Below are 445,803 nucleotides of genomic sequence, written 5' to 3'. Positions count from 1 at the left end.
GTTGGCACCCAAATCGAAACTACCGCCGTTGACGATCAAGCTGGAGGTATTGGCGAGCACATCGCTGGCGCCCAAAGCCAACGTGCCGGCGCTGACTTGCGTGTTGCCGGTGTACGTGTTGGTGCCGCTTAGCGTCACGGTGCCGGCAGTGGTTTTGTTCAAGCCCACGCTGCCGCCTAACACAGCGCTGACCGTGCCGGCTTGCATATCAAACGTGCTGTTCGACGTTAACGTGCCTGTGCCGGTAATCGAACCGGATAGTAATTGCACCCCGGCCACCGCGTCGTTATGGCTGCCCAGATCGAAGCTGCCGCCGTTGACGATCAGGCTGGAGGTATTGGCGAGCACATCGCCGGCGCCCAAAGCCAACGTGCCGGCGCTGACTTGCGTGTTGCCGGTGTACGTGTTGGTGCCGCTTAGCGTCACGGTGCCGGCAGTGGTTTTGTTCAATCCGACGCTGCCGCCTAACACAGCGTTGACCGTGCCGGCTTGCATATCAAACGTGCTGTTCGAGGTTAACGTGCCGGTGCCGGTGATCGAACCCGATAGTAATTGCACCCCGGCCACCGCGTCGTTATGGCTGCCCAAATGGAAACTACCGCCGTTGACGATCAGGCTGGAGGTGTTGGCGAGCACATCGCTGTTGCCCAAAGCCAACGTGCCGGCGCTGACTTGCGTGTTGCCGGTGTACGTGTTGGTGCCGCTTAGCGTCACGGTGCCGGCAGTGGTTTTGTTCAATCCGACACTGCCGCCTAACACAGCGTTGACCGTGCCGGCTTGCATATCAAAGTCGTTGGTTGAGGTTAATGTGCCGGCGCCGCTCAAAGTCGCGCCTGCATGCGCTAAACTGAAATTTGCCACGCTGGGCGAAATATCAAGAGCCACATTTTGGCTGACATTGATAACCGCGTCATCGGCGGCTCCGGGGCTTGCGGCACATGACCAGTTAGCGGGCGTAGACCAGATGTCATCCCCACCTTGCCAGTTACAAACGGCAGCGTCGGCGGTTGAAAAAAATCCGATCAGCAGCGCGGAGAAAGGGCAAGAGGCATACGCGCCGACGCGGCGTGAACGCCGTCCGGCTATCGGTGGATTATTTGCAGACTCGGCTAGTGATTGACACATCTTGAATCCATGATGTTGATTAAAAAGTGGGTTTTGGTCATATTCCACTTGCAGCTAGCTGTTATGCGGCATGTTAGCTTCGTCATTCAAAGCCTTTCTAGATTCAGATCAACGAAAGTCTGTTGTCGAGAGCTGACTAAGTGGCTCAAGTCTCGGTCGTCACCCTTAACACCTCTTCCAAGGTGGTGATGCCCTGCAAGGCCTTAACCACACCATCCTCGTACATAGTTTGCATGCCTTCCTGAATGGCGGTTTGCTGGATCACAAACGCTTCTTCGTGCTTCATGATTTGTTTGCGTATCGTGTCGGTCATCGTCAAAAATTCGATGATCGCCAGTCGGCCCTTATAGCCGATGCCGTTACAGATGGGACAGCCGATCGGTTTGTGTAAGAGGATTTCGCCGGTCGGTTGCCACTGTCTAAGTTTCATTTCTTCGATCAGCGTTTCCGAAGCAGGATGGGCTTGTTTGCAATGCGGGCACAGGCGCCGCACCAAGCGCTGGGCCAGAATGCCGTTGATCGTCGAGCTAAGTAGGTATTCCTCCAGGCCCATGTCCTGTAAGCGGGTGACACCGGCGGCGGCATCGTTCGTGTGCAGCGTGGACAGCACTAAGTGACCAGTCAGCGCGGATTGCACGGCAATTTTGGCGGTTTCCAGGTCACGCATCTCGCCGATCATGATCACGTCCGGGTCCTGGCGGACGATGGAACGCAGCGCCGAGGCGAAAGTCAGACCGATCTGCGGTTTGGCTTGAATCTGGTTGATGCCTTCCAGCTGATATTCCACCGGGTCTTCGACGGTGATAATCTTGCGTTCCGAGGTATTCAGAGTTTTTAAAGCCGCATACAACGAGGTGGATTTACCGCTACCGGTCGGACCGGTAATCAGCAAAATGCCATGCGGTTGCGCCAATACTTCCATGAAACGCTCGGCTTGTCTGCCAACGAAGCCCAGGGTTGCGAAGTCCAGTACCGCGTTCTCCTTGTCCAGCAAGCGGATGACCACGCTTTCACCGTGCAGGGTCGGTATCGTCGAGACCCGTAAATCCAGCTCCTTGCCTATCATTTGCAACTTGATGCGGCCATCCTGCGGCAAGCGCCGTTCGGCTATGTTCAGTTTAGCCATGATCTTGATCCGCGACAGCACCGCGGCGGTGGAGGCAACCGGCGGCGAGTCGATGTCTTGCAATACGCCGTCGATGCGTAGGCGTACTTTCAGGCTTTGTTCGAACGGTTCAATGTGTACGTCAGACGCCCGGCTTTCCACGGCTTTTTGCAGGATGAAATTCACCATCTTGATGATCGGCGCTTCGCTGGCCAGGTCTTTCAGGTGTTCAAGATCTTCGCTACCTTCGTCCTCGACGTTAAGGTTATCCAGCAATTTGTCCATTTGCGACTTGCCTTCACCGTATTGCAATTCCAGCGCGGCGTCTATTTCCGAGAGTTGGCCGATTTGCAGTTTAATGGGTTTGCCGGTGGCGAGTTGCAGAGCTTGGGTGACGTAGTCGTCTTCAGGGTCCATCACCGCGATTTGGATGTGTTCGTCGTCCGCCGCCAGACCCACCGCATGGTATTGCTTTAAGAAACGCTGGGAAACGCTATCCGGCAGCGGCGTTTGCGGCGGGTAGCGTTCGGGGGGGACGCGAGCAATGCCGCTGGCTTCGGCGAAGCTGACGGCGATGTCACTGTCCGAACACAAACCCAGTTTGATCAGTAGTTGAGGCACGGAGTCGTCCAATGCCGATTTTTGCATGCGGCGGACTTTACCAAGATCGCTGTCGGAGAGTTTACCCTTGCTTTTTAACAAGCTGAGAAAAGCGGCGTATTTTTCGGATTTTTCGACGGTTTCCATGTTCACTGTATCAGCCTAAACTTGCAGAACTCGGGCGCATTGTAGCGATTTTCCACACAGTCCGGCAGTAATTGTTTATAGCGCGGTGACTCTTTTACCGCGTTAGAGTGGGAATGTTGAACTGCTCGAACAAATCCTTATTTTTGGGATAGCGAGTGTCGGGGTCTTTGACTCGCTATTTGCGGGCCGGGTCAATAGACAGATACCACCGTTTTGGCGGCAAGGACTAAACTAGGACTCTTTCAGGTAGAGGATGTAAACGGCGGAAATATGCGAAGAATCAGAGCAATAACATGTGTGCCCTTGGTGTTGGGCTTGTGCAGCGCTTGCGGCGCGGATTGGCCGCAGCGCCTGGGCTATCATGCGGTGCAGAACGCCGGGCAATTGCAGTGCCAAAAAGCCATGTCTAACGATTGCGAACGGCGGCAGAGTTACGACGCGTATCAGCGCGAGCGGGAGCAGATGCAATAGAAGTTAAATACTGTTCAACAATGACAATTCCGCCGGATGCGGCAGCATGTAGAAAGAGTTGTCGATAAAGTCATCGGGCTCTCTGCGGAAATGATGGCGGAGCAGGGTGAGCGGCACGATCAGCGGCAATAAACCAATTCGATAGTTTTCGATGGTTTCCACCAGTTCCTGTTTGTCGTCGCTGTCCAGTTTGTGCTTTAAATAACCCTGGATGTGTTGCAAGACATTCACGTGGTTGCCGCGGGTAGCGACGATTTTTAGGCATGTCATCAGCGCAGCGATGTAGGCGGCGGCGGTGTTTTCAATATTAGCGTTTGTGACGCCGGCAATAATCCGCCCCAGCTCGCGGGCCTGATTTTGCTCGTGACTCATCGCGATTAATTTATGCCGGCTGTGAAAGGTGATCAAACTATGCGCCGACAAACCTTGTTCGCATAAATCCTGCCAGCGGCGCATCACAAACACGCGCTGGATAAAGTTTTCCCGCAGGCCGGGATCGCCCAGCCGGCCTTCTTCTTCTACCGGCAGGCTAGGGAAAGTGCGCTGTAAATAGTCCGCAAAAATGCCGGTACCTTGTCGCGCGGGAATATCGTTTTTATAGATTTTAACCCTGGTCATGCCACAGCTGGGCGAGTCCTTTTTAAGGATGTAGCCGCACAAGCCGCCCAGCCAGTCGTGTTGCCGTGCCGAAGCTTGTTCCAATCGTTCCGTTACGTCAAAGCTATGGTCCTTAACGCCGACGCAACGGATGCCATTGGCGGTTTCGCGCAGCTGTACACAGGGACGCGGGATACCCAAGCCGGCTTCGACTTCCGGACAGAAGGCTCTAAATTCGAAATACTGGCCCAGCGTGCGTTCGATATAGCTGTGATATTTATGCGCGCCGTCGTAACGCACTTCTTGGCCTAACAGACAGGCGCTGATGCCCACCGAAATTTTCTGCATGCTTAATCCTGTTATTGCTTGGGGTGTTGGTCAAAAATCAGTTTCTCGGTGGCAAAGCCAAGGGCTTTTGCCTGCTGAATCAGCTCTTGGAGGATGCTCGGTGGCAATTCCGGGCTGCGGGCCAGTATCCATAAATAATCGCGATCCGGGCCGGCGATCATCACATACCGGTAGCCGGTTTTATCTAGCGCAATGATGTTATAGGCGCCGTAAAACGGCCCAAAGAAAGATACTTTCAGGCGGCCTATGTCCGGTTTGTCGATAAAGTAAGCTTTACCTTCGGCGATTTTTCGTTGGCCTTGCTCGGCGTCGTAGCCGCTGTTTAACACCTTCACGCCGCCGTCATCACGCAGGCTATATTCGGCGCTAATGTCGGTCAGGCCGCGCTCGAAGCTGTGATCCAGGCGGGCGATTTCGTACCAGGTGCCCAGATAGCGTTCCAGCTCGAAGCCGTCTATGACTTTTACGCCGTCCGGAATGCCGGTGCAGGCGCATAGCAGGCTTAATAAGACTATCGATACATAACGCATGGTTTACTCCGCGGTAGCCGTGGTATTGCCCAGGGCTTTGAATTGGGCTTTGATCAGCTGGCTTTGTACGGCGTGGTCAACCCTTGGCCGAGGGTAGTCGCCGGCTTGCGGATGCTTATCCCATTTGTGAATGACTTCTGCCGGGAAGCGTTGTAACTCCGGAATCCAAGTCTTGATATACAGGCATTGCGGATCAAATTTTTTCTGCTGTAGCCAGGGATTGAAGATCCGGAAATACGGTTGCGCGTCACAGCCGGTCGAGGCGGCCCATTGCCAGTTGCCGTTATTGACGCAAGGGTCGTAATCTAACAGACGTTGGGCAAAATAACGTTCGCCCCAGCGCCAGGAGACGTGTAAATCCTTGACCAAAAACGAGGCAACGATCATCCGCAAGCGGTTATGCATCCAGCCGGTTTGGTTCAATTCGCGCATGGCCGCGTCCACAATCGGAAAGCCGGTTTGGCCGTTGGCCCAGGCCCAAAAGTCTTCTTGGCCGTTGCGCCAAAGCAAGCCGTCGTAACGTCTATCAAAGGCGTGACCGAATACATGCGGAAAATGAAAGCCGATATGGGTGAAAAAATCCCGCCAACACAGCTGCCGGAGTAAGGGATGGTCGGGATCGAGTTCGGCTTGGATGCTGGAAAAAGCCTCGCGCACCGAGCAGCAGCCGAACTTTAAATAAGCCGACAGTTGGCTGGTAGCGGCCATGGCCGGAAAATCGCGGACGGCGAGGTAGTTTTTGCAGTTGCCGATGATGGCTAATCGATCCAGTGCCGCGTGTCGGCCACCGGGTAGCGCGTTTTGGTGCGGCTGTTGCAGTTGCTGTAGCAGCTCCGGTTTGTGGCCGGCATAGGCTTTTGCCGATAGTTTACCCGGTGCCAAGCGCTGCGGAGGCGATACCGGCTGGAGTCTGGCTTGCCGATGAAACGCGGTGAATACTTGATAAGGCTTGCCGTTGCTTCTTAAACTTTGCTCCGGTTCTGTCAGCAGCAAATCGGCTTGGCTGTGAAAAGCCAAATGCAGTTTTTCGCATTGTTCGCGCAGTTCGTTGTCCCGTTGCCGGCTGAACGGACTGTAGTCGCGATTGACAAATACCGCTTCGATGCCCAAATCCTGCTTCAACGGCTCGAGGAGGTGCGTCGGCTGATCGTTGAAAATGTAAAGCAGGGCGCCTTGCTGTTGCAATTGTTGCTGCAAATCGCTCAGAGACTCCAGCATGAATTGCAGGCCCGGCGTACTTTGGTAAGGATGAGTTTCGATTTGCCGAGGATCGAAGATAAAACAGGCGATGACATGCTCGGAATCGCTTAGGGCGGCGTTGAGTGCGGTGTTATCTTCCAGCCGTAAATCGCGGCGGAAAATAAACAGCGAGGTTTTGTAGCGTTTTTTTGCCATCGGCTCAGCAGTCGCCCCAATGAATAATCATTTGTTGGCAATTAAACAGGATATTGGGGTAATACTGATAAATCACCCAACGCAGTAGCAAATCGAAATACGCCGCTACCGTCATCATGCGCGCGACTGCGGCCCAAATTCGGCTGGCCCCCTTGTCTGAACAGCGCCAAACGGCACCGGTCCAATAAATCAGCGGCATCGCCATGATGATATGAATAGTCACCCAGCTGGCGACGGTGAAGTTGCCTTCGTTAATGCGATAGTCGATGAAAAACAGTACGGCGTTATACAGGATAAAAAACGGATAGAACGCGTCTTTTAACCGTAGGTAACCTAGCCAACTCCATTGCAGGTAAAAATATAGCGTGGCCGGCGTGCGTTCTTCCCATTCCTGGGCAGGGGAGGGGGTCAGATAAAATACCAGCACGCCTAGGGCGAGGGCGATCAACAGGGTTTCGTACCAGGTGACGAACGAGGTAAAGGCAAATAGCAGGGAAAGACTGTCGATCAACATAAAGATGCCCGTTTTTAAATCTAGGGTTTATGCAAAATATCGCGCAATGCGGTATCCAGCTGTGAATATTTAAATGCAAAGCCTTGCGCCAGTAACCTCTCCGGCAGCACGCGCTGGCTACCCAAGACTAGCGCGGCCATTTCGCCCAGCAATAATTTAAGGGGCGCTTCCGGTATCGGCATTAGCAGCGGCCGCTTAAGCACGCTGGCCAGGCTGGCACTGAATTGTTGGTTGTTGACCGGTTCGGGGGCGGTGGCGTTGTATGGGCCGCGCATTGCCGGTTGTTCTATCATCGCTTCGACAATAGCCAGCCAGTCGTGCAGATGAATCCAGGACATCCATTGCTTGCCATTCCCCAGACGGCCGCCTAACCCCAAACGAAACGGCAACAACATGCGTTTCAGTATGCCACCATTATCACCCAGCACCAAGCCGGTGCGTATCAGGCAGACCCGGCTGCCGAATTTTTCCGCTTCTAAGGCTGCGGATTCCCAATCGGCGCACAACTGTTGGGAGAAATCGGCAAGGCTCGCGCTGTTTTCAGTGAGGAATTTGTCGCCTTGATCGCCGTAAACGCCGATAGCCGAGCCGCTTACCAGTGCTGGTGCGGGTTGGGTGGCTGATGCTATCCAGGCCACCAATTGTTTGGTTAATTTAATGCGGCTATCGCGCAATAGCTGTTTGCGTGGCTCGGTCCAGCGTTGATCGAAAATGCCCGCACCGGCCAGGTTGACCACCGCTTTAAAGCTGCCGGCATCCGGTAAGTCGGTGATCGAGCTAACAGCTTGAACGCTGTTGCCGAATGTGGCGAACACTTTTTCGGCGCTACGGCTTAGGATCGTCACCGCATAGTTTTTTTGGATTAGTTGTTTAGTAAGCGCACTGCCCAGAAAGCCGGTGCCGCCGCTAATTAAAATCGAGTTCGTGTTCATGACATTCTGCTCCAGAAACTAATAAGACTAAACCCTACCGTCTATTCAGGGCTTGGTGGGTTAATCGGATTCTGTATCGGGGGATGCGCGGCCTTTCGGAATCATCATTTGACTTAACTGCTTATTTTTAAACCAAATTACAGCGCGAAAACCCAACAGCATAAATATAAGAAGTAAATAGAATAATGGCTCGGCGAGATTACCTTTAAGCTGCCAGAAATAATGAATCATTGCCGCGCCGGCTGCTAGGTAAATAAATCGATGCAGTTTTTTCCAGCTCTTGCCCAAGAGTTTTTTGGACGCTTTAGAGGAGGTAATGCCCAATGAAAAAACGATAATATAGGCAATCAGGCCAAACCAGATATAAGAGCTTTCGAGAATATCGATACCGATGATTCGCCAGGCAAAAACTTGATCAACCGCTAAATAAACCAGGACATGCAAGCTGGCGTAAAAAAAAGCATATAAACCGAATAATTGCCGATACTCGGTCATGCCGCGCCATTTCGTGACGGTTTGTACGGGAGTAATAGCCAAGGTTATCCATAAAAACCGCAAGGCCCAGTCACCTAAACGAATATGTAGGGCTTGCATTTCATTTGAGCCCAGATTATCGAAGGCAATATCGAAAACGACCCAAAGCAGCGGGATAAAACACACCGCGATGGTTAAAGACCGCAAATTATTAATTTGCATAATCATTAGAAAAAATGCCTCAAATCCATATCACGATACAGGTGAGCGACCTGTTCGCCATACCCGTTAAATAGTTCGGTTTGTCGGCGGGGGGTAAAAAAGCCGCTGCCCAATAGCCGCTCGCTATTTTGGCTCCAGCGCGGATGCGGCACGTCCGGATTGACGTTGGCGTAAAAGCCGTATTCGTTGGGCGCAAACTTGTTCCAACTGCTAATCGGCGGCCTTTTCAGTAGTTCTATTTTGACGACGGCCTTGATGCTTTTAAAGCCGTATTTCCAGGGCACTACCAAACGCAGCGGCGCGCCGTTTTGCTTGGGCAAAATGTCGCCATACATACCGGTTGCCAGTATGGTCAATGGGTGCATGGCTTCGTCTATACGCAGACCCTCGACATAAGGCCATTCCAGCATCGCGTTATTGCGTTGCTTGGGCATGCTGTCAGGCTGATGAACCGAAGTGAGTTTTACGAACTTGGCGCTTGATAGAGGTTTTGCGGTTTTCAGTAAATCGCCCAGCGAAAAGCCTACCCAGGGCACTACCATGGACCAGGCTTCGACGCACCGGAAACGATAGATATATTCCTGTAGCGTATGTCTGCTCAGAATATCTTCCAACTGATATGTGCCGGGTTTTTCCACTTCGCCGCCGATCTCGACAGACCAGGGATCTACGCGCAGGATTTGGGCCAGGCTGCTGGGGTCTTCTTTGTTGAAGGCAAATTCATAATAGTTATTGTAATTTTTTGTGGCGTCCGCCGGCGTAACTGCTAACTCATGCGCCGAGAATGGGCTTTTGGGCACGGAGCTCCCTATCGGTTTTGAGGTGTCGGCCAAGCCGGTGCGGATGCTGGTGCCGGTCAGCATCATCGCCGCCATCGCTTTGATCAGAGTGCGGCGTTGCTGAAAAACCAAGGGATCGGTAATTTCACTGCCGGGAATAGTTTTTATTGTTTTTATAATCATGGCTTGATTACCGGTAACTTATCAAAGAAGTTCCATTAATTACTTTTTCCCTTTCGGAATCCAGCCCATTAATTGCCGGATTTTACGTTCGGTAATAAATGCCAGAGAAAACAGTTGAATAAAATTCTCCGCTTCAATCAAATCCAATCCTATATTGGCCGGTACCAGCTCTTTTCGGGTACCAAACATCCGATCCCAAATAGCCAACACTATGCCGTAGTTGCTGTCATGTTCGGAGCGCAAGGTGGAATGGTGAGTGCGGTGCAGGGAAGGGGTGATAATAATTTGGGAGATAGCTGCTTCGTTGGGGACCCGGATATTGGCGTGATGGAAAAATATGAAAAACAACTCGATGATTTCGATGGAAAGTACTAAATACGCATCCACGCCAATCACCACAACAAATACGCATTTATAAATTATTTCTAGGAATAAATCGAAAACATGGAAGCGAAAACCGGTGGAAACGTTAAAGCATTTATCGCTGTGGTGAACTTTGTGGAATCGCCACAAATACTCATACTTATGGCTGGCGTAATGCCAGATAAAAATAGCCAAGTCGAAAAAAGCGAAAGCCAGTAGCCATTTAACCGGGCCGTTACTCAGGCCGCTTAACAAGCCGTAACTGGCGAATTGCTGAGCAACCAGAAATAATGACGACGCTCTGAGCGCAGTTAATATTAAGTTATTGACCAAGAACGCCGTGGTATTGGTGACAAAGGACTCTTTATAAGTTTTGGTGGAAAACTGGCGATAAGGTTTGGTTTTTTCTATGATTAGCAACAGCACGAAAGCCAATATCGCCAGGCCAAATAAGGCTTCGTTAAAAAACAGGCCATCGTCGCCGTTGGCGTTTGCAGTTGTATTCATGGAGACCCTCTACAAAATATATTTATCGCACGGTAATTTAACTTCCTTGAATCGCATCCAATAGACTGGTTAATTCCTTTATTTCATTGTTAGCACTTACTTGCTCGGTAATATCATATTGCACGCCTAGATAATATATTACCCGATTCTTTTTATCCAATAACGGGGTTATCTTTAAACGATTGTGAAATAAAGTACCGTCTTTTTTGTAGTTTCTTAATGTCACTTCAACCGATTCGTGATTCTTCATGGCAGCAGCAATTTTGAAGCGCGCCTCTTGCTCTCTATCTTCACCTTGCAAAAAACGGCAGTTATGACCGATTATTTCGTCATGCGCATATCCGGTTAAACGTTCGAATGCTTTATTGGCGTATATTATAGGCGCGTCTTCAAGGTCCGGGTCCGCCAGCGTGACGCCGTTTACGCATTCGTCCAAAATAGCGGAAAGTACTTGCGGAATAAGCCCGCTATCTTTTTCAACAATAAAAGCCATGGTTAAACTCCGGGTTTTATAATAATTATGAGTTTGTATATGCTAGTTGCATTCTACTAATATTAAATTCTTAATGTTTTCGACGGTGCTTTCCGCACCGTCTTCAATGGCGCAACGAATTAACTTCTCAAAAGGTCGCATGAACACCTCAAGCTCCAAAAATTCAAATCGAAACGTCAAACGGGTGGGTTGCCGGTCTTCTTGAACGACTTCAAGAAAATAACTGTGCTTGTAAGGTTGGGTCAATCCTTGAAAGATAAGCTTGTTTTTGGGTTGATAATCGGTGATTTCAAAAACAGATTCGATTTCGCCGTTGTTATCGTTACGGATTTGTTTGGCCTTGGCGCCGACGAATACTTCTTTGCCGTCGAGAGGTTCAAAATCGACTACTTCAACAGCCCATTTTGGATAATTCTCAAAAAATTTTTCACCGACATAATGAAAAACATCGTCAACTGGTTTGTCGATGTCGATGCATGCCTCCCCGGCAACGGGCTTGTGTGAGTCAAACGGAAATTTGATGTGCATTTGATCGTTCCCCCTCGCGGAGCTTTCTGCTCGGCGTTGTTATAATTTTTCTGGACACGTGAAGCCTATAAAACTGTATTTTGATCTATGGAATTAAATCACTTTCAGGCGGTTAGGCTTTTTGTGTATTTACGCAGTATACCTCGATGGTGTTGATTTAGAGATGGCTTTACAGCTAAACAGTCGATTAGACCGAACTTTAAAAATAAAATATAAATTTGATTTATGGTCTGTGCTAAGCAAAGCCTATCATAATAAAGAGAAATACTTCAGCATCTAATTCTAGTCTATATTGTGTCAGAAAAATTAAAATCCCTAATTTTCCTGGTGCCGCATGGCCGCGCAGCCGCCATAAAGCAGGTGCGATAAGCCCGAGTAAATAAATAATTGCCGGTAGTTTTCGTCGATTTCAATTTGATTAATCGAGCAGTAAAATTCGAGCGAGCCGATCAGTAACAGCAGAAAAACGCCTAACGCGGCCAATGCTTCCGGGCTGTTACTTAATTTATAAAAACTGTAAGCTGCGATTTGGATTAAGCACAAATAAAACATCATTAACCGCATATTGTTTGCCAATGGACCGTACAGATCGCTACTATCTTCAAAAAAAAGCGTATTACCGAATATCGTCGCTGCACCGCTGATCAATAATAGAATCACCGCTACATTAAAATTAATCTGCAACAACAATTGCAGTAGATTCATGGTTTTTGTGGTTATCGATTGAGTATGCATATTGCTACCTCTGAAAAAAAGATACCCTCCAAGAGTACAGCGTTTGGAGGGTACATAGAGGAGGACTTTTAGGACGCCAGTACTTGTCCTTGATCCAGGTGACCGCCGGTTTCGTCGTTTATCGAGTCTTCAATCTCTTCAAAGGATTTTGGCTCTTCTACTTCGGGTTCCGGTGGTGCAAGTTTTTTGCCTTGCAGTAATTCATCGATCTGAAATTTATCGATGGTTTCCCAATCCATTAAGGCTTGCGCCATGTTGTGCAGCACTTCGATGTTTTCTTTCAGGATGGTTTCGGCGCGGTTGTAATTCGCATCGATTACCGCCCGTACTTCTTCATCGATAGTTTGTGCCATCTTTTCCGACATTGGCTTGGATTGAGGGCCCATATAGCCGCCTTCGCTGTCGCCGTAATCCATGGGACCTAAACGATCCGACAAACCCCATTTTGTGACCATGTTTCTAGCCAATTGCGTAGCCCGCATGATGTCGTTGGACGCGCCAGTGGTGACCTTGTTTTTGCCGTAGATCAAAGCTTCCGCTACCCGGCCACCGAACAAACTGGCAATCTGGCTTTCCAGCTTGTCTTTGGAGGCGCTGTATTGATCGCGCTCCGGCAAGAACATGGTGATACCCAAAGCCCCGCCGCGCGGCATGATGCTGACTTTATAGACAGGATCATGCTCCGGCACATTGCGGCCGACGATGGCGTGTCCGGCTTCGTGATAAGCGGTCATCAACAAATCTTCTTTGGTCATCACCATGGTGCGTTTTTCCACGCCCATAATCATTTTGTCGCGCGCTTTATCCAAGTCGTTCATGGTCACGACCCGCTTTTTGTTGCGGGCAGCGAACAAAGCACCTTCGTTGATCAAATTGGCTAACTCCGCACCGGAAAAACCGGGTGTGCCGCGGGCCAGATCGTTGATATTCACGTCTTCAGCCAGCGGTACTTTCGCGCCATGCACTTTCAAGATTTGTTCGCGGCCTTTGATATCGGGCAAACCAACCTGCACTTGCCTGTCGAAACGGCCAGGTCTTAACAAAGCTTTGTCTAACACATCGGCCCGGTTGGTGGCGGCTATGACGATGATGCCTTCGTTACCGCTGAAGCCGTCCATTTCTACCAGCAACTGGTTGAGTGTCTGTTCTCGTTCGTCGTTGCCTCCGCCGATACCGCTGCCGCCACGTTGCCGACCGACTGCATCGATCTCGTCGATAAATATGATGCAGGGTGCGCGTTTTTTGGCTTGTTCGAACATGTCCCTGACCCTGGAGGCGCCGACACCGACGAACATTTCCACGAAATCCGAACCCGAGATAGAGAAGAAAGGTACGCCTGCTTCGCCGGCAATCGCTCTGGCTAACAAGGTTTTACCGGTACCCGGAGGACCCACCATCAATACACCTCGCGGAATTTTGCCGCCAAGAGCTTCGTATTTGCCTGGTTCTCGCAGAAAATCGACCATTTCCACCACGTCTTCCTTGGCTTCTTCCACACCCGCCACGTCGGTGAAACGCACTTTGATCTGGTCTTCAGCCATTAATTTAGCGCGGCTTTTACCAAAACCCATCTGGCCGTCGCGTCCGCCCATCGCGGCCTGCTTGCGCATGAAATACACCAGCACCATGATCAGTAACAAAGTGGGCGCCCAGGAGATGAGAATATTCATCAGGGTGGAGGGCTGTTGTGGCTTCTCAACTTTGATTTTCACGCCATATTCCAGCAACTCGTCGATCATGCGCGAGTCGTTGGGATTGTAGGTCGCGAAACGCGTGCCGTTTTGCCGATGCCCTTCGACGTTATTGCCGTCGATCACCACTTCCGTGACCACTTTATTACGCACATCTTCGATAAAGTCCGAATACGAAATTTCAAAATGCGGGTCGTATTCCGGCATGTTGCGATTCATCACCGCCGACACCACCAACCCTGCTGCAAGCAGGATGGTGATAAAAATGAACATTTTTTTCATGATAGCTGTCTCCTAACTTACTTTTCGCTGGAGAAGTATTTGAAAAAGTCGGAATTCGGTTTTAACACCAAAGTATCCTGAGTTTTTTCAAACGACGTTTGGTATGCCTGCAAGCTGCGGTAGAACGCATAAAACTCGGGGTTTTTACCGTAGCTTTTCGCGTAAATCTCTGCTGATTGCGCATCGCCGCGACCACGAATGCTTTCTGCATCGCGCTGGGCATTGGCCACTATCACATGTTTTTGCTTATCGGCTTCCGCACTGATTTGCTCAGCACTTTCCGCGCCTTGCGAACGGAACTCTCTGGCTACCCGCTCACGCTCGGCGCGCATCCTTTGATATACCGAACTGCTGACTTCCGGCGGCAAATCAATGCGTTTGACGCGAATGTCGATTAACTCGATACCAAACTTTTCGGCAGTCGGCGACAACTTTGCCAGCAAGGTTTGTCTGAGTTCGTTGCGGTCTTCGGAGATCAATTGCTTGATGGTTCGTACGCCGAATTCGCTACGCATCGCATCTTTCATAATTTGATCAAGGCGCAGATTGGCTTGAAACTCGTCGCCGCCGACCGTGGTGTAAAAGAGACCCACATCACCGATTCGCCATTTAACGAATGAGTCAACAATAACGTTCTTCTTCTCGGAGGTAAGAAAACGCTCGGATTTGGCATCCAAGGTCAGCACACGCGCATCAAATGTGCTGACGTTATTGATGATAGGGGTCTTAAAATGTAGCCCGGGAGTGTAGTCGGATGTGACCATCTCACCGAGACGAAACAGAATGGCTTTTTCGTTTTCTTTGACGTAAAAAACCGACATATAGGCCAGTACGCACAGAGTCAAACCGGCCGGAATTAAAACTTGGGTGGTTTTGCTGCTCATTGTTTGCTCCTGCTAGGACGTAATTCGTTGCCGGTGGATTTGCGAGCGCCGTTTTTGTCGCCGTTATGCGGTTCGGAGCTTAGTTCCGGTTCCGTATGGCTGGCGGCTGGCTGTGCATGTTGCGTTACGGTTTGCGGCAAAGGCATGTACATCATCGGGCTGGATTGATCATCGTTCAGCATGATCTTGTTGGTGCTGCTGTACAGTTTTTCCTTGGCTTCCAGATACAAACGTTTACGAGTGATGGCAGGGCTTTTTTCGTATTCCACCAATAATTGGTCGAAGCGTTCGGTTTCGCCTTTAGCTTTTGCCACTTTTTCTGCTTCGTAGGCTTCCGCTTCTTGAATAATCCGCGATGCCGCGCCGCGCGCTTTGGGGATCACTTCATTACTGTAGGCTTCGGCTTCGTTAATCAAACGCTGCTTGTCTTCTCTGGCCCGAATCGCATCCTCGAACGCACCTTGCACTTCCTCGGGCGGCTGCGCGTCTTGTAGGTTGACGCTAGCGATGCTGATACCGGCTTTGTAGCCGTCCATCGCCTCCTGAATCTGTTCTTTAATCTCGGCAACGATTTGGCTGCGACCTTCTGTCAACACGAAGTCCATGTTGTTGCGACCGATTACCGCGCGTTCCACGCTTTCAGTCAGTTGCTTCAGCGTGTTTTCGTTGTTTTTGACATTAAATAAGTAGTCGCGTGCGTTATTAATTTGATACTGCACGGCCAGGCGCACGGTAATAATGTTTTCGTCACTGGTCAGCATCAATGATTCTTGCGGAATAACAGCTGATTTGTTAACCCGGCTGGAATCGGTATAGCCAACTTCGATAAAGCGTTGTTGTTCTACGTTAACGTTGGCGACGCTTTCGATAGGCGCCGGAATGTGCCAATGCGGACCCGGCAAGGTGGTCTCGGAATATGCGCCGAAGCGACTTACCACCCCGCGATTACCCTGGTCCACTATATAAACCCCGCTGGCCAGCCAGACGACGGTCAAGGTGCCGCCCACTGCAGCGGCGATATTGGTTAACGTAAACATACTCTTGTGATCGTTAAAGAAGTCGCCCGCTTTAGTAGAGACTTGCTTCCACTGCTTATCCAATTCCAACTTCCAGTCGGACTGCGGCGTTTGCTTACTGGTGTTTTGTTTTTCTGATGACATAATCACTCCTCTTGTAGTGTTAGCCTGACCTGGGTCAATGATTGTTATTGTTAGCCATCCTTGGGTTCGAGAAATAGCATAAGGTCAAAGCCAAATTGTTGTTTCAGTTTTTTTAATGCTTCATTTTGAATTTGCCTGACTCTCTCCCGAGTAACATGCAGCTGATCCGCTACTGCCTGCAAGGTCATTTCCGTATGATCGCGCAGACCGAAACGCATGGTTAAAATCGCCGCCTGTTTTTCCGGTAGCGAAGCAACTGCTTTGTCGACATATTGAGCCAGATCCTGATCAATTAGTTCATCGAGTGGCAGACTGAATTGATGCTGCTGCATTTTTGCCATCAATTCCAGGTTATCGTCATCATCACCTATAGCCGCATCCAAAGAATGGGTGGCTTGATAGTAACTGCTGATGGTTTTGATTTCTTGCTCGGACAAATCGCAAGCAAGTTTTAATTCGGCGATGCTCGGCCAACGCTCATATTTAAGGTAGCAACTGCGCATGGCCTCGAAGACAGTGGCAGCTTTTTCAGCCAGAGCGACCGGCAAGCGGACAATTTTTTCTTGTTTGACTATCAGTCGGGATATGGCCTGTCTAATCCAGTAAATAGCATAAGTGGAAAAGCAGATGCCGCGATCAGGGTCGAATCTGTCTACCGCTTTTATTAGTCCTACCAAACCTTCCTGCATCAAATCTTCAAAGCTCAGGTTACTGGTTTTGTACTTATGAGCGACAAACGCCACCAGGCCAGTGTTAGCCGAGATCATTTCCTGGCGCAGGCGTCTCAATTCCCGTTTGGCTTTGCCCAGGCGTTTTTTGAAATCTGCGCTGTCTTCGGTTTCGGCGGTCAATACGCCGTCAGCTTGGGCCGCACTGTCCATCAAAAATACCGGTAACAAGTGCAGGCTGTACAACAACCGATTGACCGAACGAGCCACCAAGGATTGTTGCGCGAATTCCGAACCCATAAGTTGTACAACATTCTCGGCTTGTACAACTTTGTCCTGTCCGTTATTCTCGACATAAAGGACTGGATTGTTTTTATTTGCCGCCTGGCTGTTGACCAATAATTGCAGCAGTCTTTTATAGTCTTCAGAGTTCTTGGCGACGATCAGATCCGAGCAGTCCACGCCTGAATTGAGGTCGTGCAAAAATCTGTTGATTATCAAAGCGTTGGTCTGCTTGTTTTCCAGCAATAACGCTAACAGAGTCTGCCTGGCCTGTTCAACTTGAACGGCAAGTGAGTTGGGTTGGGATTCTGTTACCGAATCCATCTCGCTATCGATTGGCAATGTGGCTAAGTTGGACATAATCAATTCACTTGGTTATTTAAGTTGTTGGCAAATAACTTACTAGAATGTAGAATGTTTGTCAAAGTATTTTCTATACAAAAGTTGAACAATGTACTCAATTAAAGCGATTACCTCCTTAACCGGATTAACAGCGGAAACACTAAGAGCCTGGGAACGTCGCTACGCCTGCATCATGCCGGCGCGGAACAGCACCGGGCGGCGTTTCTATTCTCAACAGGATTTGGAAAAATTGACGCTGTTGGTCAATCTGACCCGAAAGGGCCATCCCATCGGCAAGCTGGCTACCCTAGACAACCAGCAGCTACAAGATTTTCAGAAACAAGTCAGTGTTCAACCGTCAGAAGAGCAATCGCCGCTGTTGGCGCAGATCATCGAGTCGTTGAAACACTACCGAATCGAACGTTGCGAGCAGTTGTTGAAGAAGGCTCTGATCGCTGCCGAGCCATTGGACTACGCCAGAGACATTTTGTTGCCGGCCTTGCAAACAGTGGGCGAACTTTGGCATGACGGAAAATTGAACATCGCCCAGGAGCACATGTTTTCCAGTTGCATCAAACGGATTGTGTTGAGCATGGTGAACAATTTGCATCATCACTCTAAAAATAATCCGGGCATGCTGTTTGCGACGCCTAGCGGCGATCCGCATGAATTCGGGATTTTGGTGAGCTGCTTGATCGCTGCCAATCAGGGCTACAACTGCTATTATTTGGGTGCGGACTTGCCGGCCAAGGATATTATCGAGGCCTGCCAGCACTTGAAGCCGGACGTGATCGTCATGGGATTGGTAAAGACTCCGCCGGAGCAAGTAACCCTCGATGAATTACAGCTGATAATAGACTCGGTCAACAGCGAGGCTACCAAGGTATGGCTGGGCGGCAGTGGGGCTTATTTTTACTATGCGCAATTGCAAAACGATTTGAGCAACTGCGAATTGATCACCGATATAGATCATTTCAACGCCAAAGCTCAGCAACAGCAGTTGTCCAACTGAATTACAGGCTAAATCCAGACAACTTGCTGGAGATGATCCGGTGCCAGCCGCTTGCCGAACTTTGGTCAGGCAGAAACGTTGAATGCGTTAGGGATATTCCAGTTATTTTTTAGTTCGCTCAAGAGCTTTTCTCAAAAGCTACTACAGACAGACACGTGGCAACCCATTTGCCCCCAATCATTTAATCAACCCGCTAGTAGGTGAACGGCATGAACGAAGATACATTCAACATGGAAATCAGAAAATTCCTAAAAACAGTCGGTATCAGTTCGCAGCGCGAGATTGAACACGCAGTGGCGAAAGCGCTGGAAACCGGAAAATTAAACGGTTCGGAAAGCATCAGCGTGAAAATGACTCTGGAAGCGCCTGCGGCAGGCATCAGCCATTGTATTGAGGGGACTATCGCGCTGGAATGACGGGCGCTTTTTTGAAGGGCGGCAGACCAGTGTGGATTTACGCTGGTCGCTTAGGCTAAAGGCGGGGATTAAGACACGGATTCTTTTTTGGCCTTTTTCGCGGCTTTTTTTTCTTTCGGACTCAAGGCCGGTTGTTTTTTGGTTTCCTTATTGCTTTTTTGCGCTTTGCTCATGGTGTTTACTCCGAATTATTGATGGTTTTGTCTGGCGAATAATCAAAATGATGCCTGTATGCCAGTGAACACCAACGACTTGAAATAACCCGTAAGCGAAGTTATACACCTATTAGGCGTAGAGAACTGGCCTGGTTTGCCGTTGCCCAGTTTTTGGGCTGGTAGCATGTTCAAACAGAGTAGCCCAGGGGGTATTTGCAAATATTCCTAATCTCCGCACTGTTCAATGCGCAAGACCCGTAAAATCAACAAGCTAGCGTCTGAAATACGCGGGAATGACAAATTTTTACATGTCCTCCATAATCAACCAATGGTCAGTTTGTTCAAATACCATTAGGTACTTTCGCCAATTCAAGTCATGAATGAAATTACGTACGACATCGATAGTTTATTGATTGCCTGTGTGTTGCTGGGATCCATGGCAGTGACCATCGAGCTGGGTTACCGCTTGGGTTTACGGATTAAGCCTAAGGTGGACGATAATTTCAAAGCCCATGTCAATTCTATTTCCGGGTCATTACTCGGCATTCTGGCATTGTTGCTGGGTTTTACCTTCTCGTTGTCCTTACAACGCTACGATAGTCGGAGTGAGGCGGTGGTCGACGAAGCCAATGCCATTGGTACCGCTTATTTGCGTGCGCAATTATTGCCGAAGTCAGTCAGTGCAGAAGTCAGCGGCGTAATACGCAATTATCTGGATTTGCGGGTCAGAACCGGCTATGTCGATCTAACCCAGCGTGGGCAGAGGGAGGCGCTGATTGCGGAGGCCGGACGTATGCAAGCGAAACTTTGGGATTACGCCCGGCAAGCGAATGAACTGGCACCCAGCCCGGTGACCACCGGATTGTTTATCCCCGCCTTGAACGATTTGATCGACAATTTTGGGAAACGCGATGCCGAAGTAAATCGGCATGTACCCGAGTTGGTGCTGGGCTTGTTGTACATCACTTTTGTAATGAGTGGCGCTCTGGTGGGCTATACAAACGGTCTGGCCGGGCATCGCACATCGTTTGTTACGTACATCATGGTCTGGCTGATTGTGGTCATGGTGTTCATTATTCTGGATTTGGACCGGCCGTATCGGGGCGTAATCCGTGTGAGTCAGCAGAGTATGATCGACTTGCAGAGCGCTATTCGCGATGACGGGCGTACCGATAGCTCGCATTAGTATTTTTTAACAACCGGAGAGTTTCGCCATGTTGGACATTATCCTGATCCTCATTGCAATTGTTGTTCTGATTATTCTGGCTTTGGCCAGCAGACAGCCGGATACGTTCCAGGTTTCCCGGTCCATCAGTATGGAGGCGCCGCCGGCAACGGTTTTTACCCAAATTAACGATTTGCAGAACTGGCAGGCTTGGTCGCCCTGGGCCAAACTTGACCCCAATGCCAAAAACAGCTTTTCCGGGCCGCAAGCCGGTGCCGGTGCCAACATGAGTTGGGCCGGCAACAACAAGGTGGGCGAGGGCAGTATGACCATTGTCGAGAGTCGCCCGCACGACTTGATTCGTTTCAAACTGGTTTTTCTTAAACCGTTTAAAGCCTGCAATACCGCCGAGTTTACCTTCAAATCCGCTGGGGAAAATACTGTTGTGGTCTGGAGTATGTCCGGCAAAAATAACTTTATCGGCAAACTCATGAGCCTGATCATGAATTGCGACAAAATGGTGGGTGGTCAGTTTGAGCAGGGCTTGTCGGCTATCAAATCGATCGTGGAAGAGGCCGGCTAGATCGGATTGAATAGCTTGGTCGGAGGGTAAACGAATATTTCCAAATGGAGGCGTCGATATTCAGTTGAATAAATCAAGCCAGCCAATTTTCCGATATCAAGCCCTTTACATCTTCGAATTCGCGCAAATTGTTACTCGCTAGGATTAGCCATTGACTGCGGGCGTGGGCCACAAAAGGCCGCATCGGCAATAGCAAGCTAATCCTGGATTTCTGCCCACGCACTCTGCAAATAAAGCGCCTCAACCTTTTGTCTTGCCCAGGGCGTCTTGCGCAAAAACTTCAGACTGGAGGTGATGCTGGGGTCTTTGGCAAAGCAGTTGATGTCGATGCGGCTGGCTAATTCCGCCCAGCCGTATTTTTCCACCAAACGAGTCAGCAGTGTTTCCAGCGTGATGCCATGCAATGGATCTTGCTTGCCGGGTTTAGTCATCGGCGGCTTCACCAGGATTGGTTTCGGCCTTTTTCACGCGAATCCGGTTGCCGTCCATTTCCAGACCATTCAGGGTTTTGATGGCGGCCTTGGCTTCACCGGGTTTGGGCATCTCTACAAAGCCGAAGCCTTTGGAGCTATTGGTGTCTTTGTCCATCACCAGCGAACAGGATTGCACGCTGCCGTGTTCCGCGAACATGGCCCGCAGTTCGGTTTCGGTGGTGGTGCGGGGAAGATTGCGTATCAGTAATTTCATGGGTTTGCTTATTTATGCTAAAGGGCCGCAACTATACAACTTATCCGATTGGGCTTTTTTGCTAAATACGCGCTGTGCGGCAATCGATTTAGGTTTTGTCGGTTATGCGACAATCAATCGGTTAGTCAACGCGCAGCAATACGCTCTATTTGCGCGTAAAACCGACAATTCGCCGAGTTTGGCGGGCTCGCTGATGGCGGGATTACCGTGGTGCGATTATTGCTGCAATGTGGTTTTCCATCACCGGATCGGTACTATGCGCTACGAACCTTACCAAGAAGAATATGATGCGGCTCAGTCCATGAGCGACGAAGATCTGTTGGAATATTTTATGTATCGTATCGTCGAAATGGACGAAGTCTGGGGCTTGAAAGAAAGCCGGCAATGGATTTTGCGGGTGGTGGACGGCCATGAAACCTTGCCGGTCTGGCCCTACCGGCGCTACGCTGACGAGGCGGCGGTCGGCGAATGGGAAAACATGATAGGCGTGGCGGAGACGCTGGATTTTTTCATGTATCAAGTCTTGAACAAGCTGACCGCACAGGGGGTCCTGGTGGAAATCATGCCCCGAAAAGCGGCGGCCGGCTGTCTGATTAGCCCGCAACGGCTGTTTAATTTTCTGGAAGGTATGCGCGATTCGCGCGACTTTGTGCTGGACGATTAACGCCGTAATCCAGAGCCTGACCTAGCTTGCGGCACGCAGGAACACCGATACTGCGGCCGCGCTAATTAGTCACCAGCAAAACCCGCGTTGGCGTTCAGTAAAGTATCGATCCCTTTAAAAATGTTAGAGTAAACACCTGCTAATCGGTCTTTAGAGGTGTTATGCACTATTGGGATTTCTCCGGCGCTAGGTATTCGGCGGCTTGGCTATTGCTGGCTAGCTTGGTGTCCAGCGGGACCCAGGCCGATGTTTATCGTTTGTCGATCTCGGAAAAATCGATCAATCTGATTGGCGAAACCCAGCAGGCCGTGCTAGTTGACCAGGCTTTGCCGGCGCCTACCTTGCATTGGCGAGAGGGTGAGGAGGTGACTTTGCAAGTCACTAATCTACTCAAAGAAGCTACTTCGATACACTGGCACGGTATCATTCTGCCTTATCAAATGGACGGCGTGCCGGGCATCAGTTTCGACGGTATAGCGCCCGGCCAGACCTTTACCTATCAGTTTAAAGTCAAGCAAAGCGGCACCTACTGGTATCACGGCCATTCCGGGATGCAGGAGCAACAGGGCTTGTTTGGCGCGCTGATCATCGCCCCGCAGCAAGAGCTGCAAAAGGTGGATCGCGATTATGTGGTCATGCTGTCCGATTGGCCGCGTGCTGACCCGGTGCGGACCATGGCGCGCTTAAAAAAACAAAGTGACTATTACAATTTTCAGCAGCGCACAGTAGGCGATTTCTTCGCCGATATTCAACGCTTGGGGTTTTGGGAAACCGTTAGTGATCGGCTAGCCTGGGGCGAGATGCGCATGGAACCCACCGATCTAGCCGATGTGACTGGCGCCAATTACCGATTTTTAATCAACGGTCAAACTTCGGAAGCGAAACCGCTTTACCTATTCAAACCCGGCGAAAAACTGCGTTTGCGCTTTATCAACGCTTCAGCGATGACCCATTTTGATGTGCGGTTGCCGGGGCTGAAAATGACGGTGATCGCCGCCGACGGGCAACCGGTCGAGCCGGTCGATGTGGCGGAATTTCGGATTGCGGTGGCGGAAACCTACGATGTGTTGGTGCAGCCGCAAACCGAACAGGCTTACAGTATTTTTGCCGAAGGGATGGATCGCAGCGGTTATGCCAACGCGACGTTGACGCCGCGCGCAGACTTGCCTGCCGCGTTACCGACAATGCGCCCCATGACTTTGCTGACCCTGGCGGATATGGGCGGTGAGCATGCCGGCCACGCCGCTCATCAAACATCGGTTCAGCCGGCTGCCGGCGAGGAAGTCAGCCACGCGCATACGGAACTCTCGGCTAAACCCGAACCCACCATGACGCAACACGCCGGCCATGAGCATGTAACTGTCGAGACAGCGCCAAACCCGCATACCGGACATGTCATGCCAGCTGAGGACACCCGAAATACAGCAAAACCATTGAGTTATAGCCAGTTAATCGCCGCGCAACCCAATCACGTGCTGATGGGGTCGCCGGATCGGGAAATCACGTTGCGGTTAACCGGCAATATGCAACGCTACATTTGGTCGTTCGACGACACCAAATACGCCGATGCGGAGCCGATTCGGGTCAAGTTCGGCGAGCGGATTCGCTTTACCTATGCCAACGAAACCATGATGAACCACCCTATCCATATCCACGGCCTCTGGCAGTATTTGGACAACGGTAACGGCATGTACAACCCGAAAAAACATGTGATTAACGTCAAACCCGGCCAGACCGTCAGTGTCGATGTACCAGCCGATGCGGAAGGGGAGTGGGCCTTTCATTGTCATTTGCTCTATCACATGGATACCGGCATGTTTCGTAAATTAATCGTAGAAAAGGCGAAACATGAGCATCAGTAATGCCTGGTTCTCCAAGATGACCCGCAAGTACTCCATGACCGTCATTCCCGCGAAAGCGGGAATCCAGCGTGACGACTGGGCTTCCTTCTGCACGGGAACGATGACTTCCAAGGTCTCGTTTAATAGACATATAAATGTTTGGTTCTGTCTGCTGCTGGTGTTGTATTGTTCTGCCGCAACGGCGCACGACAGCTCAATGGTCTTTAATCATTTCAAGGCCGATAGGCTCGAATACGAAGGCAATCAAGGGCTACATCTGTTCAAATGGGATGTGCAGAACTGGACCGGCACTGACGAAAACAAGCTTTGGTTGAAATCGGAAGGCGATTATTCCGCCGATCAAAATATCTTCGGCCGCGCCGATTTACAGATCCTGTACAGTCGCAATATCGACACGTTTTGGGATTTTCAAATCGGCGCCCGGCGGGCGATAGAACCAGAACGTACTTTCGATGCGGTCATCGGCTTTCAAGGGCTGGCGCCGTATTTCATCGAAGTGGACAGCGCGATGTTCATCAACGAGAAAGGCAATGTGTTGGGACGCTTGACGCTGGGTTACGAACTGCTGTTGACCCAGCGCCTGATTCTCCAGCCACGCGTGGAAGTGAATGTCGCCGCGGAAGACATACAAAATCGCGGCGTGAAAGCCGGCGTGACCGAATTTGAAGCCGGCTTTCGCTTGCGTTATGAGATCGAACGCGAGTTTGCGCCTTACGTGGGCATGGACTATGTCGAGGAAGCATCGCTCCGCGAGCACCAGCACAGTTTGCGCGGTGTCGTGGGTGTGCGGCTTTGGTACTAAGCCGTTGCGGACCTATATATTTTTGAAAAAATAAACTCCAATTTTTTAAGCCAATGGGGATTGGCAGACTATTGGAATTGCCAGGAGAAAGTTTTTGACACAATCATTTTACGACTTAAGTTATTCTGATTTAGAAACGGTTATAAATCAGAATAATTTAAACCAATCGGTAGCGGGAGTTCTATTTAATTGGCATTATAAGAAAAAAGAAAGCATTCAATGTCGTGATAATATTTCAAAATCCTCATTGGCTTTTTTTGAACAACAATTCGACTTTTCTCTGCCGGAAATCGATTTAGTTCATGAGTCGTCAAAAGATCGAACAGTAAAGTTTCTGTTTAAGCTCAAAGACAATCATAAAGTCGAAACTGTCCTTATTCCGTTTAACAATAAATATTCTATTTGCCTGTCATCGCAGGTTGGCTGCGCAATGAATTGCTCTTTTTGTTTTACCGGAGAACAAGGACTTAAACGGAATTTGACTACCAGTGAAATTGTTGGCCAGTTTCTCCAGGCTTGGCGTTGGTTGGCAAGCAATAGGCCTGGAGAAGAGCGGATTTTAAATATTGTTTTTATGGGGCAGGGCGAGCCTTTACATAATTTTGATGCTGTTAAAAAAGCCTGTGAAATTTTTTTAGCGCAACACGGCACATCAATAGGTGTGCAAAAAATTACAATTTCAACGGCGGGTTATATTCCTGGGCTTAAAAGATGGATCCAGGAAGTTCCCGGGGTGAACTTGGCATTGTCGCTACATTCACCGTTCACTGAAAAGAGGAATGAGCTTATTCCCATTAATAGAAAATATCCGTTGGCTGAGGTATTAAGCTATATTGACGCGATACCTTTGCAAAAAAAGCAATTTATTACCTATGAATATATTCTGATAAAAGGTTTCAATGACTCTGCGGATGATGCTAAAAAATTGGGAGGGTTACTGGCAGGTAAACGTGCTTATATAAACTTAATTCCTTTTAACGCATTCCCTGGCTCACGTTACGAAAGTCCTGATTTGCATGAGGTCGAAAGCTTTAAAGCAGTATTAGATGAATTTAGAATCCCGACTTTAATAAGAGGCACTAAAGGCGATGACGTATTGGCAGCGTGCGGACAACTTAATTCTAAAAATTAAAAAATTCCTCCCTTCAATATTTCGGCAGGATGGCAATATGACAGCTGTGCGGACCAGCCATACACACCCGCTTCAGATTGCAGAAGTGCGTGCGAGTCCTGCGCATGGACGGATCGGCATTACTTTCTGCCCCGGTAAACATGACCATTTTGCGCACACGGGTGCCTGGGAACGCGACCTCGGTATCGATTTGGATGCCATCGCCGCTTGGGGGGCAAAACTGGTGTTGACGCTCGTCGAACCCGCAGAGCTTAAAGCCCTCAAGGTGCCGCAACTCGGACATGAAATTCGCAGACGCGGCATAGCCTGGTTACATCTGCCGATTGCCGACTTTTCCGTGCCTACTCAAGCTTTTGAACAGCACTGGGTCACGCAAGGCCGCGAGATCCGCGAGATGTTGCGGAACGGCGATGACTTGCTCGTGCATTGCAAAGGAGGTTTGGGCCGGGCGGGTATGATCGCGGCGCGGCTGTTAGTGGAATTGGGCATGGATACCGAAGAGGCGATCCAGAACGTTCGGCACGTGCGTAAGGGTGCCATCGAAACGCCTGCGCAATTGGCGCTGGTGCGTCGCACTAAACCCATCCCTTAAGCCGGGGAATATAGCGATACGTGCAGCTATGCCAACTATTGATACCACGACCATGCAACGGATTGGCGGGCAATTGGGTACCAATCCCGCAGGCGTTTTTCAGGACGGTAAAGGTCGACGCTACTACGTGAAAATCCTGGAATCTGCGGCGCATGCGCGCAATGAACTGATCGCAGCCAAGCTCTATCAACTGGCTGGAGCGCCCACTTTGACCCATGTGAGAACAATAGCGGCGGACCAGGTGGCGACAGAGTGGGTGGAGCTCGACAAGAAATGCATCGCTCATCTCAACGAAAGCGAACGCAAACAAGCTCAGCAGTGGTTTGGTGTGCATGCCTGGACCGCCAACTGGGACGCTGCCGGCTTCAATGGCGATAACCAAGGTGTTGTCAACGGCAAAGTGCTGACATTGGATGTGGGCGGCGCACTGGCATTCCGGGCTCAGGGCGATCCGAAAGGCAAAGCATTCGGTACTCGCGTCGACGAACTCGATGTGCTGCGCCGCGATGCCGGCAACCCGCACGCCGTCAAACTCTTTTCCGACATGAGCGCCGACGACATCAAGCGGGCTATAAACGTGGTGGTACGGATTCCGGACGAGAAAATTCGCCAAGTCATTCTTGGCAGCGGCGGTACCCATGCGTTAGCCGACAAAATGATTGGACGCAAAGCCGATATGGCTGGGCGCTAGTCTATTTGTGCGGAAGAGTTAATGGATTAGTTACGAGCGTCGAAAACGCGCCGGTTGGGGGCACTGTCCAATTTCAATAGGTGGCATCCTTTGGACCTCCGACTGTCCGGTATTTGGCAAAAAAATGACATTATCGCTGCCTCATCCCGGCGAATGGTGGTCAGGCAGGTGAGACAACTGTGCCGACATTCTCAAAGTAATAGCAGTCATTGGCGATTTTGTGTCAGCAAATCCGAAGCAATATCCCCCAACTTCTTCAACGCTTTTTCTACCCTGTCGTTCCAAGGTACGGCGCAACTCAAGCGAATGAAATTGCCGAATTTCTTTTGTGTGGCCGAGAACAAGGGGCCGGGGGCGATGATGATGTTTTCCTGACTGGCCCGGCGGTGCAGTTCCATCGCATCGACGCCGGTTGGTAATTCCACCCACAAGGCAAAGCCGCCCTCCGGTTGAGTAACGCGGGTGCCTTCGGGGAATAACAGGCTGACGGCTTTAACGGTCAATGCCACGTTGCGGGCATATTCCTGACGCACCTGCCGTAGATAGCGGTCGTAACCGCCTTGTTCCAACATGTGCGCAACTATCAGTTGGTTCAGAGTCGGCACGGCTTGGTGTTTCATGTATTTCAGATTTTCCACCCGCGCCATGTGGCGGCCCGGCACCAGCCAGCCCACACGTAAGCCTGGCGACAGGGTCTTGGCGAAGGAATTGCAATACAACACCTGACCGTTCCGGCTCCAGGCCTTGCAGACCGATGGTCGCCGCAAGCCAAAGCCCAGGTCGCCGTAGACATCATCCTCGACCAATGGAATCTGATGTTCTTCGAGCAGAGCCACCAAGGCTTGCTTGCGTTCGTCGCTCATGCACGAGCCGAGCGGATTGTTGTAATTGGAGACAATCAAACAGGCTTTGATCGGCCATTGCTCAATAGCCATTTGCAGCGCATCCAACGACAGACCTTCGCGCGGATGCGTGGGGATCTCCAATGCCTCCATGCCGCAGGATTCAATGACTTGCAATAAGCCGTAAAAAGTCGGCGATTCGATAGCGATCAAGTCGCCAGGTTCGCAAATAGCCATTAATGCCAGCCTGACCGCCTCGCGCGCACCGTGGGTCACCACAATGTCGTCCGGGCTGTCGGCGCATTGCAATTCCACCATGCGCTTGGCGATTTGTCGGCGCAGTTCCTGATTACCCAGCAATTCGTCGGCGTCGAAACAGCGCTTACCAAAAGAGCGCGCCACCTTGCCGGTAGCCTGTTGCAGGGCATGGGTGGGTAAAAAATCGGCATGCGGTACAGAAGAGCCCAAGTTGATCTGATACGGGTCTTTGGCCGCACGGAGAATTTGCCGGGTTAGCGATTGGCCGGTGACTTTGGCGGGTGTGACCGGCGCATCGGAAATGTCCGGCTCCACAATCGCCTGCCGACGGAAGCTGCTGACATAGTAACCGGAACGCAAGCGCGCTTGAATCCTACCGCTGTCTTCCAACAGGCGATAGGCTTCCAGCGCTGTCGAAACACTGACATTCAATTGCTGACTCAGCTTCCTGACCCCTGGCAGTTTTTCGCCTGGTTTGTAAACACCCTGCTCGATATGCGCAATCACCGTATCGGCGACGGTTTCGTACAAGTGTTTCATGTTTTTATCCAAGTTAATCCTTGCATTTGCGCTGGGCATTGCTTGTTTTGCTTCGATCAGCAAGCGCCATTATAAAGGCAACTGTGCGCTTGCCTGACCAAACCGCTCACTAGCGCCTAAACCTCAGCCGCTTCCTTAACCGCCAATTTACGCTGAATCACATCCGCCAAATACTCGGCATCATCGGCAATCCCCAGGAACCGTCCGGAACCCCAGGTATGCAACCAAGGCAAACCGATAAAATACAAACCCTCCACGTTGCTGACGCCGCGATCGTATTGCGGAAAGCCGCGGCCGTCGAAGGCAGACAGTTCTATCCAGCGATAGTTTGGTCTAAAGCCAATGGCCCAGATTATACTGGTGATGTTTTCGGCATCGGCGTCGATGCTGGTAGGATCGAACTCTGGTTCCCAGACTTTGCGGAACGGCGGTTCGACCGGCGCATCGATATTGTGTTCGGCAATGTAGCGGTCAATGTCGTTGCGGATATTGACGTAGATTTCGTCGGCATCGTCCAGGTTTTTGGTTAAATCGGGTAAAAATTCCAAGTTGCTGCCGTCGATATTGGCCATGCTGCCGTAAAGTTTCACGCCTTCCAAGGCAAATTTCCGCAAGTCGATTTCGTGACCGCCGCTACGCCCGGTCAAGTAATGATTGGTTTTATGCTTGGCTTCGTCGCCCAAGGGATGGCGGTCGATGGTCAATTGATAAAAGCCTAGGTCAAACAACCATTCCGTGGTTTCGCGGCCGCGATACACGCGCGGCGAACGCGGGGCGCTACCAACGGCAAGATGCACCTTGCGACCGGCCAGATGCAGGTCTTCCATCAACTGCACGCCGGATTGGCCGGTGCCGACCACTAACACTTCACCTGCAGGCAGTTGCTCGGGGTTGCGGTAATTGATCGAATGAATCTGGGTGATGTGCTTGGGCAGACTGTGCGCATAGTCGGGCACGATAGGAATATCGTAGCCACCGGTTGCCACCACCACGTGGTCTGCGGAAAACTCACCTGCCGAGGTGCTGACATGTAATTGGCCTTGCTCACCCCGCCATACTCGATTTACCGCTACACCTTCCATGATGGGCGGATTCACTTTTTTGGCAAAAGCTTCAACATAAGCGACGATTTCATCTTTCAGCATAAAGCCTTGCGGATCATCACCCTGATAAGGAAAGTCCGGCAATTGGCATTGCCAGTTTGGGGTGACCAAACAAAAGCTGTCCCAGCGGTCGTTACGCCAGGCATGGCCGATACGGTTTTTTTCGAAGATGATATGGTTAATGCCGTGTTTTTGCAGATTGTAACTGACGGACAAACCGGCCTGGCCGCCGCCGACGATAATCGTGTCATAGTGCAGGCGGGTGTTTTCTGATTTTTGTTTCATGGCGTCCTCGTTTTGGTTTTTTGCTATTCGCGTTGAGTGGGTGTGTTGTATTTGTCTATTCGATGAACTCGGTCACGCTGACCTGGGGATTTTCACTTCCCAAAAATTGGCTGGCCTTGGCTTCGATTTCCGCCAATTGGCTCATCGCGCTGGAGCAGGTGTAGCCGTATTTCTGCCGCACCCGCTCGCTGGCAATTTCCAACGCTTCGCGGCTGTGCTTGACGAATTCCGGCAAGGGATAAGTCTGTCCGGGCTGGAAATAATCCTTGATCACCAATGACGGCGAATAACACAGGCTTTCAGTCTGGTCCGGCCAGCGGACGCGGAAGCGCATTTCAGGCATGTTTAGTTCCTTTGGCTTTGATGAGTGAACGGTAAATTTCAAGATGGGTATGTGCTGATTGCGCCCAGGAAAATTGCTCGCTTAAACGCCTAGCGATAGTTGGCAGGCTATCCGTGGGGAAATCATCGACGGCCGTCAGCATCGCGTTTGCGATCACAGCGCTGTCTTCCGGGTCAATCCAGATGCAGTCCTGATATTGCAAATAATCGGTAAACGGCGGCCGCAGCGAAACGATGGCCGGCGTGCCGGAGATAATGGCCTCCAGCACCACCAGGCCAAAACCTTCGGTCAATGATGGAAACACCAGTGCGTCAGCCAGACGAAACAAACTCGGCATGTCCGCATCGGGCAATGGGCCGGTGATGAGCAAAGCTTGGCCGGGGCCATCCTGAATACCGCTCTCGGCGACGGAGGCGTTGAACTGTTGGCGGTAGTTGCTGTGGTCTAGTAGGCTGGCACCGCCGACGATGATCAACTGCGCATTGGGGCGCTGCTGCAAAACTTGGCGGAATGCGGTGAAGATGCGCAAGGTGTTTTTGCGCGCCTCAATGCCGCCGACTGCGAGAAAGATCGGCCCGCCCCGTGTCAAACCTAACAATTGGCGCAGTGCTTCGTCATTAGCTTGTGGTGTGGGCGAATAGCGTTGAGTATCAACGCCGTTATTGACTTGCACGGCGGTAACCCGATGCTGGATATGCAATTTGTCCTGCCAATCACGGCTGACGCACAAGACTTGTTGCGCGGCCAGGAACGAACGGCTTTGCCAGGTCAGCAACGAAATGTCGTCGAACCGATCCAGATGATGCACGGTGCGAACAAAGCCATTAATGATGCCGCGCTCGCGCAGTTCGGCCATCGCGCAACCGCTGATAGCATCTTGAGCATGGTAAATATCGAATGTCTCAGCATTGGGCTGGCTGAAGTAATCGAGATAAGCCTGAATGCGTTGAGCAACAGCAGCAACCAAGTCGCCACTCAAGGCGGGTAGTGGTATCAGGGTTATGTGGCAGCGTGTGGCGCGAAAGAAATTCTTGCCGAGTTCCGCGCCGGCGATCAAGGTCACATCGTGCCCCAAGTCCTGCAAGGCTTCCGCCAGTTGCATGGCGTGTACCACACCACCGCGTGGGTTAACAGAATGAGTCAGCATGGCAATGCGTAGTCTTGGCATGACTAGTCCTGCCGTTTTGGGCCGCAGCCAATCAAAGCTTCGCTGTGTAAATCCCAGAGTAGTTGTTCTTCGTCGCCGGCTTTAAGCCGTAACTGACCGCTATCATCAGTTCTGCCGATTGCCGCGCACGCAATACCGCGTTGCTTAAACAGTTCAATCACGGCTTCGGTATCATGGGTATCGACGCTCAGCACGAAGCCGTAGCTGGGAAAGCAGCACAACCATCTTTCCAGATCGATATTGCTGGGGCGGGGAATCGCGTTGATGTCGATCACGCCGCCCAAATCGGAGCACTCCAGCAGCATCAACAGCGTGCCGATCACGCCGGCATTACTGATGTCCTTAGCCGACGCGCATAATTCAGTTTCAGCCAGTGTTGGCAAAAGCTCTAAATCCTGGCGCAGACGTTCGGGCGGCGCGCCGGTGCTGGCGTCCCACCAGAGATACGGTTCCCGAAAATGGCCGCGCAAATCAATAGCCGCTAACAGAATTTGCTCGGGTTTGGCGGCAAAGCTGCTCAATAGCCGTTTGGCACGGCCCAGGATGGCTACCGAGAATTGCGGAGCATCGTTTCTTAAATTGGTATGGCCGCCGACCACTGGCACGCCGTAGACGTGCGCAGCGGTTGTCAGCCCCTCCAGAATCGGTTTGGCTTGGTTTTCGCCGTTGCTCCAGATGGCATCGACGACGGCGATAGGCCGACCGCCCATTGCATAAATATCGCTGACATTGACCATTACCCCACAATAGCCGGCAAACCAGGGCTGGCTGGCGACAAAGTCATTCAGATAGCCTTCGCAGGCCAGCAATAGATAGCCGTCAGCATCGGGAATGGCAGCGCAGTCGTCGCCTAATGCAATCTCCGCACCGGCATACTGAGGCAATTGCTTCATCACCAAGGCAATATCGCGCTTATGCGCCAGCGCTAAGCCTTGGCGGATTTTGAGCGTTAAATCAGCGAGCCAAGTCATGCCGCAACTCGATTAGTCGTAACAAAACCGATAGCGCCGTCCGCATAAGGCGGATACCAAGCCAATTCGGCTTGCATCAGATAATGCGGCCTGCCATGCACGGAGATTTCCTCTAAGGATTTCCAGTGCAGGCGGCGGAATAATAGTTGGTTTCGACTTTGCACCTGTGCCAGAAAGCGGGTGCAGCCCTGAGCGTGCGCTGAAGTGACGGCCAATTTGATCAGCGCCGCACCGAGACTGCCTTGTTTACGATAGTCTTGATCCACCGCCAACCTCGAGCCCCACCAAACACCGGGTTTTTCCTGATGAATGCGCACGGTGCCTACTACCCGATCCGGCATACCGGCCACGCAGGCGATGGCGACGATGGGTGTGGCGATGTTGTCAATGTCGTCCAGATCGTCGCCGGCAAAGATACCTTGTTCCTCACAGAACACTGCCTGACGTAGCACCAACATTTGTTTACGCTCCCAATCCTCGGTGACGAATTTGATCAAGTAGGCGTTGGCAAAAAACGGTTTAAAGTTATCTACCCACATCTCACACCTCATAACTGGCCAGCGCCGAGCAGGCGCCGCATTTGGCGCAGCCGGCGTTCATGTCTTGGGATAGCAGATTTGCCTGCTTCAGCATCGCGCCCAATGGCGGCAGGATTTTCGCCATAAAGCCTGGCGTCGGCGCCGGATGGTTTGCCAAGGGCGTGCCGGTGATGGGTACGAAGGGCACGACAAAGGGGTAAACGCCTTTGGCTATCAACCGTTCGGAGACCGACAAAATCGCTTCCGGCGTATCTCCCAAGCCAGCCAGGATATAAGTGCTGACCTGACCGCGACCAAATACTGCCACCGCGGCATCGAAGGCATCCATGTAACGCGCCATCGGCACGCTGGCCTTGCCGGGCATGATGCGGGCGCGCACTTCTGACGTGACCGCTTCCAGATGCATGCCTAAGCTGTCTATGCCAGCAGCCTTCATCCGTTCGAACCAGATGTCGTCCTCCGGCGGCTCGCATTGGCCTTGAATGGGTAGATCGACTAACGCCTTAACGGCTGCAGCGCTTTCGCAAAGCAGCGCCGCGCCTCTATCGGTTAGATTCGGTGTACCGGTGGTCATGACCATGTGTTTGACCTGATCCAGTTCGACCGCTGCTTTCGCTACCTCGGCCAGTTGTTCCGGCGTTTTACGTAAAATGGTTTTGCCCGCTGCAAGTGATTCGCCGATGGCGCAAAACTGGCAGGAGGTTTTACGGTTGCCATAACGGATGCAGGATTGCAGTAGCGTGGTCGCCAATACATCGGACGAATGCAGCGTGGCGATCTGCGAATACGGGATGCCATCGGCAGTCTGCAAATCGTAAAAACGTGGCTGGTGGGGAAATTCAATATGGCTGACTACTACGCCATCGCGACGAATCTCGCTGATGCCGTGTATGTCAGGCCGACTGGCGACGAACGGCGACTCGCAAGCCGAAACGGTAGCAATCGGTATCATCACGGTTCGGCCAGCCAACTTAACGGCTTTGTGATCGGAAGGACCGGCGCCACCACGGCGGCCGGTTACGCCGACTTCACTGTCTTCCAGGCGTAAGCCTAAGGACTGCAGATCGGCGATCAGCTCTGCCAGACCAACATTAGTTTGTGTTGATAGCATCATCGCGTTCGCTCTCTTGGACGGGTTGAGTTGAAACGGCTGGTCGTTCGCTGAACATAGGTGCCGCCGGCCTGTCGTCAATGCGCAGGCTAAGTAGTTCCGGCCTAGCGTAATGGCCGACCGCATCCATCATGCGTTTGCGTTTGGTGATTAAATTCATATCCAGATCGGCGATCAATATGCCTTCACCTTCGCGCAAGGGTTCGACAACATGCTGACCTTCCGGCGAGATGATGGCGGTGCAGCAACCGCCGCGCAGGGCTTTTTGCAGGCCAGGATCAGTGGTCACCGTGTCAATTTGTTCGTCACTGAGCCAACCGGTGGCGTTAACTACAAAGCAACCGGATTCCAAGGCATGGTGGCGGATCGTGACTTCAATTTGTTCGGCAAAAATCGGCCCAACCAATGAACCGGGAAATTGGCTGCAATGGATTTGTTCGTGCTGGGCCATCAAGGCGTAGCGGGCCAGTGGGTTGTAATGTTCCCAGCAGGCCAAAGCACCGATGCGCCCTATGCCGGTTTCTACGACCTTTAAGCCCGAGGCATCACCTTGACCCCAAATCATGCGTTCGTGATAAGTCGGGGTGATCTTGCGGCGTTTCAGCGCCAGACGGCCGGTTTCGTCGAATATCAATTGCGTGTTGTACAAGCTGCCGTGGTCGCGCTCGTTAATGCCCAACACCACCACAACGCCGTGCGCCTTGGCTTGTGCGGCAACGGCATCAGTTATAGGTCCCGGCACCGTCGGCGCGAAATCGTAAAGCTTCAAATGCTCACGGCCCTGGGCGACCGGCGGCAGTACGAAAGAAAAATAGGGGTAATACGGCACAAAGGTTTCCGGGAATACCACGATTTGTGCACCTTTCGCGGCGGCGTCGCTGATGGCCTGGCACACCTTGTCGCAAGTAGCGGTGGCGGATTCGAACACTGGCGCGATCTGGACGGCGGCGGCTCTGACGATAGTGGATATAGTCAAAACAAAATCTCCTGCTGCGAGTCAAAAAAAGCCCGAACCTAGGTTCGGGCGAGCACAGATGGCTGGAGGATTTACAGCGTCCAAGTATCCATAATGAAAGCGTTGTCGCGCTGATGGATCAGCACAATATCTAACACGTCTAATGGGCTGATCGGCCTAATACCCGGCAACAAGCTGGGTTCGCCATGGCCGTACAAGGCTTGCAAGGCAAAGCGGCAGGCATAGACTTTGCCGCCTTCTTCGATGAATTTGGCAATTTGATTGGCGTAGTTTTGATGACCGGGGAAAGATTCGTCGCCCAAACGCGGAAAGCCGCGTTGCAGACCTAAAGTGACACCCGGACCATACAGCAGAATGGAGGTTTCGAAGCCTTTGCGTTGTAAACGGGTAGCTTGCAGCAGATTGACGAAACCGATCGACCCTTCGAAGGCGACGGTGTGAAATTTGACCAAGGCTTTCTGGCCTGGCTCTGCTTTGACATCTTCAAATACTTTTTCTTCGAAATCGACAAAACAATCGCCTTTTTGATGGGCCGGTAAGGTGACTGCGGGCATGGAGTTCTCCTGGATGTTAGTAAAAAATGCCCTGCATCGACGGGATGGATACAGGGAAGTATTTCTGGCCGCCAGCGTTGCGTGGTCGACGGTGAATACTTTACTAACCCAGGAAAAAGCCAAACAGATTCAGTTTGTGGCCTAATTTTTAAGTACAGATTGAGCTAAAAGCAATCTGTATGGCTTGAAAAAGCGCATAACTGTTATGGTTACATTTCACCAAATCATTAAATTTGCCGAGCGAGCAAATCAACTCAGATCATATGAGGTTTTGGCATGTGTAATTACTTGAGTAAATTTGCCCTCGAAACTTAGGGCAGATCTGGTTGGACGTTTCATAGAAATTCCTTCAGCGCTATCCATCGCTATTAACCCGACCCTATTTATCAAGGGTATTCCGTTCGGGCTGAGCTCGCCGAAGCCCAGGCTGGTGGCCCTTCGGTAAACTCAGTACCCTGGCAAAAGGCGAACAGCATTTAATGGCCGGGTTGATAATAACCGCCATTCGCGACCAGCGTAATCCTGCTTGAGTTGATGACGGTTCGACGAACGGGATCTGCAAGGGATAGTTGACTGGAATGCAGGACTGGTTTTTAGATCACAAACACAGGGTCGTCGTGTCTACTTGGGAATTTCACCAGGGTCGGTGGCGCGAAGCATGTCAATTTGGTGTTCCGCGCAAGTATCAGTTGGGTGCCGGCTGAAGCTCCGGATTGCCGGTTCTCGTCGCAGTAAACTCAACAGGCACATGCGCCGAATAACCGCCTTCAGTTTGCATCACAAATTTAATTTCATCGCCGGCCATTTTGCCTTGATAACGATGGATAGCCTCTTGTATGGGGCCTGATCCCAGCGATTCCGGAGTTTTGGTGATAAAGCGCAAGGTATCACCCGTGATTTCGCCTTCCAATATGCCGTTTTGGCTGCCGGTAAATGTAGCGCTGCCATATAGCTGCGTATCGCTACCGGCGAAATTAAAATTCTCTTGATAATTGGCGTTGGGCCAGTCATAAATGACCTGGGCTTGCCATACGCCGTTGATCGCCGGCCTCTGCTCCGCGCCGCTCAACAAATCCATCAGATTCCGGGTGGCATTGGTAAACGTCGAAAGGCCTATAACCAGGGTGCTGACGGCTATCAATAAGGACAACACCGGGTTGTTTTTGATTCGGGTATTGATTTTATCCAGGCGGGTTCTTGAGTCGTTCATGGTTTTAGTATCCGCAGCATTTGGCGTTTCGGTAGAAGGGGAATACTCAGCGAGGCTACGCTAGTCGTCACAGAATAAGCGTTTTGGCTGAAGTTTTCTAACCGTTAATGATTAAGCCGATCATGCTGCGATAGTACTCATCCCAAATGGTTGGGCTCCCGCTTGCTCGGAAGCGTCGGTAGTCTTGGGTTGGCTTAAGGAGTAGACAGCTTTCGCTTCACGCGCTGCCAGCCGATCACGATGCCGCTTACGCTAATCAACAGGCCGCCGACACTAAACACTATCAATAAAATATCCCAGATTGGCCGATGATTCAGTAACGGTAGCCAGTCCCAGCTGTGCAAGAAGGCAAATAGCCAGCGGCTGACACGTCTACCATCATCGAGTTTGCTGAAGTTGCCGGTGTACGGATCGAGATGCAGCCACGTACTGTCGGGGTCGGTGAATTCCAGACGTAGGATCGGCAAGCGTTTTTCGATGTGCCCGGTCATGGTATGCGCGGCGCGGCTGTAGTAATAAAAGTCGTATTCGCTTTACACGCTTTGCCTAGCGACTTTACTTCGATCCATTAGCCGTTCCGCCGCAGTTTGCAGTTCCGGCCAGCCGAATTTCTCGAATACCCGACCATTAGCCTGCGCCGCCTGAATGCGGCTGCGGCCCAGGCCGTCAAAGGCGATGTAATAGCCCTGACCGTTCAGTAAGCGCCACTCGATTTCCCGTGCTTGAAAGCCAGCCTCATGGAAGCGCGCCAAGGCCTCCGGCACGGATAATGGGAAGTAGTGCGGGGCAATTTCTCCGCCCATGTAGGCGTGGAGATTGGGTTTGGCGGCGGTGGAGTCGAATATCTTCCACGGATTCATGGAAAATAAGCCGCTCAATATCCAGGTGAAAGCGATTACACCGAATCCAAGACCCAACAAATGATGCCACCGCATCCAGACGTTGCGGTATGGGGTTTTCGTGCCGTGCTTGTACCGGCCTTTAAACCGCCAGCGCAGTAGGCCAACCGCGATGCCGAACAGGCTCAATATCGAACCGGCCAGCGCGGTGTAAATGATGATGTCGGCAGCGTAATTATCCAGTGCGCCGCCGCGAAACGGGTACAGCCAATGGATCCAGGCGCCCAGCCAGTTCCAGATGCGTTCGCTGCGATTGGCGTCGCGCACCACTTCGCCGGTAGTGTTGGAAATATAAAGCAGTGTGGCTGGCTCGTCGTCCATTTGCACGCAGTGCAGCGGGCGATGTTCGTCCAGTGCTTTCGAATGCGTCCAGGCGTCTTCATTGATACTGTCCAGATAATGGCCGTTGACGGTCGGCAGAAAACTGCCGGCTGATGCCAGCGCCTGGGCCGGCGTGACGTGATCGATACGGTTCCCGGTTTCGGCATCGACGGCAATTTGCTTTTTGCCGTAAGCAAACACATAACGCGGTACGCCGGCCACGCTGGTCAAGCGCACGCTATCCGGGCTTTTGGCGTGGCCGGTAGCGGCCAGTGCTTGCGCCAGGCTGATATGGCAGCGCTCCGCGGCCAAGCCCGGCAAGCCGCTCAGCCTTTCTTGCGGCGTTAGTTTGGGGTAGCCGATATACATCATCACTACCCCGGACACGAACCACATCGCCATAAACAGGCATAGCACTATACCGAGCCAGCGATGGCTCAGGTATAGATAGCGCTTGAACCTGGTGAGCATTAAAAGTCTACTTTCAATTCCATCATGAAGGTACGCGGTGCAGCGACAAAGAATAACGGCGCATTACCGCCGCTACCCCATTCGACGTATTGCTCGTCGGACAGGTTTTTAACCCGCGCGGTGACGGTGGCTTTTGGGTTAAATTTCCACGACAGTTGGGTATCGAATACCGCATAGGCCGGGGCTTTGATCAGGTTGGCGGTATCGACGAAGCGGTCGCCGACGTAACGCGATCCAAAATTCCATTGCCAATCGGCATCGAAATCCCAGGTTAGCCACGCGTTGGCCACCCATTTGGCGACATTGGCCGGCCGATTGCCTTTTCTTGACACCGTGCTGGTACCGACGGTTTCCAGGAACTTGTCGTACTGGGCATCGACATAGGCCATGTTGCCTTGTACGCTCCATTGATCGTTGAGTTGTACGCCGACATTGGCCTCCACACCGCCAGAGGACTGTGCACCTATTGGTAACTGCCGATTTCGGTCCGTCGGATCGGTTATTGATAGGTTTTTGCGTTCGATGTAGTAGCCCGCCAGCGTCGCCGAGCCTTTGCCGTCCCAAAAGTCGAATTTAGTACCCACCTCCGCTTGCCGGCCCGTGGTGAGGTCGAAGTCTTGCAGCGCGGCGAAAGTGCCGGTGGTCAATATGCCGGATGGCGGATCGGCCGCGGTGCTGTATTGCGCGTAGACGTTAAAGGTGGAGGTGATGTCGTACATCAGTGCTGCGCGCCAGGTCACAGCGGTCCAGCGGCGGCCGAAAGCTGCGGGGTTGGTGGCAGTTGGTGCAACAAAGGACGTGCGCAGATTCTTTGAATCCAAGCGTATGTCGTCCACCCGCACGCCGGTGATCAAATTCAGATCGGGCACCAGGGTCAGGCGGTTTTCGGCATAGCCGGCGACGGTATAAAGTTCGTTGCGGGCGTTGGAGATTGGTCCAGTGGCCAGAGGGTTGTCGTAATAAGTGCCGGTGCTGAAATTGTACGGGTTAACGATACTGACGGTGCCTGCCGAGCTTTCCATGCTGGGTGCGCGGGTTTGCTTATTGTAGGCAATGTCGACCCCGGCCGAGATTTTCGAAGGCAGGCTGAACCAATTGCTGCTATGCACGATTTCGAATCGGTTGCCGACCAGAGCCTGATCGTGATTTACCGCAAACGATTTATTACGGGTAATCAGGGTATTCGTGCTGTTCCAGTCGTAACCTTCTACGTTTAAGTACTGGCGATCTGCTTTGTAGTAATAAAAGGTGTTTTTCAATTGGGTGTTATCGGACAGTTGATAATCAACTACGTCGCGTAACCAAAACACTTGCTGATCGAATACCGAACCCGTGGCGTTATAGTTTTTATAGCGGGTGCCGGGGTCTATTTGCCCTTCGTTAGGGCCTAAACCCTCGGTGCCCCAAGGGACGATTCTACCGTTGACCACCGGATTAAGTACCGGCGTACCCCAGTAAGAGTCACGATCTTCCATCTGGTGCTCAAAGGCGATGGTATGCGACAGCTTGGAAGTGATGTCGCTCAATAAGGAAAACGACATCACCCCGGAATCGGCTTCCGTGTTGTCAATATAGCCCTCGGACCCCAAATAGCTGATGTCGGCTTGCAGCCAGTTATCCGTGTTGCCTAGCTGGCCGTTGAAACCATAGGACGCTCTGCGGTTTAAATATTCGCCCAGCGAGACCAAGCCGTGGTGTTCATCCGGGCCGCGATGCGCGATTTTACTGACATAGTTGACCGAGCCGCCTACTGCGCCTTGACCGTATAAGAATGTAGACGGTCCGCCCAACACCTCAACCCTATCAGTGATCCAGCTGTCGATGGGACGGGCGGCCACGACATCATATTGCACGGTGATACCGTTGAACAACTGGGTGATTTGTGCGCCGGTAAAGCCGCGCATCGATACAGAACCGGCCGAGCCGGGTTGCGACGATACGAGTATGCCGGGAGCTTTTTCCAAGGCTTCCTGCGTAGTCTGCGCGCCGCGTTTTTCGAATGTCGCCCGATCGATGATGGTGATTGAAGCCGGCGTCTCGCGAGGCGTCAGGCCCAAGCGGCTGCCGGTGGCGGCTTCGGTATCCAGTTGCGGTTTTTGGTTGGGTGGATTAAATGGGGCCGTTCCAGCGACGGTGACCGTATCCAGCGTAGTGGCAGTGTCGCTGGTTTGGCTTTGGTTGGCGGTTCTGGCGATTTTGGTTTTGCTGGTTGTCTCGCTGTTTTTTAGATCCTCGGTCGGCGATGGCTCGGCGGCGTTAGCGATGCCTTGCAGCGAAAAAAGCAAGGCAGCGACGCCTGCTAGTTGGCCGGTTTGGGCAACTGGAAAATCCTGTAACTTGGTTTTTTTCATTGTTTTTTAGTCAGGTATTTAGAAGTTATAAGGCTTTTCGGAGACAGCAAGTAGTGTGCCGAGATCTGAAGACCCAGAGTGGCGGGGAATACGGTAGATCAAGTGTTAATTTTTTAATTAATCTGTGTTAATTAAATAGGTCGGTTTGCGGTATATGGCTTTGTTTGCAGGCTTGGCGTTGATGCAGACGGCAAGTATCAGGACGCGGCTTGGCCGATATTGGATTTAAAGCCTGCCGGCCGGCAATGCTAAAATGTCGCATAGGCCGGCGCTGCGGGAAAACGCCAATATCGATAATTTAGCTAAACAATGGATTCAAGTATGTCGGGATTTTTTTCCAAACAACATAGCGTCGCGCAGCCCGGCTATAGCCGGTGGCTGGTGCCGCCGGCGGCATTGTCCGTGCATCTTTGCATCGGCCAAGCCTACGCATTCAGTGTGTTTAATGATCCGTTGACGCGAGTGATAGGTGTCGCTAGTTCCGCGCCGGAGGATTGGAAGCTGACGACGCTGGGCTGGATCTTCAGTCTGGCGATTGTGTTTTTAGGTTTATCGGCGGCGTTCGGCGGCAAATGGCTGGAAAAAGTCGGGCCACGCTTAACGATGGTCGTCGCGGCCTGTTGTTTTGGCGGCGGTTTTTTGATCTCTGCGCTGGGCGTGCACCTGCACGAAATCTGGCTGATTTATCTCGGTTACGGGGTAATCGGCGGGATTGGCCTAGGCCTGGGTTATGTGTCGCCGGTATCGACTTTGATCAAATGGTTTCCGGATCGGCGCGGTATGGCAACCGGCATGGCCATCATGGGTTTCGGCGGCGGCGCGATGATAGGCGCGCCCTTGTCGGTGCTGCTGATGGACCAGTTCAAATCGGCCGAATCGGTCGGGGTAGTGCAAACATTTTTGGTGATGGGCGGCCTGTATTTTTGTTCGATGCTGATAGGCGCATTGACCATCCGCATCCCGCCGCCCAATTGGCAACCGGAAGGCTGGACACCGCCGTTGGTGCAAAACAAAATGATCACCGACAAGCATGTGCATATCGACCAAGCCCTGAAAACCCCGCAGTTTTATTTGTTGTGGCTGGTGTTGTGTCTGAACGTGACAGCCGGCATCGGTGTGTTGGGTCAAGCCTCGGTGATGATACAAGAGATGTTTAAAGGCTCGGTAACGCCTGCTTCGGCGGCCGGTTTCGTCGGTTTGCTGAGCCTGTTTAATATGGGTGGGCGGTTTTTCTGGTCGTCGGCTTCGGATTTTCTCGGCCGTAAAAATACTTACTTTATTTTCTTCGCAGTGGGCGCAGGTCTATACGCTACGATACCTACCATGGGTATGACCGGCAATATGGCGCTGTTCGTGCTCTTGTACGCTTTGATCATGAGCATGTACGGCGGCGGTTTTTCCACAATTCCGGCTTATCTGGCGGATATTTTCGGCACCCGTTTCGTTGGCGGCATACACGGCCGCTTGCTGACGGCCTGGTCCACTGCCGGGGTGTTGGGACCGGTGTTGGTCAATTACATCCGCGAATATCAAATAAACCAGGGCGTAGCAAAGGCCGATGCCTACAACGTCACCATGTACATCATGGCCGGATTATTGGTGGTGGGTTTTATTGCCAATCTGTCGATACGGCCGGTACACGAGAAACATCACATGAAACACGGCGATTTCGACGAGCTGGATGGTATTTATCCGGCTGACGAAGCGGAACATTAAACACTGACAGGGCTATCCATGAATAACTCAGAAACCAGTAAATCTTCCAGCCCCTGGCTGTTGGCGGTATTTTGGCTTTATGTGCTGATTCCACTTAGTTGGGGGGTGTGGTCTACGTTGAAAAAGGCCTTGGCTTTGTTCGGCTGAGGTTTAATCCGGTTGTTTGGCGATAAATTCGTAGGCACCCACATCAAGCGGCCCTCGTTGCCAGCGTTTTTCGCTGGTGTGCGGGTGACGGTAGACAAATTGCGGATTAAGCGGAAACCCGTTGGCGGCAAATCCGAGCGTGATGCCCTGATCGATTGCCGGGGCGTCTGACTTCAGGCGGTAATCGTAATTAGCCGGATCGCTTAACACATTGGCCGCAGCCCTTAGGTCGTGGTTTTCCAGGTTTGGGCCAACAACTTCGGTGGCTTCGCCTATCAACAGATTGTTGATTAACATCGCTGTCGCAATGCTGTGATTATTTAGAAACGAGCCGCCGGGGTGATCGTTGACGAAGGTGTTGTTCACCAGATAAAGCTGTTGTTTCGGCTGGGTTTGGTTGTGTTCGGCGGCAAACGCCAGCATTGCGGCATTTTCGGTGTTTGCACCCTGATGAAACAGATTCCCAATCAGATAGCCGGCGCCGCCATCGGGTAAGTCCACCAGATAACTGGAGCCGTTACGTTCGTCGGTGATGCGATTGTAAAGAATATAGTTTTCCCTGGCCCGCGATTTGACGTTATGGCCGGTGCTGGCATCGTGGACATAAGAATTTTGCAGGGTAAAACGGCGGATATTGCCGATGTAGATGTTATGGCCCAGTTTGCCGTAGCGCGGATAATCGACGGTATTGTCGTTAAACTCCGAGTTTTCGATCACGATGTCGCTGTCAGGGTTAACGCCGGTCAAGATGCCCATCTGGTTGTGATGGAAATGGCAGTTCCTCAGGGTCAGATTGGTACCTTCGAAGCGGATGCCGGCGCCGTTCAGAGCCGGCGCGGTTGCACCCGAAAGTTCGATATTCTCAACGACAACGTCGTTGCCTTTTAGCACCCAAATCGCTTTGTCTTCCGCAGAATTGCCGAGCGCTTCCAGATGGGCGCCGCCTGCCAGTCCGCGTATGGTCAGCCGCTGCTGCGGCCAGCTGGCGATATCGCCCCGATAAAGCCCGGCATCGATACTGACTACATCGCCGTCTTTGGCCAGTCTCGCAGCGGCACTAGGCAGTTTAAGCGCGCGCTGCGGGCCGACTTGCCATTCGGTGCTGTGCGCCGGGAAAGCCAGCAGCAAACAAACAACACTTGTCAAACACCCCGAAAATATCAAGCGATGCATCCCGGCTCCTGGTGTGGACACCTGTAAAATTCGTTAATCCTGAGCGGTATATTCTGTCCGGTCGAGCAGCCCCTTACAAATGCGTCGGACTGAACTTGCAATATTTAAAGTAATACTTGACCCAGATGAGAGTATTATCCTGCTATCAGGCATATTTGCCAGACCTACGACTTGATTATAAGAATAGCTAGACGCTACAGGAGGACACATGGCTTCACTTGATATGCAAGGGGCTTACGATTTGAGCAATGCCAAAATCAACGAACTAATCACCGAAAGCGCCGAGGGCAATTATGCCTTGGGCATTATCAATCAAAAAACCAATAAGTTTGTCGTCAAATACGTGGGCCGTTCGGAAACCGACCTAAACGCCCGCTTGAAACAACACGTGGGCAGATATCCCAAATTTAAGTTTAGCTATGCCGCATCGCCCAAGGCCGCGTTCGAAAAAGTCTGCCAAAATTATCATGATTTCGGCGGCTCGAAAAAACTGCTGAATCATGTGCACCCGACGCGGCCAGCGGACGTCGATTGGAAATGCCCTTGCTGCAACGCGTTCGATTGAGTTTTTGAGCCGAGTATTTTCAAACCGCGGCTAATAGGTTGCGGAGTGATTGAAAAAGGCAAAACAGGCTTTTAAACTCTGTGCGGACTCCGGTGACATGAATTCGTTGAATTTGACGCCGTAGTGGTGTTCGCCATCCACGGGTTTGTGCCAGACCAGGGTGCAGGTAAGCTCCAGTGGCAGTTGGGATTCGTATTGCTGAATATTGTCGTACGGAATGCGCAGCTGAATAGTAATGGAGCTGTTTAGCGGGCAGGGCAGTGCCACGGGCAGACGCAAACAGGCGCCGGACATGCTGAAATCAGCGGTGACCCCGTCGAGAACCAAGTCGGCGATTTCCACATGTGCCAGCAAATAGTGGCTGCTGCGTGGAAATTTGCGGTGCTCGTTGGCGGCTGGTGTTGCCGTCCACTGCGCATCGAAGCTAAAGTGCTCCAGCATGGTGCGCATTTTTTCGGTAACTACATAAAGGTCGTCGCTGATGGTCCGGGTGATGTGCACTTTGGATTCGTTCTGGCCAAGCGCGTCGAATAAAGCGGTTACTCGGGTCTGCAATTGGTTGACATTCTCTAGTTGATATTTGGAAACCTGGGAGATTTGTTGCGCGGTGCCGGCGTTTTCCGCTATCTGGCCGACAATTTCGTTAATCACTACGCTGGTGGTTTCGGCTTTTTCCATACCTTGTTTGGTGGTCTGGATGATGGAGCCCATCGCGTGCGTGTTTTCTTCGATTATTTTGGTTAATTCGCCAATAATGCTGGCGATTTCGGCGGTAGCGCTGGAGGCGTTTTGCGCCAGTTTACGCACTTCATCGGCTACCACAGCAAAGCCTCTGCCGTACTCGCCGGCTCTGGCGGCTTCGATGGCGGCGTTTAAGGCCAATAAATTGGTTTGCTCGGTGATGTTACGGATCGTGGTGGTAATATCCTGAATTTGCCGATTGGCCTGGCGCAGTGCCAGGGTTTTAGCTTCCGCGCTTTCTACTTCTTTCACAACCCGGCGCATTTCATCAAGATTTTCGTTAACGGCGACGATGCCTTTTTGCGCGGTGTTTTGCGTTTCCTGGGTGCGGTGGCGGATTTCTACGGAAAAGCGTTCGACTTCTTCGGTCGTAGTACGTAGTTGTTCGGTAGCGGTTTTTACCTCGGAAGATCGAGCCTGTTCCGAGCGGTTGGCATTGGAAATGCCGCCGGAGATATTGGATATTTGGTAGGAAGACTGACCGATTTGCTTACTAACTGCATTGATCTCGCGCATATGGCTGGTCAGTTCCTGGCCCATCAGCTTCATAATAGCCAATAGACTGCTGGTATCGTTTTTCTCAGTGGCGACGTTGATGTCCAACTGACCCTTGGCGATACTGCCGGCAATTTTTGATGCGTAGCTGGGTTCGCCGCCTAATACGGTAAATAATTTTCGCGTCAGCCAGACATTGGCGGACACGATCAATAATAAAGCCAGGCCGGCAACCGTGGCGCTGACCGTAAACATTTGGTTTTGCATCTGATTTTGTTGCTGCGACGCGGCGTTGGCTTGTTGTTCCAAGGTGCCGGCAAGCTGATTGAGTTTGTCGGCCAGAATTTCCGAGGCCGCGTCGAAGCCATTCTCCGGGGCTTTCATGATCAGGTTGCCGGCTTCACGGCCTTGCTGAAAATAGGCGTTTGCCATGAGTTCACCGGTGGCATAAAGCTCGCTCACGGCGTTATCGGCGTCTTTAATCGCCGGTTTCTTGTCCGGCATCATCGCCAGTAAACTCGTCAGTTCCGCATGAGCGGCGTTTTTTTCCGCTAAGGCTTCGCTGTAATCGTCTTCACCGACCGCTGACGCATCGGTCAGAAATTGCTGGATTTGCACCACGTGATAGCGAACATTTTTAAACGCCAGAGTAGCGTTTACCAAGCGCTGCTTTTCGGTTTCCGCTGTTTGTAGTTTGCCGTGACTAATCCAGACAAATATATTGCCGACTACCAGCAGTAAAGCCACTGTGGCAGTCAATACCGTCAACAGTTTGCGTAATGAAAAATCCTGGGGTCCGGAGTGATTACTAAGGGAATCAAGCATAAGCGGTATCCATATATAGCAGAAACGTCAATGTGCGGTTTGACAAGTTTAGACTGATACGCGACTTGTATAGTCATTTTGTAGCTTATTAATCCGACGTATGCATGTTGTCGTTCCCGGTAGAGAGCGGCGGCTTTTTGGAAAGGGCGGTTACAGCGAATTAGTGGGTGAGGTAAATACGGAATTAACCCGTTAACCCGGACATGGTTTTCAACACCGAGATCACAACGCATTTCGGTAGCCGTTGCTGCCATGTTGCCGGGAATAATAAAGCTAGCTAGTGCGGGGAATTTTTATAATAATCGCATAGGGCAGAAGTTAGCTGATCGCTGAACCGGTCGCTTGCGTGGCTGTCCAAGCTTAGAATAAAAAATAATAACAGGAGGTACACCATGCTAGCCAAAATAGCTGTAGTCGATTACATGTCGACCAAAATCGTTACCGTTACCCCCGATACCGAAATTTCTCAGGCGGTTAAAATCTTACTGGACCACAAAGTGACTAGCGTGCCGGTTGTGGACCAGCAAGGTAAGTTGGTGGGGATATTTTCCGAAAAAGACGGCATGAAGGTGTTTGTCGAATCCGCTTACAACCAAAGTATGGCCGGAAAGGTGGGAGAGTTCATGAGCAAAGACCCGCAATTTGTTGATGCCGATGCTAGCCTCGTGGATGTGGCCAGTAAATTTCAGGAATCGCCGACCAGGAGTTTTCCGGTTTTTCAAAACGATCAGTTTGTCGGCATGATTAGCCGGGTCGATGTGCTAAGAGCGCTGTTAGCCATTCGCTAGATGTTTTAGTTCAAGGGCAGACAGCCTCCCTACGGATCGTTGTCTGCGCCTTATCCAGCTTTATTGCCGCACGCCGGCGGACACATAGGTACCCATGATGGTATCAGTGCACGTCGCGGTAATCTTAGCGCCGTTTGGCGTTACCGTGCCGGTACAATTCCCTTTCGATACCCAGCCGTTTTGAAACTGAGCGGTGTAATCGTAAATCAGGGTTTGGGCGATCAAATTACCGTTGCCCTTTGATGTGTAGCCTATGCCTTGCGCCAACATCCCCCATGCCTGGAATTCAAAACTATCGCTTTGTTGGTCTATGTGGGTGCCGCCCGCAGTCGGCGCGGCGGGGTTATACCAGTCGCCGCTGATGTCGATGACCGGAGAAGACTCGACAACCGCAGGTGTTGTCTTGGCAATCGGCGGATAAGTTGCCGTCACAATTTGCTGAGCCGGGGGCGATGCGGCGTCCTTCTGCTGTCCAGTCAATTTATCCCAGTTAGTGATGATGGCTACGCTGATAGAGCCGATTACACCAATGATCGCGGCGGCGATAGCGGGATTTTGATTGGATTCGGCCATAAGCTCCTCTATTGCTGAATAAAAATGTCCGGCCGACTGACGTGGCACAGGTTGAGAATTTAGCGCAGATTTAAGCGATTCGGCAATCTAAAAGATGCGCCTGTTGGCTGTTGAATAAAGTGGTGGGAGTGAAGAGGCTGGATCCAGCCGCGTGAAGGAAGGCGGTATTGGACTATTTGACAGGTCTGGACTGGTTTGATCGGGCCTAACTGCGGATGGTGTCGTCGCCGCAGTTAAACCCGAATCGGATCTGAGATTACAGATTACTTATCGCATTTATGCGCGGAGCCGCAGCAATCGGCCATATCGCCGCCGTGCTTTTTGCAATGATCCGCACTGCAATCATGGGCTGCGCCGCCTTGATGATGGGCGCAATGGCTGCTACTGCAATTGGCGGCAGCGGCGGCTTCGTGATGGGCGCAATGCTCGGTGCCGCATTGGTGGGCGCTGGCATTGGCATCTTGCGCGCAATGTTGGGCGCAGACTTTGTCTTTAGCGCCTGGGTGATCGGCGCAATGTTTTGCGCAATCGTGTTCTGCCGCGGCTTTATCGGCGCAATGTTTCAGGCAGGCTTTGCCTTTTTTACCTTTGTGTTTGGCGCAATGCTCCACGCAATTGTGCGCTGCGGCATCGGCTTTATGTTTAGCGCAATGTTCCGGGGACATGGCGGGTGCCGCTGGCGCGGGGGCGGCGGTTTCAGCCGGTGCCGCGGTTACTGGCGCCACTACCGCAGGCTCAGCAGTTGCTTCGACCGGTTTTGCGGATTCGCAGCCCGTCAGGGTCAGCAAAGCCGGCAAGGTTAAGGCGATGAGCAAATGTTGAATTTTCATATGTATTTCTCGGTTGGTGATAAAGGAGGCGCAATTGTAGGGGTAAGGTGCACGTTAGGCAAATAAATTGTGTTATTTAACACAGTTTATTTTTGGTTCCTGAAAGTTCGGTTTGGGGTGTTTGCTGGCGATGGATCAGTGAGAAGGTAGGAAAATCGATGCCAAAAATTGGTTGCTGAGCTATATTCCCTGGCAACGTAATGTAAAAGTTACCGGGCCGTCGTTGATCAATGCTACTTTCATATCTGCGCCGAATTCGCCGAACTGGCTAGCCGGGTAGGTCTCCTGCGCACGCTGTTGCAAATATCCGAATAATTCCCGGCCCAATTCCGGCGGGGCCGCCGAAGCAAAGCTGGGCCGGTTGCCGGTATCGGTATTGGCTGCCAGGGTAAATTGCGGTACCAGGAGCAGGCCGCCCTGAATATCGCGCAAACTCAGATTCATTTTGTCGTCTGCATCCGCAAAGATTCGGTAATTCAAAATCCGCTCCAGCAAGCGGTCGGCTTGCTTGGGCGTATCAGTTTTTTCGACCGCTACCAGCGCCATGATGCCGGTGCCGATCACGCCGATGTCGATACCGTTTACCGTGACTTTGGCTTGGGTCACGCGCTGGATAATGCTGATCATGTGTGTTCCTGCAAATAGTTTAGGTAGTCGCCGCTGTGGATGCGCATTAGTTCGTTCACGGGACGATTGTAAAGATAGGTCCAAGCCAAAACGGATTGTCCATCCGGCAAACTTACCTGTAGTTCACGGCGGATATATTCGTGCGGCTGCGGAAAATCTGAAGCGCATTCTTCGTAAATATCCAGAGCCGACAGCGTGTGCTCGGAGTTTTGCATCAGATACAGTTCGCCTTTGACCAGCTTTGTTCCGCCAGCAATAGCGCCCGGATAAGCATCAATTTCGTATAGTTCGCCGTGGATAAATGCATCGCCGATGTAATCGCAATCTGCGAGAAACGGGTGTTGGATTTGATTTTGACGGCTTCGGCGCAGTGTGCCGTAGACAAACAGGTATTGCGGTTCTGTCATGAATAAATTCGGTCGACCAAGTCCTTGAACCAGCGTGGGCGAAAGGCCACGATATAAAGCAGGGTCAAACCCATCAGCGGAACCGGACCAATTTCGACAATAGTCAATAACAGAATGAAGACAAACCACTTTAAACGGGCAAACGAGGCTTGTTTACTCATGCTATTTCAGTAACGAATGGCGGTGATGTAATAACGCGTTTCTTGCTCGGCGTGTCGGACGGTTATTTCGTCGTCCAGCATCTTCTTCAATAAGGCCGTCGCCAAAGGCGAGTCTAGGCTGATCAAGCCGCCGGTGGTGTCAATTTCGTCAGCACCGACGATGCGATAAGTGATTTCCTGCCCGTCCATCGATTCCAAAGTCACCCAGGCGCCGAAAAACACTTGATTACGATTGGCCGGCTTCTCGGATACCACGGTCAAAGATGGCAAACGTTTTTGGAGATAATGAATGCGCCGGTCAATTTCCCGCAGTTCCTTTTTCCGGTAGATATACTCGGCGTTCTCCGAGCGATCACCTTCTGCGGCAGCGGCTGACAGCGCAATGGTGACATCTTTACGCCGTTCCCAGAGCTGTTTTAGCTCGGTTTCTAGGGTGCGATAGCCTTCGGCGGTGATGTACGGCGAAGATTTAGGGCGGGGCGGTCGCCAGCGTGACATGTTTTTTCGGGGAAAAGGTTATATGATGTCGGCTTTTTTTCATCCAGCGAAGACGCTTATGCAAATCACAGACAAAACGGCTGTTTCCATCCATTATACCTTAACCAACCAAGACGGTGAGCAGCTGGATAGTTCCAGAGGCGAAGAGCCGTTGTTGTATTTGCATGGCGCGGGCAACATTATTGCGGGTTTGGAAGCTGCTTTACACGGCAAGCAAGCAGGCGATAAATTCAACGTCACTATAGCGGCCGATCAGGCTTACGGTGAAGTGTCCGAAGAAATGATCCAAGTGGTATCCAAAAAAATGTTCGACGGTATGGATATCGATATTGGCATGCAGTTTCATGCCGACGTTAGCCACGGCCCCGGCATCATCACCATCGTCGAAATCGACGGCGACGATGTTACCATCGACGGTAACCATCCTTTAGCCGGCGAAGACTTGACCTTTGATGTGGAAGTTATCGATGTCAGGCCGGCGACAGCCGATGAAGTGGCCCACGGCCATATCCATGGCTCAGGTTGTCATCACTAGCAGCTGCCCCTTAGCTGCAAATCAGTAAGCGGTAAACGCGCTGCTTTTATCGCTTACCTAGCACCTAATGAGGGGTGGTGTTCAGGCCCAAATCCACCCGGCTATGCCCCAGCAAGGTGCCGGTAGCAAACGCCAAATCTATCATCGACACTTGATAGTCGCCGATGGCCCGCACTTCGCGCAGCTGAGCCTCGCCAAGCCTAGTTAGGGTTTCCAGCACCTCCGTCATGGTGCGCAAGCCTTCCTTAAATTGCTTGAGCTCGGCATCGTAATTCAAGCCGGCCAGCACCACGTTTTGGCGGGTGGCTAAAATGCGTTGCCAGTTCTGGCTCATTTGATCCAGTGAGTCGTAGATTTCCCGGCGTACGCTCAATTCGCGTAGTTGTTGGGTGGTCAGACGCTGCATGCGCTCCTGCACGGCCCGGTCCAGACGCGCCCGGCGCAGTTCGTTACTAAGTGGGATTTCCACGCGTAAGCCCACCGACCAATCCGAATAATTGCCGCTCAAGGTCTGATCGAAAGCGCCGCCGTAGGACGACGTGTCGCGGCCCAGCGCGGCGTAGTTGTAATCCAGCATGAACATCGGCAAGGTTTGATTGCTGAGATAATCGATTTTGGTCAAATCGGCGGCCAGCTTTAATTCCAGTTCCAGCAATTCCAAACGGCCGTCCAAGGCGCGTTGTGCCAGCTGCTCGCGGTCCAGATTAAATTCCAGCAGGGTCGGCGAGGTATCGGGGATCAGCAGGGTTTGCGAGTCCAGGTCCAGACCGGGTGCGTTCAATAATAATTTCAGCTGGCGCTGGCGGGTTTTTAAGCTGGTTTCGGCGATGATCAGCGACTCCAGGCGTTCGGCCACGCCGATTTCCGCACGGTTGATTTCCACGCTGGCGGTCAAACCTTCCGCCACCCGTTTTCTCACCATGTTCAGGTTGTTCGAGGCGTTTTCGTACTGTTGGCGGCGCACGTCCAACTCGCCCCAGGCGACATACAGGCTCCAATATGCGCGTTCGACCATCGCCAACACTCGAATCGCCTGCAAGCGGGTTTTTACGTCTACCGCTTGTTGTTCGTAACGGGCGATGCGGATCCCTGCTACGTTATTGGAAATACCGGCGTCACGCAGCAAGGGCTGGCTGATGGAGAAGCGCAGCGCATTTTGATATTGGTCGGAAGCGACGCCGCGAAACTGGCGTTTGCCGTCGAACGGCGAGCTGACGGTCACTTTTGCGCCGGTACGCAATGGGATGACGATGCCGGCTTCCATGTCCAATACTTCGGTCTCCTGCGGCACGGCGGTGAGTTTGTCGATTTCATTCTTCAGCGGCGAAGTGGGATCGACCGGGGTGAAACTGACCACATCCAGATTTTGCGCGGGTGTGTTTTTCTTACCGTATTTGGCCTTGGCAAAGATCAAATCGTCGAATTTGGCTTCTTCTTCGCTAACCGCGGTGGCAGCGATTTTCGGGTCGGCCTGGGCGATCTTCAGGTCCAAATTGTTTTCTAAAGCCATGCTGCGCACGTCCGAGATGGATAGCTGCTTGCTAGTTTCCGGCGCTACTTTGGGTAACTCGGGTTTAGCCGCGCTGGGCGGGGGCAGGATGGTCGCCGATTTTGGCCGGCCTTCCTTAAACTTGGGCAAGGCCTGCTCCACGGTTTGCGGCGGCAACTGCGAAATGGCCGGTAGCGGCAAACCCTCATCGGGATTCAGACGTTCTTCCACCCGCTTCACGAGTTTACGGTCGGGGCTGGTATCGAGATACTGTCCGCAACTGACCAGTAAAGGTATCAGCAATATTGTGCCGATGCGCCGCCCGCAGGCCTGCAACTGCTTGGCCGTAGCCCCTGTGTGGTGGTGACGGGATGCAAAACGATTCATAAGCGCTTATTTCAATTTTTGTCTGACCAGATCGGTTGCTGGCGCTTCCGTAGTCATTTGCGGCGGAAAGGCATTCAGTTGACGCCACAGTTCGTAGGCCATCGTTACCCGGTTCAACAACACCCAGCCTTTTACCCGCACGCCTTGGCGGGCGAAGCGTTCAGTCGGCCAGGGCCGGTCATTGGGATCGGGTACGATCAGCACCCGAAATTTGCCTTTGCCGTCGTCGGTAGAATCCACAAAAGCCACCAAACCGCCGAAGGTGCCTACGGCCACTTCCGGCCAGCCGGCGAATTGCAAGGCCGGCCAGCCCTCGAATTGCAGACGCGCATGCCGGCCTGGGGTGATCAAGACGGCGTCATTGCCGTCCACCCAGAGTTCCACGGCTTTCACATCCATGTCCGGCACCAATACCAGCAGCGGATCGCCTTGTCTGACGATGTCGCTCTGGGGATTGGCCAGCAGTCTGAGGATGCTGCCGTCGCGCGGCGCTCTGATTTGTTGCGACTGCTGCCGGGACACATCCACTTCGCTTTTTAACAGGCTGCTGCGGCTGTCTTCCAGTTCGCTTTGGGTTTTGTTGGCCGAGGCTGTCGCCGAGTCGATTCGGGCTTGGGCATCAGCACGAATCCGGCCGATTTCCGCTTCGGCGGCGCGTTGTTCGGCCAATGCACCTTCCAGACTGGCTTGGGCGCTGTTTAAGCTGCGTTGCGCTACGATGCCGTCGCGTTGCGCGACTTCGTAATCGCGCTGCGACACCAAGCCGTCGCCGATCAAGCGTTGCAGGCGCTGGGTTTGCACACTAGCCGTTTCCAACGTAGCGCGCGCCGAGGCAATGGCTTCGCTGGCTGAGCGCGCGCGTTGCCGGGCCACATCCAGCCGGTATTGCGCGGTAGCCACTTGTAAATCGCGGGTGGCAATCAAGTTGTCGATTTGCAGACGGTATGCCTTTAGCTCTGCTTCCTTGGCCGCCAATTTAGCAGCAGCTGCCGCGCGTTGTTGTTGCAGGCGTTCCAGCAATTCCGGATCGACATCGGTGATTTCCATCAGCAAATCGCCGGCCTTAACTTTGGTGCCTTCTTTAGCATGCCAACTGACGATACGCCCGGAAACCGGCGCATCTAAATTCTGTTGGCGTTCGAGCGGTGCAAAGGCCGAGACCCGGCCGTTGCCGTTGATGTTTTGTTGCCACGGTGTCAGTAGCAGGGCTGGAGGAGTCAACAGAAATAGCCAGACGCAAGCGCGCGCTAAACTGCTGACCAGGCGCGGGGTGTGGGCCGCCGATAGCGCGGACAGCCTAATCTGTAAATCAGTCATGGGCGGCTCCGGGCAAATGAATAACGCGTTGGCAAAGTGCGGCCGTCTCTGTTGATCCAGTCATTAGCAATAGCGTCCAGGGTGCATCGGCGGCAAATAGTGCCGGTGCCAACTGCTGCTGCAACCCGGCATCCAACCCATCGACTATGCCATCCACGATCAATAAGGCTGGGCTGGCGATGATGGCTCTAGCCAACATGACTTGTATGGCTTGGCTATGGGCAAGCGGTGAGCCGCCGGGACTCATCACGGTATCCAAATCCATGCCGGTTAGGCCGACCTTGGCTAGGGCCCGCTCGACATCGGTGACGCTCAAGTTCGCATCGCCGAGCCGGACATTTTCCAGCATGCTGTCGTGAAAAATCTCCAGTCGGCTGACCACCGCGATGTTCTGACGCAAGCTGCTCAGGCGCAGATCGTCCAGAGCCTGACCGTTGATTTGTATCTGCCCGGCTTGTGCTTGCCGCATCCCACTTAATAGTGAGGCCAGGGCGGTTTTGCCGCTGCCGGGGCCACCTAAAATCGCGACTTTTTCGCCCGGCTGTACGTGCATGGAAAAATCGGCGAACAATGGCCGCTGCGAATTGAAGCCAAATTTCAAATTGCTGATCGTTAAAGACGCCGGACCATTGAATTCTGCATCCAGCTCAGCGGAAGTTTCTAAAGGCAAATCCAGTAAATGACCGATCTTGTCCGTGCCGGCCATCAGGTCGTAAAAGCCTTCCAGATGCTTGCCGAATTTGATCAAGGCCAGTAAGGCCGACGAGACGATCAGTTCCGCTGCGACTAATTGACCCAAGGTTAAGTGGCCATCTATTACCAGATAGCCGCCGATAGCCAACAAGGCCGTACTGGCGATGGCATATAAGGCCACAGAGGCGATCACTTGGCCCAACAGCACCCGATAATGCCGGCGTTTGGCTGTTAAATAATCCAGTGCCAGTTGGTCGGTACGGTTGGCGGCCATCGCTGCACCGTTACCGAATTTAAAGGTCTGGATGTTGCCGGCCACGTTTTCCAGCCAGGCTACCAAGGCATATTTGCTGATGGATTCCTGAATCGCCGTCGTGACCGCGCCGCGGCCCAACAAAAATACTATCGCTGTGATAGCCAATAGCAAAACCACATCGAAAGCCAAGAGGAAGGGGTGATAGAAGGCCAGCATGATCAGGCCGACGCAGGTTTGCACCACTGTGCTCAAACCGTCCAATAGCAGCGACGAACCTGCTTTTTGCAAGGTCAATACATCAAAAAAGCGATTGACCAGTTCCGCGCCGTGTTGACTGTCATAGGTATCGCTACGCACCCTGGGCAAGCGATGGGCCAAGTCGGCGGCCAGGCGCACGAAAATCCGCCGCTGCACGATTTCCACCAGATAGGATTCCAGCACATAGACCGCGCCGGCGAAGCTTAGAAAGAAAAACAGGATGGTCGCTAACACGATTAAAGGCTGACCCATGCCGCCCATCGCCACGGTATTGACCAGCGCTTGCACCGCCACCGGCGAAGCCAGGGCCAGTAAGCCGGAGCCCAAAGCCAAGCCCAACAATAGCCAGAGATCGTGGCGGTCGGCGCGTAACAGTTCCAGCAAGCGGCGGAATGGCTGCATGTGCGCGTGATGGTCTTGGCTGACGGCATTCTCAAACGGCGCCTGAGCTTGCGCTAACAGCCATTCGCTAATGCCGGCATCGGATCGGCCCAGTAATTTACCGATGTCGGCGGGCTTGACGAGGCGCTCTTCGATGACCTCACCTTGGGCCAAAGCCACTCTGACTTTGCCGCCGCGAAATCCGTACAGGACTATCCAGCCGTAACCGTCGGACAGGCTGGTTAGTAGTGGGGTTTGCGGGGCGGAGGCATTTGCGGCGGCGGTTGGTGTGAGCAGCACACTCTCCATGTTCAAGCCCAAATGGTCGCCGATAGCGACCAGCGCTGCCTGAGTATCGTCGCCGGCTGATTCTAGCAAACGCTCCGTAAGTCCTTGGGCTTGGCTGTGCATCTCCAGCAAGCCGAATAAAAACTCCAGTAGGGTCAGCGTCGATTGTTTTCGGTGCGGGTGTTCCTTAAATCCTGAGGCGGTGCTCATACGTAACGAAATCCTATCGGTTTAAACGAATAACAGCATGGTCTTGCCGAGTATGCCCAACAAAAGTGTCAGCTTAAGAGTCGCGAGTAATTTGGCCGGGCCGGCTTTTTCACACCAGTTCTGCCAAGCGGCTTCGCATGCTTGCACGGCCACGAGATAAGCTTTATACGACAAGTGCCAAACCACGGTACCGAGCAAAGTCAGACCGGTCCAAAACACAATAAACTCGGCCTGACGCGGCGTTACCCCAAACACATGTTCCAAAAAATGCTCGGCCAGCATTTCGACTACTTCGATCGCCAGATGCAGAATGTGCCATAGAAAGGGTAGCAAGGTGTCGCCAAACTTATATAAGAATATCAGGGTCAAGATTGCCATGGCAGGCTTGTTTTCAAACAGCCAGCGCCCGGTATTAATGATGATTACTCTCAACCAGTGTGCCAATGCGTAGGCTTTTTGCATGGTTCTCCTCCCTTTTAGAGTCTGCCGAAAAAGCCCCTTCTCACTATTCAGGGGAGAAGGGCGCATTCGTTATACGATGTCCTGATGACAAATATTGTACAAATAACCTAAATTCACTTCACTCCGGACCGGCTTCCCTTTGTTATTAACCCGGCCCTGTTCACCGTTTGGGCTAAGCCTGTCTAAGCCTGATTTGGCGAGTCCTTCGACCAGCTTAGGACGAACGGTATTTCAGGGCCGGGCTAATCACATCAGCCGGTATTGCGCATACCTGCGGCAATCGCATTGATACTGCGCAACAAGGGTTTCATCCACGGACTGTTGGCGGCATTCTCGGTATTCATTTCCCGCAGTCGCCGGATCAAAAATACCTGGAGATAGTTTAGCGGGCCCAGATAGGCATCGCGGCGTTGCAATGATGCCGCCAAGGCCGGGTTTTCCGCGAGCAAGCGGTCGGCGTTGGCTATCTCCAATATCCACTCCACGCAGCGCTGATGTTCGCCGGCTATTAGGTTGTAAACACGTTTGCCGGTTTCCGGATCGTTGCACAATTGCGCGTATTCGCGGGCGATGTTCATGTCGGATTTACTTAATGCCATTTGCGCGTTGCTGAGCAGGTTGCGGAAAAACGGCCAGTCCCGATACATCCGGCGCAGCGTTTCCAAGCGCTCGGGTTTGCCGGCGCACCAGCTGGCCAAGCTGAAACCGATGCCGTACCAAGCCGGAAACGTCTGCCGCGATTGCGCCCAGGCGAATACCCAGGCTATCGCCCGCACCGAGTTTTTCGAGCGATCCAGTTTTTTGCGGTGCGAAGGCCGCGAACCGATGTTCAAGCCGCCGATTTCGCCCACCGGTGTCGCTTCGTAGAAATAATCCAAAAAGCCGGGTGTGCGTTCGGTTAAGTCGCGATAGCTTTGCTCGCCGATCCGCGCCAATTCGTCCATCACCGCCAAATCCTCCGCATGATCCTCCGGTACGGCTTGCACCAGGCTGACGCTGGCTTTCAGCAAGCCGGTAACGCCCATGGTCAATTCGTAGACCGCCGTCTCCATGTTGTTATACCGATAAAACAGCACTTCGCCTTGCTCGGTAAATTTGATCTGGCCGCGCACGGTATCGGGCGGCTGGGCCAGGATCGCTTCGTGAGTTGGGCCGCCACCGCGACCGACGGTGCCGCCGCGGCCATGAAATAAGCGGCATTTCAAACCGTAACGCTCGCTGATCGCAATAATTTGCCGCTGCGCGCGCGACAAGCCCCAAGCCGATGCCAGGATACCGCCGTCCTTGCAGGAATCCGAATAGCCGAGCATGATTTCCTGGCGGTCGTCGCTGACGCGCAACAGCTCCCGGTAGCAGGCGGTATCGAACAATTGTGTCAGCACGTCGGAAATGCGGTTTAAATCGTCTATGGTTTCGAACAAGGGGCTGACGCCGATATGGCAATGCCAATGCCCGCCAATTTTGCCGACCAAGCCGGCTTGTGCAGCCAGCAGCAAGACTTCCAAGACATGGCTGGCCGAATGAGTCATGGAAATCACATATTTACCAAAGCAATTCGGGCCTATTTCCCGGCGCATTTTCGCCATCACCGTAAACAACTCCAGCGTTTCGCGGTTGGCCGGTGTTAGCGCAGCGGCGTCGAACATCAAGCCACCCGGTGCGGCGATAGCCTCGGCTAACAATGCGATGCGTTGTGCTTCGTCCAGCGCCAGATAGTCAATATTCAATGCTGCCGCCAGGATTTCCGCGACCGCTTCACTGTGGCGAGTCGATTCTTGTCGGACATCGAGTTGCATCAAGTGAAAGTCGAACACGTCGGCCAAGCGAATCAGATCGGCTAATTCAAGATCGGCGATATTGGCGTCGCCGTGGCTGCGCAAGGATGCATCGATCAAGCGCAGATCTTGTAAAAACTCGGCGACGCTGGCATAGGCATGGCGATTGGCTTGTTCCGGTTGGCCCTGTAACTGTTGTTGCACGCGTTGCAAGGTGGATTGCATCCGATATTTCATCAATATCAGTTTGTGCCGGTAAGGTTCCTGCAAATACGGTTTTTCCAAGTCCGCGACCGCCGCGCCCAACATGGCGCGGTCGGCGTGCAGGCTGTCGATAAATTCCGGCGCCAAGTCACAAAGGCCGTAAGAATGCGACAACTGGCCGCGCAATTGATCCAGGCGGGCAAGATATTCCTGCATGATGGTTTGCGCCTGCATGCGTAAGGCCAGCTCGGTGGTTTCCGGTTTGACATTCGGATTGCCGTCGCGGTCGCCGCCTATCCAGGAACCAAACCGTAGGAAACTGGGGATGCGGATTTGGCCGGCAACGTCGGCACCAAACACATCGCTAAGCGCACGTTGCAAGTTCCGGTAAACCAAGGTGGTGGCCTGAAATAGCGACAGCGAAAAATAAAACAAACCGGCGTCGATTTCGTCGGCCACGCCCAGTTTACGGGCGCGCACTTCGTCGGTTTTTAACAGCAATTGAATCTGTGCTTGCAGCTTGTCCAGGGCCTCGCTGCGCTGTTGGCTACGTAAGCGTGGATCGTCCAAGGCCTCCTGGCTGAGAAAGACATTGCGCAAAGCGCTTTTGACCGTGCGGCGTTTGGCTTCGGTGGGGTGAGCGGTCATCACCGGCAAATACAGCATCTCGTCCAATAAAACCTGTAATTTATCGGCACTGACACCGCTATCGCGCAATTTGATCAGTGTGTCGTGAAACGAGCCGGGCCAGTAGCGGCCGGTCTGGTTTTGCCGGCGCAAATTCAGATTGTGCGATTCTTCGGCGATGTTGATCAGGCTGAAATAGCCGTTAAACACCCGCACCACTTCGCCTATTTCTTCCGCATCCAAGTCTTCCAGAATCTCCATGAACTGGCGGCGGCGGTTGGCGCTGCCTTCTCGGAGCAAGCTGGCAAACTTGCGTTGCAACTGCGCGACGGCGGTAGCGACTTCCGGCTTGGCTTGTGCGGTGAGCACTTTAGTCAATATCGAACCGAGCAGGCGTATCGAACTGCGTAATTCTTTGTCGTCGCAGTGGACATCGGCCAGGCGATCACTGAGGATTTGGCTGGCGCTGAGGTTATCCAGTTCGAACGCTGACTTGTCGTACTCCGCTAACGCGGATCCGGTACTTGGAGCAGTGTCTTCGCCGTGCAGGGCTTTTAGCTTTTGCATGTTCAGTTCTCAGGTTAGGTTACGGTTGCGTCATAGCCTAGCGCAGCATTTTGATATTGTTAAATAGAATGTTTAGAATAAATTCATCGTAAATATCTATACATTGAGTGCTGTGGAACGTATCAACTACCAACATTTGTTTTATTTCTGGAATGTCGCACGTGAAGAAAGCATCACTCGCGCTTGCGAGAAACTGCATTTGGCGCAACCGACCATCAGCGGCCAATTAGCGGTTCTGGAACAGCAAATCGGCGAAAAATTATTTTATAAACAAGGCCGTAAACTAGTACTCACCGACACCGGTCGAGTGGTATTTAACTATGCGGAAGAAATTTTTTCGTTGGGCAGAGAACTCAGCAATACCTTGAAGGGCCGGCCGACCGGAAGGGCTCTGCGTCTGGTGGTGGGGGTGGCGGACGCACTACCGAAGATGGTGGTTTACCGCTTACTGGCGCCGGCTTTTCGCTTACCGGAACCGGTGCAGGTTCTTTGTTACGAGGACAAAACCGAGCGGCTTTTGAGCGAGATGGCCATGCAAGGGATGGATATAGTTTTGTCCGATGCGCCACTGACACCGACCAGTGGCGCCAAAGCGTTTAACCACCTGCTCGGCGAATGCGGGGTGACCGTGTTCGGCGCGCCGGCTTTGGCCGCGACCTATAGTCAAAATTTCCCGCGCTGCTTGAGCGGCGCGCCGTTCTTGCTGCCGACCGCCAATACGTCGTTGCGGCGTTCGCTGGATCAATGGTTTGACACCGAAAGCATTAGCCCAGCTATCCAAGCCGAAATTGAAGACAGCGCGTTAATTAAAACCTTTGGTAGCGGCGGGGTGGGATTGTTTGTCGCGCCGAGTAATGTCGAAGCGGAAATCCAAAGCCAGTACGGTGTGCAGGCCATCGGCCGCATCGACTCGGTACATGAGCGCTTCTATGCCATCACCATGCGCCGTAAACTCAAGCATCCGGCCGTGACAGCGATTCTGGAAAATGCGCGGGATAAATTGTTTCCCGCATAACATGTCGAGCGATTTTGGTTTGAGAGGAGAGCGGTATAGCTGCTATCGGTCAGCGTCACGCTATCAAAGCTTTGAATCCATTCCCTCCAATTCCTTATCACTGAGCTAGCTACTGCCGTGTTAGCGCTAACAATGTGTTACCCTGCATAAACAGTCTCCCGTTTCCGGGTAACTCCGCGAGTGCCTTTTCGGCCTGCATGCCTCTTTTCAGGAAGCGTTGTGCCCTTCGATCAGAACCTTTTCCTGATGCACAACCTTGTCGCTGTAACCCTCAATGTCAGATTATCGTGTCAAATTCGAGACCGTCACCGTTGCCGGTTTCGATTATGTGATTCGTTCTTTAGCCGATTTGCAGCAATATGCCGATCCGTTCGGCGAGGCTGAGCTGGCCGGGATTTCGTCCGCCAGTTGGTCGCTGTTCGGCAAGGTTTGGCCGTCCGCGCGGGTGCTGGCTTTGGCTATGCATAGTGTCGATTTGGTGGGGAAGCGCGTCCTGGAAATCGGCGCGGGTTTGGGGTTGGCCAGTCTGGTGATTCACCGGCGGGCTGGCGATATTACCGTTAGCGATTGGCATCCTTTGAGCGAGACGTTTCTTAACGAAAATCTGCTGCTAAATAAACTGGGGCCGTTGCAATATAAAACCGGCAATTGGGAAATCGGCAATCCGGGCTTGGGTCAGTTTGATCTGATAATCGGCAGCGATGTGCTTTACGAACGCCAGCAGCCCGAACAGTTGGCTAAATTCATCGACCGGCACGCCGCGCCGAATGCACAAATCATTATTGTCGATCCTGATCGCGGCAATCGTGTGGGATTTTGTCGGGAAATGATGGCTTTGGGCTATGGCTGCACCAGCCGGATTGCCGAACGTCTGACTGAAAACGGCGAGCATTACAAAGGCCGATTTCTGACCTTCAGCCAAGTGGTCGTTGGGGATGTGGCATGACCGGGCGCGATAACGCCTTGTGGTTGCAGTTTTGGCGCGACCGGCGTACCGATTTTCATCAGATTGCCGTCAATAGTTTGCTGGCGCAATTCTGGCCGAGCCTGCACGCGGCCCCAGGCAGCCGGGTCTTCGTACCGCTGTGCGGCAAGAGTCTGGATATGCTTTGGCTGGTCGAGCAAGGGCATCAGGTCATCGGTGTCGAATTAAGCGAAGTAGCCGTAAAGGCCTTTTTTAAAGAAAACCGCCTGCGGCCGGTGCGGCGGCGTTTGGGTAAATTTACGCTGTGGCGTAGCGGCAGATTAAGTATTTTGTGCGGTGATTATTTTGCGTTAAGCGCCGCCGAATTAGGGAAAATCGATACCGTTTACGACCGGGCGGCCTTAACCGCCTTGCCCGAAGATATTCGCGGGCAATATGTGTCGCAGCTGCGACGCATCGTGCCGGAGACCGCGACTATCTTGCTGTTGACCGCGGAGGACCTTGAACTGGAATGTGTTAGCGATGAGACTGACGATGTTTCCGACGAAATCATCGCGTTATACGGCAAGGACTTTATGATCGAACTCAGTCATGTGCAACGCATAGACGAGGCGGATTCGCAAGCATTTGCGGCTGGTGAAGCCGGGCTGTACAAGGTGTATCAGCTTTCCGGTAAAACGCCAAGCCAAACGTAACGCCGACACATTCTTTGTGGCGCGGCTGTCATAAAATGAAGGACATCGCCGTCTGGTCTGGATACACTATCCCGGCAGCTCGGTTATAGCGTGGCGAAAATCTCAGCTTGAGTTTTTTTGTAACTATTCAGCATGCTACACCAGCGTCCCTCTTATCAGGAGGGGGCAGATTTTTAGTGGTTCGCGGAGTTGTAACTATTTCTTTTTATCAATAATTGCGAGCGCCTTGCTATGTTTGACCAGACTTTTGCCATGCGTAAGTCAGGTATAAAAATCGATTGAGCGGGCATCATTCAAACCAAGCAAATCTCTTGAAAACAAAATTAGCTTTTTTAATTCTTTTCCTATTCGTGGCGTTGGAGTCCGGCGTGAGTGCACAAGAAACAAACGACTATGTTGAAACGCAGGTCCAGGCCTTATTGGGTCAAATGAGCCTGGAAGAAAAAGTCGGGCAGATGACCCAGATCGACTTCAGCGTCGTTTCGGTAGTGAACGGCGAGATTGCCGATAATCCGATTGATCAGGCCAAACTGGAAGATGCCATACTAAACCGGCATATAGGTTCGATTTTGAACACCCCAACCACGCCGAATAATCAGACCCAGCCCATCGAAAAATGGCGGCGGATGACCCAAGCGATTCGCGAGGTGGCCGCGAAAACCCGGTTGAAAATTCCAGTGCTCTACGGTATCGATGCAATTCATGGCGCTACCTATACCGAAAACGCGGTACTGTTCCCGCAAGCTATCAGCATGGCGGCAACGTTTAATCCGGATTTGGCTTTCAAGGAAGGCGAAGTTACTGCCCGCGAAGTCAAGGCGTCGGGTTTGGATTGGAATTTCATGCCAGTGATGGACATCGGCCGGCAACCGCTGTGGCCGCGCTTGTGGGAAACCTATGGCGAGGACGTGCATTTGGCGGTGACGATGGGTAGTGCCTATATCAAAGGCCACCACGGCGACGATTTTGCGGCAGCGGACAAAGCACCAACCTGTTTGAAGCATTATGTCGGCTATAGCTATCCCTTAAACGGCAAGGACCGCACTCCGGCCTGGATAGGCGAACGGGCGTTACGCGAATATTTTCTGCCCGGCTTCGAGGCCGGTGTAAAAGCCGGAGCGCCGACCGTGATGATCAACTCTGCTGAAGTGGACGGTATTCCCGGGCACGTCAACCATCATTACCTAAATACCATTTTGCGCGGCGAGATGGGTTTTAAAGGCTTTACTGTGTCCGATTGGGCCGACATCAGCCGCTTATATACCCGCGACAAACTGGCTGCCTCCCCGCGCGAAGCGGTGAAGATGGCGGTAATGGCCGGCATTGATATGAGTATGGTGCCGTTCGATTACTCGTTTTACGATTTGCTGTTGGATTTAGCTAAATCCGGCGAAGTGCCGATGACTCGCATCGACGAAGCGGTATCGCGGATCTTGCGGGTGAAGTATCAAAGCGGTTTGTTTGAAAGACGCGAGCCGGCGCTGGCTGTAAAAGGCAATTTTGTCGCTGAAGACGCGGTCGCTGCCAATCGGCAAGCGGCGCGGGAAGCAATCATCTTGGCGAAAAACGAGCAGCATATTTTACCCTTGAGCAAGCACGCCAGTATTCTGGTGACCGGGCCGACCGCGAATTTGTTAAGCGTGATGAACGGCGGTTGGACCATCACCTGGCAGGGTGCCGCCGAACATTTGTATCCAAAAGACAAGCCGACTTTGTTACAGGCCCTGCAGCAAAAAACCAGCGGTAAAGTCACTTACGTGGGCGGGAAAAATTTCAGCGACGAAATTAATATCGAGCAGGCAGTGACTCAGGCGCGTCAGCACGATGTGGTGATTTTGGCGCTAGGCGAAAAAACCTACACCGAAACCGAGGGCAATATCGAATCCTTGCATCTCGATCCGGTGCAATTGCAACTGGCTAGAGCGATATTCGAAATCGGCAAGCCGGTCATTCTAGTCACGTTCGGCGGTAGGCCGCGTATCATCACCGAAATAGCTAACAAGGCGCAGGCCGTGGTGTTGGGCTTTTTGCCGGGCATGGAAGGCGGGGCGGCGATGGCCGATATTTTGTTCGGAGATACCAATCCCAGCGGCAAATTGCCGATTTCCTATCCGCGCGATAGCAACGATATCGTGATGTACGACCACAAGCCTATAGAGGCATTCGAGACCAATCAGTATCGACCGCTGTATCCGTTCGGCCACGGTTTGAGTTACACCACGTTCCAGACCAGCGGTCTGCGTCTGAGCAAAGATAGCATTGCGATGGGCGAGAATATCGATGTGACCGTTAAGGTGAAAAATACCGGCGGGCTGACCGGTAAGGAAACCGTGATGGTGTATCTGCATGATGTCGCGGCTTCGGTGTCGCGGCCGGTGAAACAGTTAAAGGCGTTTAAAAAGGTCGAGTTAAAACCCGGCGCGGAGCAGACCTTACAATTTAGCTTAACGCCGCAGGATATGTCCTTTATTGGTGTAGATATGCGGCGCATCGTCGAGCCGGGGGAGTTTGAGGTGATGGTCGGTAATGAAGTCGCACGTTTCCACGTTGCCAAACCCTAAATCAATTTGCGGGATTAACTCATGCCGGATCAACAAAACCAAGGTAGACAGTCATATACGGGCTCGTTAGCTATTCTGACCTCGCTGTTTTTTATTTGGGGCTTTATTACGTGTCTTAACGACATCCTGATTCCGCATTTAAAGGCGGTGTTTACGCTGAGCTATACCCAGGCGATGTTGATCCAGTTTTGTTTCTTCACCGCTTATTTTTTGATGTCGGTGCCCAGCGGTTATCTGGTGGAAAAAATCGATTACAAGGGCGGTATCATCGTGGGTTTGGCGATTGCCGGTTGCGGTTGTTTACTGTTTTATCCGGCGGCGGGGCTGCATTCGTACCCTTTGTTTTTGGGAGCGTTTTTTGTGCTGGCTTCCGGGATTACTTTGTTGCAGGTTTCCGCTAATCCGTATGTGACAGTGTTGGGCGATCCGCACACCGCGTCCAGCCGCTTGACCTTGACCCAGGCCTTCAATTCCTTGGGTACCACACTAGCGCCGTATTTTGGGGCGTTGTTTATTTTGTCTAATGCGGTAAAAAGCGCGGAGGAGATAAAACTGCTGGACGCTGAGCAATTGTCGGCTTATCAAGCGGCGGAAGCTGCGGCGGTGCAGAATCCGTATTTATTTCTGGCGGCAGTCTTGTTCTTAATGGCCGCAGTGTTTGCTATGCTGAAGTTGCCGAAGATTAATCAGCAAGCCGAGGCTGGTGGCGCGCACGCAGAGGGCGGCAGTGCCTGGCAATATTCGCATTTGGTATTGGGCGCCGTGGCGATTTTTGTCTATGTGGGTGGTGAAGTGTCGATTGGCAGTTTTCTGGTTAACTTTCTCGGCGAGCCGGATATCGCCGGTTTGGCTGAGCAGGATGCCGGCAAATACGTGTCGTTTTACTGGGGTGGGGCGATGGTCGGCCGGTTTATCGGTTCGGCGGTGATGCAGAAAATCCATCCCGGCAAGGTGCTGGCGTTTAACGCCTTGGCCGCGGCAGCTTTAGTATTGGCGACGATGCTGGGCAGCGGTACGCAGGCGATGCTTACGATACTAGCGGTGGGTTTGTGCAATTCCATCATGTTTCCCACCATCTTTTCGCTGGCTTTAACCGGCTTGGGCAGCCATACCGGCCAAGGTTCCGGCATTCTCTGTGCCGCCATCGTTGGGGGGGCTATTTTACCCCTGCTGCAAGGCGCGTTTGCCGATCATATTGGCATTCAGCACGCTTTTTTTATCCCTTTAACGTGCTATCTGTACATCGCCTTTTACGGTTATCGTTGCCGCCAGTTGTAATTAAACCTGCTCTTTAACCTTTCAAGAATTTCGCCCGGTTCGGCGACTGTATAATCAAGTTGGGGATAGCTGATAACGGAAGCTCACCATCCGTGCCACCCAGCTTCACTGCTTCCTTGGGCATGCCGTAGACCACGCAACTAACCTCATCTTGGGCTATGCACAGCGCCCCTGTATCGTGCAATTCCTTCATGCCGTGTGCGCCGTCGTCGCCCATGCCGGTCATAATTACGCCCAGCACATTTTTGCCGGCCGCTTGCGCAGCGGAACGGAATAGCACGTCCACCGAGGGACGGTGGCGGCTCACTAGCGGGCCATCCTTGATTTCTACCCGGTATTGCGCACCGCTGCGCCGTAACAACATGTGTTTACCTCCTGGCGCGATCAAGGCCAGTCCGGGAATCACCCGGTCATTTTGCTCGGCTTCCTTCACAGTGATCTGGCATAGGCTGTCCAGCCGTTTGGCGAATGCGGCGGTAAATGCCTCCGGCATGTGCTGGACGATGACGATACCCGGCGTGGTGCGGGGTAGCCGCGTCAACACGTATTCCAAAGCCTGGGTGCCGCCGGTTGAAGTGCCGATGGCGACGACGCGGTCGGTGGTTTCCGTCATCGAGATCAAGCTTGTTGGGGAAATCACTGCGTCGGCAGTTAATTTCGGGCTGCCATCCACGGGCTTGCCGATTGGGGCCGCCGATTTTTTTAGTCTGGCATGCGAAGCACCTTTAATCGCATCGGCCAGCAGCGTTTTCGAGTCTTGCAGAAAGCCTTTCAGGTTAACGGTGGGTTTGGTGATGATGTCAACGGCACCGGCACTCATAGCTTGCATTGTGACTTCCGCGCCTTTGGCGGTCAGCGTCGAGCAGATCACCACCGGGGTAGGATGTTCATGCATCAGCTTCTTCAGGAACGTGATACCGTCCATGCGCGGCATTTCGATGTCCAGGATAATGACATCCGGCCAGTCTTTTTCCATGCGGGTCAAGGCAAAGATCGGATCCGGCGCGGCGCCAATCACTTTGATGCCCGGCAGGCTGTCGAGCAAGCCGGTCAAAACCTGCCGTACCACCGCAGAGTCGTCGACAATAAATACTTTTGTGTCTGTCATAGTGTCCTTGGGTTTGCCTGTTAGTGGTCTTGAACCGGTTACCAGAATTCGGCATTGCTTCTGGATTTTTCGTGTTCGTCGATGTTTTTCTTCCAATAGCGACGTTCTTCGTTTTCGAGAGACAGTTGCTGATTGTGGTCGATTTTTTTGATAAAGACCGAATAATCGCTACCGACGAAATGGACGTTTCTGCCGATATTGCCGCCGAGACAGGCACTAAGCATAGGAATGTTTTCTTTTTTTAAAAACTCTTTGATGAATAAAACATTCACATCGCCCACGGTTTCCTTGCGGTTTTTGTCTTCTCGCAGCTTTAAAACGTTGCCGCCACCAAAACATTTGGCTTGCAGATTCAGCCGGTTGGCGCCGAGTTTCATCATGTCGTTGATCAGTAATTCCATCGCATAAATGCCGTAGCGGCCTTCTTCGGACTCAATGATAGGTACATTGTGGGAGTGAGAGCGATAAGCCAGCAAAAAATGATTCATGCCAAATACCCGATTGATCGGATCGTATAGGCAGGCTGCCACACAAGAGCCCAACAGCGTCGAAATGACTTCCGGTTTGCGGGAGGCATAGAACTCGCCCGGGTCGATGACGATACGTTGGGTATCTCTGAAGGGCAGGACTTTCATGGTTTCCTGTATATCGAGGGTTTGATCATTTGTAACTGTTCGGTGACCCGATGCAGACTTTCCGAATGACTGATGATGAAATGTCCGCCAGGCTTTAGGGCGGTAATCAGCCGTTCGACTACCTGTTTTTTGGTGTCTTGGTCGAAATATATTAGAACGTTACGCAGAAAAATCACTTCGAACCTACCCAATGCTGGCGGCAGTGAACTCATCAGATTGACCTGATCAAATTTGACTCGGCTGCGCAGTTTGTTATCCACGCGAAAAAAACCTTCCTGGCTGCGCACGCCCTTCAGACAATATTTTTCTAGCAGACGTTTGTCCATATGATCCAGTCTGTCCAGCGGGTATACGCCTTGACGGGCAATTTCCAGCACTCGGGTACTCAAATCGGAGCCGAAAATCTCCCAATTGCGCATGCCTAGGTTCTCCGCCAGTACCATCGCTAAAGTATAGGCTTCTTCTCCTGTCGAGCTGGCCGCACTCCAAACCCGAAATTGCTCGCCGCGCCAAGGTTTAAGAATCTGCTGCTGGAAGAATTCGAAATGTTTGGGTTCTCGAAAAAAATAGGTTTCATTGGTGGTCAGAATGTTGACCAGCGTTTGAAATTCATGAGGATAATCGGGGCTGATAGCCAGCTGATAGTATTCGCCGTAATTATGCAGCTGGTAATAGTCGAGCCTCTTGGCTAGCCGGCTGGCTACCATGATTTTCTTTTCCGGTGTCAGAGCGATGCCGGCATGGTCGTAAATCAGACGTCTGAAGCGTTCGAATTCTTCGGTCGTGATAGGGGCTATGCTAATAAAATCTTCTCCGTTAGTAAGGATTTACGAAGCAATTATGTCAGTAATTAATTACATGAATTGCTGAGAACTTAACATTAACGAAAAACCTAAGATGGTACTGGGTTGAATGCAAGTCTAAAACTCTCTACTATCCTTAACATACCCAAAACCCAAACGGAATTCCCATGCTTCGAAAACCTTATCCTATAGCCAAAAGCCCCGGTCCACTTGGTTTTTATCTGTTGACGGTCGGGCTGGGAGTGATAGGCGGATTGTTAGCGTGCGTGCAAACCGGTTTCAGTTTGATCAGCATGGGAGCCACCGCTGCGCTTGGCTTTGCCGGCGTTCTGGTCGGGTCTACTTTGTACAACAAGCAGCAAGCCGTGCTGAATGAAGCTAATAAGGCTTGGCGTGGCGACGAAGACTTAAAGCTGCAAGATCTTGAAGCATACGCGATCGAGCTGGAGCGTTTGTTTCTGCAAGTAGTGCCCATTCTGCTCAGACAAGTACAAACCTCCAGAACGCATACCGAACAGGAAATCACCGTGCTGACCAGCCGCTTTGCCGCCATGGTCAATCAATTGGAGAGACTGATTTCCGGTGGGGCGCAGAGCCGTCAAGGCCGCAGTGTCGACGTGTTATTCAGCGAAACCCGGGATGCCTTGACTGCGGTTCTAAAAGTTTTAAGTCAAATTCAAGACGTTGAGCACGCGGTGGTCGACGAGGTTCGTAAACTGTCCGCGCATACCGGTCAACTGGACACCATGGCGCAGGAGGTGCGCAAGGTCGCCGAACAAATCAATTTATTAGCGCTTAATGCCGCTATCGAAGCGGCACGGGCAGGCGAAAATGGCCGCGGCTTTGCGGTTGTCGCCGATGAAGTCCGTAAACTGGCCGGTTTTTCGTCGTCTACCGGGGAAAAGATCAGCCACGCTATTGCCGATATCAACAAAGCCATGGCCTCCACCTTGAAAATGTCCGAGGCATCCGGGTCTTCGGACGACAAATCGATCCGCGATGCCGAACACGCCATCCGCACCGCACTGGACGATTTAAGGGTGGCCTTGGATATGTTCAGAAACGATGCGGACCAATTGCGTGGCAACAGCGCGCAAATTCGTGATGAAATTTTCTCGGTGTTGACGGCGTTCCAGTTTCAGGATCGGGTCAGCCAAATGCTGTCGCATGTCGAACACAATCTAAACAGCCTGCAAAGCGCGGTGGACGCTACGCGTAATAGCGGCGAGCGCCAAGCGAATAGTCTGGATGTCGGGGCAACTTTGGCTCGAATGGAGCTCAGTTACACGATGCCGGAAGAATTATTGAATCACTCTTCCGGGACGGCAGTGAGTCACCAAAGTACTTCCGCCAACGACGAGATTACATTTTTCTAAATTTAATGAAGGATTGAGTAATGGCTAAAACCATCATGATTGTTGATGATTCGGCATCCATCCGGCAGGTTGTCGGTATTGCCCTTAAAGGCGCGGGTTACGATGTGATCGAGGCCTGCGACGGCCGGGATGCGCTGAGTAAATTAACCGGGCAAAAAATCAATCTGATCATCACCGATGTGAATATGCCGAATATGGACGGCATAACCTTTGTTACGGAAGCCAAAAAATTAGCGGCTTACAAATTCACTCCGATGATGATGCTGACTACCGAAGCCGCCGACGATAAAAAGCAGGCTGGCAAGGCGGCAGGGGCGAAAGCCTGGCTGACCAAACCGTTTCAGGCCCCCACTTTACTCGACGCGGTGTCCAAATTGGTGTTGCCTTAAAAACAACTCCGCCGCACAAGGGGAGAAAACCTTGGCTATCCAACTAAAACAACAAAAAAACGGCTTCACCCATCTAGCTATACAGGGTGAATTAACTATTTATTCGGTGCTTGAACACAAACAAGCACTATCCCAGTATCTAAGCTCGGCTAAGGACATGCAAATCGATCTTGCCGATGTCACTGAAATAGATAGTGCCGGTTTGCAATTACTGATGTTTCTGAAGCAGGAAGCCATTAGCCGCGATATCAGCTTTAGCCTCAGTCAACATAGCGAGGCGGTCGTTGAAGTGTTGGAACTGCTTAACCTGAGTAAGCATTTCGGGGACCCTATCGTAATCTCCGCAGATTGGAAATCATCATGAGCGAATTTGATGCTGCCTTAACGGTTTTCGCCCAAGAGGCTGAAGAGTTGTTGACGGATATGGAAGACGCTTTGTTGTCTCTGGAGAGCAAACCGGACGATAGCGAAACCATCAATAGTTTGTTCAGGGCCATGCACACCATCAAAGGCTCTTCCGGATTGTTTGGCTTCAATGTCATTGTGGGCTTTACCCACGAAGCCGAGTCCGTTCTGGATAAAGTGCGTAACGGTGAACGCAATATCGACGCGGAATTAATCTCTGTATTATTGGACAGCAAAGATCACACGGCTAAATTGATCGAACATTGTTTGACGCAGAAAGACGCGGCATTACCGGCGAGTTTGGCGGCGGACGGAGAACGTTTGATTCGGCAGTTGACCGGACGGCAAACGACCGACATGCAGCAGAGCGACGATATTGTCCAGCTGGAAATTGAAGGCGGCGGCGAAATATCGGTGGACGACAACTGGCTCATTTCTTTAGAGTTTCAGAAAGATGCTTTCAGAAACGGCATGGATCCCTTGTCGTTTATTCGCTATCTGCGCACCTTGGGAGAGATTAAACAAATTCTTACCGTAGCCTCGGAAATGCCGGTCGGTGACGACATGGATCCGGAAAGCTGCTATTTGCATTTCAAAATTGCTTTTCAGAGCGATGCGAATAAACAGACGATAGAGGCGGTGTTTGATTTTGCCGCGGACGATTGCGATATCAAAATTTTGCCGCCTAATTCCAAACTAGAGGAATATCTAAATCTGTTGAATGCTCAGGATGACAATCATGTTAAGCGCTTGGGCGATATGCTGGTGCAGGTCGGCGCCCTGACTCAAAACGATGTCAATCATGCCTTGCAACGCCAGCAGGCGAGTGTTGATGCGGAACAGGAAGCCCCCAGCAAACCGTTGGGCGAAATACTGGTCGAGCAACACGTCGTACAGCAGCCATTGGTCGATCAAGCGCTGAAAAAACAGGAGCAGACCAAACAAAAACTGGCAAGCGAAGCCAATTACATTAGGGTCGATGCCACCAAACTAGGCCATTTGATCAATTTGGTCGGTGAGCTGGTGATTTCCAGTGCGGCGATGAATTTGATCGTTGAGCGGCATGGCCTCAGCGATGCCGGCGATGTGGCCGCCAGCATGAATGCCTTAGTCGGCAGTATTCGCGATACCGCATTGGAATTGCGCATGGTGCAAATCGGCGAAACCTTTTCCCGGTTTAAACGGGTGGTGCGCGACGTTAGTAAAGAATTGAATAAAGACATCGAACTTTTTATCAGCGGCGGCGAAACCGAGTTGGATAAAACGGTCGTCGAAAAAATCAACGATCCGTTAACGCATTTGATCCGCAACGCCCTCGATCACGGCATTGAAAGTCCCGAGCAGCGGCTCGCCGTTGGTAAGCCGGCACAAGGAACGGTGCAACTCAATGCCTACCACGAATCCGGGCATATCGTGATTCAAATCGCCGATGACGGCGCTGGTTTGAACAGCGAGCGAATACTCGCCAAAGCATTAGCTAACGGTTTGATTAAACCCGATCACGATTTGTCCCAACAAGACATTCACAATCTGATATTCGCCGCCGGACTCAGCACCAAGGATCAAGCCACCAATTTATCCGGGCGCGGTGTCGGCATGGATGTGGTGAAAAAAAATATCGAAGCCTTACGCGGCTCCGTCGAGATAGACAGCGTAGAAGGCGAGGGCACCACCATTTCCATACGCTTACCGCTGACCCTGGCAATTATCGATGGTTTTATGGTAGGTACCGGTCAGGACCGCTACATCATCCCTCTAAGTATGGTGGACGAATGCATCGAGATGAATGCCAACGAATGCGAAATTGATGAATTACAGCATTACATTAATTTACGCGGCCAGGTTTTACCGTATTTGCGTTTAGCGGATTACTTTCGGAACGGTTCCCAAGATACCACTAGGAAGCGCGAGAGCGTGGTGGTGGTCAAGTTCGGGCAAAGCAAAGCCGGGTTTGTTGTCGATGAATTGCATGGCGAGCATCAAACTGTCATCAAGCCTTTGGGCAGGGTTTTCGAAAAACTTAAAGGTATTACCGGCGCTACTGTGTTGGGCGACGGTAATGTAGCTTTAATTTTAGATGTGCAGGGTCTGATTGACTCGGCAACCAGTTTTAAGCACCGAAAAGTGCCGATGTATGAACAGTGAACTGTCCCCTTTAAGACCGTAGATTCTATTTTTGCCAGTGAAAGGCTGCACTTTTGTCGGGAGAATTCCCCGTTACTTGAAGGCACTCTGTTCCGGCTTTAATTTATAAGGAATAAGAAAATGAAAATGACCGTGGTAAGAAAAATGATTTTACTGGTCGTGGTGGCCATTATTGGTTTGGCGGCTGTGGCGTGGATAGGTCAACGCAGCATGACGAGTGTCTATGAGAAGACGAATTTTGCGAACTTAAATACTGTGCCGGCTCTAGCGGCACTGGGTGATGCCGGCCAGCGACTTGGACGCTTACGGGTGCGGGTCTATCGGCATGTATTGACCGAGGATATCGCCGAAAAGGCAAAAGTCGAGGCAACGGTTAAAGATGCGCAGGATGGCATTGAAAAGGCGTTTGCTGCCATAGAGAAAACGGTTGATGACGAAAAAGATCGCAAACTGTTGGAGGAGATGACAAAAACCTATAAGGAATATGCGTTGTCTATCGATAAAATCATCGAAGTCTCTCGAAAAAATAACGATACCGATAGTCGCGCAGCACTGGTAGCCGGCGCGCCCATTGCTGAGGCGTTCAACACCAATATAGATAAGTTCCAAGAATACGTGATTGAAGTCGGCAAAAAGTCAGCTGATGAAGCCGCGGCTGAAAAAGAAAGCGCAACCTTTATGGTGAATGTAATCAGTGCAACGATCTTGATATTCACCGGCATACTGGGCTGGGTGATTACGCGCGGCATTATTTTGCCTTTGAATGAACTGCAAAGGGTAGTGGACGCATTGGCGCAAGGCGAGTTTAGTACTGCGATTAACATTAACCGTGAAGACGAGATCGGTGTGGTTGCCAATGCCCTGAAAGACATGCGCGGACATTTGGTCAGAGTGGTGCAGGAAGTGCGTTCCAATTCAGAGGCCTTGTTGAGCGCATCGCAGCAAGTTAGTGCCACGGCGCAATCGATGAGTCAAATGGCCACCGAGCAAGCGGCAAGCGTGGAAGAAACGACTTCGTCGATTGAACAACTTAATTCGTCGGTACAACAAAATACCGAAAACGCGCATATCACGGAACAAATGGCCACCAAATCTGCCAGCGAAGCCCGCGATGGCGGTAATGCCGTAAACGAAACGGTAACGGCCATGAAACACATCGCCAAAAAAATTGGTTTAATCGAAGACATTGCTTACAAAACAAACCTGCTATCGTTAAACGCCGCCATCGAGGCCGCGTCCGCCGGTGAGCACGGAAAAGGTTTTGCGGTGGTAGCGGCAGAAGTGCGTAAGTTGGCGGAAAGTAGTCGGGTCACCGCCGAAGAGATCAATGAATTGGCCACTAATAGCGTGGCGATAGCTGAGAAAGCCGGTGGTTTGATCAGCGCAGTGGTGCCTAATATCGCTAAAACCGCCGATTTGGTTCAAGAAATTAATGCCGCGTCGATCGAACAATCCAGTGGCATCAATCAGATCAACGAAGCCATGCGCCAATTGGATAAGGCTACCCAGCAAAACGCCGCCAGTTCAGAAGAATTAGCAGCGACCTCAGAAGAATTAAATGGCCAAGCGACCCAACTGCAGCACGCCGTGGCCTTCTTTAAATTGGAGGAGGACAACAGAGCGCAAAATTACAGATCGACTCCGCCTGCACCTCGCCCAAATAGAGGTCCGGTAAGTCCCAGCTATGCTGCTAAGCCTGCGGCTCCGGCTTTAGCGGATGGGTCGATTAATTTTAACGACAAAGACTTTGAGCGTTTTTAATCTCTGGAGAACAGACCATGAGTAATCTGATTCGGAGAGAAACCGGCCAGGCAGTGGCGGTTCAGGAGCAGGTAGGCCAATACCTGACTTTTTTAGTGGGGACAGAAAGTTTTGCAGTCAGTATTCTGGATGTGAAGGAAATTATTGAGATTGCCAACGTGACGCGGGTACCGTTGACGCCGGACTATATTCACGGAGTGATCAATTTGCGCGGCAGTGTGGTACCGGTTATCGATTTATCGGCACGTTTAAGCCGGCGTTGCACTGAAGTCAGTAAGCGCAGTTGCATCGTCTTGGTGGCGGTTGAAACGAATGATGGTTCGCAATTGATCGGGATGTTGGTGGACGAAGTCAGGGAGATTTTAGAGATCCCGCCCGCCAACATTCAGCCGGCTCCTGATTTTGGTACTGATATTCGTACCGACTTTATTCAGGCTATGGCACGTGTCGACGACGTGTTTGTTATTCTGTTGGCGATGAATCGCGTTCTATCACTTGACGAATTGTCGCTACTTGGAGATTTGGCTCACTCCCAGGAGCGGCTGGCCACTGTGGCTGACTAAGTAAAGTAAGTCGATTAACCGAACAAAAGGTATTAGTATCATCATTCGGTTGTAAGACACGTGTCCGAACGATACTCGGGGAGAGTATGCATATATTCTCCCATTAGCCTATCCTCTTCTCGTATGTGTACCAACACCCACCGGGTGACGAATGCTTTGATAGCAGCCGGTTGCCAATGTCTATCGAAAATTGTTTCGGAAATTTCGTTCAGCTTTTCCAGCATCTGATTATGAGCGGATATATGTTGAACATAACCCGGGTATCGGCATTGTTTCATTAGCTGTTCTTCCGCTTCGAAATGCTCACGAACATGCTGATAAAACAGCATGAACAAATGCGTCAATGCCTCGCTGCTACCGGCTTCAACAATTTTGTTGGCCAGTTCGAACAGGTGCTGGTGTTGGGCGTCCACGGTTGCGTGGCCGATCTTGTAGTCATCTAGCCAGATAAACTCGCTCATAATTGGCTCCCTTCGTTATTTAAATGAACTCTTTGGTTCAATATAGTGACTTGCCGGATTTCTGCTCCTGTTGGCTGGCGAAGTAGGCATTAATCGCTGCGTCTTCCGCCACTATATGAGCAATCCAGTCGTGCATGAAGCCCGGCACATCAAGTGCCTCCAGTTGTTGTTGCTGGTTGATGTCATTACTAAACTCCACCAATTTTTCCAGCATCAGATTATGCGTTTGCACATGATGTTGATATTCCGGATAACCGTTTTGCTTCATGAAGACTTCTTCAGCTTGAAAATGTTCCCTGACATGGTGGTACAGCAACATGATGTTCTCGGTTAGCGCGTGAATATCCTTCGAAGCTAGCAGTCGGTTTGCCAGACGGAATAATTCTTTGTGTTGTTGATCAACCTTTTCGTTTCCGAGCAGATAATGATTTTCCCAAACGAATTGGTTCATGTAGTTACCGTAATATCTTTTCGTGTTATTGCGTCTTAAAAAAGCCGACTTCCCGCATTAGCGTTTGGCTTTGATCGTTTAACTCTTCCGCGGTGGCGGCCAATTGCTCTGAAGCTGCCGCGTTATGCTGAATCGCCGTGTCCAACTGTCCTACCGCTTGACTGATTTGCCGGACGCCGGCAGCCTGTTCGTCGGATGCGGTAGCTATTTCCTGTACAAGCGTAGCGGTTTTTTGAATGCTGGGCAGCATTTGGCTGAAGATACGGCCGGCGTTTTGAGCGATGTCCAGGCCGGTATTGGCTAGTTCGCCGATTTCGTTGGCGGTATCCTGGCTGCGGGTCGCCAACTTTCGCACCTCGGTCGCTACCACCGAGAAACCGGCGCCGTGTTCGCCCGCTTTGGCGGCGACGATCGAAGCGTTTAATGACAGCAAGTTGGTTTGGTAGGCAATCGCTTCGATTAAGCCGATTTTTTCGGCGATTTTGTTCATCGCCACCACGGTGTCTCTGATTGCTTGTTCACCGCTTTGCGCCGATTCGGCAGCCGTAAGCGCTATTTTTTCCGTGGTTTGCGCATTCTCGTGGTTGTGTTCCACCGACCCGGTCAATTGTTCCAGTGCGGCGCTGGTTTGTTCGATACTGGCCGCTTGTTCGCAGCTGGTTTGACTGAGTGTTTGCGCGGCATTATTGACTTCAGTAGAGGCTTGAGCGATTTGCGCCGAACAGCTGCCGATGGTGCCGATTACATCGGCCAGACGTTTTTGCATGGTCAGCATTGCGGCAAAAATGCCGACATGTTGCGCCGCTTGTGGCATGCCCCGTCGCTCCAGTTTGCCGGCAGCGATATTGACTGCCAGATTATTGACCTGCCACGGTTCCCCGCCCAACTGAGCGGCTATGTCCTTGCGCAGTATCCAAAATAGCGAAAAAGACAAACCTGCTACCACAACAATAAACACGCCGTTGAACAACAAACGGCGAATGGCGCTGCTTTCAATCGCCTTAGACGAGTCTATGGTGTCCTTGGCGATATAGTTTTCCACTTCTTTCAATAGATTGATCTTGCCGGTTTGCATCGCAAACCAGTGGGCCGGGTCCACCCCAAAACCGCCCTTGTCGGCATGGCTGAGCGCCTTGCTGCGCATGGCCGCAGTTTCGTCAATGAACTGTCCGCGCAGCGTGTGTTGTAAAAAATCCAGGTACGGTTGGGGGGCTACCGAGGCAAAAATATCCAGATAAGTATTCTGAAAAGCGATCAGAGTCACCAGTTTTTCATACATGCCAGGCCCAAAAGCATCCTTGGCAAAAGTGTTGGCCAACACGGCCCGCTCCACGCCTGCTTGTTCCTTGCCTTTCAGGAAATTGGCGTAGGCATCCAGTTTGTGATTGATGTGCACATTGGTGCTCAACTGCGGCAATTGGGCGATGATGGCCAGATAAGCGGCATTCAGATTGGAATAGTAATTGATGGTGGCTTCGCCGCTGGCGCGTAAAGCAGTGACTGACTGGCGAGTCTCGTCGAGTTGGTTGATTTGCCTGCCTGCCGCCGCCAAACCCGCCTTCAGATTGGTTGCGGCGGCTTGGGTGTCGAATGTTTTGAGAAACGCATTCAGTTGTTTCAGCTTTTCGTCGGTGGCTAAGCGTTGTTGCTCGAGTTCTGCTTTGAATTTCTGGCCGCCGCTACCCAAATGCCCCACCGACAAACCGCGTTCTTTTTGTAATTCATGTACCAGATCGCTGGCGTACACGGAAAAGTCGGCTAAAGAGATAATCTTTCCCGCTGACTGCATCTCCACAATATGGGTGTAGACCACGAAGGAGGACATTAGCAGTAAGCCCGCCAACGGTATCAGCGATAGGGCCGCTATTTTGTGGCTGAATTTAACGGTTTTCAGGTCAAGCATGTCCACTCCCGGCGACTATTTATATGCTCAAGCATAGTCCAGGGTGCTTATACCTGCTACGTGCAAGGTCGAGGGAAACGGGCCGATTGCGTTCAAAAAAACTCGCCGAATCGACTCCGTTCGCCTTTCTATATTTAGATTTAGAACAAACCGCTGATGACGCCTTCGTCGCTAATATCGATACGCTCTGCCGCCGGTACTTTCGGTAAGCCCGGCATGGTCATCATGTCGCCGGCAATTGCTACGATGAAGCCGGCGCCGTTGGCCAGGCGCACTTCATTGATTTCCACAACGTGGTCGGTCGGTGCGCCCTTGGCGTTGGGGTTGGTGGAAAATGACATTTGGGTTTTGGCCATGCAGACCGGGAAATGGCCGTAGTTGGCTTGCAGCGCCTTCAGCTCGGCAATGATTTTCGGGCTGGCGCTGATTCTTGCCGCGCCGTACAGCTTGGTGGCGATGGCTTCGATTTTATTCCATAGCGGCATTTCGCTGTCGTAAACGAAATTAAAGCCGGGCTCGCGGTGATCGACGATGTTCAGTATCTCTTGAGCCAGCTGTTCCGCGCCGGCGCCACCGTACGCCCAGTGTTTGGCGACTACGCATTTCACGCCCAAGGCTTCGCATTTTTGCTGCAACAAAGCGATTTCGGCATCGGTGTCGAAGGTAAAATGATTGATGCTGACGACACAGGGCAGCCCGTAATGCGTTGTGATGTTATGCAGATGGCGCTCCAGATTGGCAAAACCTTGCTCCAATGCTGCCAGATTTTCCTGGTTCAAGTCGTCTTTGGCTACGCCGCCGTGGAATTTCAATGCCCGCACCGTCGCGACCAATACCACTGCCGAGGGCTTTAAGCCGGACATGCGGCATTTGATGTCCAGAAATTTTTCCGCGCCCAAATCGGCACCAAAACCGGCTTCGGTCACCGCATAGTCGGCCAGCTTCAACGCCGTTTTGGTAGCGGTGACGGTATTACAGCCGTGAGCGATGTTGGCAAACGGGCCACCATGAATAATCGCCAGATTGTTTTCCAGCGTTTGCACCAGGTTAGGTTTGATCGCATCTTTTAATATGGCCGCCATCGCGCCATGAGCTTTCAGATCGCTGGCGTAAACCGGCGTGACTTTATCGGATTTGTAGCCTATGACGATGCGACCCAAACGTTCTTTTAAGTCGGCACGGCTGGTGGCCAAGCACAGAATCGCCATAACTTCCGAAGCGACCACAATGTCGAAGCCGTCTTCGCGCAAATAGCCATTAGCGGGTCCGCCCTGGCCGATGGTGATTTTGCGCAACGCCCGGTCGTTCATGTCGATCACGCGCTTCCATTGAATGCGGCGCGGGTCGATGTCCAGTTTGTTGCCGTGATTGATATGGTTGTCGATCAATGCCGACAATAAATTGTGCGCCACGCCGATGGCGTGAAAGTCGCCGGTAAAATGCAGATTGATGTCTTCCATCGGCACCACTTGCGCATAACCGCCGCCGGCCGCGCCGCCTTTTACACCAAAGCAGGGGCCAAGCGACGGTTCGCGCAGGCAGATAATGGTTTTCTTGCCGATGCGGTTCAGCGCGTCACCTAAACCTACCGTGGTGGTGGTTTTGCCCTCGCCGGCCGGGGTGGGGCTAATCGCAGTGACTAAAATCAGTTTGCCGTCGGTTTTATCGGTCAGGCTGTTGACATATTCCAGGGAAATTTTGGCTTTGTAATGACCGTAAGGGTCCAAATGTTCCGCGGGAATGCCGAATTTTTCGCCGGCCAGATCGATAATCGGGCGCATGCTTGCCTGTTGGGCAATTTCAATGTCAGACATGGTAGTTCCTAAATACTCTGAGAAATGTTGCAAAAGCAGAGCAGCCGGCGGCTGCGATGGGCGGATATTGTAGAGTTCAACGGCTTGGGCAGCCAGAAATTTAATGGAGAAAAGCCGGCAAGGCTAGACGGGTAGGGCTCTGCCGGCTTTTCGGCGATTAAGGTCGTCGCGCTGGACAACCTGTCGCAATAAGCGGTTTAGTAAGTAATCACTTCGCTACCTTTACCCACCAACACCACATCCGCAGCACGGATCGCAAACAGACCGTTGGTGATCACGCCGGGGATATTGTTGATGGTTTTTTCCAGCTCGACAGGATCCAGGATGCTCAAATTATGCACATCCAGAATCTCGCAAGCGTTGTCGGTGATATAGCTGACGCCGGTGTCTTTGTTCATGCGCAATTCGGGTTGGCCGCCCAGTTTTGCCAATTGGCGGGCTACAAAGCTGCGCGACAAGGGCAATACTTCAACCGGTAACGGAAACTTGCCCATCACATCCACGCATTTGCTTTCGTCGACGATGCAGACAAATTTTTTGCTGGCGCCGGCGATGATTTTCTCGCGGGTCAATGCGCCGCCGCCGCCTTTCAACATTTTTTTATGTGGGGTAACTTCATCCGCGCCGTCCACATAAATATCCAGATCGCCGGATTGATTCAGGTCGATGACGCGAATGCCGATAGATTGCAAATGTTCGGTGGTTTTCGCCGAGCTGGATACCGCGCCTTCGATGTCTCTTTTGAAATCGCAGTCGGCCAACAGATTGATTAAATGTGTGACGGTGGAGCCGGTTCCCATGCCGATGATGGGCACGTTTTTCAAATATTGCAGGGCAGCCTGAGCGACTTGTTTTTTTAATTCGTCTTGAGTCATGGTGATGGTCCTGATGGATTGCTCTTATAAATCTGACACGGCGTTTAACCCGTCATTGTATGGGATAATAACCGATTGACGCTGATCTCTCAGCAGTTTTTACGCCGACACGGCTCCAGGCAGCTTCGCCTAAACAGCCCCAGGACTTAAGCATGGACGGCAATTGCGCCAGCAGTTGCCGAGGACAATAATGCAGACATACATAGAAAAAATATTGCGGGCAAAAGTCTACGACGTTGCCGAGGAAACCCCGCTGGATTTTGCCGCTACGCTGTCGGAGAAAACCAACAACAAGGTCTATCTAAAACGCGAAGATTTACAGCCGGTGTTCTCCTTTAAATTGCGCGGCGCTTATAACAAAATCGCCTCCCTGCCGCTCGAACAAACTGCTCACGGTGTCATCGCCGCGTCGGCCGGCAATCACGCCCAAGGTGTGGCCTTGGCAGCCAAAAAATTGGGGATCAAAGCCTTGATTGTGATGCCGAAAACCACACCGGAAATCAAGATCAAATCGGTCAAGGCGCGCGGTGCGAAAATTGTGCTGCATGGCGATTCTTACGACGATGCTTACGCCCACGCGATGGAATTGGTCGCCGAAAAAGGCATGACTTTTATTCATCCTTACGACGACCCGGAAGTGATAGCTGGGCAGGGCACAGTCGGGATGGAAATCCTGCGCCAGCACAACGGCGATATTCACGCGATATTCGTCCCGGTCGGCGGCGGCGGTCTGGTGGCCGGTATCGCCGCCTACGTCAAATTTGTCCGCCCCGAGATTAAAGTCATCGCGGTGGAGCCGGACGATGCTGATTGCTTGAATCAAGCCCTACAAGCCGGCCAGCGTGTGATATTGGAACAAGTCGGTTTGTTTGCCGACGGCGTGGCGGTGAAGCAGATAGGCGAGGAACCGTTCCGCATCGCCCGGCAGTACGTCGATCAGGTAATCACCGTCAGTACCGACGAGATTTGCGCGGCCATCAAGGACATCTTCGACGACACCCGCTCGGTCGCCGAGCCGGCTGGCGCGTTGGCGGTGGCGGGTTTGAAAAAATACGCCGAACAACAGCATCTACAACAACACACCCTGATTGCCATCGACAGCGGTGCCAATATCAATTTCGACCGCTTGCGTTATGTTGCCGAGCGCACCTTGGTAGGCGAACATAGAGAAATTCTGCTGGCGGTGGAAATACCGGAGGTGCCGGGTAGTTTTTTAAGATTTTGCAAAGTCATCGGCAAGCGCAGTATCACCGAATTCAATTACCGTTATTTCGATGCGCGCATGGCGCAAGTGTTTGTCGGTATCAGCAGCAGCGGTGCGGAAAACGACCGGCAGCATCTGATCGAGCTACTGGCCGAAGACGGTTTTCCGGTTACCGATATGACCGGCAACGAACTGGCCAAGGATCACATCCGCTATATGGTCGGCGGTCATGCGCCGTTCGAATTAAAAGAAAGCGTCTACAGCATCCAGTTTCCTGAGCGTCCCGGCGCATTGCTGAAGTTTTTGCTATCGCTGGGCAGTCAGTGGAATATCAGTCTGTTTCATTACCGCAATCATGGCGCAGCCTTTGGCAAGGTCTTGATAGGTTTACAGATCGACGGCGAGCAACGCCGGCGTTTTGAACAATGCTTGTCGGTTTTAGGACTTGCCTATCGGGATGAGACCGGTAATCCAGCCTACCGCCTGTTCGTTGGCGGCAGCGAATCTGCCGACATCGGTTGCTAAGCTTTTCCGCTCCGGTTTAGCCTCCCAATCTTAGGATATATTTAAAAAATGCCCCCAGCCCCTCTTTTTCAAAGAGGGGAGCATAACTTCGCTATTCGGTGCAATCAGAATCGCCGGAGTTTATTCCCACTAAATCCTTAAACCAACAAACCAGGTGCTTAATGTTCTTAAGCGCTTCGGCACATTATTCCGCCAAAATCCTTAACGCCCGGAATTATTGGCAAACAATTCGGGATTTACTCCTAACGACAACTGGGAAATCGCCAACATACAATGCGCGCCATTTTGTGCTATGGCGATTTGAATATAAAGATGCTTCTGTCAGACCCAAAAAACCGTCGTTTCCGCCAGGATACCCACAGAGCACAAGAGCGGGTAGCCCAGAGCCATGGAGGGCACGCTTCGACTTATCCATGCGATTTGGGCTCGGCTAAGGACAGCTTGATCGACGGTTTTTACAACTTGGCGGAAGCATCTTTATATTCAAGTTTTAAACAGCCTGCTGATACGAAAACGGCAAGCGTCTTGGGACTAAAGCGTCCGGGCGCAGCAAGATTTTCGATAAGTGCAAAACATGAATTATCAAGTTACTGAGGGTGTAATTGAAAATCGTCAAACCAGGGCACATCAAGGTGTTATGCATGCTCATGCTGCTGTCGGCAGGCTTTACCGTGCTTGCTGCCGCTAAGTCTTTCGAAATTCAGGAGCTGGAGTTCAAAAACTCCCAGGTCTCCGACATCATCCGGGTTCTGTCAGAGGATGCCAATGTCAATATCGTCGCTACCCCGGAAGCCGGCAAAAAGAATGTGACGATTTTTCTAAAAAAGGTCTCCCTGGAAGACGCGATCCGCACCATTTGCCGCATCAGTGATCTTTGGTATCGGCGTGATGACGGCGATGCCGGCACCTTCAGGCTGATGACCAAGGAAGAGTACGGTAAAGACCTGGTGATGGGCCAAGACGACAATGTGCGGGTGTTTCAGTTGCGCAACCCCAATGTCATTGCGGTGGCTATGGCTATTGAAAGTCTTTACGGCAACCGTGTCCGCGTATCGTACGGCAGCGCCATGATGTTGAGCGGCATGGGCGGCATGGGCAGTATGAACGGACGGGGCGGCAACAGCCGTGGCGGCGGTTTCGGCAATAACCGGGGCATGGGCAGTACCGGCTTTGGTGGCGGTATGGGTGGTTTTGGCGGCGGCATGGGCGGCGGTTTTCAAGGCGGTTTCGGTGGTAGCAGCGCTGGCAATATGTATGGCGGGCGTAACAACCGCTTTTCCGGCGGCATGGGAAGTCAAGGCGCTGCCGGTGGTCGCTACGGCAACTTGCAACAAGGTTTCCGTGAAGAAGTACCCAAGGATTTAAGCGTCGAACAACTCGCAGAACTTGGTGCCGATGGCAAACGCGTCGATCCTGGCGAACTGTCCGAGGTGTCCGGCATCAATAAAATTATATTCGTCACTATCAACGCCGAACATAACCAGTTGATCGTCAAGACCAGCGACAATGCAATTCTCAAATCCATTTCCAGTCTGGTCGAACAACTCGACAAGCCGCAAAACCAGGTGATGCTGGAAATGAAGATCATTGACGTCAAGGTTGGCGAAGATTTTAGTTCCCTGTTCAACTTCGAGATCAAAAATACCAAGATTCAAGGTGACAGCCTCAACCCCTTGATCATGGGCGGCGCGGCCGCCATGACCGGCGGCGGCAGCTTTGTTTACGAATTTCTCAGCGACAAAATCAAGGCCAATATCGAATTTCTGGAAAAGAACAATCGCGTCAACGTGGTTTCCAACCCCATGCTGGTGGCCTCCAATCATCGCCCGGCCAACCTGTTCGTCGGCGAGGAACGCATCATGGTGCGCGGTTATTCCATCGACAATATCGATAACCTCAACACCACCCGCACCATCACCACCCCGGAAACCGAGCTGGAAGAAATTGGCACTACCCTGGAAGTCACCCCGCACATCAACGCCGATGGCACTATTCACATTCAGCTTAGACAAGAAAACTCTACCCTTAACGAAGGCGCGGCCTCGATTCCAGTGACCAATAACACCAGCGGTGAAGTCGTGGATTTACCGGTGGACACCATTACCACCGCCCGTATGGAAGGCGAAATCTTCGCTCGGCACGGCTACACCGTCGCTGTGGGTGGTTTGATTCGCGACAGCTTTTCCCGCAACCGCCGCAAAGTGCCTTATTTGGCCGATATTCCGGTGCTCGGCCAGGTATTTAGACAGACCGTCGACGCCGACAGCAAATCGGAAATGGTGCTGTTGATTACCCCCTATGTGCTGAACCAAGGCAACGACAGCCACCAAGAATACGATCCCACAGACAAATACCACCGCTACGCACCGGATACCGCCATGCAGGCCAAGCCGGTGCCCAAACCGGAAAATCCCGACGAACCGGTGTGCGGCGAGTTTTGCGCGCCGCCGCGCCTGAGGGAGTCGGACCAGTGAGCCGCAACATTTTTAATACACTCCGCGCATTCCCCCACAAGGGCTCGGTAAGCAGAGTCGGCAGTCTGGCGCTGGCCGCAATACTCTGTTCCGCTTGCCAGCCGAACCATATGGGCCTGGATACGCCGGCCGATATTGCTACCGAAAACTGTTACGCCTACCGCTACGGCGACAAGTTGCGCAAGATCAATTTTGCCCAAGCTTTCGATTGGTGCCATCGCGCCGCCGACTCGGGCGACGCCAACAGTCAGGCCCTGTTGGGCGAACTGTATTACCTGGGACTGGGCGGCCCGCAAGACATGACTCTGGCGGCCCGCTGGTTCGAAGCCGCCGCCCGCCAGGGCCATGCGCATGCGCAATACATGCTGTACCGGGTTCACGCCACCAGTCCCAATCTGGAACAACAGGAAAAAGCCGACTACTGGCTGAATCAGGCCCGCCACAGTGGCTACAAACTGGCCTTGCCGGCGCAATGAACACCTCGCTTGAATTGAACAAGGAGACAAATAAATGACGAACAACCTTCACGACACGCAAGCCGAACCCGTCAAAAGCAAGCTGATGGAATTGCTCGATGAAGTATTAGAGCACGACGGCTTTGGCGAAATTCGGGTCGAGGTAAAAATCCTCAAACGTCGGCAAAAAGAAGTGATTTTGCACTGCGGTAAACAATACCGCTTTGTGGTGGACAGCGGCTTACCGGGCCAAGCCTGATACTTGCGGTTGGCACGGTCCGTGTGAAAGTGCGGGAGAGTGGGAATAAGGCCGCTTTAGCCTTATTAATTCCCCTCTTTGGCAAAGAGGGGCGCCAGGGGAGATTTTCTAAATAATCCCCCATCTTTTTCTGCCCAGTGAGGACGAGGAAGACAAAGAATTCAGGACTAATCCGCGCACGGACGCGCATAACTAAACGAGTGTGATGGGGTCACATCAAAAAACCAAAAAAATAAGATGACCAACAGGCTGCGTGAGGCAGTTGCGGCATTTACATTTGAGAAAAACAGTATGAAAGCTAAACAACTAAAAAAACTACAACACAGACAAGCGGGTTTCACCTTGCTGGAACTGTTGGTCGTTATCACCCTGATCGCTACCTTAGCGACTGCGGCGTTGGTGGCGTATGAAGGGATTGGCGAAAATGCTGAGGCTTCGGCGGAGTCCAATAATGTAACTACGCTGGACGGCGCAATTCGCAATTTCCGTGCAGTGACCGGTAGTTATCCTGATCAATGGGATTCATTGGTTCTAGACACCTCCGCAGCTTCCCCCGCTTCGGCAAACATTGCCACAGAAACACAAAATATTATCGTTGGATTGGATCTTTCGGGCGTGACTCCGAGCACTGAAATTCGTGCTGCTTTGGACGATGTGGGTATTGAAGAGTTGCAGTATGCAAACGGTACGCTGTCAGCCACTGTACCACCCAACCTAGCACATAACGAAGGCGCCAACGGTACTCAAGCACCTCAGTATGAGGTAAAAGATTCTGACGCCAGTGCTGCCAATGACGTACGGTATATCTCGATTCTGCCAATGGGTACTTCTTGCAACATTGCTGGTGGTGCTGCAGGCAGCTGGGATGACTCACTCAACGCCAAAAATTACCCTGATGCTCAAGCAAAGGCTTTCCAAAGCATCATCAACGACGAACTTGGCGAAGCTGGCAATGGCAATGGTTGTAACCTGATAGCTGCTTTCGGTTTTGGTCATGACGCAGCTCACAGCACCACCGAGTCCTCTGTTGCGATTGCACAGGCACCGACGTTCACCAGCGCTAATATTAACCCCGCGCGTAACTATGCTCGTTATATTGGTCTGTTCCTGATCGGTAGTGATGACGGTACAGCTGCAAATACTGCCAACACTATTACAGCGGCCGAAATTCGTGCTAAAGCCAAGCTGATTGGTGTAATTTCGCCAGAAGGAAGAGTCATCGACCAAGCTCTTAGCGTCGCTAAGCAAGCTAACTAATGCTCGTTGGTTCCCACGGTACGCCGTGGGAACCTTTTTCGTCTATTCCGCTAGTTTTTTCAGTAAGAGACTAGTGGAATCCGCGAATCAAAGAAGCTCCCAGGCCATTGAATCGACTTAACCACCTCGGCACAATTGCCGATTGAACACCCCATACAACTTTTTCATGAAACAGGCCAATCAGCGTGTTGCGGCATATTGCAGTCTTTTCCTAATGGCGTTATTGCCGATTGTCACGTTGTTTGCGCCGTGGACACTACTACCCGTGTTTTCATTTCATTCAGAATGGCTAGCCATGTTTACCGGCTTAGTAGCTTGCCTAGCAGCAGTTCCTTTGCTGATAAATGCCGAACCCATTGCTATTCCGAAAGTAATCGGCCTACCGTTGTTTCTCCTGGCCTACATTGGTTTTCAGAATGCTTTGCTACCTCAAGTTGTCGACCAACATGCGCAAATGGCAATGCTATATCTGTTATGGGCTGCAATACTCTTGATGGTCGTCAATCTACTTAAAAGGCACTTAGGTTTATATCGCGTTAGTGTCGGAATGGCGATTGGATTGACTTTGGCCGCAGCGTTGGCTGGTAGCCGAGAGTTTTATATGCGTCTACACGGTGAATTTGGCAATTGGGGAGGAATGGCGCAAGCGAATAATTATGGCGATTTATTAATGTTGGGGGTGGTTGCCTTGTTTTACTGGCACCACAATATTGCAAGCACCCGCCGCCCTTGCTTATGGATTTTGGCTTTCGCAATTTTACTAGGTTTGAGTTTGACTCCCTCACGTGGGGTTTGGCTCTATTGGAGCGCGGTTTTATTGCTTGCATGGTTTTACCAAAGAGCTTGGTTGCGAGACCTGCTTATAGGGTTTATGGGCTATTTGGCTCTGCTGGGGCTTTGGGGGCTCGATTTCTTGCCTCAACATCAGTCAGCTATCGAGAGGTTTGTGCAAGAAATCGGCGGAGCGCCCTTACGCTTGCACATTTGGGCCGTAGCATGGCAACTGTTTATGCAAAATCCCCTGCTGGGTAACGGTTTCGGTCAGTTTGACTGGGCTTACTTTCAGCATGGTCAACACATTCCAGAATTGAGCAGCCGCATAGAACACGCTCACAATCTCATTTTGCATTTTTTAGCGGAATTGGGCCTTTTGCCGACATTAATTTTGACTGTCTGCATAATCAGGTGGCTGAAACCCTTGGTGAGTCTTCAAGGCAACAGGGCAACCGATAATGTCTCCGAAACAAACCATGACTATTTGAAAGGCAGCTCGGTCTCCGAGTCGTCACCTTTACGAGCCTGGTTGTTGATGTCGATTGCGGTAGTGGGCATACACAGTATGCTGGAATATCCCTTGTGGTACACCGAGTTTTTAGGTATTGCTTCTATGTTCTTGGCTTTGGGCGAAACGCGATCTTGGATTGTGCCAATACCAAAAGCCACTTGGTTTGTCATTTCTGGAATTTTGGTAGTCAGCCTAGTAACCGCTGTGCGCTATGAGCGGCAATACACACGTATGGAGCTGGCATTGTTGGCTGCGACCGTGCAACCCACGCAACAGCGTTATGACAAGCTGATAAGCGAGTGTCGCGATATACCGGAAAATACGCGTCTGTTACTCCCTTACGTGCCTGTGATCTTTACTCTGGCGGCAAATGCTGTCGAAAATCCCCTGCGAGCCGAATTAGCCACTCTGACCACAGAGGCATACAAGTTCTGGCCTGTTGATAAATTGGCTTATCGTGAAGCCTTAATGCAAGCACTAAACGGCAATGAGTCGGAAGCCATTGTCACCCTAAGATTGGCGATGGCAGCTTATCCAAAATCGATTGCAAGTTTTCGAACTGAATTGGAACGGCTAAATCCGGCGGACCGGCAAAAAGTGGAGTTGCTTCGGCAAATGCTGGCGCCTGGGGTGCAAGCCAGCTTGCAGAATCAAGGTCACGCCGAATTCATAAATTGAATCGCGTTAATCTGTTTCTCAAGGTCTCCGTGGGGGAATCTGGACGCAGGGCTGCTTATTGTGTGTGTTCCAACGCTGGAGCGTTGGAACGAGGTATGGCCAGGTTTTTAATTTTCACAAGCAAGTAAATGAGGTGTTTATTGTTTGTTCTTTCCAGGATGTTGCAGCCTGTCGCGGCAAGCGACGTTACCGTGCGTTCCAAGTCCATAAAAATACGGCCGCAAGCCGGCTTTACGCTGCTGGAATTATTGGTAGTCATTGCGCTGATAGCGGTGCTGGCCGGCACGGCGTTGCTGGCTTATGAAGGCGTGCAGGATCAAGGCCGCCAAGACGCCACGCGCTTTGAAATGGCGGAAATCCGTAACGCTTTGTTGCAGTTTCGGCGCGATAGCGGCAGTAACGATTTGCCGGGGCAGGGTGTTTACGTCTGCGAGGACCCGGCAAACCCCGGCAAAATCAACCCGGATTTGCTCAATCTACCCGCCGAAGCGGGCAACACCGACGCTGCAAAACTGGCTTGGTGCGAATCCCCGGCCAATTTCTGGATGTTGTTTGCCGATCCCTTGGGCAACGGCTGGAATCCGGACACGCACCGTGGTTGGAACGGCCCGTATTTGCAACGTAAAAGCGGTCTGATGAGTTATGCGGGAGTCGATAATTTGTGGGTGATCACCGATGCTTATCACGCCACCTATCTGCTGCTGGATTTGGATGATCCGGTGAAAGCCCGTCTGGTCAGCATTGGCCCGGATAAAACCGACAATAACCCAACGCCCGGTTCCTGCCAGATCGCCGGCAGTGGCGACGATACCGTCTTGTGTTTGTTGAGATGAACTTATTGATCGAAATCGCCAAAAACGCCAAAGCGCCGGCTATCACGCTCCGCTTATCCAGCCTACATGCTACGAGTTCGACACGTCGAAGATCCCTGCGCGGCTTTACCCTGCTGGAAATGCTGCTGGTGATTTTTTTGATGGCGCTGGTGGCGTCCACCGGATTGATGTTGACCGAGGGTGTGGAAGATCAAGCCAAATACGATGAAACCAAGCGCCGCATGGAGTTAATCCGCAAAGCCATCGTCGGCGATCCGGCCCGCACAGTGAACGGCGCCCCGGAGCTTAGCGGCTTTGTGGCGGATATGGGGCGCTTGCCCTTGTGTTTGGCGGAGTTATTGACTTTGGGTGATGAGGTGCTTCCTGTCACCGTTCCGAAAACTTTCGAATCGCCGTGCGACGACACCGTCATCGTTAGCGAGTGGAATCTGGATTCGGATACCGGTGTCGGCATCGGCTGGCGTGGGCCGTATTTACAGGTTCTTCCGGAATCCGGAGGCGGGCTACGTTTTAGAGATGGCTACGGTAACGAAAGCGCGAACGCGGCTAATGATGCGCTGAATTCAGGATGGGATTACAGCGTAAACGGAACGACAAGCAGTTTAAGCAGTGAGGGCATGGATTTGACGGTGGCAACCGATGACGTGGCAGCACCGCAGTTGATTGTCAGCGCCGATTGGCAAGTGCAACTGCCGGCGGCAGTGAGTGTGACGTTTGAGAATCAAAGCGGTAATCCTATACCTGCGGTGGGTGCTAGCAACCTAAATCTTCAACTCCTGGTCTACTTGTCTGATCTGACAAGTGCCATTAAAGGTGACGACGGTACTGCTGAACTACTTGCTTTAAGACCTACAGAGCCAGTTTTAGCTAACAGTAGGAAATCAGTCAATTTCATTCTCGATACTACTCCAACTATTGCCATCGGCATCCGCGCATATTCGATTGTTTGTTACGAAGCTCCGCCTGCGGACCCAGACGATTTTGTGATTTTCGACGGCGATTGCGATAAAGGCGCACCCAATCCTAACCCGAAGCCAGATATCACCAACATTCGCAGTTTCAGCGTCTTACCTCGCCAGACATTGAATTTGGCGCTGAATTGGATCATTCCATGAGTCCACTTTGTCCGAATCGTTCTCACGATGCTTTCCCACTGTGGCTCTTCGCTGCCATTAAGCCAAGGAAAAAGCTCCTTCTCCCTCCGGGAGAAGGTTGGGATGAGGGAGTCAAAATACCGCTTTTTCCCTTATTTATTCCCCTCACCCTAACCCTCTCCCAGGGGGAGAGGGAATCAACCGCTCTTAACTTAATGTTAGTGACCGATGACCGTGTGAACGAGAAGCGGCGGAGCCGAAAAATCACATTCCGGAAACCGCTTAAAAATCCCTTTAACCCAAGTATCCATGAAATTTAATCGTTTTCTCCCCTTCGCTACCCCGTCGCAGTTATTGGTCTGCGAGACCGACGGCTTTTCGTTGCGCGCCGCCGTGCTGCGCCGCTCCGATCAGGACATGGAACTGCTGTATCAGGCTAAAACCGAACAGGTGGATATGGCCGAAGGCCTGGGCGATGTGCTGACAGCGCTGAAAAACCAGGGTTGGCAGGGTGGCGGTTCCGCGATTTTGTTGTCGCCGGCGGTGTTTTCCACATTGGTGGAGTTACCGGTCAATCCTCGCAAACCCCGGCCTTTATTGCAGATGTTGGAACTGGCGCGCTGGGAAGCCGAGCCGCTGTTGCTGCAGCACGTTACCCGCTGGTCGGTAGGTCATTTATTGGTAGGCCAGGGTTATATGACCGAAGAACAGGCCAAGGCGGTGATGGATTTGCAGCAAGGCAAATCCAGGGCCGGTGGCGGTTTGGCGTTGGCTGAGCAGTTTTCCTTGCGGCGATTCGGCGATCTGGCAGTGGAGTTGGGCTACATCAAGCGCAGTCAGCTCAATGCGTGCTTGACCGGGCAGGAATGGCTGAAAGCCGCTGACGAAGCCATCGAAGTCGGCTGGGCGGCGCAGAGCGCGGTGGAAGATATACCCGGCACTTTCAATTGGCTGATTAGTTGCGTGCATCAAAGTTTGTTGCAGCGCTGGTCGGACGCTTTCGCGCGGCAGGGTTTGAAGTTGCGAACCATGTATCCCTTGACCGGTTGCAGCGCGGCCTTACTGCCCCCGACAGAAACCCACGCGGTGCTGCTGGAAACTCAACCCGGTTTGGGGTTTAGCACGCGGATAGCCGCTGGCGGGATTACGGCCTTGCGCCACTATTTGAATCTGCACAAAGCGCCGCTGGATATTTGTCTGGAAAGCTATCACGCACTGCATGCGCCGCCGCGCGAGCCAGTCTGGCTGGCCAGTTGGCCGCCAGCACCGGAGCTGGCGGAAAATCTGGAACACATGCTGGAACTGGAGTTGCACCCGCTAACCCATGCTGTGGTGGGGGATAAGGTCTCGCCTGGGATGGCCGGGGCGGCTTATCACGCACTGGGCTTGGCCGAGGACGAGCGTTGCGTCGGTGTGCGATTAGGCGGCCCGTTGCCGGCGCTGCGCGATCGCTTGGAGGTGCGAGCAGCGGCGCTGGTACTGGTGTTATTGGTGTTGGTCGGTGTGGCCGAATTGTCCTTGTGGGCGCGCAGAAGCAGTGTCGACAGTTACAAGCAACAGGTAGACGCCAGCTGGCAGAGTATCGACGAGGCGATTAAACGCATCACCGCCCGAACCGCTGAAATCGGCCAGATCAAGGACAAGATCAAGAGCTTGCGAACCGAGCAGTCGCGTCTGGAAAATCTGGCCCGCTTTTACGACGAAGATATTCCGGAGCGCATGGACTTGGTGAAAGGTGTGTTGGGTATGCTGCAAACGCTGGTTGACAATGAGGTGGTCATCGAGCGCTTGGATGAGCCGGACAAGTCGGCATTAAAGCCGGCGGCGAGTCCGGGAGCGAATTCGACACTGCCGCCCAGCCCGATCAACGATAAGCGCATCGAAGCGGAAAACCTGGTGCTGGAGGCCTGGGCGCTCAGCGATAGTGCCGCGCAGACCTTTATCAAACGGGTGGGAGATGCCGCCGCCCGCTGGGATCTGCATGTTCGTGAGCCCAAAGTGACGTTCGGCAAAGGCCCTCTGAGCAGTAACGGTTTTATTATTTCCTTGCGGCTGGTCAAATTGGCCGAGCCGGACGGCAAAATCATTCGTTTATCCAATCCAAACCCACATGAAACTATCCCCTTTGAGTAATCGCGAACAATGGTTGTCGGCCCTGGCTATCGGCGTGATCGTCATCGGCGGATACGCATGGCTACGCTGGGTGCCGGCCAATCGTGAAATCGGCCAGTTGCAGCAAACGGCGGAAGCCACCGACAAACGCGTGCATACTGCGGAGATTCCGGAGGAGCCGGATGAGGACATCGAGCGTTTGAAGAGCCAATTAGCCGAACAAGAGCGTGTGCTCGCGGCCGTCAAGGATCAGTCGGATAGTGTGGAAAAACACCTGGCTCCGGACGACTCGCAGTTCCTGGTCGTGAATATTTCCAAAGTGGCGCGCGATGCGCAGATTCATGTGCGCGCCAATGAGGTTTTCAAGGCTGCGGTAAACAGCAATGCCGCAGCGGTTCCTGCGGCCCCGGCAGTCGGTAAGAAAAACCGGAAAAACAAACCGGCGACCATGACGCCGGCGGCTCCGGCCGTGTCCGCGACTGCCGTGATTCCGCCGTTGAGTGCCGGTTGGGTTGCGCGCATGTCGCCGGGTTCGTTGTTGGAAAGGCCGCTGCGGCGCCTGGAGGTGGAGGGCTCCTACCTGGCTTTGAACCGCTTCATTCACGATTTGGACCGGCTGCCGTTTCAAGTGGCGGTGCTGCGTATCAGTGTCGAGCGCATGCCGGTGTTGGCGATGCCGGGTTATCCGCAATCCCTGCTGGCCGAAGTAATTTTGGCGCTGTAAGCGTATGGCTATCAATGACGAACATCTCTTGGACGCCGGTGTGCGATGCGGCTTGGTGGAGGCCGCGCAACTGGAACGCCTGCGCCTGGAAGCCCGTCGGCAACGCTTAAGTCTGCTGGCTATGGTTCAGGCTCATTATCGCTTTCCCTTATCGGCGTTGCACCGGGCGGTGGCCGAGCAATACGGCATGCCGTATGTCGATCTGGATACTTTACAGGTGGAAAACACCTTGTTAAAAAAAATTCCGCCCAGTCTGGTGCAACGCAAGTTGCTGTTGCCGGTTAGTGATGGCGAACAGGTCTTATTGATCTGCGGCGATCCGGGCGACCGGGCCGGGATCGATTCGGTGCAACGCTTATTGGGTCAGGTATTGCCGCTGGCAATGGCCGATCTGGCTTTGCTGCAGTTGAAGGTTAAGCAGGCATTGGCCGGAAAGTCGGCGCCGGATCAAAGCGGCGCGGTGACGGCGGAAACCGATACCGATTTGGTGGCGCTGCTGGATGGCATTATCCGCGAAGCCTATTTTTATCGGGCCTCGGATATTCACCTACTGCCGGATGCGCAGGGTCTGCGGGTCCGCTTGCGGGTGGACGGCAAATTGCGCGATTTTCCCTTGGTTGCCAACTCCGGCGCGGCTGCCGCTTTGGTATCGCGAGTCAAGGTGCTGGCTGGCTTGGACATCGCTGAACAGCGCATGCCGCAGGACGGCGGTTTTTCTTATCATTTGCCGAGGCCCATCGACAAGGGCTTTAATATCCGGGTGGCAACTGCGCCAACCCGGCTTGGCGAGCGTATTACCCTGCGGCTGCTCGGCCAAGAGGCGTTTGGTTTGACGCTGGCCGATCTGGGCATGATGGATGAAGACTTACAGCAGTTTCGCAAGGTGATTCACCGTCCCTACGGCATGGTGCTGTTGACCGGCCCGACCGGAAGCGGCAAATCGACTACCTTGTTCGCCGCGCTGCAGGAAATTAACCGCCCCGACATCAATATCATGACCGTAGAAAACCCGATCGAGTATGTGATGCACGGCGTTTCCCAATTGCAGACCGGACCGAAAGTCAGCTTTGCCGACGCCTTGCGTTCATTTTTGCGACACGATCCGGATGTGCTGATGGTAGGCGAGATCCGTGACCCGGAGACTGCCGATGTGGCGGTAAAAGCGGCGATGACCGGGCATTTGGTGTTTTCTACCTTGCATACCAACAACGCGGTGAGCGCCGTCACCCGCTTGATCGACATCGGTTGCGAACCCTTCCTGATCGGTTCCACGGTGGCGGCGGTCATTGCGCAGCGCTTGGTGCGCCGCTTATGTGGGCATTGTCGCAAACCGCGCTTGGCAACGCCTGCCGAGCAAGCGGAATTGGGTAGAGATGACGATGCTGTGCATATTTATGAACCGGGGGGTTGTGTGATCTGTCAGGGCAGCGGCTTTCGCGGCCGGCTGGGTTTGTTCGAAACCCTGTGGCTGGATGAAGCCCTGGCACGCTTGGTGGCGCGCGGCAGCGACGAGGAAACCTTGGAAGCCAGTGCCGGCGAGCGTTTGAGTTTTATGTGGGAGGACGGTTGCCGGAAAGTGCTGCAGGGTATGACCACGCTGGACGAGTTACGCGATGTGGCGGTCCACAAAACCCGCGGCATGCGCGGAGTAAACTGAGATGGGGGAATTTGTTTACACCGCCCTGGACGAGCGCGGCAACGAGATTGGCGGCAGGCTGCAAGCCGACGATATGGGTAATGCTGCATCGCAATTGCGCCAACGCGGCTTGCGAGTGTTGGCGTTGCGGCAGGGGCGCGGCAGCAGCGGTTTTTTCGGCCAGGCCAATTTCACGGACTGGTTGGCCTCGCAACGTTCGGTAACGAACACGGCGTTGATTTTCTTTTTCCGGCAAATGAGTTTTATGCTGCGTGCGGGCCTACCGGTTGCGCAGGCACTGGAACTGGCCCAAGCGCAATTGACCAATCCGCGCTTGAATTTGACTTTACGACTGATGCTGAAAGACATTCGGGTCGGCCAATCGCTGTCCTCGGCAATGAGTAAGCACAAGGCGGTGTTTCCGGAAATGGCGATCAATTTGGTGGTTGCCGGAGAAACTACAGGCGATTTGGACCAAATCATGGAAAGGTTAGCGATACACCTGGATAAAAAAGCCGCGCTGCGGGCACAGACCATCAACGCGATGATTTATCCGGCGATTGTGCTGCTGGCGGCAATCGGCGTCGGCATTTTCATGGTGGTAAAAATCATCCCCAAATTTAGTAAATTCTTGATGGGCAAAGGGAAGGCCTTGCCACCATCCACCCAGTTGCTGGTGGATGTGTCCGACTCCGTGCGTCAGCATGGCCTGTGGCTGGCTGGCGGTGCGGCGGCTTTGCTGCTGCTGGTCATAGTGATTTATCAAACCCGTAACGGCCGTTTGTGGCTAGACCGGCTGTTGCTGCGGTTGCCGGTGATCGGCTCGTTGCTGGTGACCGGTTCGATGGCACAGATGAACTGGGCGTTGTCGATTCTGCTGCGCAGCGGTGTCACCGTGTTCGAAGCATTGAAAATCACCGCTAATCTGCTGGGCAACCGGGTTTATGTCGATCAGTTGCTGGCCGCGTCCAACCAAATTTTAGAGGGCCGGGATATTGCGCGCAGTATCGATCATCCGCGCATCCCGCCGCTGGTGGTGCAGATGGTCGCCGTGGGCGAGGGTACAGGGGCGCTGGATGAGGTGTTACAGGAACTAGGAGTTTATTACGAAAAGCTGTTGGAAATTGCGATCAAGCGCCTGTCGGCCTTGATCGAGCCGGTGATGATCTTGGTCATAGGCTCGATGGTGGGCTTTGTCTATTATGCGTTTTTTCAAGCCTTATTCTCTTTGGTATCGGGGCAGTAAATGAGTTTGTCAAATTTAATCAAGCCGACTGTCGGCCTTGTTTTGTCAATGACGGCATTAGCCGCACATGCCCTGGAAACACCGGCCACGCCGCTGCCGTCGACTCCCTCGGCGCCAAAGCAGTTGCGCGATCCTTTCACGCCTAGCGAGCTGATGTACGAAACGGCTGGTGCGCAGGGCGGCACAACGGCTGGTGCTTACGGGTTTTTGCCGAATCAAGAAACCATGAAGGTGCCTAACCTCAAACTACGCGGTCTGTTGAATCCGTCCGGCAAGGCGTTTATTGCCCTGTTGGAAGTCAGCGGTGTGGGTACTTTCATGGTTCGCGAGGGTGATGAATTCAATTTCGACCCCTCGCAACCCAAGAACGCAATCCGCGTCAGTAAAATTACCCGCCTCAGCGTGACCGTTGAAACCGGTACGCTAGGTTCGATCAGAGTGTTGCGCTGATCGGTCGGCGATACCGTTTAGTTATTGAGTATGTTTAGGTTGACGGCGATATGCGCCAATTCGGTGGTGGTCTGCACATGCAGTTTTTTCTTGATTTGCGTCGCGTAGTTGGCGATGGTTTTATTGCCCAAACATAGGTGATCGGAAATCTTGGCGACGGTCAGACCTTGGGCTAGTAACCTGAATATATCGAATTCGCGCGGAGAGAAGCCGTCGACTATCGCTTGATGCTCTACATTGCCGCAGGGTGCCTCAGCGGATGTGAGCAGTCCGGGTTCCGCATAGCTTTTGCCGTGCATGATGCTTTCTATCGCTGTCATCAACAAATTTGGTGCCATGTTTTTGGTGATGTAACCTTGCGCACCGGCCTCCAACGCGCGCCGCACGTAAACCTGTTCGTGATAAATGCTGTAAACCAAAATCCGCGCATCGGCATCCCGCGCGACTATCCGCCGAATCGCTTCCAGACCACCGATCCCCGGCATGGATAAATCCATCACCACCAGATCCGGCTGAGAGTCATCGTAACGCTGAATGGCCTGTTCGCCGCGTTCGGCTTCGGCGACGACTTCGACATTGCCGCTAATCGACAATAGCATGCGAAAACCTGCGCGTACCACCGCATGGTCGTCGACTAATAATATTTTTATGGTGTTGCTCATGGAAGCGGTGCAATGAATTGGCGTCATAAATTTCGAAACGGGGCTGTAGAACTGCCTTGATGTTTCGGTCTTAAAGTTGACGGCTATTATCGGGGAGTAAATTCCTGGAGTGACGCGGGAAAAATTCTTTTTATGGGCCGGGAAAATGGCGAAGGGGAGTTGCAACTGACTTTGTCAAAACTATCGCTTCATTTAGGTGATTCGGCGATAGATATGATTAGTTCAATTCTGCCAATAGCTGGCCGATCATGCTGTTGGCCTGGTTTAAGTAGCCTCTGCCAAACAGGTTTAGATGGTTGAGAATGTGGTAAAGGTTGTAAAGGGTCTTGCGGGTTTTGTAGCCACTGTCCAGCGGACATTCGGCTTGATACGCCGCATAAAAATCGCGGCTGAAACCGCCGAATAATTCCGTCATGGCCAGATCCGCTTCGCGGTCGCCGTAATAGCAGGCCGGGTCGAAGATTATCGGTTGCCCTTGCTTATCTGCGGCAGCGTTGCCGCTCCATAAATCGCCGTGTAGTAAGGATGGATGCGGGCGGTAGTCGCTGAAAAAATCGCGAATTCTTTCCAGCAGTTTTTCCCCTTGAGTTTGCAGTGAGCCGCGATAACCATTGGCGGCGGCAAACTGCAATTGCTTGCCCAGGCGTTGCTGCTGCCAAAAACTTACCCAATCTTCGTGTCTGGCGTTGTGCTGTGGCGTGGAGCCTATGGTGTTATCGATGGGCCAGCCGAAATAGGCTTGCGGGCTTTGGTGCAGTGCGGCGAGTTGTTGGCCGAATAAGCTGGCGCTGCGGTTCTGTAACGAGCCTAATTCGATAAATTCCAATACTAGATAAGCGTGTTGTTGAAACTCACCAAAGCAAATCACTTTTGGTACGCGCACCGCGCCTATGCCTGCCAACTCGCGTAAACCGGCCGCTTCGGCAACAAACATAGCCGCCAAGTCCGCGCGGTTTAATTTGATAAACCAGTCGATGTTTGCGGCTTGCAGTCGGTAGGCGCTATTAATGTCGCCACCACCGACGCTGCTCAGGCGGTGGTTATGTAAAGATTGGCCGGTTTGGGTTTGAAGATGGCTAACTAATGGTTGCAGCGCGGCCATGATGCGTTAATCGGCTACTTTGCCCAACTATCGCGCAAGGTCACGGTGCGGTTAAACACCAGTTTTTCCGGCGTGCTGTCGGCGTAGTCCAGGCAAAAATAGCCGGTGCGCTCGAACTGATAACGAGTATCCGGTGTGGCGTTGACTAAACTGGCTTCCACTCGGCAATTGCTCAACAGTTCCAGCGAATTGGGATTGATGCCGTCCAGGAAGTTATCCAATGTGTCGGGGTTGGGGTGGCTGAACAAGCGGTCGTATAACCGCAGTTCGGCGGGCAGGGCGTGTTGCTCGGATACCCAATGAATCACGCCTTTCACTTTGCGTCCTTCAGGGTTTTTGCCCAAGGTGGCCGGGTCGTAGCTGCAACGCAGTTCTATAACAATACCGGCAGCGTCTTTAATGACTTCGTCGCATTTAATGACATAGGAACCGCGCAGTCTGACTTCGCCACCTGCGACCAGGCGTTTGAAGTCTTTGGGCGGGTTTTCCATAAAATCGTCTTGTTCAATCAGAATGGTTTTGGAAAAGCTGACTTCGCGGCTGCCCATTTCCGGTTTCTGCGGATGGTTGGCGATTTGATAGGTTTCGGTTTTGCCGTCTTCCCAATTGGTGATCACCACTTTTAAGGGTCTTAAAACAGCCATCGCTCTGGGCGCGCGTTCATTTAAATCTTCCCGGATGCAGTTTTCCAGTACACCCATTTCGATCCAGGAATCGTTTTTGGTAACGCCTATCCGTTCGCAGAAATCCCGGATCGCTTCCGGGGTAAAGCCGGCCCGGCGTAGGCCGGAAATGGTCGGCATGCGTGGGTCGTCCCAGCCGTTGACGTGTTTTTCGGTGACCAATTGCAACAGTTTGCGCTTGCTGACGATGGTGTATTCCAATTGCAGGCGCGCGAATTCAATTTGTTGCGGATGGCAAGGGGTTTGCAATTTGTCCAGTACCCAGTCGTAGAGTGGGCGGTGATCTTCGAACTCCAAGGTACAGATCGAGTGCGTGATGCCTTCCAATGCGTCGGAAATGCAATGGGTGTAGTCGTACATGGGGTACAGACACCAGGCGTCACCGGTGCGTTGATGATGCACGCGGCGGATGCGGTAAATGGTCGGGTCGCGCATATTAATGTTAGGCGAGGCCATATCGATTTTGGCGCGCAACACATACTGGCCGTCAGCGAATTCGCCGGCACGCATGCGAGTAAACAAATCCAGGTTTTCGTCGATGGAACGGCTGCGGTCCGGGCTTTCCTTGCCGGGTTCGGTCAAGGTGCCGCGGTCGGCGCGCATTTGCTCCGGCGTGGAACTGTCGACATAAGCGTCGCCTTGTTTAATCAACTGCACCGCGTATTCGTAAAGCTGTTCGAAGTAATCCGAGGCGTGATACTTGCCGGCCCACTTAAACCCTAACCATTGCACATCGCGTTCGATGGCTTCCATGTATTCGACGCTTTCTTTTTCCGGGTTAGTGTCGTCGAAGCGCAAATTGCAAGTGCCGTTGTTTTCGGCTGCCAGCGTGAAATTCAGGCAAATCGATTTGGCGTGGCCGATGTGCAGATAACCATTGGGTTCGGGAGGAAAGCGGGTGGCGACTTTGCCGTTGTTTTTGTTGGCGGCCAGATCGGCGGCAATGATGTGTCTGATAAAGTTGGATGAAACTGGGCTATCGGAAGCTGACATGTTCGAGTAAATGGCTGTGGTTATTTATGAGGTGGGCGGCGAATATCGGGTCAGTCGCCATTTTAACGAGTTTGGTCGGAATTCGTAAAGGCGGCATCTTTTGTCGGTTTTGCCTTTCAATTGACCAAAAATTCAGTGTAACTAACTGTATTAAATGATTTTTACTAAATTATTAGCACTCTTGTTGATCGAGTGCTAGAATTTGGTCATCGTTAATTTATTCCACCGGAAACGAGGGTGATATGAACAACAGCTTGGCTTTACCGATCAATTTATCGGTTGGGACGTTTGACTCTTATTTAAGTTTAGTCGCCCAAATGCCCAAACTCAGCGTCGAGCAAGAGCAGGACTTGGCGTTGCGTTACCGAGATGAAGGCGATCTGAACGCCGCGCGCGAGCTGGTGATGTCTAATCTGCGTTTTGTGGCGCATGTGGCCAGAGGATATGCTGGTTACGGCTTGCCATTGGCGGACATTGTGCAGGAAGGCAACATCGGCTTGATGAAAGCGGTAAAACGTTTCGACCCGGACATGGGCGTGCGTCTGGTGTCTTTTGCCGTACATTGGATCAAAGCTGAAATCCACGAATATGTGATCAAAAACTGGCGCATTGTCAAAGTCGCTACCACTAAGGCGCAGCGCAAACTGTTTTTTAATCTGCGTAAATTTAAAAAAGACTTGAGCTACCTGTCGCAAGACGATGCGGAAGCGATTGCGGAAAATCTGGATGTCGATGTTAAAACCGTTTACGAAATGGAACGGCGGTTGGACGGTCGCGATGTAGGGCTTGAGCCGAGTGGCGACGACAGCGAAGATCATGTGCAAGCGCCTATCGCTTATCTGGAACAACACGGTGCCGATCCGGCTTTATTGTTGGAAAACAGCGACTGGGAAGACCGTAAGGAAGAATTACTGATGGATGCCATGGCCGGTTTGGACGACAGAAGTCGCGATATTCTGGCTAGCCGCTGGCTGGTTGAAGAAAAAGCCACGCTGCACGAATTGGCGGATCGTTATCAAGTCTCAGCCGAGCGTATCAGGCAGTTGGAACAAAATGCCATGAAAAAGCTGAAAGCAGCGGTGAGCTTGGCGGCGTAAAAAAATGTTTGGCATTTCTGAAAAAATCAGTATAATGCTGCTTTCTTTGCCGGGGTGGTGAAACTGGTAGACGCGCCGGATTCAAAATCCGGTTCCGAAAGGAGTGTCGGTTCGATTCCGACCCTCGGTACCATCTACCTTTTATGGTAGTCAAAGAAATTTTAAAAACCCGCTAAGCCGCAAGGCTTAGCGGGTTTTTTATTTTTGGCGTCTTATATTTCGTCAAAACCCCCTCCATCCAAGAGGTACTGGCATGCCAGCTCCCAAATCTAAACACATCGATCCCACCCGCAAAATATCGACCTTGAAGGCGCTTTGGCCGTTTATTCGTCCCTATCGAGGCCGTATGTTTCTGGCTTTTTGCCTTTTGTGCCTCGGCTCGGCAACAATTTTGTTAGTGCCTTTGGCATTCCGCGACCTGATCGATTTTGGTTTTGGGCAGCGACAGGCTGAGCAAGGCGGTTTGTTGGGTTCGCTGAGCATGGATGGCCACTTTCTTGCTCTATTTGGCTTAGCCTGCCTGTGGGCTGTGACTATAGCCGCACGCTATTACACGGTCAGTTGGGTTGGCGAACGGGTGACGGCGGATTTGCGCAGCGCGGTTTACGAGCGGGTGTTGGCCCAGTCGCCGCAGTTCTTCGAAACCTTGCAAACCGGGGAAGTGTTGTCCCGACTGACAGGCGATACCACGCTGATCCAGACCGTGGTAGGTAGTTCGATATCCATGGGTCTGCGCAGTTTATTCCAGTTTGTCGGCGGCATGATCATGCTGGCGGTGACCAGCTTGCATCTGTTCTCGCTGATATTGGGGTTGATGATCTTGCTGACTTTACCGATATTGGCAATGGGTCGGAAAGTTAAAAAGCTGTCGCGGGAATCGCAGGATAAGATTGCCGATGCCTCGGCGTTAGCCGGCGAGATCCTCAATGCTGTACCTACCGTCCAAGCATATAATCAGGAGCGCCGCGAAGCGAACCGCTTTAAAGAGCGCGCCGAAATCAGTTTTCTCACCGCTGTCCGCCGCAGCCGCTTTCGCTCCGCATTGACGGTGATTGTCATCACCGCCGTGATGGGTTCCATTATTTTCGTGTTGTGGATAGGCGCCAATCAGGTAAACGCCGGTATTATGACCGGTGGGCAACTGGCTTCGTTCGTACTCTATGCCACGCTGGTGTCCAGTGGGGTCAGTACCATAGCCGAAGTCTGGGGCGATGTGATGCGGGCAACCGGCGCAACCGGACGCTTGCTGGAACTGCTGCATGCCGAGCCGGCGATAGTCGATACCTTGACTCCCCAGTCATTGGTGGGCGGCGCCAAAGCGGCGATTCAATTTCAGCAAGTCAGCTTCAGTTACCCGTCACGCTTACAAATCTCCGCGCTAGATAGTATTGATTTAAGCATTGCCGTAGGGGAGAGCGTCGCCTTTATCGGTCCGTCCGGTGCCGGCAAGACCACACTGTTTCAATTATTATTGCGTTTTTACGATGTCACCCACGGCACCATCCGCCTAAACGGTCAGGATATTCGTCACCTATCCTTGCAGGAATTGCGTGGCAAAATTGCCATCGTGCCGCAAGACGCTGTGATTTTCTCGACCTCCGCATTGGAGAATATTCGTTACGGCAGGCCCGACGCCAGCGACGAGGAAGTTATCGCGGCCGCGCAATTGGCCCAGGTGGGGGAATTCATCGACCGCTTGCCTGACGGTTACCAAACCTTTCTCGGCGAGCGCGGTACGCGCCTGTCCGGCGGCCAACGCCAGCGTATCGCCATCGCCCGGGCTATTCTGAAAAACGCCCCCCTGTTGTTACTGGACGAGGCTACCAGCGCCCTGGATGCGGAGTCAGAAGTATTGGTGCAACAGGGTTTGAATGCGGCGATGCGAGGACGCACCACCTTGATTATCGCGCACCGCTTAGCAACCGTGAATAAAGTCAGCCGCATCGTGGTGTTGGATCAGGGACGCATCGTCGAAATCGGCTCGCCAGAGGATTTACGAAAACAAAGCGGACTGTATGCCAGATTGGCAAACTTACAGTTTGACGTGCAATAAGCTCGGATAGCGCCGCAACCTGACGCGACCGAGTAGCTGGCTTGTCCGTGAGGCGCAAGACGTATTGAGATAAACTCCGCTTTTTCAATTTATACTGTCGGCGGAGAATGGATTCTATCTTCCCAGTTACCGCCGCCCGCCAAGTCCAGCCATGCACGACAAAATATTCAAATTCATTCAAGACGATATTTGGCTGCTGCACGAGCAAGATCTGCCTTATCTCCAAGAAAAACTGATCAAGTATTTAAAAATCGTTATTTTGTCCTTGCAAAGTTTCGGTCTCGATCTTTGCCAACTACGTGCCTCCGCGTTAACTTTGTACAGCATCTTGTCGATAGTGCCGGTCATTGCCATGTTGTTTGGCATTGCCAAGGGCTTTGGCTTTGAAACCATGCTGGAGCAAGAACTGTTGCAGCGTATGCCGGAGCGAGATGCGTTGGTGGTGCAACTAATCGGTTTTGCGAAAAACCTGCTGGACAGCACCAAGGGCGAAGTGGTGGCAGGGATAGGTATTGTTGTGCTGTTTTGGACCATCATCAGCTTGATAGGCAATATCGAAGAGTCTTTCAACTACATCTGGAAAATCGGCAAGAGCCGGTCCTTGGGCCGTAAATTTAGCGATTATTTATCTCTGATGCTGTTGGCGCCGGTGTTGCTGATCGCCGCCAGTAGCATCACCGTCTTTGTCAGTACGCAAATTACCTGGTTTATTACCGTCATTCAATTGCCGGCGTTCGCCAGCTGGTTGGTGGTTAAGGCGCTGAGTTTGTCGCCGGTCTTGCTGATGACCGCCTTGTTTTCCTTCACGTTTATTTTTATGCCCAATCAAAAAATAAGCTTTCACGCCGGTATTCTAGCCGGCGTGGTGACAGGGGTTAGCTATCATCTGTTGCAATGGGCGTATTTGAGCTTGCAGATCGGCGTGTCGAGTTATAACGCCATTTACGGTAGTTTTGCAGCGTTACCCTTATTTGTGGTTTGGCTGCAAAGTTGTTGGATGATTGTGTTATTCGGCTGCGAGATGGCGTTTTATACCCAAAACTATCAAACCTATCGCAACAACAACCGCTTTGCGCATTTGAGTTTTGCCATGAAAAAGCTGGTGGCCCTGCAAGTTATGCATCTGATAGTCAAAAATTTTAGTCAATTGCATGCGCCTTTAAGTGCTGCCGAGATTGCCGGTAAGCTGGCTATACCCATTGCGATTGTTCAGGATGTGCTGGCGAAATTATTGCTGAGCCGCCTAATTGCCGTGCTGAAAGAACCTGAAGACAGCGACGAGGTCTATCTGCCAGCCGTAGATATTCATATCCTGACCATCAGCTTTGTGATCAACGCGCTGGAGCAATGCGGGCAAAACCAGTTGCCGGAGGCCAATCAGCAGCCGCTGCTGATCGACGCTGTCGAAAGCTTCAAAAGCATGATAGAAGCATCCGAGCGTAATCAGCTGCTAAAAGACATTTGAAACAGTCGGTGACATCAGTTCTAAAGCGCTAACATCGCAGATTGCGCCTGATTTCAGTTCATTGAAAGCCAGTGCAACATTTGCAGCAAGTTGCAAAGCAAGTGAATCGCTTCTTGGTGCTCAGCGAGCTCGAATTCTGACATAACCCCGAAAGTTAGTTTTTGTGTTTGTAACAGTGCAAAAAAGCTTTTGCATCATTTTTTGATGCTGCATTTTTTGTGGTTCTCGCACCGCTGATATATACCAATAAATAATATTAAGTGGTATAAATATCCGATCAGATCAACAAAGGTTTGCCATGCAAAAAAACACAAGCGTTACACTTGGCACGCACTTCGAGCAGTTCATTGCTCAACAAATTAGCAACGGTCGCTATGGTTCTGCTAGTGAAGCAATCCGGGCAGGCTTACGCCTGCTGGAAGAGAGAGAAGCAAAGCTATCAGCCTTACGTCTTGCGCTTAAGCAAGGTGAAGAAAGCTGAGCGGCTGATTATTCATTGAAAGGTTTACTCGAAGAACTCGACAGTGAAAGTCACCACTGATGCCGGGATTTCTACTTACCAACGCCGCCAAAGCTGATTTAAAGAACATTGGTCGTTATACTCAGTAAACATGGGGCATTGAACAGCGAAACCGTTATTTAACTTTGCTCGATCAAAGCTTTCACGATTTGATGACAAATCCGCTCATTGGGCGAGACTGTAGCGAGATTCTCCCCGGCCATCACAAGCTTCCTGTCGGCAAACACCTTGTGTTTATCGTCAAAAAGAACCCAATCAGATTGAAATTGTCCGTGTTCTTCATTCGCACATGGATAGCGAAACCCATCTAATCGATTAATATAAAAGAAGCGAACTTTGATGCTCGGTTGGGATGACTAAACGGAAATAAAAGACGTTTTTCCGTCTGAACAGGTAAGGAATTTTGCCCATAAAAAAAGCCCCTTTTGTGACAGTGTTTTTTGATACACACCGTTATTTGGGGCTTTAAAATTGAAAAACTTCATGTTTCTCAATAAGTTAAAGAAAGAGTCAATCGAACAATCCTCTGTATGCCATAACTATCAAGGCCTGTAAGAATTGAAATTATAAATATACCGTCAAAAATACCGTCACATGATCAATGTTGCCCCGGATTTTTTCATCTAATTCGCTTCAAGCCTTCCCGTTGATCCCTTAAGTAGGCTCTGGCTCGTTTCAGTACAGCCTGAAATTGCGCCGCTCCAGTGTAAGCATTCATAGACGATGTGGCTTTGCCTTCCGCTGTCCTGGGGCCGGTGGCTTTATCCCATGGTCGCCAGTGCCGTATTGCTTCCGATTGTTTCTTGCGCCGTTCCGCTGTCCAACCGTTCGCCATCGATCACCTCCAATAGTTCGTTTGATTGATTCTTGATTTCTTCCGCGTGCGGAGTCTGAGCCGGTACACCGTTGTTAATCTGCTGCGGGCCGTTCGAGATATTGGCCTGTTTCGCATAGACAACCGGCGGGTTTTTGATATTGCTTAGTGTCTCCAGCGTTTGCCGGCATTGGCTTTGCGCTTTTAATGCCATCCGCATAAACGCTTCATAGTTTTTCAGATATTCCTGATTGATTGCGCGCCGCGATAGATTCACGAAAACGGATTGTAGCGCCTGGGCCTGCCCCATCAGCATTCCTTCGCAGCGTTTCATATCGCCGGCGTTCACTTTCTCGATGCTATCGACCAATTCATCCACCAAGTCATTGATGTCGTGGTCGCCAAACATCTTGGTGTATTCCGTAACCACGGCGGCGGCATTTGCGCTGGGGCGTAAAGCAACCTTCGCCAAAGCTTTTGCAGTGTCTTTGTCTACCGCCGGCGAAGATGCAGCTTTATTAGCCGATTTCTTTTTGGTTGCCATTTGGGTTCCTCTAGTCTGATTTGTCATCGCCTAACCATGCGCCAATGTCGGGCCGCCCGCCTGCCGCTGCCTTTATTGCTGCTGGTTTCCTGCATTTTTAAACGATGGCATATGGTAAATAATAGGTACATCCCGCATAGTGAACACCCAAGGCTATTTTTAGACAAGCTAAGTCATTGATTGTTGGTGTTTTGCGTTCATATTATGAACACCTGTTCACTATACGGCATGACTTGTTCAGCATACGGCATGAAGCGTTCATATGATGAACAAGCAAATCAATTTTGTGGCTGCCAGTTCCGCCACTCATCGGTAGACTTGTGGTCGTTAAACTCGCGGAAAGTCAGCCGCCATTTTCGCGCTAATTGCTTGCTGAAATGGCCTTCCAGCATCAGTTTGATAAAGCCGTGGCTTTCCAGTTCTCTAAAGGCTTCGTGCGCCTTACCCCGGCAACAGCCTATGCGCTTTTGTGCTTCGGAAATGCTGTAGGCGATAGGTTCGTACATTCGCCAATGGGTTTGCATCAGGATCAACAATTTCACCGCATTGCCGCTTAAATCCTGATAAGCGGCAGAACGGATCATATCGACATCTTGGGCGATATAAGCCTTTTTCTTCAGCTTTGCCGCCATGCCTAACCGCCTAGAATCTTAACCCTAGCGCCTACAACACCATCCAGGGCCGCTTTCGCGGCTTGGTAAATGTCTTTGTAAGGCTGTTGGCTTTCCATGCCCTCGGTCAAGGCTTGGGCTGCTGTCAGTTCGGCCAGTTCCAGGGTTTTAAGCTGTACCGCTGTCAATAACGCTCTGATTTCGGTCGCCTGCGGTTCGATGATGACCAGGGCTTTATAAACGGCGTTCGTGATGATTGAGAAATAGCGGTCGGCGTTCTGGCTGCCTTGGCCCCGCGCATAGTCGGCAAACTGTTGAATGGCATCGGTCAAAATTCCCCTGCTATCTTTGCCGGACAATCGCGCCACCTGATAAGCCAGGGTTTCACGCTCTTTCGCTTGCCGGTCAAGTTGGCGACGTACTCGCAAGAATTCATCAACCAACCGCTTTTGACCTTCCCGGGATTTACGCCCGCCGATGAACGGCATAGCTTTTAAGAATCCTGCTTCGTTGAGTTCAAAACAGCGATATTGCCGGCCTAATTTTTGATAGGTTCGTTCCTTGCATTCAAGGAGCGATAGCGTGCCATCTAACAGCAAACTATCTAGCGTTTGCAGTACGTTGTCATGCCGCCGGCCAAACTCGTTTGCAATCTCGCGGCTATCGACACTGACTTGATTGCTGCCGCCGTGAATAATTAGTTGGATTGAGCTGTGGGCTGCTTGGTTATCTGCGGCTGATTTGGCTAATGCTTTCATGCTGCACCGTCCACACTGTCCAGCAAGGCCAGAATATCGGCTTTCCTCCAGGCGGTGGTTCTCTCGCCTAGCTTGACGGGTTTGGGATATTTGCCGGATTTAACGCCAGCCAGGAAAGTTGAGCGGCCAACCGGTAACAGTGGTTCAATGCCGCGTTTACGATCCCCGATGATTTGCCAGATCCTCAGATAGCCAACGGCTAGCTGCGCTGTAGTGAGTTGTTTCATTTGTCCAACCTTGTTCAGTAAATAACAAGGTTAGGTTATGTGGTGTTGCTGGCGATTTGTTGAACAGGGAAACGAAACTATGTTTTTGTCTATTTAGTTTCCTTCATCATCCTGTTGATAGCCGTGCTCGTACTTAATAGCATTTATTGATGAAATGATTCTTCGGCGGTCAGAAGCGTCAGAAAGCCCTTTAGCTAGCTTTTCAAGTTCGCTCAATATAGATTCATCACTACTTGCTACAACTGGTTTTTTATCTAAATGCGAATGAGCGGGCTGAGTTATTTCATTAGCTCTAAATGCGGTTAAAACTTGGTGAGCAACAATTGCCGAGTTTTTCTCTTGATGGGCTAAGGTTTTAGCTCTATTGTCATTTTGCCGCCTAATATCGGCTTGCTGGGATGCTTTAATAAATAGATTATCGGTTGCAGTGTTCATTACCGATCTATTTTCAATTGACGGCCATCCTAATCTAACCAAATCACTAATAATCGCTACTGTCGGTTTTTTTGCAAACGAATAACAAAACTCTTCGGAAAGCTTATAAATTAGCCATCTAACTACAGGATTTCCCTTTGCCGTAATTCCATAAGGCGGCATCTCTTCGGCGTTCCATTGTGAAATTGCAGTGAGTCCTTTTAAAAAATCGGGATTCTTTGCGTCATCTGGATACAGCGTTTGATGTGGTAATACATCGAGAAGCTTTGCCGCATAGCTTGACGATTTTTTTATAGAGGTTGGTGCGCAATATGGAGCACCTTTAAGTTCGAACAATGCTACATAAGAACGTGCCACAAATGCGGAAAACTCAATTTCGCTAAGCTTGCCACCAATAAATTCTCGCTTATTCCAAGTATTGAACGCTGGACAATTTACGCAAATATAGAACCATTCCGTATTTGATTTGCCTGATCGACTAGCTTTCTGAAAAGTTCTTATTTTGTCCGCTAAAGCCAACGCTTCAACCGGCAAATCAATATCAATCAGTGAACTTATAGACAATCAACACCTCGTCAAAGCGCAAATCGTCCGAAAGGATTAACCGGAAACGGGGGACGAATCCCGCTTGTTGCCCCGTCGGGCTATCCGGTTAAATTCGATTATATCAGTGCCTAGCCGTTTTTCCTGAACTGTATCACCTGCGCGCCGGCCTTCAAGCCGTCCAAGTAATCCGCCCAGCTTTGCATCATCTTCCGGCGCTCGGGTAAGTGTTGCGCGCGATTGTAGGCCGCCTTTACCCTGTTGCGCTCGGCATGGGCAAGCTGGCGCTCGATCATGTCGGAATGGTAGCCTTGTTCATGCAACAGGGTGCTGGCAGTGGTGCGGAAGCCGTGGGCGGTATGTTGGCCTTGATAACCCATGCGCCGAATTGCCGCGCCTATGGATTCTCGGCTAATATGGGGTTCATTGCCTTTTTTGCCTTGGTTGCTGGCGAACACATAACGGCTTGAACCGGTAAGCGGATAAATATCACGTAATAAGGCAATGGCTTGTGTGCTGAGCGGTACGATATGCGCGTCTTTCATTTTCATTTTATCGGCAGCAATGCGCCATTCTGCGGCGTCCAAGTCAAATTCCGCCCATTCTGCCGCGGCAAGGTTTGCAGGTCTGGCAAATATCAGCGGTTGGAGCTGTAGCGCGGTTCTAACGACAAAATTCCCGGTGTAAGCGTCAATATCCCTGAGCAGCTCGGCCAATGATTTTGGCTCTGTAATGGCGGGAAAGTGGCCGCGATTAGGCGACGGTAGCGCGCCGCGTAAATCGGCGGTTACATCGCGTTCAGCTCGGCCTGTGGCGATACCGTAACGGATGGCTTGACCGATAAATTGCTTGGTTCTGCCTGCGGTTTCCAGTGCGCCACGATCCACAATGCGGCGTAAGGTCGCCAATACTTCAACAGCGGATAGGTCTTTAAGCGGCCTATTGCCAAGCCATGGAAAAACATCACGCTCGAAACATTGCTCTAAGTGAGCAAAGTGGCTAGCGCTCCATTTCTTCCGGTTGGCTTCCATAAATTCTTTAGCAACGGCGGCCAGGGTGTTTTCGGTACTGCCGGCTTTTTCAATCTTGCGGGTAATGCCGGGGTCGATACCGTCAGCGATTTGTTTTTTGGCGGTATCTCGTCTGTCTCTGGCTTGTTTTAGGCTTGTGTCTGGATAGACACCAAGAGCCAGCGTTTTTCGCTTGCCTGTAAAGCGGTAATCCAAGCGGAAATATTTGCCACCATTGGGATTGACCAATAGGTACATACCTCTTTCGTCGGGTATTTTGTAAGGCTTCTCGGTGGGTTTAGAGTTTTTTATGGCGGTATCGGATAGCGGCATGACGGTATCTCCTTCCAAGCTTGGCGATATACCGTCATTTGTACCGTCTTGAATGACGGTATGTCAATAGTCCTTGTTGTATCTCATTGGACAATAAAAAACCCGCTAAGCCAGATAACTTGCGGGTTTTAAGTCTTCTTTGCATCTTGGTGGATGCTTAATTGGCGGAGAAAGAGGGATTCGAACCCTCGATACGTTGCCGTATACACACTTTCCAGGCGTGCGCCTTCGACCGCTCGGCCATCTCTCCTAATAGATTTTTTGGGCCAATCCGCGGATGTAGTGCTTCAGAAATTGATCGCTTCAGAGCTTAATCTGCTTTTGTCGCCGTGATAGCGACTGCCCAATTCCGACTAGGATAATGGATACGCGGTCATTTTGCAATTCAGGCGAGTATTTTCTCGGTTATTAACTTGGCCCCTGAGTTCTCCGCAGTTGTTACTTCCCTAAAAGGCAATCCAATTTTTAGCGTCTGAGCCGCGGCTACTTGGGCACGGTTGATGATGTTCTGTCGGCGATGAATAAATGGTTGAATTTTGCTCTTCAGTGGATCATGAACTAAGTTTGCGCACGGGTTTGCTTTGGATTTTATTGGAGGGTGAACTTATTTTTTGTCTATAGCCTATCGGGGTGAGTGGGGGAGCCATATGAACGATATTTGTATTTCAAACGAAAAACCAAAAATTCTGATCGTCGATGATGTTCACGAAAACCTGCATACCTTGCTCAATATTTTGCGGCTAGATTATGCGGTGATGGCGGCTACTTCCGGTGAAAAAGCCCTGGAGATAGCCCGGCGCGCGCCAGCGCCTAATTTGATTTTGCTGGATATAAAAATGCCGGAAATGGACGGATACCAGGTGTTGCAAGCTCTGCGTGGTGATTCGGCAACGGCTGAAATCCCGGTCATTTTTGTCACTGCCGCGGCCGAAGCCGGCGATGATATTAAGGGTATGGCATTGGGCGCCGACGACTATTTACTCAAGCCAGTGGTGCCCGAGTTGCTTATGGCTCGGGTTAGACTGCATTTGGAGCTGGCCACCTATCGGAAACGCTATGGCAGACTATAATCGTTGGGGTCAATTGGCAACGCTAGTCTAACTATTTCCCTGGACGATGAACAAAGACAAATCCCTATCGCTCAATCCCAGGCCGACTATTTTGGTGGTAGATGATCTTCCCGAAAATATCCACGGTTTACTCGAAGCACTTAAGGATGATTACGGCATTATGGTGGCAACAGAAGGCATGCGCGCGGTGGAGTTGGCGCAAGGCCCGACGCCGCCTGATTTGGTATTGCTGGACGTCAGAATGCCGGGTATGGATGGCTATGAGGTTTGTAGGCGGCTTAAGAGCGATCCTAGAACCGCGGGGATACCCATCCTCTTTGTGACGATAGTCGAAGCGTCCATCGAAAAAATTCGCGGTTTTTCGATGGGCGCCGCCGATTTTATTACCAAGCCGTTCGACATCGATGAAGTAAGGGCCAGGGTCAAAACGCATCTGGAACTGAGCCGCTTACGCCGCGCTCTGGAAGGTCGGGTCAAACGTCTGAACGAATACCGGCATGCCACGGATGTGTCCAATATCGTATTCCGGACCGATCCGCATGGCGTGATCACCTTTGTAAACGATGCCTTTGTGCAAACCTACGGTTACACCCGCGAGGAAGTGATTGGCAAAACCAGTCGGATTCTCAAAGATCCCGACGCGGCTCCCGGTCTGCATAGAGAATTATGGAACACGATTCTAGGCGGAGCAATCTGGCGCGGCACCTACAGCAACCTGACTAAAAGCGGCGAGGTGATTTACATCAACAACACCATCGTGCCCATCCTCGACGCCGACGGCGCGATTCGCGAGTTTATCTCCACCAGCGTGAATGTCACTCATTTAATCAAACAGGAAGAGTTGATTCGGGAACAGACCACGGACGCGTTAACCGGTTTGCCCAATCGAGTGAAATTGATGCAGGATTTGGCAAATGCCGAGCAATCGATGCTGGGTATGATCAATATCGATCAATTCAAAGCCATCAATGATTTTTACGGTTTGCGCAACGGCGATAAAGTCTTGTTGGAAATTGGCGAGCGTTTGCAAAAAATGAGCTGCGCCGATGCGCAGGCTTATCGCATCGGCGGCGATTTGTTTGCGTTGCTCTCAAAAAACGGTGGCGATCCGGGTGGTTTCGAGCAATTGATAGACAGAATTATCAAGCATTTGGAATCGGAAGCGATCGACTGCGGTGAAGACAAGATTAATATCCGCGTGACGGCCGGCATCTGTTCAGGTGCCGACAATCCTTATACGCATGCGGCCCTGGCCTTGGAGCGCGCCAGAATCGAACGTCGGGATTATTTGATATATACCGATCAGATGCAGATCAAATCGCACTACAAGGACAACATCCATTGGAGCCAGAAGATTCGCAGTGCCTTGGCCGACGGCCGTATCGTGCCTTTTTATCAACCTATCGTCGACAATCGCAGCGGCAAAGTCGTCAAATACGAAGCCCTGATGCGGATGATAGACGAAGACGGCAACGTGATTCCGCCCAGCTTTCTCGGGGTCGCAAAACGTACCCGGCAATATACCGCCTTGACTCGCACCATGATCGAACAAGTCGTGCAAGCCTTGCCCGACTCGGAGGAGGAGATGAGTATCAACCTAACGGTAGAGGATATTATCGATGCCAATACTGTGAGCTTTATTGCCGAGAAACTCTCTCAGCCCGGCGTCGGTTCGCGCATTGTGTTGGAGATCACCGAATCTGAAGGTATCGAAAGTTACGAGGACGTGCGCGAGTTTGTTAATCGTATGAAAGGCTATGGTTGTCAATTTGCCATAGATGATTTCGGCAGTGGCTATTCCAACTTCGTGCATTTATTGCGGTTAAAGATCGATTATTTAAAGATCGACGGCTCCATCATTATGAATATTATCGACAATCCCGATTCTGAAGTGATTGCTCGTGTCATCGTCGATGCTGCGCGACGCTTGGGCATGCGCACCGTTGCCGAGTTTGTGGGGAGTGCGGAGATCCAAGCCAAGGTCGTTGAGCTGGGTATCGATTTCTCGCAAGGTTTTTATCTAGGCAAGCCTGTACCTCAACCGCTGGGGACACCCCGCCATGATTGAATCTAACCTGCATCCGAGTGACGACATGAATAAGTCTGATCCAGGCAAGTCTGATGCTAAAGCCTTTATGGAGTTTTAGGGTGCGGCCGTTTTTTAATGAAAATCCTCTGCGCAAGACGATAGCTTGGCAGAGCCTCGTCAGTTTTAGGGGCTGCCGGCTATCAAGCGCTGCCAGCGTTCTGCTGACGATAATCTGCTGGAGTAATCCGGTGCAGGCCGACATCAGTGCGGCGACAATTCGTGGTCAAGTCACACTGCGGGGGGCCGACACTCAGGCAGGTGCGCAAATCATCGTCACCAGCCTGGAGCGGGGTTTTTCCACGCGGGCCTTTTCCCGAGCAGACGGTTCTTATGTGCTGATGGCATTGAAACCGGGTCGTTATCAGCTCAAGGTGTTAGGGTTGGACGGCCAGCAAAACAGTCAAGAGCTGACGCTGCAAGTGGGGCAGGTGGCCTTGGTAGACGTTGCGTTAGGCGATGATAATAGCGTTGCCGAACACACGACTGAGGGCAATTCCGCGGAGTTGGCTACCTATCTAACGCCCGAGCAAATGCAGCGCTTGCCGCAGGTAAACCGCAATTTTCTAAATTATGCCGACCTGGCGCCCGGCGTGAATGTGGTAAACGATGAGAATGGCAGTACCCGCTTGCAAAGCGGCGGGCAACGTCCGGATAGCGTCAATTTGTTTATCGATGGCGTTAGCCAGAAAAACTATGTGGTCAGGGGCGGCGTAGCCGGGCAGGATTCCAGTCGCGGCAATGTGTTTCCGGAATCGGCCGTTGCCGAATACAAGGTTATCAGCCAGAACTATAAAGCCGAGTACGATCAAGTCGGCGGCGCGGCAATTTCGGTGCAGACCAAATCCGGTGGCAATACCTTTCACGGCGAAACATTTTACGATCATACCAATCAGGATCTGCGCAGCGTTACCCCCAGCGAACAACTGGCGGGCGGCAAGCGCGACACCGAGCAAGCGCAATTCGGTGTGACCTTAAGCGGTCCCATCGCCAAGGATGTCGCGCATTTTTTCATGGCATACGAACGTAAACTCAACGACGATTACGCCAATGTCAGCGCTGGCGACGGTTCTCGCTTAACCGAACCGTATCAGGCGCAACTGGGCAGCGTGAACCGGCCGTTCAGGGCGGATTTGTTTTTCGGCAAGTTGGATTGGGCGCTTAACGATAGCAACTTGATCGAAGTGTCTTTTAAGTTGCGTGACGAAACCGAAACCCTGGGCATTGGCGGTCAAAACGCCGAGTCTTATGCGTTAACAAAGGGTAACAGTGAAAAACGCCTGGACTTTAAATATCAATATAGCGCCGAACATTGGGTCAACGAAGCCCGGTTTACTTATGAAGATGCCAATTGGCAGCAATTGCCGGCCACGCAAAGCGCGGGTTTGCTGCTGCGTCGCCTGGACGGCAGCTTGAGTGGGGATAATCTGAGTAGCCGGAGTGTGCTGAATAGCGGCGGCGCAACCAATTATCAGGACAAGGGGCAGAGCGGGCCGGGTTTTCAAGACGATCTAACCTTCAGCGGTTTGGATTGGCATGGCACTCATGTCGTAAAGCTGGGCGCTAAAGTCAAACAGATAGAACTTGGCGCGGTGGAGCGCGACCCTTACCACCCGCAGTTCGGCTTAAATTTAAACAATCCTGCCGGCAACCCGTATCAAGTGCGCTGGGCCACGCCATTAGCCGGAGGCGGCGACGGTTCCGCCCAATCTGACGTGACGCAATTTGGCGCGTATCTGCAAGACGATTGGAACCCTAATCGACATCTGAGCGTAAACCTGGGCGTACGCTGGGACTACGAATACAACCCCGGTTATCTGAATCATGTCACACCCGGCGATGTCAGCAGCGCGCTCCGCAACTGGCAAAACATTCACAACGCCAATACCGGTTACGACATCGAAAACTACCTCAGCAACGGTGCTAATCGGGCGGCCGACAGCAATAATATTGCGCCCAGATTAGGGTTGGCATATGACTTATTCGAAGACCAACGGCATGTGTTGTTCGGCGGCTACGCCAAGGCCTACGACCGCCATATTTACGACGTGCTGCAACTGGAACGAACCAAGGGCAGTTATCCCAGTTTTAGCGTCAATTTTCAGGGCGACCCCAATTACGATTGTGTTGGGGGTGTTGATTGCATTGCCTGGAATCCCGAGTATTTAAACTATACGCCGGCGCAATTGTCCGCGCTGACCGGTGCAGGTACGGGCAGCAGCCGGGAAATCAATTTGATGCATAACAATCTGCGCACGCCCTATGCCGACCAGTTCAATATCGGCATGCGCAATCGTTTCGGCGACTGGCATACCGAGGTCAGCGTGTCGCACGTACACAGTTACAACGGTTTGGTCGGTTTGCTGGGCGGTCGCAATGCCGACGGCAGCTTTTACGCAGCCGGGTCCGGGTTCGGCGGTACCTTTCAGGCTGTACCGGGTTTTGGGCAATTGATCTTGTTCGATAACGGCGTACAGACCAAAACCAACTCGGTATTTGTCAAAGCGGAAAAACCGTACAGCAAAGACAGCGGCTGGGGAATGACTGTTGCCTACACCTTTACCGATTCCGAGGAAAACAAACCGCAGTCTTTCTTCGATAACAGCAGCTATTTGTTTGAGCATCCCAATACCCACACCAATGGCTGGCTGGATACCGCCGGAGTCAGAAAGCATAAATTGGTGACAACCGCCAGTGTCGATTTGCCGTGGGATTTGATTTTTTCCACCAAACTGACGCTGGCGACGCCCGACACCCGCTCCGGCGTCAACTGTACCAGTGGTGCTTGCCGCTTCGATACCTTTACGCCGCCCGGTAGCGATTTTATTTTTCCGGGGCAGTGGTGGGGGTACAAACAAGTCGACATTGCGCTGATAAAAAGTTTCGATACGCCGCACGACACCCGGATGAAGCTGCGTTTGGATGTGTTGAATTTATTCGATTTTAAAAATTATGCGGCATTTAACAGCGACTTTGCCTCGCCGAATTTAGGTACGCCGTCTACTGTGCTGGCCGGACCGAGTTTGACGGTGAAATTAACCGCCCGCCTGGAGTTTTGATGCCGGGTAAGTTAGCGAGCGCGGGTTTATTTTTGTGGGTGATGCTCAGCAGTCTCGGCGCCGCCGCTGCCGACGACGACGCGCTCAACGCCAAAACCAAGGCCAATTATGTGTTCAATTTCACCAAGTTCGTGGAATGGCCGGCGCTGATGAACGATACGCTGCATGTCTGCATCGTTGGTGCCGAACCTATCGTTAACTTGCTGAGCGACTTGGCCAGCCGCGATACCAAGGGGCATTTATTGCAAATCTGGTCGGGTATAGACGACCCGCAGGTTTGCCAGATTTTGTATATCGACCATGATGCACCGGAGTTGCAAGCCTTGATGCAGCAGGTGCGCGGCAATCAGATATTGACTGTCAGCGATGCCGAGGGGTTTGCCGGCCGGGGAGGCTGTATCGGGTTCTATAGCGAAAACGGCCAAATCAAGCTGGAAATCAATCCCGACGCCGTGCGCCGCGCGCAATTAAAAGTCAACGCCTTGTTGATGGAAATCGCCCGTATCGTCCGTTAATTCACTCCAGAAACCCATGACAAACCAGGCTGAATTTAAACGCGATCTGACCATTAAAACCAAGTTGGTGCTGATCATGTTGGCAACCAGCATCTTGTCCCTGCTGCTGGCGGGGGCCGGTTTTATCGCCCAGGAACACATGCGGGTCAAACAGGATATGGGTCGGGATTTGAGTTCTCTGGCCCGTATCATCGCCAGTCGCAGTACCGTGGCCTTGTCCTTCAATGACAGCGGTGTCGCCAACGCGACGTTGGCAGCTTTAAGCGTCAAGCAGAGCGTGGTATCGGCCTGTATTTACGATAGCGCCAATCAGCTATTTGCACTTTACGAACCCGGCTTGGCCTGTCCGCCTCAACATCCGGAGCCTTCGGCTAGCGAGCGGCCGCGATTCGACGATGCATATTGTACCGTTAGCGAAACGATAGCGTTGGACGGTCGCACCTTGGGAAGGGTTTGGATCGCCTCCAGTCTGGCGGAGCTGGATTCCTTGTGGCGGGATTTTTTGGCTGCGGCGATGGGTATTGTGATGTTATCCGGTCTGTTCGCCTTGCTATTGGCTTCCAGTTTGCAGCAAGTCGTGTCCGGTCCGCTGGTCAGGTTGAAGAAAACCGTCGAGACTATCAACAGTGAAAAAAACTACACCTTGCGCGCCACACAAGAGAGTAACGATGAATTAGGGGCGTTGATTCAAGCCTTTAATACGATGATAGCCACCATCGAAGCCCGCGATAGCGAACTGTTGGCCTTGAATTGGCAGCTTGCCGAGAATGAAAAACTATTGGCCAGCATCAACGAAGGTCTGGAAGAACGCGTGGCTGCCCGCACGACGGAGTTGGCGGATATCAACGCCAAATTGGCGCATAACAGCGTGATGCTGGCAACAGTACTGGATAGCATGTCGCAGGGCCTGATAGCCTTTGACAGCAATTTAAAGTTATTGGTTTGGAATAAAAAGCTCAGCGAGGTGCGCGGTTATCCGGAAAGTATGCTGGCAGTGGGCAGGGACCATGCCGATTTCATGCAGTTCGATTTGACCGATCCGCAGTTGCGCTTCCGCAATCCCGATGCCGAACTCAAGCAGTTACTGGAAGAAATAAGACGTTTTCAGCCGCACAATTTTACTCGGCAAAGGTTGGACAATCGGGTCATCGAGATCAGCGGCGGGCCGATAGCCGATGGCGGTTTCGTCAGTACTTACGAGGACGTGACCTTGCGCAAACAGGCCGAGCTGGCGTTGAAAGAAGCCAGGGACGCCGCTCAGTCGGCCACCCAGACTAAAAGCCAGTTCCTGGCGAATATGTCGCACGAGATTCGCACGCCGATGAACGGCGTGCTGGGCATGTTGCATTTGGCCTTGCAGACCGAATTGACCGCGTCGCAACGCAATTATTTGGCAAAAGCGCACAGTTCCGCGCGTACCTTGTTGGGGATTCTTAACGATATTCTTGATTTTTCGAAAATCGAGGCCGGTAAATTAGCGCTGGAAGAAACCGAATTTCGCTTCGATAGCGTGGTGGAGCAATTGGCCGATATGATCGGTTACCAAGCCGGCTTGAAAGGTATTGAGTTTCTGATCCGTCACGACCCGCAAATTCCGCCGGTATTGTTGGGCGATCCCTTGCGTTTCGGTCAGGTGTTGACCAATCTTTGCGGCAACGCGCTTAAATTCACCGAAGCCGGCGAATTGGAACTGGCTTTCTATTGCCTGGCCAAAACCGACAGCACTATCGATTTGCGGATTTCGGTCAGAGATACCGGTATCGGTATGTCGGAAGACGATCAGAAAAAACTGTTTCAAGAGTTTACCCAAGCCGATCAGGGCACCAGCCGGCGCTTTGGCGGCACAGGTTTAGGCTTGGCCATCTGTAAAACCCTGGTGGAAATGATGCACGGCCGGATCTGGATTGAGCAGTCGCAACTAGGCCAAGGCACAACTTTTTGTTTTACCGTGCGCTTGGGCGTTGCTACGGACACCTTGCTGCATCAAGACGCGCTGGAGCAAAGCATAGGCGTATTGCTAGCCGAGGTGCGGGTATTGGTGGTGGATGACAACGAGGCTTCCCGGGAAATCATCAGCGATATGTTGCGGCCGTTTCAGTTGCGCGTGACCTGTTCGGCCAGTGCCGCCGCCGCGCTGATTGCTTTGCGGGATATGCCGGCCGATCAGCCTTTCGATGTGGTGTTGATGGACTGGAAAATGCCGGGTATGAACGGTGACGAGGCGATCAGGCAGATTCGTGCCGACACCAGCCTGGTACAGCAGCCCAAGATCATCATGGTGACGGCCTACGGTAGCGAAGATGTGATGCGTTTGGCGGGCCGGGCCGGTATTGATGGCTTTTTGATCAAGCCGGTATCGCCGTCCTCGTTACTGGATGCGATTCTATCCGCACTGGGCCGCGGCCGGGTGCTAGGGGTGGTGGATAAATTCAAGCAATTAGGCGGGGCGGACATTGCCGGTATCAAACAACTGCAAGGTATTCGGCTGTTACTGGTGGAAGATAACGAAATCAACCGCGAATTTGCCTGCGAATTGCTGCGCAGTCACGAGATCCAGGTTGACGAAGCGATGAACGGCGAGGAAGCGGTCGCCATGGTTAGGCAACATCATTACGACGCGGTGTTGATGGACATCCAGATGCCGGTGCTGGACGGCTTGCAAGCCACCGTCAAGATTCGGGCCTTGGCGCAATCCGAGGGCAATCAACGCTATGCGACTATGCCCATTATCGCGATGACCGCCCATGCCATGGCCCGCGATGTCGAGAAAAGCCTGGAGGCGGGTATGAACGATCATGTCACCAAACCGATCGATCCCGACCGGTTGTTCAAAGCCTTGGCGACCTGGATTCCGCTCACGGCCGACGGCGGACAGAGCCAGGAAGCGACGCGGATTTATCAAATTGCCGATTATCCCGAAGATTTACAAACCTTGACCAGCCTGGATATTGTGCAAGGCATACGCCGGATTGGCGGCAATCCGGATGCCTATCGCAAACAGCTATACCGTTTTAAAGAACACTACCCGGATGCGGTTGCGGAGATTCGCGGCTTGATCAATGCCGGCGAACTGAGGCAGGCTGAAGAGCGTTGCCATGCCTTGAAAGGTGTCAGCGGCAATCTGGGGGCGACGGACTTATTCGAAGCCGCCGCCGGCGTCGATATTGTACTTAAGCAGAATCAAATTCCGCCCGCCGAACACTTGCAGCACATGGAAGGATTTATGCGTAAAGTAATCGGCGACATTCAAGCCTTGCAAACAGCGGCGGACAGTCAAACGTCCGGCCTGGATCAGCCTGTGGCACCGGTTGCCGACGCCGAGATAGCGGCGGATTTGCTGAAATTGTCGCAGTTACTGGAAAGCGATCTAGGCGCGGCCGAAACGATGTTGGAGCAATTACAGCGTAGTATGGCCGGTCATCAGTATTTGCCCTTGTTGGAGGAGATCGCCAAAAAAATCGACCGATTTGCCATCGACGAGGCGCTGACGCAACTGAGTGAGTTGCTGCAAAAGTTTTAACGCCAGTCTAGTCCGCGGCTTTTCAGTTTACATTCGGTGACGATGCAATTTAATTTACCTGCCCAGCGTCAATATCTTACAATTCGGTAGCCCAAGGCTAACTATAATTACTTAGGAGGATCTCATGTTTAAATTTCGTATGCTGGTTTCTGCGATAGCGCTGGCTAGTTCGATGTCTGTTATGGCGGCAGATGCGCTGCCCACCACGGCGCCAGCGCCTGCCAACAACCCAACAACCCCCGAAAAGGTTGAACTGGGCAAAATGCTTTATCACGATCCGCGTCTGTCTTCCACGGGCACCGTTTCTTGCGCGTCTTGTCACAACACCATGCTGGGTGGCGAAGATAATCGGCCAAATTCCATGGGCGTGAATGGCCAAACCGGCGGCCGCAGTGCACCAACGGTCTGGAATGCTGCATTCAACAAAGTGCAATTCTGGGACGGCCGCGCCGACAGCCTGGAAGCGCAAGCGGCAGGTCCAGTCACCAACCCTATCGAAATGGGCATGAAAAGCTGGGATGACGTGGTCGCTCGCTTGAAAACCATTAAAGGCTATCGCCATGCTTTCGAAGTGGCCTTCGGTAGCGATGCCGAAGCCATTACCAAAGACAACGCCACCAAAGCGATTGCCGCCTACGAAAGAACTTTGATCACACCGAATAGCGCTTACGACAAATATGTCAAAGGCGATAAAAGCGCCTTGACCGAACAGCAAGAACGCGGTCTGAAAAAAGCCGTGGAATTGGGCTGCACCGGTTGCCACAGTGGTCCGGCCTTTAACGGCCCAGGGGTATTCCAAAAATTCCCTGTTAACCCTAGCGGCTACTTCGAAGCGCAATACCACTTCCAAAAAGACAAAGGCTTGGCGGAAGTCACCAAAAAAGAAAGCGATGAGCACATGTTTAAAGTTCCGACTCTGCGTAACGTGGCTTTGACTGCACCTTACATGCACAACGGTTCGGTAAAAACCTTGGATAAAGCTGTTTGGTTAATGGGTAAATTGCAATTAAATCAAGAGTTGTCGGATGCCGACGTGGCTGACGTCGTCGCGTTTTTGAATGCGCTGACCGGCGAATTCCCAGAGCAAACCATGCCGCAATTGCCAGGAACACCGGGTTCCAGCTTTAACTGAGCTTTAGCAGGCAGCTAAAGAAAAGGGGCCGAAAGGCCCCTTTTTTTCGGCATGACAACGGCCTTGTGGCGGGCTTAAGCGGCTCAAGGCTAAGTGCACATAATTCCCGGCCTTTAAATGCCTTTTACCCTGAACGTGTCCAAAAGGGCACACCAGCCTTGGCTTCGACGCGCTCAGCCCGAAGGGAATGCCGGTTATCAATAGGGCCGGGTAAACAATGCGTTGAGCTTCGGTGTCAATCCCAAGTTGCTGGGCAAAATCGTGCGTAAAGATTAGATTCGGCGCAGATTTTTGCGCTGTTGGGCGAAGAGGTGGTTTGCGTCATATCTATGCCAGATATTCAGCTTGACAGACTGGCGCAATCTTTGGCGATTAGGGCGCTCCCGCATTTGCGGGAGCGCATTGGTCAAAGTAGGTCAACTTTGAGGTCTATAACGTCACTTTCTACGGGAATGCTCCTGTCTATTTGGCAATAGAACACGGGTCCCTAAGGCTGGCAGCAAATGTTAGCTGGCTTGGCCGGCGGCAGTCGCTTCCGGTACTTCGATCAAACGGCCGGTTTTTACATCGTAAACATAACCGTAAACCGGAATATCGCTGGGCACCAGCGAATGGGCTTTGATCCGTTTGACGTCTTCCAGCACGCTTTCGGCTTGGTTTTTGATGGTCAGCCAGTTGATGTATTTGCCATCTGTCGAGCCGGGGCCTTCGCCGCTGTCATGCCAGCCGGTGGCATCGACGCTGGCGGTTTTCAAACTGCTGGCCAACAAGTCGCTCATGATGTCGTTGGTAAAGGTTTCCATACCGCAGTCGGTGTGGTGAATCACAAACCATTCCTTGGTGCCGAGTAATTTGTAGGAAATAACCAGGGAGCGGATCGCGTCGTCACTGGCGCGGCCGCCGGCGTTGCGGATCACGTGGGCATCGCCTTCGGATAAACCGGCATATTTGGCCGGGTCCAGTCGGGCGTCCATGCAGGTCAGTATGGCAAACTGACGAGCCGGCGGCATTGCCAAGTCGCCTTTGTTGAAACTGGATACATAATCGCGGTTGGCTAATAGTACTTCGTTGTGAATTTTGCTCATAAAAACCTCGGTGGATGAAAAAGCGTCTGGCCTAAACTGCAAACCAGACGGGGTAACGACTATCTCCGGGCGGCATTGTAGCCAAGCGACATTCTGGTTTAAAGAGGCTAATTGGTTTATAAAATATAAACTTTAAGTTTATATTGGATGCTGCGATGGATAAGTTTAACAACATGCGCGTTTTTTGCCGGATTGTCGAGCTCGGGACGTTTTCCGCTGTTGCCAAAGAGTCGAAGCTTTCGACAATGATGATCAGCAAATACATCGCCCAACTGGAAGCTTCACTGGGCGTGGTGCTACTACATCGCACCACTCGCAGTCTAAGCCTGACCAGTGCCGGCGAAGCCTACTACAACCGCAGCAAGCAATTGCTGGAAGACTTGGCCGACTTGGAAGCCTCCACCGCGCAATTGGGCGAGCGGGTGAAAGGCACCATTAAAATCAGCGCGCCTATCGATTTCGGCGGCATGTACATGGTGCCGGCCATCGAACGTTATCTAAAGCAATATCCGGAAGTGAAGATTTTAATGTCGCTGGACAACAAACCGCCGAATTTGCGGGTAGGGAGCATCGACATTTCCTTGCTAGTGACCGATACCTTAGATCCGGGCGTGGTGGCGCGCAAGATTGCCGAGACCGAATTGTGTACCTATGCTTCGCCGGCCTACTTATCGGAAAAAGGCTGTCCGCAAACCATAGACGAACTGAGTAATCACCAATGCCTGCACTATGTCGATACCCCGCACGGCGAATTTTGGCTGTTTAATGTCGACGGCGAACTTAAAAAAATCAAATCCGATTGGGTGCTGGCATCTAATAACGGCCGCGCGCTGTGTCAGGCGGCGGCCCTGGGTATGGGCATCGTGCAAGCGCCGAGATTATCGGTGGCGCCGTATTTACAAAGCGGCGAATTGGTGGAGATCCTCAGTCAATACCGCCGACCGGCGATCGCTATCTACGCCACCTACCTGCAACGGCGGTTTTATCCGGCCAAATTGACGACGTTTATCGATTTTTTGTTGGCGTATTTCGAGCGCTAGCCGGCTTTTGTAGCCTTGATGCAGCGTCAGCGGAATCGAGGGCGTCGGCTGCCGGCAACTAAACCCACATCGGAAATTGAAAGGCGTTGGCCTTCGAAACCTCGCCTCCATCAAGGCAACTTGCTTTCATCAAGCCATTTCAAAGACACCAAATTGTTCATGTGCCGCCTTAAAATTGTCCGCAATCACCGCATGCATAAACAATAATGTCACGCCCCGAGCGGCTTAGCCAACATGGCGGATGATGCTCCGCTCAAAGCATTTAAGCTCGTGCACGCGGTCTTTTGCGAGGGTGTAAGAATTTTTGTGTAAACGGCCCTGAGGTAGGAAACTACCGATCCTGACAAGGAGGAAACCATGACCGTATCATCAAAAGCCATACCGGATGACCTACTCGACGCCTTGATGTCGCACTATCAAAAACCCGAGGACCTGATCGGTGCCAATGGTCTGCTGAAGCAGTTGACCAAAGCGATAGTCGAACGGGCCCTGGAAGCGGAAATGACCGCGCACTTGGGCCACGGTAAGCATGAGGCGGTGACCAACGCCAGCAGCAATGCCCGAAACGGCAAAAGCCGGAAAACGCTGAAAGGTGACTTCGGCGACTTGCCTATCGAGATTCCCCGCGACCGTCATGGCGAATTCGAACCGCAGATCATTCCTAAGCATCAACGGCGCTGGACCGGTTTCGACGATAAGATCATTTCGTTATATGCCCGAGGACTGACGGTACGGGAAATCCAAGCCCATTTATTCGAGCTTTACGGCACCGAGGTATCCCCCACCTTGATTTCCTCGGTGACCGACGCGGTACTCGAAGAGGTGGGCGTCTGGCAAAGCCGCCCGCTGGATCCGATTTACCCGATTGTGTACCTCGACTGTCTGCATACCAAAGTGCGCGATAGTGGCAGCGTGCGGGTCAAGGCCGTCTATCTGGCCATCGGTGTCAATCTGGACGGCCACAAAGAAGTGCTGGGGCTGTGGATTGCCCAAAGCGAAGGCGCCAAATTTTGGTTGCAAGTGGTCACCGAGCTCAAGAACCGTGGCGTCAACGACATCTTTATCGCCTGTGTCGATGGTCTGAAGGGATTTCCGGAGGCTATCGAAACCGTGTTTCCCAAAGCGGCCGTTCAACTGTGTATTGTCCACTTGGTCCGTCATAGCCTCAACTATGTCAGCTACAAAAGGCGCCAGTCGGTTGCCGACGACCTCAAGCAGATTTATCGAGCCGCAACGGCGAGGGAAGCCGAGCAAAAGCTGACCGAATTCGAGGCCAACTGGCTGGAGACCTATCCCACGATCGCCCCCATCTGGCGACGAAACTGGGGGCACATCATCCCTTTTTTTGACTATCCGCCCGAGATTCGCAAGGTGATCTACACCACCAATACCATCGAATCGGTGAATCGAAGTCTGAGAAAAATCATGAAAAACCGCGCGGTCTTCCCCAGTGATGACGCCTTGTCCAAACTGCTCTATTTGGCGTTGCGCAATATCAGCCAAAATTGGACCATGCCCGTCTACGATTGGAAAGCCGCTTTGAATCGGTTTAGTATTCAGTTCGAAGATCGCTTCCCTAGCCATTAAACCAAACTACCGTTTACACAAAATTTGGGACACTCCCAATTGCCCCTGGACTTGAATGCAATGGATCTATGTATTGTTGGCGGGCTTGCGCGGCTATCGGTCAAGAACTGCCTCATGCTGAAGCAATTTCAATGACCTCTAACTGTTCGTTTGCCACTATATAATCGTCCGCAGTCGTAGGATGCATAAGCGATAGCGTCATGCATCGAGGGGATCCTAAGGCGGCGGATGACGCTCCGCTTATCCGCCCTACGGCCCTACCGTTGATAGGCAGGAGCCAGCCAAAAATCGCCGGACGAAACAACTTGCCAATGGCAACCGCCCAACCGATAGCAGACGCAGGGCGTGGTGAGTTTAAGAACCGCACCAATCGCGAATGTTGCAGTGTACGCTGATTACCATCCTACGGCGATAGTCGGCAACCTGGGATTATCGTAGGGCGGAAGCCGACAGGCGTTCCGCCAAAAAGCTGCGAAACCCGGTGTCAACAGATTCCAAAAAGGCGGAACGCCTGTCGGTTTCCGCCTTACGGGTTATGGCTGAAAAATGAAGGAGTTGTCATACCAATTGTTTGTCATCGAGGATTATTGCGCCTAATCGGGTTGATTTCGTTCCGCCGACCTTGGATAGCACTGGGGGAGTTGCCGGCAATGGCTTCTTGATCAGCTGTTTGTGAGCGAAATCAGGATCCCAGAATTTCACGTCCATTCCCGTCATGAATGTACGGTCAAGACTCTGACATGTTTTAAATTTTCCCGCGGACCCGTCACTGTTTACGATGAGGCGACACTCAGAGAAGTCTGTCATTTTTGGGTGAACCAGATAGATACTACTCCAAACCATACCGTCACCCAACTTATCGGTGGTATGGATCAAGAAGATGGCCTTTGAGACTTTATGCTCCATCTTTTTTGCGATATCAAACCCGATAGTTGGCAACATGTCGTTCCAGATCTTACGCATTCGTGAAAATTCGGCGTCTAGACACCTTTCCGAGTAGTCTGGATCTCTGCAAGCTTTCACCGCTTCAGTAAGTTCCTGATAGGCACCCTGGCCGGAGAACCATTGCCAGTAATAAAAGTTATGAGACGAGATACCTGTTCCTGTTAGTTTCATTGTGGTTTACTCAAATTTATTTATAAAATAAATCCTGCGATCAAATCAGCAGTTATCAATACCATTTCAAATGGGATGCCAAGCGAGTGCAGACCTCTGGAGAGATAAGTAAAATCTTGTTTTTACAATGAGTTATCCGACAATCTATGACGAGGCGCAGCGCGTGATTGGGTCTGAATCAGTGATAATTGTTACTATATTTCGTGTGTGTGACGATATATCGTGTCTAAGGCAATGAGTACTCGGGGTCTCTGCTTTGTCCAACACATTCCCTGGGGTACACTGAAAAACTTTACGTTAAGTGCCCCATTTCAATAAAAACTTGGACAAATTCGATTGGCTTATAAACAAGGAATTAAATGGCTTCTGTCCATGATAAAAATCGCGGTGATACTCGGACAGTCTGGGTGTGTTTTTAATGGTTGAAAGATAATTTGGACAAAATGATTCCTTTTGTCCCAAGTGAGAAAACCGACCCCAGGGCCGTAGGGCGGATAAGCGAAGCGTCATCCGCCGATAATGCGTCAATTATCCGAATTACCCACTTCCAACAATGGCAAGTCCAACCCCGCCCAATTTAGCGGATAAATGTCCATCTTGACCAACCGATGAAAACTTGAATATGGCCAATCCTTAACTGTGACTGCCCAACCATGCTTGACCGGGTTGTAATGGATGTAATCCATATGTGCCGCATAGTCGGCATCATTGATAATGGTGTGTTCCCAATATCGACGTTGCCATAACCCTCGCTCGTGGCGTTTTATTCTGATTGCAGAGCGATATTCGGTTTTAGGTATCGCTTTCGAGAAGGCTTTTTTTATCGCTCGCCATCGGTTGGAATATTGATCGTCGCCGGCCGGTAATGTCCAAATCGCATGCATATGGTCAGGCAAAACCACCCAAGCATCGATATGAAATGGCTGCTTTTCCCGGACCACTCGCACCGCTTCTCGTAACTCTCCAATATGCTCGATCAGTAGCGACGATTTCCGTTCAAGCAAGTTAACGGTGAAAAAATAGGTGCCGCCGGGAATGCGATTGCGTCGATAGTTTGGCATTAGAAAAGTTTTACCGATTTGGCGGATGACGCTACGCTTATCCGCCCTCCAGCCAGTTTGAACCACTACTGGGATTAATTGGCTGCTGTAAAGGCTAGACCAGTCGTTCACTAGAAAACCGGGTTCGCCTTCTTTGGGTCGACTAAGTCAATTCGCCCTTTCCAATTTACCTCATTCTACACTTGCACAATCCTATGGGTATTGATGGCCAACAATTCACCTGAATGAACAGCAGTTTTGAATTTGGATACAACTCAATCAGAGTGCAATTTGCTAGAGCGCGGTTGAAAACAGGCCTCCCATTCAGGCGCTAAGCATCAATTCCACTCGCTTACTCATTATTTGCATCACTTGATCGTTGGGTAGGCAAGAGGACTAGAGGGAAAGCCTCGTGTCTTTTCTATTTTGATTCACCGTTCATTGACCAGCTAGCCAGCAACTTTTGATGTTCACTCAAGCTAGGTAAACCCGGTCTCGCCCCTATCCTTGAGCAGCAAAACGCCCCGGCCACACTGGCGTAACGCAATACTTCCATCCAGCTCAAGCCGTTGGTAAGGCCGGAGGCAAAGGCACCGTGGAAGGCGTCGCCGGCGCCGGTGGTGTCTATCGCGACGATAGGCGGCGCGCCTAGGCTGCCGTGCTCCTGACCGCGTTGCCAGATCAAGCCGCGCTCGCCCAGGGTAATAACTACCACCGGGGCAACTTGCGCCAACTTGGATAAGGCAAGATTTTCATCGCCGGCATATTGCACGGCAAACTTTTCCGAACAGACCAGATATTCGACTTTATCCATCAGAGCCAACGTGCCGTCGTGCAGCGAGCCGGCGTCTAACACCGTCGGTACTGGGTGAGTTAACTGATTCAGTAAGCGCAGGGAAATATGCGGTTCGTGCCCATCGAACAACAGCACTTTTGCTGCTAAGGCGTCAAAGTCTATAGCGGTGGCAGGCAAGGCGCTGGTTTGCCCTTTGTAATTGATTAACGCGCGCTGCCCGTTCGGTTTGACCAGCACCGTGGATAACGGCGTTGGCGATGCGCCGCGTACAACAAGTTGGGTATCGACGCCATGGTCTTGCAACTCCCGTAAATGACTGTCGCCGTACACATCAGTACCCAAATAACCGCAAAAACCGGCCTTGCCGCCTAGTTTGGCGACCGTGACGGCGGCGTTGGCAGCTGGTCCACCGCCGCAGCCCAGCAAGTCGTCGGCGACGATTTTTTCATCGGCGCCGGGGTGATGCGGCACGGAAAACACCAAATCGTAACTGGCATGGCCGATACAAAGCACGTCGAGTGGTGTTGATGTCATTGCGCAACGCCCTTGCTGCGGTTGTCCATCCGCCGTAGGAATTCGCCCATGATGGCTTTGTACAATTCATCGCCCAGATACTTGTCTTCTACGCCACTATCGATGCTGGGGTTGTCATTGACTTCAATCACATAGCCTTTGCCGTTGATCTCTTTGACATCGACGCCGTATAGGCCGTTACCTATCGGTTGCGTGGCTCTTAACGCGGCGTCGAGTACGCCTTTGGGTACTTCAAAAGTAGGCAAGGTATCGAAATTGCCGCTGTCGGTACGCTTGGCGCCATGCCGGTAAATCTGCCAATGGTTTTTCACCATGAAGTAGCGACAGGCATACAAGGCTTTTTGGTTGAAAATGCCGATGCGCCAATCAAAATCGGTGTACAAAAATTCCTGGGCCAGCAACAGCGCCGACTGTTCGAATAACTCGGCGACTTTGCTTTCCAGTTCCTGGCGGTTATGCACTTTGACGATGCCGCGCGAAAACGAGCCGTCCGGAATTTTAATCACCACCGGATAACCGGCGATGGCTTCCAGATTGTCCAGGTGTTGGGTATTGCCTTTGTGCAAGATCCAGGTTTTTGGCGAGGGTACTTTATGGGTGCGAAACAGGTCGGCCAGATAGACTTTGTTGGCGCAGCGCAAGATAGACGTCGGGTCGTCGATTACCACCAAGCCTTCTGCTTCGGCTTTTTTTGCGAAACGGTAGGTATGATGGTCGATGGCGGTGGTCTCGCGGATAAACAAACCGTCAAACTCCGGCAGGCGGCCGTAATGATTCAGCGTAATTAACTCCACATCGATACCCAGTTGCCGGCCGGCATCGATAAATTTTTTCAGCGCGCCGCGATTGCTGGGCGGCAGTTGCTCGGAGGGATTGATCAGAATCGCCAAATCGTAACGCGCGGTCTTTCTGGCTCGGCTTTTCCGCCAGACCTTTTTACTAAAGCGATCCAGCGCATCGGCAAATAAGGTCTGCATCGCATCGTCCAGTTGCCTGGGCGAAACGGCTTTAAGATCGGTGATTTGCCATTGCTGGTCAAAGCGCAAAGCAATTTCCAGTATCGGGCAGGCGAAACGCTCGAACAGTAGCCGCGCCAATTCCTGAAAAGCGGGTTCCGGTGTCGTGCCGAAATAGCTGTGCAGGGTAAATTCGCCGTTTTTGTTTTGATGTTTGAAGGCGCGCGCCAGCGGCTGGTTCAAGTCTTCCAGTTGCAGCCGATACAAGGCATTTTTGCCCAAGTCGTTGATGACTTTGACCGAGGGAATCACATGGTGATTGCGGGCCTCGGCCAGCAGCGAACAATAATAGCCGTCGGATAGATAGGTGTAGCTGCTGCACAGGTTTATCACCCGTACCCGTTGATCGGGGTCAGTTTGTTCGCTGGCCAGATAATCTTCAAAGCTGACGACTTGGTCGCTAGGATAATAAGGATTCCAATCCGAAAGGTCGTCAACGACCAGCAGCGTGCTTGCCATGGTAAAAAGTGCCCGGTAGGTTTATGTTAGGCGGGGATTTTGAAACCAGTCGAGTTTTAAGACAAGTCGAATTCTGCAATCCCTGTTAACACTGCCTATTGCTTGCGGCTTGGGGGTTTGCCACACTGTACAATTACTGTCTCCGAACATTTGAGTATGCAGATGAGTTTGTCCCCATTCGGCACCGAAATCGATACCAGCGTATTCCAGGCTAGTTATGCTAGTGCCCGCCAGGCTTGGTTGTCGCTAATCACAGAGATGGAACAGCCGGTGCGGCATGAGATTTATCAATGCGCCGGACTCGGGCCGGACGGCGAATCTTTGCTGACCGATATTGCCTGGATAGGCGATGAAAATGCCGACAACCTAGTCGTGGTCATCGCCGCGACGCACGGCGTGGAAGGCTTTGCGGGCAGCGCGATACAGCTTGATTTGCTGCAAGGGGTAAGCAAGCGCCAGCTGGACATTCCGAGCGACACGGCGATATTGCTGATTCACGCCCTGACGCCTTGGGGTTATGCCTGGTCGCGGCGGTGTGATGCCGACGGTGTGGATTTAAATCGCAATGCGGTGGATTTTTCGCAGTCTTTGCCGGATAACCCTGATTACGACAAACTGCGGGATTGGCTATTCGTGGCGGATGCGGGGCAAAGACAGCAGGCATTTGCCGATTTTACCCAGGAATACGGCAGAGTCGCGTTGGAAAAAGCCATCAGCGGCGGACAATACCGCGACCCGTCCGGGCCGTTTTTTGGTGGCATAGCGCCGGCCCATGGGCGCCTAGTCTGCGAGGATTTGATTCAACGTCACAATCTGGGCCAACGCTGCTTGGCTGTAGTGGATTTGCATACCGGTCTGGGGCCTTATGGCTACGGGGAAATTATTTGTGACCATCAACCCGACAGCGCCGGCGCGGCGGTTGCGCAAAGCTGGTACGGCGATTCGGTGACCTTGCCTTTAGCGGGTACTTCCAGCTCGGTGCCGAAACTGGGCTTGTTGGATTATCTGTGGCACGCGAACATGAATCCGCAAAGTTGTTACGTGACGCTGGAGTTCGGCACTTACAGCACCGACCACTTGTTTGAAATCCTGCTGCGCGATCACCAGCTTTGGGCTTTGGAGGATAATCACGATCAACGTTTCGCTCATAGCATGGTGATGCGCCAGCATTTCTGTCCCAACGATAATGCCTGGCAGGAAATGGTGTTATTTCGCGCTCGGCAAGTGCTGGGTCAGGCGCTGCGCGGAGTATCGTCGTGACCGCTTTACCGGCCTTAGCGAACCAGTTGGCGGTGCGCCCGGCGCAAAGTACCGATCTGGAGGGCTTGGTGGCCTTGGAAAATGCCAGCTTCGCTACCGATAAATTAAGCCGACGCAGTTTTCGGCATTGGTTGAGTTCCGATCATCGCGCGCTGTTGTTAGCCGAATGGGCGGGGCTGGTGGCCGGCTATATTTTGATCATTTATCATCCCGGCACCCGCTTGGCGCGGATTTATTCGCTGGCGGTGGCGCCACAACTACGCGGCAACGGCATAGCCAAGACTTTAATGTTGGCCGGTGAGCAAGCGGCCCGCGACGACGGTCGCCTATATCTGCGCCTGGAAGTTAGCGTGGATAACACCCCGGCCATCCGTTTATACGAGGCACTGGGTTTTCAAAAGTTTGGCTTGTATCGGGATTATTATCAGGATCATAAAGATGCGTTGCGTTACCAAAAACGCATTCGCCGTTACCGCGATACGCCTCAGCATCGCTCGGTGCATTGGCTGCGGCAAACCACGCCGTTTACCTGCGGCCCGGCGGCCTTAATGATGGCGATGCACGCCTTAAATAAAAGTTATTTGCCGTCGCGCGAACAGGAAATCGAGTTATGGCGCGAAGCGACGACGATTTTTATGACCTCCGGGCACGGCGGTTGCCATCCGATAGGTTTGGCGCTGGCGGCCAAGCGTCGAAGGTTCTCAGTGGAAGTCTGGATCAATCAAACCGGCTCCTTGTTTATCGATAGCGTGCGTAGCGAGGATAAAAAGCAAATTGTCGAGTTGGTCGATACCTGCTTCAAGCGCGAAGCGGCGGAGCAGGGCGTGGCGATACATTACGCCAACATTACGCAAAACGATTTGATAGCCGCCTTCGAAGCCGGGGCTATACCTTTAATCTTGATCAGTACCTTTTCGATGGATCGCAAAAAAGCCCCGCATTGGGTAGTGATGAGTGGCTTTGATAAGGATTGTTTGTATATGCATGATTCCGACCCGGACGATGGCCGGCAGAGTGAGCTGGATTGCCAGTTTATTCCGATTGCCCGCGAGGATTTTGATCGCATGTCCTGTTTTGGTAAATCGCGGTTGCGGACGGCGGTCATTGTTTGGCCGAGCGCTTAGTTCGAGCTTTTCATTCTAAGTTGATTGCGCAAGCGTTACAATTGCGGTAACAGCCTATATATTCACGAGACTTTAATTCATGAACAACCAGCGTCACGACGACAGCAAGAAAGTTAAAAATATTGCCGCAGTTTTGTATCTATTGGTGCTGACTTTTCTAGTCGGCGGTTCTTATCTGCATCAGCAGAGTGCGGATACTGCTCAAATCCCGTCAACTACTGCTGTGCAACCCTAAATTCCGCTCGATCAGCATTTTCGGACGCGCTCCGCTGCACCGAAATTGACATTGCCCTGCAACAACAGTACCTTAGCCGGCTTTCTTTTAGAAGCCGTCTTTAAAATTCAGAATCTCAAGAGTCATTAATGGAAGAATTTCATCGCATTAGCCGCCTGCCGCCGTATGTTTTTAATATCGTCAACGAGCTGAAAGCCAAAGCCCGAGCGGAGGGCGAAGATGTCATCGACTTTGGGATGGGGAATCCGGACCAACCCACGCCCAAGCATATTCTCGACAAAATGGTGGAAGTGGCACAGCGTGATGACACGCATCGTTACTCTGTTTCTAAAGGTATTCCGCGTTTGCGCAAAGCCATTTGCGGGTGGTACAAACGCCGTTTTGATGTTGACTTAGACTTTAATACCGAAGCCATCGTCACCATAGGTTCGAAGGAAGGCTTGTCGCATCTGGCTTTAGCCACGCTGGGCCCTGGCGATGTGGTGTTGGTGCCCAATCCGGCTTACCCGATTCATCCGTATGGCGTGGTGATCGCCGGTGCGGATATTCGCCATGTACCTTTGACGCCTGGCGTGGATTTCTTTGAAGAGTTACAAAAAGGCATTGCCGAATGCTGGCCTAAGCCGAAAATGTTGATTTTAAACTTTCCGGGCAATCCGACTTGCCAATGCGTGGAGCTGGATTTCTTCGAGAAAGTGGTGGCGATTTGTAAGGAACATAATATCTGGATCGTCCACGACATTGCTTATGCGGACATCGTGTTCGACGGTTATGTGGCCCCCTCGATTTTGCAGGTGGAAGGCGCGAAAGACATCGCCGTCGAGTTTTTCTCCTTATCCAAAAGTTACAACATGCCCGGTTGGCGGGTGGGATTTATGTGCGGTAACCCAACCTTGGTCGCTGCATTAACGCGGATCAAATCCTACATGGATTACGGTACATTTACGCCTATTCAAGTCGCGGCGATTACTGCTCTTGAAGGTCCGCAGGATTGTGTGAAGGAAATCTGCGATATGTACGAAGCGCGCCGCGATGTGTTGTGCGACGGCTTGAATGCGATGGGTTGGCATGTCGACAAACCGAGGGCGACCATGTTTGTCTGGGCGAAGATTCCGGAAGCCTATCGGGAAATGGGTTCCATCGAATTTGCCAAGAAACTGATCATCGACGCCAAAGTGGCGGTGTCGCCGGGTATCGGCTTCGGACAACACGGCGACGATCACATCCGCTTCAGCTTGATCGAAAACGAGCACCGGACCCGTCAAGCCTTGCGCAGCATCCGCAATATGCTGAAAAAAGACAACGTAGTATAATCGCCGCCATTTTTGGGTATCACGTTAGGAGTCAGGTTTGAAGCCGGTAACAGTTGGGGTTTTGGGATTGGGCACCGTCGGTGGCGGTACCGTCAACGTGTTGAAAAGGAATGCCGGAGAAATCGCGCGCCGGGCCGGCCGTGAAATCGTCGTCACCCGCGCCTCCGCCCGTGATCTAAATCGGACGCGGATTTGTGCAACCGATGGCATTACCTTGACGGCCGATCCGTTCGAGATCGTCAACGATCCTGATATCGATGTGGTCGTTGAGCTGATCGGCGGCTACGATCTGGCTAAACAACTGGTGTTAACGGCGATTGCCAACGGCAAGCATGTCGTGACTGCCAATAAAGCCTTGATTGCCTTGCATGGTAACGAAATCTTCGCGGAAGCCAGTAAAAAAGGCGTGATGGTCTTGTTCGAAGCGGCTGTGGCCGGCGGCATACCGATCATCAAAGCCATCCGCGAAGGTCTGGCCGGTAACCGCATCAAATGGCTGGCCGGCATTATTAACGGTACCGGTAATTTCATCCTCACCGAAATGCGCGACAAGGGCCGCGATTTTGCCGATGTCTTGGCCGAAGCGCAGGCTTTGGGTTACGCTGAAGCCGATCCCACTTTTGATGTGGAAGGTATCGATGCAGGGCACAAGCTGACCATACTGGCTTCGATTGCCTTTGGCATTCCGTTGCAATTTGAAAAAGTGTTTACCGAAGGCATCACTAAAATCACCCGGTTGGATGTCGAATACGCGGAAGCGTTGGGCTATCGGATTAAAAATTTGGGTATCGCTCGTAAAACCGAGGATGGCATCGAACTGCGCGTGCATCCGACCCTAATTCCCAAGCGTCGTCTGATAGCCAATGTCGATGGGGTGATGAATGCTGTACTGGTCTGCGGCGACGCAGTGGGTCCAACCTTATATTACGGCGCCGGCGCCGGAGCGGAGCCGACTGCTTCGGCGGTAGTGGCCGATCTGGTCGATGTGGTCCGAGCGATGACCAGCGATCCGGAAAACCGGGTGCCGCATCTTGCCTTCCAAGCCGATGCGATTGCCGACATTCCGGTGTTGCCTGCCGAGCAAATTAAAACCGCTTACTATCTGCGTCTGACCGCTGAAGACAAGCCCGGCGTGTTGGCGGATGTCACCCGAATTCTAGCTGCGCACAATATCAGCATTGAAGCCCTGATTCAAAAGGAACCGCCGCAAGGCGAGACTTCCGTGCCGATCATCATGTTGACGCAACTAACCTTAGAAAAAGAAATGAACGCCGCGATTGCGGCCATCGAAGCGTTGGCAACAGTCAGCGGTAAAGTGGCACGGATTCGCTTGGAAACTTTAGGATAAATAATGGCCACCCCAACTCGCTACACAGGTATTATCGAACGCTACCGCGACCGCTTGCCGGTCTCCGCCGATACTCGGATCATCAGTCTTTGCGAGGGCAACACCCCGCTGATTCAACTGCAAAACATTCCGCGTTTAATCGGCAAGGATGTTGATATTTACGTGAAGTTCGAAGGTTTGAACCCGACCGGTTCGTTCAAAGATCGCGGCATGACCATGGCCGTGACTAAAGCGGTGGAAGAGGGCAGTCAGGCCATTATCTGCGCCTCGACCGGAAACACCTCGGCTGCTGCTGCTGCGTATGCGGTGCGGGCCGGCATTCGTGCCTTCGTATTGATTCCTGAGGGCAAAATTGCTTTGGGTAAGTTGGCGCAAACCATGATGTACGGAGCCAAGATCATTCAGATCAAAGGCAATTTCGATGCCGGCATGTCTATCGTCAAGGAAATTGCGGATCATGCGCCGGTAACCATCGTTAATTCCATCAATCCATTTCGTATCGACGGCCAAAAAACCGCCGCGTTCGAGATTGTCGATGCCTTGGGCGATGCGCCGGATTTCCATTGCTTGCCCGTGGGTAACGCCGGCAATATCACTGCTTACTGGAAAGGGTATAAGGAATATTCCACTGATAGCGCCACGCATAAAGCCGTGACCAAAAAGCGCCCGGTAATGTGCGGCTATCAAGCGGCAGGCGCCGCGCCGTTTTTAGCCGGCCATCCCGTGGAAAATCCGGAAACGATAGCCACAGCAATCCGCATCGGCAATCCACAATCTTGGGATGGTGCTTGGACTGCGCAGAAACAATCCGGCGGTTGGTTTGCATCGTTTACGGACCCGCAAATACTGGCCGCGCAAAAAATGTTGTCGGCCTATGAGGGGATTTTCTGCGAGCCGGCCTCAGCCACGTCATTGGCCGGTGCCTTGCAGGATATCGCTAACGGCAACATCCCGGAAGGCAGCACGATTGTGTGTACCTTGACTGGCAATGGCATTAAAGATCCCGATACCGCCATTGCGCAATGCAAGGATGACCAGCCAATAACGATAGACGCCTCGCTGGATGCGGTGAAGAAAGCCATTTTGGATTCGATGTGAGTCTGACGATGAGCATCGTAAAGCCGGCAAATGCCGGCTTTTTTATTGTCTGATATGTATCTGCAAAGCGTTAAGAAAGTCATAGTGCCCAGACCGGTGCAGACTAAAAATCCGCACTTTGGCGAGATGGATCCGGTGCTGCAACGCATTTTTTCCTGCCGGGGCGTACAGGGCGCGGAAGAACTTGATCGTAGTCTGGCTAGTTTACCTTCGCCGTGGTTACTGACCGGCATGAAGGAGATGGTCGAGCATTTGGTTCTGGCTATCAAACAACGGCAAAAGATTACTGTGGTCGCCGATTTCGATGCCGATGGCGCCACCAGTTGTGCCTTGGCCTTGAAGGGTTTGAGCTTGTTGGGGGCCGGTGCGGTGGATTTTGTGGTGCCCAATCGTTTTGAATACGGATACGGTCTGACTCCGGAAATCGTTGAGCTGGTGAAACGGCAAGCTCCCGACGTTATCGTCACTGTGGATAATGGTGTTTCCAGTATTGATGGCGTCAAAACTGCCAAGGCCGCTGGCATCAAAGTTTTGATTACCGATCATCATTTACCGGGTCTTGAATTGCCGGCTGCCGATGCGATGGTTAATCCCAATTTGCCCGACGATAAGTTTCCTAGCCGGCATATCGCTGGTGTGGGTGTGATGTTTTACATCTTAATGGCCTTGCGGATTCGCTTGCGCGAATTGCATTGGTTTGAAAAATCCGGCATCGCCGAACCGAATCTGGCGCGTCTGCTGGATTATGTGGCCTTGGGCACCGTGGCGGACGTGGTGGCTTTGGATCAGGTCAACCGGATCTTGGTGCATCAAGGTTTGCTGCGAATTCGCTCCGGGCAATGTCAGCCGGGTATCAAGGCCTTGGCCGAAGTCGCTGGCAAGCAATTGGCCGGGATACACGCCAGTGATCTGGGGTTTTCGATTGCGCCGCGCTTGAACGCTGCCGGGCGGATGGACGATATGTCTTTGGGTATCCAGTGTTTGCTGACAGACGATGCGGGACTGGCGCATGACATTGCCGAGCAATTGCATGCTTTGAACCAAGACAGAAAAGAAGTCGAAGGCCAGATGAAAACCGAGGCGATGGCTTTACTGTCCGAAATGAAAGCCCTTGACGATAAACATGTGCCGGCAGGGGTTTGTCTGTACGACGGCAATTGGCATCAGGGCGTGATTGGTATCCTGGCATCGCGGATCAAAGACCGCTTACACCGGCCGGTGATCGCGTTTGCGCCAGCCGACAACGGCGATATTAAGGGTTCGGCACGTTCCATCAATGGCGTGCATATTCGCGATGTGCTCAGTGAGATTGCGGCCAAGCATCCGCAGATTTTAAGCAAATTCGGCGGCCACGCGATGGCAGCGGGTTTGACGATTAAATTGCATGACTATCCGCATTTCGCGTTGGCTTTTGCCGAGACGGTTGCAGCGAAACTGGAATTAGTAGATCTGGAACAGAAGGTCTATTCCGACGGCGAACTGGACGAGCAACACATGACCTTAGCCTTCGCGGAAGTGCTGCAGCATGCGGCGGTATGGGGGCAAAACTTCCCTGAGCCGGTATTCAATGGGGTGTTCGATGTGATCCAATGCCGGATTGTTGGTCAGCAGCATTTGAAGTTTGTGCTCCGTTTGCCGTTCAGCGGCCAGTTACTGGATGGGATAGCGTTTTTTGCCGATCACCCCGAGAAATGGTTGGGTTGCCGGAAAATCAACGCGGCGTATAAGCTGGATATTAACGAATTTCGCGGGCAACGCAGCCTGCAACTGTTGTTGCATTATCTGGAGAAATGGGAGTAACAGCCTATGTCTGAGAGATTGTTACGCTGGATAGACGGACATACACTGGCTTTGCTGTTGGCGATTATGCTGTTGCGCGGCGGATTTTTGCTGATCAACGGTTTTGATTTGATCGGCGACGAAAGCTATTACTGGGATTGGTCGCGGCAACCGGATTGGTGCTATTACAGCAAGCCGCCCATGATAGCTTGGTTGATCGGCGCCTTTACCTGGCTATTGGGCGATTACACGTTTACCGTGCGCTTGCCGGCGCTGCTGTTGGGTACGGTTTTTCTGTGGTTTTTTCACGCGACCGCAAAGGCCTTTTACGGTGCACGCGGTGGCGCTTTGGCGCTGCTGCTGGTGTTGGCAACGCCGATCAATGTGCTGGCCAACTTTCTGATGACCATCGATGCGCCGCTGTATTGTTTCTGGATGATGACCGTGTATTTCTTAAGGCGGGCGTTGTTCGACCAGCAAGCGCGCGCCTGGTGTTGGGCTGGATTGGCCAGTGCCGCCGCCTTGCTCAGCAAGCAATCTGCATTGATCTTGCCGTTAATGTTGCTGATCTTTTTAGCCGTGGATGAGCAACGCCGTGGTTTGTTGAAAAAAGAGTTTCTGGTTTATTTAAGCCCTATCGTCATCGCGGCAGTGCCGATTTTATGGTGGAACCAACAGCACGATTGGGTGATGTTCGGGCATAGCAAAGGCCATTTCGGTAACCATGAACCGGTAAGCGTGCTTAAGCATTTACAATGGGCCAGAGATTTTCTGTTGTATCAGCTTTTGTTGGTCTCGCCAGTGCTGTTTGTGTTGGTGGTGATGAGCAGCACGCAAGCGGCGTTTAACTTCAAACGTTTGTCGGCCGAACAAAGGTTTTTGTTACTAATGGGCCCAGCCTTGTTATTGGGCGTTTTGCTACTCAGTGTGCTGCAAAAAGCCCAAGGCAATTGGCCTATGCCGTTTTATTTTGCCGGCTTGATATTGCTGGCCGGCAACTGGTTGGCGGGGGCCTGGAAAAAGACCATGAAATACGGCATCGGGCTGGGTTTGGCGATGGTACTGTTGACCTATTCGCTGCCTATCGTGTTACAAGTTTTAAAACTGCAAAACACCGCGTTTGATCCCACCAAGCGTTTCAACAGCTGGCAGGAATTGGCGATTAACGTGCATTTCGAGCGCTTGATCAGTTTACCCAACTTGGATAATACCTTTGTGGTAGCCTTGGGCCATCGTTATCTGGCGAGCGAGTTGGCGTTTTATTTACCCGATCACCCGAAGGTTTATCGCTACGAACCCAGTGGCTTGGTGGCATCGCAATACGAAGTCTGGCCCGGTCCGCATGCGTTTGTTGGCAAAAACGGCTTTGTGATGGGTGAAACCCCGGAGGAAAACGTACCCGCAGAATTGAAAGCGGCGTTTCAAAATTTTCGGTTCTTGGCGCAAATTCCCAATCCTGCCAAGCCAAATTCCCCGTATTACCTGTATTTAGGTGAAAACCTGAAGTTTTGGCCGGAAACCGTCCGGCTAACATCGGATAAGGAAAGCTATGCCCCATCTGAAAATTAGACGCGCGCGCACAGAACTAATGCTCGTGTTGCTATTGGCGGCACTGACGACACTATTGTTTGGGCTGACAGATCTGGATTTGCGCTTGGCGGCTTTGTTTTATCATCCGGAAAATCCCGGTGATGTCTGGCCGACCCAGCATTGGTGGCCCTGGAAGCTATTGTATGACTATGCTTTTCCGTTCACCTTGTGGGCCGGTCTGATAGCGTTGGCGGTTTATGTCCTGAGTCATTTTTATGCTTACACGCAACGTTTTCGCAGGAAGGCCTTATATATTCTGCTGGTCATTGCTTTAGGTCCGGGCCTGGTAGTTAATCTTATTGTTAAGGATCATTGGGGAAGACCCCGGCCGGTGCATGTCAGCCAGTTCGGTGGCGAGCATCAGTATGTACCACCAGCAAAATTCGGTCACACCCCGGACAAATCATTCGTCTGCGGCCATTGCTCGGTAGGCTATACATTTTTTGTATTGTATTTTCTGTCGCAAAACCACAAAGTCATTTATTTTCTGTTGACAATAGTGCTGGCTTGGACCTTGGGCTTTACCCGGATGACCTCGGGCGGGCATTTTGCGTCGGATATTTTGTGGTCCGGATATCTGGTGTTTTTGGTGGCCTATGCCTTGTATTACGGTTGGTATATTCGCATAAAACCGGATACGAAGATCACGTAATGACGGTGGCAATCAGGATTTGGGTGGATGCGGACGCCTGTCCCAATTTGATAAAAACGGTATTGTTTCGCGTCGCCCAAAAAAGACAGCTGGAATTGCTGCTGATCGCCAATCAAAGCATAGCCGCGCCGCCATCCCGCTATATCAAATCCATTCGCGTCAGCGGCGGTTTCGATGTGGCTGATGATTATATCGTCGAGCATCTGCGGGCTGGTGATGTGGCGATTACCGGCGATATTCCGCTGGCCGCAAAAATCATAGCCAAACAGGGTTTTGTGATTAACCCGCGCGGCGAAGCTTACACGGCGGAGAATATCGGCGAGAAACTGGCCATGCGCGATTTCATGGAGGGCTTGCGTGATAACGGTTTGGCAGTCGGTGGTGCCGCGGCTATGACGGCCAAAGATGTCCAAAATTTCGCCAACGCGCTAGATAGACTTCTGGTCGCCCGGCAAATATAACAAGCTGAGTTTTCAGGGTTAGCTTGATATAATGGCAAAGTTTTATTTACCTAAACACGAGAGATTTGCATGATTCAAGGTAGTATCGTTGCGCTGGTAACCCCGATGATGGAAGACGGTGCGGTGGATGAAGTCAGTCTGAAAAAGCTGGTCGAATTTCACATAGAGCAGGGGAGCGACGCATTGGTTGCGGTCGGCACGACGGGTGAATCGGCAACTCTCGACGAAGACGAACATTGTGCGGTCATCAAGTTTATCGTCGATTGTGTGGCGGGCCGGATACCGGTTATCGCTGGCACCGGTGCCAATTGCACCCGCGAGGCGATTCGTCTGACCCAAAAAGCTAAGGAAGTTGGGGCAGATGCCTGTTTGTTGGTCACACCTTATTACAACAAGCCGACTCAGGAAGGTTTGTATCTGCATTACAAAGCCATCGCCGAAGCAGTCGATATTCCGCAAATCCTGTACAACGTACCGGGGCGTACTGCCTGCGACTTGTTGCCGGAAACCGTGGGTAGACTCGCGAAAATCGACAACATCGTTGGCGTGAAAGAAGCGACCGGCAAGTTGGAAAGGGTTAAACAGATCCGGGATTTGACCGGCGACGATTTTGCGCTGTATACCGGCGACGACGCCACCAGCTGTGAATTTTGTTTGTTGGGTGGCAACGGCAGCATCACCGTAACCGGCAACGTGGCACCGAAACTGGTCCATGAAATGTTGGCAGCGGCGATGGCAGGTGATCGCGCGACTGCCGAGGCGATAGACGCCAAATTGACCGGTTTACATAGCAGTCTATTCATTCAATCCAATCCCATCCCCGTGAAATGGGCAGTAGCTGAAATGGGTTTGATGGGCCAAGGCATCCGTTTGCCTTTGACTTGGCTGACCGAGGACTGTTTCGCTACCGTACGTGCGGCGATGCATCAAGCCGGCGTTTTATAATCATGAAAACTCGCCTATACGGTCGTGTGGTGCTGGTCTCGGCGTTGCTGTTCAATGCCTCGTGCAGCACCATCAAGAGCTGGTTTCCGGATAAGGAAAGAGATTATCAATTTACTACCGAAATCCCCGAATTAGTCGTCCCGGATGATCTGAAAACCAAGACCTTGGCGACGCGTCCGGTAAGCAATGCTCCGGAACCTGCACCAGAGCCGGTGCGGCAGGAGCCTGTCCAATCTGCGGCAGTCGCGGATGCCGTCGAACCCGTACCCAGCAAGCCGGAGAAGACCGAAACAAAAGAGACTGTATCGGCAGCAGCTGGCTCCGGGCGTAGCGTGCAAGCAGCCGGCAGCAGTGGTGTCAGCAGTTTACAAATCGATCAATCGTCCACTCAAGCGTGGTGGATAGTCGGTAAAGCCTTGAGCCGGCAAAAATTGGAAGTGGTCGAACGGAATATGGATAAAGGCTATTTCTTCGTAAAATACGACCCTGACGCTATTAAGCCGGAAGACGGTTCCATTCTGGACGAAGTCACTTTTTTATTCGGCGACGATCCTAGCCAGGAACAAGAATACCGGGTAAGTCTGCATCAACTCGATGAACTGCTGACCGAAGTGACCGTGCAAGATAGTGACGGTAAGACCCTGTCAAATGCCGCTGCCACCTCCTTGCTCAGATTAATCACCGAAGGCATCAACCAGGATATACCCAGCAGCACCCCCGACAAGTCGGATGGCGCGGCCGATAGTGCAGCCGCCCCATAAAATCGCCGCATTGCTTGCGGTTTGGGGCTTACCGCGTTGTACGTTCGGAATGTCCCGTATTTATCTCTTTCAGCTATAAAAATCGACTCAAACACAGCCCATGTTGACCCTATCCGGAACCTCCGCTCTTTCCCGTTTTCGCATTGAAAAGCTGCTGACCGAACTACAGACAGTCGCCGGCAGCATTACTGCCGTTACTGCCCGGTTTCAGCATTTCATACAAATCGATGGGCAGCTATCCGCAGAGCAATCGGCGATGCTGGAACGCTTGCTCGATTACGGCCAAAGCGATGAAAACAGCGAAAATGCGGCGGTGGAAGGGAGCGGCGAATCGCCTGAATCCCCGTTTTTCTCCTTGTGGGTGGTGCCGCGTTTGGGCACTATTTCGCCTTGGTCCAGTAAGGCTTCGGAAATAGCCGAGCGTTGCGGCCTGTCGGCGGTAAAACGCATTGAGCGCGGTATCGAATATCGCTTTACCACTACCGATACTTTGAGCGATGCCGTTAAACACCAACTGGCGGCTTTACTGCACGATAGAATGATCCAACAAGTGGTTTACGATCAGGCTGAACTTGATTTGTTTGCCGAGTACGATCCCCAGCCCTTACAAACCGTGGCTATCATCGAGCAGGGCAGGGATGCGTTGGTTAAGGCCAACGCTGAATTAGGCATGGCCTTGTCTACCGATGAGATCGATTATTTGACCGAGAGCTTCATCAATTTAGGCCGTAACCCGACCGATGTGGAACTGATGATGTTCGCTCAGGCCAACTCTGAGCATTGCCGGCATAAAATTTTCAACGCCAGTTGGACGATAGACGGCGAAGAGCAAGCCAAGTCTTTGTTCGCGATGATCCGCAATACTCACACTCTAAACCCGCAAGGTGTGCTGTCGGCCTACAGCGACAACTCGTCGGTGTTGGAAGGCCCTACAGCCAAGGTGTTCATCCGCGATGCAGCTAATAACTACGCCTACGGTTATGTAGAAGAACAGGCGCACATGTTGATGAAGGTGGAAACCCACAACCATCCGACTGCGATTTCCCCGCATCCCGGCGCAGCAACCGGTTCCGGCGGCGAGATTCGCGACGAAGGCGCCACCGGTCGCGGTTCGGCGACCAAGGCCGGCTTGACCGGTTTCAGCGTCTCGCATCTGAAAATCCCCGGCTTTTCTCAACCCTGGGAAGCGGATTACGGCAAGCCGGAGCGCATCGTCTCGGCGTTGGACATCATGCTGGAAGGGCCAATCGGCGGCGCGGCGTTCAATAACGAATTCGGCCGGCCCAATATCGCCGGTTATTTCCGCAGTTTCGAACAACCGGCTGAAACTGGCGAAGCGAACCAATATCGCGGCTACCATAAACCCATCATGATTGCCGGCGGCATGGGCAACATCCGGCCGATGCTGGTCGATAAGCAGGCGATTCCGGCAGGTTCCTTAATCATCATCCTGGGCGGTCCGGCCATGTTGATCGGCTTGGGCGGCGGCGCGGCCTCCTCGCAAACCTCCGGAGAAAGTGCGGCGGAACTGGATTTTGCCTCGGTGCAACGCGAAAACCCGGAAATGGAGCGCCGTTGCCAGGAAGTGATCAACCACTGTAATTCCTTGGGCGAAGATACGCCTATCGTCTCTATCCACGACATAGGCGCCGGCGGTTTGTCCAACGCGGTGCCGGAAATTATTCACGATTGTGATCGGGGCGGCCGTTTTGAATTGCGCAAGGTGCAGAACGCCGACAAGGGTATGTCGCCGATGCAAATCTGGTGCAACGAAGCCCAGGAACGCTATGTGGTGGCTATCAAACCTGAGTCGCTGGAACTGTTCGAATCTTTTTGCAAACGCGAACATTGTCTGTATGCGGTAATCGGCGAAGCGACTGATGCCGAGCATCTGACGCTGAGCGACGAATGGCTTGGGGGTAAACCGGTTGATCTGCCGATGTCGGTATTGTTCGGCAAGCCGCCGAAAATGCATAGAAACGTGCAGCGTTTGACCAAGAATTTGCCTGACTTGCAACTGGACAAAGTCGAATTGGCCGAAGCGGTGAAACGGATCTTGGCGTTTCCGGCCGTCGCGGACAAGAGCTTCTTGATTCACATCGGCGACCGCTCAGTGACCGGGCTCGTCGCTCGCGACCAGATGGTCGGTCCTTGGCAAGTGCCTGTAGCTGACGTCGCGGTCACGGCTTCCGGCTTTTATGCCCACACTGGCGAAGCGATGGCGATGGGCGAACGCACGCCATTGGCCTTAATTGACGGCCCGGCTTCCGGCCGTATGGCGATAGGTGAGGCTTTGACCAACTTGGCGGCGGCTCGCATAGGCAAGCTTAATGATGTCAAATTGTCCGCCAATTGGATGGCTGCTTGCGGCAGCCCCGGCGAAGACGCGGCGCTGTTTGATACCGTTAAGGCAGTAGGCATGGAATTGTGCCCGGAATTGGGCATTGCGATTCCGGTCGGCAAGGATTCGCTGTCTATGAAAAGCGTCTGGCATGACAAGACCATGACCTCGCCGCTGTCTTTGATTATCACCGCCTTCGCGCCGGTGCATGACGTTCGTTGTACACTCACTCCCGAGCTGAAAAATGCCGATAGCGTGTTGCTGTTGATCGATCTTGGCCGGGGCAAGAACCGTCTCGGTGGTTCGGTGCTGGCCCAAGTTTACAATCAGCTCGGCAACCAGGCACCGGATCTGGACGACGCCGGTTTGTTCAAGCGTTTCTTCGATACTATTCAAGCCTTGAACGAACAGGGGCTGATTCTGGCTTATCATGATCGGTCGGATGGCGGCTTGCTGGCGACGGTAGCCGAAATGCTGTTCGCCAGTCGTAAGGGCGTCGATCTGGATATTTCCGATTTGGGTAGCGATGTATTGGCGGCCTTGTTCAACGAAGAGTTGGGCGCAGTGCTGCAAGTGAAAACGGCGGAATTGGATCATGTCGCACGAATACTGGATCAGGCAGGACTCGACGAATTCACCCATATTGTCGGTAAATTAAGCTCTGATCAAAGGTTGCGTATCGTTCGGAACGGCGACGAAATCTACAGTGCTGAGCGTGCGGCATTGCAACAAACCTGGTCGGAAGTCAGCTTTAGGATGCAGGCCTTGCGCGACAATCCGGATTGTGCCCAGCAACAATTCGAGCGTATCGCCGACGACAACGACCCAGGCTTGTCGGCTCAGTTGACTTACGATATCAACGACAATGTCGCTGCGAGATTCGCGGATGCGGTCCGACCCAAAGTCGCGATTTTGCGGGAGCAAGGTGTCAACGGCCATGTGGAAATGGCGGCGGCCTTCGATAGAGCTGGTTTCGCGGCAATTGACGTACATATGACCGACATCATCGGCGGCCGTGTGTCGCTGGCGGATTTTACCGGTCTGGTGGCTTGTGGCGGTTTTTCGTATGGTGACGTGCTCGGTGCGGGCGGCGGCTGGGCCAAATCGATTTTATTCAACCCGAAAGCGCGTGATGAATTTGCCGCGTTTTTTGCGCGTCCCGATACGTTTGGTTTGGGTGTTTGCAACGGTTGTCAGATGATGTCCGGCCTGAAGGAGATTATTCCTGGCGCTGAACACTGGCCGCAGTTCAAACGCAATCTATCTGAACAATTCGAGGCGCGGGTAGCGTTGGTCAAAGTGCAGGCTTCACCGTCGATCTTTTTTCAAGGCATGGCTGGCTCTATGCTGCCGGTCGTGGTGGCGCATGGGGAAGGCCGCGCCGAGTTCGATTCCCAAAACCCTGCCGGAGCCGAAGTTGCGATCAGTTATGTCGATAACTACGGCAATGAAACCGAAGCCTTTCCGGCCAACCCGAACGGCTCGCCGCTTGGCATTACCGGTTTAACCACCGCCGACGGTCGTTTTACCATCATGATGCCGCATCCGGAGCGTTGCTTCAGAGCGATACAAAACTCCTGGCATCCGGCTGAGTGGCTGGAAGAGGGGGCGTGGTTGCGGATGTTCAGAAATGCCCGGGTTTGGGTAGGCTGAGTCAAGGCCGAGGCTTTCGTTTGCTTAAATATGAATCCTTTAGCGTCGAGTTGGTGTACGACATATCCTGAGCCCTCTATGTTTAAAGGGCTGCACTTTGCAGTTCTTACGGCCAGGAAATAAATAAGAATTTTTCCTATAGCTGTGTGGGAAGCTAGGCTGGATAATAGAGGGTTTTCAACGCACTCCGCATTATGAGCCTTCGCTACCAGATTATCTGTCGCATCCTGCTGTCTTCGGTTTGTATTTTGGTATTGGGCGGGGCGATTGCGGTCTGGCAAGCGCGCCAGGCGGTCGAGAAGGAGGTCGATGCCTCGATTCATCTGGCCTTGCAACTGATTACCTTGGGCATTGCCGATACCCCAGTATTTCAACAAAGCGACGATTTATCCCGCTTCAGCGCGTTGCGGCAAACGCGGCATTTGAGTATCCAATTGCAAAAGCCGGATGGACAACTGATCCATTTCGCTGGCGAAAATCAACCGACCAATCCCGAAGAAATGCCTCCTAGCTGGTTTATCCGCTTGGTAAAGGGCGATTATCCCAAGGTAGAGCACCAGTTGAATATGCAGGACGGCAAGTTGTTGACTCTGATCATTCAGGCTCAGCCGCTCGATGAAATCACCGAAGTCTGGCAGGAAAGCGTGGCGTTTTTTGCGTCGATTTCCTTGTTAACGATGTTGACTTTTCTAGCGGTCAATCTGGTCTTTAATAAGTCTTTGAAATCGATTGCGGTCATCGTCGATGCCTTGCGCCTGATCGAAACCGGTCAATATCGCCAACAATTGCCGCCATTTTCCACACAGGAATTCGATGATATTGCCAACGCAATCAATCATATGACGGTGGAGCTTGAGAAAACCCGCCAGGAAAACCGGGCCTTGACGCAGCATTCGTTGGCGATTCAGGAAGAAGAACGCCAACGCCTGTCTCAGGAATTGCATGACGAGTTCGGCCAATCCCTGACGGCTATTAAAGTGATGGCGGTAACCGCGGCACATCGCAAAGCCGACGCCGCTAAAATAACCACAACAATCTCGGAAATTTGCGATCATTTAATGACCGTGGTGCGTTCGATGATGCAGCAATTGCATCCTTTGGTTTTGACCGAGTTGGGATTGAAGGCCACCTTGGAAGAGATGGTTAATCATTGGTCGGAACGTAATGCCGACCTGCGGCTGACGATTCGCTGTAGCGACGCCGTGGACGGTTTGGATAAAAATCTAACCATTCAGGTATTTCGGGTGATTCAGGAGTGTTTGACCAATGTCGTGCGCCATGCACAAGCGCATAGCGTGACTATCGACTTGGAAAAGCTCGATCTACCGCAGGCCTGTTTACAGCTTAAAGTGCAGGATGACGGGCGAGGTTGTGATTTGCAGACTACCAGTCAAGGCTTTGGTTTACTGGGTATTAAAGAACGCATCAAGTCGCTGGATGGCGAGTTGCAGGTGCTGTCTCGTCCTGGCTCAGGTATGTTGGTTAATGCACGAATCCCGCTCGTATGAATAACAAGATAAAAATCGTGTTGGTGGACGACCACTTGGTGGTGCGGGCTGGCTTTAAAATGCTGTTGGCGGCGGGGGATAGTGTCGAAGTAATAGGCGAAGCCGAGCGTGGTGAGCAGGCTATTCAACTTTATCAAGAATTGCAGCCCGATATGTTGGTGATGGATTTGTCCATGCCGGGGATTGGTGGCTTGGAAACTATTCGGCGGATCATTCAGCGCGACCGCGAGGCGAGAATTTTAGTTTTTAGCGTGCATCACGAACAAGTGTATGTCAGCCGGGCCTTGGCAGCGGGCGCGCAGGGTTATATCACCAAAAATAGCGCTCCCGGTATTCTTGCCGAAGCGATAGCGGCAATTATGTCCGGTCAGCAGTATGTCGAGCGCGGTTTGGTCAAGGGCGGCGGTGAAGAACGCCAGCACACCGGTTATCACGCGATAATCGCCGGTTTCTCTGCGCGCGAGTTCGATGTATTTAGTTTGCTTGCCCAAGGGTTGACGGTGCATAAGATCGCCGATCAACTGTGTTTGGGTCATAAAACCGTGGCGAACTACGCCACGCAAATCAAGAAAAAGCTCCAGGTGGACACTACCACCGAGCTTGCTCACATTGCGGTCAATTTGGGGATGACGGCGCGCTGATACTCGGTTTTAGGGTGCGGTGGACTCTATGAGGCGGGGGGTTAAATAGCGAGACTGGTATGGCAATCGTTCAGGCAAATAAATTCGTCTGAACGATTATTGAAAATTATGTTTTTTAATCCAGAAGGCCGTCGAGTTCAGATTTAGCCGCTAGAACATCCGGCAGTTTTTCCTTAAGGAGTTGCTCCGATAGGCCTAAAAGTGCGGTTAATTGATTGGGTAACGAGGCTAAAATCTGATTTTCATCCAAACCCTGATCTTGGTAATCGCTGATTGCATGGGCGAGGAAAACTGTGCAAGCTAACTTGTTAGGCGTCTCCGCGGCCAAAGGTTCCGCCGATTGCTCGATGGTTTCGACTAATTCGTCGGCAAATTTCCAGCGACGGCAAAGTTCCGCGCAGACCGCCGGGCTGGTGTAGCCCAAGCGCCTCTTCTCAATTTCCAGTCTAACGTTGCCGTTTTTCACATGCTGATCAATTTCGTTGGCTTCGCGGGGGCTGCCAATGTGAATCAGTAGGTTGCCCAGATTGCTGATTAGCCCGGCTGTATAGGCGATGTCGGCCGCCAGACCCGCTTGGGCCGCGAACCATTTTGCATAACCTGCTGTGCGAAAACTATTCCGCCAGCTTTGTTTGACATCGAAATTATCCAATTGCGGTACCACACCGACAATCCCGGATGCGATCACCAATGTTTTCAGCTGGTTCATGCCCAGTAAGGTGATGGCTTCATCTATAGAGCCAATTTTACGGGATAAACCAAAATGCGCGGAGTTGACCAAACGCAGGATTTTTAAAACAATCACCTGCTCTTTTTCCACGTTTTTGGCTATGTCGAGCATATCCGCGTTGGGATTGTTTAGCTGATTGATGAGGGATCTTACGACTTCGGGTACTTGCGGAATTTTGTGGATCTGGTCGAACAGTTGGTTCATTTTTGTGGGCATGTCTTCATCCTTAAGCTACGAAACTGTAATTATTCTTAGTGAATTATAGCCAGCCTCGGCGAACAAACCTTATAAATTTAAACCGGTTCAGGGCCCGGCGCCGCCTGAATGCAGGTTACGCCGGGCCAAACGGATAGCGGTTTAGCTAGGTCTTAAAGTTCCCAACCATGGAGCGCAACTGATTCGCCAGGTCAAGTAACTCGTGGCAGGCATCCGCAGTGTTTTTCGCGCCGATCGAAGTCTCTTCGGATACCCGGCTGATATTGCTGATGTTACGATTGATTTCCTCGGCAACTGCGGTTTGTTCCTCGGCAGCGCTGGCTATCTGGTTATTCATATCGTTAATGGTATCGATACGTTCACTAATAGTGGTTATCGAACCACCGGCGGATGCGGCTTGCTCTACGCTGGAGTTTGCGCGGCTTCTACCGTTTTCCATTACTGCCACGGCCTGTTTCGCACGGTCCTGCAAGCGTTCTATAGTCTTTTGGATTTCCAAAGTGGAGTTTTGGGTACGGCTGGCCAGGGTTCTGACTTCATCCGCTACTACCGCAAAGCCTCGACCTTGCTCGCCAGCTCTGGCTGCTTCTATGGCGGCGTTCAATGCCAGCAAATTGGTTTGTTCGGCAATGCCTTGAATGACTCCCAATACCTCACCGATGCTGTTACTGTCGTTTTCCAGCTCGTGTATCACATTGGCGGCATTTTCCACTTCAGATGCCAAGCTGTTAATACCATGCACGGCATCTTTCACGATGTTTTTGCCCGAAGACGCTTCGCGGTCGGCGATTTCCGCTGCTTCCGATGCTCTAACGGCATTTTTGGCGACTTCTTGCACCGTCGACGTCATTTGCTTCATCGCATTGGCCACCAATGTGGTTTCGTGCAATTGCCGCTCGACACCGGCTTGAGTCGATTGGGTGATATTGGCAAGCTTGTGAGAAGAGCTGGCCAGTTTTTCGCTGGTGGAACTGATCTGGTCGATGGTTTTGGCTATTTTGCGCACGAAGGTATTAAAACTCGATGCGATCCAGGCAAACTCCGATTTGCCGCTCGCATCCAGACGAGCCCGCAGGTCGCCCTCGCCACTGCCTATGTCTTGCAGCTTCAAAGCCAATGCCGTCAGCGGACCGATGATGATTTTGCTCATCGTGAAGTAGCCGGTAAAGCCAATGATGATCAGTGTTATGCACAAGAAGCCGATAGCGTAAAAGGTATTAGTCTTCAGCTCGGCAAGGGCTACGCTGAATGGGGTGACGATTTCGAATGCGCCATGTAAGTCGCCGGCGTGGCGATTTTCCATCGGATATCCCAGTAAATCTTGGCCCTTCTCGTTATTCCAGAGAGTTTGCGAGGTCTTGGGGTCGCCATGACATATTTCGCATTGCTTGACTAATTTGACGGGGCGTAAGTAGCGGACTTCCTGTTTTTCTTCGTCTACGAAGCTATAGTCTTGGGCGGAAGGGTTGCTTCTGAAAAACTCCAGCGCTTGACGTTCGATGTCATCGGCGGCGTTTCGGGGATTTCTGGGGTTAAGAGACGGCGCTTTGAAACGAAAGCCATGCTCTTTGGCTTCCGCTTCGATGACGTCCCAAGCATTGGCTGTCGGCACGGTGGCGACCACCAGTTCTCTGGCTTTTGAGCTACCTTTTTGTTCGACCAATTGCATGAGTTGCTCAGGCGTGTAGATGCCTGCTTCCCATTTTTTTACGACATTGTCGCGGATTGATTCGGACAAAGTGAGTAGTTGCCGCGAGGCTTTGATTTCCCGGTCAATCAGCTTTTGTTTCTCAAAGCTTGAGTAAACAACCAAAATCGCTATGCCTAAAAGTGTTAGCACCGACATGGTTATAGAAACCACCTTTACCCCTACAGAATGCCAGTTCATCATCAACATTCGAAACTCCCCTAAAATACGCTTTAAATTTCTTGTATTAACTGTCTTTCCAGTACCGTCCTGAAGACATGCCAACCGAGTATAGCTTACAATTTAGCGTCATCTATTCTAAAAACTTAACAACTATGCGGAAAATCAAGGTTTTGTTTGTGTGTATGGGTAACATCTGTAGATCGCCCACCGCGGAAGGCGTTTTCTCTCATTTGGTGACTACAAGAAACCTGGGGGAACGCTTTCAAATAGATTCCGCGGGTACCCACGCCTACCACATTGGCGACGCGCCCGATCTGCGTGCGCAAAAAGCCGCTCGAGACAGAGGGGTTGAATTGAAGCATCTGCGGGCGCGCAAAGTTGTATCCGCAGATTTTGAAGCGTTCGATCACATACTGGTCATGGACGACGAAAATCACGCCATATTGAAAGAAGCCTGTCCGATTGATTTGAGCCATAAGATTCGGCATTTTCTCGATTATGCGCCGCACTTGAATCAACGCGAAGTGCCAGACCCTTACTACGGTGGTAGTTATGGTTTCGAGCGGGTACTGGATATGGTCGAAGAGGCATCGGCGGGATTTTTGCAAGCATTGCAACAAACTGGCGAGCTGTGATTAACGGGATAGGAAAAAGCTTATGGCAATAATGTCGAACACCGTCAGTTACCTGGATCGCGACACGGTGCTGGAAGGTTTTTTTGCTTATGACGATGCAATTATTGGGCAGAGACCGGTGGTGCTGATCCATCATGCTTGGGGCGGACGAGACCAGTTTGTGGCCGATAAGGCTCTCAAATTGGCGGAACTGGGTTATTTGGCGTTCGCTACGGATATGTACGGCAAAGGCGTCCTGGGGAAGACGCCGGAACAAAACGCCGCATTGATGCAACCCTTCATACAAGATCGGGGGAAATTGCAACAGCGCTTACGGGCGGCGCTATCCACTGTCAAACTAATGCCATGGGCCGACAACGCTAGGATTGCGGCGATAGGTTTTTGTTTTGGCGGTTTGTGTGCGCTGGATTTGGCGCGGATCGGCGTGGATATTCGCGGGGTTGTGTCGTTTCATGGCTTGCTCGGTGCGCCTGAAAATATCCCGAACCCCCAAATCAAGGCTAAGGTACTGGTGTTGCATGGCTATGATGACCCCATGGCCTCCGCTGAGCAAGTACTTGCCTTGCAAGACGAATTAACTAAGGCAGGTGCGGACTGGCAGTTGCATAGTTACGGCCACACGATGCACGCGTTTACCAACCCTGTGGCTAATAATCCCGATTTTGGTACAGTTTATCAGCCGATTGCTGATCGCCGGTCTTGGCAAGCGATGCAAAACTTTTTGACCGAGATTTTTGCCTGACGGCAGAGGGTGGCGTTTGCTATAATCGACGGCTTTATAAACCTGTTAGCCATGCGTAAATGGAATTGATGCTTCAGGCTAACCCGTCGATCGATAAGCTTTCGACTGCACTGGAACCACGGACCCATGTCAGACTTCGCTAAAGAAATTATCCCCGTCAATCTCGAAGACGAGATGAAACAATCCTACCTCGATTATGCCATGAGCGTCATCGTCGGCAGGGCACTTCCCGATGTCAGAGACGGCCTCAAGCCGGTGCACCGTCGCGTGCTTTATGCGATGAACGAACTAGGGAACGATTGGAACAAACCCTATAAAAAATCCGCGCGTATCGTCGGTGACGTGATCGGTAAATACCACCCGCATGGCGATACAGCCGTTTACGACACCATGGTCCGCATGGCTCAGCCGTTTTCTTTGCGGTACATGTTAATTGACGGTCAAGGTAACTTTGGTTCTGTGGACGGTGATTCGCCGGCGGCGATGCGGTATACCGAAGTGCGGATGTCGAAAATTGCCCATGAATTACTCGCTGACCTGGACAAGGAAACCGTGGATTTCGTCGCCAACTACGACGAATCGGAATCCGAACCTACCGTTATGCCCACCCGAGTGCCAACCTTGTTGGTCAATGGCTCGTCGGGTATCGCGGTTGGCATGGCGACCAATATTCCGCCGCATAATCTCAGCGAGATTATCAGCGCTTGTTTGGCCTTGATCGAAAATCCCGATCTGACTATTCCGGAATTGATGCAAATCGTGCCGGGACCGGATTTTCCAACCGCCGGTATTATCAATGGCGCCTCCGGTATTTTTGAAGCGTATGCCACGGGCCGTGGCCGTATTTACCTGCGCGGCCGCAGCCATTTTGAAGACATAGGCGATAGCGGCCGCCAAGCCATTATCACCACTGAGCTACCTTACCAGGTCAACAAAGCCCGCTTGTTGGAAAAAATCGCCGAATTGGTCAAAGAAGGCAAGCTAGACGGTATCTCGGGCCTGCGCGACGAGTCAGACAAGGATGGTATGCGCATGGTCATCGAATTGCGCCGCGGCGAGGTGCCGGACGTGGTGCTGAATAATCTGTACAAACAAACCCAGATGCAGACCGTGTTTGGTATCAACATGGTGGCGCTATACGACGGTCGCCCGCACCTGATGGGTCTGAAAGAGATTCTCGCCGCATTCGTCGATCACCGTCGCGAGATAGTCACCCGTAGAACGATTTACAACTTGCGGAAGGCGCGGGAGCGGGCGCATATCCTCGAAGGTTTGGCGGTAGCCTTAGCTAACATCGACGAAATGATCGAGTTGATCAAATCTTCGCCGAATCCGCAAGAAGCTAAAGTGGGTTTGCTGGCGCAGACCTGGAAAGCCGGCTTGGTGGCTGCATTGCTGGATAGAGCCGACGCCGACCGTTCGAGGCCCGATGATTTATCCGTTGAGTTTGGTTTGGCGGATGGTGCGTATCGTTTGTCGGAAGCCCAGGCCCAAGCAATCCTGGATTTGCGTTTGCATCGTTTGACCGGTTTGGAACAAGAAAAAATCGTCAACGAATACAAGCAATTGCTAGAGCTGATCGACGAATATCTGCATATTCTCGGCAACGATGTGCGCTTGATGGAAGTGATCCGCGAAGAGCTGGAAGAAATCAAAACCCAATACGGCGATGCCCGCCGCACCGAAATCGTCCAGGATTACTCCAATCTATCCGCTGAAGATCTCATCACCGAAGAAGATATGGTGGTGACGATGTCGCACGAAGGTTACGTGAAAACCCAGCCGCTCAGCGATTACAAAGCCCAGCGTCGCGGTGGTCGCGGTAAGTCGGCGACGGCGACGAAGGAAAATGATTTCGTTGAAAAACTGATCATCGCCAATACCCACGATACGATTTTATGTTTCTCGTCAGCGGGTAAAGTCTATTGGTTACGGGTGTTTAATTTGCCGGTCGCCAGTCGGGCATCGCGCGGTAAGCCTTTCGTGAATTTGTTGCCGTTGGAAGAAGGCGAGAAAATCAATGCAATGTTGCCGGTCCGTGAATACAGTGCCGACAAATACATTTTTATGGCAACGTCTTCAGGTACCGTGAAAAAAACCCCGTTGCCTGAATTCGAACGTCAACGCAGCAACGGTAAAATCGCGATAGATTTAAACGAGAATGATACGTTGGTGGGCGTAGCGATTACCGACGGTCAGCAAAACGTATTGTTGTTCAGCAGCGACGGCAAAGCGGTCTGTTTCAACGAAACCGATGTGCGCTCGATGGGCAGAACCGCTACCGGGGTGCGTGGCATTCGCTTGCAAGAAGGTCAAAAAGTCATTTCGCTGATTATCGCCAGCGAAGGCACGGTGTTGAATATCACCGAAAACGGTTACGGCAAACGGACCAAGCTCGAAGAATTTACCCAGCATAGACGTGGCGGTCAGGGTTTGATAGCGATTCAAACCTCTGAGCGTAACGGCGCAGTGGTCGGTGCGGTATTGGTCAACGATACCGACGAAATTATGCTGATTACCGATGGCGGCATTTTAGTACGCACGCGGGTGAAGGAAATTTCCGTGGTCGGCAGAAACACCCAAGGCGTCACGGTGATTCGTCTGGATAAGGGCGAAAGAGTCGTCGGCGTGGATCGCATTGATGGTCTGGGCGATGAAGACGATGACGCCGAAGGCGATATTGACGAAACCGATGTTCCAGCAGATAGCGCCGAACAAGGCGGAGAAGAGGAATAAGCATGGCAAGGATTTACAACTTTAGCGCCGGCCCGTCGATGTTGCCGGAATCGGTGTTGTTGCAAGCTCAACAAGAGATGTTGGATTGGCAAGATAGCGGCATGTCGGTGATGGAAATGAGTCATCGTGGTAAGCATTTCATGGCCATAGCCGAAGCGATGAAAAACGATCTGATCGAACTGCTCGGCATTCCTGCTAATTACAAGGTACTGTTCCTGCAAGGTGGCGCCAGCGCGCAATTCGCGATGATTCCGCAGAATATTCTCAACGGTAAAACCAAGGCCGGTTATGCGAATACCGGCGCATGGTCGACTAGTGCAATCAAGGAAGCAGGTAAATATTGCGAAGTACAGCTTGCGGCTACCTCGGAAGCGGAAAAATTCACCACTATTCCAGCGTTCGATACCTGGAATATCGATAAAGACGCTGCTTATCTGCACTACACCTCTAACGAAACCATCCACGGCGTAGAATTTTCCGAAGTGCCTGATGCCGGCGATTTACCGTTGGTGTGCGATATGTCCTCGAATATCTTGTCGCGTCCGGTCGATGTTAGCCGCTACGGTATTATTTATGCCGGTACGCAGAAAAACATGGGGCCGTCCGGTGTGACCGTGGTTATCGTTCGGGACGATTTGGTTGGCTTGGCACCGAAAACCGTGCCGGCAGTGTTCGACTACCAGCAACAGGCAAAAGCCGACTCCATGTTGAATACGCCTGCCACCTATAACTGGTATCTGTTGGGATTGGTGCTGCAATGGCTGAAACAGCAAGGCGGTATCGCAGCCATCGAGCAGCAAAATATTCGTAAAGCCGGCAAGCTATACCAGGCTATCGATGAATCCAGCCTTTATAGCAATCCGGTGGTGAAAGACTACCGCTCCAGAATGAACGTGCCTTTCGTGTTGGCGGATGCGGCGCTGGACAAAGAATTTTTGGCGTTGGCCGAGAAAAACGGCCTTAGTACGCTTGCTGGTCACCGCTCGGTCGGGGGCATGCGTGCGAGTATTTACAACGCCATGCCGGAAGCCGGGGTCGATGCCTTGATCGATTTCATGGCCGAGTTCGAACGTACTCACTAAACAATCCAAAAATGACGGCGATTATTCCTTTATCGGAGCTGCGCGAACGTATCGACGCGATTGATCAGCAAATATTGCAGTTGATCAATCGACGAGCGGAGTGTGCTATTGAAGTAGCCAGAACCAAAATGGCAGAAGGTGAAACCGGTAGTTTTTATCGTGCTGATCGCGAAGCTCAAGTGTTGCGTAAAATCAAAGAGCTGAATCCAGGCCCGTTGAGTGATGATGCGTCTGTGCATCTATTCCGGGAATTGATGTCGGCTTGTTTGGCCTTGGAAAAGCCCTTGGAAGTGGCGTTTTTAGGGCCGGTCGGTACGTTTACTCAGCAAGCAACTTTCAAACACTTTGGCCACGCCGTCAAAGGCATCCCGGCCGCTACGATTCCGGAGATTTTTCTGGCTGTGGAAACCGGTCATTGCCAATTCGGCGTGGTGCCGGTGGAAAATTCCACCGAAGGCGTGATTGCGCATACGCTGGATCGCTTCATGACCACCTCACTGCAAATTTGCGGTGAAGTCGAAATTCGGGTGCATCAAAATCTGCTCGGCAAAATGGATACGTTGGCGGCGATTAACGAAGTTTATTCGCATCAGCAATCTCTGGCGCAATGTCGGCAATGGTTAAATAGCTATTTGCCTGGTGTGCCTTGCACGGCGGTCAGCAGTAATGCCGAAGCCGCCAGACTAGCGTCTTTGGACCACAATAAAGCCGCGATAGCCGGCTTGATGGCGGCCGAATTGTATGAGTTGAACATCATCGAACAGCATATCGAGGATGAATCCAACAATACCACGCGCTTTATCGTCATCGGTAAGCAGCAGCCGGCATCCACCGGGCTCGATAAAACCTCCATTTTGGTATCTACCGGCAATCAGGCTGGCGCGCTACATAAAATTCTGGGGCCGTTTGCCGAATACGGCATCAGCATGGCGCACATAGAGTCCCGGCCATCGCGGCAGGGCTTGTGGGAATACGTGTTTTTTATTGATATTGATGGTCATCGAGATGATCCTGATGTTGCCAAAGCCCTGGAAACCCTGCAAAACAACGTCAAAATGTTGAAAATCCTCGGCTCTTATCCAAAAGCCGTCATTTAAATCTTAGGTCGATGAACAAATTTTTAGAACTTGCTACTGCCGGCGTTCAACAGCTGGTGCCTTACGTGCCTGGCAAACCGGTTGAAGAATTGCAACGCGAGCTGGGTATAGCAGAAGTCATTAAGTTGGCGTCCAATGAAAATCCCCTGGGCACCGGTGCGAAAGTTGCCGCCGCTATCCAAGCGACATTGCCCGAACTAACCCGTTATCCCGATGGCAGCGGTTTTGCGTTGAAAGCCGCACTATCTGCTAAATTAAGCGTGGCTCCCGAACAAATTACCTTGGGTAACGGTTCCAGCGAGATCCTGGAATTGGTGATGCGCACCTTCGTTACGCCGGAATTGGAAGTAGTGTTTTCCCAGCATGCGTTTGCGCTGTATCCGATACTGACGCAGGCCGTGGGGGCTAAGGCTAAAGTCGTGCCCGCCAAAAATTACGGCCACGATTTAACAGCGATGAGCCAACAAGTTGGTTCGCAAACACGTCTGGTGTTTATCGCCAATCCCAATAATCCGACCGGCACCTTGCTGGATAAAGATGAACTGGAAAGCTTCATCGCCAATTTGCCTGCTCATGTGCTGTGCGTTTTGGATGAGGCCTACTACGAGTTTGTTGATCCTGCCGTGCGAACCGAATCGTTGGATTGGCCGAATCGCTATCCAAATCTGATCATAGCCCGCACGTTCTCCAAGGCATATGGGTTGGCTGGTTTGCGTATCGGTTACGGGATTTCCTCCCCTGACATCGCCGATCTGTTGAACAGAGTGCGCCAGCCTTTCAATTGCAGCATGCTGGCCTTGGCTGCTGCCGAAGCCGCGCTCGGGGACATACACTACCTGAATGAGACCGTGGCTCTCAACAATGCGGGCATGGCGCAGTTGACTGACGCGTTCAAGGATTTGGATTTGCCCTGGATTCCTTCATCCGGCAATTTCGTTTCCGTGGATGTAAAACAGGCGGCTATGCCGATTTACGAGGCCTTGCTGCGCAAGGGTGTCATCGTGCGACCGGTAGCCAATTATGAAATGCCCCACCACCTGCGGGTCAGCATCGGCACCGAACGCGAAAACGCAATATTCATAAAATCATTGCGCGAGGTGTTGAGCGGTGTTTAACCGCCTGTGCATCATTGGCATAGGTTTGATCGGCGGTTCGATAGCCAGAGCCGCGCGCGCACAGGGTTTATGCAGTGAGGTTGTCGCCTATGGCCGCGAGAAAAATCTGCCGAATATGCAATTGGCCAAACAACTCGGCGTCATTGATGAGTTTTACACCGACATAGCTTCAGCGCTGGAAAATACCGATTGCGTAATCGTTGCCACGCCGGTCGGTAGCATGAAGGCTATTTTCGAACAAATTAAACCGCACTGGAACTCGAATGCTATTTATAGCGATGCCGGCAGCACTAAGGGCAGCGTGGTATCTGCGCTCGAAATGGTATTCGGCAGCGTACCGACGAATTTTGTGCCGGCGCATCCGATTGCCGGCGCGGAACGCAGCGGTGTTGATGCCTCGACCGTCGATTTGTTTGTCAATCGCCGCCTGATCCTGACGCCGCTAGAAAGCACCGATAAGCTGGCGCTGGCGAAAATCCATGCGTTTTGGGAAAAGATCGGCTCCAGCGTTTCGGTGATGTCGGTGGAACATCACGACACTGTGCTGGCCGCCACCAGCCATTTGCCGCATATTCTGGCTTTCGCCTTGGTCGGTTTGCTGGGGCGTAAGGACGAACAGCGCGAGATATTTAAATATGCCGCCGGCGGTTTCAGGGATTTCAGCCGCATCGCCTCCAGCGATCCGACCATGTGGCAAGACATCTGTCTGGCAAACAAGCAGGAAATCGTGCCCTTGATACGGCAGTTTCAAGCGGAATTAAGCAAAATTGAACAATTGCTGGTTGACGACCAATCCGCGCAATTGTTCGAAACCTTTACGTATGCCAGAAATGCCCGGCAGCGTTTTCTCGATCAACAAGAAGACTAAGAAGATTAACATGTCACAAACCATTACTTTTCAAGTGCAGCCGGGCGGTAGTTTGCGCGGCGAAATCCGTGTGCCTGGCGATAAATCCATGTCGCACCGTTCCATCATGCTGGGCTCGTTGGCGGAAGGCGTCACGCATGTCACCGGTTTTTTAAACGCGGAAGATGCAATTTCTACCTTGGAAGCGTTCCGGGCCATGGGCGTAAAAATCGAAGGGCCGGTTAATGGGGAAGTGACAATTCATGGCGTTGGCAAGCACGGCTTAAAAGCGCCGCAAGCGCCTTTGTATTTGGGTAATTCGGGTACCTCCATGCGATTGCTGAGTGGTTTGTTGGCTGGTCAGCCTTTCGATACGGTGTTGACTGGCGACAAGTCGCTGGAATCGCGGCCGATGAAACGGGTGACCGCGCCGTTGGCATTGATGGGGGCCGAGATTATTACCCAGGAAAACGGCACCGCGCCGCTGCATATCAAAGGTAAAGCCGGCAAATTACAAGGCATTCATTACGATATGCCGATTGCCAGCGCCCAGGTCAAATCCTGTTTGTTGCTTGCCGGCATGTATGCCGAAGGCGAAACCAGCGTCACCGAACCTGCACCAACCCGCGATCACACCGAGCGCATGTTGAACGGTTTCGGCTACCCGGTCACGCGCGAAGGCAGTACCGCGCGCATCACTAACCAAGGCAAGTTAACTGCGGCGCGTATTGATGTGCCCAGCGATATTTCCTCGGCGGCGTTTTTTCTGGTCGGCGCCAGTATAGCGCCTGATTCCGATGTGACCTTGCGTCACGTCGGTATTAATCCAACCCGTACCGGCATCATTGATATTTTGAGGTTGATGGGCGCCAACATTGAAGTGTTGAACGAAAGAGAAGTGGGTGGCGAACCGGTTGCCGATCTCAGGGTGCGTTCCAGCCAATTGAAAGGTATCAATATTCCAGAGCATTTGGTGCCGCTGGCGATCGATGAGTTTCCGGTATTGTTTGTGGCCGCTGCTTGCGCCGAAGGCCAAACTGTATTGACTGGTGCGGAGGAGTTGCGGGTTAAGGAATCAGACCGCATTCAAGTCATGGCGGATGGTTTACAGATTCTCGGTGTCGATGCGCAACCAACCAAAGACGGTATGGTAATCAATGGCGGCGGCCACATAGGCACTGGCGAAGTCGAATCTCATGGTGACCACCGAATTGCGATGTCGTTTTCGATTGCCGGCTTGCGTGCTTCCGGACCGATCACAATCAAGGATTGTGCGAATGTGAATACTTCGTTTCCGGAGTTCCGCGACTTGGCGACCAAACTAGGTTTGGCTCTGACGAGCTTTTAGCATGCAAGTACCGGTATTGACTATAGACGGCCCCAGCGGTGCCGGCAAAGGTACGGTTAGCCGTGCCGTTGCAAAACTTTTGGGGTGGAATTATCTGGATAGTGGCTCGATTTACCGCTCGTTGGCTGTAGCAGTCTTAAAATCCAGTGTCGAGTTATCGGACGTAACCGCTATTTGCCGAGTCGCTGAAGCTATGTCGTTAGAATTCGATTGTGGCGAACAGTTGATCGTTAAGCTTGATGGCGCCGATATTACTAGCCAACTTGGCTCCGAAACCACCGGTAATACTGCGTCCATCATTGCCGCGTACCCTGAGGTGAGGGCGGTGTTATTGCAAAAACAAAAGGATTTTCAAAGGCTTCCGGGCTTGGTTGCAGACGGCCGAGATATGGGCAGCGTTGTCTTTAAGGATGCCAAAATCAAGGTTTATTTAACCGCGAGCGCCGAGGAAAGGGCGCTTAGACGATATAAACAGTTGATTGAAAAGGGGATTGATGCTAACCTTCCCCAAATCACTCGGGAAATAGAAGAACGCGATTGTCGCGATCAGCAGCGAGCTACTGCTCCGCTCACCGTGCCGGAAGGCGCGCATTATATCGATTCATCCAGTTTGACTATTCAGCAAGTGATTGAGCAGGTAGTAAATTTAGTCAATTGAGGCTATTGGTGGTTATCGAATTCTTATCGGTGACTTTATTTTAATTCAGAGAAGAGAAAGCTTGCTTGAGTCTTAGCAAGTTTGGGAAAGAAGAGATGGGCGAAAGCTTTGCAGAGTTGTTTGAAGAGAGTTATGCCAAGACCGAAATGCGTCCTGGCGCAATGCTAATTGGTACCGTTGTTGATATCGAAAACGAATTTGTTATCGTCAGCACACAAGCCAAATCAGAAGGGGTCATTCCTAAATGGCAATTTCTGAATGCCGATGGCGACCTAGAGGTCAACGTAGGCGACGAAATTGAGGTTGCTCTCGATTTATTCGAAGATGGCCTGGGCGCCACTCTTCTTTCCCGTGATAAAGCCAAGAAAAGCAAAGCTTGGGCGGAACTGGAAAAAGCCTTTGAAACCCAAGAAACCATCGTCGGCCGTATCAACGGCAAAGTGCGTGGCGGTTTCACCGTTGCAGTCGGTGCATTACGCGCCTTCTTGCCAGGCTCTCTGGTTGACGTGCGTCCTATCCGCGATACCGCTTTCCTGGAAAATCGCGACCTGGAATTTAAAGTCATCAAAATCGATCAAAAACGCAACAACGTCGTGTTGTCACGTCGTGCGGTGGTCGAAAGCGAATACAGCGCAGAGCGCGAAGAATTGGTTAAAACGCTGCAAGACGGCGCGATTGTTACCGGTATCGTTAAAAACCTCACTGATTACGGTGCGTTTATCGACCTGGGCGGCGTTGACGGTCTGCTGCACATTACCGACATGGCATGGCGCCGCGTACGTCACCCATCCGAGTGCGTAGAAATCGGTCAGGAAGTTAAAGTTAAGGTCCTGAAATTCGATAAAGACAAAACTCGCGTATCGTTGGGCATGAAACAAATGGATGAAGATCCATGGCAAAACATTGCTCGTCGTTACCCAGCCGGCACTCGCGTGTTCGGTAAAGTTAACAACCTGACAGACTACGGTTGCTTCGTGGAAATCGAAGAAGGTGTTGAAGGCTTGGTGCACGTATCCGAAATGGACTGGACCAACAAAAACGTCAACCCATCCAAAGTTGTGCAATTGGGTGATGAAGTTGAAGTTATGGTTCTGGAAATCGACGAAGAACGTCGTCGTATTTCACTGGGCATGAAACAATGCCGTTCGAATCCATGGGACGAATTTGCCGCTACACATAACAAAGGCGACAAAATCTCCGGCAAAATCAAATCGATTACCGATTTCGGTATCTTCATCGGCCTGGACGGCGGTATTGACGGTTTGGTTCATATGTCCGACATTTCCTGGAACGAGAACGACGAAGAAGCCATCCGCAATTACAAAAAAGGCGATGAAGTCGAGACTGTGATTCTGGCTGTGGATTCCGAGCGCGAGCGTATTTCGCTGGGTATCAAACAGCTAGAGCAAGACCCTTTCCAAAACTATATTGCCGTGCATGAAAAAGGCAGCTTAGTCAAAGGCGTAATCAAAGAAATCGATGCTAAAGGTGCGATTGTGACTTTGGCAGATAACGTCGAAGGCTACTTGCGCGCTTCTGAAATTCAACGTGACCGCGTCGAAGATGCGCGTACCCTGTTGAAAGAGGGCGAAGAAATCGAAGCCAAATTTGTCGGTGTTGACAAAAAGACTAAATCTATTTCTTTGTCTATCAAAGCGAAAGATGTCGAAGAAGAGTCTAATGCCATTAAAGATTACTCGTCTCAAAATGCTGGCACAGCCACATTAGGCGATATCTTTAAACAAATGGACAAGTAGTAAAACCATCTCCAAGGGTGACATGACTGGGTCATGTCACCCTTTTTTGATTATTCAGGGCTGGATGTGACAAAATCAGAATTGATAGAGATGCTGGCACGAAAGCAGCCTCATCTCGCGCTTAAAGATGTTGAATTGGCAGTCAGATGCGTTGTTGACCACTTGAGCGATACTCTAGCAAGTGGCGATAGGATAGAAATTAGAGGTTTTGGCAGTTTTTCATTACACCATCGTTCAGCACGATTAGGACGTAATCCCAAAACCGGCGATTCAGTGTCCTTAACAGAAAAGCATGTGCCGCATTTTAAACCCGGAAAGGAATTGCGGGATATGGTTGATGCTTCCAGAGAAAAATTCAAAATCGTCGATTGACGGCGAATGCTGAATTCAAAATCCAACACAACCCACACAATATGTGAATGGTGCTTAACTTTAGATGATTTTCGAGTGGCGGCATTCGTCGCCACTTTATTGTCGTTGTCCCATTGCGAATTAGCCTTGCATACAACGGACCTAAGCAAAATTTGACCAGACAGATTTGCCAGTGAGCTTATTCGATCATTATTACAGCTATGATCCTGGCTATGGCTACGGTCTCGACGATTTGTTAAGCGTTCCGGCGCCGCAAGAGCCTGCCGATTTCAGTCGATTTTGGCGGGATAAATATCAAAAAGCCCTAACGGTCTCTCCGCAATTTTCTCTTAATTACCAATGCCAGCGCGGGGGCTACCGGGTCTATGACATAAGCTATCGGTCTACCGATGATTTTCATATTGCCGGCTGGCTGCTTGAGCCGGATGCGCAACCCATTACTCGGAGCATAGTGGTCGGCCATGGTTATGGCGGCAGAGAGCAACCCGATTTTCATCTCAACATACCGGGGGCAGCCTTACTTTTTCCTTGCTTTCGCGGCATATCTCGCAGCCGCTGCGAGCGCTTGCCGGAACAGCCGAATCAACATGTCGTGCAAGATATCGATGATCCTAATCATTACGTGATCGGCGGATGTGTAGAAGATCTCTGGCTGGCTGTAACCGTTCTGGCCGAACGTTATCCGGCAATCGCGGATAAGATCGGCTATATGGGCATTAGCTTTGGTGGCGGAATCGGAGCATTGGCCGCGCCATGGGACGCCAGAATCAAGAGAGTGCACTTAAATGTGCCCACCTTTGGCAACCAACCCTTGCGTTTAAGTTTGCCTACCAGCGGCAGTGCCGCGGCTTTGAAAGCCTATAGTCAATTTCACCATAATGTGTTTGACACATTAGCCTATTATGATGCCGCAGTTTCGGCGCGTTATGCATTGCAGCCCTTGCATGCCGCAGTCGCATTATTCGACCCGGTCGTAGCGCCACCCGGACAATTTGCGATTTACAATGCATGGGCCGCGGACAAACATTTGTTTATATTGGATGCGGGGCATTTTGATTATCCGCGCCAACATGATCAGGAGCGGCAGCTGATTGCGGAGCTGCAAAGTTTTTTCGGGGAATCGTCGCTTTAGATTATGAATCGCGAATATCACCACTGGTACAGCCCGCGCCTGGGTCGCGACATGGAGTTCCTGGTTTTCGGTCACGCAGGGGCCAAAGTACTGATTTTTCCGACTCGCGACGGCCGTTTTTACGAGTACGAGAACCTCGGCATCGTCGAACGGTTACGCAATAAAATTGAAGCGGGACACATACAACTGTACTGTGTTGACAGTATTGATCATGAAACTTTTTACTGTTTTTGGCGGCGGCCGAAAGACCGTATTCAGCGGCACATGTTTTTCGAAGACTACATATTGAACGAAATCATGCCGTTCATGGCCTTGAAGAATCCGCACCCCTGCGTCATTGCTCACGGCTGTAGTTTGGGCGGTTATCATGCGGCTAATATTGCTTTCCGCCATCCACATTTGTTTAAAAAATTAGTAGCCTTCTCCGGTCGATTCGATTTGACGCTGGAAGTGGAGTGTTTCAAAAACCTGTTCGACGGCTACTACGACGATCATGTTTATTTCCACACGCCAACGCACTTTCTACCAAACCTGAACTGCGAAGCGCAATTAAAGTATTTGCAGCAAATGGAAATTACTTTGGTGATCGGTAAGGAAGATCCGTTTTTGCAGAACAATCATGAGTTAAGTCACATATTAGCAGCCAAGGGTATTCCCCACGCCTTGTATGAATGGGAAGGTCGCGCGCATCAGGGTCACTACTGGCGCAGAATGGCCCCGCTGTATATCTGACAGAAACCAGTTCTGCTCGGGAAAAAAGCGTACTACTGCGCTGGTGTGTTCCCAGCGTCCAGTGATTGTTTTACATCAGGCGCTGGCGGAGCGATAGTTCGCCCTTGCATCAATTCATCTATCTGATGTTTGTCCAATGTTTCCCAGTCTAGTAAGGCTTGCGCCATATTGTGCAGAATATCGATATTTTCCTTCAGCAGGGTTTCGGCTCTAAGATAATTATTGTCGACAATTAACCTGATCTCCCGATCAATCAAGCGCGCCATGTGTTCCGACATGGGTTTGGCTTGCGGTCCCAAGTAGCTGCCTTCGTTATCGCCGTAGTCCAACGGCCCCAGGTTATCGGATAACCCCCATTTGGTAACCATGTTGCGGGCTAATTGAGTGGCGCGTTGGATGTCGTTGCTCGCCCCGGTGGTGACTTTATTCTTACCGTAAACCAGCGCTTCCGCGGCTCGGCCGCCGAACAAGCTGGAGATTTGCCCTTCCAATTTGTCCTTGCTGGCGCTGTATTCATCGCGCTCCGGCAAAAACATCGTGATGCCCAACGCACCGCCGCGAGGCATGATGCTGACTTTGTAAACCGGATCGTGCTCCGGTACCAAACGTCCGACAATGGCATGTCCGGCTTCGTGGTAGGCGGTCATCAACAGGTCTTCGCGGCTCATGATCATCGTCCGCTTTTCCGCGCCCATTATGGTTTTGTCGCGGGCTTTATCCAGGTCGTTCATCGTGATTTCCCGCTGATTATTGCGGGCGGCGAATAAGGCGCCTTCGTTGATCAGATTGGCCAGTTCGGCACCGGAAAATCCCGGCGTGCCGCGCGCCAGATCATTCAAATTGACGTCATCGGCTAAGGGTACCCGGCTGGAATGTACCCTGAGAATTTGCTCGCGGCCTTTAATGTCCGGCAGGCTGACTTGCACTTGCCGGTCGAACCGTCCGGGGCGCAGCAAGGCTTTATCCAATACATCGATGCGGTTGGTGGCGGCGATGACGATGATGCCTTCGTTGCCGCTAAAGCCGTCCATCTCCACCAGCAATTGATTCAGGGTTTGTTCGCGCTCTTCCGTGCCGCCCATATTGCCGGGGCTGCGTTGCCGGCCGACCGCATCGATTTCGTCGATAAAAATGATGCATGGCGCGTGTTTTTTGGCTTGCACGAATAAATCGCGCACTCTGGATGCGCCAACCCCGACAAACATTTCCACGAAGTCAGAACCCGAGATAGAGAAAAAAGGTACACCGGCTTCCCCGGCAATCGCCCGCGCCAGCAGTGTTTTACCGGTGCCGGGAGGGCCGACCATCAGCACGCCTCTGGGGATTTTACCGCCCAAGGCTTCGTATTTGCCCGGCGCTTTCAGAAAATCGACCAGTTCCGCGACGTCCTGCTTGGCTTCCTCGACGCCGGCAACGTCGTTAAAACGAACCTTTACCTGATTCTCCGTCATCAACTTAGCTCGGCTTTTACCGAAATTGTTTTGTGCGCCGGCACCCAGCAGTTGCTTACGCATGAAATAAATCAATACCCCAATCAGCAAAAAGGTCGGCGCCCAGGAGTAAAACACCTGCATGAATGTCGATTGGGTTAAAGGTCTTTGTACGACGATCTTTACACCGTTCTGCAATAGATCGTCTATCACCGTCACATCGCCGGGGCTATATGCGGTAAAACGCGTGCCGTTATGCCTCAGGCCATCAATGGCTCGGCCGTCGATCACCACTTCGGCTACCATTTTGCCGCGCACATCCTGGATGAAGTCGGAATAAGGAATATCGCCTTGCGATTTATAGGTGGCAGGGGCAGGATTAAAAATTACAAATGCTGCGATGGCGATGCCGGCCAATATGAACAACAAGAACAAAATTTTTTTCATGGTTGTGGCCTCTATGTTTTGCGGAGCGATTTTGGTTTGCATGCCAAAACCGCCCAGATTCAAGCTAAGAGATCATGATTCGTCGACAGCCAGCGCCAGATCGGCCAAATGCTGCAACGCTTCCCGGTAGGCGGTTTCAGAATCGGTTCTGATCGTGGCATGCGCCACTTTTCGGCCCTTGCGCGGGGTTTTATCGTACAGATGCAAATGCGCGTTGGGAATGTTTAGCAGTTGCGCGTCGTCGGCTAGGCCGCCGATAAAATTCACCATGCCGGCGTAACCGCGTGGCTTTGTCGAGCCTAACGGTAAATTCAGAATCGCCCGCAAGTGATTTTCGAATTGACTGGTTTCCGAGCCTTCTATCGTCCAGTGGCCGGAATTATGCACGCGCGGCGCGAATTCGTTGGCCAATAACTCACCATTCAGGTCAAATAATTCCAGCGCAATCACGCCAACATAATCCAGTTTTTCCAGCAATAAACTGACGTAGTTTTCGGCAATCGCTTGTTCGGGATCGTTAGTGCAACATTCGGCAACGCGCAAAATGCCGCCGCGATGTTGATTTTCAGACAAAGGGTAGTAGGCAATTTCGCCGGATGGACTGCGGGCGGCGATAATCGACACCTCGCGCTGAAACGGCACAAAGCCTTCGACGATGGAGGCGGCGCCCTGCATGCTGTACCAGGCTGATTCCAATTCCTCTGCCGATTTTATAACCACTTGGCCTTTGCCGTCATAGCCCATGCGCCGGCTTTTCAAAATAGCCGGATAGCCGATGTATGGCATGGCTTTTTGTAAATCGATCAGGCTATCGATAGCCGCGAACGGTGCGGTGCGAATGCCTAAGTCTTTAAAGAAATTCTTTTCCAGAAGGCGGTCTTGTGCAACGGCCAACGCGCCAGCAGGCGGATAAACTTTGGTGTGGCTGGATAGAAACTCGGCGACATGCGCAGGCACGTTTTCGAATTCGTAAGTGACGATGTCAGCTTTCTCGGCCAGTTCCGCCAATAAGTTCGGGTCGTCGTAAGCGCCTAACAGATGTTCGCTTAAACCGGCAGCACCGGCATTGGGATCGGGATCGAGGACGATGAATTTTAAGCCCAGCGGATAACCGGCCAACGCAATCATTCTGGCGAGCTGGCCGCCACCTAAAATGCCAATTTTCATCCGGTCACCAGTCTTGGGTCGGGGGTGGCGATTACGCTGTCGGTTTGTTGTTGACGATAAGTGTCGAGAGCAGGGCGGTATTGCGGATGTTTATTGCTGATAATCGCGGCTGCCAGCAATGCGGCGTTGATGGCGCCGGCCTTGCCGATGGCCAATGTGCCCACCGGAATGCCGGCCGGCATTTGCACGATGGATAATAAAGAATCCATGCCGTTCAAGGCTTTGGACTGTACCGGTACGCCCAAAACTGGCAATGCGGTCTTGGCGGCTGTCATGCCCGGCAAATGCGCGGCACCGCCGGCGCCAGCGATGATCACTTCCAAACCTTTGCCTTCCGCGCTCTCCGCATACCGAAACAACTTGTCGGGGGTGCGATGGGCCGAAACCACTTCGACTTCATGCGGAATATCAAGGTGTTCTAGGGTTTGCGCTGCATGTTGCATGGTTTCCCAATCCGAGGTGGAACCCATGATGATGCCTATCAATGCGGTCATGCAAAATCTCCGGTATCTGCGATAAATCAAAACGGGCCCGATTATCGCATAAATGGGGAGATTTTCTCTGTAGGCAAATTGCGAACTATGCCGGGCTTAATGATAAGATAGCGCCCCTCGTAACGTGTCGGCCTAAGGACGGATGAATGGAAAACTCGCAACACGCTTCGCTGCAAGCCAGTGAGTTATCGTGTTTTCGCGATGAGCGCTTGTTGTTTTCCGATTTGAGTTTTGAATTGCATCCTGGTGAAGTGTTGTTACTGGAAGGTGCCAACGGCAGTGGTAAGACCTCGCTGTTGCGGATTCTGTGCGGATTTAGAGAAGCCGATGCCGGCGAGATTTATTGGTACGGTAGCAAAATTTCAGATAGTAATTATTACAACGACATGGCTTATGTCGGTCATGCCGACGGCACTAAAAAGGAATTGACCGTGTTGGAAAACCTGAAGTTTGCGTTGGCGTTAGGTAGCGTCGGCAAATACAGTATTGATCAGGCCTTGGACAAAGTACAACTCGCGGGATTCGACGATAACCCCGTGCATACCTTGTCGGCTGGCCAAAAGCGTCGCTTATCGTTGGCGCGCTTGTTGATTACGCATAACTTGCTGTGGATACTTGACGAACCGTTCACCTCGCTGGATAGGCAAGGTATTAAATTGATAGAGTCGCTGATGGCCGAGCATATTGCCCAAGGCGGCATGGCGGTGTTGACCTCTCATCACGATCTGAGTATGGCCAATCTAAATTTGAAGCGCATTCATCTGCAAGCATGCCAATAATTGGGGCATTTTGGGCGATCATTCGCCGGGATTTGTTATTGGCGTTTCGACGCCGCGCGGAAATGGCTAATCCGCTATTTTTTTTCGTGTTGGTGGTGACCTTATTTCCGCTAGCAGTGGGAGCACAGCCCAATCTGCTGCGCACAATGGCGCCGGGTGTGATTTGGGTTTCCGCGTTATTGGCGGCTTTGTTATCCTTAGACGGTTTGTTCCGCAGCGATTTTGACGATGGCTCGCTGGAGCAAATGCTGCTTAGCCCGCATGCTTTATCAATATTGGTGTTGGGCAAAATTATCGCCCATTGGCTGGTCACCGGCCTGCCTTTGTTGTTGGTGGCGCCATTGCTGGCGGTGTTTTTGGGCTTACCCGAGCAAGCCATGGGAACTTTATGGCTGACGCTGATCTTAGCTACGCCGCTCCTGAGCCTAATCGGCGCCATCGGTGTGGCGTTGACAGTGGGTTTGCGCCGGGGCGGCATGTTGCTTTCCTTGTTGGTGTTACCGCTGTATGTGCCGGTGTTGATCTTCGCCAGCGGTGCTGTCGATAGGGCCGCCAGTGGTTTGCCGGTCGACGCCCAACTGAATATTTTATTGGCTATGTTGCTGTCGGCACTGGTGTTAGTGCCGTTGCCAACCGCCGCCGCGTTAAAAATGAGTGTTAATTGATGTCTTGGATCCCTGCGCCGGTTAGCCGGTTTTTTCATCGTACTTCCTCGCCACCGTATTTTTATGCGTTGGCGGATCGTTTCATCCCTTGGCTGACGGTTATTTTTATAGTGCTGCTCGGTGCTGGTCTTTATGGTGGCCTATATCTTGCCCCTACCGATTATCAGCAGGGAGATAGTTACAGGATTATTTATATCCATGTGCCGGCGGCCTGGATGTCCTTGTTTATTTACGTGCTGATGGCGGTAATGGGCGGGATCGCTTTGATCTGGCGCATGAAACTGGCAGAGGTGATGCTGATCAGTAGTGCGCCGATTGGCGCCGGCTTTACCTTTGTGGCCTTGGTGACCGGTTCCTTGTGGGGCAAACCGATGTGGGGTACTTGGTGGGTGTGGGATGCGCGCTTAACCTCAGAATTGATCCTGTTGTTTTTGTATCTGGGTGTGATCAGTTTGTACGGCGCCATTGAAGAAAAGCGGGCGGCGGCGCGAGCGGTCTCGATTCTGGCACTGGTGGGGGTGGTGAACATCCCGATTATCCATTACTCGGTGCAATGGTGGAACACGCTACATCAAGGCCCGACGGTCAGCAAAATGGATAAACCTTCCATACACGTCAGCATGCTTGTTCCCCTGTTGCTGATGGCGGTGGCTTTCAAATTCTATTATCTGATTGCGGTATTACAGGCCGCCAAACTGGAATTACTGAAGCGCGAAACTAGCTCGCAATGGGTGAAGGCGCTGTTGGAGAAACAAGCATGAGCTGGGAAAGCTTTTTATACATGGGCGGTTACGCCGTCTACGTTTGGCCTGCCTACGGCGTGACCGCACTGGTATTGATCGTCAATATCGTGTTGCCGGTTCTGCAACGCAAGCAATTGCTGCGTGAGCTCACAATCAAACAAAAACGGTCACAGGCGCGATGAAACCGATACGAAAACAACGCCTGTTTCTGATCATCCTGATGCTGGCGGGCCTAGGCTTGGCGGCAACTTTTGCGTTAAAAGCCTTCAACGAAAATCTGATGTATTTTTTCTCCACCAGTGACGTGGCTGCAGGCAAAGCACCGAGTAATGCGGTGTTTCGCTTAGGAGGCATGGTGGTTAAAGGCAGCGTGGAACGGCCCAATGCGGATTTATTAGTGCGCTTTAAACTCAGCGATTTTGAAAAGGAAGTGACGGTGGAATATTCAGGTATCTTGCCGGATTTGTTCAGGGAAGGGCAGGGCATTGTCGCTAAGGGTGCTTTGGACGGCCGCGGCGTGTTTGTCGCGGAGGAAGTGTTGGCCAAACACGATGAAAATTACATGCCGCCGGAAGTCGCCGGCAGCCTGAAAAAACCGGCGGCGCAGCCATGATCCCTGAAATCGGCCACTTCGCATTAATTTTGGCCTTATGCATGGCAAGTGTACAAGGCGTGTTACCAATTTTCGGAGCCGCCAAATCGGTTACCGGCTGGGTGCATATCGCCAGGCCGGCGGCATTCGGGCAATTGCTGTTCATCGGTATCGCCTACGCGTGTTTGACGGCCAGTTTCATCAGTCATGATTTTTCCGTGGCTTATGTTGCACAAAACTCCAATACCGCACTGCCGCTGATTTATCTTATTTCCGGGGTATGGGGCGCGCATGAAGGTTCTTTATTACTTTGGGCTTTGACTTTATCGATTTGGACTGCGCTGGTCGCTGCCTTTAGCCAACACATTCCCGACGCCACCCGGGCGCGGGTGCTGGGGGTGATGGGTTTGGTCAGTATCGGCTTTATCCTGTTTTTATTGCTGACTTCAAATCCCTTCGAGCGCTTGTTCCCTTACCCAGCCGAAGGCCGGGATTTGAATCCGTTGCTGCAAGACCCAGGCTTGGCCATTCATCCGCCGATGCTATACATGGGCTATGTCGGCTTTTCTGTGGCCTTCGCGTTTTCGATAGCCGCCTTACTGGAAGGGCGATTAGACGCAGCCTGGGCCCGCTGGTCCCGGCCCTGGACCAATATCGCCTGGATGTTTTTAACGGTGGGTATCACCCTGGGCAGTTGGTGGGCTTATTACGAACTCGGTTGGGGCGGTTGGTGGTTTTGGGACCCTGTAGAAAACGCGTCCTTCATGCCCTGGCTGGTTGGAACGGCTTTAATTCACTCGCTGGCAGCTACCGAAAAACGCGGGGTGTTTAAAACTTGGACCGTGTTGTTGGCGATTTTCGCGTTTTCTTTGAGCTTGCTGGGAACCTTCCTGGTCCGCTCCGGGGTGTTGACCTCGGTACACGCCTTTGCCAGCGATCCAGCACGTGGCTTGTTTATCTTGATCTTCCTGGCCTTGGTGGTCGGTGGTTCACTGCTGTTGTACGCGATTCGTGCACCGCAAGTAAAAAGCCACGCCCGCTTTGAATTAGTCTCCAAGGAATCGGTATTGCTGGTCAACAATGTACTGCTGGTCGTCACCGCCGCCAGCATCTTGCTGGGGACCTTGTATCCGCTGGTGGTCGATGCCTTGGGCTTGGGCAAATTGTCGGTTGGCCCGCCGTATTTCAACGCCGTATTTATTCCGCTGATGGCGCCATTGGCCTTGGTGGTTGGTCTTGGCGTGTTGATGCGCTGGAAAAGCGACGACCTGAAAGCACTGGGCTTACGGGTACGTTGGCTGATAGCCGCTTGCGTGGCCCTGGCCTTATTGACGCCATTACTGATGCCGTTTTATTCCTGGGGAGCCGCCTTGGGTACTGGCTTGGCGTTATGGACGCTGGCGATTACCGGCCTGGCTTTCAAACAACGCCTGCAAAGCTGGTCCTGGCAACGCTTGCAACAAATTCCTGCCGGTTTTTACGGTATGACCGTGGCGCATTTGGGTATCGCCGTATTTGTGATCGGGATTACCTACACCTCGGTCTATAGCATCGAACGCGATGTGCGCTTGGCACCGGAAGAAACCCTGGATCTATTCGGTTATGTGTTTCAATTTCATGGCGTAAAAAGCACTGAAGGTCCTAACTATCGGGCCGAGCAAGCCTATCTGACTGTCAGCCATAACGGCGAAACCGTCGCCGAATTATCACCGCAAAAGCGGGTGTATCGGGTGCAAACCATGCCAATGACCGAAGCGGCCATCGATGCCGGCGTATTCCGCGATTTATTCGTAGCCTTGGGTGAGCCTTTGGATAAACAAGGCGCCTGGAGCTTGCGGGTTTACTACAAAGCCTTCATCCGCTGGATCTGGATGGGCGGGGTATTCATGGCCTTGGGTGGTCTGATTGCCGCCTGCGACCGCCGCTATCGTTTGCTTAACAAACCTCTTACGCAAAGTTAATGAAGTATCTGTTACCGCTATTCTTGTTCATCGCCTTGGCGGTTTTTTTGGCGATCGGCTTAAACCTTAACCCGCGCGAAATCCCTTCGCCGCTGATCGACAAACCGGCGCCCGCCTTCAATTTGCCGATTCTGGCGACGCCTGAGCAACGCCTTAGCCAAGCTGATCTTAAAGGCAAAGTCTGGCTGTTGAATGTCTGGGCCTCCTGGTGCGTATCGTGCCGCGAAGAACATCCCTTATTGATCGAGCTGGCCAAACAAAATAAGGCGCTGCTGGTGGGTTTGAATTACAAGGACGAAATACAGGCCGCGAATGGCTGGCTGAGTAAACACGGCAACCCTTATAACGTCAGCGTGATGGATGCAGATGGTCGCACCGGCATCGACTACGGCGTTTACGGTGTACCGGAAACCTTTGTCATCGATAAACGCGGTGTTGTCCGGTACAAGCATACCGGGCCGGTGCAACCGGGCGATCTGGAAAAAATCTTTCTGCCCTGGATTCAACAATTGGAGGCGGAAAGCGCATGAAATTTCTCTATGCCCTGATGTTATCGCTGCTGGTGTATCAAGCTCGCGCCGACATTGAATACCGCGATTTCAAACAACCCGAACAAGAACAGGCGTATCAAACCCTGATTTCCGAACTGCGCTGCCTGGTTTGTCAAAATCAAACCATTGCCGACTCCAATGCCGATCTGGCCAAGGACTTGCGCCGCCAAGTTTATGAAATGCTGCAACAAGGCAAATCCCGCCAAGACATCGTCGATTTCATGACCGACCGCTACGGCGATTTCGTGATGTACAAACCGGCTTTATCACTCAAAACCCTGCTGCTTTGGCTAGGCCCCGTGCTGTTCTTAGTGATCGGTTTGGCGACAGTGTGGGTATTGCGCAGCAAGCCCACTGGCACTGAGGAAGCGTTAAGTAAAGAACAGCAGGCCAAGCTCGATAGCATTCTGGACAAAGGTGACGACGCGTGAATCTTGAGTTTTGGCTAATCATAGCCGTTTTAGTGGCGCTGGCCTTACTGGTGTTGTTACCGCCCCTGTTTAAGCTGACGCCGCTACGCACCGCCGACGGCGAGCAACGCAATACCAGCATAGCCCGCCAACAACTCGCCGAGCTTAAATTGCAATTGCAAAACGGGGTATTGTCGCAAGATCAATATGATGGGCAATATCGCGAACTACAGTTAACTCTGCTGGACGACCTTGAAGGGCCGGCGGTCGTCGCGGCAAACCCTAAAACCGGGCGCTGGGTAGTGCCGCTCATCGCGCTTGGCTTGCCGCTCATGAGCCTGTTTTTATACGGCATGTTGGGTGAACCGCAGGCATTAGCTAAAGAAGAGTTGGTGCGTAGCAATCAAAAAACCGCGGACAATGTGGCAAACATGGTCAACCAGTTACTAGAGCGGCTTAAAAAGCAGCCGGATGATCTGGAAGGCTGGATGATGCTGGGTCGCTCATACATTTACATGCAGCAATACCAAAACGCCGCCGATGTCTTCGCCGAGTTGAACAAACGCAAGCCCAACGATCCTGCTGTGATGTTGCACTACGCCGACGCTTTGGCGATGGCGCGTAACGGGCAAATGGCCGGCGAACCCGCCGAATTGGTTTTTCAGGCCTTGAAGTTGCTGCCGGAAGATCACACCGCCCTATGGCTAGCCGGGATGGCTAAAGCCGAAGCCGGGGATTTCGCGCAAGCGATAGGCTATTGGCAGAAACTCTCCGGTTTGCTGCCTGCTGATAACGAAAGCCAGCAACAATTGCAGAAAATGATCCAAATGGCAGAGGCCGAACAGCAAAAGCCGCAGGGCGCCGCATCATCGGCCGGGTCAGTTGATATTCAGGTGAAAGTAGTGATGGACGATGCTTTAAAAACCAAAGTGGAGCCTCAACACACTGTCTTTATCTACGCGCAAGCCATTAGCGGTCCAAAAATGCCATTGGCGATCATCCGTAAACAGGTATCCGATCTGCCGGCCAGTGTGGTGCTGAACGACAGCGTGGCGATGCAACCGCAAACCCATCTGGCCGATTTAAAGCAACTGCGCATCGTCGCCCGGATTTCCAAAACCGGTAATGCGATGTCACAGCCCGGCGATTTGCTGGGTACGGCGCAACTGGATGCGGTAGAAGGTAATCCCAGCGTCAGCATTACCATCAATCAAGAAGTGCAGTAATGGATCAATCAATCAAATTCGACTTGGACTTAATCAAACGCTACGACAAGTCCGGTCCGCGCTATACCTCGTATCCCACTGCATTGGAATTGCACGAAGGCTTCGGCGAAGTCGAATATTTACAGCATATTCAAAAATCCAATGCCGCCGGCGGGCCGCTGTCGTTGTATTTTCATATTCCGTTCTGCGATACGGTGTGTTTTTACTGCGCCTGCAACAAGATCGTCACCAAAAATCGCGCGCACGCTGTGCCGTATTTGGAAAACCTGTGCCAGGAAATTGCCATGCAGGGCAAACTGTTCGATAACAGCCGCCCGGTCAATCAATTGCACTGGGGCGGCGGCACGCCGACGTTTTTAAGCTACGAGCAAATGAAACAGTTGATGGATACCACCCGTCAGCACTTTAACTTACGCGACGATGACAGCGGCGAATATTCCATCGAAGTCGATCCGCGCGAAACCAATGATTTAACCATCGCCCAATTGCGCGAGCTGGGTTTTAACCGCATTAGTTTAGGTCTACAGGATTTCGATCCGGATGTGCAAAAAGCCGTGAACCGCCTGCAAAGCCAGGAGCAAACCTTCGCGGTGTTGGAAGCGGCACGTAAGGAAGGCTTTCGTTCCACCAATATCGATTTAATCTACGGCTTGCCGCTGCAAACCGAACAAACCTTTGCCAACACGCTGGAGCAGGTGCTGGCTTATGCGCCGGATCGCTTTTCGATCTTTAACTACGCGCACATGCCCAGTCGCTTCAAAACCCAGCGGCAGATCAACGACAACGATTTGCCGACAGCGGCGGTGAAGCTGGAAATCCTGCAAATGGTCGGCCAGAAACTGACCGATGCCGGTTACGTTTACATCGGCATGGATCATTTCGCCAAACCCGATGACGAACTGGCCGTGGCGCAGCGCGAAGGCAAGCTATATCGCAACTTCCAAGGCTATTCCACCCATTCCGACTGCGATTTAGTGGGCTTGGGTGTGACCTCCATCGGCCGGGTCGGCGATGCCTACATGCAGAACTACAAGGAACTGGACGAATACGACGCGGCGATCTCGCAGGGTAAACTACCGGTGTTTCGCGGGGTGGATTTAGATGAAGACGACAAACTACGTCGGGCCGTAATTACCCAGTTGATTTGCCATTTCGAGCTCAGCTTCGGCAAAATCGAAACCGAGTTTAAAATCGATTTTGCCGAGTATTTTGCGCCCGAGCTGGAAAACCTGCGGCTGATGAAAGATGACGGCTTGCTGGAACTAAACGCCAATAGCATCAAAGTGTCTTCGGCAGGCCGCTTGCTGATCCGCAATATCTGCATGGTGTTTGACAAATACCTGGCGCAGAAACAGCAGCAGTTCTCTAAAGTGATCTGAGTTTAAGGCTCCGAGTTGGTTTCGATTTGATCACCCGATAAAGAGCGGTAAGTCTTCCCAACACAGGTTAATTTTAGTTTGTGGGATTTAAGCAAATACTGTCATGCCCGCCTAGCCGCGGGCATTCAGTCAAACGTCGGCCCCATTCATACTGCCTCGATCTCGGCAATCCCTGCCGGAATCATGATCACCTTTTAGAATCTGACAAAGTGGAGTCCAGCAGAAACGCGGAAGCCCTGGCTTTACCGGGGGTGTTTACTAGGTATTCCGGCCGGACTGGGTGATTGGTTCAGCTCAGGAACTGATCCGGCGGCAGACAATTAAATCCAAAGGCATCGGCAATCCCTTGGCAAGTAACATTACCGGCCACGATGTTTAGCCCTTTTAGCAAAGCGGAATTCTCGCGTAGCGCCTGTTGCCAGCCCTTGTTGGCGAGTTGCAGGGCATAGGGCAGGGTGGCGTTGGTTAAGGCCAGTGTCGAGGTGCGCGGTACCGCGCCGGGCATATTGGCCACTGCATAATGCACGACGTTGTCGATTATATAAATCGGATCGGCGTGGGTAGTGGGATGGGTGGTTTCCACGCAACCGCCTTGGTCCACCGCCACATCGACGATCACCGCGCCGGGTTGCATCAATTTTAAATCTTCAGCGCGAATCAATTTGGGCGCGGCTGCACCGGTGACCAATACGCCGCCGATGACCAGGTCTGCTGTGCGAATTTGTTCCAGGATGGCATGACGGCTGGAAAACAATAGCTGTACATTGGCCGGCAAAATGTCGCTAAGTTGGCGCAGACGCTCCAGCGACAAATCCATTACCGTGACTTGCGCGCCCAAACCCGCCGCCATTTTTGCCGCCTGCGTGCCGACTACCCCGCCGCCCAAAATCAAGACCTTGGCCGGCAATACCCCCGGAACGCCGCCGAGTAACATGCCGCGGCCGCCATAGAGCTTTTCCAGATAATGCGCGCCTTCCTGCACCGCCAGCCGGCCGGCCACTTCCGACATCGGCGTCAGCAAGGGTAATTCGCCGGACGGCAATTGCACTGTTTCATAAGCAATACAAGTGGCGCCGGAAGCCAGATGCGCCTCGGTCAACGGGCGGTTGGCGGCAAAGTGAAAATAGGTAAATAGCGTTTGTCCGGGACGAATCCGCGACCATTCCGGTTCTATCGGCTCCTTGACCTTGACGATCATCTCCGCTGAGGCCCAGACTGGCTCGGGCCCGTCCACCAGCTGCGCGCCGGCGGCCTGGTATAGCGAGTCTTCAAAGCCGGCACCAACGCCGGCGCCGCTTTCCATGGTGACGCTATGGCCGGCGCTCACCAACGCAGCAACGCCGGACGGTACCACCGATACCCGGTTTTCGTTAGGTTTGATTTCCTTGGGTATGCCGATTTTCATATTCACCTCTTGTGCAATATTAAATGATGCCGGTTTGATGACAGCAATAATCAGACCGTAAGGCTTTGTCAGTCAAAAGTGCCAAATGTTCAACGACTTACTATTATGGGCGTGGCGCCATGTTGTCGCGTTTGTAGCGATTTGTTTGCCATTTTGGCGCAAAACCGCTGCTCTGTCCCTGGCGAATGAATAGACTGTTGTGGTCGGGACGGACCTTAAAAATCGTCTAAGCTTAGCCCAGCGGCTTTACCAGAGAGAACATCATGACGCAGCAAACGCAAAATATCCTGATCGGCCATTTAACCGAAGTCAGAGGCGACGGAATGGACGCCCGTATTACTGAAGAACATTCGACAGCGGCGCCCATCATCAAGCTCGGCGATGAAGAAATACTGGCCGGCCATATCGGTTCCTATGTGGTGATCCGCCAGTCGCATATCGGCGTGCTGGCGCTGGTGTTCAAGATGTGGGAACGCGATCGGTTTGACGCTGCCGGCAATCGCGCTACCGACCGCTTTATTGCCTTGATCCCGGTCGGCGAGTTGAACGAAAACAATGTGTTTATTCGCGGCGTCCGCCATTATCCGACGCCGGGTGCGGCGGTGTATGCTGTTGGGCTGAGCGAGATCAACGCTATTTTTTCTAAATTTCGCGATTACGAATTTTTTATTGGGCAGTTAGCCAGTCATAAGGATTATCACTTGAGCCTGGACCCGCGCGCGCTGTTTGGTCGGCATTTTGCAATTATCGGCCAGTCCGGTTCCGGTAAATCCTGGACCGTCACCAGCTTGATCCAGCACACGATGCGAGCGATGCCGAAAACCCACATGATCATGCTGGATCTGCACGGCGAATATTGCTGGAAGCGCCCGGACGGCACTATCGAATCGGCGTTTCCCGAAGAACAAGTCAATTACGTGGATGCAATGGACCTGGAAATGCCGTATTGGATGATGTCTTATGCCGAGTTGGTGGACTTGTTCATCGATAGAGACGACAGAGGTGCTTCGATGCAAATGTCTTTCATGCGCGAAGTACTGCAACAATTAAAGCGCAAGGAAGCCAAAGCCATTGGCCTGGGGGTGGTTTCGATAGATACGCCGATTTATTTTTCGCTGGCGGAAATGTATATGCAATTCAAGGCCGCTAACGAGGAGCGCAAGGATTTCGGTAAAACCAAGGGTGCTTTGTTCGGCCAGTTTGACGAATTTCTGGTGACCATGCAGAGCCGTTTCAATGACGTGCGTTACGACTTTTTATTGAAACCCAAAAAGCGCAACAACTCGGCCAGCATGGCGGACTTACTCAGACAATTCGTGGGTCTGGGGCAAAAAAAAGCCAACATCACCGTCGTCGATCTCAGCTCCGTACCCACCGATGTCCGGCCAGCGGTGTCCGCACAAGTCGGCCGACTGGCGTATGAATTCAATTATTGGAACCCGCGTCGCCGCGAGTTTCCGATTACGTTAATCTGTGAGGAAGCCCATGCCTATATCCCGCGCGAAAAAGGCGGGCAGTTCGACGGTACCAAGAAAATGATGGAAAGAATCGCCAAGGAGGGCCGTAAATACGGGGTGTCCATCGGCGTGGTCAGCCAGCGGCCCACCGAATTGTCTGAAACCATGTTGGCGCAATGCAGCTCGTTTATTTGCCTGCGCACCACTAACCCGGACGACCAGCAATACATTCGCGGTCTGGTGCCGGAGGCGGAAGGTGATTTGGCCGATATTCTCAGCTCCCTCGGCCGGGGGGAAGCGCTGGTGCTCGGCGAGGCCGCGCCGCTACCGACGCGAGTACAAATCTACCGGCCCAACCCGGAACCCAAAAGTAACGATGTCGATTACTACACCAGCTGGCGCGAAGGCCCGGATGACTTGGATGTGGAAGGCATCGTCGAGAATTGGCGCACGCAGAATCGGCATTGAGCGCTGACGGTTTATGTCTATTCCGGATACCAAATCAGCAAGGCGTGGCTGTCGGTTGTCCGGGCCACGGTAAAGTCCAGTGTCGCGTAAAACCTTAGCGCGCGTGGATTGTTCAACGCCGCGACCAAGGTCAGCGGCGCTCGGGTTTGCGCGGCGGCTAGCTGTAGGGCACGGATCACCTGTCCGCCGTGACCGCGATTCCGCGCCGCTGGCAGCAAGGCCAAGTCGATCACTCTGATTTCGTTTTGTCCGAAATCGACGGCTACTCGGCCGACGGCATCGCGTTGAAGTTCGATAATGAAATACATCGCGTTCGGAAATTGCTGGCCGTAACCTTCGCGCTGGGCGCGAAACTGCATTTCAATCAATTCCTCGACGAAAGCATGCTCAGCCTCGAGCATGCGCAAATCGTCCCGTAACGTGCGGTACAGCCCCGCCAAAAACGCCGCGTCGGTATCGCGTTGCGGCCGTAAGTTTAAGCCGGCCGGCAGTGGTGCTATCGCCATTATCGCCTCCTAGTGGGTTTAGGCTGGCCGGCTGCCGCTCGCGGCAGCCGTATCAGTTGAAAACCGCCTGAAACAGGCTAGCCGGCTGTGGACCGGTATTTAAAACGCGAGTGAGATAAATGCCGGATACCTCGAGCGCGCCCCCAATTCGTAGAGTGAACACACCGTCCAGATATGGGCAATCGGCGTCGCCTTTCAGCAATAGCGCGAACGGCGTGCGACGCGAATCGGCGGTCGGCTGGCGGGCCGCCGGTTTTTCGTCCACCCGTTCCAAGACCGTGGCGATCGTGATCGTCCCGTTTTCTAATAGACAGGGTTGGCCCAAAAATGGCGAAAAATTCCGGCTATGCAAATCGCCTATCATTGGCGCGTCGAGTGTGGTTTTCATCGTCGTTACTGTTGAGGTGGGAATAGACCGTTGAGGGCGATGCAGAAATTCAGCGCTAAATAGGGCGGCATCGTTGCCGGCACGTTGAAATTTAGCGGCGCGCTGACTGGCGTGCCGGCGCCGGTATTGCCGACCGCGACCGTGCCGTTGCCGCTCAGTGTGGTCGTCACTCCGCCGAGGGTGATCGGATTGGTTTGCGGCGTGGCGGCGGGCAGAAACACCGCGGCCGAGGTTTGGCCGTTAGGCGCGTTAGTCAGCGTGGCATTTGCGTCGGGGGTGACGCCGCCGCCGGCGCCGGTGGAAACCTTGATGGCCGTTGCGGCGTTGACGCCGGTCAGCGATAAGTCGGCGGAGTGGTTGTGAGACGGTAGATTGGCTGTCGTCAAACTGAACGCGGTTTGAGTCTGTACCGGGTTGCCGGTGGTACCTCCGACTTGGGCAAGCTGGTACGCTGCAGAGTTGGGAATCGGATTGGCGCCGAAGTGAATCGGCGCCCGGCCTTGCAGATTGGGCAAATTGAAGTAATTTCGACCGTCGCCGCCGAATCGCGTCCCGAGCAGCGCGTACAACGCCGCTTGCTGTTGAATCGCCATTTGCTGGCCATTGCAGAACGCCCAATCTTGTGGCGCGTACGCAAAACCGAATATGCGGATTTCTCCCAAAAATGGATCAGCCATGATGGACCTCCCAGGGTCGATGGATAGAAAGTGGTGTGACGCCGCTAAGTATGCTTTCCAGTGAAATGCCGGCGCTTACAGCTATTTGCTGCGGGAGTAAGCTTAGTTGTTTCTAACGGAAAAGCTAGGCGGTTGATCGAATCGCGGCTATAGTTTCGTTCCATCGGCTTAGTCGGTTTGACAAGGTCACTGTCTGCGACTACTTTTCGAATCGAAACTATCGCCCGCTTGCAAAAACTTCTACCGACTTTGTGCCAATGAAAAATAACGATACGCTTGGGGTGGTTAAAACGACGATTCGCGTCGAACCGGTCGGTTCGCGTTGAGCCACCGTTATCACTTTATTTCCGGCCTGCCGCGTTCGGGTTCAACGCTGTTGGCCGCCATTTTGAAACAGAATCCGCGTTTCCATGCCGGCATGACCAGTCCGGTCGGCGCGTTTTTTTCGGGATTGCTCGATCAAGTCAGCGCCGGCAGCGAGTGGGGGCCGGTCGTGACCACCGAGCAGCGTCGCCGGTTGTTGCGCGGGCTGTTCGATAGTTACTACGCAGCCGAAACCGACAAGGATGTGGTGTTCGACACCAATCGCGCCTGGAGCGGCCGCCTGCCTGCCTTGCTGGATCTGTTCCCGGACGCCAAGGTTATCGCCTGTGTCCGCAACGTGGCCTGGGTCATGGACAGTCTGGAACGCCTGTACCGGGCCAGTCCCTACGAAAACAGCCGCTTGTTTGCCGATGATGCCGAGCGCAATACGGTGTATAGCCGGGTGGAAACCTTGGCGCAGCGCAATCGCTTGGTCGGCTTTGCTTGGTCGGCGCTGAAGGAAGCATTTTACGGCGAACAGGCGGCTTCGCTACTGGTCGTCGAATACGACTTGCTGGCACGGGCGCCCGAGAAAGTGGTGCCGTTGATTTACGATTTTCTTGGCGAGCCCGCGTATCCGCACGATTTCGCGAATCTGCAATACGACGCGCCGGCCTTCGACAACAATTTAGGTTTGTCTGGCCTGCACAGCATTCGGCCGCAAGTCAGCCTTGAGAACCGGGCTACCATTCTGCCGCCGGATCTGTTCGAGCAGTACGCCAATATGGCGTTCTGGCGTGACGGCCGTGGCAGCCGCGCCCACGTCGTTTCCGCGCAACCGGCCGTCGCCGGGCCGCTGGTGAAATCCGTTTGATGTATCGTCGATTTTGGGGGCTAAGACCATGAAACTATTCGCGCGTATTCGTACGGCCAGCTCCGCCGAGGCACGCCATCGTCCGAAGCCCCCAACGCTACATGCCTGGGCCTTGGAGCCGCGCATTCTGTTCGACGGCGCGGCGGCGGTCAGCGCCGACGCAGCTCAGGCCGACGCGGCACCGACCGCCGACCAGGCGCCGTCGGCATTGGACGCTCAACATTTGCTGGATGCCGCGGCGGCCTGCAATTTTCCGGAAGCGACAGCCGATCAATCTACCACCGTCATCTTCGTCGACAGTAGGGTAAGGGATGCGGATACCTTGTTGGCCGGCGCTGATCCGCGCGCCGAAATCGTGATGTTAGAGGTCGGCCGCGACGGTGTCCGGCAAATGGCCGATTATCTGGCTGATCGCCGCGATATTTCGGCGATTTCGATCGTTGCCGAGGGCAGCGAGGCCAATATTTGGTTGGGCAATGCCTGGCTGAACAATGATTCGATAGCCGACTACGCCGCGCAACTCGATATGATAGGCAAGGCCTTGGCGGCAGACGGAGACTTGCAAATCTATTCCTGCAACCTGGGCCGTGGCACCGAGGGTAGCGCGTTTGCCCGGACCCTGGCCGATCTGACCGGGGCCGACGTGGCGGTGTCTGACAACCGCACGGGTGCCGGCGGCGATTGGACGCTGGAGGTGCGCACCGGCGACGTCTTGGCGCCCGCGGCGTTTTCCGCTTCGGCCATGGCCGATTACGATTACACGCTGGCGACGGTCACAGTGATCAACAATAACGACAGTGGTGCCGGATCGTTGCGCGCCGCGATTGGGTCGGCGTCGTCCGGCGACACGATTACATTCAACGCTGGGATGACGATTACCTTGTCCAGCGGCCAGTTAAGTATCGGCCAAAATTTGACGATAGACGGCGACCTAGACGACAACGGCAGCGCGGACGTCACCGTCGACGCCAACTACACCAGCCGGGTGTTTTCGATCACCAGCGGTACCGTGTCGTTGGACGGGTTGACCATTACCCATGGCTTGGTCTCGGGCAACGGCGGTGCGTATAACAGTGTCAACGGCGGCGATGCACTAGGTGCCGGAATCTCGGTGACCGGCGCCGGAACCAAAGTGACTTTCCTGCATTCGACGATTACCGGCAACGTCGCGGCCGGCGGTGGCGGCAACGGTGGTAGCGACAACGGAACTTACGGTTACGGCGGTGGCGGCGGCGCGGGTTGGGGGACAACAGTAGGCGGGTCGGGAGGCGCATTCAATGCCTCTACGCCAGGAGCTTCAGGTTCGGCGGGCACGGGTGGCGACGGTGGCTTCACCTCGGTCTCCAGCGCAAAAGGTCGGGGAGGCAGTAGCGGCGTCAGTGGCGCCGGCGGCGCGGGCGGAACCAGCGGTAGCGCCAATGCAGGCGGAACCGGGGGAACCGCCGGCTCGGGCGGACTGAGTTTTATCGGCGGCGGCGGCGGTGGATACGGTTCCGGCGGTAACGGCAGCGCGGTGGTCGGTCGGGGTGGGATCGGCGCCGGTGCTTTAGCGATTGGTTCCGGCGCAACGGTCTACATGGCGTCGACCTCGATCACCAACAATCTCGGCGCCGGCGGCGGCGGCGCGGGTGGTTACGGTGTCGATGGCGGCGATGGCGGAGCCGGCGTCGGCGGAATATACAACAATGGCGCGTTCAAATACGAAAACGCTACCATTACCCACACCTCTAATTACGGAGATGGCGGTACCGGCGGAACCTCCTCGGGCGGCAACGCCGGTACCGCCGGTTTGGGCGGTAACGCCGGAACCGAATGGCTAGACGGACCGGGTAGCACGGCCGCCTGGACGCCGCCGTTGGCGCTCAGTAGCAATCCGACATTGACATTCTCGACTAATAGTAGCGATATCACGTCCGACGACATTGCACGGGACGGCGAGGGCGGCTCGATCGTGATTTCGGATTTGAATCTAGATATCTACACGGTGGATAGTGGCATAAACCAGCAGGCCGATCTGCGGTTTGTCAATTACAACTCGCTGGATATGCTGACTTACGAAGATGGTGTTAGTACGGCGTTTTACGGCTTCGTCATCAAATCCGCGGACGGTAGCAATTTCTCGCTACAAGCCTTGGATGTACACAATTGGGGCAATTACTCCGGCGCTACCGTTAAAGCCGAAGCCTTTGACGGCGGCGTTTCGGTCGGCAGCATCACCTTTAGCGGAAATACCGCGAGCGCCTTCGTGCATCTCAACCAAGGCGACGAAATGGGTAGTACCTTCTTGAATGTCGATGAGATCAGGCTACATCTAAACGACGATAGCCTCTCCTGGTTGGGGGTTAACAATATCCAGGTCGGTTCTCCGGTTAGCGGACCTTCAATCACCTCTGCGACTTACGACGCCAGCACCAACGTGCTAACTGTCACCGGCGCCAACATGACTACCGGCGATACGATCGATGTGTCGAAACTGACGTTGACCGGAGAAGGTGGCAACTCTTATGTTTTGACCAGCGCCAACGTGACCGCCAGTAGCGCCACCAGTTTTGCGGTGACCTTGAACGCCACCGACCAGATTAACGTCGAAGGCTTGTTGAACAAAAACGGCACATCCGCCGTCGGCGCTAGCGCCTATAACTTGGCGGGTGCTCTGAATTGGGACGCTACCGCGTCGGCGCCTGCCGACACGACCGGCAACACCGTGACCGTCAGCAACGTACAAACGCCGACCATTACCGGTGTCACCTACGACGAGAGTACCCACGTCCTGTCCGTGACCGGCACCAACCTCGTTAGAACCGTCGGCGCTGCTAACGACATCACCGTCAACAAACTGACCTTCACCGGCCAGGGCGGCGCCACTTATACCTTGACCGCCGCCACCGCGAACGTCGAGATTACCGATGCTACCTCGTTTTCAGTGACCTTGGCGGGAGCCGATATTGCTGGTGTCGAGGCCTTATTGAACAAGAACGGCACCGCCTCGTCGGGCGGCACCACCTACAACCTGTCCGCCGCCGACGATTGGGACAGCGTGATAGGCAGCACCAACATCCAATCGTTGATCAATGGTATTACCGTCAGCGGCGTACCGACTATCACCGGCAGCACCTACGATGCCAGCACCGGCACCCTAGTGGTGACAGGTACCGACTTCGAAGCCAAGGCCGGCGTTCTCAACGACATCGCCGTCTCGAAATTGACCCTGAAAGGCGAGGGCGGCAACACTTACACGCTCACCAGTAGCGACGTCGAGCGCGATAGCGCTACCCAGTTTACCGTGGTGCTGAACGCGGCCGACCAACTGGCAATCAACGGCTTGCTGAATAAATCCGGTGTCACGGCGGTGAGCGGTACCACCTACAATTTGGCGGCGGCCGACGACTGGGATGCTAATCACACCTCGGGCGACACCGCGACCCCTACTACCGCAGTGACAGTTAGCAACGTCCAAATGCCAACCGTCACCTCAGCCACCTACGATGCCAGTACCGGAGTTCTGGCGGTGACTGGTACTCATTTAGTGGCAGCCAGCGGTGCGGCAAACGACATTACGGCCAATAAACTGACGTTTACCGGTCTGGGTGGCGCGACTTATACCTTAACGGATACTTCAAACGTCGAGCTTAGCTCCGCCACCGCTTTTACCATTACGCTTAGCGCTACCGATAAAGCGGCGATCAACTTGATTATCAACAAAAACGGCACGAGCGCTACCGATGCCAGCACTTACAACTTGGCTGTCGCCGATGACTGGAATACCGTTATCGGCAATACCGACATATCCGATGCCACGGGCAACGGTATTACTGCAAGCAACGCTTTCGCCATACCGACCTTGGGCGGTGCCGGCGGCACGACTGCCGCCACCGAACAGGTGGCCGTTGCCGTCGTGCCGGGACTGACTGTCGCCGATGCCGATAGCGCGACCTTGGTTAGCGCCACTGTTTCGCTGACCGGCGGATTTCAGTCCGCCGAAGACTCGCTCGGGTTTACCAACGACGGCTCGACGATGGGAAATATCTCGGCAGCCTATAACTCGGGAACCGGCGTTCTGACTCTGACCTCTGCCGGCGCAACGGCAACCTTGGCCCAGTGGCAAGCCGCCTTGCGGGCGGTGACCTACACCGATGGTTCGGACAATCCGAATACCGCTAATCGAACAGTCAGCGTGGCGGTTAACGATGGATCCGCTAACAGTAGCGCCGCGAGTCAGACACTCACAGTATCCGCCGTCAACGACGCGCCGACCGCTATCGCATTGAGCGCCACCACCGCATCCACCTACGACAGCGGCAGCAATATAGCGATCGGCTCCCTGAGCCGTACCGATGTCGATGGCGGCGGTCCGACCTACTCGATCGTGTCGGTCGACGCCAACACCTCGGGGGCGACTTACGACCTGTTCAATATCAGCGGCGCCACGTTAAGGGCGGCCAGCCCTTCCACGACCACGCCAGGGAACTACACGGTGGTGATCCGGGTGAACGACGGCGACAACAACTACGACCAGAGCTTTACCATCACCGTCAGTAACACGTTGGTCGTCGATACCACCGCCGACGACGCGGACGGCGGCAGCACTTACGCTGCGGAAAAGGCGGACGGTACCGGCCTCAGCCTGCGCGAGGCCGTCGGTATCGCCAACCGGGCGGGCGGCGCCACGATCAGTTTCGCCTCTGGCTTGGGGACCGTAACGCTGGGATCCAGCGTTACAATCGGCGAGAACATTGCGCTGGACGCCGATGTGGTCAACAGCATCACCGTCGGCGGTGACATTGCTATCGCCAGCGGCAAGACGCTGACCGTCGCCAACGGATCGGGCGACACGCTGACCCTATCGGGAAATATCACTGGCGCCGGCAATTTGGTGAAGAGCGGGGCGGGCACGCAAGTCCTGAGCGGCAGCAACAGCTATTCCGGCAATACTACGGTGGCGGCCGGCACCCTGAGCATCGACGGCGATGCCAACCTGGGCTCGGACAGTGCCACCGTCAGCTTGAGCGGCGGTAATCTGACCATCACTTCCGCCGGCACCCTAGACGACAACCTCGCGATGTCGGCGGGCGCCACCATCACCAATGCCAACGCCGTCACTCTGTCGGGGAACATTACCGGCAACAACGCCCTGACCAAGGCCGGGGCCGGTGAGCTGACGCTGTCGGGGACGAACGTTCTTGCCTCATCCACCGTCATCGGCGGAACCCTGACCGTCGCCGACTCGACTAACTTGGGGGCTGGGGCTGTGACGCTGAACGGCGGCAGCCTGACCGTCACCGGCAGCGGGGTCACCGTTAGCAATGCCGTCGCGCTGACCGGCGCCGGCACGATTAGCAATGCCAATACGGTTGCTTTATCGGGGATCGTCAGCGGCACCGGCGCTTTGACGAAAGCGGGCGCGGGAACGTTGACCCTGTCCGGCGACAACACATACAGCGGCGCGACGGCTGTCAACGACGGCACGCTGGTGGCGGCGCATAACAATGCGCTGGGAACCACTGCCGGTTCGACGACGGTGGCTAGCGGCGCCGCGTTGGGCTTACAGGGCGGCGTCACGGTGGCCGAAGCAGTGTCGGCGGCGGGGACTGGCATATCCAGCGCGGGGGCGATTTACAACGTCAGCGGCACCAACATCCTGTCCGGCAACGTGACGCTGAACGGCGCTACAATTCTGGGCGTTACGTCCGACCAATTGACCATCGGCGGCAATATCGGCGGCGGTTTCAATATCACTAAGGCCGGTGCCGGTGCCCTGGTGCTGTCGGGAAGTAACTCTTACAACAATACCTCGGTTTCCGCAGGCACGTTGAGTCTGGCGACCGACGCCAACCTCGGCTCCGGCGCGGTGACCTTGGTCGGCGGCACGACGCTAATCGTCACCGGCGCGACTACCATCGACAACGCCCTGACATTGTCGGGTAACGCCACACTAGACAATAGCACCGCCGTTACATTGTCGGGCGCCATCAGTGGAGCGGGGACGACTTTAACCAAGAGCGGGGCCGGCACCTTGACCCTGTCCAGCACGTCGAACTCCGCCGCGACCACCACGGCACTGACGGTGACCGGCGGCACGCTGTCGGTAGGGACAGCCACGACGATGGTCGGCGGCACGCTGACGTTGAACGGCGGTAGCCTGACGATCACCAGCGCCGGCAACACCTTCAGCAACGCCATCGCGCTGTTGGCCGACGCCACCATTACCAACGCCAGCGCCGCCACTTTGTCGGGGCAGCTCAGCGGATCGGCAGCGCTGACCAAGGCCGGGGCCGGCACGCTGACTTTGAGCAATACCGGCAACTCCAGCGCCGCCTCCACCTTGACGGTGACGGCGGGCACAGTGTCGGTGGCTTCGGACAGCCGGCTGCTTGGCGGAGCCGTCACGCTGAACGGCGGCACGCTCAACCTCGCCAACGCGGGCACAATCGACAATGCCATCGTGCTGGGAAGCGGCAACGGCACGATCAGCGTCACCAACGGCACCGCCACGCTGTCAGGCATCATCAGCGGAACGGGGTCGCTGACCAAAACCGGCGGCCCAGCGCTGACGCTGTCGGGAAACAACAGCCATTCCGGCGGCACCACCATTCGCGGCGCAAACGGGGTGAGCATCACCGGCAGTTCCACCGGTGCCATGAATCTGGGAACCGGCGCCGTGACGGTGGAGGGCGGCAGCACCCTGGCCATCACCGGCACCGGCACGACGGTGTCCAACAACATCACCCTTCTGGATGACAGTGATCCCAGCACGTCGGCGACCATCACCAACGCCAATGCCGTCACCCTGTCGGGGATTCTCAGCGGCGCGGAGGCGCTGAACAAGGCCGGCGCTGGGACGTTGACGCTGACCGCGACCAATACCCACACCGGCGCGGTCACCGTGTCCGCCGGCGGATTGACGTTGGAAGGCGGTAGCAGCATCGGCGATAGCAGCGCGGTGACCGTGGACAGCGGCGCTACCCTGACTTTGAACGGCGGGAACGAAACCATAGGTTCGTTGGCCGGCGCCGGCAACGTTGTACTGAGTTACAGGTTGACGGCGGGCGGCGACAACACCAATACCACGTTTTCCGGAGTGATCTCCTCCACCAATACCAGCGGGATCGACAAGTTCGGCACCGGCACTCTGACCCTGTCGGGGGCCAACACCTACACCGGCTCCACCACCGTCTCGGCGGGTACGCTGGCGCTTAGCGGCAACAGCGCCATCGCCGACGCCTCGGCGGTTACGGTGTTGAACGGCGGCACGCTGAACGTGTCGGGCACGGAAACGGTGGGATCCATCGCCGGGGCCGGCGCCATCGCGCTGGTCGGCACCCTGAGGGCCGGCGGCAACAACACATCAACGGAGTTCAGCGGCGCCATCAGCGGTTCCGGCGGCGGGTCGCTCACCAAACAGGGCACCGGTACGCTGACCCTGTCGGGAACCAACACCTACAACGGCGGCACCACCATTTCCGCCGGTACGGTCATCGCCGGCTCCACCGGCGCCCTGGCGGCGTCCGGCGTCGATCTGGCCGCCGGCACGACCTTGACCTTCGTGGCGTCGGGGAGTTTCGGCAACTATATCGCCTTGAGCGGCAGCGCCACCATCAATGTCGGGTCTGGATACGCCGCCACCCTCAGCAACACCATCGACGGCGCCTTCAATCTGACCAAGACGGGAACCGGCGCGCTGACCGTGAGCGGCGCGACGACCTATAGCGGCACCACCACGGTGTCGGAGGGCACGCTCTACGTTACCGGCTCGCTGGGCGCCACCAGCAGCCTTTCGGTGGCGTCGGGGGCGACGCTGGGCGGCACGGGCAGCATCTTCGCGGCCAGCTCAGGCAATAATCTGACGATGAATGACGGCGCGACGCTGGCGCCGGGCGTGGCCGGGGTCAACAATGGGATCGGCACGCTGACGGTCAATGGTAACCTGCGGGTCAGCGGCAGCACGATGATCGACGTGGCGGGCAATGGCGGGGTTGGCGGCACCGACTTCGACCAGGTGATGGTCAACGGCACCGTTGCCTTGAACGGCGGCTCGCTGACCGTCAGCCGAGTCAACAGCTACACCGCGACCAACGGTGCCACCTACCGGATCATCGACAACGACAGCACCGACGCCGTAACTGGCGCGAGCGGCATTTTCGGCAGCGTGGCCGAAGGTACGGATCTGACCAGCAACGGCGACATCTACACGGTGCGCTATGCCAGCGGGACCGGCAACGATGTGGTGCTGACGGCGGTGGTTAACCCATCGGTGACCGGCGTATCGGCAACGACTGCCGACGGCTCTTACAATGCAGGCGACACAGTGACGATCACCGTTACCTTCGACCGGTCGGTGACGGTGACGGGAGTGCCGACCCTGACTTTGAATACCGGGCAGACTGCGACCTACGCCGGCGGATCCGGCGGCACCACGCTGAGCTTCAGCTACACGGTGCAGGCTGGCGACACGTCCGCCGATCTGGACTATGGTTCGACCTCGTCTCTGGCGCTGAACGGCGGGGCTATTCTCGATAGCTCGACCAGCTTGGCTGCTGTTTTAACCCTGGCTTCGCCAGGCGCCGCCAATTCGCTGGGCGCCAATAAGGACATCGTGGTCGACACTACGGCTCCCGCAGCGCCTGGTTTGGCTCTGACCTCCGATAGCGGTAGCAGCAACAGCGACAGGATTACCAACATTGGCGCGATCACCGTTTCCGGCTTGGAGGGCGGCGCTAGTTGGGAGTACAGCACCAATGGAGGCAGCAGCTGGACCACCGGCAGCGGCAGCAGCTTCACGCTGAGCGGCGACGGTGCTAAATCGGTAGTCTTGCGGCAAACGGATACGACAGGTAACACTTCCGGTTCTTCCAGCGCTTATACCTTTACCTTGGACACCTCGGCCACCGCACCCACTCTAACTCTGGCCGAGGATAACGGCAGCAGCAATAGCGATGGCATTACCAATAATGCCACGGTAAACCTCACTGGTTTGGAAACCGGTGCCAGTTGGGAGTTCAGCAGCAACGGCGGTACCTCCTGGACCGCCGGCAGTGGCAGCAGCTTTAATCTGTCCGGCGATGGCGCCAAATCGGTAATCGTCCGCCAGACCGATACGGCAGGCAATCCCTCCGGCAACTCCGCCGCCCTGGCCTTCAATCTGGATACCAGTGCGCCGACACCCCCTGTCGGAACCCTCGGCGTGGCGGAAAATTCGGCCAATGGTACGGTCGTGGGCTCAGTTAGCGCCACCGACACCCTAAGCGTCGTTTATAGCTTGGTGGACAACGCCAACGGCCGCTTCGTTATCGACGCCGCCAGCGGCGAGGTCAGCGTGGCCGACGGTAGCCAGTTGGACTACGAAGCCACGGCCAGCCATGCCGTTACGGTGCGCGCTACCGATGCAGCCGGTAACAGCTCCGACACAGTCCTGACGGTGGCTCTGACCGATGCTAACGATGCGCCGACGGGTAGTGTGGCCATCAGCGGTACTGCTGTCGTGGGCGAAACGCTCTCCGTCAGCACTACGCTCGCAGACGCTGATGGTCTGGGTAGCATCGTCTACACCTGGACAGATGGTAACGGCAACATCCTGGGGACCGGTTCCAGCTTGGTTCTGACCCAAGCGGATGTTGATAAAACCATTATCGTTACCGCCAGCTATACCGATGGTCTGGGTAAGGTAGAGACCGTCAGTTCAACGGCCACCCTCGCAGTGGCGAGTGTCAATGCCACCAATGCCACGCAAACCGTGGAGTTTAACTCCAGCTCATCAGGCGGCTTCAGCAGTGGTTCGTTGACGACAGGCAGTCAGATCCCGAGCAACTTGATACAGCCGATCAACACCGGTACCGGCCTTGGCGCGGGCGGCGCGCCGACCGGCCCAGGGGGCGGATCGGGAGGCTCCGGCGCGTTGAGCGCGGGCGGCGGATTAGGGGGAGGTTTGGGCGGCAGTAGCGGTGCTGGCGGCAGCTTCGGTTTCGGCCCTTCGATTTTCTCGAGCAGCTTCGGCGACTCGGGCACGTCTTCCACCGGCACGCAAACCACCTCGCTGCAAATGGAGGCTCAACTCGATAGTGGTAGCAATAACAGTTTCACCATACCCGCCGAAGCCTTGTTGGGTTTGGATACCAGTACCGGCGTCAGTTTTCAGGCGGCTCAAGCCGACGGTGCCAGTCTGCCTTCCTGGGTGCGCTTCGATTCCGCGACCGGCAGTCTGAGCCTGAAGGAAGGCAGCGGTGAGAGAACGGTAGTTAAAATTACCGCGACCGACGGCAAGGGTAACCAGGCTGTGATTACCGTCGTGTTGAAGCCTCAACAACAATCGGGACAACGGCAAAACGGTAGCGATGGCCGGCCGGGTGGCGAAGGTCGGGGCGGTCAAGGCCGGCCTAATCAGAGCCGGCCGGCCGGCGGCGAGCCGCGCGCTCAACTGGGGAAAATGCCGCTTAGCGCGCAGTTGCAAGCTTTCGGTACGCAGCGTACGCACCAGGATGCCGATGCCTTGCTGGAAAATCTGGCGCGTTTGTTCGCCGAACCGCGGGATGCCGCATGAAATTCATTTAAACAGGAACTTGTTATGGCTAAATATCTTTCGCGGCCGCTAGAGCGGTTTGCCCCCAGTAAGCTGGCGATGGCAATGAGTATCGTGTTGCTGAGCGGTTGTTCGTTAGCGCCTTCGCCGCTGACCCAACAGGAACGGCAAAGTCAGATCGGTAGCGATCAGGCCAAGCTGTTTCAGCAACAGGAGCCGCTGACCGAGCCGCTGACTTTGTATCAAGCCATGTCCCGTGCGCTGAAATATAATCTGGATCACCGGGTGAAAATGATGGAACGCGCGGTGGCGGAAGGCCAGGCGACCTTGGCACGCTTCGATTTGCTGCCGGATGTGGTGGCTTCGGCCGGTTACAGAAGTCGAGATAATTACAATGCCTCCAACAGTCGTTCTATCTCCACCGGTAGGGAATCGTTGGAAACTTCCACTTCTCAGGATCGTAGCCGTTTCATGGGTGATTTAAGTTTGCGCTGGAACATTCTGGATTTTGGCGTCAGCTATTTCCGCGCGCAGCAGGAAGGCAACAAGGCCTTGGTCACTGCCGAGAGCCGTCGCAAAGTCAGCCACAATTTAATGAAAGATGTACGTAGCGCCTATTGGCGGGCGTTGAGCGCGCAACGGATGACGGCCAGAATTCAGCCGGTGCTCGCTGAGGCGCAACATGCGTTGGCGCTGGCCGAACAGGCCGAGGCCGAAAAACTACGTTCACCGCTGGACGCGCTACGTTATCGAAAAAGCCTGCTGGAAATTGTCCGCCGCTTGGAAGGATTGCTGGAGCAGCAACAAATGGCCAAATCCGAGTTAGCGGGTTTGATCAATTTGCCGCCTAATCAGGACTTTAAGCTGGCGGACGATGCCGTCAACCCGTGGCCGGATGTCGTCAAACCGCAAATAGACATGGATAAAATGGGTGAATTGGCCCTGCAATTGCGGCCGGAACTACGTCAGGAAATGTATCAGACCCGCATCGGCTCAGCCGAAGTCAAAAAAGCCATGCTGCGTTTATTGCCCGGCGTGGAAGTGCAGTTGGGCGGCAATTACGATTCCAACTCTTATCTGTTAAACCAAAGTTGGGGTGAGATCGGTACGCAGATTTCCAAAAATCTGTTCGAATTGCTCTCCGCGCCGCAAGCGATCGCCACCGCCGAAACCCAGGAATCCTTGGCGCATTCGCGGCGCTTGGCCGCGCACATGGCGATTCTGACTCAGGTTCATCTGGCACAGCAACAACTGGCCTTGGCGGACAAGCAATACCAACGTAGCTCCGAATTGGACGACGTTAATCAAAAAATTCATCATCATGTACTGAATAGCGAATTGACCGAAGCGATGAGTTCCGTGGAGCGGATTCGGGTGTCGGTGGATTCGGTCTTGTCGGAATTGCAGCGCCGCCAGGCCTATGCCGAGTCTCAAGATGCCTTGGGCAAACTGTATGTGTCCTTGGGTTTTGATCCGTTGCCGGCGACGATGGCAGATGACTCTGTGGATACCTTGGCCAATGCCATTGAAGCCATCGATCAGGAATGGAACCACGGGCATTACCCGGTGCAAGCGACTGACGATCCGCAGCCGGAAAATACCAGTGAAGCAGCGGCAGGGGCAGGCAAATCGTGATGCTGAGAAAATCATTGTGCGTATGGACGCTAGCCTTATTGCCCGCCTTGTCTTTGTCCAATGCCTCGGCAGAGCCGGCTCCCGCGCAGTCTTCGTCTGTCGAAACCGAAATCCGCGCCCAGCTAATGCCGCGCAACGAAACCACACTGTCAGCGGAAGTGGCGGCGGTGATTAAAGATTTGACGGTGCGGGAAGGCGAGCGCTTTAAAAAAGGTCAGGTGCTGGTTAGTTTCGATTGCTCGATCCAGCAGGCACAGTTGCAAAAAGCCCAAGCTACCGCGGACGGCGCGGGCAAGACTTATGATGTCAACGCCCGGCTGTCGCAATTGGAATCGGTTAGTTCGCTGGAAGTGGATGTGGCCAAAGCCAAGTTGGGCGAAGCCAAAGCCGACATCGCGCTGACCAAGGCCGGCCTGGAAAAATGCCGGATTCACGCACCGTTCGATGGCCGGGTTGCGGCGCTAAAGGCGCATGAGCATCAGCATTTGAAAGTGGGTGATCCGATCATGGATGTATTGGACGATAGCCAGCTGGAAATCAAATTAATCGTGCCGTCGTTGTGGCTGCGCTGGTTAAAACCGAAACAGGCATTTAAGGTGCACATCGACGAGTTGGACCGGGACTATTCGGCGGAGGTTGTGACCTTGGGTGCTCGCATCGATCCGGTGAGTCAAACAGTTTCGATCACTGGCCGGGTTACCGGCAAGCATAGCGAGTTGTTGGCGGGCATGAGCGGCCGGGCGCTGTTCCCGGATAAGGCGCATTGATTTGGCTGTGCAACAAGAAGACCCTCAGCAACGCCAGTTGCGGGGGCTGGCACTGCTATTACAGCTGCAACGCAAGGCGCGTGCCGCCGAAGATTTAGCAGCCTTAGGTTTTGTCATCGTCAACGAGAGTCGCAGTTTGGTGGAATACCGCCAAGCCGCGCTGTGGTTGGATAGACCGATGCAACCGGTGGCGGCGGTATCCGGTATCGCCCAACTCGATATGCACGCACCTTATATCGTCTGGTTGAACGACGTTTGTCGGCGGCAGTTTCAAACCGGCAATAATTCCACTTATCAATTATTAAATGCCGATGATTTACCGGAGAGCTTGCGGATAGAGTGGCAGCAATGGCTGCCGGTCTGCGGTTTATGGCTGCCGCTGAAAGTTCAGGGTCGGACACTGGGCGGATGGCTATTGGCGCGCGAGCAAGCGTGGCAGGAAGGGGAAGCGGTGTTGCTGGCCGAACTTAGCGATGCCTATGCCCATGCCTGGCGGGCTTTGCAGCCGCGTAAGCCCTGGTGGCGCGGTCTTTACACGCTCACCGCTCTTAAACGTTGGGCTGTGGCAGTAATCTTACTGTTATTGATTCCGGTAAGGCTGTCGGTGCTGGCCCCAGCCGAAGTGATTGCCGCCCAACCGACGGTGATTCGCGCGCCTCTGGAAGGCGTGGTCGATACCTTTCAGATTCAACCCAATCAAGCCGTTGCTGCCGATCAATTATTGCTAACCTTGGAAAATACCGATATTGCCAATCGGCTGGAAGTTGCGCGTAAAGTGTTGGCGGTATCGGAAGCCGAATACCGCAAGACCGCCCAGCAGGCCATGTTCGATGCCGACAGCAAGGCGGAAATGACGGTGCTGAAAGGCCGAATGGAGCAGCACGCCGCCGAGGTGGAGTATCTGGCGGAACAGTTGGCACGCTCGCAAATCAGGGCGCCGCATGCCGGCGTGGCAATTTTCAGCGATGTACACGACTGGATCGGCCGGCCGGTGGCCTTGGGCGAACGGATATTGAATCTGGCCGATCCGACGCGAGTGGAACTGGAAATGCGGGTGCCGGTCGCCGATTTTATCGAACTGGCCGATGGTGCCGAAGCGGTGATGTTTTTGAACATCGATCCGCAACACCCTCTGGATGCTCAGGTGTATTCGCGCAGCTACCAGGCCGAAGTCGGCACCGATCAGGTGTTGGCGTATCGGGTCAAGGCCCGATTGGCGGCTGCGGAGCCATTGCCGCGCATCGGTCTGAAAGGTACAGCCAAGCTTTACGGCCAACGGGTGACTTTGTTTTATTACCTGTTTCGGCGACCGCTGTCCGGTGTGCGGCAATGGCTGGGGTTGTAGAGACCGTGTCGGCCCTGGTGCCGCTGCGCGAAGAGTTGCATTGTCTGCCCGGACCGCAAGGTTTCGATGGTACGCCGACCTGGACCTTGCACGATCCGGCCAATAACCGGTTTTTTCGGATCGGCTGGCAAGAATTCGAAATTCTGGCGCGCTGGGCCTTGGGACAAACGGAAGCGATTGCCCAAGCCGTGAACCGCGAAACCACTTTACATATCGATACAAGTCAGGTCGGCGAATTTGCTCAATTCTTGTTGAATAACAACCTGCTGCGCATGAGCGGCGATGCCGGGCTGCAACGGCTGCGGCAACAGGTGGCGATGCGCAAGCAAAGCTGGGCGCAATGGTTGCTGCATAATTATCTGTTTTTTAAAATTCCCTTGTTAAAACCTGATGCCTTACTGGCTTGGCTGTATCCGCGCTTGGCCTGGATTTACAGTGGGCGGTTCGCCGCGTTGTTGATGGGTTGCGCGCTGCTGGCCGGGTTTTTACTGTCCCGGCAATGGGAACGCTTCTTGGCGACATTTCCGCACTTTTTCAATTGGTCCGGGTTGGCGCAATATTTTTTGGCTTTAATGCTGGCCAAGACGCTACATGAATTTGGTCATGCCTTGACCGCGCATCGCTATGGTTGCCGCGTGCCGACCATGGGCGTAGCGTTCATGGTGATGTATCCAATGCTGTATACCGACGCCAGCGAAACCTGGAAACTCAGCTCGCGTCGGCAACGGGTAGCGATTGCCGGGGCTGGGATTGCCGCCGAGTTGGGCTTGGCGGTATTTGCGGCCTTGGCCTGGAGCTTCCTGACGGATGGTCCGTTACGCAGCGGGGTGTTTTTATTGGCAACCTCGACCTGGATCATGACGCTGGCCATCAATCTGAGTCCGTTCATGCGCTTCGATGGTTATTATTTGTTGGCCGACTGGTTGGGAATCGAAAATCTGCAACCACGCGCATTTGCCTACAACCGCTGGCATTTGCGGCGTTTGCTATTTGGACTGGATCAACTGCCGCCGGAATCGTTATCGAAACGCTGGCACTGGTTTTTTATCGGCTACGCCTGGTTTACCTGGTTGTATCGTTTCTTTCTGTTTCTGGGCATCGCGCTACTGGTCTACCACTTTTTCTTTAAGCTACTAGGGCTGTTGATGATGGCGGTGGAAGTAGGGTGGTTTATTCTGCGGCCGATTTGGTCTGAATTGGCGGCCTGGAAAAACCTGGGACCCGATGTTTGGACTAGTCCGCGGAGTCGAACCTTTCTGTTGCTATTAGTTCTGGGCATCGCGGTTTTGGTTGTGCCGTGGCAAGGCCATGTCAATGCGCCAGCACTGAGTAAGGCGGAGCGTTACGCCGAAATCTATTTGCCAACCGCGGCGCGCCTGGACGCCTGGCAGGTCAAAACCGGACAAGCGGTGAAAAGCGGCGAGTTGTTGGCGCAACTAAGTTCGCGCGAACTGGATTTTCAAGCCCGCAATTCCTCGCTGGAAGGGCAGTTGGTCGAATGGCAACTGGCATATCAGGGATTGGAGCAAAACTTGAATCAGCGCCGGCAGGTGTTACTGAAGGAACTGGAATCGGCCGGCGCGAAGCAAGCCGGTTTTCGGCATCAGCAAACCCAGTTAACGATACAAGCACCGTTTGACGGATTGGCTTTGGATTTAAATCAGCAAGCGCAAGAGGGACAGTGGTTGAAGGAAGGCGAGGCCTTATTGATTGTGGTCGATCCGCGTAGTCAACTGATCGAAGCCTACGTGGCCGAAGAGGATTTACAAGCGGCAGGGCAGGCCGACGGTGCGGTGTTTTATCCCGATCAACCGGGAACGTCGCCGATAATTTGCCGGGTAGAGCGTATCGATCAAGGCGGGGCCGCTCGGGTTCCGCCGATGTTGGCTTCGATGCACGGCGGCGATATTGCTGCCCGGTCCGATGCGCAGCAACAAGCTGTGCCGGAAAGCGCCGTTTACCGCATCATCTTAAGGCCGGAGGCTGAGAGTCAGAACCTCGCACATTTTCCGGGAGAAAGGCGTGGTAGTGTCAGACTGGATACGCCGGCCACTAGTCTGTTGCATCGTCTTGTCCGGCAAGTCGCGACGGTGCTGGTACGCGAATCCGGGTTTTAAGCGAATGCGAAACGTCTGCCTAACCTTGATTCCAAAAAAAAACAGCGTTTATAGATTCAAACTAAATCGCAGGTATCGAAAAACAGTTCCAACCTATCCAATTCGCTGTTGGCCATTTCCAACGCCGCATCGAAGGTTTGAAAATCGTCGGCGTGCGCCGCGATGTCCAGCATAAGATCGCACAGGGTTCCGGTTTTTAGCAGCGAATCGTGCTTTTTGCCGAGGTTTTCCAGTTGGTCTTCCGTTATCAGATAAAATTTCATTTCTATGACCTTGTTAGTCCAAAGTGAATATTCACGGCTATTTGCGAAGTCTTGCCGATACAAATTAATTTTTTTGGCAACTTTCTTTGTATGATTTTGCGATGCAAATAACAAATGCCGAGCGTTGCGCATATCTTCGCCTTGATGGTAGTCAGTTCGGTATTGTTCTAGCGTACAGGTCTCAGCGATTTTTTTGGCAAAAGCACGGGTGTGAAGTGATTGCTCAAGCCGGGTTCCGACTTAGGCGTATTAGCTGGGCCAATTCGTTTTAGCTGTCATTGCCATATAAGTGGGAGCGATGATATTCAATAGTCGGGTTCAATTAGGATAATTTCCCATTTGGCGAAAGGATGTAATCCCGCCGAGCTTCAGGTTAAACTTCCCAGCTCTAAGGGAGGATATTTGTTGTGAAATAGCGTGTTATGGGTTTTATAACCATTCATCTCCGCGGATTACATCGATTTGTTAGTAAAGCGCAAATCCTCGTTACCCAATAGATCAGTAAAATGACATCAGGCATACCAAGGAAAAATTTATGCACCCGATAAAAATGGCCGGAATGGCCGCCTTCTTATTGGCTTCGGCCGCGCAAGCCGAAACCGTATTCGTCACACTGGAAAAAGATAATGCGATTGCCGTGCTCGATCCCGTCGAAGGCAAGCTGGTCAAAACCGTTCCGGTCGGCCAGCGGCCACGCGGCATAGCGATAAGTAAGGACGGCAAGACCTTGTTCGTTGCCACCAGCGACGACAACACCATTCGCATAATCGACTCGGAAACGCTGAAGGAAATAGGCAAACTGCCGTCCGGCGAAGACCCTGAAACTTTCGCGTTAAGCCCGGACGGCAAATTCATGTACGTGTCCAATGAAGATGATGCGGAAGTGACGGTGATCGACATTACGGCGAAAAAAGCCGTCGCTAAGGTCAAGGTAGGCGTCGAGCCGGAAGGCATTACCGTCAGCCCTGACAACAAATGGACGATTAGCGCTTCTGAAACTACCAACATGCTGCACTGGATCGATACCAATACTCGGCAAATTGCGGATAACACGCTGGTCGATCCGCGGCCGCGCGCTGTGACGTTTACCGACGACAGCCAGCAATTGTGGGCCACCTCGGAAATGGCCGGCACGCTGACCATCATTGATGCGGCGTCCAAACAGATCGTGCAGAACATCAAGCTGGACGTCCAAGGCGTCAGCAGCGACCAGATTCAACCGGTGGGGATCGCGATCGATAAGGAGCGGCGTTACGGCTATGTGGCGATGGGGCCGGCCAATCGCGTTGCGGTGATCAACGCTCAAACCTATAAAGTGGAGAAGTTTTTATTGGTTGGGCAACGGGTTTGGAATCTGGCGTTTTCGCCGGATCAAAAACGTCTGTACACCACCAACGGCGTCAGCAACGATGTATCGATTATTGATTTGGAAAACCATAAGGTGACTAAATCAGTCGCGGTTGGCCGTTATCCTTGGGGCGTGGCGGTTAAACCATGACCGAGATTGCGTTAGCGGTTGAAAACCTGAGCTTTGCCTACGGTGCGAAAAAAGCACTGGATGCCGTGAGTTTTAATGTGCAATCCGGCGAATGCACGATTTTGCTAGGGCCTAATGGTGCTGGCAAAAGTACGCTGTTTTCCTTGATCACCCGGCTTTACGACGCCAGGGACGGGCGCATCGAGCTTTGCGGTTTTGATCTTAAAAAACAAAGCCTGCAAGCTTTGGCGCGCTTAGGTGTAGTGTTTCAACAGACAACGCTGGACCCTGACTTGTCGGTGACGCAAAATCTGCGCTATCACGCGGCCTTGCACGGTATAGGCCGCAAAGCCGCCGATAAGCGCATACAGGAAGAGCTGGAGCGTTTGAACATGTTCGAACGGCGCGGTGAAAAAGTCAGGCAATTGAACGGCGGCCACAAGCGCCGGGTGGAAATCGCCCGAGCTTTGCTGCACAAGCCCAGTTTGCTGTTGCTGGACGAGCCAACCGTGGGCTTGGACATGCCCAGCCGTCAGGCTATCGTTAGCCATGTGCATGACTTGGTTAGTCAGCAGAAGCTAGCGGTGCTTTGGGCGACGCATTTGATCGACGAAATCGCCGCCGAGGACAGTTTGATCGTGCTGCATAAGGGCCAGGTCAAAGCCAGCGGCAAACTCTCGGAGATATTGCAGAGCACCGGTTGGGCCGATCCCGGCCAGGTATTCCAAAAACTGACTCAAGGATCGCAAGCATGAGGCTGTTACATTACTGGCGAGCAACGATCGGCATCGTTGGCCGCGAATTGCTGCGCTTCTTACATCAGCGCGAACGCTTTGTCTCCGCTTTGGTGCGGCCGCTGGTTTGGCTGTTCGTATTCGCCGCCGGCTTCCGAGCCGCGTTGGGTATAGCCATTGCGCCGCCCTACGAGACTTATATCCTCTACGAGGTTTACATCACTCCTGGTCTGCTGGGCATGATCCTGCTGTTTAACGGCATGCAAAGCTCGCTGTCTATGGTTTACGACCGGGAAATGGGCAGCATGCGCATGTTGATGGTCTGCCCGTTGCCGCGCTGGTTTTTATTGTGCAGCAAACTGATCGCCGGTACGGCGGTGGGCGTGTTGCAGTCCTACGCTTTCCTGGGCATAGCTTGGCTGTACGATATTCAAGCGCCGCTGATGGGCTATATCTGGATTTTGCCGGCCCTAGTGCTGGCGGGCATGATGCTGGGCGCCTTGGGTTTGTTGCTGTCGTCGTTCATCAAACAATTGGAGAACTTTGCCGGGGTGATGAACTTCGTGATTTTCCCGCTGTTCTTCATGTCCACGGCGCTGTACCCCCTATGGAAGATCAAAGAATCCAGCGAAGTGCTATATACGCTGGCGCAATACAACCCATTCTCGCAAGCAGTGGAATTGATTCGTTTTGCGTTGTACGAGCAATTTAATCAGCAAGCGCTGATCTTTACCGGCGCCGCATTTTTACTGTTTATGGGGGCGGCAATCATGGGCTATAACCCGAGTAAGGGTATGATGGTTAAAAAAGGTGGTGGAGGAGATTAGTAGTGAATTGCCGAATTTTCTTTAGATGGCCGGTCAATCCCCTAAAGTAAAGCCGTGCGTGTTGAGCACTGTTAACTGCGACAGAGCAAGGCCCGCATCGTAAAAACCAAGCGATAATCTTTAACTCAGCCACATTGGTTGGCGGGGTATTGATCTTATTTTGCTTCGTGACATAACGTATTGCCTTGTAGAAAAGAGTATCCGCAAGACCAAAGTCTTTGCCTCACATTAGAGGTGACCCGGACGTGTGAAAAAATGAGTTGCAAGTGGCGCTCAGTGGCGGCCTTAAGAGCAAACGGATTGGGTTTGATATGCTGTTCGCGGGGAGTCTGCTATGTCGATAGCGATTCCGGATGGTTTGCAAATAGGCGTGTCCTAGGTATTTTTCCATGATGGTAACCCGCTTGATTTCGGCTACACACAATGTAAGGCAACGACCCGTTTTTAATGACCCCCCTTGGGTTACTTTTAATGTGAGGCCATTCCGGGATTTGGACGACGTCATCGCCTGGGAAGAATCTACGATATAATTCCAAAATTTTCCGGCAACACATATCGCATTGTCGGAAATGTACTTTTAATTTTGTGTACATAGCTATGTACACAACTATGCAAATGCAAATAAAACAATCAATGGAATTCCCTGAATACAAGCGGCGCCGCACTTTTGCCATCATCTCCCACCCCGACGCCGGTAAAACCACCATCACTGAAAAATTGCTGCTGTTCGGCGGCGCCATTCAGTTAGCCGGCTCGGTCAAAGGTCGCAAAGCGGCCCGCCACGCCACCTCCGACTGGATGGAAATGGAAAAAGAGCGGGGGATTTCCGTCACCACTTCTGTCATGCAGTTTGAGCATAATGATTGCATCATCAATTTGCTGGACACCCCGGGCCATGAAGACTTTTCCGAAGATACTTACCGGACATTAACAGCCGTAGACTCGGCGTTGATGGTGATTGACGTGGCGAAAGGCGTAGAGGATAGGACCATCAAATTGATGGAAGTATGCCGGCTACGGGATACGCCAATCCTGACCTTCATCAACAAGCTGGATCGCGAAGGCCGCGAACCGATCGAACTGCTTGACGAAGTCGAAAGCGTGCTAAAAATTCAATGTACGCCAATGACTTGGCCGATAGGTATGGGCAAGCGCTTCAAAGGGGTTTACCAGCTGTATAAAGATGAGATCTTGCTGTTCAGTCCACACCACGGCGGTCGTATCGCCAAGGCCGAAATCATCAAAGGCTTGAACAATCCTAAGCTCGACGAACTGCTAGGCTATCAGGCGGAAGAATTGCGTGACGAGATTGAACTGGTAAAAGGTGCCAGCCACGAATTCGATCATGCTAAATATTTGGCGGGTCAACAAACGCCGGTGTTTTTCGGTTCGGCGATCAATAACTTCGGCATCATCGAATTGCTGGACGCCTTTGCGGAATACGCGCCCGGTCCTAGATCACGCCAAGCCGAGCAACGCGAAGTGCTGCCCGATGAAGAAAAATTCACCGGCTTTGTGTTTAAAATCCAAGCCAATATGGATCCGGCGCACCGCGACCGCGTGGCTTTTTTAAGAATCTGTTCCGGCAAATTCGATAAAGGTATGAAGGTCAATCATGTGCGGATTGGCAAAAACATCCAGGTCGCCAACGCCATTACCTTTCAGGCGGACAGCCGTAAAAACGTCGAGGAAGCATATGCCGGCGACATCATAGGCTTGCATAACCACGGCACCATTCAAGTTGGCGACACCTTTACCCAAGGCGAAGTATTGAAATTCGGCGGCATCCCATACTTCGCGCCGGAATTGTTTCGCCGCGTGGTGTTAAAAGATCCGCTCCGTGCCAAAGCGCTGCAAAAAGGTTTGATTCAATTGACCGAAGAAGGCGCTACCCAGCTGTTCCGCCCGCTGAAAAACAACGATTTAATCCTTGGTGCGGTGGGTATTTTGCAGTTTGATGTCACCGCCCATCGTCTAAAAAACGAATACAACGTGGAATGTGCTTACGATGTTTCGCCGATCAATACCGTGCGTTGGGTCAGCGCGAAAAATCCGGCCAAACTGGAAGAGTTTAAGAACAAGGCCTTTGAAAATCTTGCCGAAGATGGCGGCGGCTATTTGGTTTATCTGGCCAGCAGCCGGGTGAACTTGCAATTGACTGAAGAGCGTTGGCCCGACATTCATTTTAGTCAGACTAGAGAACTTTGAAAGCTCATTCAAAGCCAATCTTTTAAGTCGAAATCATGCGGAATCGCTTGAGGCCAAGCGATTCCTGCAAAGCTCTTCCACGGCCGACACCATCACCCGCAGCCGTTGATTGTCCACGAAAGACCCCGTGCCGCTATACCCCAGCACAAAAACTCAGCTCAATAAAAATTTGCTAACCAATTAATATTTATAGATATATTTGCATAAGGGATATACACTGCCGAAGCCAATCCGATAAAGATACGACTTTAAGCAACATCCGCAGGAGTAAGCTTATGCGCACACTTTACTATAGTCACCCGGATTTTTTGGGCCACGACACCGGCGTAGCCCATCCAGAGAGCATCGACCGGCTCCATGTGATCGAACAAGCGTTGTCGGCACCCCAATTTGCACCATTGCAAAGAATCGCACCCGATATTCCCACCGATATCCAAGATAAGATTGGCTTGATACACAGCAAAGCCATGATAGCGAAAGTGCTATCAACCATCCCTGAACAAGGCTACGCCAATTTTGACGCGGATACCGTGGTATCGCCCGGCTCCAAACCAGCGGCTCTGCGCGCGGTGGCCGCAGTGTGCGACGCCGTCGATAGAATTTGCACCGGCCAAAACGCCAGGGCCTTTTGCGCTACCCGCCCTCCCGGCCACCATGCCATGCCGGATTATGCGATGGGGTTTTGCCTGTTCAACAATATCGCCATTGCCGCCGAATATGCCCGCAGCCGCTACGGCCTGACCAGGATAGCCATCGTGGATTTTGACGTGCACCATGGCAACGGCACCCAAGCGGCTTTTTGCGAACAGCCGCAAGTACTGTATGCGTCCAGCCATCAATGGCCGCATTACCCCGGCACCGGCCATCCCTCGGAATGCGGTGTCGGGAACATTATCAATGTTCCCCTACCCACAGGCAGCGGCGGCGAGGTTTTTCGGGATAAATATCGCCAGTCCATTTTGCCGGCACTGAAAACATTCAACCCCGAACTGATTTTGGTTTCCGCCGGTTTCGACGCCCACAGAGACGACCCTTTAGCATCACTTGGCCTAGTGGAAGACGACTATCGCTGGATTACCGACGAATTGCTTTGCATCGCCGATGCCTGCTGCCAGGGGCGAATCATTTCAGCATTGGAAGGCGGATACAATTTAAGCGCGTTGGCTAACAGTGTTGCCGCCCATGTCGGCAGTTTGATGGGTAGCCCAACTAGAGGCGAATGAACCGCCTCTTGTCTCAAAAAACCGCGTTTATTGGAGATTAGGCAGGGTATAAACGTAGTCGCTGTCTTTCATGGGCAAATGGCAAGCGAAACACGGCGCGGATTTTTCTTGATCCAGCATTTTTAAGGTTTTGCCTTCCCAAATGCCGAAACCCCAACCGCCGGTATCAGCGTATTTCTTGCTGTCTTTCACCATCGCTTCCGCAGCGGTGAATTCGCCTGGCACAGTCGCTTGTTCCCAATTCGGATGCTTTCTTTCGCCCCACTTAATTTTGGCTATGATGCTGCCGTCCGGCCATGGTTTAACTTTACCTGCGCGTGCGGCGGTGATAGCCACATGGTTACCGACGATGGCGCGTATGCTGTTTTTGTCGTGGCGCAAAGATACACCCAACAAACGCCAGTCGCGGTATTCGCCATGTTCGGGTTTAGCAGTCGGTTGGGCTTCCGCGAAAGCCCAGCCAAACGGCATTAAAGCCAAAGCAACCAAACATAAACCGCTGAAAATCGTTCTGTTCATCTTCTCGTCCTCCTTTATCTGTAATGGATAGCAAGTCTTAATTATACGCCGGCAAGTCAGCGGCTAAGGCCTATTCAATCCAATTGAACAAAACCAGCCAATGGCGGTGGCGAATTGACGGTAAAACTGTTCAAAACAGTAGGTTTCCGAGCTAATCCGCCAACAGCAATTGACGCTGACATGCTACCATTTTGCGAACTCTATCACGCAGTACACCGATTACAATCCAAAGGAACTCGCCATGTCTGGCCCCAACAAACAAGTACCGTCCATTTTTTTCTGGGCTTGCGTCGCCCTGACCGGCGCCTTCGCCGTCGGCGGCATTGCTTTGCAACGCGGCGAATCCATTAATAGCATGTGGCTGATCGTCGCGGCGATTTGTATCTACGCGCTGGGTTATCGTTTCTATAGCGCATTTGTTGCGACCAAAGTTTTGGTATTGGACCCAAGCCGCGCCACCCCCGCAGAGCGTTTCGACGACGGCCGCGACTTTATGCCTACCCATAAATGGGTGGTGTTCGGGCACCATTTTGCAGCAATCGCGGGTCCCGGCCCCTTAATCGGGCCGACCTTGGCCGCCCAATTCGGCTATCTGCCGGGCACGCTGTGGATACTGGTGGGAGCAGTGCTTGGCGGCTGTGTACAGGATTTTGTCACGCTATTTTTCTCGATCCGCCGGGATGGCCGTTCACTAGGGCAAATGGCGAAAGACGAGTTGGGCGCTATTGGCGGCACCGCAGCCATGATAGGCGTGATGATGATTATGGTGATCCTGATCGCGGTACTGGGGTTGGTGGTCGTGAATGCCATGAAACACAGCCCTTGGGCCACTTCCACAGTAGCGGCTACTATTCCGATAGCCGTACTGATGGGCTGTTACTTACACCATTTAAGACCGGGCCGGGTGTTGGAGGCCACTTTAATCGGGGTCTCGTTGTTGATATTTGCGGTCCTCGGCGGCGGCTGGATCGATGATAGTCCGACAATACGCAGCTGGTTTGATTACGACGCCCCGCAATTGGCGGTTATGGTCATTTTGTACGGCTTCGCGGCGGCGGTATTGCCGGTCTGGCTTTTACTTGCGCCGCGCGACTATTTGTCCACCTTTATGAAACTGGGTACCATCGCCGCGTTGGCAGTTGCTATCGTCGTGTTACGCCCGGAATTGAAAATGCCGGCGCTCACCCAATTCATCGACGGCACGGGGCCGATTTTCGGCGGCAAACTGTTTCCGTTTGTGTTTATCACCATCGCCTGCGGAGCCATTTCCGGCTTTCATGCGCTGATTTCCTCCGGGACTACGCCCAAATTGCTGGCTAACGAGCAAGACGCCCGCTTCATCGGCTACGGGGCGATGATGATGGAATCCTTCGTCGCCATCATGGCCATGATTGCCGCATCGGTGTTGGAGCCTGGCGTATATTTTGCGATCAATAGCCCGGCTGGCATTGTCGGTAAAGAAGCGGCGGATGCCGTGGCCAAGATCAGCAGCTGGGGCTTTCCGGTGAGCGTCGAGCAGATGCAGACCCTGGCCAAAACCATGGGCGAATCCACGCTGTTCGCCCGTACCGGCGGCGCGCCGTCGCTGGCGGTAGGTATGGCCAGCTTATTCGCGCAAGTCTTCGGCGCACATCTACTGGCGGCCTGGTACCACTTTGCGATCATGTTCGAGGCTTTATTCATTTTGACCACTCTGGACGCAGGCACCCGCGTCGCCCGCTTCATGCTGCAAGACATTCTGGGTAATGTGGGTTTGGCGAAAACCAACAGCTACCCCAGCATCTTGTTGACCAGTGGATTAGTAGTGGGCGCTTGGGGCTATTTTCTGTACATGGGCACCATCGACCCCTTGGGCGGTATCAACAGCCTGTGGCCTTTATTCGGTATTGCCAACCAAATGCTGGCGGCAATTGCCTTATGCGTGGCCACCACAATCTTGGTGAAGTCGGACAAATTGAAATATGTGTGGGTAACGGCAACCCCCTTAGCCTGGTTGATTATCGTCACCAGCACCGCCGCTTGGGAAAAATTGTTTGCCGCCGATTTGCGGGTGGGATTTTTATCGCATGCCGCGGATTTATCCGCCAGACTCGCCAACGGCGCTCTCCCCGCCGAGCAAGTGAAAAACGCGCCCCATTTGATCTTCAATGACTATTTGAATGCCGGCTTAACCAGCTTATTCATGCTGATCACCTGGCTATTACTGGCAGACACCCTGCGCGTGATCTATTGCGTCATCGCCGGCAAAAACCACCCGCAATCCAGCGAATCTCCGCATATGCCTAGCCGGCTGGTGGAAGAATGGGTAAGGGATTAAAGCTTACGTTTACCGATTTGGCCGCGGGCACGATTTTACTGACATGATTCCTTGCTTTGGAATTAGTTAAAATGAGCGCCGCCACGGACGCTCCAGCGTCCGTCACCAAACGTCGATCACCATCAACCCCTCATAGTTAGCGGCGCTAGAATAGCGCCAATACTGCGGCAAATTCACGTAACCGCGTTTAACCGGATTGACGTGGATATAAGCCAGCTTTCCCGCATTATCGCTTCGTTCAAAATCAATTCGGCATGCACGCCTTCTTGCCAGAACTGATATTCGCGATCTTGTTTATGCGCCGCATTGGCAAAGCACCGCCGTTGGAGCAGGAGCTCCGCTTTTTGTTGCTGCAAATGATTGATGATCCGGCGGGAGGTATAGGCTTTGAAACTGGCCACGTATTTGTCCAGCTCCGGGGCCTGGGCGATGAAGTGCAGATGATTTTCCAGGATCACGTAGCCGTATAGTTTCAAACCGATGCGTTGGCGTTGATATTGCCAACTGTCCAGGACGACTGGCCCGGTTCCGGGCGCGTGAAAACGGCCAGCCATTCCACTACCTTGCAGGTGATGACATGCGCTTTGTTGGCTTCGGTGATGACGTAGCGGCTTCTGCCCATGTTTGCCTTGTTCAGCAGGACGCCGGAGCGTCAGAGGCTGCGTTCCTACGCAGAGCTTGGGAACGATGATTAATCCGGGTTCGCCCGGCTAAGCGGCGGCGGTTTGTGCGCAAATTGACACAATTGTTTAGCGAAGACGCGGATAAGCTAATCGCCCTCGTCAAAAACCAACTTTAAACTTTTCCAGCAACTGGTTTACTTCCGGATTTGTAGCCGCCGAGTCCTGGTAAACCGCACAAATCGTGCGCCGAATTTCCGGATCGGATAAATATCGGGTTTTGAGCTTATCGCCCCGCTTCGGTACGCTGAATTCCGGCATCAACGCCACGCCTATCCCGGCCCGCACCATGTTCAATATCCATTCCTCGCTGTTGCTTCTATAAGCCGCATAAAGATTGATCTGCCGGCCTAGGCAAACACCGCGCAAGGTTTCGCGTAATTCGCAGTTTAGCCGGTCCAGATAAGGCTCGGATTGGATGGTCGCCAAATCGATGACCGATAATTGATTGAAGCGATGCTTGTCGTTAAAAACCACGACATAACGCTCTTCGTAAAGCTTTAAGGACTGTAAATGCGCCGGTAGCGGCGAGGTCGGCGCACTGACCATCAAATCCAGCTGCCCCTCGTCCAATTGTTGCAACAGATTACACTCGTTATCCACCACCAGTTCCAATTCCACATGCGGCCGTTCTTGCTGGAAGTCGGCGAAGAAAGGGCTGAGATGTTGCGCGGCAATAGTAGCCATCACGCCTATGCGCAGCGGCACGGTGTTCAAGCGGCTGAAGCGGACAGCCTCGGCCTTGATGGTTTGCGCCTCGCGAAAGATCTGCCTCAGGCTCGGCTCCACCAAACGCCCCAGCGATGTCAAACGACAGCCGCTACGTTCGCGGCTGAATAACTCCCCGCCCAGTTCGTCTTCCAACTTTTTGATTGCTTGCGTCAACGACGGCTGCGCGACGTAAGTCGATTGCGCGGCGCGGGTAAACGAGCCCTTATCGCAAACTGCCAGGAAGTAGCGTATTTGTTGCATTTCCATGTTTAGCTCATCACTTGAATAGGCGAAGCCTATTATTCCATAGAAAACCGGTATTTTACTAATCAACAAAATAGGAGTCTCATAGCATCTCCCCTTTACAAAAACATTCGAGAAACCTATGAAAGCAGCAAAATTAATTGTGATGTATCCAGTACCGACCGATCTGGAAACCTTCGAACGCCGCTATGCCGACGAACACGTGCCGATGGCCGTGGAAAAACTGGCCGGCAAAACCCGTTTCGTCGCCTCCCTGATTAAATCCAACGCAGACCAAAGCGCCGCGCAGTTTCATCGTATCGCGGAAGTGTACTTCCCTACGCTGAGCGACTTGCAAGCCTGCCTAAGTTCGCCCGGCGGCCAGGAAACGGCGGCACATGCGGTCGAGATTTCCAGCGGCGGCGCGCCGACGTTTCTGATTTCCGAAGTGGAAACCTTCGATTTCTAATTGCGTTGACCAGCTTAAGTTAAACGCTTTGCAGGAGGAACCCGATGAACACCGCACATAACAGTTATAAAAGCCAGGGAACAAGGTTTGCCTTGACCTTGGCGCTGGCCTGCCTGCTGTTGGGCAATGCCCACGCTCATCGCGGCGCGGCCGAAGAGGTCGATAACTGCAATGCGCGAGTGGGCTTTGAACGCGTGCATTTTACGGCGTATACCCCGACATTGTCCGGCAACCGGGAATACTGCAACATCATTCCAGGCGTCGGCCCCACCAAGCTAGTGTTCGATTACGAGGGCAAAAGCCTGCGCCATGTCAGCGTCGAATTCGAGATCACCAAAGAGCCGGATGGTACGCGGGTGTTTTATCAGGAACCACAAAAAGTCAAAACCGGCACGGCGAACGTCTCGGTGGACTTTAGCCGTTATGGCGCCGGCAATTACCTGGCGCATATTGCTATCGTTGATAAGGATAAGCGCCTGGATACCCATATTCCGTTCTCAGTCGGGCTGGAGTCCGTGCCGGGTAAAAACTATACGCCGCTGCTGATAACGATAGCCAGCCTGTCTTTGCTGGCTTACGGCTTATTCCGGGCTGCGTTAAAGCTTACGCCCAAGCAAAATCCGGAAGCCTAAACCAAGCGTCGAACCCATCAAGGGAGCCATCAAAATGAATATCGCGCAGTTAAAGTCCTATCTTCTTGAAAGCAATCGTTGGCAAAAAGTCTTGTTCGGATTGCCGGTAATAGCGCTGGTCGGCATGCTCTGGCTGGATCATAGCGGCGTTCCGGTGGAACTCGGGCAAACCGTTTACCGACCGGATATGCTGCATGGCGCTTGCCAGCCGGACCTATTGAGTGGCGATGCCGGAGAAACATACGGGGAAGAAACCGAAAACGGCATAAATTACAACGTCCGCACCCCTAAGAATTATGATGCATCGATTGCCCATCCTTTATTACTGGTATTTTCAGCGGCGGGCGCGAATCGCGCCAAGACGGAGAAGATGACTGGATTCACTTTACCCGCTACCCGCTCTGGCTTTATCGTTGCTTATGCCGATCATCCCGAGCTTTCGCCAAGCACGACCGTGGAACTGGGTACGATCCCCCATGCGATGGCCAAAAAATGGTGTATCGATGAAAAACAGGTCTATGTAACCGGCCATTCCGATGGCGGCACCTCGGCAATGGCTTTAGCCTTTATGACCGGCACCCGGCACGTTCCTACAGCAATTGCCCCCAGTGCCGCCGGCGTAACGTATGAGGACTTACGCGACCGCAAATGCCCGGAACCCTTGCCGGTGATGATCATGCACAGCAGCAAGGACCGGCTGTTTCCGGGTTACGGGCAGCAAACGGCCGGCTGGTGGGCGGCCTGTAACAAATGCGAGCCGATTCCCGATACGATAGGCAACGGTTGCGTGGCCTATTCCGGTTGCGCCAATGGCGTAAAAACCGTGTATTGCGAAGGCGACAAACCGCATGCGCAATGGCCGGAACAGACTAGCGATGCCATCATCGATTTTTTCTTGCATCACCATACCAGGATTTAACCGGCGGCTGCGGGACAATGAACGCTGCAAGCCTAAGCGTCAGCCGTTAAGCAAGGTAGCGACGACTTCCAAAAGCAGTGTGCTGAATGCCGCCAAGTCGTCGTATCGGCTGGCGTTTCCCTCCCACAAGCGCATTATCCATGTCGCCCTAATCGACAGTCATGAAGAGCCGGAATCGTTTCGCGTGCTTTTAAAAAACGCACATTAGGCTTGTCACGGCCACAAAGACGTTAACGGGCATAATACCGGACGGACCGTACTATGCCCGTTATCGTGTTCAGGTCTAAAAGCCAAAAGCCCGCTTAGACCTTAGGCATAGTGCGCAGCTTTTCAACCACTTTGTCGCCGAACTCGACGGTACTGATCATAGTCACGCCGCTACCGGGTTTGGATAAGTCGGCGGTAGAGTAGCCGTCGGCAAATACGCCCTGCATCGCCGCCCAGACGTTTTTGGCTTCGGCTTCCATGTCGAAACTGTTTTCCAGCATCATCGCCACCGAACCTATCATCGAGTAAGGATTAGCGATGTTTTTGCCGGCGATGTCCGGCGCCGAACCGTGCGAAGGTTCGTAATAGGCTTTATCCGGACCGATACAGGCCGAGGGCATCAAACCCAAGGAGCCCAAGATACCGCCGCCTTGGTCGCTGAGAATATCGCCGAACATGTTTTCCATCACCATCACATCGAACTGGGTCGGTTTCAGGCATAGCGCGGTGGCGGCGGCATCGACCAGCATATTCACGACTTGCACGTCCGGATAATCTTTCGCGACTTCTTCCATCACCTCATTCCACAACACACTGGATTTCAGCACGTTGCTTTTATGAATGTTGTGCAGCAATTTCCGGCGTTTGCTAGCCAGTTTGAAAGCTTGCTGCATGATTTGGCGAATTTGCGATTCGTCGTATTCCAGAGTTTCGCGCACGTAACGCAAACCGGCATCGTTGACGCCCATTTCCTTTTCGCCGAAATACAAGCCGCCGACCAATTCACGGACAATCACCAAATCAATGCCTTCGCCGATGATTTCCGCTTTTAACGGCGAAAAATGCCCCAGCGATTTAGGCAAGGACACCGGACGGAAGTTGGCGTAGGTGTTGTAACGGCGGCGCAGAGGCAGCAACGCGCCGCGTTCGGGCTGCTCGTCGATGGGAATGCGCTTGGAGTCTTCGTGGCTCAAGCCAATTGGACCTTTCAAGATCGCGTCTGCCTCGTCGCAAATGGCTTTGGTTTGATGCGGAAACGCCGAGCCGGATTCGAAATACGCGCAGGCACCGAACGCAGCCGGCAACAATTCGAAGCTTACGTCGTTACGTTCTTCAATCACTTTCAGAACCTTAACGGCTTCCGCAGTAATCTCAGGGCCGATGCCGTCGCCGGCCAATATTGCGATTTTGTAATTTTTCATAGGATGGTGAGTACTCAGTGGTTAAAGCGATAAATCGGGAATGTTTGATCGATAACTAAACGGCGGATTTTATCAGATTGGTTGCGATGCTTCCCCCGAAAAACCGCTCGCTCGACAAAGACAGGCAAAACCTGACCGGAACGGGCTTTATAGACGTTTTAGTCTGATTTACCGGGAAGCCGAATCGTTTCGGAAGGCTTGAGTAAGCCGTCCATGCCGGGAAACAGAGTAATTTTCTCCAGCATTCGAGCTCAGAGCGGCAACGTTTTAGAAATTTTTCGGAACGGCCGAGCTCCGGACGCCAACGATCAAGAAAATTACTGCATTGCTCGAGCGCCGAGCTCGGATGATCGAGAAATTTTCTAAAACGCTGTGGCTCCAAACCAAAACGTCCGAGCATTTTTCTCGATCATTCTCCCGCCGAACTGCATCGTTCAAACTCAGAGCGAAAACGTTGGAGTTATTTTGTCCAATGACCGAGAAAATAGCTTGGGCGTGGGAGAAAATTTGTTCAACGGCCGAGTAGAAAAGTAAAGCGGTGACGAGCAGATAATCAGTAGTCGGCTTATTTACCGCAGCCAATGCATTCGTCTTTATTGTCCCTGCGCTCCAGTGTGGGGACACAGCGGTGGACGCTCTAGCATCCTAGACAGTACGCCGCTTGAGAAGCGCAGCTGTATTCCCACGCCGGAGCGTGGGAACTATGAAAAGTTTGGGGGGGCAGGCGTATTGAATTGGTGTTAAAAATTTGTCGAATTCTTAATTTAGGTCTAATTCTTCAGCTCACAGCGAAACAATAACTGCATGGTTTGCAAGGAGCTCGCATGTTTTCTCATAGTATTAATTATGGTTATTATGCATTATAAGGTATTATGGACTGACATATATTAGGAAGGTCAATGTAGCGCTCGCTCATGCAGAAATAGGCATAATTTTCTTCAACTCTAATTGAGTTCATATATTCAGGCTTCAAATCTCCAGAATTTAACCCATCAGGTATTTTCGATAAATCCTCCGTCAAATTGTTAATACTGCAATCTATTCTGCGAGAAAGCATATCTTTATAAATAGACCTGTGCGTCAATTGTTTAATTAAATCGTTAACAGCATATTTTTGTTGTTCGAAGTTAGAAGATGGTCCAATGATAATTCTTTTAATATAATTGACTTTTCCCTGCTCTGGACCCATTTTCCATAGATTATCATACATCTCTCTATACTCATCTTTAGAAAAAGGAGTTTCCCGTCTCTTCTTAGGCATGTTGTTTTCATCTAAATATTCATCAGGAAAATATCTTGCTGGATGAATAGTAAAAAATCCATCGGAAAAATCAAACTCGACATATGGAATCATGCCTATGCTTGCTGCTCTGTATCTGGTTTGAGGAATACCGGTTGGTGTGCCAACAAGTCTCCATTCCATTTCCTCACGAAAGCCTTCATGTTTTGAGAAAAAAGGTACGTAATAAAAGAGCCATTTTAACGATTGCAGTGATGGAATAACCTCTATTACAGATTTACCACTCCTTGTCCTACTAAGTCCTTCTGGGAATTCAATTAGATAATCTGTAATAATATTCACACAATCAGGAATTAAATTTTTTACGAACTGTTTTGCTTCGTCACCATACCTGACTCTACCGAAATCCCATCTAATATTGGTTTTATCTTTAAGCTCGTCAAAAAAAATATTATTGGTTAGCAATTTTCCATCAAATCCTATGGAATAACCGGATCCACCAGCATATCCTCGCCATTGACTCAAGAGATCACCATCGGTGCAAAAGCAAGCTATGTAAGCGTTATTATGATTGAATAACGATCCCTGTAGCTTGAACACTTCAATAATTCGTTTTTTTTCCTCTTCGGCAATCAGCTTTGAATCAAGATATTCATTTAGAACATCGAATACAATTTCCATGCCATATTCAAACTCAGACGAGTCATTCAAAAACCTGAAGTGTGTTGCCCAAAGTTTATTTGATTCAAATATTCCTAGCAGTCCAGAAGAGTTGGTATAGTGATAAAATATATTATCTACGGCTATGGCCATATCTTTTTTATTATTATCTATAATTGTTTCTCGTATTTTCTCTAGTATATCTTTGCTTTCCGTCCACATAGTTTTACTTCCTGTGATCATAAATTTAGCTCGTAGCGTGCGGAGAGGTAACTATCCGCACGGAACGCGTTTAAGTCAATTCGTGCTCTGCAATGTTTGATAAGCCGCGCCAATCTGTACTTGCCTCATACTAATGTAGTCAACTATTGATCGACGGAAACCAACCCATCGCCAGCACTATTTGTCATCATCAGGCAGTTCAGGAGCCTTCCAAGAACCTCGTTTATGTGCATCCATAACTGTTTGCCAACCATCCTTTACTTCCTTTTCGGTGATGCCGAAATGCTGGAGAATTCCATCAAGCCCGGACGGCAGGTCAAGCCCTGGTTTAGCGCTACCATTTGGTGCATCTACACCCTTCTTTGGAGAAGATGACATTAGCACACTACCATTGATGGGCTTGATGGCTCCCTTGACGCAACGGGCCTGATCGTCGGTGTAAAGAGTTTTTCCTTCCACTACGCACTTCATAGGTTCCGCCAGCGCCTGGGAATCCGGAAAAAACACGGACATGCTAAAGCCGATCAGAAATAGGATTTTCATGGCTTCGCTCCATCAATACATAAGAATGACATTCACTGCCTGAACCCGGATTATTATGGATAAACTGGGCTTGAGATGTTGTTGATACATAATTCTAATTACCACGATACGATGCGCCAAATTAGAGCAATCATTTATCGTTCCCACGCTCCGCGTGGGAACGATAAATAGTATGTTGCGTTTGGTGTCATTGCCGTTGGCGTCAGCAATTTTGTTCCCGCATGTCGGGCCGGTAGATACGCACGCAATTCCTGCCTTCGCTTTTTGCGTAATACATCGCCGTGTCTGCGCGATTGATCAATTGCTGTATTTCATCGGCATGATCCGGATAAACAGCCAAGCCGATGCTAGCCGAAATGCCTAGCGTCAAGCCTTCGATCTCGAATGGCTGACTTAACTCGTACCGGACCTTTTCCGCGATTTCCAAGGCATTCTGCTCGGTTTTGATGGCCGGCAACAGCACGACAAATTCGTCGCCGCCGATTCTGGCCGGGGAATCCGATTTGCGCAGACAGCGGCCAATGCGTTCGGCAACGGCCTTTAACAGCAGGTCGCCGATGCCGTGTCCGTAGCCGTCGTTCACCGGTTTGAATTGATCCAGATCGACGAACATCAGGGCTAGCGCGCTTTGTTCGCGTTCGGCGGTGGCGATGGCTTGTTGCAGGCGATCCCGGAACAGCGAGCGGTTCGGTAAACCGGTCAGCGTGTCGTGATAGGCTAAATGTTGAACCCTGTCTTCCGAAATCTTACGGTCGGTAATATCGTAGAACCAAACCAGAAGCGCCGATTTATTCTGATATTCCACCGGAAAATAGGATGTCAATGTCCACTTAATCCAGTGAGGTTCGCCTGGGCTACGCAACTCGACCAGTTGGTTGGTGACGTGTTCGCCCTTACTCAGCCTGTCCATCACCTCGGCATATTCTTCCGGACGGGCATAAAAATCGGTGGTAAAGGCACCGATGGCCCGATCCGGCGTGGTATCGATCAGCGAGGCGTAGCTTAAGTTGGCAAAAATCACCCGGCCGTCGACGGCATCCTCGATGCAGGTCGCGATTGGGCTGCTCTCCAGCATATGGCGCAATCGGAATTCGTTTTCGGTAGCCCTTAATCGCAATCGTACATTTTCCTCCAGGTGCAGACGCGTTTGTCTGGAACTAGCCAATAGGAACAGCAAAAACAGGGTTTCCATCGCGCTCATGCCATAGGAGAGCGTATCGTCCTGTAAGGCCAGAAAAACAATTTGCGGCAGCAGAACCGTCAATAAAAAGCCGACTACGGAGAGGCGGTCGATCGCCAGGGTCGAGGCGGCGCCGGCGCACAAGCCGCCCAACGCAAAGGATACGTAGACCTTATGACCTATATCGCCCAACGGCGCAAGCACGATGCCGCCGATGCCCCAAACGACCCCGCCGGCAATCGTTCCGATGCGGAACCATCGGAGCCAGTCGTCCAGATCGTCGATTTCGCCTCTGGAATAAGCGTGTTTTCGCCAAAAAACAAACAGTATGCCTCTTGCCATTAAAACCAAGCTCAATATGCCGAACCAGGCAAGCAAGCGATGGGAATTGCTTGCAGGCGTTAAAACGAACATCAGGATGCAAGCAAGCAATCCGCTAATGCCGATGGAAAAAGGCAGATTGGAATAAAGCAGATGGACTCGTGCGACTTGCTCGGCGGTTGGCGATGGTTGCCGGAGGCCTGGCGGCTCGGATATGAACCGGGGTTGTTCATTCGAGCCGTGCATCTTGCCGTTTTGATTTTGTTTTTCCACGATAAGCGTTTTTCCGGAACCCAGCGGCGGATTTTAAGACTGTTTTCCAGCCGTTGCCCGGTTTTATCTGTCCCAAGTTCAGCGGCGCATGAATTCCTGGGCTCCGCAAGGTGCGATTTCGCAGAACGGTAAGGTATCTACACCGTTGTCTGTGGATTGCCTGTCATCTCGTGTAATTGAATGTTGATCAATTTGATCGTCGCCAAAATCCCGGCAAACACCTGGTTGACATGAACGCCGCGGGTTTTGCGCAGCTCGGTGCCGCAATCCCAGGTAATCACGCATTCGGTCAGGGCGCTGGTGTGGCCGCCTTTGGGAATGCGAATTTCATAATCGGCCAGGGTCGGCAAGGTGTAATCGTAATGTGGCAGCACTTTGCCGATGGCATCAATAAAGGCGTCGAAACCGCCGCTGCCGGCGCCGGTGGTCTGATGTTTCTCGCCTTTCACATCGACGCGGATGCTGACGGTGGACGGTAAATCCAGGCCGCTGTTGATGGAGCAAGCCAGTAATTTGATGTGCTGGTAACTCTTGCTTTCCAGCACGTCGGCGATGATGAAGGGCAGGTCGTCGGTAGTGATGGTCTGTTTGGAGTCGCCGATGCTGACGATGCGTGCCAATACTTTCTTTTGGTCTTCTTCGGATAAATCCAATTCGAGTTGTTCGAGATTTTTCTTCAACGATGCCTTGCCGCTCATCTTGCCCAAGGCGTAACTACGAATCCGCGAGAAACGCTCCGGCCCCAGTTTGGTTTTATACAAACCGCCTTTTTGGTCGCCGTCGGCGTGGATGCCGGCGGTTTGCGTGAAGACATCGGCGCCGACGATAGGGGCGTTGGCTGCAACGCGCTTGCCGGAGAAGTTCTCCACCATCTCGCTGATGCGCACCAAATGGCTTTCGTCCACGGACAATTGCATCGCCATTTTATCGCGCAGCACCACCGCTACTTCGGCGATAGAGGCGTTGCCGGCGCGCTCGCCCAGGCAATTGACGGTGCAATGCACCGCGCTGACGCCGGCCCGCACCGCCGCCATCACATTGGCGGTCGCCAGACCGTAATCGTTGTGCGGATGGAAATCAAATTGCAGGGCAGGGTAGCGCTGGCACATATCGCTAAAGCTGGCGAAAACTTCGTCCGGCGCCATCACGCCCAAGGTATCGGGGAGCATGAAATGACTGATCGGGGCTTGTTGCAAGCGTTCCATCAAGCCGTAAACATAATCCCGGCTATCTTTGTAACCATTTGACCAGTCTTCCAGATACACATTGATCTTCAAGCCTTGCTCGTGGGCATAGGCGATGGTTTGCAGGACATCGGCGCTGTGTTGCTCCAGAGTTTTGCCGAGCTGTTCGCGGCAATGTTTTTCGCTGCCCTTCGCCAGTAGATTGATCACGCTGCCGCCGGTCGATTTGATCCAATCGACGCTGCGGGTATGGTCCACAAAACCTAGCACTTCGACGCGTTCGGCAAAACCTTCCTGCCGCGCCCACTGATTGATCAGGCTGACGGCTTCCTTCTCGCCTTCCGAAACCCGCGCCGAAGCGACTTCGATACGGTCAACGCGCAAAAACTGCAACAAAGCTTTGGCTATGCTGACTTTTTCCATCGGCGTAAACGCTACGCCCTGGGTTTGTTCGCCGTCGCGCAGCGTGGTATCCATTAACTGGATGTGTCTTGAATGGGTAGACATGATTTTTGTTATTCTCGATGCGTCCTGTAGCTGTATCTGACTAAGTGAATGCCGTAGACAGGGTACAGCGACACCCCGTGCGACATTTAGTCAATGGCCTTTGTGCATAAGCCCGTCGCGCGGCTTATCAGCAATCTGATTGCTTATTCCGGCAGAGACTGAACTATGCGTAACTTGCCATTTTCACCTAAAACAGAATGAATTGGCAATTTGCGGCTAATTCCGGGTCTGCGAGCAGCCAAACTCATGGGAGGGAAATCGGCTCTCAGAATCCTCGTTTGGAGCCAGAGAGTTCTGGGCGGAACGATAATGAAATGACCGAAATTTTTTGATGGTTAGGCGGAGTTTTTACTTTCCGCCTATTTTCGCCGAACAATCGGAGTGGGTGTTTGCCCGTAACCCCGACGGTTCAGCCTAAAACATGGTTACTCTTTGGTCCACTTGGCGGCTAATTGCGCGGACAGCTGGCCAAAATATGTGCCCACCACAATCGAGATCGAAATCACCAGCAAAGGATTGCTCAGCGACGCGCCGAACAAGACTTCTTGCGTCAACTTGTCCGGTGTTTGCAATAAATAGGCGAATGTAGACGAATAGCCCAAAACGCTGGCGGGAATGGTCGCCAATTGTGGAAAATTGGCGGCCAGACACATCACCACGACCGCAAAAGTTACCGTAATGGCCGCCATTGCCGGGAAACCTAAGGCGGTATCCGGCGAAATACCGGTCAAGATAATCGCTGTTACCCAGGCCATGAATACGCCGAAAATCCCGCAGACGATAGTATTTTTCAAGGCTTCCTTGGTCGCACCCAAGAAAAAATAGGCTGCCCAGGCAATGGTGGCGGCCCAGATAAAGAACACGCCGCTAGCCGGCCCCACCGCCAAAAATGTGGCGACTCCAGCCAATACGCCGATGCTTAAAGAAAGTGCTGTAAGTTTGTCCATTATGGTCCCTCTGATATTGCGCCTCATCGATAGTGGTTTGCTCGATCATGCATTGAGGCTGCCCTGCAAAACCGAAATCCATTTACGGCCAAGCAATCCCGCCTTGACCGCTCCGAATGGTAGCAGAGAATAGACTCCAGAGGTACAAATGCTCGTTTGTTTTAAACGGATGCTTTATTATCAGAAGGCATCATTTCGACCGGCGGAAATGTCAGGTAACGCTAGCGCGCAACCTGACCTACTTGGCGACAACCATTGAAGAAACCGCCAACACATTCGAGGGCTGACGGCTAATAATATTTGGGATAGAGAGATCAGGCATTAACAAGGATTAGACAAGCCGCGCGGCGACACCGCGACGACTGTAGCCGACAAAACCGAGCAGGGTTGAACCAAATAACCAAAAAGCGGCAGGAACGGGTACGGGGGCTGCGACGACTGTTCGCGCAAATATGTCCGAGCAAGTTGGGCCTGTTTGGACTGCACAGGCTGTAGTGGCGATTTCCAGACTCCCTTCAGCGTTAACAAAATCCACCAAAATTGGATCGCCGTTCCCATCCAGAACCGGCGCACCGTTTTCATCCAATTTCGGGCCCCTAACCGTGCCGTAAAAATACATAGTCAATCCCGATGCATAAAACTCGTAGTTGCCGGCTGGGGCTGCGCCATTGGTTGGGGTAAAGTTGCCGAGCAAATACTCAAAGCTATCGCCAGGGTTTAAGGCGATATTCTGTTGGGTGAGGATACTGTCCGGGCTAGTGGTGTCGAAGTTGAATTCGTAAGGTCCGGAAGAACAGGTATCGGCCAGAAATGTACCGTTACAACCAATAGAGGTACTGAAAGAAATGCTATTCACGGCGATGAGTACGCCATTGTTTATGTAGATGCTTTGGCTAGTGTTTGAATCGTAATAAGAAAAGTTGGTTGGGTAGTTGGCTGGATTGATGCCAAACGGCGGGGTACCGCCACCCGTGCTGGAATAAACCAAGGGATCTGATACGGCGTCCAAACTTAGTTTCAACCAAACTGGAATGTTATCGGTCGCAACGACAGTGCCGGTAGGTTGAACGAAAGACAGACTACCGCTGTAGGCCGCCTGCGCATTGGGTAGCCAAGCCAGCGCCAATGTGGAAACAACAAATCTTAATTTAGACATAACGTATTTCTCCAATTTATAAGCGCTTGAAAATCATTTTCCCCAAGAGGCCTAACCCTTTAGCTCGATTACTAATTCAACCCGTCAATATCGCCGCTCTCACGAAGGAGATAGCCCAGCGCTTAAAATGGTTTGCTTCGCGATCTAAAGGCGCTCGCCCCGCGGGAACGAAGAATGCCGGGAATGTAAGGGCCGGGTTAATATTCTAGGCAGATAGCAGTCTGCATATGCGGTTCTGATCATAACAAAATATTGCTGGGTTTATATGACAATAACGCTTTATCGAGTTGCCCCGTGTGTAACTGAATCGCCCCGGATTTCCTGGAGGCTCCAATTTTGAGAGAAAGGAGCAATGAGACGGAAAAGGTCAAACCAAACTTCATCGGAAATCCGAGAACCGGCCGTTCGTATGGTGCGCGAGCATCAAGGTGAATACTTGTAGGAATGGGCCGCATGAGCACTTTGAAACTTTTCGCTGCCGAAGCCCGTTACATCGGTACATTAAGCTGACATGCAAATCATCTTGATCAGACACGGCAAACCGGCCGTCGAACTGTCGGGCATGGCTCGCGGCAGGGATTTGCCCGCCATCGCCAAGGCTTACGACGCATCCGGCATCGTCGACCGGCCGCCGCCGGAAACCTTGGCGGAGCTGCGCCATACCAACTACGTAGCGTGCAGTGACTTGCCGCGCTCTGTCGAATCGGCTCATGCGTTGGGGTTTGCCCAATTGCCTGTGGCGGATAGCTTGTTTCGCGAATCGGCGCTGCCGCATTTCGGCAGCGGCGCGATAGCGCTACCCATTACGGCGTGGGTGACGGTTTGTCGATTGCTCTGGTTGGCCGGTTTCTCGCAAAACGGCGAAGCTTATGCGTTCGCCAAATGCCGGGCGCGACAGGCCGCAAACCGGCTGATCGAATTGGCGGAAGCACACGACAACGTCCTGCTGGTCGGCCACGGCCTGATGAATTACCTGATTGCCGAACAACTGCGCGCCAACGGCTGGCACGGCCCGACCAAGCCGGGAAAGCGGTTTTGGGAGTATGGGGTGTATGAATGCGGCGGCGTCAATGTTGGTCTGCGTGAGAACGTAAAACGCTAATCGCTCAGAATGGCCTGATTACGAAATAGTATCGGCTGGTCCCTGATTAAAGCCGACCCTAGCAGCCGCAGCTTCAAGTTTTCAAACGGAAAGTATTCCTGCAAAAGCAGATAAAAGCAGATAAAAGCAGACAAACGATTCGGGTGCGGTGAGGCACGAATCGCATCAATCGAGAAAATTATCGACATAAACCAAAACGATGACTGATTACCGCCGCCGACCTGCTCTTGAGTCGGCAGGCGTTTTTACGGGGAAATCAGGGTTAACTTTTAACCGTACTATGATTAAGTAAACCGAGTTTTGGAAAATACAGGAAAAGAAATAAAGTAGGGGCGGTTTGAACCGAGCTATTTTATTTGGTAAAGCGAAGTACTCGATCGCACTGGATGATTGGGAGCGTGGACAAGGTAGATGACGCATTATTTTTTCAGTAGCGGCAATCGCTTTTGCACGGCAGGGGGCATGATGAAAAGTTTGACAGTATCTCTTGTGACTGCCGCGCCAGTATTGATCTGGGCGACAGCCTCGCTGGCCGCATCGTCTATCGAGGAAGAAGACTTGGCACAGATATACGGCAGCGAGGAAATGGTCAGCATCGCCACCGGCACTCGGCAGCCGGTGAGCAAGGCGCCAGCGGTGGCATCGGTCGTCACTGCGGCGGACATCAAGGCCATGGGTGCGACGGACATCGACGAGGTGCTGGAAACCGTGCCAGGCTTGCACGTAGCGCGCAGCAATAGCGGTTACAACCCCATTTACACTTTTCGCGGAATCCATTCGGCATTCAACCCGCAGGTTCTGGTGCTGGTTAACGGCATACCCATCAGCAACTCGTTTGCCGGCGATAGGGGGCAAATTTGGGGCGGTATGCCGATACAGTCCATCGCCCGCATTGAGGTGGTGCGCGGGCCGGGGTCGGCCGTGTATGGCGCCGATGCCTTCGCCGGGGTGATTAACATCATCACCAAGACCAAGCAGGACATTGAAGGCACGGAGGTCGGTGGCCGCGTCGGCAGTTTCGACACCTACGAGGGCTGGGCCTTGCACGGCGGCGAATGGGCCGGCTTCGACGTGGCCGCAAGCGTGGAATACCACACCTCTGCCGGGCAGAAATCCATTATCGAATACGATTTGCAGACCCAATTGGACCAGGCTTTGGGCACCCATGCCTCGCTGGCGCCCGGTCCGGTCAATCTGTCGCGCGACAATTTGGACGCACGTCTGGATTTGTCCCGCGACCATTGGCGGTTCCGCGGCGGCTTGCAGCACCGCAGCAATTTTGGCAACGGCGCCGGTGTCGCCCAGGCTCTGGATTCCACCAATCGTTACGGCAGCGACCGCTGGAATGCGGACCTGACCTATCAGAATGCCGAGTTTGCCGATAACTGGGAGGTCACGGGGCAACTCAGCTACCTGAACACCAGCCAGATTGTCGAGCGTAATCTGACCCTGTTTCCCCCCGGCGCTCGCCTGCCCATCGGCGCCAACGGCCAGATCGATTTTGCCAATCCCGTGGGTTTGGTAGCCTTTCCCAATGGCTACATCGGCAACCCGGAGAACTGGGAACGCCATGCCCGCGGCAACCTGTCGGCGATTTATAATGGATTTGAAAATCACATCTTGCGATTCGGCGCCGGCATCAACTACGACAGCATTTACAAGGTTAAGGTCAGCCAAAACTTCGGCGTGGATCCGGCTACGGGAACTCCGATTCCTTTCATGCCCGGTGTACCGCTGATAGACGTCTCAGGTACCTCCTCGACCTTCTTGCCGACAAAAGACCGCAAGGATTTTTTCTTTTTCGTTCAGGACCAATGGAAATTCGCCAAGGATTGGGCCTTGACCGGCGGAGTGCGTTACGACAGGTATTCTGACTTCGGCGAAACGGTAAACCCGCGGGCGGCCCTGGTGTGGGAAACCCGATACGACCTCACCACCAAATTCATGTATGGCAGCGCCTTCCGCGCGCCGAATTTCGCGGAATTGTATGCCACGAACAATCCGGCGCAGCTGGGCAATTCAGGTCTTAAGCCGGAAACTATGGATACCATCGAGCTGGCCTTCGATTACCGGCCCCACGATAAGCTGCGGCTGGGATTGAATGTCTTCAATTATTGGTGGAAGGACATCATCCGCTACGTACCTGACACCCGAGCGCCTTCCTCCACCGCGCAGAACACCGGCACCCAGACCGGCTACGGCGGCGAACTGGAGGCCGAATGGAAAGCCCTAGACAACCTCAAACTGGCGGGAAGCTATTCCTATCAGAAATCCACGGACAACGCAGCCCAACAAGACGCCGGCTATGCGCCGCATCACCAAGTCTATCTGCGCACCATCTGGGAATTTGTCCCTGACTGGCAATTCACCCCTCAGGCCAAATGGATCATCGGTCGCGAACGGGCCGCCGGTGACAACCGCCCTGCCATAGACGATTACACCTGGGTCGACCTGACCTTGCGCCGTAAGAATATCCACGATCATTTCGAAGTGGCGTTCTCGGTACGGAATTTGTTCGACGTGGACGCCCGCGAACCCAGCTTGGCCGGCAATCCCACGGCCGCTATCCCCAACGACCTGCCCTTGGCGGGTAGGAGTTTTTACGGGGAAATCAGGGTTAATTTTTAACCGTACTAATTTTAAATAAACCGCATTTTGGAAAATAAACGAAAAGAAATAAAGTATGGAGCAGTTTGAAGGTAGCCCGGAGGATGCGGTAAACAACGTGCTCCGCATCGTTCGCGATTCGTGCGGTTAGTAAAATCACCACACCCTATGCCTGCTATTGGCTGGATGTTTGCAATTGGCATTTTCGTTTCTTCTGGCGAATTTTGGCCGAACTGACACAATCAGATAAGCATTTGAGCATGAAAGCCGTGCGAATATCGAAGAATACTCGCACGGAAAAAGGCCTCCCATTCTTCCGAAAACGCTTCGCTATTTCAGGCCATGCAGGCCAACGTTTTGTCGATTTCTCCGCTTCAATCTCGAGCAAGACCATAGCCATATGGGCTTTGCCATCAGTTCTTCGGCCCATTACTGTTGGGCTTGCGAGTTTTGTGCGTAATCCTGGGCATTCCTGCGATAAGTATTCAATGTTGTCTCCTGTTTCACTCTGTAGGGGTTACGGCTGGCGTGCTATCCGCGCTAAAACCGCCGTTATCAAACTCGCCGCGTTGCCAGCCGGTATCCTTGGCCAAGCGATTGCAGCCACCGATCAGCGCCTTGATGGATGCGGTGACGATGTTGCCGTCCAGGCCGACACCATAGGCGGTTGAGCCGTTCGCAGCCGTTAGTTCGACAAAGGCGCAGGCCTGGGCATCGCCGCCACTGCCGACCGAGCGTTCCTCGTAGCTGCACACCGACACTGCGCCGCCGAGCGAGCCTAAAGCCTGGATGGCAGCGGCTATCGGTCCGTTACCCACGCCCATCAATGCGCGCGGTTCGCCGTCGCATTCGATTTGCAGCTGTATGCCTTGTCCTTGCGAATGCTCGGACAATTGATGGCCGAGATAACGCATAGGCTTTGCCACATCGAGATACGTCTGTGCGAACAATCGCCATAACTGGCCCGCGCCGATTTCACCGCCTTGGCGGTCGGCATGGCCTTGCACTATTTGCGAAAACTCCACCTGCAGACGGCGCGGCAACACGACGCCATAATGGCTTTCCAGCAAATGGGCGATGCCGCCCTTGCCGGACTGGCTGTTGATGCGGATCACCGCGTCGTAACCGCGGCCGACGTCGGCCGGATCGAACGGCAGATAGGGCACATTCCAGACACTATCTGGCTGCCGCGCGGCAAATCCTTTCTTGATCGCGTCCTGGTGTGAGCCGGAAAATGCGGTGAACACCAACTCGCCGGCATAGGGTTGGCGCGGCGGCACGCTTAGGCCGGTACAAGCCTCGAAATCGCCTACCACCGCATTGATGTCGGAAAAATCCAAGCCCGGCGCCACGCCCTGGGTATACAGATTCAATGCCAGCGTCACCAAATCCACGTTGCCGGTGCGTTCGCCGTTGCCGAACAAGCAACCCTCGACGCGCTCGGCACCAGCCATCAACGCCAGTTCGGCGGCGGCTACCGCAGTGCCGCGGTCGTTGTGCGGATGCACGCTGAGGATGACGCTGTCGCGGCGGGCGATATGGCGGTGCACCCATTCGATCTGGTCGGCGTAGACGTTCGGCGTCGCGGTTTCCACCGATGACGGTAAATTCAGAATGATCTTGTTGTCCGGTGTCGCGCCCCAGGCGGCGCTGACCGCATCGCAAAACTCGACGGCGAAATCCGGTTCGGTGGCGCTGAAGGTTTCCAGGCTGTATTGCAAGCGCCATTGGGTTTGCGGCTGTTCGGCGGTCAATTGTTTGACCAGCCGCACCGCATTGACGGCCATCGCCAATACCTCGGCCCGGCTCATGCCCAATACCAGTTCGCGAAACGGTGGGGAGGTCGCGTTGACGATATGCACGATGGCCGAGCGCGCACCGCGCAGGGCTTCGACGGTTCGGCGGAGCAACGGTTCGCGGGCGTGGCTGAGCACTTCGATGGTGACGTCTTCGGGGATCAACGCCTCGTCTATCAAACGGCGCACGAAATCGAAATCAGTCTGCGAGGCCGACGGAAACGCCACTTCGATTTCCTTGAAACCGATGCCGCACAAGGTGCGGAACAGGCGCAATTTGCGTTCGGCGTTCATCGGTTCGAACAAGGCTTGGTTGCCGTCGCGCAAGTCTGTGCTCATCCAGATCGGCGCTTGGCTGATTGTGCGATTGGGCCATCGGCGGTCGGCAAGCGCCACAGGTGGGAATGGATGGTATTTGCAAGAAGGATTGGTCAACATGGCTGAATGCTCTCGGTCAATGGGATGCCGATAAGATAAGCCAAACCGTCCGCTAGGCGATTGCGTTTATGCCATATAAAACACAAATCATTGATAGAATATTGCTATCTAACTGGAATATTGTTTATTTAATTGTTTTAATATGTAAATATCGGGTATTTTATGGAACTGGATCGCTACGACAGGCAAATTTTGAACATCCTGCAAGCCGATGGCCGCATCAGCAATCAGGAGTTGGCTGATCGCATCGGCTTATCGCCGTCGCCTTGCTTGCGACGGGTGCGAGCGTTGGAGGAGGGCGGCCTGATCGTCGGCTACCGGGCGCTGCTGGATGCCAAAGCCTTGGGTCTGACGCTGATGGCCTTGATCCACATTTCGATGGACCAACACACGCCGGAACGTTTCAGCACCTTCGAAGCGGCGATTGCCGGCATTCCGGAAGTGATGGAATGCCTGTTGATCACCGGCCAGACCGCCGATTATCAGCTCAAGGTTATGGTCAAGGACTTGGATGCCTACCAGGAATTGCTGTTGAAACGCATCACCGGTATTCCCGGCGTGACCGGGGTGCATTCCAGCTTCGTGTTGCGGCGCGTGGTGGATAAGACGGCGTTTCCGGTCGGGGTAGGGCTATGATCGTTCCGAACCCATTGCCGGCCGAGTTTGCTAACATGGCAAAATACTGACTCAAACCGTTACACAAAAAATGAACACTGCAATCATCACTCAACGTGCAACTACTTCCGATGTTAAAGTCTGCCATCACGTAGGCTCAAGGCAGCACTGTTAAAACGTTTGACTGGAATGGGCTCGCCAAATACTATCCGCGTCCCAACATGGCTTTGGAAAAAGCCTCGCAGCCCCAGCCACACGGGCTTAAAATCTTGCTGGCCGACTAATCGATGATCACCCCTTCAAGGACCAGATGAAAACCTATTTGACATATTTAAGCGCGATATTGCTGGTGCTAAGCGGTTGCGCCGGTTCGCCGCCGCTAATGCCGGATACGGTACAACGCGGTGATTACAGTTACCTCAAAGCCCATCTTGCCTGGCTGATTGAACAGGAAATGTCCGCACAGGACGTGGAAGGTTTGAGTATTGCCGTGGTGGACGATCAACAGGTCGTCTGGTCGCAAGGTTTCGGCTACGCCGATCAAGCCAAGCAGATTGCCGCCACACCGGAAACGGTTTATCGAGTCGGCTCCATCTCCAAACTATTCACCGATACGCTGGTGATGCAACTCGCCGAGCAAGGCAAACTGGATATTGATCGACCGTTGCAAACCTATCTGCCAAATTTCGCCATCAAAAGCCGCTTCCCGGAGGCCGGGCCGATAACGCCACGCAATATCATGACGCATCATTCCGGTTTGCCGGGCGATAGAGGCAATGGCATGTGGACTAAAACTCCGGCGCCGTTCAGTCAGCTTGTCGGCATGCTGAAAGACGAATACGTCGCTTATCCGCCCAATCGTATCTGGGCCTATTCGAATCTGGGCATCACCTTATTAGGGACGATGTTGGAACGGCTTACAGGCCAGGATTTCAGCAGTTATGCCGACCGTCAGTTGTTAAAACCGCTCGGGATGACGAATGCGGCTTTTTCGCTTGGCATCGAGGGGGAACTGGCCTCGAAAGCCTATAAAAATGATCACGAACAGACGGAAGTGGCGCTGCGCGATATGCCGGCCGGGGGCTTGAACGCGAATGTCTTGGACCTAAGCCGCTTTATCGCCATGGTCTTGGCGGACGGCAAAACCAATGGCCGGCTCATATTGAAACCGGAAACTCTGCATGAAATGCTGCGCCAGCAAAACCAGGATGTGGCGCTGGATGTGGGCACCAAAACCGGTTTGGGTTGGTTCTTGACCAGCAAGCCCGGTATCGGCGATGTCGCCGCACACGGCGGAGCCACGCTTTTTCATCGTAGCTTGCTGACGGTGCTGCCGGAACACAAGCTGGGCGTGGTCGTGTTGGCGAATTCCCCGCCCACCGGCGACTTGATCGACAAAGTCACCGATAAAGCCCTAAAACTGGCGGTTGCGATAAAAACCGGTATGCCGCCGCCGGAGGAAACCGAAACACCCGTGGTCGAAACCCGCGGCTTAACCCCGCAAGAACAGCAGTTGGCGGCCGGGCAATATGCAACCGCGCTGGGCTACATCAAGTTAACGGCGGATGGCGATACCCTGTCCACCGAGTTGAACGGCAGCAGCATGGATTTGGTCGGCAGGGATGATGGCAAATTCGGCATTCGCTACAAGCTGCTGGGATTGATACCGCTACAACCCAAGCAACTGACCGAAGTGGGCGTATCGGTGCGCCATGTCGACGGTCATGACCTGGCGCTGGCCCATTGGCACGGCCAAACCTTTGTGTTGGGCGAGAAAATTCAACCGGTAGCGATTCCCGACTCCATGCGTAGCCGTCTGGGCGAATACGAGATTGTGAATCTTGCCGAAGGTGCGGCGATGGTTCCGGAAAAATGCGCGCTACGCGAACGGGACGGTTTTTTGATGCTGGAGTATTCCATCCCCACTTTCGACATGAATAATCTGACTTTTCCCATTGCACCGGTATCGGAAAATGCAGCCGTCATTCTTGGGCTGGGACGAGGCATGCAGGAAACCGTTCGGCTGGAGACGATCAATGGCCAAGATTTTGTCGCCTATTCCGGATATTTATTGCGGAAAAAATAAGCAAACCCTTTAGGTCTAACAGACTCTCAAACAATTGGCATTCTTCAACATTTTCACACGCATGGACGTTTTATCACCGCATAAGCTTTGTCATTACCGGATGCATGGCGGGTTACAAACCTTTGTCCCGGTGGGCAACCCATGTCTTAGCAAAGCTTCGATACGCTTTAACCGATTTTCCAACCGATAGGCTGTTTCATGGCACCCACCTCAATTATTGGCAACAAAAAATATACGTCCTGGTCGTTACGCCCTTGGCTGGCAGAGGAGCACGTAGAAACTGTAATTAGTCAGGCGTTTACAGAATGAAGGCGAAGATTTGGGCCGCGTTGTTGGCCGTTTATCTGGTGTGGGGATCGACTTATTTGATGATTCGCTTTGTGGTCGAGACCTTGCCGCCATTTTTGTCGGCCGGATTGCGTTTTGTGGTTTCCGGCGCCATTTTGCTGGCCTGGCGGCGTTTGGCCGGCGATGCCGCGCCGACCTTAAGGCAGTGGCGTTCGGCCGCTATTGTCGGTATTTTGTTATTGCTCGGCGGCAACGGCTTGGTCTGTTGGGCCGAACAAACCGTCCCGTCCGGCGTTGCCGCGCTGATCATCGGTGCCGTGCCTATGTTTCTGGTGATTGCCGACGCACTCAGACCTAACGGCGTCCGGCCGACGCTACGCGTACTGGTCGGCCTTATCATAGGCTTCCTGGGAATTTACCTGCTGGTCGGTCCGTCGGTGTTTTCGGACGGTATGCCATTAAACATGCCCGGTGTAGCGGCGCTACTGCTCGCCAGTTTGCTTTGGGCCGTGGGTTCAATCTACAGCAAGAGCGCGGATTTGCCGAAGACGGCGCTGATGACAACCGGTGCGGAAATGCTGGCCGGCGGCTTTGCCTTGTTGCTTGTCAGTGCGCTCAGCGAACAATGGAGTGTTTTCAACCTGTCCCAGGTATCGCTTAACTCCTGGCTGGCCTTGGCGTATCTGATAGTGTTCGGCTCTATGATCGGTTTCGCGTCTTACGCCTGGCTACTGCAGAATGCGCCGATCCCGCTGGTAGCGACATACGCTTACGTCAATCCGCTGGTAGCGGTGTTGTTAGGCAACTGGTTCGCGAACGAACCGCTCACGCCGCGCATCCTGAGTGCGTCGGCGATCATTATCGGAGCTATCGTATTTATGAACAGCGCCCACGGTTCACGGGCCAAGCGGACAGAGGCGTCAGGCGCGAGCAAATGATGTCTCTGGACAGGTGTGCCCCCTCTTGAGTCTCGGCGCTGAAAGCAAAAATCGAAATGCTCTTTTAAGCCAACGGCCATCCTTTTGTTTGTTAAGCGATACCCCATGACTCTCGATATATTTATTGCCAATACCGACGCCGAAATTCAAGCCTGTTTTCCGGTGTTCCACGAGTTGCGCCCGCATATTGAGGCGGATCAGTTTCTGGCCCAGGTTCGCCGCCAGCAAACGCAGTCCTACCAAATTCTGGCTGTTAGACAGCAAGGCACGGTTAAAAGCGTGGCGGGTTTTCGTTTCGCCGAGTTTTTGGCCTGGGGCAAAGTTTTGTATATTGATGATTTAGCCACGCTAAGCGGCGAAACGTCGCAAGGCTTCGCCGGCGCCTTGCTCGATTGGCTGATCGAACATGCGCAAGCGCACGGCTGTCCGGGTGTGCATTTGGATTCCGGCTATCAGCGTCATCATGCCCATCGTTTGTATCTTAACAAGGGCTTTCGACTGAGCAGCCACCACTTTTCCCTGACATTCAACATCTAGCATTGCCATGAAAATATTGGCTTTATCCGGCAGCTTACGGGCGGCGTCCATTAATTCCGCTGTGCTGCGCACTGTGAAGTATTTAGCGCCGGCCCCCATCGAAGTTCGTTTGTTTTCTGGGCTTGGCGACTTGCCCTTATACAATCCGGATTTGGAAAGCGCGCTTCCCGGCGTCGCACAGCACTTGCGCAACGAAGTGGCCGCGGCGGATGCCTTGCTGATCGCCAGCCCGGAATATGCCCACGGTGTTACCGGCACCGTCAAAAATGCGCTGGATTGGTTGGTGGCATTTGAGGGCTTTGCTGAAAAACCGGTGGCGGTATTGAACGCCGCGCCGCGCGCCCACCACGCCGATGCCGCGCTCCGGGAAACCTTGGTCACCATGTCAGCCACGCTGATAGAAGCTGCCTCGATCACCTTGGCGTTGCCGAGTACCAATATCAGCGAAGCGGAACTGTTGGCCGCGCCGGAAATCGTTTCATTACTGACCGGCGTGTTAACCAAAATCCAACGCGCGGTAAAGCGCTTGCCGGACATGAAGCCTTACCTCAGCAGCAGTCTTTATATCGATAGCCAACATCCGGCCATCGTCGCCCAAGCCGGAAAACTGGCGGACGGCAGCGCCGATGAGGTAGCAATCACCAAGCGCTGTTTCGAATTCGTCCGCGACCAAATCAAGCATAGCTGGGACTACCGGCTGAACCCGGTGACCTGTAAAGCCTCCGAGGTGTTAATCCACGGTACCGGCTACTGCTATGCCAAAAGCCATTTGTTGGCCGCATTGTTGCGCGCCAACGGTATTCCGGCTGGACTGTGTTACCAGCGATTGACGATAGACGGCGACCAGCCGCCTTTCTGCCTGCACGGTTTGAACGTAGTTTACCTGCCGCAACACGGTTGGTACCGGGTTGATGCGCGCGGCAACAAGCCCGGCGTGGAGGCTGGCTTTTGCCCGCCGCTGGAGAAATTGGCCTTTCCGATCATGAGTCCCTTGGAGCAGGATTTGCCCGGCATCTTGGCGGAACCTTTGCCGGCTGTCGTCAAAGCCTTAACCGAAAACCAGACCGTTGAGCTGGTTTACCAGAATTTGCCGGACATTGCCGCTACCGAGCCATGACGACAAACTCGCCGTTGATTATTCGTCCCGCCGTCGCGACCGATGCCGAGTGCGTCAGCCAACTGATTTGCAGTGTTGCCAACTGTTGTACGATTTCCCCAACTGGCGACGGTGCCGAGTTGTTTTATTCGAGCATCAGCCCTCAAGCGATTGGCAGCTACATCAACAATGCCAATTTTCTTTATCTCGTGGGTTGGCTAAACGGTAAGCTTGCCGGCGTCGTTGCCGTCCGCGATGCCCGGCATCTGTTTCATCTGTTTGTTGCGCCTGCCTGCCAATACCAAGGTATCGGCACGGCATTGGCGTTGCGCGCCATCGCGTTATCGTTGGCCGCAAGCCCGTCGGAGACCTTCACGGTGAATGCCTCGCTGCCCTCTGTGCCGTTTTATGTTCGGTTGGGCTTTCAGCCTCTGGGGCCAAAGATTGAGGACAAAGGCGTGGCATTTGTACCGATGCAATTGCCATCCTCAGCCCTAAACTCCGGTTCGTAGCGATGATGCCTATTTCCCCAAAAAACTTTTCACTAAGAGGGTGTAGACAAAAATAAATCACCCGGCGGACCGGCAAGCCGGCATGAGACCAGCGTCACATGCCGTTTGGGTATTGTAAGCGGATGGTCCGCCCTGCTACGGATTACTGAAATGTTTCACGATTTGCCGGCGGTTTTGTCCTTGGGTTGCTCCGCCGGCTTTGCTTGAGCTTCCACCACGCTCACGGTTTCGCCTTCCACCAAGAGATCAGAGGGGCTGGCGACCAAGGTATCGCTGGCGGAGATGCCTTCCAATATTTCCAGCTCACGGCCAAAGTCGCGGCCCAGTTTCACGGGGCGAAACGCCACGTGATGTTCCGCATCGACCACTACCACATGCGGACCGGCTTGATCGATCACCAACACATTAGCCGGCACCACCAAGGGGCTGGATTTGCCGGCGACGTTGATGGAGATTTCCACGTAGGAGCCGGGCAGTAACTTACCGTCCTTGTTGGACAGGGTAATATCCACCTGTCGAGAGCGGTTGACCGGGTCTAATGCCCCGGCGACATGATCCACATGGGCGCTAACCGGTTTGCCTTGCGAATCCAGTACTCTGACCGAGACTTCCTGGCCGGCTTTGATGTCGTCCGCGTAGACTTGCGGCACCCAAACCGTCAACCGCAACGGGTCGGTTTGGGTCAAGGCAAATAACTCCTGACTGCCCGCCACGATCAAGCTGCCGACATCGACCGCCCGACGGGTAATCACCCCGGAAAACGGCGCGACGATGCGCCGATAGCCTTCGATATTTTCCAGGCGTTTAACGTTGGCTTGCGCGGCTGAGAAATCGGCTTCGGCTTGCAGGAAAGCGCTACGTTTTTCGTCGAACTCCTGTTGCGTGCCGCTGTCGGTGCCGTTTAATTGCGTCCAGCGTTGCAGGGTAGTGCGGGTCAGTTCCAAGCGGGCTTTGACCTGGGCCAGCGCGGCGCGCGATTGCGCCAGTTCCTGTTCAAGCTCGGGTACGTCGATAACCGCCAACAGGTCGCCTTTTTTGACCTGATCGCCTATGGTCTTGTGCCAGGCGCTTAAGTAGCCGTTGCTGCGCGCGTAGAGTTGGGTTTCGGTGTTGCCGCGCAAACTGGCAGGCAATACCAGTTTGCGGGTTGCCTCGCCGGGCCTTGAATGCGCGGCGATGACGCTGCGCTGTTGGCTGGCCGCGGTTTGTGCCTGCAAAGTTTCTGCTTGTCGCAGGTTCTGCGCCAGGCGCCAAGCGCCCGCCAGCAGGAGCAATAACAATAGCCCCAAACCGAGCCGTTTTACTACCAGCAGGGTGCGGTGCGAATGCTCGGAAGCCGGTCGCGCAAAGGGCGATGAAGGGATGCTATTCATAAGATTTTAGGGAGTTACAAAGCTTGTACGATGCGAAAGTCGGTGCGCCAGCCAGCGATGAGTGCCGGCAAAAACCAGCGGCACGAACAGTAAAGTGGACACGGTGGCAAAGGCCAGGCCGCCGATTACCGCGCGGCCCAGCGGCGCATTTTGTTCGGCACCTTCGCCCCAGCCAATAGCCATCGGTAACATGCCGACGATCATCGCAAAGGCGGTCATTAGTACCGGTCTGAGCCGTGTGGCCGCAGCTTCCAAAGCGGCCGTCACCGGTGGTACGCCATCAGCCAAGCGAGTACGGGCAAACGACACCAACAAAATGCTATTAGCGGTCACTACACCCATCGCCATGATGCTACCGGTCAAGGCTGGAATACTCAGCGTGGTGCCGGTTAAAAATAGCGTCCAGGCGATGCCGGCCAAGGCAGCGGGCAGGGCGCTGACGATAATCAGCGGGTCCAGCCAGGATTGAAAATTCACCACCAGCAACAGGTACAGCAGCACAATCGCCACGGCCAAGCCGGCTCCCAAACCGGTGAACGAGCTTTTCAGGGTTTCGATTTGGCCGCGCACGCTCAATTCGACGCCGCGCGGCAAATGGCCGCGGCTGTCGGCAACCAGCGTTTCGATTTCCCGGCTCACCGAACCCAAATCGCGGCCTTCGACGCTGGCGTAAATATCGAACACATTATTGGCGTTGTAATGCGTTACCGCGACCGGTAACACGGTGCGTTTCAGTTTGACCAGATTGCCCAGCAATTGCGGCTGGCCGTTACCGCCGCCGACCGGCGTGCGCAGCAAGGCATCCAGATTATCCAAGTCCAGCGGATTACCCATCACGCCGATATTCACCGAGTTGCCGTTGGCCGGATTTAGCCAGAATGACGGCGCGGTTTGCATGCTGCCGCTCAGGGTCAGTAAAAGATTTTGCGCCAGATCCCGAGCTGACAAACCCAGTTGCTGCAATTGCTGGCGATTCATTTCCAAATCCAGCGCCGGCCGGTTCATGCGTTGATAAATGTGCGCATCGACGATGCCGGGAACTTGCCGCAAGCGATTTTGCAAGGCGATGACCTGCGGCATCACTTCGTCGGGTTTACCGCCGATGAACTGGATGTCGATAGGGGCGGGCACGCCGAAATTCAAAGTCTGGCTGACCTGATCGGCGGGTTGGAAGAAGAATTCCAGGTTGGGAAAGCGTCCGGGCAGTTCCGCGCGTAGGCGTTTGATATAGTCGGCGCTGGGGGCATGGTTGCTTGGTCGCAGCGAAATCATGATTTCGGTGTCGGCGGTTTCCACGGTGCCGGAATTGCCGAACAAGGTGTTCCGGGTGCTGTAGGGGCCGCCGATGATGTCCAGTAGATCGGCGATTTCTTCGGCTGGAATGATGCCGCGAATGACTTTTTCCACCGCATCGATCTGTTGCGGCATTTCCTCAATGCGGGTGCCGGACGGCGCACGGACATGCAGGCGAATCTGCCCGGCGTCCACCGCCGGAAACAAATCTTCTCCGAGCAGTGGCACCAGACCCAGGGATGCCAGGCAAAAACCTAAAATCGCCGAACTGTAGCGCAAGCGGTGTTTGAGTAAATGACTGGCCAGGATCAGATAGTGGCCGCGAAACTGTTCGAAGCCGCGCTCGAAGGCGTGATGCAGGCGTTGAAAGCCGCGCGCCAGTGCGTTGGTTGGTGGCGCATCGGTATGCCCATGATGATCGGACATGACATACATCACCAGCGTCGGCACCAGGGTGCGCGATAAAACGTAAGACGCCAGCATGGCAAATACCACCGCTTCCGCCATCGGCACAAACAGGCTACGGGCCACGCCGGACAGGAAAAACATCGGCACAAACACGATGCAGATACATAAGGTAGACACCAATGCAGGCATCGCGATTTCCGCCGCGCCGTCCAGTATGGCTTGATGAGGGTTTTTGCCCAGCAGCATTTGCCGCTCGATGTTTTCGATTTCCACGGTGGCATCGTCGACCAATATCCCCACCGCTAAAGCCAAACCGCCCATCGTCATCAGATTGATGGTTTCACCGACTAAATATAAAGCAATCAAGGAACACATAATCGACAGCGGTATCGACACCGCAATGATGCAGGTGGTACGCCAGTTACCCAGAAACAGCAAGATCATCGCGGCGGTCAGGCCGGCGGCGATCAGTGCTTCGTGCAGCACGTTGCCGATTGCGGCCTTCACGAACAACGATTGGTCGAACATCAAACGCATATTGATGCCTTCCGGCATCATCCCCAGCATTTTCGGAATGGTTTGCCGGACGTGTTCCACTACTTCCAGGGTCGAGGTGCGACCGACTTTGAAAATTGAGGTCAGAATGCCACGCTCGCCATTTTGGCGGGCGATGGTGGTTACTGGCGCCGCGCCGTCGCGCACTGTCGCTACGTCGCGGACCAGCGTGGTAACGCCGTTCACAGTGCGAACCGGTAGGTCGGCCAGACGCGGAATCGCGGCCACTGCCCCGTTCAGGCTGACATCGTATTCGTTACTGCCGATTTTTACGGTGCCGGTGGGTAAAATCAGATTTTGTGCGGCCAGGGTATCGTTTAAATCGGCGGGCGACAGTCCGCGCGCCAACAGAGCCGGCGCATCGACATCCAACGTAATTTGCCGGCTTTTGGCGCCGAACGGATTAGTCATTGCCACGCCGGGCTTGGATTGCAATGCGGTTCTGGCGATGTTATTCACCAGATCGTTGACATCGGTTTCCGGGACGGTGCTGCTGGAAATGCCCAATTGCACCAGCGGCAGGTCGGCGGCCGAATATTGAATGACTTGCGGCGGTGCGACATTGGTCGGCAGTGAGCGATAAACCGAGTTGCTGCTGGACATCACCTGGGCGATGGCCGTGCGAATGTCGGTGCCTGGATGGAAAAATACTTTAACCACGGCCGCGCCGCTGTAAGACAAAGATTCACTGTGTTCTATGCCGTCGATCAAGGCCATGGAGCGTTCGACCGTGGTCGTTAAGCGGTCCGCTATTTCCTTGGCGGTCATGCCGTTGTATTGCCACAGCATCGCTACCACCGGAATATCGATGGTTGGGAAAATATCGGTGGGCATTTTCCGCAGCACATAGAGGGTAGACAATAGAATCAACAGCGCCGCCACGATAAAGGTATAGGGGCGGCGTAAAGCAATATTAACGATCCACATGGATTTCTCGGGAGATCCGATTGGTTAGCGAGGTCCGGCCGGTTTTAAAGCTATCGTTTTTCCGGCAAAGGCAATTTAATGTTTGTCTTAAGCAAGTGCTATACCAATCAATCTGCACAGATTTTTCGAAGCATAGTGCACTGCATGCGTTTGGGCTCAGGTGAGAATCAGCAGCATAATTTTTACCGGGTAAATGTTCTAAGCTGTTGTTAGCCGAACAGACGGCGATCAAATGCTGCTGCTCTGGCAACAGGGCGCTGGTCTGAGCGTCTTTAGCCTGAGGCCGCAACCCGACGTATCAAGCCTTGGTGCGGTCAGTTTCACTTATCAATTCGTTGGATAATTCCTGCTGATAGAGCTGAGTGATGGCTTTGGCGTCTTCGGCGTCTTCGCTTTCCTTTACAGCATTACGAAATCCCTTGATCGCATCGCCTAGGTCGGCGCCGACATTTTTCAGGCGCTTGGTGCCGAACACCAAGACCACGATTGCTAAAACTACTAATAAGTGGGGAACGCTCAAGCCCATTTTTTTCTCCAAAGTTAAAAGTTGCCGATTTTAGGTAAGTCGCTTGCGAATATTGACTTAACTTTTCCAGTGTGGTTTTCAGCAAGATAAGGGCCAATATGCTGGGTGATTGCTGGAATACGCCAAATTACCCCTGTGTTCCAGGCAGATCAACAACACCCGTTTGAGTTACCGAACATGGAAGCATGCGGGTTAACGGCAAATATCCAAAAAAATGCTGATTTATCAGCATGGCGTCAGCAAATGCTGCTGGTATACGAACAGGTCGAAACATAGCAGGCATGTTTGGCGAACGATTTCGGCTGACTGGGCTTGTCGAAAAAGCCCGACTCAATTGGATTAGCGCGAAAAAGGCCAATGCTTCGCAAGTAAATTCAGACTCATGGAAATGTGTTGATATATCAACACTTAAACAACAGATTATGTTGCTGTGGCAACATTGGTGTTTCGCAAAAACCCGTAATCCTTTATTATGTGCTGTAAATACGAAGTGGCATGAACCATGCTTGGAGCCTGGTATCTCGCTGTTATTATCCGAGCATTTTGTCTCCATAACATCCACTTCTGCTGACCGGACCGCCGGAAGCCAGTTTGTCCCCAAAGGACTGCTGGCTTTTTTTTGGCCTGTGCTCAGCGAAGGCGGCAGTTTGTGGACTGACTTTGGGCACGGTAAGGCTGATTTTTGTTCGGCGTTTGCGTATCGGCAGTTAACTTGTGATGCCGCGACGAATCACTATTTTTGACATCTTAGGAAAAGATCTTTCATGGATATATTATTGAGTGACGGCATCGTTGCTCGCAGTACAGGGGAAACCGTATGACATTATTGGCATTTGACGAATTGCAATTACGACAGCTGTCGCACACGGTGCGGGCCACGGCGATGGTGTTTGAGGATCCGGTTTCACGAAAACTGTTGGAGCACATCGAGCGGATCGCGCCCAGCGATGCGACAGTGCTGATCATCGGCGAGACCGGCACCGGCAAGGAATTGGTGGCCAGGCATGTACATGCACTTAGTAAGCGCGCCAAAGGACCGTTCGGTGCTCTAAATTGCGCGGCACTCAGTGAAAACCTCATCGAAAGCGAATTGTTCGGCCACGAAAAAGGCGCTTTCACCGGCGCCTTGAATACAAAAGAAGGTTGGTTCGAAACCGCCAATAAAGGCAGTTTGTTTCTGGACGAAGTCGGCGATTTACCGCTGGGCTTGCAAGCGAAATTATTGCGGGTATTGCAGGAAAGGGAAGTGGTAAAGGTGGGTTCGCGGACGCCTTCGCCGGTGGATGTCAGAGTCATCGCCGCTACCAATGTTAATTTGGAAGAAGCGGTGGCGGCGTCGCATTTTCGCGCCGACCTGTATTACCGTTTCAATGTGGCGGCGATTCACTTGGCGCCGTTGCGGGAACGGCCGGGCGATATTTTGCCCTTGGCCAGGCACTTTCTGAAAGTCTACGGCGACCGCTTGGGCTACGGTGAAATCAAATTATCGCCTTCCACCGAGCTGGCCTTGTTAAATTACGATTGGCCCGGCAATATTCGCGAGTTGGAAAATGCGGTGCATAGGGCCTTGTTGGTCTGCCCAGGCAATCGCTTGCGTCCGGAGGACTTTAAGTTATCGGGGGTACGAGTCTCGCAGAGCGGGCCGGTGGTTTCCACCTCTTCGCTGGAAAGTTCGCTACTGCGTTTGTGCGAACAAGCGCCGCCCAAGTTGTTCGACATCATCGAAGAAACCGTGATTCGCACGGCATTCGAGTTTTGCGAAGAAAACCAAGTGCAAACCGCGCGTTTGCTGGATATTAGCCGCAATGTCTTGCGGCACAAGCTGGGGTTGTACGGCATGTTGGCTAATAGCCAGCGGAAATTGGCCGTCGCTTATCAAGAAGGCGAAGAGTAATCTTCGCCAAGTTCCTTCCGGCACCTCACCTGTAGCGGGGTGCCGGCATCGCAATACCTTACTTTGCAGGTGCCGGGGTCGATGTAGCCGGACCGATGCCGACAATCTGTAAAACCGTGTCTTCGTCCTTCGCGCCGTCGTAATGGATTTCGTTACCGTAATGGGTGACGAAGCTGCCCGCCGGTACCGGTTGCAAATGCTCGGGGTCGTAATCGCTGCCGGTGCCAACCCACCAAGTGCCTGAAATCACAGTGATGAAGCGGTCGTTTGGGTGCGAATGCGGCTTGCTGTTGTGATGAGCCTTCCATTTATTCAGCACCACATACAGGCCGGGTTTGTTCGGATCGCCGACCAGTACCGCGCTTTCCGACCCGCTGGGATTTGCGACCCAATTAATTTGGTCCGGCAATTGGATGGAAATGGCTTTGGGGTCAAGTTCCACCGCTGCCGCCGAGCTATAAGTAAAGGAAAATGCGACTGCCAAGGTCAGTAGCGATAACTGCGGCCGAATACGTGTATGTAACATCTGAATCTCCAAAAAATAGAAAGTTGCCGCCATGGGTTTCGGGGTATCCGGTTGCTCAGTGTCTGTTCCTTTTGACTTAATGGCAGTAACCCGTCTGCCAAACCTCACTACCGGATACTCCGAAACCCACGGTTGTTTGCATGAAAATCTTTACCTTATAAAGCCGGAACTGCCGGTATTCGGAATTTGCTCAATTCCGGCGGGCTGACCGGTTTTTCGCTATGCGGTGTGCCGGCCGGTACCCAATCGTAAGGTACCGGTTGGCCGCGATACAGCGAATTGTTGGCAGTGGCGTGGCCGGTCACAGCGTCCTTACCGGTACGAAAATAAGGATTGATGTATTCCCAGACTATGTCGCCGTCGGCTGTTACTTGAAACAAGCGGCCGCTCTGGCCTTCGTCTATAAAGGTATTGCCGTTAGGCAGGCGGCGGGCGGCGCTGATATGCGTGCTGCGAAACGACCAACTGGGGCCGCCGGAACTCTCGCCGGTGTATTGCCAGACAATTTCTTTCTTGATCGGATCGATTTCCAACACCCGCGAACCGCCGGTGCGCGGCACCGGAGCCGGCGGATAACCGGCGATGCCTTGATTGTCGAATACCAGTAAATTACCCGCTCCGGGCAAGCCTTCCGGGATGATATGCGCATCGTGTTGGGCACTGATTTGATCGACCGGGCGCGGTACTTTGCGGGCCAGTTGTTCTTCGATGGACGCGGCTGGGTAGTGCGGTCCCAGGTTCCAGACCACTTTGCCGGTCTTGCGGTCGATGATGATTATGAAATTAGCGTTGCGCGCATCGATCAATAGATTATCGGGATGAAAACGCTGGTCGCCGGCCGCATACCAGCGGTTCGGGCCGACTACTTTTAGATTGTTCACATGCAGGTAGTCGGCAATCTCGGCGTTGCGGACCAATTTAAGTTCGGCCGGCGTAAAGCCAAATTCCTGCAAATGCTCCGAGGCAATCCATTTCCAGACCACTTCGCCTGCCGGATTGACTTCATAAATCACATCGTCTAGCACTTGCGGTTGCTTAAAGCCTTTCACCGGATGCACGAGGTTAGCCAATACCACGGTATTGCCGTTGGGTAATCTGGCCCAGTCATGATGTTGTTGCGCGGCGGCGCCAGGCGCTTTGTCGCCGAAGCTCCAGACGGTTTTGCCGTCCCAGTCCAGCTCGGCGATGGTTTTGGTGATCTTCTTACTCACTTGTCCTGGCACCAGATCGGTTCCTTTGCCTTCGGTCGTTTCCTGCGTGACAAATACATGTCCCAGTTTACCGCCGCTCACGGCGGGATTGATAAGGGTGCTGTGGCTGGCGGCATCCGGCCATTCGTGAACGGAATTGCCGTTTAAATCGATCAGATGCGCGATGTTGTCGCCGCCGCTGAACAATACAAACGAGTTATACGCTTTGCCCGGGTCGTAGCGTGTGGTGCCTGTAGGGAACACGCTCGGTCCTGATAAGGCCGAGACGCTAAGCGCGGTACCCAGCACAATTAACGCCGCTTGCTGCCAGGTTTGGGATTTACGCAATGGCCGGTTTGGTTTGCGGCCGCGTGCGGTTACGGATGGTCTTATTTGGGTCATTGCTTATTCCTTTATGAACGGGCGGATGGCTGTGCTGGTGCTCGAGGATGGCTGTAAGCAATGATCAAGCCAACAATTTTTATTTAATCCATTTGCCTGCCGAAAACCTCCACCTAATAAACTCAAACCCGATAAAGGCCTCGTGAATCAAGGCCTTGCCATCAATGCACCGTTGCTGCCGGGAAATGTTTTCAAGCAAGCCGTGCTGCAAATTGATCCGGAATCTATCGGCTTCTGGCTGAGCTTGTTGAATGGCGGGCAGGCTGCCAGCAAATTGTATTTCTAATTCAACAGATGCCGATCAGGTGCTCAGCAAGGCTGATTCAGGCTAACAACAAAGGCTATTCATTCTGTCAGCAGCTGCTGTTTGAGTTTCAGCAGTTTTACGTAAAAACGCTGAGTGATTTTTTGTTTGTTCTCGCTGATTAATAACTTGTAGAAAATTTAAAAAATAAATAAAAACATGTAGTTGTGAATTACATTGCCAATGTAATTCGCCTGTTAGCGCTATTTACTTACTGCTGGCATGCCTATTGCAAAATTGATATTAGAGCCGGTTTTATTTTGTTGCCGGCAGAGTTTTGATGTTGGTTTATATCGATTTTTTTAACATTCGTTTAGGTGGAATAGTGAGCGATAAATTAGCAAGTGCTTTTTCAGTAAGCGCTACTCGACAGGATGGAGTTCCTCAAGCAATCAGTGCGCGCCGCAGGTTATCGACTTGCGTGGCAATGGCTATCGCCGGGGTGTACCTGGTGTCGGCATTTGACGTGGAAGCCGCACCGAAAAAAAACAGCAAAAGCAAAAGCATAAATAGCAAAGCGGTTAGCGATTTGGAAGCGGAAAATCAGGCTTTGCGTCAGCAGCTTGCCGCCGCCAAACAACGTGAATTGGAATTTATCAAGCAAGGTGCAATAGGTTCTGCGCCAGCCGGAGCCGCTGTAACCTCTACAGAAACCACTGCCGCGCAGAATGAAGCGCCGGCTGAGGCTTTAGCCAAGAACGACGAAGACCAAAAAGAGGATTTGGGTGAAGTGGTTGTGAAGGCCAAACCCAAATTGGCGAAATTACACGAGGTGGCGCAATCGGTATCGGTGGTATCCGGCACCGAGCTTAACCGGGAATTGTCCAGAGACTTGGGCGACATCACCCGCCGCGCTTCCAACGTACAATTCAACCAGAACAACACGCGTGGTGCCTCGCTATCGGTGCGCGGTTTGGGTAAACGAAGTTTCACCGAAACCCAGGACCCCAGCGTCGGTGTGACAGTGGACGGCGTACCGTACGCCTTAACGCAGCTGGCTAACTTCAGTTTTTACGACGTGGAAGCGGTGGAAGTAACGCGCGGGCCGCGCGGTACCGAAGGTGGTCTAGCGGCAAGCTCGGGTAAGGTTAATGTCACCTCTAAACTACCGACCTTCGCACCCACGGCAGAATTGTCCGTTGCCTATGGGCAACGGGAGTCGCTGATATTGCAAGGTGCCTTGGGTGGGACGGTAATCGATAATTTTCTGGCCTGGCGCGGTTCGTTTATCGTCGATAAAGCGCGTGGTTTTTATGAAAACGAATACGACAGGAATTACACCCTGTACAACCGTGATCGCTTGAGTGGTCGCGCCCAGTTGCTATTTACCCCAACGTCCAATCTGACGGCCAGATTCATCGCCGACTTTGAGCCGAAACAGCCGCAGCTGCAAAACGGTTTGACCTTCTATCACGATCAGCCTTTCAGATTTGCCGACGGTAGCCTCACCGACCGAAACGGCACGTCCGCTTATTCCAAACTTAACGGCTATTTCAGTCATAGCAACCAATTTGCACTGACCGATACCACCAGTCCGGGTGCGATCAGCGCTGTTGGCTCAAGAGCGGCGGCCGGGCAATATTTTGCGAATCGAGGCTTTACCTATAACGACTACATTGGCGGCGAACAACGCGGTACGGTCTGGTTCGACCAAAATAAAGGCCAAACCGTCAACAATCAGGGCGCGGCGGCTTTAATCGACTGGGAAGTCGGCAATCATGTGTTGAGTTCCAGGACCGGGGTGCGCGAATATCGATTCGATGCGCACAACGACGAAGGTACGCCGTTTGACATCAGTGCCGATGGCGGCGGCGGGGTGAAATACAATCAATGGACGCAGGAATTTAAAATCGTCAACAAGCCGGGCGGCTTTCTGGATTACAAGGCCGGCGTGATCGGTTTATGGACCAAGGATAATGTGGACTCGAAAGCCGGTTGGGGCGCCGACGCCGGCGCCTGGTTTGCCACCAATGGCCAATACAATGCCTTATATAGAAATGCCGGCAGCAATCGCGGTGCCGGCGAAGCGATTCTAAAAGACTTGTTGCAGGATGCGCGCACCTTCGAATCTACCGAGATCCGCACCCAATCCGGCGCCCTATACGGTGAGTCGGATTTGCACTTTACCGATAAATTTACCCTCACCGCCGGGGTGAGAGCTACGCATGAGGACCGTAAGTCGCGAAACTTTAAGAATATTGCCAGAAACGGCGTTGGCGGGGCGTTTAATCCGGAATCGGTGCGCGATGTGGCCACGGGCGGCTTTAATTCCGACACGGCGCAATCCTTTACGGTGGATCAGAACGGCGATGGCGTGCCCGACAAAAACCCCGATGGATCGAATAAAACGGTAACCAACACCTTCTTCGGATCGACCACCAACTACGGAAAGCTCAACGCGGCGCAAACCGGCGTAGTTGCGGGCGACGCTGTAGCGAATAGTGCCGAGCAAACCGCTCTGGCCGATTCCTTGGCTGCTCGGTACTTTGGCGGTTCCAGCTATTCGGCGTTGACTGCCGCGCAAAAAACCATGGTCGCCAATGCCAAAACCTTGCGTGCCTCGCAAATCGGTCGCTTGAATCAAACCGTCGAAGATAATTACCGGGATGTGCTGTATACCGCGCAACTGACGCCCAGCTATAAAATCAATGAAGACCTCACGACTTATTTGTCCTGGCAATACGGCGAGAAATCCGGTTCGATTGCGCCGGTTAACGGGCTGCCTTTTACGGTCAAGCCGGAGGAGACCCATGCTTTGGAGTTGGGTTTTAAATCTTTTTGGCTGGATAAGTCGGTGGTGGTCAACGTCGATGCGTTTGTCATGGATATTAAAAACTACCAGCAAGCGGTACAGGTGGTCGATCAATTCCAAACCGAAGTCAATCTGGCGCCCGGCGGCTCCGGCTTGACAGCCTATGCGACGACTCAGGGCAATGTCGGCAGGGTGCGGGTGCATGGCGTGGAATTGGACAGTGTAATCAACACCATTCCCGATTTGTCGATCCGTTTCAACGGGGCCTATAACGTGGCCGAATACCTGGATTACAAAAATGCGCCTAAACCCGATGAACTGGGTTATCTCACCGGGGATTACGTCGATATGACCGGCCAGTATCTGCCGGGCGCTTCCAAATGGAATTTCAACGTTGGTGCCGAATATGCCAAGCCGATTTTCGACAGCAAATACATTGCACACACCAGTTTTAACACCAACTACCAAACCGAGTTCAATAACAGCGATACCTTATCCGCCTATGGTTGGGTGGGGGACAGAGCCAGAACGGACGCGGCGATCGGCATAGGTACCCGCGACAAACACTGGGATTTAAGCCTGATCGGTAAAAACATCTTCAACGATAGAAATCACGAAGTAGGCTGGAATTCCTATGCGCCGGATCCTTATCCGCGTTGGTTCGGTATTCAGCTAAGCGGGAAAATTTAGGATGGGAGCTGGAGCAAAAGATGCCATTCAGACCAACTCGTAAACTTGGAATAGAACTGTTGACAGGCAGACAGATGGTCAGCAAGGACTGATGACCTTTCAACAGTTTTTCAGCTGGCGGCTTTCTTATGGTGTTAGAGGGATGGATAAATTGGGTTTTAAAGTTAGTTATTAAATTCAATTATTTAAATCTAATTAATGGATGGCTAGGCGGATGTTTATCATCCTGTGGCACGGTCGTTGCGTTGAGCGTTACAGAAAGTTCGGATTGCGGGCGTCGTCGTGGCGTTGGCTCGAATTGGTTTTTGTAACATTCGAATAGGTGAGATCGTGAAGGAATATTCAATTGGGAGTCTGTCGGCAGACAACATTGAAACGGTGAAAGTGCCGCTGCACATCAGCAATCGGCGCGGTTTGTCGGTGTGCGTGGCAATGGCAATAGCAGGTGGTTCAATGTTACTTGCTAACGATGCGACCGCCCAAACGGCATCGGTAAAAAAGAGCGCGAAAAAAACCGGAAACAAACAAGTTGCCGATACCCAGGTTAGCGATTTACAAGCACAAGTCGAGCGCTTGAGCCGGGAGCTGGAAGCCTCAAAACGGCGTGAGCAGGATCTGCTCAAGAAAGGCGTGGCGGCCGCGCCTGCTGCGGTTGGCAACGCCGACGCAGCTGCGTTAAGCAGCCAGGAGCCTGACAATGTCGTTGCCGCTGCTGAGCCGGAGCCGGAAGAAAAAGCCGACGAGCCGCAAGACCTTTCGGAAGTGGTCGTCACGTCTCGGCGTAAGGAAGAAAAGTTACAGGAAGTGCCGATTCCGGTGGCGGTAATCAACCGGGAAACACTGGAGCGGGATAACGTGGTGTCGGTACAAGATTTCTCGCGGCGCGCGCCCAACCTGGGTGTCACGTCGGCTAACGCTCGGCAAACCAGTATTGCTTTGCGGGGTTTGGGTAAAAACAGCGGTAACGAATCCATGGAACCCAGTGTTGGGGTGATGGTGGATAACGTCTGGCGGGCCTGGACCGGGGCGGCCTGGGCCAACTTTGCCGACCTGGATCAAGTGGAAGTGTTACGCGGTCCGCAAGGTACGCTGCAAGGTAAAAACAGCAACCTGGGTTTGCTGAACATTACCACCAAGGCACCGTCGTTTAAAAACAGCTATTACGTGGATGGTTTTGCCGGAAGCCGCGATGCGCTGCAAGGCAAGTTCGGCGCCACAGGCACGATACTGCCCGGCTTATTAGCCTACCGGGCTTCGGGTTTTATCGATAAGCGCGACGGTTTTGTGAAGAACTTTGATGTGCATCGTAGCGAGGGTGATTTAGGCGAAACCAACGCCCTGGGCGGCCGTTTGCAATTTTTGTTTACGCCGAGCGAAGATTTGAGCGCGCGGCTGATTGTCGATAAAACCGCCTCGACCCAAACCATGAGCGTGCAACCACTCATCGCCGATCCAACGCGATTTGATGATGGTACCCTGCGGACTACGACCTTCAGCACCCGCTTGGCCAGGGATTGGTTTAATACACTGCGCAGCAACGGGCAAGCAGTGACCGTCATCGGCGATCCTAGGGCGATGGCGAATAATGAAAGACGCCAATCGCGCGGCGACGGGTCGGGTGTGTCCGCTGAAATTAACTGGGATGTGGCAGGACATCGCTTCACTTCTATCTCCGCTTACCGGGATGCGTTGTTTGAACCGAATCATGATGGCGAGTCAAGCACCGCTGACGTCGAGCGTATCTCCGGTTGGACGGTTAAAAACGAGCAATGGTCGCAGGAACTCAGGTTGGCGTCTAAAGATCCCGGGCCAGTCGATTACCAATTTGGGGTATTTGCGATGCGGGCTATCGCCGATACGTTTAATCAACGCCTTTTCGGCGTTGATGCTGGCGCCTTCCACGCAAGCAACAGCCAATATGCCCTATTGAATGCCACTCCGGCATCCCGGCAATTATTGGCGGCGTCCATGCGCGACACCATGTTGACGCAAAACGTGGTGCCGGCCACTGACAGCTATGCCGGCTACGGTCAGATCAACTGGCATGTCACCGATGATGCGACCTTGACCTTAGGCTTGCGCAACACTTTCGAACGCCGGGAGAACACCGGCTACAGCCGGAATTTAGGCGGGGTCAATTTGGATACTTTGGGCGCGTCATTGGGCGCCAACGCAGCACAAATTGCTGCTGCCAAAGCCATCCGCAGCAATCGCTTGGGTCCGGAATGGGACGCTCCGCGGCAAGGTTTTGATCAGAATTCGCAAAACTGGTTAATCAACCCCAGCTACAAAGTCAATAAAGATTTGATGGTCTACGGTTCGGTGGCCGGAGGCCAAAAATCCGGTGCCGCGCAGTTTAACTTCAATACCGGGGCCACGGAAAACGTCAAACCGGAAGACGTGATGGACTACGAATTTGGCTTTAAGAGTACTTGGCTGGATCGCAAGCTGGTGTTCAACGTCAACTTATACCAAACCGATATTCAAAGTTTTCAATCGCAGTTGGTTGCGCCCGATCCATTGCGCTCAGGCCAATTTTTGTCGCAGCTCGGCAATATTGGCGGTATCCAATTGCGCGGTATCGAGCTGGAAACCAATTGGGACATTACTCAAGGTTTGAATGTGTTTCTGAACGGTTCGTATAACAAGGCTATTTATACCGACTTTGCCAACGCGCCTTGCCCGCCGGAGGCTAATAACACGGGATATTGCGATCAGACCGGCAAAACCATCCCCAACGCACCGGCCTTTACCGCCAACTACGGAATAGATTACCGGGCACCGCTCACCTTTGGTTACGGTAATGACTACGGTCTACAGTGGCATGCCTATCTGATCGATAGCTTTAAATCGGCAGCCAACTACAACGCCAGTTTGTCGCGTTACGGTAAGCAGGATGCCTATCACGTCACCGACGGCGGGATTGGTGTGGGTACCAAAAACGGTAAGTACAACCTGGATTTGGTCGGTAGAAACATTTTCGACACCATCTACTTTACCAATGCCAGTAACTTTTCCGGTACCGGCGCGGCTAGCGCGTCATTCGGCGATGCGCGTTACTACGGGGTGCACTTTAGAGCCAAGTTCTAATTTGAATAGTCGCCGGGCGGTTAGAGCGCCGCTCGGCAACCTGATTGATCGAAACATTTGCAAAGGAAATACTTATGTTATCTAAACACTTATATTTACTTGGTTTTGGGGCGTTGATTTACGCGGCGGCCGCTTGCGCGGACGACCCGGTTACGCCGGCTATTCCCGGTGTCTCAGCCGGTGGCGTGGTTGCCGAGCTAATCAAGGATGGCTTTAACGGCACGGAAGGACCCATTGGCTATACCGACGGCAGTTTATTGTTCACGGAAACCCAGGCCAACAAAATCGTGCGTATCGGCTTGGACGATAAAGTCTCGACGTTTCTTGAAAATTCCAACGGCGCTAACGGTCTGGCTTTGACGCCCGATGGCGAAATCGTCGCAGTACAAACCCTAAAAACCAAAGTCGGCGTAGTCTATCCAGCCAACAAGAAAAACACCTTGGCCGAAAACTATCAAGGTACGGCATTTCAACGGCCCAACGATTTAGTGCGCGCCAGCAATGGCGGCATCTACTTTACCGATAGCGGCACGCGGCCGAGTAAGGAAAATCCTAATCCGCCGCCATCGCATCCCGGCGTGTTTTATATTTCACCGGGCGGCGATCTTAAGCAGTTGGCTACCGACATCGAACGGCCCAACGGCATTCAATTGAGTAAAGACGAGAAGGTCTTGTACGTTGCTAATACTCAAGGCGAACACATTTTGGCTTACGACGTTGCTGCGGACGGTTCGATTCAGAATCGCCGTAATTTTGCCAAGTTGGACGGTTGGAAAAAAGGTGAAGACGGCACTTGGTCCAGCGGCGCCGATGGCATTGCATTGGACGATGAAGGCAGATTGTATGTTGCCTCCAACGCCGGCGTAGAAATCATCAGCGCTAAAGGTGAGATTCTGGGCGTGATTCCGCTACCCAAAAAGCCGCAAAACCTGGCATTCGCCGGTATCGATAAGAAAACGTTATATGTAGTCGGTCGCGGCGCGGCCTATAAAATTCCGTTGCTGACTGCCGGTATCAGCAGTCGGCCGAAATAACATGGTGTTGTTGGTGCATCTGAATTAACCGGACTCTTAAACCATCGTCGCGCTGGCGAATGTAAGGGGCGTCGCAATCATTCATCAAGCTCTCGTGGTGATAACCTCTAACGGGCAAGGATTTATCCTTTGCCCGTTTTTTTTGTCCGGTGTTTTTTGCCGAGATCCAAGTTTCGCAGATCGGGAAGTTACAAAGTGCCTGCTCGGCCTTTCTGTATGCCTCCTTTCTACATACCAAAACCACTTTATCAACACCGCCCTCAGTACCGCTCGCCTTTATGCCTTTGAGGGAACTGTCGAATGGCCAAGCACCTCAGGCTTCGACGAACTCAGCCCGAACGGGGCATCAGGGATAAATCGGGCCGGGTTAATCAACGGTTGGTGTGGTGCTAGCCCAGCAACAGCGCATGTTGCGCCCCTGCTGAATTTCCACCAGTTGCTTGGGCTTTACTTGGATATTTATGGATTTATCAAGTGTTATTGAGTGGGGTGGTGAATAAATATACCGTTTTAAATCAATGACTAACAAGCTAATTATCGTTTTTCGTGGCGGGTGTTTTTTGAGTGGCATGCTAGTTGCTTTTTACCTAATGAGGAACCTTATTTACGCGCGCTAAACCGTGCAATTAGCAAAATTAATAACAGGAAGAAATATTGATGAAAAACACGACCACTGCTGCTTTATTAGCTCTGATCTTGGCCGCTCCGGTAGCGTTTGCCGCCGACGCGGATGCAGGCAAAAAAACCGCGGCGCCGGCTGCGCGGCCTTATACCTATAAAACCCCAAAATTGAAGCGCGCTGAAATCGATGCCTTGCTCGCCAAGCCCGAGCAAGTGTTGTTTATCGATGTGCGTCGTCCCGATGAAATCAGCAAGATCGGTACCTTTCCCGTCTATTTGAACGTACAAATTGATGAGCTGGATAAGGTTTTACCGTTTATTCCTAAGGAGCGCTCCATCGTCACCGTCTCCAATCACGCTGGCCGTGCCGGTAAATCCGCCGACTTGTTGGCTGAGAAGGGATTCAAAGTGGTGGGTGCGATAGGTTCGCAAAACTATGAAGAAGAGGGCGGCAAAATTACCAAAATCGTGCCTCCCGCGCCTAAGCCTGAAGAACATGCCACAGAGCAAGAGCACAGCAAAGGCCATAAGCACAAAGGTTAATTTCCGAATGAGGCTGGGTGATCCCGGCTTCGTTCCATCAAGCTGACATTTTGGAGGAATTCCATGAAAATCAAACTCTATTGCGCTGTGGTCTGGGGGCTGGCAATTGCGCTCTCAGACGCAGCCCAGGCAGCCGATGAAAAGCCGGCCACCGAAGCGGCTGCACCAGCCGGACAATCCAAATCCAAGCTCTGGTCGTATCAGCCGGTAAAAGCGCCGGCCGTTCCTGACGTGCAGCAGAAGGATTGGGTGAGAACCCCTATCGATGCTTTCGTGTTGGCGCCTCTGGAAGCCAAAGGCATCAAACCTTCGCAAGATACCGACCGCGCGTCATTCATTCGCCGGGCCACGCTGGACGTTTGGGGCGTCATTCCAACCCCGGAAGAAGTCGAAGCGTTTGTTAATGACAAATCGGCCGATGCTTACGAAAAATTGGCTGACCGTTTGTTGGCTTCGCCGAAATACGGAGAGCGTCAAGGGCGTAAATGGCTGGATTTGGCACGTTACGCCGACAGTACCGGTTTTCAAAACGATAACGACCGCTTGAACATGTGGCGTTACCGCGATTATGTGATTAACTCATTTAATCAGGACAAGCCTTACAGCAAATTTATTCAGGAACAATTAGCCGGCGACGAATTGTGGCCGGGCGACGAACAAGCCTTGGTTGCCACCGGCTTCATGGCGCAATTCCCGGATAACAGCAACTCCCGCGACTTGGTGCAGCGCAAATACCAAATTACCACGGATATTACCGATACCGTGGGCAAGGTGGTGCTGGGTCAAACCGTGGAATGCGCGCGTTGCCATAACCACAAATTCGACAAGATCAGCCAGAAAGATTATTTCTCGTTGCAGTCGTTCTTTGCCAATGTCGCGCCGGTAGACAATATCCCCGCGAAGAAAGGCGAGGTGGAAAAAGCCTACGAACAGCAGTACGCCAAATGGGAAGAGGCGACTAAAGATATTCGTGCCAAGAAAAAGGCCATTATCGATACGCATAGGGAAGAAGCGCTTAAATATCACAAGGAACGTTATTTGACTGACTCGCGGGAAGCGATTTTCAAACCCAAAGAGCAATGGACCGCTCGCGACCGTTGGGTAAACCACCGTTTGGCTAATGTGACCGATGAAGGTAGCTTGGAATCGTATTTTCGGGAAAAAGGTGAAAGTACCGATGCAAAAACGCGCGATCCAAAAATTGCCGAGCAATGGGCTGAGTTGGAAAAACTGGATAAGGAGCTGAAAAAATTCAACGATCTGAAACCGACCACATCCTCCAACACTATTTCAGCGATGACCGAGTTGGGTCATCCGGATGCGCCGCCTAGCTATGTGTTTGCGGTGGGCGATCACGAAAAGCCATTGGAAGAAGTGCAACCGGCGTTCCCGGAAGCGATTACCGACGAAAAACCGGACATCAAACCGTTGCCGTTTTCATCCGGTCGCCGTTCAGCATTGGCTAAATGGATTACCAGCCCAACCAATCCATTGACCGCTCGGGTATTTACCAACCGGATTTGGGACCAGTATTTCGGTAAAGGTATCGTTACCACCGTCAGCGATTTCGGTAAAGCCGGCCAAAAACCGACGCACCCCGAGTTGCTGGATTACCTGGCCTCCAAATTCGTCAACGACGGCTGGAGCGTGAAAAAACTGCACCGCGAAATTTTGCTTTCAAGCGTCTATCGCCAATCGTCCGCTTACCGCGAAGATGTGGCCCAAGCCGACGCCGAAAATCAATTGCTGGCAGTGTTTCCACGCCAACGTCTGGAAGCCGAGCAAGTCAGGGATTCCTTGTTAGCCGCGGCGGGCAAATTGGAAGAGAAAGTGGGCGGTCCTAGCGTTTACCCACCCTTGCCAAAAGCGATTAACACGGCCAGCGGTAACTTCCAAGGCGATCCTGCCTGGAAAACCTCTAAGGATGTGCACGATCAGAACCGCCGCAGTTTGTACATCTTTACCCGGCGCAGTATCCCTTATCCGATCCTGGATTCCTTCAACATGGCGTCGCCACAGGAAGCGCACAGCAAACGCGAGGTAACCACCACGCCGCTGCAAGCCCTGACCTTGTACAACAGTGAATTGATTTTCGATTGGTCTAAATCCTTGGCCGGCCGGGTGATCAACGAGGCGGGTGAAGACGAAGAAGATCGGATCAGCAGACTCTATCAAATCTTGTTTGCACGGCAACCGAAGGATGATGAAAAAGAGTCGTTGCAGGCCTTCTTGAATGAACAGGAAGCCATCATTCGCGCCAAGGCAGCGGATGGCAAGTTTGAAGTAAACGTGCCGGCAGGCGTCAAGGACAAGCCGCTGGGTGATCCTGTTAGAGCTGCTGCATTCGTGGATTTAGTGCACGTCGTAGCCAACTCCAATGAGTTTATCTACCGGTTTTAACGATACATACGACTCGGTCTAAGTGAGCGTCTGTCGAGTCGGCAGGCGCCTTACCGAACCCGAAACAGTTGCCGACACAAAATACTATTCAAGAGGTTTAGATAATGAACAACAAATCACGTCGCGATTTTTTAATAAAAACCGGCTATGGCTTGGGCGGCTTGGCCGTCAGCGGTTTCCTGCCTGGCGGTGGCGTCATTGCCAGTGCCTTTGCGGATGATCCGGCTTTGCAAGCCTTGGCCGGTGCCAACCCCTTAGCACCGAAAGCGCCGCATTTTGCGCCTAAAGCCAAAACCGTCATCTGGCTGCATATGTCCGGTGCGCCCAGCACGCTGGATTTGTACGACTACAAACCGCAATTGGTCAAACAAGCCGGGACCGGTATTCCGGCGTCGTTTTTGCAGGGTATCAAAACCAGTACCCAAGGCGGCATCACCAAATTGATCGCCACCAAACGCGACTGGAAACAGCATGGTCAAAGCGGCGCCTGGTTTTCCGATTGGTTGCCTAACCTAGCGGAACATGCCGACGATTTAGCCTTTATTAAATCCAGTGTGACCGTTGGCGCCACCCACGATATTTCTATCATGAAGTTGAACACCGGCGGTTTAAACCCCGGCCGGCCAACATTGGGCGCCTGGGTGCAATATGCCTTGGGTTCGGCAAACCCGAATCTACCTGCCTACGTGGTGTTATATAACGACAAACGCGAACCTCGCGGCGGTGTGACCAACTGGGAGTCCGGGTTTTTGCCGGCGGTGTATCAAGGTACGCCGTTCCGTCCCGGCAATTCGCCGATCCTGCATTTGAATAACCCAGAATATCTGGCTAACGCGGAAAAGCGCCATGCGCTGGACTTGTTGAAACAGATTAATCAACAACATGCGTCCAACTATCCCACCGATAGCGAGTTACAAGCTCGCACCGAGTCTTACGAGCTGGCTTACCGCATGCAGGAAACCGCACCGGAAGCGGTTGACTTTAGCAAGGAGTCCGACGCGACTAAAGCGCTGTATGGCTTGAACGACGAAATCACCCGCCCCTACGGCGAGTTGTTATTGCGTGCCAGACGCTTGACCGAGCGCGGTGTGCGCTTCGTGCAAGTCGTATCCGGCCCGACCGACATCAAAGGCGACAGCCGCGATTGGGACGCGCACCAAAACATCGAAGACAACCACAGTAAACATTCAAAAATTATCGACAAACCGATCGCCGGCTTGTTGAAAGATTTGAAAGCCAAAGGTTTGTTGGATGAAACGCTGGTGGTGTGGACCTCCGAGTTCGGCCGCACGCCATGGAGCGAATCCGGCGACGGTCGCGACCACAACCCTTGGGGCTACACCCAATGGATGGCGGGCGGCGGCGTCAAAGCCGGCTACACCCATGGTGGTACTGACGAACTGGGCGTACAAGCTATCAAAGGCACCGAAGTGGATACCTATGACTTGCACGCGACGGTGCTGAACCAGTTGGGTCTGGATCACTTGAAACTGATTTACAAGTATCAAGGCCGTTCGGAACGCCCAACCGTGGTGTACGGCAAAGTGATCAAGGAATTGATTGCCTAAGGCCGAGCTTTAGAGTCTTACCCGAAGGCGCGGCGCTTTCGGGTAAGCGATTCGCCGAGCCGGCTATTAGCCTGGTGTAACGCGAATTTGAATCAATGTGGACATCTCTGAAATTCCTTCTTTATTAAACAGGGCGTTAGGACGACGCTGTCAGAGAGCAAGCGTTTATCCCGGCAAGGAAGTTGGGTGGCCAATGGATGGCGAACCGGATTATCTCCCGGTAAAACGCGAAGCTAGGCCTTTGTGGGGGCCATGGGTGACAGTGTTTCGTTTGAGTCTTGTTTGACGAAGAGGGAATTTTAGAGATGTTCTGAGAAAACAATTTAGTGCGGTATGCAATGCCGTGACAGGGTTAGTGATATGCGAAAGACGATTTATCTTTTCGGAGTGTGGTTAGTGCTCAGCAGCAGTGCGGTGATTGCCGAAAGCGAATTTGATTTCGAAGAGTTAATGAATGATGTGGAAACCAAAATTCAGGAAGTGCAAAACAATATTGCCGCCAAGGACGCCAACACCGCGGTAACGCAAGCCAAGCAATTACAGGACGAATTCAAGCTGGTTGAAGGCTTTTTTGCGAAGCGCGGCAATGCCGACGATGCCACGCATAACGCCAAGGAATATCAGGACAAGGCGGCGAATATTCAAAATGCGCTGACGGCCGGCGATTTCGATACAGCTGCCGTTGTCGCCAATGACTTTTCCAAACAATGCCGCGGCGCCTGCCACGACAAATACAAACCCCTCTAATTGAAGCATTATGAAAAACCTAATTTTGAAAAGCCTGCTGCCTGCCGTATTTGCTTTGCCGGTGATGGCCGCGCTGCCGGAAGGCCATCCCGCCCCGGATTTTCAAGCGCAAGCTTCCCTGGCCGGCAAGGCTTTTAATTACACGCTGGAAGACGCTTTGAAAAAAGGCCCGGTCGTGGTGTATTTCTATCCGTCTGCTTATACCGGCGGCTGCAATTTGCAGGCGCATAGTTTTGCGGTCAATCACGAAAAATTTGCCGCCGCTGGAGCCAGCATCGTCGGGGTATCTTTGGACAGCATCGAACGCCTGAACGACTTTTCGGCAGACCCCAATTACTGCGCCAGCAAGTTTCCGGTGGCATCCGATGCCGACGGCAAAATATCAAGTAACTACGATATTGCTGTCAAAGCCGCTGCGCCGGGTAAAACCGATAGCCGAGGCGTGGAAATCAACCACGGCTTTGCCGAACGCACGACCTTCGTGGTCACGCCAGACGGCAAAATCGTCGCGACCTTGGGCGGCTTGAAGCCCGAAGAAAATGTCGCCAAAGCCCTGGAAGTTGTGGAAAAACTCGCCGCCGATCGATCGAAGGCTAACTAAGTATGGGGTTTTGCCGCTGGCTATTTGCTGTGACGCCCAAAACCAAACCCCGCAGAGCTATAAGTCATTGGCGCCGCCGCAGTCCGTGGCTGGCCGTCAGTACCTTTGCCTTGTTGGCCTCTGCGAAAACCGTATTTGCCGAGCAGGGCGGTGAGCTTGCCTCGCAACGCATAGGCAACGGCAATCCTGTCGCCGGTAAACAAAAGTCAGCTGACGAACGTTGCCAGGAATGTCATGGCGAGGACGGCAACAGTGGCGATGTCAGAATTCCCAGCCACGCCGGTCAATACGCCGGTTATCTGGTTAAGCAGCTCAGCGATTTTAAATCCGGCGCCCGCAGTCACGAAATCATGAATGTGATGGCCGCCGATCTGACACAAGAAGACATGGCCGACATTGCCGCATATTTTGCCAGCCAAAAAGTCATGCGTGGCGAGCGGATTGCCGACAATCCTCTTGCTAAGAATTTGTTTGTGAACGGTGATGCGGCGCGAGATTTGCCGGCTTGCGCCAGTTGCCACGGCGAAAACGGGAAAGGCAAGATTGCCGATAACGTCATTTACCCGGTGATAGGTGGGCAGCGCCGGGTTTATCTGCGTAGTCAACTGACCAACTGGAAGCTGGGCGAACGCAAAAACAGCCCGGAAGCGGTGATGATCAAGGTCGCCAAGTCGTTAAACGACGACGAATTGAATGCCCTGGTCGAATACCTATCGGGGTTGTAACAAGTCGATTACGCGGCCGGAAGCTTATTCCCATCGTTTTTACGGCGTCGATATGAAACGTTTTTATCGGTAGCGCTTGTGGTTGTAAATCGCGAAAAGAATCAGGAGAGCGTAAGCGCTGGTCAATAGCTGTTTAAGGAAAGGTATAGGGGGCGAAGTGCAAGCTTATTTTCAACGGATAGTGTCATCAACAAAAGGTGTTTAAGAGGGCGGCAATGAAGAAGTCTTTGAATTGGTTGTTATATGAAACCCACCGCTGGCTGGGGGTGGTGTTGGCTTTGTTCATGTTTTTCTGGTTTTTTACCGGCATCGCGATCATCTATTCGACGCCGACCACGCAAAGCCGCAGTCAACAACTGGCGCATGCGGAAAGCCTGGCCCCGGAAGCGGGCTGGTTGAGCCTGGGCGAAGCCTGGGAGCACAGTACCGAGCAACGTAAGCTGTTTGCCGCGCAACATAAATCAAAGCCGGCAACGATGGGGGAACACGGCATGCAGGCAAAAGCCGAGGCGGGCAATGGCGTAGAACAAGTGGTCGGGATAGCTGATGCACGCTTGGTAAGACGAAACGATGAGCCGTTTTGGTTGGTGGAAGATAGCAAAGGCGCGCGTTTTGCGTTGTCCGCGCTAGACGGCAGCTTACGCGAAACCTCGGTGGAGCAGGCGTTACGCATCGCCGATGACTGGTTCAAACGCGATGGTATTAACCAAAATTTGCACGTACTGGAAACGGTAGAAGCGCCGATCATTCTGCGCAATCAGGATGCCTTGCGGCCGTTTCATCGGGTGGCTAGCGACGCTGGCGACGAGTTGTTGATTTCGGCGCGCACCGGCGAAGTGCTGCATGCCTCGACCCGCGTCGATAGAGCGTTTTACTACGCCGGCAACTGGCTGCATTTGTTCAAACCTCTGGAAGCTATCGGTCTAGGGCAATATCGTCGCGATGTGCAATTGTGGTCAGGCTTGGGCGCGACTATCGCTTGTATCACTGGTTTGATTATCGGTTGGCTGCGCTGGCGGCCGGGTTTTAATGGCAAGCCCACTTACTCACAAGGCCGCACGCAACCCTACCGCGAATTTTGGTTTAAATGGCATTTCTGGAGCGGTTTGATCGGTGGTACCGTGGCGCTGTCCTGGGCGTTGAGCGGATTTATCGATACCAATCCCGGCAAATTATTTTCCGAAGCCAACCCGACGCGGCAAGAACTGAACCGTTATTTGGGCAAGGTGTTGCCCGATGCGATGCGCAATTGGCAACCCGGCCCGCTTAACACGGCCCAGGGCAAGGACATTGTTGAACTGGGCTGGCGCCGCTTGGGAGGGGAAGCCGTGTTATTGGCCTACAGCCGCGATGGTCAGCGATTGCCGCAAGCGGTGGATGGGGCGGTTCAGCAATTCAATAAGGTCTCGGTAACCGAAGCGATTCAGCGTGTGGCGGAAGATACGCCCATCGCCAGCCAGGAACTATTGGACGACTACGACAGTTATTATTATCCGCGGCATAATCAAAGCTTGGTGGAAAAACCCTTGCCGGTGGTGGCGGTGCAGTTGGCCGACGAAGCCGGTACCCGGTTTTATCTGGATCCGCAAGACGGTAGCTTGCTAGCCAAGCTGGATCGCAGTCGCCGGGTGTTTCGTTGGTTGTATTCCGGCTTGCATCATTGGGATTTCGGTTGGCTCTATCAACGGCCGATTTGGGATGTCTGGATGTTGACTTGGGTGGGTTTCGGTTTGGTGCTGGGTGCCAGTTCGCTGGTGGTCGGCTGGAAAAGGCTGGTTAAAACCTTTAAGCCGAAAAAACGCAAGGCGGCCGGACCGCAGTCGGTGCTGGAACTGGCTACGGAAACCCGTAGTTAAGACAGTAAATGCTCGGTAACGCCAGGACAACTGGCGTTACCGATACGCTCAGATATAACGCCAGAACCAATATGGTTTTATAGCGGCTTGGTCCCATTTCCTCACGTTGTAAATGCTTCTAAGAAATAGGTTGGCATGTCCAGCGCGAGTATTTGAGGTCAAGACTGTATGTCTTGACCTCAAAATGCTAGTCTAAAACCGCCGAGAAGTGCACTGCAGCCGTTTTAGGGTTGCCGATAACCTATCGATTTCCTCGTAAGTGTTATAAAACGCCAACGAAGGTCTTACGGTACTTTCCAAACCAAAACGCCGCAAGATGGGTTGTGCGCAGTGATGTCCGGAGCGCACTGCAATGCCCACCTCATTCAAGGCTTTTCCAATGTCTTGCGTGCTGTGGCCATCCATTACGAACGAGACCACACTGGTCTTTTCCGGCGCGGTGCCGATCAAGCGTAGTCCGGGAATAGCTTGCAAGGCATGCATCGCATAAACCAGCAATTCATGCTCGTAGCGGGCTACGTTTTCGATGCCAATCTTGTTCAGATATTCCAGCGCCGCACCCAAGCCCACCGCATCGGCAATATTCCCGGTGCCGGCTTCGAATTTGGCGGGTGCCGGCTGATAGACGGTTTTCTCGAAGGTGACGTCTTCGATCATATTCCCGCCGCCTTGCCAAGGCTGGGTAGCTTCCAGAACTTCCGCCTTGCCGTAAAGTACGCCGATACCGGTCGGACCGAAGATTTTGTGTCCGGAAAATGCCAGCCAATCGCAATCCAAGGTCTGTACATCAACCTTCAGATGCGACACCGATTGGGCGCCGTCCAACAATACCTTAGCGCCGGCCCGGTGTGCCAATTCGATCATTTCCTGTGCTGGCGTGACGGTGCCCAACGCATTCGAGACCTGCGTAAACGACACCAGCTTGGTTTTGGCATTCAGCAGTTTTTGATATTCGGCCAAAATCACCTGGCCGTTGTCGTCGACCGGAATGACTCTTAACACCGCACCGGTTTCTGCACAAAGCTGCTGCCAGGGCACGATATTGGCGTGATGTTCCAGCCAGCTGATGACGATTTCGTCGCCTGCGCCAATATTCTGCTTGCCCCAACTTTTCGCAACCAGATTGATGGCTTCGGTAGCACCGCGCACGAACACCACTTCATCGGCCGACGAGGCATTTATGAAGCGGGCGACGATTTGTCGTGCTCCCTCATAAGCATCGGTCGCTCGTGCCGCCAATTCATGCGCGGCGCGGTGGATGTTGGAATTTTCGTGTTGATAAAACTCCGAGATCCGATCAATCACCACCTGCGGTTTTTGCGTCGTGGCGGCGTTATCCAGCCAGGCTAGCGGGTAACCGTTTACACGTTCTTGCAGAATCGGAAAGTCTTTGCGCACCGCATGCACATCAAAGGGCGGATGCGCGGAGCCTAAGCCCGGTATTTGCGCAGCGCGAGCCAATGCCGATACGTCGTTTAAAAAATAAAACGCTGAACCGCCAGTCGTCGGCGGTTGCGGCGCATGGCCCATGGGCGTGGACAAGGCGGTTTGCAAATCCGTGGTGCCGGGCAACGCAAAACTGCGCTGCACCAGGGCCGAAATCGCGCTGTCGTCGATGCCGGGCCGGGAATCGAAACCTGCCGGTACATTGGTGAACGGAACTGATGTTGCCGCCGACACTGGCACGGTATCGATTGCTTCGCCTGCGTTAGGTACTTCCCGGAAAAACTGATTTGCCAAGCGCGTCAGTTCGGCGGTATCCGGCAAGCCATCGGGCACCGCGCCGCCGCTCAGCGCTTGTTGCGCCAGACCGGCTAAGTCTATGTTATTGGTAGTCATAGTAGTTGCCTATTTCGACATTCTCCAATACGCCGATGGCATCTTCAGTTAACACCGCCAGCGAGCAATACAGCGATACCAGATAAGAAGCGATGGCCTTGTGGTTGATGCCCATGAAGCGCACGGACAGGCCCATGCTCAATTCGTCGGTCAAGTTGGGTTGATACAAACCAACCACGCCTTGACGGCTTTCGCCGGTGCGCAACAACAGAATATTGGTTTTGCCGTTGGTGATTTTTAGTTTGTCGGTCGGAATCAAGGGCAGGCCGCGCCAGGTTAAAAATTGCGAACCGAACATGGAAATGGTAGGTGGCGGTGTACCGCGGCGAGTCGCTTCACGGCCGAACGCGGCGATGGCGCGTGGGTGGGCCAGGAAGAAAGCGGGTTCTTTCCAGACTCTGGCAATCAACTCGTCCAGGTCGTCCGGGGTTGGCGAACCTTTGCGGGTTTGCACTTTTTGCGCGGGCGCAACGTTGTTCAACAAACCGTATTCGGTGTTGTTGATCAGCTCGCTTTCTTGGCGCTCTTTGACGGTTTCGATGGTCAGGCGCAGCTGTTCGTGGATTTGGTTGTACGGACTGCTGTACAAATCCGCCACGCGAGTGTGAACGTCCAGCACGGTGTTGACGGCGTTCAGGCGATATTCACGGCCCCATTCTTCGTAATCTACATAGGTTTGCGGCAGGACTTTTTCATCCAGGCTGGAGCAATCCACGGCAATGCTGGTTTCGCTTTTTACTTTGTTGACCCGGTAAATACCCGCTTCGACTGGTACCCAGTGCATCAAATGCACCAGCCAGCGAGGGGTGATGGTACCCATCATGGGCACGGTTTTGGTGGCGTTGGATAAGGTGCGCGCAGCGACGTCGCCTAACGCGGTATGGGCTTGATGAATGTCTGACATGGTGATTTTCCTTTCTTAGTGGGTGGTGGGTTGTTAACTGGGTGTTTTCGTTGCAGATGTTTTTAATGTTGGTGTTAAAAATACCGATTTGCCGTCGGCGTTTAAATCCCGCCACCGCCGGCAAATACTTCGGTGCGGTTCTGGCCTTGGCTGACCAGGCTGTCGGGCGGTACGCTGTGGGTTAGCCAGACGTTACCGCCTATCGTCGAGCCGTGGCCGATGGTGATGCGCCCCAAAATCGTGGCGCCGGCATAAATCACCACATCGTCCTCGACGATGGGGTGGCGGGCGTGGCCCTTGACCAGAATGCCGTTGTCGTCTTTGTCAAAGCGTTTGGCACCGAGCGTCACGGCTTGATAGAGACGCACCCGACGGCCGATGACGGCGGTTTCGCCTATCACCACGCCGGTGCCGTGATCGATAAAAAAGCTTTCGCCAATTTGCGCACCGGGATGGATGTCGATGCCGGTGGCGGAATGCGCCACTTCGCTGATGACCCGCGCCACCAGCGGCAGACCTAACTCGTAAAGCACATGCGCCAGCCGGTGATGAATTACGGCTGTGATGCCTGGGTAACAGACCAATACTTCGTCGGCGCAACGTGCGGCGGGATCGCCTTCGTAAGCGGCTTGAATGTCGCTGTCGATCAATTGCCGCACGCCAGGTAATTGAGCAGCAAACTGCCGAGTGATGTCTGTCGCTTGACTATGCGTGTCCAGGGACAGGCCTTGCTGTTCGGCGACAAATTGCAATTCCAGGCCGATTTGCCGTTGCAATTGTCGTAGCAGACTATCCAATGTGTGGCCGACAAAATAATCGATACCTTCGTCAGTCAGGTCGGGCATCCCCAGCCGGTTTGGGAACAGCACCGCGCCCAAATTGTCGACGATTTGGCTTAACACTTTGCGCGAAGGCAATTTGGGCGGATGTTCGCGGCGGTGGCGGTTTTCCAGGGATTGCAGACGCAGTTCGCGCAGTTCGGCGACCAGTGCATCGATTTCCCAGCGTTGGCCGTTTTCAGTTAAGGTCATAGCGCCACACCTTGCGGGTCGAATAGGCCTTCGAACAAGGCCGAGCTCAAGTAGCGCTCGCCGGAGTCCGGCAAGATGACCACAATCGTTTTGCCTTCGTGTTCCGGACGCTTTGCCACCCGCACCGCCGCAGCCACGGCCGCACCGCAGGAGATGCCAGCCAGGATGCCTTCCTCGCGCGCCAGACGGCGGGCATAGGTTATGGCATCGTCGTTACTGACCAGGGCAATTTCGTCAACCAGGGACAAATCCAATACTTCCGGCACAAATCCCGCACCGATGCCCTGAATCTTGTGCGGCGCCGGCTGCAGGGGTTCGCCGGCGCGGAATTGGGTCAAGATCGGACTGGCTTCGGGTTCTACTGCTACCGAAATGATCGGTTTGCGCTGTTTGAATTTGATATAGCGCGAAACCCCGGTAATGGTGCCGCCGGTGCCGACGCCGGACACCAAAATGTCGATAGCGCCGTCGCTGTCGGTCCAGATTTCCGGGCCGGTGGTCAGTTCGTGGATGGTTGGATTGGCGGGATTTTTAAACTGTTGCAGCAATACGTAGCGGTCCGGATCGGATGCGGCAATTTCTTCAGCTTTGGTGATTGCGCCTTTCATACCCTTGGCGCCCTCGGTGAGGACCAGTTTGGCGCCGTAAGCCACCAATAATTTGCGCCGTTCCAGACTCATCGTCTCCGGCATCGTCAAAGTCAATGGAATACCGCGGGCGGCGGCCACGAAGGCCAGGGCGATGCCGGTATTGCCACTGGTCGGTTCTATCAATTCTTTGCCGTCGGTGAGCAGACCGCGCTGCTGGGCGTCGTTGATCATGGCCGCACCGATGCGGCATTTCACGGAATAGGCTGGATTGCGGCCTTCAATCTTGGCCAGCAAAGTCACCGGCGCACCGTCGGTAATGCGGTTTAGCCGGACTAATGGGGTGTTGCCTATCGATTGCGAGTTATCTGGATACCAATGCGTCATGGCGGTATTACTCCCTGTCGGTTTTCTGCGGGCCAAAAAAAAGCCAGCAGCCTGCTTATGAGTTCAGGCGTACTGGCTTCCGGCGGTCCGGTCAGCGATTTTTTTTAAAGTACTTGGTTTAAACGAAGGCTGTCAATACAGGTGCGGGCAGCCTAGGTTTGTGTAATGCCTATTTGAGATATATAAATCTAAAAATATGATTTACCTCGTTGCAACGGGCTTGCTGCGGTGGTTGGGTTGTTTGTAAGTCTTTGTTTTTGCGTGAAGCAGCGCAAAGTCAAAATTTTTAGGGCTGCTCTTATGATAAATATGGAAATAAAAACCGAAATTCCTGCTGGATTTTAATATTGATGCTCCTTGGTGGCTTTGGAAAGCAGCTCGTTAATGAAATATTGCAAATAAGTCGGCAGATATAATTGCTTCAAGTAGGCAATTTTCGTTACCGAGCGCGGGATCAGGTGTGACAAATCCCTGGCGACCAAATCATTGTCGTTGCGCGATTCATACGACGTGCCGGCGATAATTCCCACGCCCAAACCCAATCTGACATAGGTTTTGATGATGTCGGAATCGGCGGCGGACAGGGTGATGTCCAGCTCTTTACCGGCGTTCTTAAAGGCTTTTTCGATGGTCGAACGGCCGGTATAGCCTTGCGAGTAAGTTAAAATCGGAAATGCGGCCAGCCGGCCCAAGGTCACATCGCCTTGCGCCAAGGGGTGATGGCGCGGCACTACGGCAATGTGCTGCCATTCGTAGCAGGATTTGACGACCAGTTTCTCGTCCTCGTCCAGCTTTTCGGTGCAGATGGCAATATCGGCCCGATGCTGATGGAGTTGCTCAATCAGCTCCTGGGGCGAGGATTGCACCATGTAGATAGTAATGCCCGGATATTTTTCCCGGAATTTTTGCACCGGTTCCGGCAGCAAGTACTTGGCTTGAGTATGGGTGGTGGCGATATGTAAAGCGCCGTTGCGATTCTCGCGAAAGTCGTCGGCTATCGACAGGATGTTCTTTTTGGCCTGATTGATCCTGTCCACCTGTTCCATCACCTGCTCACCCAGCGGGGTCAGGCCCAGCAGTTTTTTGCCGTGGCGTTCGTACAAAGGAGAGCCCAATTCCTCCTCCAGTAACTGCAATTGCCGGCTGGCAGCCGACTGCACGACATGCATAATTTCCGCGGCTTTGGATTGGTTGAACTGGGTGTCCTTCAGGACACGCAATAATTCAAGCTGATTTAGATTCATATCGGTCTTTCCATGGGGTGATTTGAGCGATGGGGCAACAATCGTGAGCCGTGTCAAATTCCTGTTCGGGGCTATGCTCGGCATAGCCCGAGCTATGAAGGGGTGCTGTCAATTAAACCAATGCGCCTGCTTGATATGCACAGCCACGCGGTCGCCCTTGTTTAAATTCAATTGTTTGAAGCGTTCGTTAGGCATTTCCGCAAACAGTGTTGCGCCGGAACCGTTATGTTGCGGATTGAACAGCTCGACGCGTATCGTCGCGCCCAGATGTTGCCAGTCTTTCAACGTCACCGGCGAGCCGAAAGGTTCTTCGGCCTTGACGATGTCGATATGATGCGGGCGCACGTGCGCGAAGATGCCTTGCGGTTTTTCCGCCAGAATCCCCGCACGTTGCAGCCAGTTGCTTTCAGTTTCCGACAGGTCGAAAACGTTGGTTTGGCCGATGAATTTGGAAACAAAGGCATTGGCCGGATGATCGTAAATATCGGCCGGTGCGCCTTGTTGCTCGATACGGCCTTGATTCAATACGACGACTTGGCTGGCCACTTCCATCGCTTCTTCCTGATCGTGGGTCACAAAAATACTGGTGACGTGCAATTCCTGATGCAGATTGCGCAGCCATTGCCGCAGGTCCTTGCGCACGCTGGCATCTAGGGCGCCGAACGGTTCGTCGAGTAATAACACGCTGGGTTCCACCGCCAAGGCTCTAGCTAAAGCAATGCGCTGCCGCTGCCCGCCCGATAGTTGATCCGGAAAACGATCCGCCAGCCAATCCAATTGCACCAACTCCAATAAGGCGTGCACTTTTTTGCTGATAAAGGCTTCGGTTGGCCGTTCCTTGCGCGGTTTGACCCGCAAACCAAAGGCGATGTTGTCGAACACCGTCATATGCCGGAACAAGGCGTAATGTTGAAACACAAAGCCGATGCCGCGCCGGCTGACATGTTGCTCGGTCTTGTCTTCGCCGCTGAGTAGAACCCGGCCGAAATCCGGGGTTTCCAGGCCGGCGATGATGCGTAACAAGGTGGTCTTGCCGCAGCCGGACGGGCCCAACAAGGCTACCAGTTCGCCTTCCGGAATTTCCAAACTGACGTCGTACAAGGCGGCAAATTTGCCGAAGTTTTTGCTGATATTGTTTAACAAAATACTCATGTTTTTTATCTCATAACGGATGTTAAGCGGACGATAGAACGCCTGCGTTTTTTCGTCTTTCGTCTTTAAACCCTGGCCTGCTTCCATTCCAAAAAGCTTTTCAAAACCAGCGTAACGATGGCCAGGCCGGCCAGAATCGACGCGCTGGAAAACGCGCCTATGACGTCGTAATCGTTGTAACTGACTTCTACGTGTAGCGGCAGGGTGTTGGTGACGCCGCGAATATGTCCGGATACCACCGATACGGCGCCGAATTCGCCCATCGCCCTGGCATTGCACAGCAACACGCCGTAGAGCAAGGCCCATTTGATATTGGGTAAAGTCACTTTAAAGAATGTCTGCCAACCGCTGGCACCCAGCGATAGCGCGGCTTCTTCCTCCTCGTTACCCATTTCCTGCATTAGCGGGATCAATTCGCGCGCCACAAAGGGGAAGGTGATAAAGATGGTCGCCAGCACGATGCCGGGCACCGCGAAAATCACCTTGATGTCATGCGCGGAAAACCATTGCCCGAACCAACCTTGGGCGCCAAACATCAGCACGAAAATCAAGCCGGAAATAACCGGTGAAACCGAAAAGGGCAGATCTATCAAGGTGGTCAGCAAGCTTTTGCCCCAAAACTCGAAGCGGGTGATCGCCCAAGCCGCAGCAACGCCAAATACGGTATTCAGCGGGACCGTGATCAGCGCAACCAATAGCGTCAGCTGCATGGCGGCGATGGCGTCAGGCTGGGCCAGTGCAGTCCAATAAGCCTGCCAGCCTTTAGAGAAGGCCTGATATAACACCAAGCCCAGCGGCACACATAGAAACAACACAATAAAACCCACCGCTACGCCAACCAGGCCCCAACGTACCCAGAACGGATCGTGTAACGCTTTGAAGTTGGCTTGGCCGGTGGCGTCACCGATGACATGAACGTTGGCGTGCATGATTCCTCCTAAATTTGCCCGGAGCGGCGGCGCGCCCAGAGTTGCAGTAAATTAACGATCAGCAACAACAGGAACGATACCAGCAACATCGTCAGAGCTATCGCAGTAGCGCCGGCGTATTGGTACTGTTCCAGTTTGGTGATGATGAGTAGCGGGACAATTTCCGAGACATAAGGCAGATTGCCGGCGATAAAAATCACCGAACCATACTCGCCAACGCCTCGGGCAAATGCAAGCGATACGCCGGTCAACAGTGCCGGAAAAATGTTGGGAAAGATCACCTGGGCAAATACTTGCAAGCGACTAGCGCCCAGACTAGATGCGGCTTCTTCCATTGTGGTGTCGAATTCTTGCAACACCGGTTCGACGGTTCGTACTACGAAGGGGATGCCGATAAAAATTAACGCCACCACAATCCCCAGAGGCTTGTAAGCCACTTGCACGCCCAATGAGCTCATCAACCATTTACCCAGCATGCCGCTGGGCTGAAAAATGGTCGCCAAGATGACCCCCGCTACCGCTGTCGGTAAGGCAAACGGTAGATCAATTAAAGCGTCTAAAAAGCGCTTGCCGGGAAAGGGATAACGCACCAACACCCAGGCGATGACAAATCCGAATACGCCCGCCACCAAGGCGGCAATCAGCGAGGTGCCGAAGCTGACCCGGAACGACGATACCACCCGGTTATTGCTAATGATGTCCACATATTCGCCCCAACCCAGTTGTAAGCTTTTAAATACCAGGGTGCTCAAGGGGATCAGCACCACCAGTCCGAGGTAGAACAAGGTGTAGGCCAGTGCCGGTCGAAAGCCCGGCATGATATTGCTTTGGGTCATGGTGTTTCTCTGGAAACAGTCAGTAGGTGATGACAGGATAGAGAAACTTAAATGCCAACGGAAATGATATAAATTGAATTGATAATCTTTTATTTAGATAACAAATGGTCGAATATCGGCGGTTGCAGCCAGGATGGGAGAGCAAATATTCGTCATCGTATATATCCAATTAACAGATATATATTTCTGTTTATATCGTTTTCAATCGCTTTGTGGTTTTTTTACCATTTGTCCAACGGTCATGGGTAATTATCCGTAATACCTATGCAGAACACCAAGATAACCCACCATACTCCAGGAGGCTATATGGCGATTGAACTTAACAGTCATGCATTGAAGCAAGGCGACAATAAAGAAATTGCACTGCAAATCGCAGCGATTTTGCAGGACATCCGCTTCGGTTCGGTCGAAGTTGTCATTCACGATGGACGGATCGTCCAGATCGATAAACGCGAACGGTTCCGTCTCGGTCAGCAAAAGGAATCCGCGTATCAATAACCAAGATCTAGCTGGCGGATAGACGGCTCTCAGCCTGTTTACCCTTAGCGAAACACGTTCTATGGACGGGCCGTGTGAAGGCAAGACTTGTTTTTTAAGCAAGAAACCAAAACCCTAAAACCCAAAAATAACAATATGAAACGTCACTCATTAAATAAGTTGTCGACATCGGGCGCCTTGGGCCTGTTGTTGGTGTGGTCAGGCTCGGTAGCCGCCGAGGATTATTATGCAAAAACCAAAGGTTACCGAGTCGAACCCGAGCCCGATCCACCCAGCTACGTGCGCAATTTGAGCAAAACCCAGTTCGAGCAATTTCGTGACGTGAAATGGCTTGATGTCGGCTTGGACTTTCGGAGCCGTTACGAATATCGCGAGAACGACTATCGGCCTACCGGCAGCCGCTTCAAAAACGACCCGGATAATCTGTGGTTGTTGAGAACCCGCGCCTATATAGGCATACATGACATTCTGGATCCGTTCCGTTTTGTGGTAGAAGCGCAGGACTCGCGCAGTTACAACAGCCTGTATGCCAAGACCAATTCGGACGTTAACGAATTTGACCTGATTCAAGGTTATGGTGAGTTGTATTTCGAAAACGCGTTGGGTCACAACCGGCCTTTGAGCATCAGAGCCGGTCGCCAGAGCCTGGAATTGTTGGATAGACGCTTGATTGGTAACAACCAGTTCCGCAATACGACGAATAACTTTGAGGGTTACCGGGTGCGGTTCGGTAAAAAGCAAAACAATTGGGACTTGGACACCTTCGCTTTCCAGCCGGTGGATCGGATCATGAATGAATTCGATCAGCCGGATGAAGATACCTGGGTATACGGTGCGGTACTGAGCATCAAGCAATGGTCGGAATTTATTACTATCCAGCCTTATTTCTTAGGGCACAAGGTGGACGGTGATCCTTACAACGCTGTGAATGCCAGCCGCAAAGCTGATGTGGATGTCTATGCACCAGGTTTGCGAATCTATGGTGTCATACCCGATACCGGTTTCGATTACGATACCGATATCAACAAGCAGTTTGGCCGGTTTGGCAAGTTATCGACCACCGGGCGGAGAACTCAGACATTACAACAGCACGACGCGATTGCTTACTCGCTGGAGTTGGGTTACACCTTCGATCACGACTGGAAACCCAGGGCCAGCGCTTATTACGGTTATGGCTCCGGCGACAAAAGCGCTAACGATACAACGAACCAAAATTTGGATACGTTTTTCGGTTTCAATCAGCCCTGGTCGCGTAACGATTATTTTTCCTGGAATAACATCCACGCCCCCAAGGTCCGTTTGGAATTTACGCCCTACAAGGACGTGCAAATCGATACCGGTTATAACGCCTACTGGATGGCCAGCGATGGTGGCGGTTGGAACCGTGCCGGGTTAACCGGTGCGAACGGCAAGACCTTTTTGGGTCATGAGTTCGACATTCGCTTACGTCATAAACTCAACGCCTACGTGGACTGGAGTTTGAGTTATGCGCGTTTTACGCCAGGTGATTACACCACATCGCAAAACGGCGTTCGTCAATCAGCGACAGCGACAGGGGCACCTTTCACCAATGAGCCGGGTAATTTCTTCTATTTCGAAGTTTCGCTGAACGCCTTTGGCGACGGTAAACCAACCTATAAATGAGCATCGCCGGCGGGCCTGCAAGGGGCCGTTAACGCTTAACGGCAAAGGGGTGAATGGATTTACCCCAAAACCGCCGGTATCTGTCGTTGATTGATGGCCGCTGTCGGTAGGTGGATTGGCGGAAGAGTACCTTCGTCTCCACATCGCCAGCCACAACTGGCATCGTGATCTCGACCAGCCCTTCGGCTTTGCTGCGGACAGGCTTTTCGAAGCCGGATGCAGCCTGTCTTTCGATAGGCTCAACGGGATCCGTGACTAAGGGCCGGGCTAATAATCAGCGAGATTATTTAAATAGAAATCCCCTCGGCAGTCGCTATACTCTCCGCAGGAGGAGGGTTTATGCGTGAAGCAATGGCGCCTGCATGGCTGAGATGGATAGCTGCTGCCGGGCTTTATATCTTAACGGCCAGATTGGCTTTGTTGTATTTCGCGCCTAATGGCAGCGCCAGTGTGTTTTTTATTGCCAGCGGGCTGGCATTGGCGGCCATTTTGCTGGGCGGCCGCCACTATGTCTGGGCTATATTCGTTGGGGCGTTGGCGCTTAATGTCTGGCAAGGCAAAGCGTTATTGAGCGCGACAAGCATATCGATCGGTAGTACTTTCGGAGCCTGGTCAGGCGCTTGGTTGCTCCAGCGCGTCCGTGGCTTCGACCGTTCTCTGAAAACTCTGCGCGATTATCTGGTGCTGATAAGTTTAGGTGGCGTTGTCGCTTGTTCGCTGACAGCGGCAATAGGCGTGTTGACTTTGTTTGTCGCCGGATTTATCGGCGAGGAGATCGTTCTTTCCTCGCTGCTACATTGGTGGATGGGCGATACGCTGGGCGTGATATTGGTTACGCCGCTGATTCTGGTCTGGGCTAACAGTTCCTGTAAGGTGCAAGGTGTTAAACAATTCAGCGAAGCATTGCTGATCATTGCGCTGAACTTTTTGGTGGGTCAGTTGGTTTTTCTCGATTGGTTTCACGACAGCCTCGGTGCTTACGCGAAAAGTTACTGGATATTTCTATTCGTCAGTTGGGCGGCGGTTCGTCTTGGCAGCCGCGCTACCACGCTGATCTTGGTCGTTACCGCGACACAGGCCATGTTCGGCTTGGTTTGGCGACGCTCCGGCTTGGCCGATCCCAGCTTGGGAGATAATCACGAAATCAACTACTGGTTTTTCATGGTGGTGCTATCGGTAGTGGGCATGGCATTAGCCTGCTATTTTTCCGAGCGGCAAAGGGCCTTGGAAACCTTGGCCGACAAAGAAGATTTGCTACGCACCCTGTTAAAGGCCATGCCCGATAAAATATGGCTGAAAGATCCCAACGGCGTTTACCTGCTGTGTAACCCGAGTTTCGAACCCCTTTTCGGCAAACCCGAACATGTTATCGTCGGCAAGACCGATTACGATTTTGTTAGCCGTGAACAAGCCGATACCTACCGCGAACAGGATTTTAGAGCCATCGCTGCCGGCGAACCTATTCGCAATCAGGACTGGGTAACCCATGACGACGGCAAGCATAAAGTACTCTACGAAACCATTAAAACCCCGGTTAATTCCAGCGACGGCAAATTGATCGGCGTGCTGGGTATGGCCCGAGACATTACCCAACTGCATGCAACGCAGATCGCCTTAAACGAGCGCATCAAGGAACAAAAATGTCTGCACGCGGTTTTTCGCGCCACCGAGGATTTAGAAAAGCCGTTGCCGGAGGTGCTACAGCTTGTTGTTGACCTATTGCCTGCCGGCTGGCTTTGTCCCGAAGCAACTGCCTTCCGCATGGAATGGGAAGGCCAAAGCTATTTCAGCGGCAATTTCAAACATCCTACCGGCTTGCTGACCGCACCCATTCAAATCGACGGTGTAGCCTCCGGCAGCATTTCGGTCGCTCATCCACAATCGCAGCCCGGACTGGACGATCAGTTTTTGGGCGAAGAACGACTTTTGCTCGATGCCGTGGCGGAACGGGTGAGTAGTTTTATAAAACGCCGGATCATCGAGGAAAAAGCCAGAAATCGCGAGCGGATTTTCAGTGCCATCGTCTCGCAGGCCACCGACGCGATTACCCTGATCGATGCTGAAACTTTCGAATTCATCGAATTCAACGATGCCGCCTGCCAACACTTGGGTTACAGCCGCGAGGAATTCGCTTGCTTGCGCCTGCCTGATATACAGGGGGAATTCGACGCCGCCCAGGTGCGCCAGATAGCGGACGATTTCATGCAAGCCGGCGGTGCGCAATTCGATACCTTACGCCGCCACAAGAACGGCACTTTGCTGAATGTCCATGTCAGCATAAAAGTGATTGAAATCAGAGGCCGCAATTATTTGTCCCTGATCTGGTCCGACATTACCGAACGCAAGCAGATTGAACAACAGTTCCGCCATCTCTTCGACCACAATCCGGCACCGATGTTGATCTACGAGCGCGGCACGCTGGCCATGGTTGCCGTGAACGACGCCTTTAACCAGTTATATGGCTACAGCCAAGCGGAAATCACCGCGCTAAAACTCACCGATCTGTTCCCGGAACAACAGAAACAAGCCATTACTAACTTGGCTGCCGGACTGCGCGGATTTGCCTATATCGGCGAGTGGCAGCATATCCTCAAAGACGGCCGGGTGATCGACATCATCGTGCGTTCGCACGACATCCATTTTTCCGAGCGTAACTGTCGAGTGGCAGTGATTACCGACATTACCGAACTGAAACAGGCGGAAGCGGAGCTACGCAAACTGTGGCTTGCGGTGGAGCAAAGCCCCAACAGCATCGTCATCACCAATCTGCAAGCGGAAATCGAGTACGTTAATCAGCATTTTACTACGGTCACCGGCTACAGTCGCGAGGAAGCCATCCGCCAAAATCCGCGGATCCTGCAATCCGGACACACCGGTCAAGCCACTTACGACGAAATGTGGAATACCCTGACCCAGGGTAAAAGCTGGTCCGGCGAATTGATTAACCGCCGCAAGGACGGCAGCGAATACATCGAATGGGCACAGATTACGCCGGTTCGGCAAGCGGACGGTGCCGTCACTCACTATCTGGCCATCAAGGAGGATATTACCGAGAAAAAACGGGTAGAGGTCGAACTGGATTCTTATCGCCACCATCTGGAAGAGCTAGTGGCGGCGCGCACCGTAGAGCTGGAACAAGCCCGGCAGGCTGCGGAAGCCGCTACGCTGGCGAAGAGTCAATTCCTGGCCAATATGAGCCACGAAATCCGCACACCGATGAATGCGATTTTGGGCATGTTGTATTTGGCGCTGAAGCAGGATTTACCCTCAACCTTGCATAACCATTTGACGAAGGCGCAGAGCGCCGCGCATTCGCTGTTGGGTATCATCAACGACATTCTGGATTTTTCCAAAATCGAAGCCGGTAAGCTGGAGGTTGAGTCCACCGAATTTGCTCTGGATAGAGTGCTGGAACAACTCACAGACGCTATCGGACTACAGGCTGAGCAAAAAGGCGTGGAGTTTTTAATTCGCTACGATGTGAATATCCCCGCCACCCTGCGAGGCGATCCACTGCGCTTAAAACAGGTGCTGTTCAATCTGTGCGGCAATGCCATCAAATTCACCGAACGCGGGGAAGTGGAATTGGCGTTCCGGATGCTCAGCAGAAAGGCTGACGCGATCATCTTACAGATTTCGGTTCGCGATACCGGCATCGGTATGGATCGGGAGCTGCAAGGGCGGATATTTCAGAAGTTTACCCAGGCCGATCAGTCCACTACTCGGAAGTTCGGCGGCACCGGATTGGGATTGGCAATCAGCAAACACCTGGTGGAACTGATGGGCGGCAGGATCTGGCTGGAAGATTCACAACCCGGACAAGGCACGACTATTTGTTGCACGGTGCAACTGCAAATTGCCCAACAGGCCGAGGCGCGCCGCCGGGAATTGTTGGATCAGACCGGGTCTTTACTGAAAGGCATCCGCGTCTTGGTAGTGGACGACAACGAAATTTCCCGAGAAATTCTCGCGGAAATGTTACGTTTCTTTCAATTGGATGTCAGTTTGGCCGGCGATGGCGCCAGCGCGATTCGTTTGCTGGAAACCGCCGCCGACCATCCTTTCGATCTGGTGTTGATGGACTGGCGGATGCCCGGCATGAATGGCGACGAAGCCACTAGGCGAATTCATGCCGATGCGGCAATTGTGCTGCAACCTAAGGTGATCATGATCACGGCATACGGCCGCGAAGACGTGATGTCGCTGGCTCACCAAGCCGGAGTAGACGGTTTTCTGATTAAGCCGGTTTCGCCGTCGTCGCTGTTGGATAGTATGCTGTCGGCATTGGGGCGGGGCGACGTCCTCGAAAGGCAGGAATCGCAGTATGCCGCCGCTCAGGCACCGCCGAATTTGCTTGGCCGCCACGTCTTATTGGTGGAAGATAACGCCATCAATCGCGAATTTGCTGTCGAATTGCTGCGCAGTATGAATATCGAGGCGGATGAGGCGGTGAATGGGGAGGAAGCATTGGCGATGGTGCAGCGGTACCAGTACGATTGCATATTGATGGACATCCAGATGCCGGTGATGGACGGTCTGGAGGCAACGCGGCGGATTCGCGCCTTGGCCGGGCAAGCGGGGGGAGAGCGCTTCGCCAGCTTGCCGATTATCGCCATGACCGCGTTGGCAATGGCTCGCGATGCCGAGGAAAGCCGAGCGGCCGGCATGAATGACCACATTACCAAACCGGTTGAACCGCAAAGCTTGTTTTCCTGTTTGGCAAAATGGCTGCCTGCCGTTTCCACCGTTGCTCTTGCCGAGACTTATCTGGTCGATGACGCGCCGGCACGGGTGGTTTGTTCGCCAGAGTTATTAGGCTTGCAAAGTTTGCAAGTCAGCGAGGGTATTCGCCGCATCGGCGGAAAGGAAACCGCTTACCGTAAACAACTCAGGCGTTTTCGCGAACATTACGCCAACGCAGTTGACGAATTACAGCGTATATTGCAGACCGATAATCTCACGGCCGCTGAAAATTATTGTCATTCCTTGAAAGGCGTGGCCGGCAATATCGGTGCCAACGCGTTTTACGAGTGCGTCGCCGGCATCGATGCCGGGCTTAAACAACAGCAAAGGCCGGCCGCAGAAAACTTGGAGCAGCTGCGCAACTTACTGCAACAAGTGATGACCGACATCGATAGTCTTGCCGCACCGCCGGCGCCGGCCGCTTTGCCGACAAAACGGCTCTCCGCCGATGCCGTGAACGCTAAAATTACCCGGCTAATGGCTGTTTTGGAAACTGATTTAGGCGCAGCCGAAGCGTTGATCGGCGATTTACGCCAGGGTACGGCCGCTAGTGAATTCGAAGCCGATTTCGCCAAGATTGCCGCCGAGGTCGATGCGTTTAACATAGATCAAGCCATAGCCCTGTTGGTTGCGGTGCAACAACGCCTGTTGGCTGGACCATCATTAGATCAGCGAAACTAACATGTCCCAGACGAATAACAGCAAACCGAGTATTTTGATCGTCGATGACGTCAATGAAAACCTGCATGCTTTATTGAGCATTCTACGCGAAGACTACGCCATTCTTGCCGCCACCAACGGCGAAAAAGCGCTGGAACTGGCGACACGCGCCCCAGGCCCGGATCTAGTATTGCTGGACATTAAAATGCCGGGCATGGACGGTTACGAAGTGTTGCGGCGGCTGAAGACCGATCCGATGACGGCCGATATTCCGGTGATCTTCGTCACGGCCTTGTCGGAAACCGCCGACGAGGCCGCCGGCCTTAAGTTGGGCGCTGCCGATTACATCACCAAACCGATCAATCCCGACCTACTGAAACAGCGGATACTGACGCAACTGGAATTGCGCCAATATCGCCGCAAACCGCTGATGTCCTTAAACGAACAGATGTTAATCAGAGCGGAGCGGCCGGTACTGCTGTTGGTTGACGATATGCCGGAGAATATCCACGAGTTGGCCGAGGCCCTAAAGGAGGAATACCGCATCCGGGTAGCCAACAACGGCCGCAAAGCCGTCGAAATAGTGTTGGGTCCCCATCCGCCCGATGTGGTGCTGCTTGACATCCTGATGCCGGAAATGGACGGGTATGAAGTGTGTCGGCGCATCAAGGCAACAGCCGTAGGTAACCGGATACCGGTGTTATTCGTCAGCGTGGTTGATAAAACGGTGGACAAAGTGCGCGGCTTCTCGATTGGTGCCGCCGATTACATTACCAAGCCTTTTGATATCGATGAAGTGCGGGCGCGGATACGCACGCATTTGGAACTTAGCCGCCTGAATCATCATTTCGAGCAGTTGATTGAGCTGCACACCGCCGAGTTGCAACACTTGGACTCTATCGTCTGTCGGTCTCCGGTGGTCGCGATTACCTGGCGCAACACCGAGGATTGGCCGGTGAGTTACGTCAGTGCCAATATCTCGGATTGGGGTTATCGTCCGGAGGACTTGCGCTTGGGCAAAGTGAAGTATCTGGATTTGCTCCCGCCCGAAGACCGGTTTCGGATCGAAGCCGAAGTCGCTGAACACATTGCTCATGGCCCGGACGAATATCATCAGGAATACCGCCTATTGCACGGTGACGGCCATTGGCTCTGGATCGATGAATTTACCCGACTAAGCCGTAACGAACAGGGCGAAGTGGATTCCTTCGATGGCTTGTTGAATAACATCACCGCACGCGTCGAAGCCGAGCAGGCTTTGCGGGAGCGGGAGCATCAATTGCGGGTGATGGGCGATAATCTGCCCGATGGTTATGTGTATCGTTACCAAATCTGGCAGGACGGGCGGGCTGCTCTGCAATACATTAGCGCCGGGGTGGAGAAATTGCACGGGCTGAAACCCGCGCAACTGATCGACGACATCAATCCGTTCTTTGCGCAAATGGCGCCCGAGTCGCTTCAGCAATACCGGGAAGCGGAAGCCGAATGCTTAAGGGAATTAAAAGTCTACAAAGGCAGCGTGTTGTTCAATCCGCCCGGCGGCCGCCAGCGCTGGATTGCTTTTCAGTCCAGCCCAAAACAGCAAGCCGATGGCAGCGTGGTTTGGGATGGTGTTGGTGTTGATGTCACTCAGCGTATAGAGAACGAACAAAAGCTGATTTTACAGGCCCGGCGTGCGCAAGCTTTGTTGGAACTGCCAAAGGCATCGGAAGACTTGAATGAAATGGAATTCATGCAGTGGGGTATGGTTCTGGCGGAGGATCTGACCTCTAGCCAGCTGGCTTTTGTGTACTTCATCAATGTTGACGAAGACAGTATGGAGCTGGTGGCTCAATCCCATGGCACTCCGGAATCAAAGGGCCACAGAGTCCCAGAGAAGTGCATTGCTCTGGCTCAGGCCGGTATCTTGGCCGAGTCTGTCAGAAGCCGCGAACCGGCCGTTTTCAATGATTACCCGGTTCATCTCCCTGAACAAGGTTTTTCTGAAACGCAACCCGAACTGCGTCGCCTGATTACCGTGCCGGTAATCGAGAATGGCAAAGTGCTGATGTTAACCGGTGTAGGGAACAAATCGAGCGAGTATACCGGGCTGGATGTCGAAACGGTTCAACTGATAGCCAATGCCCTCTGGCGCATCGTCCAACGCAAGCGTGTCGAGAAAAAGGCCGCCCGTTTCAGCCAGGTGTTGGCCCGCTCCACCAATGAAATTCATATTTTCGATAGCCGGACCCTGCGGTTTATTGATGTTAACCAGGGCGGGCGGGACAATCTTGGTTATTCAAGCCAAGAGCTCGAAGGGATGACGCCGTTGGACATAACACCCGAGTTAACCTTGGAAGCGTTTGAACTGTTGTGCGCGCCGCTGCGTGCGGGCAGCAAGAGTCGCTGCGATTTTTCAACCATCCATCGACGTAAAGACGGTAGCGAGTATCCGGTTGAAGTTCATCTGGAATTAATCGATGATCAACCCCCGTTATTTGTGGCCATCATCAACGATTTGACGGAAACTCGGCAGATGCAGGACCGCATCGTACAATTATCGCGCTACGACCCGGTCACCGGTTTGCCGAATCAATTTTTCTTCGAAGACCTGTTGTCGTCAGCCATCGCGCAAGCCGAGCATCAGCATCACGATATTGCGGTTTTGCGTTTGGATATTGAAAATTTCCACATGATCGATGATACCTACGGTTACGAAATTGGCGACCAAACCTTGAAAATCATTGCCAATCGTTTGGTTAAGGCCGCAGGTAGCGAAGGCCTTGTCACCCGCATGGCCAAGGATAATTTCAATATTGCCTGTTCGGACATCAACGGCCCCTCGGCAGCCGAACAACTCGCTGAAACGGTGAGAGCGGCGGTCACGGAAGCAGTGGTTTTAGCCCAGCATGAAATCCATCTGGAAGCCAAGATCGGGATCAGTTTTTATCCCTCTGACGCTAAATCGGCCAGCGAATTGGTGCAGCGCGCCGGGATAGCTTTAAATCACGCCAAAGCCGATAAAGCGTCTGGCTTTCGTTTCTTCAAACAGGACATGAATGAGCTGTTACTGACCCGAATTGCGCTGACCAACGACATGCGCCACGCGGTCGAGCGCGAACAATTTGAGCTTCACTACCAGCCTCAGGTCGATCTTACCAGCGGAAAAGTCATTGGCCTGGAAGCCTTGGTGCGCTGGAATCACCCGCGTGAAGGATTTTTGCCGCCGAATAAATTTATCCCCTTGGCGGAAGAGTCCGGCTTGATCGTGCCCTTGGGGGATTGGATTATCAAGCGGGCCGTGTTGCAAACCAAGGAATGGCGCGATGCCGGTCTAATCCCTGAGGGGTTTACCGTTGCTGTCAATGTCTCCGCCATACAAATGCAGGCGGGTGGATTGGTCGATGTGCTAAAGCAGTTATTCGCTGACATCGATTTGCCGGCCCATTATATTGAATTGGAACTTACCGAAAGCTTGTTGATGACGAATGTAGCCGAGACCCTGACGCTGCTGAAACAGCTGAAGGACCTGAGTATCCATCTGTCGATTGACGATTTCGGCACCGGCTATTCTTCGCTTTCCTACCTCAAACAATTCTCGGTAGACAAGCTCAAGATAGATAAAAGCTTTATCGACAATGTCATCACCGATGCCAACGATGCGGTGATTGTGCAAGCCACCATCGCGATGGCGCACAGCATGGGCCTCGCCGTCATCGCGGAAGGGGTGGAAACCCAGGGGCAAACCACTTACCTGAGAAGGCTGCGCTGTGATCAGCTACAGGGCTATTATTTCAGCCGGCCCTTGCCCAGCGCTGAGATTCGGCAGTTATTGCAGGCTGGAACACTACTGCGATTCCCCTCGGATGAGCAAAAACCGCAGGTGCTTATCGTGGATGACGAACCCTATATCATGTCGGCGCTGAAGCGCTGCTTGTGGCGGGATGATTATGAAATTTTGACGGCCGGCAGTGGTGGAGAAGCACTAGAGTTATTGGCCAATCATCCTGTCATGGTGATTATTTGCGATCAACGCATGCCCGATATGACCGGTACGGAGTTTTTGTCGCGCGTTAAAATCATGCACCCGCGAACGGTACGAATGATTATTTCCGGCTATGCCGACCTAAACACTATTACCGAGGCTGTTAACAAAGGCGAAATATACAAATTCCACAACAAGCCTTGGGACGACGATGAATTACGGAATGACGTTCGGGAAGGCATCGCGCGTTACTATGCCTCTGAAAAAAACAGGTAATTGTAACGGCTTGCAATCGGTCATTTTGTGTCATCGGGCAAAGGGAAATATGGCAGCTTTAAAGGTCAAGGTTTTTGTTTAAAAGAGGGCATTTCGCAAACCAGCCAAGATCCAAATAAGCTACTTTGATCAGAATCTTGTGCACCAATTTAGATCTAATTTTGTCTGTGATTGCACCACTAAAACGCAAAAGGTTGGATTTTGCAATCGGTGTGATTATGTATATTATTGATTTGTATGCAGAGTTAAATATGGCATATTGCTTGCTGAATAGTTTTGCAACACGTGAGGCGCGATCATAAAAGCGCCTTATCAAAATGGTGACTAGGGTTCCGGTTCGATTTCGAACGTCAGCGACCGAGAGTTGCCGGCTTCTTTCGGGGAGCTACACGGCGGGATAAAAGCCCGGGAGGTCAGACGGTTTAACAAACCGGTCCGCCTCTACGTGTAGCTTTTTCAACCCGACCGGAGCTACTCATGACATCTACTTTCTCCCACTGCCTGTCCCGATTAATTGCGCTTGTTCTCGCTGCGGCGTTGTTTTGCTTATCTAAACCGGCTTTCGCCGAGGTAAAGGTCGGCGTCAGCGATTGGCCTGGCTGGGTGGCCTGGTATGTCGCCGAGAAGAACGGCTATTTCAAAAAATACGGTGCCAAAGTCAAACTGGTTTGGTTTGCCAATTACACCGACTCGATCTCGGCCCTATCGGCCGGCCAACTCGATGCCAACTGCCAGACCTGGTCCGACACGATGGCGCCGCTCAGCAAGAACGTGCCGATCAAAGCCATTTTGGTCAACGACAATTCCGACGGCAACGACGCCTTGATAGTCAATCCGGGCATCAAAAGCTTCGCCGACCTGAAAGGCAAAACCATCGCCCTCGAGCAATATTCGATATCCCACTTCGTGCTTGCCACGGCGCTGAGCAAGAACGGCCTAACATTCAACGATATTAAAACCGTAAACCTGTCGGCCGGCGATGCGGCGGCGGCGTTTCTGAGCGGTCGGGTCGACGCGACCGTGGTCTGGAATCCTTGGGTCAACAATATCCAAAGCAGCGGCAAAGGTTCTGCCTTGTTCACTTCCAAAGACATGCCCGGCTTGATCCCGGACTTATTGGTAGCAAGGGTTAAAGCCATCGAAACCCACCGTGCCGAACTGGTCGGCATGATCAAGGCTTGGCAGGATACGCAACGCTTTATCCGCGAGCAGCCCGACCAAGCCGTTACCGTTATGGCCAAAGTGGTCGGCATGAAACCTGACGCCTACAAAGTGTTTCTGCCCGGCACCCGCTTCTTCACATTGGAAGACAACTTGAAAGCCTTGGGACCTGCCGGCGAAACGAACTCGTTGGCAGCCGTCGGCCCAACCATCGCCGCCTTCTTGAAAGATAACCGTTTGATCGACAGCGTGCCGGATTTGGCGGTCGGCGTCGATGCCTCATTGGTGGCCGAAGCGCTCGCCGCTCACTAACGCAGGGTGGCAACTATGACTGGCAATTTAAATCCGCGCCGACCATTGTGGGCGATACGCGGCAGTTTGGAACGGCGCGCGCATTGGCTGATTGCAATGAGCGGTTTACTGTCGGTGCTGCTCGGTTGGTGGTGGGCTTCCGCCGGCGGCGCGATAGACCCGGTGTTCCTGCCGACGCCGCCTTTGGTGTTGGACAGTGCCTGGGAATGGCTGCGCGACGGCGATTTGCTCGGCGACATCGCCATCAGCGTTTACCGGGTCGTGGCCGGGTTTCTATTGTCGGCAGTGCTGGCCTTGCCCTTGGGCGTACTGGTCGGCACTTATGCGCCGGTCAAGGCCCTGTTTGAACCGTTGACCGACTTCATCCGCTATATGCCGGCGGCAGCCTTCATCCCGTTGGTGATGCTGTGGGTCGGCATAGATGAGGGCGCCAAGATCGCGATTATTTTCATCGGCACCTTTTTTCAAATGCTGTTGATGATCGCCGAGGACGTGCGGCGGGTGCCGATGGAGCAAATCGAAGCGGCGCAGACCATGGGCGCCGACCGCGACGAAATCGTGATGCGGGTGATCATGCCGTCGGCCAAACCGGCGATTCTGGATACCTTGCGGGTAACAATGGGCTGGGCCTGGACCTATCTAGTGGTAGCCGAACTGGTCGCGGCCAATTCCGGCTTGGGCTTTGCCGTGCTCAAAGCGCAACGCTTTTTACAGACCGACAAAATCTTCGCCGGCATCATTCTGATTGGGTTATTCGGCCTGGCTACCGACCAATGCTTCCGCTGGGCGCATCGCCGCAGCTTCCCTTGGCTGTACCGGAGATAGCGCCGATGACGACTCCCATCATTCAAATCCGCGACTTGCAAAAACGCTTTGCCGCCAACGGCGCGGACATCGTCGCCTTGCAGGATGCCGATCTCGACATTGCGCCCGGCGAGTTCGTCACGCTGGTCGGTGCGTCCGGCTGCGGCAAATCGACCTTGCTGCGCATCGTTGGCGGCCTGGAGCCAGCCAGCGGCGGTAGCGTCAACGTCGACGGTTTGCCTATCGCCGGCCCCGGCATTGACCGGGCCATGGTATTCCAGCATTACAGCCTGTATCCGTGGTTGAGCGTGACCGACAACATCAAGTTCTGTCGGCAATTAAAAGTGCATCGGGACGTATCGACGCTGGGCGATGTTGAATCAGCCGAAGGCCGGGCCGACGCCTTGATCCGCTTGATGGGTCTGAGCCACGTCGCCGACGCCTATCCGAATCAACTGTCCGGCGGCATGCAGCAGCGGGTGGCCATCGCCAGGGCCTTGATGGCTCGGCCGCGCATCTTGTTGATGGACGAGCCGTTCGGCGCATTGGACGCCCAGACCCGCGAAGTGATGCACGATCTGATTTTGCATGTATCCATCCTGGAAAAAACCACGGTGCTGTTCGTCACCCACGACGTGGAAGAAGCGATATATCTGGCACACCGGGTGGTGTTGATGGCCCCCCGGCCGGGACGCATCGCCGCAGTGCACACGGTACCGTTGCCGGACCACCGCGACCAGGACATGAAACAGAATCCGGACTTCATTGCCTTGAAAAAACAGATATTGGCCGGTATTCGCGAGACTTCCGGCATGCAAACCAATTACGAACTACTCGAGCGTCTGGGGCAGAGCCCGGCGCTATAACCGATTCAGGAGACCACGATGAGCTTAGCCTCTATAAATAACGAAGACCTGCTGTGGAGCGAAAATCTGCCGGCCGGCGCCCATACCTCGTTCCGGATGCGGCGCGGCAACCGCTTGCGCCTGACCGATTGCGAAGGCGGCGCCAATCTGGCGGCCTTGTTTATCAATGACGACGAACGCACTGAGCGCTACAACATGGCCGACACGCTGAAGGCCCAACATACCTTTCATCTGAGCGAAGGCTTTGTCTGCTATTCGGACATGGGCCGGGTGTTGTGCTCGATTACCGCCGATACGCTGGGCTGGCACGACACGGTGTGCGGTGTATCCGACGCCGCACACGTGCTGGCCAAATACGGCACGGCCAGTTACCAAAGCCATCGCAATGCCATGTATCGCAACGGCCGCGACAGCTTATTGATCGAATTGGAAAAGTGGGGCTTGGGCAAGCGCGACCTGGTCGCCAACGTCAACTTCTTCAGCAAGATCGCGGCCGACGACGATGGCAATCTGCAATATCAAGTTGGACATTCCACCCCCGGCAACCAAGTAGAGCTGCGCTTTGAACTGAACACGCTGGTGCTGCTCAGCACCTGCCCGCATCCACTGGACCCGAATCCGCATTACCAGCCCAAATCGGTAAAGCTCGAGGCTTACCGTGGCGATTTGCCGGACCAGGACGATAAATGTCGCAATTTCCGCCCGGAAAACAGCCGCGGCTTTACCAATACCGAACGCTATTTCCTGTAATCACCGATTTTACGAGAACCAACCTATGCCCATCGTCGAAAGCACGCTCGACCCGAGCACCGCACTTTACGATTACACCTTGCCGGCCGGCGAACCCTGGCTATATACCATCAAACAAGGCCAGACCTTCCGCATCTTGGATCTGGAAGGCAACCAAGCCGTCGACACCTTGTTTTACAGCGCCGCCGACCATGAAGAACGCTACAGCGCCACCGACACGATACGCCACCAAGGTAATTTGTACCTGAGTGCCGGCACCAAGCTGATGTCCGGCGAGGGTAACGTGCTGCTGACCATCGTGGCCGACACCTGTGGTCGCCACGATACCTTGGGCGGCGCTTGTGCCGCCGAGAGCAACAGCGTGCGCTATGCCCTGGATAAGAAGCACATGCACAGTTGCCGCGACAGCTTTTTGTTGGCCATCGGCCACGCCGACTGCGGGCTGGCCAAGCGCGACATCGCCAGCAATATCAATTTTTTCATGAACGTGCCGGTCACGGCAGACGGTCAATTGACCTTTGCCGACGGCATTTCCGCGCCGGGTAAATACGTGGAAATGCGGGCCGAGATGGACGTCATCGCGCTGATTTCCAACTGCCCGCAACTGAATAATCCGTGCAACGCCTACAACCCGACGCCGGTGCGCCTGCTGATCTGGGATTGACCCGTAATCCGCGCCGGGACGACCCGGCGTTGGCAAAGCAAGGCGGGACGGCCCGCCAGAAGAGGATTCATGTTTAACAAGGTATTGATCGCCAATCGCGGCGAAATCGCCTGCCGCATCATTCGGACCTTAAAGCAATTGGGGGTCGCCAGCGTCGCGGTGTATTCCGAAGCCGACGCCCACGCCCGCCACGTGCAGGATGCCGACGAAGCGGTTTGCGTCGGCGGCGCGGCGGCGGCCGACAGCTATTTGCGCAGCGAGCGGATTTTGGCAGCGGCGAAGGCCACCGGCGCCCAGGCCATCCATCCCGGCTACGGCTTTCTGAGCGAAAATGCCGAATTTGCCGAACAATGCGCGGCGGCCGGTATCGTCTTTATCGGCCCGACCCCGGAGCAATTGCGGCGTTTCGGCTTGAAACATACTGCCCGCGAGATTGCCAAAACCTGCGGAGTACCGTTACTACCGGGCACAGGCTTGCTGGCGGATATCGCCCAGGCCTTGCAAGCGGCGGCCGACATCGGCTATCCGTTGATGCTGAAAAGCACTGCCGGCGGCGGCGGTATCGGCATGCGCTTGTGCCGCAACGATACCGAACTGAGCGAGGCGTTTGCCGTGGTGCAGCGCTTGAGCGCGGCCAATTTCAAGGACAGCGGCCTGTATCTGGAAAAATTCATCGAACGCGCCCGCCATATCGAGGTGCAGATATTCGGCGACGGCGCGGGCCGGGTGATCCATTTAGGCGAGCGCGATTGTTCGGTACAGCGTCGCAACCAGAAAGTGATCGAGGAAACCCCGGCGCCAGGCATCAGCGAGGCGACGCGCGCTGCGCTTTACAACCATGCCTTGGCACTGGGCGAGGCGGTGGCTTACCGTTCGGCCGGCACGGTCGAATTCGTCTACGACCAGGACAGCGGCGAGTTTTATTTTCTGGAGGTCAACACCCGGCTGCAAGTCGAACACGGTGTCACTGAACAAGTCACCGGCACCGATCTGGTCGAGTGGATGGTGCGGCTGGCGGCCGGCGATAGCGGGTTTCTGGATCGATACCGGCACGCGCCGCGGGGCTGGTCGATGCAGGTTCGGGTCTACGCCGAAGACCCGAACAAAAACTTCCAACCCTCGGCCGGCCTGTTGACCGATTGCCGGTTTCCGGCCGCAGTCAGGATCGACCATTGGCTGGAAAACGGCTTGGAAGTCACGCCGCATTACGATCCGTTGCTGGCCAAGGTCATCGTCCACGCCGCCGACCGCGAACAGGCGTTGGCGGAGATGCACGCCGCACTGGCCAACACCCGTTTGGCCGGTATAGAAACCAATCTGGCCTATTTACGGCAGATCGTCGCCGACGACGTGTTTCGCAGCGGCCGGCAGATCACCGCTTATCTAGCCGGACTGACTTATCGTCCGCGCACCTTGGATGTGCTGGAAGCCGGCACCCAAAGCATGATCCAGGACTATCCGGGCCGCCTGGGTTATTGGGACGTAGGCGTACCGCCGTCCGGGCCGATGGATATGCTGGCCTTTCGTTTAGGGAACCGGATTTTGGGCAACCCGGAACACGCGGCCGGTCTGGAAATGGCGATCAACGGTCCCTGCCTGCGCTTCAATTTCGCCACCCGCATCGTTTTGACCGGCGCGGCGATGCAAGCCGAGTTGAACGGCGAATCGGTGGCATTCTGGCAAGCCATTCAAGTGTCCGCCGGCGACGTATTGAAACTGGGTACTATTGCCGGCCAGGGTTGCCGAACTTATCTGGCGATCCAAGGCGGCTTCGACGTGCCGGAATATCTGGGCAGCCGCGCCACGTTTACCTTGGGCCAGTTCGGCGGCCACGGCGGCCGGGTGCTGCGGGTCGGCGACGTGTTGCCGATTGCGGTGGAAATCGCCATGACCGAGGAAGTCGTGCCGAATTCGGCCGCGCTACCTGTCTACGCCGAGCATTGGCACATCGGTGTGCTTTACGGGCCGCACGGCGCGCCGGATTTTTTTACCGATGCGGACATCGCCGAATTCTTCGCGACCGATTGGGAAGTGCATTACAACTCCAACCGTACCGGCATTCGCCTGATCGGCCCGAAACCGCGTTGGGCGCGTAGCGACGGTGGCGAGGCCGGCCTGCACCCGTCCAACATCCACGACAACGCCTATGCGATAGGCGCCGTGGATTTTACCGGCGATATGCCGGTGATACTCGGTCCGGACGGTCCCAGTCTGGGCGGCTTTGTCTGTCCGGCTACGGTGGTCGCTGCGGAATTGTGGAAACTGGGCCAACTGAAGCCAGGTAATACCGTGCGCTTTATCCGCTTGAACCGCGAACAGGCTGCACATCTGGATGCCGAGGTCGAACGGGTCATAGCCAATCCTGCCGATGCGGCTTTGCCCGAATTGCCAGCGGAAACGGATGCCCAGGAAAGCTGTATCGTCACCGCAACGCCGGCCAGAGAAGATCAGGTAGCCGTCACCTACCGCCAGGCCGGCGACCGCAACCTACTGGTCGAATACGGGCCATTGATTTTGGACCTGAATCTGCGCTTTCGGGTGCACGCCTTGATGACTTGCCTGCAACAGCGCGGCATTCCCGGCATTGTTGACCTGACGCCGGGCATACGTTCCTTGCAAGTGCATTATGATCGAAGCTTGGAGCTGGACGAACTGATGCGGATTCTGGCGCAGGCCGAAGCCGAATTGCCCGGCATCGAAGACATGGAAGTGCCGACCCGCATCGTCCATCTGCCGCTGTCCTGGGACGACCCGTCCACCCAATTGGCCATCGAAAAATACATGCAGTCGGTGCGCAAGGATGCGCCGTGGTGTCCGAGCAATATCGAATTCATCCGCCGCATCAACGGCCTGGACAGCATCGAACAGGTCAAGGAGATCCTGTTCAACGCCAGTTATCTGGTGATGGGCTTGGGCGACGTCTATCTCGGCGCACCGGTGGCAACCCCGATCGATCCGCGCCACCGACTGGTGACGACCAAATACAACCCGGCTCGAACCTGGACCCCGGAGAATGCAGTCGGCATCGGCGGCGCTTACCTGTGCGTCTACGGCATGGAAGGCCCGGGCGGCTATCAGTTCGTCGGCCGCACCGTGCCGATGTGGAATCGCTACCGGCAAACCGCCGATTTTCGCGACGGCAAGCCTTGGCTGCTGCGCTTTTTCGACCAAATTCGGTTTTATCCGGTATCCGCCGAGGAATTGCTGCGTTACCGACAAGATGTGCTCAGCGGCAAGCTCAAGCTGGATATTCGCGAGGAAACCTTCAGCCTGCGCCAATACAACGACTTTCTGCGCGAACACGCCGACGAGATTGCCGAATGCAAAAGCCGCCAACAAGCGGCCTTCGACGCAGAACGCGAACGCTGGGAGCAAGCCGGCCAGGTTTATGCCGACGACCAGACCGTCGCGGCGGCGGCCATCGATACCGAATTAGACTTGCCGCCCGGCGCCCGGGCCGTGGCCAGCCATATCGCCGGCAATGTCTGGCAGGTATTGGTTCAGGCCGGCGATAGCGTCAGGAAAGGCGACGCCTTGGTGGTGGTCGAATCGATGAAAATGGAGTTTCCGGTGCCGGCGCCGGAAGACGGCACGGTCTGGAAAGTATTTTGCAACGAAGGCGCCCAGATCAGCGCCGGCCAAGATTTGCTGGTGCTGCAGGCCGGGGAGGACGCATGACGGCTTGGACCGAATTGCCCGAGGTACTGAGCATCGCTAGCCTCAGCCAAGCTTACCGGGATGGAGAATTGACGCCGGCGTCGTTGGTGGACATGCTCTGGCAACGCCTGGAATCCGCGCCGGCGCGCGGCGTCTGGATCAGCCGTTTATCGCTGCCGCAGATGCGGGCTTATGCTGCGGCGTTGGCGGACAAATCGCCGGACGACTTGCCCTTGTACGGCATTCCGTTTGCGATCAAGGACAACATCGATCTGGCCAGTCTACCCACTACCGCAGGCTGTCCGGCTTACGCCTACCAGCCGCAGCAATCGGCTTTTGTGGTGCGGCAATTGATCGCCGCCGGGGCGATTCCGGTCGGCAAGACCAATCTGGACCAGTTCGCGACCGGTTTGGTCGGAACCCGCTCGCCGTATGGTGTGTGCCAAAACAGTTTCGATTCGGCTTACATCGCCGGCGGTTCCAGCTCGGGTTCGGCGGTCGCGGTAGCGACGGGGTTGGCCAGCTTTGCACTGGGCACCGACACCGCCGGTTCCGGCCGGGTACCGGCGGCGTTCAATAATCTGGTCGGCGTCAAGCCGACGCAGGGCTTGTTAAGCACTTCCGGCGTGGTGCCGGCTTGCCGCAGCCTGGATTGCGTATCGATCTTCACGTTGACGGCCGCCGACGCGGAACGGGTAATACGGGTCGCCAACGTTTACGACGATGCGGATGCTTACAACCGTCCCGACCAACCCTTGCCTGTGCCGCCAGGCTTCGCCGGCTGCTTCCGTTTCGGTGTACCTAAGCCGGAGCAACTGCAATTTTTCGGCGATGCTGCCGCCAGCGAATTATTCGCCGAGGCGGTTGCGGAACTAGTCCGGCAAGGCGGCAGCGCCGTCGAAGTGGACATCCAGCCCTTGCTGGACGCCGCCAGCCTGCTTTACGCCGGGCCTTGGCTGGCCGAGCGCTATTTGGTTGCCGGCGAGCTGTTGCAAAACTCCCCGGAAGCGCTATTCCCGGTTACCCGCGCCATTTTGGCCAACGGCGCGGACTTGTCGGCGGCCGATGCCTGGCAAGCATTTTACCGGTTGCAGGAATTGAAGGTGCGAAGCGATGCGATCTGGCGGCAAATTGATGTACTGGTCACGCCGACCACCGGCACCATCTACCGGATCGCGGCAGTCGAAGACAATCCGCTCGAATTGAACAGTCGATTAGGTTATTACACCAATTTCATGAACCTGCTCGACCTAAGCGCCATTGCGCTGCCGGCTGGTTTTCGCGCCAATGGCCTGCCGTTCGGCATCACCTTGTGCGCGCCGGCCTTTGCCGACCGGGCCTTGCTGGCTTTGGCGAAACGGCGCGAGCAATTGGCGCCGCATGCGCTGGGCGTCTCCGCAACCTTAAGCTCCGAATTACCCGACGCGAGCACTGAAGACACCTTCGGCTTCATCCGGGTCGCGGTGTGCGGCGCGCATCTGTCCGGCCTGCCGCTAAACCATCTTTTGACCGGCCGCGGCGGCGTCTTACTGCAACGCACGCACACCGCCTCGACCTACCGGCTATATGCGTTGCCGGACGGCAAGCGGCCCGGTATGGTCCGCGCCGAACCCGGCGCGGCAATTGCCGTCGAGGTCTGGGCCTTACCGGTCAGCCGTTACGGCGAATTCGTCGCCGAAATACCGCCGCCGTTGGGTATAGGCAGCGTGCAATTGCAGGACGGCACTAGCGTGCAGGGCTTCGTCTGCGAAACGGCCGCCGTGGGTGAGGCACTGGACATTACCGATTACGGCGGCTGGCGCGCCTATCTTGCCCGTCCCGACTAAACGGCTGCCGGCCGCGCTTGCGTCCGAAAAACTTCGACGATTCATTTTTCGACAGGAGAACACCATGCCACACTCATCTTTACGAATCCGCGAATGGCTGTACGCCGCACCGTTATTGTTGGCGATGTCGCCATTGCCGGCCGAGGAACGCGCCGGTTTGTTAAATGGCTTATCCATGATCAACGATTTGCCCTGGATGAAAGCAGCCGGCTTGCGCGTCCATAGTTGGGCCGATGCCGGTATTGTTTACAACGCCAACGACCCCGGCGACGGTTACAACGGCACCGTGGTGTTTGCCGACCGGGCCAACGAATTCAATTTGCACCAGTTCGGCGGCGAATTGATCCGCGACGTCGATACCGGCGGCGACCATTGGGACGTCGGCGGCAAACTGACGCTGATGTACGGCAGCGACGCCCGTTTTAATACTATCAATCCCTACGGCGGCGGCCATTGGGATAACCGATTAATTGGTTCCGACGAGCGCTTTTACAAACTGGCGATCCCAAATGCCTATTTGGATATTTTTACGCCGATAGGCAAGGGCCTGACCACGCGTATTGGCCGGTTTTATACGATCATGGGTTACGAGACCGGCTTGTCGCCGGACAATTTTTTCTACACTCACCCCTATACCTTCCAGTACGGCGAGCCGTTTACCCATTTCGGCATGACCACGACTTATCCGGTCCATAAAAATCTCAGCGTGACACTGGGCGCGGTGACCGGTGGCCACACCAAACTAAACGGTGTACTGGACGGCAACGGCGCCTGGGACGGTTTCGACAAAAACATGGAAAACTGGAATTTTCTGGGCGGCGCAACCTGGACCAGCGACGATGCAGCAACCTCGTTTACCGCGACGCTGATTACCGGCGACGTCAACAGCAACAACAATCTACGCGAATTTCAGCGCCAGACCGGCATCAACAAGCGCGATAACCGCACCTTTTACAGTCTGGTATTCCAGCATAACTTTGCCGAACGCTGGCATTACGTGTTGCAGCACGACCACGGTATCGAACAACAACACCCGCTGAACAACTTCGCCGACGCCGAATGGTACGGCATCCATTCCCAATTGAAATACGACCTGTCGGATACGGTGGGCGTGGGCCTGCGCGGCGAATGGTTTAGGGATGACGACGGCGTCCGGGTGGGCCAAATGTGCCCGAGTTGTGCGGTACTGGCGACTGGGCCTGCCAATTACTATGCGGCGACAGTCGGCCTAAACTGGAAACCGGCGAAATGGTTGATGTTTAGACCTGAAGCCCGCTACGACTGGTCGCAAGGCGTCGATGCTTACGACGAACGCAATAAGGACAGCCAATTTATCTTTGGTGCCGATGTGGTTGTTACCTTTTAGGGGCTGTTGCCGTTTTTCAATCAACAGCTAATCAAATCATGCCGCGACGGTTGTTTACGGACGAATACCGGAATAAATTCAAAGCCATCCTGTTATTAACCCGGCCCTTAAATACCGTTCGCCCTGGGCTTAGGCGAGCTCAGTCCGAACGGAATGCCCGAGATAAATAGGGCCGGTCAATAGTTTGGCAAAGGCTTGTCGGCCGTTTTTCTAGGTCTAAAACGGCAGTAAACGATAGCCCCCAGCGCACCCAGGGCATGACCGTAATGATCGATTTTAAATTGCAGTTGACCGTTTGCTTTATATTCCATGCTGTTTCCGAAGGACAAAACCACCAAAAACACGCCACAGATAAGTACCGCATACAGCCACTCTTTGATGCTCAGACCCTCCTGGTCGGTGAAGTAAGCGGCAGCTAAACCGAATACGCCGCCGGAAATACCGCAGATCGCAATAGGCTCGGCATAGAACAGGATTGAGGGGATAGAGGACAAGCCGGCTACCAGCAACACCATTAAAAATCGGCCCGAGCCGACTTGCCGTTCGTACGCCGCAGCGATGCCCAGGCCGGCTACATTGGTCAGCACATGCGGAAAGTTAATGTGGATAAATAAATGCGTGATGGCTTGCAGCGGCCATAAAATCGCCGCTGCCGAAATATTGTTCAATGCAAATAAACGATAAAGCCGCTGATCGATCTCATTAAAGCCAAAGTCGCTGGTAACTAGAAAAATACTAAAAAGCAACAAACCGGAAAACAACGCCGCTTTAATTTGCTTAAAGTTTTCCAAGAAAGTCAGCGGGGCGTCTTTCAGGCTGCTCGGCGATGGTCTGTAAAACAGCAGCAGCGCGGTATAGGCTGCCGTCACAATAAAAAACAAGATCATTTAACGACGGCAATGTGTTGTTGAATATGTTTTTGCGTGGCTTCGTCAAGCTTGGCTACTTTTTCCACGCCTTTTAGCTGCGCTTTAATGTAGATATTTCGGCCGTTATTAAATGTAAATTTCATCGGCCTTTGCAGCATGCCCTTGCCGATTTTCACGGTGGCAATTTCATTGAAGGCAAAAAAGTCGTCGCTTGCAAATTTCCCCAATAAGTTTAAACGGTGAAAATGGATGCCTTTTTGAGTAACGGCAATGAAATATTGCTTCATGCTCAATACAGCCAGAGGGCCGATGATAAAAAACAACCAAAGTTTGAAAGGTTGCTGGGCGATGAAAAATCCGACTAGAGAATCTCCCGGCATTAAATTTTTCAGAATATGCGCCTTCGCCGCTTCTTTGTTCATTAAGATTCCTTATGCTCAATTATTTAATAGTGGCGTGAATTCAATTGATGTCCGCCTTGGCCGGTTGTTGAAAGCTTAACGGCTAAACCGAACTGCCGATAAATGTAGACCAACCACGAAGGGTGTCAACGGATGGGGGGTGTTTGGATTAGGGTGGTGCGGGGGATAAGCAGGTTTTTATCCCCTTTAGAATTAATTTCTTGAGTCGGCAGGCAGAGATTTACCAAGCAAAACAGCCTTTGTAGGTTTACCCCGCCATTGTTGCAACTGCAAGTAGTGTGCAATGGTGGTCTTGCGTCTGATCTTCCCTGCGATTATTCCACCAGCGGCAAAATCAAATAATCCGTCCATTTTCGGTCGCCGTCGGCTTCGTCTTCGGTGGGCACCAGGGTTTCGTTCCAGCCGCCACCGAGAGCTTTTACCAGCATCACAGAAGCCGACAAACGTTGCCCCAACAATTGCGTAGCAGTTTGTTGATTGGCTAGAGCGGCGGTTTGTGCAGTCATCACGTTTATATAACTCACGGTACCAGCCTGGTACTGGTTATTGGTTAGCGCCAAGGCCTGTTTGGCCGCCGCCACGGCTTTGTCCTGCACCTGAGTTTCTTCCTCCAGTATCCGCAATGCGGCCAGGTTGTCTTCCACTTCCTGAAAGCCGGTAAGTACCGTTTGTCGATATCCGGCGACAGTAGCGTCGTAGGCGTCTATCGCCTGTTTATACTGGGCATTTTTGGCCCCGCCATCGAACAAGGTCAACGCCAGTCCGGCCGGCCCCAAGGACCAATAACGCCGTGCCATCGTAAACAAGGTGTCGGCGGTCGGCGACTGAAAACCGTTGGTCGAGGCCAGATTCAGCGTCGGAAAATAAGCGGCTTTGGCGACGCCGATCTGCGCATTCGCAGCGGCAATTTTGCGTTCGGCGGCGGCGATGTCCGGGCGGCGCTCCAGCAGTTCAGACGGTAGGCTGACCGGAATGCCCGGCGGCTGTGCGTCCAGAGGCGCGGGTGCCAACGCCAGTTCCGCCGGCGATTTGCCTATCAGTACCGCGATGGCATGTTCTAGCTTGGCACGCTGCACGCCCAGATCGATAGATTGGGCACGCACGGTTTCCAATTGAGTTTCCGCTTGCACCACATCGGCCTTGGCTACCACGCCGACGGCATAGCGGTTTTTGGTAATTTCCAGGGTTTTTGTAAAAGCCGTCACTGTTTCATCCAATAAGGCTTTTTGGGCGTCCAGTGTTTTCATTTGAAAATAACTGTCCGCCAATGCCGATTGGCTGGACAGTATCAAAGCATGCAAAGTCGCGGCGCTGGCCTGGGCATTGCTGGTATTGGTTTCCACCTGGCGGCGTACGCTGCCCCATAAATCCGGCTCCCAGGCCACGCCGACCGCCTGGCCGAACAGGTTGCGCACCCCGCCCACCGCGACGTTCTGGCCGGTGGCGGCGCGGAAGCGGTTGAAGGTGCCGGTCAATGTCGCCACCGGCAGCAAGGACGATTGCACCGATTGCACCAGATGCTGGGCTTGCCGATATTGGGCTTCGGCCTGGATGATGGACTGGTTGGTGGCGGCGACCTGTTCTTCCAGTTCGTTCAGTTTGGGGTCGTTAAAAATTTCCCACCATTTGCCGGGCAAGCCGGTATCGCGCGGCTGGGCCTGCTTCCAGCCTTTCACTTCTTTAAATTCCTCGGAGATATTGGCTTGCGGACGCACATAATCCGGGCCTACCGTACAGGCAGCCAACGGCAAGGTCAGTAAGGAAGCAAGCAACGGTGGGTTTATTCTTAAACGCATGACTATCGGTTTAGATGGAATGTGGCGCTGGGCTAGCGGCGCGGTTGGAAAAGCGGCCGTGCATCCACAGCCGGAACCGGTCGAGGTACAAATAAACAACCGGCGTTGTATACAAAGTCAAAAGCTGGCTGAAAAGCAGGCCTCCCACGATGGAAATCCCCAAGGGCTGGCGCAATTCCGCACCGTATCCGCTGCCCAAGGCCAGCGGCAAAGCACCGAACAGCGCGGCCAGCGTGGTCATCAGGATGGGTCTGAAGCGCAGCATGCAGGCCTGAAAGATCGCTTCGCGCGAATCCAGGCCGCGCTCGCGTTCGGCCAGCAACGCAAAGTCTATCATCATGATCGCATTTTTCTTGACGATGCCGATCAGCAAAATCACGCCGATCAGCGCAATGATGCTGAACTCTTTTTCGCAAGCCATCAAGGCCAGCAAGGCGCCGACGCCGGCCGAGGGCAGGGTGGACAGAATCGTCAATGGATGTATCAAGCTTTCGTAAAGTACGCCCAGCACGATGTAAATACTGATCAGCGCGGCCAAGACCAGCCAGGGTTGACTGCGCAAGGCTTCCTGAAACGCCTTACCAGAACCTTGAAAGCTGCCGGTGATGGCGGCCGGCAAGCCGATGTCGCGCAAGGCCTGGTTGATAGCGGCATCGGCAGTGGACATAGATATGCCGGGCTTTAAATTAAACGATAATTCGGTCACCGCAAACTGGCCTTGGTGATGAACCGACAACGGTGCGTTGCTGGGTGCAAAGCCGGCCAGCGCCGACAGAGGTACTTGCTTGGGCTGTGCCGGCGTGCCGTCGGAGCCGGCCCTGCCCGGTGCGCTGATATAGAGTTGTTTCAGGCTATCCGGTGATTGCCAGTATTGCGGCGCCAGTTCCATCACCACCCGGTATTGGTTCAACGGATTGTAAATCACCGACACCTGACGCTGCCCGAAGGCGCTGTTCAGGCTGTTGTCGATCAAGGCCTGACTGACGCCGTAACGCGCGGCCAGATCGCGGTTGACGGTCAGGCCGATTTGTTCGCCCTTGTCCTGTTGACTGGTGCTGACGTCGCTCAATTCCGGCAACCGAGCCAGCGCGGCTTGTACCTTGGGTGTCCACGCTCGCAATAAATCAAGGTCGTCGGCCTGCAGGGTGTAATCCAGCATGCCAAACGACATGCGTCCACCTATCCGCAGTTCCTGAGCCGGAAACATATGCAAACTGGCGCCTGGAACCCGGCCCGCCGCCTTGCGCAAGCGTTCCATCACCACCTCGACGCCGTCGCGTTGTTCGTGGGGAATTAAGGTAACGAAAATCCGCGCACTGTTGCTACTTTGCGAACTACCGGCAAAACCGGCGACATTCGCAACCGCCGGGTCTTTTTGCAAAATCTCGGAGATTTGCGCGAACTGCTTTTGCAGGGTTTGGAACGAGGTGTTCTGATCGGTTTGAATTTCGCCCAACAAGCGGCCGCCGTCCTGGGTTGGGAAGAAGCCCTTATCGATAGCGCCGTATAAATAAATGTTTAAAGCGATGGTCGCCAGCAACAAGCTCAGCATGATGCGGCCATGGCGCAAGGCCCAACTTAGGCTGATCCGGTAGATGTTTTGTATCCAATCGAAAGCTGCGCCTATGCCGTGATAGACGGCGCCATGTTCCTTGGATTCCTTACCCAGCCAGCGCGCGCACAGCATGGGGGTGGTAGTTAGCGAGATCACCAGCGAGACCAGTACCGCCGCCGACAAGGTTACAGCGAATTCCCGAAACAGCCTACCCGGCACGCCGCCCATTAACAAAATCGGCAGGAACACCGCCACCAGTGACACGCTCATCGCCAATACCGTAAATCCCACTTCCTTGGCAGCCAACAGCGCCGCGCGGAACGGCGCGACGCCTTCCTCGATATGCCGGTTGGTGTTTTCCACCACCACAATCGCATCGTCCACCACAAAGCCGGTGGATATGGTCAAGGCCATCAAAGTCAGGTTGTTGATACTGAAGCCGCAGAAATACATCACCGCGCAAGAGCCCAGCAGGGAGGCCGGCACTGCGACGATGGGTACCGCCGCCGAGCGCGGATTGCGCAGGAACACCAGCACCACCAGAATCACCAATACCACCGCGACGAACAGGCCATGTTCGACTTCTGTAATCGAGGCACGGATGGATAGGGATCTGTCCACGACCACCGAAAGATCGATGTTACTGGGCAATGCCGCCCGCAACTGTGGCAGCACGGCCAATACCTGATCGACGGTTTGAATGACGTTGGCCAAGGGTTGCTTGCGGATGATCAACAGCACCGAGGGCTTGCCGTTTTTGGAGCCGGTATTGCGCAAATCCTCCACGGAATCGACCGCTTCGCCCAAGTCGGCAATCGTCACCGGCGCACCGTTACGATACGCGACGATCAGCGGTAGATATTCCTCGGCCTTGCGGGCCTGGTCGTTTGCTTGAATCTGCCAGCGGGTATTGGCATTTTCTATTACACCCTTGGGCCGAGTGACGTTGGTTTGGGCGACGGTGTTGCGCACGTCTTCCAAGCCAATGCCGTATTTGCTCAGGGCGTTGGGGTTCAGTTCCACGCGCACTGCCGGCAAGGCGGCACCGCCGATCTGTACCTGGCCGATGCCGGGGATTTGCGAAATTTTTTGCAGCAAAATCGTCGAGGCAGAATCGTACATCTGGCCGCGCGTGAAACTGTCCGAGGTCAGTGCCAGAATCAGTATCGGAGAATCAGACGGATTGTCACGGCGGTAGCTGGGTCGATTGGGCATATTGCTGGGCAACATGCTGGCGGCGGCGTTGATCGCGGCCTGCACGTCGCGGCAGGCACCGTCAATGTCGCGGTTTAGATCAAATTGCAGCGTAATCTGCGTAGAGCCTTGGGAACTGCTGGAGGTCATTTCCGTAACCCCGGCGATCCGACCCAGTGCGCGTTCCAGCGGCGTGGCGACCGTCGCGGCCATCGTCTCGGCGCTGGCACCGGGTATCTGCGCCTGCACCGATACGGTGGGAAAGTCCACTTGCGGCAACGAGGAGATAGGCAGATTCAAAAATGCCAGCACGCCGCATAAGGCAATGGCTATGGTCAATAAGGTAGTGGCGACCGGGCGGCGGATGAATAATTCGGACAGGTTCATGGTTGGCTTGGGTCCTCTGCCGCTTGTTCCACTTGATTCAGCCCCAGACCGGCGTTAACCCGCCGCGCCAACCTGTCCATGGCCAGATAAATTACCGGCGTGGTGTACAGCGTCAACAATTGGCTAAGCAGTAAGCCGCCGACCATCGTGATACCCAGAGGATGGCGCAACTCGGAGCCGACGCCGCTACCCAGCATCAACGGCAAGGCACCCAATAGCGCGGCCAAGGTGGTCATCAAAATCGGCCGAAAGCGTAACAAGCAAGCCTGAAAAATGGCCTGCTCGGGCGGCAGATGTTGCTTCCGTTCCGCTTCCAGCGCAAAGTCGATCATCATGATCGCGTTCTTCTTGACGATGCCGATCAACAAAATGATGCCGATGATGCCGATGATGCCCAGGTCGCCGCCGGAGACTTGCAAAGCCAATAACGCGCCGACGCCGGCCGAGGGTAGGGTGGACAGAATAGTGATGGGGTGAATGTAACTTTCATAGAGCACGCCCAGCACGATATAGACCGTGACGATGGCGGCTAGAATCAGCCACAGCGTATTGCCCAGCGAGGCCTTGAAGGCTTGCGCGGCGCCTTGGTATTCGCTGCGGATGGCTAACGGCAATTCGATCTCGGTTTTGGCGGCATCGACGGCGGCGACCGCATCGCCCAGTGCATAGCCGGGCGCCAGATTGAACGAGACAGTCGTCACCGGGAATTGATCCAGATGGCTGATTGCCAGCGTGGTCGGCCGTTCCGACAGTTCAGCGATGGCCGACAACGGTACTTGCATGCCGTTGGTGGAAGGTATGCGTAATTCGTTTAAGGCTTGCGGGCCGGTTTGCTCGGACGGATCGACTTCCAATACCACCCGGTACTGATTGGCCTGGGTGAAAATGGTCGAGACCAGGCGTTGACCGTAGGCACTGTATAAGGCGTTGTCCACAGCTGCGGTACTGACACCCAGCCGGCTGGCGGTGGCGCGGTCGATCTTCACAAACACTTGGCGACCCTGGTCCTGCACGTCGCTGACCACGTCGGCAAACTCCGGCCGGCCTTGCAAGGCATCTACCAGCTTGCCGGTCCATCGGTTCAAATCGTCGATGTCGGCGCCTTCCAGGGTAAATTGGTATTGGGTGCGACTGACCCGGTTTTCCATCGTCAAATCCTGCACCGGTTGCAGATACAACACGCTGCCGGGCGATTCGGCTAGTCTGGTTTTTAAGCGGGTGATGATGTCGCTGGCCGGCGGTCGTTGATCGTGCGGTTTTAAATTGATCAAAAACCGGCCGCTATTGGGCGTGGCGTTGACGCCATCGACGCCGATAAATGACGACAGACTTTCCACGGCCGGATCTTCAAGTATCAATTTAGCCAGCTTTTGCTGTTGTTCGGCCATAGCCGGAAACGAGACGTTTTGCGGCGCTTCGGAAAAGCCTTGAATGATGCCGGTATCCTGGCTGGGGAAAAAGCCTTTCGGTATCCAGATATACATCGCTGCGGTCAATGCCACGGTGATGAAAAACACCAGCAAGGTTGCCGTTTGTCGTTGCATCACCCAACTCAGGCTGCGGCCATAGGCCTTGATCAAACGGCCGAACCAGTCGTCGCCGATTTCATCTTCTTTATGATTGTCGGTGCCGGTGCCGGTGCTGGGGCGCAGCAGTTTCGCGCACATCATCGGTGTCAGGGTCAAGGACACCACTGCTGAAATCAAGATAGCCACCGCCAGCGTAATCGCAAATTCCCGAAACAGCCGGCCCACCACATCCGACATGAACAGTAGCGGAATCAATACCGCCACCAGCGAAAAAGTCAGCGAGATAATGGTAAAGCCGATCTGCGCGGAGCCTTTCAAAGCCGCTTGCAACGGCGTTTCGCCGCGCTCGATATAGCGGGAGATGTTTTCGATCACCACGATGGCATCGTCCACCACGAAGCCGGTGGCGATGGTTAGTGCCATCAGGGTTAAATTGTTGATGCTGAAATCGGCTAGATACATGGCCGCAAAGGTGCCTACTAGAGACAGCGGCACCGCAATGCCGGGAATGATGGTGGCCGGGATATTGCGCAGGAACAGGAATATCACCATCACTACCAGCGCCACGGCCAGTAGCAATTCGAATTGCACGTCATGCACAGAGGCGCGGATCGTCACGGTACGGTCGGTTAACGCTTTGACTTCGATGCCGGGCGGTAGTGAGGCTTGAAGCTTGGGGAGCAGTTCCTGAATCCTATCCACAACCTCGATCACATTGGCGCCGGGTTGGCGCTGGATGTTGACGATGACGGCTGCATTGTCGTTGGCCCAGGCGGCTAGGCGCACGTTCTCGGCGCCGTCCACAACTTCGGCGACGTCCGCCAGTTTGACCGGCGCGGCGTTTTTGTAAGCCACCACCAGCTCGCGGTATTCGGCTGGCGAACGCAATTGATCGTTGCTGTCTATCGTCGCGGCGCGAGTTGGGCCGTTGATTGAGCCTTTGGGTTGATTGACGTTGGCGGCGGCAATCGCGCTGCGCACATCTTCCAGACTGATGCCGTAGGCCGCGAGTGCTTTGTGATTGGCCTGAATGCGCACCGCCGGCCTTTGCCCGCCGCTGATGCTGACCATGCCGACGCCGGGCAATTGGGCGATTTTTTGCGCCAGCCGGGTATCGACCAGATCCTCTACCTTAAATAAGGGCAGCGATTTGGCGCTGACCGCCAGGGTCATAATCGGCGTGTCGGCCGGGTTGACCTTGCTGTAAATCGGCGCTTGCGGTAAATCGTCGGGTAAAAAGTTGGCGGCGGCGTTGATCGCGGCTTGCACGGTTTGTTCGGCAACGTCCAGATCCAACTGCAAGTTAAACTGCAAGGTGATCACCGACGCGCCGCCGGAGCTGGTGGAGCTCATTTGAGTCAAGCCGGGCATTTGTCCGAACTGCCGTTCCAGCGGCGCGGTGACGATGGAGGTCATCACTTCCGGGCTGGCGCCGGGATACAGGGTGGTAACCTGGATGGTCGGGTAATCGACCTGCGGCAGCGCCGAGACCGGTAACAGCCGATAGGCCAGTATGCCGACCAACAACAAAGCCACCATCAACAAGGAGGTGGCTACGGGCCGTAGGATGAATAGGCGCGAAGGATTGAAGCCGGCCTTGCCCGGATCGCTAAGACTCATGACTTATCCGCGCCGCCTACGTTTGCCGGGTTCGTCTTCCGGCTTGGGATGCAATTCCGGTTTGGCGGCGACCGCTTGTCCGTCTTTCTCGGCCACATCCACCACGCCGCCGTCCTTGACCCGGTCTATGCCGGTGAGGATGAGTTGTTCGCCGGGGGCCAGGTTGTTTTGGATAGCCACCTTTTCGCCTTCGCTGGGGCCGGGTTCGACGCGGCGCAAATGGGCAATATTTTCGGCATCGACCACGTACACAAACGCGCCCTGGGTATCGTGTTGCAAGGCGCTGCTGGGTATCTGCGTGACGCCGTGCAAGGTATCCAGATGCATGCGCACGTTAACAAATTGATTAGCAAACAGGGTTTGCTCCTGATTGTCGAATTGCGCCTTTAGTTTGATGGTGCCGGTGGTCGGGTCGATCTGATTGTCCAGCGCGGTAAGCTTGCCTTCCGCCAGCTTCAGCTTGCCGCCTCGGTCGTAGGCCTCTATTTTAATAGCCTGACCGTCGCGATAGCGCTTTACTACCTCCGGCAATTTATCTTCCGGCAAGGTGAACACCACGCTGATCGGCTGTAATTGGGTGATTACCACCAAACCGTTGGCGTCGTTGGCGCGAACGATATTGCCTTGGTCGATCTGCCGCAGGCCGGCGCGACCCGAGATCGGCGCGGTCAGCTTGGCGTAACCGAGTTGTAACTTAGCGCTATCGACCAAGGCCTGATCCATTTCCACGTTGCCTTGATATTGCTTGACCTGTGATGCCTGGGTGACGGTTTGCTGGGCGGCGATGGAATCCTGCGCCAGCAAGGTTTCATAGCGGGCATGATCCAGTTCGGCGTTTTTTAACAGCGCCTGGTCGCGCAGCAACTGGCCTTGGGCTTGTTGCAATTGCACTTGGAAGGGCCGCGGATCGATTTCCGCCAGCAAATCGCCGGCTTTGACCATTTGGCCTTCGCTGAACGCTACTTTGACCAGTTCGCCGTCCACGCGGGGTTTGACGGAGACGGTGCGCAACGCGGTGACGGTGCCGAGCGCGTTCAGATAAACCGGAAAATCGCCGCTGCCGGCGGACTGGGTGGCGACGACGGCGGGAGCGTCTTGTTGCTCAAAAAAACGCCGGCCTTTGCCTCCGCCGCGCTCGGCTTTGGTATCCTGGGCGGCTTCGCTATGCTGAAAATAGACGCCGGCGCCGGCCAGACTCACAACCAGTAACGTGCCGGTCCACAGCCAGGGCCGGCGCTTGCTCGACGAAGATAAAGCGGAATTTTGTTGGTTCATGCTGGGATACGTGTAGGTAAAGTTTGCGAACGGATGGTATGGATGCCGGCCAGCGTAAGTCCTGGGCCTGTTCGGGGACTCACTCGGCCTGTGAGTTAAGGCGTCGACAAGCAATAACACCCGTGGCTTTAAATTCATCTCTGCCGGGAATAAGCGAATTTCCGACGCTGTTTCAGCGATTCAGCGTCGGAGAATTGCGAGCGGTCAGTCATTAGCCGCCGGAATGCAAGATAACTGGAATGGCTGGATTTATCTTGCCACTCTGGTCAGGCCAACCGCCACTCGCAAATCCGCAAGGGTTACCACACGGGGGCCATGCAATGCAGCTATTTGGCCAACATCCAATTTAAGCTTTTGAATGGTTTCATACAGGTTTAGAGAATAAGGATTCACAGAGGTGGGGGCTGGGGCGTTGGCGGCTGGCGGCGTGTAAGCATCCGCTTCTATCAATATCTTCTCTTTGGGCAAATACACCGCGACAAAGGCGTCGTTATGGCTGTTGCCAGTCAAGGAATGAATCTCGATGTTACGTTTGCCATCAGAAATTACCTGCTTACCGGCAAAGTTAATGAAGTTTGGGGTTTTTTTGGACTTCTCCAGATTATCGGGGCGAATGCTGTGGGGAGCAGACCAAATTTTTTCGTAATAGGCTTGATTGGGCTGATGGGTGACGATCGTGGCCCCTGTATCGACAAAGGTGCGCAAACCGCCGCTGTGATCAAAATGTGCATGGGTGTTAATAACATACTTGATCGGCTTATTGGGGATGGTTTCCTTCAGTTTTTCGATCAGAGCGAGTGAGCGTTCTTCGTTCTGCGGTGCCTCTACCAAGACGACATGGTTAAGTTGTTCGATGGCCACGCTATGGTGCGTACCGCCAGTCAAATAATAAACGCCGTCCGCTAGTTTGTTAGCTGCGACGATAGTGTTCGGCTTCTTGGCTGCTTCGGCAGGTACCGGAATGTCTACTGTCGGGTTGGCTTTTACGGTTGTTACGTTCAAATCCAATACCGGATAGCCGCCTTGCAGACGCACGATGTGACTGGGAAACAACCCACCGTCAAATACCTTGTAGTCGCTGTATTGAGTTTCTACCAAGGTATCGCCCAATACCGGGTTGTCAATCCAGGTCTTCACATTCGTCAGTTGGTTGTTGGCGTTCAGGGTGCCCTGGTAGCGGTATTTGCCGTCCAAGGTAAAGGACACTTGGGTGTCGTTGCCTTTTTCTTCGATTGTGGCCTGATGGGTCTGCGCCGCTCTTAAAAATCCTTGTGGTGTGGCCCATATTTCCGCAGCGCGCTCTTCGATTGCTGTCGGTTGCGCGGTGATGGTAGGAGTTGCGCTGCTGGCGCCTGCGGCAGGCGGGGCAACGTTCCAGGCATAGGCGCCGCTGACGTATTGATCAACCTTCTGCTCGGTCGGTTGCGGGCGATTGCGTCCGGGCTCTATCTCTTGCAAGCGACTAATTTGCACGCGGGCGCTGGCGGTTTCGTAATTGATGTCGGCCGTGTAGTTTTTCAGCGCAAAGGGCGGCCAGGGTAAATCGGGACTCGGCGCTTGTCCGAACTGATACCAGCGACCGGTACCGCTAAATTCAATGCTTTTGACCTGAGTGGCGCCGGTGGCATCGCTGGCTAATTTGAGGCTATTTTGATGTAGCGAACTGCAACCGGCGATGATAAACGCTGTTAAACCAGCCGTTCGGTATAGCAATTTGTGCATGTTAACTCCTGTCGATTTGAAATAGATTCTGCTAAAGCGGGATTCGGCGTCGGTCAAGCTATGTTTTTTCCGGTCAACACACGTTTTGCCCAAAGTTTCTTGATCCATGCCGTTTTTCGATCAGTAGGCTCATAAGCAATTAAATGACGATCATCGATGAGCTACTTGATCGTGGTTATTGGACCACGAAGCAAATGTCATGCCGCTAAACTGCAATCCTTAAAATTCATAAGGATCTGCTGGTGGATGTGTTGGAATCGACGGGAGATTGCTGCTGAGCTAGCAATGTTTGTTGCTTAGATGTTTGTGTAGAGGCAGGTCAAGGCTTAGGAGTTTGCGATGCGGGGGTGTTAGCTAAACATGCGAAATTAGGGGCTCGGCGGTTTGGGTGGGGATTGCCGTCGTTATGCTAATTTCTGAAATAGACATCGAAATATATCGTTTTTAAAGAGAGTCTGGCGCTGGATAGAATTTCCTCAAGCTTTTCACTTGGGAAACCTTACATGACGTTGTCAAAAACCTTTCTGCCATGGTTGGGTGCCGTAATCGCAGTTACTGCCTCATTTCCAGCCAACGCAACCAACGGCTATTTTGCCCACAGCTACGGCGCCAGGAGCAAGGCCTTGGCGGGGGCGAGCACCGCTTTTGCGCAGGATGCGATTATTTCCGCGATTAATCCAGCTGGTCTGGCGTATGTCGGCGATCGTCTGGATTTGGAGTTTGAATTATTCAGTCCGCATCGCGAGTATCGAGTTAACGGCGGCGGCATGTTAGGGACCGGGTCGGTCGAAAGCGACAGCGAGTATTTCCCGGTGCCGACATTGGGTTGGAGTTACAAATTAGACGCTGCGCAAACCCTCGGTTTGGCCATGTACGGCAATGGCGGCATGAACACTGATTACAAACCACTGGTCAACGGTAATGGCTTGTTTACCGGGGCTAACGGTACCTTCGGCGCCGGTCGTACAGGCATCGACATGGCGCAGGCCTTTATCGTCGGCACCTACGCGCATTCGTTTGCCAAAGGCCGATATGCGCTGGGGATTTCGCCGATTTTTGCAGCGCAGACTTTCAAGGCCAGAGGCCTGAATACATTCGGTCAATTTGGTTTTTCCAGTGAACCGGATCATTTATCGGATCAGGGGCGCGATTATTCTTTCGGCGCCGGTTTTCGGATAGGCGGTTTGGCTGAGTTGCTGCCAGGGCTGCGGCTGGGTGCGTCTTACAAAAGCCGCATTTATATGTCCAAGTTTGAACGCTATTCGGGCTTATTTGCCCAGGGCGGTGGTTTTGATATTCCGGACAGCTTTAATGTCGGTTTGTCCTGGGATGTTACCAAGGCGCTGACCACCAACTTTGATGTCGAGCATATCCGCTACAGCGAGATTAAATCGGTCGGCAATACCTTCCAGGGCAATTTGCTGGGGTATGCCGACGGTCGCGGTTTTGGCTGGAACGACATGACGATTTATAAAGCCGGGGTGCAGTGGCAGCAAAGCCCGGATTGGATTTGGCGCGGCGGCCTAAGTTATGGGCAACAACCCATCGAAGGTTCCGAGGTGCTGTTCAATATTCTGGCGCCTGGGGTGCAGGAATGGCACTTGACCGGCGGCTTAAGTCACGCGCTTAGCAAACAAGACGAACTCAGTTTTGCGTTCATGTATTCGCCGCAGAAAACCATCACCGGCCCAAATCCATTGAGTCCGGGACAATCAATCGATTTGTCGATGAGCCAGTTTTCCTTGCAATTCGGCCGGTCGCGGCGCTTTTAATCTATTCAACACGCTCCTAACTTCAAGCGCCGCTATGGCGCTTCTTTTTTAACTGACTTTTAAAAATTTTGCCGATGACTTTCCCAGCTGCCAACCGGATCGCCAACTTACAGCCATCCGACATCCGTTTGATGACCCGCGAATGCGAACGCGTTGGCGGAATTAACCTGGGGCAGGGGCTGGGCGATTTGCCGGCCCCGGCATTGGTGCGCGACGGTGCAATCAAGGCCATTCAAGACGGCCTAAATACCTATACGCCTTCCGAAGGCGTGCCGCCATTACGGCAGGCGATTACCGCCAAACTGAAGCGCGACAATGGTCTGGAAGTCGATGCGGATACCCAAATCGTGATTAGCGGTGGTACGACGGGTGCATTCGCAGCCACCTTAACGGCGCTATTGAACCCGGGCGATGGCATTTTGCTGATGGAGCCTTACTACGGCTACCATCTGAATACGATTTTGCTCAACGGCCTGGAACCGCAATTTTTAACCTTGACGCCACCGACTTTCGCCCTCGACGAAGCTGAGTTGCGTGCCGCTTTAAAACCCAATACCCGAGCAATTGTGGTCTGCACGCCCAGCAACCCCAGCGGTAAGTTATTCAGTGTCGCCGAGTTGGCAATCATCGAGAGAGTGGCTGAACAGCATAATCTGTTGGTGATTTCCGATGAAATCTACGAATACATCACCTATGACGGCGTGCCACATATTTCCCCGGCCAGCGTCGGCAATCTGGCCAAGCGTACCGTCAGCATCATGGGCTTTTCCAAAACTTTTAGCATTACCGGATGGCGCCTGGGCTATGCGGTCTCCGAACCGGCATTGGCGCAGGCGATAAATTTGGTTAACGATTTACTCTACGTCTGCGCGCCGTCGCCTTTGCAATACGGCGCAGCGGCGGGCTTGCAGGCGCCGCCGGACTATTTTCAGCAGCTGCGAGCACAGTATCAACGCAAGCGCGACATCATTTGCGCCGGCCTGCAGGCTGCTGGGTTGACGCCGCTGGTGCCGCAAGGTGCTTACTACGTATTGGCCGACATCGCCCATTTCGGTTATCCCACAGCCAAGGCCGCAGCATTAGCTATTTTGGAACAGACGGGTGTTGCCAGCATCCCGGGCAGTTCCTTTTATCAAAGCGCCGCTGGCGAAGGTTTGATTCGCTTTTGCTTTGCTAAGGATGACGCTACCTTGCAGGAAGCGGTCAGGCGATTGAGTAACTTCCACCCTTGATAAATTTGCTAAAGGCTTTCAACCAAAATATTGCCTGTCTTTTGCTTCCGGTAAGTTGTTTAAACAACAGGCTGTCAACAATTGCTGTGCGTGAGGCAGCAGTGTGTCTGTGGCGGATAATCTAAATACTAGGCCAAACAAAGGCTTGAGAGCTGGCACATAAATTGAGTTACTAAAGGGATTAAGCATTCAGAAAACACCATGTCCAAACCTACCGTTTCCCGACTTGCCAGCACCCGTATCCCCACGGCGTATGGCGACTTTCAACTCTGCTATTACAGCAACACCCTGGATAACAAAGAGCATCTGGCCTTTGTGATGGGCAACGTCACCGACGCCGAAAACGTCTTGGTGCGTATCCATTCGGAATGTTTTACCGGCGACGTGCTGGGTTCCAGACGCTGCGACTGCGGCGAACAACTGGATCGCTCGCTGCAATTGATCGCCAGCCAAGGCGCCGGCGTTTTAGTCTACCTACGCCAGGAAGGGCGCGGCATCGGCTTATTGCAAAAAATGCGCGCCTACAATCTGCAAGACCAGGGTTACGACACGGTGGACGCCAATCTGCTATTAGGGCATGGCGCCGACGAAAGAGACTATTCCTTGGCGGCCCGCATTCTCGAAGAGCTCGGTGTCCATTCGATACGCCTGATGACCAACAATCCCGCAAAGATTCATGCCTTGGAAAGCGAAGGTATTCTGGTGAATGCCCGTTTTCCTTTGGAAGCCACAGTCAATGCGGACAACGAAGGCTATTTGCTGACCAAAGCTCGGCGCATGGATCATCTATTGCAGGTCAAACCTGCCGCTGCTAGGGTAAGCGTGAGAACCGCGCATGATTGTGAACCAGCAGATTGAGCGCTGGCTGACCGCCCAAACCGCGTTTTCCGAAACAGCCGAACGGCCTTTTGTTACGCTGAGTTACGCACAAAGCTGGGACGGCAGCATCACTACCCGCGCTGGAGAAACCCTGGGTTTGAGCGGTAACGAATCCCGGCGTTTAACCCACCAACTCCGCAGTCTGCACGACGGTATTCTGGTTGGTATCGGCACGGTGCTGACTGACGATCCGCAATTGACGGTGCGCGAATGTTCCGGAAAAAACCCGCAACCCATCGTCTTGGATAGCTGGTTACGCACACCGCCGACCGCTCGCCTGTGCCAACGCACCGACAAAGAGTGTTGGCTGTTAACCTGTTTAAAACCCGATGGCGAATTTGACGGTAACGCCGAAATCATCACCTTAGAGGGTGACGATGATGGGCGCGTTGATCTGTCGGCAGCCCTGCAACGACTTTGGGAAAAAGGCATCCGGACGCTGATGGTGGAGGGCGGCAGTCAGGTCATCACCGCATTTTTAAAAGCACAGCTGGCCGATGCGTTGGTTTTGACCATTGCGCCGACTTTGGTCGGCGGATACAAGGGCGTCGGCAATCTGGATTTGGTCTGTAAAAGCCAGTTGCCGCAAATTCGTCCACTACATTCGCAGATGCTGGGCGAGGATTTGATTATGTGGGGAAATCTGCATTATCGGGAGGCGGCACTAGCGTGAAAGCCCGCCAGCTTTGGTTTACCAAGCCCGGAGAAGTTGAAATCCGTGAGAATCAGTTGCCGCCACTTCAGCCGGGGCAAATTCTGGTGAAGAGTGTTTGCTCCGCAATCAGCGCCGGTACGGAAATGCTGGTTTACCGGGGACAATTGCCCACCGATATTGCGTTGGATGCCTCGCTGGCAGCCTTACTGAAACAAACCTCTTATCCCTTGCAATATGGTTATGCTTGTGTCGGCCACGTCGAACAAATCGGCGCTGGCGTCGATGCCGCTTGGTTAGATAAGCGCGTGTTTTCGTTTCAGCCGCACGCCAGCCATTTTATTGCCACGCCAGATCAACTGATCGTTTTGCCGGACGATATCGAAGCGGAAGCGGCGGTATTTTTAGCCAACATGGAAACAGCCGTTAATCTGGTGCTGGACGGCAGTCCGGCGTTGGGGGAACGGGTTGCGGTTTTAGGGCAGGGCATCGTTGGCTTGTTGTTATCCAGTGTATTGGCCCGTTTCCCCTTGGCGCAGTTACTGGCTTTGGACGAGATCAGCAAACGCCGTAATTACGCAGAATGGTTGGGCGTGCGTCAAGCGTTCGATCCCAAGTCAGATAGGGAAATTGCCGATTTGAAAGACGCTTTACGCTTGCCCGTGGAGTTATCGGCAACGCCGAACTCCGGTGCCGACCTAATCTACGAAGTTAGCGGTGCGCCGGCAGCTTTGAATCTGGCCATCGACTTGTGCAGTTATTCCGGGCGCATCGTGATTGGCAGTTGGTATGGCAGTAAGTCCGCGCCAGTGCAATTAGGCGGCGTGGCCCATCGCCATCGCATCAAATTCATCAGCAGTCAGGTCAGCAGCATTGCGCCGGAATTATCCGGGCGCTGGGATAAAGCCCGCCGCTTCCAAGAGGCTTGGGAAATGATTCGACGGTTAAAGCCGCAAGCGCTGATCAGTCATCGCATGCCAATCGACCAAGCCGCAGACATTTACAAGCGGCTGGATCAGGAACCGCAGCAAGTCTTGCAAGCCATATTTACTTATTAAAACTCCAACGCTATTTACTTCCCCTATTTTTTCAAACAGGGGAGTAGTCACCAAAGAACCCAAGGAAAAAATAATATGTACAGCGTAGCCGTCAGTCGAGATTTCATCGCCAACCATTATTTAATCGGCGGCGACTGGGGCAGTGAAAACCAACCCCACTCACACCATTACATCGCGGAAGTGTGTATCGACGGCGAGCAACTGGATCAGCATGGTTATTTGGTGGACATCGTCGCCATCGAAGCGGCTTTGAATGACATCGTGGCGGATTTTCGTGATCAAATGCTCAACGATAAGCCGGAGTTTGCCGGCTTAAACCCCAGCATCGAGCACTTTAGCCGCATTATCTGTGAAAAAATCGCGGCCGCGATTAATCCACCGGGAACCGGCAGGTTGCGGGTAAAACTCTGGGAAAACGCGACGTGCTGGGCGGCTTACCGCTTGGCTTTCTAATCCGGTAAGCACCGTGCATGTCGGCTTGCTCGTCGTTGGCGACATGGACAGCGTCAGTGGCGGCTATTTGTATAACCGCAAACTGGTGTCTTACCTGCGAAGCCGAGGTGATCAGGTAAGCATTATCAATCTGCCGCCGCACAATTATTGGCGGTTGTTGGCAGAGAATATTCACGGCGATTTATTGAAAAACATCGCTGCAGCCAAGTTGGATGTTCTGATTCAGGACGCCATGGTTCATCCGGCCGTGTTTTATTTGAATCGGCGCATCAGCAAGCAACTCGGCATTCCGCTAATCGCCCTGGTGCACCTGCTGGCTAGCATAGACCAAGCGCCCTGGCACAGCGCCTGGCTTTACCGGATTGTTGAACGCCGTTATTTGCAAACCGTGGACGGCATCATCGCCAACAGCCAGACCACCCTAACTCAAATCCGTCAGCTGTTGGCCGGCGCTTTACCGCCGCACTGCATCGCAGTGCCCGCCGGTGATAATTTTGCCCATGACAATATAAGCCCGGCAGCCGTTTTGAAGCGCGCGCTGAAGCCCGGATCGCTAAGAATAGTGCTGGTGGGTAACGTCATCCGCCGCAAGGGCTTGCATGTTTTGATAAAAGCCCTTAGCCAACTGCCGGCACAGGACTACCAGCTCAACGTGGCCGGACGGCTGGATATGGAGCCCGGCTATGTCGCGCAAATTAAAGCCCTGATTCGCGATGCTGGATTAAACCAAAGCGTGTCCTTGCTCGGTCCCGTGCAAGATGAAGCGCTAGCCGTTTTATATCGGCAAAATCAGCTACTAGTCATGCCGTCCGCTTATGAAAGCTACGGCATTGTCTATGTGGAAGCCCTGCAATTTGGCTTGCCCGTGATCGGCACAAGGTCTGGCGCTGCGTGGGAGATTATTCGTGAAGGGGGAAACGGCTATTTGATCCAGCCTGAAGATCATGGCGCCTTAGCAAATGTGTTGCAGATCCTGCATGAAAATCGTCATCTGCTGGCGCAACTGGGCGCCAATGCACTGCATTCATACGCCGCCCAACCAAAATGGGAGACAACTTGCGCCGACATCCGTGCTTTTTTATCCGGTCAAGTCAGGGCCGGGCAAAGTCGATAAACGATTAGCCGTTGGCCAACAACCGCGTGCGCCGGCTGGCAAGTCCCTGTCGGGCGCAGCCATCGATGTAATGATGCAGCGCCACCTGGGCATTGGTTTTAGAGGAAAACGGCCCTCTCCGGCCTTCCCGAGTCAAAAAATACCACGCGGGAAGACCGGTATCAGGATTAGCCACGGACAAAAATCGTTCGGTACGAAACATAGTATTTTCTTTGTAAACTCTTGATATAAGAAAACTCCCACCATTATTTATGCCATGTTTTTTAGCCCTGCCAAGACTGACTTTAATACTCCAGATTGGCAAATAATTGTTGCTGGAGATACTGATACTGTTGATTGGGTGTTTGGAAAACAAAGTCTCGTGGTTTTGAGTCGTTTGATGGGTTTCGCTTTGCTCTACGCATCCTACGGTCCTGGTACTGTTGCTTGGGTGCTTGGAAAACAAAGTTTTGTCATTTCAAGACATGACTCACTGGGTTAGGCTTGGTCTAAACTCAATGGGCTTTGTAGGATGGGTAGAGCAAAGCGAAACCCATCGCTAACTTCAAACTTACCCCGAAAAAAGATAAATGACCGAATACCGTCGCCATCGAGTCCAAGGTGGCACTTACTTTTTTACGGTAAATCTGGCCGATAGAAGCCAAACACTACTGACGGAGCATATTGAGATTTTGCGAGAATCCTTCCGTACTGTTAAGCAAAAGCATCCATTTACAGTGGAAGCAATTGTAGTATTGCCGGAACATCTGCATGCCATTTGGACCCTACCTGAGGGTGACGATGATTTCAGTTTACGTTGGCGACAAATAAAATCAGAATTTTCCAGGCATATTGAAATTGGTGAGAAAATTTCCCATAGCCGTATTCGTAAAAATGAAAGAGGAATATGGCAAAGACGATTTTGGGAACACCGAATAAAAGACGAGAATGACTTTGCCAGACATGTGGATTACATTCATTTCAATCCAGTAAAACATGGTCATGTCACAACCGCTGCGGATTGGCCTTATTCATCGTTTCATCGATATGTTAAGCGAGGGATTATTCCCGCTAATTGGGGCGGAGTGGCGGGATTGGAAAATGATTTAAACTTGGGATAATGGTGGTTATGGGTTTATTTGATGGGTTTCGCGTTGCTCTACCCATCCTACGGTCCAGTTGCTTGGATGTTTGCAAAACAAAGTTTCGTGGTTTTATAGTGTGTCTAGTTCGAATAGGATTTTTTGTTAAACTGGGTTTGTTTTCGTAGGATGGGTAGAGCGTCAGCGAAACCCATCACTATCCTCAAGCCATTTCCGTTTTATTCCATGCGGGCGACACACTATTTTGACTTACGATACGCACTACTCTATATTCTGGATCATTTTGTTCAGTTAGAACATTAATCATTATTATCAGAGCTTGGAAAGCAAAATGCATCATGATCCTCAAAAAAATATTCAATTTACATTGTCTTTCGAAGGTAACGACTCTGATCGAAACTTAATTGATTATTACGATGTAGCCCAGGCTTTGACGGGCTTTCAAAGGTCGATCGCTCTTACTACCCACTTGGTTCTTAATAGCGAAATTATTACACAGGCTCCTTCATTGAAGGGGGCAAAAATATATGCCTTTCCTGCTGAGCAAGGAAGTTGGAAATCCACTGCAGTTATCTCTTTTATTGGTATGGGCATTTATAATGTAGCAACGCTGGAAAACAACTCTCCTCTTGGGCATATTGTTTACTCACTATACGATTATGTCGTTTCAGAATCGCTTGGAGTTCATGTCGATTACAACAAATCTCTTGGTCAGTTATATGAAGAGGCAAAAAAATATAATATAAAAGTAAAGCCAGTAACACAAAGTCAAGCAGACTCCCTTCTTGAAAAGTGTTCTACAGCAATTGGGGAAATGCACAGACCAATTTATAAGAACAAAACTGCAGAATCTGCAAACATTTACTGCACTTTGCCTGACCGACCAAAACTCCAAATTAATACAAAGCTCACTTTAGAAAGTTATGATTTTCTATTCGAAACTAGAATCACAGAAGTTCCCGAACAATTCTTCGGCAGAGTTTCTAATTATAACAGCAACACCTACAAAGGACGGGTTTTTATTCCTGAATTTGGACGGCCGGTAGTATTTGAATTGAATCAACATGCCAGAAATCAAAAATCAATATCTCTAATCACATCAAGCCTTAGTGCAAATGCTGTAAACGATTATGCTGACAGTAATAGCTCTATTAAAATATCTGCATTCCGTAATACTAGCCGCTCAGGACATCTTAAAAGTTTGATTATTATTACCGTAGGCTAGCTCAGTTGTATTTTGAGCAGAGCCGCTGAGCCGAACGGAGTGAAGCGTATCACTCGCGAACGATGGGCTTCCTTTCGTCAGCCCATCCAATAAGCTACACGGTGCACACGCTAATCGTGCCCACCCTCTCAAACCAACCTAATCCGCCGCAAAGCAATAAAAATAGCCCGCGCCGCCGGTGCTGACCAGGTTTTCCTGGCTGCAGCCTTTGCTGTCGTGGGTGGAGTTCCAGGAGACATTGCCGCCGGTGGCGCCGCGGTTGGTGCGGTCGGAGTGACCGACACGAACGCTGCCTTCACCACTGCTGGTGTAGTTTTTACAGGTGTGGTCGGCGGCATCGGTGTAGGCGCGACCGTCTGGTTTTGTACCTGTGATCAGGTCGTGTTGGTTTGGTGTGGCGCCCACGCCGTTGATTTGCGCGCCTTTTTCGGTGAGGTTTGTGGTGCGGTGTACGTTGTTACCCAACTGGCCCAGTTCCACGGTGTCGCCGTGTAGATGGGCGACATCATTGGCGACAATCGCGCCGTTGGCGTTAGCCCAAGGCCCGTTACCGATCCGGTCGCGGGCGTTGACGGCGGGTTGGTCGGCGGTGGCCTGGGTGCTCAAATAAGCGCGCCAGGTACGGTTGCCGGCTCCGGCATCAGTCGCCAGTTTTTGGCAATGCGCATCGGCGCCCGCCAAGCCGCCAAGATCAGCACCCTTGCCAGAACCGACACTGGTGACAAAAAAGCCTAACGGTGGCTTAGGGGCGTCGCTGGGGGCCTGTTGAGCGAGGGCTGCGTTAGCGCTCAGAATGAGCAGGCCGGCAACAAAGCTAGTTTTTTTCATGCATTTTCTCTCTAGTTATGGGTTATCAAAACGGATACCTTGAGCAAGGTTCCCGTCCCTAAAACTGCACTAATCGTGCCGTATTTATTCACCAGGAAATGCCGTCGTTGAGCAGCATGAATGCGTGCGAGCTGTTGCGATACAGACAGAGCTTGCTGATACCCTGCCTTTAGATAAGCACTTGCGCTACCTACTTGCCTGTAACAAGCGCAAGCAACCCAGGCCGCCTATGAGAATAATGGCATCGCGTAAGCGCATTAAGGCAATCAAGCCAATCGCCGCATCAGCCGGCAAACTCAAGTATTGAAACGCCCAAAACAGCGCCGCCTCCAAGGACCCAATCCCGCCCGGCAACGGTAATAAAAAAGACAGGCGCATGGCCACCAAAATGACCAGGAACGTAGACATATCCAAGGCAAGATCGAATACGCCGAGCAGTAGCCATAACTCCAATAGCAAACCAGCCCACCCGCACAGAGAGAGTAGAAAGGCTTTGCATAGTGCGGCCTTACCTGAAGCGACGGTTGCCTTTAAGTCGCTACCCAAGTGGTGCCAATGCGTTTCTATGTGTTGCAAGCGCGGATGATGCTGCCAGCGCCGGGCCAGGCGGTTTAGCCAGGCTAATACCCGTTCCGGCCGCTTTAAAATAAACCAGCCGAACAACGATAAAGCCAGCAAGATACCGGCAAGTACCAGCAGGATTTCCCGCCAGTTGGTGACAGCGCCGACCGGCGAAGCCAGCAACAAAAGCACCGCCAGGACCAGGATACTGAAGTTGATCCAAAGCTCGTAAAACCTATCCAGACCCAATGTCAGCAACGCGCCGTGCAGCGGCAGATGGCAGCGCTTGTGCAGCCAGAAAATCTGCAGTGGCTCGCCGCCGAATTGCGGGCCGGGCGTGATGAAACTGACGGCTTGGCCGGCTTGGCGAATCATCAGTAACTGACCAACACCGACCGGTAATTTCAGCACGTTACTCAACACCCACCAACGCTGGGCAGCGAGCAAAATAATGGCGAGATTCAGCCCTATCCAGGCCAGCCATTGGTTGAAAGAAAGTGTGCCAATGGTCAGGGTGATAGTGGCGAGCGGCAATTGGCTAAGCACCGCGCCAACCATCAGTAACGCTGGCACCCACAACAAAATTGGCAGCGCTCTATGCCAGGTCATCAGGCCCCGTCATAGCGTTGAATCCATGCGTCACCCCATGACCATAGGCTATAGTGGCCAGTGCCCAGCAACAAAATCCAGCTGGCAGTAAAAATCACCAGGTAAGAGCCAACTGGATGGCTAGCGGGCGGATAATGCCAGCCAAACCATATCAGCACGCTCAGCGCTCCTAAGCGTCCGGCCAAGCCAAGCACAACAAGGCTTGCGACCAGCAACAAACCATATGCCGTGACATTGCCTGCCGGATCGTTGGCATCCGCTATCAGCAAAAACAGCAGCAAGGCTAACAAGACACGCAAGCCCGGCTGAAAATACTGTTCGCTCCATTCTGCCAAGCGCCCATAAGCCAGCGGCGTTAACCCACCGCAAACCACCCACCAGTCCGTCGCAAACCCGAACAGCACCGGTAGCATGAAGGCAATACCGGCGATAACGGACAACTCAGGATCAAGTAGCGGCCAAAGCGCCACCGCGACGAAAGCCATTTGAAAGCCCGCCAAGGTGCGACGCAGCGGATTTTCCGGCAAGGGGTGTAGCGGCAAACCCCCTAAACAACGGCGTTGCAAGCCCCAGCGGTACACATAATAAGCCGCGCTTAACAGCAGATAAGAGAACTGCAATTTGCCCAAACCGATCGCCAATAGCGGCGCAATCACCAGTCCCAGCGCGTCGAAGCTAATGTCCAATTCATTGCCAAGCAAGCTTACCTGTCCGCTACGGCGCGCGGCGAACCCGTCCAAACGGTCCAGGATAGCAGCGAGGGTATAGCACAAGGCCGGTAGCCACATAGTCGCGGTGAGCGTTTGCGGCATAAACAAAAAGCCGCCGGTCAGCGCTATGCAACCGCCGCGCAAGATGGTTATACGATTTCCCCAGCCTAAAGTAACGTAGAGCGGTGCCTCTGCTTTGGCACGATTCAATGCTAAGCGCTGCCACACGCAACGGCAGACATAAGCCCAAATCAGACTCGCCAAAATCATCCATTGGCCAGCGAGCATCCAGTTCTCCTCAAGACCGAAAAAACCAAAGCCGATCAGCAGCACACCGACGCCCAATATGGCGATGGTGCGCACTTCGTGTTGCAGTAAATTTAAGGCGGTGTTTTCGGTTGCTTGCATGTTTTTCAATTACTGAATCAGATCATTCGACAAGCTTGTATGGTAAAGGTTAAGAGAATCGGGGAGACTTTGGTTGTCGGGATGGAGGGACATCGACAAGCATCTGCTAAGACAGACCTCACTGAGAAATCATCCCATCGCGTCTTCCAGAGTCGATGAAGAATCTAGCGGTTAGACCGCCGATTTGTGCACAAGCTTACTCGGCAGACGCACCACCCCGACTCTCTTATTTTTCAACAGGTGGAGGACGTATGACAAGCGAAATGTTGATCGGTATCGATGTAGCAAAAGATGAACTGGTGATAGATTCAGAGCAGGGTTTGTTGACGCTTGCCAATACGGCAGAGGCCATCGATGCCTGGCTGAAGACGTTACCGACCGGGAGTTATATTGGCCTGGAAGCCACCAGCGATTATCATCAACTCATGGCAGAGCAAGCGGTATTGATGGGCATGGTCGTCTATGTGCTGAACCCACGGGATATGCGCCATTATGCCCTGGGTTTGGGCAGACGGGGCAAGACGGATCGAGTGGACGCCCAAATGATCCGGCGATTTATCACCGCTGAACGGGGTCATTTACGTCCCTATCAACCTGCTTCGGCGATGCAGCACCAAGTGGCTTTACTGCAACGGCGCCGTGCGACGGTCGTCAAGCATCGTCAAGCTCTGCAAAAAGCCTTGCGAAGCGTGAAGGAACTTGAAGCGCCACTCATTGATACCGTGGTCGCCTTGGACGGATTGCTCAAGCATATCGATCAGCAACTGGATGACTTATTAACTTTGCAGCCTGCACTGAAAGCCGAGGCCCGACGTCTTGAGAGCATACCGGGTATTGGCCGGCAAACCTCAACACAGCTGGCTGTCTTGTTTGATCGGGTCCCGTTAAGCCGCAGCGATGCCGTAGTAGCCTTTGTCGGGCTGGATCCCCGAGCCTGTGACTCAGGCCAAAAGCGGGGCCGCCGACGCGTATCCAAACGGGGACCGGGTGAACTGAGACGGCTGTTATACAACTGCGCCCAGGCAGCCGCCAAAACGGCTGTGTGGAAACCCTATTACCAAGAGTTAAGAGCCAGAGAGTTCTCGGCAACTCAGGCGCTAGTGATTATCGCCAGAAAATTATTACGCATCGCATTCTCGCTTTGGCAACAAGCCGATGCCCGATTTGACGCTCAGAAAATTGCTTGCCTCAACAATGCAGCTTGACGAAAACCATAGAATCTCCAGCAGAAGCCATGCCAGTTTGGCGTTGTTTTTGCTTTCAAGCATTTTCAATCTCAAACAATAATCCTGACTTTTCACTAAACATGCCCGTCTCCATAAACTCAAGTTCTCTTTCTCGACACCTGTTTTGCCGCCCAGACCTAAACGCGTCGCAGTGGGAGTCTAAATGCTAGGTGATCACAAGGTTTTTAATCATCAGCGGACAGCTCACTTTGCAACCGGTATCAATAGCTGCGCCTTACTTTATGTAATGGTGGCTTTACTTATGCCCAATCGCCTCAGCGCGATTACCCCCGCGGCTTTTGCTTACTTACCGTTGGAAGCGATAGTGCTCGGCCTGGCCTTATTGGTCCGGGGCAGGGGAGCCGTATTGATTCGCTGGCTTGCCGTCGGCCTGCTCGGCACCGGGATCATCATGAAATTGGCCGACATCGCGGCATATCAGGTTTTCGATCGGCCATTCAACCCGGTGCTAGATTCCCGCTTTCCAGCAGACGGCATGCATTTGCTGCAAGGGGCCATCGGTAAAAGCGGCGCAATCGTTGTTGCTGGTTTGATAGTTGCGCTATTGATTGGGATCTTTTTGCTGACGAATACGCTCCTGCGTCGGGTGCAGAGGCTGCTGCAGGGTTCGGCGAGAATCAGTGGGTTTGTCTTATGCGCTAGTCTATTAGTTTGGAGTACTTGCGTTTTTTCTGGCTGGCCTTATGCCGGCAAGCCGTTTTACGATCTACTGGCCCAGCACGTTGCCAGCATCCGGACCGGCATGGCCGATTTGGAAAGTTTCAACAATGTCGTTGATAGCGATCCTTATGCCGCCGTGCCGGACAGCGCATTGTTCGAGAAGCTGAAGGGCAAGGATGTGCTGGTGGTGTTTGTCGAATCGTATGGCCGAACGGTGCTCGACAAAGCCGATTATGCTGCCCATATTCGTCCGCTGTTACAGCAAAGCAGCGCCGCTTTGGCCGCAAGCGGCTTAACCGCTCGCAGTGCTTATCTAAGTTCGCCGACTTACGGCGGTATCAGCTGGCTGGCGCATGGCACCCTGATGTCCGGTTTATGGATCAATAGTCAGACCCGCTACGACCGCTTGGTAATGAGCCAGCGCCCATCGTTGAATCGCCTGTTCCAACGGGCCGGCTGGCGCACCGTGGCGGTACAGCCCGCGCATACGATGGATTGGCCGCAAGGTGAGTATTTTGGTTACGATCGCATCTATGCGGCTCAAGACCTGAGCTACAAAGGCCAAACCTTCAACTGGATCACCATGCCCGACCAATACACACTATCGTCCCTGCAAGCCTTGGAGCGCAAACCCGGTGCCCGGCAACCATTGATGGCCGAATTGGCCTTGATCTCGTCGCACGCGCCTTGGACACCGTTGCCGGAATTAGTGGATTGGGACCAGGTTGGCGACGGCAGTGTTTTCAATCAAGCCCGAGTTGGCGATACCCCGGAAGAAGTCTGGCAAAACACCGAGCGCATCCGCGAGCAATATCGCAAATCCATCGAATATGCGCTGGCGAATATCGTCTCTTACGCCATTACCTACGGCGACGATAATCTGGTGATTCTGGTGTTGGGCGACCACCAACCGGCGCCGTTCGTTACTGGTGAATCGGATAGTCACGACGTGCTGGTGCATTTGATCAGCCGCGACTCCAAGTTGATGGCTGCGGTAGATGCTTGGCATTGGACAGACGGCATGCTGCCAGCCGACAATGCGCCCGTGTTGGGTATGGATAAGTTACGGGAGCGCTTTATCAGGGCGTTTTCGCAGTAAATATTGATGTTCGTTTAATAGTCTTGGCTGCGCGTTCGCGTAGTGCTAAATACGCCCGGATAGGATCTATGAAGGTCTAACAGATTATGGAGGTTGAAAGTAAAAAAACGACCCAAAAGAGCCGGTCGCGTTTCTCCAAAGCGGCCAGTCAGCCAAATCCAGATTCTGCGACGGGAGGTCTACAAAGCCGCCGTTGGCGACCTCACCCAACCGGCCATTAGCCGACATTCCACTTAGCCAAGACCAGTCATTCAAATCTGCAAAAGCAGCCATTCAGTAAGAATGAAAACGTAACATCAAGACTGAGTAGAATTAATCTGGACGTTATCATAGAAATTTGATAAAAAGAGTTTAAGCAACATTTATCGTCATTGAGGGATAGATGGAAGAGCAACAAGGCAATAATAACAATAAGCCTTCAGAGAAGAGTTCTTCTGCTGCGCCTACGATTTCCTTGCCCAAAGGTGGTGGCGCAATTCGCGGCATGGGTGAGAAGTTTACCGCCAATCCGGTCACCGGCGGCGGTTCAATGAGTGTTCCGATTGCTACATCTCCTGGTCGTTCAGGCTTTGGTCCTCAACTTTCTCTATCCTACGATTCCGGTGCAGGCAACGGTCCTTTCGGGCTTGGATGGAGTCTCGCACTTCCCTCTATTACCCGCAAAACAGATAAAGGCCTTCCGCGTTATTGTGACGATACCGAGTCTGACGTCTTTATACTCTCGGGAGCGGAAGATCTGGTTCCTGAGCTTCAAGCCGATGGCACGCATTTCGTAAATATAGAGTCTGATCCCACTTATTCCATCTTTAGATACCGCCCCCGAATTGAAGGGCTTTTTGCACGAATAGAACGTTGGACTAATAAATCCGATCCAACAGATACGTTTTGGCGATCCATCAGCAAAGACAATATTGTCACTTTTTACGGTAGGACCGACGAGTCTCGTATTTTCGATCCACAAGTTAAATCAAATCAGCAAGCGCGAATTTTCACATGGTTAATTTGCGAGTCCTACGATGATAAAGGCAACGGAATTTTATACAGGTACCAGAAAGAAGATGGTCGGGGAATTGATGCTTCGCAAGCCCATGAACTAAACCGTGGTGAAGTGGACGATCAGAGCCGCACTGTTAATAGATATCTTAAAAAGATTCTTTACAGCAATCGCAAAACATTTCTGGATGAAAACGGACAATGCCCGCTATTTCCTAAGGATGAAATTAGGGAAAATGCCGATTGGATGTTCGAAGCCATCTTCGACTACGAGGAAGGCCACTATCAAGCCTTCTCCACAGACAATGAAGCTCACGAGTTCGTTGTTGCTTCGATAAATAGTTCTGAAGCATGGCCAGCCAGATTAGACCCATTTTCGTCCTACCGGTCAGGTTTTGAAGTTCGAACCTACCGGATATGCCGACGGGTATTGATGTTTCATCATTTCCCTGATGAATTAGGGATCGCCGATTGCCTAATACGCTCCACCACATTCACTTACAAACAAAATCCAGTCGCCTCAGTTATGACGGAAGTCACTCAATCGGCATACCGTCGTCAAGGCACATCCGACATACCGAATCGCTACCTCAGAAAGTCGCTTCCTTCACTCACCTTTACCTACAGCTCGGTTCCAGACGAAGCATCAATTGCCGAACACCCAGTTCAAGCGATAGACAACCCATGTCTTGAGAATTTACCCTTCGGGCTTGATGGGTCCCAATACCAATGGGTTGATTTGGATGGTGAAGGCCTTTCCGGCATACTGACCGAACAGGCAGGAGCTTGGTACTACAAACGAAACCTTAGCCCTATTCATCAGGAAACTGGCGAGAATGGTCAGCCACAGATCAAAGCCTGCTTCGCTCCGATAGAGCTAGTAGCCTCCAAGCCATCGTTGTCATTGGCAAGCGGCGCCCAATTAATGGATTTAGCTGGCGACGGTCAGGTAGATGTTGTTGAAATGGAGGGACCGGTCAAAGGCTTTTATGAGCGAACTGAGGGTGCCGACTGGGAAAGCTTTCGTCCATTCAGCTCATGGCCCAATATCAATACTCGTGACCCCAATCTCCGCTTCATTGATCTTGATGGTGACGGTCATGCCGACATTCTGGTCACTGAAGATCATGCGTTCACATGGTATCCATCGCTCGCGGAAGACGGTTTTGGGCCAGCACAACAGGTAACGAACTCATTTGACGAAGAAAAAAGCCCTCATCTAGTTTTTGCTGACGACACCCATTCCATCTTTGTGGCTGATTTATCCGGCGATGGGCTTGCTGATTTGGTGCGTATTCGCAATGGCGAAGTGTGTTACTGGCCCAACCTCGGCTACGGGTTATTCGGCCCCAAAGTGACTATGGACGCGTCGCCCTGTTTCGATCATTGCGACCAATTCGACCCACGGCGGATTCGACTAGCTGATATTGATGGCACTGGCCCCACGGACATCCTCTACCTGCACAAAGACGGCGTCCACGTGTACTTCAACCAGTCCGGCAACCGCTGGAGCAATGCTGTCGAATTGCCGCAACTCCCGGCCATCGAAAACCTGTCTTCCGTTCAGGCAATGGATTTGCTTGGCAACGGTACTGCCTGCCTGGTCTGGTCATCGCCGCTGCCCGCAAATGCCCGCCAGCCCATGCGCTACATCGATTTGATGGGCGGCCAAAAGCCACATCTGCTCATCAAATCCGAAAACAACCTGGGCGCCGAAACCCGCGTCCACTACGCACCATCTACCAAGTTCTACCTCCTGGACAAAATGGAAGGCCGGCCCTGGATTAGCAAGCTGCCATTTCCGGTACACGTGGTCGAAAAGGTCGAGACCTACGACCACATCAGCCGTAACCGCTTTGTCACGCGCTATGCCTATCACCACGGCTATTTCGATGGGGCGGAACGTGAGTTCCGTGGCTTTGGCATGGTCGAGCAGTGGGATACGGAAGAATTTGCCGCTCTCTCCCAAGCCGGTACGCTGAATCAAACCACAAATCTGGCCGAAGACTCCCACGTTCCACCGGTTTTAACAAAAACCTGGTTTCACACCGGCATTTATTTGGGGCGCGATCGCGTTTCGAATTTCTTCGCCGGCCTCCTCGATAGCGTCGATAAAGGTGAATATTACCGGACACCCGGACTATCCGACGGCGAAGCCAAGGCCCTATTACTGGATGACACGATCCTGCCGGAAGACCTGACGCTGGAAGAAGAACGCGAGGCCTGCCGTTCGCTCAAAGGCGCCATGTTGCGGCAGGAAGTCTACGCCCTGGACGGCACAGAAAAGCAGATTCATCCCTACACCATCACCGAACAGAATTTCACCATCGAATGCCTACAGCATCGGCGAAGCAACCGCCATGGCGTTTTTTTCACCCATCCGCGGGAAGCACTCAGCTATCACTACGAACGCAACCCCAAAGATCCCAGAATCAGCCACTCCCTCACACTCGAAGTCGACAAATTTGGCAACGTCCTCAAGTCGGTGGCGATCGGATATGGCCGCAAATCATCGGATTTGACGGAAACCTTCGATAAGGAGCGTCAGACCACGACGCTGGTGACCTATACGGAAAACAGAGTCACCCAAAACATCGATGAACCCGACAGCTATCGCACGTCGCTTCCTTGTGAGGTGCGCACTTACGAGCTGACGGGTTACAAACCCAAGGACGAAAACAACGGCCGCTTCACCCTCACTGACTTCGTCACCGAGACGCCAGAGGGACTCAAGCACCGCTTCGATGAGGAAACGAGCTACGAATTGCTTCCCGGCGCAGGCCGGCAGCGCCGGCTCATCGAACACGTCAGAACGCTCTATCGCAAGGATGACCTATCCGCGCTTCTGCCGCTGGGTTCCATCTCGGCCAAAGCCTTACCCGGCGAAAGCTACAAGCTAGCGTTTACGCCAGGCTTGTTGCAACAGGTCTATCAACGCGGCCAGGAAAATTTGCTGCCCAACGCTAACGAAGTGCTGATCAGTCAGGGCGGCGATGGTGGCGGATATGTCAGCAGCCAAATGCTGCGTTCTCAGAGTGTGTTCCCAGCAGCAAACGATGCCAACGCCACCCGCAGCGACAGCGACGGCAATTGGTGGATACCGGCAGGGCGAGTCTTTTTTCATCCCAATGCAGACGTCGCCAAACCCGCCAACACAGCCGCGCAGGAACGGGCCGAAGCACAACGGCATTTCTATTCCCCAAGGAAATTCGCCGATCCTTTCGGCCAAGGGGCTATAGCAAGCTATGACAAACACGATCTTCTGGTCGTCGAAACCCACGACGCCGTCGGCAATACCGTAGCTGCCCACCACGACTATCGCGTTTTGCAGCCGGATTTAATCGTCGATCCCAACGGCAACCGTTCTCAAGCTGCCTTCGATACGCTCGGTATGGTGGTGGGTACTGCCGTGAGGGGTAAGACCAATGAAACCGTTGGCGACAACTTAACCGGCTTCGAAGCAGATCTGACAGATGAACAGATCAACAACTTTCACGACGCCACCGATCCTCACGATCCAGCTTCTAACCTGTTAAAAGGAGCGACGACGCGCATCCTTTACGATCTCCATCGCTTCCAGAAAACCCGCGAGGCCCATCCCGACGATCCTTCGCAATGGCTGCCGGTCTATGCCGCCACCCTAGCCCGCGAGACCCACGCCAGTGACCCGCTGCCGCAAAGGGGGCTCAAGATTCAAATCAGCTTCTGCTATTCCGACGGCTTTGGTCGCGAGATTCAGAAGAAAATCCAGGCCGAACCAGGCCCGTTGATCGATAGCGGCCCGGTCGTCAGTCCGCGTTGGGTGGGCAGCGGCTGGACAGTCTTTAACAATAAGGGCAAACCTGTTCGTCAGTACGAACCCTTCTTCAGCCAGCTTCCGGAACAGCGCCATCATTTCGAATTCGGCGTCAAGGTCGGCGTCAGCCCGATTCTGTTCTACGACCCGCTGGAACGCGTGGTCGCCACCCTGCATCCCAACCACACCTACGAAAAGGTCGTTTTCGATCCCTGGCAGCAGACCACTTTTGATGTCAACGATACCTTAGCCGCCAACGGCAGCGAAACCGGCGATCCCCGCACCGATGCGGATATCCAGGGCTATGTGCAGCCTTACTTCGCCACCCAGCCGAATACCTGGAAAACCTGGCATCAGCAGCGTATCGGCGATGAGAGGGGTGCCGAGGAGCGCCGTGCGGCGGAACAAGCATCCCAACACGCAAACACACCCACCGTGGCCCATTTCGATACCTTGGGCAGACCCTTCCTGACCGTGGTCCATAACCGTTACCAGCGCAACGGCGCGATCAAGGATGAAAAATACGCTACCCGCGTCGTCCTGGATATCGAAGGCAACCAGCGCAAGGTGCGCGATGCCATCGTGCAGGCGGACGACAAGCTCGGCCGTATCGTCATGCAATATGACTACGACCTGCTTGGCAACCGCATCCACCAGGCGAGCTTGGAGGCGGGCGAGCGCTGGATGCTGAACGATGTCACCGGCAAGCCTATCCGCGCCTGGAACAGCCGCCGCTACAACTTCCGCACTAAATACGATGCTCTGCGCCGCCCCGTCAAATCCTTTGTGCAAGGGGGCGATCATCCCGAAGAGCAGCCCCCCCGGACCTATTTCAGCCAACCGCTGCTATTCGAAAAAACGGTCTACGGCGACGATGCCGGTAGTGGCCTGAGTGAAACGCAACGCACGCAAGCCAACCAGCGCGGCAAAGTCCATAAACACTTCGACACCGCCGGGGTCGTGACCAATGAAAGCTACGACTTCAAAGGCAATTTGCTGCGCAGCAGCCGTCAATTCGCCAGCGACTACCAGAACACACCAAACTGGTCGTTCAATCCGGCCCTGGAATCCGAAATTTTCGTTAGCAGCACCCGCTTCGATGCGTTGAACCGACCCGTCGAAATGCTGTCGCCGCACACCAGCCAGATACCGCCGAGCACTCTCCGTCCGGTTTACAACGAAGCCAATCTGTTGAATGAAATTCGCGTCAACCTGCGCGGCGCAGCGCAAGCCACCGTATTTGTCAGCAATATCGACTACAACGCCAAGGGCCAGCGCACGCGCATCGATTACGGCAATGGAGCGCAAACTACTTACGACTACGACGAACAAACCTTCCGCTTGACCCGCTTGCACACCACGCGCACGCCTGGCCAAAGCGGCATGGCTTCGCAGATTTTCGAAGACCCGGCGGTGGTGCAGGACTTGCATTACACCTACGACCCTGCCGGCAACATCACCCAGATCAACGATCGGGCGCTGAAAACCGTTTTCCACGCCAACCAAAAAGTGGAAGCGGAATGCCGTTACCGCTACGACGCGCTGTATCGTTTGCTCGAAGCCAGCGGACGAGAACACATCGGCCAATCGGCATTTCAGTTCACCCCGGTCAACGGCAATTATCGCGACTATCCCTTCGTGGGCGCGGCGCAAACCAACGACCTGCAAGCCCTGCGCAACTATACCGAGCTTTACGAATACGATGCGGTCGGCAATTTCGAGCGGATGATTCACCAGGCAGTGAATGGCGGCTGGACTCGCGTTTACGAATACGACCAAGCTAGTTTTATCGAAGACGGCGTTCATATCAAACCGCGCAAAGCCAGCAATCAGTTAAGCCTGACTACGGTGCAAACCAGCGGCGGTCAGCCTATTAAGGAACCTTATAGCTACGATGCCCACGGCAATATGAGCTCGATGTCGCATCTGTCGAAGATGCAATGGGATTTCAAGGATCAGTTGAGCGCCAGTGCAAAACAGGTGGTCAACGGCGTCAATGCGGAAACGACTTTTTATGTGTATGACGCAGGCGGGCAGCGGGTACGCAAAATTACTGCTCTAGCCAATGGCTCGCGCAAGAATGAGCGTTTATACCTGGGTGGATTTGAAATCTATCGGGAATATGGCGGTAATGGAGCGAATGTAATTCTGGAGCGCGAGACGCAGCATGTGATGGATGACAAGCAGCGCATTGCGCTGGTAGAGACACAGACAGTGGGCAATGGAGAGGTTATAGGAAATTCAGTTTTAGTTCTTCGTTATCAGCTTAATAACCATCTTGGTTCAGCATCCCTGGAAATGGATCGCAATGGAGGTTTGATTTCGTATGAGGAATATTTGCCTTATGGCTCTACTTCTTATCAGGCGGGTCGAACTCCTGCAGAGTTGAGTTTGAAGCGGTATCGGTATACCGGAAAGGAACGGGATGAGGAGACTGGGTTTAGTTATCATGGGGCAAGGTATTATGCGGTTTGGTTGGGGAGGTGGGCGAATTGCGACCCGGGCGGAAACAAAGATGGCGCAAATCTCTTTTTATATTGCGGAAATAACTCGATTAGTTATTTAGATAGAAATGGTAAAGAAAAAACACATGCTGATCAGAAAAAAAAGAATCAAGATGCGGGTACAAAAAAAGACCTAAAGCAAAATCGAACTACTCCAAAGAATGATTGGGACATTTATTGGAGAGATACTTCATTTGAAGATGCTTTTAAATATGGTCTTGAGCATCCTGACGTAGTTGAGATGTGGGGAGGGTTACCGCCTGTACATCTAAGAACAATTTTGGAAACCCCAACAAAGGAAGAGATCGAACAAGCAGAACTCAAAAAAAAAATATCTGTTTTCGTTGCTATAAACGTCAGCGATGTAGATCCGTTTACAGGCGAAGTTCAAACGAGTTCTGATAAAAATCCAGGTCATGTCGTACTGTACGTCAAGAACGATGCCGGGCAAGTTTTAAGCACTGTTAGTTACGGACCAATAAATCGTCCAGGGGCTGCGGATGCTTTGTCAGGGGGAGCGAAAGGAAATGTAGAGCATCCAATTAAAGAAGACGATATATATTTAGTTTACGAATGGAAAATCGATAAAGCGACCGCCGAAAAAATCAAGGTTGAGATTGACAAATTGAAGGCAGACCCAGGAACTTATACCCCGAAACATCAATGTTCTTCTGTTGTAGTTGAGATTCTTAAATCCGCAGGAGTAAAAGATGTTCCTGAAGGTAAAGGCAGCATTGATTTAGTTGGCACAACATCGGTTAAAGATGTGTCAACTCCGTATCATTTGAATAAGGAGTTAGAAAAAAAGAAAATGCCACATGTTGAAGTAAAAGGATCTCAATTAGTATCACAAGGAGTGAAATTACCAACAAAAAAATAGAGAAAGAGCTGGGTTGTTTCCTCCCGGCGTGAATACGGGTGTTGTGGTTCGGCGCTGGTTGTTTCGAGCCCGCGTAGGTTGGGGTGAATGTAATGAACCCCAACACTCTCTCGGTATTGAATATTGCGTTGGGGTTCCTTCGTCACCCCAACCTACGTTGAGGTGGTTTTGTATGGATGGTCATACATGCGATATCGGCGCGCGGATATTAAAGGTGGAACGTATTTCGTTACGGTGAATCTGGCGGGACGAAAGCGAACCTTACTGGTGGATTATATGGACCAATTACGCATGGTAATCAACAAGGTGAAAACGACACATCCGTTTCACATCGATGCGATGGTCATTCTGCCGGATCATCTGCATGCCATTTTTACCTTTCCACAAGACGATTGCGATTATCCGACCCGATGGATGTTGATCAAAGCGGGGTTTTCCCGGCAAATCCCAAAAAACGAACGCATCAATACCAGTCGATTAGCCAAAGGCGAACGGGGGATTTGGCAACGTCGATATTGGGAACATCTGATTCGCGATGAAACGGATTATCCACGGCACATGGATTACGTGCATTGGAACCCGGTAAAGCACGGGTTTCTATCACGAGTCATCGATTGGCCGCATTCGACTTTTCACCGGTACGTCAAAAATGGTGTTTATCAGCCGAATTGGGCAGGCACAGCGGCTAGTGGTAACGGTGAGGATTTTGGCGAGCGGTACGGCAAGGCCACTATCGGACCAGACGGAATAATGAGCAACAATGACCAGGGGTAAAGACGATGAAGAACTTATCTTATAGGAGCGTGCTGACGGGAATCTTTACCTTATGGGCTGGCTGCTTTGCAACCGGCGCGGCACTGGCTGATTGCTCGCTTAGCCCCAAATTCACCTTTACCCACGAAGAAATCGGCGAGCTTAAGGTATTCAGCGACCCCGATACCAAAGCCATCGCCTTCGCCTCGCAAATGCAGGTTAATACCGACGGCGCACCGGATTCCTACCACCCGGACGACATCGGCATTACCCATATCTGCAACGGCGTCAGCGTCGGCGCCAACTGCACCTGGAAGCCCAAGTGCCTGACCGACTTCAATCAAGCCAAAGCCGAACACTTCAAGGGACCGACCAAAATCTGCTTTTTCGCGATGGCCACCGATGCCAAAGGCATTCCCATCATTCAAGGCCCAACCGACCCCAAGGCCGGTTACTTCGTCTCGACCACCGCATTGCACCAGCCCGGCGAAAATCTGCGCACCCCGCAGGCGCAACTGGATTCCAACACCGTCAACTTCGCGGTTATCCCCGGTAACTGGCAACGTTCCGGTAACCCCGGGCCGAAGCTGGGCGACTTCGGCGTGGCCTACCGGCGCTCCAATGGTAAATCGGCCTTTTTCGTCATCGGCGCACCGGCCCCAAAAACAAACTCGGCGAAGGCTCCGTCGCCCTGCACCAGGCGCTCGGGAATGATCCCTTCATGGACCGCTTCGGCGTCCGCCGCGCCCGCAAAGGCATCGGCAACCGCGACGTGGTCTACCTGCTGTTCCCCAACACCGCCCAACCCGGTCAGAAATTCGATACCGCCAATATCGACCGGATTGGAGGAGAGCAACTGCAGAAATTCGGCGGTATTGAGCGATTGCAGGAATGTTCTGGGCTACTGGCAAAGTAAGGATAGGTATCCGGTAATCTTACTAATACTGAGAGGTGAATTTGTAAATCTATGCCGAAAGACTTCTTTCACATACTAATGAGGAAAACACTATTGAACGAATCGAGCAGATGGGGATGACCGCAGATGTAAAGACTGTAGAAACTTTGATCTAGACACTAAATAGGAGATGAACATGGACATGACGATTAATTGGGACCAAGAACATATGAATCTGGCGATGAAAATCGTTCGAGAACGATTCGCGATGAATTCCATAGCGGGTCATTTTGCGCCGCACACAATGATCGATCAGATGACCCGAACGATTCCCAGTAATCGATTCGACTACGGTGAGCGAATTGTCATCGACAATGAAACCCTAAACTTATTCGAGCCCTTTGCAATTTGTAACTTCACCCTGGCCCAGATGAATGAGTTCGGTAACCTAAGCGGCGAAATGCTAACGGGCGAAACGGCCATGCAAAATCGCATCGTTACTACCATTACGCGTGCCGCCAGTGCACTGGCTCGTTGGCACGATTTCCTGTTTTTCGTCGGTTTAGAACAGAATGACGACCCTAGTAAATTAAAACCACCAGGTGTTGATCCCGGTAAAGCTGTTACGAACCCAGTGCCGGTAAGTCTCCGCCAAGCCGCTATACAAGCGGAAAAGGATTTAAACAACGGTAATGAGAACCCAATCTTAGTGAAAGGCCCCGCGCTTAACGAGGGTTTAGTGGCTGCCGTATACCAAGCGGTCTTGCAGCTTGAGACGCGGGGTTATTACACCACTTACCATCTTGTTCTGGGTGAAGGGCTTTGGGAGGAGTTATATCGGCCCACCCAAGGCTCGCTGGTTCTACCCAAGGATCGGATCGAACCCACTCTAATCGGTGGTCATATTCATCGGACTACCACCTTACCAAGAGACGAAGCGCTCATCGCCTCACTGGATGGTCCCACCATTGATTGCGTAACGGCTGGCAGTGGGGATCAACATCCGAACTTCGCCTTATTACCGGCAGTAACGACAACGGAGACTATCTATAAGGCTAGGATTGTTGAGGCATTCGTGCCGAGGATACGGGAAAACCAAGCCATCGTGCGGCTCAAGATAGATACTACACAGGCTGCTGGTAAAGGTAACTCATAACAATAGCTGGAGAGCGGCATGGCTGAAAAAATCATAAAAGTTGGCATGATGGGGAACGATGTTTCCGCTTTACATCAAACCCTTCTGTCTCAGGGATTGACGATTCCCCAATCTGAAGCAGGACGCGGTTTTTTCGGCCCAGCCACTCGCAATGCAGTTTTAGAAATTCAAACGCGCAATCAATTGCCAACAACTGGGCAGGTAGATGCGGCGACGGCGGCCGCTATTGCCAAGCAACCAAGCACAGTGGCAATAGCCGAGTCTGCTGTTACCACTAATACTATGCCTTCCGGAATCGCTGCTGGCAATGTCGGCATTGGTTCGACATTAGTCACTGGTATCTCAGCGGCAAATTCTGCAGCAGCCTTAGGTTCTGTGCGGATTCCTGATGTCATGATTCCCAATTCACCACCAACGAATCCGTCGCCGGGCGGTGGTGTTTCATCTTCGCCTACCCAAGTCGTGAGCGGCAGTATTGTCCTCGAGCATGGTCTTCCAGCCAGCAAGGTGAAACTCAATTTCTATCAACGAGGGCTGGGCGGGGAGTTGACATTGGTCGCTGGAAATATCGAAACGACAGAATCGGGGGAATACAGCACTGTCTTATCTGGCGCTTCGAACCTGGAAATTCATGCGATCGATAGCAATAATCGCGAGGTACAACTTTCCGCAACCAAGTTTGATTTGGCGGCGGATGAAAGAATCGACTTGATTGCGCCGAGCGCCGTTCAGCCACTAGCCGCTGAATTCAAGCGGTTAACGGAAGCAGTTGCCCCGCATGCGGGTGAGAAGATGATCGGCTTCAAAAATGCGATTGAGCGAGACGGCCGAACGGATTTCAGTTTCCTTGCCGGCAAGACTGGCTGGGACCCTGGGGCGCTAGCCCTCGCGTCAACGGCTTTTAGCCTATCCGATCATATTAATGTTCCAGCCGAAGGTTTGTATGCGATGGCTCGTTCAGGTCTTCCGATGGATCCACGCAAATTGGCCCAATTGCGGACGGAGACCGTAGCAAATGTATTGAGACGAGCATCCGCAGCCGGAATGGTGGACGCCGCAAGCATCGACAGCAACATTGCTGCATTTCGAGAGTTTGCGGGGAACTTCAAATTCAACAATCGAATATCTGGTGCGGTATCGGCACCAAAGGATTTTGTCAGCTCCGCGCAATTATCCGATGCTGACAAGGCTTTATTCACAAGTGTCATTAAAGAAGAGGCAACTAAAAATATCTGGGAACGAGCCAAAGCTGTCGGTGTATCGGATGCCGGTTTAGAACGGCTACAAATTCAGGGAAAACTCGCCTATTTGACGTTCAATAATGCGGAGCTATCTGCGAACCTCAATACAAAGATCTCGGCAAGCATTCTAGAATTGATTGAGCTTGGCTACTACGAAGAAAGCAAATGGAAGGATCTATTGAACGAACTATCTTCGGGGGATGAGAATAAGCTCAGTGGGCTTGTGCCATCCGTAATCATCGGACAGTCATTAGAACAGAGGGTCGATGCCTATGCCTCCGAACTGTCTCGGCGGGTACGACAAATGGATACGCACGCAGTGACTGTGGATCGTATCGCGACCGCAAAAATGGATGCAGTTCCTGACGCAGACAATGTTGGTCGGTTTTTGAAAAACGCGACCAACCTGGGATTTCGTTTGGGCAAGACGCCATTAAGCAATTTTATCGCGAGCAATAGTTCGGCAGTATGGAAAGAGATTGCTCCGGAAATGCAGGAAAGTGCGCTTGCCACGGTTCGCAAATTATCTTCCTTGTATAGCGTTAGCCCAGACGATGAGTCCATGAATGCCCTCATGGCGGCCGGTTTTTCGTCGGCAACAGAAATTGCGAGACACGATTTTGATGCCTTCCATGAACGGATCCGAATTTTTTTCCGTACCCAACCTAAAGCGGGCGATTTGGACATCAGAAAAAGTATCTATTGGAAGGCAAAACAGCAGGCCGCAACGGTATTCAACGTGTTTGACGGGCTGAAACGCCTCAATACCGTTTCTTATGCACCCGGATCAAGCCCGGATGACACTAGTAAGCGGGACGATCAAATAGTTGCTACACGGAAGAAGCTTGCAGGGCTTTTCCCAACACTCGAGACGTTATTTGGCTCCGTCGACTACTGCGAATGCAATCAGTGTCAATCCGTGTTGAGCCCTGCTGCCTATCTTGTCGATTTGCTCGCTTTCATCGACCCGGATGAAGAGGCTTGGGCAACCATTAAAGGTGCTTATAAAGTACGTATTGGCGTCGATTACACCAAAAGCAAGCCGTTCGACGCTTTGAACGCGCGTCGTCCGGATATCAAAAATATCGCACTGACTTGTGAAAACACCAACGTTGCGCTCCCGCACATCGACCTTATTAATGAAATACTCGAGCAGTTGATGATGGCCGATCAGTCGGCGCCTGAAATAGAGGCTTACGATGTCGGGGAAGCTTCAAGTCAGGACTTGTTAGCAGAACCGCAAAATATTCTTTGGAGTGCATACGTTGGGGATAAGGGCAAGCCCGGTCTTCGCGATCTGGTATATCCGATTACGCTTCCATTTGATTTACCGATTGAAATGGTCCGTACGTTTTTGAATCAGCTTGGCATCCCGTTGTGGCGGTTACGCGAACTTTTAGTTCGTCCATCTTCGCTCTCCGCCTCTGCGGCGGCACGCGCTGACGGCTGGATGGATGTCTGGTTCGAGCGGCTCGGGTTTTCGCCGGCGGATATTTCAGCGCTAACCAAAAGCGATGAATGGTATTTGCTGTTTGGCTACACGTCCGCGGCTGATGCACTTGTTGCAACGGAGACAGTCGACGGTGTTACTCGGCCCTCCGAAAAAGGGCTTCGCAACGCGAAGACGCTGGCCAGACGCTTGGGTGTGAGCTACGAGGAGCTAGTCGAGTTGATCCGAACACGTTTCATCAATCCCGAAATCGAGGTCCTGATCTCGTTAAATAGGCTGGGTGTTGATGCTCATTTGCTCGATCGATATTTCGGCGAAGGCACACCGTTGAGCCCCGCCAGCCGAAGCGAGCTGGAAGCATCGTTATCTGCTCAAGGCATTCAGGTCGATGAACTTCGATTTATGCGAACAGGCGATATTCGGCGCTCAACCTTACTCTTGCAATCACCGAGCGTCGGTTGCGACTTTTCTTTAACAAGTTTGGCCTTCGATCAGGAACCCAGCTATGTTGAAGGGGAGTTATCACTCAGGTTTCTTAAACTGAATGCTTTCGTGCGCTTATATAAAAAGCTGGGTTGGGATATCCACGAACTAGATCGTGCTTTGATGGCGGTAATGCCCTCGGTGTCTTCGTTAACCGTCAAAACTTGGCCGGATGCGATAAAAACGGCGCTCTGCTATCTCGCGCATGTCGAGGAAATTAGGGAAAGCTTTGAAGATCGGGTGACGCGGGAAGAGATCCTGGTTTTTTGGAGCGATATACCAACGACTGGGATCTCGTGCCTATATGAGCGCTTGTTCATGGGGCGGGCTGTTTTGGATCACGAGGTATTCAAGAAACGCTTGGGACATGTGCTGACTGAAACCGTTCCAATTGCTGATCATGTGGATGGAATTCGCCAAGCCCTTCAACTTTCAGAAGACGAGATTGAGCCGATTTTGAATGCGGCAGGCGTAAACAATAGAAATCTGTCGATCGCAAACCTTTCAATACTGATGCGTCATGCAATTTTGGCGCGTGGACTTGAGGTTTCAATTACTGAACTCTTAGCATTGTTGAGCCTCTCGGAACGAAAGCCATTGTCTGCCATTGACACGGCTCCATTGACCGAAGTTACCAAAGACATTCCCTGGAACGAAACTCTGGCATTTGTAAAGGAGTTGGATCTTATACGGGAAACGGGTGTTGAAATTGCGTTCATTGAGCGAGTTTGCCGTTACCGTGGCATTGCCGATGAACCCAGTCCTGATAACGACCCTGCTCGTATTGCAATTCTAGCCTTGTCGCATGAAGGTTCTCCTGACCTGCAGCAACAAAAGATCCTGGTCGATAAACAAAACCTGTTACTCGTCCAGACATTGGCGGCTCAGCTCACGGCACCGGATGGGCTCATCAGCAACCTACTCAGCAATACGTTATTGGATGAAACCGGAAAACCACTTATAGAAAATGGTTTTAGTGAGCCTGGTCGAATCACGGCTTCCCTGCGGCGTCTTCGAGCGACACTTGATCTCCTGAAGTCACTAGAAATCACAGACACTGAACTTTCTTACCTCAGAGGTGTTTCGCAGGCGCTGAATTTGAATGATTTGCCGATTGAAGAGGTTACATCCGATGCTAAAGCCCGAGAAATCAGAAGTAGATTATCTGTTTGGCTCGAACTTGCCGCCGTGCGGAAAGAATTTGGCCGAAGCGAACGAATCTTGGCGGTTCTTTCGGCCGCTAGGCCGCCGTTGGACACCGATCACCCCATTGCTGACAGAGAGAAGGTATTACACGAAGCGGTGGCCGCGCTAACAGGTCTTAAAGTGGCTTGGTTAGAACCCGCACTCTATGCGATCGGCGCAAAAACAATTAGGTCGGAAACTTTTGAGGTTCCGGCTCTAGCTGATCCAGCCGCTTTACGCAGGACGATCGAGTCGCTCAAGTGCTTTACCCGCATCGGTCTAAAACCCGCCGATGTCGTTCAGTTCGCGAGTGCACCTATCGACGATGTGGTAGCGCGCAAGGTTCGCTCGTCCCTTAAAGGACGGTATAGCCCTTCAGCTTGGCGGCGATTGGTTAAACCGATCTACGACTCTTTAAGAAAGAAGCAGCGCGACGCTTTGGTCTCACATCTCACACACGTGATGGAGGGTGAAAAACCGAAGTATGGCGACACGCCCGAAAAGCTATTTGAATATCTGTTGCTTGATCCAGGCATGGAGCCAGTTGTAGTGGCATCTCGAATTCAGGCGGCAATTTCGTCAGTGCAGCTTTTCGTTCAACGCTGCTTAATGAATCTCGAGCCTGAAGGCGTTGATCCACAAATAATCGATGCCAAGCGATGGGAATGGGTGCGTCGATACCGCGTTTGGGAAGTCAACCGTAAAATGTTTATTTGGCCAGAGAATTGGCTCGATCCGGAATTTCGGGATGATAAAAGCCACATCTTTAGGGAGCTGGAAGGCAAACTTTTGGAGGGAGACGTCAATGATGACCTCGTTCGAACCGCTTTGTTCGACTATCTGAAAGGTCTCGAACAGATTGCGCGGCTTGAAATGCTGACCATGTATTTTGAGCCAGGCCCCAGTGCCGACAGTTCAATCATACACGTACTAGGACGTACGCCACATGGGCCGCACAAGTATTTTTATCGTCAGGTCAGCCACGGTATGTGGACGCCATGGGAGCCCATTGATGTCGGAATTGAAGGCGCGCATCTGGTGCTTACTTTGTGGCGGGGGAGGATGTATTTATTTTGGACTGCGTTTTTTGAGGAGACTAAAGAGAATCCAAATACCCCGACAACATTCAAACCGAGCGCAGATTCGGTTGAAGCCAGCAAGTTGCGCTCGACAACTAAGGTTAAAGTTCAACTTCACTGGGTTGAAAAAATTAGTGGTAAGTGGGTGAACCGATCGTCGATTTCTGGGTTCGTAGAGACGGATTTCGACGGATTAAAAGCCACGACTGATAGCGATAAGGAAGCTTTTTTCGTACGTGCAGTGTTAATACAAAACGCTAAAGGTATAGAGGATGACGACCTCGAAATTCATATTAAACACAACGAAGGCAAGGGGCATCGTTTCCGGTTCTACAGCAAGCTGGCCCCTCCAGCCTCAATTCTATCGGCAGACGCTCCTCCCTCGCCGCCATTTGCCAATATTAAAAAAACTGGCTCGAAATGGAAAGGTTCTAATTCCTTACAAGCCCAGTTCGTTTCCGCGGTGGAGCAGAACTCGCAAACCGGGAGTAATGACGTCAAAAGTGGCAGCTACACCATTCTGGAACGAGGCGGCGACTTTAAACTACTTGTGCCTAGCAACGATACTCTCCCCGTTCCATCTCAAATTCCGCCGTCTGGAGTAGGGAGGCCGAGCGGCTTTATTTTTGGACCGCAGAACGCCCAGCATGTGGTATATCGCTCCAGTGATGGCAGCATCTACGATCTCTTCTGGACAAGAAATGGATGGTTTTATCAGACACCAAGTGCAGATGCTGAAAGGGCTGATCCAACTGTCGACATCGAGCCCGCAGTAAGCGACCCCTACGGCTACGCCATCGATGATCGTGGCATGATTTGCATTGCATATGCTGGAGCCACGAAGGTATACGAGCTAGTTTGGTCTCAACTTGATTCAATCATGGACGACAATGAACAGATGGGAACAGGCTGGCAAGCGGAAACTGTTTATCAAGCGTCAAATCCAGACGGGCATCCAGAGGGTAAACCTTACGGAGGAGTATTTCTCCCTCAGCGTGGAATAGTGTTTAGAACCAAGGACGAAAGATTGCTTGTCACGCTTAGGTCACCCTTGGGTAACTGGGATACGAAAGAGCTGTTACCAGGGATTCCCAAGATAAACAGTGATCCGACTGGGTTTGTTGTAACGAAAACCGAGTCCGGTATCACAACCATTTTGAGTCGCCATATAATTTATCTTGGTGATGACGGTGACATTCACGAGCTTCAAAGTGATTTTTATGGACAAAATTGGTCACATAAAAACATTACCGAATCAATAGTCGGCGTCGTCAAACCAGCGCCCCGTTCTAATCCAGCAGCCTATACATTTCAAAGTCACGGGACACATCATGTGGTCTATCGTGGGATCGACGACCGAATTCACGAGTTGTGGGGAAATTCAGATTTGTGGAATTACAATCCCATTGGTGCGAACTCGACGAAGGCAAAGGGTGATCCTGTCGGTTACGCTACAGAGGGATTTTCAGAACATCATGTTGTTTATCGAGGTGAAAACGATCAAGTAGTTGAGCTTTGGTGGCTGAACGGCTGGCATGAGCATATTCTAACTAATACCGTTACTTCAGCCCCAAAGGCAGGCTCCAATCTGGCGGGCTATTCATTTGAAGCAATGCAAACGCAACATGTGGTGTATTTCGATGAAAATGGTAATCCCCAGGAGTTATATTGGAATGACGGCAGCTGGCATCACGGAGTGTATTGGCTACAGAATCCATTTCCACCCAACTCGCTTGCAGCATTAGCCGCGCCCTTCTTCTATGAATCCTCAACGAGAGACCACACATTTTTCGTAGAGCCCTATGTTGTTGAAACTACTGTCCATGAATGGACTGATTGGATCGTTACCACTAGCGAATACGTCGAACCGAAAATTTATATTCCATTGCATATCATCATTCCCAATGCGGTTGATATTGCGCCGAGCACCGCCAGTATTATTAAGATACCTCTTAATGTAAGTAAATTTTTATTCGATGCGCGTACGGTCATTCGGACACCAAAAGGAACGATTAGTCCATTAGCTCACTCAGAAGCGTTTGATGCAAATTCCCTTCAGTTAGCAAAGACAATATCCCCGTCGATGGTAGCCAACGTGAGTGAAGGACTTCAGCCTGCTCTTGTTCGCACCATCAGGGAATTCAATTTAAAAGGGGTACTCAGATGAAAAGTCGCTATTTCCACGGGTATATCGATTCCTACAAAGCATCTTTGGGTTACTGGACAAAAATAAAAAGCGAACACGAATATCAACACACTGTACACCATGCTCGGCGTGTACTGTACAAATTTACCGGCCACACACACCCTTACGCCCAGAAACTCATGGCTGAGCTGATTTTGAACGACATTGATGGACTCGAAAAGCTCGACACCGATGTTGACTTGAGGCGTACCTATTTCATGAGGGATTACGGTGCCAGTAGTCCCATCCCTGAAATTGATCCGGCCCTCCTTCAAAATTCACCCGTTGCTGTCTTGGCACTACGCAAGGCGGACTCGGCCCTGGAAGATGAAGGTTTACCCGTCGACGACCTCGATTTCGACTACCAAGCTGGTGCCTATGCGGTATACAACTGGGAGGTTTTTTATCACTTGCCTTTCACAATTGCACTTAATCTTGGCAAGAACGGCAGGTACGCAGAAGCGCAACGGTGGTTTCATCATATATTCGATCCACTCGATAATTCTAATCCGGCGCTTGGACCAAAGCGTTTTTGGAAATTCAAGCCTTTCAGAATTGATGAAGTCGAACTTATAGAAGAAGTGATGTTTAATTTGGCCACCGGTGACAATGCCGTGGCACGCGATGCAACAGTTAGAGCAATCGGTGCCTGGCGCGATAAACCCTTTCGACCTCACCTTGTGGCTCGAACAAGACCCACAGCCTATATGTATGCCACGGTAATGGCGTATCTCGATAATCTGATTGCCTGGGGAGATTCCCTCTTTCGTCAGGATACGCGCGAAAGCATTAATGAAGCGATGCAGATCTACGTTCTCGCCGCGAATATTTTGGGGCCGCGTCCGCAAGCCATACCCCGGCGCGGTTCCGTAAAAAAACAAACCTATGCAAGCCTCAGGAATCAACTCGATGAATTTGGCAACGCGGCGGTTGCGTTGGAAGCGGAAATTGCTTTCGATTTGTTCCCCCCAGCAGAAGCTACTGAAACTAAGCCGGAACATGCTGTTCTGGAAAGCGTGGGACGCAGCCTGTATTTCTGTATTCCTAGAAACGAGAAATATATCGGTTACTGGGACACGGTGGGTGACCGGCTGTTCAAAATCCGAAACAGCCTCAATTTGCAAGGCGTGTTTCGTCAACTGCCATTATTTGCTCCGCCCATTGATCCCGCCATGCTTGCTCGGGCGATTGCAGCCGGCGTGGACATCGGGGCAATCATTGACGGCTCTGCGGGCGCCTTATCTCCAGTTCGTTTCCAATTTCTTCTCCAGAAAGCGCTTGAAATGGCCCAGGAGGTCAAATCGCTCGGTGGCCAAATATTATCGGCCCTGGAGAAAAAAGATGGCGAAACTCTGAGTGTGCTTCGTGCCCGGCATGAGGTAGGGATGCTCGGGTTAGTTGAAGCGGTCAAATACGCTCAATGGCAAGAAGCAATAAAAAACCGAGAAGGAATCGAAGCCAACCTTCAGACGGCTTTCCAACGCTTCCGGCATTACGACAGGCTGCTTGGCACTGATAATAATCAAATTAAACTACCCGATTATCCGTTATTTGATCGTAAACTGTTTGAGCAGCGTGCCTCAACATTGGTTGAACCAGACGTTGCGGCAGATGATCCCAATGTTCAGATTGGCTCAAGCTTTCGCGATGGCGGACATAAAGTTTCTGATGAGGAGGCGCATGAGATCGATCTCCTCGAAGCGACCGAAATCGTTCGAGAAGTAGCTATGGCTATTCAGGCGACCGGAGCATTTTTGAGTATGATCCCCGACGCAGAAGCGGCAGCAAAACCTTTAGGTCTTGGAGTTGGAATCAATTTTGGAGGAACGCAGCTAGGAGCATTCATGCGAGGATTAACCGACGTTGCGAATGGCGTTGCTGGGCGTCTGAGCCATGAAGCAAATTTGGCCGGAAAAATGGGCTCCTACTCGCGTCGTGAACAAGATTGGGCGTTTCAACGAAAACTCGCAGCTTGCGAACTAACACAAATTTATAAGCAGTACCGATCTGCCGAACTACGAGAATACATTGCCAAGCGCGAACATGAACACCATCTCACTCAAATTCAACAATCTAAGGATGTTTTGGAATTTCTGACGAATGAACAAAATCTAATGTCGGGCGACCGGCGTAAAACAACCACTGAAGAGTTTTACCTTTGGATGAAGCGCGAGGCGCAAAGCCTGCATGCGAAGTGCTTTCAGTTTGCTTTTGATGTGGCCAAGAAAGCTGAAAATGCGCTTCAGTATGAGGTCGGAAACTCGGATTTGAGGTTCGTTCAAAATAGCTATCTTGCCGGAAGAGAAGGTCTGTTTGCTGGTGAAAAACTCTATTTCGATCTGAAGCGACTCGAGATGGCCTATGCCGAGGCCAACACACGTGAATATGAGATCACGAAACACATAAGCCTCAGAGATTGGTTCCCTCTAAAACTCATCGAGCTGCGGCAGTCAGGCCGCAGTGAATTCGAAATAGCAGAAGCCCTTTTTGATCTGGACTGCCCGGGCCACAGCTTTCGTCGCATCAAGTCGGTGGCGGTCTCTATACCCTGCGTCGTAGGGCCCTATGCCAGCGTGAATTGTGCATTGGTACTCACTCAGAGTTATGTGCGCAAAGGGTCGGGCGGATATGGTAATAACCCTCAGGATGACACAACTAACTTCATACCATACGCAGCTGCTGTAAAGACGATCATTACCAGCGGAGCCCAGAGCGATAGCGGGCTGTTCGAAACTAATCTGCGAGATGAGCGATATCTACCATTTGAAAATGCAGGGGCTATCAGTTCCTGGTCACTCGAACTTCTCGGGAAACCACGACCGTTCGACTACGACACTATAGCGGATGTCATTATCACAGTTCGTTACACCGCTAGGCCGGAAGGAAGCAGAGCGAGCGCCGAACAAGCAGCTGAAAATTGGCTTAAGAATAGTTCAGCGAGAGTTTTTTCGATGCGGCATGAATTCGGTAGTGAATGGGCAAAATTCAAACAACGTGTAGTCTCTGAAGATGGTAAAGCGCATTTGAAGTTTAACCTTGGGAAAGAGCATTTTCCTTATCGTTTAGAAAAGATGACTCAACCGGCGAAACGAATCCACATTTTCTTCACCGGCGACGCATCGGGTGATGTTGAGCTCATACACAACAACAAGGCTATTGGAAATAGCCAACTTGTTAACGGAGCAGCCTTTGACCAGTCGCCGTTTCAACCCTTTGGTACATTCGAGATCCGATCTGATTCGAATGCGCTTGATGACCTTTGGTTAGTCGTTGACTGGTCGGAAGGCGCGCAATAGCTTTGTCGTTATGAATTTGAATGTCGGCTTTGAAGAGAATTTAGATTTACCGCTGATCGTCGCCTTAGGGTTGGGTGTTGACGGTCCACTCTTCAGATTCATCGCCGGAAAGCTGGCATTGAATTCCGATTTCTGAAAACTGCCATTCTTCACCGAGTTTACTAGCACCACAGCTGATAGTTAAGATTTAATTTGCTGTGACAGTATCGCTAGACACTTCGATACATTTCGTTGACTCTAAACTCAGGCAAACCATGTTCAACATCCATCTCCAATTGCCCACTTTGTAGTCTGGGGCAGGCAAGTCATCTGGCCTTTCACTATGATAGCCAATACCAGGAACTAATAAATACCCTCGCTAATCTAGGCTGTGAACTTAATAACTTGCGTAAAGCGCCGCATCAGCGACAGTGAACCACTAACAGCCAAACAGAAATAAGGAGCATTGCCATGATTGATCTCAAAGAAATAGCAAAAGTGGTTTTATTGGCTGTGGGTTTATTATTGGGGCATGCTGTTCAAGCGGAAAGCACTGTTAGTCCGGCCATTCCATATAGCGAGAGAGCTAAGACTGCTGCAATAAATGGGCTCGGCGACAGTGGCCCCCAAGGTGGCAAAGTCTATTATGTCGATGATATGGGTGAGCATGGCCTGGAAGCGAAAGCAGCCGATGAGATCAATTCACTAAGTTGGAGTGACGCTGTTACAGTTGCAGGCGCTTATGGCTCCGGCTGGCATTTGCCGACAAAGACTGAGTTAAAAGTCTTATATGAACACAGAAAACGTGGTGGGCGGTTTTGCTAAAGACGACTATTGGAGCGCTACGGAGCAAGACATCAACAGCGCCTGGATCCAGGGCTTCGGCAATGGCGACCAGGATCGCTACAATAAATACAGTAAGCTTAGCGTGCGTGCTGTCCGGTCTTTTTAATTTGTTAGAGCTGGCCCCGAAAAATTGAACAGCCGGTTAAGTGAAAATCCCTGCTACTTTTGAACGTCCGTAAGGACAAAACAATGGAGCAGAAGATGTCCAAAAAACCGAGAAGAAAACATTCGCCGGCCTTCAAGGCCAAAGTCGCCTTGGCCGCTTTGACGGGTGATAAAACCCTGGCGCAGTTGACCCAGGAGTTTGAGATTCATCAAAACCAGATTGTCGACTGGAAGAAACAGCTGACTGTATCGTGATAGCCGTAATTGACGACCGGACCCAGTACGATTTTGCTGGGTGTAGGCCATTGGATCTCACCCACCGACCAGCCAGACGGTAGTTGGTATTGAATTTTGGTTGGGAGACGGCTTGGCTACGCACAGTCTGATCCTTGTTATCAGTGTTTTGCCGCTTAGATAAATGCTTGCGCCAAATCGAAGAAACCCGCAAAGGCGGGTTTCAAACGGCTGTGTGTTGCTATTGCAAACATCAAAACGGCTCTGATCTGGCACACTAAAAAGTTAAACGTTATTAGTTGCGAAAGGATGTTTAGCGTCCTTTTTAGCGGCAATTACTTCTTGAGCGCTTGGAAATCCGGCGACAGCGCGAGCAATCGCTTCCTTGGTGGCTTTGTAGTTGTATTCTTCGATTTTGGCGTCGTCTTCGGCCAGCCAATGAATGAATACGCCCACGGAAATAAACAAATCGTCGGCTTCGTCGGCGGGAATGATGCCTTCTTCAACCGATTCCGCTACTGCAATGGCGACCGCGCGTTGCGCCGGTCCAAATATTTGTACCGCTTGTTTTGAGCCTTTGATAGTGACTTTGTTGAACAAGATCGTGGCCGGTTTCACCAACAAGTTAGGCGCTACCACCGCCAATAAAGTGGAAAAACCGTCTTTGTTGTTGGTCAGCGCGTTTGCAAAAGCAGTTTCCGCTGCGGAGCCGCGCGGGCCAATAATTAAATCGATATGGGCGATTTCATTGCCTTCGCCTACCAAGGATTCGCCAACCCGCAAATTGGTAATTTTTGCCATTTTAATAGTCCCTTTTTTACAAATAAATGTAAGTAATATTTTTGAAATATTGAATATCTAAAATCGGCCACTACGGTATTTATCCGGAATAGCCGATTAGCTGCGTTCTGTCCGTTTTATATTGCGTTGCGGTAGTTTAAATATTACCTGCCTTGAAGTGACCTACGGCTTCTTCGGCATGTTTGGTCGCTACTTCAGCGTGGTTTTGTTTGCCATGCGCAATGGTTTCTTCCAGTGATTTTTTACCTGCGCTAATGTGCGCTTTGGCTTCGCCAGTGGCGGCGCTTTCTGCTTTATCGACGTGAGCCAAGGCTTTTTCGGCGTGCTCCACCAATTGATCCGCATGGCCCGCTTTTCCATGAGTTACCGCATGTTCCGCGTGTTTTAGCGATTCGGCAGCATGTTCTTCAGCAAATACGCCGCTGCTGGCAATTAATAAGGCACTGGCAATCAGCGCTACAGTAGTTTTCATAATATCCCCCTGGGAAATGTTTAGTTAAAGGCACTATTTAAAACCGAGTAATACCTCAATAGTTTATTTATGATTTTTAGGTCTGAATAAACTCAGAAAGTTAGCGGTTTTAACAATACGAGATAATCCTTAATATCTGCTATATCGCCTAATTACTTACTCAATTTATATGCCAGTTTTTAACTCGTTGTTTGCAAAGAAATTTATGGATTTAACGGTGATTGATGTGTTGGTAGGTCAGCAAAAGTTGCTGATTAGATGTTGATACAGCAGCTGCTTAGCGGTTGTTGACGCGGAAGTAAGCTTGCAATAAGCGGGTTGTTTTCTTCTGGAGAGTCGATTTTCCGGATAAACATCTTGATATTCAATCGTTTATAAGGCGCACATTTGAAAGGTATCTGCCGAGCATATCCGGTGCGATTATTGCTTCACAGTGGACTGCTACGAGCGTGCTCCACATAATTACAACCAACAAATAATCGATTCTTATGAGCAAATACACAGTCAACGTCAACGGTACGCAAAAGACCGTGGATGTTAATCCGGACACGCCCTTGTTGTGGGTGCTGCGCGATCATCTCAATCTGGTTGGTACCAAATTCGGCTGCGGGATTGGGCAGTGCGGCGCCTGTACCGTGCATATCGACGGCCAGCCGACCCGGGCTTGTCTGACGCCGATTGCCAAAGTCGGCTCCAGTCAGGTCACCACCATAGAAGGCTTGCATCCCAGCGGCGAACACCCCTTGCAGAAAGTCTGGCAGGAACTGGATGTGCCGCAATGCGGTTATTGCCAGGCTGGGCAGATCATGACTGCGGCTGCGCTTTTGAAAAAAAATCCCCGTCCGACCGACGCCGAGATCGATGTCGAACTGGCCGGCAATCTCTGTCGTTGCGGGACTTATTTAAGGATACGTGCCGGCATTCACCGTGCCGCTGAACTCGCTGTCAAGGAGTCGATATGAACGAATACGAATTGGAAAATGCTAGCCGCCGCGATTTTTTGCGCAAGTCCACGCTGGCCGGCGGCGGCTTGGTGCTGGGTTTTTATCTGAATGTCGCCGATAGCGCCGCCAAGCGGGTTGCCAAGCCGTCCACCATTGCGGAAAGCAGCGTGTTTAAACCCAACGCCTTTATCCACATCGCGCCGACCGGCAAAGTGACTTTGATCAGCAAGCAGCCGGAGATAGGCCAGGGCATCAAAACCTCGCTACCGATGGTGATTGCCGAAGAGCTGGAAGTGAACTGGCTGGATGTGCAAATCGTGCAGGGCGATCTGGACCCGATTTACGGTAGCCAAAGCGCCGGCGGTTCGCGCTCCACGCCGACTAATTATCAGGAGTTTCATAAGCTAGGCGCTACGGCCAGAACCATGCTGATCCTGGCGGCCGCCGAACTCTTGCGGGTGCCTGCCGCTGAACTGGTTGCCAAGGATAGTGCAGTGCATCATCCGGCCAGCGGTAAACAGCTTAGCTACGGTCAACTGGTGGAAAAGGCGGTATCGATTCCGGTGCCTGCGCCGGAATCGGTGAAATTGAAAGACCCTAAAGACTATAAATTACTGGGTACCCGAATTGGCGGCGTAGATAATCCGGCCGTTGTCACCGGTAAGCCTTTGTTCGGCATAGATGTGCAATTGCCCGGTATGTTGTATGCGACCTATCAAAAATGTCCGGCGTTTGGCGGTAAGATCGTCAGCGCCAATCTGGACAAAATCAAATTACTCCCCGGCGTAAAACATGTCTTTGTCGTTGAGGGCGGAACCAGCTTGAAAGGCTTGTTGCCGGGTGTGGCGATCGTCGCCGATTCTACCTGGGCGGCGTTCACCGCACGCAAGCAACTGGAAGTGGTTTGGGACGAAGGACCTGCATCCGCGCAAAGCTGGGCTGGCTTTAGTGCCAAAGCCAAGGAGTTATCAGAACAGGCCGGCAGCGAAGTGTTGCGTAACGACGGCAACGCGAAGCAAGCTTTAGAGGATGCGGACAAAACCGTTGAAGCGGCCTACGTCTATCCTTTCATTTCTCACGCCAGTATCGAGCCGCAAAATTGCACGGCCTGGTTCAAGGACGGCGGCATCGAGATTTGGGCACCCACTCAAAACCCAGAAACCGGGCAGAAGATCGTTACCGAAACCTTGGGGATTCCCAAGGAGAAAATCATCCTGCATATTACCCGCAGTGGTGGCGGTTTCGGTCGACGTCTGATCCCGGATTACATCATCGAATCGGCGGCAATCGCCAAGCAAATCGGCGTACCGGTCAAACTAACCTGGACCCGCGAAGACGATTTGCAACATGACCAATTCCGCGCCGGCGGCTTTCACTTTCTAAAAGGCGGCCTGGACGACAAAGGCAAGCTAATCGCCTGGCATAACCATTTCGTCACCTTTGCCCATAAAGTGTTCAAGGATGGCAAGGAAACCCTGGAACTGGGCAGTGGCGCCAATCTGTCTGGCGACGAATTTCCTGGCCGGTGGGTGGAAAACTGCCTGTTGGAGCAAACGCCGCTAGAGTGCAATATTCCGATGGGGCCATGGCGCGCGCCACGCAGTAATGTGTTCGCGTGGGTATTTCATAGTTTTATCGACGAACTGGCGCATGCCGCCGGTCGCGATTCGCTAGAGTTTCGATTAGAAATCTTGGGCGATAAAGGCTTTATTCCTGGCACCGGCCAGCAAGGTATCCCTTACGATGTCAACCGGATGAAGCATGTGTTGCAGCACGTCGCGGAAAAGGCCGAATGGGGCAAAAAAACTCTCCCACGTGGCCAAGGGCAGGGCATCGCTTTTCATTTTAGCCATCTGGGTTACATTGCCCAAGTCGCCGAAGTCACGGTATCCAAAGACGGCAAGCTTAAAGTCGATAGAGTCGTGGTCGTCACCGACATCGGCGCGCAAATCGTCAATCTTAGCGGCGCGGAAAATCAGGTGCAGGGTTCGGTGGTCGATGGTCTGGGGGCCTTGATGTTCCAGGAATTGAACATCGAAAAAGGCCGCATCGTCCAGAGCAACTTTGGGGATTATCCGATGATCCGCATTGCCGATGCGCCAACCCAGGTGGATGTGCATTTTCTGAAAACCGAATATCCGGTCACCGGCCTAGGCGAACCGGCGCTGCCGCCATTGGCGCCGGCTGTGTGCAATGCGATCTTCGCCGCCACCGGTGTGCGGGTTCGGCAATTGCCCTTGCTGCGCACCGATTTGAGCTGGAGTTGATATGGCTAGTACAATCGTCGGCATACCCGCAAGCGAGTAAGCCATGGCCAATCACATCAATCATCTGCAAGAAGCCTATCGGCGACTGCAACGCGACCAGGAAGACAGCGTGCTGGCGACCATTATCGAAACCTTTGGCTCGACATATCAAAAGGCCGGCGCGCGGATGCTGATTACCCAGACCGGCGAGTTGGTCGGTTTGCTGGGCGGCGGATGCTTTGAAAGGGATCTGGTGGAGCAGGCCGCTTCGGTGTTTGCAACCGGCGAAGCCAAAACGCTGTTTTACGACATGCGTTCCGGGGAAGACGCAATCTGGGGTTTGGGTCTCGGTTGTAACGGCGCGGTTAGGGTGTTGCTGCAATTATTAACAGCCGAGCAGGATTTTAGTCCTTTGAGTCAGTTGGTCGAAGCCGCCGAAGTCCAAGCTCATGGGGTATTGGTGACAGTGTTCGATTCCGGGCACTCGGATTTTCCGGCCGGCCGCAGCCAGTTCCTGCCGGCCGCCATCGTCGGCGAGCAACCGATCTTGCCCAGCGCGCCGTTTCCCTTTGCCACAGCGGCACTGCAAACGGCCTTGCAACAAAAACCGCGTATCGAAACCCATCTGCTTGACGGCCAGGAGATCAAAGCCTTTTACGACCCAGTGCAGCCGCCTTGGCAGTTGCTGATATTCGGCGCCGGTGCCGACGCGATACCGCTGCTGAACTGCGCCAAATCCGTAGGGTGGCGAGTGACCTTGGTCGACCACCGTCCCGCGCACATCAAACCCGAGCGTTTTCCGTTGGCTGATCAATTATTGCATCTGACCCCTGAACAGGTGGCGGAGCAGCTGGATTTAAATCGCTTCAATGCCATCATGATGATGACCCACAACATTGAATACGACCAACGCTACTTGCAAGCCATCGTCCATTGCCGGGTACCGTTTATCGGTTTGCTGGGGCCGGCGCATCGCAAGCAACGGTTACTGCAAAGCTTGGGCGAGGATGCCGCGCTAATCAACGAGCGGGTATTCGGCCCGGTGGGATTGGACATCGGCGCGCAAACCCCGGAAGAGATCGCGCTGTCTATTGTGGCCGGCATCCATGCGCAGCTCAACGGCCGTAGCGGCTTGCAACTAGGCAATGAAGTCGTCTCCAGCAAGCATGAATGCAGCCATTGATCATGTCTATGCGGTGATCCTGGCGGCGGGCGCTTCCAGCCGAATGGGTAGCCCCAAGCAATTACTGATCTGGCAAGACCGTCCATTACTGGCGCATGCGCTTGCCAACGCGCAATCCGTTTTGGCCGAGCGGATCGTCGTGGTGTTGGGCGCAAATGCCGAGGCGATAACCACCGCTATCGATCTGAACGGCGTCAGTGTGGTACTGAATCCGGACTGGGCGGACGGCATGGCCGGTTCGATTCGAGCAGGTATCGAAGCCTTGCCGGCCACGGCCGGCGCGGTGTTATTGATGCTGTGCGATCAACCCCTGATTAACGCCGCGCATCTGCAAAACCTGCTGCGGGCTTGGCAGCAGGCGACGGAAAGTATTGTGGCGAGTCAGTACGCGGAGTCGTTTGGCGTGCCGGCCGTGTTTCCGGCCGAATTTTTTCAACAGCTCGCAAGCTTGACTGGCGATCGCGGGGCCAAGTCGCTATTGGCTAAGCTCGATAGCCACTTGGTAAAAATCCCGTTGCCGGAAGCGGAACTGGACATCGATAACAGCGAGGATTACTCGTACTTAAACCTGATCCGATAGCGGTGTTCTAAATACATTGAACAGCAAGGCCAGAAATCCCAAAGCAACCACGCTGGAACCGATGCCGGCCAGCGGTTCGCCTACGGCCGGGTTGCCATCGTACAACAATGCTATCCCGACGATGGTGACAGGCAAGCCGAGGTTATGCAGCCAGAAATGCGCTTTGGCTAGAACATGGTTGCCCAGGGCCGGGAAGACTTGGTAGATCAGTCCCGATAGTGCCAAGGACACCCAGCCCAGCAGATTGGCGTGCGCGTGAGTGTCGCGTTGTAGAAAAGAATGGCTGGCAGCCATGTAAATGCCGATGCCTATACCAATGATCGCGTAAACCACGGCGATGCGGATAAAGTTGATTGCCATAAAATTATTATCTGTGAAATTGAAAACGGCGCCAGTTTAGCTAGAAAACCGACCGAACACTGTTAAGAAAACCGGCATGAAATCTTAAAAAATCACTAATTCGCTAATGCCGGGGTAGCTATGTTACGGCGGCTGGGCGTAAAGCAATTAACTGGCTTCATCCAAGGACAAGCGATTATCCACCTGGAGGCAGAACTGTCCGCGACCGGTCTTTTTCAGGCGAATACCGCATTGGCGTTCATCCAATCGGCGTTTTAACAAGACCAGGCGGGTCTCCAGATTATCCGCGATCTCAGGCAAGCCCAACTCAGCTTGTAAACGCAACTCCCGGTTGCTGAATTGGCTGCGGCCGGTTTCTTGATGGCACCGCAGCAAGTGCCACAGAATCGCGCCGGCCACGCCTTTGATCAGATATGAATCGTCCACAAACACGCTGTGATCGCGCGGAAAATGGCGAACTTGCAATAGCGAATCTTGCGGCACCGTAGGCGGCGGCGAGTCGATAGCCACGTCCGCATCAAGGCATGACTCTGCGCCCGCGAGAACTTGCATCGACGCGGCCAAATGGTCGGCCAGTACTGTCAGCGCATCTTCCTCGTCATAGCCAAAAGCCAGGTCTTCAGGGCTTTCGACATAAATTACCCCCAACAGCCGTTGAGCCAAAAGCAATGGAATCGCCATTTGGCTGCGACTTTCAGCGATGCCCGGCATCGGGATGGCCGTTTCCAACTGGCCGGTTAGGCCGATACGCTCCATTTGTTCGCGCACTGCCTTGCCGTAGCCGTATTCCTGAGTCATGTGGGCGATCCGGATCGCGGTGCGCTCGCGAGCGGCAATGCCGATCACGCCGTGGCCCAGCGCAATTTCCGAACCTATCCCGGCGACGTCGTAACCGCTGCTGGCGACGGTATACAGACAGGCGCGGGTTTCGTCGTGCAGCAATAGCATGACGTGAGCGATCCCGAAATCCTCGGTCAGCGTGTTTAGCGTCGCGCCGAGCAGGCTGTCCAGATCGACACAGCGATTGAGTTGCGCGGTCGCTCGGCGTAAGAACGGCAGCAGCTTGGGCCTGGGCGGTGCCGGTAGCGGCGTCGGCCCAACCAGCAGTTCTATGTTCAGTACCTGATAAACATCCGCGCCCAGTAAGCGAAACACCTCGGTCATCCCGGTGTGTGCGGCGATACCCGATAGCTTCGCGCGCATGACTTCGAACAAGGGGCCGGCTGTTTCGGTGCGTAAATACCGGATTGCCAGCCGGTAACTGGTGGCCGTGAATGGATCGGTCACGCACAAGCTGGCATGGGGATTTGCCAGGATGTTGGCGCGGGTTTTATTAAAAAATTGAAAAGTCAGCGCCAGATGCGTGGCATCGACATATTGCACTTGAGACAAATATGCCACGTTGGGGGTGCCGTCAGTCGCGCAAGTGGCCAGCGCCGCCGGTATCGCGCCTTCAAAACAAGGGCGTAATGTTTCTAGCGTCGGGCTCATGAAACGGGTCGACTCAGGCGGCTGCCGGCTAACGGGCCAGGCGTTTGTTCGTAAATGTCGTGGGGCGTGATGATTAAGGACACGCAATCCGCGGCATATCGATAATTGGCGCTGAACTCGGCGCTATAACCCAGACAGGCTATTGCGGCGGCAAAGCCGTGTTGGCAGGCGGATAGCGTTTCTTGTTCCGCGGCGGTCAAAGGTCTGATGTCGGTAATTAAACCTTTAATTTGGATCGCTTGTTCGGTGGACGGTAAACAAAATACCGCCGCGATCCGCGAGCCAATTTGCAACGTATCAAGTAAAGCCTTGGACCTAGGCTGCGACACGAAAACGCATAATTGCCGGCCTTCATCCAAAACCCGGCAGCCTAATCCGCGAGTCAGCAAGGGGCGATTGCTCGGGCTGGCGCCGGCTACATCGATGGCTACCGGCGCGTGCAGGAAATCGGCGATAGGGTTGAGGTTGATGGCCTGATCGGGGCGCATGGTTTTTTGAAGGCGATTAAATTAGCGGATATTTAATCGTCCCAATTTGCAGATGACAACCGCTTAGTGAATAGGATAGGCAAATAGTGCTATCAGCCGGAAATTCGCGATAACTTCCCTGTCATCGCTGGTGAACTTTTTAGACTTCGGCGCTGCTCAACCAAAGATCGTGCTTGTTGCACTGGCTTAATGCGTAGACCGTGCCTGAGTATCCCGCCAGACTGAATTCGGAAATGGCTGCCGGATCTTTGCTGGGATCAAACATCCGCTCGTTCAGGAATTTGTAGTCTTTATCCAGCAGTACATGTTTGATAATGTAATGTTCATAGCCTTTCATTTCGTGCGGCGTCGTGATTTTGACGGTGGCTTTGCCGTCGGCTTTAACGACTTCAATTACCGGCAGGTGCGTCGCGGCTTTGCCGGCCCAGCGGCCTTGCGCATCCTTGGTGTAAAACACATCGCCCGGCGGTGTAGGTTGTTTACCGGCTTCCGCGGCTTGGGCCAGGCTTGGCGCAATGGCGCTAATCGCCGCACCGGCGGCACTCAATCGAATAAAATCGCGACGTTCCATAAAAATTCCTTGTGATGGGTTAAAAATTGTCTACTGCTGAGTTAAGCCGGCATGACTTGCTCGGCAGCGTGTGCTGAACCGGTTTTTCTTATCCTGCCAATGCAGAAGAAACGTTCGCAACGGCTCCGGTTCGCCTGACCGCGCGACGCATCGAAATGTATCACGATTTGTTAGATCTACGTCCATGGGTTCTTGCGTCGGCTTATAGTTATTAAGGGCGAGTTAATAACGTCCACGAATAAATCCGAATGGCTGGCGACCAAGGTATTGGCGGGTCAAGGTGGCTTTTTAACCGGTGAAACGCTATACGAAACTCAGTATCGACAAGCAGCGCCAGCGGACATGAAGGGCTGATTGCTATCAGCTTCGCCATTGCCGAAAAATACGCTTTTTCGCTACTAATAATGCCGAGCAGCAAACCGGCAAGTCAAATAGAATGGCTGTTCGTGCAAAATCAAATGAGAGGGCAGGCTATGGATCATGATTTCTGGCATCAGCGTTGGCAGCAGAACCAAATTGGTTTTCATAAGCATGAGTTCAACCCCATTCTTCAAACGCATTGGCCGCGCTTGTCTATCCCAGATAAAGCGCGGGTGTTTGTGCCTCTGTGCGGTAAGAGTAAAGATTTGCTCTGGCTATTGGCCATGGGTTATCAGGTGGTGGGTGTGGAATTAAGCCCGCTGGCTGTCGAGTCGTTTTTCGCCGATAACAATTTGCAGCCGACCGTGCGGCGCCAAGGCGATTTTTGGGTCAGCGAGGTGGACGGCTTGCAGATTTTCTGCGGAGATTTTTTTGCATTGCAAACTGCCGACGTCGGCGAGTTTGACGCGGTGTACGATAGGGCGGCGCTGGTGGCCTTGCCGCCGGATATGCGCATCGATTACGTCATGAAACTGTCCTCTCTCTTGCCGACCAACGTGCAAATGTTGCTGATAGCGTTCGATTATCCCCAGCACGAAATGCCTGGGCCGCCGTTTAGCGTACAAGCCGATGAAGTTGAGCGTTTATACAGCCACTGGTGTGAAGTCGAATTGCTGACCAGCGACGATGCTTTAGCGACCGAGCTGCACTTTAAGGAGCGTGGCTTAACTAAAATGGTGGAGCAAACCTATAAACTTTTGGTTCGGTAATAGAAGAATTACCTAATTGCCAGTCGCATATTATCAACCCGGCCCTTAAGTACCCTTTGCCCTGTCGAAGGGCACACCCGCTAGGGCTTCGATGAGCTCAGCCCGAACGGGATACCAGTGACAAATAGGGCCGGCTTGATAACCGCTAAATTTCCTGGATTCGTCGTTCCCGCGACGGCCTGAATCCCTTTAAACCCGGCAGACTCCGGCGCACCTGGGGGCGGCGGCATTTAGGGAGTCGGGTTAAATAAGCGGGAGGCTGTTGCAGAATCGGCGCGCCACGTTTCATTTTCGTTTCAATTTCCTAAATAGTGTTTCAATGTTTCATTGTGAAACATCTTTTTGCGCCTGTCGATAGTGATCGGCTCTTATCTACCTTGATTAATGGGAGAAATTACGCTTGGCACGCAAATTGATATAAAAATATTATTGATTAATTATATTTGTGAGCCGCGTATGTTTTTCGGTCAATTCTCAGAAACTGATACCTCGAGCGCTGGAATGACGACTCCTGTGAATTTAAGGGGCCGGCCAATAAATCAGGAGGCGGCTATGAAAGATACCGCCCATTCGGCTTTACCGAAATCCAGCTTGCTGCGCTGGGAAATAGCCGTAGCACTGCTGATAAAAGTCATCCTGCTCACCGGCCTGTGGTTTCTGATCTTCCGCTGGCAAGAGCGCCCCACTGTTAAACCGGACATCGCCGCACACTTTGCTTTGCCCGCCGCACCGGTCCAAAGCAATCCCGATTTTTCCTCACAACCCACCCAGGAGTCTCGCCATGTTCGGTGACGATATAGTCATGCTGTCACGCATGCAGTTCGGGCTAACCGCGCTGTATCACTTTCTATTTGTGCCCTTGACCCTGGGCATGACCTTTATCCTCGGCATCATGGAGTCGGTCTACGTAATGACCGGCAAAGAGGTGTACAAGGACATGGTCAAATTCTGGGGCAAGTTGTTTGGGATCAACTTTGCCATGGGCGTCACCACCGGTTTGACGCTAGAGTTTCAGTTCGGCACCAACTGGGCTTACTACTCGCATTACGTCGGTGACATCTTCGGTCCAATACTGGCGGCGGAAGGCTGGATGGCATTCTTTTTGGAATCGACCTTTGTGGGTTTGTTCTTTTTCGGTTGGGATAGACTCAGCAAGGTCCAGCACCTTACGGTTACTTGGCTACTAGCGGTTGGGACCAGCCTATCAGCCTTATGGATTCTGATTGCCAATGGCTGGATGCAATATCCGGTCGGGGCTGAGTTTAACTACGAAACCCTGCGCATGGAGATGACCAGCTTTGCTGACGTGTTCTTCAATCCGGTGGCGCAGGTTAAATTCGTACATACCGTCGCGGCGGGTTATGTCACCGGCTCGATGTTCGTGCTGGGGATCAGTTCCTGGTACTTGCTCAACAAGCGCGACATCGGCTTCGCTAGACGTTCGTTTTCCATTGCGTCGGCTTTTGGTTTGGCCTCCATCTTATCGGTCATCGTTTTGGGCGACGAAAGCGGTTACACCTCCGGCGAAACTCAAAAGATGAAGCTGGCTGCGATTGAAGCGGAATGGGATACCCACCCGGCCCCTGCGGGTTTTACCGTGTTTGGTTTACCCGATCAGGACAATCAGAAAACCGACATGGCGCTCAAAATTCCCTACGTGTTGGGCCTGATTGCCACCCGCTCCATCGACGAAGACGTTAAAGGTCTTAAAGATTTGCGCGAGGACAGTGTGGTGCGTATCCACAGCGGCATGGTGGCTTACGACAATCTGCAAAAACTACGCGCCGGCGATAACAGCCCTAGTGTCAAACAGCATTTTGCTGATCACAAGGCCGACCTGGGTTATGGCTTATTACTGAAAAAATACACCGACAAGGTCATTGACGCCGACGCCGCCACCATCCAAAAAGCCGCCAACGACACGATTCCCAAAGTCGCGCCGTTGTTCTGGACCTTCCGCATCATGGTGGCTTGCGGCTTTATTATGCTGTTCATCTTTGCGATGACGTTTTACTACTGCGCCACTCGAGTAGCCGATCAAAAACGCTGGCTGTTGCGCATGGCGGTCTGGTGCATCCCTTTGCCCTGGATAGCCGCCGAGACCGGTTGGTTTGTTGCCGAAGTCGGTCGCCAACCCTGGACTATCTCCGGCGTATTGCCTACCCATATGAGCGTCTCCAGCCTCAGCGCCGGGCAACTGTGGTTCAGTATCGGCGGCTTTGCCGTGTTCTACACCATATTGCTGATTATCGAGATGTACCTGATGTTGAAGTACGTCCGCCTCGGGCCCAGCAGTTTGCATACCGGGCGGTATTGTCTCGAACAGCAACCCGCCTAAACCATTCGTCAACAGGAGTTCGTTATGTTTGATTATGAAACTATCCGCCTGATCTGGTGGGTTTTTATCGGTGTCGTCGGCATTGCATTCGCATTGACCGAAGGCTTTGATTTCGGGGTTGGCACTTTGCTGCCGTTTATCGGTAAAACCGACGTGGAGCGCCGGGTGATTATCAACACCGTCGGCGCCACCTGGGAAGGTAATCAGGTTTGGCTAGTATTGTTGGGCGGCGCGATATTCGCGATTTGGCCGGCCGTGTATGCCACGCTGTTTTCCGGGCTGTATGCGGCGATGCTGTTGGTGTTGTTTTCCTTGTTCTTTCGTCCGGCCGCTTTTGATTACCGCAGCAAGATCGAAGACCCGCGCTGGCGCAACAGTTGGGACTGGAGTCTGTTCATCGGCAGCACCTTGCCGCCGATTCTGCTCGGTGTATTGGTGGGCAATTTGATTCTGGGCCTGCCGTTTCATTTCGACCAAGATCTGCGCGCGTTTTACGACGGTTCGTTCTGGGCGCTGTTGAGTCCGTTTGCCTTACTGTGTGGCGTGACGGGGCTGTTGCTAACGACCTTTCACGGCGCATTGTTTCTGAAATGGCGCAGTGAGGGTGTCATTCACGACCGCGCCGTGAACACGGTCAAATCCTTGGGGCCGATGTTATTGCTCGCGTTAACAGCAGTAACACTTTGGGTCTTTGTTGGTATTGATCGCCCGGAAATTACCCAGATGGCGGCTACTGATGCGCCTTCCAACCCGCTGCATAAAACCGTGATTGCTCATGGCGCAAGCTGGTTGCAGCATTTCATGACTTATCCCTGGATGTGGCTGGCGCCGCTGATTGCTTTTGTCGGTATCGCGCTCGCTTGGTTGTTAGGCAAGGGCGAGTCCAGGATGGGGGCATTCGTATTCAGTAGCCTGGGCATCACCGGTGTGGCGCTGACGGTCGGTTTTGGTTTGTTTCCCTTCCTGCTGATCTCGTCTACCGCGCCCGGTTCCAGTCTGACTGTGTGGGACGGTACCTCCAGTCATAACACCTTATTGCTGGGGTTTTGGATCACCATCATTTTTCTGCCTATCGTCCTGCTCTACACCCGTTTTGTGTATCGGGTGATGTGGGGCAGCGTCACCGAAGCAGCTGTTCTTAAAGACAGTCACACACTTTATTAAGGAGACACATCATGTGGTATTTCGCTTGGATACTTGGCGTCGGTTTCGCGGCGTCCTTCGCCATCATCAACGCCATGTGGCTGGAATCGGTGTGCGATATCGATCATCACGGCATCGATCAATCGTGCGAGAGCTTGGCGCAACGCAGCAAAGAGAGGCTGTCATGACCGCGGAACGCATTGTTCGTATCGTCGCCGGCTTATTTGTCTTGCTATCGCTGAGTCTGGGCGTTGAAGGCAGCCCACTATTTCAGTCAAGCAATTGGCTTTGGTTTACCGCATTTGTCGGGGCCAATTTGTTTCAAAGCGGTTTTACCCGATTCTGCCCGCTGGAAATGATTCTTAAAAAATTGGGCATTAAAGAAAACTGCCAATAACCGCGGCAAAAAAATAATTATCTTTCAATTAGGAGTAGTCTCATGGCAAAAATTGTAATCGTAGGCGCGGGCATTGGCGGTATCCCGATGGCATTGGAAATGAAAGAAAACGCTCGGAAAGAAGATGAGGTAGTAGTGATCGCCGATACCCCGACCTTTCACTTCGTGCCTTCAAATCCTTGGGTGGCGGTCAACTGGCGCAAGCCGGAAGATATCAAGGTCGAATTGGCACCCATGTTCAAGAAAAAGAAGATCGGTTTCATTCAACAAAAAGTCACCCGTTTTCATCCGGAAAACAATCAAGTGGAATTGGCCGATGGCTCGCAAGTCGATTACGATTTTTTAGTGATCGCCACCGGCCCGAAACTGGCCTTTGACGAGGTGCCGGGTTTGGGGCCCAACGGCCATACCCAATCGGTGTGCCACGTCGATCATGCCGGAGAATCCGGTGAATTTTGGGATAAGTTTGTCGAAGATCCGGGTCCGATTATCGTCGGTGCCGCCCAAGGGGCGTCTTGCTTTGGCCCTGCCTATGAATACATGTTTATCGCCGAAACCGACCTGCGGCAACGTAAAATCCGCGATAAGGTGAAAATGACTTATGTCACCTCGGAACCCTACATCGGCCATTTGGGCTTGGGCGGCGTGGGCGATACCAAAGGGATGCTGGAAGCCGAGATGCGGAACAAACATATCAATTGGATTTGCAATGCCAAAATCGACAAGATCGAAGCCGGCATGATGTATGTCACCGAAGTGGATGAAAACGGTCAGGAGAAAAAGAAACACGAGTTACCGTTCAAACACAGTATGATTCTGCCGGCGTTCAAAGGCGTTGATGCGCTACTAGGCATCGACAAACTGGTGAATCCGCGCGGTTTTGTGATTGTTGACGAGAATCAACGCAACCCCACCTTCAAAAATATATATTCCATTGGCGTTTGCATTGCCATTCCACCGCTGGAGCAAACCCCGGTACCAACTGGCACGCCTAAGACTGGTTATATGATCGAGTCGATGGTTACTGCTACGGCTCATAACATACGGGCAGAACTGGATGGCAAGCAGCCTAAAGAAAAAGGCACCTGGAATGCACTATGTCTGGCGGACTTTGGCGATTCGGGCGTCGCTTTCCTGGCCATGCCGCAAATTCCGCCACGTAACGTGCAGTGGGCGTCCAGCGGTAAATGGGTGCATTTGGCTAAAATTGGTTATGAAAAATACTTCATGCGTAAAGTTCGCAAGGGTATTAGCGAGCCTTACTATGAAAAACTGACCTTAAAAATGTTTGGCATTATGCGTCTGAAAGGCTGACACTGGTTTATGCCGTGCTGGTATGGAATGACGAACGCGACTGTGCCGTCTACCAAAGGAACTAAGCGTCTAAGCTTCCATACCACCCTATTTGCCCTAACTGAATGCAGATTACTCAATGACACATCGATATTTTCGGCAGCTTGCCTTCGCACTGATGTTGGTTATGGATACGGCCTTCGCCGATGCGGAGCCCAGTCAATTCAGCTTGGAGCAAGCCATTGACACCGCGCTGGCGAACAATCCCGAGCTGGGCATCATGCAAGCGCGTATTGAACAGGCCAATGCGCAATTGGGTGAGTCTTTGGCCAGTTTTTACCCGCAGATTAAAGCCAGCTTGTCTTATCAACACAGCGACAATCCGGCCCAGGCATTTGCGATGATCATTGCCCAGCGTCGGCTCAGCTTTGTCGGTAACGACTTCAATCATCCCGGCGGGGTTGATAACTATCGGCCGCAAGTGACAGCGACGTACTCGTTGTTTCGCGGTGGTCAGGATTATTACCGCAAGCAGGCTGCGGAACTGGGTATCGAAACCTCTGAACTGGAAAAGGCCGCGACCCGCAACCAGTTGGTCAATAACGTCACAGCGGCTTACTACGGCGAGTTGGCGGCGATGGAAGCGCACGAGATTAGTCAGCGCTCCATCACAGCAGTGCAAAGCGAGCTGGATCAGTCGCGGATTCGCTTCGATGCCGGCACCGTATTGAAGTCCGACGTACTGTCCTTGGAAGTGCAGTTGGCCGAAGCCAAGGATGCGGAAATCCAAGCCGCCAATGCTATTGAGTTGGCGCAGAGTATGTTGAAAACCTTGCTGGGTTTGCCCGCTAACGAAACCTTTGTCATTAATTCAACTCAACAAGTCGCGTTACCCGCCAGTCCGGCGGTTTTCGACGAATTACTCAATCAGGCGCTGAGCAGTCATCCTGAATTGCAAGCTGCCCAGAAGCGTGTGGCGATGGCCGAACGTCAGCTTGATGTCGCGCAAGCCGCCCACTTACCTCGCGCCGACGCCTTTGTCAGCTATGGTTCTGACAGCAAAGATCTGGCCTTCAGCAGTAATCGCGATAATGTCACGGCTGGCGTGATGGTGGAAGTGGATGTGTTTTCCGGCTTTGCGACGCAGGAAAAAATCAAGAAAGCCGAGCACGAATTGACCGCCGCCCAAGAGGCTGCCAGGCAGACCCGCTTACGTATCGAACATCAGCTCAAATCGGCGCAAGTCAAATTGCAAGACGCTCTGAGTAGAGCGGAAGTTAGCGCCGTAGCGGTTAAAGCTGCAGAAGAAGCCTTGCGATTAGTCAATGAACAGCGCCAAGCCGGCGTGGTGACGGTGACCCGCTATATCGAAGCCGAAGTGGCGCGCGACAAGGCGTATACCCGACAAATCACCGCACGTTTCGATGCCTTGCGGGCCGAAGCAGAACTCAAACAAGCCACCGGTTACTGGCAATAAAGGAGTCATGATGACCGAACATTTTTCTGAATCAAATTTGCCGAGATGGCTTATGCCGGCGACAGCGATCACTGCCTTATTGCTGGTGATTTTATTTGCGCTGGGTATTTTGGGCGGCGAGGATAAGACCGAACCCGGCAACACGGATTCGCCTGAGAGTAGTATCCCCGCCGGCGCACAGACCTTAAAAGTAGGCACACAGACTGCGGAGAACAATTTGTCTTGGCAGGGCGTGGTCAAATCCCGCTTGGCGGCGAAAATTGCCCCAAAATTAAATGCGCGCATTCTGGAAATAGCTGTCAATCCGGGTGACAAAGTTAAACAAGGCCAAGTCATCGCCCGTCTCGATGATCGCGATTTGCGAGCGGCTTACAACGCGGCCAGCGCGGGACAGGCGGCAGCCCAGGCTCAGGCGGCTCAGGCCGTTGCCGAAGAAAAACGCATTATCGATCTGTACAACAAGCAAGCGGCCACCCGGCAAAACTACGAAGCCGTGCTGGCGCAAGCGCAAAGCGCTCGAGCCATGGCCAATCAAGCCGCCAGTTCCGCGCAACAGAGTAAAGTGATGCTTGGCGAAAATGTGCTCTATGCACCGTTCGACGGGGTAGTCGGTGAGCGTTTGCAAGAGCCGGGCGACATGGGCTTGCCCAATCAAGCCATCGTCACCTTGCACAAACCCGATGACTTGCGTCTGGAAGCATCAATTGCCAGCCACTGTGCTGCGGCCATTAAGTTAGGCATGGAAGTAAAAGTGCGCTTCGATACGCCGCAGCAAACGCTGGCGGCGACGGTCGATGAAATAGCCCCGGAAATCGATCCGCAAACCCGCACCCTCGCGGTAAAAGTGAAATTACCCAACATGCCTGGTTTGCAACACGGCCAATTCGGTTGGCTGGAGCTGGCTTGTGCCAGTGCACAACAAGCCGTGATGATCCCGTCTGCAGCCATTTTGCATTACGGCCAACTGCAAGCGGTTAAAGTACTGGATGGGCAAAGGCTATTGACGCGACATATTCGCGCAGGTAAGCAGTATGGCGACCAGGTCGAAATACTCTCCGGACTGCGCGCAGGCGAAACTATCTTGAGTAACGCTGGGTTGGGGCAATGAGCGAGTTGAACAAAATCGTGGAAGCGAAAAAGGACAGCCTGACGGTTGCCATCGTTCGCTTATTCACCACCTCGCATTTATCGCTGCTGTTTTTATTGATTTCCCTGTTGGCGGGTGCGGCAGCATTAACTTTGACCCCGCGTGAGGAAGATCCGCAAATCATCGTGCCGGTGATGGATGTGTTCGTGCATTATCCGGGCGCGAGCAGCGAAGAAGTGGAAAAGCGCGTCACCACGCCTTTGGAAGTATTACTCAAGCAAATCCAGGGTGTGGAATACGTCTATTCTGCCTCCCGGCCCGGCGAGTCGCTGGTCACGGTGCGCTATCGGGTGGGCGAGAGTATCGAAGACAGTCTGATCAAAACCCGCGATAAGCTGCAAGCCAATCTGGACATCATCCCGCCCGGTGTCAGCGATTGGGTAGTCAAGCCGGTGGAAATCGATGACGTGCCGATCTTGCTATTGAGCATGTCTATGCCAAAGGCGAACGAAGACATCATGGCGGTGCGCCGCATCGCCGAGGAACTGATCGAGCGCTTGCGCGCCATTGACGACGTCGGCAAAAGTTGGGTCATCGGCGCGGCGCCTCGGCAGATTTCGGTGTATCCCGATCCCGCCAAGTTGCAAGCCAGCGGCCTGGGCCTGCCGGAAATTCAACAAGCGTTGGCGCAGAACAATGTCAATCTGCCGGCTGGGCGTTTGAATCAAAATAACAGCGAAATCCTGCTGGAAGCCGGGCCGCACTATGAAACGCCGGAGCAGATCGGGGCGACGGTCTTGAAAAACGTCGCCGGCCGTCTGGTGTATTTGCGTGATGTGGCGCAGATCGTCGATGGTCCACAAGACACTGACTATTACACCCGCATCGGCTTCGGTCCCGGTGTGGAGCAAATGAAAACGGTAGGGCATCCCGGTGACGCGTTACCGCAAGTCGGTGAAGAACGGCAAATGGCTACCATCGCCATTGCCAAAAGGCGCGGCAGCAACGCCGTCGGCGTGGCCGAGCAGGTGTTGGAACTGACCGAACAATTGCACGGCACGCTGATTCCGGATGAAGTGTTGGTGACGGTAACCCGCAACTACGGCGAAACCGCCGATCACAAAGTCAATGAGCTGGTGATGCACCTGAGCATCGCGATTCTCACCATTATAGTCCTGCTGGCGCTGGCGCTGGGTTTTAAGGAATCGCTGATCGTGTCATTGGCGGTACCGATGACCTTTGCGATTACCTTGCTGTGCGATTTGATCTTCGGTTACACCATCAACCGCGTAACGCTGTTCGCGCTGATTCTGTCTTTGGGCTTATTGGTGGATGACCCGATTGTCGATGTCGAGAACATTCATCGCCACTACAAAATGCGCAAAGAGCCACCGTTACAAGCCTTGCTGACAGCCGTAGACGAAATTCGTCCGCCGACCATCCTGGCCACCTTCGCGGTGATCATGTCCTTCGTGCCGATGTTTTTTATCACCGGGATGATGGGACCCTACATGGCGCCCATGGCCTTTAACGTGCCGATAGCCATGTTGATGTCCTTGCTGATCGCCTTCACGGTGACGCCTTGGGCCAGCTATAAATTGTTGAAAGGCGATTACGGTAAAGATCATGGACCAGAGTTTCGGCTACAGGAATCCCGTGGTTTCAAGCTGTATCAAGCCATCATGGCGCCGCTGCTGAGCCATAAATCCAAAGCCTTGTGGTTTTTGCTGGCGGTGTTTGTGGCATTTGTCCTGTCCACGCTGATGGCCGTGACCCGAGTCGTACCGCTGAAACTGCTGCCGTTTGATAACAAAAACGAGCTGCAATTGGTGATCGACATGCCCCGCGGCTCGTCCCTTGAGGCCACCAATGAAGTCGCTACGGCTCTGGGTCAATATCTGGCCACGGTGAATGAGGTCAGCAGCTATCAGACCTATGTCGGTTTGGCATCACCCATGGATTTTAATGGCTTGGTGCGGCATTACTATTTACGCCAGGGCGCCTATGTTGGGGATCTGCGCATCATTCTGGTGGATAAATCTCGGCGCGCGCAACAATCTCATGCCATCGCGCTGAGGATGCGTCCGGATATAGAGCGGATCGGTCATAAATACGGCGCCAATCTTAAAATCGTGGAAATGCCGCCGGGGCCGCCGGTGCTATCCAGCGTGGTTGGGGAAATTTACGGGCCGCCGGAAGCCGGTTATCAGGATTTGGTGAGCGTGTCTAAACAAGTTCGTGAACATTTGCAAACGACTGAGGGCGTGGTGGATGTGGACGATTATGTGCAAGCGCCGCAAGACCAGTGGCAATTTGTGTTGAACCAGGACAAAGCAGCGCTATTGGGCATTACCAATCAGCAGGTGGCCAATAGTTTGAAACTGGCGGTAGAAGGCGGCGTAGCCGGTACTTTGCATATCGCCAGCGAACGCCAGCCCTTGCTGATCACGTTGCAATATCCCAGAGCGGCGCGTTCCTCGGAAGCCGATTTATTAAACTTGTCGGTGAAATCGGCAAAAGGCGATTTGATTCGTTTGAGCGAAATCGGTCGGTTTAGCCATGAATTAGCGGATCAAACCATCTATCACAAAAACTTACGCCAGGTGTCGTATGTGCTAGCTGAAATGGCCGGACGCAGCCCGGTGGAAGCGGTGTGGGATCTGCAGGATGCCTTGGAACAGCAGCCGCTACCAGCCGGTTACAGCGCGGAAATGGCCGGGGAGGGCGAATGGAAAATCACCGTCGATGTGTTCCGCGACCTGGGCTTGGCGTTCGCGGCGGCGATGGTGATGATCTATATCTTGTTGGTGGGGCAGACCGGCTCCTTGGGTGTGCCGCTGATCATGATGATCGCCATCCCGCTGACGGTGATCGGCATCATGCCGGGCTTTTGGTTCATCAACCTGTTTGCGTCCGATGTCGGGCAATATGCCGATCCGGTGTATTTCACCGCCACGGCCATGATCGGCATGATTGCTTTGGCCGGCATCGTGGTGCGCAACTCCATCATCTTGATCGATTTTATCGAGAACATTTATCGCGGTAATCCGGATATCAGTTTGGCCGACGCCATCATCGAAGCCGGCGCCACTCGTTTAAATCCGATCTTTTTGACAGCGGCTTCGGCGGTATTAGGCTCGGTGATGATCGTCCTCGATCCCATCTTTTCGGGTCTGGCCTGGAGCTTCATCTTCGGGATTATTGCGTCCACCTTATTTTCGTTGGTGGTGATTCCTTTGGTGTATTTCTTGATCAACCGCGAAATGCCCAAGCAAGTACAAGCCGAAGACTAGCTTCTTAGCGCCCGCCACGCCAATTCAGCGGGCGCGGTAACTAGCGTTTTTGTATACTCGTTACCTATCACCCATCCCTTAGCTTTGAGGCCACCCTTATGAAACAATCAAACCGCGTTTGCTACTTACTTTCTGTGTTGGGATTATTGACGTGCCTGTCGCCGCTAGTGCAAGCCGACGAGTCCGCCAGCAAATTCTCCCGGGAATTGTTAATGACCAAGCCGGTGACTTTACCCAGTAAAGAAGTCGAGAGCCATGTAATGCGGGTGCGCTTCCCCAAGGGCTACAAAACCCCCTTACACACGCACGAAGGACCGGGCCCCAGATATGTGGTGATGGGCAAGCTGAAAGTCGTCGATGACGGCCAAACCAAAGTCTATAGCCAAGGCGAAGTGTTCTGGGAAACCGGCGCGGAAATGACCGTGGAAAACGTCGGCAAAGGCGAGGCGGAAATTATTATATTTGAGCTTGCGGCGGGAAAGCCTGCTAAGCATTAAAGCCTCAACGAATTAAGCTCACTTTGTTTGCTGGCTGATGGTTTTTCTTTTTTCATCAGCCAGCAACGTTTTTCTAAGCCGTTAGAAAAGAAAAACTAACACCACCATGTGGCATTTTCGGCAAGTTGCGGACGAATGGTTTTTATGACGAAGGTCTGTTGAATGACCTATAGCCGTTAGCGGTAATCTCAAATTGGTGCGACCACCTTATAGGTTGTGCCGAGCTATGCGAGGCGCAACGATCGCGAACGGTGCGCCTAACGGCAGCACCCTATAGTCAGCGCACCTTATGGCCTTGAGGCCTTAACGAATTAAGCGGACTTTGTTTGCTGCCTGATGATTCTTCCTCTACTATCAGCCGGCAACGTTTTTTCTGAGTTGCTAAAAAATCCGAACAATCAGGTAGTATTTCCGGCCAAAGAGCTGTCAATCGTTATCATTGAGCGAGAATAGCAGGTAAGCATCGAAAAGCCGCTGCAAACGCCTAGCTATAACCCTGCACTCTTTGGCAAACTACGCCTTCTCGCGCAAGGTTGGGACTCATAGCCACGTCAACCTCAAGTGCATGCCCTTCTACAGTTAAATTATTGTTTTGCTTGCCATAAAAAGTAAAAATCATTTGAGCGAGCCTCTTCTTTCTCCTTCAGAGTTTTGTTGTAATCCATCATGGCTCCAACAACAGCAGTACCTCCACCGATTGCAGCTATGATTTGACCAATGTTTGGAGGTAATAATCCAGCGTAAAGACCTACAGAGATTGCACCTGAACCAAATATCACTTTCTCTTTAAGTGATTCTCTAGATTTAGATTTCCAATCTTTAACTTTTTTTTCTATTATATTTATTTCAGGCAGCACCTGATCTCGAAACATCTCAGAGACTTCTACCTCACTCCAGTTTTTTTGTTTCTTTATCATAGAATTGATTTTATCTCTGTAAACGGCAAATGCTTCACTTTCGCGCTCTCGAAGTTTAACTATTGCGTTATAGTCTTTGCTATGAATAGTTGGAAGGTAGTGTTTCATTGCTTTTTCAAATGAAGAAGAGTTAGCTTTATAAACTGGGTTATTTAGCTGCGAAGCTATTTTCATTTGGGCTTCGTTGTCACAAAGGTAGGATGTTCCGTGAAAAGCAGAATGCCACTCTTGATTAGATAGGTCTCTTAAGATTGGACTAATAATTAAAGATAATATGTTGTAATCTGCAATCTCTTTTTGCGATAGTTTATATGGCAACTTCTTTGCCTTAAGGCTTTCGACAAAATCTGGCAATGGCTCATATAGGTGGAAATACATAACTCCATGATCAATTAGGCTTTTAGGGCCTTCTATTTTAAAAAAAGGACCAGCGCCTTTTCCTATGTCAAAATATATTGCACACTTATTAATTAAATACTCATGAAGAAGCTCATACAGCTTATCTTCTTTTTGCTCAATATTTTTTGAAATAGGGTTTGCTAATGTATCCTTATGGTGCTGGCATAAGGATACCGTGTTTTGTGCATATTTAATGATTCCCTTTTCTATTAATGGCTTTAAGCGAAAGAAATTAAGGATGCCATGGGTAAGCTCTTGTCTGGATACTTCGTTTATATTTTCTGAACTTTTAAGCATCACTTGTTCAAAAGGGTTTTGAATATAAACCTCATCTGCGTAAAGCGATGCAAATGATACGAGCTGATCGAGTTTTCTTAATCTGCATTCTGGGTATGAGCAAGGATGGCGGCCACCACTTAATGAAGAATTAGCAATAAATGAAAAGTTTTCGTTAGGCTGTTGGTTTTGATTAAAATGATATCTGGTTATCAGAGCCATTGTTTCAGCAAATTCAAAGACATCATCTGCTTCAGAAGATGATAAAGACTCAATAATATCTCCATCACCCCACAGTTTTATTGATGTTTCAAATTCTTCAATGAAATCCATTCGATTCTCTTTGGATTTAACGCCAGCCGTAATCGGCGCAATTGTAGTGAGGGCCGTAGGGCGGATAAGCGAAGCGTCATCCGCCGATAAAACCGTCAATTATCCGCCTCACCAACTTCCGACAATGCCAAGCCCAACCCCGCCCAATTTAACGGATAAACGCCCATTCTAACTAAGTGATGAAAACTTGAATATGGCCTTTATGCCCTCGGGTAAATCCTTAACCGCGATTGCCCAGCCATGCTTCACAGGATTGTAATGGATGTAATCCATATGTACCGCATAGTCGGCATCATTGATAATAGTGTGCTCCCAAAAACGACGTTGCCACTTGTGCCCTTTGGGTATAACCCTCGCTCGTGGCGTTTTATTCTGATTGCAGAGCGATATTCGGTTTTAGGTATCGCTTTCGAAAAGGCTTTTTTTATCGCCCGCCATCGGTTGGAATATTGATCATCACCAGCCGGTAATGTCCAGATTGCATGCATGTGATCGGGCAAAACCACCTAAGCATCGATATACCCAAGGGCACAAGTGAAATGGCTGCTTTTCCCGGACCACTCGCACCGCTTCACGTAACTCCGCAATATGCTCGATCAGCAGCGTCGATTTCCGTTCGAGCAGGTTGACGGTGAAAAAATAGGTACCACCAGGAATGCGATTGCGTCGATAGTTCGGCATGAAAAGAGTTTAACCGATTTGGCGGATGACGCTACGCTTATCCGCCCTACAGCCACTTTGAAATTGTGATCAAACTGCTAGGATTCATGGGCTGCGATAAGGGTTAGAGTCGATAACACCAGTTCGCAAATTCAATAGTTAAAGATTTACCTGGAATTCGAAATTTGTAGCTAAAGCTGTCATTAGCTAACATTACGAAACCAAACAAGTCTACTCAGACTCATCCGCTCGCTCTAGCCAGTAGGCTGGGTAAAGCAACGCGAAACCCAGCAAATACTTTGAAACAACAGAAAATCTTTACATTGCAACTGTTCGCCGGCTGAGAAAACTCATCAGCTTCACGAAATATTCAAAATCAATACGCCTGCACCCCAAACTTCAACAACAACCTCGGCAAAATATCGTCCAGATTCAACACGTCCTTATCCGTTAATTCAATCAAATTGAAATTGTACTTCTGATAAATGGCGAGTTTTTCCTGTTTTCTGGCTTGGTATTTGGCGTCGTTTTCGTAGCCCCAGAATTCAATATAAACTTTGCCGGTGGGGATATAAAAGTCGCAGTACATTTCTTCTTCGATCGGCAGTTTGCGTTCGTAGGCGTGGACGATTTCCGCCATGTATAACCAATTGTCGATCAGCATTTCTGCCTTGGAACGAACGAAATGGCCGTCGGTGGTGCGGTGGGTGGCTTCGAATTTGTGGCGGAAGCTATCCATTTTGTCGGTGTCGGTTTTAGGTTTATCGACGCCCTTCATATTATCGACGTTGTCTTTCAACGCCCGGTTCCGGGTGATTTTTTCCGGCCAGCGCACATAGGGAATGCCGGAACGGCTGTCTTCGCCTTGTTCGGCACCCATTGCCAATCCCTGTTCGGTGACTAGCCAGCCTTTCAAGCCTTTTTTGATCCAGCCCAATTCGGACAAGATGTAGTTCATTTTGTTGGCCGGCAGTTCGAACTGTTGCCCGAGCACAGTGGCAGTCAATAGTTTCGGCGCATCCGCTTTGCTTGGCGCGCTCGGCAACTGAAATTCTTCCGGCCAGGCAACATATTGGCCATATTTGCCGGTCAAATAGACACCGCCGGCGGCACTGCCGGCGTCGGTTAACTGCCATTTGTCCGCTTGTTTCTCGATTAGGCCCAGCGCAGTCAGTTGCCCGAACATTTGCTCCTGGGATATGCCGCGCAATTTGGCCAGTTGGGTGGTGGATAGGCGTTTTTCGTCACTCATCGCTGTAGTTCTCTAGTTTGACCGCACAGAGTGTAGACCATCGTTTTGCGTGGGCGGGAGCTAGGAAACCAATTGGAATTCACTTTGCAGACCAAAGGCCAGTCTGTTGCGCAAAAAAATGACCGTTTGAGTTGATGCGCCCCAACTAGGCTTCGATAGATCCAGCTCAGCCTAAACGGAATACCAGTGATAAATAGGGCCGGGTTAATAAAGGCATAAAAGTAGCCTGAAAAGCGGGGAAGCGGATAACGCATCTAAGACCTTAGCCCAATAGACAAAACTTAAGACTTACGTACACTTGACAGAGTTTGGAACACGAACTTTGGTATCAACTTTTACAGACTATGGCACTACAGGTTTTGGAACTCGATAGATTAATCTTGGTTGCTGACCGCGAAGTCTCGTCCTTTAAAGGTATCAATCGGGTCAGGGAGAGTCTGCAAACAAATGTGGATTATGTTGCCAGCCGGGACGAGTTGTGTCGCTGGATCGCCGACAACAAGGCGAATTTAACCAGCAAAAATATTGCCTTTGTGATGGTGTTTGACCCGGAAGTGGTCGAAATATCGCCGTCCGGTTCCGAGTTTGGTTTATTACTGGAATATCCGCGGATTTGTATCACCCGATCAAGTGATCTATCGACTACCTTGCGCTCGATAAAAACCGGTTTGTTTGATTTTATTGAAAAGCCCTTTAGTCTGGAACAGATACGCAAATGCCTTGAACTGGCTTTTTTCGAATATGAGTTTGCTGCCAGTATCAACAATCAATTCCGTAATCTGACCAAACGCGAAATTGAAACCTGCGAGTTGGTGGTGCTGGGCCACACCAATAAGGAAATATCCGAAAAACTGGATATTTCGATAAAAACCGTCAAAGTGCATCGCGCGAATTTAATGCGCAAAACCAACGCCAAAACGGTTACGGATCTTCTGAGACTGCACGATACCTTCAAGTCAAATACTCGCCAAGGACTGACTGATTTGCCCACTATCCCCCCGCTAAAAATATTGAACACTCAACAAACTAACAAGCGTGAAAAACGCCAAAAATCTCTGGCTTAACCCTCCTTGCTACCCAACAAAACTACTTTTCGGCAAGCAATAGCCGCAAGGCATAGCCAAATTTGAGACGCTCGTGACTGAATTTACAATTTTTCCAACGGTCGGGTCGATTGCGCAAAAACAACTTTTGCGAGCGACTTTAGATATGACTATTCGTTCGGTGTCGCAGCTAATAGACCACCATAACGTCAGCAGCGTAGTGCTTGAAATTGGCGAAGACTATTTTGTATTTTCCGTTGAAGATTTGCTGAAGCATCTGCATGCTGGCGGCAGCAGTGATGCCACCTTGGCTGAATTGACATTACGCAAGATTACCTGCGTTTTCGAAAATGAACGGGTGCTGACGGCATTTGAAATCCTTGAAAGCAATGGCGACCGGTATTTAGGTGTCGTCGATTCCACTGAGAGTCTGGTCGGCATATTGACCGATACCGACATTCTATCGGCGGTCGATCCTACTGTATTGGTGCAAAAAAAAACCATCGGCGATTTGGTGACCAGAATAGAGCCCATCACCTTTACTGCGGACTGGATTTTGGACGATGTGCTTAACCATCTGCAGAAAATGGAGGACTCCATCATTGTGGTCGAATCCAAAATACCGATAGGCATTATCACCACCAAGGATATTTTTAAACTTATCTCTGCCGCGGATACCACCGATAGGCCACTCCGGGAGTACATGAGTAGTCCGGTCATTACCACCGAGGTCAGTTCAACCATTGAAGACGCGCTCGCTCAGTTAAAAACCTGTCACATCAAACGGTCCATCGTGGTGAATCAGGAAAACCAATTGGTAGGCGTCGTCACGCAGAGCGAACTGGTGGGTTTTGCCTATGGTACCTGGATAGATTTAATCAAACATCACGCCGGCGAGCTCAAAGAGCTTGTGGCTATTCTGGACGCCAAAGCCAAGGGTTTTGAAAAATCCTCGTTGACCGACCCTCTCACCGGACTTGGCAATAGACGAATGCTGGATAAAAGACTGGCCGATGAAATTGGCCGCATGCGGCGTTATGACGCCCCGGCGTTTTCGCTGTTGTTACTGGACATCGATCTTTTCAAGCAAATTAATGATGCGCACGGCCACTTGATTGGCGACGAAATCTTGAAAGCCATCAGCTTGAAACTAATGAGCTTGGTCAGGTGCAGTGATGATGCGATTCGTTGGGGCGGCGAAGAATTTGCGATTTTGCTGCCGCATACACTTCTTGAGGATGCCGTCGAGTTTGCAAACCGCTTGCGCACCACGATAGAAGACTATTCTTTCGTCGAACGGATAAACGTCACTATCAGCATAGGTGTTGGACAGTTTTCAATTACCGAGCACGAAAGCCAATTCATTGATCGCGTCGACAAGGCGCTATACCTTGCCAAACATCAGGGCCGCAATCGGGTCGTTGCCGATACCTCAGCCGTGCCGATTCAACACCTTGTCACGCCGACATGAAACGCGTAGATACTGTTTTGCTGTGTCTGGCTATTGTCATCAATAGCGTTTGCTGGATTTGGAGTCGGCAAGCGCAGCAAACGCCGGTTGACTTTAATTTTCTATCAGTAGTGTTATTGGTGGGCTCGCTAGTTTTTTCCTATCGCGGCCGTAAACATTGGCAAGACCGGCAACAGGCTCGGGTGGTCGAACTTGAGTCGGTGATGGCGGAGTACCAATTTTTGTCTGATCGCGCCATGGATTACGCAGAATCTCGTTTCAATATTCTGGAACAAGACCTGGCTTTGGCTCGCAATACCATCCAAAGCTCTGCGCATAAACTATCCAATAGCTTGACGGGTCTGGAACAGCAATCGACCGACCAACGCCCGGGGAGTCGCTATTTTTGCCGAAAGATTTTTTCGGGCATCCTGCTGGAAAAAATCGGCAAAAATTACGCGACCGCTTATGCCTTCGGCGCCCCGATTCGTCCGCGTCACCTCGTTCCGACCCAACAAGGGGTCGAAACATCGGCTCTCGCATGACTTAACGCCGTGTCGCGATGCCTTGCAGGTTTTCTCCGCTTCGCTGCGAAAACCCGCCCGGCGCTACGGCTATCGGGGACTAAAAATCTTCACTTCGCTGGCGCTCCGTTTCCAAGATTTTCAGCGAAGGTGTTGACCGCCCTAATTGATGAAATATTGCAAATGACCGGCGCCGATGACGAGCAACAACGGCAGCAGGCCGGTTTACATAAGTTTTTCGACAAACGCATGCGCTGATTGATGAATTCGTTAAAAAAATCCAGGAAGTCAACGATTCCAGCGTGGGCATAGCTGTCAGTTTTAATCAGATGCAGAGCAAGTTTTTACGCATCGAAGATTCACTTGATGGGGTCACCAAGCTGACCAGGCAAACCGACACACTGGCTTTGAATGCGGCAATTGAAGCGGCGCGGGCCAGCCACGCCGGACGCGGTTTTGGTATTGTCGCCGATGAAGTCCGAAAACTTGCAGCCCAGACCCGGCAATTCAGCGATGAAATCCGCGCCACTCTCGATGACATAATCCAGTCGTTGCAAGAAGTGGATCAGCAGGTATCGCAAGTGGCGCAGACTGACCTAAGCCTGGCGGAACGGTCACGCGAAAACCTCGGCAGCTTGGGTCAGGAGCTTATCCAGATGACATCCAAGGCGAATGGGCACTCAACTAACATCACTGTGGCAAGCAATGAAATACAAAGGCTGGCTCAGGAGGGGGTGATGGCTATGCAGTTTGAAGACATCGTCACGCAAATGATGGCTAAAATAGCCGTGGATGCCAAAAATGTCGGTAATTACTTGCACGCACTCTTGAGATTGCATCACGACCAGGAAGAGCGCGACGGTTTAGCGCGCTTCAAACAGCGCATTGCCGCTTTAAAATTACTGTTGTCGGAAACGGAAAAACAGCCACAAGGCGAAAATCCTAAACCCGACCAGCGTACCCCCGAGATTGAATTGTTCTAGCTTTCACAATCGGGCTGCTATTTCCGCCACAGGGAATACAAAGGTAGACGAATAGCTAAGACTGTACTGCGACTAATTTGCAAGGTCTCGATGGTCCAGTCAAAAGCGGCGATAATAGGCGCACCGCTCCCCTAAACTATTTCAGCCTATCATGCCCGCAGCAGGTCACGCCCACTCCCTCGACAACGGCATTGCCGTGATTCACTCCAATCAACTGGAAGAACTCCGCGATGTGGTTGAGTACTGGCTCAGACAGCATCCCTTGCTGCCCTTGGAAAACGAGATTTTTCTGGTGCAGAGCAACGGCATGGGGCATTGGTTAAAGCAAAGTTTGGCGCAAAACTCTTCGCTGGGCATTGCCGCCGCGCTGAAGATGCAGTTGCCGTCATTGTTTATCTGGAGCATTTATCGGGCGGTATTAGGCGAGCAGATTCCTACCGAGCAACCATTAGCCAAGGACCCGCTGATCTGGCGCTTATATCGATTGTTGCCGGGCTTGTTGCAACAATCTGGCTTCGAAACCTTGGCGAGTTTTTTGACCGAAGACAGCCAATGCCGCAAACGCCACCAACTTGCCGAACAACTAGCGGATCTGTTCGACCAATACCAGGTTTATCGTTCCGATTGGGTGTCCGATTGGGCGGCAGGACAAAATGTGTTGCGCAACGGGCATGGCGAAAGCAAACAGCTACCCAGCGCGCAGGTTTGGCAAGCCGCCTTGTGGCGCGCGGTGCTCGAAGATTTGGGCGAGCAGTCCTCGCCGTTTGCCAGTAGGTCAGCGGTACATGCGCAGTTCATGGCCAAGATTGATACGTTAACAGCTCGCCCCGCCAGCATGCCGCGCCGCGTCGTGTTGTTCGGCCTGTCTTCCCTGCCGCAGCAGTCGCTGGAAGTGCTGGCCAAATTGGGCCGATTTTGTCAGATCGTATTGTTTGTGCATAACCCGTGTCAGCACTATTGGGCCGACATCATCGAAGACAAGGAACTGCTGAAAGCCGAACGCCGTCGTCAGGCTTACAAATCCGGTATGAATGCAGCGCTGAGCGATGCGGAATTGCATTTACAGGCGCCGCCTTTACTGGCCGCATGGGGCAAACAGGGCCGGGATTATATTCGTTTGCTGGATCATTTCGATGAAACCCAAGCCTATGCCAACTGGCATTGGCCGGACAGTAAAATCGATATGTTCAAAGATTACGGAGAGGCGGGGCAGCGTAGCTTGCTGCAACATCTCCAGCAGTCTATCTTGGACTTGGACCCCTTGCCCGAGCAACCGGTATGTCTAGCCAGCTCCGATACGTCTATCCAATTTCATATCGCGCATAGTCCGCAACGTGAAGTCGAAATTCTGCACGATCAACTATTGGCGCGTTTCGATAATGCCCAGCAAAACGGCGACCCGTTATATCCGCGCAATATTATTGTCATGGTGCCGGATATCAATACTTACGCGCCGCATATCCATGCGGTATTCGGGCAAATTCAAAGCGACGATCCGCGTTATATTCCCTACAGTCTGGCCGATCAGCAGCAGCGCGGGCAAAACCCGCTGCTGCTTGCCGTGGAAGCCTTGTTGAATTTACCCGAGTCGCGGTTTGCGGTCAGCGAATTTCTGGGCTTGCTCGAAGTACCGGCCTTGCGGACGCGCTTTGATATTCATGAAACCGCCATCCCCAAGCTGCATCAGTGGATTGAAGAATCCGGCATCCGCTGGGGCTTGAATGCTCGGCAGCGCGCGGAACGAGTCAATATGCCCGCAAACTTGCAGGCCAATACCTGGCAGTTCGGGCTGAGGCGGATGTTGTTGGGGTACGCGGTCGGTGCCGGGGTGGCTTTTGATGAGATTCAGCCTTACGAAGAAATCGGCGGCCTGGATGCGCAATGGCTAGGTGGTCTGGCGTTTCTGTTGGAAACGCTGGAAAAATACGCTGAGCGATTGCGGCTGGAATACCCGCCGGCCAAATGGCAGCAACTATTGTCCGAGCTGCTGAACGATTTTTTTCAAGTAAGCGACGAGCGCGAGCGAAAAACCCTGGAATCCCTAACAAGTTCACTAACGAGTTGGTCCGGACACTGCGAACAAGCTGTTTTAAGCGAAACAGATTTACTGCCCATCCCTGTGGTACGCGAGGCTTGGCTGGCTGGCGTTGACGAACCGTCCTTGCATCAGCGCTTTCTCAGCGGCCGGGTTAATTTCTGTACCTTGATGCCGATGCGCGCCATCCCGTTTCGGTTGATTTGCTTGTTGGGTATGAACGACGGCGACTATCCGCGCAATCAACAAGCGCATAGTTTCGATTTAATGAGCCAACGCGGTCAATATCGGCCCGGCGACCGCTCGCGCCGGCAAGACGATCAATACCTGTTCCTGGAAGCGTTGCTGTCGGCGCGCGAACAGCTATATATAAGCTGGGTAGGGCGCAGTATCCGTGATAATAGCGAGCGGCCGCCTTCGGTTTTAATCAGTCAATTGCGCGATGTGCTGGCGCAGGGCTGGACGCTTGCCGACCAGCCCACCCTGTTGCCAAGCATTACCGTAGCGCACCCCTTGCAGCCGTTTAGCGAAGCGTATGTCCGCAAAAATCGTGATCCGAATCTTTTTACCTATGCCCGGGAATGGTTTGCACCTGCAGTGGCTCAGCCGTTTAGCGGTCTGATCGCCTCTGGCCCGGACGATAAAACCTATTTATTGACCTTGGAATCGCTTGCGCGATTTTTGCGCGCGCCGGTCAAAAGCTTTTGCAATCAAACCCTGAAGTTTGGCTTCGATGGCCAAACGGTCACCAGTGAAGACTGCGAACCGTTTGGAATCGATAGCCTGCAAGCCTATTTATTCAGCGATGAACTGCTGCAAGGCTTAACCGCCGAGCAGCCGGATCAGACAGAAGAATTCCTGTCTCGGCAACAGGCCGTGATGATGCAGAAAGGGCAACTGCCTTTGGGTGGTTTTGCCCAAACGAGTTTCGCCGCACTGGCCGAGCCGGTCAAAGCGGCTTGGGAACGTTATCGGGTGTTGGTGTCGGAGTGGCCCGAGGCTTTAGAGCCGCATGTATTGCAGCTTGCGCCTTTTGCATTGTCCGGCGGCGTGACGCTGCAATTAGCCGGCGATCTCAGTCAATTGCGTCGCCAAGGTCAGCAAGGGCAAGTGAGTCTGTTGCATTTGACCGCGCAAACTCTGCTGAATAAGGATAAATCCATCAAATATCCGAATGTATTATTGCAGTGGCTACAGCATTTGGCGGCTTGTGCCGATGGTTTGCCAGTAAACACCTTGGTTATCGGTGCCGACACGGTGCTTGAAATGCCCGTTATCGAGCAAAGTGACGCCTACCAGCAGCTGCAAGACCTGGTTGCCGCTTATCACGACGGCATGCAAGCACCGTTGCCCGTGGCTTGCCGCACCGCATTTTGCTGGCTTACCGCCCCTCCGGAAATCGCGTCGGAAAAAGCCCAAGCCAGATATGAGGGCGACGAATGGAATGCCGGCGAAGTCCATTACGACGCCTATCTTGCCCGCTTCTTTCCCAACTTTGCCAGCTTGACTGCGTTTGACGCTAATAAGGATTTTGAATATTGGGCGGATAGCTTATACCGACCGATGTTTACGAGTATCCGGGAATTGCCTGGAGCAGGGGAGGGGACGATATGACCAGTGCAATCCCGCTCAACCCCATCGAATTTCCGTTATCGGCTACCCGACTGATCGAAGCCAGCGCCGGTACCGGCAAGACTTACACCATAGCCGCCTTATATGTGCGGTTAATTCTGGGACACCGTCCCGACAATGCTGAATCCAGCCGGTATCTTTTGCCGCCGGATATTTTGGTGGTGACTTTCACCGAGGCCGCTACCAAGGAACTGCGGGAACGGATACGCGAGCGTTTGAGTCACGCTGCGCGTTTCTTTCGCCAGCAACTTTCGACGACGGATGCATTCTTGCAACACATCCGTGCCGCTTATCCCGAAGTAGACTGGCCGGCCTGCGCCCGCCGGTTGGAATTGGCGGCCAATTGGATGGACGAGGCGGCTGTTTATACCATTCATAGCTGGTGTAACCGCATGTTGCAACAGCATGCGTTCGACAGCGGCAGTTTGTTCCGGCAGGAGGTCAATACCGACGATACTGAATTGTTGAACGAGGTGGTGCGGGACTATTGGCGCAGTTTCTATTACGACATGTCCAACGATGTCGATTTTCCAAGCCTGTATGCGCTGTTCAAGCATCCGGACGAGTTATTGCTGGCGGTACGTTCGCTGCTGGGTAACGCCGAGCCAATACCATTTAGCCTTGCCGACGGTCAGTCCATCAAAGAATTGATGGCTGCGGTGTCATCAATCAGGCAGTCGGCGTTACAGCAGTTGAAGGTGCCTTGGCTAACTTGGTTGCCTGAAGTCCGCGAACTAGTGGAGGCTGCCATAGCAACCAAAGTGCTGCCGGCAAAAAATTACAACTCCGTGAACCGCCGCAACTGGCTGGACAAAATCGAGGCATGGAGTTTGGACCCTTTGCAGGATACGCTGGACATTGGCAAGGGTTTTGAGAATCTATCGCCGGACGGCATGGCAAAATTAGCCAACCCCGGGCAAACCCCGCCGGACCATCCCGGTTTTGCGGCGATTGGCCGCTTGCCGGCGCAACTGGCGGCACTGCCGAGTTTAAAAGTCGAGCTAATCAAACATGCCGTGCATTGGATCAGGCAGCGTTACGATTTTGAAAAACAGCGCATTGCCAGGATGACCTTCGATGATATGCTGATTCGGTTGGATAATGCCTTGCAAGGCGGCAACGGCGACCGGCTGGCGGAAGTGATTCGCCAGCAGTATCCCATCGCGTTGATAGACGAGTTTCAGGATACCGATCCGGTGCAATACCGGATTTTTTCGACGCTTTACGCCACGCCCGCCGGCGCTGATTATGCGTGTTTGATGATAGGCGATCCGAAACAGGCTATTTACTCGTTCCGCGGCGCTGATATTTATACCTATCTTAAAGCGCATAGCGACACCCAAGGCCGGCATTACACCCTAGGTACCAATTACCGCTCGACCCAGGCCTTGGTCGATGCAGTCAATCAGCTTTTTTTCCAAGCCGATCAGCAAGAGCGGGGCGCATTCAGATTTAAAACAGCACAAGATAATCCGTTACCTTTTCTGCCGGTCAAGGCCCAAGGCCGCAATGAAACCTGGGTTATCGATAATCAAGCTGCTCCGGCACTGACCCTGTGGCATTGGGATAGTGAGGACGCAGTCGGCATGCCGGCTTATCGGGAAACACTGGCAGAGGCGACGGCCAGCCAGATTGTCAAATTACTGAACTCAGCTGATGCGGGGCAAACCGGCTTTAGCTCGGTATCCGGCATGCAGGCTTTGCAGCCTGGGGACATCGCTATCCTGGTCCGCAGTGGTACCGAAGCGGTGGCGATACGCAACGCCTTGGCGCGCCGACGCTTGCGCAGTGTCTATCTGTCCGAGCGTGATTCCATTTTTGCCAGCGTGGAAGCGGTCGACATGTTGCTTTGGTTAAATGCCCTGGCTGAGCCGCGTAATGAGCGCAAAGTGCGTGCGGCCTTAAGCTCGGCGACCTTCGGTTGGTCATATCAAGCTCTGCACGCACTGGCCTTGGACGAACCCGGCTGGGAACTGCATCTGGAACGCTTTCTGATGTATCAACAACGCTGGCAACAGGACGGCATTCTGCCTGCTTTGCGGCAATTGCTTAACGATTACGGCTTACACGCGCGTCTGGCTGACGACAGCGAAGGTGAACGGTCCATTACCAATCTGCTGCATCTCGCGGAGTTGTTGCAACAAGCCAGCATGCAACTGGAAGGCGAGCAAGCCTTGATCAGGCATCTGGCCGAGGCTATCGAGGCCGGCGGCAGCCAAGCCGGCGATGATGGCATCATCAGGCTGGAAAGCGATGCCAATCTGATTAAAGTTGTCACGATTCATAAATCCAAAGGCCTGGAATACCCGCTGGTGTTTTTGCCGTTTATTTGCAGTTTCCGGGAAGTCGGCGGTCGCTTCAACACCTATTACCGTTATCACGATGAGAACCAGGATTTGCAAATCGACTTGCATAAACAAGAGCGCATCAAAGCCATCAGTGAGGAAGAAAGATTACAGGAAGATTTACGTTTGCTGTATGTGGCAATGACCCGAGCCCGCCATGCTTGTTGGCTGGGCATTGCGCCGGTCAAATCCGGCAGTACCAAGGATTGCCAGTTGGAAAAATCGGCGATGGGCAGCTTACTGAATTGGCAGGCCAAAATGCCCAACAGCGCCTTGGCCGAGCAACTGCGCGAACTCAAAGGCAGCTGTGCAGCGATTTCGATAACGCCTTTACCGAAAATTGACGACGCGCGCTACAGCCCGGTTTTAGCTGACGAGAGCAGGGACGAGGCGCGCGTGCCGCTCAGCAAAGTATCCAGTAATTGGTGGATAGCCAGTTATAGTGCCTTGCACATCGCGGATCGCTTGACGCCTTGGGAAGATTCGTCTCAGCCGTTGCCGGAGTTTGAAACGGCCCATGACGATAAGCAAAACGACGAAGCCGAAATCGCTGCGGCGCTTAGTAAACCCTTGTCCGGTGTCCACGCTTTGCCCAGAGGCGCCGGTCCCGGCGTGTTGATTCATGATCTGCTGGAGGAATGCGCGCAATGGGGGTTTTCCAACGTTTCGGAAAATCCAGCCTTAAGACAAGAATTGATTCAAAAGCGATTTATCGGCGGCGAATGGGAGAACAAACATGCCGTCATCGCTTCGGCCTTGGCACACTGGTTGAACATGCCCTTGCTGCAGGACGCTAAGCTTAGTTTGGCTGCGCTCGAAACCAATGCCTATCAAGCCGAGCTGGAGTTTCTGCTGGGTGCCGATACCGTGGACACTGAGGAACTGGACCGCTTGGTCTGCCGCCACACCTTCGGCGGACAAGCCCGTCCCGGCTTATTGCCCGGCCAAGTAAACGGGCTGTTAAAAGGGTTTATCGACTTGGTATTCGTGCACGATCAGCAGTATTACGTGGTCGATTATAAATTCAACAGTTTGGGCGCCGACGACTCGGCGTATACGCAGGAGGCCTTGACGGCGGCCATGTTGGCTAAGCGTTACGATTTGCAAGCCAGCTTGTATTTATTGGCCTTGCATCGTTTGCTGAAAGTCAGGTTGGCTGCTGCTTACGATTACGAGACGCACATCGGCGGGGGCCTGTATTTGTTTTTAAGAGGCGCGCCAGGGCCAACGGCGGGACGCGTGTTCGATAAGCCACCCAGGGCATTGATCGAACGCTTGGATGCCTTGTTTGGAGCATCGTCATGATCCGGCAAGCGGCGGTAATCGACAGCATACAGCACTGGGTAGCTAAAGGCTGGTTGAGTCATTTGAATCGCGCCTTCGTGGGCTTTTTGTTGGATCTTGAACCAAACGCGACCGACGCGGTGCTGTGGGCAGGGGCCTTGGTTAGTCATCAGCTGGATAGAGGCGAAGTTTATTTGGACTTGGAAAAACTCTGTGAACAGCCGGGGATGACGCTGGCTATTCCGGCCGATGATGCCTGGGCTGTGGAGCAGGACGCGGCGGCGGCCGAATTTGCGCGCTTAAAAGCGTATAGTCTTGAGCTCTGGCAAGCGGCGCTATCACAATCAAGACTTGTGTCATCGGGAGAAGGCGATACGCCGCTGGTTTTAGCCGGTAACCGGCTGTATTTGCGGCGTTATTGGCACTACGAACAGATCACGCAAGCCTGCATTATGCAACGTTTGCAACCGGCGCGAGATAGCTTGCCGGCGTCGTTGGCGGAACGCTTGCAAAATTTGTTTCCCACCAGCCCGGAAAGCCCGGATTGGCAAAAAATCGCTTGTGTCCTGGCGTTGCGGGCGCGATTCGCCATCATCACCGGCGGGCCGGGTACCGGCAAAACCACTACCCTGACCAAACTGTTGGCGCTATTGATTGAACTGGCGCAACAAAATAGCGAGCACTCCAAGCCGCTAAATATTTTACTGGCGGCACCCACGGGTAAAGCGGCGGCCAGAGTCAGCGAGTCGATTGCCAAAGCGCTCGACAGCTTGACTATCGACGAAAGTATCAAACAATGTATCCCTAGAAAAGCCAGTACTTTGCACCGTTTGCTGGGCAGCCGACATGATTCGCGGCGCTTTTTGCATAATCGCCATAATCCTATCGTCGCCGACATCGTGATCGTCGATGAGGCGTCGATGATAGATCTGGAAATGATGGCGTCGCTGTTGGAGGCCTTGCCGGCAAACACTCAATTGATCTTATTGGGCGACAAGGACCAATTGGCATCCGTCGAAGCCGGTTCTGTGATGGGGGATTTATGTCGCGGCGCCGAACACGCGGCCTATGATCAGGAAACGCTGGCGTGGATAAGCCGCTATGCCGGCGAACAGACCAAGCCCGCCGTAGTGCCGGGCTCTGCTATCAACCAACAAACTGTTATGTTGCGGCACAGTCATCGTTTCGATGCACACAGCGGCATCGGCCAGTTGGCAAAAGCCGTGAATCAGGGCGATGCCTTGCAGGCTCAGGCGATCTTAACCGACACGGACCGCTACCCGGATTTGCGACCCGAACCGCATGCAGACTACATCGCCTTGCGGCAACACCCAAGCCCGGACGCCGCCAATAGCTTGTTAAGAAAATTGGTGATTAATAACGGGGACTCCGCTGAGTCGTCACGCCCCCGCCAAGGTTACGGCTATTATCTGGCGCAAATCCAGAATGGTCGGCCGGACAGCGCGGAGCGATACGACGCATGGGCCATGCAAGTATTGACCGCCTTCGATGCGTTTCAGGTGTTGTCGGCATTGCGGAATGGGCCGTGGGGCGTAGAAGGCCTTAATCAGCGCATTGAAGAATGGTTGTTTGCCAAAGCCAAGCAGGCGCTGTGGTATGAAGGCCGGCCGGTGATGATCACCCGCAACGATTACAATCTGGGCTTAATGAACGGCGATATTGGCATTGCCCTGCGAGATAGTCGCGGCAAACTTAGAGTGGCATTTCCAAGTGCCGATGCCAGCGGCGAGCCGTCGGCCAATCTGAAAATACGCTGGATCTCGCCAATGCGCCTGCCGGATGTGGAAACTGCTTTCGCCATTACCGTGCATAAATCACAAGGCTCGGAGTTTAATCACGTGGCTTTAGTCTTGCCGGAAAACATCAGCCCGGTACTCACGCGCGAATTAATTTACACCGGCATCACCCGCGCGAAGGACAGTTTTACCTTGCTGGAAACCAGTGACGGCGGGGTGTTTGCTAAAGCTATTTTGACCTGCCGTAAATAGCGGTAAAGCAACAACCCATATTGTTGGACTTTATAGGTAACACTTTGGGCCATGGGTTCAGAGAGACATACGCCAATGGCGAAAGATAGTTCTTGGAAATGGGAAATTGTTGAAGCCGGCCCAAAAGAGCCATTCGTCATACAAGGGAATGTTTGTCAGTTATGTGAATTCAAGCTGACTCTCGGCAAGCCCGAGTGGGCTTGCCAGTCTTGGTCAAACCGGTCATTGCCGATTAGCCTAAAATGTTTCTCTGCCCTGAATTATATAAAATGTCATAAAATCATTTCATCAGCAGACTTTATGAGAATCAAAAGGTGCCCGATATAAACTCAGGCTTGAGAAGGGCAGCGAATGCGCTGAAATCTGTTGATTGGGTTGTTCCTGCCTACGTTTCGGTCGGGGTTATAAGTAATCTTGGATGCCGAATAGAAAACGCCGATCCAGTAGAAAAGCAAGCAATTCTTAAATCATTCCTTCCTCAAATATACTCAGACGATAATTTGGCTGCTAAGTTGGTTGGGCTTTACAGCGTAACCATCTTTGTTCGAGATTTCAGGAAGCCGATTGCTGAAGCGATCGAAGCCGGGCTTACCGGCCTTCCCCACGCTGCGGTTTGCACTCTGATCCCCGTACTTGAAGGCGTATTCAAAAAAATTTCCGTTGAACGTGATGGTCTTTCAAAAAAAGGCAACACGCCTTGGCTGCGTGCCGAACTCGACGAACTGCTCGCGAAAGAGGAACGCTCTCCTTCCCGATATGAAGAGCGGATCGTTATGCTTGAATCGTTCCGGGAATTCTATGTCAACCGCTTTACTAGCTCTACGAATTGTTACGAAGGGTTAGATCAGTTGAATCGGCACGGCATCCTGCACGGCATATTTGAAGGATACGGCGATAACGTTAATTTTTTTCGATTAGTGTCTCTTCTCGACCTCTTATGCTTTGCGTTGGCCCTCTCGCACGGCGGTTCGTGCTTTTCGCCGGAATACACAAATGAATCTAGGGCTCTAGCAAGTTTTTTCCGTGCAGCGCGAGAACAATCGGCCCTACGGCCTGAATGGGATACCAATGACATCTGATAGCAATGTCTCTAGCATTACTATCAAACTGCATAGCTCTGAGCTTGTTAGACAAATGTTACTTGACCTGCGTACTGCGGGTGTGACACCTGTTATGGCCGTAGAACGCGCACTTGAAACGCATCTCTTCAAACAATTTCGTGATGAGCTTAGCGGTCGGTTAGTCAAGTCACCGGTGGTGCTTTTTTACCCAATGTATTTCAAGGAAAGATACGCTACTCTGCATGCTTTATCATCAACCGGGTACGATACCTGGTATACCAATATTAATTTTGCGACTCGACAGGGAGACAAAATTGATAATCTAAAAATATCTTCAGATAGTATTACCATGCTCCCTATTGATTACGGATTTGGGGTATATCGCAGCACACAAATTAAAACCCGCCATCTCAAACGCCAGACCAATCACGAGTTTCGAATAAACCACCTATTAGTCACCGGCCAGGTTTTCCAAGAGGTGACAAACCGGCTTATTAGCGAAGGAGATCTAAAGCAACCACTGGTGGCTAATTTTACGCCAACAAGAGAAATCGTTGGTTTCCGCACGGTATCGTTCGTTCACATGATCACCGGGTCGCAGCTCTTTTGCGTTTGTGCCAAGCCTTTCCATATGACCATATTATCCCAAGCAACTTCTTTGGTCCCACAATATGTGGAAGGATCTTGGCCCCAAGAGGTTGTAGCGTTGCTAAAAGACGCCACATATGCTGAAGATATATGTCATCTTTGCCTTGCTCGGAAGTTATCCCCAGAGGAGCCGGCGAGTCGTTACGGCCCGAGTATCGAAACAGGATTCGAGGCATTCGTAGATCAAATGCGGTTTGACCTTGGTGTGGACGAAAAAACCGCTAGGGCAGAATTGAAGCTCGTTTTAGGATTGAGCCGTTGGGTACGCGAAGCAGAACTTTATGGTGTCATCCGAGAACTTTTTCCTGACCAGCTAGTTTTGCGAGAGGCATCACCAGCGTGGTTAGGGCGAATGAGGATCGACATTTATTTGCCAGACCTTAAGTTAGCTATTGAGCACCAAGGCGAGCAACACTACCGGCCGCTCTCCGTATTTGGGGGCGAAGATGCTCACGAACGTGTATTGAAGCGCGACATATTAAAGAGGGCATTGTGTAAGGAGAACGGAATTGCCGTGATTGATGTGCGGTACGACGAGCCAATCACTAAGGCCTCGATACGCCAACGTGTCCGTCGATTTCTCGCTGATGAGTTCCTGCCGCCAATTGATTCACGGTTTGACTCTGATCGGCAATGATTGGTCAGGCCGGGCTCAAAATAAGAGCGGCATTCACAAGAACGACAGCTACCAAGATAGTGCGGACGTTCAACTCGTCAATTTTAAGGCCATAAGGTGCGCAGATTATAGGGTGCTGCCGTCAGGCGCACCGTTCGCGATTGTTGCGCCTCGCATAGCTCGGCACAACCTATAGGTGGTCGCACCTTTTTGGGATTACGGCTGGCGGTTCTATATTTATCAGCAGACCTTCGTCAGAAAAACCATCTGTCTGCTCTTGGCCGATTGCCGTCTAATTCCACCACCAATACCATGATCGATTACATCCAATTCCCAAATCAAGGGACATTGCTGGGCCTCATTTTCGCGTGGGCGGTTGGTTGTTTCCCGTTCGCAATCACTGGAGCCGAGCGATGATTGCATTTTGCTAGTCGCGAAAGCCTAATTCTCTTGGACGCAAACCAAAACGCCTTGCGTGCAAGGCCTTTTGCCGGGCTCGCAAAGCAATTTGCTTTGCCTGCAAGGTTTTTTGGGCTTAAGGACCACCTAAAAGCGTTGCGAGGATAGCAAAATACCTTGTGCGTAAGCCTAATAGCCGGGAGAGTGTCGGGAGTGTCCCAAAATTTTGGGGAGTGTCCCAAATTTTGTGTAAACGGTAGTTTGGTTTAATGGCTAGGGAAGCGATCTTCGAACTGAATACTAAACCGATTCAAAGCGGCTTTCCAATCGTAGACGGGCATGGTCCAATTTTGGCTGATATTGCGCAACGCCAAATAGAGCAGTTTGGACAAGGCGTCATCACTGGGGAAGACCGCGCGGTTTTTCATGATTTTTCTCAGACTTCGATTCACCGATTCGATGGTATTGGTAGTGTAGATCACCTTGCGAATCTCGGGCGGATAGTCGAAAAACGGGATGATGTGCCCCCAGTTTCGTCGCCAGATGGGGGCGATCGTGGGATAGGTCTCCAGCCAGTTGGCCTCGAATTCGGTCAGCTTTTGCTCGGCTTCCCTCGCCGTTGCGGCTCGATAAATCTGCTTGAGGTCGTCGGCAACCGACTGGCGCCTTTTGTAGCTGACATAGTTGAGGCTATGACGGACCAAGTGGACAATACACAGTTGAACGGCCGCTTTGGGAAACACGGTTTCGATAGCCTCCGGAAATCCCTTCAGACCATCGACACAGGCGATAAAGATGTCGTTGACGCCACGGTTCTTGAGCTCGGTGACCACTTGCAACCAAAATTTGGCGCCTTCGCTTTGGGCAATCCACAGCCCCAGCACTTCTTTGTGGCCGTCCAGATTGACACCGATGGCCAGATAGACGGCCTTGACCCGCACGCTGCCACTATCGCGCACTTTGGTATGCAGACAGTCGAGGTACACAATCGGGTAAATCGGATCCAGCGGGCGGCTTTGCCAGACGCCCACCTCTTCGAGTACCGCGTCGGTCACCGAGGAAATCAAGGTGGGGGATACCTCGGTGCCGTAAAGCTCGAATAAATGGGCTTGGATTTCCCGTACCGTCAGTCCTCGGGCATATAACGAAATGATCTTATCGTCGAAACCGGTCCAGCGCCGTTGATGCTTAGGAATGATCTGCGGTTCGAATTCGCCATGACGGTCGCGGGGAATCTCGATAGGCAAGTCGCCGAAGTCACCTTTCAGCGTTTTCCGGCTTTTGCCGTTTCGGGCATTGCTGCTGGCGTTGGTCACCGCCTCATGCTTACCGTGGCCCAAGTGCGCGGTCATTTCCGCTTCCAGGGCCCGTTCGACTATCGCTTTGGTCAACTGCTTCAGCAGACCATTGGCACCGATCAGGTCCTCGGGTTTTTGATAGTGCGACATCAAGGCGTCGAGTAGGTCATCCGGTATGGCTTTTGATGATACGGTCATGGTTTCCTCCTTGTCAGGATCGGTAGTTTCCTACCTCAGGGCCGTTTACACAAAAATTCTTACACCCTCCGCCCAAGGCTAAAGCGATAACCGAATGGCTGCGAGGGTAGAAAGAATCGATTAAGTCTGGCCGGGCTGTTTGCCGCCCGATATAGGCGGCATGCGGCTTTAGCCGTTGAGGATGCGGTAAACGAAGTAAAAGCTATGTTTCCCGCAAATAGCAAAGGTTTGGAAACTCACTATATCCTAAGCCTGCTTTCGGCTGCACATTTACCGGTTATAGTCGAAACCTAAATGATAAGAACATGGCTGAGCTAATAACGCCCGGCATTGGGGAGCGGCAAAACCGGCGATGTTAACGAGCGGCATCGAGCACTCCACGGGTGAGCTAGTTCTTACTCAGCGTTCCCTGCAAATATTGATTGATCTGCTCCAAGTCCTGTTCATTCAGGCTGCCGGCCGCTTCTTTGAGTTTGATGCCGTTAATCAGATAGTCGTAACGGCTTCTGGCGTGATCGCTTTTGGCTCTAAAAAGGTTGCGTTGTTCAGCGAGCACATCCACCATGGTGCGGGTGCCCACTTCAAAACCGGCTTCGGCGGCTTCCACTGCCATTGCAGCGGATTTGCTGGTGGCTTCCAGCGCTTTGACTCTGCTGATGCTGGAAACTACGCCCCGAAACGCGTCTTTAACGCCACGATTGATGCTGCGTTTTACTTTAGTCAAATCTTCCTTGGCGGCTTCATACTCGTAAGCTGCCTGGCGGCTGCGGGAAGAGGTGCCGCCGCCTTCGTATAAAGGCAGGTTTAGTTGCAATCCGAAGCTTTCATTGTCGCCGCGCAAACCGTATTGGTTGCCTGTGTCCATTTCGCTGTATTGAGCAACGATGTCAAGGGTTGGCAGATGCTTGGATTGTTGCAACTCGACGTTTTTGCGGACATATTCGGCTTGATTGATCTGAGCGACAATAGAGAAATTGTTGTTCTCGGCGGTATTCGCCCAGGACGACAGATCTTCCGGTGCCGGCGGGCTGAGTGGGATTTGCGGTTGCAAACTGTTCAGTTCGGCGGCGTTTTCGCCTATGATTTCCCGCAGCGCTTCCTTGCTGTTATCCAAAAGGTTTCCCGCTTCGATCTCGCTTGCCAGGGCCCTGTCATAGCCGGCTTGGGCTTCATAAACGTCAGTAATAGCAATGATACCGACGTCGAAACGCTGTTTGGCCTGCTCTAATTGCTTTTCGATGGATTTTTTTTCCGAGTTGGCAAATTCCAGATTGTCTTGCGCGGCCAATATGTTGAAATAAGCCTCGGCGGTTCTGCGCATCAAGCTTTGTTGTTTGGCTTGGAATTGTGCTTCCGCCTGAGCAATTTTGTTATCAGCCTGATCGAGCTGTACCCAATGGTCCCAATGAAACACCGGTTGTTTCAAATTGATGCCCAATTTGCTGTCCCAATAATGCTGCAATGTGGTTCCCAAAAAGCTGGTACTTTCCAGACGATTGCGGCTGCTGTTGGCACTAAAGGAAAGATTCGGCAACATCTGTGCGATGCTTTGCGACTTGATTTCGGCGGTGGCTAATTTATTGATGTCCGAACTTTTAAACTCCGGGTCATTTGCTTTCGCCAGCTGATAGGTTTCCAGCAAATCCTGGCAAAAAGCGGGGCTTCCCCATATCAGAGCTACCAAAAACGTGAGTAACAGTTTTGTCATTGAGAAATCTTGCGAGGAGAGTTGAAAATAAACTTTAATTATCGCCTAAAATAACTAGCGTGCCGCGATAATTTAAGACTGACGTCAGCTTGTGTGCGCAGACTTGATTAGCTAACAGTCAATTTTAACCTTAGGGTACCTCTAATAATAATCCAATAATAATTGTTTGCGAGGTTTAAAACGGCCTCAAAAGCCAACTTTTCCAAACAATCATCTTCCCATAGGAGCCTTTTCGGCCCCTAGGGGCGGCATCAAGACGCAGCTACCCTGCGAATAGCGCAAAAACGCCTCATGTTGTAAACCAAGTTCATGAAACCGATACGCACTTCGGAGCGAGCCAGGCCGATGCAACGGACTGACTTTCCGCTCCATTGCACCATCCAGGCAAACACGTGTTCGACCCGGCAACGGGTTTTGGAGCGGATGCTGTGACGAAGCTGCCGACGATCAGTTGACCTTTGCGGGCGATCAGACCGGCGCGATCCAATTGGCGGTTGAATTCGTTGAATAAGGCCTCGGTGAGTTTCAGATCTTTGAGTGACTCAAGAAACTGCCAGAAACTGTTGCGATTCGGGGCATGCTTGGCATCCGACAAACCGATAAAACGCTGGAAACTGCGCCGGTCTTCGATTTGAAATTCCAGGTGCTCGTCGCTACAGATTGTAGAGGCTGGCGATGACCAACGCTTTGAACATCAACACCCCATCCCAAGGCTTACCAGGTTGGTGAAAAACCATATTCTGGACACTAATTCAGCTGGAAGAGATCTTTATTTCGTATCAAAGCCAACCTGGTGGTGCTAAATATAGGCTCGATTTGTTGTAAAAAAGAGTTTTTCACCAACCTGTTACGCCCGGCGGACGATTTGCGGAACTTGTAGTGGACTTGATCCAGCAGCGGCCGGAACGCGTCCCAATCCACATGGGCTTCAAATTCCAACAACGGATTGCCCAGCCGATCGATCCGACGATCTCGGTGCTCGAACAGGGAACCGAAAAGGTCGTCTTGTGCTGTCCTCATCTTTGTTCTCCAAAGGACTTGAGTCCAGTCTGATTTTACTCGCAGGGCGCAATTTTTAGAGATTCACAAATGCCAATAAAAACAATAGCCTATGATTTTTTGTAACAAAAGCATATTGTGTTACTTAGTGTCCTGGTGTCGTTGCATATGCATTCTTGAGAAAAGTCAGCATTAGATTGGCAGGAACTGGCTGATTGTGTTGAAAATGGCTATTGTTGGAAAATTGGGTTAAAGCAGAAAAGTAATTAAGAAGAAAAGCAATAACTTACAATTTGCTTAAACTGCAAAATTAGTTGGAATTCGAGAAAAGTAGGTTTTTTCAACACAATCGACCATAAGCAGTCATTTATGATATAGAATTTTTGTGTAGCTCCAAAGCCGATGCATTGTTGCCATATGAATCTAATGATGAATTATGCCGAACGCTACTCATACGGGAATCAATCGGATATCAGTGTTTTTCTAAAGTGGGGATGATTTTGGTAAAGACTACGGAGTAGCTCGGATATCACACCACAATCCCCACTGTGGGCAGATCAATGCCCTTTTCGGCGGCAAGAAGCTTTCTATGATCATGGCGGGTATCAGTAGCATTGGGTTGCCGCTTTTTTCCCATCGGATGGTTTTTTCGAGGTGGCCAAATGTAGCCGTACTTTTGGCGTTTAATTGTATAGATACATATAACAAAATTTACAACATCAAAAATTATAACATGATGCTATCAAACAACGATTTACAGCAAATTAGCGAAAAATGTATTTCAGAATCACAAATTGTTCATCAGCTTAAAAGTTTTGAAACTGGTTTCCCGTTTTTGAAAATTATTAATGCGGCATCACCAGGGCAGGGTATTACCATTGCTTCGGATGCACAAATTAATGATTTGTTGGAAACATGGGATGCTTATTTGAAAAGCAATGCTTCAATACTCAAATTTGTTCCGGCATCGGGTGCGGCCAGTCGTATGTTTAAAGATTTATATGAGTTTTTGGATGCCGATTATGCCGAACCAACAAAACCTGCTGAAATTAAATTTATTACTGAAATTAAAAACTTCGCTTTTTACAATGCTTTGAACGAATGTTGTTTGAAAAATAATAATAAAAGTATTGATGATTTGATTAAAAATGGAGAAACAAAAGCTATTGTATCCAATTTATTAAATAGTGATGGCTTGAATTATGGTGCGTTGCCCAAAGGCTTGCTTTTATTTCACACATATAACAATGAAAAACGTACTTCGCTACAGGAGCATTTGGTGGAAGGGGGATTGTATGCTTCTAATGCATCGAATGAAGTAAATATTCATTTCACAGTTTCAACTGAACACCGTCAGCTGTTTGAAAATCATGTAAATGATACACTTTCTGAATACGAAAATGTACTGGGCAAAAAATTCAACATCAGTTTCTCAGAACAAAAAACATCGACTGACACTATAGCTGTCGACGAACAAAATCAACCATTTCGCGAAAATGGAAAATTAGTTTTTCGCCCCGGAGGACATGGTGCTCTTATTGAAAATCTGAACGATTTGAATGCAGATGTTATTTTTATTAAAAATATTGATAACGTGGTTCCTGATTCACTTAAAAATCAAACAGTTAAATACAAGAAAGCTATTGCGGGTTTATTGATTAAGCTTCAACAAAAAGCGTTTGAAAATCTTCAATTATTGGAGAAAGATAATATCTCTATTTCAAGCTTACATGAAATTGCTCTGTTTTGCGAAAAGGAACTTAATAACATTCATCCTGACATTAATAAATTGGATAAAAGTGATTTAAAACAGTATCTTAAATCAAAACTAGATCGTCCGATTAGGGTTTGTGGTATGGTTAAAAACACCGGAGAGCCTGGTGGCGGTCCTTTTCTTACTGTAAATGCAGACGGAACCGTGTCTACTCAAATTCTCGAAAGTTCGCAAATTGATTTATCAAATCCGACAGAAAAAGCAAAAATGATGAATTCAACACATTTTAATCCTGTGGATTTGGTATGTGGAGTGAAGAACTATAAAGGCGAAAAATTTAATCTTTTACAATACGTTGATAAGCAAACCGGATTTATTTCATCGAAATCGAAGGGTGGTAAAGAATTGAAAGCTTTAGAGTTGCCCGGACTTTGGAATGGCGCCATGAGCGATTGGAATACAATTTTTGTTGAAGTTCCTATGGAAACATTCAATCCGGTAAAAACAGTGAACGATTTGCTTCGTCCTGAGCATCAGCAAATAAGATAATTTGTTTATAATTAAAGACAGCTGCTATTTTTGAAAAAATCGAAAACACCGGGAGCGGCGCAGGCGGTGAAATTCAGTTGACCGATGCGATTGCCGCATTGATGAAAGACGAAGAAGTGTTGTCTTACGAATTTGCAGGCAACCGTTACGACTGCGGATCAAAATTCGGTTTCTTGTTGGCTAACGTTGAGTACGGTTTGCTGCATCCGGAAATTAAAGCCGATTTCGCCGCGTATTTGCAGCAACGCGTCAGCAAAATTTAGTTCTCAGACGGCGCGGAATGGCGATTACCCGCCATTCCGTTGTTGCCGGCGATTGACGATTTCGTAAATCAACAGCGCGCACATAATCAGCGCGGTGCCCGCCATGGTTTTCAGCGTCAATGGCTCATGATTTACCGTGTAGCCAAGCAGCAACGACATGATCGGCGTCATCAGATTCATCATCGCCACGTTGGTGGCTTGCATATTGTTCAATATAAAATAATACAAAGCAAAACCCAACGTTGTCGCAACGATGCCAAGGTAGGCTATCGAATACAGGGTTTGCTCCGGAATGGTTTCAGGCAATATGCCGTCATCCAGCCAATACCAAGTGCCGAAATACAATGGGACCGAGATTAACAATCCCCCCGTGACTAATTGTAAAGCCGACAAGCGCGCGTCAATTTGTTTGACCCACACCGCACTGGCCGCGTGTATAAAGGTTGCCACCAGTACGCCGATCACGCCTTGTAGAGCCAACTCATCCAATTCCAGCGCCGAGCTGAACATCACCACTAAACCGCCCACCCCCAAGCTATAAGCGAATAACTTACCCCAGCCCAGGCTGCGTTCTTTCAGATAGGCGGCGGCCATGAAGGCGGTCATAAAAGGGCTTAAACCGAAAATCACCGAAATCCAGCCGGACGGTACGAATTGCGCCGACCAATAGGTAATCAGCATACTGCCGTAAAGCTGTACCGCCACCGCCAGGTAAGTCATCAAAGCGGGGCGGTTGAGCGGCAAACGCCGGCGCAACAGTAACAATAACAACAGCAGGCAGGCCAAGCCCGTGGTCATCCGTGCCATGGCGCCGAATACGTAACTGACGCCAATACTGCTCCATTTTATTGCCAGCGGTGTCGTGGTCCAGACCAACACTACGCCAAGGTATGCTAAGGCAAGTCGAATTTTCACCTTAAGGCAGTTTGAGACGGTTGGCGATCAATTGCTCGACCACCGAAGGATCAGCAAGCGTTGAGGTATCGCCGAGATCGTGGAATTCGTTGGCGGCGATTTTACGCAAGATGCGGCGCATGATCTTGCCGGAGCGAGTTTTCGGCAGGCCCGGCGCCCATTGAATCAGGTCGGGCAGGGCGATGGCGCTGATTTCTTCGCGCACCAAGTCCTTCAATTCGCCTTTCAGGCTGCTGTTACCTTCAATGCCGACGTTTAAAGTCACATAAGCATAAATCCCCTGGCCTTTAATCGGATGCGGAAAACCGACTACCGCAGCCTCGGCAACCAGGTCGTGCAATACCAATGCGCTTTCGATTTCTGCGGTACCCAAACGGTGGCCGCAAACGTTCAATACATCGTCGATGCGCCCGGTAATCCAGTAATAGCCGTCTTTGTCGCGGCGGGCACCGTCGCCGGCGAAATAATAGCCGGGGAATTTGGCGAAATAGGTATCGATAAAACGCGCATGGTCGCCATAAACCGTGCGGGCCTGGCCAGGCCATGGGTAAGTTAGTACCAAGACGCCTTCAGCTTCACCTTCCAAAACATTGCCATCCGGGTCGAGTATCGCCGGTTTTACCCCGAAAAACGGCAGCGTCGCCGAACCGGGTTTTAACGGCGTTGCGCCAGGTAAGGGCGTAATTAGAATGCCGCCGGTTTCGGTTTGCCACCAAGTATCCACAATAGGGCAGCGTTTGTTGCCGACCACCTCGTAATACCATTCCCAGGCTTCCGGATTAATCGGTTCGCCGACGCTGCCCAGAATGCGTAACGAGCTGCGCTTGGTGCGGGTAACAAAATCGTCGCCTTGCGCCATCAGTGCGCGGATTGCAGTCGGCGCTGTGTAAAAAATATTGACCTGATGTTTGTCGATTACTTGCCAGAAGCGGTCTGGATGCGGATAAGTCGGCACCCCTTCGAACATCAAGCTCGTGGCACCATTGCACAGCGGGCCGTAAAGTACGTAGGAATGGCCGGTGATCCAACCAATGTCGGCGGTACACCAGTAAACATCGCCTTCCTGGTAATCGAACACATATTTGTGGGTCATTGCCGCGTACAGCAAATAACCGCCTGTAGTGTGCAGCACGCCTTTGGGTTGTCCGGTGGATCCGGAGGTGTAGAGGATAAACAAGGGATCTTCGGCATCCATCATCACCGGCTCGCAGTCGGTCGATGCGGTTTGCATGGCTTCGTGGTAGCAAATGTCGCGGCCCGCGGTCCAGGGGATGTCGTGACCGGTGTGTTTGATCACTATCACGGTATTCAAATTAGGACATTGATTGGCGGCCTTATCGACATTCAATTTCGAATGCACAATTTTGCCGCCACGATAGCTTTCGTCCGCACAGATCAACACTTTGCAATCGGCATCGATGACCCGATCGCGCAATGCGTCTGCGGAAAAACCGCCGAATACGATGGAATGCACCGCACCGATCCGTGCGCAGGCCAAAATTACCACCGCCGCTTCCGCGATCATAGGCAGATAGATGCAGACTCTGTCGCCTTTTTGCACGCCATTGGCTTTCAGGACATTCGCGAATTGGCAGACTTGGGCGTGCAGTTCGCGGTAGGTCAGTTTACGATCATGCGCCGGGTCGTCGCCTTCCCAAATAATCGCCACCTGGTCAGCGCGCTTTTCCAGGTGTCTGTCCAGGCAGTTGACGGTGACATTGAGTTTGCCGCCCAGAAACCATTGTATTTCGCCCTTGGGGTAGTCGTATTGCAGTACTTGTTGCCAAGGCTGGTGCCAGTCCAAAAATTCGGCGGCCTGTTCAGCCCAAAAAGCTTCCGGTTCGGTTATCGATTGTTGGTAGAGACGCTGATAAGCAGCGCTATCGATATGGGCGCTGGCGGCAATCTGCGGATTAACCGGATAAATTTTTTGGTCTGACATAACGTAACCTCCTTCTTTGAACGTTATTAATTGTGTTGTAAGGCTGAGACGGCCTGGGTGTTTGTCAAGCGTTCGGCTTGCCAATGTTCGACGGCCCATTCCAGAATACTGTCGATTGCAGCCAGCCGCAAATCGGGCGGTGGATTTTGCTTGAGTAAGGTTAGCAGCTGAAACAAGGTTGGTCCGGCTTGATGTGAATTGACGGCTTCGGCGCGGGTTTGCTTACTGAGCTTATTGCCTCTGTGATCGACAATCAACGGAATATGCATGTATTGCAGTGATGGGTAACCCAGCAAATACTGTAAATACTGCTGTTTGGGGGTCGAATCCAATAAATCGTAACCTCTTACCACCCGATTGACCTTTTGCCGCTGGTCGTCGACAACACACGCCAGTTGGTAAGCGACGATGCCGTCCTTTCGTTTGACGATAAAATCGCCGTGCTCAGTAGCCAGGTTTTGGCTGACATCACCCTGCAGTTCGTCAACAAAGCGCATGGATACATCCGCGGTTTTTACGCGCAGCGCATGTGGCGATTGAATTGATTGTTCCTTGATGCGGCAATAGCCTGGATAAATCAAAGGAGAGTTTGCCAATAAACTGCGGCTACAGGTGCAAGGATATAGCTCATGCCGGTTTTGCAGTTTGACAATGGCTTCTTCATACTGATTGAGTTGTTGGCTTTGGTAATACACCTCGCCGTCCCAATGCAAACCAAAGCTTTGCAGGCAATTCAGGATTTCCTCGCTGGCTCCAGGCATATTGCGCGGCGTATCGAGATCGTCGATGCGCAATAGCCATAGACCTTTATGCTGACGGGCATCCAGATAGCTGGCGAGAGCGGTGTATAAAGAACCAAGATGAAGCGGGCCGGTAGGCGAGGGCGCAAACCGGCCGATATACGGTGCGGAATTGGGCAGAATTAACCCAATTGCTTTTCCCTGATTTCATCGAGCGTTTTGCAATCGATGCACAGGTTGGCGGTGGGACGTGCTTCCAGACGGCGAATGCCAATCTCGATACCGCACGTTTCGCAATAGCCGTAATTGCCCGACTCAATTTCCTTCAAGGATTCGTCGATCTTCTTGATCAATTTGCGTTCGCGGTCGCGGGTGCGCAGTTCCAGGCTGAACTCTGATTCCTGCGTGGCCCGGTCGTTCGGATCGGGAAAGTTGGCCGCTTCGTCCTGCATGTGGTGGACGGTACGATCCACTTCCATCATTAGTTCGGATTTCCATTTATTTAAGATGGCGGAAAAATGGCTCAACTGCGCCTCGTTCATGTACTCTTCGCCTTCTTTTTCCTCATAAGGCTTAAAAGTAAATTCCGATGCGGCAGGGTTTGTATTGTTCATCCAATGACTCCTGGCGGTCTATAAAAAAATCGGGGCTTTTTAACAGAATAGCCGGGGCCAAGCAAGAAGTTTGTTATGATGAAGTCGCTTTTGACTAACGGAATTTGCACATGAAACACCACGTCGCCGAGCGAATGCGCGGCATCAGCTCATTTTATGTGATGGAATTATTACAGCGCGCGAAGCAGCTTGAACAGCAAGGTCGCGACATCATTCACATGGAAATTGGCGAGCCGGATTTCGAGACACCACCGGCAATATTGGCCGCTGGAAATGCGTTCATGCAAGGTAGGGAGGTCAAATACACCGCTGCGGCCGGATTGCCGGAATTGCGACGCAGCATTGCCGATTATTACCAGGCGCAATACGGCGTAGATCTGGACCCAAAACGGGTTTTCATTACACCCGGCGCGTCCGGCGCGTTTTTGCTGGCGTTTGGGATTAGTTTAAATCCGGGCGAGCAAATCTTGATGGCTGATCCGTGTTATCCCTGTAACGACAACTTCGTGCAGCTTTTCGACGGTAAAACTCGTTTTGTGAATGTAGGTGCCGAAACGGCGTATCAACTCAACGCCGAGTTGATACGCCAGCACTGGCAGCCGGCCAGCAAAGGCGTATTAATTGCTTCGCCGTCCAACCCTACCGGTACCATCATTGGCAACGATGCGCTGCGCGATGCGATTCAACAGACGCATGCCTTAGGGGGCTGCTTTTATTCGGACGAGATTTACCATGGTCTGGTTTACGGCGAAACAGTCAGCAGTGCTTTGGAGTTCAGCGACGATGTATTTGTCATCAACAGTTTTTCCAAATTCTTTGGCATGACCGGTTGGCGTATCGGCTGGTTGATCGTGCCGGAAGATTTTATCGACGCCGTGGAAAAACTGGCGCAAAACATTTTTATTTCTACGCCTACCCACTCTCAATACGCTGCGTTGGCCTGTTTCAGCACTGAAAATATGGCCGAATTGTATCGACGCCGCGACGAATTTGAAAAGCGGCGGGATTTTCTTTACGACAACTTGTTAAGGTTGGGATTTAAAATAGCCTGTAAACCCCAAGGGGCGTTTTATATTTATGCCGATTGCAGTGCGTTTACCGACGACAGTTTTGAGTTTGCCAAACAGCTACTCGAACAAGAAGGCGTAGCGGTAACACCCGGCAAAGACTTTGGTCAATACTTGGCCAATCAACACATTCGATTTGCATATACCGCTTCAACCGATAGAATGGCCGCCGCGCTTCAGAGACTGGAAAGATTCATATGCCAATAAATCAATACACGCCACAACAGCTACAACAACATTTACAGGACGACCCATCGGTATTTTTACTGGACGTCAGGGAGCCCCACGAGTTTGCCTACGCCAAGATTGCCGGTAGCGTATTGATACCGCTGCAGCAAATCCCCGCGCGCTTCGCCGAAGTGCCTGCAGACCGTGACGTGGTGGTGATTTGTCATCATGGTATGCGTAGCCAGCAAGCTTGCAATTTTTTGCAGCATTCCGGTCTGCAAAGATTGTTCAATTTGAAGGGCGGCATCGACGCCTGGTCTCAGGTTTGCGATCCGTCCGTCCCACGTTACTAAATAATTAATAAAGCTATGTTTTTAAAAGAATACTATGACATTCAGGAGGGCAGTGTCGCTATCAGCGCCGCGCAGGCCAGCATGTTTGCCAAAGAAGTTGCCCATGACTTCAACCCCTTGCATGACGAAGACGCAAAACGTTTTTGCGTACCGGGCGATTTATTATTCTCGCTAGTGTTGGACAAATACGGTCTTAGCCAGAATATGCACTTCATCTTTTCCGGAATGGTTGGTCACGGTGTATTGCTGAACTTTCCTGATGATGATGCCGAAAAAATCGATGTCACCGACAATCAAGGTAAAACCTATTTGCAGATCGAACGTTCCGGCGATGTGATTCGCGACCCTGCCTTAATCGAGGCGTTGATTCGCGATTATGTGGCTTTTTCCGGGCAGAACTTTCCGTATGTGTTGGTGCCTTTGTTGGCCAAAGAGCAAGTCATGTTCAATATAGACCGGCCTTTGGTGATCTATGAGAGCATGACCTTGACATTGAACCGGATGGATTTTCACGAACCGCGGCTGGAAATGCTGGAACCGAAAATGGAAGTCAACGGCAAGCGCGCCACCGCTTATCTTTATTTCCAAATCAAATGCGGTGAAGACGTGGTTGGTTCCGGCTTTAAAAAGCTGGCGGTCAGCGGGTTGCGTGATTATGAAGCCGAACCGATGCAAGCATTTGTAGACGAATATCTGGCCAGAAAACATGGATATCTAGGGAATCTTGCGGAAGCAGCTGCGTAATTAGACATTCTGCCGTTCGTTTGCAGGGACTGGCAGCCTGTTTGTGTTTCGTGTTTTCCAACCGGTTGGCCAAGAATACACCGGTTGGTGAGAAGGCTAGTAAGCTGTCTGTAACGTCGAAGAGAAGGGCTCTACTGTCACCATTTCCCCAACATCTACACCTGTACTGTCTGCATCCAGCACAATAAAACAATTGGACTGACTGGCCACTTTCAGTTGATGAGAATCTTGTTGACCGGCGAGACGGACGGCTAATTCGCCGTCGTCCTGCTGGTACAGAATGCCACGTTGATATTCCTGCCGCCCGGGTGATTTTTTTAGCCTGCTGTCGCAACGAACACGTAACCGCAATGCTTGCGTGGGTGGCGCGCCGGCGAGCTGTTCCAAAGCTGGTTTTACGAATTTCTCGTAAGTGACCAGGACGGCAACCGGATTGCCGGGTAAACCGAAAAACCAGCACTTGCCGATCTTGCCAAAAGCCAGGGGTTTACCGGGTTTGATCGCCAGTTTCCAGAAGTTCACCTGTCCGCATTTTTCCAGCGTTTGTTTGACAAAATCCGCATCACCAACCGACGCACCGCCGGTGGAAATGAGGACGTCATGTTGCTGGGCTGCGTTCTTGAAAGTTTGTTCGAGTTTCAGTTGATCGTCTGCGACGATGCCCAAGTCCGAGACCGTGTGATTAGGGTCGGATAATAGCCCGGCTAATAGGTAGCGGTTGCTGTCATAGATTTGGCCGATAGCTAGCGGTTCTCCCAGTGGTACCAATTCGTCGCCAGTCGAGAAAAAGCCAATTCTAAGTTTGCGTTTCACGCTGATTTGTTCGACACCTGCCGCAGCCAGTAGGCTGAGGTCGCGAGCGGAGAGCTTTTTCGATGCGGTAACTAACTCATCATGCTGTTTAACATCGCTACCAGCCGCGCGAATATTTTTATACGGTTGCCAGTCCTGGGGAAGTGATACAGTGTCTCCATTTAGTTCGGTTTGTTCTTGGGCGATAACGCTGTCCGCAAACTCAGGGACCACAGCCCCTGTAAATATTCTGACGCATTGGCCGGGCGACTGTAGCTCTGAAAATGGTTTTCCGGCCCAAGAGGTGCCGATTGCTCGTAGTTTAGCCTGCTGCCCCGCAGCTATATCGCCAGCAGCAAACGCGTAACCATCCATTGCTGCCGTACGTTGCGGAGGGACGTCGATGGGTGAGCTCACGCTATCGGCTAGTGTTCTACCAAGGGCCTGGGTCAACGCGATTAGCTCTTGTTCGGGGATGGCCTTGATGGCTTTGCGGATTTCCGATAGAGCCTGTTCGACGCTTAATAAATCGTGTTTGTTGGGGTAGCAGATGTTAGTCACGTTGGCGCTTCAAAAAGATTTCGATAACGAATTTGGCTATGGCCTCTGCATCGTTTAGATCAAGGCAAGGTAAGCCGGGTGGTGTTAAGACGGTTTCATCGCTTGCTATCGCGATAATAGACGGGTCTTCAGGGTAAAGCAGCGGTTTGCCTAGGCTTGGTCTGCACAGCTCTATTTTGGGGTAGCTCTCGTGCCTGAATCCTTCCACTAAAATCAAATCCAGGCCTGCATTGGGAAACAAGGCTAGTTGTTCAGTCAGCGAAATATCGTTATCTGCGGACAATTCGCTGATTACCGCACGCCGGTGTCGGGAAACCAGCATAACCGGTGTGGCGCCCGCTTCGCGCAGCCGAAAGCTATCTTTACCGGGTTGATCAATCTCGAAGTCGTGATGACTGTGTTTGATAACACCTATTTCCAGATTATGTGCTTTCAGCATCGGGATAAGTTTTGTCAGTAAACTGGTTTTACCGGTGCCGCTGGCGGCCGCGAAGCCGAGGACTGATGGGCTGAACATGGACTTCTCTACATTTGTCGAACTGACCGTATTCTAAGTTATTATGACGTTCGTAGGTTGAAGCGTTTGGAGTCTGGGTGATACGAATAGTGATATTGTTGGCATTGGTATTGGCAATTTTGATGCTATCGGGATTTATGAAGGTACCAGCCGAATTGCGCAGCAAGCGACTTAAACAACTAGTCTGGGTTGCGGTTGCGCTGATTTTGCTTGTACTGATGCTGAGTGGAAAACTTAGCGGTCTGCTGGCGATATTCGGCGTAATATTTGCGTTTCTAGTACGCTCGATGCCTCTGATATTAAGATACGCGCCACAACTTCATGGTATTTGGTTGCGATTCAAAGCCGGCAATCCGCAATATGGTAAGCCGGGTCCTGGTTCATCTCGACAAGCCGGCATGACAACAACGGAGGCTTTTGAAGTTTTGGGGCTTATGCCTGGCGCAACGGAAGAAGAAATTATTCAGGCCCACCGTAAACTCATTTCGCGCTTTCATCCTGATCGAGGAGGGTCGGATTATTTGGCGGCCCAAATTAATCAAGCAAAAAAAACATTGCTGGGCCGTTGAAAAAACACATCCAGAAAATTCCTTTCAGAATTGTCTGTTTTTGCAGTTCTTTTGAATATATGTGATACGCATCACTTTCTTATTTTCATAATTTAGAAGTGGTTCGAATTTTAGTTTGATCTTGCTGATTTTAGTTACCAAAAAGGCCTAAGAGGCTGCTGTGAATAAAAATCAAAAAAGAGATGTGGACCACAAAAATATCAGTAAATTCAATTTATAAGACAAATCTTTTAAAGTTATACTGGCACTCGCCGTTAAGGTTAGTGCCTTCGATTAGATCAGATCGGAAATACAAGAAGAGGCGTGATGTCGTTAAGATTGGCCTATTGACTTAAGTGGTTTTGACAGTGAGCAATATCGGTTCCGTTGTTGGGTTTCAATCTTATCTGCATTTAAATAGTTTTAAGGGATTAATAGTTATCTGGCGAGACACGTACCAATAAAAATAAACGATTCAGCAAGCCAAAATACCTGGGAGATTAATCATGATGGAAGAAACGATAGATGTAATTAAAGATATGGATATTCCAGATTTCATTTCTTTTGATGATGTCGATGAAGAAGTTGTCGAAATCGATCCGAACGAAACGTTTAAGCTAGCCGAGATAGAAAGTAACGAATCGCAAAATGAGAGTACTTTCGATGCCACCCGAGCGTATCTGAATGAACTTAGTAAATCCCAGCTGCTAACTGCCGATGAAGAAAAAATCTACGGCAGACGTACTCAGCAGGGCGATCCAAAAGCCCGAAAAATTATGATCGAAAGCAATTTACGTCTCGTTGTCAAAATTTCCAGGCGCTATTTAAACCGCGGGCTCCCTTTACTCGATTTAATCGAAGAAGGTAATTTGGGGTTGATCCGAGCAGTTGAAAAATTCGACCCGGATCGAGGCTTCAGATTTTCCACCTATGCAACGTGGTGGATCAGACAGACCATCGAACGCGCAATCATGAATCAGACCCGAACTATTCGCCTGCCTATTCATATTGTTAAGGAAATGAACATTTATTTGAAAGCGCAGCGGAATTTAGCGCAACAGCTTGATCACGAGCCCACTGTCGACGAGATAGCGCGGCATCTTGATAAACCCGCTAAAACCGTCAGTAAAATGCTGAAACTCAACGAACGCGTCACATCCGTTGATGTGTCTTTCGGTAAGGATTTTGACAAACCTCTACTTGAGACAATTTCCGAAGAAGAAAGCCGTAATCCTGCTGAAATTTTGCAAGACGACTTTATTCAACATAACGTCACCTACTGGGTCTATCAGCTTGCCGAAAAACAGCGCGAAGTCATTTGTCGTAGATATGGTCTTTGCGGCTTCGAAAACGCAACTTTGGAACAGGTAGCCTTAGAATTGGGCGTAACTCGCGAAAGAGTCAGACAAATACAGATGGACGGCTTGAAGCGTCTGAAAGAGATTCTTGAAAGTAGCGGCTATTCGTTCGAATCGATTTTTAGCTAATAGTAAAATTTAACCGGCGGCAAACCAGAGTAGTGTGACTTTTTGTCAGATCTGGTTTGGGTGTCTTTTCTGAGGAACCTCATAATTGATACAACGGCAAGCCTTTAATTCTGTCGTCGATTAGTTGGATCAGTTCGTTGTATGCAGAACTTCCTACAGAATGAAATTTGCTAACAAACGTTGCCTCGTCCATATGTTCAGGTAAGTCCTGCAATTCCGGGATAATAGAAGAATAATCTTTAGTGCTAGACATTATTCTTTGTAATTTCCTCGCTTTCTCGGTTGATGCTACTGCTATTTGACCGAATCTAGTCCCGGCTCGATCGGCTGTCAGATCAATGAAACTGAAGCCGCTGCCTTTTTGCGCATCTCCCAATTCTTTATCGATGCCAATTTGCTCGCCGAGTAATGAGGAATCAAGAATTGCCAATAGTGCCGAAGCAATAAAATGTTGAGGTATATCCACTCGCTTATAAGCAAATACAGGATATTCCTTGCTGTAGACCAAACCAAGCGGCAAATAGCGGCGTAAGTCCTGTTTATAGATGTAGCTGCCGACAGCAATGATGATCGCGCGATTTTCCTGAACGGCGTCCTCCGTCGGTGTTTGTTGATACGCCGTCAAAAATAAAGGTTGCAACAAATCTGTGATAGATAAGCGCCAGCTTGGATCATGTTGGCTGACGATTTCGTTAATTTGCTGTTGATAGCGATGCAGGTTTGGGTAATCCCGATGTTTTTGGATAGCCAATTGCTTCGCCGCGTCAACTATGGACCCTAGATAACTAATTTCCAAAGCTTGCGGACTAATGCGGACTTTCTTGACGTATTGACTCAATAATTGCCAATGCTGCTCTAGCGGCGTGTTATGCACGATAGCGGGAATTAGGAGGTTAGCAGCTGGATCGGGAATGGAAATTTCTCCAATTTTCAACGACTTGATAACAATGGCATCATCTTGTTCTCGTAAGTTAAAACTAAAGTCCAGATATCTACCCCAGGGGCTTTTGGGAACAAATATCGCTATCTGAATCATTAATCTGTCATCGACAATCTGAATTTGCGTCGTATTTTCCGCAAAATGGTTTAGCAGATAACTTACCGCAATATTCAAGTCCTTCTGGTCCAAACTAACTGTTTTAATTTGGCCTCTTTCCTCCGGTGCCACATGCAATAACTGCTTCGCTCGCTGTATGTCTTCGCGGTTCAAACCCTGATGGATTTTTATCAACGGCGTATCGTCGATTGCGAAAAACAGTAAGCCTACGAACAATATTCCCAGTGAAAGTAGGATATACAGCAGGAATTTCAGCATTGATCGAAGATCAGATTAAAACGGGCCTCCTTGAGGTAGTACATTTCTTGTTTGAGATCGGCATGTGTCAGAGGCGCTTGTTCCAGCCAATTTTCCGGAAAATCAATTTTTATATCGTGGCGATTAATGGTGATGCTAAAGTCCGGACGTTTGCTATTACGGTTGCGGTGCAGCAAAGCGGCCAGCCGAAATACGACTGCCATGATCGGCGCATGTTGCCGCCAAGGAAATGGTAAATCCTCAAAACGGCTTAAATTAAGCTTTTTGCGGTGACTGCGCACCAGCTTGGACAGCAACAGCTGATCTTGTTTGGAAAAACCCGCCAAATCGCCATTTTCGATAATATAGGCGCTGTGCTTGTGATACTGACTGTGGGCGATCTCAAAGCCGATTTCATGGAGTTCCGCAGCCCATTCTAAAAACTGTAAACTGGCGGGATTGTCGTTAAAGCAAGGGTGATTGTCTAATTGCTGAACGATGTAACGTAGGGTTTCTTTGAGCTGTTGACTGTGTGAAGTGTCGGTGTGGTAACGCGCGGCAATGGTTTGACTGGTCTGCGAACGAACGTCATCGTTGTAAATTCTGCCCAGCAGATCCTGTACCAATCCTTCGCGCAATGCACCATCCGAAACCGTCATTTGCTGAATATTCAAGGTCTTGAACGTCGCATAAACAATAGCGACCGCGCCGATAAACACTGGCCGCCGCTCGATACTCAAGGCCGGAAAGCTGATTTCGTCGATTCGATTAAGTTTCAAGAGATGTGCTACCAACTGTTCCAACCCTTCATTGGTGATGCCGTTATTACTCCACCCCATGGTTTGCAGCACGTTGCTGATGGCTTTCAGGCTGCCGGAAGCGCCGATGGCTTCCTCCCAGTTTTGGGAATTGAACGCATTTTGAAAGGGTTCGAGATGTTGCTCGGCAAACAGCATTGCCTTGCGAAAGGCCTTTTTGGTCAGTTCGCCGTTTTTGAAAAAGTTCTGGCTGACGGTGACGCAGCCCATGTTCAGGCTTTCTTTGGTGTGGGCGATATCATCACGGCCAATAATATACTCTGTGCTACTGCCGCCGATGTCCATCACAAAGCGGTTGTTGGCATTGCTGCCCAGACTGTGGGCTACGCCTTGGTAGATTAACCGCGCTTCTTCGATACCCGAAATGATATGAATCGGATGCCCCAGGGCTTTTTCGGCCTTGTTGATGAATTGTTGCGAGTTTCTGGCGATGCGTAGCGTGTTGGTGCCAACTATTGCGACGCTGTTGGGTGCGAAATCCCGGATGCGCTGACCGAAGCGTTCCAGGCAGGCTAGGGCGCGCTCTTGCGTGATCTGGTCGAGATTTTTATGTTGATCCAGTCCCGCAGCCAGACGCACCATTTCTTTCAAGCGGTCGATGGTTTGCAATTTGCCGTTATGCAAGCTGCATATGATCATGTGAAAACTGTTGGAACCCAGATCGACGGCAGCAACACTGGTCGGTATTTGATGTGGCAAGAGTCTATTCCTGTTCAGGCTGCTGAGGGTTGGCGAATTCTGATAGAATCGGAAAGCTTTATTGACGCATTTTTAAAGATCGCGTCAATTCCTTTGCCCGAGATTATAACATTAGAGCATGACGGCTTTATCCATCCAAAACCTAAAAAAGACCTACAACAATGGCTTTGTAGCCTTGAAAGGCGTGGATCTCGATGTCCAGCGCGGCGACTTTTTCGCGTTGTTGGGTCCCAATGGCGCCGGCAAATCGACCTTGATCGGCATCATCAGTTCGCTGGTCAACAAAACCAGCGGATCGGTCAGCATCTTCGGTCACGACTTGGATAAAGACAATGTCGCCGCCAAAACCTGCATTGGCGTGGTACCGCAGGAAGTGAACTTCAATCAATTCGAAACCAGCATGAGCGTGGTGATGAACCAGGCCGGCTATTACGGCATTCCGCGGAAGCAAGCCTTGCAGCGCACCGAACAATGCTTGCGGCAAATGGAACTGTGGGATAAGCGCGACGTAGTGTCCCGGCGCTTGTCCGGCGGCATGAAGCGGCGGTTGATGATAGCCAGAGCAATGGTGCATTCTCCACGCTTGTTAATATTGGACGAACCCACCGCCGGCGTGGACATCGAAATCCGCCGCTCGATGTGGGAGATGATGCAGGACGTCAACAAACAAGGCACCACCATCATTTTGACTACCCATTATCTGGAAGAAGCCGAAAGCCTATGCCGGAATATCGCCATCATCAATAACGGACAAATCATCGAGAAATCGGCGATGAGCAGTTTGTTGAGTCGCTTGCATACCGATCATTTTGTATTGGATATATCTCGCCCATTAACTCAAGCACCGGCAATCGATGGCTGTGAAATTGTGTTGAGCGCCGATACCGTATTGGATGTGGCGGTGCCGAAAAGCCACGGTCTAAACCGTTTATTTCAGGCCCTATCTGAGCAACATATCGAGGTTCTAAGCCTGCGCAACAAGTCTAATCGTCTGGAACAATTATTTTTGGATTTGGTGCAATGAACTACTCGGTCGCTTTTTTTACGATTTTATTCAAAGAAATCCGCCGTTTCACCCGGATTTGGCCGCAAACGCTATTGCCACCGGCCATTACCACGGCGCTGTATTTCCTTATCTTCGGCAAGTTGATCGGTGACCGCATAGGCTTGGTACATGGCGTCAGCTATATGGACTACATCGTGCCCGGCATTATTCTGATGTCGGTGATCAGCCATTCTTACTCCAATGTGGTGTCCTCGTTTTATTCCACCAAATTCCAGCGTCATATCGAAGAGCTTTTGGTGGCGCCGGTGCCGAATTATGTGATTTTGGCCGGTTACGTCTGCGGCGGCATCGCCCGCGGAGTGTTGGTCGGCATAGTGGTGGCGGGGATTTCAATGATGTTTACCCACACTACGATCCTGCATTGGGACATCGCGGTTACAGTGTTTGTGCTGACGGCGACCTTGTTCGCACTGGCCGGTTTCATCAACGCGGTGTTTGCCGATAGCTTTGATGATATTTCCATCATTCCGAACTTTGTCTTGACGCCGTTGAGTTATCTGGGCGGCGTGTTCTATTCGGTAGCGATGTTGCCGGGAATCTGGCAAAAAATCGCCCAAGCCAATCCGATTTTATACATGATCAACGCTTTTCGTTACGGCATGATCGGGGTCAGTGATGTAGAGATTGAACTGGCTTTCGCGATGACGGGCGGCTTTATCGTGTTTTTAACCGCACTAAGCTTGTTGCTGTTGCATAAAGGTATCGGTATTAAAAATTAGTCCATTACTCCAACGGCACTAACATATTGCGCAAGGCGTTAAGATCTTTGATCGCGATAAAGCGGTTCTGCACCACAATCAAATTATCATCCTGAAATTTTTTCAGCAGCCGGCTCACCGTTTCCAAAGCCAGACCCAGATGATTGCCGATTTCCTGGCGGGTGAGCGACAGCTTGAATTCCGACGACGAAAATCCGCGCCGCTTCAACCTTTCGGATAAGCTGATCAAAAAGTAAGCCAAGCGCTCCTCCGCTGGCCTCTTGCTTAGCACCAGCTGATTTTTATCCTCCAGCATTTTCTCGCCGGTATGCCGAAACAATTCGCGCGTCAGGCTGGGCATGTTCTTGAACAAATCTTCCATATTGTCGGCGGGCAGGATGCAAAAACTCATGGTTTCCAAAGCAATAGCCGCGCAGCCGTGCTTTTCGGCGGATAGTCCGTCGAAGCCCAGTAATTCGCCGGGCAACAGAATATTCAGAATATGCTCGTTGCCGTAGCTATCGTTAGCCACCAGCTTGGCGCTACCGGACTTTATCGCCAGAATGCCTCGGAAATTGTCGCCTTCGCGGTAGATAAAATCGCCGCGCTGCAAAGTTTTGCGGGCCTTGACGACTTGGCTGATGTTATTAATTTCGGCTTGCGACAGGCCGCGCGGTAAACAAATATTATCCAGACTGCAATTAACGCAACTGACTTGATTTTTAAGCGGCTCAGTGGCTTGGGGTTTTGATGAAAGCATAGTTTTGGGCTTGATAGTTTGCCGCTTCACCAGGAAACGGCGAGTTTACGACGGTTTGTTGGTTAATCCTGTTGGTGATAAGCAACTATGCGTTCTACTTCGGATTTGGAACCCAAAATCAATGGAACCCGTTGATGAATACTGCTGGGTTTCAAGTCCAAAATCCGTTCACGGCCGGTCGAACATAGTCCGCCAGCTTGTTCGATAATGAATGCCATCGGGTTGGCCTCGTACATCAGCCGTAGTTTGCCGGGCTTGGACGGATCGCGTAAGTCGTGCGGATACAGGAATACGCCGCCGCGCGTGAGGATGCGATAGACTTCAGCCACCAGCGAAGCCACCCAACGCATATTGAAATCTTTGCCGCGCGGCCCGTCGACGCCGGCGACACATTCGTCAATATAACGCTTCACCGGCTGCTCCCAGAAACGTTGGTTTGACATGTTGATGGCAAACTCGCTGCTTTCCTCGGGAATTTTCATATTGCAATGGGTCAGAATGAACTCGCCGATATCCTGATCCAGCGTAAAAGCATTCACCCCGTTGCCTGTGGTTAGCACCAACATGGTGGATGGGCCATACAACACAAAACCGGCGCAGACTTGCTCGGTGCCTTTGCGCAAAAAATCCTCGGTTTCCGGTTCGACGCCTTCCCGGCAGCGCAGAATCGAAAAAATCGTACCCACAGTCAGATTAATATCGATATTCGACGAGCCATCCAGCGGATCGAACAACACCAGATATTTGCCCTTTGGATATTGTTTTGGGATTTTGATCGGATCGTTGATTTCCTCCGATGCCATGCCGCCCAGAGAACCACTCCAGTCCAAAGCTTTGACCATGATGTCATTGGTAATAATATCCAACTTTTTTTGTACTTCGCCCTGCACGTTTTCCGACTCGGCACTGCCCAACACCCCAATTAAGGCACCGCAATTGACCCGGTGAGAGATCTGTTTGCACGCAGTCACGATGTTATTCAGCAGCAGGGTGAACGTACCGGAAGCGTCCGGCAGCCCGCGCTGCTGCTCGATGATGAACTGGGTCAAGGTAACTTGGTGGGACATGCTTTAATTCTCCATAGCATCGGCTAGTGTAAGAAATTGTTCCGGCAACCGCGGCAGCTTAATGCCTGGTTGGGCGAATAAATAGTTGCGGTAAGGGTGTTTGCCCGTTCGCGGTAGATTTGTTTATCCAATTGCAATATTCCGGCCCGGTATCAGACTTTTTCGCTCAACAGGCTTTGCGGCGGGAGCGTTTGCGGATTGGTTTGCGTGGGTTTTCCTTGTTGAACATCCATAAATCCGGGTTTTAATCCTTTTTGTTCGAACTGTTGTCTTAAATAATCCAGACGCGCATTAATTTTATCCACGGTGCTGGTGGACTCACTCCAGAACCGGGTATTAATACTGCCGTCGTAACAGGAGACCTTGCAATGTATTGTAGCAAGTTCGGGAGGGGTAATGGTAATGCTCACTACCCAGTTCTTTTGGCCGTTCTCACTGTTGGCTTGTTTATCTTGTTCCACCATCAGTTGCAGCGTTTCCGGTGAGGCTTTATTAAAGAACGGTAATTCCAGTATCCAGACATGTTTGGGCGAATCATCCCTGGGCAGCGAGCTTAGTTGATCCAAGGTTAATTTGGCCAGATTGCCCTGGGCTTTTTGCAAGGTTTCTTTCAGTATTTCGCTTGCAGTCTGCTGCGCCGCACTTTCGTCCTTAGGCATAGCCAGTTCCAAGCCTAGCTGTGCAATCAGCTTGCTCAATTTTAATTTAAAATCGTCCTGCAACATTGGCACTTGCTGGTTTGCCTCCGCGTCGACCAAATTGCGTTCCATAAACAGACCGGACTGGGCGATGGCTTGCTTTAGCGTGGCCGGTTCGAACAGCTTGGTTTTGTCCGGAATATGCTGCAATATTTCGCGGGCCAGTTGCTTGAGTAATTCGCCTACGGTTTTATCGTTTTCGGCAGGCTGTATCAAAGGCGCCAGTTGCTCCAGCAATTGTTGTGACGGTACTTGAACGGGCAACAACTGTTTAAACACCGTCGCGATGTGTTCGTCAATAGAAAGCGCAGGTAAAGACGCGCTAAGCACCGGAGGCTCGCCGCTCTTGAGCATTTGTAAATCGATGCGGCTACCGACAGTTAACGCGGATTTAGCCAGCGGATCGCTCCATTGCAATTGCTTGCTATCCAGCACCACTTGGTTTTCGCCGCCTGGCAACGCGCTGCTTTGGGATTGCTTGGCATCACCCGGCACCGGCGTCAGTTGCACCGTTAGGGTATGTTTGCCGATATTTAAAACCTGCGCCTGTACATGGTCACCGGGGTTTAATGTCGCCAACGGATTGCCGGGTGGCGGTGCAGTTGATGTCGCGGTCGGGGTCGGAGAGGGCAGTAATTTAAGTAGTTGTGCTTCGGGCGCTGCTAAGCTTGACGTATTCGGCGCTTGCGATAGTGGCGGAGCGATAATTTTTAACTCCGGTGTCGGCAAAAGTTTCACCACTTGCAACTGCAAGGTCTGGCCGGGTTGCAAAGCCAATGCCTGTTGGCTCTGCAAAGTCATGGTTTTATCGGCAACGCTGACCGTCAAGGTATTCAGCATGAATTGATTGGTGATGATTTTGGCGTCCAGCACTTGATTCAGTTTTAGCTCTGTAATCGAAGCGCTCGATTTGCTCAAGGCCATGACCAGTTTGGCATCTAAAGGCAGCTTTATATCCATGACATTCTCACCTCGCCGTAATCGGGATTTACGCGTTGAAACTAGATTACTACAAAAACTTGCCTAGGCGCTTAACAGCTATTGGGCAGGTTTTGGCTGAGAGCGCCGGTTAGTCACTTAGCAAAACCCTACGTTAGTCATTCATCCACCAAGCGGGCGGTGAGTTAATTGCTTGAGGAACAGTAAATCATCAAGCCAAAACCGTTAAATACCTTATTTATAAAGGGCTTGACAACATCCTTGCTCTGGCTCTAGGCTCAGTTGACATTCAACTGGGGAGAGCGAGCCATGAAATTGCTGCAATTGGGTTTTATCTGTACGGTTTTTTGGATTAATACCGCGCTCGCGGTTAGCGTGACACAACGCGCCGGCAATAATTTTCGTACCGCAGCCAACAATCAAGAGCTCACGCTTAATAAGACTAACGTGAATTCGGAGCAGTTCGGTCTGCTGCGTACTTACGATTTCAACGCCAAAGTCGAAACCCAGCCCTTGGTAATCGAAAATGGCGCTGGCGCCGATGATTTAGTGATCATCACCACGATGAAGAACGAAGTGATCGGTATCAACGCCCGCACCAACGACACAGTCTATAAAGTTAAACTCGGCCCCGAGATCAGCTCGCAAGACATGGACATGTGGAAGCACACGCCAACCTGGGGTATTTCCGCCACGCCGATTATCGATCCGGCCAGCAACACGTTGTTTGTCGCGTCCTGGCAAAAGAAAAACAACGACAACCGGTTCCGCGATTACTGGGTGTATGCCTTAAATCCGCTAAACGGCAGTCAAAAAAGTAAACCAGTGCGTATCTTCGGTAAGTCGCAGGAAGGCAACGGCTGCTGGTTTAACGACGCCGGCGCGACATATAAGCAAAACAATCAAACCAGGCAATATGTCTATCCCAAGCTGCGCGCCGGACTGGCATTGACAGAGAACAACGGCTTGGTCATGGCATTTGCCGCCAACGGCGAATCTCTGATGGGCGGCAGGAAAAATCCGCATGGTTTCGTGGTGGCTTACGACACTAGAGCCTTGCTCGGCCAAGCCGGTTTTTCCAAACAAGCCGCGATATTTTGCGCCACCTCATTCAATTCCTGGGGTGCCGGCATCTGGCATGCCGGCGGTGCGCCGGTCACCGAAGACGACATGATTTATGTCGCCACCTCCAACGGCACTTCAAATAACGGCGATGTCGATCTGGCTGAAAGCATGATCAAACTCCGCTTCAAACCCAGCGTTGTCGGGGCCCGGCCCGAACTGGAAAAGGTGGATTTTTACAAGGCGTTTCTGGATGAGCGCGTTGCCGGCGATAAGTGCCTCTGGAGCGACAATAATTCCGAAGTTTCCTGCGGCCGGGCCCAGGCGCATGCTGCGGGCGCCGACTGGGATTTCGGCGCGGCCGGGCCGATGCTGGTGCCGGGCTCCCGGCTGCTGTTGCAAGGTACCAAGGACGGCATCATTTATTCCTTGGACAAACTTAATTTGGGCAGGAACGACCGCTTCAATCAATTGATGTCCAAACCGCCGTTGGTGGCAACCTACTTCGCGGGCGGCGTTCAGGAAAATTGGGATCGGGCCCAGCATCTGAATCGTAGCCTACCGTGCCCAGCATCCGGGCATAGCGATCACGGCTGGTTCGTGCCATGCGGCGACCCGGAAAACAATAAAATGCACCACATCCATTCTCTGGCCTTGGCGCAACGCGATCAGAGCGGCGGCATCGTCTATGTCTGGGGTGAAAACTCGCGTTTGAAAACCTATAATTTTTCCACCGTGGACGGTAATTTACCAAGCTTCCGTGCCGAAGCTGAGGATCTGGCCTCGGTGGGCGTCGAATCGCCCGGCGGCATGCCCGGCGGTCTGTTGATGGTCTCCGGCAAGCCGTCCGCAAGCACTAATTTTGCACCCGCCATCGATTTTGATTCGGCTATCGTCTGGGCGGTATTTTCCAAATTCGGCGATGCCAACAAGGAATTCGCCGAAGGTCAGCTGATTGCCTACGACGCGACCACGATAGAGCCGGGTAATAAGTTGAAACGCTTATTTCGCACCGGCGACGACAATAACGGCGGCTTAGGCAAGATGTCGCGGATGATTCCACCAGTCGTGGCAAATGGCCGGGTGTATGTGATGATTTATCGGGTCGGTACTTCCGACTGCACCGCGCCGGACAATCAATTACCGGTTTGCAGTCAGTTGAAGGTATACGGCTTGAAATAGTCGGGAAACCCGGCGATTTGCAAGCAATCCCAAGAAAATTTCAGCATCATTGTTTCTCGGAACTGAATCGCCGGCCTTATTTTCGCCGGCGTTTTAGCGCCGAGCCGCAACTACCAAGCAATTTACCGAAACGGCCTTTTACGCCGCCGCTCGACAAAATTTCTTCAATAATTCGGTTCAACGATCAAATCGTTGCAGCTTTTTGCGCGAACGATATCGCTCGGAACAGCAACCTTTCAGTCAGGCGCTAAAATCTTCTGGTTATTTTGGAAAACGAGCCGGAAAAAAGCCTGGTTGCTGGGAAAATAAGCGCAACCGTCAACCCTGGAGCTCGATAAATGGGCCGCACCGGCTTTTAGCGCTGATTCGCCGCAACTGTGGATGCGCATGCCTATCGTACGACCGACCATTTTAGCCCTAGACCTGGAAGGCACGCTGATCTCGACCGCTTACAGCCAAATTCCCCAGCCCGGACTCAGACATTTTTTAACGCAGGGTAAAAGACTGGTTTCCGCGAATTGTGGTCTTCACTGCGGTGGAAGAGACGAGATTTAGACCGATTGCTAAACGGCTGGTCGAAGACGACTATACGCAGCCGTGGTTTGCCGACATCGAATATATCCAATGGCAAGGCCCGGTCAAAGACCTGCGGTTTATTCCGGCGGCCCAAGTTGGCGATGTCTTGCTGGTAGAGGAGTGCGTGTGTAATATCGGTCTCGACCCATTCAGGTCCGTCACGTTTCTCCAAACCGGCCAGTCAGAAATATCTTGATTCTGAGAATTTGAGGGCCACAAAGCAGCCGTTGGTGATCTCATCCAATCGGCCATCAACAAACGATTAGGAGTTTCTGTAAAATAGCAAATGTGCGCTAAAGCCACCAACCGATAACGTTCGTCATAACCAATAAATCCTTTATCGGACCAATTTTCGCCCCTGGTTATCGCAATGTTGAGCATAATATCTATCCCCATATTAAACGAGCGAAACTAGCATCGTTATACTCAAAATCAGCGAAATAATAGCGAATACCTTTTTCAAATAATTTACTGGCAGTCTATGGGAGCAGGCAACGCCGCAGGGGGTGACAATAGCGCTAGCGGTAGAGATCGCTAAAAATGCTGGCACATTTATAAACCCAATGACATAGGGGTTGCTTAATGTCTCATACCAGCCGCTAATCATGTAACCAATTGTGCCCGTGACAGCGATAGGTAATCCAATTGCCGCCGAGGAACCAATGGCTTTTTTTATAGCCACATTCCTATATACCAAGTAGCCAATAGTCAGAAAACCTCCACCCACTGCAGCAAGTGTTGATACTGATCCGATACACACTCCAGCCGTAGCCAGTCCGCGGAAGCTCATCGACATTTGACGGGGGTTGGGCTGCCAATTCATAAACATTTGCACCGCTACAATCGCCATAAACAGCGCAAAAAACAGGGCAATATAGGCTGCGCTAAAGTTAGCGGCCAACTGGGTAGTCAGAATAGAACCAAGGATGATTCCCGGAGACATTCCGCGAACGATCTGCCAGTCAACCGCGTTTCGTGAAACATGTGCGTGGACGCTTGCGGCTGAAGAAATAATCATGCAAGCCAATGACGTTCCCAATGCCACATGAACTACTTTTTCTACGCTAGTACCTTGGTAAAGAAAAATGGATGACAGAAAAGGAACCAGAATTCCGCCGCCACCAAGTCCCAGTAAGCCCGCGATAAAGCCCGCCAAAGCACCCAGCACAAGATACAACGATATCCATTCAACACCCGGCATGATAAACCAACCTATTTATTAGCGTTTTGGAGTAACCAGACGGTCTCCGTTGCTGCAACTTCGCCCTTCAATCCGCCTTCAACATTCTTGCATTCAACAGACTTCAGTCGGTAAGCAGCCTCATAATGATGCTTTACTTCGTTTTCGGTCACTGAAAACGGAGGCCCATCCATCTGCAGTTGGTCGTATTCATAAGTAATCAGTAACTGCGCTGCCGTGCCACTTATGTTCATCAGATGCGACGTATAGCGCTCCCGTAAGCCGGATGGCAGGGCAACTAAGGCCGCTCGATCGTATATCGCGTTTATGGCACCAAGAAGCTCGGTAGACACGTCGAAAATATCACCGACGAATATGTCTATGTCTTTAGCACTGTATTGGGTCAATTTTCCAGCCTTAAAGGTTTTTGGCTCTAAGCCAAGTTCATTGAACAACTCGCTAACGGCGAGTTTGCTCAATTCCGCGCCAGCCACTCGATAACCTCTGCTAAGCAACCACGCTATATCCCTGGTCTTACCGCACAACGGCAGAAACACGCGACTGCCTTTTTTCAGATGTAATTCTTTAAAATGCGCGACCAGATGTTGGTTTGCCTCGCTTTCATGAAATGCAATCTCACCGCGTTCCCATTTTTGATGCCAGAAACTTGCTTCCATCTCGACTCCTTAAATCATTAGCCTATTAAAATTCAACATTTATTTGGTGTTTCAGTCTTGAAAAACCGTTATTTTCGAGCCTAGGATAAAAATTCAAGTCAACTTGAGGTCAAGCATTAATTTCAACAGGAAAATGTATGGATATTACTGAGGTTACTAAGGCATCGGGATTACCGGCCTCCACGTTGCGTTTTTATGAAGAGAAAGGATTGATTCGGTCTACAGGGCGAATAGGGTTGCGCCGTATATTCAGTGGCGATGTGTTGGAGCGTCTGGCATTAATTGCTTTGGCGCGCGGTGCCGGTTTCTCGCTTGATGAGATCGGCGAGATGTTTACCCCTGAAGGGCCTGACATCGATAGAACTTTGCTTTTGGCCAAGGCGGATGAGTTGGATAGAAAAATTAATGAACTGACGGCTATGCGTGATGGACTTCGCCATGCAGCGGTCTGCAATGCGCCGAGCCATTTTGAATGTCCAAAATTTCGTCGCCTCCTCCGAGTTGCGGGTAAACATCGGTTCCGGCAGCCAAATAAATTGAAGGACAAAATTTAAGTGATGAGTGCGATTATCTCAGCTCGGCTTTACTGATTGTTTAGGGTATTAACATGTGCCATATGTGATCGCTTCTAAATCGGTGCTTACTCTCGGATTAGAAAATCGTAACCCGAGGTTCTATATCACGGTTTTTTTAATGCTAAATAACTGAGTATCCTATGAAACGAACGGCTTTAATTTTAATTGATGTGCAGCAGGGTTTTGATCACCCGAAATGGGGCATCAGAAATAACCCCGATGCAGAACGGAACATTGCCCGGCTGCTGGCGCGTTGGCGAACATTGTCGTTACCGATAATCCATATTCAACACCTTTCCACCACCGCAGATTCGCCGTTAGCGCCGGATCAACCTGGCTGCGATTTCAAACCGGAAGCCAAACCCACGGACGGCGAACCGGTCTTCGGCAAGCAGGTGAATAGTGCTTTCATTGGAACGGGTCTGGATCAGTTTCTTAAAGAACACGGCATACATAACCTTATCATCGCGGGTTTCACCACCGACCATTGCGTCTCCACCACAACCCGCATGGCGGGCAATCTCGGCTATGAAACCATACTTGTGTCCGACGCGACCGCCACTTTTAATCGCCGTGGGCTCGACGGCGTCAATATCTCCGCTGACGCCATCCATAACGTGCATTTGGCCAGCCTTGACGGCGAGTTCTGCAAGGTTAGAGGCACGGACGAAATATTGACCGATTTTACTTAAACCACGTTAACTTCAGAGAAAGCCCATGAATACCTATCGGTTACATACTGAAATCGAAATAGCTGCCGAGCCGGAACACGTCTGGTCCATTCTTACCGAGTTCCCGGTTTATCCGGAATGGAATCCGTTTATTCTCAACATAGACGGTGAAGTAAAACTGGATGCGCGGCTTAAAGTGCACATTCAACCGTATGGTGGAAAAGCGATGACGTTTCGGCCGCGCGTTTTGGCTGTCGAACCGGGAAAGGAACTACGCTGGCTGGGACATTTCTTGTTTCCCAATCTCTTCGATGGCGAACATCGGTTTGTCATTGAGTCTATCGCAGACAGACGCATCCGCTTTACGCAGAGCGAGCGTTTCAGCGGCTTGCTGGTGCCGTTATTCAAAAAGAGCCTTGAGAAAGATACCAAAATGGGCTTTGAAGCGATGAATCTAGCCATCAAGGCCCGCGCTGAGGCCTGACGATGCAAGTCTTTTGCTTTCTACAGCGTGCCTCACAACCCGATAGCCCTGATGCTTGAGCGCAGCCAGGTCAGTTCGAGATTCCGGTCGGCTCCCGCACGCCAGATCGATACGAAGTCGAAGCCGGGTATTGCGAACGGCGGCTCCAAGACAACTAAGTCGGGGGAGATTTTTTCCATATTGATGGCGCGCGCGGCAATGGTTAGCAACAAATCCGTTCCGACCAATAAGTCGGCGGCAACCGTAAAATGCGGCACCAGCACCGCTATGCGGCGTTGCGCTCCGAGCGCGGCCAGAGCCTTATCGACATGGCTGTGGTGCATGGCTTGCACCGAAACATGGATATGCGGGGCCTCAAGGTAATGGCTAAGCGATAGGCCGTTTTGCTCCGTTAGATTGCGGCGATCCGTTACCAACACAAAGCGTTCTTGAAAAAGAGTATCGCTTTCCAGTTCCTCCGGCATCATCGGAAACACACCAATTGCACCGTCCAATTCGCTTTCCGTCACTTGTCGCAACATCTCCAGTCGCGATGATTGGGTCACAACCAGATTAACACCCGGAGCCTCGGCGCGAAGACGCTGCAACAGCCCTGGCAGGACAACTGCAGAGCCATAATCAGACATGCCCAGGCGAAAGGTTCTCTGGCAATTTTCAGGCGAAAACGGTTCTGACATGACGACATTGCGGACATGAGTCAGGGCATCGGCTAACGGCCTTAGCAAGGCTGCTGCTTTAGCCGTTAAGCGCATTTCATTGCCGACCCGCACTAATAATGGATCGCCTATGAGATCGCGCAGGCGATTGAGTGCATGGCTAACCGCCGGCTGCGTCATTGCTAATCGAGTTGCCGCGCGCGAGATGTGCCGCTCTTCTAAAAGTGCGTCCAGAACCACCAGCAGGTTCAAATCTATACGCCTCAAGTCATGCACTGTATTCATAAGCCACGTACAATTTCTTCATTTCTATTCATCTTGATAATAACTGAAACTGTACGCCACTGGTTTAGCGGTAACCGTGGTGGTATCGGGCCAGTGTCAGGAGATTAAAATGTCTAATTCAAAATTATCCATCGAATTTCCCAACGGTATCAAGTTTGCTCAAATTAGGGTTGCCAGACCCACCAATCAATTGGCTGCCGTTGTACGTTTTTACCGCGACGGTCTGGGTTTGCCGGTGATCGATTCATTCAAAAACCATTCCGGCTATGACGGCGTCATGCTCGGCTTACCCGGGCGTGACTATCACCTGGAATTTACCCAGCATGCATTCGGAGCTCCATGCTCTATGCCTTCCGCCGAAAACCTTCTGGTGTTATACGTCACCAATGCTGATCAGCGACAAACACTTTTTGAAAATCTTGCATCGGTCGGTGCTGAAGAAGTAGCGCCGGAAAATCCCTATTGGTTGGATAAAAGCCGAACCTATGCAGATCCGGATGGTTGGCGCGTGGTGATTTGTTCGGTCGTTGGAGTCTGACCGGCGATGGCACCACGACACATTGCGCTCGTCTTATTGTGTGTGCTGGTTTGGGGCGGCAGTTTTTCGGTAATCCGCTGGGGGTTGCAGGATTTACCGCCGCTGGCTTTTGCCAGTCTCCGCTTCGGATTGGTGGCATTGCTGATACCGTTTGTTCCACGACCAAACACTAGCTGGCGAACGATAGTTGTTTACGGACTAGGCTGGGGCGCAGTTCAGTTCAGCGGCCTGTTTCTGGCAATTCATCACGGGATGCCTACGAGCCTTAGCTCCGTCTTGGCGCAATCGCAGGTATTTTTCACGATGTTGTTCGGCATGGTATTAAGATTGGAGTCGCTCAATGCACGTAAAGGTTTGTCTCTGGGATCGGCACTAACAGGCTTAAGCATTATCGCGAGTGATGAATCCGCCGAGGTGCCGTTGATTGCCATGGCGTTGAGTTTAATGGGCGCTGCCGGCTGGGCATCGGGAAATATCGTCGTCAGAATAGTAGCAACTGCCGGACAACGCTCAGACTCCCTGGCTTTTATCGTCTGGGCATCATTGATGCCAGCTTTAACATTGGCGGCTCTGAGCGCCGCGTTTGAAAACCATCAGACGATTTTTAATTTGACTACGGCTTCCGCAGTCCCGGCGGCAATAGCAGTGCTTTACCAGTCGCTAGGCGCATTATTGATAGGCACTTTGGCCTGGAATCGGTTGCTGCGGCATTATCCCGCGACCACCGTTGCATCATTTTCCTTATTGACGCCGATTATAGGCCTATCGATCGGTTGCCTGTTTTGGGGAGAAACGCTTTCCATATCGGCATTCGTCGGCTCGACATTTTTATTGTTCGGCCTGATAAGCAATCTATCCGTTACAACAGTACATGCTAAATAGCCATCTAGCCGGCACATCGGTTTAGTAAATCATCAGTTGCTCAACACTTTGCACGAATGGCCTCCTTCCGATAACGCTTGTCGATTTCCAAGAAGTAAAGGGGGGACAGAGACGAATGTTGGAAGTGCTGGCAATGGAACTAGGATGCCTTCGGCACTACCAGCGTCGCTGGTCGATGTCATCTGACGATCATCATGCCCCCTAATTCTGCTTGACCTTCCAATTATGTAAACCTTTATATTGATGCAATCCGGATGGTCACTGATGTAAGGCAGCTATCCATGATTAAAATTTGAATAATTTTTCAGGAGTTGAAATGGAATCACATTTGGTAGCCAGTAAGAAAACCGCGCATGCCTATAACACCGCCGCCGATTTATTCGATCACCCGGCCAATACGTTTTGGAGCCGATTCGGCAATAACACCATCGAGCGATTGGGGTTAAGAGAAGGAAACAGGGTATTGGATGTTTGTTCCGGAACCGGCGCTTCAGCCCTGCCGGCGGCGCGAAAGGTTGGCGTAGCCGGCCGAGTGGTTGCCGTCGATCTGGCGGAAAAATTGTTGGCGATGGCGGCTGAAAAAGCCAAAGCCGATGGTCTTGAGAACCTGGAGTTTCGGGTTAGTGACATGCTCGCGTTAGCTTATCCCGATGGTTATTTTGATGCCGTCGTTTGCGTGTTTGGGATCTTTTTCGTGCCTGATATGGCCACCGCGGTCAGGGAATTGTGGCGCCAAGTCCGGCCTGGCGGGCGCCTGGCAATTACAACCTGGGGGCCTGAGTTATTCGAGCCAGCCAACACCTCGCTTTGGCAAGCCATTCGCCATCAACGCCCTGATCTGTATAAAGACTTCAACCCTTGGGATCGCATTTCCACACCGGAAGGATTGTTGGAGATGCTGGCCTCGGCCGGTTTAACCAAAGTGGACATTTTTGCCGAAGACGCGACTCACGCTCTGCCTGAGCCTGAAGATTGGTGGATATTGGCGATGGGTAGCGGATATCGGGGCACCTTGGAGCAATTGAATGGGGAACAGTTACAGAAAGTGAAGCAGGCCAATCTCCACCAATTGGCAAGTCAATCGGTTACCGAGATTTCAGCCAATGTGATTTATGCCATCGTCGATAAACCAGTTGGATAGAGCCTTGCATCTTTCCCTCTATCAATTTTTTTAATAAATGCCAGTAACTAAAAAAGCAAAAAAACTATTGACCTTCCCATCGTGGTAAGCCGAACACTTTGAACACAGTCAATTACAACAGGAGACTTGATCATGAAAACCTTCAATTCCAACCACCTGGCAGACCGCACGGTTTACTTGTCGATAGAGGGCATGACCTGCGCGTCCTGCGCAGGGCGTGTCGAAAAGGCGCTGAATAAGATTCCCGGCGTACAGCAAGCCAGCGTAAATTTAGCCACGGAAAGCGCCTTAGTCCAAACCGATACGGCAGTCGATGCCAGCGTGCTGATAAACGCAGTTAGCGCTCTCGGTTATCGCGCATCGGCCAAACCGGAGCGACTGGTAAGCAAACCAAAGCCGCGAGATGGATTGGCCGTATTGGTGTCGGCGTTATTGTCGCTACCGTTACTGGCACCCATGCTACTCGAGCCTTTCGGTACTCAAGTTTCACTGCCGGGCTGGTTGCAACTGACTTTGGCGACGTTGGTCCAGTTTGTATTGGGGGCGCGTTTTTATCGGGCGGGCTGGAAAGCACTCAAAGCCGGTGCCGGTAATATGGATTTGCTGGTGGCTCTGGGTACAAGTGCGGCGTATGGCTTGAGCGTTTACCAACTGACAAGCCGGACTGACGGTATGGCACCGCATCTGTATTTCGAGGCGTCAGCCGTGGTGATTAGCTTGGTGTTGACCGGTAAATGGCTGGAGGCGTGGGCTAAGCGGCAAACGGTTTCGGCGATCACTGCTTTACAAGCGCTACAACCGCAAGTCGCTCGTGTCAATCGCGGCAAGCGAGAGTTGGAAATTGCGATTGAAACCGTCAACGTCGGCGACTTGGTCGTCGTCCGCCCCGGCGAGCGTATCCCGGTCGATGGCACCATCGCCGATGGCCGCAGCCATATCGACGAATCGATGGTTACCGGCGAAAGTATGCCGATCGCCAAACAATCCGGCGATAAAGTGACTGGCGGCGCCATCAACGGCGAAGGCTTGTTGGTGGTGCATACCGATGCGGTCGGCGCAGAGACTTCCTTAGCAAAAATGATTCGCTTGATCGAGAACGCACAGTTGGCCAAGGCGCCGATTCAACATTTGGTGGATAAGGTCAGTGCATGGTTCATGCCGGTGGTACTAGCCATTGCCTTGATGACCTGGCTGGGTTGGTGGTTGCAGGGTGCCGCCATGGAAACCGCGATTATCAACGCCGTGTCGGTATTGGTAATCGCCTGTCCCTGTGCGCTGGGTTTGGCAACGCCTGCCGCGCTGATGGCTGGCACCGGTATTGCCGCCCGCCACGAAATTCTGATCAAAAACCCCGAAGTGCTGGAAATTGCCCATCGTATTACCACCGTTATTTTCGACAAGACCGGAACCTTGACGCAGGGAAAAGCTTACCTGGTCGAAGCCCTACCGTTGAGTGTCGACCGCGAACGCTTGTTGCGGCTTGCCGCTTCGCTGCAAACTGGTAGCGAGCATCCGGTGGCAAAGGCGGTGCTCAAAGCCGCAAATGAGTTACAGATTCAAACCTTGCCGGTAGATGCCGTTACGGCCTTGCCTGGACGTGGGCTATCCGGAACAGTGGGGAATCTCGATTTGCGTCTGGGCAATAGCCGCTTGATGTCTGAATTGGGCATTGATATGGGTGGGCTGGCGGAACGCGCCCGTGCCTTGGAGCTTGCCGGCAGTACGGTGTCCTGGCTGGCGATGGCCGCGCCGCAAAAACGGTTGTTAGGCATGTTGGCCTTTGGCGACCGACTCAAATCCACTGCATATCCTGCCATCAAACAATTACAGGCATTGAATATCCAAATCGTATTGTTGAGCGGTGATAATCGCGGCAGCGTCAAAGCGGTCGGCCACGCTTTAGGCATCAGCGACATAGTCGCCGAAGTATTACCGGCGGATAAGGCCTATCAAGTGGAATTGCTGAAACAGCAGAACCACCATGTGGCAATGGTTGGAGACGGCATCAACGATGCGCCGGCACTGGCGGCCGCCGACGTCGGCATTGCCATGGCGACCGGCACCGATGTCGCGATGCAGTCTGCCGGCATTACGCTGATGCACGGCGACCCGATACTGGTAGGTGCCGCGCTCGATATTGCACGGCGAACCTACCGCAAAATCCGGCAAAATTTGTTTTGGGCATTTAGTTACAACCTCGCGGCCATCCCATTAGCGGCGCTAGGTTTACTCAACCCGCAACTGGCCGGTGCGGCGATGGCATTCAGTTCGCTGAGCGTAATTGGCAACGCCTTATTGCTGAGGACTTGGAAACCCGCCGGCTCCTTACAATCCGTCAGGCATTAACCGAACCTGCTTGCGGGCGGCAAGTTCGCCGCCCGCAACGCTGTGTCCACCCATGTTGGAGAGTGATCGATGAATATCAGCCAAGCTTCGAAAAAGACCGGCCTATCCGCCAAAATGATTCGCCACTACGAAAGTATCGGACTAATCAGAAAAAGCGTACGCACTGTATCGGGCTACAGGACCTACAACGACACCGATTTGCAGGTGTTGCGAATGATCAAACGAGCTCGGGGTCTGGGGTTTTCGCTGGACCAAATCCGCGATCTGGTTTCGCTATGGCAAGACCCGGCGAGAGCCAGCGCTGATGTCAAAGCGCTGGCCCAATCCCATGTCGACGATTTGAACCGACGAATTGCCGAATTGACTGAAATGCGCGACATTCTGGCCCGGTTGGCGCAAACTTGTAGCGGGGACAATAAACCAGATTGTCCGATTATCGATACATTGGTACTCGGCCAGCAGCTGGTTTAAAGCTAAAAGCTATTCGAACTCGGGATTCTTGTTCTGTTAGGTAAAACTATCGAGTAATTCACAATTACTAAACCAACTTTAATTATGCCCCCTATTACATATGACGAAGTAATTGAACGGTGGTTGTAAACTCTACACCTGTCATTGCTGTAAAAAACTGATTGTCTCTTAATGGCCATAGTGACGCAGCGATAATTTCTATTTGCTCGCCTAAATCCGGACGCTCAAACGGGTGTCGGAAGAGGTGGCCCCAAACCTTTAAACAGCAATTCCCAAAATTAAAGTGAAATCCCTGCTGTTGGTTAGGCTGCCATTTTGACCGGTGGCAGCAAATCGGTATAGGCCTGATGAGGCTTTTTTCGGTTCAAGCTGGAATGGGGTCGCTTGTGGTTATACCACTCGAAATAATCCAGAATCGAGGCTCTGGCTTGGCCGACGGAATCGTACGCATGTAGGTAAACCCGCTCGTATTTGACCGATCGCCACAATCGCTCGACGAAAACATTATCTCGCCAGGCGCCCCGTCCGTCCATGCTCAACTGGCAACCCTGATTTTTCACGGCATCGACAAACGCCTTGGCGGTGAATTGGCTACCCTGGTCGGTATTAACGATCTCCGGTTTACCATACAGCCGAAACGCCTGTTCCAGCACATCGACGGCATGACAGGCTTCCAGTGTAATCGCGACCTTGGCTGCCAAGACCTTCCGACTGGCCCAATCCACAACCGCAGTCAGGTAAACAAAGCCTTTTGCCATCGGAATATAGGTCGTATCCAGGGCCCAAACCTGATTGGCTCGGTTGATGGTCATGCCGCGCAGCAAGTAGGGAAAGATTTCGTGCCCTGGCGTTTTCTTGCTCGTATTAGGCTTGCAATACACGGCTTCGATGCCCATCCGCTTCACTTGTGCCCTGTGGGTATCAAGGTTTTCACATGCTTACGGCCAGTGGTGATCCCTTGTTCATTCAACTGATCTCGCAATTGCCGGGCGCCCATGAAGGGATGTTTCATGTGCAATCGATCCAGGCGTTTCATGATGTCCAGATCGCGCGCTGATAACGGCTTGGGCAGGTAGTAAACGCTACCTCGACTGATCCCCAACAGGTGCGCTTGCTGGCCAATCGACAGTTTGGATTCACGGTCTATCATCGTTTTGCGCTCAGCAATCCCGCCTTGGTGAGCGCGTTCCCTAAAAAATCGTTTTCCAAGGTCAGTTGGCCGATTTTCGCATGCAGGGCTAGCAGGTCGACTGGCGGTGATTCGGGCTCCGCGGGTTTCCCAAACACCTCGGCAGCCCGTTCGGTCAGCTGTTTCTTCCAGTCGACAATCTGGTTTTGATGAATCTCAAACTCCTGGGTCAACTGCGCCAGGGTTTTATCACCCGTCAAAGCGGCCAAGGCGACTTTGGCCTTGAAGGCCGGCGAATGTTTTCTTCTCGGTTTTTTGGACATCTTCTGCTCCATTGTTTTGTCCTTACGGACGTTCAAAAGTAGCAGGGATTTTCACTTAACCGGCTGTTCAATTTTTCGGGGCCAGCTCTCAGGGTGCTGTCCGCGCACTTGTTCGATAACACTTCTTGCCACGCTATTTAAGACGACTAAAAAACCGATAAATCTACTCAGTTGAAATATTAAATGAATTGTGCGACAAGGATCACACATATTTCATAGGAAAAATTCCAGGCGAAGAAAAAATTCTGGGCGGATTCAATTCGTTCCCTATCTTTTAATCCAACAGTACATTTACGGAAGAGCAGACTCATACAAGTCATTGAATTTTAAATATTTAAATAGATTTCAATTTTAAAAATAACTGTTCCATAGTCCAAGGATAAAGTCATAGACCCCATGGGGTCGTAGTGTCTGGCGGAGTCCCTGAAGCTTTCCGTAAAAGACCATAGTGCTTTTTTTAAGCATTATCGATATCAACGGTTTAATTGATAGTTTAAATATGACATTTCATTTTCATCTAACTCATCGCCGTCCGCTAGGAAAATGGGCTTTGGTCAGCTTACAGCTGTTTCTGACTGGCTTAAGTTGGATCTGTTTCCTATCATCAGCTTGGGCAATTGACGTCACCGGTTCGATGAACCGACCCGGAGCCGAACCGCTACCGCCGCCGGAATTCCAAAACGAAAAGCCCGTCGATCAATTTGTTTTACCCAAGATTCCCGATTCTGGGGCCAACTCGCTTGATCATCGTTTGTTATATATTAAGCAAATCGTTTTGGAAGGTAATCAAGTCTTTCCCGCAGAAGAGCTAAACGTTCTAGTGCAGCCTTACGAAGGCAGGAATGTATCCGTCGCAGAACTGGAACAATTGCGGCTTAAGCTGACCCATTATTATATGGATCACGGCTATGTCAATTCCGGCGCGGTGATCGCCAAAGACGCCTACCGGGATGGCGAGCTGCGTATCAAGATCATTGAAGGCCGCATAGAAGAAGTCCGCATCAAAGGGATGGACGGCTTACGTGACGGTTACGTGGCGAATCGCCTGGTTGACGACCAGGATAAAGCCTTTAATCTGCAGAACCTGCAAGATAACTATCAACTATTGTTATCCGATCCATTGATCAGCAGGATCAATGGCCGGATTATCCCCGGCACCTCGCCGGGCACCAGCATTCTAGACCTCGATGTCACCCGAGCTCAGCCCTACAAGCTCAGCGTTTTCGGCAACAACCAGCGTCCACCGTCTATTGGCGCGGAAGCTTTTGGCGTTTATGGACAACTTCGAAACCTGACGGGTCTTGGCGACAGCCTGGATTTTACCTATATCACCAGCGCCGGTTCTAACCGCTATTCGGGCGGTATAAGCTTGCCGATTAACGACGCAGGTACCTTGGCATTTTTTCGCTTCGACGAGGGCGATTCAATGGTGATGGAACAGCCTATCAACGTATTGAATATTACCAGCCTGGTGCATAGCTTTGAGGGCGGCATTAGCCACCCCGTCATCAACACGCCCCGTCAACGCTTGAGTTTAGGCGTATTACTGGCCGTCCGCGAAAATGAAACGTCTCTGTTGGGCATGCCGTTTTCCTTCGTTCCCGGCGAACCGACCGGCCGCAATCAGGCCACCGTCTGGCGCATCTTTCAGGATTTCAGCCAACGCTGGGATAATCACGCCCTGGCATTGCATTCCGGCTTTAACGTCGGTATGAATGCCCTAGGCGCTACCCGTTCACGGCCGGTGCCCGCCTATTATCAAAGCTATTTTTCACGATATCCCAGCAGCGATTTTTTTTCCTGGCTGGGGCAGGCTCAATACGCCTGGCGATTTATGGATAACGGCGCGCAACTGGTGTTGCGAGGCAACGCTCAATTCAGCGGCAGCCCCTTGCTACCCCTGGAGCGGATTGCCATTGGCGGTTTTAACACGGTACGCGGCTATCGGGAAAATCAACTGGTGCGTGACGATGGTTACAACATTTCCGCTGAAGTGCATTATCCCCTGATCGGCGGTGATGCAGACGCCAAGCACAAGCTAACCCTGGTTCCTTTTGTTGACTATGGCAAAGCCTGGTATGTGGATCAGCCGACCAATTCCGCCGCTACCACACTTTTTTCGCTGGGAGTAGGCCTTGAATGGCAATTCAAACCAATGTTTGCTCAGCTGTATTACGGTTATGCCCTAAATACGTCTAAACCACAACAAACGAGCGATCTTCAAGATAGCGGGATTCATTTCAGTGCCCGCTGGGATATGTTCTAGGTTTCTCAGTTGATATGGGACTTAATGCTTTTATAAAGACATCCGGTGATTCATGACATGTGCATCAATTACAAAAACCTTAGGTTAGCACTCGCTCTCGGACTTTTTTTCATGTCCGGACTAGTGCAGGCTGCGGACAGCGACCTGACAGACTTACTCAGTCAAGCCGAAAAGCATTATCAACAAGGTCAATACTTTTTGGCTTTGGACGCACTGCGCAGCGCGCAAAAATCGGCTTCCAGCGACGAACAAAATGCAAAAATCAACGGCCTGTATGGTCAAACCCACTACCAAATGCGGCATTACGTGGCCGCCGAAGAATTTCTCCGCCAAGCCATCGATTCAAATGCCGGTTCTGCCTCGGACCGCGCCCGTTGGCTTGTCACTTTAGCCAATATCCAGAACAGTCGCGATCAAACCGATGCCGCGCGTCAACAATACCAGCAGGCGCTAACCATTGCCGGCGGCAATCCGGAACTGGTGATCGGCATTCGGCTGGGCCTTGCGTCCCTGCTGCCGACCGAGCAACGTCTCGCTGAATTGACAGCCATTAATCCCACGCTTGACGGTATCGCCGATCCCATCATTCGCAGCCGTTATCTATTGCAGCTTGGCGCGCAAGCACAACGCCTAGGCTCGCCGGGGCTGAAACTGGCCTATGACAGCTTCCAGCAGGCGCGGCAAAATTTAGGCGATCAACAGCCGAGACTTCAGGCTGAAAGCCTTGACGGTCTGGCCCAATTGTATGAAGACCAAAACCGCCAGGAAGAAGCGATGCGCCTGAATACGCAAGCCATTCAATTAGCGCAAGGCATTGAAGCCCATGATTTGCTGATTAACCTGGAATGGCGGCAAGGCCGTTTATACCGCTTCAAACAACAATTGCCGGAAGCCACGGTTTATTATCAAAACGCCATCGATGAGATCGAAGAAATTCGTCACGACATACCAGTCGAATATCATAACGGTCGCTCTTCGTTTCGAGAGGTGTTGGAACCAGTCTATCTCGGCCTGGCCGATGTGCTGCTGGCGCAAGCTGCCAAACTGAGCGAAGATCAAAAGTCCCCTCTGTTGCGCAGAGCTCGCGATGCCGTGGAATTGATCAAAAAGTCCGAATTGGAGGATTTTCTGGGTGGGCGCTGCGCAGTGCAAAGCTATAAAAATGTACTGCTGGATAACGTTGAAAGCACCACCGCCATTATCTACCCGATCATCTTGCCGGACCGCCTGGAGCTGCTGATTAGCAGCGGTAGCGAGATTAAGCAGTTTACCCAAGCCGTCCCGGCCGACGGGATCGAAAACCAGATACAACAACTGGCGCACAGGCTACGCAATGCTCAGAAGGACGCCAAGATTTTATCCAAACAGCTTTATGACTGGCTGATCGCCCCTGCCGAACCCTGGTTGCGCGAGCAGGGTATTCAAACCCTGGTGATGTTGCCCGACGGGGCATTGAGGATGATCCCGGTGGCTGCCTTGTACGATGGCGAACGCTATCTGGTCGAACGCTATGCCATTGCCACCTCGCCCGGCCTCAGCATCATCGAATCGACCGCCTCGCTAAATCATAGCCAAAAGGCGCTGCTGGTCGGTCTGAGCGAACCCGGCCCGGTAATCTCACATTTACCACCTGCCTTTATGGAAGCATTAGTCGCGGCCAGCGAACGCGGCGTCGATCTTGCCAAAAAGCCCTTTAGCCGTGCCTTACCGGTTGGCTTAAACAGCAAACCGGACAAGTCGCGCGAAGTGGATATTGCCCGACTGGTAACGGACGCGGATTTTCAAAGAAACATGAAACAAGCCCTCAGCCTGCCCGGTGTCTCGGAGGAAATTAATACTTTACGCAGGGAAATGCCCAACACCGTGTTGATGAATCAGGACTTCACCGTGGAAGGTTTTAATCAGCAAGTGCTGCAGGAGCCCTATTCAATGGTGCACATAGCCTCTCACGCAGTGTTCGGCAATTCCGCCGACACCACTTTTTTGATGGCTTATGACAATGTCATCAACATAGACGACCTGGAACGGCTGCTGAAATCGGATAAATTCGTTAAGCAGCCGGTGGAGTTGCTTACCTTAAGCGCCTGCCAGACCGCCGAAGGCGATGACCGCGCACCGCTGGGTATCAGCGGCATTGCTCTAAAAGCCAAAGTCCGTAGCGCCTTGGGCAGTTTATGGCCAGTCTCCGATGAAGCAGCTTCGCAGTTGATGGCCGAATTTTATAAAGCCCTTGCCGTTTCCGGCACCAGCAAGGCGCAAGCGTTAAGGCAAGCGCAAATTAGTTTGATTAAACAGGACAGACTGGAAAATCCGTTTTATTGGTCACCGTTTATATTGGTGGGTAATTGGTTATGAAAATAATATTTCTAGTTAGATTTATCGATTTTGTATTGGGGGCTTCAATTATATCTAGCTATATACAAACTTTCGCTTGGCTGCGCATTTTGGCCTACTGCATTTTTGGGATGATGTTTCCAGTTTCGTTTTCCTTGGCTGTTGATGTTAATAATATTGCTATTGACCCTAGGGTGCCAGTGGCAAATTATATTTTAACAAACGGTCAAAACAACACTATTGTTGAACAAAATTCTGGAAATCTAGCCGGTCACAATTTATTTTTCAGTTTTTCAAAATTTAATATAGGCTCTGGTAATACAGTCACCTTTTCAGGAAATTCTAGCGATACGATCAGCAATGTTATTTCGCGCGTAACCGGAGGCACACAAAGTAGTATCGATGGCACGCTTCGCTCCAATATCGGACATGCTTCGTTTTACTTTATTAATCCCAACGGCATCGCTTTAGGCCCAAATGCGCAGTTGAATGTACCCGGCGCTTTTCATGTCAGTACTGCGGATAAAATTGAATTCAAAAACGGCGGAATATTCTATGCCGATCCAAATTTGCAGGGCGGTATTTCTCTTCCCAATGACGATCCTGTCTCCTTGGGTTTTCTGGCGACAAATTCCGCTAATAATGGTTTGATTGATATTCATCATGCCCGATTGAATCTCAATCTTAATCCCTCACAAAATAACCCTAAGCTTGACATCGTGGCAGGAGAGATTCAAGTTACAGATCAGGCAATCCTAACAGCCGAGGCAGGTGAAATACGCATGGTAGCCATGCAAGAACAGGGCTCGGTTAGTCTTGTACCAAACAACCCAGGATATTTGCCTTTGCCGGAGCCCCCTCCATTAGCAAGCAACGCTGGAGTTATTAATATCGATCAAAGTGCAATCATTACTAGCGGCGATGGCGGCGGGAGAATATCGATTTATGGCGATAATGTCTCATTCGCCAATGGTGGAACTGGGCGGGTTGATAATACTGGTAGCATAGCGTCGACATCAGCAAAAGGTATTCAGGTAGTAAGTAATGTCTTGTCTTTAAACGGAGGCAGTTCCAATATTTCTACAGGAATTCATTCGGAAGCTAGATCTTCAGTTAAATCCGGTGATATTTCCGTCTGGGCAAATACGCTTGAAATTTTAAATCGTGGACAAATAGAAACTGTTTCTAGAAATGCAGGCAAATCCGGCGATATTCTGGTCAATGTCAACAATACCCTGACCATCAACCGCGGGGATTATACGAGTGATTCCGCAACGGGGATTCGTGCAGATTCCATGTCTTCAGGTAACTCGGGTGATATAACTGTCAATGCGGGAACAATGAATATACTTAATGGCGGATCGATAGCCAATGTCGCCTTCTCGAGTGGCGATGCAGGTTTTATCAAAATAACTTCGAATAATTTGACCATAGATTCTCTGAGTAATACAAAGTTTGGTACCGGCATTTATTCATCCGCGCTTAAGCTAAGTACTGGCAATGCCGGTAATATAAATGTTACCACCAATACTTTGACTATAGATTCCCTAAGTAATACAGAGCATGTTGCCGGCATTGATTCGTCTGCATTCGAGCTAAGTACTGGTAACGCCGGCCTTATAAAGGTTAACGCCAATACACTGGACATTTTTAATGCCGGTATTATTAGAACCTCTACTGCCGGAACTGGCGATGCAGGTACTATAAACATCAATGCGTCCTATGCTTTGAACATAGGCAGCCAAGGCACGTCCCATCAAAGAGGCGGTATTTTATCGGAATCATCCGCCCTTGGATCAGGAAATGCCGGTGAGATCAATGTGCAGGCCGGTACCCTTAATATACTCAGTGGCGGCCAAATATCGACTAGTACCCACAGTCGAGGCAATGCCGGCGAAGTGAATGTGTCGCACGTCAGAGGTTTGACAATCGATCAAGGAGGCTCCTCCTTGGCTACAGGGATTATGTCTATTACTGGACCCGATCAGAACATAGTGTCGAATAATCTCGTCACCGGCAATGCTGGGATTGTCAATGTGCAAGCTGACAATATGGATATACGAAATGGCGGGACAATATCCAGCTTTTCGCAGTCGCTAGGTCAGGCTGGTGTAGTGAATATTGCAGCAAATACGCTACTTGTCCATGGCGGTGGTTACATCTCATCCGCATCGTTGGGTTCCGGTTCAAGCGGAGAAACCGGCAATATATCGATTGTAGCCAACGATTGGCTTCATCTTACCGATGGCGGATATATCAGCGTTCAAAACGATGCTATCGTTCCTGAAAACCGAGCTTCTACAATTCATCCCGGCAACATAGCAATCCGCGCTCCAGATATTCTTATGCGGAATAGTTCAATCACTAGTGCGTCCACTGGGAATATTGCGGCTGGCAATATTTCTCTTATTTTTTCCCACTGGTTGACATTAGATCCATCTTACATAAGCACCATGGCCAACACTGGCAATGGGGGATCTATTTTTATAAGTGGCGGCGAACTGGTTAGCCTGCAAAATTCCGGCTTCCTGACCAGCGTCAACGGGGCCAACAGCAATGGCGGTGATATTTCGGTGACTGCAAACTTGCTAATTATGGATACGGGTGTGATACAAGCAAACGCCATAGGCGGCTCGGGGGGCAACATCCTACTTAATTTAGGTGGACTAATTCCTAGCAACGACACCCTGATTATGGGGGGCTCGCCGACTGCCTGGCAACCTTTTATTTCCGGTTTGAATGTCATACAGGCCGTGTCAGAAACCGGTGTCAGTGGAACGCTAAACGTGACGGCACCGCAGTTAAATCTGAGTGGCGTACTTGCCAATCTTGGTGGTCCGCAATTCGATACCAGCATCTTCAGTCAGGATTATTGCGGTCTTAGTTCCGGTAGTACCCTTACGCGTATTGGAAGAGGAGGTTTATTGCCTAAAGGTGGCGATTTGCAAATCTATTGATGGTTTTTGTTGATCGATTGCGACAAAGATTATGCGGATAAAGGCAAGGTTAAGCCTTGTGAGCTTTGGCTGACAAATTTGTTAATGAGATAAGCGATTAATCTCTTCAAAATATTGGGATATAATTATGAAAATTAATTCAAGAAACAATAATATAAGGTTAGCTCTAACCATTGCACTCAGCTTCGCCTTGGGGAACGCATCGGCAGCAACGGTGGCGATAGACTTCAGCACGACTGAAGCGAATCTCTCGAAGTGGCATTTTAGCGACGGCTTGCAAGATAATAATTTGGATAAATGGATCACCATGGACATGTCTGGTGATAGTCCGAAGGATAGCACTTATGTTGGCGATAGTCTTGACTACTCCGACCCTAACTACAATGGCTATTGGACTGCCATTTTTAAGTTTCCGATTCCCGAATTGAATCCGTACGAGATCAATATTTCCTTGTTTGCCGCAGACGATAGGGCGCAAGTTTTCTTAGACAATACTCTCCTAGCTTCAGCAGGGCTATTCGCGACGAGCGCGGGTTCTGAAGGTTATTTTCAAAGTTCATACACTCCGTCCATCCCTCCTGATGTTGTCACGTACTATTGGAAGGATTCACTTTACGATTTTGGCACAAGCAAAAATTTAACTGAATGGTTGGATACAGGCGATCATATTCTTAAAGTAATTATTAATAACACCGATTACGGCATAAAAAGGAACCCAACACCTAAAGACCCAACACTTGACCGCCTAACAGAAATTGGCCCAACACATTTTACCCTGCAAGGTAAGGTCGAATTTTATGATGCACCTGAGCCACCGTCAATCTTCCTAATCCTGGCCGGCTTTTTAGCTTTTGTAATGTTTAATGGCAAAAGAAGAATTATCAACAGGCGACTTTTCATTTGCCACCCTCTGGAATGTGCTCTAAGGTCGTTTTTCTCGATCTTTATAAAAAGTAAGGAGTTTCGCATAGCCTACATCTCCAAGATAACGGATAACCGGGCGGAATGCCTGAGTTCGAATTCAAAGACTGGTGGACCAGTCGGCAAACAGACGCCAATGACTTTCGAATTAGCCAGATACTTCTGACAAAGTAAAAATAATAATGGTAAAAATTTATTTCTTGGCACTACAATTTCGAATGGATTACCAGAAAATACTAACTAATACCTTGGGAGTAGGATAATGAGTAATGCACTAAATGACATCTGCTTTGTTCAACCGCATTGGCAGTTAATAGCTAAAGGCATTAGTCCCGAGGAATGGTTTAATGAACACAATATTATCAGTAGCGGGGGTATTAATAATCCAACCAGGGTGCATTTGAATCAGGGGCATCGCTATTATCGATTTTTCAGTAATCCGTCTAAACCTGAAAAAGTCTTGGGTGGCGGATGGTGGCTGAGTTTCGATAACATCAATACTATTTGGCACTATTCAATTCGAATGGAGTTGCAATTCACCTATGCAGCCCGTCTATTTCTTGCGCTTCCCTATGATTGGACGCGTGTCGATAGAATAGTCAGTGCAATATTGACTTCACCGCTAGACGCATACGCTGGGGAGGGTAATGTTGCAAAAACTATTACCGAGAAATGGACGCCGGTTCAGAACATTAAAGTTACACAACTCTACATACCCGGCTTATATGTAAAGAGGGATGTGCGGAATGAGTCTATGCCCCAATTATACGAAAGTGTATGGAAAGACGTTCGCTATGAATACGCTAACAACAGGGCTCCTCTTTAACAAAGCCTATTAATTTTTTAACTTAAAGCTGTAAACGTTATAAAGGATTAAATATGTGGTTCTCTAAAATAATTTATTTATTTACCCTTTTACTTTCGCTGGTGTTTACTGAAAGTGCTGCCGCTGAAGAGATAAATCTTAAAAGCCGAGCGCCTACAAAAGATGAAATCATTGAAGCGCTTAAACCAGGAATGGAAAGTGGGGAAAAAGGTCTTACACGTGGCATCAGTATCCGGCCTAAGGATAAAACGGCCAACACTGGTTCTAAAGCAATATCCTTAGAAATTCAATTTGCTTTCAATTCCGCACAATTAACGGATGAAGCTGTCAAACAACTCACCCCTGTTGCGGAAGCTTTGGTGTCCGGTGACCTGGAAAACCTGAAGTTTCTTGTAGAAGGATATACGGATGCCAAAGGGACCGATGAATATAATAAAGATTTATCCTTGCGACGCGCAGCTACCGTACGGGACTTTTTCGTTGCAGGACATGGTCTGGCAGCTTCAAGAATTCAATTTTCTGGTCACGGAGAACAAGGCTTACTCGATCCAGCTAATCCCTACAGCGCTGCTAATCGACGAGTTAGAATTGCCGCTATGCCGTAACCGACTTTAATAAACTTTTACAGTTACTGCTGTTCTTGATATTAGGAGAGAATTAATTTTTGCGTTAATTTTTCCGCTTCCATCGATAATATTTTCTGTAATTGGTAGCGGCTCAGAGCTTCCTAGAGCTTCTATTCTATCTATCCCTGATGGACCCGACACAGTAAATTCATAGTCGGCATTTTCTCTTGGAATTCGTACCCTATCGCCTGCCGATATTATTTGATAGGTTTCATAGCTATTCGGATAAATAGTAGAAACTTCCCCTTTTGAGTTAGTATGTATTAAAGTGATATACATGGGTTTTTCCGTTTCCACGAATATAATCATTGGATCGCCTATATTGTAACTTGATGCGGATAGCTGCAGATTTATTGGGTTTTTCGAAATTGAGTCAGCCTTTTGGTTGTCCCGATAACTTGTTGGTGCTTCCGCTGGAATGGAAGTCATTTCCGTTTTCTTGGGCTCGTTTATATTCGCATTTATTTGCGCTGACGAATCAATGCTCTGTTCCTGGCTCTTCTGAAATGACCAATAGGAAGCCAATACCACGCAACTAGCAAATGTTATTGATGCCACAAAATACAGCTTTGCTTTGCTACTTTGTGAAGGTGAAATTTCGGCTATGAATTTATCAACAGTTTTAGTACGGTGTTCGCGCTTTAACTGGAGGCCATGCAACAATCCTTTCCACTGTTTATTCGAGATAGAAGTAATCTGGCTCGGTTGTGCTTTTAAATCGTACGCCTGTTGAGCATTTGATCTTGAAAACGGGTGCTTGCCTGATAAAAGTTCATATGTCACGCAAGCAAGCGCATAGATATCGTCTCGTGGATCCGGTTCCACATTGTTTAGCATCTCAAGGCTGGCATAGGGAGGTGATAGCGCATTTAGTGACCGTGAGTCAAAAACAGTCGTCTCGTCATTGCCTCGTGCAGTTCTTTCAAACTGGCAGGCAATGCCAAAGTCCAGAACCGTAACATGGCCTTGATCGTCTACAAACACATTCCCCGGCTTAAAATCCGAATGGACGATACCGTTTTTGTGCGCGTGAGCCAAAGCGGACGCCATGTCTTTTACTATAGGTAAAGCTTTGTCGAGTGCAATGCCCGAAGAGTGCTGTTTGATAAAGGCGCTAAGAGGGCTGCCTTTGAGTAACTGCATGCTCAAATAAACATTGCTACCATCACGATCAAAATCATATATGGCAATAATATTCGGGTGCGCCAGTGACTTAGCCTTTTTAGCTTCTCGTTGCATAGCAATGAAAAACCTAGGGTCACCAAGAAGTTCCGAGTTTAATAGTTTTATTGCTAAATATGGTTCTTTATCGCGTGCTTCAACCGCCAATAAATCCAATGCTTTATAAACTGTTCCCATCCCGCCGTGACCAAGAATTTCTTCCAACACAAAGCGGCCTTTCAGTATTATTTTACCCTCGGCAGTTATGTTATTCATTTTGTACTAGTGATTTGCCCCATGATCTCTTAAGCGGCAAATTTTTGTTGGTGCCCGGAGAAAATTGACCACCCGTACCGGTTAAAATTTCACCTGGGTGATGGAGCCAGCTTTTTGAGTGGCCGGCTGTGGATAAGTGTAACGGAAACGTATAATCGGAAGGTGGTTTCATTATCCGTTACCATGCATTATTTAGAAGGCATGATAATTATCTATAGTTGGATTAGCCAAGTTATTTTACGACAAATCTAGGGGGAGCATGGACGCCTTTTTAAAACTCGTGTCTAATTGTCGCCCCGTTTACGATCATGGGAATTCAGGCTCAGCTCTCTTGACAGTCAGGTATTCATCCAACTACTGTCAGTCACGATCAAAACGCAGTGGTCGGCAATTCGATTTACTGACGCGGTCATGAAGTTGATTTGCTTGCCGAATACCTGTCATTCGGCTGAGTCACCGTATACCTGAACTATTGAAATTGGATAGTTACCCCAACCGGCCGGTAATGGCCGGCAGGAGCCAAATTTAAGGTTCAATCACAAATCAAAATTCGAATGCAGCAGAGCTTACGATAGCGTCAGAACCCTCCAAGCCTTGTCACCCAAAGCCTCTACTTATTAAACAACTCCGCCATCGAAATCACGTTCTTGGCCATTTCACCGATGGCGATGTTGCGGTCCATCGCTAGTTTGCGCAAGGCGTGATAAGCCTGGTCTTCCGTGTAGCCTTGGGATTTGATTAAAATCGCCTTGGCGCGATCTACTAGTTTGCGGTCTTCCAGTTGAGTCTTGGTTTTTTTCAATTCGTCTTTTAAGGCTTGTTGCTCCTTGAAACGCGCTATGGCGATGTCGATGATGGCCTTGATGCGTTTCGGATCCAGGCCATCGACTATATAGGCGCTGACGCCGGCTTTGATAACCTTGTTGATAGTCTCGGTTTGTTGATCCTCGGCGAAGATCACAACCGGCAGTGAGCAGTTTTGGTTGATATCGACGATGGTCCGCAACACAGCCTCGTTAGGGGCGTACAAATTCAAGACCACCACGTCGGGGTTCAGGGTCTGGACAATTTGCATCATGTCCAGTTCTTTAAGTTTCAAGGTTACCACCTCACAGCCGTGCTGGCGCAAGCTGGTTTCCAGCAAGGGTTCGCTGTCGAATTCATCGACGACCAAGACATTAAGCGCTGCCATGTTCAATCCAGGGCGATTTTCAGCAAAGAGCCGTCAGGCATGATTTCGGTGATGTAGTTTTTCGGCTCTTCCAGATAGTAAATCAAACCCAATAACAGGAAACAGGACAGGCCCAAGATTAAGAAAAATTGCCCGGTGGAGACGAAGGTCAGCAAAATCAAATAGACGATGGCGCCGGCGTTGCCGTAAGCGCCGACGATGCCGGCCACTTCGCCGGTGATGGCGCGTTTGATCAAGGGGACGAACGCGAATATCGCGCCTTCCGCCGCTTGCATGAATATCGAACAAAGCAAGGTAACCGCTACGGTTGCGAGGATAGTCCATTGCGCGGAAATCATCGCCATCAAACAATAGCCGCCGGCCAGGCCGGCCACGAATAAATATAGGGACAGTTTGCGGCCAATCTTGTCGCTAAGCCAGCCGCCGGCCGGCCGGGCGATGACATTGGTCACCACGAAACTGGAAGCCAGGAACCCGGCATCCAACATACTGGTGCCTTGGGTTTCGTTGAATGTCTTAAAGAAAAACATTGGCAGCATTGATAAAACGGCCAGTTTGGAGCCGAAGGTAACCAGATAGGCTATCGCCAGAATGAATACCTGCCGGTACTGATAATGATGGATGCTGGCAATCGGTTGGCTGAGGCGGTCGGCGTTGTTGTTGACCAATTGAAAGACGTGGATCAGGAACAGTAGCCAGACGACTGCATGAATAGCCAGATTCCAGCCTTCGGTGAGGACTGGTGTGGCCGGCGTAGACAGTTTCCACGCTAACAAGGAGATGGTCGCGTACAGGGGCACCAGACTCAGCATGTATAAAAACAAATCGCGGATGCTAGTGACTTCCATTGCCATTGGCCGGCGGGTTTTTAGTGCGGCAATTTCCGGCGGCAGGTTTTCCACGCTGAAGTAATAGATGACCGAATAAATCAGCGCGATCACACCGGTTAAGGCAATCGCCGAACGCCAGCCGTGTTCGGCGCCGAAATAAAACGCCAGGCCCGGCAGGAAAATCGCCGCAACCGCCGAACCGAAATTGCCCCAGCCGGCGTAAATACCTTCCGCAGTGCCGACTTGGCTGGCCGGAAACCAGTCGCCGATGATGCGCACGCCCACCACAAAGCCGGCGCCGATAAAGCCCAATAAAAATCGCGACCAGGCCAGTTCGGTGAAATTTTCCGCCATCGCGAACATGAAGCAGGGGATGCTGCATACCGCCAGTAACACGCTGTAGCTGATTTTTGCGCCGAATCTATCTACCAACATACCGGTAATAACCCGAGCCGGAATGGTCAGGGCCACGTTCAGCAATAACAGGATTTCGATTTGGGTTTCGCTGATTCCCAGATCTTGCTGGATCAGTACTAATAAAGACGCATGATTGAACCAAATAACAAAGCTGATGAAAAACGCGATCCAGCTCATGTGCAGCACTTTGGTCTTGCCGCGCATGGATAGTAATTTAAAAGGCGTAAAAGACATGGATGATCCGTGGTTGTCGTTCCTTGGTTTTTATAAGCAGCTTATATGCCAACGATTCAGTAGCGGCAAATCCGTCAATTCGCGGCTACATGGCTCCATAGTGGTGCAACAGACCGGTTTCTTTGCCTTATTTGGGTGCGAATTTTGCGGGAAAAAACGTTACCTAGCTGTGGGAGCTGGCATTTTTAAAGGCTTTTGAATGTTGGCATCAATTTTGTTAGAGATTTATCAAGTCTTGTCGTTAGACTTGCCCCCGTATTAAACCTGGACAAAGGCGTCCTGCTTGAATGAGTCATTCATTCGAACAGGATGCCTTTTTTTTTGGCTGCGAAAAAGGGCGGTAGCGACCAGACAGTAGCTCCTTGAATCGCCTTACCGCCACTAGGCCAGGTAGCGCGTTTGCATAAATTCTGAGTAAACAGAGGCCCCTGATGAATATGAAACAAACCCTGGTTGTTATCGGCAACGGTATGGTAGGCCAGAATTTTCTGGCTGGATTGGTCGCCAGCAACGCGAAAGATCGTTATAGGATTGTCACATTCTGCGAAGAGCCCAGAGCCGCTTACGACAGGGTGCATTTGTCAGAATATTTTTCTGGGAAAACGGCTGCCGATTTATCCTTGGTGGAAGACGGTTTCTTCGCAGAGCACGGCATCGAGATTTATTTAGGCGACAAGGCGGCCAGTATCGACCGGGAGCGCAAGCAAGTCACCTCTGCCAAAGGTGTGATAGTCGATTATGACAAACTGGTATTGGCGACCGGTTCTTATCCTTTCGTACCGCCGGTGCCAGGGCATGAAAGACCGCAATGTCTGGTGTATCGGACCATCGAAGATTTGGAAGCGATGAAAACGGCGGCTGCCAAATCCAAAGTCGGCGTGGTCATCGGCGGCGGTTTGCTGGGCCTGGAAGCCGCCAAAGCGTTAAAGGATTTAGGGCTTGATACCCATGTGGTCGAATTCGCGCCGCGTTTGATGGCCGTGCAACTCGATGATGGCGGCGGGGCGATGTTGAAGCGCAAGATTGAAGCGTTGGACGTTAAGGTACATTTAAACAAAAACACCACGCTGATCGACGACGGCGCGGAGTGCCTGCACAAAATGAATTTTGCGGACGGGGAAACCTTGGAAACCGACATCGTGTTGTTCTCCGCCGGCATCCGGCCACGCGACGACATTGCCCGCGACTGCGGCTTGGATGTCGGGCCGCGCGGCGGTATCGTCATCGACAATCAATGCCGCACCTCCGATGCCAATATTTACGCAATAGGCGAATGTGCATTATGGAATGGCCAGATCTTCGGTTTGGTCGCGCCCGGTTATGCGATGGCGCGTACCGTCGTCGCCGATTTAGCCGGCGAAGCGGCCAGTTTTACCGGTGCCGACATGAGCACCAAACTTAAACTGATGGGTGTCGATGTGGCCAGTATCGGCGATGCGCATGCCAAGACCCAAGGCGCCATGGTGTATACCTATCAAAACGGTGCCAGCGAAATCTATAAACGTCTGGTGGTCAGCCCAGACCAGAAACGCCTGTTGGGTGCGGTTTTGGTTGGGGAAGCTTCCGCTTACAGTACTTTGTTGCAATATTGTTTGAACGGCATAGAACTACCGGAGCATCCGGATTCTTTGATTCTGCCCCAACTTTCCGGCGAATCAGTTGGACTGGGGCCGGATGCCTTACCCGCCTCGGCTCAGATTTGCTCTTGTTACGATGTCAGCAAGGGTCAAATTTGCAGCGCAATCGAAGCCGGTTGCACTACGCTGGGCGGCCTGAAAGCCGAGACCAAGGCCGGCACCGGTTGCGGCGGCTGTTCGGCTTTGTTGAAGTCAGTATTGGATTGCGAATTGACCAAGCTCGGCGTGGAAGTCAGCACCGATATTTGCGAGCATTTTCCGCATACTCGCCAGGATTTGTACAACCTGGTGATGGTCGAGGAAATCAAAACTTTCGACGAATTGCTGGATAAGCACGGCAAGGGCCTGGGCTGCGAAGTGTGCAAGCAGGCGGTCGGTTCTATCCTGGCTTCACATTGGAACGACTACATCCTGAAAACAGAACATATCGGTTTGCAGGATACCAACGACATCTTCCTGGCCAATATGCAAAAAGACGGTACTTATTCGGTGGTGCCGCGGGTCGCCGGCGGGGAAATCACCCCGGATATGCTGATCGCTATAGGCCAAGTCGGCAAAAAATATCAGCTGTACACCAAAATCACTGGCGGCCAGCGCGTGGATTTGTTTGGCGCCCGCGTCGAGCAATTACCGGCGATATGGCAAGAGTTGATCGACGCCGGTTTCGAATCCGGTCATGCTTACGGCAAATCCTTGCGCACGGTGAAATCCTGTGTCGGTAGCACCTGGTGCCGGTACGGTGTCGATGACAGCGTCGGTTTGGCAATAGAACTGGAAAATCGCTACAAAGGCTTGCGCGCCCCGCATAAAATCAAGTTCGGCGTGTCGGGTTGCACCCGTGAATGTGCGGAAGCGCAAGGCAAAGACATCGGCGTGATTGCTACCGAGAACGGCTGGAATTTATATGTGTGCGGCAACGGCGGTATGAAACCGCGTCACGCCGATTTGTTTGCCACCAATCTGGATAAAGAGACATTAATCAAGTACATCGACCGGGTGTTGATTTTTTATGTCCGCACCGCCAATCGGATGCAGCGCACCTCGGTATGGATGGACAATATGGAAGGCGGGTTGGACTATTTGAAATCGGTAGTCATAGAAGATCGGCTAGGTATAGGCGCGCAATTGGAAGGGCAGATGCAGCATGTTATCGATACCTATCAGTGCGAATGGAAAACTACCTTGGCCGACGAGCAACGGCTGAAACGCTTCCGGCATTTCGTCAACAGCGATCAAGCCGACGACAACGTGGTGTTTGTCGAGGAGCGCGGCCAAGTTAGGCCCGCCAACCCGCAAGAACGTAAACATTTCAAATTGATCGAGGAGGCGGCATAATGAGTACGTGGATAGATGTGTGCGGCATCGACGATTTGCAAGCCGATTCCGGGGTGTGTGCCTTAGTAAAAGGCAAACAAATCGCGATTTTTTACCTGCAACGCCGGCAGGAAGTCTATGCAATCGGTAACTTCGACCCGTTTAGCGAGGCCAATGTCCTATCGCGAGGTATGATAGGCGATATCGGTGGCGAACCGATGGTCGCATCGCCGATGTATAAGCAACATTTCCATCTAGGTACCGGTGTGTGCTTTGAAGATGCCGGCGTTAGCGTACCGGCCTATCCGGTACGCTTGGAAAACGGCAGAGTCGCCGTCATGCTGGCCTCGCCGCCGCTGCAACAAAAATCGCCGTCTTTGGCTGTCTGTGAAATGGAGTAACGTGTGAACTACCAATATTACATCGCTGATGTCTTTACCGACCAGATTTTCAACGGTGCGCAAATAGCGGTATTGCCGAAGGCAGACGGCTTGAATGCCGAAAAAATGGCTAAAATCGCCAAGGAATTGAATCTGTCGGAAACGGTATTTCTGTTTCACAAGGCCGATGACGACAAGCATCGGCGGATGCGAATATTTTCGCCTTTAGGCGAAATCAATTTTGCCGGCCATCCGATTATTGCCGCAGCCTATGTGTTGGCTATTTCCGGCGATGTGGTATTAACCGAACCGCTCACTAAACTTGAGTTCGAACAAAATATCGGCATTATTCAAGTCAATCTGTCCAGTCAGGATGGTCAGCCGGGCTTGGTGCAATTTAGCCGTAGCGTTGATTCGATTATCGACCGCTTCGCGCCCAGTGACGATGAAATATGTAGTTTTCTGGGCTTGCAGTTGTCGGAACTGGATCATAAAAAGTATTCGCCACGCTTGGTGTCGTGCGGGTTTCCTTATTTAGTGGTGCCGGTTTGGAGCGTCGAATCGGTGCGTAAGGCGCGTTTTAACTACGCGGCGTGGGCGCAATCGGCCGCCCCACAAACCGCGGCGCAGGAAATCTTGTTGTTTTGCCCAAAATCATCAAGCCCGGAAGCGGATTTCAATGCGCGATTGCTGGGGCCCAATATCGGCATCCATGCCGATCCACCGGTCGGCAGCGCGATACCGGCATTTTGTTGTTATTTGTGCTCGTTCGAACACACCCAAAAAGGTACCCACACTTTCGCGGTCGAACGCGGCGATCAAAACACTCGCCGCAGCCTGATTCAATTGGAAATGGACAACAAAGGCCTGGAGAACTTGACCATCAGAGTCGGTGGGCAAGCCGTGTTGTTTGCCGAGGGAACGATCCATCTTCCGGATTAACGTTTATTCGACTAATTCGTGTCTAGCTAACCGACGTCTACACCATAAACAGGTTGCCCAAATCACAATCAAAATTTCCAGCACAAAGGATCTGTGCAGTAGAAAGTTTAGCCACCAATCCTCGTAGACACTGGGCACCGTAATTAAAGCAAAAGGCCTGTTTACGAATGGGGCCAGCCAGTAGATATTGGTCGAGATGTAATCCAGCAACATATGCAACATACCGTTTCCGGTAAAAATTAGCGCCAACAACGCCAGTTTCTTCTGCTTACAATGCTGAAAACCAAGTATGGCCAATGTTAATAACAGCAGCCAAACGCTAGGAAAGTGACTGAAATAGCTATGGTGCGGGTGCGCGCGGTGATCGAAACCATAAAAATAAATCATATCCAGATCAGGGGCGATACTGCCCAATAAGCCGGCACGCAGAAAAATTAGCCTGGACGCCCCATATTTCTCGAATCTGTGAAACAGCAGTGTCGATACTATATAGCCGGCTGGGAGATGAGCAACAATCATAATTTCCTCGATGTTGTTGCTCGGAACGATGCTTACAGCCAGCGCCCCGAGCCGATGGGATTTAAATGATTGCCGAGTTATCGGCACCGGATTGACTCAGTCCATACCAATCAAGGCGCCGCGTGGTAACCATGGCTAGGGCCAACAATGCAAACATCAGTAAAGACCCCAGCATCAGCGCGTTATCCTCTGATTCCAACAAGCCATACAAACTACCGAACAAGCCCCCGAGTAAGGCGCCGGCGGCAATACCGCGTTTTGCGCTGCGCAGCACCGCGCTGAGGTAGAAGCCGATCAATGCCACGCAAGCGGCGCTGGCGATTAGATAAGCCAGTACAAAATCCAGATGCTCGGACAAACTCAACAGCAGCAGGAAAAACATCGCTAAAGCCAAACCGACCAATGCGTATTGGGCAGGATGAATCGCCAGATTTTTCAGAATTTCGAACAGAAATATCGCCGCAAA

General features: G+C 52.3%; 355 protein-coding genes, 2 tRNA genes, 5 pseudogenes and 1 riboswitch (1 of these 363 cut by a window edge). Of the genes and pseudogenes, 215 read left to right on the top strand and 147 right to left on the bottom strand.

The genetic code is table 11. The features are described 5' to 3' along the window. Both METH11B_RS26230 and gspE read right to left on the bottom strand, forming a co-directional pair. Positions 1 to 1,125: autotransporter-associated beta strand repeat-containing protein (locus METH11B_RS26230; protein WP_036275613.1), on the bottom strand; the 1,125-nt coding region annotated here is incomplete at its 3' end. A 145-nt stretch (positions 1,126 to 1,270) separates the two neighbouring features. Next, entirely contained in the window at positions 1,271 to 2,977 is a 1,707-nt protein-coding gene (gene gspE / locus METH11B_RS0105305; RefSeq protein WP_026601130.1) for a type II secretion system ATPase GspE, read from the bottom strand. A gap of 270 nt (positions 2,978 to 3,247) precedes the next feature. On the opposite strand from gspE, the gene METH11B_RS29040 reads away from it, so the two are divergent. Further along, positions 3,248 to 3,448 (top strand): hypothetical protein, encoded by a 201-nt coding sequence (locus tag METH11B_RS29040; protein ID WP_155931082.1) that lies wholly within the window; start codon positions 3,248 to 3,250, stop codon positions 3,446 to 3,448. A 3-nt stretch (positions 3,449 to 3,451) separates the two neighbouring features. Here METH11B_RS29040 and METH11B_RS0105295 read toward each other — a convergent pair whose 3' ends face one another. The 15 genes from METH11B_RS0105295 to METH11B_RS0105225 form a co-directional block, all read right to left on the bottom strand. Continuing rightward, positions 3,452 to 4,393 (bottom strand): YbgA family protein, encoded by a 942-nt coding sequence (locus tag METH11B_RS0105295; RefSeq protein ID WP_026601129.1) that lies wholly within the window; start codon positions 4,391 to 4,393, stop codon positions 3,452 to 3,454. Positions 4,394 to 4,404: 11 nt separating this feature from the next. Beyond that, a complete protein-coding gene (locus METH11B_RS0105290; protein ID WP_026601128.1) occupies positions 4,405 to 4,923 on the bottom strand; it encodes a lipocalin family protein in 519 nt (172 codons plus the stop codon). A gap of 3 nt (positions 4,924 to 4,926) precedes the next feature. Beyond that, entirely contained in the window at positions 4,927 to 6,318 is a 1,392-nt protein-coding gene (locus METH11B_RS0105285) for a cryptochrome/photolyase family protein (RefSeq protein ID WP_026601127.1), read from the bottom strand. Positions 6,319 to 6,322: 4 nt separating this feature from the next. After that, positions 6,323 to 6,832, bottom strand: a complete 510-nt coding sequence (locus tag METH11B_RS0105280) for a hypothetical protein (protein ID WP_026601126.1) — start codon at positions 6,830 to 6,832, stop codon at positions 6,323 to 6,325. A 20-nt stretch (positions 6,833 to 6,852) separates the two neighbouring features. Beyond that, a complete protein-coding gene (locus METH11B_RS0105275) occupies positions 6,853 to 7,764 on the bottom strand; it encodes a TIGR01777 family oxidoreductase (protein WP_026601125.1) in 912 nt (303 codons plus the stop codon). Positions 7,765 to 7,824: 60 nt separating this feature from the next. Continuing rightward, positions 7,825 to 8,466 (bottom strand): sulfite oxidase heme-binding subunit YedZ, encoded by a 642-nt coding sequence (locus tag METH11B_RS0105270; protein ID WP_026601124.1) that lies wholly within the window; start codon positions 8,464 to 8,466, stop codon positions 7,825 to 7,827. Then, a complete protein-coding gene (gene msrP, locus METH11B_RS0105265) occupies positions 8,466 to 9,422 on the bottom strand; it encodes a protein-methionine-sulfoxide reductase catalytic subunit MsrP (protein WP_026601123.1) in 957 nt (318 codons plus the stop codon). The genes METH11B_RS0105270 and msrP overlap by 1 nt, the downstream gene beginning before the upstream one ends. Positions 9,423 to 9,461: 39 nt before the next feature. Beyond that, positions 9,462 to 10,292 carry a sterol desaturase family protein gene (locus METH11B_RS0105260; protein WP_026601122.1) on the bottom strand — a complete coding sequence of 277 codons (831 nt, stop codon included), beginning with the start codon at positions 10,290 to 10,292 and terminating at the stop codon, positions 9,462 to 9,464. 37 nt (positions 10,293 to 10,329) lie between these two features. Continuing rightward, positions 10,330 to 10,785 (bottom strand): PAS domain-containing protein, encoded by a 456-nt coding sequence (locus METH11B_RS0105255; protein WP_026601121.1) that lies wholly within the window; start codon positions 10,783 to 10,785, stop codon positions 10,330 to 10,332. A 42-nt stretch (positions 10,786 to 10,827) separates the two neighbouring features. After that, a complete protein-coding gene (locus METH11B_RS0105250) occupies positions 10,828 to 11,313 on the bottom strand; it encodes an SRPBCC family protein (protein WP_020482232.1) in 486 nt (161 codons plus the stop codon). A gap of 315 nt (positions 11,314 to 11,628) precedes the next feature. Further along, positions 11,629 to 12,018 (bottom strand): hypothetical protein, encoded by a 390-nt coding sequence (locus METH11B_RS0105245; protein WP_081733901.1) that lies wholly within the window; start codon positions 12,016 to 12,018, stop codon positions 11,629 to 11,631. A 98-nt stretch (positions 12,019 to 12,116) separates the two neighbouring features. Next, positions 12,117 to 14,021: an ATP-dependent zinc metalloprotease FtsH gene (gene ftsH / locus METH11B_RS0105240; RefSeq protein ID WP_026601119.1), complete on the bottom strand. Its 1,905-nt coding sequence runs from the start codon at positions 14,019 to 14,021 to the stop codon at positions 12,117 to 12,119. A 17-nt stretch (positions 14,022 to 14,038) separates the two neighbouring features. Continuing rightward, on the bottom strand, positions 14,039 to 14,905 hold the full coding sequence (gene hflC, locus METH11B_RS0105235) for a protease modulator HflC (protein WP_020482229.1): 867 nt from the start codon (positions 14,903 to 14,905) through the stop codon (positions 14,039 to 14,041). Next, entirely contained in the window at positions 14,902 to 16,065 is a 1,164-nt protein-coding gene (gene hflK / locus METH11B_RS0105230) for an FtsH protease activity modulator HflK (RefSeq protein WP_026601118.1), read from the bottom strand. The genes hflC and hflK overlap by 4 nt, the downstream gene beginning before the upstream one ends. A 50-nt stretch (positions 16,066 to 16,115) precedes the next feature. Continuing rightward, a complete protein-coding gene (locus tag METH11B_RS0105225) occupies positions 16,116 to 17,375 on the bottom strand; it encodes a sigma-70 family RNA polymerase sigma factor (RefSeq protein ID WP_026601117.1) in 1,260 nt (419 codons plus the stop codon). 91 nt (positions 17,376 to 17,466) lie between these two features. Between METH11B_RS0105225 and METH11B_RS0105220 the strand changes: the two genes are divergently transcribed. From METH11B_RS0105220 to METH11B_RS0105200, 4 genes are all read left to right on the top strand, one after another. After that, positions 17,467 to 18,369 carry a MerR family transcriptional regulator gene (locus tag METH11B_RS0105220; protein ID WP_026146873.1) on the top strand — a complete coding sequence of 301 codons (903 nt, stop codon included), beginning with the start codon at positions 17,467 to 17,469 and terminating at the stop codon, positions 18,367 to 18,369. Positions 18,370 to 18,578: 209 nt separating this feature from the next. Beyond that, the gene (locus tag METH11B_RS0105215) at positions 18,579 to 18,785 is read left to right on the top strand and encodes a DUF6494 family protein (RefSeq protein WP_020482225.1); all 207 of its coding nucleotides are present in this window, start codon (positions 18,579 to 18,581) and stop codon (positions 18,783 to 18,785) included. A gap of 531 nt (positions 18,786 to 19,316) precedes the next feature. Continuing rightward, the gene (locus tag METH11B_RS0105205; protein ID WP_026601116.1) at positions 19,317 to 20,126 is read left to right on the top strand and encodes a bestrophin-like domain; all 810 of its coding nucleotides are present in this window, start codon (positions 19,317 to 19,319) and stop codon (positions 20,124 to 20,126) included. A 28-nt stretch (positions 20,127 to 20,154) separates the two neighbouring features. Then, the gene (locus METH11B_RS0105200; protein ID WP_026601115.1) at positions 20,155 to 20,688 is read left to right on the top strand and encodes an SRPBCC family protein; all 534 of its coding nucleotides are present in this window, start codon (positions 20,155 to 20,157) and stop codon (positions 20,686 to 20,688) included. A 197-nt stretch (positions 20,689 to 20,885) separates the two neighbouring features. Here the strand turns inward: METH11B_RS0105200 and METH11B_RS0105190 are convergent, their stop codons facing one another. Both METH11B_RS0105190 and METH11B_RS0105185 read right to left on the bottom strand, forming a co-directional pair. Continuing rightward, positions 20,886 to 21,119 carry a VF530 family DNA-binding protein gene (locus tag METH11B_RS0105190; RefSeq protein ID WP_026601114.1) on the bottom strand — a complete coding sequence of 78 codons (234 nt, stop codon included), beginning with the start codon at positions 21,117 to 21,119 and terminating at the stop codon, positions 20,886 to 20,888. Beyond that, on the bottom strand, positions 21,112 to 21,375 hold the full coding sequence (locus METH11B_RS0105185) for an RNA recognition motif domain-containing protein (RefSeq protein WP_026601113.1): 264 nt from the start codon (positions 21,373 to 21,375) through the stop codon (positions 21,112 to 21,114). The genes METH11B_RS0105190 and METH11B_RS0105185 overlap by 8 nt, the downstream gene beginning before the upstream one ends. Here METH11B_RS0105185 and METH11B_RS29710 point away from each other — a divergent pair. From METH11B_RS29710 to METH11B_RS0105155, 6 genes are all read left to right on the top strand, one after another. Further along, entirely contained in the window at positions 21,374 to 22,039 is a 666-nt protein-coding gene (locus METH11B_RS29710; RefSeq protein WP_026601112.1) for a DUF2750 domain-containing protein, read from the top strand. The two genes, METH11B_RS0105185 and METH11B_RS29710, sit on opposite strands and share 2 nt — an antisense overlap. A 161-nt stretch (positions 22,040 to 22,200) precedes the next feature. Continuing rightward, entirely contained in the window at positions 22,201 to 23,901 is a 1,701-nt protein-coding gene (locus METH11B_RS0105175) for a copper resistance system multicopper oxidase (protein ID WP_026601111.1), read from the top strand. After that, positions 23,888 to 24,703, top strand: coding sequence for a copper resistance protein B (locus METH11B_RS26220; RefSeq protein WP_026601110.1), 816 nt, complete (start codon positions 23,888 to 23,890; stop codon positions 24,701 to 24,703). The genes METH11B_RS0105175 and METH11B_RS26220 overlap by 14 nt, the downstream gene beginning before the upstream one ends. A gap of 94 nt (positions 24,704 to 24,797) precedes the next feature. Continuing rightward, positions 24,798 to 25,835, top strand: a complete 1,038-nt coding sequence (gene rlmN, locus METH11B_RS0105165) for a 23S rRNA (adenine(2503)-C(2))-methyltransferase RlmN (RefSeq protein ID WP_026601109.1) — start codon at positions 24,798 to 24,800, stop codon at positions 25,833 to 25,835. A gap of 37 nt (positions 25,836 to 25,872) precedes the next feature. Further along, complete coding sequence (locus METH11B_RS0105160) at positions 25,873 to 26,427, top strand: cyclin-dependent kinase inhibitor 3 family protein (protein WP_026601108.1); 555 nt, start codon at positions 25,873 to 25,875, stop codon at positions 26,425 to 26,427. A 28-nt stretch (positions 26,428 to 26,455) separates the two neighbouring features. Next, entirely contained in the window at positions 26,456 to 27,118 is a 663-nt protein-coding gene (locus METH11B_RS0105155; RefSeq protein WP_036275608.1) for a hypothetical protein, read from the top strand. Positions 27,119 to 27,324: 206 nt separating this feature from the next. On the opposite strand, the gene METH11B_RS0105150 is transcribed toward METH11B_RS0105155, so the two are convergent. From METH11B_RS0105150 to METH11B_RS0105105, 9 genes are all read right to left on the bottom strand, one after another. Next, positions 27,325 to 28,758, bottom strand: coding sequence for an aminotransferase-like domain-containing protein (locus METH11B_RS0105150; protein ID WP_026601106.1), 1,434 nt, complete (start codon positions 28,756 to 28,758; stop codon positions 27,325 to 27,327). A gap of 116 nt (positions 28,759 to 28,874) precedes the next feature. After that, complete coding sequence (locus METH11B_RS0105140) at positions 28,875 to 30,146, bottom strand: MSMEG_0569 family flavin-dependent oxidoreductase (RefSeq protein ID WP_026601105.1); 1,272 nt, start codon at positions 30,144 to 30,146, stop codon at positions 28,875 to 28,877. 55 nt (positions 30,147 to 30,201) lie between these two features. Continuing rightward, entirely contained in the window at positions 30,202 to 30,489 is a 288-nt protein-coding gene (locus METH11B_RS0105135) for an MSMEG_0570 family nitrogen starvation response protein (RefSeq protein ID WP_026601104.1), read from the bottom strand. After that, the gene (locus tag METH11B_RS0105130; RefSeq protein ID WP_036275607.1) at positions 30,482 to 31,657 is read right to left on the bottom strand and encodes an MSMEG_0565 family glycosyltransferase; all 1,176 of its coding nucleotides are present in this window, start codon (positions 31,655 to 31,657) and stop codon (positions 30,482 to 30,484) included. The genes METH11B_RS0105135 and METH11B_RS0105130 overlap by 8 nt, the downstream gene beginning before the upstream one ends. A gap of 2 nt (positions 31,658 to 31,659) precedes the next feature. Beyond that, positions 31,660 to 32,628 carry a sll0787 family AIR synthase-like protein gene (locus METH11B_RS0105125; protein WP_026601102.1) on the bottom strand — a complete coding sequence of 323 codons (969 nt, stop codon included), beginning with the start codon at positions 32,626 to 32,628 and terminating at the stop codon, positions 31,660 to 31,662. Continuing rightward, on the bottom strand, positions 32,625 to 33,167 hold the full coding sequence (locus METH11B_RS0105120) for an MSMEG_0567/Sll0786 family nitrogen starvation N-acetyltransferase (RefSeq protein ID WP_026601101.1): 543 nt from the start codon (positions 33,165 to 33,167) through the stop codon (positions 32,625 to 32,627). Before METH11B_RS0105120 ends, METH11B_RS0105125 begins: the two co-directional genes overlap by 4 nt. A gap of 1 nt (position 33,168) precedes the next feature. After that, positions 33,169 to 34,281, bottom strand: a complete 1,113-nt coding sequence (locus METH11B_RS0105115) for an MSMEG_0568 family radical SAM protein (protein WP_026601100.1) — start codon at positions 34,279 to 34,281, stop codon at positions 33,169 to 33,171. Further along, positions 34,259 to 35,254: a Nit6803 family nitrilase gene (locus METH11B_RS0105110; protein WP_026601099.1), complete on the bottom strand. Its 996-nt coding sequence runs from the start codon at positions 35,252 to 35,254 to the stop codon at positions 34,259 to 34,261. The genes METH11B_RS0105115 and METH11B_RS0105110 overlap by 23 nt, the downstream gene beginning before the upstream one ends. A 71-nt stretch (positions 35,255 to 35,325) precedes the next feature. Continuing rightward, entirely contained in the window at positions 35,326 to 35,808 is a 483-nt protein-coding gene (locus METH11B_RS0105105) for an MSMEG_0572/Sll0783 family nitrogen starvation response protein (protein WP_026601098.1), read from the bottom strand. 13 nt (positions 35,809 to 35,821) lie between these two features. Here METH11B_RS0105105 and METH11B_RS29935 point away from each other — a divergent pair, with 13 nt between their 5' ends. Then, entirely contained in the window at positions 35,822 to 35,953 is a 132-nt protein-coding gene (locus tag METH11B_RS29935) for a hypothetical protein (protein WP_269319467.1), read from the top strand. A 540-nt stretch (positions 35,954 to 36,493) separates the two neighbouring features. On the opposite strand, the gene METH11B_RS0105095 is transcribed toward METH11B_RS29935, so the two are convergent. From METH11B_RS0105095 to METH11B_RS0105080, 4 genes are all read right to left on the bottom strand, one after another. Next, a complete protein-coding gene (locus METH11B_RS0105095; RefSeq protein ID WP_026601097.1) occupies positions 36,494 to 37,018 on the bottom strand; it encodes a hypothetical protein in 525 nt (174 codons plus the stop codon). 194 nt (positions 37,019 to 37,212) lie between these two features. Then, on the bottom strand, positions 37,213 to 37,509 hold the full coding sequence (locus METH11B_RS29380; RefSeq protein ID WP_026601096.1) for a hypothetical protein: 297 nt from the start codon (positions 37,507 to 37,509) through the stop codon (positions 37,213 to 37,215). 42 nt (positions 37,510 to 37,551) lie between these two features. Beyond that, positions 37,552 to 38,709 (bottom strand): PepSY domain-containing protein, encoded by a 1,158-nt coding sequence (locus tag METH11B_RS26215; RefSeq protein WP_197026930.1) that lies wholly within the window; start codon positions 38,707 to 38,709, stop codon positions 37,552 to 37,554. Continuing rightward, positions 38,709 to 41,060, bottom strand: coding sequence for a TonB-dependent receptor (locus tag METH11B_RS0105080; RefSeq protein ID WP_026601094.1), 2,352 nt, complete (start codon positions 41,058 to 41,060; stop codon positions 38,709 to 38,711). The genes METH11B_RS26215 and METH11B_RS0105080 overlap by 1 nt, the downstream gene beginning before the upstream one ends. A 321-nt stretch (positions 41,061 to 41,381) precedes the next feature. On the opposite strand from METH11B_RS0105080, the gene METH11B_RS0105070 reads away from it, so the two are divergent. Both METH11B_RS0105070 and METH11B_RS29930 read left to right on the top strand, forming a co-directional pair. Further along, positions 41,382 to 42,776 carry an L-lactate MFS transporter gene (locus METH11B_RS0105070; protein ID WP_036276919.1) on the top strand — a complete coding sequence of 465 codons (1,395 nt, stop codon included), beginning with the start codon at positions 41,382 to 41,384 and terminating at the stop codon, positions 42,774 to 42,776. An 18-nt stretch (positions 42,777 to 42,794) separates the two neighbouring features. Next, positions 42,795 to 42,923 carry an MFS transporter small subunit gene (locus tag METH11B_RS29930; RefSeq protein WP_268743562.1) on the top strand — a complete coding sequence of 43 codons (129 nt, stop codon included), beginning with the start codon at positions 42,795 to 42,797 and terminating at the stop codon, positions 42,921 to 42,923. A 3-nt stretch (positions 42,924 to 42,926) separates the two neighbouring features. Here METH11B_RS29930 and METH11B_RS0105060 read toward each other — a convergent pair whose 3' ends face one another. Continuing rightward, positions 42,927 to 44,096, bottom strand: coding sequence for a right-handed parallel beta-helix repeat-containing protein (locus METH11B_RS0105060; RefSeq protein WP_026601092.1), 1,170 nt, complete (start codon positions 44,094 to 44,096; stop codon positions 42,927 to 42,929). A 208-nt stretch (positions 44,097 to 44,304) separates the two neighbouring features. Between METH11B_RS0105060 and METH11B_RS0105055 the strand changes: the two genes are divergently transcribed. Further along, positions 44,305 to 44,661, top strand: coding sequence for a hypothetical protein (locus tag METH11B_RS0105055; protein WP_020481539.1), 357 nt, complete (start codon positions 44,305 to 44,307; stop codon positions 44,659 to 44,661). A 30-nt stretch (positions 44,662 to 44,691) separates the two neighbouring features. On the opposite strand, the gene METH11B_RS26210 is transcribed toward METH11B_RS0105055, so the two are convergent. Continuing rightward, complete coding sequence (locus METH11B_RS26210) at positions 44,692 to 46,722, bottom strand: methyl-accepting chemotaxis protein (RefSeq protein WP_026601091.1); 2,031 nt, start codon at positions 46,720 to 46,722, stop codon at positions 44,692 to 44,694. A gap of 392 nt (positions 46,723 to 47,114) precedes the next feature. On the opposite strand from METH11B_RS26210, the gene METH11B_RS0105045 reads away from it, so the two are divergent. Beyond that, positions 47,115 to 47,510 (top strand): CBS domain-containing protein, encoded by a 396-nt coding sequence (locus tag METH11B_RS0105045; RefSeq protein WP_020481537.1) that lies wholly within the window; start codon positions 47,115 to 47,117, stop codon positions 47,508 to 47,510. Between the two features lie 60 nt (positions 47,511 to 47,570). Here the strand turns inward: METH11B_RS0105045 and METH11B_RS0105040 are convergent, their stop codons facing one another. From METH11B_RS0105040 to greB, 6 genes are all read right to left on the bottom strand, one after another. Further along, complete coding sequence (locus tag METH11B_RS0105040) at positions 47,571 to 48,083, bottom strand: hypothetical protein (protein ID WP_026601090.1); 513 nt, start codon at positions 48,081 to 48,083, stop codon at positions 47,571 to 47,573. A 263-nt stretch (positions 48,084 to 48,346) separates the two neighbouring features. Next, positions 48,347 to 48,913, bottom strand: coding sequence for a hypothetical protein (locus METH11B_RS0105035; RefSeq protein ID WP_026601089.1), 567 nt, complete (start codon positions 48,911 to 48,913; stop codon positions 48,347 to 48,349). A 180-nt stretch (positions 48,914 to 49,093) separates the two neighbouring features. Next, positions 49,094 to 49,540, bottom strand: a complete 447-nt coding sequence (gene dtd / locus METH11B_RS0105030; RefSeq protein WP_026601088.1) for a D-aminoacyl-tRNA deacylase — start codon at positions 49,538 to 49,540, stop codon at positions 49,094 to 49,096. Further along, the gene (locus tag METH11B_RS0105025) at positions 49,537 to 49,947 is read right to left on the bottom strand and encodes a gamma-glutamylcyclotransferase family protein (RefSeq protein ID WP_026601087.1); all 411 of its coding nucleotides are present in this window, start codon (positions 49,945 to 49,947) and stop codon (positions 49,537 to 49,539) included. The genes dtd and METH11B_RS0105025 overlap by 4 nt, the downstream gene beginning before the upstream one ends. Next, positions 49,944 to 50,108, bottom strand: coding sequence for a hypothetical protein (locus tag METH11B_RS29375; protein WP_020481532.1), 165 nt, complete (start codon positions 50,106 to 50,108; stop codon positions 49,944 to 49,946). The genes METH11B_RS0105025 and METH11B_RS29375 overlap by 4 nt, the downstream gene beginning before the upstream one ends. Before the next feature lie 6 nt (positions 50,109 to 50,114). Continuing rightward, entirely contained in the window at positions 50,115 to 50,606 is a 492-nt protein-coding gene (gene greB, locus METH11B_RS0105015; RefSeq protein WP_026601086.1) for a transcription elongation factor GreB, read from the bottom strand. A 58-nt stretch (positions 50,607 to 50,664) separates the two neighbouring features. On the opposite strand from greB, the gene METH11B_RS0105010 reads away from it, so the two are divergent. Beyond that, positions 50,665 to 51,141: an FKBP-type peptidyl-prolyl cis-trans isomerase gene (locus METH11B_RS0105010; protein ID WP_036274250.1), complete on the top strand. Its 477-nt coding sequence runs from the start codon at positions 50,665 to 50,667 to the stop codon at positions 51,139 to 51,141. A gap of 64 nt (positions 51,142 to 51,205) precedes the next feature. On the opposite strand, the gene METH11B_RS0105005 is transcribed toward METH11B_RS0105010, so the two are convergent. The 5 genes from METH11B_RS0105005 to ppc form a co-directional block, all read right to left on the bottom strand. After that, positions 51,206 to 53,017, bottom strand: coding sequence for a TolC family protein (locus METH11B_RS0105005; protein ID WP_026601084.1), 1,812 nt, complete (start codon positions 53,015 to 53,017; stop codon positions 51,206 to 51,208). A gap of 6 nt (positions 53,018 to 53,023) precedes the next feature. Continuing rightward, positions 53,024 to 54,334 carry an HlyD family secretion protein gene (locus METH11B_RS0105000; protein ID WP_026601083.1) on the bottom strand — a complete coding sequence of 437 codons (1,311 nt, stop codon included), beginning with the start codon at positions 54,332 to 54,334 and terminating at the stop codon, positions 53,024 to 53,026. After that, positions 54,327 to 56,420, bottom strand: coding sequence for a peptidase domain-containing ABC transporter (locus tag METH11B_RS0104995; protein ID WP_026601082.1), 2,094 nt, complete (start codon positions 56,418 to 56,420; stop codon positions 54,327 to 54,329). Before METH11B_RS0104995 ends, METH11B_RS0105000 begins: the two co-directional genes overlap by 8 nt. Before the next feature lie 21 nt (positions 56,421 to 56,441). After that, a complete protein-coding gene (locus METH11B_RS0104990; RefSeq protein WP_026601081.1) occupies positions 56,442 to 56,882 on the bottom strand; it encodes a hypothetical protein in 441 nt (146 codons plus the stop codon). Between the two features lie 251 nt (positions 56,883 to 57,133). Continuing rightward, a complete protein-coding gene (gene ppc, locus METH11B_RS0104985; protein WP_026601080.1) occupies positions 57,134 to 60,055 on the bottom strand; it encodes a phosphoenolpyruvate carboxylase in 2,922 nt (973 codons plus the stop codon). A gap of 112 nt (positions 60,056 to 60,167) precedes the next feature. On the opposite strand from ppc, the gene nhaR reads away from it, so the two are divergent. The 5 genes from nhaR (at position 60,168) to fucP (ending at position 66,529) form a co-directional block, all read left to right on the top strand. Beyond that, positions 60,168 to 61,070 (top strand): transcriptional activator NhaR, encoded by a 903-nt coding sequence (gene nhaR, locus METH11B_RS0104980; RefSeq protein ID WP_026601079.1) that lies wholly within the window; start codon positions 60,168 to 60,170, stop codon positions 61,068 to 61,070. A gap of 274 nt (positions 61,071 to 61,344) precedes the next feature. Further along, on the top strand, positions 61,345 to 62,016 hold the full coding sequence (locus METH11B_RS0104975) for a class I SAM-dependent methyltransferase (protein ID WP_026601078.1): 672 nt from the start codon (positions 61,345 to 61,347) through the stop codon (positions 62,014 to 62,016). After that, positions 62,013 to 62,690 carry a thiopurine S-methyltransferase gene (locus METH11B_RS0104970; protein ID WP_026601077.1) on the top strand — a complete coding sequence of 226 codons (678 nt, stop codon included), beginning with the start codon at positions 62,013 to 62,015 and terminating at the stop codon, positions 62,688 to 62,690. Before METH11B_RS0104975 ends, METH11B_RS0104970 begins: the two co-directional genes overlap by 4 nt. Before the next feature lie 368 nt (positions 62,691 to 63,058). After that, on the top strand, positions 63,059 to 65,251 hold the full coding sequence (locus METH11B_RS0104965; protein WP_231499586.1) for a glycoside hydrolase family 3 N-terminal domain-containing protein: 2,193 nt from the start codon (positions 63,059 to 63,061) through the stop codon (positions 65,249 to 65,251). A gap of 21 nt (positions 65,252 to 65,272) precedes the next feature. Then, on the top strand, positions 65,273 to 66,529 hold the full coding sequence (fucP, locus tag METH11B_RS0104960) for an L-fucose:H+ symporter permease (protein ID WP_026601075.1): 1,257 nt from the start codon (positions 65,273 to 65,275) through the stop codon (positions 66,527 to 66,529). A gap of 13 nt (positions 66,530 to 66,542) precedes the next feature. On the opposite strand, the gene METH11B_RS0104955 is transcribed toward fucP, so the two are convergent. From METH11B_RS0104955 to METH11B_RS0104945, 3 genes are read right to left on the bottom strand one after another with little or no spacing between them, the layout of a single operon-like run. Then, positions 66,543 to 67,637, bottom strand: coding sequence for a protein-glutamate methylesterase/protein-glutamine glutaminase (locus METH11B_RS0104955; protein WP_026601074.1), 1,095 nt, complete (start codon positions 67,635 to 67,637; stop codon positions 66,543 to 66,545). 38 nt (positions 67,638 to 67,675) lie between these two features. Next, the gene (locus tag METH11B_RS0104950; RefSeq protein ID WP_026601073.1) at positions 67,676 to 68,272 is read right to left on the bottom strand and encodes a chemotaxis protein CheD; all 597 of its coding nucleotides are present in this window, start codon (positions 68,270 to 68,272) and stop codon (positions 67,676 to 67,678) included. Further along, positions 68,269 to 69,060 (bottom strand): CheR family methyltransferase, encoded by a 792-nt coding sequence (locus METH11B_RS0104945; protein WP_269319497.1) that lies wholly within the window; start codon positions 69,058 to 69,060, stop codon positions 68,269 to 68,271. Before METH11B_RS0104945 ends, METH11B_RS0104950 begins: the two co-directional genes overlap by 4 nt. A gap of 182 nt (positions 69,061 to 69,242) precedes the next feature. Here METH11B_RS0104945 and METH11B_RS0104940 point away from each other — a divergent pair, with 182 nt between their 5' ends. The 6 genes from METH11B_RS0104940 (at position 69,243) to METH11B_RS0104915 (ending at position 75,714) form a co-directional block, all read left to right on the top strand. Next, positions 69,243 to 70,451 (top strand): methyl-accepting chemotaxis protein, encoded by a 1,209-nt coding sequence (locus METH11B_RS0104940; RefSeq protein ID WP_026601071.1) that lies wholly within the window; start codon positions 69,243 to 69,245, stop codon positions 70,449 to 70,451. Between the two features lie 20 nt (positions 70,452 to 70,471). Then, positions 70,472 to 70,840 (top strand): response regulator, encoded by a 369-nt coding sequence (locus tag METH11B_RS0104935; protein WP_026601070.1) that lies wholly within the window; start codon positions 70,472 to 70,474, stop codon positions 70,838 to 70,840. Between the two features lie 31 nt (positions 70,841 to 70,871). Then, on the top strand, positions 70,872 to 71,204 hold the full coding sequence (locus tag METH11B_RS0104930) for an STAS domain-containing protein (protein ID WP_026601069.1): 333 nt from the start codon (positions 70,872 to 70,874) through the stop codon (positions 71,202 to 71,204). After that, a complete protein-coding gene (locus tag METH11B_RS0104925; RefSeq protein WP_026601068.1) occupies positions 71,201 to 73,390 on the top strand; it encodes a chemotaxis protein CheA in 2,190 nt (729 codons plus the stop codon). The genes METH11B_RS0104930 and METH11B_RS0104925 overlap by 4 nt, the downstream gene beginning before the upstream one ends. A gap of 120 nt (positions 73,391 to 73,510) precedes the next feature. Further along, positions 73,511 to 75,151 carry a methyl-accepting chemotaxis protein gene (locus METH11B_RS28355; RefSeq protein WP_026601067.1) on the top strand — a complete coding sequence of 547 codons (1,641 nt, stop codon included), beginning with the start codon at positions 73,511 to 73,513 and terminating at the stop codon, positions 75,149 to 75,151. A 17-nt stretch (positions 75,152 to 75,168) separates the two neighbouring features. After that, positions 75,169 to 75,714, top strand: coding sequence for a chemotaxis protein CheW (locus tag METH11B_RS0104915; RefSeq protein ID WP_026601066.1), 546 nt, complete (start codon positions 75,169 to 75,171; stop codon positions 75,712 to 75,714). Positions 75,715 to 75,755: 41 nt separating this feature from the next. On the opposite strand, the gene METH11B_RS0104910 is transcribed toward METH11B_RS0104915, so the two are convergent. From METH11B_RS0104910 to rpiA, 5 genes are all read right to left on the bottom strand, one after another. After that, positions 75,756 to 76,175, bottom strand: coding sequence for a bacteriohemerythrin (locus METH11B_RS0104910; RefSeq protein ID WP_026601065.1), 420 nt, complete (start codon positions 76,173 to 76,175; stop codon positions 75,756 to 75,758). 37 nt (positions 76,176 to 76,212) lie between these two features. After that, positions 76,213 to 76,626: a bacteriohemerythrin gene (locus METH11B_RS27635; protein WP_026601064.1), complete on the bottom strand. Its 414-nt coding sequence runs from the start codon at positions 76,624 to 76,626 to the stop codon at positions 76,213 to 76,215. A gap of 25 nt (positions 76,627 to 76,651) precedes the next feature. Continuing rightward, positions 76,652 to 78,529, bottom strand: a complete 1,878-nt coding sequence (locus tag METH11B_RS27630; RefSeq protein WP_026601063.1) for a methyl-accepting chemotaxis protein — start codon at positions 78,527 to 78,529, stop codon at positions 76,652 to 76,654. Positions 78,530 to 78,669: 140 nt separating this feature from the next. Next, on the bottom strand, positions 78,670 to 80,343 hold the full coding sequence (locus METH11B_RS0104895) for a formate--tetrahydrofolate ligase (RefSeq protein WP_026601062.1): 1,674 nt from the start codon (positions 80,341 to 80,343) through the stop codon (positions 78,670 to 78,672). 197 nt (positions 80,344 to 80,540) lie between these two features. Further along, positions 80,541 to 81,218 (bottom strand): ribose-5-phosphate isomerase RpiA, encoded by a 678-nt coding sequence (gene rpiA, locus METH11B_RS0104890; RefSeq protein ID WP_020481506.1) that lies wholly within the window; start codon positions 81,216 to 81,218, stop codon positions 80,541 to 80,543. 190 nt (positions 81,219 to 81,408) lie between these two features. Here rpiA and ilvA point away from each other — a divergent pair, with 190 nt between their 5' ends. From ilvA to METH11B_RS0104815, 13 genes are all read left to right on the top strand, one after another. Next, positions 81,409 to 82,947, top strand: a complete 1,539-nt coding sequence (gene ilvA / locus METH11B_RS0104885; protein WP_026601061.1) for a threonine ammonia-lyase, biosynthetic — start codon at positions 81,409 to 81,411, stop codon at positions 82,945 to 82,947. 602 nt (positions 82,948 to 83,549) lie between these two features. Beyond that, positions 83,550 to 85,421 (top strand): type II secretion system protein GspD, encoded by a 1,872-nt coding sequence (locus METH11B_RS0104875; RefSeq protein WP_155931081.1) that lies wholly within the window; start codon positions 83,550 to 83,552, stop codon positions 85,419 to 85,421. Beyond that, positions 85,418 to 85,897 (top strand): tetratricopeptide repeat protein, encoded by a 480-nt coding sequence (locus tag METH11B_RS0104870; RefSeq protein ID WP_155931080.1) that lies wholly within the window; start codon positions 85,418 to 85,420, stop codon positions 85,895 to 85,897. Before METH11B_RS0104875 ends, METH11B_RS0104870 begins: the two co-directional genes overlap by 4 nt. A 34-nt stretch (positions 85,898 to 85,931) precedes the next feature. Next, a complete protein-coding gene (locus tag METH11B_RS0104865; RefSeq protein ID WP_026601058.1) occupies positions 85,932 to 86,135 on the top strand; it encodes a hypothetical protein in 204 nt (67 codons plus the stop codon). 291 nt (positions 86,136 to 86,426) lie between these two features. Further along, positions 86,427 to 87,392 (top strand): type II secretion system protein, encoded by a 966-nt coding sequence (locus tag METH11B_RS0104860; RefSeq protein WP_026601057.1) that lies wholly within the window; start codon positions 86,427 to 86,429, stop codon positions 87,390 to 87,392. A gap of 214 nt (positions 87,393 to 87,606) precedes the next feature. Next, on the top strand, positions 87,607 to 89,355 hold the full coding sequence (locus METH11B_RS0104855) for a PglL family O-oligosaccharyltransferase (protein WP_197026929.1): 1,749 nt from the start codon (positions 87,607 to 87,609) through the stop codon (positions 89,353 to 89,355). Positions 89,356 to 89,483: 128 nt separating this feature from the next. Continuing rightward, a complete protein-coding gene (locus METH11B_RS27625; RefSeq protein WP_081733753.1) occupies positions 89,484 to 90,188 on the top strand; it encodes a type II secretion system protein in 705 nt (234 codons plus the stop codon). Further along, complete coding sequence (locus METH11B_RS0104845) at positions 90,185 to 91,303, top strand: type II secretion system protein (RefSeq protein ID WP_026601054.1); 1,119 nt, start codon at positions 90,185 to 90,187, stop codon at positions 91,301 to 91,303. Before METH11B_RS27625 ends, METH11B_RS0104845 begins: the two co-directional genes overlap by 4 nt. Positions 91,304 to 91,591: 288 nt before the next feature. Continuing rightward, entirely contained in the window at positions 91,592 to 93,415 is a 1,824-nt protein-coding gene (locus tag METH11B_RS0104835; protein WP_026601052.1) for a hypothetical protein, read from the top strand. Beyond that, positions 93,393 to 94,118 carry a hypothetical protein gene (locus METH11B_RS0104830; RefSeq protein ID WP_026601051.1) on the top strand — a complete coding sequence of 242 codons (726 nt, stop codon included), beginning with the start codon at positions 93,393 to 93,395 and terminating at the stop codon, positions 94,116 to 94,118. The genes METH11B_RS0104835 and METH11B_RS0104830 overlap by 23 nt, the downstream gene beginning before the upstream one ends. Before the next feature lie 4 nt (positions 94,119 to 94,122). Then, a complete protein-coding gene (locus METH11B_RS0104825; RefSeq protein ID WP_026601050.1) occupies positions 94,123 to 95,775 on the top strand; it encodes a GspE/PulE family protein in 1,653 nt (550 codons plus the stop codon). A 1-nt stretch (position 95,776) separates the two neighbouring features. Next, positions 95,777 to 97,000: a type II secretion system F family protein gene (locus METH11B_RS0104820; RefSeq protein WP_026601049.1), complete on the top strand. Its 1,224-nt coding sequence runs from the start codon at positions 95,777 to 95,779 to the stop codon at positions 96,998 to 97,000. Then, positions 97,001 to 97,450: a hypothetical protein gene (locus METH11B_RS0104815; RefSeq protein ID WP_026601048.1), complete on the top strand. Its 450-nt coding sequence runs from the start codon at positions 97,001 to 97,003 to the stop codon at positions 97,448 to 97,450. It begins immediately after the preceding gene. A 17-nt stretch (positions 97,451 to 97,467) separates the two neighbouring features. On the opposite strand, the gene METH11B_RS0104810 is transcribed toward METH11B_RS0104815, so the two are convergent. The 3 genes from METH11B_RS0104810 to METH11B_RS0104800 form a co-directional block, all read right to left on the bottom strand. Then, a complete protein-coding gene (locus tag METH11B_RS0104810) occupies positions 97,468 to 98,112 on the bottom strand; it encodes a response regulator transcription factor (protein WP_026601047.1) in 645 nt (214 codons plus the stop codon). 217 nt (positions 98,113 to 98,329) lie between these two features. Next, a complete protein-coding gene (locus METH11B_RS0104805) occupies positions 98,330 to 99,214 on the bottom strand; it encodes a fructosamine kinase family protein (RefSeq protein WP_026601046.1) in 885 nt (294 codons plus the stop codon). A 14-nt stretch (positions 99,215 to 99,228) separates the two neighbouring features. Continuing rightward, positions 99,229 to 100,890: a glutamine--tRNA ligase/YqeY domain fusion protein gene (locus METH11B_RS0104800; RefSeq protein ID WP_026601045.1), complete on the bottom strand. Its 1,662-nt coding sequence runs from the start codon at positions 100,888 to 100,890 to the stop codon at positions 99,229 to 99,231. A gap of 242 nt (positions 100,891 to 101,132) precedes the next feature. Between METH11B_RS0104800 and rpoH the strand changes: the two genes are divergently transcribed. From rpoH to METH11B_RS30120, 6 genes are all read left to right on the top strand, one after another. Next, complete coding sequence (gene rpoH, locus METH11B_RS0104795) at positions 101,133 to 101,987, top strand: RNA polymerase sigma factor RpoH (RefSeq protein WP_026601044.1); 855 nt, start codon at positions 101,133 to 101,135, stop codon at positions 101,985 to 101,987. Between the two features lie 48 nt (positions 101,988 to 102,035). After that, positions 102,036 to 102,120 (top strand) — tRNA-Leu (locus METH11B_RS0104790). A 120-nt stretch (positions 102,121 to 102,240) separates the two neighbouring features. Then, positions 102,241 to 104,040 (top strand): ABC transporter transmembrane domain-containing protein, encoded by a 1,800-nt coding sequence (locus tag METH11B_RS0104785; RefSeq protein ID WP_026601043.1) that lies wholly within the window; start codon positions 102,241 to 102,243, stop codon positions 104,038 to 104,040. A 151-nt stretch (positions 104,041 to 104,191) separates the two neighbouring features. Then, positions 104,192 to 105,505, top strand: a complete 1,314-nt coding sequence (locus tag METH11B_RS0104780) for a YihY/virulence factor BrkB family protein (RefSeq protein ID WP_026601042.1) — start codon at positions 104,192 to 104,194, stop codon at positions 105,503 to 105,505. A 298-nt stretch (positions 105,506 to 105,803) separates the two neighbouring features. After that, positions 105,804 to 105,986, top strand: coding sequence for a type II toxin-antitoxin system ParD family antitoxin (locus tag METH11B_RS26190; protein WP_026601041.1), 183 nt, complete (start codon positions 105,804 to 105,806; stop codon positions 105,984 to 105,986). A 191-nt stretch (positions 105,987 to 106,177) separates the two neighbouring features. Beyond that, on the top strand, positions 106,178 to 106,336 hold the full coding sequence (locus METH11B_RS30120) for a hypothetical protein (RefSeq protein WP_442919022.1): 159 nt from the start codon (positions 106,178 to 106,180) through the stop codon (positions 106,334 to 106,336). A gap of 450 nt (positions 106,337 to 106,786) precedes the next feature. Here the strand turns inward: METH11B_RS30120 and METH11B_RS0104770 are convergent, their stop codons facing one another. From METH11B_RS0104770 to METH11B_RS0104740, 7 genes are all read right to left on the bottom strand, one after another. After that, the gene (locus tag METH11B_RS0104770; RefSeq protein WP_026601040.1) at positions 106,787 to 107,383 is read right to left on the bottom strand and encodes a hypothetical protein; all 597 of its coding nucleotides are present in this window, start codon (positions 107,381 to 107,383) and stop codon (positions 106,787 to 106,789) included. A gap of 278 nt (positions 107,384 to 107,661) precedes the next feature. Further along, the gene (locus METH11B_RS0104765; RefSeq protein ID WP_026601039.1) at positions 107,662 to 108,015 is read right to left on the bottom strand and encodes a hypothetical protein; all 354 of its coding nucleotides are present in this window, start codon (positions 108,013 to 108,015) and stop codon (positions 107,662 to 107,664) included. Positions 108,016 to 108,017: 2 nt separating this feature from the next. Next, positions 108,018 to 108,752, bottom strand: a complete 735-nt coding sequence (locus METH11B_RS27620) for a Rha family transcriptional regulator (protein WP_026601038.1) — start codon at positions 108,750 to 108,752, stop codon at positions 108,018 to 108,020. Next, the gene (locus METH11B_RS0104755; protein WP_026601037.1) at positions 108,749 to 108,979 is read right to left on the bottom strand and encodes a helix-turn-helix transcriptional regulator; all 231 of its coding nucleotides are present in this window, start codon (positions 108,977 to 108,979) and stop codon (positions 108,749 to 108,751) included. The genes METH11B_RS27620 and METH11B_RS0104755 overlap by 4 nt, the downstream gene beginning before the upstream one ends. Positions 108,980 to 109,072: 93 nt before the next feature. After that, the gene (locus METH11B_RS0104750) at positions 109,073 to 109,978 is read right to left on the bottom strand and encodes a hypothetical protein (protein ID WP_026601036.1); all 906 of its coding nucleotides are present in this window, start codon (positions 109,976 to 109,978) and stop codon (positions 109,073 to 109,075) included. A 110-nt stretch (positions 109,979 to 110,088) separates the two neighbouring features. Then, a complete protein-coding gene (locus METH11B_RS0104745; RefSeq protein ID WP_026601035.1) occupies positions 110,089 to 111,300 on the bottom strand; it encodes a tyrosine-type recombinase/integrase in 1,212 nt (403 codons plus the stop codon). A 162-nt stretch (positions 111,301 to 111,462) separates the two neighbouring features. Continuing rightward, positions 111,463 to 111,550: transfer RNA gene (locus tag METH11B_RS0104740), tRNA-Ser, on the bottom strand. A 397-nt stretch (positions 111,551 to 111,947) separates the two neighbouring features. Between METH11B_RS0104740 and METH11B_RS0104735 the strand changes: the two genes are divergently transcribed. The 6 genes from METH11B_RS0104735 (at position 111,948) to METH11B_RS0104710 (ending at position 122,682) form a co-directional block, all read left to right on the top strand. Beyond that, positions 111,948 to 112,370, top strand: coding sequence for a response regulator (locus METH11B_RS0104735; RefSeq protein ID WP_026601034.1), 423 nt, complete (start codon positions 111,948 to 111,950; stop codon positions 112,368 to 112,370). A 46-nt stretch (positions 112,371 to 112,416) separates the two neighbouring features. Beyond that, a complete protein-coding gene (locus tag METH11B_RS27615) occupies positions 112,417 to 114,438 on the top strand; it encodes a GGDEF/EAL domain-containing response regulator (protein ID WP_026601033.1) in 2,022 nt (673 codons plus the stop codon). 53 nt (positions 114,439 to 114,491) lie between these two features. Next, entirely contained in the window at positions 114,492 to 117,515 is a 3,024-nt protein-coding gene (locus METH11B_RS0104725; protein WP_081733752.1) for a TonB-dependent receptor, read from the top strand. Then, positions 117,515 to 118,030: a YfiR family protein gene (locus METH11B_RS0104720; RefSeq protein WP_026601031.1), complete on the top strand. Its 516-nt coding sequence runs from the start codon at positions 117,515 to 117,517 to the stop codon at positions 118,028 to 118,030. The genes METH11B_RS0104725 and METH11B_RS0104720 overlap by 1 nt, the downstream gene beginning before the upstream one ends. Before the next feature lie 16 nt (positions 118,031 to 118,046). Continuing rightward, complete coding sequence (locus METH11B_RS26175) at positions 118,047 to 121,550, top strand: response regulator (RefSeq protein WP_026601030.1); 3,504 nt, start codon at positions 118,047 to 118,049, stop codon at positions 121,548 to 121,550. A 124-nt stretch (positions 121,551 to 121,674) separates the two neighbouring features. Then, the gene (locus METH11B_RS0104710; RefSeq protein ID WP_026601029.1) at positions 121,675 to 122,682 is read left to right on the top strand and encodes a cytochrome-c peroxidase; all 1,008 of its coding nucleotides are present in this window, start codon (positions 121,675 to 121,677) and stop codon (positions 122,680 to 122,682) included. A gap of 506 nt (positions 122,683 to 123,188) precedes the next feature. Here the strand turns inward: METH11B_RS0104710 and METH11B_RS0104705 are convergent. Beyond that, positions 123,189 to 123,767 carry a beta-class carbonic anhydrase gene (locus METH11B_RS0104705; protein ID WP_026601028.1) on the bottom strand — a complete coding sequence of 193 codons (579 nt, stop codon included), beginning with the start codon at positions 123,765 to 123,767 and terminating at the stop codon, positions 123,189 to 123,191. A 155-nt stretch (positions 123,768 to 123,922) separates the two neighbouring features. Between METH11B_RS0104705 and METH11B_RS0104700 the strand changes: the two genes are divergently transcribed. Together METH11B_RS0104700 and METH11B_RS0104695 are read left to right on the top strand one after the other, a co-directional pair. Further along, positions 123,923 to 124,807, top strand: coding sequence for a LysR family transcriptional regulator (locus tag METH11B_RS0104700; RefSeq protein ID WP_026601027.1), 885 nt, complete (start codon positions 123,923 to 123,925; stop codon positions 124,805 to 124,807). Positions 124,808 to 125,164: 357 nt separating this feature from the next. Next, positions 125,165 to 126,394: an IS256 family transposase gene (locus METH11B_RS0104695; RefSeq protein ID WP_026600850.1), complete on the top strand. Its 1,230-nt coding sequence runs from the start codon at positions 125,165 to 125,167 to the stop codon at positions 126,392 to 126,394. A 558-nt stretch (positions 126,395 to 126,952) separates the two neighbouring features. Here METH11B_RS0104695 and METH11B_RS0104690 read toward each other — a convergent pair. The 4 genes from METH11B_RS0104690 to METH11B_RS0104675 form a co-directional block, all read right to left on the bottom strand. Continuing rightward, complete coding sequence (locus METH11B_RS0104690) at positions 126,953 to 127,510, bottom strand: hypothetical protein (RefSeq protein WP_026601026.1); 558 nt, start codon at positions 127,508 to 127,510, stop codon at positions 126,953 to 126,955. A gap of 524 nt (positions 127,511 to 128,034) precedes the next feature. Then, a complete protein-coding gene (locus METH11B_RS0104685; protein WP_036276871.1) occupies positions 128,035 to 128,571 on the bottom strand; it encodes an REP-associated tyrosine transposase in 537 nt (178 codons plus the stop codon). Positions 128,572 to 128,971: 400 nt separating this feature from the next. Next, positions 128,972 to 129,880 (bottom strand): carbohydrate kinase family protein, encoded by a 909-nt coding sequence (locus METH11B_RS0104680; protein WP_026601024.1) that lies wholly within the window; start codon positions 129,878 to 129,880, stop codon positions 128,972 to 128,974. After that, a complete protein-coding gene (locus tag METH11B_RS0104675) occupies positions 129,877 to 131,355 on the bottom strand; it encodes a RimK family protein (RefSeq protein ID WP_026601023.1) in 1,479 nt (492 codons plus the stop codon). Before METH11B_RS0104675 ends, METH11B_RS0104680 begins: the two co-directional genes overlap by 4 nt. 162 nt (positions 131,356 to 131,517) lie before the next feature. On the opposite strand from METH11B_RS0104675, the gene METH11B_RS0104670 reads away from it, so the two are divergent. From METH11B_RS0104670 to METH11B_RS0104600, 15 genes are all read left to right on the top strand, one after another. Then, positions 131,518 to 132,615 (top strand): DUF2817 domain-containing protein, encoded by a 1,098-nt coding sequence (locus METH11B_RS0104670; RefSeq protein ID WP_026601022.1) that lies wholly within the window; start codon positions 131,518 to 131,520, stop codon positions 132,613 to 132,615. Then, positions 132,612 to 133,739: a GNAT family N-acetyltransferase/peptidase C39 family protein gene (locus METH11B_RS0104665; protein WP_026601021.1), complete on the top strand. Its 1,128-nt coding sequence runs from the start codon at positions 132,612 to 132,614 to the stop codon at positions 133,737 to 133,739. The genes METH11B_RS0104670 and METH11B_RS0104665 overlap by 4 nt, the downstream gene beginning before the upstream one ends. A gap of 79 nt (positions 133,740 to 133,818) precedes the next feature. Then, positions 133,819 to 133,974 (top strand): hypothetical protein, encoded by a 156-nt coding sequence (locus tag METH11B_RS29370; RefSeq protein WP_197026928.1) that lies wholly within the window; start codon positions 133,819 to 133,821, stop codon positions 133,972 to 133,974. Positions 133,975 to 134,102: 128 nt separating this feature from the next. After that, entirely contained in the window at positions 134,103 to 135,287 is a 1,185-nt protein-coding gene (alaC, locus tag METH11B_RS0104655; RefSeq protein WP_020481479.1) for an alanine transaminase, read from the top strand. Between the two features lie 37 nt (positions 135,288 to 135,324). Beyond that, entirely contained in the window at positions 135,325 to 136,635 is a 1,311-nt protein-coding gene (locus METH11B_RS0104650; RefSeq protein ID WP_036275601.1) for a homoserine dehydrogenase, read from the top strand. A 3-nt stretch (positions 136,636 to 136,638) separates the two neighbouring features. Then, a complete protein-coding gene (gene thrC, locus METH11B_RS0104645) occupies positions 136,639 to 137,733 on the top strand; it encodes a threonine synthase (protein ID WP_026601019.1) in 1,095 nt (364 codons plus the stop codon). 54 nt (positions 137,734 to 137,787) lie between these two features. Beyond that, complete coding sequence (gene recJ / locus METH11B_RS0104640; RefSeq protein WP_036276862.1) at positions 137,788 to 139,533, top strand: single-stranded-DNA-specific exonuclease RecJ; 1,746 nt, start codon at positions 137,788 to 137,790, stop codon at positions 139,531 to 139,533. Positions 139,534 to 139,539: 6 nt separating this feature from the next. Then, positions 139,540 to 141,081 carry an ArnT family glycosyltransferase gene (locus tag METH11B_RS0104635; RefSeq protein WP_026601017.1) on the top strand — a complete coding sequence of 514 codons (1,542 nt, stop codon included), beginning with the start codon at positions 139,540 to 139,542 and terminating at the stop codon, positions 141,079 to 141,081. A gap of 19 nt (positions 141,082 to 141,100) precedes the next feature. After that, positions 141,101 to 141,754, top strand: coding sequence for a phosphatase PAP2 family protein (locus METH11B_RS0104630; protein ID WP_231499585.1), 654 nt, complete (start codon positions 141,101 to 141,103; stop codon positions 141,752 to 141,754). Continuing rightward, complete coding sequence (locus METH11B_RS0104625; RefSeq protein ID WP_026601015.1) at positions 141,754 to 142,215, top strand: YaiI/YqxD family protein; 462 nt, start codon at positions 141,754 to 141,756, stop codon at positions 142,213 to 142,215. The genes METH11B_RS0104630 and METH11B_RS0104625 overlap by 1 nt, the downstream gene beginning before the upstream one ends. 69 nt (positions 142,216 to 142,284) lie before the next feature. Continuing rightward, on the top strand, positions 142,285 to 143,160 hold the full coding sequence (dapA, locus tag METH11B_RS0104620; protein ID WP_026601014.1) for a 4-hydroxy-tetrahydrodipicolinate synthase: 876 nt from the start codon (positions 142,285 to 142,287) through the stop codon (positions 143,158 to 143,160). A 2-nt stretch (positions 143,161 to 143,162) separates the two neighbouring features. Next, a complete protein-coding gene (gene bamC, locus METH11B_RS0104615; protein WP_026601013.1) occupies positions 143,163 to 143,921 on the top strand; it encodes an outer membrane protein assembly factor BamC in 759 nt (252 codons plus the stop codon). Positions 143,922 to 144,021: 100 nt separating this feature from the next. Next, a complete protein-coding gene (purL, locus tag METH11B_RS0104610; RefSeq protein WP_026601012.1) occupies positions 144,022 to 147,915 on the top strand; it encodes a phosphoribosylformylglycinamidine synthase in 3,894 nt (1,297 codons plus the stop codon). Positions 147,916 to 148,109: 194 nt separating this feature from the next. Then, positions 148,110 to 149,423 carry a sensor histidine kinase gene (locus METH11B_RS0104605; RefSeq protein WP_020481469.1) on the top strand — a complete coding sequence of 438 codons (1,314 nt, stop codon included), beginning with the start codon at positions 148,110 to 148,112 and terminating at the stop codon, positions 149,421 to 149,423. Next, positions 149,420 to 150,064: a response regulator transcription factor gene (locus METH11B_RS0104600; protein ID WP_026601011.1), complete on the top strand. Its 645-nt coding sequence runs from the start codon at positions 149,420 to 149,422 to the stop codon at positions 150,062 to 150,064. Before METH11B_RS0104605 ends, METH11B_RS0104600 begins: the two co-directional genes overlap by 4 nt. Positions 150,065 to 150,179: 115 nt before the next feature. Here METH11B_RS0104600 and METH11B_RS0104595 read toward each other — a convergent pair whose 3' ends face one another. After that, positions 150,180 to 151,010 (bottom strand): HDOD domain-containing protein, encoded by an 831-nt coding sequence (locus METH11B_RS0104595; protein ID WP_026601010.1) that lies wholly within the window; start codon positions 151,008 to 151,010, stop codon positions 150,180 to 150,182. A 145-nt stretch (positions 151,011 to 151,155) separates the two neighbouring features. Continuing rightward, positions 151,156 to 152,907, bottom strand: coding sequence for a methyl-accepting chemotaxis protein (locus METH11B_RS0104590; protein WP_026601009.1), 1,752 nt, complete (start codon positions 152,905 to 152,907; stop codon positions 151,156 to 151,158). Between the two features lie 125 nt (positions 152,908 to 153,032). On the opposite strand from METH11B_RS0104590, the gene METH11B_RS0104585 reads away from it, so the two are divergent. From METH11B_RS0104585 to METH11B_RS0104530, 13 genes are all read left to right on the top strand, one after another. Further along, positions 153,033 to 153,515, top strand: coding sequence for a low molecular weight protein-tyrosine-phosphatase (locus METH11B_RS0104585; RefSeq protein WP_026146779.1), 483 nt, complete (start codon positions 153,033 to 153,035; stop codon positions 153,513 to 153,515). 22 nt (positions 153,516 to 153,537) lie between these two features. Further along, positions 153,538 to 154,257, top strand: coding sequence for a dienelactone hydrolase family protein (locus METH11B_RS0104580; RefSeq protein ID WP_026601008.1), 720 nt, complete (start codon positions 153,538 to 153,540; stop codon positions 154,255 to 154,257). Positions 154,258 to 154,383: 126 nt separating this feature from the next. Beyond that, the gene (gene gyrA, locus METH11B_RS0104575) at positions 154,384 to 156,993 is read left to right on the top strand and encodes a DNA gyrase subunit A (protein ID WP_026601007.1); all 2,610 of its coding nucleotides are present in this window, start codon (positions 154,384 to 154,386) and stop codon (positions 156,991 to 156,993) included. Between the two features lie 2 nt (positions 156,994 to 156,995). Further along, entirely contained in the window at positions 156,996 to 158,075 is a 1,080-nt protein-coding gene (serC, locus tag METH11B_RS0104570) for a 3-phosphoserine/phosphohydroxythreonine transaminase (RefSeq protein WP_026601006.1), read from the top strand. Between the two features lie 11 nt (positions 158,076 to 158,086). Next, positions 158,087 to 159,172, top strand: coding sequence for a prephenate dehydratase (gene pheA, locus METH11B_RS0104565; protein ID WP_020481461.1), 1,086 nt, complete (start codon positions 158,087 to 158,089; stop codon positions 159,170 to 159,172). An 11-nt stretch (positions 159,173 to 159,183) separates the two neighbouring features. Then, complete coding sequence (gene hisC, locus METH11B_RS0104560; protein ID WP_026601005.1) at positions 159,184 to 160,287, top strand: histidinol-phosphate transaminase; 1,104 nt, start codon at positions 159,184 to 159,186, stop codon at positions 160,285 to 160,287. Beyond that, positions 160,280 to 161,155 (top strand): prephenate dehydrogenase, encoded by an 876-nt coding sequence (locus METH11B_RS0104555; protein WP_026601004.1) that lies wholly within the window; start codon positions 160,280 to 160,282, stop codon positions 161,153 to 161,155. The genes hisC and METH11B_RS0104555 overlap by 8 nt, the downstream gene beginning before the upstream one ends. A gap of 10 nt (positions 161,156 to 161,165) precedes the next feature. Further along, positions 161,166 to 162,482 carry a 3-phosphoshikimate 1-carboxyvinyltransferase gene (gene aroA / locus METH11B_RS0104550; protein ID WP_026601003.1) on the top strand — a complete coding sequence of 439 codons (1,317 nt, stop codon included), beginning with the start codon at positions 161,166 to 161,168 and terminating at the stop codon, positions 162,480 to 162,482. Position 162,483: 1 nt separating this feature from the next. Continuing rightward, positions 162,484 to 163,140 carry a (d)CMP kinase gene (cmk, locus tag METH11B_RS0104545; RefSeq protein ID WP_026601002.1) on the top strand — a complete coding sequence of 219 codons (657 nt, stop codon included), beginning with the start codon at positions 162,484 to 162,486 and terminating at the stop codon, positions 163,138 to 163,140. A 95-nt stretch (positions 163,141 to 163,235) separates the two neighbouring features. Then, on the top strand, positions 163,236 to 164,897 hold the full coding sequence (rpsA, locus tag METH11B_RS0104540) for a 30S ribosomal protein S1 (RefSeq protein ID WP_020481456.1): 1,662 nt from the start codon (positions 163,236 to 163,238) through the stop codon (positions 164,895 to 164,897). Between the two features lie 66 nt (positions 164,898 to 164,963). Continuing rightward, positions 164,964 to 165,269 carry an integration host factor subunit beta gene (locus METH11B_RS28345; RefSeq protein ID WP_033193988.1) on the top strand — a complete coding sequence of 102 codons (306 nt, stop codon included), beginning with the start codon at positions 164,964 to 164,966 and terminating at the stop codon, positions 165,267 to 165,269. Positions 165,270 to 165,441: 172 nt separating this feature from the next. After that, positions 165,442 to 166,401 carry an acetylxylan esterase gene (locus METH11B_RS0104535; protein ID WP_026601001.1) on the top strand — a complete coding sequence of 320 codons (960 nt, stop codon included), beginning with the start codon at positions 165,442 to 165,444 and terminating at the stop codon, positions 166,399 to 166,401. A 3-nt stretch (positions 166,402 to 166,404) separates the two neighbouring features. After that, positions 166,405 to 167,133: an esterase family protein gene (locus METH11B_RS0104530; RefSeq protein ID WP_020481453.1), complete on the top strand. Its 729-nt coding sequence runs from the start codon at positions 166,405 to 166,407 to the stop codon at positions 167,131 to 167,133. Positions 167,134 to 167,165: 32 nt separating this feature from the next. On the opposite strand, the gene ftsH (METH11B_RS0104525) is transcribed toward METH11B_RS0104530, so the two are convergent. The 3 genes from ftsH (METH11B_RS0104525) to purE all read right to left on the bottom strand — a co-directional run bounded on the left by ftsH (METH11B_RS0104525) (position 167,166) and on the right by purE (position 170,671). Continuing rightward, the gene (ftsH, locus tag METH11B_RS0104525) at positions 167,166 to 169,010 is read right to left on the bottom strand and encodes an ATP-dependent zinc metalloprotease FtsH (protein ID WP_051067697.1); all 1,845 of its coding nucleotides are present in this window, start codon (positions 169,008 to 169,010) and stop codon (positions 167,166 to 167,168) included. Positions 169,011 to 169,082: 72 nt separating this feature from the next. Beyond that, on the bottom strand, positions 169,083 to 170,177 hold the full coding sequence (locus METH11B_RS0104520; RefSeq protein ID WP_026601000.1) for a 5-(carboxyamino)imidazole ribonucleotide synthase: 1,095 nt from the start codon (positions 170,175 to 170,177) through the stop codon (positions 169,083 to 169,085). Next, positions 170,174 to 170,671: a 5-(carboxyamino)imidazole ribonucleotide mutase gene (gene purE, locus METH11B_RS0104515; protein ID WP_026600999.1), complete on the bottom strand. Its 498-nt coding sequence runs from the start codon at positions 170,669 to 170,671 to the stop codon at positions 170,174 to 170,176. The genes METH11B_RS0104520 and purE overlap by 4 nt, the downstream gene beginning before the upstream one ends. A 146-nt stretch (positions 170,672 to 170,817) precedes the next feature. Here purE and ccmA point away from each other — a divergent pair, with 146 nt between their 5' ends. Genes ccmA through hemN form a run of 10 tightly spaced genes read left to right on the top strand, consistent with a single transcriptional unit; the run spans position 170,818 to position 178,977 of the window. Further along, on the top strand, positions 170,818 to 171,450 hold the full coding sequence (gene ccmA, locus METH11B_RS0104510) for a cytochrome c biogenesis heme-transporting ATPase CcmA (RefSeq protein ID WP_026600998.1): 633 nt from the start codon (positions 170,818 to 170,820) through the stop codon (positions 171,448 to 171,450). Beyond that, a complete protein-coding gene (ccmB, locus tag METH11B_RS0104505; protein ID WP_026600997.1) occupies positions 171,441 to 172,115 on the top strand; it encodes a heme exporter protein CcmB in 675 nt (224 codons plus the stop codon). The genes ccmA and ccmB overlap by 10 nt, the downstream gene beginning before the upstream one ends. Further along, a complete protein-coding gene (locus tag METH11B_RS0104500) occupies positions 172,115 to 172,876 on the top strand; it encodes a heme ABC transporter permease (RefSeq protein ID WP_026600996.1) in 762 nt (253 codons plus the stop codon). Before ccmB ends, METH11B_RS0104500 begins: the two co-directional genes overlap by 1 nt. Continuing rightward, complete coding sequence (gene ccmD, locus METH11B_RS0104495; protein WP_026600995.1) at positions 172,873 to 173,040, top strand: heme exporter protein CcmD; 168 nt, start codon at positions 172,873 to 172,875, stop codon at positions 173,038 to 173,040. Before METH11B_RS0104500 ends, ccmD begins: the two co-directional genes overlap by 4 nt. Further along, the gene (gene ccmE, locus METH11B_RS0104490) at positions 173,037 to 173,471 is read left to right on the top strand and encodes a cytochrome c maturation protein CcmE (RefSeq protein WP_026600994.1); all 435 of its coding nucleotides are present in this window, start codon (positions 173,037 to 173,039) and stop codon (positions 173,469 to 173,471) included. Before ccmD ends, ccmE begins: the two co-directional genes overlap by 4 nt. After that, positions 173,468 to 175,411 (top strand): heme lyase CcmF/NrfE family subunit, encoded by a 1,944-nt coding sequence (locus METH11B_RS0104485; protein WP_026600993.1) that lies wholly within the window; start codon positions 173,468 to 173,470, stop codon positions 175,409 to 175,411. Before ccmE ends, METH11B_RS0104485 begins: the two co-directional genes overlap by 4 nt. Then, positions 175,411 to 175,941 (top strand): DsbE family thiol:disulfide interchange protein, encoded by a 531-nt coding sequence (locus tag METH11B_RS0104480; RefSeq protein ID WP_026600992.1) that lies wholly within the window; start codon positions 175,411 to 175,413, stop codon positions 175,939 to 175,941. Before METH11B_RS0104485 ends, METH11B_RS0104480 begins: the two co-directional genes overlap by 1 nt. Then, positions 175,938 to 176,393, top strand: a complete 456-nt coding sequence (locus tag METH11B_RS0104475; RefSeq protein WP_026600991.1) for a cytochrome c-type biogenesis protein — start codon at positions 175,938 to 175,940, stop codon at positions 176,391 to 176,393. Before METH11B_RS0104480 ends, METH11B_RS0104475 begins: the two co-directional genes overlap by 4 nt. Continuing rightward, a complete protein-coding gene (ccmI, locus tag METH11B_RS0104470) occupies positions 176,390 to 177,598 on the top strand; it encodes a c-type cytochrome biogenesis protein CcmI (protein WP_026600990.1) in 1,209 nt (402 codons plus the stop codon). Before METH11B_RS0104475 ends, ccmI begins: the two co-directional genes overlap by 4 nt. Next, positions 177,598 to 178,977, top strand: a complete 1,380-nt coding sequence (gene hemN / locus METH11B_RS0104465; protein ID WP_026600989.1) for an oxygen-independent coproporphyrinogen III oxidase — start codon at positions 177,598 to 177,600, stop codon at positions 178,975 to 178,977. The genes ccmI and hemN overlap by 1 nt, the downstream gene beginning before the upstream one ends. A 289-nt stretch (positions 178,978 to 179,266) precedes the next feature. Here hemN and ald read toward each other — a convergent pair whose 3' ends face one another. Next, entirely contained in the window at positions 179,267 to 180,382 is a 1,116-nt protein-coding gene (gene ald, locus METH11B_RS0104460) for an alanine dehydrogenase (protein WP_026600988.1), read from the bottom strand. 263 nt (positions 180,383 to 180,645) lie between these two features. On the opposite strand from ald, the gene METH11B_RS0104455 reads away from it, so the two are divergent. Beyond that, on the top strand, positions 180,646 to 182,307 hold the full coding sequence (locus tag METH11B_RS0104455) for an ATP-binding protein (protein ID WP_026600987.1): 1,662 nt from the start codon (positions 180,646 to 180,648) through the stop codon (positions 182,305 to 182,307). Between the two features lie 17 nt (positions 182,308 to 182,324). On the opposite strand, the gene METH11B_RS0104450 is transcribed toward METH11B_RS0104455, so the two are convergent. Genes METH11B_RS0104450 through METH11B_RS0104440 form a run of 3 tightly spaced genes read right to left on the bottom strand, consistent with a single transcriptional unit; the run spans position 182,325 to position 183,878 of the window. After that, a complete protein-coding gene (locus METH11B_RS0104450) occupies positions 182,325 to 182,813 on the bottom strand; it encodes a GNAT family N-acetyltransferase (RefSeq protein WP_026600986.1) in 489 nt (162 codons plus the stop codon). Between the two features lie 52 nt (positions 182,814 to 182,865). After that, the gene (locus METH11B_RS0104445) at positions 182,866 to 183,201 is read right to left on the bottom strand and encodes a DUF6916 family protein (RefSeq protein WP_026600985.1); all 336 of its coding nucleotides are present in this window, start codon (positions 183,199 to 183,201) and stop codon (positions 182,866 to 182,868) included. A 5-nt stretch (positions 183,202 to 183,206) separates the two neighbouring features. Then, positions 183,207 to 183,878, bottom strand: coding sequence for a phage tail protein (locus METH11B_RS0104440; RefSeq protein WP_026600984.1), 672 nt, complete (start codon positions 183,876 to 183,878; stop codon positions 183,207 to 183,209). Between the two features lie 322 nt (positions 183,879 to 184,200). Here METH11B_RS0104440 and METH11B_RS0104435 point away from each other — a divergent pair, with 322 nt between their 5' ends. The 6 genes from METH11B_RS0104435 to METH11B_RS0104410 are packed head-to-tail and all read left to right on the top strand — an operon-like array spanning position 184,201 to position 201,432. Next, complete coding sequence (locus METH11B_RS0104435; protein ID WP_026600983.1) at positions 184,201 to 185,055, top strand: sulfotransferase family protein; 855 nt, start codon at positions 184,201 to 184,203, stop codon at positions 185,053 to 185,055. Positions 185,056 to 185,083: 28 nt separating this feature from the next. Further along, a complete protein-coding gene (locus METH11B_RS0104430) occupies positions 185,084 to 195,589 on the top strand; it encodes an autotransporter-associated beta strand repeat-containing protein (protein WP_026600982.1) in 10,506 nt (3,501 codons plus the stop codon). 24 nt (positions 195,590 to 195,613) lie between these two features. After that, entirely contained in the window at positions 195,614 to 197,203 is a 1,590-nt protein-coding gene (locus tag METH11B_RS0104425) for a TolC family protein (protein WP_036275599.1), read from the top strand. After that, positions 197,203 to 197,970 (top strand): efflux RND transporter periplasmic adaptor subunit, encoded by a 768-nt coding sequence (locus METH11B_RS0104420; protein ID WP_026600980.1) that lies wholly within the window; start codon positions 197,203 to 197,205, stop codon positions 197,968 to 197,970. The genes METH11B_RS0104425 and METH11B_RS0104420 overlap by 1 nt, the downstream gene beginning before the upstream one ends. Before the next feature lie 7 nt (positions 197,971 to 197,977). Next, complete coding sequence (locus METH11B_RS0104415) at positions 197,978 to 199,315, top strand: efflux RND transporter periplasmic adaptor subunit (protein ID WP_231499680.1); 1,338 nt, start codon at positions 197,978 to 197,980, stop codon at positions 199,313 to 199,315. Continuing rightward, positions 199,300 to 201,432, top strand: coding sequence for an efflux RND transporter periplasmic adaptor subunit (locus METH11B_RS0104410; protein WP_026600978.1), 2,133 nt, complete (start codon positions 199,300 to 199,302; stop codon positions 201,430 to 201,432). The genes METH11B_RS0104415 and METH11B_RS0104410 overlap by 16 nt, the downstream gene beginning before the upstream one ends. A gap of 56 nt (positions 201,433 to 201,488) precedes the next feature. Here METH11B_RS0104410 and METH11B_RS29035 read toward each other — a convergent pair whose 3' ends face one another. Continuing rightward, on the bottom strand, positions 201,489 to 201,695 hold the full coding sequence (locus METH11B_RS29035; RefSeq protein ID WP_155931079.1) for a hypothetical protein: 207 nt from the start codon (positions 201,693 to 201,695) through the stop codon (positions 201,489 to 201,491). 535 nt (positions 201,696 to 202,230) lie between these two features. Here METH11B_RS29035 and METH11B_RS0104400 point away from each other — a divergent pair. The 5 genes from METH11B_RS0104400 (at position 202,231) to METH11B_RS0104380 (ending at position 208,164) form a co-directional block, all read left to right on the top strand. Continuing rightward, positions 202,231 to 203,193 carry a PQQ-dependent catabolism-associated beta-propeller protein gene (locus METH11B_RS0104400; RefSeq protein ID WP_026600976.1) on the top strand — a complete coding sequence of 321 codons (963 nt, stop codon included), beginning with the start codon at positions 202,231 to 202,233 and terminating at the stop codon, positions 203,191 to 203,193. Next, positions 203,190 to 203,927, top strand: a complete 738-nt coding sequence (locus tag METH11B_RS0104395) for an ABC transporter ATP-binding protein (protein ID WP_026600975.1) — start codon at positions 203,190 to 203,192, stop codon at positions 203,925 to 203,927. Before METH11B_RS0104400 ends, METH11B_RS0104395 begins: the two co-directional genes overlap by 4 nt. Then, positions 203,924 to 204,733: an ABC transporter permease gene (locus METH11B_RS0104390; RefSeq protein WP_026600974.1), complete on the top strand. Its 810-nt coding sequence runs from the start codon at positions 203,924 to 203,926 to the stop codon at positions 204,731 to 204,733. The genes METH11B_RS0104395 and METH11B_RS0104390 overlap by 4 nt, the downstream gene beginning before the upstream one ends. 633 nt (positions 204,734 to 205,366) lie before the next feature. After that, positions 205,367 to 206,941 carry a peptide chain release factor 3 gene (locus tag METH11B_RS0104385; protein ID WP_036276855.1) on the top strand — a complete coding sequence of 525 codons (1,575 nt, stop codon included), beginning with the start codon at positions 205,367 to 205,369 and terminating at the stop codon, positions 206,939 to 206,941. Positions 206,942 to 207,216: 275 nt separating this feature from the next. Beyond that, the gene (locus tag METH11B_RS0104380; protein ID WP_026600972.1) at positions 207,217 to 208,164 is read left to right on the top strand and encodes a histone deacetylase family protein; all 948 of its coding nucleotides are present in this window, start codon (positions 207,217 to 207,219) and stop codon (positions 208,162 to 208,164) included. Between the two features lie 27 nt (positions 208,165 to 208,191). Here METH11B_RS0104380 and METH11B_RS0104375 read toward each other — a convergent pair whose 3' ends face one another. Next, on the bottom strand, positions 208,192 to 208,683 hold the full coding sequence (locus tag METH11B_RS0104375; protein ID WP_026600971.1) for a cytochrome P460 family protein: 492 nt from the start codon (positions 208,681 to 208,683) through the stop codon (positions 208,192 to 208,194). Positions 208,684 to 208,924: 241 nt separating this feature from the next. Between METH11B_RS0104375 and METH11B_RS0104370 the strand changes: the two genes are divergently transcribed. Further along, on the top strand, positions 208,925 to 211,000 hold the full coding sequence (locus tag METH11B_RS0104370) for a carbon starvation CstA family protein (RefSeq protein WP_026600970.1): 2,076 nt from the start codon (positions 208,925 to 208,927) through the stop codon (positions 210,998 to 211,000). A gap of 173 nt (positions 211,001 to 211,173) precedes the next feature. On the opposite strand, the gene METH11B_RS26170 is transcribed toward METH11B_RS0104370, so the two are convergent. Then, on the bottom strand, positions 211,174 to 211,554 hold the full coding sequence (locus METH11B_RS26170) for a transposase (RefSeq protein ID WP_026600969.1): 381 nt from the start codon (positions 211,552 to 211,554) through the stop codon (positions 211,174 to 211,176). Positions 211,555 to 211,782: 228 nt separating this feature from the next. Further along, positions 211,783 to 212,658 (bottom strand): LysR family transcriptional regulator, encoded by an 876-nt coding sequence (locus METH11B_RS0104360; protein ID WP_026600968.1) that lies wholly within the window; start codon positions 212,656 to 212,658, stop codon positions 211,783 to 211,785. A 118-nt stretch (positions 212,659 to 212,776) separates the two neighbouring features. On the opposite strand from METH11B_RS0104360, the gene METH11B_RS0104355 reads away from it, so the two are divergent. From METH11B_RS0104355 to METH11B_RS0104345, 3 genes are read left to right on the top strand one after another with little or no spacing between them, the layout of a single operon-like run. Continuing rightward, entirely contained in the window at positions 212,777 to 213,103 is a 327-nt protein-coding gene (locus METH11B_RS0104355; RefSeq protein WP_026600967.1) for an EthD family reductase, read from the top strand. Between the two features lie 44 nt (positions 213,104 to 213,147). Further along, entirely contained in the window at positions 213,148 to 213,735 is a 588-nt protein-coding gene (locus METH11B_RS0104350) for a hypothetical protein (protein ID WP_026600966.1), read from the top strand. Positions 213,736 to 213,769: 34 nt separating this feature from the next. Further along, positions 213,770 to 214,654, top strand: coding sequence for an alpha/beta hydrolase family esterase (locus METH11B_RS0104345; protein ID WP_026600965.1), 885 nt, complete (start codon positions 213,770 to 213,772; stop codon positions 214,652 to 214,654). A 302-nt stretch (positions 214,655 to 214,956) separates the two neighbouring features. On the opposite strand, the gene leuB is transcribed toward METH11B_RS0104345, so the two are convergent. From leuB to METH11B_RS0104305, 7 genes are all read right to left on the bottom strand, one after another. Further along, a complete protein-coding gene (gene leuB, locus METH11B_RS0104335) occupies positions 214,957 to 216,063 on the bottom strand; it encodes a 3-isopropylmalate dehydrogenase (RefSeq protein ID WP_026600964.1) in 1,107 nt (368 codons plus the stop codon). A gap of 853 nt (positions 216,064 to 216,916) precedes the next feature. Then, entirely contained in the window at positions 216,917 to 218,206 is a 1,290-nt protein-coding gene (locus METH11B_RS0104330) for a DUF2971 domain-containing protein (RefSeq protein WP_081733750.1), read from the bottom strand. Between the two features lie 156 nt (positions 218,207 to 218,362). After that, positions 218,363 to 218,728, bottom strand: coding sequence for a hypothetical protein (locus METH11B_RS0104325; protein WP_026600962.1), 366 nt, complete (start codon positions 218,726 to 218,728; stop codon positions 218,363 to 218,365). 202 nt (positions 218,729 to 218,930) lie between these two features. Next, the gene (locus METH11B_RS0104320; RefSeq protein WP_026600961.1) at positions 218,931 to 220,502 is read right to left on the bottom strand and encodes a sensor domain-containing diguanylate cyclase; all 1,572 of its coding nucleotides are present in this window, start codon (positions 220,500 to 220,502) and stop codon (positions 218,931 to 218,933) included. 137 nt (positions 220,503 to 220,639) lie between these two features. Further along, positions 220,640 to 222,193 carry an alpha-isopropylmalate synthase regulatory domain-containing protein gene (locus tag METH11B_RS0104315; RefSeq protein ID WP_036275595.1) on the bottom strand — a complete coding sequence of 518 codons (1,554 nt, stop codon included), beginning with the start codon at positions 222,191 to 222,193 and terminating at the stop codon, positions 220,640 to 220,642. Between the two features lie 425 nt (positions 222,194 to 222,618). Then, the gene (locus METH11B_RS0104310) at positions 222,619 to 223,140 is read right to left on the bottom strand and encodes a DUF1097 domain-containing protein (RefSeq protein ID WP_020481413.1); all 522 of its coding nucleotides are present in this window, start codon (positions 223,138 to 223,140) and stop codon (positions 222,619 to 222,621) included. A gap of 331 nt (positions 223,141 to 223,471) precedes the next feature. After that, the gene (locus tag METH11B_RS0104305) at positions 223,472 to 224,296 is read right to left on the bottom strand and encodes a hypothetical protein (RefSeq protein WP_026600959.1); all 825 of its coding nucleotides are present in this window, start codon (positions 224,294 to 224,296) and stop codon (positions 223,472 to 223,474) included. A 511-nt stretch (positions 224,297 to 224,807) separates the two neighbouring features. On the opposite strand from METH11B_RS0104305, the gene METH11B_RS0104300 reads away from it, so the two are divergent. Together METH11B_RS0104300 and METH11B_RS0104290 are read left to right on the top strand one after the other, a co-directional pair. After that, positions 224,808 to 225,398, top strand: a complete 591-nt coding sequence (locus tag METH11B_RS0104300) for a histidine phosphatase family protein (RefSeq protein WP_026600958.1) — start codon at positions 224,808 to 224,810, stop codon at positions 225,396 to 225,398. A 411-nt stretch (positions 225,399 to 225,809) separates the two neighbouring features. Next, complete coding sequence (locus METH11B_RS0104290) at positions 225,810 to 228,026, top strand: TonB-dependent receptor plug domain-containing protein (protein WP_026600956.1); 2,217 nt, start codon at positions 225,810 to 225,812, stop codon at positions 228,024 to 228,026. 482 nt (positions 228,027 to 228,508) lie between these two features. Here the strand turns inward: METH11B_RS0104290 and leuA are convergent, their stop codons facing one another. Next, positions 228,509 to 230,239, bottom strand: coding sequence for a 2-isopropylmalate synthase (gene leuA / locus METH11B_RS0104280; RefSeq protein WP_026600954.1), 1,731 nt, complete (start codon positions 230,237 to 230,239; stop codon positions 228,509 to 228,511). Positions 230,240 to 230,401: 162 nt separating this feature from the next. Between leuA and METH11B_RS0104275 the strand changes: the two genes are divergently transcribed. The 6 genes from METH11B_RS0104275 (at position 230,402) to METH11B_RS0104250 (ending at position 236,311) form a co-directional block, all read left to right on the top strand. Continuing rightward, positions 230,402 to 230,875 carry an Lrp/AsnC family transcriptional regulator gene (locus tag METH11B_RS0104275; protein WP_026600953.1) on the top strand — a complete coding sequence of 158 codons (474 nt, stop codon included), beginning with the start codon at positions 230,402 to 230,404 and terminating at the stop codon, positions 230,873 to 230,875. Between the two features lie 289 nt (positions 230,876 to 231,164). Next, a complete protein-coding gene (locus METH11B_RS0104270; RefSeq protein WP_026600952.1) occupies positions 231,165 to 232,940 on the top strand; it encodes a serine hydrolase domain-containing protein in 1,776 nt (591 codons plus the stop codon). Between the two features lie 305 nt (positions 232,941 to 233,245). Next, positions 233,246 to 234,166, top strand: a complete 921-nt coding sequence (locus METH11B_RS0104265) for an EamA family transporter (protein ID WP_026600951.1) — start codon at positions 233,246 to 233,248, stop codon at positions 234,164 to 234,166. A 105-nt stretch (positions 234,167 to 234,271) separates the two neighbouring features. Beyond that, a complete protein-coding gene (locus METH11B_RS0104260) occupies positions 234,272 to 234,703 on the top strand; it encodes a GNAT family N-acetyltransferase (RefSeq protein ID WP_026600950.1) in 432 nt (143 codons plus the stop codon). 7 nt (positions 234,704 to 234,710) lie between these two features. Then, entirely contained in the window at positions 234,711 to 235,820 is a 1,110-nt protein-coding gene (locus METH11B_RS28340) for an NAD(P)H-dependent oxidoreductase (RefSeq protein ID WP_026600949.1), read from the top strand. After that, entirely contained in the window at positions 235,817 to 236,311 is a 495-nt protein-coding gene (locus METH11B_RS0104250; protein WP_026600948.1) for a GNAT family N-acetyltransferase, read from the top strand. The genes METH11B_RS28340 and METH11B_RS0104250 overlap by 4 nt, the downstream gene beginning before the upstream one ends. A gap of 155 nt (positions 236,312 to 236,466) precedes the next feature. Here METH11B_RS0104250 and METH11B_RS0104245 read toward each other — a convergent pair whose 3' ends face one another. The 3 genes from METH11B_RS0104245 to tatA all read right to left on the bottom strand — a co-directional run bounded on the left by METH11B_RS0104245 (position 236,467) and on the right by tatA (position 241,393). Next, the gene (locus tag METH11B_RS0104245; protein ID WP_026600947.1) at positions 236,467 to 237,684 is read right to left on the bottom strand and encodes an efflux RND transporter periplasmic adaptor subunit; all 1,218 of its coding nucleotides are present in this window, start codon (positions 237,682 to 237,684) and stop codon (positions 236,467 to 236,469) included. Between the two features lie 6 nt (positions 237,685 to 237,690). Then, a complete protein-coding gene (locus METH11B_RS0104240; RefSeq protein WP_026600946.1) occupies positions 237,691 to 240,867 on the bottom strand; it encodes an efflux RND transporter permease subunit in 3,177 nt (1,058 codons plus the stop codon). Positions 240,868 to 241,165: 298 nt separating this feature from the next. Further along, positions 241,166 to 241,393, bottom strand: coding sequence for a twin-arginine translocase TatA/TatE family subunit (tatA, locus tag METH11B_RS0104235; protein WP_026600945.1), 228 nt, complete (start codon positions 241,391 to 241,393; stop codon positions 241,166 to 241,168). Between the two features lie 230 nt (positions 241,394 to 241,623). Between tatA and METH11B_RS0104230 the strand changes: the two genes are divergently transcribed. Next, the gene (locus tag METH11B_RS0104230; RefSeq protein WP_026600944.1) at positions 241,624 to 242,136 is read left to right on the top strand and encodes a hypothetical protein; all 513 of its coding nucleotides are present in this window, start codon (positions 241,624 to 241,626) and stop codon (positions 242,134 to 242,136) included. A 74-nt stretch (positions 242,137 to 242,210) separates the two neighbouring features. Continuing rightward, positions 242,211 to 243,287, top strand: a complete 1,077-nt coding sequence (locus METH11B_RS0104225; RefSeq protein WP_026600943.1) for a sigma-54 interaction domain-containing protein — start codon at positions 242,211 to 242,213, stop codon at positions 243,285 to 243,287. A gap of 58 nt (positions 243,288 to 243,345) precedes the next feature. Here the strand turns inward: METH11B_RS0104225 and METH11B_RS0104220 are convergent, their stop codons facing one another. Together METH11B_RS0104220 and METH11B_RS0104215 are read right to left on the bottom strand one after the other, a co-directional pair. Continuing rightward, a complete protein-coding gene (locus tag METH11B_RS0104220) occupies positions 243,346 to 243,813 on the bottom strand; it encodes a cupin domain-containing protein (RefSeq protein ID WP_036276843.1) in 468 nt (155 codons plus the stop codon). Between the two features lie 155 nt (positions 243,814 to 243,968). Further along, on the bottom strand, positions 243,969 to 245,405 hold the full coding sequence (locus METH11B_RS0104215) for an arylsulfotransferase family protein (protein ID WP_026600941.1): 1,437 nt from the start codon (positions 245,403 to 245,405) through the stop codon (positions 243,969 to 243,971). Positions 245,406 to 245,547: 142 nt separating this feature from the next. On the opposite strand from METH11B_RS0104215, the gene METH11B_RS29030 reads away from it, so the two are divergent. The 11 genes from METH11B_RS29030 to METH11B_RS0104155 all read left to right on the top strand — a co-directional run bounded on the left by METH11B_RS29030 (position 245,548) and on the right by METH11B_RS0104155 (position 262,336). Beyond that, positions 245,548 to 245,691 (top strand): hypothetical protein, encoded by a 144-nt coding sequence (locus METH11B_RS29030; protein ID WP_155931078.1) that lies wholly within the window; start codon positions 245,548 to 245,550, stop codon positions 245,689 to 245,691. Between the two features lie 343 nt (positions 245,692 to 246,034). Beyond that, positions 246,035 to 249,151 carry a TonB-dependent receptor domain-containing protein gene (locus METH11B_RS0104200; RefSeq protein ID WP_231499584.1) on the top strand — a complete coding sequence of 1,039 codons (3,117 nt, stop codon included), beginning with the start codon at positions 246,035 to 246,037 and terminating at the stop codon, positions 249,149 to 249,151. Between the two features lie 330 nt (positions 249,152 to 249,481). Then, positions 249,482 to 252,241 carry a TonB-dependent receptor gene (locus METH11B_RS0104195; protein ID WP_231499583.1) on the top strand — a complete coding sequence of 920 codons (2,760 nt, stop codon included), beginning with the start codon at positions 249,482 to 249,484 and terminating at the stop codon, positions 252,239 to 252,241. A gap of 74 nt (positions 252,242 to 252,315) precedes the next feature. Next, positions 252,316 to 253,275, top strand: a complete 960-nt coding sequence (locus METH11B_RS0104190; RefSeq protein WP_026600939.1) for an SMP-30/gluconolactonase/LRE family protein — start codon at positions 252,316 to 252,318, stop codon at positions 253,273 to 253,275. A 657-nt stretch (positions 253,276 to 253,932) separates the two neighbouring features. Beyond that, a complete protein-coding gene (locus METH11B_RS0104185; protein ID WP_026600938.1) occupies positions 253,933 to 254,439 on the top strand; it encodes a rhodanese-like domain-containing protein in 507 nt (168 codons plus the stop codon). A gap of 63 nt (positions 254,440 to 254,502) precedes the next feature. After that, positions 254,503 to 256,839, top strand: a complete 2,337-nt coding sequence (locus METH11B_RS0104180; protein ID WP_026600937.1) for a DUF1549 and DUF1553 domain-containing protein — start codon at positions 254,503 to 254,505, stop codon at positions 256,837 to 256,839. A gap of 104 nt (positions 256,840 to 256,943) precedes the next feature. Continuing rightward, on the top strand, positions 256,944 to 258,407 hold the full coding sequence (locus METH11B_RS0104175; protein ID WP_026600936.1) for a DUF1501 domain-containing protein: 1,464 nt from the start codon (positions 256,944 to 256,946) through the stop codon (positions 258,405 to 258,407). Positions 258,408 to 258,803: 396 nt separating this feature from the next. Further along, positions 258,804 to 259,154: a hypothetical protein gene (locus tag METH11B_RS0104170; RefSeq protein ID WP_026600935.1), complete on the top strand. Its 351-nt coding sequence runs from the start codon at positions 258,804 to 258,806 to the stop codon at positions 259,152 to 259,154. 10 nt (positions 259,155 to 259,164) lie between these two features. Beyond that, positions 259,165 to 259,755 carry a peroxiredoxin gene (locus METH11B_RS0104165; RefSeq protein ID WP_026600934.1) on the top strand — a complete coding sequence of 197 codons (591 nt, stop codon included), beginning with the start codon at positions 259,165 to 259,167 and terminating at the stop codon, positions 259,753 to 259,755. A 29-nt stretch (positions 259,756 to 259,784) separates the two neighbouring features. Continuing rightward, positions 259,785 to 260,480, top strand: a complete 696-nt coding sequence (locus METH11B_RS0104160; protein ID WP_231499582.1) for a c-type cytochrome — start codon at positions 259,785 to 259,787, stop codon at positions 260,478 to 260,480. Positions 260,481 to 260,695: 215 nt separating this feature from the next. Then, positions 260,696 to 262,336, top strand: a complete 1,641-nt coding sequence (locus METH11B_RS0104155; protein ID WP_026600932.1) for a PepSY domain-containing protein — start codon at positions 260,696 to 260,698, stop codon at positions 262,334 to 262,336. Positions 262,337 to 262,528: 192 nt separating this feature from the next. On the opposite strand, the gene METH11B_RS0104150 is transcribed toward METH11B_RS0104155, so the two are convergent. The 8 genes from METH11B_RS0104150 to cysT form a co-directional block, all read right to left on the bottom strand. Beyond that, positions 262,529 to 264,175, bottom strand: a complete 1,647-nt coding sequence (locus METH11B_RS0104150) for a family 2A encapsulin nanocompartment cargo protein cysteine desulfurase (RefSeq protein WP_026600931.1) — start codon at positions 264,173 to 264,175, stop codon at positions 262,529 to 262,531. Then, a complete protein-coding gene (locus METH11B_RS0104145) occupies positions 264,162 to 265,079 on the bottom strand; it encodes a family 2A encapsulin nanocompartment shell protein (protein ID WP_026600930.1) in 918 nt (305 codons plus the stop codon). Before METH11B_RS0104145 ends, METH11B_RS0104150 begins: the two co-directional genes overlap by 14 nt. Positions 265,080 to 265,180: 101 nt before the next feature. Continuing rightward, positions 265,181 to 266,110 carry a serine O-acetyltransferase EpsC gene (gene epsC / locus METH11B_RS0104140; protein ID WP_026600929.1) on the bottom strand — a complete coding sequence of 310 codons (930 nt, stop codon included), beginning with the start codon at positions 266,108 to 266,110 and terminating at the stop codon, positions 265,181 to 265,183. After that, on the bottom strand, positions 266,107 to 267,084 hold the full coding sequence (gene cysK / locus METH11B_RS0104135) for a cysteine synthase A (protein ID WP_026600928.1): 978 nt from the start codon (positions 267,082 to 267,084) through the stop codon (positions 266,107 to 266,109). The genes epsC and cysK overlap by 4 nt, the downstream gene beginning before the upstream one ends. 341 nt (positions 267,085 to 267,425) lie before the next feature. Then, complete coding sequence (locus tag METH11B_RS0104125; RefSeq protein WP_020481373.1) at positions 267,426 to 268,328, bottom strand: LysR substrate-binding domain-containing protein; 903 nt, start codon at positions 268,326 to 268,328, stop codon at positions 267,426 to 267,428. A gap of 108 nt (positions 268,329 to 268,436) precedes the next feature. After that, positions 268,437 to 269,480, bottom strand: coding sequence for a sulfate/molybdate ABC transporter ATP-binding protein (locus tag METH11B_RS0104120; RefSeq protein ID WP_036276830.1), 1,044 nt, complete (start codon positions 269,478 to 269,480; stop codon positions 268,437 to 268,439). A 65-nt stretch (positions 269,481 to 269,545) separates the two neighbouring features. After that, a complete protein-coding gene (gene cysW / locus METH11B_RS0104115; protein WP_026600926.1) occupies positions 269,546 to 270,409 on the bottom strand; it encodes a sulfate ABC transporter permease subunit CysW in 864 nt (287 codons plus the stop codon). A gap of 8 nt (positions 270,410 to 270,417) precedes the next feature. Continuing rightward, entirely contained in the window at positions 270,418 to 271,245 is an 828-nt protein-coding gene (gene cysT, locus METH11B_RS0104110; protein WP_026600925.1) for a sulfate ABC transporter permease subunit CysT, read from the bottom strand. A gap of 306 nt (positions 271,246 to 271,551) precedes the next feature. Here cysT and METH11B_RS0104105 point away from each other — a divergent pair, with 306 nt between their 5' ends. The 12 genes from METH11B_RS0104105 (at position 271,552) to METH11B_RS0104050 (ending at position 294,436) form a co-directional block, all read left to right on the top strand. Next, positions 271,552 to 271,743 (top strand): YezD family protein, encoded by a 192-nt coding sequence (locus METH11B_RS0104105; protein ID WP_026600924.1) that lies wholly within the window; start codon positions 271,552 to 271,554, stop codon positions 271,741 to 271,743. 135 nt (positions 271,744 to 271,878) lie between these two features. Then, positions 271,879 to 273,387, top strand: a complete 1,509-nt coding sequence (locus tag METH11B_RS0104100; protein ID WP_155931077.1) for an alginate export family protein — start codon at positions 271,879 to 271,881, stop codon at positions 273,385 to 273,387. Between the two features lie 339 nt (positions 273,388 to 273,726). Continuing rightward, positions 273,727 to 278,811, top strand: coding sequence for a PAS domain S-box protein (locus METH11B_RS27610; RefSeq protein ID WP_026600922.1), 5,085 nt, complete (start codon positions 273,727 to 273,729; stop codon positions 278,809 to 278,811). A 1-nt stretch (position 278,812) separates the two neighbouring features. Next, positions 278,813 to 283,030: a response regulator gene (locus METH11B_RS27605; protein WP_026600921.1), complete on the top strand. Its 4,218-nt coding sequence runs from the start codon at positions 278,813 to 278,815 to the stop codon at positions 283,028 to 283,030. Between the two features lie 313 nt (positions 283,031 to 283,343). Then, positions 283,344 to 283,444, top strand: a riboswitch (guanidine-I (ykkC/yxkD leader). A gap of 63 nt (positions 283,445 to 283,507) precedes the next feature. Then, positions 283,508 to 284,503 (top strand): ABC transporter substrate-binding protein, encoded by a 996-nt coding sequence (locus METH11B_RS0104085; RefSeq protein WP_026600920.1) that lies wholly within the window; start codon positions 283,508 to 283,510, stop codon positions 284,501 to 284,503. 15 nt (positions 284,504 to 284,518) lie between these two features. Then, on the top strand, positions 284,519 to 285,328 hold the full coding sequence (locus tag METH11B_RS0104080; RefSeq protein WP_026600919.1) for an ABC transporter permease: 810 nt from the start codon (positions 284,519 to 284,521) through the stop codon (positions 285,326 to 285,328). A 5-nt stretch (positions 285,329 to 285,333) separates the two neighbouring features. Continuing rightward, positions 285,334 to 286,173: an ABC transporter ATP-binding protein gene (locus tag METH11B_RS0104075; protein ID WP_026600918.1), complete on the top strand. Its 840-nt coding sequence runs from the start codon at positions 285,334 to 285,336 to the stop codon at positions 286,171 to 286,173. An 18-nt stretch (positions 286,174 to 286,191) separates the two neighbouring features. After that, the gene (locus METH11B_RS0104070; RefSeq protein WP_026600917.1) at positions 286,192 to 286,923 is read left to right on the top strand and encodes an urea amidolyase associated protein UAAP1; all 732 of its coding nucleotides are present in this window, start codon (positions 286,192 to 286,194) and stop codon (positions 286,921 to 286,923) included. 25 nt (positions 286,924 to 286,948) lie between these two features. Then, positions 286,949 to 287,587, top strand: coding sequence for an urea amidolyase associated protein UAAP2 (locus tag METH11B_RS0104065; RefSeq protein ID WP_020481361.1), 639 nt, complete (start codon positions 286,949 to 286,951; stop codon positions 287,585 to 287,587). 69 nt (positions 287,588 to 287,656) lie between these two features. Continuing rightward, positions 287,657 to 291,265: an urea carboxylase gene (uca, locus tag METH11B_RS0104060; protein WP_026600916.1), complete on the top strand. Its 3,609-nt coding sequence runs from the start codon at positions 287,657 to 287,659 to the stop codon at positions 291,263 to 291,265. Beyond that, positions 291,262 to 293,070, top strand: coding sequence for an allophanate hydrolase (gene atzF / locus METH11B_RS0104055; protein ID WP_026600915.1), 1,809 nt, complete (start codon positions 291,262 to 291,264; stop codon positions 293,068 to 293,070). Before uca ends, atzF begins: the two co-directional genes overlap by 4 nt. 64 nt (positions 293,071 to 293,134) lie before the next feature. Beyond that, positions 293,135 to 294,436 (top strand): porin, encoded by a 1,302-nt coding sequence (locus METH11B_RS0104050; protein ID WP_026600914.1) that lies wholly within the window; start codon positions 293,135 to 293,137, stop codon positions 294,434 to 294,436. A gap of 176 nt (positions 294,437 to 294,612) precedes the next feature. Here the strand turns inward: METH11B_RS0104050 and METH11B_RS0104045 are convergent, their stop codons facing one another. The 7 genes from METH11B_RS0104045 to METH11B_RS0104015 all read right to left on the bottom strand — a co-directional run bounded on the left by METH11B_RS0104045 (position 294,613) and on the right by METH11B_RS0104015 (position 306,805). Then, positions 294,613 to 295,323, bottom strand: a complete 711-nt coding sequence (locus METH11B_RS0104045; RefSeq protein ID WP_026600913.1) for a rhomboid family intramembrane serine protease — start codon at positions 295,321 to 295,323, stop codon at positions 294,613 to 294,615. Continuing rightward, on the bottom strand, positions 295,320 to 295,727 hold the full coding sequence (locus METH11B_RS0104040; protein ID WP_026600912.1) for a hypothetical protein: 408 nt from the start codon (positions 295,725 to 295,727) through the stop codon (positions 295,320 to 295,322). The genes METH11B_RS0104045 and METH11B_RS0104040 overlap by 4 nt, the downstream gene beginning before the upstream one ends. Positions 295,728 to 296,041: 314 nt before the next feature. Continuing rightward, positions 296,042 to 297,523, bottom strand: a complete 1,482-nt coding sequence (locus tag METH11B_RS0104035) for an efflux transporter outer membrane subunit (RefSeq protein ID WP_026600911.1) — start codon at positions 297,521 to 297,523, stop codon at positions 296,042 to 296,044. Positions 297,524 to 297,533: 10 nt separating this feature from the next. After that, positions 297,534 to 300,659 carry an efflux RND transporter permease subunit gene (locus tag METH11B_RS0104030; protein WP_026600910.1) on the bottom strand — a complete coding sequence of 1,042 codons (3,126 nt, stop codon included), beginning with the start codon at positions 300,657 to 300,659 and terminating at the stop codon, positions 297,534 to 297,536. After that, the gene (locus tag METH11B_RS0104025; RefSeq protein WP_026600909.1) at positions 300,656 to 303,808 is read right to left on the bottom strand and encodes an MdtB/MuxB family multidrug efflux RND transporter permease subunit; all 3,153 of its coding nucleotides are present in this window, start codon (positions 303,806 to 303,808) and stop codon (positions 300,656 to 300,658) included. The genes METH11B_RS0104030 and METH11B_RS0104025 overlap by 4 nt, the downstream gene beginning before the upstream one ends. Positions 303,809 to 303,811: 3 nt before the next feature. Continuing rightward, on the bottom strand, positions 303,812 to 305,083 hold the full coding sequence (locus METH11B_RS0104020; protein WP_026600908.1) for an MdtA/MuxA family multidrug efflux RND transporter periplasmic adaptor subunit: 1,272 nt from the start codon (positions 305,081 to 305,083) through the stop codon (positions 303,812 to 303,814). Positions 305,084 to 305,332: 249 nt separating this feature from the next. Then, positions 305,333 to 306,805, bottom strand: a complete 1,473-nt coding sequence (locus METH11B_RS0104015) for an MBL fold metallo-hydrolase (protein ID WP_051427036.1) — start codon at positions 306,803 to 306,805, stop codon at positions 305,333 to 305,335. Positions 306,806 to 307,308: 503 nt separating this feature from the next. Between METH11B_RS0104015 and METH11B_RS0104010 the strand changes: the two genes are divergently transcribed. The 7 genes from METH11B_RS0104010 to METH11B_RS0103980 all read left to right on the top strand — a co-directional run bounded on the left by METH11B_RS0104010 (position 307,309) and on the right by METH11B_RS0103980 (position 313,965). Next, complete coding sequence (locus tag METH11B_RS0104010) at positions 307,309 to 308,577, top strand: OmpP1/FadL family transporter (RefSeq protein ID WP_026600906.1); 1,269 nt, start codon at positions 307,309 to 307,311, stop codon at positions 308,575 to 308,577. Positions 308,578 to 308,651: 74 nt separating this feature from the next. After that, positions 308,652 to 309,809 (top strand): pyridoxal phosphate-dependent aminotransferase, encoded by a 1,158-nt coding sequence (locus tag METH11B_RS0104005; protein ID WP_026600905.1) that lies wholly within the window; start codon positions 308,652 to 308,654, stop codon positions 309,807 to 309,809. Positions 309,810 to 310,010: 201 nt separating this feature from the next. Further along, the gene (ribA, locus tag METH11B_RS0104000; protein ID WP_026600904.1) at positions 310,011 to 310,667 is read left to right on the top strand and encodes a GTP cyclohydrolase II; all 657 of its coding nucleotides are present in this window, start codon (positions 310,011 to 310,013) and stop codon (positions 310,665 to 310,667) included. Next, on the top strand, positions 310,645 to 311,361 hold the full coding sequence (locus METH11B_RS0103995) for a RibD family protein (RefSeq protein WP_026600903.1): 717 nt from the start codon (positions 310,645 to 310,647) through the stop codon (positions 311,359 to 311,361). Before ribA ends, METH11B_RS0103995 begins: the two co-directional genes overlap by 23 nt. Continuing rightward, a complete protein-coding gene (locus METH11B_RS0103990) occupies positions 311,322 to 312,398 on the top strand; it encodes a zinc-dependent alcohol dehydrogenase (protein WP_231499581.1) in 1,077 nt (358 codons plus the stop codon). The genes METH11B_RS0103995 and METH11B_RS0103990 overlap by 40 nt, the downstream gene beginning before the upstream one ends. A gap of 75 nt (positions 312,399 to 312,473) precedes the next feature. After that, positions 312,474 to 312,851, top strand: coding sequence for a 6-pyruvoyl trahydropterin synthase family protein (locus METH11B_RS0103985; protein ID WP_026600901.1), 378 nt, complete (start codon positions 312,474 to 312,476; stop codon positions 312,849 to 312,851). A gap of 13 nt (positions 312,852 to 312,864) precedes the next feature. Further along, the gene (locus METH11B_RS0103980; RefSeq protein WP_026600900.1) at positions 312,865 to 313,965 is read left to right on the top strand and encodes a glycosyltransferase family 4 protein; all 1,101 of its coding nucleotides are present in this window, start codon (positions 312,865 to 312,867) and stop codon (positions 313,963 to 313,965) included. Between the two features lie 4 nt (positions 313,966 to 313,969). Here the strand turns inward: METH11B_RS0103980 and METH11B_RS0103975 are convergent, their stop codons facing one another. Further along, positions 313,970 to 314,167 (bottom strand): DUF6316 family protein, encoded by a 198-nt coding sequence (locus METH11B_RS0103975; protein WP_026600899.1) that lies wholly within the window; start codon positions 314,165 to 314,167, stop codon positions 313,970 to 313,972. Positions 314,168 to 314,221: 54 nt separating this feature from the next. Between METH11B_RS0103975 and METH11B_RS29705 the strand changes: the two genes are divergently transcribed. From METH11B_RS29705 to METH11B_RS0103965, 3 genes are all read left to right on the top strand, one after another. Continuing rightward, positions 314,222 to 314,446, top strand: a complete 225-nt coding sequence (locus METH11B_RS29705) for a hypothetical protein (RefSeq protein ID WP_231499580.1) — start codon at positions 314,222 to 314,224, stop codon at positions 314,444 to 314,446. 88 nt (positions 314,447 to 314,534) lie between these two features. Further along, positions 314,535 to 315,065: an REP-associated tyrosine transposase gene (locus METH11B_RS0103970; RefSeq protein ID WP_026600898.1), complete on the top strand. Its 531-nt coding sequence runs from the start codon at positions 314,535 to 314,537 to the stop codon at positions 315,063 to 315,065. Between the two features lie 313 nt (positions 315,066 to 315,378). After that, complete coding sequence (locus tag METH11B_RS0103965) at positions 315,379 to 316,272, top strand: DUF7946 domain-containing protein (protein WP_026600897.1); 894 nt, start codon at positions 315,379 to 315,381, stop codon at positions 316,270 to 316,272. A 138-nt stretch (positions 316,273 to 316,410) separates the two neighbouring features. Here METH11B_RS0103965 and METH11B_RS0103960 read toward each other — a convergent pair whose 3' ends face one another. From METH11B_RS0103960 to METH11B_RS27600, 3 genes are all read right to left on the bottom strand, one after another. Continuing rightward, positions 316,411 to 317,100 carry a hypothetical protein gene (locus METH11B_RS0103960; RefSeq protein WP_026600896.1) on the bottom strand — a complete coding sequence of 230 codons (690 nt, stop codon included), beginning with the start codon at positions 317,098 to 317,100 and terminating at the stop codon, positions 316,411 to 316,413. Between the two features lie 186 nt (positions 317,101 to 317,286). Continuing rightward, entirely contained in the window at positions 317,287 to 318,270 is a 984-nt protein-coding gene (locus METH11B_RS0103955) for a lysylphosphatidylglycerol synthase transmembrane domain-containing protein (protein WP_026600895.1), read from the bottom strand. Then, on the bottom strand, positions 318,270 to 319,388 hold the full coding sequence (locus METH11B_RS27600; RefSeq protein ID WP_026600894.1) for a CDP-alcohol phosphatidyltransferase family protein: 1,119 nt from the start codon (positions 319,386 to 319,388) through the stop codon (positions 318,270 to 318,272). The genes METH11B_RS0103955 and METH11B_RS27600 overlap by 1 nt, the downstream gene beginning before the upstream one ends. 251 nt (positions 319,389 to 319,639) lie before the next feature. Here METH11B_RS27600 and METH11B_RS0103945 point away from each other — a divergent pair, with 251 nt between their 5' ends. From METH11B_RS0103945 to METH11B_RS29025, 11 genes and pseudogenes are all read left to right on the top strand, one after another. Further along, on the top strand, positions 319,640 to 320,593 hold the full coding sequence (locus METH11B_RS0103945) for an IS110 family transposase (protein ID WP_026600893.1): 954 nt from the start codon (positions 319,640 to 319,642) through the stop codon (positions 320,591 to 320,593). A gap of 283 nt (positions 320,594 to 320,876) precedes the next feature. Beyond that, positions 320,877 to 322,394 carry a sulfatase-like hydrolase/transferase gene (locus METH11B_RS0103940; RefSeq protein WP_231499579.1) on the top strand — a complete coding sequence of 506 codons (1,518 nt, stop codon included), beginning with the start codon at positions 320,877 to 320,879 and terminating at the stop codon, positions 322,392 to 322,394. A gap of 382 nt (positions 322,395 to 322,776) precedes the next feature. Continuing rightward, on the top strand, positions 322,777 to 330,567 hold the full coding sequence (locus METH11B_RS26145; RefSeq protein ID WP_081733748.1) for a SpvB/TcaC N-terminal domain-containing protein: 7,791 nt from the start codon (positions 322,777 to 322,779) through the stop codon (positions 330,565 to 330,567). A 186-nt stretch (positions 330,568 to 330,753) separates the two neighbouring features. Beyond that, positions 330,754 to 331,341 (top strand): REP-associated tyrosine transposase, encoded by a 588-nt coding sequence (locus METH11B_RS0103925; protein ID WP_026600889.1) that lies wholly within the window; start codon positions 330,754 to 330,756, stop codon positions 331,339 to 331,341. A 5-nt stretch (positions 331,342 to 331,346) separates the two neighbouring features. Further along, the gene (locus tag METH11B_RS29700; protein WP_231499578.1) at positions 331,347 to 332,315 is read left to right on the top strand and encodes a hypothetical protein; all 969 of its coding nucleotides are present in this window, start codon (positions 331,347 to 331,349) and stop codon (positions 332,313 to 332,315) included. Positions 332,316 to 332,411: 96 nt separating this feature from the next. Beyond that, on the top strand, positions 332,412 to 333,371 hold the full coding sequence (locus METH11B_RS0103910; protein WP_026600886.1) for an encapsulin: 960 nt from the start codon (positions 332,412 to 332,414) through the stop codon (positions 333,369 to 333,371). Positions 333,372 to 333,389: 18 nt separating this feature from the next. Continuing rightward, the gene (locus METH11B_RS0103905; protein WP_026600885.1) at positions 333,390 to 340,976 is read left to right on the top strand and encodes a neuraminidase-like domain-containing protein; all 7,587 of its coding nucleotides are present in this window, start codon (positions 333,390 to 333,392) and stop codon (positions 340,974 to 340,976) included. Then, positions 340,973 to 344,290, top strand: coding sequence for a hypothetical protein (locus METH11B_RS0103900; protein ID WP_026600884.1), 3,318 nt, complete (start codon positions 340,973 to 340,975; stop codon positions 344,288 to 344,290). The genes METH11B_RS0103905 and METH11B_RS0103900 overlap by 4 nt, the downstream gene beginning before the upstream one ends. 450 nt (positions 344,291 to 344,740) lie before the next feature. Then, the gene (locus METH11B_RS26140; RefSeq protein ID WP_026600883.1) at positions 344,741 to 345,094 is read left to right on the top strand and encodes a hypothetical protein; all 354 of its coding nucleotides are present in this window, start codon (positions 344,741 to 344,743) and stop codon (positions 345,092 to 345,094) included. Beyond that, positions 345,060 to 345,221 carry a DUF1566 domain-containing protein gene (locus METH11B_RS29695; protein ID WP_231499577.1) on the top strand — a complete coding sequence of 54 codons (162 nt, stop codon included), beginning with the start codon at positions 345,060 to 345,062 and terminating at the stop codon, positions 345,219 to 345,221. The genes METH11B_RS26140 and METH11B_RS29695 overlap by 35 nt, the downstream gene beginning before the upstream one ends. 95 nt (positions 345,222 to 345,316) lie before the next feature. Then, positions 345,317 to 345,463: pseudogene (locus tag METH11B_RS29025) on the top strand (transposase); the annotation flags it as partial. A gap of 276 nt (positions 345,464 to 345,739) precedes the next feature. On the opposite strand, the gene fae reads toward METH11B_RS29025, so the two are convergent. Together fae and smbP are read right to left on the bottom strand one after the other, a co-directional pair. Beyond that, complete coding sequence (gene fae / locus METH11B_RS0103870; protein ID WP_026600881.1) at positions 345,740 to 346,255, bottom strand: formaldehyde-activating enzyme; 516 nt, start codon at positions 346,253 to 346,255, stop codon at positions 345,740 to 345,742. A gap of 136 nt (positions 346,256 to 346,391) precedes the next feature. Continuing rightward, complete coding sequence (smbP, locus tag METH11B_RS0103865) at positions 346,392 to 346,727, bottom strand: small metal-binding protein SmbP (RefSeq protein WP_026600880.1); 336 nt, start codon at positions 346,725 to 346,727, stop codon at positions 346,392 to 346,394. Positions 346,728 to 347,215: 488 nt separating this feature from the next. Between smbP and METH11B_RS0103860 the strand changes: the two genes are divergently transcribed. From METH11B_RS0103860 to METH11B_RS0103845, 4 genes are read left to right on the top strand one after another with little or no spacing between them, the layout of a single operon-like run. Beyond that, positions 347,216 to 347,689, top strand: coding sequence for a (2Fe-2S)-binding protein (locus METH11B_RS0103860; protein WP_026600879.1), 474 nt, complete (start codon positions 347,216 to 347,218; stop codon positions 347,687 to 347,689). After that, complete coding sequence (locus METH11B_RS0103855; protein ID WP_026600878.1) at positions 347,686 to 349,938, top strand: xanthine dehydrogenase family protein molybdopterin-binding subunit; 2,253 nt, start codon at positions 347,686 to 347,688, stop codon at positions 349,936 to 349,938. Before METH11B_RS0103860 ends, METH11B_RS0103855 begins: the two co-directional genes overlap by 4 nt. 43 nt (positions 349,939 to 349,981) lie before the next feature. Further along, positions 349,982 to 351,100 (top strand): XdhC family protein, encoded by a 1,119-nt coding sequence (locus tag METH11B_RS0103850; protein WP_026600877.1) that lies wholly within the window; start codon positions 349,982 to 349,984, stop codon positions 351,098 to 351,100. Next, positions 351,084 to 351,680 carry a nucleotidyltransferase family protein gene (locus METH11B_RS0103845; RefSeq protein ID WP_026600876.1) on the top strand — a complete coding sequence of 199 codons (597 nt, stop codon included), beginning with the start codon at positions 351,084 to 351,086 and terminating at the stop codon, positions 351,678 to 351,680. The genes METH11B_RS0103850 and METH11B_RS0103845 overlap by 17 nt, the downstream gene beginning before the upstream one ends. Here METH11B_RS0103845 and METH11B_RS0103840 read toward each other — a convergent pair. From METH11B_RS0103840 to METH11B_RS0103825, 4 genes are all read right to left on the bottom strand, one after another. Then, complete coding sequence (locus tag METH11B_RS0103840) at positions 351,663 to 352,040, bottom strand: hypothetical protein (RefSeq protein ID WP_026600875.1); 378 nt, start codon at positions 352,038 to 352,040, stop codon at positions 351,663 to 351,665. The genes METH11B_RS0103845 and METH11B_RS0103840 overlap by 18 nt on opposite strands. A 147-nt stretch (positions 352,041 to 352,187) precedes the next feature. Further along, a complete protein-coding gene (locus METH11B_RS0103835) occupies positions 352,188 to 353,531 on the bottom strand; it encodes a GAF domain-containing protein (protein WP_026600874.1) in 1,344 nt (447 codons plus the stop codon). Beyond that, a complete protein-coding gene (locus METH11B_RS0103830; protein ID WP_026600873.1) occupies positions 353,528 to 354,019 on the bottom strand; it encodes a hypothetical protein in 492 nt (163 codons plus the stop codon). The genes METH11B_RS0103835 and METH11B_RS0103830 overlap by 4 nt, the downstream gene beginning before the upstream one ends. 139 nt (positions 354,020 to 354,158) lie before the next feature. After that, entirely contained in the window at positions 354,159 to 354,590 is a 432-nt protein-coding gene (locus METH11B_RS0103825; protein WP_026600872.1) for a desulfoferrodoxin family protein, read from the bottom strand. 473 nt (positions 354,591 to 355,063) lie between these two features. Here METH11B_RS0103825 and METH11B_RS0103820 point away from each other — a divergent pair, with 473 nt between their 5' ends. The 11 genes from METH11B_RS0103820 to METH11B_RS0103770 all read left to right on the top strand — a co-directional run bounded on the left by METH11B_RS0103820 (position 355,064) and on the right by METH11B_RS0103770 (position 367,245). Then, on the top strand, positions 355,064 to 355,720 hold the full coding sequence (locus tag METH11B_RS0103820; RefSeq protein WP_036276790.1) for a thiopurine S-methyltransferase: 657 nt from the start codon (positions 355,064 to 355,066) through the stop codon (positions 355,718 to 355,720). A 552-nt stretch (positions 355,721 to 356,272) separates the two neighbouring features. Further along, the gene (cydP, locus tag METH11B_RS0103815) at positions 356,273 to 356,512 is read left to right on the top strand and encodes a cytochrome oxidase putative small subunit CydP (protein WP_026600870.1); all 240 of its coding nucleotides are present in this window, start codon (positions 356,273 to 356,275) and stop codon (positions 356,510 to 356,512) included. Next, a complete protein-coding gene (locus METH11B_RS0103810; RefSeq protein WP_026600869.1) occupies positions 356,502 to 358,058 on the top strand; it encodes a cytochrome ubiquinol oxidase subunit I in 1,557 nt (518 codons plus the stop codon). The genes cydP and METH11B_RS0103810 overlap by 11 nt, the downstream gene beginning before the upstream one ends. Positions 358,059 to 358,082: 24 nt before the next feature. Further along, positions 358,083 to 359,222: a cytochrome d ubiquinol oxidase subunit II gene (gene cydB / locus METH11B_RS0103805; RefSeq protein WP_026600868.1), complete on the top strand. Its 1,140-nt coding sequence runs from the start codon at positions 358,083 to 358,085 to the stop codon at positions 359,220 to 359,222. 11 nt (positions 359,223 to 359,233) lie between these two features. After that, entirely contained in the window at positions 359,234 to 359,389 is a 156-nt protein-coding gene (gene cydX, locus METH11B_RS30035; protein ID WP_020481307.1) for a cytochrome bd-I oxidase subunit CydX, read from the top strand. Then, a complete protein-coding gene (locus tag METH11B_RS0103795; RefSeq protein ID WP_026600867.1) occupies positions 359,386 to 359,598 on the top strand; it encodes a YgaP family membrane protein in 213 nt (70 codons plus the stop codon). The genes cydX and METH11B_RS0103795 overlap by 4 nt, the downstream gene beginning before the upstream one ends. Before the next feature lie 42 nt (positions 359,599 to 359,640). Continuing rightward, positions 359,641 to 360,912: an NAD(P)/FAD-dependent oxidoreductase gene (locus METH11B_RS0103790; protein ID WP_026600866.1), complete on the top strand. Its 1,272-nt coding sequence runs from the start codon at positions 359,641 to 359,643 to the stop codon at positions 360,910 to 360,912. Between the two features lie 118 nt (positions 360,913 to 361,030). Next, positions 361,031 to 362,368, top strand: a complete 1,338-nt coding sequence (locus tag METH11B_RS0103785) for a TolC family protein (protein ID WP_026600865.1) — start codon at positions 361,031 to 361,033, stop codon at positions 362,366 to 362,368. 52 nt (positions 362,369 to 362,420) lie between these two features. After that, a complete protein-coding gene (locus METH11B_RS0103780) occupies positions 362,421 to 363,476 on the top strand; it encodes an efflux RND transporter periplasmic adaptor subunit (protein WP_231499576.1) in 1,056 nt (351 codons plus the stop codon). Then, complete coding sequence (locus tag METH11B_RS0103775) at positions 363,473 to 366,748, top strand: efflux RND transporter permease subunit (protein WP_026600863.1); 3,276 nt, start codon at positions 363,473 to 363,475, stop codon at positions 366,746 to 366,748. The genes METH11B_RS0103780 and METH11B_RS0103775 overlap by 4 nt, the downstream gene beginning before the upstream one ends. Before the next feature lie 98 nt (positions 366,749 to 366,846). Next, positions 366,847 to 367,245: a cupin domain-containing protein gene (locus METH11B_RS0103770; protein WP_026600862.1), complete on the top strand. Its 399-nt coding sequence runs from the start codon at positions 366,847 to 366,849 to the stop codon at positions 367,243 to 367,245. A 584-nt stretch (positions 367,246 to 367,829) separates the two neighbouring features. Here METH11B_RS0103770 and METH11B_RS0103765 read toward each other — a convergent pair. The 3 genes and pseudogenes from METH11B_RS0103765 to METH11B_RS0103755 form a co-directional block, all read right to left on the bottom strand. Beyond that, positions 367,830 to 369,269 carry a hypothetical protein gene (locus tag METH11B_RS0103765; protein WP_026600861.1) on the bottom strand — a complete coding sequence of 480 codons (1,440 nt, stop codon included), beginning with the start codon at positions 369,267 to 369,269 and terminating at the stop codon, positions 367,830 to 367,832. Further along, a pseudogene (locus METH11B_RS26135) lies at positions 369,266 to 369,851 on the bottom strand (REP-associated tyrosine transposase). The gene METH11B_RS0103765 and the pseudogene METH11B_RS26135 overlap by 4 nt, the downstream one beginning before the upstream one ends. Positions 369,852 to 370,206: 355 nt before the next feature. Beyond that, entirely contained in the window at positions 370,207 to 371,082 is an 876-nt protein-coding gene (locus METH11B_RS0103755; RefSeq protein ID WP_020481299.1) for a hypothetical protein, read from the bottom strand. Positions 371,083 to 371,426: 344 nt separating this feature from the next. Here METH11B_RS0103755 and METH11B_RS27590 point away from each other — a divergent pair, with 344 nt between their 5' ends. The 9 genes from METH11B_RS27590 to METH11B_RS27580 all read left to right on the top strand — a co-directional run bounded on the left by METH11B_RS27590 (position 371,427) and on the right by METH11B_RS27580 (position 386,733). Next, positions 371,427 to 372,146, top strand: coding sequence for a response regulator transcription factor (locus tag METH11B_RS27590; RefSeq protein WP_026600859.1), 720 nt, complete (start codon positions 371,427 to 371,429; stop codon positions 372,144 to 372,146). Between the two features lie 73 nt (positions 372,147 to 372,219). Beyond that, positions 372,220 to 373,596, top strand: coding sequence for a diguanylate cyclase (locus METH11B_RS27585; RefSeq protein WP_155931075.1), 1,377 nt, complete (start codon positions 372,220 to 372,222; stop codon positions 373,594 to 373,596). After that, positions 373,593 to 374,120, top strand: a complete 528-nt coding sequence (locus METH11B_RS0103740; RefSeq protein ID WP_026600857.1) for a hypothetical protein — start codon at positions 373,593 to 373,595, stop codon at positions 374,118 to 374,120. The genes METH11B_RS27585 and METH11B_RS0103740 overlap by 4 nt, the downstream gene beginning before the upstream one ends. Positions 374,121 to 374,401: 281 nt before the next feature. Beyond that, positions 374,402 to 375,082 (top strand): methyl-accepting chemotaxis protein, encoded by a 681-nt coding sequence (locus METH11B_RS0103730; protein WP_036275585.1) that lies wholly within the window; start codon positions 374,402 to 374,404, stop codon positions 375,080 to 375,082. Positions 375,083 to 375,233: 151 nt separating this feature from the next. Continuing rightward, positions 375,234 to 378,731, top strand: a complete 3,498-nt coding sequence (gene recC / locus METH11B_RS0103725; RefSeq protein ID WP_026600855.1) for an exodeoxyribonuclease V subunit gamma — start codon at positions 375,234 to 375,236, stop codon at positions 378,729 to 378,731. After that, positions 378,728 to 382,399: an exodeoxyribonuclease V subunit beta gene (gene recB, locus METH11B_RS0103720; RefSeq protein WP_026600854.1), complete on the top strand. Its 3,672-nt coding sequence runs from the start codon at positions 378,728 to 378,730 to the stop codon at positions 382,397 to 382,399. The genes recC and recB overlap by 4 nt, the downstream gene beginning before the upstream one ends. Then, positions 382,396 to 384,387, top strand: coding sequence for an exodeoxyribonuclease V subunit alpha (gene recD, locus METH11B_RS0103715; RefSeq protein WP_026600853.1), 1,992 nt, complete (start codon positions 382,396 to 382,398; stop codon positions 384,385 to 384,387). The genes recB and recD overlap by 4 nt, the downstream gene beginning before the upstream one ends. A 314-nt stretch (positions 384,388 to 384,701) precedes the next feature. Beyond that, the gene (locus METH11B_RS0103710) at positions 384,702 to 385,466 is read left to right on the top strand and encodes a hypothetical protein (RefSeq protein ID WP_026600852.1); all 765 of its coding nucleotides are present in this window, start codon (positions 384,702 to 384,704) and stop codon (positions 385,464 to 385,466) included. Continuing rightward, positions 385,456 to 386,733: a hypothetical protein gene (locus METH11B_RS27580; protein WP_026600851.1), complete on the top strand. Its 1,278-nt coding sequence runs from the start codon at positions 385,456 to 385,458 to the stop codon at positions 386,731 to 386,733. The genes METH11B_RS0103710 and METH11B_RS27580 overlap by 11 nt, the downstream gene beginning before the upstream one ends. Before the next feature lie 644 nt (positions 386,734 to 387,377). Here METH11B_RS27580 and METH11B_RS0103700 read toward each other — a convergent pair. From METH11B_RS0103700 to METH11B_RS0103685, 5 genes and pseudogenes are all read right to left on the bottom strand, one after another. Beyond that, positions 387,378 to 388,607, bottom strand: a complete 1,230-nt coding sequence (locus tag METH11B_RS0103700; RefSeq protein WP_026600850.1) for an IS256 family transposase — start codon at positions 388,605 to 388,607, stop codon at positions 387,378 to 387,380. Between the two features lie 388 nt (positions 388,608 to 388,995). Beyond that, a complete protein-coding gene (locus tag METH11B_RS0103695; RefSeq protein WP_026600849.1) occupies positions 388,996 to 390,315 on the bottom strand; it encodes a TolC family outer membrane protein in 1,320 nt (439 codons plus the stop codon). A 251-nt stretch (positions 390,316 to 390,566) separates the two neighbouring features. Then, positions 390,567 to 390,803, bottom strand: a complete 237-nt coding sequence (locus tag METH11B_RS30115) for a transposase (RefSeq protein WP_442919028.1) — start codon at positions 390,801 to 390,803, stop codon at positions 390,567 to 390,569. Positions 390,804 to 390,823: 20 nt separating this feature from the next. Next, a pseudogene (locus METH11B_RS30110) lies at positions 390,824 to 390,976 on the bottom strand (transposase); the annotation flags it as partial. Positions 390,977 to 391,062: 86 nt separating this feature from the next. Beyond that, positions 391,063 to 391,335, bottom strand: coding sequence for a hypothetical protein (locus METH11B_RS0103685; protein ID WP_026600847.1), 273 nt, complete (start codon positions 391,333 to 391,335; stop codon positions 391,063 to 391,065). A gap of 568 nt (positions 391,336 to 391,903) precedes the next feature. Between METH11B_RS0103685 and METH11B_RS0103680 the strand changes: the two genes are divergently transcribed. Beyond that, complete coding sequence (locus METH11B_RS0103680; RefSeq protein WP_026600846.1) at positions 391,904 to 393,577, top strand: DUF4301 family protein; 1,674 nt, start codon at positions 391,904 to 391,906, stop codon at positions 393,575 to 393,577. Between the two features lie 17 nt (positions 393,578 to 393,594). After that, positions 393,595 to 393,840: pseudogene (locus METH11B_RS0103675) on the top strand (UTP--glucose-1-phosphate uridylyltransferase); the annotation flags it as partial. 24 nt (positions 393,841 to 393,864) lie between these two features. Here the strand turns inward: METH11B_RS0103675 and METH11B_RS0103670 are convergent. Genes METH11B_RS0103670 through dksA form a run of 4 tightly spaced genes read right to left on the bottom strand, consistent with a single transcriptional unit; the run spans position 393,865 to position 398,051 of the window. Beyond that, on the bottom strand, positions 393,865 to 394,755 hold the full coding sequence (locus tag METH11B_RS0103670; RefSeq protein ID WP_231499575.1) for a DMT family transporter: 891 nt from the start codon (positions 394,753 to 394,755) through the stop codon (positions 393,865 to 393,867). 1 nt (position 394,756) lies between these two features. After that, on the bottom strand, positions 394,757 to 396,697 hold the full coding sequence (gene acs / locus METH11B_RS0103665) for an acetate--CoA ligase (protein WP_026600843.1): 1,941 nt from the start codon (positions 396,695 to 396,697) through the stop codon (positions 394,757 to 394,759). 26 nt (positions 396,698 to 396,723) lie between these two features. Continuing rightward, positions 396,724 to 397,596: a tRNA glutamyl-Q(34) synthetase GluQRS gene (gluQRS, locus tag METH11B_RS0103660; protein ID WP_313735075.1), complete on the bottom strand. Its 873-nt coding sequence runs from the start codon at positions 397,594 to 397,596 to the stop codon at positions 396,724 to 396,726. A 23-nt stretch (positions 397,597 to 397,619) separates the two neighbouring features. Further along, entirely contained in the window at positions 397,620 to 398,051 is a 432-nt protein-coding gene (gene dksA, locus METH11B_RS0103655) for an RNA polymerase-binding protein DksA (RefSeq protein WP_020481282.1), read from the bottom strand. 110 nt (positions 398,052 to 398,161) lie between these two features. Here dksA and METH11B_RS0103650 point away from each other — a divergent pair, with 110 nt between their 5' ends. From METH11B_RS0103650 to METH11B_RS0103640, 3 genes are read left to right on the top strand one after another with little or no spacing between them, the layout of a single operon-like run. Further along, entirely contained in the window at positions 398,162 to 399,325 is a 1,164-nt protein-coding gene (locus METH11B_RS0103650) for a pyridoxal phosphate-dependent aminotransferase (protein ID WP_036275581.1), read from the top strand. Then, complete coding sequence (locus METH11B_RS0103645) at positions 399,316 to 399,639, top strand: rhodanese-like domain-containing protein (protein ID WP_026600840.1); 324 nt, start codon at positions 399,316 to 399,318, stop codon at positions 399,637 to 399,639. Before METH11B_RS0103650 ends, METH11B_RS0103645 begins: the two co-directional genes overlap by 10 nt. 15 nt (positions 399,640 to 399,654) lie before the next feature. Then, positions 399,655 to 400,383 (top strand): DUF3581 domain-containing protein, encoded by a 729-nt coding sequence (locus METH11B_RS0103640; RefSeq protein WP_026600839.1) that lies wholly within the window; start codon positions 399,655 to 399,657, stop codon positions 400,381 to 400,383. A 96-nt stretch (positions 400,384 to 400,479) separates the two neighbouring features. Here METH11B_RS0103640 and moeA read toward each other — a convergent pair whose 3' ends face one another. Then, the gene (gene moeA / locus METH11B_RS0103635; protein WP_026600838.1) at positions 400,480 to 401,736 is read right to left on the bottom strand and encodes a molybdopterin molybdotransferase MoeA; all 1,257 of its coding nucleotides are present in this window, start codon (positions 401,734 to 401,736) and stop codon (positions 400,480 to 400,482) included. Further along, positions 401,729 to 402,253 (bottom strand): molybdopterin-guanine dinucleotide biosynthesis protein B, encoded by a 525-nt coding sequence (mobB, locus tag METH11B_RS0103630; RefSeq protein WP_026600837.1) that lies wholly within the window; start codon positions 402,251 to 402,253, stop codon positions 401,729 to 401,731. Before mobB ends, moeA begins: the two co-directional genes overlap by 8 nt. 89 nt (positions 402,254 to 402,342) lie before the next feature. Between mobB and METH11B_RS0103625 the strand changes: the two genes are divergently transcribed. Both METH11B_RS0103625 and rpoS read left to right on the top strand, forming a co-directional pair. Next, a complete protein-coding gene (locus METH11B_RS0103625) occupies positions 402,343 to 402,822 on the top strand; it encodes a DnaJ domain-containing protein (RefSeq protein WP_026600836.1) in 480 nt (159 codons plus the stop codon). A 485-nt stretch (positions 402,823 to 403,307) separates the two neighbouring features. Further along, positions 403,308 to 404,288 (top strand): RNA polymerase sigma factor RpoS, encoded by a 981-nt coding sequence (rpoS, locus tag METH11B_RS0103620; RefSeq protein WP_020481275.1) that lies wholly within the window; start codon positions 403,308 to 403,310, stop codon positions 404,286 to 404,288. 79 nt (positions 404,289 to 404,367) lie between these two features. On the opposite strand, the gene METH11B_RS0103615 is transcribed toward rpoS, so the two are convergent. After that, positions 404,368 to 405,603: a hypothetical protein gene (locus METH11B_RS0103615; RefSeq protein WP_026600835.1), complete on the bottom strand. Its 1,236-nt coding sequence runs from the start codon at positions 405,601 to 405,603 to the stop codon at positions 404,368 to 404,370. After that, positions 405,597 to 407,099 carry an exopolyphosphatase gene (gene ppx / locus METH11B_RS0103610; protein WP_026600834.1) on the bottom strand — a complete coding sequence of 501 codons (1,503 nt, stop codon included), beginning with the start codon at positions 407,097 to 407,099 and terminating at the stop codon, positions 405,597 to 405,599. The genes METH11B_RS0103615 and ppx overlap by 7 nt, the downstream gene beginning before the upstream one ends. A 118-nt stretch (positions 407,100 to 407,217) precedes the next feature. On the opposite strand from ppx, the gene METH11B_RS0103605 reads away from it, so the two are divergent. Then, a complete protein-coding gene (locus METH11B_RS0103605) occupies positions 407,218 to 408,123 on the top strand; it encodes an ABC transporter ATP-binding protein (RefSeq protein ID WP_026600833.1) in 906 nt (301 codons plus the stop codon). Next, entirely contained in the window at positions 408,120 to 408,884 is a 765-nt protein-coding gene (locus METH11B_RS0103600) for an ABC transporter permease (RefSeq protein ID WP_026600832.1), read from the top strand. The genes METH11B_RS0103605 and METH11B_RS0103600 overlap by 4 nt, the downstream gene beginning before the upstream one ends. Before the next feature lie 4 nt (positions 408,885 to 408,888). On the opposite strand, the gene METH11B_RS0103595 is transcribed toward METH11B_RS0103600, so the two are convergent. The 3 genes from METH11B_RS0103595 to fliK form a co-directional block, all read right to left on the bottom strand. Continuing rightward, complete coding sequence (locus METH11B_RS0103595) at positions 408,889 to 409,623, bottom strand: helix-turn-helix domain-containing protein (protein ID WP_036275577.1); 735 nt, start codon at positions 409,621 to 409,623, stop codon at positions 408,889 to 408,891. A 62-nt stretch (positions 409,624 to 409,685) separates the two neighbouring features. After that, on the bottom strand, positions 409,686 to 410,690 hold the full coding sequence (locus METH11B_RS0103590) for a class 1 fructose-bisphosphatase (protein ID WP_026600830.1): 1,005 nt from the start codon (positions 410,688 to 410,690) through the stop codon (positions 409,686 to 409,688). 152 nt (positions 410,691 to 410,842) lie between these two features. Continuing rightward, positions 410,843 to 412,348, bottom strand: a complete 1,506-nt coding sequence (gene fliK / locus METH11B_RS0103585; RefSeq protein WP_026600829.1) for a flagellar hook-length control protein FliK — start codon at positions 412,346 to 412,348, stop codon at positions 410,843 to 410,845. 288 nt (positions 412,349 to 412,636) lie between these two features. On the opposite strand from fliK, the gene METH11B_RS0103580 reads away from it, so the two are divergent. Both METH11B_RS0103580 and METH11B_RS27575 read left to right on the top strand, forming a co-directional pair. Beyond that, positions 412,637 to 414,571 carry a hypothetical protein gene (locus METH11B_RS0103580; RefSeq protein WP_026600828.1) on the top strand — a complete coding sequence of 645 codons (1,935 nt, stop codon included), beginning with the start codon at positions 412,637 to 412,639 and terminating at the stop codon, positions 414,569 to 414,571. A gap of 535 nt (positions 414,572 to 415,106) precedes the next feature. Next, positions 415,107 to 415,343 carry a hypothetical protein gene (locus METH11B_RS27575; protein WP_155931074.1) on the top strand — a complete coding sequence of 79 codons (237 nt, stop codon included), beginning with the start codon at positions 415,107 to 415,109 and terminating at the stop codon, positions 415,341 to 415,343. A 201-nt stretch (positions 415,344 to 415,544) separates the two neighbouring features. Here METH11B_RS27575 and METH11B_RS0103570 read toward each other — a convergent pair whose 3' ends face one another. Both METH11B_RS0103570 and tmpT read right to left on the bottom strand, forming a co-directional pair. After that, entirely contained in the window at positions 415,545 to 416,348 is an 804-nt protein-coding gene (locus METH11B_RS0103570) for a sulfite exporter TauE/SafE family protein (RefSeq protein WP_026600826.1), read from the bottom strand. 11 nt (positions 416,349 to 416,359) lie between these two features. Then, a complete protein-coding gene (tmpT, locus tag METH11B_RS0103565; protein ID WP_026600825.1) occupies positions 416,360 to 417,004 on the bottom strand; it encodes a thiopurine S-methyltransferase in 645 nt (214 codons plus the stop codon). A 137-nt stretch (positions 417,005 to 417,141) separates the two neighbouring features. Here tmpT and METH11B_RS0103560 point away from each other — a divergent pair, with 137 nt between their 5' ends. From METH11B_RS0103560 to METH11B_RS0103550, 3 genes are all read left to right on the top strand, one after another. Continuing rightward, positions 417,142 to 417,558 carry a helix-turn-helix domain-containing protein gene (locus tag METH11B_RS0103560; protein ID WP_026600824.1) on the top strand — a complete coding sequence of 139 codons (417 nt, stop codon included), beginning with the start codon at positions 417,142 to 417,144 and terminating at the stop codon, positions 417,556 to 417,558. Between the two features lie 161 nt (positions 417,559 to 417,719). Beyond that, complete coding sequence (locus METH11B_RS0103555; protein WP_026600823.1) at positions 417,720 to 418,271, top strand: cysteine hydrolase family protein; 552 nt, start codon at positions 417,720 to 417,722, stop codon at positions 418,269 to 418,271. Positions 418,272 to 418,296: 25 nt separating this feature from the next. Next, on the top strand, positions 418,297 to 418,734 hold the full coding sequence (locus tag METH11B_RS0103550) for an SRPBCC domain-containing protein (protein WP_026600822.1): 438 nt from the start codon (positions 418,297 to 418,299) through the stop codon (positions 418,732 to 418,734). A gap of 32 nt (positions 418,735 to 418,766) precedes the next feature. Here the strand turns inward: METH11B_RS0103550 and METH11B_RS0103545 are convergent, their stop codons facing one another. After that, positions 418,767 to 419,675, bottom strand: a complete 909-nt coding sequence (locus tag METH11B_RS0103545; RefSeq protein WP_036275575.1) for a LysR family transcriptional regulator — start codon at positions 419,673 to 419,675, stop codon at positions 418,767 to 418,769. 109 nt (positions 419,676 to 419,784) lie between these two features. Here METH11B_RS0103545 and METH11B_RS0103540 point away from each other — a divergent pair, with 109 nt between their 5' ends. The 5 genes from METH11B_RS0103540 to cueR all read left to right on the top strand — a co-directional run bounded on the left by METH11B_RS0103540 (position 419,785) and on the right by cueR (position 425,053). After that, positions 419,785 to 420,213: a VOC family protein gene (locus METH11B_RS0103540; RefSeq protein WP_026600820.1), complete on the top strand. Its 429-nt coding sequence runs from the start codon at positions 419,785 to 419,787 to the stop codon at positions 420,211 to 420,213. 6 nt (positions 420,214 to 420,219) lie between these two features. Then, positions 420,220 to 421,095: an EamA family transporter gene (locus tag METH11B_RS0103535; RefSeq protein ID WP_036275573.1), complete on the top strand. Its 876-nt coding sequence runs from the start codon at positions 420,220 to 420,222 to the stop codon at positions 421,093 to 421,095. A 316-nt stretch (positions 421,096 to 421,411) separates the two neighbouring features. Next, entirely contained in the window at positions 421,412 to 422,236 is an 825-nt protein-coding gene (locus METH11B_RS0103530) for a class I SAM-dependent methyltransferase (RefSeq protein ID WP_026600818.1), read from the top strand. A 132-nt stretch (positions 422,237 to 422,368) separates the two neighbouring features. Then, complete coding sequence (locus tag METH11B_RS0103525; RefSeq protein ID WP_026600817.1) at positions 422,369 to 424,582, top strand: heavy metal translocating P-type ATPase; 2,214 nt, start codon at positions 422,369 to 422,371, stop codon at positions 424,580 to 424,582. 69 nt (positions 424,583 to 424,651) lie between these two features. Then, positions 424,652 to 425,053, top strand: coding sequence for a Cu(I)-responsive transcriptional regulator (gene cueR / locus METH11B_RS0103520; protein WP_026600816.1), 402 nt, complete (start codon positions 424,652 to 424,654; stop codon positions 425,051 to 425,053). A gap of 302 nt (positions 425,054 to 425,355) precedes the next feature. Here the strand turns inward: cueR and METH11B_RS26110 are convergent. Further along, a pseudogene (locus METH11B_RS26110) lies at positions 425,356 to 426,505 on the bottom strand (IS3 family transposase). A 634-nt stretch (positions 426,506 to 427,139) separates the two neighbouring features. Here METH11B_RS26110 and METH11B_RS0103500 point away from each other — a divergent pair. The 6 genes from METH11B_RS0103500 (at position 427,140) to METH11B_RS0103475 (ending at position 436,414) form a co-directional block, all read left to right on the top strand. Continuing rightward, the gene (locus METH11B_RS0103500) at positions 427,140 to 428,771 is read left to right on the top strand and encodes a ShlB/FhaC/HecB family hemolysin secretion/activation protein (RefSeq protein WP_197026927.1); all 1,632 of its coding nucleotides are present in this window, start codon (positions 427,140 to 427,142) and stop codon (positions 428,769 to 428,771) included. A gap of 111 nt (positions 428,772 to 428,882) precedes the next feature. Continuing rightward, positions 428,883 to 431,126, top strand: a complete 2,244-nt coding sequence (locus METH11B_RS0103495) for a CHAT domain-containing protein (RefSeq protein ID WP_197026926.1) — start codon at positions 428,883 to 428,885, stop codon at positions 431,124 to 431,126. Next, positions 431,123 to 434,062 carry a two-partner secretion domain-containing protein gene (locus METH11B_RS0103490; RefSeq protein WP_026600810.1) on the top strand — a complete coding sequence of 980 codons (2,940 nt, stop codon included), beginning with the start codon at positions 431,123 to 431,125 and terminating at the stop codon, positions 434,060 to 434,062. Before METH11B_RS0103495 ends, METH11B_RS0103490 begins: the two co-directional genes overlap by 4 nt. 127 nt (positions 434,063 to 434,189) lie before the next feature. Beyond that, complete coding sequence (locus METH11B_RS0103485; protein WP_026600809.1) at positions 434,190 to 435,149, top strand: hypothetical protein; 960 nt, start codon at positions 434,190 to 434,192, stop codon at positions 435,147 to 435,149. Positions 435,150 to 435,245: 96 nt separating this feature from the next. Further along, a complete protein-coding gene (locus METH11B_RS0103480) occupies positions 435,246 to 435,809 on the top strand; it encodes a hypothetical protein (RefSeq protein ID WP_026600808.1) in 564 nt (187 codons plus the stop codon). 53 nt (positions 435,810 to 435,862) lie between these two features. Further along, the gene (locus METH11B_RS0103475) at positions 435,863 to 436,414 is read left to right on the top strand and encodes an OmpA family protein (RefSeq protein WP_026600807.1); all 552 of its coding nucleotides are present in this window, start codon (positions 435,863 to 435,865) and stop codon (positions 436,412 to 436,414) included. Between the two features lie 6 nt (positions 436,415 to 436,420). Here METH11B_RS0103475 and METH11B_RS27570 read toward each other — a convergent pair whose 3' ends face one another. The 3 genes from METH11B_RS27570 to METH11B_RS0103460 all read right to left on the bottom strand — a co-directional run bounded on the left by METH11B_RS27570 (position 436,421) and on the right by METH11B_RS0103460 (position 440,545). Then, a complete protein-coding gene (locus METH11B_RS27570; RefSeq protein ID WP_026600806.1) occupies positions 436,421 to 437,872 on the bottom strand; it encodes a serine/threonine-protein kinase in 1,452 nt (483 codons plus the stop codon). Positions 437,873 to 438,482: 610 nt separating this feature from the next. Then, complete coding sequence (locus METH11B_RS0103465; protein ID WP_026600805.1) at positions 438,483 to 439,064, bottom strand: ANTAR domain-containing response regulator; 582 nt, start codon at positions 439,062 to 439,064, stop codon at positions 438,483 to 438,485. Positions 439,065 to 439,066: 2 nt separating this feature from the next. Further along, positions 439,067 to 440,545, bottom strand: coding sequence for an MFS transporter (locus METH11B_RS0103460; protein ID WP_036275570.1), 1,479 nt, complete (start codon positions 440,543 to 440,545; stop codon positions 439,067 to 439,069). Positions 440,546 to 440,976: 431 nt separating this feature from the next. On the opposite strand from METH11B_RS0103460, the gene nirB reads away from it, so the two are divergent. Genes nirB through METH11B_RS0103440 form a run of 3 tightly spaced genes read left to right on the top strand, consistent with a single transcriptional unit; the run spans position 440,977 to position 444,818 of the window. Continuing rightward, the gene (gene nirB, locus METH11B_RS0103450; RefSeq protein WP_026600802.1) at positions 440,977 to 443,517 is read left to right on the top strand and encodes a nitrite reductase large subunit NirB; all 2,541 of its coding nucleotides are present in this window, start codon (positions 440,977 to 440,979) and stop codon (positions 443,515 to 443,517) included. Beyond that, complete coding sequence (gene nirD / locus METH11B_RS0103445) at positions 443,517 to 443,897, top strand: nitrite reductase small subunit NirD (RefSeq protein WP_020481256.1); 381 nt, start codon at positions 443,517 to 443,519, stop codon at positions 443,895 to 443,897. The genes nirB and nirD overlap by 1 nt, the downstream gene beginning before the upstream one ends. Positions 443,898 to 443,900: 3 nt before the next feature. Continuing rightward, positions 443,901 to 444,818 (top strand): PhzF family phenazine biosynthesis protein, encoded by a 918-nt coding sequence (locus tag METH11B_RS0103440; RefSeq protein WP_026600801.1) that lies wholly within the window; start codon positions 443,901 to 443,903, stop codon positions 444,816 to 444,818. A 3-nt stretch (positions 444,819 to 444,821) separates the two neighbouring features. On the opposite strand, the gene METH11B_RS0103435 is transcribed toward METH11B_RS0103440, so the two are convergent. Together METH11B_RS0103435 and creD are read right to left on the bottom strand one after the other, a co-directional pair. Continuing rightward, complete coding sequence (locus METH11B_RS0103435) at positions 444,822 to 445,337, bottom strand: metal-dependent hydrolase (RefSeq protein ID WP_026600800.1); 516 nt, start codon at positions 445,335 to 445,337, stop codon at positions 444,822 to 444,824. A gap of 61 nt (positions 445,338 to 445,398) precedes the next feature. Continuing rightward, a protein-coding gene (gene creD, locus METH11B_RS0103430) for a cell envelope integrity protein CreD (RefSeq protein ID WP_026600799.1) crosses the window boundary here: on the bottom strand, positions 445,399 to 445,803 show its 3' portion. 960 nt of this gene lie beyond the right edge of the window; 405 of the gene's 1,365 nt are visible here — the last part of the coding sequence; its start codon lies beyond the right edge, outside the window — the gene reads right to left on this strand; the stop codon is at positions 445,399 to 445,401.

Source organism: Methylomonas sp. 11b (genome assembly GCF_000515215.1).
Classification (GTDB): Bacteria; Pseudomonadota; Gammaproteobacteria; order Methylococcales; family Methylomonadaceae; genus Methylomonas.
The sequence above is the reverse complement of the archived record's forward strand: the minus strand, read 5'-3'. Positions and strand labels throughout refer to the sequence as shown.

Coding starts and splice junctions, on each gene's coding strand:
- gspE (WP_026601130.1), bottom strand. CDS start 2,977: ATGGAAACCGTCGAAAAATCCGAAAAATACGCCGCTTTTCTCAGCTTG.
- METH11B_RS29040 (WP_155931082.1), top strand. CDS start 3,248: ATGCGAAGAATCAGAGCAATAACATGTGTGCCCTTGGTGTTGGGCTTG.
- METH11B_RS0105295 (WP_026601129.1), bottom strand. CDS start 4,393: ATGCAGAAAATTTCGGTGGGCATCAGCGCCTGTCTGTTAGGCCAAGAA.
- METH11B_RS0105290 (WP_026601128.1), bottom strand. CDS start 4,923: ATGCGTTATGTATCGATAGTCTTATTAAGCCTGCTATGCGCCTGCACC.
- METH11B_RS0105285 (WP_026601127.1), bottom strand. CDS start 6,318: ATGGCAAAAAAACGCTACAAAACCTCGCTGTTTATTTTCCGCCGCGAT.
- METH11B_RS0105280 (WP_026601126.1), bottom strand. CDS start 6,832: ATGTTGATCGACAGTCTTTCCCTGCTATTTGCCTTTACCTCGTTCGTC.
- METH11B_RS0105275 (WP_026601125.1), bottom strand. CDS start 7,764: ATGAACACGAACTCGATTTTAATTAGCGGCGGCACCGGCTTTCTGGGC.
- METH11B_RS0105270 (WP_026601124.1), bottom strand. CDS start 8,466: ATGATTATGCAAATTAATAATTTGCGGTCTTTAACCATCGCGGTGTGT.
- msrP (WP_026601123.1), bottom strand. CDS start 9,422: ATGATTATAAAAACAATAAAAACTATTCCCGGCAGTGAAATTACCGAT.
- METH11B_RS0105260 (WP_026601122.1), bottom strand. CDS start 10,292: ATGAATACAACTGCAAACGCCAACGGCGACGATGGCCTGTTTTTTAAC.
- METH11B_RS0105255 (WP_026601121.1), bottom strand. CDS start 10,785: ATGGCTTTTATTGTTGAAAAAGATAGCGGGCTTATTCCGCAAGTACTT.
- METH11B_RS0105250 (WP_020482232.1), bottom strand. CDS start 11,313: ATGCACATCAAATTTCCGTTTGACTCACACAAGCCCGTTGCCGGGGAG.
- METH11B_RS0105245 (WP_081733901.1), bottom strand. CDS start 12,018: ATGAATCTACTGCAATTGTTGTTGCAGATTAATTTTAATGTAGCGGTG.
- ftsH (WP_026601119.1), bottom strand. CDS start 14,021: ATGAAAAAAATGTTCATTTTTATCACCATCCTGCTTGCAGCAGGGTTG.
- hflC (WP_020482229.1), bottom strand. CDS start 14,905: ATGAGCAGCAAAACCACCCAAGTTTTAATTCCGGCCGGTTTGACTCTG.
- hflK (WP_026601118.1), bottom strand. CDS start 16,065: ATGTCATCAGAAAAACAAAACACCAGTAAGCAAACGCCGCAGTCCGAC.
- METH11B_RS0105225 (WP_026601117.1), bottom strand. CDS start 17,375: ATGTCCAACTTAGCCACATTGCCAATCGATAGCGAGATGGATTCGGTA.
- METH11B_RS0105220 (WP_026146873.1), top strand. CDS start 17,467: ATGTACTCAATTAAAGCGATTACCTCCTTAACCGGATTAACAGCGGAA.
- METH11B_RS0105215 (WP_020482225.1), top strand. CDS start 18,579: ATGAACGAAGATACATTCAACATGGAAATCAGAAAATTCCTAAAAACA.
- METH11B_RS0105205 (WP_026601116.1), top strand. CDS start 19,317: ATGAATGAAATTACGTACGACATCGATAGTTTATTGATTGCCTGTGTG.
- METH11B_RS0105200 (WP_026601115.1), top strand. CDS start 20,155: ATGTTGGACATTATCCTGATCCTCATTGCAATTGTTGTTCTGATTATT.
- METH11B_RS0105190 (WP_026601114.1), bottom strand. CDS start 21,119: ATGACTAAACCCGGCAAGCAAGATCCATTGCATGGCATCACGCTGGAA.
- METH11B_RS29710 (WP_026601112.1), top strand. CDS start 21,374: ATGGGTTTGCTTATTTATGCTAAAGGGCCGCAACTATACAACTTATCC.
- METH11B_RS0105185 (WP_026601113.1), bottom strand. CDS start 21,375: ATGAAATTACTGATACGCAATCTTCCCCGCACCACCACCGAAACCGAA.
- METH11B_RS0105175 (WP_026601111.1), top strand. CDS start 22,201: ATGCACTATTGGGATTTCTCCGGCGCTAGGTATTCGGCGGCTTGGCTA.
- METH11B_RS26220 (WP_026601110.1), top strand. CDS start 23,888: ATGAGCATCAGTAATGCCTGGTTCTCCAAGATGACCCGCAAGTACTCC.
- METH11B_RS0105160 (WP_026601108.1), top strand. CDS start 25,873: ATGACAGCTGTGCGGACCAGCCATACACACCCGCTTCAGATTGCAGAA.
- METH11B_RS0105155 (WP_036275608.1), top strand. CDS start 26,456: ATGCCAACTATTGATACCACGACCATGCAACGGATTGGCGGGCAATTG.
- METH11B_RS0105150 (WP_026601106.1), bottom strand. CDS start 28,758: ATGAAACACTTGTACGAAACCGTCGCCGATACGGTGATTGCGCATATC.
- METH11B_RS0105140 (WP_026601105.1), bottom strand. CDS start 30,146: ATGAAACAAAAATCAGAAAACACCCGCCTGCACTATGACACGATTATC.
- METH11B_RS0105135 (WP_026601104.1), bottom strand. CDS start 30,489: ATGCCTGAAATGCGCTTCCGCGTCCGCTGGCCGGACCAGACTGAAAGC.
- METH11B_RS0105130 (WP_036275607.1), bottom strand. CDS start 31,657: ATGCCAAGACTACGCATTGCCATGCTGACTCATTCTGTTAACCCACGC.
- METH11B_RS0105125 (WP_026601102.1), bottom strand. CDS start 32,628: ATGACTTGGCTCGCTGATTTAACGCTCAAAATCCGCCAAGGCTTAGCG.
- METH11B_RS0105120 (WP_026601101.1), bottom strand. CDS start 33,167: ATGTGGGTAGATAACTTTAAACCGTTTTTTGCCAACGCCTACTTGATC.
- METH11B_RS0105115 (WP_026601100.1), bottom strand. CDS start 34,281: ATGATGCTATCAACACAAACTAATGTTGGTCTGGCAGAGCTGATCGCC.
- METH11B_RS0105105 (WP_026601098.1), bottom strand. CDS start 35,808: ATGCCCGCAGTCACCTTACCGGCCCATCAAAAAGGCGATTGTTTTGTC.
- METH11B_RS29935 (WP_269319467.1), top strand. CDS start 35,822: ATGTTAGTAAAAAATGCCCTGCATCGACGGGATGGATACAGGGAAGTA.
- METH11B_RS0105095 (WP_026601097.1), bottom strand. CDS start 37,018: ATGAACGACTCAAGAACCCGCCTGGATAAAATCAATACCCGAATCAAA.
- METH11B_RS29380 (WP_026601096.1), bottom strand. CDS start 37,509: ATGACCGGGCACATCGAAAAACGCTTGCCGATCCTACGTCTGGAATTC.
- METH11B_RS26215 (WP_197026930.1), bottom strand. CDS start 38,709: ATGCTCACCAGGTTCAAGCGCTATCTATACCTGAGCCATCGCTGGCTC.
- METH11B_RS0105080 (WP_026601094.1), bottom strand. CDS start 41,060: ATGAAAAAAACCAAGTTACAGGATTTTCCAGTTGCCCAAACCGGCCAA.
- METH11B_RS0105070 (WP_036276919.1), top strand. CDS start 41,382: ATGTCGGGATTTTTTTCCAAACAACATAGCGTCGCGCAGCCCGGCTAT.
- METH11B_RS29930 (WP_268743562.1), top strand. CDS start 42,795: ATGAATAACTCAGAAACCAGTAAATCTTCCAGCCCCTGGCTGTTGGCG.
- METH11B_RS0105060 (WP_026601092.1), bottom strand. CDS start 44,096: ATGCATCGCTTGATATTTTCGGGGTGTTTGACAAGTGTTGTTTGTTTG.
- METH11B_RS0105055 (WP_020481539.1), top strand. CDS start 44,305: ATGGCTTCACTTGATATGCAAGGGGCTTACGATTTGAGCAATGCCAAA.
- METH11B_RS26210 (WP_026601091.1), bottom strand. CDS start 46,722: ATGCTTGATTCCCTTAGTAATCACTCCGGACCCCAGGATTTTTCATTA.
- METH11B_RS0105045 (WP_020481537.1), top strand. CDS start 47,115: ATGCTAGCCAAAATAGCTGTAGTCGATTACATGTCGACCAAAATCGTT.
- METH11B_RS0105040 (WP_026601090.1), bottom strand. CDS start 48,083: ATGGCCGAATCCAATCAAAATCCCGCTATCGCCGCCGCGATCATTGGT.
- METH11B_RS0105035 (WP_026601089.1), bottom strand. CDS start 48,913: ATGAAAATTCAACATTTGCTCATCGCCTTAACCTTGCCGGCTTTGCTG.
- dtd (WP_026601088.1), bottom strand. CDS start 49,540: ATGATCAGCATTATCCAGCGCGTGACCCAAGCCAAAGTCACGGTAAAC.
- METH11B_RS0105025 (WP_026601087.1), bottom strand. CDS start 49,947: ATGACAGAACCGCAATACCTGTTTGTCTACGGCACACTGCGCCGAAGC.
- METH11B_RS29375 (WP_020481532.1), bottom strand. CDS start 50,108: ATGAGTAAACAAGCCTCGTTTGCCCGTTTAAAGTGGTTTGTCTTCATT.
- greB (WP_026601086.1), bottom strand. CDS start 50,606: ATGTCACGCTGGCGACCGCCCCGCCCTAAATCTTCGCCGTACATCACC.
- METH11B_RS0105010 (WP_036274250.1), top strand. CDS start 50,665: ATGCAAATCACAGACAAAACGGCTGTTTCCATCCATTATACCTTAACC.
- METH11B_RS0105005 (WP_026601084.1), bottom strand. CDS start 53,017: ATGAATCGTTTTGCATCCCGTCACCACCACACAGGGGCTACGGCCAAG.
- METH11B_RS0105000 (WP_026601083.1), bottom strand. CDS start 54,334: ATGACTGATTTACAGATTAGGCTGTCCGCGCTATCGGCGGCCCACACC.
- METH11B_RS0104995 (WP_026601082.1), bottom strand. CDS start 56,420: ATGAGCACCGCCTCAGGATTTAAGGAACACCCGCACCGAAAACAATCG.
- METH11B_RS0104990 (WP_026601081.1), bottom strand. CDS start 56,882: ATGCAAAAAGCCTACGCATTGGCACACTGGTTGAGAGTAATCATCATT.
- ppc (WP_026601080.1), bottom strand. CDS start 60,055: ATGCAAAAGCTAAAAGCCCTGCACGGCGAAGACACTGCTCCAAGTACC.
- METH11B_RS0104975 (WP_026601078.1), top strand. CDS start 61,345: ATGTCAGATTATCGTGTCAAATTCGAGACCGTCACCGTTGCCGGTTTC.
- METH11B_RS0104970 (WP_026601077.1), top strand. CDS start 62,013: ATGACCGGGCGCGATAACGCCTTGTGGTTGCAGTTTTGGCGCGACCGG.
- fucP (WP_026601075.1), top strand. CDS start 65,273: ATGCCGGATCAACAAAACCAAGGTAGACAGTCATATACGGGCTCGTTA.
- METH11B_RS0104955 (WP_026601074.1), bottom strand. CDS start 67,637: ATGACAGACACAAAAGTATTTATTGTCGACGACTCTGCGGTGGTACGG.
- METH11B_RS0104950 (WP_026601073.1), bottom strand. CDS start 68,272: ATGAAAGTCCTGCCCTTCAGAGATACCCAACGTATCGTCATCGACCCG.
- METH11B_RS0104940 (WP_026601071.1), top strand. CDS start 69,243: ATGCTTCGAAAACCTTATCCTATAGCCAAAAGCCCCGGTCCACTTGGT.
- METH11B_RS0104935 (WP_026601070.1), top strand. CDS start 70,472: ATGGCTAAAACCATCATGATTGTTGATGATTCGGCATCCATCCGGCAG.
- METH11B_RS0104925 (WP_026601068.1), top strand. CDS start 71,201: ATGAGCGAATTTGATGCTGCCTTAACGGTTTTCGCCCAAGAGGCTGAA.
- METH11B_RS28355 (WP_026601067.1), top strand. CDS start 73,511: ATGAAAATGACCGTGGTAAGAAAAATGATTTTACTGGTCGTGGTGGCC.
- METH11B_RS0104915 (WP_026601066.1), top strand. CDS start 75,169: ATGAGTAATCTGATTCGGAGAGAAACCGGCCAGGCAGTGGCGGTTCAG.
- METH11B_RS0104910 (WP_026601065.1), bottom strand. CDS start 76,175: ATGAGCGAGTTTATCTGGCTAGATGACTACAAGATCGGCCACGCAACC.
- METH11B_RS27635 (WP_026601064.1), bottom strand. CDS start 76,626: ATGAACCAATTCGTTTGGGAAAATCATTATCTGCTCGGAAACGAAAAG.
- METH11B_RS27630 (WP_026601063.1), bottom strand. CDS start 78,529: ATGCTTGACCTGAAAACCGTTAAATTCAGCCACAAAATAGCGGCCCTA.
- METH11B_RS0104895 (WP_026601062.1), bottom strand. CDS start 80,343: ATGTCTGACATTGAAATTGCCCAACAGGCAAGCATGCGCCCGATTATC.
- rpiA (WP_020481506.1), bottom strand. CDS start 81,218: ATGACTCAAGACGAATTAAAAAAACAAGTCGCTCAGGCTGCCCTGCAA.
- ilvA (WP_026601061.1), top strand. CDS start 81,409: ATGCAGACATACATAGAAAAAATATTGCGGGCAAAAGTCTACGACGTT.
- METH11B_RS0104865 (WP_026601058.1), top strand. CDS start 85,932: ATGACGAACAACCTTCACGACACGCAAGCCGAACCCGTCAAAAGCAAG.
- METH11B_RS0104860 (WP_026601057.1), top strand. CDS start 86,427: ATGAAAGCTAAACAACTAAAAAAACTACAACACAGACAAGCGGGTTTC.
- METH11B_RS0104855 (WP_197026929.1), top strand. CDS start 87,607: ATGGCGTTATTGCCGATTGTCACGTTGTTTGCGCCGTGGACACTACTA.
- METH11B_RS27625 (WP_081733753.1), top strand. CDS start 89,484: ATGAGGTGTTTATTGTTTGTTCTTTCCAGGATGTTGCAGCCTGTCGCG.
- METH11B_RS0104845 (WP_026601054.1), top strand. CDS start 90,185: ATGAACTTATTGATCGAAATCGCCAAAAACGCCAAAGCGCCGGCTATC.
- METH11B_RS0104835 (WP_026601052.1), top strand. CDS start 91,592: ATGAAATTTAATCGTTTTCTCCCCTTCGCTACCCCGTCGCAGTTATTG.
- METH11B_RS0104830 (WP_026601051.1), top strand. CDS start 93,393: ATGAAACTATCCCCTTTGAGTAATCGCGAACAATGGTTGTCGGCCCTG.
- METH11B_RS0104825 (WP_026601050.1), top strand. CDS start 94,123: ATGGCTATCAATGACGAACATCTCTTGGACGCCGGTGTGCGATGCGGC.
- METH11B_RS0104820 (WP_026601049.1), top strand. CDS start 95,777: ATGGGGGAATTTGTTTACACCGCCCTGGACGAGCGCGGCAACGAGATT.
- METH11B_RS0104815 (WP_026601048.1), top strand. CDS start 97,001: ATGAGTTTGTCAAATTTAATCAAGCCGACTGTCGGCCTTGTTTTGTCA.
- METH11B_RS0104810 (WP_026601047.1), bottom strand. CDS start 98,112: ATGAGCAACACCATAAAAATATTATTAGTCGACGACCATGCGGTGGTA.
- METH11B_RS0104805 (WP_026601046.1), bottom strand. CDS start 99,214: ATGGCCGCGCTGCAACCATTAGTTAGCCATCTTCAAACCCAAACCGGC.
- METH11B_RS0104800 (WP_026601045.1), bottom strand. CDS start 100,890: ATGTCAGCTTCCGATAGCCCAGTTTCATCCAACTTTATCAGACACATC.
- rpoH (WP_026601044.1), top strand. CDS start 101,133: ATGAACAACAGCTTGGCTTTACCGATCAATTTATCGGTTGGGACGTTT.
- METH11B_RS0104785 (WP_026601043.1), top strand. CDS start 102,241: ATGCCAGCTCCCAAATCTAAACACATCGATCCCACCCGCAAAATATCG.
- METH11B_RS0104780 (WP_026601042.1), top strand. CDS start 104,192: ATGCACGACAAAATATTCAAATTCATTCAAGACGATATTTGGCTGCTG.
- METH11B_RS26190 (WP_026601041.1), top strand. CDS start 105,804: ATGCAAAAAAACACAAGCGTTACACTTGGCACGCACTTCGAGCAGTTC.
- METH11B_RS30120 (WP_442919022.1), top strand. CDS start 106,178: ATGACAAATCCGCTCATTGGGCGAGACTGTAGCGAGATTCTCCCCGGC.
- METH11B_RS0104770 (WP_026601040.1), bottom strand. CDS start 107,383: ATGGCAACCAAAAAGAAATCGGCTAATAAAGCTGCATCTTCGCCGGCG.
- METH11B_RS0104765 (WP_026601039.1), bottom strand. CDS start 108,015: ATGGCGGCAAAGCTGAAGAAAAAGGCTTATATCGCCCAAGATGTCGAT.
- METH11B_RS27620 (WP_026601038.1), bottom strand. CDS start 108,752: ATGAAAGCATTAGCCAAATCAGCCGCAGATAACCAAGCAGCCCACAGC.
- METH11B_RS0104755 (WP_026601037.1), bottom strand. CDS start 108,979: ATGAAACAACTCACTACAGCGCAGCTAGCCGTTGGCTATCTGAGGATC.
- METH11B_RS0104745 (WP_026601035.1), bottom strand. CDS start 111,300: ATGCCGCTATCCGATACCGCCATAAAAAACTCTAAACCCACCGAGAAG.
- METH11B_RS0104735 (WP_026601034.1), top strand. CDS start 111,948: ATGAACGATATTTGTATTTCAAACGAAAAACCAAAAATTCTGATCGTC.
- METH11B_RS27615 (WP_026601033.1), top strand. CDS start 112,417: ATGAACAAAGACAAATCCCTATCGCTCAATCCCAGGCCGACTATTTTG.
- METH11B_RS0104725 (WP_081733752.1), top strand. CDS start 114,492: ATGCTAAAGCCTTTATGGAGTTTTAGGGTGCGGCCGTTTTTTAATGAA.
- METH11B_RS0104720 (WP_026601031.1), top strand. CDS start 117,515: ATGCCGGGTAAGTTAGCGAGCGCGGGTTTATTTTTGTGGGTGATGCTC.
- METH11B_RS26175 (WP_026601030.1), top strand. CDS start 118,047: ATGACAAACCAGGCTGAATTTAAACGCGATCTGACCATTAAAACCAAG.
- METH11B_RS0104710 (WP_026601029.1), top strand. CDS start 121,675: ATGTTTAAATTTCGTATGCTGGTTTCTGCGATAGCGCTGGCTAGTTCG.
- METH11B_RS0104705 (WP_026601028.1), bottom strand. CDS start 123,767: ATGAGCAAAATTCACAACGAAGTACTATTAGCCAACCGCGATTATGTA.
- METH11B_RS0104700 (WP_026601027.1), top strand. CDS start 123,923: ATGGATAAGTTTAACAACATGCGCGTTTTTTGCCGGATTGTCGAGCTC.
- METH11B_RS0104695 (WP_026600850.1), top strand. CDS start 125,165: ATGACCGTATCATCAAAAGCCATACCGGATGACCTACTCGACGCCTTG.
- METH11B_RS0104690 (WP_026601026.1), bottom strand. CDS start 127,510: ATGAAACTAACAGGAACAGGTATCTCGTCTCATAACTTTTATTACTGG.
- METH11B_RS0104685 (WP_036276871.1), bottom strand. CDS start 128,571: ATGCCAAACTATCGACGCAATCGCATTCCCGGCGGCACCTATTTTTTC.
- METH11B_RS0104680 (WP_026601024.1), bottom strand. CDS start 129,880: ATGACATCAACACCACTCGACGTGCTTTGTATCGGCCATGCCAGTTAC.
- METH11B_RS0104675 (WP_026601023.1), bottom strand. CDS start 131,355: ATGGCAAGCACGCTGCTGGTCGTTGACGACCTTTCGGATTGGAATCCT.
- METH11B_RS0104670 (WP_026601022.1), top strand. CDS start 131,518: ATGAGTTTGTCCCCATTCGGCACCGAAATCGATACCAGCGTATTCCAG.
- METH11B_RS29370 (WP_197026928.1), top strand. CDS start 133,819: ATGAACAACCAGCGTCACGACGACAGCAAGAAAGTTAAAAATATTGCC.
- alaC (WP_020481479.1), top strand. CDS start 134,103: ATGGAAGAATTTCATCGCATTAGCCGCCTGCCGCCGTATGTTTTTAAT.
- thrC (WP_026601019.1), top strand. CDS start 136,639: ATGGCCACCCCAACTCGCTACACAGGTATTATCGAACGCTACCGCGAC.
- recJ (WP_036276862.1), top strand. CDS start 137,788: ATGTATCTGCAAAGCGTTAAGAAAGTCATAGTGCCCAGACCGGTGCAG.
- METH11B_RS0104635 (WP_026601017.1), top strand. CDS start 139,540: ATGTCTGAGAGATTGTTACGCTGGATAGACGGACATACACTGGCTTTG.
- METH11B_RS0104630 (WP_231499585.1), top strand. CDS start 141,101: ATGCTCGTGTTGCTATTGGCGGCACTGACGACACTATTGTTTGGGCTG.
- METH11B_RS0104625 (WP_026601015.1), top strand. CDS start 141,754: ATGACGGTGGCAATCAGGATTTGGGTGGATGCGGACGCCTGTCCCAAT.
- dapA (WP_026601014.1), top strand. CDS start 142,285: ATGATTCAAGGTAGTATCGTTGCGCTGGTAACCCCGATGATGGAAGAC.
- bamC (WP_026601013.1), top strand. CDS start 143,163: ATGAAAACTCGCCTATACGGTCGTGTGGTGCTGGTCTCGGCGTTGCTG.
- purL (WP_026601012.1), top strand. CDS start 144,022: ATGTTGACCCTATCCGGAACCTCCGCTCTTTCCCGTTTTCGCATTGAA.
- METH11B_RS0104605 (WP_020481469.1), top strand. CDS start 148,110: ATGAGCCTTCGCTACCAGATTATCTGTCGCATCCTGCTGTCTTCGGTT.
- METH11B_RS0104600 (WP_026601011.1), top strand. CDS start 149,420: ATGAATAACAAGATAAAAATCGTGTTGGTGGACGACCACTTGGTGGTG.
- METH11B_RS0104595 (WP_026601010.1), bottom strand. CDS start 151,010: ATGCCCACAAAAATGAACCAACTGTTCGACCAGATCCACAAAATTCCG.
- METH11B_RS0104590 (WP_026601009.1), bottom strand. CDS start 152,907: ATGTTGATGATGAACTGGCATTCTGTAGGGGTAAAGGTGGTTTCTATA.
- METH11B_RS0104585 (WP_026146779.1), top strand. CDS start 153,033: ATGCGGAAAATCAAGGTTTTGTTTGTGTGTATGGGTAACATCTGTAGA.
- METH11B_RS0104580 (WP_026601008.1), top strand. CDS start 153,538: ATGGCAATAATGTCGAACACCGTCAGTTACCTGGATCGCGACACGGTG.
- gyrA (WP_026601007.1), top strand. CDS start 154,384: ATGTCAGACTTCGCTAAAGAAATTATCCCCGTCAATCTCGAAGACGAG.
- serC (WP_026601006.1), top strand. CDS start 156,996: ATGGCAAGGATTTACAACTTTAGCGCCGGCCCGTCGATGTTGCCGGAA.
- pheA (WP_020481461.1), top strand. CDS start 158,087: ATGACGGCGATTATTCCTTTATCGGAGCTGCGCGAACGTATCGACGCG.
- hisC (WP_026601005.1), top strand. CDS start 159,184: ATGAACAAATTTTTAGAACTTGCTACTGCCGGCGTTCAACAGCTGGTG.
- aroA (WP_026601003.1), top strand. CDS start 161,166: ATGTCACAAACCATTACTTTTCAAGTGCAGCCGGGCGGTAGTTTGCGC.
- cmk (WP_026601002.1), top strand. CDS start 162,484: ATGCAAGTACCGGTATTGACTATAGACGGCCCCAGCGGTGCCGGCAAA.
- rpsA (WP_020481456.1), top strand. CDS start 163,236: ATGGGCGAAAGCTTTGCAGAGTTGTTTGAAGAGAGTTATGCCAAGACC.
- METH11B_RS0104530 (WP_020481453.1), top strand. CDS start 166,405: ATGAATCGCGAATATCACCACTGGTACAGCCCGCGCCTGGGTCGCGAC.
- ftsH (WP_051067697.1), bottom strand. CDS start 169,010: ATGAAAAAAATTTTGTTCTTGTTGTTCATATTGGCCGGCATCGCCATC.
- METH11B_RS0104520 (WP_026601000.1), bottom strand. CDS start 170,177: ATGAAAATTGGCATTTTAGGTGGCGGCCAGCTCGCCAGAATGATTGCG.
- purE (WP_026600999.1), bottom strand. CDS start 170,671: ATGACCGCATTGATAGGCATCATCATGGGTTCCACCTCGGATTGGGAA.
- ccmA (WP_026600998.1), top strand. CDS start 170,818: ATGGAAAACTCGCAACACGCTTCGCTGCAAGCCAGTGAGTTATCGTGT.
- ccmB (WP_026600997.1), top strand. CDS start 171,441: ATGCCAATAATTGGGGCATTTTGGGCGATCATTCGCCGGGATTTGTTA.
- METH11B_RS0104500 (WP_026600996.1), top strand. CDS start 172,115: ATGTCTTGGATCCCTGCGCCGGTTAGCCGGTTTTTTCATCGTACTTCC.
- ccmD (WP_026600995.1), top strand. CDS start 172,873: ATGAGCTGGGAAAGCTTTTTATACATGGGCGGTTACGCCGTCTACGTT.
- ccmE (WP_026600994.1), top strand. CDS start 173,037: ATGAAACCGATACGAAAACAACGCCTGTTTCTGATCATCCTGATGCTG.
- METH11B_RS0104485 (WP_026600993.1), top strand. CDS start 173,468: ATGATCCCTGAAATCGGCCACTTCGCATTAATTTTGGCCTTATGCATG.
- METH11B_RS0104480 (WP_026600992.1), top strand. CDS start 175,411: ATGAAGTATCTGTTACCGCTATTCTTGTTCATCGCCTTGGCGGTTTTT.
- METH11B_RS0104475 (WP_026600991.1), top strand. CDS start 175,938: ATGAAATTTCTCTATGCCCTGATGTTATCGCTGCTGGTGTATCAAGCT.
- hemN (WP_026600989.1), top strand. CDS start 177,598: ATGGATCAATCAATCAAATTCGACTTGGACTTAATCAAACGCTACGAC.
- ald (WP_026600988.1), bottom strand. CDS start 180,382: ATGAAAATCGGCATACCCAAGGAAATCAAACCTAACGAAAACCGGGTA.
- METH11B_RS0104455 (WP_026600987.1), top strand. CDS start 180,646: ATGACGCAGCAAACGCAAAATATCCTGATCGGCCATTTAACCGAAGTC.
- METH11B_RS0104450 (WP_026600986.1), bottom strand. CDS start 182,813: ATGGCGATAGCACCACTGCCGGCCGGCTTAAACTTACGGCCGCAACGC.
- METH11B_RS0104445 (WP_026600985.1), bottom strand. CDS start 183,201: ATGAAAACCACACTCGACGCGCCAATGATAGGCGATTTGCATAGCCGG.
- METH11B_RS0104440 (WP_026600984.1), bottom strand. CDS start 183,878: ATGGCTGATCCATTTTTGGGAGAAATCCGCATATTCGGTTTTGCGTAC.
- METH11B_RS0104430 (WP_026600982.1), top strand. CDS start 185,084: ATGAAACTATTCGCGCGTATTCGTACGGCCAGCTCCGCCGAGGCACGC.
- METH11B_RS0104425 (WP_036275599.1), top strand. CDS start 195,614: ATGGCTAAATATCTTTCGCGGCCGCTAGAGCGGTTTGCCCCCAGTAAG.
- METH11B_RS0104420 (WP_026600980.1), top strand. CDS start 197,203: ATGCTGAGAAAATCATTGTGCGTATGGACGCTAGCCTTATTGCCCGCC.
- METH11B_RS0104410 (WP_026600978.1), top strand. CDS start 199,300: ATGGCTGGGGTTGTAGAGACCGTGTCGGCCCTGGTGCCGCTGCGCGAA.
- METH11B_RS29035 (WP_155931079.1), bottom strand. CDS start 201,695: ATGAAATTTTATCTGATAACGGAAGACCAACTGGAAAACCTCGGCAAA.
- METH11B_RS0104400 (WP_026600976.1), top strand. CDS start 202,231: ATGCACCCGATAAAAATGGCCGGAATGGCCGCCTTCTTATTGGCTTCG.
- METH11B_RS0104395 (WP_026600975.1), top strand. CDS start 203,190: ATGACCGAGATTGCGTTAGCGGTTGAAAACCTGAGCTTTGCCTACGGT.
- METH11B_RS0104390 (WP_026600974.1), top strand. CDS start 203,924: ATGAGGCTGTTACATTACTGGCGAGCAACGATCGGCATCGTTGGCCGC.
- METH11B_RS0104385 (WP_036276855.1), top strand. CDS start 205,367: ATGGAATTCCCTGAATACAAGCGGCGCCGCACTTTTGCCATCATCTCC.
- METH11B_RS0104380 (WP_026600972.1), top strand. CDS start 207,217: ATGCGCACACTTTACTATAGTCACCCGGATTTTTTGGGCCACGACACC.
- METH11B_RS0104375 (WP_026600971.1), bottom strand. CDS start 208,683: ATGAACAGAACGATTTTCAGCGGTTTATGTTTGGTTGCTTTGGCTTTA.
- METH11B_RS0104370 (WP_026600970.1), top strand. CDS start 208,925: ATGTCTGGCCCCAACAAACAAGTACCGTCCATTTTTTTCTGGGCTTGC.
- METH11B_RS26170 (WP_026600969.1), bottom strand. CDS start 211,554: ATGGCTGGCCGTTTTCACGCGCCCGGAACCGGGCCAGTCGTCCTGGAC.
- METH11B_RS0104360 (WP_026600968.1), bottom strand. CDS start 212,658: ATGGAAATGCAACAAATACGCTACTTCCTGGCAGTTTGCGATAAGGGC.
- METH11B_RS0104355 (WP_026600967.1), top strand. CDS start 212,777: ATGAAAGCAGCAAAATTAATTGTGATGTATCCAGTACCGACCGATCTG.
- METH11B_RS0104350 (WP_026600966.1), top strand. CDS start 213,148: ATGAACACCGCACATAACAGTTATAAAAGCCAGGGAACAAGGTTTGCC.
- METH11B_RS0104345 (WP_026600965.1), top strand. CDS start 213,770: ATGAATATCGCGCAGTTAAAGTCCTATCTTCTTGAAAGCAATCGTTGG.
- leuB (WP_026600964.1), bottom strand. CDS start 216,063: ATGAAAAATTACAAAATCGCAATATTGGCCGGCGACGGCATCGGCCCT.
- METH11B_RS0104330 (WP_081733750.1), bottom strand. CDS start 218,206: ATGATCACAGGAAGTAAAACTATGTGGACGGAAAGCAAAGATATACTA.
- METH11B_RS0104325 (WP_026600962.1), bottom strand. CDS start 218,728: ATGAAAATCCTATTTCTGATCGGCTTTAGCATGTCCGTGTTTTTTCCG.
- METH11B_RS0104315 (WP_036275595.1), bottom strand. CDS start 222,193: ATGTCTACCCATTCAAGACACATCCAGTTAATGGATACCACGCTGCGC.
- METH11B_RS0104310 (WP_020481413.1), bottom strand. CDS start 223,140: ATGGACAAACTTACAGCACTTTCTTTAAGCATCGGCGTATTGGCTGGA.
- METH11B_RS0104305 (WP_026600959.1), bottom strand. CDS start 224,296: ATGTCTAAATTAAGATTTGTTGTTTCCACATTGGCGCTGGCTTGGCTA.
- METH11B_RS0104300 (WP_026600958.1), top strand. CDS start 224,808: ATGCAAATCATCTTGATCAGACACGGCAAACCGGCCGTCGAACTGTCG.
- METH11B_RS0104290 (WP_026600956.1), top strand. CDS start 225,810: ATGACGCATTATTTTTTCAGTAGCGGCAATCGCTTTTGCACGGCAGGG.
- leuA (WP_026600954.1), bottom strand. CDS start 230,239: ATGTTGACCAATCCTTCTTGCAAATACCATCCATTCCCACCTGTGGCG.
- METH11B_RS0104275 (WP_026600953.1), top strand. CDS start 230,402: ATGGAACTGGATCGCTACGACAGGCAAATTTTGAACATCCTGCAAGCC.
- METH11B_RS0104270 (WP_026600952.1), top strand. CDS start 231,165: ATGAAAACCTATTTGACATATTTAAGCGCGATATTGCTGGTGCTAAGC.
- METH11B_RS0104265 (WP_026600951.1), top strand. CDS start 233,246: ATGAAGGCGAAGATTTGGGCCGCGTTGTTGGCCGTTTATCTGGTGTGG.
- METH11B_RS0104260 (WP_026600950.1), top strand. CDS start 234,272: ATGACTCTCGATATATTTATTGCCAATACCGACGCCGAAATTCAAGCC.
- METH11B_RS28340 (WP_026600949.1), top strand. CDS start 234,711: ATGAAAATATTGGCTTTATCCGGCAGCTTACGGGCGGCGTCCATTAAT.
- METH11B_RS0104250 (WP_026600948.1), top strand. CDS start 235,817: ATGACGACAAACTCGCCGTTGATTATTCGTCCCGCCGTCGCGACCGAT.
- METH11B_RS0104245 (WP_026600947.1), bottom strand. CDS start 237,684: ATGAATAGCATCCCTTCATCGCCCTTTGCGCGACCGGCTTCCGAGCAT.
- METH11B_RS0104240 (WP_026600946.1), bottom strand. CDS start 240,867: ATGTGGATCGTTAATATTGCTTTACGCCGCCCCTATACCTTTATCGTG.
- tatA (WP_026600945.1), bottom strand. CDS start 241,393: ATGGGCTTGAGCGTTCCCCACTTATTAGTAGTTTTAGCAATCGTGGTC.
- METH11B_RS0104230 (WP_026600944.1), top strand. CDS start 241,624: ATGGCGTCAGCAAATGCTGCTGGTATACGAACAGGTCGAAACATAGCA.
- METH11B_RS0104225 (WP_026600943.1), top strand. CDS start 242,211: ATGACATTATTGGCATTTGACGAATTGCAATTACGACAGCTGTCGCAC.
- METH11B_RS0104220 (WP_036276843.1), bottom strand. CDS start 243,813: ATGTTACATACACGTATTCGGCCGCAGTTATCGCTACTGACCTTGGCA.
- METH11B_RS0104215 (WP_026600941.1), bottom strand. CDS start 245,405: ATGACCCAAATAAGACCATCCGTAACCGCACGCGGCCGCAAACCAAAC.
- METH11B_RS0104190 (WP_026600939.1), top strand. CDS start 252,316: ATGTTATCTAAACACTTATATTTACTTGGTTTTGGGGCGTTGATTTAC.
- METH11B_RS0104185 (WP_026600938.1), top strand. CDS start 253,933: ATGAAAAACACGACCACTGCTGCTTTATTAGCTCTGATCTTGGCCGCT.
- METH11B_RS0104180 (WP_026600937.1), top strand. CDS start 254,503: ATGAAAATCAAACTCTATTGCGCTGTGGTCTGGGGGCTGGCAATTGCG.
- METH11B_RS0104175 (WP_026600936.1), top strand. CDS start 256,944: ATGAACAACAAATCACGTCGCGATTTTTTAATAAAAACCGGCTATGGC.
- METH11B_RS0104165 (WP_026600934.1), top strand. CDS start 259,165: ATGAAAAACCTAATTTTGAAAAGCCTGCTGCCTGCCGTATTTGCTTTG.
- METH11B_RS0104155 (WP_026600932.1), top strand. CDS start 260,696: ATGAAGAAGTCTTTGAATTGGTTGTTATATGAAACCCACCGCTGGCTG.
- METH11B_RS0104150 (WP_026600931.1), bottom strand. CDS start 264,175: ATGACTACCAATAACATAGACTTAGCCGGTCTGGCGCAACAAGCGCTG.
- METH11B_RS0104145 (WP_026600930.1), bottom strand. CDS start 265,079: ATGTCAGACATTCATCAAGCCCATACCGCGTTAGGCGACGTCGCTGCG.
- epsC (WP_026600929.1), bottom strand. CDS start 266,110: ATGACCTTAACTGAAAACGGCCAACGCTGGGAAATCGATGCACTGGTC.
- cysK (WP_026600928.1), bottom strand. CDS start 267,084: ATGACGCATTGGTATCCAGATAACTCGCAATCGATAGGCAACACCCCA.
- METH11B_RS0104125 (WP_020481373.1), bottom strand. CDS start 268,328: ATGAATCTAAATCAGCTTGAATTATTGCGTGTCCTGAAGGACACCCAG.
- METH11B_RS0104120 (WP_036276830.1), bottom strand. CDS start 269,480: ATGAGTATTTTGTTAAACAATATCAGCAAAAACTTCGGCAAATTTGCC.
- cysW (WP_026600926.1), bottom strand. CDS start 270,409: ATGCACGCCAACGTTCATGTCATCGGTGACGCCACCGGCCAAGCCAAC.
- cysT (WP_026600925.1), bottom strand. CDS start 271,245: ATGACCCAAAGCAATATCATGCCGGGCTTTCGACCGGCACTGGCCTAC.
- METH11B_RS0104105 (WP_026600924.1), top strand. CDS start 271,552: ATGGCGATTGAACTTAACAGTCATGCATTGAAGCAAGGCGACAATAAA.
- METH11B_RS0104100 (WP_155931077.1), top strand. CDS start 271,879: ATGAAACGTCACTCATTAAATAAGTTGTCGACATCGGGCGCCTTGGGC.
- METH11B_RS27610 (WP_026600922.1), top strand. CDS start 273,727: ATGCGTGAAGCAATGGCGCCTGCATGGCTGAGATGGATAGCTGCTGCC.
- METH11B_RS27605 (WP_026600921.1), top strand. CDS start 278,813: ATGTCCCAGACGAATAACAGCAAACCGAGTATTTTGATCGTCGATGAC.
- METH11B_RS0104085 (WP_026600920.1), top strand. CDS start 283,508: ATGACATCTACTTTCTCCCACTGCCTGTCCCGATTAATTGCGCTTGTT.
- METH11B_RS0104080 (WP_026600919.1), top strand. CDS start 284,519: ATGACTGGCAATTTAAATCCGCGCCGACCATTGTGGGCGATACGCGGC.
- METH11B_RS0104075 (WP_026600918.1), top strand. CDS start 285,334: ATGACGACTCCCATCATTCAAATCCGCGACTTGCAAAAACGCTTTGCC.
- METH11B_RS0104070 (WP_026600917.1), top strand. CDS start 286,192: ATGAGCTTAGCCTCTATAAATAACGAAGACCTGCTGTGGAGCGAAAAT.
- METH11B_RS0104065 (WP_020481361.1), top strand. CDS start 286,949: ATGCCCATCGTCGAAAGCACGCTCGACCCGAGCACCGCACTTTACGAT.
- uca (WP_026600916.1), top strand. CDS start 287,657: ATGTTTAACAAGGTATTGATCGCCAATCGCGGCGAAATCGCCTGCCGC.
- atzF (WP_026600915.1), top strand. CDS start 291,262: ATGACGGCTTGGACCGAATTGCCCGAGGTACTGAGCATCGCTAGCCTC.
- METH11B_RS0104050 (WP_026600914.1), top strand. CDS start 293,135: ATGCCACACTCATCTTTACGAATCCGCGAATGGCTGTACGCCGCACCG.
- METH11B_RS0104045 (WP_026600913.1), bottom strand. CDS start 295,323: ATGATCTTGTTTTTTATTGTGACGGCAGCCTATACCGCGCTGCTGCTG.
- METH11B_RS0104040 (WP_026600912.1), bottom strand. CDS start 295,727: ATGAACAAAGAAGCGGCGAAGGCGCATATTCTGAAAAATTTAATGCCG.
- METH11B_RS0104035 (WP_026600911.1), bottom strand. CDS start 297,523: ATGCGTTTAAGAATAAACCCACCGTTGCTTGCTTCCTTACTGACCTTG.
- METH11B_RS0104030 (WP_026600910.1), bottom strand. CDS start 300,659: ATGAACCTGTCCGAATTATTCATCCGCCGCCCGGTCGCCACTACCTTA.
- METH11B_RS0104025 (WP_026600909.1), bottom strand. CDS start 303,808: ATGAGTCTTAGCGATCCGGGCAAGGCCGGCTTCAATCCTTCGCGCCTA.
- METH11B_RS0104020 (WP_026600908.1), bottom strand. CDS start 305,083: ATGAACCAACAAAATTCCGCTTTATCTTCGTCGAGCAAGCGCCGGCCC.
- METH11B_RS0104015 (WP_051427036.1), bottom strand. CDS start 306,805: ATGCACAAATTGCTATACCGAACGGCTGGTTTAACAGCGTTTATCATC.
- METH11B_RS0104010 (WP_026600906.1), top strand. CDS start 307,309: ATGACGTTGTCAAAAACCTTTCTGCCATGGTTGGGTGCCGTAATCGCA.
- METH11B_RS0104005 (WP_026600905.1), top strand. CDS start 308,652: ATGACTTTCCCAGCTGCCAACCGGATCGCCAACTTACAGCCATCCGAC.
- ribA (WP_026600904.1), top strand. CDS start 310,011: ATGTCCAAACCTACCGTTTCCCGACTTGCCAGCACCCGTATCCCCACG.
- METH11B_RS0103995 (WP_026600903.1), top strand. CDS start 310,645: ATGATTGTGAACCAGCAGATTGAGCGCTGGCTGACCGCCCAAACCGCG.
- METH11B_RS0103985 (WP_026600901.1), top strand. CDS start 312,474: ATGTACAGCGTAGCCGTCAGTCGAGATTTCATCGCCAACCATTATTTA.
- METH11B_RS0103975 (WP_026600899.1), bottom strand. CDS start 314,167: ATGTTTCGTACCGAACGATTTTTGTCCGTGGCTAATCCTGATACCGGT.
- METH11B_RS29705 (WP_231499580.1), top strand. CDS start 314,222: ATGTTTTTTAGCCCTGCCAAGACTGACTTTAATACTCCAGATTGGCAA.
- METH11B_RS0103970 (WP_026600898.1), top strand. CDS start 314,535: ATGACCGAATACCGTCGCCATCGAGTCCAAGGTGGCACTTACTTTTTT.
- METH11B_RS0103965 (WP_026600897.1), top strand. CDS start 315,379: ATGCATCATGATCCTCAAAAAAATATTCAATTTACATTGTCTTTCGAA.
- METH11B_RS0103960 (WP_026600896.1), bottom strand. CDS start 317,100: ATGAAAAAAACTAGCTTTGTTGCCGGCCTGCTCATTCTGAGCGCTAAC.
- METH11B_RS0103955 (WP_026600895.1), bottom strand. CDS start 318,270: ATGACCTGGCATAGAGCGCTGCCAATTTTGTTGTGGGTGCCAGCGTTA.
- METH11B_RS27600 (WP_026600894.1), bottom strand. CDS start 319,388: ATGCAAGCAACCGAAAACACCGCCTTAAATTTACTGCAACACGAAGTG.
- METH11B_RS0103945 (WP_026600893.1), top strand. CDS start 319,640: ATGACAAGCGAAATGTTGATCGGTATCGATGTAGCAAAAGATGAACTG.
- METH11B_RS0103940 (WP_231499579.1), top strand. CDS start 320,877: ATGCCCAATCGCCTCAGCGCGATTACCCCCGCGGCTTTTGCTTACTTA.
- METH11B_RS26145 (WP_081733748.1), top strand. CDS start 322,777: ATGGAAGAGCAACAAGGCAATAATAACAATAAGCCTTCAGAGAAGAGT.
- METH11B_RS0103925 (WP_026600889.1), top strand. CDS start 330,754: ATGCGATATCGGCGCGCGGATATTAAAGGTGGAACGTATTTCGTTACG.
- METH11B_RS29700 (WP_231499578.1), top strand. CDS start 331,347: ATGAAGAACTTATCTTATAGGAGCGTGCTGACGGGAATCTTTACCTTA.
- METH11B_RS0103910 (WP_026600886.1), top strand. CDS start 332,412: ATGGACATGACGATTAATTGGGACCAAGAACATATGAATCTGGCGATG.
- METH11B_RS0103905 (WP_026600885.1), top strand. CDS start 333,390: ATGGCTGAAAAAATCATAAAAGTTGGCATGATGGGGAACGATGTTTCC.
- METH11B_RS0103900 (WP_026600884.1), top strand. CDS start 340,973: ATGAAAAGTCGCTATTTCCACGGGTATATCGATTCCTACAAAGCATCT.
- METH11B_RS26140 (WP_026600883.1), top strand. CDS start 344,741: ATGATTGATCTCAAAGAAATAGCAAAAGTGGTTTTATTGGCTGTGGGT.
- METH11B_RS29695 (WP_231499577.1), top strand. CDS start 345,060: ATGAACACAGAAAACGTGGTGGGCGGTTTTGCTAAAGACGACTATTGG.
- fae (WP_026600881.1), bottom strand. CDS start 346,255: ATGGCAAAAATTACCAATTTGCGGGTTGGCGAATCCTTGGTAGGCGAA.
- smbP (WP_026600880.1), bottom strand. CDS start 346,727: ATGAAAACTACTGTAGCGCTGATTGCCAGTGCCTTATTAATTGCCAGC.
- METH11B_RS0103860 (WP_026600879.1), top strand. CDS start 347,216: ATGAGCAAATACACAGTCAACGTCAACGGTACGCAAAAGACCGTGGAT.
- METH11B_RS0103855 (WP_026600878.1), top strand. CDS start 347,686: ATGAACGAATACGAATTGGAAAATGCTAGCCGCCGCGATTTTTTGCGC.
- METH11B_RS0103850 (WP_026600877.1), top strand. CDS start 349,982: ATGGCCAATCACATCAATCATCTGCAAGAAGCCTATCGGCGACTGCAA.
- METH11B_RS0103845 (WP_026600876.1), top strand. CDS start 351,084: ATGAATGCAGCCATTGATCATGTCTATGCGGTGATCCTGGCGGCGGGC.
- METH11B_RS0103840 (WP_026600875.1), bottom strand. CDS start 352,040: ATGGCAATCAACTTTATCCGCATCGCCGTGGTTTACGCGATCATTGGT.
- METH11B_RS0103835 (WP_026600874.1), bottom strand. CDS start 353,531: ATGAGCCCGACGCTAGAAACATTACGCCCTTGTTTTGAAGGCGCGATA.
- METH11B_RS0103830 (WP_026600873.1), bottom strand. CDS start 354,019: ATGCGCCCCGATCAGGCCATCAACCTCAACCCTATCGCCGATTTCCTG.
- METH11B_RS0103825 (WP_026600872.1), bottom strand. CDS start 354,590: ATGGAACGTCGCGATTTTATTCGATTGAGTGCCGCCGGTGCGGCGATT.
- METH11B_RS0103820 (WP_036276790.1), top strand. CDS start 355,064: ATGGATCATGATTTCTGGCATCAGCGTTGGCAGCAGAACCAAATTGGT.
- cydP (WP_026600870.1), top strand. CDS start 356,273: ATGAAAGATACCGCCCATTCGGCTTTACCGAAATCCAGCTTGCTGCGC.
- METH11B_RS0103810 (WP_026600869.1), top strand. CDS start 356,502: ATGTTCGGTGACGATATAGTCATGCTGTCACGCATGCAGTTCGGGCTA.
- cydB (WP_026600868.1), top strand. CDS start 358,083: ATGTTTGATTATGAAACTATCCGCCTGATCTGGTGGGTTTTTATCGGT.
- cydX (WP_020481307.1), top strand. CDS start 359,234: ATGTGGTATTTCGCTTGGATACTTGGCGTCGGTTTCGCGGCGTCCTTC.
- METH11B_RS0103795 (WP_026600867.1), top strand. CDS start 359,386: ATGACCGCGGAACGCATTGTTCGTATCGTCGCCGGCTTATTTGTCTTG.
- METH11B_RS0103790 (WP_026600866.1), top strand. CDS start 359,641: ATGGCAAAAATTGTAATCGTAGGCGCGGGCATTGGCGGTATCCCGATG.
- METH11B_RS0103785 (WP_026600865.1), top strand. CDS start 361,031: ATGACACATCGATATTTTCGGCAGCTTGCCTTCGCACTGATGTTGGTT.
- METH11B_RS0103780 (WP_231499576.1), top strand. CDS start 362,421: ATGCCGGCGACAGCGATCACTGCCTTATTGCTGGTGATTTTATTTGCG.
- METH11B_RS0103775 (WP_026600863.1), top strand. CDS start 363,473: ATGAGCGAGTTGAACAAAATCGTGGAAGCGAAAAAGGACAGCCTGACG.
- METH11B_RS0103770 (WP_026600862.1), top strand. CDS start 366,847: ATGAAACAATCAAACCGCGTTTGCTACTTACTTTCTGTGTTGGGATTA.
- METH11B_RS0103755 (WP_020481299.1), bottom strand. CDS start 371,082: ATGAGTGACGAAAAACGCCTATCCACCACCCAACTGGCCAAATTGCGC.
- METH11B_RS27590 (WP_026600859.1), top strand. CDS start 371,427: ATGGCACTACAGGTTTTGGAACTCGATAGATTAATCTTGGTTGCTGAC.
- METH11B_RS0103740 (WP_026600857.1), top strand. CDS start 373,593: ATGAAACGCGTAGATACTGTTTTGCTGTGTCTGGCTATTGTCATCAAT.
- recC (WP_026600855.1), top strand. CDS start 375,234: ATGCCCGCAGCAGGTCACGCCCACTCCCTCGACAACGGCATTGCCGTG.
- recB (WP_026600854.1), top strand. CDS start 378,728: ATGACCAGTGCAATCCCGCTCAACCCCATCGAATTTCCGTTATCGGCT.
- recD (WP_026600853.1), top strand. CDS start 382,396: ATGATCCGGCAAGCGGCGGTAATCGACAGCATACAGCACTGGGTAGCT.
- METH11B_RS27580 (WP_026600851.1), top strand. CDS start 385,456: ATGACATCTGATAGCAATGTCTCTAGCATTACTATCAAACTGCATAGC.
- METH11B_RS0103700 (WP_026600850.1), bottom strand. CDS start 388,607: ATGACCGTATCATCAAAAGCCATACCGGATGACCTACTCGACGCCTTG.
- METH11B_RS0103695 (WP_026600849.1), bottom strand. CDS start 390,315: ATGACAAAACTGTTACTCACGTTTTTGGTAGCTCTGATATGGGGAAGC.
- METH11B_RS0103685 (WP_026600847.1), bottom strand. CDS start 391,335: ATGAGGACAGCACAAGACGACCTTTTCGGTTCCCTGTTCGAGCACCGA.
- METH11B_RS0103680 (WP_026600846.1), top strand. CDS start 391,904: ATGATCATGGCGGGTATCAGTAGCATTGGGTTGCCGCTTTTTTCCCAT.
- acs (WP_026600843.1), bottom strand. CDS start 396,697: ATGTCAGACCAAAAAATTTATCCGGTTAATCCGCAGATTGCCGCCAGC.
- dksA (WP_020481282.1), bottom strand. CDS start 398,051: ATGAACAATACAAACCCTGCCGCATCGGAATTTACTTTTAAGCCTTAT.
- METH11B_RS0103650 (WP_036275581.1), top strand. CDS start 398,162: ATGAAACACCACGTCGCCGAGCGAATGCGCGGCATCAGCTCATTTTAT.
- METH11B_RS0103645 (WP_026600840.1), top strand. CDS start 399,316: ATGCCAATAAATCAATACACGCCACAACAGCTACAACAACATTTACAG.
- METH11B_RS0103640 (WP_026600839.1), top strand. CDS start 399,655: ATGTTTTTAAAAGAATACTATGACATTCAGGAGGGCAGTGTCGCTATC.
- mobB (WP_026600837.1), bottom strand. CDS start 402,253: ATGTTCAGCCCATCAGTCCTCGGCTTCGCGGCCGCCAGCGGCACCGGT.
- rpoS (WP_020481275.1), top strand. CDS start 403,308: ATGATGGAAGAAACGATAGATGTAATTAAAGATATGGATATTCCAGAT.
- METH11B_RS0103615 (WP_026600835.1), bottom strand. CDS start 405,603: ATGCTGAAATTCCTGCTGTATATCCTACTTTCACTGGGAATATTGTTC.
- METH11B_RS0103605 (WP_026600833.1), top strand. CDS start 407,218: ATGACGGCTTTATCCATCCAAAACCTAAAAAAGACCTACAACAATGGC.
- METH11B_RS0103600 (WP_026600832.1), top strand. CDS start 408,120: ATGAACTACTCGGTCGCTTTTTTTACGATTTTATTCAAAGAAATCCGC.
- METH11B_RS0103595 (WP_036275577.1), bottom strand. CDS start 409,623: ATGCTTTCATCAAAACCCCAAGCCACTGAGCCGCTTAAAAATCAAGTC.
- METH11B_RS0103590 (WP_026600830.1), bottom strand. CDS start 410,690: ATGTCCCACCAAGTTACCTTGACCCAGTTCATCATCGAGCAGCAGCGC.
- fliK (WP_026600829.1), bottom strand. CDS start 412,348: ATGGATATAAAGCTGCCTTTAGATGCCAAACTGGTCATGGCCTTGAGC.
- METH11B_RS0103580 (WP_026600828.1), top strand. CDS start 412,637: ATGAAATTGCTGCAATTGGGTTTTATCTGTACGGTTTTTTGGATTAAT.
- METH11B_RS0103570 (WP_026600826.1), bottom strand. CDS start 416,348: ATGCCGGGTGTTGAATGGATATCGTTGTATCTTGTGCTGGGTGCTTTG.
- tmpT (WP_026600825.1), bottom strand. CDS start 417,004: ATGGAAGCAAGTTTCTGGCATCAAAAATGGGAACGCGGTGAGATTGCA.
- METH11B_RS0103560 (WP_026600824.1), top strand. CDS start 417,142: ATGGATATTACTGAGGTTACTAAGGCATCGGGATTACCGGCCTCCACG.
- METH11B_RS0103555 (WP_026600823.1), top strand. CDS start 417,720: ATGAAACGAACGGCTTTAATTTTAATTGATGTGCAGCAGGGTTTTGAT.
- METH11B_RS0103550 (WP_026600822.1), top strand. CDS start 418,297: ATGAATACCTATCGGTTACATACTGAAATCGAAATAGCTGCCGAGCCG.
- METH11B_RS0103545 (WP_036275575.1), bottom strand. CDS start 419,675: ATGAATACAGTGCATGACTTGAGGCGTATAGATTTGAACCTGCTGGTG.
- METH11B_RS0103540 (WP_026600820.1), top strand. CDS start 419,785: ATGTCTAATTCAAAATTATCCATCGAATTTCCCAACGGTATCAAGTTT.
- METH11B_RS0103535 (WP_036275573.1), top strand. CDS start 420,220: ATGGCACCACGACACATTGCGCTCGTCTTATTGTGTGTGCTGGTTTGG.
- METH11B_RS0103530 (WP_026600818.1), top strand. CDS start 421,412: ATGGAATCACATTTGGTAGCCAGTAAGAAAACCGCGCATGCCTATAAC.
- METH11B_RS0103525 (WP_026600817.1), top strand. CDS start 422,369: ATGAAAACCTTCAATTCCAACCACCTGGCAGACCGCACGGTTTACTTG.
- cueR (WP_026600816.1), top strand. CDS start 424,652: ATGAATATCAGCCAAGCTTCGAAAAAGACCGGCCTATCCGCCAAAATG.
- METH11B_RS0103500 (WP_197026927.1), top strand. CDS start 427,140: ATGAACCGACCCGGAGCCGAACCGCTACCGCCGCCGGAATTCCAAAAC.
- METH11B_RS0103495 (WP_197026926.1), top strand. CDS start 428,883: ATGTCCGGACTAGTGCAGGCTGCGGACAGCGACCTGACAGACTTACTC.
- METH11B_RS0103490 (WP_026600810.1), top strand. CDS start 431,123: ATGAAAATAATATTTCTAGTTAGATTTATCGATTTTGTATTGGGGGCT.
- METH11B_RS0103485 (WP_026600809.1), top strand. CDS start 434,190: ATGAAAATTAATTCAAGAAACAATAATATAAGGTTAGCTCTAACCATT.
- METH11B_RS0103480 (WP_026600808.1), top strand. CDS start 435,246: ATGAGTAATGCACTAAATGACATCTGCTTTGTTCAACCGCATTGGCAG.
- METH11B_RS0103475 (WP_026600807.1), top strand. CDS start 435,863: ATGTGGTTCTCTAAAATAATTTATTTATTTACCCTTTTACTTTCGCTG.
- METH11B_RS27570 (WP_026600806.1), bottom strand. CDS start 437,872: ATGAATAACATAACTGCCGAGGGTAAAATAATACTGAAAGGCCGCTTT.
- METH11B_RS0103465 (WP_026600805.1), bottom strand. CDS start 439,064: ATGGCAGCGCTTAATGTCTTGGTCGTCGATGAATTCGACAGCGAACCC.
- METH11B_RS0103460 (WP_036275570.1), bottom strand. CDS start 440,545: ATGTCTTTTACGCCTTTTAAATTACTATCCATGCGCGGCAAGACCAAA.
- nirB (WP_026600802.1), top strand. CDS start 440,977: ATGAATATGAAACAAACCCTGGTTGTTATCGGCAACGGTATGGTAGGC.
- nirD (WP_020481256.1), top strand. CDS start 443,517: ATGAGTACGTGGATAGATGTGTGCGGCATCGACGATTTGCAAGCCGAT.
- METH11B_RS0103435 (WP_026600800.1), bottom strand. CDS start 445,337: ATGATTGTTGCTCATCTCCCAGCCGGCTATATAGTATCGACACTGCTG.